A 428,086-nucleotide genomic window follows, 5' to 3' on the forward strand; every position below is an offset into this window, starting at 1 on the left:
TCCTCGGGCATGCAGTACGTACAGCGCAGATTGCACCGGTCGGTCAGCGAGACCCTCAGGTCGGTGGCCACCCGGCCGTAGGTGTCGATGAGCACATGATTCCTAGTCGGCTCGCGCCTTCAGAAGGATTCCTGAAGCAGCACCGGAAACGCGGTGGATCGGGCCGGTGACCCGGGTGAGAGGCAGGCCGGTGCTCTGGTTGGCTTGGGCGATGATCTCGGCGGTGATGGAGATGGCCGTCTCCTCGGGCGTGCGGGCGCCGAGATCGAGGCCGATCGGGGAGCGCATCCGGGCCAACTGGTGTTCAGTGACGCCGGCTTCGCGCAGGCGGCGCAGGCGTTCGTCGTGAGTGCGGCGGGAGCCCATAGCGCCGACGTAGCCGACGGGCAGGTCGAGGGCGAGCCGGAGCAGGGGGATGTCGAACTTGGCGTCATGGGTCAGGACGCATACGGCGGTCCGGCCGTCCACAGCCGTCTGTGCCAGGTAGCGGTGGGGCCAGTCGACCACGACTTCGTCGGCGTGCGGGAAGCGGGCCTCGGTGGCGAAGACGGGGCGGGCGTCGCACACGGTGACCCGGTAGCCGAGGAACCGGCCGGCCTGGGCGAGGGCGGCAGCGAAGTCGATGGCGCCGAAGATCAGCATGCGGGGACGGGTGGCGGCCGCATGGACCAGGACGGAGAGCTTCTCGGGGCAGGTGTCGGCGTCGCCACCGAGGGAGAGGATCGCGGTGCGCCCCACCCGTAGCTGGGCGGTGGCCCGGTCCGCCACTGCCCGGCCGGTCGGCCCCTCGCCCAGCGCGCTGTCGGCGATCCAGCTGTCGCCGAGCACGCTCAACGTGGCGCCGGCGAGGGGGCCGTCGACGACCTGGGCAACGGCGGCGGGCCGGCCCTGAACCGCCTCGGCGAGCGCCGCTCCGAGATGGGGCTGGGCTGCGGGGTCGATGCGCTGGACGAGGACGTCGAGTTCGCCGCCGCACGTCAGTCCTACGGCGAAGGCGTCGTCGTCGGAGTAGCCGAACCAGGCCCGCTGGGGCGGCCCTTGCCCGTGCAGGACCTCCCGGCACAGCTCGTACACCGCGCCCTCGACGCACCCTCCGGAGATGCTGCCGACGGCGTTGCCGTCCTCGTCCACCGCCACCGACGTACCGACGGGCAGGGGTGCGCTGCCGGTGACGTCGACGACGGTGGCCAGGGAGAAGGGGCGTTCCTCGCGGCACCAGCGGTGCAGAGTGTCCGCGATGTTCAGCATGGGGGTCTCCAAAGCAGACGATCGCTGTCGCAGAGGGGAGCGGGCAGCCCGGCAGCCGTACGGAGGGGGCTGCCTGAGCCGGCTGTCGAGGCGGCGGCGTCAGAGCAACGCCTCTGCGGTGATGGGCAGTTGGCGGACCCGGCGGCCCGTGGCGTTGAACACCGCGTTGCCGATCGCGGCAGCCACGCCCACCTGGACGACCTCGCCGAGCCCCTTGACGCCCAGCAGGTTGCCGGCGTTGTCCTCGCCGTCGAGGTAAATCGCCTTGATGTCGGGGACGTCGGCGTTGACGGGGACCAAGTAGTCGGCGAGGCCGGGGTTCGCGATCCGCCCGTCGCGGTGGTCGGTGACCGTGTGCTCCAGCAGCGCCGTACCGATACCGCCCACGATGCCGCCGAACGCCTGGCTCTCGGCGAGCTTGGGGCTGATGATCCGGCCCGCGTCGTAGACGCCGAGCATCCGCCGCACCCGCACCAGTCCCAGGTTGGCGTCCACCGCGACCTCGGCGAAGGTGGCGTTGTAGGCGAAATAGGCAGACCGCTCGCTGCCCGGCCCGTTGTAGGAGCCCTTCGCTTCCAGATGGGAGCGGTCGTTGCGGGCCAGCAGGCTCTTGTACGTCTCCCCCCGCGCCGGACTGCCCTGCACGTGCAGTCGGCCGTTGCGTACGACCACGTCGTCCGCGTTCACGCCGTACAGCGGCGACTCGCGGTCCTCGACCGCCAGCTTGATCGCCTGCTGCCGCACCTGGTCGCAGGCGTCGACGACGGCCGAGCCGACGCTGGCCATGGTCGCCGAGCCGCCGTGCGGCGAGGTCGGCGGATAGAGGGAGTCACCGAGTCGGAAGGTCACCGTGCGCATGGTCAGCCCGAGCGCGTCCGCGGCCACTTGGGTCTGGGAGGTGTAGGTGCCGGGCCCCATGTCGCTGGTGGCCGCCTCGACCACGGCGGTGCCGTCTGCGTCCAGACGGGCCCGGGCCTGCGCGGGAAACCGGCCCGGGTCGTACACCCCGGCGGCCATGCCCAGGCCGATCAGCCAGTCCCCGTCCCGCGTCGAGCGCGGCTTCGGATTACGCCGGTCCCAGCCGAACTCGCGGGCACCGACCGTGTAGCACTCACTGAGCCGCCGGGTGGAGAAGGGCTCGTTCGTCGACTCGTCCTCGCTCGGCTCGTTGCGCCGGCGCAACTCGATCGGGTCGATACCGAGTTCGTGCGCCAGCTCGTCCATCGCGGACTCGATCACGAACGACGCCGAGGCGAACCCGGGGCCACGCATCCAGATCGGCGTGTTCACGTCCAGCGGCACCGTCCGGTACGCCTGGCGCACGTTCGGCATGCTGTAGAGCATCTGCCCGGCCGGCATGACCGCCTCGTTGAACGTCTCGTACGACGAGGTCTCGGCGTCGATGTCGTGGATCGCCGCGTTCAGCCGGCCGCGCCGGTCGCTCCCCAGGCGCAGCCGGTACTCGTACGACGGCCGGAAGCCGGTGCCGAAATACATCTGCTTGCGGCTGAGCACCAGCTTCACCGGACGACGCGTCACCCGTGCGGCCAGCGCGGCGACGATCGTGTGCGGCCAGCAGCGCAGTCCGCTGCCGAAGCCGCCGCCGACGAACGGGTTGATGACGCGCACCGCGTCCGCCGGCAGGCCGAAGACCGCGGCGATCTCGTCGTGCGTGCCCATCACCCACTGGGTCTTGTCCCACACGGTGAGCCGGTTGCCGTCCCAGCGGGCGACGGTGGCGTGCGGCTCCATCGGGTTGTGGTGGTTCCGGGCCAGTTCGTAGGTCAGGTCCAGCCGTATGGCCGAGGAGCGCAGACCTGCTTCCGCGTCTCCGCGCGCGTAACGCGTCGGCTCGCCCGGCTCGGCCTTGGTGAGGTCGGTCGAGGGCTTCTCGGCGTCGTAGCGGACCTTGACCAGGCTCGCGCCGTGCTGCGCGGCCTCCAGGGTGGTCGCCACCACGACGGCGACCGGCTGGCCGTGGAAGAGAACCTTGTCGTCCTGGAAGACGCGCAGGCGACGACCGGGAGGGTTGTTGGAACCGGCGTTGTCGCGGTACGGGAGCTTCGGCGCGTTGCCGTAGTGGATCACCCGCACCACACCGGCGTGCTTCTCGGCTGCACGCGAGTCGATGGAGGTGATACGGCCGCGGCCGATGCTCGCGTCGACGATGACGGCATGCACGACTTCGTCGATGTCATGTTCGGCGGCGTACTCCGCCTTGCCGGTGACCTTGAGCACGCCGTCCACCCGGGACAGCGGTGCACCTACGGCTGCCTGTGGCTGGGGGCTCATTCCATCTCTCCTACGATGCGCAGCTGACGTTCGACGGTCCGCTTGAGGAGCTCGACCTTGAACCGGTTGTACTGAAGGGGGCGGGCGCCGTCGGCGGCGCGGGCGGCGGCCTCGGCCCACAGGCGGCCCGAGGGGCGCTCACCGATGAGGGCCTGCTCGACTGCGGACAGCTTCCACGGCACGGTGGCCACGCCGCCGGCGGCGACCTTCGCCTCCCGGATCACTCCGCCGCGGATGTGCAGGGCGACGGCCGCCGACGTGAGGGCGAATTCATAGGACTGCCGGTCCCGCACCTTCAGGTAGCCCGACTTGAGGGGACGGGGAAGGGCGGGGATCTCGACTGCGGTGATCAACTCGCCCTGCCTGATGGCCTGTTCGCGGTTCGGGGTGCTGCCCGGTCGCAGCAGGAAGTCGGCGAAGCGCAGTTGACGCTCCCCTTCCGGCCCCTGCAGGAGCACTCGTGCCTCCAGAGCCGCGAACGCCACGGCCACGTCGGAGGGATGGGTGGCCACGCAGTCGTTCGATGTGCCGAGGATCGCGTGCGTGCGGTTGTAGCCGTGCAGGGCGGCGCAACCCGAGCCCGGTTCGCGCTTGTTGCAGTCGGTGGTGACGTCGCGGAAGTACGTGCAGCGGGTGCGCTGCATGACGTTGCCGCCGATGGTCGCCATGTTCCGCAACTGCGCGGACGCGCTCAGCTCCAGCGCCTCCGAGACGATGGGGAACAGGGCGCGTACCTTCGCATGCGCTGCGGCTTCGGACATGGTCACCAAGGCGCCGATGCGCAACCCGCCCCGCTCGGTGGCGGTGACCTCGCGGAGCGGCAGACGTGAGATGTCGACGAGTGTCTCGGGGTGTTCGACGGTCTCGCGCATCAGGTCGACGAGTGTGGTGCCGCCGGCGATGTAACGCCCGCCTCGGCGACCGGCGTTGATGGCCTCACGGGTGTCGGAGGCGCGGGTGTAGGAGAAGGGATGCATGGTGGCCCGGCCTCATTTCCGGCCCGCGGTCTGCTCGACCGCGCGCACGATTTTCACATAGCAGCCGCAGCGGCAGATGTTGCCGCTCATCCACTCCCGGATCTCCTCCGGCGAGTCGGTGTGGCCCTCCTGGATGCAGCCCACCCCGGACAGAATCTGGCCGGGAGTGCAGTAGCCGCACTGGAACGCGTCCTCGTCGATGAACGCCTGCTGCAGCGGGTGCAGTTCGTCGCCCTTGGCCAGGCCCTCGATGGTGGTGACCTCGGCGCCCTCCAGCCGCACGGCCAGCGTCAGGCAGGAGTTGACCCGCTGCCCGTCGACCAGGACCGTGCACGCACCGCAGGCCCCGGCGTTGCAACCCTTCTTGGAGCCGGTCAGGCCGAGGTGCTCGCGCAGCAGGTCCAGCAGGGAGGTCCGGTTGTCGACCGTGACGGTCCGGCGGGTGCCGTTGACGGTCAGGGAGACTTCGCTGGAGGGTGCGACACCGGCAGCGGTCGCTTCACCGGAGCCGACGAAGAACGCTCCTCCAGCCACCACTGCACCGCCGACCGCGGCGCCGGTGGCGACGAAGGTGCGCCGGCTGGGCCCCGAGGTTGACTCACTGGCTCCGGTGGGGGGAGGAACAGCAGATTCAGGGAGTTCAGAGGACATACGTTCGCCTTTGCATCACGGACGGATCAGTCGTGTACACCAGCGGGAGAAAAGGCACGGGTTCGACGCCACCGCGGGAAACGGGTGACCACTCGCCTCAACAGGGCGGCTGATCACGCGGGAAGTCTTGCACCACACGAACCACCCATGACAGGGAGAGTTTTGTCCCCCCTTGCCTTTGCTTGGGTTCCCCTTGGTTATCTCGCCCGCGAGTAAGCGTTGGCGGTGCCGGGCATCGTCCGGGCGGCAGCGCGCGATCATACGCAGTTGGGCGATGTCCTCGGACGCCCTTCCGTCCGCGACGCCGTTCCGCTCTTTCACTGATTCCACCACAGCCCGTGCTCACCACGAACGACAAGACCCCCGCAAGTTACGACGCCGGCCTCCACCTACGAGCCGCGATGGTCTGGATCAACGGCCTCCTGCCTCTGCCGAAGACAAAGTGACCTCGCATAAGGCCCTATGGCGTTTCTTTCGTGAAGCGGGCGGCTTCATGGGCCGGGTCCGCTGTCCGACGGTGGCGGGCCTTCTCCGGCTCGCTGCCGCAGTCACGGTCCGGACGCTACCGAAGGGTGGATTCAAGCAGCAGTTCGCTCAGGTCCGCCGGCATGGTGATCATGCAGTCGTGCCCGGTCGGCAGTTCCCGTATCCGTGCTGGGGAGCCGTTGGGCTGTGTCGCGGGAACGGGTCGCCGCACGATGCCTTCCGGCTCTGCGCCGACGCAGTGGATGTGCGTGCGCGGAATGGAGTCCACGGCAGGGTTGTCCAGTCGGACCGGTTGCCGCAGGCAGCGCACTGGCTGGTCTGAGAGCGTCGCACGCAGCCAAGCGACGTCCGCCGGGTCGGTGACTCCGAACAGGCCGAGGGGCGGGGGCATCTCGGGCAGCGGCGGGATGCGCCAGCCGTTGTCGGACTTGGCGGCCAGGTCGATCAGGTTCTGGGTCATGGGCTGCACGTCGACGGCGGTCTCGCCGTGCTCCGGGACCATCGCGTCGAGGTACACCAGGTGCGCGATTCGTTCCGGTACCTCGTTGGCCGCGGACGAGACGACCAGCCCCGCGTAGCTGTGACCCACGAGCACCACCTCGGTCAGGTTCTCCTCGTGGATCAGCTTGACGACATCCGCGACGTGCGTGTCGAGCCCCACCTCGGGACCGAGCAGGTGCGCCTTGTCGCCGTAGCCGGTCAGTGAAGGCGCGAACACGCGGTGTCCGACCGATTCCAGCAGCGGGACCACCCGCTCCCAGCAGCGGCCGCTGTGCCAGGCTCCATGTACCAGCAGAAAAGTTGACATGAGGTGAATTTTTTCCTCTTCGGGGGGTGAAGGCGCGGGCGCATTACGGTTCCTGTTTGTGCCTCGGTACTCTTCAGGAACCGAAATCATCGTGCTGCACCTGACGCACCCCGATCAATAAGGCACATTTCGGTGCCCCGGTTCTCTGGAGGTAACCATGAGCGGCACAGTGGGCGGCGAGTCGCGGCCGGAGGACCCGTGCCAGGCCCGTGAAGTGCTCGGCATCGTCGGCGACAAGTGGTCGCTGCTGATCGTGCGTAACCTCAGCCAGGGGCCGCGCCGCTTCACCGAACTCAAGCGGACCGTCGACGGGATCAGCCAGCGAATGCTCACCGTCACCCTGCGCGGCCTGGAACGCGACGGGATCCTCACACGAACCGTCCGCAACGTCATGCCGCCGCACGTCAGTTACGAACTGACTCCGATGGGCAGGACCCTCCGCGAAGCGACCGCACCCCTGTTGGAGTGGAGCATCACGCACCTGACGCACATCGACGCCGCCCGCGCCGCGTACGACGCCCGCCCCGACACCTCGCCCGCCTGACCCCCGCCCGGCTTTACTCACCCATCGGCAGGTACGGCTCGATGAGCTGCCCTGGCCACGGTGGTCGTCCCGTTGTCGCACCGATACAACTCGCCTCCCGCGCCCATGCAAGCGCTCGCTCATCGTTCTGCGGGTCGGTGCTGGAGCCGCAGCAGCGGGACGAGGTTCAGGAGCAACAGCGTCATCGTGAACTGGAAGCTGGTGTAGGAGCCCATCAGCGCGATCATGCTCAGGTTGCCGACCACGGAGACGTCGAGGCCGTCGAGGAACGGCACCAGGCACAGCACGGCGAGGACGCCCCACAGGCGGGCGGTCCAGCGCGGCTCCGGGGCAGCGAGCGGCATCGTCCTGGCGGATGAACAGGCAGGCCGCACGCCTCGGCGCTGAGGAACCGGTCAAGAGGGGGGCGGACCGGCGGCACAAGTGCGTGGCGCGGTCTGCCTCGTGACGAGCGTGCCAGGAGAGCCGTACACGAAGAAGGGAGCCTCTTCCCAGGCGTGGGCCACATAGAAGAAGAGGCTCCCCCCTTGTAGGGAATACCGGGGACGGTCAGGCAGAGCTGTTGGTCGAACGGCTGGGGCTCGCCGCCAGGGACGCCAGCAGGCGCAGGCTGTCGTGGGTCGGGGTGCCGGATTCGGCGGTCCAGACGATGATCTGCAGGTCGGGGTCGGCGGCCCAGGTGACGGCGTTCCAGTCGAGGTGCAGGTCGCCGACCACGGGATGGCGCAGGTGCTTGGTCCCGGTGTCCCGGACGGCGACGTGGTGGGCGCCCCACCACTCGCGGAACTGGTCGTCCCGCACGGAGAGTTCGTCCACCAGGGCGGCGAGCTGCTCGTCCCCGGGGTTGTTCGTGTTGTGCATGCGCATCTGGGCGATGGCCAGCCGGGTGACGCCCTCCCAGTCCGCGTACAGCTCGCGCATCGTGGGGTCGGTGATGAGCAGCCTGATGTAATAGCGCCGCTCCTCCGGGATCTTCCCGAAGTCGGTGATCAGGGCGGCGCCCATGGCGTTCCAGGCGACGATCTCGGTGCGCGGCCCGATCACGAAGGCGGGGGTGTGCGCCATGTCGTCGATCATGCGCTGCAACTGCGGCTGGGCCTTGGGGCGCGGCCGCCGGCGGCGGGGCGGACGGAATTCCTCCTTGGCCGCGAGCTCGTACAGGTAGGCACGCTGATCGTCGTCCAGGTGCAGGACGCGAGCCAGGGACTCCAGCACGGACGGCGAGGGCTGGATGCGGCCCTGTTCGAGGCGGGCGTAGTAATCGGTGCTGATGGCCGCCAGTACGGCGATCTCCTCACGGCGCAGGCCCGCGACGCGCCGCTGGCCACCGTCGGGCAGGCCGACGGCGGCCGGGTCGAGCTCGGCGCGACGCGCCTTGAGGAATTCCCCCAGATCATGGCGGTGAGGATCGCGGTTCATGCCATCACCTTGGCACCGGAGAGCGGCGTTGTCAGGGGGAGAGATTTGTCCCTGGAAGCGCTCACCGTCACGATGACGCGCGGCCGGCCGGTGCCCGCCGCTGGTTCAGCGGACGCGGGTCCACTTCCCGTGGAGCTGCACGAACGCGCCTCCGATGACGGAGCTGGCCATGCAGGTTCCCTCGGTGTAGTCCTCGATGTGAGTGACATGGTCACCGGCGTCGGGCTCGGTCCAGCGCACGACGTACAGGCCGTCGCGCAGCCGGGTGGTGGTGTACTCCATCGTCTGCTTCCGGCCCTTGATGGCACCGCCCGTCACCTCGAAGCTGACCTGGGTCGCCGAGTCGAAGGTGATCTCCACCGTGAAGTGGCCGAGCGGCGTGTCCGGGCCGAGATCCGCCAGCCAGGTCTGCCCCACGCTGGGAAGGGTCGCGTTGCTGTCCATCAGTCCTACCTCTTTCTGCTGTCTGTGACTTCCGTGCCGGCGCTGGGTGTCAGCTCAGCGCCTTGACGACTTCCCGGGCGAGCGGGACGGCCGAGGCGGGGTTCTGGCCGGTGATGAGGGTGCGGTCCCTCTCTATGTAGGGAGCGAAGTTCTCCTCGCCCTTCTGGTAGTCCGCACCCACGTCGGAGATGAGACGGTCCTGAAGCAGCCACTTCGCGCGGTCGGCGAGGCCGTTCTGGATCTCCTCGGAATTGGACAGCCCGGTCAGGCGGTAGCCGGCGAAGGGGGACTTGCCGTCCGCGTCCACGGTGGACAGCAGCGCGGCCGGGCCATGGCACACCAGTGACACGATCTTGCCGGAGGCGAGCCAGTCGCCCAGCAGCTTGCCGGTCGCGGGGTCGTCGGACAGGTCCTCCATCGGACCCCAGCCGCCGGGGACGAAGACGGCGTCGTAGTCGTCGATGCGGACGTCATCGATGCGGATCGGCTTCGCGAGTTCGACCGCGTCTCGCAGGGCGGCCTTCATCCGTTCGGCGCCCTCGGGGCCGCCGTTGAAGTCCGGCGCCAGGCTGAGCGCGTCGGCGGTCGGCGGTACGCCACCGGGGGTGGCCGCGGCGATCTCGTATCCGGCCTCCTTGAACACGCCGTACGGGCCGATGGCCTCCTCGGCCCAGAAGCCCGCCGGCTGCTCGAACCCGTCGGCCAGGGTCCAGCGGTCGGCGGCGGTGATGAGGAAGAGGATCTTTGACATGGGATTCTCCCTGGAAATGAGCGTGGTCAGCCGTTCGCGGCCTGCTGGACTACGTGGCTGTCAGCGGCCTGGAACAGGTGGGTGAGCTTGCCGCCACCGACCGTCCACAGGTGGATGAAGCGCGCGTCCGACTCCTGGCCGGACTTGGAAACGGCGTGGTAGTGGCCGCGTACGAAGACGTGGTCACCGGAGCCGTACAACGCCTCGGCCACCGCTCCGAATGAGGTGAATTGGGGAGCGAGCCGGCCGAAGAAGTCGGCACCAGCGCTCGCCCAGGTCTTGTAGACGCCGCCGTAGGGGAAGCCGGGGGTGATGTCCCAGACGATGTCGGGGTCGATGACCTCGGCGACCACGTCCGGGGCCATGCCGGAGTCGTAGAGCCGACGGACGAGAGCGACGTTCGGGGAGTCGGACATGAGGGTGCTCCTTGGAGGTGTACGGAGGTCTGTCTCAGGCAGCGAGAGCGCTACGGCCTGCCAGGAAGAAGGCGGTCTGTTGCGCGACGCGGGCGCCAAGGCCCTCGGCGGTGGCGATGTCCGACTGGTGGACTGCCTCCGGGCCGGCATCGACCGGGGTCTGCGCGCCCGCACCGACGAAGTAGCCCAGACGGTTGATGTCGTCCTCGCTTCCCTCGGTGGAAGCCCAGCCCGGCTGCACGCCGAGACTGATCCAGTGCATGCCGTGCTGGGCGGCCATGGTGAAGAAGTAGCCCAGGGTCGAGGACTTGTCGCCATTCTTGGCACCGGAGTTGGTGAAGCCGGCAGCGATCTTGTCGGCCCAGGTCTGGGTGTACCAGCGCTTGCTGCTCGCCTCGGCGAAAGCGTGGAACGCGGCGGAGGCGGTGCCCATGTAGGTGGGGGCACCGAAGATGATCGCGTCTGCGGCGTCCAGCTGCGCCCACTGCTCGTCGGTGATCGTGTCCACGGGTACGGAGAGCACCTCGGCACCGGCTTCCGCGGCACCGCGCGCCACGGCCTCGGCTATGACAGCGGTGTGGCCATAGCCGGAGTGGAAAGCGACGGCGACCGTGGGGCGGGAGGTGGAGGACATAGGGGTATTGCTCCTCGAAAAGGATTGCATGAATCGTGCTCTGGAAGCATGGCACGGAATTCAACAGCGAAGGTAGGAAGGATTTTTCCCTGGTCAGGATTCGTCCCTGGTCAGGATTCGTTCCTGGTTCAGGATTCGACCCTGACCGGGAGGAAAGCACAGGGGGCATGCCGGAAATCACGGAAGCCCATTCGCGCTGGGTTCTCCAGCCATTCATGTGCGCCGGCACGAAAGGAGACCGCAGCGTCAGTTGACGGTGCCGGACACCGGGTCGTCCTGCTGGGCCGCCGCCCAGGAGGAGAGGAAGCGCAGCCCCTCGTAGGTGCGCGAGTCGGGTTCGGCACTCCAGACGATCAGCTGCTGGTCGGGGTCGGCCACGCAGGTGAGGGCGTCCCAGGCGAGGGTGAGTTCACACGCGACCGGGTGGTTGAACACCTTCATGCCTCCAGGCCGGGGCACCACATGGCGGCCTCCCCACCACCGACGGAACTGCTCGTCCTGCACCGACAGCTCACCGACGAGGGCGGTCAGTCTCCGATCGCCGGGCCAGGCCGCGGCCTGCTGCCGCAACACGGCCACGGCGTTGCGAGCGGAGTCCTCCCAGTCGGCGTACAGCGATCTCACGGCCGGGGCGGTGAAGAGCAGCCGGACGTAGTTGCGCTGCCGCTTGGGGACCTTAGCGAAATCGGTGCCGAACAAGGCCGTGGCCATCGGGTTCCACGCCAGGATGCCCAGATACCGGCCCAGGATCATGCCGGGGGCCACGCTGAGTTCGTTCAGCACGGTATGCAACCGGGGGTGCGCCTTCTGCGGAGCCCGCCGCCGCGTCCCACCGGCCTCCCTTCCGGCCAGCTCGAACAGGTGGTCCCGCTGGTCGTCACTCAGGTGCAGAACCCGAACAAGCTCGGACAGCACGGACGCGGAGGGGGTCATGCGACCCTGCTCCAGGCGGGTGTAGTAGTCGGTGCTGATGGCGGCCAGCACGGCCACCTCGTCCCGGCGCAGGCCGGCCACGCGCCGCCGCCGGTCGGTTTCCGGCAGACCGACCGTACGAGGGCTGAGCTCCGCCCGGCGGGCCTTCAGGAATTGGCCCAGCTCCTTACGGTGCGCGCTGCTGTTCATAGTGGCCAGTGTGCGCCGTCCGCCACTCGGCTGGGTAGGAAGGTTTTATCCCTGGTTAGGTCTCCCCCGGGGTGGAATTCTCCTGTGTACGGGCCCTGCGGGCGGTGACAGAGCGATAGATCGGCAATTGTTTTCACAGTCCGTCGACGCTTCTACCTCCCATTGGCCATCGTCGAGGAATCCGGCACGTCCAGGTGAACACCGCTGCCCGAACAGCGGCGCCACAGCACCGCACGAAGAGAATTCACGATGGAACTCCTGAAGCAGCTGCCGACCGGCAAGGGCCACCCACCAAAGCGAAGAGCCCACCCGCGCCCGAGCCACCCCCACACGAGAAACGCATCAGGAGAAGAGACATGCGAGCAACTGTGATCCACGCCCCCGGTGACATCAGGGTGGAGGACGTCCCCGAGCCCGAGATCGTCAAGCCGACGGACGCGATCATCCGTACGGTCGCCACCTGTGTGTGCGGCTCGGACCTGTGGCCGTATCGCGGTCTGGAGCCCGTCGGAGACCCGCACCCGATGGGGCACGAGTACGTCGGCATCGTCGAGGAGACCGGCAGCGAGGTCACCCACATCCGGCCCGGCCAGTTCGTGGTCGGCTCCTTCGCCACCTCCGACAACACCTGCGCCAACTGCCGGAAGGGCTGGCAGTCCTCCTGTCTGAATCGCGAGTTCATGAGTACGTGTCAGGCCGACTACGTGCGCATCCCCAACGCCCACGGCACCCTGGTGGCCACCGAGGGCGACCCGGGCGAGGAGTTCGTGCCCAGCCTGCTGGCCGTGTCCGACGTGATGGGCACCGGCTGGTACGCGGCACTGGCCGCCGAGGTGAAGCCGGGCTCGACGGCCGTGGTGGTCGGTGACGGAGCCGTCGGCCTGTGCGGTGTCATCGCCGCGAAGGAGCTCGGCGCGGAGCGGATCATCGCCATGTCCCGGCACGAGCCCCGGCAGAAGCTCGCCCTGGAGTTCGGCGCCACGGACATCGTGACCGAGCGCGGCGAGGACGGCGTCGCCCGGGTCAAAGACCTCACGAACGGCATCGGCGCCGACTCCGTGCTGGAGTGCGTCGGCACCGCCGAGTCCATGCGGCAGGCCCTGCACTCCGCACGACCGGGCGGCAACGTCGGCTTCGTCGGCGTCCCCCACGAAGTGGCCGTCGACGGCCAGGAGCTGTTCTTCTCCCAGGTCGGCCTGCGCGGCGGCCCGGCTCCCGTACGCCGCTACCTGCCCGACCTGATCGACCGCGTGCTGTCCGGCCGCATCAACCCGGGCAAGGTCTTCGACCTCACCCTGCCCCTGGAGAAGGTCGCCGAAGGCTACAAGGCGATGGACGAACGCCGCGCCATCAAGGCCCTGCTCACGGTCTGACCCAGTCGCCTCGTGGGCGTGAGCTGCGCCGACCGCGCTCATGCCCACGAGGGCACGCCCCGCCGCACGGTCGTAGTCCCGTCGCGCAGCGAGGGAACGCCGCACACCGGTGCCGCTCTGGGTCGTCCGCGACGGTGACGACCTCTACGTCCGCTCCTTGTCCGCCCGTTCGGCGGCAGCGCCGGCGCCTGGCACCGCGCTGAACAGCGGCTCTTTCACCCCTCCAGGAGAAGCACCTTGCTCGGTCTCGAACTCGTCGTGGTCCTGGGCGTGGCCGTGCTGGTGGGCAACGCCGTGGGACAGCGCCTCGGCATCGCCCCGCCGGTCGTCCTGCTCGTGGCGGGTGTTCTCCTGGGGTTCGCCCCGGCAGTGCGTGAGGCGCAACTGCCCCCGGACGTGGTGCTGTTGCTCTTCCTGCCGGTGCTGCTGTACTGGGAAAGCCTGACCACCTCCCTGCGGGAGATCCGCATCAACCTGCGCGGCATCCTGCAGCTGAGCACCGTCCTTGTCATCCTCACGGCCTGGGCCGTCGCGGCGACGGGGCACGCCCTCGGGCTGCCGTGGGGACCGGCGTGGGTGCTCGGCGCGGCCATGGCGCCCACGGACGCAACGGCGGTCGGCGTCCTCGCCCGCGCCCTGCCACGCCGCCAGGTCACCATCCTGCGCGCGGAGAGCCTGGTCAACGACGGCACGGCCCTGGTCGTCTACGGTCTCGCCGTCGGCATCACGGTCGGCGAGGAACACCTGAGCATCCCCCACGTCGGTGGGCTGTTCCTGCTCGCCTACGGCGGAGGCGCCGCGGTCGGGGTGGCGGTCGCGTGGGTCAACATGAACCTGCGGCGCCGCCTGGCCGATCCCCTGCTGGGCAACCTGGTCATGATCCTGGCGCCCTTCACCGCGTATCTGCTCGCCGAACTGGTCGAGGCCTCCGGCGTCCTCGCGGTGGTCGTCAGCGGCCTGATCATGTCCCAGGTCGCCCCGCGCATCATCCAGGCAGAACACCGCACGCAGGCACTGGCGTTCTGGCCACTGGCCACCTTCCTCATCAACGGTGCACTGTTCGTCCTGGTCGGGGTGGAACTGCAGTACGCCGTCCGCGACCTGGGCCGAGCCGATCTCCGGGATGCGCTGATCGCGGTCGGTGTCATCTGCGTGGTGCTCGTCGCCGTGCGCTTCGCGTTCCTGTACGCCTCCACCTACCTGGTCCGCGCGCTCGACCGCCGCCCCCGGCAACGCATGCTCCGCGTCGGTCACCGGACCCGTGTGGTCAGTGGGCTGGCCGGCTTCCGCGGCGCGGTCTCGCTCGCGATGGTGCTCTCGGTGCCGCAGACACTCGACTCGGGCGAGCCGTTCCCCGACCGCAGCTTCATCGTCTTCGTCACCTCCGGCGTCATCCTCGTGACGCTGGTCGTACAAGGACTCCTGCTGCCCGTGGCGGTGCGCTGGGCGAAGCTGCCACCCGACACCTCGGTCGACGAAGAACACGACCTTGCCGAGACCTCCGCCATCGAAGAGGCGATCAAGGTGATGCCCCAGCTCGCCGCCGATCTGCGGAGCGATCCGAGGATCGTCGAGTGGCTGCGGCAGGAGTACGAGGCGCACCTGGCGTCCGTCCGGGCCAGGAGCGCGGGGGCGACTGACGACCCGGCGGTTCTCCAACACCAGGACTACCTCGCGTTGCGCCTGGCCCTCATATCCCACAAGCGCGCCACAGTCGTCCGGCTCCGCGACGAGCGCCGGATCGACGACACCGTCCTGCGCCGCCTGCAGGCCGCCCTCGACAGCGAGGAGATGCGCCTGTCCGGAGGCGCGACGGTCGAATGACTCATCTCCGAGGAAGGACTTTCCATGAAGGCCATAGGCCTTACTGCATTCGGCGGGCCCGAGGTACTGGTCGTCCCCGCCGAGTCGGTGGTCCGCGTTCCGGCAGGCGCGACCGGCATCGAGGCCGCCACTCTGCCGATGAACGGACTCACGGCCCGTATGGCGCTGGACCTGCTGGAGCTTCCTGCGGGTGCCACCGTGGCGGTCACCGGAGCGGCCGGTGCGGTGGGCGGCTACGCCGTCCAGCTGGCCAAGGCGGACGGCTTCCGGGTGATCGCCGACGCGGGCCCGAAGGACGAGCAGTTGGTCTACGACGTCGGTGCCGATGTCGTACTGCCCCGCGGAGTTCCCGGAGATGGTACGAAAGAAGGTGGGCGACGGCGTCGACGGACTCGTCGACACCGCGGGCGTCGCCGAGCTCGCCGTCCGCGCGGTACGTGACGGCGGGCGGGTGACGACCTCCGTCGGCGGCGCCCGGGTGCCCGGTGAACGCGGCATCGTCACCCGGCACACGTTCGTGCCGCAGTACCCACGGGAGCACGCCGAGCTCGACCGCCTCCGCCGGCTGGCAGAGCAGGGCCGGCTCACCCCGCGGACTCGAAACGGGCTGTCGCGGCGCGGCTCGAGACATCAGAGCGTGCCGGCCACGACCCGACCCGGGAAATCCTCGCCCATGTGAACCGGCCCGGCCGCAGTCCCACACCGCTCACCGTGCTGTCCCCAGTCCAGGAGCCTGAAGTCGGTTGCCTGGAGCCACCGTTGCGCTCCAGGCGACCCGCCACGGGTCCAGCCGCGGTTGTGCACGCACCGCGGCGCCGCCGGAACGGTACGGGTGTCTCCCTGGGGTTGCTGGGGGACGCCTGCGATCACGGGGACGGCTCATCGCGGCTGCTGCCCTCTGACGAGTGCAGTGGGCAGTGACGCGTCAAGGATCAGATCACGCGGGAGCGCCAGTTCGAAGCGCTGCTCCAGAACGGCGAGAGAGGCACGGTGCGCCGTGTCCCTCTCCCTCTGCTCCGGGATTCCGGCCGCATCGGTGTCAGCGCGGATGAGGTCGGCGCCGGGGCCGGTGATCTCCTGCGACCAGGTGTACATGTACATGTCGAAGCCGCACACATAGTGGTCGTCGTGGAAGTAGGCGAACGCGGGTGGCGGGACCTTCGGGTTCTGCTTCTCGTAGTAAAGCTCGAAGACGTGGGCCCCGTCTCGGGATGTCCCGTCGTGGTACGCGGGCCCGAGGACGGACGGCCAGTGGCCGTAGGCAAGGGCGAAGCCCAGGCCGGCGTGGTCGCCGTAGCGGACGGCGATGTTTTCGGCGTCGCCGCGCTCCGCGTCGAGCCGGTCGACGAGCGCTTCAGCCTGCGGCCCGGTGGTGGCCTGGACCGGTACGGGGCCGCCGGGAGCGGCGAGGCGGGCGGCGAGCTGTTCGCCGGTCAGGCCTCGGGCCAGCTTGATGTAGTAGCCGAGCCAGGAGATGTCGTCGTCCGCTATCCAAGTGATCCCGCCGGAACTCACTGCGTGTCTCCGTTCTCCGGTGTGGCGCGGCCCGGGGTCGGCCCTGTGACCGGCCCCGAGCCGCACGTGCGGTGTGCGTCAGTATCGTGCTACCGGATGTCGCACTTGATCGTCGGCTTCGAGGCGTCGCACTTGTCGAAGCCCGGCGTCCTGACGAAATACGCGTCCTGATCGATCAGCCGGAGTTCTTTGGCGAACGCGGGGAAGCGGCTCATCGAGGTGGAGTTGACCCACCCGGACATCGCGGACCGGCCGCATACTTCGGACCACGCCGGCGCGGCCGTGCGCTCGTCATCGTGAACACCTCTTGGCCCCACTACGTACTGAGGGCATCCATAGGTGACAGCCAGAGGACGACCCGCGTCGACGCGCCCGCCGACCACCGCGCACGCGACGGCCGGTCGGTGCGGAGGGCAGCAATGGGAAGTCCGGCTCTGACGTGGACGCTGGCGGCCGTCTCCGTACTCGTGACTGTCGTGAGCGCAGCCCGGTTCGCCGCGGCGGACAGCGGAGAGGCCCGGTTCGCGGCCGGAGGCGACATCGTCATGGCCGGTGGCATGGCCGCGATGTTCCTTCCCGCGACGGCAGCCAGCTTCGGAGACCACGGCCTGTGGTGGGTCACGGCCTTCACCGCCGTCGGCCTCGGCGGTGTGGCACTGTCCGTGCGCCACGCCCGGCTGCACGGCTGGCAACACGGTCGCCGCTGGGCACACCACGTCATCGGCAGTGCCGCGATGGTGATCATGACGCTGGCCATGCCGGGCACCGACTCCGCTCCGGCTCTGGCTCTGGGCGGGCACTCGATGGCCGGCATGAACCACGGACATGGCCACGGGGCCGCCGGGACGTCCGACGCCTCTGGGATGACCTCGCACGACGTGACGACCGGCGCCGCCCACAGCGCTGCGGCGGGAGGCTCCGCTTCTGTGTGGCGTGCCGTTCTGTTCGCTCTGGCCGTGTACTTCCTGCTCTCGATCGTCGCGTCCGTCTGGGCACGACTGCGCGGCACCGATCGGCAGTCGGGTGCGGGCCGCGGCGCAGGAAGGGGCCGCTGGGCACGACGGCTTCTCGCCCTGCCCGACGCGATCGTGGTGTTCGTCGCGTCCCTCGCCCTTTCCGTATGGGACAAGGCCCGGCCAGGAGGGAACAGGCGCCGGGCACACGCGGCAGCGGGCAGCCGCCGTCGCCCGCCGGGTACGTCACCGGGCGCAGCGCTGACGGCCCACATCGGCATGGGCGGCACGATGTTCGCCATGCTCGTCATGATGGCCGGCTGACTCCTCCGTGGCCCCGGCTTCTGGGGAGATACCGCTCAGTGGGCGCCGCTCGATTCGACGGCGAGGCGCATCGTGAACGCGTTGCCGCCGTCCTTCGACTCGTACACCCCGGTCTGGGTGGCTGCCAGGATGTGCTCGGCGTCGACGGCGGTGAGAGCCTGGGGCCGGCCGCCCGGCACGGTGGCGGCCTTCTTCCAGGTGCTGCCGCCGTCACCGCTGCGGTGAACGCCGCCAGAGGTGTCGATACCGTACAAGGCGTCCTTCGCCGCCCAGGAGAGGAAGGCCATCACGGGCTTCTCACCCTGTGCGAAGGTGCTGCCGCCATCGGCGCTCCGGGCTACGCCGTCGGCGGTGGTGGCGCACCCGAGGTCGGGTGGCCGCTGGCGTAGAAGGTCTTCGCGCCGGACACGGTGAAGCCCATGGGCAGTGCCGCTCCGCCGACCTGATCAGCTGCAGCGTCATGAATTTTCTCGTTACTCCACAGCGCGGCCGATGAGTTTGTGGTGCCCGGCCGGTCCAAACTCGTGACACCCAGGAAAGGACGCCGCCATGTCGGAGCTTCTCGTCGACTTCATCACCTCCCTCGACGGACATGCATCGGGAGAGGGCTGGCCCGGGTTCTGGGGCCTCGAGGGCCCGGAGTACCTCGCATGGCTCGGCAAGCAGCCCGAGGCCACCTACCTGATGGGAGCGAACACCTACCGCCTGATGTCGGGCTTCGCCGCAGGCGAGGTCCCGGATGGCCAAGAAGAGTTCAGGCCCGAGGAAGAGGCGTCCGTCGACGAGCTCACGCAAGCGTCCAAGGTGGTGTTCTCCTCCTCACTTGAGGAGCCACTGATGTGGGCCAATTCCACGCTCGTCCGCGACGACGCCGTCGAGGCGGTCCGCGCCATGAAGTCGAGTGGCACGGGGCTCCTCAGCACGATCGGCAGCCTCAGCCTGTGCCGGTCCCTGCTACGAGCCGGACTCGTCGACCGCTTCCGGGTCGTGATGTTCCCGGTGATCACCGGGGCCACGGGCCAAGAACGCATCTACGACGGCTATCCGGACGTTGCCCTCGAGATGATCGAGCACCGCACCTTCGACGGCCGCATCCAGCTGGTCGAGTACAAGCCCCGCGTGCTCGAGCACCCGCCGCTCGGCGTCCCTGCGTGACGTCGCCTCGTCCGCCGGTCTGGACGGCCGCCACCGCCGAGGACCGTCCAGGGCTGGTTGCTCTTGTCGCGATCAGCCCCGGACGGTGCACATGCGGGTCACCGGCCAGTGGTTGTGAGGGCGTGGCTCAGCGTCGTATGAAGAGCTGGAGGGTGTCGTACTGCGCCGGGGTGACGACGCTGACGAGGACCTGACCGACCGTCTCATCACAAGCGACGTCGGCATGTTCCTCGGCCACTACAGCCCACAGAGCACGTAGCGGCACACCCCGTCGAGATCACCGAAGCGCCGCTACGACAGGCCCAGCACGCGCATCGCCAGACCCGCCGTCGGCTTGGGACCGAACGAGGTGGACTTCCTGACTGATCACGGGCAACAGGATCGTCCGGGCTCAGGCGGACGCGGCCCTCCTGGCAGCGGGAGCACTCCGGCCACTTCGGCCGCCTTGCGTGCGGCTTTCTCCGGTTCCAGGGCCGGCAGCAGTCGGTGGATCGCGGAGAGCCGAAGCGGAGACGTGACGGTATCGACCAGGAGGGCGAGGCTGCTGGTCCCCGGGCCTGCCGCATCTGCGCTCAGCTGGAGGCAGGCGGCGTGGCGCTGGTGGCCGTCGGCGATGAGTGCCTGCCCTACGGACAGACCACTGGCCAGAAGCGCGAGGTCCGCAGGGTCATCGCAAGCCCACCATACGTGGGTGATCTGTCCGGTCCGGGCAACGGCGACCGGCGTACGGCGGGTGGCGTGGTCCATGAGCTGTGTGGTCGTCGACTCCCTGCCGCGGTGGGCCAGCAGCAGTGGCTCCAATTGGGCGCGCAGCCCTGACATATGGGCGGGCGCGCTGCCTGACCACATGAGCCGACACCTCTTCGTGCGGCAGCAGTTGTCCCGCCCGGCGTGGCAGCGACAGGTCGCCGACAAGGCCGCGTTGGAGGATCCGGGCGCCACGCCGTTGCTGGTAGACGTACAGGGCGGGCCGCTCGTCCCGGCGGAGTACGCCGCGTCGCAGCCAGCGCCCCAGTTCGCGGGCGGCGCCCTGTGGCGCGTCCGCGTACAGCAGCCGGGCCACGTGGTGGGGGTAGCGTCGGAGCGCGCGGATCCGGGCTGGGTGAAGGTCGTCGTAGGGCGGGGCGAGGAGCTCGGACGGGTCGCCGACACGGTCCGCGTCGTAGCGCACTGCCCGGAAGGGGCGGAGCTGCAACGGGATCGGCTCGGGGAAGGGCACCGCGGGAGCGGGCATGAAGGACTCCTGGAAGAGGGCAGGGCCCAGTAGAGGCGGGGCACCGTGCGGTGCCCCGCCCCTGGGCCGGAGGGCCGGTGGGTCAGACGGTCGCGGCGAGCGGCTCGGAGGCCGGATGCGCCGCCAGTCGGCCCGTGCGGTGCAGGCCGTACAAGGCGGCCGCGCAGGCCAGGCCGAGCGCGCACAACGTGATCCAGGGCAGCGCGGGCATCCCGGCCGCGCGAGCGGCGTCGAGCGCGGCGCCCGTGCCGAGGTTCCCCACGGTGATGCCGATGCCGCAGATCGTGTTGTACAGCCCGTAGTGGGTGGCGACGAGGCGGTCACCGGAGAGGCGGACGATGGTGTCCATCTCGAACGGGTAGGCGATCATCGTGCCGATGGCCAGCAGAAGCGCCGCCAGTGTCGGCGGGACCGCCGCGAGCAGCCACAATCCGATCCCGGACTCCGGTACCGGCACGGCGGTGGCGGCGAGCATGGGTACGAAGGCCAGCCCCATCGCTGCCAGTCCGCGCACGAGTGCCTGCCCTGGCTCGTACCGCGCCTTGCACCACGCCGTCACCCGCGTCTGACCGAGGATCGTGGTCAGCCCGGAGACGGCGAAGAGCATCGCCACCGCCGTCGTGCCGAACTCCCCGTCGCCACCGAGCCGGCGCACCTCCAACGGCAGTGCCAGGTAGACCTGGAAGGACAGGACGTACGAGCCGATCATGGCGATGGAGAAGAGCAGGAACGGCCGGTTGGCGAGGATGCCGCGCCACTGGGCGAGCACACCCTGACCTGCGTGAGCGTCCTGCTGCTTGGCGTCCAGTGACCTCCTGGCGGGCAGCGCGCGGATCTGTACGACGCTCAGCAGGGCGAAGATCCCGGCGGAGACCAGGCAGGTGATGCGGAAGTCCACGCCGGTCAGCACCATGCCGGCCAGCGGGCCGAGCAAGATGCCCGCCTGGTAGAACACGTTGAACAGGGCGAACGCCTCCACCCTGCGCTCCCCCGCGTCGGCCGCGAGGTACGCCCGTACGGCCGGGTTGAACAGCGCCCCGGCCAGACCGGTGGCCGCGGACGCTGCCAGCAGGGCAGGCAGGGAATCGACCAGTCCGAGCGTCGCGAAGCCGAGGGTGCGCAGCAGGCATCCGGCGACGATCAGAGGCTTGTAGCCGAGCCGGTCGGCGAGTGTGCCCCCGACCAGGAACATGCCCTGCTGGCTGAAGTTGCGTACGCCGAGGACGAGTCCGACGATCCAGCCGGCCAGGCCGAGCGTTCCGGAGAGGTGGGCGGCCAGATAGGGCATCAGCATGTAGAAGCCGAGGTTGATGGTGAACTGGTTGACCATCAGCAGCTGGACGCTGCCCTCGTATGACCGGACCTGGGTGTACAGCCCTTTCATCGGTCCTCCTCCGGAGCGTCCGCCTCGACGTCCGAGGCGCCCTGAGCGCCTTGCAGAGTGAGGGGATCGACGACGGTGGTGCACCGGGTCCAGCGGGTGACCTCCTTCTCGTCCAGGCAGCCGAGCAGCTCCGGTTCGGGTGCCGGTGGCGACTCCAGCAGGCCGTGGGCGGCGCAGTAGTCGTCGTCGTAGACGGTCCCCAGGTATCGCTGTGGACCGTCGGGGAAGATCGCGACGATGCGTGCGTCCGCCGGCATCGTGCGGGCCAGCCAGCCGGCCACCAGCGCAACCGCGCCGACGCTCCAGCCGCCGGTGGCGTAGTGGGAGGCGGCCAGTTGACGGCACGTCCACACGGCCTCGTGCGGCGCCACCCAGTGCACCTCGGAGAAGTTCTCGTAGGCGACGTTGCGGGGGTAGATGCTGGAGCCGAGGCCGCGCATCAGGCGGGGTCGGGCGGGCTGGCCGAAGATCGTGGAGCCGATGGTGTCCACGCCGACGACGGTCAGCTCCGGGTAGAGCTGACGCAGGACGCGGGAGACGCCGGCCGAGTGTCCGCCGGTGCCGACGCTGCACACCAGCACGTCGATGTGGCCCATCCCGGAGGCGAGTTCGAGCGCCAGTGGGGTGTAGGCGGCGACATTGTCGGGGTTGCTGTACTGGTCCGGGCACCAAGAGCCGGGGTGCTGCTCCAGCAGCCGCTGCACGCGGTCGCGGCGGGCCTGCTGCCAGCCGCCCGTGGGGTGCGGCTCGGAAACGACGTTGACCTGGGCGCCGTAGGCGGTCAGCAGCCGGGTCATGGACAGCTCCAGCCCCGGATCGGTGACCAGGGTGACCGGATGGCCGTACACCATCCCGGCCAGAGCCAGCCCCAGTCCCAGGGTCCCGCTGGTGGACTCGATGATCCGCCCGCCGGGCCTCAGGTCGCCACGGGCACGGGCCCGCTCCACCATGTGCAGCCCGGGACGGTCCTTGATGCCGCCGGGGTTGAAGCCTTCGAGCTTCCCCCAGAAGCCTCGCCCGGCCGGGGCCAGCGGCTCCGACACCCGCAGTAGCGGGGTGTTGCCCACCAGCCCGGACAGGGCGGACCGGCCGGAGGGGGTCGTCGCGGCCTTGGTCGATGACTGCATGTCTTTGTGTTCACTCTCGCTCGATGAAAACCGGTGCGGTTCATCTCGCGCGTCCTGGTCATGGGCGGACGATGCGTCCGCGCGCACAGGCCATGGGCACGCGGCAGCCGTGAAGTCTGTCGGCTGCGAGCAAGTGGTCTAGATCCGCCACCGCGACGTACGAGCAAGCGCCAGTCGGCCGGTGCGTGCGCTGCGACGTCTACGGTGTTCACACCGCAGGAGGGGCCTCCCGGCCACCACGGACACGGCAAGGAGTGCGACGGCCATCGCACAGAGGGCGAGTTCCTCGGTCGGCTGGGCCGCGGTGCGCACGATCACGTCCGCCGCACACTCCTCGCCCCCATGGGGAGCGTGGGGGCCATGCGGCTCCTTGTCGGCTGCCGTCGCCGAGAAGGCGGCGGGCATGGACACCGGCTCGTGCGTCTCCTCGGGCACACCGTGCAGGACGGCGCAGAGCACGAGCCCCATCATGAGGGCGCCGCGGATCACCGAGACGAATCGGCGGGACAACGATGAGCCGCATGGCACCCATAGGGGGCGCGCGGGCATACGGGAGCGGGTCGACACAGGTCCTCCGTGCTGCTGCCACGTCTCCGGCAAGCACGGAGTGAGGCGCAGACATGGGTGGGTGCAGGACGGCTTCGACGAACGTGACACCCCATCATGAGCAGGGGAAAGGACGCTCGTCGCGCGGTACCAGCCGAACCGGTGACATCCGGCGGGCCGGGGGGAGGAACCGCGTACCTCTAGACCTGCTGCACCACGGAGGCTGCTCTGAGAGCCACGGGAGATTCAACGTCCATGGGGTCACCGGCGGCCGGCCCTCGAAGGGTTGAGGCGTCGCGGGAACTGGTCGATTCGCGAACCGACGCAGCAAAGCCGGGCGATACCAGGGCAGAAGCCTGCTGAGGCTGTCCGGATACGCAGTGCTCGCCAGGATGTGACGGCCCATGGCTCCCATGATGATCGTCGGCATCCTCGGCGGACAGCACCTTCGGCTCGACGCCTGCATGGCGAACGCCGCCGTCCGACGGTGCGGTGAAGGCCGTTGCGCTGGTGGAGAGGTGCCCCTTGACACTTTCCACGTGCACGCCGTGCGTCACGAGGACGCCGAACAGGAGCACGGCCATGGCCAGCACGCGCAACAGCGGACCCGCACCAGAGCGGGTCCTGACGATGCGCCAGGGCGACCAAGCCGTAACCATGCCGTGATCCTAGCGGCTCGCTGGAAGCGATCGACCACCCGTGTCGAAACACTGGGCCAACTCGTCAGATGAATGGCTTGTTTGCTGCGGCTAGCGCTCGGGCGACCTGATCCGGCCGCCGCATTCGGGAGCGGCCCGTACCGGAAGCGGTGAGGGCCGCGCGCCTCAGTGTGCGTGCCCCGGCTCTTCCTCGGCCGACTCCGCCTGTGAGCTGCTCGGGCCCGGCCACCACGCCGCCCACGCCGCCGGCGGTGCCGGAAGTCGCAGCGAGAGCGGCGGCGAAGACGGTGATCCGCAGTCCAGCGTTCATGACCGACTCCTCATCTTCAAGCCGCTACCAGACGCGGCCGACGCACTTCAAAATACCCCCCAGGGGTACCAGATCCAGCTGTGGAGAGTCCCATGTCGAACTGCTGCACCCCTGACGGAAGCTGCCACACCAGCGCGGAGATCAAGAGGATTCGCTGCTGAACATTCATCTGCTGCCGCTGCTGGGCAGCCGGCGGATGAACTCCTTCGATCACAAGGTGGTCGAGGGCTTCCTGCAGACCATGGAACGTAACGGCATCGGCCTGGCCGCTCAGGCGAACGCCTTCGACAAGCTGAAGGCGATCCTGCTGGACGCGAACCGGCTGGGGCTGTTCGACGACAACCCGGTGGCCGGGGTGAAGCCGCCGCAGTACGACCCCAAGCGGGTGGTGATCCCGTCAGCGGAGCAGTTGCGGCAGATACGCACCGCCGGCGACGACAGTTTCCTGCTGGTCGCCGACCTGATGAGCGGCTGCGGCATGCGCAACGGCGAGGCGTTCGCGGTCAACCTGAACAACATCGTCGCCGACGACGTCTACCGCATCACCGAGCAGGTCAACCGGACCACCTGCCAGTACGAGCGGCTCAAGCACCGCAAGGTGGGCGAGTACCGGGACGTGCCCCTGCCCGCGCGGGTGAGGCAGAGCATCGAGTGGTACGCCGCCAAGCACGGCACCGTCGACGGCTACCTGCTGCGCCACCCGAGCGACCCGTCCCGCACGTTCCCGCACTACCACATCGCCAACCAGTGGCAACGGATCAAGATCCGACGCACCGCCACCCCAACATCACCCCCCACCCCGGCTGCGGCGCACGTCCGCGCGCTGCAGTCGGCACCCGACGCCGCGTCCGCCGAGCACCCCTCGACCGGGCGGACGCGGCACACATCGGAGACCGCCTTGCGCCACATCACCACCCACGACGCGCCGGCCACCGGCCTGCGCGGCATCGGAGACACCAGCTGGCACACCCGTGGAGCGTGCCACGGTATGGACGTCGAGGACGCCGACGCCGTGTTCTTCCCCCTTCCCCGGGACCACGAGGCCATCGCCGAGGCGAAGGAGCTGTGCGGCTGGTGCCCGGTTCGCCGCGACTGCCTCGACTTCGCCCTGGAGAACGTCCTCAAGGAGGGCGTCTGGGGCGGCCTGACGGAAGCCGAGAGGCGTCCCTTGCACGACGGACTGCCTCAGCGTCTCGACTACCGCCGCGTAACGGCCTTCTTCCAGGGACGCGACATGCATTTGACCGAGGCCGAGCGGCAGGTCGTCATCGAACACGCCTACGTCCGCGGCTGGCGGCCGGACCGGCTCGCCGCCACCCTGCAGATCAGCCACAAGCATGCCCGAGACCTGCTCCGGCAGGCCGCCAACAAGGTCTTCGACCGCGACCGCAGCTACGGCGTGCCCCGGCCCAAGAAGAAGCGGAAGAAGACCACCCCGGCAGCAAGCAGCCCCGCGCCCGCCGCATCCGGCACACAGCAGCTAGCAGCCCGCCCGGCAGCATCGACTCCGGCGCACGCCCCTCTCGGAAAGGCCGCATGACCCACCCCGTCCTGGCCCTCAGCGCCGCTCCGGACCTCCCTCTCCTCCTCGCCGCTAGCGTGCCCGCCACCCTCCTGCTGGTGCTGGCCGCCTGGACGATCCGGCGCCGGGGTACGCGCCCCCAGAAACATCTCGGCGGTCCGGCGGTCAAGGTCGCTGCCCTTGCGGCCATGGGCTGCACCGCCTACAGCGCCGACACCTCGTGGCGCTTCGCTGCCGACTTCCTCGACATGGCTGGCACCGCCGAGAGCGCGCCGGTATGTTCGCCGCCGCCGAGCTGGCGCTCTTCGCGACCGCCCTGATGGCACGCCAGAACCTCGCCACACAGGGCGCTCCCGGTCTGCCGGGCACCCTGGTCTGGGTGATCACCGGAGTGCAGGTGATCCCGGCCTACGCCGAGAGCGGTCCTATCGGCGGCACGGTCAGGGCCTTCGTCGGGCCGGTCATGGCGGCGATGCTGTGGCACCTCGCGATGGGGATCGAGTTGCGCCTGCGCACCCCCGGCGCCGCCTCCCACGGACTGATCGCCGTCCTGGGCCGGGAGGCACCCGAGCGTCTCCTGTCCCGCCTCGGCATCGCCGCGCGCGACCGCGACGCCGCGCAGATCACCCGGGACCGGGCGACCACCCGCGCGGTCACCCTCGCCGCCCGCCGACACGCACTCGCGCTCGCCACGGTCCCGCTGCCCTCGCCCTGGTCCCCGGTGCAGAACACCGCAACGGCAGCCACAGTCCTCTCGCAGTCGTCCTCGAAGGCTCCGGTCCCCGGTCCCCACGGTCCCGACGAGTTGGACGGGGACCGGGGACCAAGCGCCCCGCGGGGACCGGTCCCCGAGATCGCGGACTCGAAGACGTCGGCAGACGCGGGGACCGAAGGCGAGAACGCGGGGACCGGGGTGCGGACCGAGGCCCCAGAAGGAGGCACGGTCCCGGGGACCGGTCCCGCCAGTCCGGAAGCGTCGGAGGGGAACGCCCGGGGCGTGGGGACCGACCGCGCTACGCGAGAAGTTCCTGCTCAAGGCCCTGATCCGCGACAGGGACCGAACGCCGCCGAGTCGGGGATCGAGCCCACCGGGGACCGGGGACCGACCAACACCGACACGGGGACCGAGCCCACCGGGGACCGGGGACACACGGTCCCCCTCCGGCGGAAGACGACCACGAAGACCAGGACGAAGAGCAAGGGGAAGCGCGGCCGGTCCCGCACCCCGGAGACACAGCGCCCGCCACGCGAGCTGGAGCAGTCGGTGGAACAGCTCGTCCAGCAGGTCCGCCCCCATGTCCCCGCCCTGCTCGAACGGGACGGCAACGAGTCCGTCACCCGGGTCCAGCTGCGGGAGATCCTCCGCCGCGAGGGCCTCAAGGGCGGCCGGAACGACCGGCTGAGCCTCGTCCTCCAGGAACTGCGGAGCGACGACACCACGAAGACACGGAGCACCGCCCGATGAAGACCTGCCACCAGTTCGACATCGTCCGTGCGGAGTACGAGCGGGAGATCGGCTTCATGCTCGCCCACTCCAAGCGGCACGAGGGCAGGCCGTCGGCGAAATCCAGCGCGAAGCAGGCTGCCTCGACGAAGCAGCGGATGGCCCGGGCGCTCAACAGCCACATCGGGCGCTGCCCCGAGTGCGGCTGAACCGGCAAAGCCCCAGCTCAGCACCCCTATCCGGAACGGGTGACCCGGCTCCGTGCCGGGCCACCGCCCCGCTCCAGGAGACACGCAGTGATTTCGCGTCGCCCTCGCTCTTCCGAGCCCACCGCCGCCGAGGCCAGCGCCTGGGCGGACGTCCTGGTCCGCCGGCGGCTCCTGCACACCGCCGTCCTCGCGCCGACCGGCCAGTGGCTCGTCCAGAACCGGCCCGACGGACCCGTCCGCGTCCTCCTGGGACCGGCCGACGTCATCGCGCTGGCCGCGACTATCCAGCACCACACCCGAACCATGAGGCCCGAAACCCGATGACGAACCCGGACATGACGGAGTGTGACACCCTGCGCATCCCGCCCCGGCCGGGCTCAGGATCGGCCGGGGCGGGTGTCAGAGGGTGGGCGACTTCCTGCGGAGGAGGGCCGTGCGGAGGGCGGAGTGCAGGCGGGGCGTGTTCGTCCATTCGTGGCCGCGCGACGGGGAGACCTGCCAGTACAGACCGGGGCGCGTGACGCGGTGGAGCGGGGGGATCGCCACGTGCCAGCCCCGGCCCAGGACACGCACCCGCGGGAGCTCCCAGTCGGCGGCCGAACCAGGAGGGATCAGCCAGTACAGGCGTTCGCCGAAGCCGTCCGCGATCACGGCTCCCGTCTCGTCGCCGAGGTGCCGGAGTGCATCGGCCCCGAGCTCGAGCGGTACCCGTACGGCGTCCCACCAGCCGCCCGCGGCCACGATCCGCACCTCGACACTGCCCGGTTGCATCCACCACGAGGTCCTGCCGACTGTCATCACCCTCACCGGCTCTCCGATCCGACACCCCGACCGTAGGGCGGCGGCGAAGCGCCAACTTGCCTCGGCACGCAGAGAAGTTGTCCCCTTGCGCAGCGCATGGCGATATCTCTCCCCCGGACACGCTACGTCCAAGTAGCTTTACGGGTCGTATCGATGTGCGAGCGCCTGGAGGCTTCCATGGGATACCCCCGCCCCTTAGTGATCGACCCGACCGGCCGCGACATCCACGGCGAGGCCGCCCGGATACGCGAGCTCGGACCGGTGACCCCCGTCGAACTGCCCGAGGGCGTCCAGGCATGGGCCGTCAGCAGTCCCGACCTCCTCAAGCGCCTGCTCACCGACCCACGCGTCTCCAAGGACCCACGCCGGCACTGGCCCCGGTGGATCAAAGGTGAGATCTCCCCGGAATGGCCGCTGTTCACCTGGGTCGCGGTGCAGAACATGTTCACCGCCTACGGAGGCGAGCACAAACGGCTGCGCGCCCTGGTCTCCAAGGCGTTCACCGCACGCCGCACCACGGCGCTCCGACCCCGTGTCGAGGAGATCACCGCGACCCTGCTGGACGGGGTCGAGGCGGCCGGACGGCACGGGCACATCGTCGATCTGCGCGAGGAGTTCTGCTACCCGCTGCCGATCCAGGTGATCAGCGAACTCCTCGGCCTGCCCCAGGAACAGGGCGCGGAGCTACGGGCCGTCGTGGACGGCGTCTTCCACACCTCCGCCACCCCGGAGGAAGTCACCGACAACTACGCACGGTTCTACGCGGCACTGGGCGAACTCGTCGCCCTCAAGCGGCGATCGCCGGGCGACGACCTGACCTCGGCACTCATCGCGGCCCGCGACGACGACGGCGGCAACCGGCTGAGCGAGCAGGAACTGCTCGACACCCTGGTGCTCATGATCAGCGCCGGCCACGAGACCACCGTCAACCTGATCGACAACGCCGTCCACCTCCTGCTGACCCATCCGGACCAGCTCACCCACGTCCGCTCCGGCCGCGTCTCCTGGGAGGACGTGGTCGAGGAGGCGCTGCGCGTGGAGGCGCCCGTCGCCAGCCTGCCGCTGCGGTACGCCGTCGACGACCTCGTGATGAGCGAGTTCGGCGGCCCGGACGGGGTGGTGATCGGCAAGGGCGAGGCCATCCTCGCCGCGTACGCGGCCGCCGGACGTCACCCCGGGAAGTACGGCGAGGACGCCGACCTCTTCGACGTCACCCGCATCGACAAGGAGCACCTCGCCTTCGGCCACGGCGTGCACTTCTGCCTGGGCGCACCGCTGGGGCGGCTCGAGGCCCACATCGCGCTGCGGGCGCTCTTCGACCGCTTCCCCGGACTCCGACTGGCCGTGTCCCAGGACGAGTTGGAACCGGTCGACTCCTTCATCTCCAACGGCCACCGTGCCCTTCCGGTACGCCTGTGCTGATCACTCGCCACGCCACCACGCCAGCAGACGGGCGGCCCATCCGCGCGGCACACCACTGGTCTCGGGCACCACGGACGGCTGGGGCGTCGGCGCGTCGCCCTCCACGGGCGGCGGGTCGCCGACGCCGGACGGGGTGGCGGTCGCCGGTGGAAACGTCACCGGCAGCGCGACCAGCCCGCGGTGGAAAGGACCCGGTCGCCAAGCCAACGCCTTGACCGGTACGGCGAGTTCGACATCGGGAAGACGATCGAGCAGCTTCTCCACCGCCACCGCCGCGATCAGCCGGGCCGGACTCTGCGCCGGACAGTTGTGCGGGCCCGCGCTCCACGCCAGGTGGGCGCGGTTGCCCGCCCGCTGATCCGTTCTCAGGGAGGGATCGGTGTTCGCCGCGGCGAGACTGACCACGAGCGGATGCCCCGCCCGCAGCACCACCCCGTCGTGGACGACGTCGTGAACCGGATAGTGCACGGCGTAGTTGGCCATGGGCGGGTCGGTCCACAACACCTCGTCGAGAGCGTCCTCCACCGGCAGACTGCCGCCCGCGAGGCTGCCCGCGAACCGGTCGTCGGACAGCAGCAGCCGCAGGCTGTTGGCGATCAGGTTCTGCTGGGGCTCGGTACCCGCGCCCATGAGCAGGACAAGGGTGTGCACCATCTCCTCATCCGTGAGGCCGGCGGGATGGTCCATGAGCCAGGACGTCACATCCGGCCCGGGCCGCCGGCGCTTCAGCGTGACGAGGTCCAGCAGCGTCGTCGCGAGCAGTTCGTTCGCCTTCTCGGCGTCCACTCCGTCGAAGATCCCGGACATCCCCTGTACCAGCCGCTCACCGTAGTCGGCCGGGCAGCCGAACAGACGGTTGAACACCAGCAGGGGAAGCACCTGGGCGTACTCGCCGAGCAGATCGGCCCGCCCGGCCGGGGCGATGCGGTCGATGAGCGTGTCCGCGCTCGCCTCGACGTGGCCGCGCAGGGTGGCGGGGTCCACCCGGGCCAGGGCGTCCGTGATCGCGCCGCGCAGCCTGCGGTGTTCCGCGCCGTCGGTCCAGAGCGCGTTCGGCCGGTACATCATCATCGGCACGACCGGACTGTCCATGGGGACGGTACCGTCCGCGAGGTCCTTCCACCGGCGGGGGTCCTTGGAGAAGGTCTCGGTGCTGCGCAGCACGTGCAGGGCGGCGTCGTATCCGACGACGAGCGAGGCCCGCACGCCGGGCGCCAGCTCGACCGGCGCGATGGGGCCGATGTCGCGCAGCCGCCGGTAGACGGCTGCAGGGTCGGCGGCGAACTCAGGGCCGTAGAGCGACTCATGCGCGGGACAGCCCGGCGGCGGTACCGGCGGTACTGGTGGTACAGGTGGTACGGAGGTCACGCGTGCTCCAGGTGGCCGTCGGGGGTCCCCTCGCTCTGGCGAAGCCGGGAGGGCGGAAGGGTCAGGAGGTACTCGACGAGACGGATGAGTGCCCGCGTGGACGACACCCGGTCGCGGGCGTCGCAGCGGACGAGCGGGGTTTCGGGCAGCAGGTCGAGGGCCTCGCGCACCTCGTCCAGCTCATACGCGGGGGCGTCGTGGAACTGGTTCAGGGCGACCGCGTACGGCAGCCCGTGCTCCTCCAGCACGCCCATCACCTCGAACGACTGGCTGAGGCGGCGTGTGTCGGCGAGGACGAGCGCGCCGAGCGCGCCTTGGGTCATGTCCTGCCACAGCCGGGTGAAGCGCTGCTGGCCCGGGGTGCCGAAGAGGTAGAGCACCAGGCGGTCGTTGAGGGTGAGCCGGCCGAAGTCGAGGGCGACCGTGGTGGTCGTCTTGTCTCGCATGCCCGCCAGGTCGTCGACGAGGGCGCCGGCCTCGGTCATGACCTCCTCGGTGCGCAGGGGCCGGATCTCGGAGAGCGTGCCGACGAACGTGGTCTTGCCGACCGCGAAGTGGCCCACGATCAGCAGTTTGACCGCGGTCTGCACGCTGGGCCGCAGGTAGACGTCGTCAGAGGCGAGCGCGGAGTCCATCGAGCACCTCCTGGAGGATTCGGGCGTCGGTCGGCCGGGCGGCGGGGATCGGCGCGCGGGTGACGATGTGGCCGCTGTCCATGAGATCGGCGATCAGCACTTTGGCCACGCCGACCGGCAGCGACAGATGGCCGGCCACCTCGGCGACGGACAGGGCCCCGGGCCGGCACAGCTCCATGAGCCTGCGCTTTTCCGGGTTGAGTCCGGTCAGCGGCAGATCGTCGGTCGCGATCAACAGCGTGACCAGGTCCAGGGTGTTACGGGTCGGGTGGGCGCGGCCGTCCGTGACGACGTACGACCGCACCAGCCGGTCTGTGGGACGGCGCCGGGGTGTCATGCCGGGCTGCCGGTGTCCTGCCGGGCGGGGCTGGTCAGCTCCTTGCCGAGCCGGTCGACGAGTTTGTGCATGCGGTAGGTGACCGCCTCCATGTCGACGTCCTCGCTGGTGGAGACCGCGAGGTAGGCGCCCTCTCCGGCGGCGACCAGGAAGACGTAGCCGTGCGCGAACTCGATCATGGTCTGCCGCCACGGGGTGTGCGGGGTGCCGCAGAACTCGGCCGTGCTGCGGCTGATCGACTGGACGCCGGACAGGCCCGCGGCCAACCGTTCGGCGTCGTCCCGGTCGATCTCTTTGGAGAAGGCGCGGAGCATGCCGTCGGCGGAGAGCAGGATCGCGTGACGCGCCTGCGGAACCTTCAGCACCTCGTCCAGCATCCAGCCCAACGTGTTGTTGGTGGGCCCGGTCATTCGTGGCTGTTCCCTTCATCGTCGTGGAGCGTGTGCCGGGCGGCCCGGCCGGAGCGGGTGCCGCGTGCGAAGGCGCCCATGCGCCGGGCGTTCTCCTCGGCCGAGCGGCCGCCGACGTCGTCGGCCGGTACGGGGTGTGGGGCCGGTTGCCGTGGGGAGCGGCGACGGCGCTTGGGCAGGCCGCCCGGCGTCGTCGCCTCCACGGGTTCGGGTTCGGGTGCGGGGTCGGGGGCGGGTGCGGCATCGGGGCGGGGATCGGGAGCGGGGGCGGCCGGATCGGCGGTGGGGGCCGTGCCGGGCGAATGCGTCTGCGCCCGGGGGTGCGCGGGGGCGGCGGCGGACGTGGGCACGCGCGGTTCGGCGGACGGCACGGGCGCGTGAGACGCGGCGTCCAGGTGCGTGAGCAGGGCGGTCGGCAGGAACATCACCGCGCGTACACCGCCGTACGGCGAGAGCGTGTCCACGGAGACGCTGAATCCGTAGCGCTCGGTGAGAGCCCCGATGACGGCGAAGCCGAAGCGGGGCGGGTCGCCGAGCCGGGTGATGTCCACCGCGTGTGTGCCGGCGAGCAGTTCGGCGGCGTGCGCGGCCGCCTGGCCGTCCATGCCGACCCCGGCGTCGTCGATCACCACACAGGCGCCGTTGTGCACCGGCTGGACGGTGACCTCGACGGTCGTGCCCGGCTGCGAGTGACGTGCCGCGTTGTCGAGCAGTTCGGCGACCGCGAGCACCACCGGTTCGACCGCCCGGCTCCGCACGGCGATGTCGACCTCGCCGTTGATGCGGATGCGCCGGTAGTCGCGGATGCGGGAGGTGGCGCCGCGTACCACCTCGACGAGCGCGGAGGTGGCGCGCTGGCGGCCGGGCCACGAGCCGCACAGCACGGCGATGGCCTGGGCACGGCGGCCGAACTGGGCGTTGGCGTGGTCGATTTCGAGCAGGTCGCTCAGCACGCCGGGGTTGTCGTGCCGGTCCTGCATCTCGGCGATGGACACCTGCTGTTCGTTGGCCAAGGCCTGAATGGAGCGCATCGACGCCTTCAAGGCGGCCTTCGCCGACTGGTCGGCGCGCAGCCGGGCGTGCTCGACGGCGCCGGCGAATCGCTCCACGACGGCGTCGAGGCACTTCGCGAACTCCGTGTCGGTGAGCCGGATGTCGAGCAGACCGACGGCCGGGACCTGCTGGTGGGTCGCGGTCTCCAGGGCCGGCAGCCGGGCGGAGACGAGGTGCCGCAATTCCGCGTCCCGTGCCCGAAGGCCGTCCCCCAGTTCGGCGTTCCGTCTGCGCTGCCGTGCGCTGATGCCGCGTTCCCGCACCAGCAGCACGGTCACGGCGAACAGGCCCACGGCCAGGCACCAGACCACCGCCTCCGGTATCTGTTCCGTCATCAAGTCCTCACAGCAAGTGGCGGTCGACGAGCGCACGACGGTAGCGGCGCGTCCGCATCGGCACTTGTCCGTGCGCGCAAGGAAGTTGCCGTGGGACGCAGGCACGTTCGTGGGGCGTGCGGAGCGCGACCGGTTCGGTTTTGGACCAGGCCGACAATGCTGGGACGAGTTCCGGAAACCGATTGCTGGTCCCTAACCTGACGAGTTGTAACAGTCTTTGAACACGGGGAGTTCCGGGCTGCTCTCGAGCCGTCGAGAGACGTCGCAGCAAAGGGGAAGCGTTGCCCACGGGAAGTTACGTCGTGGAGACGACGAGGACCGCCGAGGTCGAGGTACGCGAGCAGACCGATCTGTGGAGTGAGCGCGTCGGGGCGTACCAGACCAGGCTGGACTACAGATACGCGCGCGCCGAAGTCTTCCGCGGCGAGATGATCCGGCAGCGCAGCGACAGCTACCAGGTGGTCACCTGGCACAGCGACCAGATCGAGTACGTCCGCACACCGGGTCTGATCCGCCAGATGCCCGACCCCGACTACCGGCTCCTCTTCCCGCTGGCCGGCGAGCTGTTACTGCGACAGGACGACCAGGAGGTGCGGTTGACGCCGGGCACGGGCAGCCTGCTCACACTCGGTGCGCCGTTCGAGCTCCTGCACGGTGCGTCCCTGCGCGGTGTCATCATGTCAATCCCGGCTCAGGAGATCGACGGCCCGCTGAACCGGAAGGCGTCGCTGGCCACCGGGCTCGATCTGAGCAAGGGGCTGGGTCGCGTGGTGCACTCCATGGTGCGCGGCCTGAACGCCGAACGCGGCCACCTCACCACCTCACAGTTCGACGCCGTCTGCGATCGCGTGGTCGAGCTGCTGTGTATGCTCGCCTGCGGCGACGACCGCCCCGACGTCCCGGGCCATCTGACCGCGGTGGAGGCGGTGGTCCGCCGCCACGTGCGCGATCACGCGGCCGACCCCGACCTGTCCGGCGCCTCCATGGCCCGCGCCCTCGGCTGGTCCCTCCGGCAGATCCAGCTCGCGCTCCAGCACGTGGGCACCACCCCCCGCGACCTGATCCGCGAGGAGCGCCTGCGTCTGGTCCGCGAGCGTCTCCTGCGCGCCGACTGCGAGCACATGACGATCACGGACCTGGCGTACGCCTCGGGCTTCTCCTCGGCGAGCGCCATGAGTACGGCCTTCCGACGACGCTTCGGGGTGAGCCCCCGGGAGATGCGTTCCAAGGCCCGCTGATCCCGCCCGCACGGGTCGGCCGACGGGCTCTCCCGTACAGCGGGGCAACCGGCAGTCCCGGAAACGCGTGCCGCCGGCCACCGGTCGGCGCGGGTGACGGGACGCGGCTCGGCCGGCTCAGCCGAGCACGTGCGCGCTGCTGACCGGTTCGCGCCGCTGCTGTCCATTGATGCGGTGCCGCTCGATGGACGAGCGCCGGTAGACCTCCTGCCGCACCCGCTGGATCTCGCCGATGGGCCGGTGCTCCTCGCGTGAGCGCCACGGTGTGATCGACGTGGCGTCGGCGGCCGTCACGTTGTCGTCCCCGCCGATGTCCTGACGCGGGAGGTCCACACGGGCGACGGTCACCCAGGGGGACAACTCTTCGGGCCACTTCACGGAGGTGTTGTCCACCGGCATACGTGCCAGATCGGTGTTGAGCTGCACTTGGAGGTCGAAGGAGTGGTTCCGTTCCGCGGCCTCGGCGACCAGGGTGCGGCGAAACGCCTCGTTGTCCGCGCGCACGTCCACGATCTGGTGCGTGAGAGCGGCCAGGGACTCGGCCGTCGGCACGGTGCGGATCTTGGCGATGTGATCGCCGTACCGGAAGGCACCCATGCTGTTGTAGGTGTACGACAGCAGGTTTCTGCGCGGGACGGTGGTGAACGAGAGCATGGCGAACAGTTCGTCCCACAGCCAGCCGTCCGGGTCGGTGAGCGTGCCCCGGCGGGTCAGGAACTCCGCCATCCAGGTCTTGCGGCGGGCGGGGTTCACCAGGGCCTCGGGCAGCTCCGCGAACAGATCCTCGATGACCATGTAGTCGTAGGCCGTGTTCGCGAAGAAGACGTCGTTGTTGATCAGGTTGAGGTCGAAGGTACCGGTGTCGGGTTCGTCGGCCAGCAATGAGGGTCCGGGGACCCCGAACAGCTTGATGCCCATCCCGCACGCCGCGCCCAGCTGATGGTCGGGACGCTGGTGGCCCAGACCGTTGGAGTAGCGGACGACGGCGTCGTACTCGGTGGGCCGGGCGAAGATGCCCTGCCCGTGGAAGCCATGGTTGTCACCGACCGTGACGGTGGCCTTCAGCAGGCCGTGGGTCTTTCCGTGAGCGGTGCGGACGGCGCGGCCGACGGCCTCACGCTCGACCGAGGCTCCGGTGCGCTGCGCCACCTGTGCGACCACCGCGTCCAACTCTTCCTGGTAGGTCGGACGTTCGACGGGACGGTAATGCTCGTAGCGGACGGGATCCATGGTGCTGCCTCCATGTGTGGGTGCTCCTGACCTCAGACGCTAGCCAGCAATTAAATTGCGCACAACATAACTACGTGTGATGTATCCCATGCCCCCGCACCCAGGGGACCACATCAACGCCGAAACGTGACCTACGGCGGACTTACAGGCATTCCAACCAGTCGGTATGGTGCGCCGCCTGAAGCACTCTTTCCCGTTTACCGCACGGATCCGAGCCGCAGTGGAAGGCCAGGCGATGACATACGCCGACGAGAACCGGTACCCACCCTCAGCACAGTCCTACGGGATCCCCCCTCGACACGAGACGTACGGACAGAATCCGTGGCCGGAGTCGTACGGGCACGACGCCGCGCGATACGACTCGTACGGTCGGCAAGTCCCCTGGGACGCCCCCTACGCGCACGAGAGTCATCGAGACGACGCCGACCTCACCGCCCTCCGCTCGGCCTACCGCCTGCTCCGCCGGATCTCCACGCTCACCGCGCTCGGCTCCTTCGTGGTGTATGTCGTGCTGTCCTGCTACGCGCCCGGTCTGATGGGATCCAAGGTCACCGGAGAGCTGAGCCTGGGCATGGCCCTGGGCATCCTCCAACTCGTCGTCACCTTCGCGGCGGTCTTCTGGTACGGGCGCAGCGCACAACGCTCCGTGGATCCGTTGGCCCGCGCCGTCCGGGAGCGGGCGGTCCCGACCGGCCGGAACGCGGAGATGGCGAGATGAACGACTTCAGCTCCGGGACGCAGGCCATCATCCTGGTTCTGTTCACGACGCTGGTCACCGTCACGCTGCTGATGTGCGTCATGGCGGGACCGGACCGCGACGACCTGGCGAACTTCTACACCGGCTACCTGTCGCTCACCCCGCTCAAGAACGGCCTGGCGATCGCGGGCGACTACATCTCCGCCGCCACGGTGCTGAGCACCACCGGCATCATCGCGCTCGCCGGATACGACGGCTACGTCCTTGCGGTCAGCACCGCCCTGTCCCTGGTGCTGCTGATGTTCCTGCTGGCCGAGCCCCTGCGCAACGCCGGCAGGTTCACCATGGGCGACGTCCTGGCCCGCAACACGTCCGGACGGGCCGTGCGGATCGCCGCCTGCGTGGTGACACTCTCGGCGACCCTGCCCTTCCTGGTCGTCCAGCTCTCCGGAGCCGGATCGCTGCTCACCTTCATCCTGGACATTCCGTACGCTGCGGGTGCCAGGACGGCGTGCATCGTCATCGTCGGCACTCTGATGATCATCTACGCGGCGATCGGCGGTATGCGGGGCACCGCGCTCATTCAGATGATCAAGATCGTGCTCCTGCTCGGCACCAGCATCGTCGTCGCCGCTCTCGTCCTCAACCGCTTCGACTGGAGCCCCGGCGACATCCTCAAGGCAGCCCAGCACGGCAGCGGCGCGGGCCCCGCCTACCTTCAGCAGGGCCTGCAGCTCGGCACGTCCACCGGTGGCCGGCTGGACTTCGTCAGTCTCCAGATCACCATCATCCTCGGCGTGGCCTGCCTGCCGCACATCACCATGCGCCTGTACTCCGCGCAGGACGTACCGGCCGTGCGTCGCTCCATGTCATGGGCGGTCGGCACGGTCACCACGTTCTGCCTGCTCGTGATCATCATGGGTACGGGCGCGGCGGCCCTGGTGGGATCGCAGCACATCACCGCGGCGGACCCGCACGGCAGGACGTCGGTGCTCATGCTGTCCCAGGTGCTCGGCGGGGCCCCCGGCTCCGCGGGCGCGGCGATCCTGTACTCGGCCGTGGCGGGGATGGTGTTCATCACCCTGCTGTCGTCGGTCGCGGGGATGACCCTGGCCGCGGCTTCGTCACTCGCCCACGACCTGTTCGCCCACGCGGTGCGGCGGGGACAGGCCGAGCCCCGTACCGAGATGACGGTGGCGGCGTGGACGAGCGTGGCCGTGGGGATCGTCGCCATCGGGCTCGCCACCATGGTGCAGAACTGGGACGTCGGCGTGCTGACCACTCTGGCCATCTGCATCGGGGCATCAGCGGTGGCACCCGCGCTCACCTACTCCCTGTTCTGGCGCGGGTTCACGCGCACCGGCCTGCTCGCCGCCCTCTACGGCGGCGGGACCTGCGCGTTGCTGCTCATGGTCTTCTCCAAGGCCGTTTCGGGCACGCCGTCCGCCGTCTTCCCGCATGCCGACTTCGCCCTGTTCCCCATGCAGTCCGCCGGGCTGGTCTCCATCCCGTTCGGCTACCTCGCGGGCTGGCTGGGCAGCCGTCTGGACCACCGTCGCCGTGCCGCCGACAGCCGTGAGCAGCGGCGCCGGTACGAGGAGAGCGAGGCACGGCTTCTCGCCGCAGCCGAATGACCACCGTGGCGCGGGCGGGCCGAGACGGTCAGACGGGCGTGCCGGTCAGCGGTTGTTCGGTCCACACGGTCTTGCCCTCGCGGGTGTAGCGGGTACCCCAGCGTTCGGTCATCTGAGCCACCAGGAACAGGCCGCGCCCGCCCTCGTCGGTCGTACGGGCGTGGCGCAGGTGTGGTGAGGTGTGGCTGGTGTCGCTGACCTCGCACACCAGACACCGCTCACGGATCAGCCGCAGGGTCGCAGGGCCGCCGGCGTAGCGATAGACGTTGGTGACCAGTTCGCTGGCGATCAACTCCGTGGTGAACGCCAAGTGTTCCAGACCCCACTCGGTCAGCTTGGCCGAGGTCAACGCCCTGGCCCGGCCGGCGCTGGCAGGCTCTGGCGGCAGCTGCCAGGAGGCGACGTCGGCCCGTGGCAGCATGCGGGTGCGGGCGATCAGCAGTACGACGTCGTCGCTGGGGCGCGAGGGCACGAGCGCGTCGATCACCGCTTGGCAGGTGCGTTCCAGCGCGCCCGCAGGGCGGGCGAGCGCCGCGCACAGCTTCGTCAGGCCGGCGTCGGCATCGATGTGGCGCTCGCCGATGATCCCGTTGGTGTACAGAGACAGCAGGCTTCCCTCGGCCAGTTCGATGTCCCGGGTCTCGAACGGCAGACCGCCCAGGCCCAGCGGTGGGCCGGCCGGCAGGTCGAGCAGCGCCACCTGTCCATCCGGAGCGGTCACCACCGGCGGCGGATGACCGGCACGGGCCACCGAGCAGCGTCCGGAGACCGGGTCGTAGACGGCGTACAGGCACGTGGCGCCGACGACCTGCTCACCCACGGGCCGCTCGCCGACTGCTTCGTGTTCGGCCGCCAGCAGGTCGACCAGGTCGTCGAGGCGGGAGAGGACCTCGTCCGGTTCCAGGTCAAGGCTGGCGAGCGTATGGACGGCGGTGCGTAGCCGGCCCATGGTGGCGGCAGCATGAATGCCGCGTCCCACCACGTCGCCCACGACGAGGGCGACCCGGGCCCCGGACAGGGGAATGACGTCGAACCAGTCGCCGCCCAGGCCCGGGCCCGCGCTGGCCGGCAGGTACCGCAGGGCCACCTCGACGGCCGACTGGTCCGGAACCGTCCGGGGCAGAAGGCTGCTCTGCAAGGTGAACGCGGTCTGCTGCTGCTGGGTGAAGCGCCGGGCGTTGTCGATGGCGACGGCGGCGCGCGAGGCGAGTTCCTGAGCGAGGGTGAGATCGTCCGCCTCGAAGGCATCGGGGCGGCGCGAGCGCCACAGGGTCATCACACCGAGCACCAGGCCGCGCGCGGCAAGAGGTACCACGATCAGGGAGTGGGCGCCCAGGTCCGGAGCCTGGGCCCCCTGACGGCCCGCCGCCGAAACCCAGTCGGGCGGCAGAACCGGCTCCAGCACGGGCCGTCCCTCGGCCAGACATCCGGCCTGTGGTGTGTCGGGCCCGAACTCCACGGGGTGGCCCTCGGGGTGGGGCGGGCCGGGTTGCTGGGCACCAACGCCGCAGGTCCCCAGCCGGACCACGGGCCCTGCCACGGCGCGCGTCGGTTCCTCACCGCGCGTCACAGCCTGAAGCAGGTCCACCGACACATGGTCGGCGAGGTGGGGCACCATCACTTCGGCCAGTTCCCGGGCGGTCTCGGCCACGTCGAGCGTGGTTCCGATACGGCTGCCCATCTGGTCGAGGAGCGCGAGCCGACGCTGGGCCCGATGGCGTTCGGTGATGTCCTCGATCATCTCGGCCACACCCAGGACACGGCCGGAGGGATCTTCCATCCGGAAGGACGAGACCAACGCGACCCGCTCTCGTGCCGGATCCTGCTCCAAGCGGACGAACTGCTCGGAGTAGACCAGGGGTCTTCCGGTCTGCATCACCTGGCGCACACGGTCCACAGCCTTGCGCGCGTCGTCGGCAAGGAGGAACCGGCCGGTGGACAGCCCCCGGAAGTCCGCTGCCGGGACGCCGCTGAACCGTTCGATGGCCCGGTTGACCCGGAGGATCCTCTGGTCGGGGCCGTGGATGACCAAGCCGATCGGGCACTGGCGGTACAACCCGTCGAGGACCGCCCGGTCCCTCTGCCATTCGAGGACGTCACCCGCGGGTGCCCCCGCGACAAACCACTCACGTCCCCGGTCACCGCGTGACAGCTCATGGGCCCTGAGCCCCAGCTCCACGAGCTGCCCGTCGCGGTGGCGCAGTGTGAGCACGCCGAACCAACCACCGGCTCTCCTGCACTTCGCCGCGGCCTCAGTGACAGCCGGCAGATCAGGAGGATCGACCAGCACCTCCAACGCCGGACGACCGATCACGGCTGTGTCCGAATGGCCGAGCAGCTCCTGAGCCCGCCGGTTCCACCCGACCACTACTCCCCGGTCGTCGAGCACCACCAAGGCAGCGAGGTGCGGGGCGAACGGATCGTCGTGGCTTTCGCTGAGTTCCGTCATCGGCTTCTCCACCGCTGGACACCACCGCGTACTCGGTCGCCGATGTCTCCTGCTGACCCGGTAAGCCTATTGAAACCCGGCAGAGGCCGCGGCCCTGTCCGGCGCGCGACACGGCGGGCAGGAGGGTTACGACGGACTGAGCGGGGCCGGTCCCCAGGGGTCTGGGGCACCGACCCCTGGGGACCGGCCCCGCAGGCTCACTTCGCCGGCGGGCCGAACTCCTTGCGGGTGTCCACCGGCTTGCCGAACAGCTGCCAGCGCTCGCCCTTGAACCGCATCAGCTGCATCGTCTCGATCGGGAAGGCGTCATCGGGCCCGGTGGAGAGGGTGACACCGGGGAGCAGCATGTCCACCTTGACGTCCTTGAGGTTGCGCACCGCGTCCCGCAGCCCCTCCCTGGTCGGGCACTTCATCGCGTCCAGGGCCTTGTGCAGGCTGGAGGCGGCGGCCCAGCCGTAGGCGTTGAACTGGTTGGCCGGGTCGGAGCCGGGCACGTGCTTGCGCAGCGCTTCCCGGTACGTCTTCATCTCCGCGTCGTCCGCCCACTGCGGGTCGGCGGGGTCCTTGAAGTAGGTCGCCGAGACCACGCCCTGGACGTTCTTGAACCCGACGGGCTTCAGCACGGTGGCGGACGAGGACACGTTGTTCACGATGTGCAGTGGGTTCCACTTGGCGTTCTTGGCGTCGGCGGCGAGGGCCTGGCTGCCGAACTTCGGGGTGGTGATGTTGAGCAGCACATCCGCCTTGGACCGGGCGAGACTCGTCATCTGCGCCGAGACCGAGGGGTCGGTGACCTCGTAGCTCTCCTCGGCGACCACCTTGATGCCGCTGCCGGCGACGGCCGCCTCGAACCCGCCGAGCAGATCCTTGCCGAAGTCGTCGTTCTGGTAGAGGACGGCGACCTTGGCCTTCGGCTTCTCCTCCTTGAGGTACTTGGCGTACACGCGTGCCTCGGAGATGTAGTTGGGCTGCCAGCCGGTGGTCCACGGGTGGTTGTCGTCCGTGCCCCAGACGGAGGCGCCGGTGGCGACGAAAGGCTGCGGCACCTTCCGCTTGTCCAGGTAGTCCCACACGGCGGCCGTGGAGGGCGTGCCCAGGGTCTGGAAGACGGCGAAGACCTTCTCCTGCTCGACCAGTCTGCGGGCCTCCTCGACCGCCTTGGGAGGCTGGTAGCCGTCGTCGCGGACGATGAACTCGACCGTGCGGCCGTCGATGCCGCCCTTGTCGTTGACGTGCTTGAAGTAGGCGCTCACGCCCTTGCTGATCGTGCCGTACGCGGAGGCCGGCCCCGACAGCGGGTAGATGCCGCCCAGCTTGATGGTCTTGTCGGTGATGCCGGTGGTCTGCTGGCCCTGGCACGCGCCGTCGGCGGCCGCGTCCTTGTCGTCCTGCCCACGCTGGCTGTTGCAGGCGGTGGTGAGGAGCAGGGCGGCGGAAGCGGCCGCGACCGCCCGCAGAGTGGTCTTCTTGCGCATGTGATTCATTCCTTTTCCGGGCGGGGCGGTGCGCCCACGGGTTCGGCATCGACAGCGGCGGGATCCGCCGGGGTGGGGGGCGCTGAGGGTTCGGAGCCGGACGGCCGGTCGTCGTCGGCGGCGGGGGTGGTGGTGCGGATGAGTCGACGGGCGGCGGTGCCCCGGACACGGCCCGCCAGACCGGCCAGTCCCGTCGGCGCCACGAACATCACCGCGATGATCAGCAGGCCGAACACCACACCGGGTGCCGCCTCGCTGATGTCCTGGGCGACGCTCGGCACATACATCACGAAGGCCGCTCCCAGCAGCGGTCCGTACAGCGAGGCGAGCCCTCCGACCACCAGGCCGGCCAGCAGGGTGATGGACAGGACGAAGCTGAACGAGTCCGGTGAGACGAAGCCGATCACCCAGGTGTAGACGCACCCGGCGACACCCGCGAACAGCGCGCTCCATGCGAAGGCGAGGGTCTTGTGCAACGAAAGCCGTACGCCCATGACCTCCGCGGCGCTCTCGTTGTCCCGCACGGCGAGCAGTGCCCGGCCGACCCGGGACCGCAACAGGTTGCGGGCGAGCAGCAGGGACACCGCGGTGACCGCGAGGACGACGAAGTACGTCCACTGGTCCTCGGCCATCCCGCTCCACGCTGGCGGTTGCAGCTTGTCCACGGTCAGGCCCATGGAGCCGCCCGTCACCGGTTCGAGCCGTTTGAGCAGCGGCGGCAGGAACACCGCGAACGCGAGGGTGACGAGGGCCAGGTACAGTCCGCGCAGTCGCAGGGCGGGCACGCCGAAACCGAGGCCCAGCAGGAAGCATCCGGCGGCCGCGACCGGCAGCGTGGCCAGGTGACCGGTGTCGTACCGGTCGAGCATGACCGCCGCCGTGTAGGCCCCTGCCGCGAAGAACGCGCCGTGCCCGAGCGAGATCTGCCCGCCGAATCCGACCAGCAGGTTCAGTCCGGCCAGCGCCACCGCGTACAGCAGCACCATGGTCAGCTGGAAGACCTGGAAGGGAGCGAAGTAGAACGGTGCGCTGACGGCGACGGCCGCCACGAGCAGCGTGGTGAGCGCGGCCCGCAGACGCCGGGCGCGGTCGGTGCCGAGTGTTGCGACGATCGTGCTCATGCGCGTTCCACCGCCGCCCGTCCGAACAGGCCCTGGGGCCGCACCAACAGCACCGCCAGGATGATCACCAGGGGTACGCCCACCTTCAGATCGGCGCCGACGACGTCCACGTACGCCCCTGCCAGCGTCTCGGCGACGCCCACGCACAGGCCGCCGACGACCGCGCCGACCGGGCTGTCGAAGCCTCCGAGGGTGGCCGCGGCAAACGCGTAGATCAGCACCCCGCCCATCATGTTGGGCTCGAGGAAAAGCAGCGGGGCGACGAGCACGCCCGACACGGCGCCGACTGTCGCGGCCAGCCCCCAGCCGAGCATCAGCACCCGGCCCACCCTGATGCCCGACAGCCGGGCGGAGGCGGGGTTGCAAGCGACCGCCCGCATCACCAGACCGCTGGAGGTGTGCTGGAACAGCAGGTACAGCAGCCCCATCACGACGGCCACCACCGCGATGATCCCGAGTGTCGACCAGTCCACGCGTACCCCGGCCAGGTCGATCCCGCCGTCGGGGAACGGCTGCGGGAAGTCCTTCACGGTGAACGACCAGATGAGACCGGCCATCGCGTTGACGAAGATGAACAGGCCCACGGTGACGATGACCGTCGTCAGCTCGGGCGCATTCTGCACGGGACGGATGACGATCCGCTCGACCAGCATGCCGCCGGCGAACGACACCGCCAGGGTGACCGGCAGCGCGAGCCAGAAGGACATCCCGGACGCCACGAGCTGCCACGCCACGTACGTGGAGATCATGGCGAGCTCGCCCTGGGCGAAGTTCACGATGCCGGTGAACCGGTGGATCAGCACCAGGGCCAGCGCCAGGCTGGCATAGACAGCGCCGGAGCCGACCCCTTCCACCACTTGCTGGAACAGTTCGGTCACGGCGCTCCCCCGTCCTTCGCGGAGCGGACGGAGACACCGAGGTAGACCTCGGCGACCTGCCCGTCCTCGCGGATCTCCCGGGACGGCCCGGACAGCAACAGGCGGCCGGCCTCCAGTACGTGCGCCCGGTGCGCGACATCCAGCGCGAGCTGGGCGTTCTGTTCGACGACGACCACGGTGGTGCGTTCCTCCTCGTTGACGGCACGGACGATCTCGAACAACTCGCGCGTGACCAGCGGCGCGAGCCCCAGCGACGGCTCGTCCAGGAGCAGCAGGGCGGGCCGCAGCATCAGCGCCCTGCCGATGGCGAGCATCTGCTGTTCGCCGCCGCTGAGGCTGCCGGCGGCCTGGCGGGACCGCTGGCGCAGCTTGGGGAAGTAGTCGTAGATCCGTTCCAGGTCGGCCGCCACGGCGACGCGTTCGGCGCTGCCCCGCCGCCACCGCCCGGTGCGCACGTGGGCGCCGATGCGCAGGTTCTCCTCGACGGTCAGGTCGTTGAAGGTGCCCCGGCCCTCGGGCACGTGCGCCACGCCGAGACGGGCGGTCTGCTCGGGCGAGCGGCCCAGCAGCTCCGTGCCGTTCAACGTCACCGAGCCGCGTCCGCGGACCATGCCGCACAGGGCCCGCAGTGTCGTTGTCTTGCCCGCGCCGTTGGGCCCGAGGATCGCGCACACCTCGCCGCGTGCGACGGAGAAGTCGAGCCCCTGGAGCACGCGGGCCTGACCGTATCCGGCATGCAGCCCGGCGACCTTCAGGAAGTCCGGCTCCGCGTTCACCTGTCCGGCTTCGGTGCTGTCGGTGGTGGGTTCCGTCATGCCGCCACCCCCAGGTACGCCTCGATGACCGCCGGGTCGCGCTGGATCTCCTCCGGTGAGCCCTCGGCGATCTTGCGCCCGAAGTCGAGGCAGACCACCTTGTCGCACAGGCCCATCACGAACCCCATGTGGTGTTCGACCACCAGGAGCGTCAGGTCGAAGTCCTCGCGCACCGAGCGGACCAGATCCGCGAACTGGTCCACCTCGCCGTGGCTGAGCCCGTTGACGGGTTCGTCGAGCAACAGCAGCCGGGGCCGTACCGCGAGCGCCCGGGCGAGTTCGACGCGTTTGAGCGTGCCGAACGGCAGCCCAGAGGCCGGGTGGTCGGCGACCTCCGCCAGGCCGAGACGCCGTAGCAAGTCGTCCGCCCGGTCACGTAGTTCCCTCTCCTCCCGCCGGACGCGGGGCAGCCGGAGCGCCGCGGCGAGGTGTCCGGTGCGTCCCTGGCCGTGGGCGCCGACCATGACGTTCTCCCGGACCGTGAGCAGCGGGAACAGACCCAGGTTCTGGAAGGTGCGGGCGATGCCGCGCCCGGCCACGGAGTGCGGCGGGAGGGCGAGCAGGTCCTCGTCCTCGAACCGCACCGTCCCCGCATCGGGGGCGCAGCGCCTGGTGAGGCAGTTGAACAAGGTGGTCTTGCCGGCTCCGTTCGGTCCGATGAGCCCCACGGCGGTGCCCGGCTCGACGGTGAACGCGACACCGTCCAGTGCCGTGATCCCGCCGAAGCGCACGCTGATACCGTCGACCGCGAGCATGAGTGACGCCCCTTCCGAGGTGCTGGGGGGTGGGCGAACGTCACAGTAGGTGGGGGCCTTCCGAGCGCACATTGGGTACGAGCACCCAAGTTCGTGGCCACCGACTTGTGCGCCGCGCCCAGCTCCCCCGGTAGGTCGCCCGCCGGGCCTGTTGACGGGACACGAGGAGGGCAGCGACGATCGGCGCCATGTCTCGCGGACCCGCACTGGGCGCCCCCGCACTCTCCGACCCGCTCAGCCGGGAGCGGCACCGGATCCTGCACGCCGTCCAGGACCGGCTCGAGGAGGTGGCGAAGACCGCTGTCGCGGTCATGCGCACGGAGATCCCGTCGTACGCGCTGCAGGACGAGCGGTTCTTCGACGACGTACGGGACCAGGTCCTCACGCACTACCGGATGCAGCTGGCGGCACTGGCCGGCGGCCGGGACATCGCCCCCGAAGACCTGGTCTTCAGCCGCGCGGCGGCCATGCGCAGAGCACGCGCGGGGTTCGCCCTCGAGGACTGGATCAGTGCCTTCCGGGTCGGCCGGCAGGTGTTGTGGGACGTGCTGCTGGACTGCGCGGGCACGTCCGCCGAGGCACAGCAGGCCGCGCTGTCCCTCGTCACACCGCTGATGCGGTACGTCGACTTCGCCAGCACGCATGCCGCGCAGGCCTATGTGGAGTACCAGCAACACGTGGTCGCCGACGCGGACCGGGAGCGCCGGGACCTCCTGGACCAGCTCCTGGCCGGCGCGGCACCGGCGCGCGGTCCGCTGCTCGCCGCGGCGCAGGCGTACGGCATAGGGCCGCACTCGCCGATGATGGCGGTCGTGGCGGTGTGCGTCGACGACACCCGCACCGGCGACCTCACCTCGGCCGAGCACGGCTACGCGACCAGCGCGTCCATCGGTATCGCCGGGCCCTGGGCCGGCCGGACCCTGGTCGTCGTGCGCCACGGCGAGGTGGTGGCCGTGCCGGTGGTCCGCACCGGCATGGACGCGGAGGACATCTGCAGCCACTTCGAGGCGGTGCAGCGGCGGCTCGCGCGCGAGGGAACCATGCTCTCCATGGGCATCAGCACGGTCGCCGAGGGCGCCGGCGAACTGCCACGCGCCTACGAGGAGGCACGCGCCGCCCTCGACCTCGTACCGAGCGGGGGCGGGGTGGCGGCACTGCCGCGCCTGTCCCCCTTCGACTACCTGGCGCTGCGCGCCGACGACCTCGCCCGCCAGCTGGTCGATCCCCGCGTGCGTGCGCTGCTGGAGGACGACCGCAGACGTGGCGACACGCTGGCGGCCACCGTACGGGCCTTCGCGGAGGCCGACCTCAACCTGCGGCTGGCCGCCGACCGGCTGCGGATACACCACAACACGGCGCACTACCGGTTGCGCCGGATCGAGGAACGCACTGGGCGCAATCCGCGCCGGATCGCCGACCTCCTGGAACTGCTGGTCGCCCTCGCCATCCGCGACGGGGCCGGGGAAGGTGGGGATCACCAGTGAGCGGCATCGTGGAGTTCGCGGGGACCGAGGAGGCACCCACCGGGCAGAACCGAACGGTCCGGAGTGCGCTTCTGGACGCCGCACTGGAGGTGTTCATCGAGCGCGGTTACGCCGACGCCGGTCTCGCCGAGATCGCGGCGCGCTCCGGCATGCCGGTGGGCAGCCTCTTCCAGCACTACGGCGGAAAGCGAGGGCTCTACCTCGCTCTGTGGGAGGAGTTCCGGGAGGCACAGGAGCGCCGGACCGCGGCCACGCTGACCGCCGAGCGAGGCCGTGGCGTGGACGACCCCATCGCCCTTTTCGTGGCGGGAGCCAGGGCGTACCTGGAGGGCGCCTGGGACAACCGGCGGTTCGGCAGACTCCTCGTGGAGGATGACGGCCCCACGGGCTTCGACGCGCTGCGCCGCCAGTGGGACCGCGCGTGGGTACGGCGCAACGCCCGGCTGCTGGAGGTGGACGAGAAGCGACGCGCCGGCCGGGTGCGGGTGAGAGTGCTCACCACCGTGATCGGCGGGGCGGCACGCGAGCTGGGCGACTGCGGCGACGAGACGGAGGCCCAGGAGATCGTCGACGAGGTGTGCGGCATCCTGATCCATCTGTCGGCACCGCCCGGCTGAAACGCGTGGCGCCCGCGTGCCGCAGTGCGAGCCCCGTCGCTGCGCCGGGCACCGCGCCCGCCACGGTGACCACCGCACCCCGCGCGACGAACGGTCGCATGACCGCCCGTGCGGGATACGGCCGCCCTGCCCGTATCGCCGGAAGTGGCCCGGCCGGCGGGGCCGTGGCCGCCACCAGTGCTCTCGCGAACAGCGCACGCCCTGCGGTGACGTCTAAGCCGACGTGGTCAACGCGGGTCGGGGACAGCTGAAGCGGGGGGTGACAGGGAGATTTCCCGGTCACCGCCCTTCGTCGGACGTGGCCGGTCGAAGCGCATGAGTCCCTCCTGCGCGACGGCGGCCACCAGACGCCCGCCCGTATCGAACAGCCTCCCGCGGGTGAGCGCCCGGCCGTGCTCGGCCGAAGGGGAGACCTGGTCGTACAGCAGCCACTCGTCCGCACGGAAGGGACGCAGGAACCACAGCGAATGGTCCAACGACGCACCCTGTACGGCGGTTGGGGGATGCGGCAGCCGCGCGGAGCCCAGCAGTGCCATGTCGCTGAGGTAGGTCAGTGCGCAGGCGTGGACGGCACCGTCGTCCGGCAGCGGGCGGCCGTACCGGATCCACACCCGCTGGCAGGCCGGCGCCCCCGGGGCGTGGCCCCTCTCGTCCCCCGGCACCCAGCGCATCTCCCAGTGGCTCCACTCCGCGGGCCGTGGCATGCCCCAGCCGTTGATGCGGTCGGACTCCGGGATGTCGTCCGGCGCCGGCACGGCCGGCATGTCCACCTGGTGGGAGAACCCTTCGTCCCCGCGATGGAACGACGCCGTCACCGTGAAGATCGCCTCCCCCGCCTGGACCGCGGTCACCCGGCGGGTGCAGAAGCTGCCGCCGTCTCGGAGCCGCTCGACCAGATGGACGGTCGGCTCGTGCGGACGGCCGGGCCGCAGGAAGTACCCGTGCAGCGAGTGGGCCGAGTACGACCGGTCGAGGGTGCGCGCCGCGGCCATCAGCGACTGGGCGGCGATCTGCCCACCGAACGTCCGCGCCCACTCGCTGGGGATCGGGTCCGACCGGAACCGGTCCGGCCCGGTCTCGTCGAGGGCCAGGACCTCTGGCAGGCCGACCATGCTTCGGCTCCTCTCACTCGTCACGCGGACGTCTTCCCGCGCAGTTCGCGGCGCAGGATCTTGCCGCTGGTGGTCTTGGGCAGCTCGTCCCGGGTGCTGACGGTCCCGGGGGGGGGCCTTGCAGGCGGCCAGGTGCTCACGGCAGTGGGCGACCAGCTCTTCGGGCCCGACGGATCCTCAGGGCCTCAGGCTGACAAAGGCCGCCACCGTCGAGGTAGCTGATGGATCACTTCACCTGCGACCGGTCAGCGCGTCCCGGAGATCCCGCCGTCCACGGGAATCACCGTGCCGGTCAGGTAGGCGCCCGCGCGGGAGGCGAGGAAGATCGCGGGACTCGCGATGTCCTCGGGAGTGCCGACGCGGCCGAGGGGCACCCGCTCGACCACGGCGTCCCGCAACTCGGGGTCGTCCAGGGCGTGCGCCATCATCTTGGTCGGGAACGGGCCCGGCGCAAGGGCGTTGACAGTGATGTGATCACTGGCCAGCGCGGCGGCCGTCTTGCGGGTCAGCATGTGCACCGCCGCCTTGCTCGCGACGTAGGAGAAGTTGTCGGACGCGGAGACCACGAGCCCGTCGATCGACCCGATGTTGATCACTCGCGCGGGGTCCTCCGCGGTGGCGGCCGCCCGCAATTGCGGCAGCAGGCGTTGCGTCAGCGAGAAGACGGCCTTGACGTTGACGTTCAGCACCTTGTCGAAGCCCGAGTCGGGGAACTCGCCGAGCGGCGCACCCCAGGCGGCTCCCGCATTGTTGACCAGGACATTCAGCCGCGGCGCGACCTCGGCGACCCGCTGGGCCAGGCTGTCCAGGCCCTCGGTGGTGGACAGGTCCGCCGGGTGCGCCAGACAGGTTCCGGCGCCGGCGGACGTCAGTGCGTTCAACTCCGCTGCCGCCTTCTCGCACGCCTCGGCCTTGCGGGAACTGATGATCACAGTAGCCCCGGCCGCCACGAAACCGTGCGCGATCATCAGCCCGATTCCGCGTGAACCGCCGGTCACCACCACGGTCTTTCCGCTGACGTCGAACAGCGCGGCGGGGTTCACGACACCACCCCGATCAGCTCTGCCGCACCCATGCACGCCTTACCGATCGGCGTACGCGCGAGGACTGCTCGGCTCATCACCGCTCCTTTCCTGTGTATGTGAGTGTCAAAGTCCCGTGTGCGGGCGATCGGTTCAGACACCTGCGGTGTCCGCGACTTCGTGGGCCTTCGCCACCAGTGCGTCGATGCGCTCCGCGGTCGGGGTCCCGGACGCGGCCTTGTTCCGCGGTTCGTCCATCGCGCGGCGCATGACGCCCTCCGCGATGATCGCGACCTTCCACAATCCCAACGCGTGCCAGTAGCCCAGCGCCGTCAGGTCGCGTCCCGACGCCGCCGAGTAGGCCGCGACAAGTTCCTCACGGGTCGGGAAGCCGTCGAGAGCGGTCGCGGCGAAGTCGCCCGAGGTGTTCTCGCCCTTCGCCGGCCAGTAGGCCAGCAGGCTGCCCAGGTCCGCGAGCGGGTCCCCCAGCGTCGACAGTTCCCAGTCGAGCACCGCGGTCACCTCCCCGGTGTCGTAGGAGGTGATGACGTTGCGCAGATGGAAGTCGCCGTGCACGAGGGTCGGTTCGCGCTGCTCGGGGACGGCCGCGACGAGGCGCCGGGTGAGGTCCTCCAGGGCTGGCAGCTCGCGGGTCCTGGACCTCTCCCACTGGGCCGACCAGCGCTTGAGCTGACGCTGCGCGTACGGCTTGTGGCCGGCGAGACCGGTCAGCCCGGTCACCTGGAGATCCACCGCGTGGATCTTCGCCAGAGTCCGCGGCAACGACATCCCGATCGCGCGGCGACGCTCGGGCGTCAACGACCGCGCGATCGACATCGTGTCGACGACCTGGCCGTCCACGAACTCCATGAGCAGCAGCGGGACGTCGGTCACGGCGGGCTCGTCGGTCAGCCCGAGCACCCGCGGAGTCGGGACGACGGTGCTCTCCAGGGCGGTCAGGATCCGCGCCTCGCGGGCCACGTCGTGCGCCGACGCCAGCAGGTGACCCAGCGGTGGGCGCCTCAGCACCCATCTGTGGCCGTCCTGATCTTTTACGAGATACGTCAGGTTCGACTGGCCCAGCCCGATCCGCTCGAAGGCCAGGGGTCCGGCGAAGTCGACGCCGAGGGAAGCGAACCAGCGGCCCACCGCCCCGGCGTCGATTCCGACGATGTCCGCGCTAGACACCGATTCCGGCTCCTTGCCTGAACGGGAGCGCATCACCGAGCAGTTGGCCGCCGTCGATCACCATCGTCTCGCCGGTGATCCAACTCGCGGCGTCCGAGACGAGGAAGGCGACCGCGGACGCGATGTCGGCAGGCTCCCCGATGCGGCCCAGCGCCACCGAGGCGGACACCTCCTCCTCGTGCTCCTTCCACAGAGCCTCGGCCAGCTTTGTGCGCACCACCCCCGGTGCCACGGCGTTGACGCGGACCTTCGGCGAGAGCTCCAGGGCCAGTTGCCTGGTGAGATGGATCAGCGCGGCCTTCGAGGCGTTGTACAGCCCGATGTTCGCCTCGGAGGCCATGCCGCCCACCGACGCGGTGTTGACGACCGCCCCGCCGTGCTCCCCCATCCAGGCTCGCGTGGCCAGACCCGTCCACAGGACGGGCGCCCACAGGTTCACGTCGAAGGTCTTCGCGAACCGGCCGTGGTCCTGGTCGATGACCGGCCCGAAGGCCGGGTTGGTCCCCGCGTTGTTGACGAGGATGTCCAGACTGCCGAAGCGCTCGAGCGTCAGATCCACACAGCGCCGGGCCGCCTCTTCGTCGACCGCATGCGCTCCCACGCCGACCGCTGTGCCCTTGACCTGGGCCGCGGCGGCCTCCGCCGCCTCTTGGGTCCGGGAGGTGAGGACGACGTTTGCGCCGGCCTCGGCGATGGACTGGGCTATCGCCAGCCCGATACCGCGCGAGGCCCCGGTGACGACGGCTGTACGACCGCTGAGGTCGAGTCCTGCCATCTTCAGTTCACCGCCGCCGCGTCGCGGTACTTCCGCAGTTCCTGCTTGGCGATGGCCCGCTTGTGAACCTCGTCGGGACCGTCCGCCAGCCGCAGCGTCCGCAGATGCGCGTACATCATCGCCAAGGGGAAGTCGTCGGTCACTCCCGCTCCCCCGTGCACCTGGATCGCGCGATCGACGATCTTCAACGCGATGTCGGGGGCGGCCACCTTGATGGCCGCGATCTCGGTGCGCGCTTCCTTGTTCCCGACCGTGTCCATCAGATACGCGGCCTTGAGCGTGAGCAGGCGGATCATCTCGATGTCGATCCGCGCTTCCGCGATCCAGTCCTGGATGTTCGACCGTTCGGCGACCGGGCTGCCGAAGGTCACCCGTGACTGTGCGCGCCGGCACATCAGTTCCAGTGCCCGCTCGGCCGCGCCGATGGCCCGCATGCAGTGGTGTATGCGGCCGGGCCCGAGCCGGGCCTGGCTGATGGCGAAACCCTCGCCCTCGCCCTTGAGGAGGTCCGTGGCCGGCACCCGGACGTTCTCGAAGATGATCTCCGCATGGCCCTCGCGGTCCGCGTACCCGAACACCGGGAGGTTGCGGACCACGGTGACACCGGGGGCGTCCACGGGTACGACCATCATCGACTGCTGGCGATGCGGGGCCGCCGTGGGGTCGGTCTTGCCCATCACGATGAGCACCTTGCAGTTCTTGTGCATCGCGTTCGAGGCGAACCACTTGCGGCCGTTGAGCACGTACTCGTCGCCGTCGCGCTCCATCCGCAGCTCGATGTTGGTGGCATCGGAGCTGGCGACACGCGGCTCGGTCATCGCGAAGGCCGAGGCCATCGTCCCGTCGAGCAGCGGCTTGAGGTACTTCTCCTTGTGCTCGTCGGTGCCGAAGAGGGTGAGCACCTCCATGTTGCCGGTGTCGGGCGCGTTGCAGTTGCACGCCTCGGAGGCGATGTGACTGCGGCCCATGATCTCCGCCAGCGGCGCGTACTCGAGGTTCGTCAGGCCGGGGCCCCACTCCGGGTGCGGGTGGAACAGGTTCCACAGTCCGCGCCTGCGCGCCTCCGCCTTGAGCTCTTCGAGGATCGGCGGGTGGAAGTGCGGGTCGCCCGACGCGCGCATCTGCTCGTCGTAGATCGCCTCGGCGGGGTAGATGTGCTCATCCATGAACTCGAGCAGATCCGCCCGGTACTTCTTGGCACGGTCCGACGTCTCAAACAGGGACATCCGAACTCCTTACGGGTAGTGAGGGAAAGTTTGGCGAGCGCTTGTCCAGGTGACTGGCCAAGCCTTCGACGACATCGGACCCGCGGAAGGCCTGGAGCATCAGGTCCTCCGCCCGGGTCACGGAATCGGTGTAGGTGCCGTCCGCGTCGTTGCTCAGCTGGCTCTTGATGGTGGCCATGGATGCCGGGGAGCAGCGCTCCGCCAGTTCGGCGGCGTACGCGACAGCGGCATCGACCACGCTGCCGGTGGTGACCAGGTGGTCGAGGAGTCCGATACGGAAGGCCTCCTCGGCATCCACCATGCGACTCGACAGCAGCAGGTCCGCTGCTCGGCTGTGCCCCACGAGCCGGGGCAACAGCCAGGAGATCCCGTACTCGGCGATCAGCCCACGGTGCGCGAATGCCGTGGTGAACCGGGCCGAGGGCGAGCCGAAGCGGAGGTCGCAGTAGAGCGCCTCCACCATGCCGAGGCCGGCGGCCACTCCGTTGACCGCTCCGATCAGCGGCTTGCGCAGGGTCCGCGGAAGGTCCCGGGGACGGCGCCGGGCCCGGCCCGCCTCGGAGACCTCGCCGACCGCCTTTAGCCGTTGCAGGTCGGCTCCGGCGCAGAATCCGCGTCCCGCGCCGGTGACCACGACGGCGCATACGTCCGGATCGTCCTCGGCGGCGTCGAGCAGCGCGAAATAGCGGTCCTCGAGTTCGTCGGTCCAGGCGTTCAGTTTGGCGGGCCGGTTGAACGTGACCAGCAGCACCTGCCCTCGGCGTTCGGCGAGGACGAGCTCGCCCGGCGCGCCGGTCATGCCTGCGCCAGCAGGGAGCTCTGGTAGCGGCGCATCCCGCGTACCCAGCGGTCGTAGTCCGAGCCCTTCTGCCGGTACATCTCGAGAACGTCTTCGTGCGGCAGGACGAGGAAGCGCTCGTCCTCGATGGCGGCCAGGACGGCGTCGGCGACTTCGGCAGGCTCCAGGACGTCACCAGCGGAGGTGACGGCCCGCGTCGCGGCTCTTCCCAGCGCGTCCCCGGAGTCCTCCCCGGCGGTCAGCATCCTGGTGTTCACGCCCATCGGGCACAGACAGCTGACCCGAACCCCGCGGTCGCCGTAGGTGACACTCAGCCACTCGGCGAAGGCGACGGCCGCGTACTTGGTGACGGCGTACGTGGCGGAGCCGATCTGGGTGAGCAGTCCGGCCGCCGAGGCCGTGCTGACGAAGTAGCCCTCACCGCGTTCGAGCCACCGGGGTACCAGCAGCCTTGCCGCACGGATGTGGGCTCGCAGGTTGACGTCGATGGAGCGATCCCAGTCCTGCTCGCTCACGTCGAGGCCGAGCGCGCCGCCGACGCCCGCGTTCGCGAAGTAGAAGTCGACCGGGCCGAAGGCGCTCTCCGCCAGGTCGATCAACTGCTGTATCTGCTCGCTGTCCGACACGTCCGCGCCGACGCTGACGGTGGTGCCCGGATGGTCGGCGTCGACTGTCTCCGACACCGCCCGCGCGGCCTCCGCGTCGAGGTCCGCGACTACGACCCGGGCGCCCTCGCGAGCGAGCCGTGCGACCAACGCGCTGCCGATGCCGCCGCCCCCACCGGTGACGATGGCGACTCTTTCTGCAAGGTTCACGGCGACCCTCTCCGTCGACGGGGCGTGTGATGCGTCCGATCTGTATAATTGAATCCGACGTCAAGTTCAATAGCTGGCCGCGCGGAACCGATGAAGAAAGCCGCCCAACCCCGGGGGTGAGCGGCTGCGAGGCGGGCGGATCAGCGGTGGCCGGGGAACCGCAGGGCGTTCGCCCACAGGCGGGTGACCGTGGACACGAGTTCCTCGAAGTCCACCGGCGCGTCTTCTTCTTGCTCTTCACTGCGCACGAAGGCGTTGTAAGCCATGACACTGACCATGCCGGACAGCGCACGGGACGCCATCATCGGATCGACCTCACGGTCTGCGACACCCCGCGCCTGCAGGTCGGCGATACCGCGGGCGTTGCGGCGGATGAACGCGTCCCCGCGCCGCCTTCGGAACTCACGGAACTCCGGCTCCACTTGGGCGACCTGCTCGAGCAGTGCCATCAGCTTCGCGTTCCGCTTGTACGCCGCGAGATAGGCGCGGTTGCTCGCCTCGAGTACCGCATGGGGATCGTCGGTGCCCTGCACCCGGCCCATGCCGGGGTGCATCATGTCCTCCTGCGCCTCCAGGAGGACGGCGGCGAGCACCTCTTCCTTGTTGGCGAAGTAGGTGTAGAAGGATCCCGCCGCGCACCGGGCCTCTTTGGTGATGTCGGTCAGGCGGGCGTCGAGGTAACCGTCCCGTTCGAACACCTTGCGCGCGGCCTTCACCAGAGCGGCCCGGGTCCGCGCTCCGCGCTGTGTGGTGGGCGGCTCGCGAAGCTGCGAGAAGGGCGCCACGGGCGGTGCCTGCTCGCTGTCGGTCTCCTCGGGCGCAGTGGTGTCCATCCCCGGGACTTTACTTGAATCCGACGCCATAGTCATAAATCCCCAAGGGCAGACTGAGCAGGCTGATGTCCTGGTTTCCCGGTGCTCAGAGGCGGCGGGCGGCAACGTCACCGAGGGCGGTGTCGCGGGTCAGAGCGCCACGGTCGATGGACCGCTTGAGGATCTTCCCCGTCGGCCCCTTGGGCAGCGCATCGACGAACCGGACGATGCGCGGGATCTTGTAGGCGGACAGCCGCTCTCGTGCCCAGTTCGACACCTCGGCGGCACCGAGGTCCGCACCGGGCCGGGCGGCGACGAGCGCGGCGACCTCCTCGCCGTAGTGGTCGTCGGGAACTCCGATCACGGCTGCCTCGACGATGTCGGGGTGCTCGTAGAGAACTTCCTCGACCTCGCCGGGGTAGACGTTGTAGCCGCCGCGGATGATCAGGTCCTTCACACGGTCGACGATGCGCAGGTCGCCGTCGGTGTCGGTCTCACCGAGGTCGCCGGTGCGGAACCAGCCGTCGGACGAGATGGCCGCGGCGGTGTCCGCGGGGCGGTTCCAGTAACCGCGCATCACCGTGGGCCCCTTGATGTGGACCTCGCCGACGCTACCCGGCGGGCACTCGTCGCCGTTGTCGTCACATACCCGAACCTGCATCCGCGGTACCGCTCTGCCGGTGTACCCGGTCTTGGCGCCGCGGTCGAGGTCGTTGAAGGTGCCGAACGCGGTGGTCTCGGTGAGCCCGTACCCTTCGAGGATCGTGCAGCCGAAGCGGGCCTCGAAGGCCCGGGCGATTTCCCCGGGAAGCGACGCACCGCCGGAGACGGCGACACGGAGCCCGGCGAAGTCCGCCGGATTCGCATCACCCGCCGCGTGCAGCATCGCGTTCCACATGGTCGGTACGCCGGCCATGATGGTGAGCCGGTCGCGGCGCAGCATCTCCAGCATCGACGCCGGGTCGAATCGGGCCAGCAACGACATCGAGCCGCCCACGGTCAAGGTCGCCATCATGACCGACGCCTGGCCGAACACGTGGAACAGCGGGAGTCCGGTGCCGGTGCGGTCGGCGCTCGACGCTCGGCTGCACTCGGCGCCGATCTCCCCGGCGGACAGCAGGTTCCCGACGGTGAGTTGGGCCCCCTTCGGCCGCCCAGTGGTGCCCGACGTGTACAGGATGGCCGCCGTCTCGTCGCGGTCACGGTCGACGACGTCGGCAGGGGCAGCGGTGACCGGCGTGCCCGGGGACAACGCCCAGGAGGGCACCGAGAGCGCCGCGGCCGCCTCCGCGACAGCGGGGCCCAGGGCGTGCCATGCGATCGCCAATGAGCATCCGGCGTCGCCGAGTACGTACTCGGCCTCGGCCCGGGTGGACATCGTGTTGACCGGCACCACGACACAGCCCGCCGCCTGGATCCCCAGGTAGGCCACCACGAACTCGGGCACCGACGGCGCCGCGAGCAACACCCGGTCCCCCGGGGACAGGCCGGCGGCCGCCAGGGCGCCCGCGTACCGCATGGTCGCGTCCCTGAGCTGAAGGTAGGTCCACTGATCCGTGGCACCGCGCAGTGCGATGTTGTCGGGGGTGACGGCCGCGTGGCGGCACACAGGATCGAAAACGCTGGCCATGGGGCGGTGCCTTCCGGGAGGTGAGCAGGTGATGGTGCGGGGCGCGCCCTCGCCGACGAGGTGACTTTGCCCGGCTTCGACGTCAAGTCCCCGGGCGGTGCGGCCGGATGACCGACCTCAGCGCGTCCGGTCGGTCGGTCGATGGGTATCGGTCAGGCAGTGATCCCGAAGCGTTCGGCGAGTTGGCGGCGGGTGTCGGCGGCGCTGGTGTGCAGTACGCCTCCGATTCCGATCCGTGCCGCTCCGTCGAGGTTCTGCCGCAGATCGTCGATCATGACCGCCTCCTCGGGGTCGATGCCGAGGCGTTCACACGCGATCGCGTAGATCCGCCGGGAAGGCTTGCGGATGCCGACCTCGGACGAAATGACGACCGCATCGGCGACGGCCGTGAGGTCGACGCCGTCGTAGGTCCCGGTGCCGAAAGCATTGGACACCAGCGCAACAGGATGACCGGCGGCTCGCACCTCACCGAGCAGCGCGAGCATGTCCCGGTCGATCGACATTCCCGCTTGCATCCGGGCCGTGAGCCCCTCGGCCGACACCTCCGCGCCATGGACACGGAGGCGTTCGGCGAATCCCCGCTCGAAGGCTGCGGCGTCGATACGGCCGCACTCGTGGTCGGCCAGCAGGGTGCGCGAGGGCTGGTCCCGGCTCAGGAGGTCCAGCGGAAGGCGCGGGTCGCCGCCGAGCGAGGCGCCGAATTCGGTGAAGGCCCGCAACACACTGGAGGTGATGACACCGCCGAAGTCCACCAGGACCGCGTTTCGGGTCCTTTCCACCACGTTCGACCACGTGTCCATGCTCAGGCGACCTCGAACAGTCCGGCTGCGCCCATTCCGCCGCCGATGCACATGGAGATCACCACATACCGAACGCCGCGGCGCTTGCCCTCGATGAGGGCATGCCCCACCAGTCGGGCGCCGGTCATGCCGTACGGGTGGCCGACCGAGATCGCGCCGCCGTCGACGTTGAACCGCTCCGGGTCGATGTGCAGTTCGTCGCGGCAGTACAGCGCCTGGGAGGCGAAGGCCTCGTTGAGTTCCCACAGGCCGATGTCGTCGATGGTGAGGTTGTGCTGCTTCAGCAGCTTCGGGATGGCGAAGACCGGGCCGATGCCCATCTCGTCCGGCGCACACCCGGCAACGGTCATACCCCGGTAGACGCCCAGCGGTTCCAGGCCGCGGCGCTCGGCCTCCTTCGCCTCCATCAGCACCGAGGCCGACGCCCCGTCCGACAGCTGCGAGGAGTTGCCCGCCGTCACGCTGGAGTGCGCGCTCACCTGCCCGTCGGGCAGCACCGGCGCCAGGCCGGCCAGGCCGTCGAGGGTGGTCGACGCGCGGTTGCCCTCGTCCCGGGTCAAGGTGACCTCTTCGTCCCGTACTTCCCCGGATTGCTTGTCGAGGACCTTCTTGACGCTGCTGAGCGCGACGATCTCCTGGTCGAACCGGCCGGCGTCCTGCGCCGCCGCGGTGCGCTGCTGTGACAGCAGCGCGAACTCGTCCTGGCGCTCCCGGCTCACGCCGTAGCGCTCGGCGACGATCTCCGCCGTCTGCAGCATCGGCAGGTAGATGCCCGGCTTGTGCTCGACCAGCCAGGGATCCGTCATGCGGTGGGTGTTCATGTGGTCGTTCTGGACCAGGGAGATCGACTCGACACCGCCGCCGACGGCGACCTGCATGCCGTCCGTGACGATCTGCTTGGCGGCCGTCGCCATGGCCATCAGGCCCGACGAGCACTGCCGGTCGATCGACATCCCCGACACGGTGTCCGGAAGTCCGGCCCGCAGAGCGGCCTGACGCGCCACGTTGAACCCGGAGGACCCTTGCTGCACGGCGCAGCCGAAGATGACGTCCTCGACCTCGCCTCCCTCGAGACCGGCGCGCCGCACCGCGTGTGAAAGGGCGTGGGCGGCGAGTTTCTGGGCCTGGGTGTCGTTGAACGCGCCGCGGTAGGCCTTTCCGATCGGCGTCCGTGCCGTCGAAACGATGACTGCTTCCCTCATGTCGCCTCGCTGTTTCCTGTCGCCCCGGTTCGTCCGGGGACTCCGGGGTCGAAACTCCGAGCTCCGTGAGCCGGGCTCGATTGCCGATGGACGGTGCCGTACGCCAACTGCCGTGCGGATATGGCTCATGACCATCTCCTCGGGTGATCCGAGGACATGTCATGGCCGCAGGGGTGACAGGTATCGGCCTTCCGACCGGTTATATTTGAATTCGACGTCAGGTTCAACCTTCGCGCGCCCTTGACAGCCCCTCCCCGTACCGCAAGGGTACCGACCAGTCGGTACGAAGGGGTGGATCGTGACTCAGCTGAGCATCTCCACGCATGCGGGCGTGTTCGACGCGATCGCGGCCGGTCCCGCCGAGGGCCGCCCGGTGCTCTTGCTGCACGGATTCCCGCAGACGGGGGTGGTGTGGCGGCGGCAGATCGAGGCGTTGGCCGCGCACGGCTACCGGGTGGTGGCACCCGACCAGCGGGGGTACTCCCCCGGGGCCCGCCCCCAGCGGCCCGAGGACTATCGGATCAGCCATCTCGTCGACGACGTCGTGGCGATCACGGAGGAACTGGGCTGGGCGACGTTCGACCTGGTCGGCCACGACTGGGGCGGCGCGGTGGCCTGGTGGACGGCTGATGCCCACCACGGCCGCGTGCGCACCCTCACGGTCGTCTCGACCCCGCACCCCGGCGCCCTGGCCACCACCCTGCGCACGGATGAGGACCAGCGCAGTCGCTCGCACTACATGATCGACTGGCGCGAAACGCCCACGACCGAAGAGCGCATGCTGGCCGACGACGCCCAAGAGCTTCGCGATTTCTACGCCGGAAAGGTCCCGCAGGACAGTGCGGACGCCTATGTGCGTCACCTGTCCCAGCCTGGCGCTCTCACCGCTGCGCTGAACTGGTACCGCGCCGGCCGCCCCGACGGCGCGATCGGCGTCATCGACGTTCCCACGCTGTACGTCTGGAGCACGGACGACAGCGCGTTCGGCCCGGCAGCCGCGCAGGAGACCGAGCGATGGGTCAAGGGGCCGTACCGATTCGAGACCCTCCAAGGCGTCAGCCACTGGATCCCCGAGGAAGCGCCCGAGCCGCTGAGCCACTTGCTGCTCGACCATCTCCGAGCGCACGGCGAGTACTCGAACCGCAGCGAAAACGCTGTCGTCGACCCTCAGGAAAGGTGACCCCCATGGAGACTGCGCATGCGGCCTGGCGCCGCCTCGAGCCCGTACACGCCATGATCTACTTCGCCCCTGAGGCAAGGCGACGGTACGCGGAGCTCGGCCTGAGCGGACGCGCCGGCTACTTCGCCTTCCGCAGCGCCGCCTTCGGCCGAGCCTCCGCCGAGCTGGTCATCTCCACCTTCTACAACTTCAACCCCGATGTCGTACGGCAGGCGGTCGACGGGGTCTGGGAGACGGCGACGCCGCAGCAGGTGCTGGACGCGCGGTACGCCGCGGCGGGCGAGGCTCTGCGGCGGGCGAAAGTGCACGAACTGCCCTACCTGAGCGAGGTCCTGACACTGACCCGCCGGGCGGCCGAGGCGGCCCGCGAACACGCACAGGGCCGCCCACTGTTCGCCGCGCATGCCGCACTGCCTTGGCCGCAGGAGCCGGTGCTGCAGCTGTGGCATGCCCAGACACTGCTCCGGGAGTTCCGCGGAGACGGGCACGTGGCCTGCCTGCTGAGCGAGGGCGTCGGCGGCTTGGAAGCCCTGATCCTGCACGCCGCCACCGGTGACGTACCCGTCGACTTCCTCAAAGCCAGCCGCGCATGGCCCGAGGAGGAGTGGACCGCCGCCGAGGAGCGCCTGCGCGAGCGAGGTCTCCTGGACGGCGACTCCCTCAGCCCGGAAGGCGCGACCCTGCGCCGACACATCGAGGACCGCACCGACCACCTGGCCCTTCCCGCCTACGCCGCACTGGGTGAAGCCGACTGTGAGCGGCTCGCCGACCTCGCGACCCCCTTCGGCCGCGCCGTCGTCGAAGCCGGCCTTCTCAAGGTCGGCTGACCGTCACCTCTCCCCTCCGCCTCGTGCATCATCGGCTGGAACTGCCGGTCATGCCCTGAGAGAGGCGGCGTGCCACGGCCGCGGAGGGGGGATGTCGTGTGCTCGGTGCCGCGGCCGGACGGCAAAACCGCCGAACAGCTCCTCAGCCTGCGGGCGCTCCATGTCGCTCCAGGCGCGGTGCTTCGCTCGGCTCAAGCATTCCCACAGGTCAGCGCACTCTTCCACGCGGTTTCAGCGGCACCGGCGGCAGCTCCGGAGCAGGCAGCGGGGCGCCGTCGTACCCTTTCACCTCGCCGAACCGGGTCCCCTCCATCCAGTCCTGCCGCGCCTGCTCGATCTCCCCCTGCGTCCGTCCGATCCAGTTCCAGAACATGATCAGTTCCTCCTCGAACGGCTCGCCGCCCAGGAGCATCAGGTTCGCGTCCGACTCCGCCCGCAAGGGCAGTTCACCGCGGCCGCAGCCGAGGTACAGCATGGAGCCGGGGAGGACGGGGACGCCGTCGACGTGGGCCTCGCCGGACATGGAGAGCACGGCGTACTCGAAGTCCGGCTCCAGCGGCAGGCGTACGTCCGCGCCCCGGGTCAGGGCCAGGTCGGCGCCGACGATCGGGGTGTAGGCCGTGCCGGGTGAGGTGGCGCCGTCGAGGTCGCCGAGGATCAGCGTGGCCGTGAGGCCGGGTGCGGCGACGACCGGCAGGTCGGCGTGGTGCTCGAAACGCGGCTCGGTGTGGCGGTGGCTGTCGGGGAGCGCTACCCAGAGCTGCGCGCCGTGCAGGAAGCGGGCGTGCGAGCGCGGGCTCTCCTCCGAGTGGCTGATGGCCCGGCCGGAGGTCATCAGGCCGAGTTCGCGCGGGCGGATGGTCTGGAGGCTGCCCGTGGAGTCGCGGTGCAGCACCTCCCCCTCGTGCAGCCAGCTCACGGTCTGCAGACCCATGTGGGGGTGCGGCGGCACCTGCATACCGGGCTCGTCGGCGATGTCGTCGGGACCGTAGTGGTCGACGAAGCACCAGGCTCCGATCATCCGGCGGCCGAGGTTGGGCAGCAGCCGGCGGACCTCGCTGGACTCCCCCAGCTTCACCCGGCGGGGGCTGAGGAGTTCACGCACCGGCTCCGCCACCACGAAGCCACGGCCACCGCACAGGGAGGGGGCCGCCTCGCGCTCAAGATTGCTCATGGCGCACAACCTAGTGCGGCACGAGGGCCTGCGTCAGCGTCACGTTCGGGCCGCGCCGCGGGCGCCTGAAAAATAGTAGCCATGTACATAGTAGCTATGTACTGTATTCGTCATGAGCAACGGTACCGAAGGCGCGACGCCCGGCTTCCTGGTGTGGCGGCTGGCGATGAAATGGCGGGTCGCGGTCGACCGCGCTCTGGCCCCGCTGGGCCTCACGCACGCGCAGTACTCGCTGGTCGCCTCGCTGCACGGCATGCAGCACTCCGGCGAACGGCCCAGCCAGCGCCGCCTCGCCGATCGCACCGGCCTGGAGCCGCTCTACGTGTCGAAGCTGGCCCGCGCCCTGGAGAGCGCCGGGCTCGTGGAGCGCACCCGGGACCCGCGCGACCCGCGCGCGGTGCAGCTCGCCCTCACCGAGCAGGGCCGCGAGGTCACCCGGCGGGCGATCACGGTCGTCCACGGACTCCTCCAGCAGCTCCTGGGCCCGCTCGGCGGACTCGACAGCCCGCGCACACGGGAGTTCACACGCGAGCTGACGGCCCTGCTCGACGCACCTCTTGAACCCTTCAGCGAGAACGAGACGGAGCAGTCATGACCACGACCACCACCACACCCCCCGTCAGCCCCCGCGACATCGCCCTGGCCCATTACGCCGGCCGCGCCCTCCTGCAGCGGGTGCTGGACCGGCACGGCATGACCTTCGAGCAGTCCGTCACCCTCCGCCTCGCCGCGATCGCCGACAGCCCGGTCGGGCGCGGGCAGCTCGTCGACGGTGTCACCGAGGCGCTGCGGATCGACGCCGGGGAGGTGCACGTCGTGCTCGACGAGCTGATCGCCGCGCGGCTGCTGGCCCCGGACGGGGAGGCGGAGGTGCGGATCACGGACGCCGGGCGCGAGCTGTACGCCACGACCTCCGGCGAGACGGCACCCCTCACCGCGCGGATCTACGACGGCATCCCGGCGGAGGACCTGGCCGTCACGGGCCGCGTGCTGACTCTGCTCACCGAGCGGTACGGCGCGGAACTGGCCACCCCGACCCGCTGGGGACTCTGCCCCTGACACCTGCCGGAATACCGGACGGGCGGGTTCGGTTGTCGGCCTCGAAGGAGGCCCCGAGTGAACACCACGCAGGACACCACGTACTACGCCCACGGAACCCCGGCCGAGCGCTGGGAGCGCGCGCAGCTGTTCTTCGACGCCAAGGACTACGCCGCCGCCGCGCGCGTCCTGGTCGGGCTGGTCGAGGAGGTGCCCGAGCAGACCGGGCCCCGGCTGCTGCTGGCGCGCTCCTACTACCACTCCGCCCAACTGCACCGCGCCGAGGGCGAGTTGCGGACGATCGTCGAGCGGGACCCCGTGGAGCACTACGCCCGGCTGATGCTCGGCCGCACCCTCCAGCGGCAGAACCGGCACGAGGAGGCGGAGACGCACCTGCGGATCGCCTCGGCGCTCGCGGGTGACTTCGAGGGGCGCTGACCCGCGCTGTACGCGAAGGTGCCCGGCTCCCTGAGGAGCCGGGCATCCGTGTGCCGGGGGTCGGCTACCGCTCCCCGGCGGGCGTCCCGTACGACCGCCGCCCCCGCCGGTAGGCGATCTCCCCCAGCAGGATGTCGACGGCGAGGAACACCGCCAGGGGGATGCCGAACAGGGGCAGGAAGTACCCGAGTACGGCGGTCCCGGCCAGCAGCGGTACCAGGATCTGCGGCGGTACCAGCTGCCAGGCGCCCCGCGGGACGGGCCGGCCGAAGGCGCTGCCGCGGCCGCGCTGCCACCACATGCGGTAGCCCCAGACGATCAGCATGATCAGGGACAGTGCCAGCAGCATCAGGGCGATCTGGTTGGCCAGGCCGAAGAGGACGCCGGTGTGCAGGTCGATGCCCCAGCGGGTGAGCTTCGCGAGCACCGGGTGGTCCTCGAAGCGCAGCACGTCGGCGACCTCGCCGCTGGCCGGGTCGATCGCGACGGCGTCCTGCTTCGTGGGCCAGCTGCGCTGGACCTGCTTGACGACGTACGCCGAGTTCGCGTCGGCCGGCGGCACGATCTCCACCGGGTCGCCCAGCCCTTCGGCCCGCGCCGCCGCCAGGACCTTGTCCAGGCCCACGCCGTGCGCGGCGTCGCCCGCCTGCCCGGCGGCGGAGTCGTGGCCGCCGTGCTCGCCGCCAGCCGCGGCCGACACCGACGGGGTGGCCTGGCCCAGTGAGGTCCGCAGCTCGTCGATGTGGGCTCCGGCGTACGCCGACCAGGTCAGACCGGTCGCCGAGAGGAAGAAGAACCCGGCCGCCGCCCACACGCCGACACTGCCGTGCAGTCCGAGCGTGCGGCGCCGCCCCTTCGTCCCCCGCACCTTGCGCAGGGCACGGCGGCGGGAGAACCACAGCACCAGTCCGCCCGCCGAGATGATCCCCAGCCAGCTGGCCGCCAGCTCGCTGTACAGCCGTCCCGTCTCCCCCAGGTGCAGGTCCCGGTGGAACTCGTCGATCCAGGTGCGCAGCGGCAGCGCGCCGGTCGAGCCGTACTGTTCGAGGGAGCCGCGCACCTTCGCGGTGTACGGGTCGACGAACACGGCGAGCGTGTGGCCCTCCCCGACGCCCGGGACGCCGGACAGCATCACCCGGGTCGTCGCGTCGGCCTCCGGTGAGGGGCGCACGGCCGAGATCGTGCCCTCGGGGTGGGCCTTGCGGGCGGCGGCCACCTGCTCACTGATCGGCAGCTTCTCGCCGCCCACGGGGACGGTCATCTCGTGGTCGTACACGAGCTTCTCGGCCTGGAAGGAACCGGCGTACAGCAGGCCGGTGACGGCGGCGACGAGGAGGAACGGCGCCACCAGCACCCCTGCGTAGAAGTGCAGGCGCAGGATGAGCGGGCGCAGGGGTGCCCAGTTGCCCTTCGACGGTGCCGGGGCGGCTGGTCGGGGGGCCTCGTCCGTGGTGGTCGAGGGAGCGGTGGTCATCGGCGGGCTTCTCCGGGTGGTGTCTTCTGGGCCGTTGCGGTGTCGGCGGTGGCCGTTGCGGTGCAGTAGTCGGGGCGGCGGGGCGTTCAGTTCCCGGAGAACCCATGTGACGTGCGTCACGCGAGGGCGGGGGGTGCCGTGTCATCCTGACGCGATGGGAACTCCGGACGATCGCGCACCCCTGGCCGAACGGGTCGGGCAACTCCTCGACGCGGGGCTGCCGTTGACCATCATCGCGGCCGGTGACCCTGTCCTGCGGCGCGGCACCGAGCCGTTCGACGGTCAGCTGGAGCCCGCCCTGCTGGCCCGGTTCGTCGAGGCCCTGCGGATCACCATGCGGGCGGCGCCCGGAGTCGGCCTGGCTGCGCCGCAGGTGGGCGTGGAGCTGCGGATCGCCGTGATCGAGGATCCGGCGCCGGTGCCGGAGGAGGTACGTCTCGTGCGCGGGCGGGTACCGCAGCCGTTCCGCGTGCTGGTCAACCCCTCCTACGAGCCCGTGGGCGACGCGCGGGCCGCGTTCTTCGAGGGGTGCCTGAGCGTGCCGGGCTGGCAGGCGGTCGTGGCCCGGCACTCCGAGGTGCGGCTGACCGGGCAGGACGAGCACGGGCGGGCCCTGGACGAGGTGTTCACGGGCTGGCCGGCCCGCATCGTGCAGCACGAGACGGACCACCTCGACGGCGTCCTGTACCTGGACCGCGCCGAGTCGCGATCGCTGTCGTCCAACCAGGCGATGGCGGAGCGCTGGGCCCAGCCTGCGCCGGAGGAGGCGGCGCGTGCGCTGGGCTTCGAGTTGCCGTAGCGAGCAGATCCGTCCGGCCGGAATTCGGAGGCGTCCGTCGCGGTGCCTCCGCTACCGTGGCCGCATGTCTACGCCCCGAATTTCCTAGCCGAGGACCCACTCCCACGCCACCCGTGTGTCCTTTTGCTGGTTCGGATTGCTTGTTCGGAGCGTTTTCTCATGATCACCGTTCGTGATGTCGACGTGCGCGTGGGCGCGCGTCTGCTGCTGTCGCACGTCTCCTTCCACGTCTCCCCCGGCGACCGCATCGGCCTGGTCGGCCGCAACGGCGCCGGGAAAACGACCCTGTTGCACACCCTGGCGGGTGAACTGCGGCCCGCCGCCGGGTCGGTCGTCCGTGCGGCCGGGGTCGGGCATCTCCCCCAGGACTCGCGCGCCGCCGACCAGTCGGTCACCGTCACCGACCGGATCCTGTCCGCGCGCGGTCTGGATCTGGCCGTGCGGGTGCTGCGGAGCGCCGAGGCCGCGATGGCCGACGGCACGGACCGGTCGATGAACTCCTACGTGCGGGCCGAGGCCGAGTTCCAGGCCCGCGGCGGTTACGCGGCCGAGGCGGAGGCCGCCCGGGTCGCCGCCGGGCTCGGTCTCCCGGCGGAGCTCATGGAGCGGCGGCTCAGCGCGCTCTCGGGCGGTCAGCGCCGACGTGTGGAACTGGCACGCATCCTGTTCGCCGGGCACGGCACCCTGCTGCTGGACGAGCCGACGAACCACCTCGACGCGGCCTCGGTCGCCTGGCTGCGCACCTTCCTGACGAGCCATCAGGGCGGGCTGGTGATGATCAGCCACGACACGTCCCTGCTGGCCGGCACCGTGAACCGGGTCTTCCACCTGGATCCGGGGCGGGCCGCGCTCGACATCCACAACACCGGCTGGGACACCTACCTGGCGCAGCGGGAGGCCGACGAGCGGCGACGGGCGCGGGAGCGGGCGAACGCCGAGCGCAAGGCCGCGGCGCTGCACTCCCAGGCCGACAAGATGCGGGCCCGGGTGGCGACCGCGGTGGCCGCGCGGAACATGGCCCGCCGCGCCGACCGTCTGCTCGCCGGTCTGGAACCCGCACGGCGCGCCGAGAAGACGGCCAGGATCCGGCTCCCCGAGCCGGCGCCCTGCGGCCGGATCCCGCTCGGCACCGTGAGCCTGACCAGGTCGTACGGCGGCCGGCAGGTCCTGCGGGGGGTCGACCTGGCCATCGACCGGGACAGCCGGGTGGTGGTGCTCGGTCCCAACGGCGCCGGGAAGACCACTCTGCTGCGTCTCCTCGCCGGGCAGGACACGCCCGACGGCGGCCGGGTGGTCCACGGGCACGGTCTGCGCCTGGGCTACTTCGCGCAGGAACACGACACACTGGACCCGGAGTCGACGGTCCGCGAGCACCTGGCCGGAGCCGCCCCGCACCTCACCGACGGTGAGGTCCGCCAGGTCCTGGGCGCGTTCCTGTTCACCGGCGACGACACCGGCAAGCGCGTCGGCGTCCTGTCCGGCGGTGAGAAGACCCGGCTCGCGCTGGCGGGCCTGGTCCACTCGGGCGCGAACGTCCTGCTCCTCGACGAGCCCACGAACAACCTGGACCCGGCCTCCCGGGCCGAGGTCCTGGCCGCGGTGGGCACCTACCCGGGCGCGATCGTCATGGTCACGCACGACGTGGGCGCCGTCGACGCGCTGCGTCCGGACCGGGTGCTGCTCCTGCCGGAGGCGGAGGAGGACCTGTGGGACGACGACTACCGTGAACTGGTGGTGCCTGCGCACGCGTAGCGGAACCGCCGCCCCCGCCTCGCCCCCGCCCGGACGGACCGCGGGTCACGCGTCCCGGTACGCCTCCAGCAGCCGCAGCCACACCTCGCTGATCGTCGGGTACGACGGGACGGCGTGCCACAGGCGGCCGACCGGGACCTGGCCGGCGACGGCGATGGTCGCGGAGTGGATGAGTTCGCCGACGCCGGGGCCGACGAAGGTGACGCCCCGCAGGATCTCGTCCTCGACGTCGACGACCATGCGGGCGCGGCCCTGGTAGCCGTCGGCGTAGAGGCCTGCCCCGGAGACGGTGGACAGGTCCACGTCGACGGCCCTCACCCGGTGCCCCGCCTCTTCCGCCTCGGCCAGGGACAGGCCCACGGCCGCCGCCTCCGGGTCGGTGAAGACGACCTGCGGGACGGCCGTGTGGTCGGCGGTCGCGGCGTGGGCGCCCCAGGGCTCCGCCAGGAGGGTCTCGCCGGTAGCCCGCGCGGCGATGGCGGCGCCCGCGATGCGGGCCTGGTACTTGCCCTGGTGGGTGAGGAGGGCGCGGTGGTTCACGTCGCCGACCGCGTACAGCCAGTCGTGGCCGCTCACGCGGAGGCTGTCGTCGACCGGGAGCCAGGAGCCGGGGTCCAGACCGATCGACTCCAGGCCGATGTCGTCGGTGCGCGGGGCGCGGCCGGTGGCGAAGAGGATCTCGTCGGCCTCGATGCGCTCGCCCGTGCCGGTGACGGCGACGACCGTCCCGTTCTCCCGGGTCACCGACTCCACCGAGGTCCCCGTACGGACGTCCGCTCCGGCCTCCTTGAGCGCCTCGGCGATCAGTTCCCCGGCGAAGGGCTCCATCCTGGGGAGCAGGCCCTTGCCGCGGACCAGCAGGGTGACCTGCGAGCCGAGGGCCTGCCAGACCGTGGCCATCTCGGTGGCGACCACGCCGCCGCCGATCACGATCAGCCGGCCGGGCACGGTGTGGGAGCTGGTGGCCTCCCGGCTGGTCCACGGCTTGACGGCGTCGAGCCCGGGGAGGCCGGGCAGGGCGGCGCGGCTGCCGGTGCAGACGGCGACGGCGTGCCGGGCGGTCAGGAGGCGTTCGCCGCCGTCGGGGCCGGTGACCGTCACCGTGCGCGGCCCGGTGAGGCGGCCGTGGCCGCGGTGGAGGTCGGCGCCGATGGAGTCGAGCCAGCCGACCTGGCCGTCGTCCTTCCAGTCGGAGGTGTAGTAGTCCCGGTGGGCGAGGACCGCGGCCGCGTCGAGGGGGCCCTGCACGGACTGGCGCAGGCCCGGCACGCGGCGGGCGTCCGCGCGGGCTATGACCGGCCGCAGCAGGGCCTTGCTGGGCATGCACGCCCAGTAGGAGCACTCGCCGCCGACCAGTTCGCTCTCCACGACCGCGGTGGTCAGTCCGGCGGCGCGGGTGCGGTCGGCGACGTTCTCCCCCACGGGCCCGGCACCGAGCACCACGACGTCGTACGCGTTGGTTTCCGTTTCCGTCATGGGGTCAGTCTGGTGGGTGGTGTGCGCCCTGGCCACATGGGTAGGGGCGCGGAATACGTGTCCGGTCGGCCGTGTTGTGCCGACGGCTTGACCCCACACCAGGAAGAGGGATGTACGCCATGAGCAGCACCGTGGAGCTCACCAAGGAGAACTTCGACCAGACGGTTACGGACAACGAGTTCGTCCTGATCGACTTCTGGGCCGACTGGTGCGGGCCGTGCAAGCAGTTCGCCCCGGTGTACGAGAAGGCGGCCGGGGAGAACCCGGACCTGGTGTTCGGCAAGGTGGACACCGAGGCGCAGCCCGAGCTGGCCGCGGCCTTCGGTATCCAGTCCATCCCCACGCTGATGATCGTCCGTGACCAGGTCGCCGTGTTCGCACAGCCGGGGGCCCTGCCCGAGGCCGCCCTGACGGACGTCATCGGGCAGGCCCGCAACCTCGACATGGACGAGGTCCGCAAGGCGATCGCCGAGCAGCAGGCCCAGGAGGGCCAGCAGGCGGGCTAGAAGGGGTACGGAGCCACGTCTCCGCGTACCGTCGTCCAGCGCAGTTCGGTGAAGGCCTCCAGGTTGGCCTCACCGCCGAAGCGGGCGCCGGTGCCGGAGGCGGCTACTCCGCCGAAGGGCGCCACGGCCTCGTCGTTCACGGTCTGGTCGTTGATGTGCACGATGCCGGTCGGGATGCGCTCGGCGAGGTCCAGGCCGCGGGCCGGGTCCCTGGTGACGATGCCCAGGGAGAGGCCGTACGGGCTCTGCGCGGCCAGGGCCGCCGCCTCGTCGGCGGTGGTGAAGGAGCGGACGGGCGCGACGGGGCCGAAGACCTCCTCCGTGTACGCGGGGGTGCGGTCGTCGACGTGGGCGAGGACCGTCGGCCGGTAGAAGAGCCTGTCGTGGGTACCGCCGGCGGCGACCTTGGCGCCCGCGGTCCTGCTGGCCTCGACCAGGCCGCTGATCTTGCTGAGCTGGCCCGAGTCGATGATCGGGCCCAGGTGCACCTGGTCCCGGTAGGGATCGCCGACGGCGAGTGAGTCCGCCTTGGCGGCCAGCCGCTCGACGTACTCGTCGTAGAGGGACGCGTGCACCAGATGGCGTCCGGTGGTCATGCAGATCTGGCCCTGGTGGAAGAACGAGCCCCAGGCGGCCGTGGAGATCACCGCGTCGAGGTCGGCGTCCTCCAGCACGATCATGGCCGAGTTGCCGCCCAGTTCCAGATGGGCCCGCTTGAGGTGGCGCCCGGCCGCCTCGCCCACGGCCCGTCCGGCGGCGGTGGAGCCGGTGAAGGAGATGACCGGCACGCGCGGGTCGGCGACCAGGGCCTGTCCGGCTTCCGGGCCACCGGGCAGCACGTGCAGCAGTTCCTCCGGCAGGCCGGCGGCGGCGAAGACCGCGGCGAGGGACAGCCCTCCGCAGACGGCCGTGCGCGGGTCCGGCTTCAGCAGGACCGCGTTGCCCAGCGCCAGGGCCGGCGCTACGGAGCGGATGGACAGGATCAGCGGGGCGTTGAAGGGCGAGATCACGCCCACCACACCGGCCGGGACGCGGCGCGTGTACGACAGGCGGGGCGCCTCGCTGGGCAGGACCTGGCCGGCCGGGCGGGAGGCGAGCGCGGCAGCCTCGTAGCATTCCTGAGCGGCCACGTGCAGTTCGAAGTCGGCCTTGCCGGGGACGGAACCCGATTCGCGGACGAGCCATTCCCGCAGTTCGTCGGCGTGCGCGGTGAACAGGTCGCCCGCCTTGCGGAGCACGGCGGCACGGGCGAAGTGCGGGGTGCGTGCCCACTCCCGCTGTGCGGTGGCGGCCCGTCCGGCGGCGGCCGCGACGTCCTCCGGGGTGGCGAGGGCGAGGGTGCCGAGTGCCTGGCCGGTGGCGGGCTCGGTGACGGTGTATCCGGGCCCGCTGAGGGGGCGGGGCTGCCAGCTCCTGGTGTCGAGCAACGGCATGACGGCTCTCCGATCGATCGGTCACCGGCGGAGGGGAGGGCGGAACTCCCCTGCGTGCGCGGCCGGTTCGGCGGTCACATGGCGGGACGGGGCGAGCGGGTGCGGCGGTGTGCCGCGGCCCGCACAGGAATGCGCCCCCGTTTTGTTGAGCATGCAACATCCTAGCCGTGCCGCGGCACCGGAGCCGGGTCCCGGCCGCTGTCGGCCGGGCACCTGCCGAGGCGTCAGCTCGATTCGCGGTGCAGCACCGTCGCCCCCAGCACCTTGTGCGTCTCGGGTTCGGTGGCGGGCCTGCGTACCGCGCGGTCGACCAGTTCGGCGAGTTCACGGCCACAGGGCAGCTCCAGACGGACCGTGCTGAGCCGGGGCCGCAGCAGCCGCCCGAGCATCAGGTCGTCGGCGCCGACCACGGCCGTCTCCTCGGGGATGCGGATACCCTCGTCCAGCAGGGCCCGCATCAGCAGCATCGCGTACTCGTCGTTGTAGGTGAACACGGCGTCCAGGCCCAGGGTCCGCCAGCGGGCGGCGAGGCGCGCCGCGGCCTGTTCGTCGTAGGCGAGGGGCAGTTCGGCCACCGTGGCGTCCGTGCCCCGCACGGACTGGCGCACGCCGTCGAGGCGGGGCGCGGAGAACGCCTCCAGCCCGGGCTCCTGCGGGACGACGACGCCGATGCGGCGCCTGCCGCGGTCGTAGAGGTGGGCGCCCGCGCTGTGGCCGACGACGTCGTGATCCATGAGCAGGGCGTGCGCGCCCTCGATGGTCTCGGGGCCGAGGGTGACCACGGCTCGCGCCCCCGAGCGCTTGAGCACCGTCACCCCGCGCGGGCCGAGCCCGGAGCCGGGCACGAGCACGGCCACGGGACGCAACTCGGCCCAGGCGCGGGCGGCTTCGTCGCCGAGCGGGCCGCCGGTGCCGTGCTGCACGACCGTGTAGTCCAGGGCGGCGAGCGCGTTCTGGAGATTGGTGAGGAACCGGCTGTAGAGCGGGCCGACGGGGAAGGTCGGCGCGGGTATCAGGACCATGCGGCTGTGCCCGGCGCGCAGGCTGCGGGCGGCCGCGTGCGGTACGTAACCGAGCTCCTTCGCCGCCTCGTGCACACGGCGGCGGGTGGGTTCGCTGATCCGTACGGCGCTGGTGTTGTTGAGGACGTAGGAGACGGTCGCGCGCGAGACGCCGGCCAGGCGGGCCACATCGGCGCTCGTGGGGACGGAGCGCGACGGTGCGGGGGACGGGGGCGCGGGCGTTTTCGGTATCTGCACCATGACGTACGGCATCTTGGCAGAAGCCCCAATGCGCGCTTCCGGCGGGGGAGTTGTGAGGAAGCCGTGAGCGGTCACGGGGATCCGCGGGCGGACCTCAGCGGGTCGGGGCGGTACCCGTCACCCGGTCGACCAGGTCGGTCCACGCGTCCTCCAGGCGGGCCATGGGCAGGCCGCACTGCTTGGTCAGGTGGTGGATCAGGGCCGGGTCGAGCTGGCCCATCAGCGCGTGGGCGAGCAGCTCGCAGTCGGCGTCCGGGGCCGCCTGCCGCAGCAGCATGACGACGTGGTGGCGCAGCACGCTGCGGGCCGGGTTGGTGAAGCGGCGGGACGCGCACGGCTCGGCGGCCAGCTGGAGCTCCAGGTCCTCGGCCGACCGGCGCAGCATCGCGCGGCCGAACGCCCGCAGCCGCTCCACGGGCGGCGCTCCGGGCCCGAGCGGCGGCGGGCCGCCGAGGAAGGAGGCCTGGAACTTCTTCTCCGAGTGGTCGAGCAGCGCCGTCAGGAGGCCGGTACGGTCGCCGAACCTGCGGAAGACCGTGCCCTTGCCGACGCGGGCCTCCGCGGCCACGGCCTCCATCGTGACGGCCTCCGCGCCGCGCTCCGCCACCAGCCGCCCGGCGGCCTCCAGCAGCCGGGCGCGGTTGCGCGCGGCGTCGGCCCGCAGGCACGGCTCGTCGCCCTTCAGGGCGGTCCCCAGCTGCACCAGCTCGGGGTGGCCGACGGGCTCCTGGGGCGTCGGAAGGGGGTGCGGGACGGCGGACATGAAGCCAGCGTAAAGCATCGGGAACAAAACTGGACCGTGGTCCGGTTAGGATGCTACAACGTTAAACGGACCCCGGTCCGGATCCTCAGCAGTGTGTCAGAGCAGCGCCTCAGATGTGGGAGTTCAGCATGTCCGTTCGTATCCTCGCCCTCGTCGGCAGCCTCCGCGCCGGTTCGCACAACCGCCAGCTCGCCGAGGCGGCCGTCAAGCTCGCCCCCGAAGGTGCCGAGGTGAACCTGTACGAGGGCCTCGCCGAGATTCCCTTCTACAACGAGGACATCGACGTGGAGGGCAGCGTCCCGGCCGCCGCCACGCGGCTGCGCGACGCCGCGAACGCCGCGGACGGCCTGATCCTCTTCACCCCCGAGTACAACGGCACCATCCCGGCCGTCCTGAAGAACGCCATCGACTGGCTGTCCCGCCCGTACGGCGCCGGTGCCCTCAGCGGCAAGCCGGTCGCCGTGGTCGGCACCGCGTTCGGCCAGTACGGCGGCGTCTGGGCACAGGACGAGACCCGCAAGTCCGTGGGCGTGGCCGGCGGCAAGGTCCTGGAGGACGTCAAGCTGTCCATCCCCGGCTCGGTGACCCGCTTCGCCGAGACCCACCCGGCGGACGACGCCGAGGTCGCCCAGCAGCTGGCCGACGTCGTCGCCCGGCTGCACGGTGACATCGCCGAGCCCACCGCTGCCTGACCGTCCTCACCCCATGCCCACGAGAGGGGCCGCGGCCGGCAACGGCCGCGGCCCCTTGGGCATGCCGTCGGCGGGGTCTGCGGCAGTCGCCCGGCCCGTTCAGGCGACGGCCGTGGCTGCCAGGGCCCGTAGTTCCTCCAGCGCCGCCGACACCGCGGGCCGGGCGGGTCCGCCGCCCCGGGTGCAGGTCAGAAGCTTGCGGTGGGGGTTGCCCGAGCAGCGCACCCGGGTGATCGGCAGGTGCGGGGGCAGATGGGCCAGGCGCGGGATGAGGGCGACACCGAGCCGGTGGGCCACGAGGTGGGCGCTGACGTTCCAGTCGAGGGCGTGGTGGCGGACCTCGGGGGTGAACCCGGCCGCGCCGCAGGCGGACAGGACGTGCGGACGGCAGGGGCTGTCCTCCACGGGCGCGATCCACGCCTCCCGCGCCGCCTCGGCTAGATCGACCCGCGCCCGCCCCGCGAGCCGGTGCCCTTCGGGTACGACGAGGTCGAACGGGTCGTCGAGCAACGGCTGCTGGTCGAACCGCGTGTCGCTGAGCGGCGGGTTGTGCGGGGTCGCCTCGACGACGGCCAGATCGGTCGCGCCCTCGAAGAGCAGGTCGAAACTCTCCGGGACACCCGCCTCGGTGATCCGGACGGACAGTCGCCGATGACGCTCCCCCAGCCGGGCCGCCATCGGCGCCAGCAGCACCGAGACGGCCACCGGGAAGCCGGTCACGCGCAGCACCCCGGAGGGCGCCCCGTGGTCGGCCCGCAGATCCAGTTCCGCCTGGTCCCAGCGGGCCTGGATGGCGTCGGCGTGCGCGAGCAGGCTCTCGGCGGCCGGGGTGAGCCGCACCCCGCGCCCCTGCGGCTCCAGCAGGTCCACGCCCAGGTCCCGGGCGAGCTGCCGGACCTGCTGGGAGGCGGCGGACGGGGTGAAGTGCAGGGCCCGGGCCGCCGCGGTGACCGTGCCGTAGTGGGCGACCGCCCTCAGGACGTGCAGCCGGCGCAGGTCAATCATGAAGGCCAGCCTTCACAGTGACGTCCACAAAGTCAACCTGGACGTGTACGGACTCCTGGACGCACGCTGGCTGTGTCGCGACGGTCAACCAGCCACGACGTACGAGGAGTCAGTCATGCCCAGCACCGACGCCACCGCCTGCCCGCACTGCGGCCGGCCGGACCGGGGCGAGCCGTTCCGGGTGCTGTCCCGGCACGTCACAGCGACCGGCCACACGGAATGGACACGCTGCGGATGCGGGTCGCTGCAGGTCCGGGTCGCCGACGGCCGCGGCACGCGTGTCGTCTCGCGCGGCGGGCCCGCGGCCCGGTCCGGTGCCACGAGCCGCTGAGCGCGGGCTCCGGCACCACCGAAGCCGCCCGGCACCGGTCACGGCCGGTCAGGGGCAGTCGTACGCGAAGCCGGTACCGGCCGTGCGCGCGGTCCCGGAGAGGATGTGCAGTTCGGCGCGTGCGGTGCGGTGCCCGGTGCCCTCGAAGGTCCAGCGCAGGTGGAGGCGGGCCTGCCGCTGGCCACGGGCCAGCACTTCCTCCAGCACGCCCGAGGCGGTGCCGTCGCTGCGGACCCAGCGGTACGACAGCGTGCCCGGGCGGCCGTTCGTGGTGACGAGGCCGACCACGTCCGCGGTGCCGCCACAGCCCAGAGCCGTCGGCCGGGCCGTGACCGTCACCGTGTTCACCTTCAGGGGCGGGCCGAGGCGCTGCCAGGCGAGGAACGCGAGGACGCAGACCACGACCAGCGCGGGCAGGGCGTGCCTGCGCAGCCGTCGGCCGCGGGGCGCGGGAGGCGGCGGTACGGCGAGGAGCGTCGGGTGGGTGTGTTGCCGGGCGGCGGCCGTGACGCCCGGGCCGAAGCGCAGCACGCTTCCCTCGACCCGGTCGGGGGCCGCCAGCCCCGCCGGCCCCTTCTCCGTGTCCGGCTGCTCGGCGAGGGTCTCGTCCGCTTCGGGCCGCTGGATCCAGTGGCTGGCCAGCACGGTGGCGCTGTATTCCGCGTCGGCCGCGCCGGACGGGCCGGGCCGGTCACTCGGGGCGGAGCCGTCGGCGGGCCCTTCGGTACGGCCTTCGGTGGGGCCGAGTACCCGAGTCCGCTCGTCGGCCGGCGCGGCTGTGCGGTCGTCGTGTGCGGTCATCGGAGGTCGCACCGCCTGGTCAGGAGTTCCTGCGAGGCGCCGCCGTCGGCGGCGGCGGGGGTCGTGGTGGCCCGCACCGTCCAGTAGCAGCCGAGGGTCTGGAAGGTGTGGTCGACGGTGAGCGTGTACTGGGTGGCGCCGCTGCGCTCGAAGGTCTGGGGCGCGCCGTCCGGGGCGCCCGGCTGCCCCGCCGTGTTCCCCGTGAACCAGGAGACGGTGATGGAGACCGGGCCGGTGCCGTCCGTGGTGACGCCGAGGGTCGCCGTGGCGGTCGTGGGGCCCGTCTGACGGAAGGCCGACACGCTGACGTCCTTGACGGCGGGACCGGTGGGCGGGGCCACGGTGGTGACCGTAGGCGTCGCCGCCGTGGTCGTCGCGCCGGGCGCCGCCGTCTCCTCGCCGCCGGGCGGGGTGGCGGAGGCCGAAGGTGCACCGGTTCCGGTCGCCGCGGGGTCCGGGGCCGACAGGGTGGGGGACGGCGACGGGCCGTCCGACGCGCTGGGGGTGGCGGACGGGGACGGGGACGGGGAGGACGTGACCGGGGAGGCGGAGGCCGCCGGGCCCGCACCGGACCCGGCGCCGGTGGTGGCCAGGGCCTGCGCCGCCCGCTCCGCCGCGGCCTCCGGGTCGTACGGCAGTCCGTACGTCAGGAGGGCTCCGAGGAGTACGGCGGCGGCGGACACGAGCAGTCCGCCGCGGCCGGGCAGCCACGGGTGCGCCGGGCCGGGGGCCGGCGTCCGGCTCAGCACCGTACGGGCGGTGTCCGTGGTGCTCCGGGGGGCGTTGCGGGCCGAGGGCAGCAGCAGCGGCAGCAGGGCCACCAGCGCCGCGAGCCTTCCCCGGCCGCGTTCCTCCCAGTCGGGGCCGTAGGCGGTGCCGGCGACCGCCTCCAGTTCGGTGACGAACGCCTCGGCCTCTACGGGCCGCTCCGCCGGGTCCTTGGCCAGACCGCGCCGCACCAGCTCCCTCACCGCCTCCGGGGCCTCTTCGGCGGGGACGGGCGCGTCGAGGTGCCGCAGCGCGAGCTCGGCGAGGTTGTCGCCCGCGTACGGCTTGTGGCCGGTCAGGCATTCGAAGAAGGTGGCCGTGGCCGCGTACACGTCGGCGGCCGGGGAGGCGGGTGCGCCGGTCCACTGCTCGGGGGCCATGTAGGACGGGGTGCCCGCCACGCCCGCGCTGGTGCCCGCGTCCACCGCGATGCCGAAGTCGACCAGCTTGGAGGATCCGTCCGGCGCGACCAGGACGTTCTCCGGCTTGTAGTCGCGGTGGACGACGCCGACTCGGTGCGCGTCGGCCAGACCGAGCAGTGATCCCTTGAGGACGACGAGCGCGGCCTCGGGAGCGAGCGGGCCCTCCCGCCTGAGCAGCGTTCGCAGCGGGACGCCGTCGACCAGCTCCATCACGATGGCGGCGCCGTCGGGACTCTCGACGTACTCGTACAGCCCGGCGACGTGGGGGCTCCCCAGCCCGCCGAGCAGCCGCGCCTCAGCCCGGAAGTCGTGCACGAAGCCCGGCCGGGTGCGCAGCGACTCGCTGAGGTACTTCACGGCCACCGGCACGCCGGTCTCCTCGTGCACGGCGAGGACCACCCGCCCGCTCGCCCCCGACCCGAGCTCCAGCGACTCGGTGTATCCGGGCACCGCCCATGCGTTCATTTCCCGTCCCCCCGAAGCGACCACTCCCCAGCGGCCGGTCACGCACCCGGAGACACATCTTTCGGCCACTCCGGTTGCGTGGCCAGAAGCAGGCGCGAGGCGTGCCCGGACTGTGACAGAGCCCGGCCCTTCATGAAGGGCCGGGCACACCGAGCAGAAGCAGCGTCACATCGTCGTCAGAGGCGTCCGCGTCCGCGATCAGTGTCCTGATCAGGTGGTCCGCCGCCTGGTCGAGGATGCCGGGGTCGTCGACGGGGGCGCCCTTCAACGCGTCGTCGACGGTGTGGGTGAGGACGTCGACCTGGGCCTCGATGTCGGTGCCGGGCCTTTCGACCAGCCCGTCGGTGTAGAGCACGAGCGCACTGCCCGGCGGCAGCGGCATGGTCACTTCCTCGAACGGCACCGCGTGACCCGCGTCGTTGACGCCCAGCGGCACGCCGACCGGTGCCCCCAGCCGGCAGGCGGGCCCGTCGGGCGGCAGGGCGATGACGGGCAGGTGCCCCGCCGAGCACAGGGTGACCTCGTGTCTGCCCTGATCCAGGACCAGGTAGACGCAGGTGACCAGTTGGTCCGCCAGGTCGCCGACGAACGTGTCGAGGGCACTCATCAGCCCGCTGGGTGTGGCACCCGTGCGGGCCAGGGCGTGGGAAGCGGCGCGCAACTGCCCCATGACGGCCGCGGCCTCCAGGCCCCGGCCCATCACATCGCCGATGAGGACGCCGGTACGGTGCCCGTCGAGCGGGATGACGTCGAACCAGTCGCCGCCGACTCCGGGGTCCTGGACGGACGCCAGGTACCGGTAGGCACATGGCAGGTACGCCAGGCGGGGCGGCTCCCCCATGAGGCTGTGCTGCAGGGTGTAGGCGATCCGCCGCTGCTGCTCGTAGCGCTCGGCTCGTTCGTCCTCCAGCCGTCTGCGCTCGGTGATGTCCCGGACGGTCAGGACCACGAGGGTCTCCTGCTCGGCCTGCAGGCTGCTGACGCTCACCTCGACGGGGAACTCGGAGCCGTCGCCGCGCAGCCCGTACAGGTCCCGGTCCAGGACGATCGGCTTCGGATCACGCAGGCGGAGGTAGGCACCGAGGAGCGCCTGGTGGCGCCGGCGCCGGGCGGTCGGCACCAGGCCGACGACGTCGGTGCCGACGAGATCGCCCGGCGCGCGTCCGAAGAGGCGTTTCACCTGCGGGTTGGCCATGACCACCGTGCCATCGCCGTCCGTGATCAGGGTGGCGTCGGGAGCGGACTCCAGCAGTGCCAGGAACCGCCGGTGCGACCGCTGGACCTCGCGTTCGGCCGCTACGCGGTCGGTGATGTCGATGTACACGCCGCACAGGGCGTAGGGCGCGCCGGAGGCGTCGTTGAGCAGGAACCGGGTGGACAGGAACTCCCGTCGGCCTCCCGGCAGGGCGAACGTCTTCTGCCGCTGTACGGGCCTGCCCTCCGCCAGCACGGCGAGGTCGGAGGCCTGCCCCTGACGCGCGAGGTCGGGGGGCAGGACGTCCTGGTCCCGGCCGCCCAGGATCTGCTCCCGGGAGAGATGCAGGGTCTGCTCGAACCTCGTGTTGACCGCCAGGAAGCGGCCCTCCAGGTCCTTGATGAACACCAGCGCGGGCGTGTGCTCCATGAAGGCCTGCAGCAGTTCGTTCTGGCGCACCTGCCACTCGAGGCGGACCTGAGCCACCTCGACACGGCGGCCCACGGCCAGGGACGTGAAGATCACTGCCGTGAACACGGCCACGTGACCGAAGACGAGCAGCCCGGTCCCCAGGCGCTCCCCGAACAGCCCGGCGTCCTCGGCGGCCAGCACGGCCCAGCCCAGCAGCGGCGGCACGATCACGACGGTGACGAACAGCCATCGTCCCAACGCGCCGGTCGTCCCCGCGTTCAGCAGCAGCGCCGCGGGACCCTCGCCCGGACGGGCCAGGAAGAGCGCCGTGCCCACCAGCACCAGAGCCACCGCGGTGTGCAGGGCCATGCCCGTGTAGGGGCCGAACTTCTCCAGTTCGGGCACCCCGTAGGCGGCCCCGTACAGCCTCAGCATGCCGAGAGCGCCGACGGCCAGGCCCAGGATCTGACTCACCCAGGCGGGGATCCGGGGCACACCGGCGCACAGGGAACCCGCCCCCGCGGCCATCAGCGCCGCAGCCGTGTTCGGCGCCATCCGCCCCGGGGCCCCCGTTCCCCGGTGGACGGTGTCGTCCGTGAAGAGCAACTCGTCTATCCCCAGGCCTGCCCCGATCGCATCCTCCGCGAGGGTGAGCGCGCCGAGCACGGCGACCAGGACCGCCGCCGCACAGGACACGGCGAGCGCAACGGGGCGGATTCGGCCGCGGGAGATCGCGTACAAGGAAAGGCCGAGCGTGACGAGGGCCACGGCGGTGTTGCCCTTCATGGCCACCGAGTCGCCGGGCAGCACTTCCTTCAGCACATCGGCCCCGGAGACCCAGCCGACCAGGCTCACCAGGCCCAGCAGGCCGGCTGCCAGGGCCGCGGCCCCGGACACCTGGCGGGCAGTGGCGAGAATGCGCGGGCGGAACGGCAGCCCGTCGGCCTGCTCCGGGCTGCGCACGCCGGGCAGCCCCGGCATCTGCTGGTCCCTCGTCACCGCATACTCATCCCTGCCGGATGAACACCGACCCGCATCAATCGGCCTGAGTAAGAGGAAAGGGTATAGCTGCCGGGCGCCGCGGGCCCTGCGAGGCGACGCCGCCTGCGGGCGGCGGCAGGCGGCGGTTCCCGCCGTGCGAGGGCGCCGGGCCGCTACGCTGACCGCCGAGCCGGCGGCAGGCGTGCACCCTCCGGCGCCGTGCTCACCTCGGTGCGCCCGCCCGGCCCCGCGGCGCCACCCGCCGGACGGCGGGCAGGTTCCGCCGCACGGCGGCGCCCGCTGCCGGGGCCACCGGACCGACCATGGCTGCCCGAGCCGCCGCGACCTCGCCGTGAGGAGACGCCATGACGCACGTACCGCCCCCGTTCGACCCCGAACTCGCCGCCGCCCTGGAACTGATCAAGGACATGATCAGCCCGGGCCTGACCCCCGACGAGATCGCCGAGGTGCGCCAGGGACCGGGCATCCAGATGCTGGCCGATCTGGACCTGACCATGGGCGGGGCGTTCGAGGTCGAGGACCGGCAGGTGCCGGGGCCGGAGGGCGAGCCGGACATCTCGCTGCTGATCTGCCGACCGGCCGCGACGGAGTCCGCCGGGCCGCGGCCGGTGATCTACCACGTGCACGGCGGCGGCATGGTCATCGGCAACAACCGGGTCGGGGTGGACGTCCCGCTGGAGTGGGCGAAGGCGCTGGACGCGGTGGTGGTGTCCGTGGAGTACCGGCTGGCGCCGGAGCACCCGCATCCCGCGCCGGTCGAGGACGTCTACGCCGGGCTGCTGTGGACGGCGGACCACGCCGCCGAGATCGGCGCCGACCCCGAGCGGATCGTCATCGCCGGTGCCAGTGCCGGCGGTGGGCTGTCGGCGGCCCTGGCCCTGCTCACCCGGGACCGCAAGGGGCCGCAGCCGATCGGGCAGGTGCTGATGTGCCCGATGCTCGACGACCGCAACGACACGCCCTCCACGTACCAGATGGCGGGCCTCGGGGTGTGGGACCGCACCGCCAACGAGACCGGCTGGACCGCGCTGCTGGGCTCGCGCCGCGGCGGCCCCGACGTACCGGCGTACGCGGCTCCGGCCCGCGCGGAGGACCTGACGGGGCTGCCTCCGGCCTTCCTCGACGTCGGCTCGGCGGAGACCTTCCGGGACGAGGTCGTCGCCTACGCGTCGCGGATCTGGCAGGCCGGTGGGGTGGCCGAACTGCATGTGTGGCCGGGCGGCTTCCACGGTTTCGACGGGTTCGCGCCCCAGGCCGCGGTGTCGCAGGCGGCCCGCGGGGCGCAGCTGGCCTGGCTGCGGAGGCTGCTGGGGGCGTGAGGGCCGGGAGCGGCGGGCCCGGCTGCGGCCGTCGAACTTCGACGGCCGCAAGAGCGGCCGCATCCCGCACTATGGGCCTATGAAAGAGCTGGCCGGGCGGCTGACCGCCCTCGACCCGGATGCCGGTGCGGCGGTCCGGGTCATCGCCTACTTCGACCGCCTGGCCGAGTCCAGGGCCGGGGTGGAGGCACTCGTGCGCGGTGCCGCGGTCCTGGCCGGCTGCCCGGCCCGGCTGGTGGACCCGGAGCGGCGCGTGCACGTCCGGGTGGAGGCCGACGGCACGCGGCGGGACACCGAAGCCCCGCCGGACCCGGCCTGGCCCTCGGCGGCGTTGAGCCCGGGCGGTGCGGGGATGCTGTGGCTGGAACGGGGAGGGCCGGGAGGCCTCCCGGCGACGGCGCAGGACACGCGGTCGGACCCGGCCGAGCCCGTCGCCCCCAGTGTGGTCGAGGCCGTGATCCTCGAACGGGCCGCCGGTGCCGTCCGGCTGGTTCTCGACCGCACCCGCGGGCGGGCACCGGCGGACGATCCGGCCCTGGTCGAGACCCTCCTCGACGCCACGGCCCCCGAACAGGCCCGCCTGCACGCCGCCCGCCGCCTCGGCCTGGACCCCGCTGCCCCGGCCCGGGCTCTCGCACCGCTGAACGGCCGGCCACGGGTGATACCCGCCGACGCGGAGACCGCTCCACTCGCGGGCCGAACGGCGGTGGAAGCCCCCGTCCGGCCGCAGACCGGCCCGACGAGCCAGGCAGCCGCCCCACGCCCCGCCGCCGTGCACGGCACGGCGAGCAGCGAAACGGCCGCCGCCACCGCCGCGCAGCCCCGGCCGGTCCGTGCGGGCGGCACGGCGCCCGCACGGACCGCGGAACCGGCCGGCCCTGCCGCCCAGGCAGCGCCCGGACTCCGTACCGGCGCCGGGACACACCCCGTGACCGAGCAGGCCGCTCCCCGCCCCCGGACCGGGCCGACCGCCGGCCCGGCCTCCGCCGCCACCGGTCTCCGGCCCGCTCCCCCGGGCCCCGGGCTCCCCGCCGGACGGCTCGGGGTCGGACCCGCCGTCCCCGTGCTGGAGTTGCCCCGCTCCTGGGCCGAGGCCCGGACCGCGCTGCGGTTCACCGCCGAGGGCACGCCGCAGGACCCCGGGCCCCAGGTCGTGCACGCCGAGGAGCTGGGCGGGATCGCCCTCCTCGCCGGTCTCGTCGCGCCGGGCTCCGAGCCGCCACCCGACGTCCGTGCCCTGGAGGCCGCCGCGGCGAACGCCCCCTGGCTGCCGGCCACCCTGGACGCCGTCGCGTCCACGGGGAGCCTGCGGGCGGCCGCCGCCGGCATCAACGTCCACCACTCCACGCTCCAGGACCGGCTGACCCACGCCGAGCACCTGCTCGGCTGGCCGCTGCGCACCCCGCAGGGCCGGCTCCGGCTGCAACTGGCCCTGGCGATGCGCCGGCTGGCCCGGCCGTGAACGTGGTACAGCCGACGTGATCCGGATCGCGCCGCCGGCCCGCCCGGCAGCCCGTTCCCTGCGGCAGACTGTCCGGGCGCCCTCCGTACACGATCCGGGAGCTTGAGGCATGAGCGTGCAGCGGTATCCCCTGGCCGGGGTCACGGTGGTCAGTCTGGAGCAGGCCGTGGCGGCGCCCTACGCCACCCGGCAGCTCGCCGACCTCGGGGCCCGGGTGATCAAGGTGGAGCGGCCGGGCGGCGGCGACTTCGCCCGCCGGTACGACACGACCGTGCACGGCCACTCCAGCTACTTCGTCTGGCTCAACCGCTCCAAGGAATCCCTCACCCTCGACCTGAAGGACCCCCGCGGCCACGAGATCCTGCACGACCTCCTCGACGGGGCCGACGTCTTCGTGCAGAACCTCGCCCCGGGCGCCGCCGCCCGCCTCGGGCTGGACGCCGCCACCGTCACCAGCCGCCGTCCGGGCCTCATCCCCTGCACGATCTCCGGCTACGGCACGACCGGCCCCTGGTCCGACCGCAAGGCCTACGACCTGCTCGTGCAGTGCCAGACCGGGCTGGTGTCGCTGACCGGCACCCCCGACGGGACCGCCCGGACCGGGATCTCCGTCGCCGACATCGCCGCCGGCATGTACGCCTACAGCGGTGTCCTCACCGCCCTGTACACCCGCGCCACCACCGGCGAGGCGCACGCCGTGGAGGTGTCGCTGTTCGAGGCGCTCGCGGAGTGGATGGGCCAGCCCGCCTACTACACCCGGCACGGCGGAACCCAGCCCCCGCGCATCGGCACCCAGCACGCCACCATCGCGCCGTACGGGACGTACACCGCGGCCGACGGCCAGGAGGTGCTGTTCTCCATCCAGAACGAGCGGGAATGGGCGGCCCTGTGCGCCGAGTTCCTCGGCCGCCCCGAGCTGGCCGATGATCCGCGGTTCGCCACCGGCTCCGACCGTGTCGCCCACCGCGAGGAGCTGAACGCCGTCGTCGCCGAGCGGTTCGCCCGGTCCGGCTCGGACGAGATCCTGAAGGACCTGGAGCGCATCGGCATCGCCTGCGCCGGGGTCAACGACGTCGCCGCCTTCCTCGACCACCCCGTGCTGGCGGCCCGTGGCCGCTGGAGCGAGGTCGAGGTTCCGGGCGCAACCGTGGAGGCCCTGCTCCCGCCCGCCGACCTCGCGGGGCTGCCCGCACGCATGGACCCCGTGCCGGACGTGGGTGAGCACACCGAGGCGATCCTCGCCGAACTGGGCCGCACCGCCGAGGAGGTGGCGGCCCTGCGCGCGGACGGCGTCGTCTGACGGCAGGCGCTTCCGGCCTAGCTGGACTCGCCGGCCGGCTGGCCCGCCTCCTCGGCCGCCTGCCTGCGCGACGCGCGCAGGCTCGTGAACGTCGTCACCGCCAGGACCAGCACGATGAAGCTCAGTGAGAACGGGATGCCGATCTCGGGGACGTGCACGCCCGACTCGTGCAGCGCGTGCAGCACCAGCTTCACGCCGATGAAGCCGAGGATGATCGACAGGCCGTAGGAGAGGTGGACGAGCTTCTTCAGCAGGCCGCCGATGAGGAAGTACAGCTGGCGCAGGCCCATGAGGGCGAAGGCGTTCGCGGTGAACACGATGTACGGGTCCTGCGTCAGGCCGTAGATGGCCGGGATGGAGTCGAGGGCGAACAGCACGTCGGTGGAGCCGATCGCGAGCATCACGACGAGCATCGGGGTCATGACGCGCTTGCCGTTCTCGGTGATGAACAGCTTCGTGCCGTGGTAGCGGTCGGCCACGCCGAAGCGCTGCTCCGCCATCTTCAGCAGCTTGTTCTCCTGGTACTCCTCCTCGTGGTCCTGTGTGCGGGCGTCCTGCACCAGCTTCCAGGCGGTCCAGATCAGGAACGCGCCGAAGAGGTAGAAGACCCAGGAGAAGGTGGAGATGATCGCCGCGCCGGCCGCGATGAACACGGCCCGCAGCACCAGGGCCATCAGGACGCCGATCATCAGCACCCGCTGCTGGTACTGCGTGGGGACCGCGAACTTCCCCATGATCAGGACGAAGACGAAGAGGTTGTCGACACTCAGCGACTTCTCGGTGATGTAGCCGGCGAAGAACTCGCCCGTGGGCCCGCTCCCACCGAAGTACCACAGCCCCACGCCGAACAGCACGGCCAGGACGACCCACACCACCGTCCACGTCCCGGCTTCCCTGATCGACACGTCGTGCGGCTTGCGGCCCACGAAGAAGTCGACGGCGACCAGCACGCACAGGGCTGCCACGGTCAGCAGCCACACGGACAGCGAGACGTTCACTTGTTACTCCTGATGCGGGTGTGGGGAACGGACATCCTCGTTCGGCGTGGCTGATTCCCGCCACACCCGCCAGGTGAACAGTTGGTCAAAGCTGCACGTGCAGCGCCTCCAGGACGTCCTGGTCCGTCAGTTGCCCGAAGTCCTCGTACCAGAGGCCCACGGCCATGAACGCGGCCGGCCGGTGCAGGCAGATCACCTCGTCCGCCTCGGCGCTCATCAGGTCGGCCCCCTCCGGGGAGCAGACGGGCGCGGCAAGGAGCACCCGCGCGGGAGCCTGCCGCCGTACGAAGCGCAGCGCGGCGCGGGCCGTGGAGCCGGTCGCCAGGCCGTCGTCGACGACGATCACGGTCCGTCCGCGCAGGTCCGGGGCGGGTCGGCCCTGCCGGTACAGCCGCTCGCGGCGCCGCAGTTCGGCGCGCTCGCGCTCGATGACGCCGGCGAGGGCGGCCTCCCCGATGCCGAGGTAGCGCAGGGCGTCCTCGTCGAGGAGCGGCACCTCGTCCCCGGCCATCGCACCGACGCCGAGTTCCTCCTGGTGGGGAGCCCCGATCTTGCGTACGACGAGCACGTCGAGCGGGGCGCCCAACGCCGCGGCGACCTCGCGCGCCACGGCGACGCCGCCGCGGGGCAGGGCGAGGACGAGGGGATCGGGCAGGGCCCCCTCGCGCTGCCGGGCCCGCAAAGTTTCGGCCAGTTCCTCACCGGCCTGCCGGCGATCACGGAACCGCATGACGCTCACCTCCGCTTCCCGCACCGGAGAGGGCCCTCGGCCGGTCCGGCTCCCGCGTACCCCCGCGTCCGCCGGACGAAGCACGCCGGCCGGTCACCGGCCTCCGGCGGGCTGTACCTGCTCGTCGCACCACTGCCGGGCGGCCTCGGTGACCTCGTCGAGTGCGCCCGGTTCCTCGAACAGGTGGGTGGCGCCGGGCACCACGTGCAGGGTGGGCGGTGCGGGCAGCCGCCGTGCCGCCTCCTCGTTGAGCCGCAGCACGTGCGTGTCCCGGCCGCCCACGATCAGCAGCACCGGGGCCCGTACGGCGTCCAGGGCGTCACCCGCCAGGTCGGGCCGTCCGCCGCGCGAGACGACTGCCCGTACCCGGTCGGGCCGTTGTGCGGCGGCGACCAGGGCCGCGCCCGCGCCGGTGCTGGCGCCGAACAGGACGACGGGCAGGCCCGAGGTGCCGGGCTCCCGCGCCAGCCAGTCGAGGGCGGCCACCAGCCGGCGGCCCAGCAGGGGGATGTCGAAGCGGAGTTCGGCGGTGCGGGCGTCGAGCCGTTCCTCCTCCTCGGTGAGCAGGTCGATCAGCAGGGTGCCGAGCCCGGCGGTGCGCAGGCCGGCGGCGACCTCGCGGTTGCGGGGGCTGTGCCGGGAGCTGCCGCTGCCGTGCGCGAACAGCACGACGGCACGGGCGTCCGGCGGCAGGGTCAGATCGCCGGTGAGGGCCGCGCCGCCGACGGGCAGGGTGACCGTCCGGGAAGTCATCGTCAGCCTCCTCTCCCCCGACTCCCGTGGTACCCACACCAAGGCAGACGTCCCATGGCGCGATCTGTGGGATGCGTGTCGTTGACGCCGTACGGCGGGCCGGTGGAACGTGAGGGGCATGACCGATCGCCGTGTCGTCTTCGTCGTCTTCGACGGTTTCCAGCCGCTCGACCTCACCGGGCCGCACGAGGTGTTCACCAGTGCGGGCGGGTACGCCTGTGACGTCGTGGCGCCCCGGGCGGGGCCGGTCCGCTCGGTGAGCGGGCTGCTCGTGCACGCCGGGCACGGCGTCGCGGACCTCGATCCGGCCGGGACGGACACCCTCGTGGTGGTCGGCGGCCGGGGCGTCGACCGGGCCCGCGAGGACGCGGAGCTGGTCGCGTGGGTCGCCGCCGCGGCGGCCGGTGCGCGGCGGGTGGCCTCGGTGTGCAGCGGGGTGTTCCTGCTGGCCGCGGCGGGGGCGCTGGACGGGCGGCGGGTCACCACGCACTGGGCCCGCGAGGAGCAGCTGGCCCGGGAACATCCCGAGGTGCGGGTGGACTGCGACCCGATCTTCGTCCGGGACGGTCGGGTGTGGACGTCGGCGGGCGTGACGGCCGGGATGGATCTGGCGCTCGCCCTGGTGGAGGACGACCTGGGCCGGGACGTCGCGCACGAGGTGGCCCGCCGGCTGGTGCTGTTCCTGCGCCGTCCGGGCGGCCAGTCGCAGTTCAGCGTGGCGCTGTGGTCGCGGCAGCCGGCGACGGACCCGGTGCGGGCCGCGGTCACCGCGATCCACGCCGATCCCGGCGCCCGGCACGACATCGCCGGCCTCGCGGCGCACGCGGGGCTGAGCCCGCGTCATCTGCAGCGCCGCTTCACCGCCGAAATGGGCGCGCCGCCGGCGGCGTACGTCGAACGGGTGCGCGTCGAGGCGGCGCAGCGCGCGCTCACGGAGGGGGACGAGCCGGTCGAGGCCATCGCCCGCCGCTGCGGCTTCGTCACGGCCGAGACGCTGCGCCGCGCGTTCCACCGCCGGCTCGGCGTCGCGCCGTCGGACTACCGCGCCCGCTTCCGTTCCACCGCGGGACCGCATGGCCCCTTGTCGGCTGTCACAGAGGAAGGACGCACCGCATGACGACCTACGGCCTGCTGGTCTTCGAGGACGCCGAGGAGCTCGACTTCGTGGGGCCCTGGGAGGTCTTCACCGTCTCGGCCCGGCTCCGGGAAGCCGGCGACAAGGCGGTGCTGGTCTCCGAGCACCCCGGTCCGGTGCGCTGCAACAAGGGCCTGCGCGTCCTGCCCGACCACACCTTCGACGACCATCCGCCGCTGGACGTGCTGCATGTGCCGGGCGGGCGGGGCGCGCGTGAGGTCCAGCCGCACAACCCTGTGGTCACCGGCTGGATCGGGAAGACGGCGGAGCGGGCCGCGTGGGTGCACGGCGTGTGCACCGGCACGTTTCTGCTGCATGCCGCCGGACCCGCCCGGGGGCGCCGGGTGGCCACGCACTGGAGCCACGAGGACGCTCTGGAGGCACGGGGGGACGTGACGGTGGTCCGGGACGTCCGCTACGTCGTGGACGGGAACCTGGTCACCAGCCAGGGCGTCTCGGCCGGGATCGACAGTGCGTTGTGGCTGGTGGGGCGGTTGCACGGCCGGGAGCACGCGCGGGCCGTACGGCGCTGCATCCAGTACGACCCGGCGCCGCCGTACCTCGCGGACGAGCCCGTCTGAGCCACGCGCACGGCAGGGAGCTGCATGGGAGGGCGAGCCTCGGGCAGGCGATGTCCATGGGTGGTGACACGGGCGACGGCGGGCAAGGGCGGCAGCCGGGCGAGTGCGGGCACCGGGCGGTGCCGCATCCGGGCGACATCCGGATCGAGGCGTGGGCGGCGTGCAGAGAGCACTGTCTGGCGGAGGCGGTCCTGGCGATGGTGGAGTGTTTCGCCGACGTCTCCGGGGTGCGGCCCACCGCCGTGGACCGGGTGCGGCTGCCCGAGGCCAGCGACGACGACCTGCTCGCCTCGCTCCTGGACGAGGTCATCTTCCGGCTGGAGGCGTACGGGCAGGTGCCCGTGGACGTGGAGGCGGACGAGGCGGACGGCGGCCTGGACGTACGGCTGGCCGTCACCGGCATCGCGGACGTGGAGATCACCGGGGCTGTCCCGGTGGCGGTGGCGTGGAACCGGCTGCGGATGGGGCCCGACCCGTACGGGTGGTCGTGTGCGGTGACGGTGGACGCCTGACCTACCGTGGAGGGATGGGCGGCGGCGTCGTGACGCTGTTCCTGTGCGGTGACGTGATGCTCGGGCGCGGCGTCGACCAGATCCTCGCGCACCCCGGCGATCCGGCACTGCGCGAGGCGTACGCCGAGGACGCCCGGGCCTACGTCCGGCTGGCGGAGTCGGCGCACGGACCGGTGCCCGCCCCCGTGGCCCCGTCGTGGCCGTGGGGCGAGGCGCTGCGGGTGCTGGACGAGGCCGCGCCGGACGCCCGGATCGTGAACCTGGAGACGTCGGTGACGGGTGGGGGCACGTTCGCGCCCGGCAAGGAGATCCACTACCGGATGCACCCGGAGAACCTGCCGGCGCTGGCCGTGGCCCGGCCCGACGTGACGGTCCTCGCCAACAACCACGTCCTGGATTTCGGCCGTCCGGGCCTGCTGGAGACCTTGGACGTACTGGCCCGGGCGGGGCTGCGGACGGCGGGCGCCGGACGGAACGCCGACGAGGCGTACGCCCCCGCGGTGATCCCGCTCCCGGGCGGCCGGCGGCTGCGGGTGTTCGCCCTCGGGGCGCGCTCCAGCGGCATCCCGTCCGGCTGGGCGGCGACCGCGGACCGGCCGGGCGTGGCGTACCTGCCCGGCCTCACTGGAGCCACCGCCGCGGCCGTGGTCCGGCACCTGGGGCGGGCCGGCGGCCTCACCGTCGTGTCCGTGCACTGGGGCTCGAACTGGGGGTACCGCGTCCCGCGCGAGCAGGTCCGTTTCGCACACGCGCTGGTGGACGGTGGTGCCGACGTCGTCCACGGTCACTCCTCGCACCATCCCCGCCCGCTGGAGGTGTACCGGGGCCGGCTGATCCTCTACGGCTGCGGCGACTTCGTCGACGACTACGAGGGCATCTCCGGATACGAGGAGTACCGCGACGACCTGCGGCTCGCCTTCCTGGTGTCGGTCGAGCCGGACAGCGGGCGGCTGGCCGGGCTGCGCATGGTGCCGTTCCAGGTGCGGCGGATGCGTCTGGAGCCGGTGTCCGGGGAGGACCGTGCATGGCTGCGCGCCACGCTGGACCGGATCAGCGGTGGTGTGGGAGTGCAGCAGGCGGCCGACGGTTCGCTGGTGCTCGGCGCGATGGCCGCGTGAGGTGGGAGGTCGGTCGCAGGACGGTCGGGGGTCAGCCCGCCCACGCCACCAGCCGTTCGCGGCTTTCCGGCTCCCGCAGCCGGGCGAGCGACTCCTTCTCCAGCTGACGCACCCGCTCGCGGGTCAGACCGACGCGCCGGGCGACCTCGTTGAGCGTGCGGATGTGCCCGTCGTGCAGCCCGTACCGCAGACTGAGGATCATGGCCTCGCGGGGCGCGAGCGTACCCACGGCCTCGCGGAGTTCCTCGGCGAGCGCCCGGAACTCGGCCACCTCCGGGGCCTGGAGCACCTCGGTGTCGGCGATGAGGTCCCCGACGACGGTCTCGCCCTTCTCGTCCACCGGTGTGTCCAGGCTGACGGCGTCCCGTCCGACGTGGCGCAGCCAGCCGATCCTGTCCTCGGCGAGGCCGCTCTCGCGGGCCACCTCCGCGACGCTCGGCTCACGCCCCAGGTCGAGGCGCAGCCGCCGCTCGACCTTGGCGATCTTCTGCAGCTGCTCCACGACGTGCATCGGGAGCCGGACGGATCGGGCGTGTGCCGCGAGGCCCCGCTCGATCGCCTGGCGGATCCACCAGGTCGCGTAGGTGGAGAACTTGAAGCCCTTGGTGTGGTCGAACTTCTCCACGGCACGGATCAGCCCCAGGTTGCCCTCCTGGATGACGTCCAGCAGGGGCAGTCCGCGGTGGGCGTGCCGTTTCGCCATCGACACCACGAGCCGGAGGTTGGCCCGGACCATGTGGTCCTTGGCCGCCTGCCCGTCCTGGACGGTCTCCTCCAGTTCCCGGCGCCCCTGCGCCGTGAGGGCGTGTTCCCCGGCGTCGGACTGGTCCAGTCGCTCCAGCGCCCGCAGGCCGGTCTCCATCCGCCGGGCCAGCCGTACCTCGTCCTCCGCGGTGAGCAGCGGCGTCGCCGAGATCTGTGCGAGGTACTGGCCGAGGAGGTCCGGTTCCTCGTCGGGCTCGGGGATGCGGCTGCGCAGCCGGGCGGTGCGGGCCGGGGCGCGCCGGTCCTCGCGGACGCCCGCCGCGGAGTCTTCTGCCTGGGGAGACATCGTCGGGTTCCTCCCTCCCCCGCCTCGTCTGGGCTCGCTCTGGCGGGTACCCGGGGGATGCGGCCCGAACCGTGTGCCCCGGTGCCCACGGGGGTACCCCGGGGCACATGACCGGCATCGAACTCAGCAGCAACGCGTTCAACGACCACTCCTTCATCGCGCGCCGGCACGCGTACGAGGGACCGAACGTCTCTCCGCCGCTGACCTGGAGCGGCGTGCCGGACGACGCGGCCGAACTGGTCCTGCTGTGCGAGGATCCCGACGCCCCGTCGGGCACCTTCGCGCACTGGGTCGTGGTCGGCATCGACCCGCACAGTGACGGTGTCGAGGCCGGGCACAGCCCACCGGGCGGCACGGAACTCGTCAACGGCTACGGGCAGCACGGCTGGGGCGGCCCGCACCCGCCGCCGGGCGACGACGCCCACCACTACTTCTTCCGGCTGTACGCCCTGTCCGAACCGTGCGTCCTGCCCGACGCGCCGCGCGCGGACCAGGTGCACGCGGAAGTCGAGAAGCACCGCCTCGCGGACGGGACGCTGGTGGGGCTGTACCAGCGCTGAACCTCCACTCCCCTCCCCCGCGCTACAACGGTTGGTTGTGGCGCGGAGGCCGGGCGGTTGTTTGCCGGGGCTGCCCGCTTCTCGCTTGGATGACTCCCGGACAACACCGGGTTGTCCACGGGAGCGGGGAGTGCGCCGGGTATGGCGGGCAGACGGTCGCTTGGGCGGCGGTTCGGGTGGCTGTGGAGCGCGTACGCGGTCAGCACGGCCGGCACATGGCTGGCGTTCGACGCGTTCGCCCTGATCGCGGTCCTGGCCCTGGACGCCGGGCCCGCCCAGGTGTCGCTGCTGGCCGCGGTGGGCCCGGCGGTCGGCGCGGCCGTGTCGGTGCCCCTCGGGCCGTGGGTGGAGGTCCGCCGCAAACGGCCGGTGATGATCGCGACGGACCTGGTCCGCTGCGCGGTGCTGCTGAGCATCCCCGTGGCGTTCGCGCTCGGCCGCCTGAGCTTCGGCCAGTTGCTGCTGGTGTCGGTGGCCGTCGCGGCGGCCGACATCACCTTCAACGCGGCGGCCGGGGCGTTCCTGAAGGACCTCCTGCCGCGGCGGGACCTGCTCGTGGCGAACGGACGGTTCGAGGCGACGACCTGGACCGCCAGCATGGTCGGCCCGCCGCTGGGCGGGGCCGCGATCGGCCTGTTCGGCCCGGTGACGACGGTGGTGGCCGACGCGGTGAGCTATCTGCTGTCGGCCGTCGGCATCCGGGCGATCGGCGACGCCGAGCAGCGCCCGGCCCGACCGGAACCCGCGGTGACCCGGGCCCGCGACCTGCTGGAGGGCTGGCGTCACATCCTGGCCGATCCGGCACTGCGCCCGCTGTTCTTCAACACGCTCCTGGTCAACTCCCTGATCATGGCGGCCTCTCCGCCGCTGCTGATCCTGATGGTCGACGACCTGCACTTCGCTCCCTGGCAGTACGCCCTCGCCTTCGCGGTGCCCTGCACCGGCGGCCTGCTGGGCTCCCGCCTGGCCCCGCGCCTCGTCGCCCGCCACGGCCGGCACCGGGTCCTGGTCACGGCGGGGACGCTGCGGGCCTGCTGGCCGGTCGGCCTGGCCTTCACCGGCCCCGGCACGCCCGGCCTGGCCCTGGTCATGCTGGTCGAGTTCGGCCTGATCACCTGCTGCGCGGTCTACAACCCGGTCCTCGCCACCCAACGCCTCGACCGCACCCCCGCGGGCCGGGTCACCCGCACCCTGTCCGCCTGGTCGGCCACCGGCAAGGCCACCACCGCGACGATGACCGCCCTGTGGGGTGTACTCGCCGCGCGGACCGGTCCCCGCACGGCCATCGCGCTGGCCGGTGCCCTGCTCCTCGTCACGCCGCTGTTGCTCCCCCGCCGGGACGACGCCACGGAGGCCGGCGACGAACCGGCCCCCGTGGCGGTGCGGCCGGACGGCGGCTGACCGCACCGGGGCCGGGTCAGACCGCCCCGGGCACGTCCTCCGTGACCCCGTTCAACTCGGAGGCCGGGTCGGTGCCGTAGGGGCGGGTGAGGATCTCCAGGCCGTGGCCCGCCGGGTCGAGGAAGTAGACGCCCCGGCCGCCGTCGTTGCGGTTGATGCGGCGGGGGTGGTTGCCGTGCGGGTCGGCCTGGATGGGGACGCGGGACGCGACGAGACGGTCCAGGGCCTCGTCGAACTCTTCCTCGGAGACGAGGAACGCGTAGTGCTGCATGGGGATGTCGGCATCGATGGTGAGGAAGTCCAGCGTGACGCCGTTGGCGGTCGTCACGGGCAGGAACACCCCGGTCGGGGCCCCGACCTCCAGCCCCAGGATCTCCGCGAGGAAGTGCGCGGACTTCTCCCGGTCACGGGACAGGACGATGGTGTGATTGAACTCGACTGACACGGTTGAATGCCTCCACGGGCATCTCCGCGGCGCCTCCATGCCTCACCCGGACGGTGACCGGCACGCGATGCCGCGCGCTGGATCGTAGACAGGCACCGCGGCGGCCGTCGAGCGGTTTTCGGCCGTGTTCGAGGCCGGCCGGACGGACCGCCCGCCCCTGGTGTCCCGGCCGCTCCTGACAGCTGTCAGGACCGTGTGGACCGTGGGCTTCCTACAGTTCTGATGACCATCCTCACTCTTCGTCCTTCGGGGGACAGACACGTGAAGCGACTGATCAGCCGTACCGCCATGGGCCTCGCCGTGACCGCGCTCGCCGTCGGCGGCCTGGCGACCACCGCGCAGGCGGCCCCGGCCGCCGCGGCCAACAACGGCGACCCGACCCTCACCGACGTCTACATCTGGGCCACCGACGTCAACCTGCGCCAGCAGCCGACCACCGCGTCGCCGCGGCTCACGGTCCGTTCGCAGTGGTGGGGGGACGCCCTCTGCCAGACCCAGGGCCAGAACGTGCACGACCCGGCCGTCGGCACCAACAACTGGTGGACCGCCGTCATGGAGTTCTCGGGCAGCGACATCGCCTGGGTGAACAACCTGTACATCCGGGGCGGCCAGAAGATCGCGGGCGTCCCGGACTGCTGACGCACCGTCACCTGAACGCGCCTGCGGCGGACCACCGCGAGATCGGTGGTCCGCCGCAGGCGTGTGGCCTGGTATGTGACTCAGTACCAGGCGGTGTTCACCAGGTCGTGGCCGTCGCACGAGAGCAGGGCGCGCGAGACCCGGCCGTTGAGGTTGTTGCCGATCTGCGTGTAGGCGTAGTTGATGCCGGAGTCCACGGTCTCGGAGACCCAGCCGTCGTTGCGGCCCGTGCCGTTGTTGGAGCGCTGCAGAACGGCCGCGCAGCCGGGCCGGGAGTTCTCGATCCGGGCGAACGAGCCGCACTTGTCGGAGTAGAAGTACTTCAGGGCCATGCCCTCGGCGTACTGGGTGGGACCGATCTGCCGGAACGTGCCCGTGCAGAACGACGTGGTGGGGTACTGCCCCTCCATGCCGTAGAGGCCGTAGTTGCCGCCCGAGAACGCCTGGGCCTGGGCGGAGGTCGGAAGGAGCGCCATCACCGCGGCGGCGCCCCCCGCGGCCAGCAGTGTCGTGAGTGATCGGCGGCTCATGAGCCCTCTTTCGTCGCGTGTGTCGTGGGGTGGTCGGGTCGTGCACGGCGACCGGCCCCCGGACCGGCCGTCGCTCGCTGGTCGTGACCGTACGGGGCGTCACCCCACCCCGACACCTGACACCTATCAGGGTCGAAGCCGCAGGTCGCCCGCTCTGCGGCAGCCCTGACATCCGTCAGGAGCGCCGGCCCCGCCGGGGCTCCTATCGTGGCGCCGCGGGCCGAGGTCCCGTCGGACAACCGGGCGATCCCCAGGAAGGGCAACCATGCGCATGCTCCTGCGCGGCGCCGCCGCGCTCGCGGCCGTCGTGACGGTCGCGTCACTCACGAGCGGTGCCGCGGCACAGCCCCGGGCGGAGAGGGCGGCCGGGACCATCCAGAGCTCCGCAGCCGCCCAGATCCCGCCCGGTGTCACAGCCGGCGTCGCCGTCTTCGACCGCCAGAGCGGCACGTTCACCGAACAGGTCAACGACAGCGCGCAGTTCCGGTCCGCGTCGGTCGTCAAGCTCCTGCTGGTACTGGACTTCCTGTGGGACCGCGGGCCCGGCTACGTCATCCCCGCGGCCGACCGCGCCCGGCTGGAGCCGATGCTGCGCGGCAGCGACGACGACGCCGCGAACCACTACTGGTCGACGTACGGCGGCTCGGCGATCATCAAGCGGATGCTCGGCCGGCCCGAGGTCGGTCTGCGCGACACGGCGGCACCGCCCGCCGAGTACGCGGGCTTCTGGGGCTACACGGCCATATCGGCCCGGGACACGGTGGCGATCTACCGGTACATCCTGGAGAAGGCGCCCGCGCCCGTTCGCACCTTCATCATGGACAACCTGCGCCGCTCCACCCGTTGCTCCACCACCGACCACTTCGACCAGCACTTCGGCATCGCGGGGTCGTTCGACCGGCCCTGGGCGGTGAAGCAGGGCTGGTCCGGGAAGTACGCGAAGGGCACGTGTGGCTCCCAGGCGACGCCCGCGGCAACGCCCGCCGAGCCGGGTTCTGCTCCCCGTGCCGCCGCCGTGGACCTCTCCCGGCCCGCACTGCACACCACCGGCACGGTCGGCGCCGACGACCGCACGATCGTGGCCGTGCTGACCCTGCACGCGACCGGCACCTCGTACGGCAAGGCGTACACCGACATCGGCCGGCTGACCCGCTCGCTGAACGTGCCGGGCGGGGTTCGGCCCGCCGGGACCTGGTTCGGCACCTGGGGTGAGCTCGTCAGCGTCCGCAGGGGACCGTCCACGAGCGACGAGCGGATCACGCGGCTGCCCGCCGGGGTCGAGGTGCTGGTGAGCTGCCAGACCCGGGGCGAGGTGGTCAGTGTGCCGCCCTACACCAACGACTGGTGGGCCTATCTGCCCCAGTACGGGGGCTTCATCTCCAACATCTACATCAGCTCGCCGGACAACCGGCTGCCGAACGTACCGGAGTGTGCCTAGCCACGGCCGCGACGGGAACGGGGGACGAGCGGTGGGCGGGGCTGCGGCTTTGCCCACCGCTCGCGTGCGTGCGGCTCAGCCCACCGCTCACGTGGTTACGGCTCAGCCCTCGTACTCGGCGAGGTAGCGCAGCACCTTGTCCACGTGCGGCCGCACCCGCTCCGGTACGCCGCGCTCCTCGATGACCGTACGGTCACTGGTGCGGTAGCCGGCCGCGACGAGCGCGGGAAGGTCCTTCTTCGGCAACCCGGCCTGCTTGAAGCGCTGGTCGAGCCAGCACACGTACAGGCTCATGGTGGAGATCGCGTCAGGTGGCGACATGTGGTCCTTGTCGCCGTCGCCGTCCCCGTCGACCGCCCAGGCCCGGAACACCGAGGGCGTCCACATGGCGATGCCGTACTCCTCGCTCTCCGGGCGGGAGGCCTTGGCGTCGAAGTTGCTCTCCGCCTTGATCAGCGCGGCGAGCAGGGCGGGCGTGATCTCCTCGTCGGTGCAGCGGTGGGCCGCGCGGGCGATGACGGGACGCAGCGCCTCGGGTACGTCGGAGTCCTCGGGAATCTCACCGGGGGGCGCGCCGGTGGCCGTGGGGGTGCCGCGGTCGCGTTCGTCGTCCTGGGTGAGGCCTCCTTCGCCTCCGCCGAGCAGGGCCGCTCCGGCGACCGCGGCGGCGGTCAGGACGACGAGCCCGGCGGCGAGGGCGGGCATCCGTCTTCGGCGGCGGTGCGGACCGGCGGTGGCGGCCTCGATCCGGGCGGCGAGGCCGGCGGCCGTGTGCGGGAGCCGGGCGGCGTGGTCCGGGGCCAGGCAGTCGGCGATCAGCCGGCGCATGTCCTCGTCGAGGCCGGCGTCGAGCCGCAGGGGCGCGGTGCCGCGTGCGTAGGTCTGGGCGGCGAGCGAGCGGGCCCGGGCCGTCGCACCGGGGAAGGGGTGCAGACCGCCGGTGAGGACCTGGTGGGCGAGGACGCCGAAGGCCCAGATGTCGGCGGTGGGCCGGACGACGGCGCCCTGGGTGCCGGTGCGCTGGGACCACCACTCGGGCGGCAGGTGGTCGAGGGTGCCGAGCGGCGGCAAGTGGGCGTGGGTGCCGTCGAGTTCGGCGGCCAGGCCGAAGTCGGCCAGCCACACCCGGCCGCCCGGGCCCAGCAGCACGTTGGCGGGTTTGAGGTCGCCGTGCACCCACCCGGCGTCGTGCATGTGGGCGAGTCCGGCGGCGACCCCGCGCAGGACACGGTCGGCGTCGGCGATCGGGCCACCCGCCTCGGCGGCGTCCAGTACGTCCTTCAGGCTGGCCTCGGCCCGGTCCATGACCAGCGCGATGGCGCCGTCCAGGGCGGGCAGTTCCGGTGCCTCGACGGTGCACACGGCGTGGGTGCGGACGAGGTGGGGGTGGTCGGCCTCCGCGCTGAACCGGACCTCGCGCGCGACGAGTTCACCGAGTGCCGCGCGCTGTCCGGGTCCCAGGGCACCGGTCGGGAGCACCTTGACCGCGACGGGCGTGCCGTCGGCGACCGTCCGGGCCTCGTACACGGTTCCCCAGCCGCCGGAGCCGATGACCGCGCCCACTTCCCAGCCCTCGATGCGGAAGCCCTCCGGGAGCCCGGGCGGGCGGGGCGCTTCCAGCTCGTCGTCCCGTTCCTCGGGCGTCGTCATGCGCGGGTCTCCTGCGGGTCGGTGAGGCGGGCCGCGCCGCGGGGCGGCAGCAGGCTGAGGTGCTCCTCGCCGACCAGGCCGAAGCGCAGGGCGACGGAGGCGAGCCGGGTGCGCTTGGCGCCGGTGCGGCCGCCGTCGCCCGCGGTGGTGGCCTCCTCGCCGAGGTCCAGGCGCAATTTGGCGAAGGCCAGGTAGTCGATGTGGTAGTTGACCGCGGAGCGCGTCAGGTCCCGGCAGGACTCCAGCGGCCGCAGCCGTTCCACGATCTGGCCGACGCCGGGCAGTGCCGAGTCGGAGGGGTCGCGCAGGCGGGGTTCGCACAGGGCCACCAGGACGAGGAAGTACTTCGACGTCGGGTCCAGGGCGAAGGGGTGAACGGTCTGTTCGCCGCCGCCGGGCACGGACTGCTCGCCGAGATAGGCGTGCTGGGGTGCGAACACCTTGAACGTGGCGGTGCCGGACAGGGCGGGCAGCACGACGCGGGAGAACTCGAAGGGCACGGGCGCCCCGAGCCGCCCGGGTGCGACGGTGAGGTACTCGCCGGCCCCCTCCAGGTTCTCCACCACGTACGACACGCTGCGGCTGAAGTTGGACAGCCGCCAGTAGTCACCCGCTGCCTCCAGTTGCCCGGCCCGGCGGGAGATTCCGGGGTCGGTGAGCACGATGCGCACACCTGCCCCGCCGCGTCCGAAGTCCGCGATGTCCCCCGGCCCCAGGTGGATCAGTTCGGGACTGCCCGTCTCCTGCGCACCCCACTGGGTGGTGCCGGGCAACTGCACGATGATCGTTTCCACGCGGACTCCCCCGCTGATGTCGCCCCCGATTTGGTCGCGAGGATTGTACGGTCGGCTTCCGCTTGCCGCGGAGCCGACGGGGCCGCATCAGGGGCGATTTCCGGGAGTTGCGCGACGAGCTCGGAGACGGTCGTAAGGCCTCGCGGTTCCGGTCGTACGGGGGCGGCTGCGCGCGGCCACCGGTTCCCGGTGGCCGCGTGCCGTCAGCCGAGGCAGATGACGAGCAGGCAGAGTTCCTTGGGCTTGGTGTCGGAGGGAGACGTCTCGGGCGGAGTGGTCGCCGCGGGCGGGGGTGTCGAGGGGGACGCCAGCTGTTGCGCGTCCGAGCCGGAACCGGCGGCCGGCGCCGTCGTCGGCTCGGTGGCGTTCGACGCGGTGGAAGCGGCGTCGCCGGTGGCGGTGCCGGTGTCGGTCTTGCGCCGGGGCGGGGTCGTCAGCGGGAGTTCGCGGGGTGTGGCGGCCGTGTCCGTCCGCGTGTCGACCGGCGTGGTGCGGGGGTCGGCGGCCCGGGACTGCTGGTGGCGCGACGCCCGGTCGGTGTGCGGAGTGGCGGGGGTGGCCCCGGAGCGCGGGGTGCCGGCCTGCCTGGACGTCGGTTCGGCATACGTCGGCGCCTCCCCCACGGAACCGCCCATGGTCGTGTCCTGCGGCGTCGTGGCCGCCTGAACGCCCGGCTTCGCGTTCCCGTTCATCGCGGCGACGGTCAGGCCGCCTCCGACGAGCGCGACCGCCGTCGCGACCACGGCCCGGCGCTGGTTCTTCTTCCAACGGGCCATCTGGCGACGCCGGGCCGCCCGCCCCTGCGGCCGGGCCTCGAAGCCCTCGGCCGCGTCGGTGTCGGTGTCCGTCTCCGTCTCCGTCTCCGTCTCCGTGGAGTCGTACTCGTCGGACGAGCCGGAGCCGGGGCCCTCCTGCGAACGCGCGGGGGTCTCGTCCCACATGGTGCCGTCGTGCCAGGTGCCGGCCGCGGCCGGGTACTCCCGAGCGGCCGGGCCGCCGCCCGGGGCCGTGGCGGGCGCGGCGGCCGGGCCGGGCCGGCCGTCGGCGGCACGGGGGGCGATGTCCGGGGCGTAGGCGCCGCACCCCGGGCAGACCAGGGCGCCGTTGAGGTGCCGACGGCACGACGAGCAGTAGTCCATGTGTGGTTTTCCCGATCTGGCTGTTCCGGCGGCTCGCCGGCCGCGCCCTGGTCACGTTCGCACGTGGGATCGAGCCGTAACGCTAACGAGACTTTGAAAGGGCGGTGTGCAGTCCGTGTGACACCCCTGCACAGATCCTCTGGATCTCGCGTGTGCCACAAGTGACTCGCGAGTGAAAGGGACGAAGCCTGGGAACGCTGGGGCCCGCGCTCACAGTACGCGGCCTTCGCGCACAGCTATCCCCAACTCCCCCAATTTTCCTGCGAAATGGCGCACAACCCTTTGTATGCCCGGCGGGTCACACCATGCAGGAGCAACCACCTCGAAGAGTTGCAAGGGGGAAATATGCGATTCACCCGTTCCGTCCTGGCCGCGTCCGCCGTGGCGGCACTGACCGTGGGGACCATGACCGCCCTGGCGTCGCCGGCCTCGGCCGCGCCCAACACCACTCCGCAGAAGGTCTGTGGCAGCGGGTACAAGACGGTCAACTCGGCGAAGGTCGGCTCGTTGGGGACCGTCTACCTGACCTACAACGCCTCCAACGGCCAGAACTGCGTCACGACCATCCGCAACAACCCGGGCAAGGCCGTGAACATGTCCGCCTGGATCTCCGTCCCGGACACCGAGGAAAGCCACTACGACGAGGGCCTGTTCACGTCGTACGCCGGACCGACGTACGTCTACGGCAAGGGCCACTGCGTCGACTGGGGCGGCGGCATCGCCAACACGTATGTGCAGGTGTTCGGCTCCAACTGCGGTTCCCTGAAGGAACACCGGGTCACGTTCACCCGCTGACCCCCTCCAGCCGGGCCGTCACGTTCCCCCGCCGCGCGCTCGCGGGGGCCGTGGTGGCCCGGCCTCCTTCACGGCGCCCGCCTGCCGCGTGCGGCGGCATCAAGCCAAGTCACGTCGGCCGCCTTCCGGGATCGTCGCCTCGCCTCTACCCTCGTGCGCCGGTATTACCGACGGTAAGGGGTAGGGATGAGCGGCACCACGCGCAGAAGATTCCTGGGCACTGCCGCAGCGACCGGCGGGCTCACCCTCGGAGCGACTCGACCGGCTTCGGCCGGGAAGGGCGCGGCGGCGCAGACCGTGGCCGTACTGGGCGGGGGTGTCGCCGGGCTCACGGCCGCGCACGAGCTCGCCGAGCGCGGCTTCCGGGTCACGGTCTACGAACGCAAGGCGCTGGGCGGCAAGGCCCGCAGCATGGACGTGCCGGGCAGCGGCACCGGCGGCCGCCGCCCCCTGCCGGGGGAGCACGGCTTCCGCTTCATCCCCGGCATCTACCACAACCTGCCCGACACGATGCGGCGCATCCCGTTCCCCGGCAACCCGGGCGGCGTCCACGACAACCTCGTCGCCCCCAAGGAGATGCTGTTCGCCCGGTCGGGCGGGCGCGAGGACATCCGGATCCCGTTGCCCTTGGCCGGCAGCACCCCGGCCGAACTCACCCCCGACGAGATCCGCCGCGCGCTCACCGCGGTCCTGGACACTGCCTTCAACCTCCCCCTCCACGAGGCCCTCTACTTCGCCAACCGCTTTCTGGTCTTCCTCACCAGCTGCGACGAGCGCCGTGACGAGGTATGGGAGCGGACACCGTGGTGGGAGTTCGTACGGGCCGGACGGATGTCCGACGACTACCGGCGGATCCTCGCCGTCGGCATCACCCGCAACATCGTGGCCACCAAGGCGGAGGAGGCCAGCACCCGTACGGTCGCCACCCTGATGGAGGCCTTCGTCTTCAACCTCCTCGGCCGGGGCGCGGACGGACCACTGGACCGGATCCTCAACGCACCCACCAACGAAGCCTGGATCGACCCCTGGGTGACGTACCTGAGGTCACTCGGGGTCGAGTTCCGCGTCGGCTGGACCGTACGGGACCTGACCCTGGGCGCGGGAATGATCACCGGTGCTGTCGTGGAGGAACCGGGAGGCGCGCGCCGGACCGTCACCGCCGACCACTACATCTCGGCGATGCCGGTCGAGCACGCCCGCCGCACCTGGAACTCCGCCGTACGCGCCGCCGACCCCCAATTGGCCGAGTGCGACCGGCTGGAGACGGACTGGATGACCGGCATCCAGTTCTATCTGACCGAACGGACGCCGATCCTGCACGGCCACCTCAACCTCATCGACTCCCCGTGGTCGCTGACCGCGATCGCACAGGCCCAGCACTGGCCGGGCCACGACTTCCCCGCCGACTTCGGCGACGGAACGGTCGCGGACTGTCTGTCCGTGGACGTCTCCGAGTGGGACCGCCCGGGCATCCTGTACGGCAGGACGGCCAAGCAGTGCACCCGTTCCGAAGTCGCCCGCGAGGTGTGGGCGCAGCTGAAGGCGGCACTCAACGACAGCGGCCGTACGGTCCTCAAGGACTCCGTGCTGCACTCCTGGTTCCTCGACCCGGCGGTGGACGGACTCGGCACTCCGCACCCTGTCAACGAGGAGCAGTTGCTCATCCATCCGGTGGGGACCTTCCACCACCGCCCGCAGTCGGCCACCAGGATCCCCAACCTGTTCCTGGCCGGCGACTACGTGGCCGTGCCCATCGATCTCGCCACCATGGAGGGCGCCAACTCCTCGGCCCGGCAGGCCGTCAACGCCCTGCTGGAACAGACCGGCTCGACCGCCGAGCGGTGCACCGTCACCCCCTTGTACCGAGCCCCCGAGCTGGAGGCGCTCAAGCGGCACGACCGCACCCGGTACCGTCTCCGCCTGCCGAATGTCTTCGACGTCGGCTGAACCCGCTGGAATCAGGCACCTGGCACACGCAGATCAGGCCCAGGCCGTCACCGGCACGAACGAACTGTCCTGCCGGAACAGGTCCGTTCCGTCGGAGCGCTCCACGCGGAGCTGGTAGGCGTAGTGGCGCAGATAGCGACCCGGGTAGTTGTACGACTCGAAGCGGACGGAACCCGATGCCGTGCCGGCCCGGAGGATGAACGTGGCGTCCCTGGCGAAGGTGCTCGTGCCGTCGTTCGGGTCGAAGCGGGCGCGGAAGTCCCAGTGGCGCAGGTAGTTGCCGGCGGCGTCGCGGAAGGAGCAGCCGCTGCCGTCGGCGAGGCCGGCGACGACCGTGAAGGTGGCGGCCTGCTTCTCGGCGGTGGTGCTGGAGGCACTGACCACCGGCAAGTTGAGCAGTGAGGACTGCTGCTGCCAGTAGCGGGTGGAGTAGTTGGCCGAGCGGAAGGAACGCGTGACGTTCCGAGCCAGGGACGGGCCGCCCGTGACCGTCTCCTTGACGACCGTGAAGTGCCGTGCCGTGCCGGAGATCGCGGGCAGCGCGGCCGGGGCCGACCAGGTGGCGAAGGTGTCGTAGCTGTCGCTGTAGTAGTAGTTCCCGTCGCCGTAGCCGTCGAAGAAGATGCGCCAGCCGCCGTTGTCGAGCCGGACCAGGGCGGGGCCTTCGCGGTAGCTGCCCCAGCCCGCCCAGTCGCCGGTCCGGCGGATCGTGTACGGGCCGGTGAGGTTCGAGGCGGTGGCGTACTCGATGTACTTCGTCGTCTCGTTCTTCGGGAAGGCGTGGTACGTCGAGCCGGTCTTCACGATGAACGTGTCGATGTGGTTGGCGCCGATACCGGAGAGGGCGACGGGTGAACTCCACGCCGTCAGGGCCGAGTTCGTGGCCCGCAGCAGGTACGGCGTGAAGATCCACTCGTCGTTCACGGTGGAGCAGGACACGATGATGCTCACGCTGCCGTCGCTGTCGACGAACCACTCGGGTGCCCAGGCGCGGGAGAGGCCCGCGACCGGGACGGTGTAGTCGTACAGGAACGTCCAGTTGACGCGGTCGGAGCTGCGGGCGAATCCGATGGTCGTGCTGGGGTCCTGCCAGGTGTGGGTGGTGTAGGTGACGTAGTAGAAGCCGTCGGTGTGCCGGATGACACTGGCGTCGCGGATCCGGTTCGCGGGCGGGGTGTACGCGGAGGAGCGCAGCAGCCGGAAGTCGGTGGCGTCGTCCGACTGGTAGACGTCGACCGTGCCGTCGTTGCTGTTGAGGAACGGCACGATGGTGTAGCGGGTGGCCGAGCCGTTCGGGGGTGCGGCGGCCAGGGCGGTGCCGAGCAGTCCGGGTGTCTCGCCGAGCAGGACCGCCGAGGCGGGCAGGGCGGCCAGGGCGCGCAGCAGCGTGCGGCGGGACGGGGCGGCGGGGTGTGCGGTCACGGACGGATCTCCCTGGGGCACCTGAATTCGATATACCGAACAAGGTTCGGAAAATCGATCGACAGTAGGGGCTCAGAAGGTAAGGGCGACAGGGAGGGCCGTCAATGGTTTGAACAGGGGCCGATGCGCCCAGTGAGGAAGCCGTGGCCGGTGGGTGGACATACACTCCTGTCGTCGGCATTCCGCCACCGGCCGCCGGACGTTACCGTTCGGTAGACTGCCGATTCCGGAGGTGTCCGTATGGCGCTCGACCGTTCCGAAGGCCTGGCGGAGACCGCCCGCGCGCTGGCCGCCGGGGAGGTGACGTCGCGGGCGCTGGTCGAGCGGACCCTGGCGCGGATCGAGGCGTCGCAGGGGAGCCTCAACGCCTTCCGGATCGTCCGGACCGAGGCGGCGCTCGCGGAGGCAGAGGCCGCGGACCGGGAGCTGACGTCCCCGGGCGCGCGCAAGCCGCTGCTCGGCGTCCCCGTCGCCGTGAAGGACGACATGGACGTGGCCGGTGAGCCGACCGCGTTCGGCTGCTGCGGGGAGTTCCCGCCGGTCGCCGAGGACGGCGAGGCGGTGCGGCGGCTGCGCGAGGCCGGAGCCGTGATCATCGGCAAGACCAACACGTGCGAGTTCGGGCAGTGGCCCTTCACCGAGGGTCCGGCCTTCGGCGCAACCCGTAACCCCTGGAGCACCGAGCACACGCCCGGCGGTTCCTCGGGCGGCTCGGCCGCCGCGGTCGCCGCCGGTCTGGTGCCCGCCGCCCTGGGCTCGGACGGTGCCGGCTCGGTGCGGATCCCGGCCGCCTGGACCCATCTGGTCGGGATCAAGCCGCAGCGTGGCAGGGTCTCGACCTGGCCGCGCGGGGAGTCCTTCCAGGGCATCACCGTCAACGGCACCCTGGCCCGCACGGTCGCCGACGCGGCCCTGCTGCTGGACGCGGCGAGCGGCAACCACCCGCAGGACCCGCACCGGCCCCCGGCCCTCGACGTGTCCCGGGCCGTCGGCCGCGACCCCGGGCGGCTGCGCATCGCGCTCTCCCTCAAGCCGCCCTTCACGGCGGTGCCCGCCCGGCTCCTTCCCGAGGTGCGCACGCGGGTGGTCGAACTGGCCGAACGGCTCGCCGCGCTGGGGCACTTCGTCGAGGAGGCGGACCCGCCGTACGGGCAGATCGGGCTGACCTTCGTGCCGCGCGCCACGGCCGGGATCGCCGAGCGGGTGGGCGAGGCGCCCTTCCCGGCGCTGCTGGACCGGCGCACCCGGGACGCGGCCCGGCTGGGCCGGCTGCTCGGCGGTGCCCCGCTGCGGGCGGCCCGGCGTGCGGAGAGCGCGCTGCACCGGCGTATCGGCTCCTTCTTCACCTCCTACGACGTCGTTCTCGCGCCGACGACCGCCGCTCCCCCGCCCCGGATCGGCGCCCTGCTCGAACTCAGCGGGTTCGCCACCGACCGGGCGATGATCGCCGCCTGCCCGTACGCCTGGCCGTGGAACGTGCTGGGCTGGCCCGGCGTCAACGTGCCCGCCGGGTTCACGCCGGACGGACTGCCGGTCGGCGCGCAGTTGCTGGGCCCGGCGAACAGCGAGCCCCTGCTCGTGCAGGTGGCCGCGCAGCTGGAGGCGGAGCTGCGCTGGGCCGAGAAGTGGCCGTCGCCGCCGGTCACGGCACGTTCCGCCGCCGCCTGAGCGACCGTAGGCTGTCCTCATGGCGGACGCGTCGATGGTCGGGCTCATGGGGCGGGTCACCGGAACGGTCGGGCCCGGGCTGGTCGGCGAGGTCATCGTCCGGGTGCGTGGCGGCGCCGAGCACTTCCTCGCCCACCCCGCCTCCGCGACGGACCGCATCGAGACGGGCACGGTCGTGATGATCGTCGAGTACCTGCCGCCGCGGACCGTCTACGTCACGGCGGCGTACGGCAGTTGAGCCCGCCGCGACGCAGGTGAGGGCCGCACTCGTCAAGCTTCGGCCAAGGATGCGCAGGTGTCTGTACCGAGGCTCCGCCGAGGAGCACACTCCCCTTCGTTCGGTGCCGAGAGGGCACCATGCAAAGGGGGCGAATGCCGATGGTCGTCGGCGTCGTTGCGGGGGTGGCGGTTGCCGCCGTCCTCGTGCTGATCGGTCTGTTCAAGCTCATGTGGCGGGTCGCCGAACCGAATGAGGCACTGATCATCTCGGGGTCCAAGCACCGCACGGAGGGCCTTGAGGAGGGCATGGGATTCCGCATCGTCACCGGGCGCGGCACGCTCGTGATGCCCGGGGTCCAGGCGGTGCGCAAGCTCTCGCTCGATCTCAACGAGACCGAGCTCCACGTGGACTGCGTGACCCACCAGGGCATCCCACTGAAGGTGCGGGGCGTGGTCATCTTCAAGGTGGGCGACGACTTCGTGTCGATCGCCAACGCGGCCCGCCGGTTCCTCGACCAGCAGAAGCTGATGTCGGAGCGGGTGCACAACGTCTTCGCCGGTCATCTGCGGTCCATCGTGGGCGGGTTGACGGTCGAGGACATGATCCGGGACCGGGAGAAGCTCACCGGGCAGACGCGGGCCGCGTGCGGAACCGAGATGGAGAAGCTGGGCCTGATCGTGGACTCGCTGCAGATCCACGAGATCGAGGACCCGACCGGGTACATCCAGAACCTCGCCATGCCGCACGCGGCGGCCGTGCAGCGCGACGCGCGCATCGCGCAGGCCGAGGCCAACCGGCTGGCCACCGAGGCCGAGCAGCAGTCGTTCGCCCGGATGGCGGAGGCCACCCGGGACAGCGAGATCCTCCAGGCCGGCTACCAGGCGGAGCGCGACAAGGCGGCCGCCAAGGCCCGGCAGGCGGGACCGCTCGCCGAGGCCGGCGCCCGGCAGGAGGTCGTCGTCCAGGAGACGCGGGTGGCCGAGCTGGAGGCACACCGGCGCGAGCAGCAACTCCAGGCGGACGTCCGCAAACCCGCCGACGCGGCGGCCTACGAGACGCGCACCCTGGCCGAGGCCGACCGCGACGCGCGGATCTCGTCGGCCCAGGCGCAGGCCCAGGAGACGGAACTCGCGGCGGCGGCCGAGGCGACCCGGGTCAAAGCGGCCGCGGGCGCCGAGGCCGAGGCGACCAAGGCGCGGGGCGAGGCGGCCGCGCAGGCCACCCGGGCCACCGGTGAGGCCGAGGCGGCAGCGGCGCGGGCCAGGGGTCTGGCCGAGGCCGAGGCGGCCAAGGCGAAGGGCCTCGCGGACGCGGAGGCCATCAAGGCCCGTGCAGCCGCCCTGGCCGAGAACCAGGAGGCCGTCGTCGCGCAGCAACTCGCCGAGAACTGGCCGGAGATCGTGAAGGCCGGCGCGTCGGCCTTCGGCAACGTCGACAACATGGTGCTGCTCAACGGCGCCGACGGTATGGCCGACCTGTTCGCCAAGGCGCTGACCATGGGCGGGACGGGGCTGGGCCTCGCCCGTCAGCTGCTCGCGTCGATGGACCGGAACGGGCAGACCCCGCAGGACGCCTCCGCCCTCAACGGTCAGGTCCAGAAGGTGCCGGTGGACGACAGGTGACCCGGGCGGCGTGCTCACGGGGGCGGCCTCTAAGGTGCCCCCGTGAGCACGTTTGCCGACGAGAACGTCCCCGGCCGTCACGGCCCCTCCGCCACCGTGCAGGCCGACCCGCGCGAGGTGGGCCGGGTCCGCACGGAGTACTCCCCCGCCCACGACGGCGACCCGGACCCCGGGGAGATCGTCTGGACGTGGGTCCCCTACGAGGAGAACGACGGCCGCGGCAAGGACCGCCCGGTGCTGGTGGTGGCCCGCGAGCCGGGCGGCACCTTCCTCGCCGTTCAGCTGTCCAGCAAGCGGCACGACGGTGACCGCGAGTGGGTGCCGATCGGCGCCGGGCCGTGGGACCGGACGGGCCGGGACTCGTGGGTCGACGTGGACCGGGTGCTGCGCCTGCACGAGCAGGGCATGCGCCGGGAGGCCTGCGCCCTGGACCGCATGCGGTTCAACCTGGTCAGACGCCGCCTGCAGGAGCGCTACGGCTGGAGCTGAAGGTCTTCTCGAAGGCGCCGAGCACCGCACGGTCCCGTGTCCGGTCCAGGATCCCGAACGTCACGTGCTCGAAGGCCCCGGCGAACCGGCCACCCGGCCCCAGCAACGCCCGGAAGGCCTGCGCCACCTGCGCGGGGTCGTTGCGGAAGACCCCGCAGCCCCAGGCGCCCAGGACGAGCCGGCGGTAGCCGTGGGCCGCGGCCGTCTCCAGGACCCGCTCGGCCCGGACCGCGAGGGCCCGCGGCAGTTCGGGAGCCCGTTCGGGCGCCGTGCGCAGCACCACGCCCGCGTTGGGCGCGGGCGAGGTCAGGAAGCCGGCCGTGTACGGCTCGGCCAGCAGGGCGCCCCGGTCGTCGCGGAAGACGGGCACGGCCGGTGAGTGGATGACACGGTCCGTGTAGAACGGGTCGCGGTGGGCCCGGTGGTGGTCGTAGAAGCCGCGGGCCTCCAGGAGGCACGTGTACAGCGCGGAGGCCCGGCACAGGGCCTCTTCCTGGGCCTGGGCGCCGTTCAGATAGCCGCCGCCCGGATTCCTGGCCGAGGCGAAGTTCAGCACGGCCACCGGCCCGCCGAGCCTGCGGGCGGCCGCCAGGCTGCTCTCGTTCGTGACCTCCACCAGCGTCTTCCGCGCCCCGGTCACCCGATCGGCGGACACCGGCACCGGATCCGGCCCGTACAGCCGCGTGCCCTCGCGCGCCGCACGCAGCTCCGCCGCGATCGAGACGCCGCGCCCGTCCGGCGCGCGGTAATGCCCGGCGGCGACGATCTGCTCGGTCTGCTGCGCGATACCGCGCAGGCGCGCACTCACGGCGCCACCCCCGTAGTCGCCGTGAGCGCGTGCCCCGCAGCCCTTCTTGTCGTGCTCACGCAGGCATGGTGGGTGATGCCGGATCTTCGGGGCAACAGAGTTTTCGCCGCCGGAGAACGCCCGGGAAAGTCCTTGGAAACTCGGGGCCGGCCCGTATGACCGACCGGGAACGCCCCGGTTCGCCCCCTTGTGCCGAGCGACAGGAGCGTCTTGGGTGGGACGAGTGATCCCGGCCCGGGCCGCCGAAGAGCCCGGACCGGTGGCATGGTGGAATCTCAGGAGGATCCCGACATGTCCGATTCGGTAAGTGGCTGTACCCGGCCACGCACGTCATTGTCCGAAGCCGAGGTCGAGGCTCTGGTCCGCGGCATCTGCTTCAAGACCGGCCCTCCACGCCGCCTCGGTGTCGAGGTGGAATGGCTCGTCCACGAGTTGCGCGCACCGCAGCTCCCCGTCACACCCGAACGACTCGAAGCGGCCTACGCCGCACTGCGCACCGTGCCCTTGAGGTCGGCGCTCACCGTGGAACCCGGCGGCCAGCTGGAGCTGAGCTCGCCCCCCGCCGCCTCGCTGATGGAGTGCGTCAGCACCGTCTCCGCCGACCTCGACGCCGTCCGCGCGGTTCTGCGCGACGACGGCCTCGCCCTCGTCGGCCTCGGCCACGATCCCTGGCACGAACCCCGCAGGTTCCTGCGCGAACCGCGTTACGACGCCATGGAGGCGTGCCTGGACCGCACGGGCCCCGCCGGCCGCTCCATGATGTGCTCCTCCGCCTCCGTGCAGGTGTGCCTGGACGCCGGTCACGAGGAGCCCGGGCCGCTCGGCCTGGTGCGGCGCTGGTGGCTGGCCCACCATCTCGGCGCGGTCCTGGTGGCCGCGTTCGCCAACTCGCCCCTCGCCGGGCACCGTCCGACCGGCTGGCTGTCCACCCGGCAGCTGATGTGGACCCGGATCGGCGCCGGACGGGCGGGCGGTCCCCGGCTGGACACCGACCCGCGCGGCGCCTGGGCCCGGCACGTGCTGGACTCCCCCGTGATGTGCGTACGGCGGGACGGCGGGCCCTGGGACGTCCCCGAGGGGCTCACCTTCCGGGACTGGATCCGCACGGGCGCGCCCCGGCCGCCCACCCGGGAGGATCTCGACTACCACGTCACGACGCTGTTCCCGCCGGTCAGGCCGCGCGGCCATCTCGAACTGCGCATGATCGACGCGCAGCCCGGGGACGACGGCTGGATCGTGCCGCTCGCCGTGACGGCGGCGCTGTTCGACGACCAGGAGGCCACCGAGACCGCCTACCGGGCCGTGAAGCCGCTGGCCGAACGGACGCTGGGGCTGCCCGCGCCGCACAACCCGCTGTGGCTCGACGCGGCCCGCGGCGGACTGGCCGACGCGGAACTGCGCGAGGTGGCCGTCACGTGCTTCACGACCGCCCTGGACGCCCTGCCCCGGCTCGGCGCCACCCCCGAGGTCATCGAGGCCGTCACGGCCCATCTGGACCGCTACGTCGTCCTGGGCCGCTGCCCGGCCGACGACCAGCTCGACCGACAGCGCGGCACGGACGGTCGCGCCCACGGGAAGGACTTCCGCCCATGACCGACACCGACCCCGCCGTCGACGCCGGGGCCGTCGACCCCGAGGTGCTCCGTGAGCGGGCGGTCGCCTCACTCGTCGTCGCCCGCGACCGCACCACGCTGCTGACGAGCTGCGTGGAGGATCCCGACCTGACCGCACAGCACTCGCCGCTGATGTCGCCGCTGGTGTGGGACCTCGCGCACATCGGCAACCAGGAGGAGCAGTGGCTGCTGCGGGCAGTCGCCGGGCACGAGGCGATACGTCCGGAGATAGACGGCCTCTACGACGCCTTCGAGCACCCGCGCGCCGAGCGGCCGAAGCTGCCCCTGCTGTCGCCGGCCGAGGCCCGGACGTACGCGGCCGATGTGCGCGCCCGGGCCCTGGACGTGCTGGAGCGGCACGCGTTGCACGGGACGCGGCTGACGGAGGCCGGGTTCGCCTTCGGGATGATCGCACAGCACGAACAGCAGCACGACGAGACCATGCTGATCACCCATCAGCTGCGCAAGGGGCCCCAGGCACTGACCGCCCCGGACCCGGAACCGGTGCCGCTGTTCACCGGCCCGGCCGAAGTCCTCGTCCCCGGCGGGCCGTTCACCATGGGCACCTCCGGCGAGCCGTGGGCCCTGGACAACGAACGTCCCGCGCACCGGCGGGAGGTGGCGCCCTTCTTCATCGACACCACCCCGGTGACGAACGGCGCCTACCGCGCGTTCATCGAGGACGGCGGCTACGACGACCCGCGCTGGTGGGCGCCCGAGGGCTGGGCGCACATCCGCAGGCACGGCATCGACGCCCCGCTGTTCTGGCGGCGCGACGGACAGCAGTTCCTCAGGCGCCGGTTCGGCGTGACCGAGGTCGTCCCGCCGGACGAGCCGGTGCTGCACGTGTGCTGGTACGAGGCCGACGCCTACGCCCGCTGGGCCGGACGCCGGCTGCCCACCGAGGCGGAGTGGGAGAAGGCGGCCCGGCACGACCCGGCCGGTGACCGCTCGATGCGCTACCCGTGGGGCGACGCCGACCCGGGGCCCGAGCACGCCAACCTCGGCCAGCGGCACCTGCGTCCGGCACCGGCTGGGAGTTACCCGGCGGGCGAGTCACCGCTCGGCGTACGGCAGTTGATCGGTGACGTGTGGGAGTGGACGGCGAGCGACTTCCTGCCGTACCCGGGGTTCAAGGCGTTCCCGTACAAGGAGTACTCGGAGGTCTTCTTCGGGCCCGACCACAAGGTGCTGCGCGGCGGTTCGTTCGCGGTGGACGCGGTGGCCTGCCGGGGCACCTTCCGCAACTGGGACTACCCGATCCGGCGGCAGATCTTCGCCGGCTTCCGCACGGCCCGTTCGGAGGACGTCTGATGTGCCGGCACGTGGCGTACGTGGGGCCCGGGGAACCGCTGGGCCGGCTCCTCGTGGAGCCCCCGCACGGGCTGTACCGGCAGTCGTGGGCGCCCCGGCACCAGAAGTACGGGACGGTCAACGCCGACGGTTTCGGCGTCGGCTGGTACGCGGAGGGCGACCCGGTGCCGGCCCGCTACCGCCGGGCCGGCCCCATCTGGGCGGACCTGTCGCTCGCCGACCTCGCCCGGGTCGTACGGTCCACCGCGCTGCTCGCCGCGGTGCGGGACGCGACCCTGTCGGGCGCGGACGCGGAGGCCGCCGCGGCCCCGTTCGCCGCGGGGACCTGGCTGTTCAGCCACAACGGGGCGGTCAGGGGCTGGCCCGGCTCGCTCGCCGCGCTGTCCCGGACGCTGCCGCACGAGGACCTGCTGTCCCTGGAGGCCCGCAACGACTCGGCGCTCGTCTGGGCGCTGGTGCTGGCGCGGCTGCGCAGCGGCGACGAGGAGGGCCAGGCGATGGCCGACACGGTCCTGGAGGTCGCCGCCGCGGCCCCCGGTTCCCGGCTGAACCTCCTCCTCACCAACGGCGACACCATCACCGCGACCGCCTGGGGCGACGCCCTGTGGTACCTCACCCGGCCCGGCGGCGGCACCGTCGTGGCCTCCGAGCCCTACGACGACGATCCGCACTGGCAGGAGGTCCCCGACCGGACCCTGCTCACGGCGAGCCGCACCGAGGTGCTGCTCACGCCGCTGAAGGAGCCGGCCGACGCCTCCGTGCCCTCCCCATCGCCGAAGGAGCCCCGTACGTGAGCCCGTTCCACCTCACCCGCACCCTGCCCGAGGACGCCACGGACGCCGCGCTGCGCGCCGACGTCCACCGGGGTCTGACCGGCCGCCCCAAGACCCTGCCGCCGAAGTGGTTCTACGACGCGCACGGCAGCGACCTGTTCGAGAAGATCACGGAACTGCCCGAGTACTACCCGACGCGCGCGGAGCGGGAGATCCTCCTCGCGCGCGCGGGCGACATCGCCGCGGCGACCCGGGCCCGGACCCTGGTCGAGCTCGGCTCCGGCTCCTCGGAGAAGACCCGGCACCTGATGGACGCCCTCACCGATCTGCACACCTACGTCCCGGTCGACGTCAGCGGGAGTGCCCTCGCCCAGGCCGGTGAGGCGCTCGCCGCCGAGCGGCCCGGGCTGGACGTGCACGCGCTGATCGCCGACTTCACCGCGGAACTGACCCTGCCGGACACGCCGGGGCCCCGGCTGGTGGCGTTCCTCGGCGGCACGATCGGCAACCTGCTGCCCGACGAACGCGCCGCGTTCCTGGCCTCCGTGCGGGCCCTGCTCACCCCGGGCGACGCCCTGCTGCTGGGGACGGACCTGGTCAAGGACGAGGAGGTGCTGGTCCGGGCGTACGACGACGGGGCCGGGGTGACGGCCGCGTTCAACAAGAACGTCCTGACCGTGATCAACCGCGAGCTGGGCGCCGACTTCGACCCTGACGCGTTCGACCATGTGGCGCTGTGGGACGCCGGGCACGAGTGGATCGAGATGCGGCTGCGCTCCCGTACGGCGCAGACGGTGAAGGTGCCGGCGCTCGACCTCGCCGTCGACTTCACTGCGGGTGAGGAGATGCGGACCGAGGTGTCGGCGAAGTTCCGGCAGGAGGGCGTGCGCGCGGAACTGTCCGCGGCGGGGCTGGAGCTGGCCCACTGGTGGACGGACAGTGCGGGCCGGTTCGCGCTGTCGCTGAGCGTGGCGCGCTGACACCGGGGAACCCGGGGGCGGCGGCGATGGCGGGAGACGACGTCTCGCGCTTCGCCGCCGCTTGGGGCACGGTGGAATGACGCGTGGCACTCCCGTCACAGGAACGTCATGGGAAGAGGAGCAGCGGTATGTCGAACCACACCTACCGGGTCACGGAGATCGTCGGCACCTCACCGGACGGCGTCGACCAGGCCATCCGCAACGGCATCGGCCGGGCTTCGCAGACGCTGCGCAACCTGGACTGGTTCGAGGTGACGCAGGTGCGCGGCCAGCTGGAGGACGGGCAGATCGCGCACTGGCAGGTGGGCCTCAAGGTGGGCTTCCGCCTCGACGAGTCGGAGTAGTGCTCAGGTCCGCCCTTCGCGCTCCTGCGCCGCCTTCATCTCGGCGGACCGGGTCACCCAGTCGGCCCGTACGACGGTGAATCCCGCGCGCCGGGCGTCGGCGCAGACCAGTTCGTCGTCGTCCACGAGGACGCGGATCTCGCGCGTGCGGGCGAGCCGCCGCAGGATCTCCAGCTTGGTGAACCGGGCGGGCCGGCGATCGCCGTCCCGCCGCATGTGCACGCGCCCTTCGGGCAAGCCCTGGGCGGCGAGCCAGTCCAGCGTGTCGCGACGGCAGCGCTCGGGCCGCCCGGTGAGGTAGACGATCTCGCACTCCCGCGCGCTCTCCCGGACCAGCGCGATGCCCTCCGGGACCGGCGGGTCCTGGGGCGCGGCAGAGAAGAACCCGTCCCAGTCCTTCGGCCTGCGTTCCAGGAACTTCTGCCGGTGCGTGGTGTCGGCGAGGGTGTTGTCCAGGTCGAACACGGCCAGCGGGGCCTTGCTGCGGTCGTCACTCACACCGCCCACCCTAAGCGCGATTGAGACAGCCCGCGTGAACAAGCCATGTACGCCGGTCGATTCACCCGCACAGTTGATGGCTCAAGGACAGCACTGACATACTCCGCTCTCAGCCTCGCCACCACCCGCGGCCGAGGCTGGTCGGGGATCTCCACACAGAACCCCGAGGCCGTCCGCGTGAATCCGAACCGTGGGTTTTCCGGATTCACGAACCCCCCACGAAGCCCGCACCCCACCGCGCGTCCGGCGTCCCTTCCCCCTGCCCGAAAACCGGACGCGTCCACTGACCCGACGGGGTCGAGTGCGGGGCACGATGCAGCGAAGAAGGTGCGCCTGTGCCCGAATATTCACCGAGGCGGGAAGACACTCCCACATTTCCGCTTCCGCACATCGGACAAACTCCGCCGTCTCGTATATCCGACCATCCCGAATTCCACTCTCTGCGTCGCGCTCAGCGCCGTTTCGGCATCCGCGCGACGGTCCTGTCCGTCGGTGGATTCCTGCTGTATGTACTGCTGTCGAGTTTCGTTCCCGCGGTGATGAACCAGCCGCTGTTCGGCCGCCTCACCGTCGGACTCACCCTCGGACTCGGACAGTTCGTCATCATGGGCCTGACCGCGTGGTGCCATGTCCGGCACATGCGCACCCGGGTCGATCCGCTCGCCCGCGGCCTGAGGTCCCGGCTGCACGAGACGGAGAGCCGCCGCGCCCGTACGACGGCACCCCCGCAGGGGGCCGGGCAGCCGCTCCGGCACGGAACGAGGGGGTTCCGCACGTGGTGACCGCCGCCGCCATCGACGACAGCAGCCTGCAGCTGACGTTCGTCCTGTTCCTGACCGTGGTCGTGATCACCCTGTTCATGGCGCTGCTGACGGCTCCTCAGCGGGACGAGATCGGCGAGTTCTACCTCGGCAACCGGGCCATGTCGCCGCTGCGCAACGGCCTGGCCATGTGCGGCGACTACCTGTCCGCCGCCACCCTGCTGGGCAGCACCGGGCTGGTCGCCCTGACCGGGTACGACGGGCTGATGTACCTCGGCGGCACCACGGTCGCCTGGATGATGGTGCTGCTGCTGATCGCCGAACCCCTGCACCGCACGGGCAGGTTCACGCTCGGCGACACGGTGGCGCTGCGCCTGCCGCGGCAGCAGCGGCCGGTGCGGGTCGCGCTGGCGGTCTGCATCCTGGCCATCGCGACGCTCTACCTGGTGGCCCAACTCGTGGGCAGTGTGGCCCTGCTGACCCAGTTCACCGGCGTGCCGAGCGGGACCACCCGCACGCTGTGCGTGGTCGTGATCGGCGTCTTCGTGATCCTGTACGCCTCCCTCGGCGGCATGCCGGGCGCGACGGTCATCCAGATCATCAAGGCCGTGATGCTGGTGGTGGGCGTGCTGTTCACGGCGGGCTGGGTGCTGCACCACTTCGACTGGAACCCCAACGCGCTGCTGGAGAGGGCGTCCGAACGCAGCGGTTCGGGCCTGAGCTTCCTCGAACCGGGGCTGCGCTACGGCGGCACCGTCAGCAACAAGCTGGACTTCCTCAGCCTCGAACTGGCCATCGTGCTCGGCCTCGCCGCCCTGCCGCACGTGCTGATGCGGCTGCTCACCCCGCGCAACAGCGGCGTGCTGCGCTCCTCCGTGCTGTGGGCCGTCGGCCTGGTCGGCGCCGTCTGCTTCGGGGCCGGCATCATGGGGCTCGGCGCCACCGCGCTGCTCGGCCGGGACACCATCGAGAGCACGGACCGCACCGGCAACGCCTCCGTGCTGCTGCTCGCCCACGAGCTGGGCGGCAGTGTCCTGACCGCGCTGCTGACCTGCCTGGCGTACCTGACGCTGCTGGCCGTGGCGGTCGGCCTCACCCTGGCCGCGGCCTCCTCTCTGGCGCACGACCTGTACAGCGAGGTGATCCGCAAGGGCCGGGCGACCGAGACGGAGGAGCTGACCGTCGCCCGGCTGTCCGGGGCGGTCATCGGGGTGCTCGGCATCCTGCTGGCCCTGATCGCCTGGGGCGCGAACACCGCGACGCTCGCCTTCCTGGCCTTCGCCATCGCGGCGTCCGCGATCCTCCCGACGATCATCTACACCCTCTTCTGGCGGCGCTTCAGCGCGAAGGGCGCCCTGCTCAGCCTCTACGGCGGCCTGCTGTGCTCCGTCCTGCTGGCCACCTTCTCCCCGGTCGTCTCCTCGGCCCCGGGCTCGTTCTACCCCGGGGCCGACTTCGCCTGGTTCCCGCTCCAGAACCCCGGCATCGTCTCCATCCCGGCGGGCTTCCTCCTGGGCTGGCTCGGCACGGTGCTGGACAAGGGACCGGCCGAAGAGGCCTCCGCCCACGAGGAGTTCGAGGTGCGGATGCTCGTGGGCGCGGACGACTGACACGCTCCTCGGGGGCGATTGCGGCAGGGCACCGGGGACGCGCATTGTTAATGGGATCCATTTTCATGTAGCGTCCTCGGTGCCCGCCCCACCGAGGAGGAGTCCATGGCTGTCCCGAAGCGGAAGATGTCCCGCAGCAACACCCGTCACCGCCGCGCCCAGTGGAAGGCGGCCACGCCGACCCTGGTCCCCGTCACCGTCGACGGCGTGCGTCACCTCGTCCCGCAGAACCTGGTCAAGGCCTACGAGCGCGGGCTGCTACGCCCCGACGGCTGAGTGCGCCGCCTCGGCGAGGAAGTGCGCGCGGACCCGGCGCAGCCAGGCTTCCACCGGCGCCTCGTCGGGCTCGTCCGGCAGCGCCGTGGGCCCCGCGTCGAAGGCCTCCTCGTAATGCCTGAGCAGGGGCAGGGCCTCCGACGGGTCGGCGGCGACGCGCTCGCCGAAGGCGTGGTACTCCTCCGGGTTCTCGACGCGGATCGTCAGCCGTCCCGTGGTGTACAGCTCCAGGCCCTGCCCGCACAGCCGCTTCAGATGGCGCGCGTGTTTCGCGGTGCGCTTGCGGGTGTCGGCGGAGAACGAACCATCGCCGCGCGTCTCCAGCCGCCGGAACTGCTGGGTGGCGTAGCCGAGATAGGCGTCCCTGACCCGCTTGGCGCTCAGGAACGCCGTACGGATGCCGATGAGCTCGTCGCCGAGCGGGGTGCGCACCTCGTACAGGTCGTCGGGGAGCCACACCAGCTCCATCGCGGTCGGGTTGCCGCCGAGGGCCAGCCGGCACCACTTGGCGGCTTCGTGCAGGGTGCGGTCCGGCGCCGTGCTGACGTGCGACTCCTTCGGCCGGCGCAGACCGTGCAGTTCCTCGGTGGGCGCGGCGAACAGGCCGAGGCGGTCGATGTCCGAGCCCGGGCGGGCGAGACCGTAGGCGGTCGATCCGACGATGCCGGAGAGCAGGATGTTGGGGACGGTCACGGTCGGCCGCCTTTCGCTTCTGGGTACCGGGACATTGTCCTGACGTGCGGGGACGCGGTCACGCGGTTTTCCGCCGGCGGTCCCGCCGCGGCGGCGGCGGAATACCGGCGGCCCCGTCCGGCGTAGAACCCGGTATGGATCCCGTGCGCCTGTCCGTCCTCGACCGCTCCCGCACCCGCGAGGGGCACACCCACCCCGAGGCGCTGCGCGACACCGTGCGGCTGGCGCGGGAGCTGGAGCGGCTCGGCTACCACCGGGTCTGGGTCTCCGAGCACCACGGCGTGCCCGGGGTGGCCGGTTCCGCGCCGACCGTGCTGGCCGCCGCCGTGGCGGGCGCCACCCGGACGATCCGGGTCGGTACCGGCGGGGTGATGCTGCCCAACCACCGGCCGCTGGTCGTGGCCGAGCAGTTCGGGGTGCTGGAGTCACTGTTCCCCGGGCGGATCGACATGGGTCTCGGCCGGTCCGTCGGCTTCACGGACGGGGTGCGCCGGGCCTTGGGCCGCGACAAGGGCGACGCCGAGGACTTCGAGGCCCAGCTCGCGGAGCTGCTCGGCTGGTTCCGGGGCACCTCCCCCACCGGGGTGCACGCCCGCCCCGCCGAGGGCCTGACCGTGCCGCCGTTCGTCCTGGCCATGGGCGAGGGCGCCGGCATCGCCGCCCGCGCGGGGCTGCCCATGGTCATCGGCGACCTCAGGAACCGGGAGAAGATGCGGCGCGGCATCGACCACTACCGCGACCATTTCCGCCCCTCCGTCTGGGCACCGGAGCCCTACGTCGTCATCTCGGGCACGATCGCCGTGGCCGGCACCCCCGAAGAGGCCCGGCGGCTGCTGATCCCCGAGGCCTGGTCGATGGCCCACTCCCGCACCCACGGCACCTTCCCGCCGCTGCCGCCCGCCGGGCGCGTGGAAGCCCTCACGATGACCGGCAAGGAGCGGGATTTCTACGAGTCGGGCCTGACCGGTCACATCGCCGGGACCGAGGAGCAGGTGGCGCACGAACTGGAGACGGTGGTGAAGGAGACGGGCGCCCAGGAGGTGCTGGTCACGACCAGCACGTACGACCGTGAGGCCCTGCTGGACTCCTACCGGCGGCTGGCCTCGATCACCTCCGGTTAGATCCGGTTAGAGTCGTCTCCCATGCACGACCGCGACCCCCATGACCCGTTCGTCCGTGTCCGCGGAGCCCGTGAGCACAACCTCCGGGGCGTCGACGTCGACATCCCCCGGGACGTGCTGGCCGTGTTCACCGGCGTGTCCGGCTCGGGCAAGTCGTCGCTGGCGTTCGGCACGATCTACGCGGAGGCGCAGCGGCGCTACTTCGAGTCGGTCGCGCCGTACGCGCGCCGGCTGATCCACCAGGTCGGCGCGCCGAAGGTCGGGGAGATCACCGGTCTGCCGCCCGCCGTGTCGCTCCAGCAGCGCCGCGCCGCCCCCACCTCGCGCTCCTCCGTCGGCACGGTCACCAACCTCTCCAACTCCCTGCGGATGCTGTTCTCCCGGGCCGGTACCTACCCGCCCGGCGCCGAGCGGCTCGACTCCGACGCCTTCTCGCCCAACACGGCGGCGGGGGCCTGCCCGGAGTGCCACGGGCTCGGGCGGGTGCACCGTACGAGCGAGGAGCTGCTGGTCCCCGACCCCTCGCTGTCGATCCGCGACGGGGCGATCGCCGCGTGGCCGGGCGCCTGGCAGGGCAAGAACCTCCGGGACATTCTCGACGCGCTCGGCCACGACGTGGACCGGCCCTGGCGGGAACTGCCCGCCGGCGAGCGGGAGTGGATCCTGTTCACGGACGAGCAGCCGGTGGTCACGGTGCACCCCGTGCGGGACGCCGACCGGATCCAGCGGCCGTACCAGGGCACCTACATGAGCGCCCACCGGTACGTGATGAAGACGTTCTCGGACTCCAAGAGCCCGGCCCTGCGGGCCAAGGCCGAGCGGTTCCTCACCGGTGCGCCCTGCCCGGCGTGCGGCGGCAGCCGGCTGCGCCCCGAGGCCCTGGCGGTCACGTTCGGCGGCCGGACCATCGCCGAGCTGGCGGCACTGCCGCTGATGGAGCTGGCCGCACGGCTCGACGGCACGTCGGAGGCCGCCCGGGTCCTCACCGACGACCTGCGGTCCCGGATCGCGCCGGTCGTCGAGCTGGGCCTCGGCTACCTCAGTCTCGACCGGTCCACGCCCACCCTCTCCCCCGGCGAGCTGCAGCGCCTGCGCCTCGCCACGCAGCTGCGCTCCGGGCTGTTCGGGGTCGTCTACGTCCTCGACGAGCCGTCGGCCGGACTGCACCCGGCGGACACCGAGGCGCTGCTCACGGTGCTGGAGCGGCTGAAGACGTCCGGGAACTCGGTGTTCGTGGTGGAGCACCACCTCGACGTCATGCGCGGGGCCGACTGGCTGGTGGACGTGGGTCCGGCAGCGGGCGAGCACGGCGGGCGGGTGCTGCACAGCGGCCCGGTGGCCGAGCTGGCGGGTGTCGAGGAGTCGGCGACGGCCCGCTACCTGTTCGGCCACTCCCCCGCCCCGGTGAGGGACGTGCGCGAGGCGACCGGGTGGCTGAAGACCGGCCCGGTCACGCGGCACAACCTGCGCGGCGTGACAGCGGAGTTCCCTCTCGGCGTGTTCACCGCGGTGACCGGCGTGTCCGGCTCCGGCAAGTCCACGCTCATCGGCGAGATCACGCAGGACTCGCCCGGCGTGGGCCGGCTGGTCTCGGTCGACCAGAAGCCGATCGGGCGCACCCCGCGCTCGAACCTCGCCACCTACACGGGCCTCTTCGACGTCGTACGCAAGGTGTTCGCGGCCACCGACGGGGCCCGCGCACGCGGCTTCGGCGTCGGGCGGTTCTCCTTCAACGTGGCGGGCGGGCGCTGCGAGACCTGCCAGGGCGAGGGGTTCGTCAGCGTGGAGCTGCTGTTCCTGCCCAGCACGTACGCGGCGTGCCCGGACTGCGGCGGGGCCCGCTACAACCCCGGGACGCTGGAAGTGGCGTACCGGGGGCGGAACATCGCGCAGGTGCTGGATCTGACGGTGGAGAGCGCGGCGGAGTTCTTCGCGGACACCCCGGCCGTGGCCCGCAGTCTGGCCTCCCTGCTCGACGTCGGCCTGGGCTACCTGCGCCTGGGCCAGCCCGCGACCGAGCTCTCCGGCGGCGAGGCCCAGCGCATCAAGCTGGCGAGCGAACTGCAGCGCGGCCGGCGCGGCCCCACGCTCTACCTCCTCGACGAACCCACGACCGGCCTCCACCCGGCCGACGTGGACGTCCTGATGCGCCAGTTGCACGGCCTCGTCGACGCCGGGCACACCGTGGTCGTCGTCGAGCACGACATGTCCGTCGTCGCGCGCGCGGACTGGGTGATCGACCTCGGCCCCGGCGGAGGTGACGCGGGCGGCCGCATCGTGGCGGCGGGACCGCCCGGGGAGGTGGCCCGGTCGCCGGAGAGCCGGACGGCCCCTTACCTGGCGCGCACGCTCTCCGGGAGCCGCCGAGACACGTCCGGTGCGGGCGGGCGCGGGGTGTCGTAGACAGGGCGCCGGTACGCGCTCGCAGCCGCCGCGGCGGGCGTCCGGCCCCGGCGGACACAGCGGCCGGCAAGCGCACGCGACCGCCGCTGCAAGCGCCCGAACCCAGCGGACACGGCGCGCACACCCGCACGCCGCCGCTGTCGGCGTCCCGCCCCCGGCGACCGATGCCGCCGACCGCGCGGGCACTCCGTTCGGCGACCGGGCCCGCGCCTCGGGTCCTGTGGCCGCGTCGTCCGCGACATGCCGAGCCGCCGGACCCGGCCCACAGATGAAGGGCCGGACCCGGCCCACAGCCGAGGGCGGGACGTGCCGCGTCCAATGCCGGGGCACCGCCCGGTCGGGACGCGTCTACGCCACCAGCACCGTGTGCGTCCAGGCCGGCGCCGTCGTCTCCGGTGGCTGTGCCGCGCGGGCGAGGGCGCGGCGGTCGGGGCTGCCGCCCGGCGGGAGGGGCCCCCGTACCTCGACCTCCGCGGTCAGACCGCGGGCCGTCGCCACCCGCCACAGGGAGGCGAGCAGCGTGTCCTCGCCGACGTACGCGGGGGCCGTGGTGGCCGCTCCGCCGCTGAGCCGGTAGCCGATCCGCACCGGCTGGACCGGCACCCCGGCGTCCAGGGCTGCCTGGAAGACGGCCCTCCGGAAGGTGCCCTGCGCGCGGCCGCACCAGGTGCTGCCCTCGGGGAAGGCCGCGACCGCGGCGCCCTCGCGCAGGGCCCCGGCGATCCGGGCGACCGTGTCGGGCAGGGCCCGCAGCCGGTCCCGGTCGATGAACAGGGTCCCGCCGCGGGCGGCCAGCGCACCGGCGACGGGCCAGCGCCGCACCTCGGTCTTGGCCAGCATCCGGGCGGGCCGTACGGCGGCGAGCAGCGGGATGTCCAGCCAGGAGATGTGGTTGGCCACCAGCAGCAGTCCGCCGGTGGGGGCGGCGGCGCCGGTGATGCGGACCCGGACGCCGGCGGCCCGCACGATCCACCGGCACCACCGCCGGACCAGTGACGCCGGTATCCGCCCGCCGAAGGGCGTCAGCGCGATCCCCGCGATGAGGAGCAGGAGGACCGCGGTGAGCCGCAGCACGGCCCGCGGCACGGTCCGTGCCCGCACGGCGGCCGGCGCCTCGACGCAGGTCTGCGGCGTGCACGGCGCGGTGGGCAGCCAGGCGCTCATCAGGCCGGTACGAGGGAGAGGAAGTGGCGCAGGTAGCGGGCGTTGACGCGGCTCATCGGCAGCAGCACGTACAGGTCGGCGACGCCGAAGTCCGGGTCGTGGGCCGGTTCGCCGCACACCCAGGCGCCCAGCCGGAGGTAGCCGCGCAGCAGGGCGGGCAGTTTCACGCGGGCGGCGGGCGCGGGACCCGGCGTCCACGGCAGCAGCGGCCGCACCCGGAACTCCTCCGGGGAGAGGTGCTTGTCGCGCACCCGGTCCCAGGTGGCGGACGCGAGGGTGCCGCCGTCGGCGAGCGGGACGGAGCAGCAGCCGGCGAGCCATTCGTGGCCGCGGTCGACCATGTAGCGGGCGATGCCGGCCCAGATGAGGCTGATGACCGCCCCGTCGCGGTGGTCGGGGTGCACGCAGGAGCGGCCGACCTCGACGAGCTGCGGCCGGATCCCGTCGAGGGGGGTGAGGTCGAACTCGCCCTCGGAGTACAGCCGCCCGGCGACCGCGGCGCGTTCGGGCGGCAGCAGCCGGTAGGTGCCGACGACCTGGCCGGTCGTCTCCTCCCGGACGAGCAGGTGGTCGCAGTACGCGTCGAACGCGTCGGCGTCGAGGCCCGGCTGCGGGCCGGCCAGCAGGGCGCCCATCTCCCCGGCGAAGACGTCGTGCCGCAGCCGCTGGGCGGCCCGCACGTCCTCCTCGTTCCGGGCGAGGGCGACGGTGTAGCGGGTGGGGGCCGTGGGCTGCGCGGGGCGGTCGACGGTCAGTACGCCGGTCATGGCTCTCTCCTGGTCACGGGCCGGTTCGGCGAGGCGGGGCGGGGCGCTGAGCGGTGTCGTGCGGTCCTGCGCCTCTGTTCTTCCGATGCCGACTGACCTGCGCGTGTCATGTGCAGAGAGAACGGGTGTGAGCTTGTTGAACGGCTCGCGCCCGCAGGCGCGGCCCGAACGGCCTAGCTGCGGACGCGCCCACCGGCGATGGCGGCGAGAGTGGGCTGCATGACCGAACCCGGAGCCGGCGAGCGACGCAGGGGCTCGGCCCCGTCCACCAAGCGCCGGCGCACCGTGGGCGGGGCCGGGGAGGCGGCCCGGCGCGCCGCGGAGGCACTGACGGAGCTGATCAGCCACCGCCTCGAAGGGGTGTCCGCGGTGTGCCCGGGCGAGGACGACGGCTGGGTCGTCGACGTCGACGTGCTCGAACTGGCCCGCATCCCCGACACCACCAGCCTGCTCGCGACGTATCAGGTGGAACTGGACTCGTCGGGCGAACTGGTGCAGTACCGCCGGATCGCGCGCTTCCGGCGCGGCGCCCAGGACCAGTGACCGGACCGCCGCAACCGCTGACCGGAAGGACCGCCGCATGACCGTCTACAGCGACGAGATCGTCTGTTCGCCTCGCGCCGGAACGCTCTACGACGTGCTGGAGCTGATTCTCGACCGCGGCATGGTGATCGACGTCTTCGTGCGCGTCTCGCTGGTCGGGATCGAGATCATCAAGATCGACGCGCGCATCGTGGTCGCCAGCGTCGACACGTACCTGCGCTTCGCGGAGGCGTGCAACCGCCTGGATCTCGAGAACGACCCCCGCTCCAAGACCGTGCCCGAGCTGTTCGGCGGGCCGGTCTCCAAGGCCGTCGGCAAGGCGGGCGCCAAGCGTGCCGCCGGTTCCCTGACCGGCAAGGTGCGCGACTTCCTCACCCCGGACGACGACACCGAGGACGACGTGGACGACGACGAGGCCGAGGCCCGTACCGAGCGCGCCCCGCGGCCGGCCCGCAAGCGCCGCAGTGACGACGACCGCACGCGGCCCCGGCGCCGCAAGGCCGAGGAGGAATGACCGTGACGGCCACCGCCGCCCTCACCACCGCCGGCACGCTCGGCACCCTGTACGTGTACGGCATCGCCCCCGCGGGCGTCCGGTCCCCGCGGGCGCCCGGGGTGGACGGCGCGGCGGTGCGGCTGCTGACCGAGGACGGGCTCTGCGCGGCCGTCTCGGACGCCCCGGAGTCCGTCCGGGCGCGGCGACGCGACCTGATGGCCCATCAGGCGGTGCTCGGCGAACTCGCCGCGCAGGGCCCCGTCCTGCCCATGCGGTTCGCCGTCCTGACTCCCGGCGCGGAGTCGCTGCGCGGGCAACTGCGCACCGACCGAGCCCGCTTGGCGGCACAGCTCGACGTGGTACGGGGCTGCGTCGAGATGAACGTGAAGGGTGCCGTGGTGCACGGGTACTTCGCCGACCTCGTACGCCGGGACGACGCCCTGCGCACCCTCGCCCGCCAGACCCGGCACCGCCCCGGCTACGAGGCGAACGTACGGCTGGGCGAGGCGCTCGCCAAGGGTGTCGCGCGCGAGGCCCGGGGTGCGGCACGGGAGGTGCTCGCCCGCCTGGCTCCGCTCGCCGTGCGCACGGCGCCGGGTCCGGTCGACGACGAGCAGGTGCTGAGCACGTCGTTCCTGGTGCGTTCCGCCGACGAACAGCGCTTCCGGCAGGCCGTGGCCGCGCAGGCGCGCGATGTCGGGGACCGGCTGGCGCTCAGCGTGACCGGTCCGCTGCCGTGCTACAGCTTCGTCGACGCGCCGTCCGCCACCGCGGGCCGGTGACACGGTGGGACTCGTGACCGGGCTCCTGCTGCTGCCGCTCGCCCCGGTGCGCGGCACGCTCTGGGTCGCCGACCACCTGCTCCAGGAGGCCGAACGCCAGGCCGGCGATCCGCGTGCGGTGCAGGCGCGCCTGGCGGCACTCAACCGGGCCCTGGAGGAGGGCACCATCGACGAAGCGGCCTTCGAGGAAGAGGAGGAGCGGTTGCTCGCCCGCCTCGACAGTCCGGTCCGGTACACAGGACATCGCGGGGGCGCTTCGTGACCGACCTCGGCACCTGGCCCGCGGGCACCGCAGTACAGCCGGCCGGGCCGCCCTCCGGAAGCCTCGCGGACCTGCTCGAACGCGTCCTGGACAAGGGCATCGTCATCGCGGGCGACATCAAGATCGACCTGCTCGACATCGAACTGCTCACCATCCGTCTGCGCCTGTTCATCGCCTCGGTCGAGACCGCCAAGAAGGCGGGCATCGACTGGTGGGAGACGGACCCGGCGCTGTCCTCACGCGCCGCGCGTGACGCGCTCACCGAGGAGAACGCGCGTCTGCGCGCGCGTCTGCAGGCCCTTGAGGACGCCGACGCCGACACCTCCGAGGTGGACCGATGAGCACGCTGCCGGCCGACCGGGCCTCCGTGACCGGGCCGGACATGCCGCACCCCACCGTCACCTGCGTGTTCGCCGTGACGGACACGCCTCCGCCGCACGAGGCGGTGTCGGTGACGCCGGGCCATGACGGCGGCGGTCCACTGCGCGTCCTGGCCGCGGGCCCACTGCACCTGATCGTGCAGGACGTTCCCGCGGCGGCCTTCGGCGAGGAGGCGCTCGCGGAGCGGCTGAACCGGCCGGACGAGTTGGAGCGCTGCGCCCGCGCCCACCACCGGGGCGTGGAGACGGCCGCGAGCGCGGGCCCCGTCGTCCCGCTGCCGATGGCGACGCTCTACCTGGACGACCACAACGCGGTGCGGGCCGTCACCGACCGGGCCGCGTCCCTGCGCACCCTGCTGGACCGGCTGCGCAACCGCACCGAGTGGGCGGTGAAGGTACACGGCCCCGGAACCGGGCACGCGTCCGGCGCCGCCGGGGACGGGCCCGCCGACGGGCGGTCGTACCTGCGCCGGGTGAGCGAGCGGCGGCGCACCGAGCGCGAGGAGCGCGAGCGGGCCCTGGCACGGGCCCACGCCGTCGACCGGGAACTGCGGCGCTACGCCGTCGCGGCGACGCGGCACCGGCCGCAGAGCGAGCAGTTGACCGGCAGGAGCGTCCCGCAGCTGCTCAATGCGGCCTATCTGGTCGACGACGCACGGCGCGCCGAGTTCGTCCGGGCCGTCGGCGAACTGGCCCGCGACGCCCAGCAGTCGGCCCTGGAGGTCACCATGTCGGGGCCCTGGATCCCGTACTCCTTCGCCCGCTCGGACGAGGCGGAGCGCGACGCGCACGAGGAGGCCGGCGCATGACGGTACCGGTGCCCGGCGGTGCCGACCGCACGGCGGTGCCCTGGGACGGCCCGGAGCCGTACGCGCCCATCGGGGTGCCGCTCGTGGACCTGCTCGACCGGGTGCTGGCGACGGGCGTCGTGGTCAGTGGTGACCTGGTGCTGGCCATCGCCGACGTGCCGTTGGTGCGGATCTCCCTGCACGCCCTGCTGGCGTCGGTCAGCGACCGGGTCCCCTCGCCCTGGTCGGACAGCGGGCCGCTGTGACCGCGCCGCGCACCCACGCGCTGGACCTCGATCCCGAGCGCGTCACGAACGATCTGGCGGCCCTGGTGCTGACCGTGGTGGAGCTCCTGCGGCAGCTCATGGAGCGCCAGGCGGTCCGCCGTTTCGACGAGGGCACGCTCAGCGCCGAGCAGGAGGACCGGCTCGGCACCGCGCTGATGCTGCTGGACGAGCGCATGGACGAGCTCTGCGCGCAGCACGGCCTGCAACGCAGCGACCTCAATCTGGACCTCGGCCCGCTGGGTCCCCTCCTGGCCGATCCCGGCCCGTGACGAACAGACGCGAGACGGGGCCGGAGAGCACCACTCCCGGCCCCGCCCGTCCGCACCTACCGGCGAACGTTCACTGCACCCCCTGGGGGCGCGGGGAACTGCGCGACCAGCCACAACCCACCCGCAGCCGCCGCGCAACCGTCCCCGCAACGGCGCTACCGCTTCGCCTTCCGCGCGGCCCGCAGCCACTCCTTGTTCATGCTCGTGATGGACATCAACGGGATGCCCTTCGGGCAGGCGGTGGCGCACTCGCCCGCGAGCGTGCACCCGCCGAACCCCTCCTCGTCCATCTGCTCCACCATGTCCAGCACCCGCGTCTCGCGCTCGGGCGCCCCCTGGGGCAGCACGTTGAGATGGTTGATCTTCGCCGAGGTGAACAGCATCGCCGCCCCGTTCGGGCAGGCCGCCACGCACGCCCCGCACCCGATGCACTCCGCGTGCTCGAAGGCGAAGTCGGCATCCGGCTTCGGCACCGGCGTGGCGTGCGCCTCGGGAGCCGCTCCCGTCGGCGCGGTGATGTAACCGCCGGCCTGGATGATCCGGTCGAAGGCCGACCGGTCCACGACGAGGTCCTTGATCACCGGGAACGCCGACGCCCGCCACGGCTCGACGTCGATGGTGTCGCCGTCCTTGAACGACCGCATGTGCAGTTGGCAGGTCGTCGTCCGCTCGGGACCGTGCGCGTCGCCGTTGATGACGAGCGAGCACGCGCCGCAGATGCCCTCGCGGCAGTCGTGGTCGAAGGCGACCGGGTCCTCGCCCTTGACGATGAGTTCCTCATTGAGCGTGTCGAGCATCTCCAGGAAGGACATGTCGGGAGAGATCCCGTCCACCTCGTACGTGGACATCGTGCCGTCGGCGTCGGCGTTCCGCTGCCGCCAGACGCGCAGGGTGAGCTTCATGCGTAGCTCCGCTGGGTGGGGTGGACGTACTCGAAGACCAGGTCTTCCTTGTGCAGCACCGGAGGCTCGCCCGTGCCGGTGAACTCCCAGGCGGCGGCGTACGCGAACCGCTCGTCGTCGCGGGCGGCCTCGCCGTCGGGCGTCTGGGACTCCTCGCGGAAGTGGCCGCCGCAGGACTCCTCACGGTGCAGCGCGTCGAGGCACATCAGCTCGGCGAGCTCCAGGTAGTCGACGACGCGGTTGGCCTTCTCCAGCGACTGGTTGAACTCCTCACCGGTGCCGGGCACCTTGATGCGCCGCCAGAACTCCTCGCGGATCTGCGGGATGCGTTCCAGCGCCTTGCGCAGCCCGGCGTCGGTGCGGGCCATGCCGCAGAACTCCCACATGAGTTCGCCGACCTCACGGTGGAAGGAGTCGGGGGTGCGGTCGCCGTCGACGGACAGCAGCAGGTTGAGGCGGTCCTGCGTCCCGGCCAGCACTTCCTGGACGTCGGGGTGTTCGTCGGTCACCGCGTCGTGGTGGGGGTTGCGGGCCAGGTAGTCGTTGATGGTCGAGGGGAGGACGAAGTAGCCGTCCGCGAGTCCCTGCATCAGCGCCGAGGCGCCGAGGCGGTTGGCGCCGTGGTCGGAGAAGTTGGCCTCGCCGACCGCGAACAGCCCGGGGATGGTGGTCTGGAGGTCGTAGTCGACCCAGAGACCGCCCATCGTGTAGTGCACGGCGGGGTAGATCCGCATCGGCACCTCGTACGGATCCTCGTCGGTGATCCGCTGGTACATGTCGAAGAGGTTGCCGTACTTGGCCTCGACGGCCCCCCGGCCCATGCGCTCGATGGCGTCGGCGAAGTCGAGGTAGACGCCCTGGCCGCCGGGGCCCACTCCCCTGCCCTCGTCGCACACGTTCTTCGCGGCGCGCGAGGCGATGTCCCGGGGGACGAGATTGCCGAAGGACGGGTAGATGCGCTCCAGGTAGTAGTCGCGCTCGTCCTCGGGGATCTCGTTGGGGGGCCGCTGGTCGCCCTTCGCCTTCGGCACCCAGATCCGGCCGTCGTTGCGCAGCGACTCGCTCATCAGGGTCAGCTTGGACTGGTGGTCGCCGGTGCGCGGGATGCAGGTGGGGTGGATCTGGGTGAAGCAGGGGTTGGCGAACAGGGCGCCGCGCCGGTGGGCCCGCCAGATGGCGGTGGCGTTGGAGTTCATGGCGTTCGTCGACAGGTAGAAGACGTTGCCGTAGCCGCCGGAGGCGAGGACGACGGCGTCCGCGAAGTACGTGTCGATGTGCCCGGTGACGAGGTCCCGCGCCACGATGCCGCGCGCCCGCCCGTCGACGACGATCAGGTCGAGCATCTCGGTGCGCGGGTGCATCTCGACGTTCCCCGCCGCGATCTGCCGGCTGAGGGCCTGGTAGGCGCCGAGGAGGAGCTGCTGGCCCGTCTGGCCGCGGGCGTAGAAGGTGCGCGACACCTGCACGCCGCCGAACGACCGGGTGTCGAGCAGGCCGCCGTACTCGCGGGCGAACGGCACGCCCTGCGCCACGCACTGGTCGATGATCTCGACGGAGATCTGCGCGAGCCGGTGCACGTTGGACTCGCGAGCCCGGAAGTCGCCGCCCTTGACGGTGTCGTAGAACAGGCGGTGGACGGAGTCGCCGTCGTTGCGGTAGTTCTTCGCGGCGTTGATGCCGCCCTGCGCGGCGATGGAGTGGGCGCGGCGGGGCGAGTCCTGGTAGCAGAACTGGACGACGTGGTAGCCCTGTTCGGCGAGGGTGGCCCCGGCGGAGCCGCCGGCGAGGCCGGTGCCGACGACGATCACGGTGTGCTTGCGCCGGTTGGCGGGGTTGACCAGCTTGGCCTCGAAGCGGCGCTTGTCCCAGCGCTCGTTGACCGGCCCGGTGGGGGCCTTGGTGTCGGCGACCGGTTCACCGGTCGTGTAGTCGGCGTAGGAAGTCATGTTCAGCTCACCACTCCGGTCATGACGCCCACGGGTACGGCGATGAAGCCGGCCGTGAGCAGCAGCGCGAGGACGTCGGCGACGGTCTTCAGGACGCGGTCGCGGGTGCGGCTGCCCACGCCCAGGGTCTGGGCCGCGCTCCAGAAGCCGTGCCGGACGTGCAGGCCGAGGGCGAGCATCGCGACGATGTAGATGACGTTGCCGTACCAGGTGGAGAAGGTGTCCACGACGTTCTGGTACGGGTGGCCGGGCTGGAAGCCGGGGTGCACGGTGCCGGTCGTCAGGTCGAGGATGTGCCAGACGATGAACAGCCCGAGGATGATGCCGCCCCACCGCATGGTGCGCGTGGCGTAGGAGGCCCGTGCCTTCTTGTGCACGTACTTGCTCGGCCGTGCCCTGATGTCGCGGCGGCTGAGCTGGTACGCCGAGGTGGCGTGTGCGACGACGGCGACGACCAGCACGACGCGGACGAGCCAGAGCGTCCACTCGTAGTGCATGAACGGCTCGCCGACCGTGCGCAGCCAGTGCGCGTAGTGGTTGAACTCGCCCGCCCCGAAGAAGATCTTCAGGTTTCCGATCATGTGGACGACCAGGTACAGCAGCATGATCAGACCACTGACCGCCATCACGGTCTTCTTGCCGACGGTGGAGTCCCACACGGTGCGTGCGAAGGACGGCCGTCGGTCCGTCCGCGTTGCCAGAGCCATGCCGAGCACGCTACGGACGTGCGGCCGATCGGTCCAAGACATGGTCCGGCTTGAATCCATAGGCCGGGGCTATCGTAGGAGCATGCAGTTCCAGCAGCTCCAGTACTTCGTGGCCGTCGCCGAGACCCGGCACTTCACCCGGGCCGCCGATCTGGTCCATGTCGCGCAGCCGTCGCTGTCGCAGCAGATCAAGGCACTGGAGCGGGAGTTGGGAGCGGACCTGTTCCTGCGGGCCCGGGGCAACATCACGCTCACGGACGCCGGGGAGGCGCTCCTCCCGCTGGCCCGGCGGATCCTGGCCGACGCGGACACGGCGCGGCACGAGGTGCAGGAGCTGGCGCAGCTGCGGCGGGGCCGGGTGCGGCTGGGGGCGACGCCGAGTGTGTGCACTGGCCTGCTGCCGGATGTGCTGCGGGCCTTTCACGACCGCTATCCGGGGATCCGCCTGCTGATCGAGGAGGGCGGGTCGCACGACCTCGTGCGGGAGCTGGCGCGGGGCGCGCTGGATCTGGCGCTGGTCGTGCTGCCGCTGCCGACGCCGGCCCCGGCACTCACCACGGTAGAGCTGCTGCGGGAGGATCTTGTGGTGGTCTCCTCACCCGACGCGCCGAGACCCGGCGGAGGTCGGCGTACCGTGCGCGTCGCCGATCTGGAGGGTGAGCGGCTGGTGATGTTCCGGCACGGGTACGACCTGCGTGAGCTGACCGTGGCGGCCTGCCGCGCCGAGGGCTTCGAACCCGACTTCGCCGTGGAGGGCGGGGAGATGGACGCGGTGCTGGGTTTTGTGCGGGCCGGGCTGGGGGTGGCCGTCGTGCCTCGGATGGTCGCGGCGAGGTCCGGGCGCGGGCTGCGGGTCACCCCGCTGGCCCGGCCCGGACTGCATCGCACGATCGCGCTGGCGCATCGCAGTGATGTGGCTCCGCCGCGGGCCGCTCGGGAGCTTCAGCGGATGCTCCTTGAGCGGTGAGGCGGCCGGTCCCTTGAGCGCCGTGGGTGCCGAGCGCCGTGCGGGGGTGCGGGCCCGTCGTGGTTGTTCGCGCAGTTCCCCGCGCCCCTGAAGGCTTTCCCCCTACCCGGTTGCGTCCACCAGGGCCAGTTCGTGCAACCTCTCCGGGGGGCCCGGGCGGGCGTAGTACCAGCCCTGGGCCGTGTCGCAGCCGAGTATGCGGAGCTGATCGGCCTGCGCACCCGTTTCCACGCCTTCCACCGTCACCGCCAGGTCCAGGCTGTGGGCCAGGGAGACGATCCCCTCGACGATCTTGAGGTCGACGGGATCGGCCGGGAACTGCTGCATGCTCTGGGTGAAGGACCGGTCCAGCTTCAGGATGCTGACCGGCAGCCTGCGCAGGTTCGCGAGGTTGGAGTAGCCCGTACCGAAGTCGTCCAGGGCGATGTCGACGCCCATCTCGGCCAGCCGCCGCAGCGGCTTCAGCAGATCGTCGTCCGCGCCGATCAGCGCCGACTCGGTGACCTCCAGGCACAGCGCGTCCGGCTCGACGCCCGCGCGCTCCAGGATGTCGACCGTGTCCTGGACCAGCCCGGGGTGCGTCAGCTGGCACGGCGACAGATTGACGTTGATCCGCAGCGGCCCCACCGCCTCGGCGCCGCCCTGCAGTTCCCGCCACTCGCGGGCCTGGCGCACCGACTGCTCCAGCACCCACCGGCCCAGCGGCACGATCAGGCCCGTGTGCTCCGCGAGCGGGATGAAGCGGTCCGGCCCGAGCACGCCATGCTGCGGATGCAGCCAGCGCACCAGGGCCTCGGCGCCCCGGACGCTGCCGTCGCCGAGGTGGACCAGCGGCTGGTACTCGATGAAGAACTCGCCGCGCTCCAGGGCGGTGGGCAGCGCCGTGGTCAGTCCGTGCCGTGTGATGGCCCGGGCGTCCGCCTCCGGGTCGGCGAGTTCGAAGCGGTTGCCGCCCGCCGACTTGGCCCGGTACATGGTGATGTCCGCACTGCGCAGCACCTCCGCCGGACTGCGTTCCCCGGCCGGGCCCTCGACGATGCCGATGCTGCCGCGCACGGTCAGCTCCCGGCCGTCGACGCTGATCGGCGCGAGCAGGGCGTTCATGATGCGCCCGGCGAGCTCGTCGACGTCACCCGCCGTGTCGGGCCCGGTGGTCAGCGCCACGAACTCGTCGCCGCCGAGCCGGGCGACCATCTCGCCGGGTGCCGTGGCGCAGGACTGCAGCCGGTCGGCGACCTCCACCAGCAGCCGGTCGCCGGCCGCGTGGCCCAGGCTGTCGTTGATGGTCTTGAAACCGTCGAGGTCCAGGTAGCACAGCCCGAACCGCTGACCTTCCCCGGCGCCCAGTGCCTTCTCCAGGCGCTCGAAGAAGAACGTACGGTTCGGCAGGCCGGTCAGCGCGTCGTGCGTGGCCTCGTAGCGCAGCCGCAGGTTGAGCAGCCGCCGCTCGGTGGTGTCCTCCATGAGGGCCAGCTGGTACTGCGGCTCACCGTCGGCGTCCCGCAGCAGGGAGACCGTCAGGTTGGTCCACAGCACGGTTCCGTCGGGGCGGTAGAACGCCTTCTCCAGGTGGTAGTGCTCCCGGTCGCCGCGCACGAGTTCGTCGTAGAGCCGCCAGGTCTGCGGAGCGTCGTCGGGGTGGGTCCACTCCCGGACGTTGCGGCTGCGCAGCGTCTGGTCGGAGACCCCGAACATGCGCAGCAGCGCGCCGTTGACCTGCAGTATGTTGCCGTCGAGGTCGGCCATGCCGATGCCTATGGCCGCGCCCTCGAAGACGGCGCGGAACCGTGCCTCGCTCGCGTGCAGGGCCTGTGCCACCACGCCCTGGGCTTTGAGAGCGGCCTGTGCGATGGCCTCCTGCTCGGCCAGGGTCCGCTCGCGCAGCGCCCGGGCGAAACCGGCGGCCATCGCGTGCTGGAGCCGCGCGCACCGGGCCCGCAGGTCCTCCTGGTCTCCGTCGCCGCCGCAGTACAGGACCAGGTAGGCGTCGACGCAGTCCAGGGTGCGGCTGAGCGCCTCCGGGTCGGTGCAGTGCGCGTCCACGAGGGCGGCGCCGACCGCCCTGCCCGCGTCGGAGTCGAAGGCCCGGGCCAGCAGTGCCTCGCTCAGCCGCCGGGCCAGGGGCAACAGGTGTGCCTCGAACTCGGTGCGGGTCGACGACGTCGAGGTCACCGGGAAGACGGCCCGGCTCCAGATCGTCGCGAATCTGCGCAGTCTGTCCTCCGGCCCGTCCGGTTCCGCGGTCACGCCGTACGCCCCACGCCCGCGAACCCGGAGAACGCGTACGGATCCTCGTCCTCCGTTGCGGTGTCGGGCCGCCAGCGCGGCATCGCCACCAGTCCGGGTTCCACCATGTCGTACCCCTCGAAGAACCGCGCGATCTCCTCGCGCGAGCGCATGATCAGCGGGTTGCGGATGCCCTCGTACACGTCCACCGCGCCTCCGGCCCGCTCCGGCGGCAGCGGGATCCCCTCGTAGGAGGCGTGGGTGAGCACGAGCAGGCTGCCGGGCGCGAGCGCCTCGCGCAGTTCGGCCACGGCCCCGTACGGGTCGTCCTCGTCTTCCACGAAGTGCAGTATGGCAACGAGGAGCAGCGCCACTGGCTGATTCAGGTCGATCAGCCGCTCCACCTCGGGGCTGCGCAGGATCTCCTGGGGCTTGCGCAGGTCCGCGGCGACGACGCCCGCGTCGTCGTTGGCCTCCAGGACCGCCTGGCTGTGCGCCACGGCCACCGGGTCGTGGTCGACGTACACCACACGCGCGCCGGGGCGGGCGGCCTGCGCCACCTCGTGCACATTGCCGAAGGTGGGGATGCCGGAGCCGATGTCCAGGAACTGGGTGACGCCCTGGGAGGCCGCGTAGCGCACGGCACGGCGCATGAACGCGCGGTTCGCCTGCATGATCTTGGGGAGTCCCGGCATGAACTCCATGGCCCTGCGGGCCGCTTCGCGGTCGACCTCGAAGTTGTGCGATCCGCCCAGGTAGTAGTCGTACATCCGGGAGACGCTGGGCACCGATATGTCGATGCTCCGTGGGGCCCAGGCGGGACGCTCCATCTATCTCTCCAAGGCGTAGGCGATCCGGTGTTCGAGCAGAGGCTACTGATCGCCCGCCAATGGAGCGACCCGAAACGGAAATTGACCATCCGTTCCCGGTCACTGCCTGCGGCACGTGCCGAATTGATACCCCTCCACATGACCTTCGAACACACGACGAACAGCGTTCGAGGCATTCCGGAGAGTTCCGGTGCGGAAGGTTAAAGGTGTCAGTAATTCGTTGAGTTCAGGTGAAGCACGGCAAAACGGTCCGCCCCTCCGTGGGGCACGGAGGGGCGGACCGGGTCTGCGCTTCGGGTGGACGAGCTGATCAACCCTGGGGAGGTCTCTCTACTTCTCCGACGCGCCGACCAGCTTTCCGTCGGGGCGCACGGCGAACCAAGTTCCGCCGACCCCCTGGCCGTTGGTGTCACCCGGGGCCTTGTCGCCGGCGAAGGTGTAGATGGGCGAGCAGTTGATCGTCTGCTGCTTGCCCTTGCCGTCGGTCCGGTCGAAGATCATGTACCCCTTCTTCTGGATGCCCTTGGTGTCGGCGAAGTCGACGGGCTCCACGAGCGGCCACTTCTCCAGGCACTCACCGGTGCAGTTGGAGACCGGCTTGGGCCAGGCCTCGTCCTTCTTGAACCGGTAGACGGTCATGCCGTTCTTGTCGACGACGATCTCGCCGAGCTTGGGGTCGTTGCGCGTGGACAGCCCGGCCTGGACCGCTTCGCCGCCGCCCTCCGCACCGGCCTCCGCACCGCCCTGCGCCTTCTTGCCGTCGGGGGCGAGCGCGTACCACTTCCCGCCCACGCCCTGGCCCTTGACGTCTCCGGCGTTGACGTCCTTGGCGTAGCGGTAGGCGGGCCAGCCGCCGACCGTGAGCTGCTTGGTGCCGTCGGCCCGGGTGACCGAGCCGAGCAGCGCCTTGTCGATGCCCTCGCCGGCCTCGGCATCGTCGGCCGGAACCGGCGGCCAGGTCTTGGCGCAGTCACCGTCGCAGTTCGACTTGGGCGGCTGCTCGGTGTCCTGGTCGAACCGGTACAGGGTGAGGCCGAGGCTGTCGGTGACCACCTTGCCGACCTTCTCGGCGGTGGAGACGGACAGCTTGCCGGCGGGGTTGGACGGGCTGGAGGCGCTCGGTGCCGCCGGCTGGCCGGTCGCGGCACCGCCCGCGGCGCCCGCGGTACCCGAGCCGATGCTTCCGTAGTCCCCGGGCGCGGCCGTGGCGCCCACGTTCTGGCTGGCCGCCGGTGGGCTGTCCTGACCGCACGCCGTCGTCAGCGCCAGGACCGCCGCGGCGCTCGCCACGAGTGAGGCGCTCCGCCAGGAGGTCTTCATCGTCAACTCCCCATAATCGCAAGGGTGTTGCAGCGCCCTGCTGCGCCGCCGCACGGTCATGAGTACGCACGGGAGCAGGGATTGTGTTCAACCGTCGGCCAAATTTCTTTCCGGAACCCCCGACGGGCACCGCACGCAGTGGCACGCACGTACGCATCGAGCTCCCTATGAGCGACCGCTGATCAAACCGGTGGCACCCGGAGATCCCTCTTTCGGGGCAATCCCCTTGCACCCCGGCACGTCCCGGCGGCACAGGGCTCATGATCTTCGTCGTGCATGGACCCCTCTCGACTCAACCCGCCCTCGCGGCACGGGCCTTGGCGGCGGCGACGCTGACCTGGGCGCTCGTCGGCGCACCGGCCGGGGTCGCGGTGGCCGACGCCTGCGCGTACGCCTCGACGGGGCCGGAGGGCACCGAGGCGGTGGCGTACGCCGGAAGCAAGAAGACCTGGCCGACCAAGCCGCCGTGCCCGCCCCCCACACCGAGCCCCTCGCCCACGCCGACCCCGCCTCCAGAACCGACGCCCCCGCCGAAACCGCCCCCGACGCCGGAGCCACCGCCGCCTCCGAAGCCGCCACCCCCGAAGCCGGCCCCCACGGCCGAACCCGCGCCGCCGCCCGCGCCACGACCGGTGCCGGCCCCGCCCCGGCCGGTACCGGAGCCCGCGCTGCCGGCACCCGCTCCCCCGGCGCCCGCTCCGCCGGCACCGGCCCCGCCGGCCACACCGGCGCCTCGTCCGTACGCGACGCCCGTGCACTACCCGCGCTACCGCGCCGCGCCGCCCCGGCCGCGGCCGGCCGGCGGCGCGCTGTCGCCGCTCACCTTCGTCCTGCTCGTCACGGTGCCCGCGGTGGTGGCCGTCGCCGCGCTGCGCGCGCGCTGATCCCTGAAGCCCTGGAGGTACCCCTTGCCGGAATGGCTTGTTCTCACCCTCGCGATGCTGGCCGCCTGTGCCGTGGTGGTCGTCATCACCTTCGTACGCCACCGCGCGGCGCCCGAGGACGAGGACCCCAGTGAGACCCCGGACGTCATCGAGTACATGACGATGTGGATCGGCGTGGTCTACGCCATCGTCCTGGGCCTGGCGATCGCCGGTGTCTGGGAGGGGCGCAGCGCCGCGCAGGACCACGTGCAGGCCGAGGCGACCGCGCTGCACGAGATCTCGGAGCGGGTACGGGTCTATCCGGCGGAGGAACGCGACCGCATCCGGGACGACATCCGGACGTATGTGAGCCATGTCGTGACCACCGAGTGGGACACGATGGCCGACCAGGGCGAGGTGACCGAGCGCGGCGCCCGGCTCTTCGAGCGGATCCGCCAGGACGTCACCGACTACGAGCCGGTCACGGACTTCGAGGCCCAGGCCTACCAGCCGCTGCTGGACCAGGTGACCGCGGCGAACCAGGCCCGGATCGGCCGGGCGGAGTCGACCGGGGAGACCATGCCGGGTGTGGTGTGGTTCGGGCTGATCGCCGGGGCCGTCGTCACCATCGGCATGATCTTCGCGCTGCAGATCCGCAGAACGACACGCGAGCTGGTCCTGGCGGGGCTGTTCTCGGCGCTGATCGCCTTCCTGCTGTTCCTGATCTGGGACTTCGACTCCCCCTACAGCAGGGGCGTGACCGCCTCGGCCGACCCGTTCCTGAATCTCTTCCCGGGCGTCGGGGACTGACGGCGGCTCGCAGCACGGATCAGGGCCGGGGGACGCGCGACACACCGTCGCCGTCCCCCGGCCGCGTGGTCGGTGTTCCCCCGGGCGGCCCACACCCATGCCCCATTCGCACTACTGCGATCGCGCCACCCCGCATGCTTTCTTAGCGTTTCGGGCATCGAGGTGCATTTGTGACGTGAGCGGAACAGGTCCGCGGCTGCTCCTCGGGGACCCGGAGGATTCACCATGCGCGCGATATGCCTCGCTTCGGCCGTAGTGCTGGGCGCCGGCGCCCTCACCTCTTGCGTGCCCGCCGCCGACGCGGCGATCCATACCCACTTCGGTTTCAGCGTCGAGCCCTCCACCGTCAGGGCGGGGGGTGACGTCACCCTGCGGGTGGTACGCAACAAGGCGTGCCAGGGTGAGGCGGCGGTCAACTCACCGGTCTTCGACCTGGTCACCATCCCGCCGGACGAGTCCTGGGCGACGGCCACCGTCGACTGGGACGCCAAGCCCGGTGCCGTGTACGACGTGGAATTCGAGTGCGACAAGTCGAGCGGCACCGCGCGTCTGACGATCGCGGGCGGCCATCCGACGCACCATCCCACCCATCACCCGACGCACCACCCCCACAAGGGTGTGCACGCCGGGGAGGGCGGCACCATCGCCGGCTTCGACCTCAAGGAGATCGGCCTCGGCGCCGCGCTCATCGCCGGGTCGCTCGGCGTCGCCTACCACTTCTCGCGCCGCCGCACCGACGAGGACGCCGGCTGACGCCTCGCGCACCGCAGGTCTTCGCCCCGGCCCTTCCTTCGACGAGGAAGAGCCGGGGCGAAGGCCGTTCACGTGCGAGGTGACGACGCTCGGAAGAAGCGTGCCGCGAGGCGTCAGATGTTGCGCTCGGCCCGGCGGCGCATCCAGAACACACCGCCGCCGACCACGGCCGCGGCCACGAGACCACCGCCGATGGCCATGTCGGTCGGCGTCGCACCGGTGGTGCTGCTGCCGCCGATACCGCCGCGGACACCGCCGATGACGGTGAAGGCCTGGGGCTTGGTCATCCGCCTGCCGTTGCAGTCGACCGTGATGTCGTACGAACCCGGGCGGGCGTCGCTGTGGATGGTGGCGGTGCCCCGCGCGGTCCCGCTGCCGACGCCTCCCCGGGCGCCCTCGTTGCCCTTGCCGCCACCGCTGACCGGCGAGAGCTGCGTCGGCGAGAACGCGTTGGACGTCGCCGTGCCGCCGTTGCGGCAGTCGTCGACGGTGATGGTCAGCTGGCCGCCGCGGGCGATCACGCTGGGCAGGGCGGTGATGTTGCTGGGCGTGTCCCACGCGACGGCCGCGGGGGCGGAGAGGCCGAGGGCGGCGACCGCTGCGCCGGCGACCGCCAGGGCACGAGTGTTACGCATGTGAACCTCCGCGGAAGACGCCCCGGGACCCGTCCCCGGTCGATCGGCGAGAAAGCGCCTCCCAGAAAGACAGTCAGTTGCCGTGCCGCTAGCCGCACTTCGGGAATGGTCCGTCCTGGTGAGCGAAGGCGGCGCGGGAAAACCGCGCAATCGGACATCATCGCAGGTCACGGGCCGTCAGAAATTTCCTCGCGGCGGCAACTCGGATGGCGCACCTCATGTCCGCGGGCCACCCCACCCCTTCCGGCCCGGGCCACCCGTTCGCCCCCGCCCCGTCGCCGGTTTCGTGCGGGCCGCTTAGCGTTCTGATATGCGCGATGGGCACGGCCGCGTAGAGAGGGGATGGCGAATGTCTGCGTCCGAGCTGGCCGAGGCGGAAGAGGAGGCGCGGCGGAAGAAGCGCGCCCCGTGGGGCGTCATAGCGCTGGTTCTGCTGACCGGCCTCGCGCTCATCCGGAATGGATCGGGGGAGTTCGACGAGGGCCCGCCGCAGCCGGCGACGGCGGCCGCGGCGGACACCCGGGTACCGGGCGGCACCTTCGCCGGAGCCGTGCCGCCCTTGCCCTACGCCCTCCCGGACCGGGTCCGGATCCCGGCGATCCAGGTCGACGCGCCGATCATCCCCGTCGGCCTGGACACGGACGGCTGGGTCGGCGCACCGCCCCCGGAGGACCCCAACCTGGCCGGCTGGTTCACCGGTGCCGTCACCCCCGGCGAGAAGGGCACCGCGGTGGTGGTCGGTCACGTCGACAACCAGCAGGGCCCTGCCGTGTTCTACGGACTCGGGGCCCTGAGGCAGGGAAACCGCGTCGAGGTCGCCCGGCAGGACGGAAAGACCGCCGAGTTCGAGGTCTACGGCGTCGAGGTGTTCGAGAAGGACAACTTCCCCGGCGATCGTGTCTACGCGTCCAAGGGCGCGGCGGAACTGCGGGTCATCACCTGCGGCGGTGGTTTCTCCCAGCAGGAGGGCTACGCGGGGAACGTCGTCGCCTTCGCCCGCCTGGTCGAGGTGCGCTGAGCGCTCCCGGCCGGGCGGGCGAAAGCCCCGGTGTTCCTACGCGTAGTGCCGCCGGGGCACCGTGACGTGGTAGCCGGAGTCCAGCAGTTCGGGAAGGTAGCGCCGCAGGGCCCGCACACTCTGCGAGCGGTCGCCCCCGGCGTCGTGCGCGAGCACCACGACGCCGGGGGCGGCGCCGCGTTCGACCCGTCTCGCGATGGACCGGGCCCCGGGGGTCCTCCAGTCGAGGGTGTCGACCGTCCAGGCCAGCGGTTCCATGCCGAGTTCGGCGCCGATCTGGAAGGCGGCGCGGTTCCAGGCTCCGTAGGGCGCGCGGAACCACTCGGGGCGCTCCCCGTAGGCGTCCTCGATGACGTCGGAGGTGCGTTCCATCTCGGAGCGGATCTGCTTGCGGGTGAGGCGGGTGAGCAACGGGTGGGACCAGGTGTGGTTCCCCACGACGTGGCCCTCGTCGGCCATCCGGGCCAGCATCCTCCTGCCGCCGGCGACCATCTCGCCGCACACGAAGAACATCGCGCGCACGTCGTACTCGGCCAGGGTGTCCAGGATGTCCGGGGTGTAGCGGGGATCGGGGCCGTCGTCGAAGGTCAGCACCATGGTGCGGCCCCGGCCGGACACGCGCAGCAGCGGTTCGCGGCGCACCAGGGTCCGCCGGGGCGCGGCGCGCGGCGGGCCGTAGCCGGTCAGGGGCTGCAGCCGGTACGCGGAGGACTTGACGAGGCGGCGGGTCTGGGAGCCCGCGGCCGGGGCGGACGTGACGGGTCCGTCCCCGGTGACAGCAGTGACCACTCCGGCCGTAGCGACCGCCCCCATGGCGCCGGCCCCCGCGATCAACGCCCGGCGCCGGGTGAGCAGCCGGGTGAGCAACTGATCCTTCTTCATGACTCATCAGTCGCCCGGTGGAAGGCCGACGCACGCGAGCAACACCGGAGTGGCAGCACACTTTCACCCGTTCGGCCCACGCAGGTGGGTCAGCGGCGGCGCACCAGGGGGAAGGGCAGGGTCTCGCGGATCGTCAGTCCGGTGAGGAACATGACCAGCCGGTCCACGCCGATGCCGAGGCCGCCGGTGGGCGGCATGGCGTATTCGAGGGCGTCGAGGAAGTCCTCGTCGAGTTCCATCGCCTCGGGGTCGCCCCCGGCGGCGAGCAGGGACTGGGCGGTGAGGCGGCGGCGCTGTTCGACGGGGTCGGTGAGTTCGGAGTAGGCGGTGCCGAGTTCGGTGCCGAAGGCGACGAGGTCCCAGCGTTCGGCGAGGCGCGGGTCGGTGCGGTGCTGCCGGGTGAGCGGGGAGACGTCGGTGGGGAAGTCCTTGTAGAACGTGGGCAGCTGGGTCCTCTCCTCGACGAGCCGCTCGTACATCTCCAGGACGACGTCGCCATGGCCGTCGTCGGCGGTGTACGGCACGCCGGCGCGGTCGCAGAGGCGGAGCAGCCCGGGCAGTTCCGTGCCGGGGTGGATCTCCTCGCCGAGTGCCTCGCTGATGGCGCCGTAGACGGTCTTGACGGGCCATTGCCCGGAGATGTCGTACTCCTTGCCGTCCTTGTGGGCGACGGGGGTGCCGAACGCGGCGGTCGCGGCGCCCTGGACGAGTTCGCGGACGAGGTCGAGCATCACGTCGTAGTCGGCGAAGGCCTGGTAGGCCTCCAGCATCGTGAACTCGGGGTTGTGCTTGTAGGAGACACCCTCGTTGCGGAAGGTGCGGCCCAGTTCGAAGACCTTCTCCAAGCCGCCGACGCACAGCCGCTTCAGATACAGCTCGGGGGCGATGCGCAGGTAGAGGTCGAGGTCGTAGGCGTTGATGTGGGTGGTGAAGGGGCGGGCGTTGGCGCCGCCGTGGATCTGCTGGAGCATCGGCGTCTCGACCTCCAGATAGCCGCGTTCCAGCAGGCCCTGGCGCAGGGCCTGGACGGCGGTGGAGCGGGCGCGGATCACCTCGCGGGCGTCGGGGCTCGAGACCAGGTCGAGGTAGCGGCGGCGGACCTTGGCCTCCGGGTCGGCGAGCCCCTTGCGCTTGTCGGGCAGGGGGCGCAGGCACTTGCCGGTGAGCTGCCAGGAGGTGACGAAGACGGTCGGCTCGCCCTGGTCGCTGACGCCCGCCCGGCCGGTGGCGGTGATGTGGTCGCCGATGTCGGTGTCGGCGGTGAAACGGTCCAGGGCGGGGCCGGAGCCGTCGCGGGTCAGGGCGAGTTGGTGGTCGCCGGACCAGTCGCGCAGGACGGCGAAGACGATGCCGCCGAAGTCACGGACCAGCATGATCCGGCCGGCGACGGTGACCTGCTCGTCCTGCCGGACCTCGGCGAGAGTGTGGGTGCGGGCCGGGATGTCCACCGGGTAGGGGTCGGTGCCGCCGGCGCGCAGCCGGTCGAGTTTGCGGTGCCGGACGCGGACCTGGTCGGACAGGCCGGAGAGGGGGTCGGCGGGCTCGGTCCCGTCCCCTCCGGCGAGGCCGAGCGCCGCCAACGACGGCAGCCCCGCCGTGGTGGCGGGGCGCTGCCCGCCCTTCGGGTGCCCCTTTCCCTTGCCCCACAACTTGCGCATGGACGGTACGGAGACGAATCCCTCGGCGATGCCGGAGGCGAGACCGACCCGGGCGAGGGAGGCGGCCTCCGCGTAGCAGAGGAAGCGGGGGTACCACTCGGGGTGGTACTTGGCGTTGGAGCGGTACAGGGCCTCCAGCTGCCACCACTTGGAGAAGAACAGCAGCAGGCGGCGCCAGAGGCGGATCACCGGTCCGGCGCCGATGCGGGCGCCCTCTTCGAACACGGAGCGGAACACGGCGAAGTTCAGCGAGACCTTGCGCACGCCGAGTTTCGGGGCGGCGGCGCACAGTTCGGCGACCATGAACTCCATGACGCCGTTGGGGGCGGCGCGGTCACGGCGCATCAGGTCCAGGGAGACGCCGTCCTTGCCCCAGGGCACGAAGGACTGGATGGCGAGGAGCCGGCCGTCCTGGTCGAGGGCCTCGGCCAGGAGGCAGTCGCCGTCGGCGGGGTCGCCGAGGCGGTCCAGGGCCATGGAGAAGCCGCGTTCGGTCTCGGTGTCGCGCCAGGCGTCGGCCCGTTCGACGAGCCGGCGCATCTCCTCCTCGTCGAGGGTGGAGTGACGGCGGACCCGGCAGGTGACGCCGGTGCGGCGGACCCGGTTGACGGCCTGGCGGGTGACGCGCATGTCGCGGCCGTCGAGGTCGAAGTCGAGGACGTGCAGGATCGCCTCGTCGCCGAGCTGGAGCGCGCCGAGCCCGGCGCGCACGAACGCCCGGGCGCCCTCTTCGGAGGCCCCCATCACGGCCGGGACCCAGGCGTAACGGCGGGCCACGTCCTGCCAGGCGGCGATCGCGTGCGGCCAGGCCTCCCGGTCTCCCACCGGGTCGCCGCTGGCCAGGCACACGCCGGCCTCGACGCGGTAGGTTACGGCGGCTTTGCCGCTGGGCGAGAAGACGGCGGCCTTGTCGCGGCGGGTGGCGAAGTAGCCCAGGGAGTCCTGGTCGCCGTAGCGGCCGAGGAGGGCACGGATGCGGGCCTCCTCGTCGTCGTGCAGGGCGGCTTCCAGGCGCTGGGAGCGGAACAGGGTGGCGGCGGCGTTCAGCAGGGCGAGCGCGCCGAACAGGCCGAGGAGGAAATACAGGGCGTGCGGCGGGCGGCCGTCGAAGGAGCCCGCGGGCACCAGGCCGCCGCAGACCCGGTTCGCGGCCCAGGCCAGGCGCTCGCCGCTCGGCAGACTGCCCGGGAACGCCTCGACCAGGGCCCAGCCGACCAGGATCGCCACGACCAGGCCGGCCACCAGGACGGCCAGGGCCCGGCGTACGGCGGCCCGGCGGGAGGCGGCGTAGAACTCTTTGCGGGCGTAGATCAGCAGGATCAGGGCGAGGCCGCACACCACGAAGGACGGGACGGACTCGGCGAACTCGCCGGCGGCCATGCCGAGGATGTCGGTCAGGACCAGCAGGCCCAGGTAGACGACGACCAGCCACCAGGCGATCTTCTTGCGGGCGCCGGTCGCGGCGGCGAGCAGGAACAGGAAGACCGCGTAGGCGAGGTTGGCGCTGACCGGGACGAGCAGCAGGTCCAGGAAGCGGACGAGGGGGCGCAACCCGGTGCGCAGCGGGGGGATCAGCGCCAGCAGGGCGCAGAGCAGTCCGAGGGACCCGAAGAAGACGGCGAAGCCCTCGGGCACCCGGCTGAGGAAGCCGTGTGCCCGGTGGGGAGGCCGTATCCGGTCCGATGTGTCCTCGGCCGTCCCGGTGTCCGCGATGACGCTCATGCTGTCGACTCTAGGAACACCCGCGCCTCCCCGCCCGTCGAGCGCTCCCGCCCCGTGCGGCACAGGGACCCCGGCGCTTCGCCCGGCGGCCCTGTCCCGCCCGGCAGCCGGACGTGGGGGTTCCGATAGCCTCGCGGCGTGACCGAACAGCACTCCCATCAGTTCGAGCGGGGCACGGACGGGCCCAAGGTGATCGTGGTCGGGGTGGACGGCTCCGACTCCTCCCTGCGGGCCGCGGCCTACGCCGCCGGCCTGGCCCGCCGGCAGCGCGCGCTGCTCGCCGTGGTGTACGTGCAGCCGGTGCTGGCGGCGGGCGCGGCGCTGGGGGCGCCGGTGGCCGGGACGACGGAGGAGATCGCCGATGACCTGGTGGCGCAGATCCGGGACGCGGCCGAGCGGCTCAAGGGGATATTCGAGGTCCGCTGGGAGTTCCACACGTTCCGCGGCGATCCGTACAACGGCCTGGTGACCGCGGCCGGCGAACTCAAGGCGGACGCGGTGGTCGTGGGCGCCTCGGAGCAGGCGGGCCACCGCATCGTCGGCTCGGTGGCGGTACGGCTGGTGAAGGCGGGGCGGTGGCCGGTGACGGTGGTGCCGTAGCGGGCCGGTGCCCGGGCCGTGCCGGGGTGCTCCGCGCGGCCGGGCCGTATGAGGCGCCGTCAGTCGTCGCGGCGCTGTTGCTCCCGGAACAGGGCTACTCCCCCATCACCAGTCCGTCTCCGGCCGCGCCGCGGCTGAGCACGACGTCCCGGATGCGGTCGCGGACGGCCCGGACGTCGGCGCCCTGGGCGATCGCCCGGTTGAGGTTCACGACCCGGCCCGCGTCGACGTCGAACAGCTGCGGGACGAACTGCGCCTTCGTCACCTTCCAGCGCTCGCCCGGCCGTGCGGGCGGGGCGAAGGTGAAGCGGCCGAGGGTGGACTGGTTGCCGCGCGGGTCCTTGGCGCCCTCGTAGTTGGTCATCTCGCCGGAGATCTGGTCCCCCATGCCGTAGATCACCCAGGTGCCGTTGACCCTCTCGTAGGCCTGCGGGACGTGTGCGTGGGTGCCGAGGATCAGGTCGATGTCGGGGCGGTCGCCGGTGCGTGCGGCGGTGAGGGTCCGGGCCAGGGTCAGCTGCCGGTCGTCGGGGGCGTCCTCCCACTCGGTGCCCCAGTGCAGGGAGACCACGACGACGTCGGCGCCCGCCCGGCGCGCGGTCCGGGCGTCTTCGATGATGCGGGACTCGTCGATGAGGTTGACGGCCCACGGCTGCCCCTCCGGGAGGGGGAAGCCGTTGGTGTCGTAGGTGTAGGCGAGGTGCGCGACGGTGGCCGTGCCCGCCCGCAGGACCGTCGCCGTGCGTGCCTCCTCCTCGGTGCGGGCCGATCCGGCGTGCCGGACGCCCGCGCGGTCGAGGGCGTCGAGGGTGCGGCGGATGCCGTCGGCGCCGTCGTCCAGGGTGTGGTTGGAGGCGGTGGAGCAGCCGTCGTAGCCGGTGGCGGCGAGAGCCCGGGCCACCTCGGGCGGGGACTTGAAGGTCGGGTAGCCGGTGTAGACGCCGTCCGCGCCGTAGACGGTCTCCATGTGGCACAGGGACAGGTCGGCGCGGGAGACGACGGAGCGGATCCCGGCGAGCATCGGACGGAAGTCGTAGCCGGTGCCGCCGGCGTCGAAGCGGGCCCGGTCGATGATCGAGCTGTGCGGGAGGACGTCACCGGAGGCGACCAGTGTGAAGCCGCGGGGCCCGGCGGCGGCCGGTGCCGGGCGTCCGCGGTCGGGCTTGTCGTGGCCGCGGGCCTGGCAGGCGGCGCCTGCGGCGAGGACGACGGTCAGGGCCAGGGCGATCTGTCGACTGCGCGCGAGCATGCATTCACCCCACTGTGGGCGTTGTGGTCGTATTTGCGCACAATCAGGAAAGAAGGCTCTCGGCGCCCCACGCGGCTCCGACACGCTCAACAGCCCGTCCGGCACCCACATGGCCGGGGCCCCGACCGTTCGTCGAACCGTTCGTCGACGCGATCGACCGTCCGCCGCACAGCCCGGTACGTGCCCTGTGCCGGGGCCACGCCCTGCGGTGGCATACGGCCATGACGGCCGGATCCACTCTCACGAACGGAACGACCGCCGAGCACGAGCTCGCCGCACTGCAGCGGGAGCACGGCCGGCCCCTCTTCGCGCTGCTGCTGCGGCTCTGCGACGGCGACCGGCAGCGGGCGGAGGACCTGGTCCAGGAGACGCTGGTGCGTGCCTGGCAGCACCCCGAGGCCCTGCGCGCCGACGACTTCGACTCCGTACGGCCCTGGCTGATGACCGTCGCGCGGCGGCTCGCGATCGACGCCCGGCGGGCCCGCCAGGCCCGCCCGCCCGAGGTCGGGGACGCGGTGCTGGAGAACGCGCGGGTCATCTCCGACCACGCCGAGCGGGCCGCGGCGATGCTCGACGTCCGCCAGGCTGTGAAGACTCTCACTCCGCAGCACCGTGAAGTCCTGGTGCTCGTGTACTTCCAGGGGGCGAGTGTGGCGGAAGCAGCGGCGACCCTCGGGATCCCGCCCGGTACCGTGAAGTCCCGCGCGTACTACGCGCTGCGCGCCCTGCGCAGGGTGCTCCCGGGTTACGCCGCCGACCTGCGGTGAAACCAATGGGTGGGTCAAGCCTCCGTAAAGCGCCTTGCCGATGACCCCGGTTGAGTAATCGGCTGTTCTCATCCGTGTTCCGGAGGGGGCCGTCAGCGTCCCCGGGGGCCCGGTGTCGGGCAACGCGCACGTACCGGAGGAAGGCAGGAAGGGATGCTGGACAGAGAGCAGGGGAGCACGGACGGCGCCGACGGCGAACTGACCGTCCCCATGGCGTGGTTGTATGCCGAGTACATCGCCGACGAGCTGCTGCGGACGGGCGATCTGATGCCGCCGACGTCCTTCGAGTTCCGCGCCGGGCGGGACGCCCTGGCACTGACCATCTTCCTGTCCGACACCGACGGGGAGCTGTCCGGCATCCGGGTCGTCACCCAGCTGGAGACGTGGCTGTCGCTCACCGCGTACGACCAGCCGTGGCAGGAGTGGGTGCGCGAGCGGCTGGCCGAGCTCGCCGCGGGCGCCGCGCGGTCGGGCGGCCCCGCTCCGGACCTGGCCCTCGCGGAGGAGGCCTGGCGCTGGCTGCAGGAGACGGAGCTGCTCGCGCCCGATCTGAACGCGGTTCCGGGAGGGGCTCCCGTGGTCGGGGAGGACGACGGGCCCAAGGTCTGGACGCCCGCCTGGCAGCTCGGACTGCCCCTGGGGCACCTCGCCATCCATCTTTTTTAGATTTCTGCGCCCCCGGACCAATCCGGGAGCCGGAGGGCTCCGAATCCATTGGTTGCGATTGTGTCACCGGCTTGAGTGAATCCGCTGCCTGGTCCGTACCGGTGGGAGCAAGGAGTAACCCCACCCGCACCCAACGGCACGAGGATTCGGCATGAGGTCCCTGGAAAGGCATCACGACGTCGCGGCCTACGCGCTCGGCGTGCTGGACGAGGCGGAGGCATTCCGCTTCGAGGACCACCTCATGGAGTGCCCTCGGTGCGCTGCAGAGGTGACGGAATTCGGCCCCACCACACGGCAGTTGATGCTGTACCGGCGCTCCACGCCCCGGTTCGTGCACCCGATGGCGCAGCCCGGGCCGCGCATGCTGGACGCGCTGCTCGCCGAGGTGGCGACCCGGCGCCGGGCCGGACGCAGACGCCTGCTGTTCGCCCTGGCCGCCTCGGTGGTCTTCGCGGCGTCCGTACCGGGCATCGCGATGATGGCCCAGGGCAGCAGCGGCGAGGAGCCCCGGACGGTCGCGGCGACCGACACGCGGACGGGGGTGTGGGCGCAGGTCACGACGGCGGACGAGGCCTCGGGCAGCCAGGTCGAGCTGAAGGTGAAGGACGCCGCGGGGCCGCGCGCCTGCCACCTGGTCATCGTCGGACGCGACGGCACCGAGGAGACCGCGACCAGCTGGCACGGGCCCGGTCACGACGCCGACCCCGACACGATGATGGCCAGCTCCTCCATGCATCCGGGGCAGATCGCCCGCTACGAGATCCGCTCGGCCTCCGGCGAGGTCCTGTGGAAGCTCCAGCCGAGCTGACCCTCGGTCCGCCCCTGTCACCGGGCGGCAGCGGTAGCGGCAGGCACACGAGATCGTGCCGAAGCCCGGCGGCCGGGTGCTGATGACACCGACGGGGTGACTCCTCGACTCGCCCACCTGCCGGCTGAGGGACGACGCGACCATGGTGACGTCCGAGTGGACACCGCTTCCACGCTGACGCGGCCCCCGCCTCACTTGAGCAGGCGGGACATCCTCCGGTCCGCCAGCGGCTTGCCGCCCGTCTGGCAGGTCGGGCAGTACTGGAGCGAGGAGTCGGCGAAGGACACCTCGCGGACGGTGTCGCCGCACACCGGGCAGGGCTCGCCGGTGCGGCCGTGGACGCGCAGTCCGCTCTTCTTCTCGGCCTTCAGCCGCCCGGCCGCCACACCCCGGGAGCGTTCGACCGCCTCGGTGAGCGTGTCGCGCAGGGCCGCGTACAGCCGTCCGGTCTCCTCCTCGCTCAGGGACGCCGCCAGCTTGAAGGGCGACATCCTCGCCGCGTGCAGGATCTCGTCGCTGTAGGCGTTGCCCACGCCCGCGATCAGGCTCTGATCACGCAACGCGCCCTTGAGCTGCCGCCGTTCCCCAGTCAGGAGCTCCGCGAAGCGCCGCTCGTCGAAGTCGTCGGCGAGCGGGTCCGGACCGAGCCGGGCCACGCCCGGAACCTCCTGCGGGTCGTTCACGACGTACACCGCGAGCCGCTTCTGGGTGCCGGCCTCGGTCAGGTCGAACCCGGCGCCGGTCTCCAGGGCCACGCGCAGCGCGAGGGGGCCCTTGCCGGGGCGGGGCGGGCCGTCGGGCAGGCGGTCCCTCCAGTGCAGCCAGCCCGCGCGGGCCAGGTGCGTCACGAGGTGCGGGCCGTCCGCGGTCGCGAGGTCGAGGAACTTGCCGTACCGGCGTACGGCGGCGACCTCGTGCCCCTCCAGCGCGGACAGGGGCGGGTCGTAGGTCTTCAGGACGCTGATCGCCACGGGCAGCACCCGTACGATCTCGTGGCCGACGAGGTGCTCGGTCAGGAAGTCCTTGAGCGCCTCGACCTCGGGGAGTTCCGGCATGGGTCCAGAGTGCCACCGACGGCTTCTAGTCGCGGCCGGGCACCACGAACTCGCACCACACGGCCTTGCCGCCGCCCCGGGCCTCCACGCCCCACACATCGGTGAGCAGCTCGACCAGGAGCAGGCCCCGCCCGGAGACGCCCGAGTCGCCCGCCTCACGGCGGCGTGGCAGGGCGCTGGAGGAGTCCTCGACCTCGACGCGAAGCCTGCGCTCGGAGCCGGTGAAGGCCCGCAGGGTGACGACCGCGGAGCCCTCGGTGTGCATCAGGGCGTTGGTGATCAGCTCGTCGGCGACCAGTTCGATCTCGTCGGCGCGCTCGCCCGCTCCCCAGCCGGCGACCGCGGTGCGGATCATGTGCCGGGCCTCGGAGAGGGCACCGGGGTCACCGGGGGCCACATGCCGCTGGAGCCGGCGGCCGGACCGCGTGCCGTCCGGGCCGCGGCGGCGCAGCAGGAGCAGCGCCACGTCGTCGTCGCCGCCGCGCTCGGCTGCCACGTCGATGAGCCGGTCGGCGAGTGCCCGTACGTCCTCGGGGCCGGTGTCGACGAGCGCGGTGAGGGTGCGCATGCCGTCGTCGAGGTCGGCGCCGGGCTGCTCCACGAGGCCGTCGGTGCACAGCAGCAGGGTGTCGCCGGGGTCGAGCTCTATGGTGCCCACCGGGTAGTCGAGACGGCCGAACTCCGCGGACAGGCCGAGCGGCAGCCCGCCGGGGACGGTGACGCGGCGGCAGGAGCCGTCGGTGTGCCGGACCAGCGGGTCGATGTGCCCGGCCCGGACCATCTGGAGCACGCCGGTGGTCAGGTCGGCCTCGGCGTAGAGGCAGGTCGCGGAGCGGTCGGTGTCGAGTTCGTGCAGGAAGACGGATGCCCTGGCCATGACGGTGGCCGGGGGATGCCCCTCGGCGGCGTAGGCGCGCAGCACGATGCGCAACTGGCCCATGACGGCGGCCGCGTGCGTGTCGTGCCCCTGGACGTCTCCGATGACGGCGCCGACCCGGCCGCCGGGCAGCGGGATCAGGTCGTACCAGTCGCCGCCGATGTCCCGGCCGACGGAACCGCCGATGGTGGCGGCCCGGTAGCGCACGGCGACGTCGGCGCCGGGCACGCTCGGGATGGTCCGGGGCAGCATGGCCTGCTGGAGGCCCTGCGCGAGGTCCATCTCCTGCTCGTAGAACATGGCCCGCTGCAGGCTCTGCGCGATGCTGCTGCCGAGGGCGACGAGGATGTTGCGTTCGTCGGACGTGAAGCCGTACCGGTCGCTGTAGAGCAGCCCCACCACGCCGATCGGCCGGGCCTGGACGATGAGCGGCAGATAGGCGGCCGAGGTGATCTCGAGGTCTGTGATGTGGGGCCACAGGATCGGGTAGCGCTCGGCGAACTCCTGCGGGGACTCGATGAAGCACGGGCCGAGGGTCCGGACGGCCTCGCTCATCGGGTAGGGCTCGTCGATCCGTGTGACGCGGGTGCCGGGCACGAAGCTGTCCGCGGGGCCTTCGGCGACCAGACGGATGCGGCCGGCCTCGACCAGGCCCATGACGAGGCTGGCGGCGCCCAGGTGGGTGAGGCCGTGGGTGTCCTTGAGGACGTCGATGACGTCCTGGACGGTGCGGGCGTGGGCGAGGGCGGCCGTGGTGAGTTCGACGACGCTGGTCTGCCGGCGCCGGGCCTCGTCCTGGGCGGCCTGGTCGCGGCGGGCGGCGCTCTCGCCGAGTTCCTGGGTGGCGTCCCGGATGATGCCGATGATGCGGCGGGGGCGCCCGGTGTCGTCGCGCCGGATGTAGCCCTGGGTGTGGGTCCAGCGCAGGGTGCCGTCGCGGCGGCGGATGCGGAAGTAGGCGCCGTAGTTCTCGCTGCCGTCCTTGAGGGCCTGGGAGACCGCGGTGTCCAGGCGCCGGGACTCGTCGGGCGGCACGCGCTTGGCGAGGGTTTCGGGGTGGTCGTCGTACTCGTCGGGGCGCACGTCGAAGACTTCGTGGGCCTGGGCGTCCATCTGCATCAGGCCGGTGTCCAGGTCCCAGTCGAAGCTGCCCATCCGGTTGAGCACGAGGATCGGGTCCGGGTGGGCGGGCCAGTCGTCCGGGAGGGACAGGGCACTCGCTCCCCGATCAGCCATGGGCCCACCTTGCCAGGATTCGTCCGATTCTTCGACCGGATGGATGTGCCGAGTCTACGAGCCGTTCCGCCGTACCGGCCCTCAGTCGGTGAAGACGTCTGTGGGGCTGCCGGGGATGCGTTGGGCGGCCCGGTCATCGGGGATCAGTCCGGCCCCGTCGGCCGGATCGGGGTTGTCCGGGACGGTGTCGGGTCCGACCTCGTCCGGGTCGCCGGGGTCCTCCGGGCCGGACGGCAGGCCGGGAGGCGGCGCGGTCTCCTCGGCCGGGGGTGCGGACGTGCCGATGTCCGTGTCCGTGCCGGTGTCCGCGGGCGTGTCCGGGGCCGCATGGGTGTCGGGGAGGCTCGTGTCTGCCGGGGCGTCCCAGGGGGATGCGCCGTCCGTGCCCGGTTCCGGGGTCAGGGACGGTTGCGGGGTCCGGGACGGTTGCGGCGGGCGTGTCGCCCCATTCGGCGGGGGCAGGGCCCGGTCGTGGCGTACGTCGTGGCCGGTGCGGCGTTCGATCCAGGTCCGGGAGGTGCCGTCGATGATCGTGAAGCCGGTGACGGCCCTCGGGGCGGGGGTCACGACGATCACCTCGTCGGGGCGGTAGCCGGGCCAGGGCGTGCCCGTGGTGACGGGCGTGCCGCGCGTCGCCGCCGGCGGGCGGAGCGGGTTGCCGCAGGCGCAGCGCAGGCGCGGCAGGCCGTGGTCGTCGACCAGGACGGCGGTACCGGCTTGGAGGACGGACTGGTGGCGGGTGATCCGCCCGGCCCGGAAGCCGTGGCCGGTGACACGGGTGTCGGCGCGCAGGACGACCGGCGTCAGTGCGCGCACGTGGTCGGGGACGGACGCCGGGGAGATGCCTGCGGCCTCCGCGAAGGCGCGGCCCCGGGCCGGGTCGCGGGTCAGATGGCCGATCTGCCGGCCGATGTCACAACTGCCGGTCCGCTCGGTGCCGGCGTACAGGCCGGGCGTGCCGCCGGAGAGGGAGCGCGGCCCGGCCGAGGCGGTGAAGGCCCGCTCGGTGCCGTCCGGCGTTCGCGGGGCGGGGGACGGGGTAGCCGCCGTGAGGGCCGTGGAGTCCGTGAAGGGGTCGGGTCCGGGATCCGCTGCCGCCAGGAGGAGGAGTTCACCACCGGCGCCCGCGTCGTCGCCGAGGCCGGTGGGGCCGGCGTGACCGGTGGAGCCGCCGCAGCCCGAGAGGAGGAGCGCGGCCGGGAGTACGCAGGCCAGGACGGAGGCCCCGGTGGGTGTCCGCACCTCGTCCTCCCGCTCACCTCGGCCGGTTTCCGGCAGTTCGTCACTATTGTTTGCTTCGCTCACTCGGGTCACGCAACCGGAGGGGCGGCACACGGAGCGTGACAACGGGCTCATGTGCCGCGCAGGGAGGAGGAGCGCAACGTCGTGGAGTGGTTCACCGCATCCGACTACTGGCTGACCCGGCTGGTCTTCCAGCGGGCGCTGGCCGCCGTGTATCTGGTGGCGTTCCTGACGGCGGCCCTCCAGTTCCGCGCGCTGATCGGGCGGCGCGGCATGCTGCCCGTGCCGCGCTTCGTGGAGCGGGTGCCGTTCAGGCGGGCGCCGAGCCTGTTCCAGTGGCACTACTCGGACCGCTTCTTCGCGCTCTGCGCCTGGGCGGGCTGCGCGGTGGCGGCGGCGCTGCTGGCCGGGGTGGACTCGCTGCTTCCGCTGTGGGGCGGCATGCTGCTGTGGCTCGTGCCGTGGGTGCTGTACCTGTCGATCGTCAACGTCGGACAGACCTGGTACTCGTTCGGCTGGGAGTCACTGCTGCTGGAGGTCGGCTTCCTCGCCGTGTTCCTCGGCAACGACGAGGTGGCGCCGCCGGTCGTGGTGCTGTTCCTGCTGCGGTGGATCCTGTTCCGCGTGGAGTTCGGCGCGGGGCTGATCAAGATGCGCGGCGACGCGTGCTGGCGCAAGCTCACCTGCCTGGACCACCATCACGAGACCCAGCCCATGCCGGGTCCGCTCAGCTGGTTCTTCCACCATCTGCCCAGGCCCCTGCACCGCGTCGAGGTGGCCGCGAACCATGTCACCCAGCTCGTGGTGCCGTTCGCGCTGTTCACCCCGCAGCCCGTCGCGACGGCCGCCGCGTCGCTGATGATCGTCACCCAGCTGTGGCTGGTGCTCTCGGGCAACTTCTCCTGGCTGAACTGGATCACGATCGTGCTGGCGCTGTCGGCGGTGCGCTTCCCGGCCGATCCGCCGGAGGTCCCCGACGCGCCGCTGTGGTTCGTGGTGGTGGTGCTCGCGGTGGCCACGCTGCTGCTGGGCCTCAGCTACCAGCCGGTGCGCAACATGCTGTCCCGCCGCCAGGTGATGAACCGCTCCTTCGACCCGCTCCACCTGGTCAACACCTACGGGGCGTTCGGCAGCGTGAGCCGGGTGCGGTACGAGGTGGTGGTGGAGGGCACCGCGGACGACGTGCCGCGTGCGGACTCGGGCTGGCTGGCGTACGAGTTCAAGGGCAAGCCCGGCGATCCCCGGCGCTGGCCCCGCCAGTTCGCGCCCTACCATCTGCGGCTCGACTGGCTGATGTGGTTCGCGGCCCTCTCCCCCGCCTACGCCGAGCCCTGGTTCGGGACGCTGGTGGAACGGCTGCTGGAGAACGACCGGGACACCCTGAGGCTGCTGCGCCGCTCGCCGTTCCCGCCGGACGAACCGCCGCGGTACGTGCGCGCCCGCCTGTTCCGTTACCGCTACACGACGTGGCGCGAGCTGCGGGAGACGGGCGCGTGCTGGGAGCGGACGTACGTACGGGACTTCCTGCCGCCGACGCGGCTGGCGGGGCCGGTTCAGAGGCCGTAGACGCGGGTGGCGGTGGCCTGGAGGATCTGCGGGTGGTCGTGCGGGTCGGTCAGCCGGCGGGTGAGGTCCAGGGTGCCGCCGTACGTCACCCCCAGGGTGGACACCGGCCAGTCCGAGCCGTACATCAGCCGGCCGGGCCCGAAGGCCTCCAGGGCGACGTCGGCGTAGGGGCGCAGGTCCTCGACGGTCCAGGAGGCGAGGTCGGCCTCGGTCACCAGGCCGGACAGTTTGGCGACCGTGTTGGGCAGGGCGGCGAGGGCGCGCAGCCCGGACGCCCAGGGTTCGAGGGTGCCGGAGGCGATGGGCGGTTTGCCCAGGTGGTCGAGGACGAAGGTGAGGCCGGGCAGGTCCGCGGCGGCCCGGACGCAGGCCGGGAGCTGGTGGGGCAGGACGACCAGGTCGTAGACCAGTCCGGCGTCGGCGACGGCGGCCAGTCCGCGCCGGACGTCAGGGCGCAGCAGCCACTCGGGGTCGGACTCGCCCTGGACCTGGTGGCGGATGCCCTTGAGGTAGTGCCCGCCGGGGAGGTCGCGCAGCCTGGCGAGTTCGTCGGCGGCGTCGGGGCGGGTGAGGTCGGTCCAGCCGACGACGCCCGCGATCAGGTCGTGCCCGGCGGCCAGGGCCAGGAATTCGGAGGTCTCCCCGGGGACGGTGACGGTCTGGACGAGGATGGTGCAGCCCACTCCGGCGGCTGCCGCCTCGGGTTCGAGATCCTTCACCGTGAAGTCGCGGCGCAGCGGCGCGAGTTCGGGGCCGGTGATCCAGTCCTGGTCCCGTACGGACAGGTCCCACACGTGGTGGTGGGCGTCGACCACGGTCATGACGGCAGCTCCCAGACGACGGGCAGGCCGGCGTCCGCGCCTTCGCCCGAGTAGTCGTGCACGACGTCCAGCAGTTCGGCCATGCGGGCCTGCCAGGCGACGTTCACCGGGAGTTTCTCCAGTTCGGCGAGGAGGCGGGCGTAGTCCTCGCACTCCAGGACGTGGAAGAGGTCCGTGCCGCTGCGCCAGATCGTCCAGGAGGTGGCGCCCGCGGCGCGGATGGCGTCGGTGAGTTCCTCCGGGACCTCACGGTGGGCGGCCTCGTACTCCGCGACGCGGTCGGCGCGGACCTTGGTGTGCAGGGCGACTCTCATGACGTCTCCTCGGCGGGGACCGGGGCGTCGGCGGGCAGCAGGCCCTTGGCGCGCAGGTCCTGCCAGAACCCGGTGGGTACCCGGGCGGCGAACTGGTGGGCGCAGTCGCGCACTTCGTGAGCGGAACGGGCGCCGACGAGGACGCTGGCGACGGCCGGGTGGGCGGCGCAGAAGGCCAGGGCGGCGGCGCGCAGCGTGGTGCCGTGGCGGTGGGCGACGGACTTCAGCCGCAGGGCCCGCTCGACCAGCTCGGAAGGCGCGGCGGTGTAGTTGTAGGTGGCCCCGGGTCCGGGGTTCGCCAGCAGGCCGGAGTTGAAGGCGCCGCCGATGACGACGGAGATGCCGCGTTCGTGGGCCGCGGGCAGCAGGCCGGTGAGGGCGCTCTGGTCGAGCAGCGTGTAGCGGCCGGCGCACAGGACCACGTCGACGTCGGTGTCGCGGACGAAGCGGGTGAGCATCTCCGCCTGGTTCATGCCGGCGCCGATCGCGCCGACCACGCCCTCGGAACGCAGTTTCTCCAGGGCCGGATAGCCCTCCCGAAAGGCCTCTTCGGCGTGCTCGTCGGGGTCGTGGAGGTAGACGACGTCGACCCGGTCGAGGCCGAGCCGGGCCAGGCTGGCCTCCAGGGTGCGGCGTACGCCGTCGGCGCTGAAGTCCCACACGCGGCGGTGGGTCGCGGGCACGGCGAAGCCGCCCGCCAGGTCGTCGCCGGTGCCGTCCGAGGGCTCCAGGCGGCGGCCCACCTTGGTGGAGATCGTGTACCGGTCGCGGGGGCGCTCGCGCAGGGCGGCGCCCAGGCGGCGTTCGGACAGGCCGAGGCCGTAGTGCGGTGCGGTGTCGAAGTAGCGGATGCCCCGCTGCCAGGCGGCGTCCACGGCCTCGTGCGCCTGCTCCTCGCCGACCTCGGTGTACAGGTTGCCGATGGCGGCGGCGCCGAAGGACAGGGCGCTGACCTTCACGCCGCTGCCGCCGAGCCGGTTCACCGGGCCACCGGGCGCAGCCGCAGGCCCTGCATGCCGCCGTCGACGGCGAGCGCGGTGCCGGTGGTGGCGCCGGACAGAGGGCTCGCCAGGTAGGCGATGGCGCCCGCGACCTCGGCCGGGGAGACCAGCCGGCCGGTGGGCTGGCGGGCCTCCAGGGCGGCCCGTTCGGCGGCCGGGTCGGGCGCGGCGTCGAGGAGGCGGCCGACCCACGGGGTGTCGACGGTGCCCGGGTTGACGCAGTTGACGCGGATGCCCTCGCGGACGTGGTCGGCGGCCATGGCGAGGGTGAGGGAGTACACGGCGCCCTTGGTCGCGCTGTACAGGGCGCGCTGCGGGAGGCCCGCGGTGGCGGCGATGGAGCAGGTGTTGACGATCGCCGCGTGCCTGGAGGCGCGCAGGTGGGGCAGGCAGGCGCGGGCGGTGCGGACCATGCCGAGCACGTTGACGTCGTAGACGCGGTGCCACTCGTCGTCGGGGTTGTCCTCGACGGTGCCCTGGGCGCCGATGCCCGCGTTGTTCACCAGCACGTCGAGGGCGCCGCCGAGGCCGGCGACCGCGGCCGTGACGGCCTGGCGCACGGACGCGTCGTCGGTGACGTCCGCGCGGTGGGCGAGCAGCGGCTTGTCGACGGACGACGGGTCCAGGTCGAGGACGGCGACCTGGGCGCCGCGCTCGGCGAGGAGCTCGGCGGTGGCCCGGCCGATGCCGGAGGCGCCGCCCGTCACCAGGGCTGTCAGACCCTCGAAGTCGCTCATTCGGCCTGCTCCCTCTTCGTGTCGTCGAGGTCGGCGGCCCAGAACGCGCCGCCCGGGTAGGTGTACCGCGCCAGCGACTCGGGGCGCATGGCCGCCGAGAAGCCGGGCGCGGTGGGTGCCGTGTAGTGACCTTCGCGGATCACCACCGGGTCGAGGAAGTGGTCGTGCAGATGGTCGACGTATTCGATGACGCGGTCCTGGGTGGTGCCGGTGAGGGCCACGTAGTCGAACATCGACAGGTGCTGGACGAGTTCGCACAGGCCGACGCCGCCCGCGTGCGGGCAGACCGGCACGCCGGACTTGGCCGCGAGCAGCAGGATCGCGAGGTTCTCGGGGACGCCGCCGACCCGGGCCGCGTCGATCTGGACGACGTCGAGCGCGCCGGCCTGGAGGAGCTGTTTGAAGACGATCCGGTTCTGCACGTGTTCGCCCGTGGCGACCTTCACGGGGGCGACGGCCCGGCGGATCGCCGCGTGGCCGAGGACGTCGTCGGGGCTGGTGGGCTCCTCGATCCAGTACGGGTCGAACTCGGCGAGGGCCTTGGTCCAGCGGATGGCCTCGTCCACGTCCCAGCGCTGGTTGGCGTCGACGGCCATCCGGACGTCCGGCCCGATGACCGACCGCGCCACGCGGCAGCGGCGGATGTCGTCGTCGAGATCGGCGCCGACCTTGAGTTTGATCTGCCGGAAGCCGTCGGCGACGGCTTGGGCCGCGAGCCGGGTGAGTTTTTCGTCGTCGTAGCCGAGCCAGCCGGGCGAGGTGGTGTAGGCGGGGTATCCGCGCTCCAGCAGGCGGGCCGTGCGCTCCTTCGCGCCCTGCCGGCCCCGGCGCAGGAGGGTCAGGGCCTCCTCGGGGGTGAGCGCGTCGGTGAGGTAGCGGAAGTCGACCTGGCGCACGATCCATTCGGGTTCGGCCTCGGCGAGCAGCCGCCACAGCGGCAGTCCGGCTCGCTTGGCGGCCAGGTCCCACACGGCGTTGACGACGGCGCCGATCGCCATGTGCATCACGCCCTTCTCGGGTCCGAGCCAGCGCAGCTGGCTGTCGCCGATCAGGTCGCGGTTCAGGGTGGAGGGGTCGGCGCACAGCTCGTCCAGGCCGCGGCCGACCAGGTGTCCGCGCAGCGCCTCGATCGCGGCGACCTGGACCTCGTTGCCCCGCCCGATGGTGAAGGCGAATCCGTGCCCCTCGTGCCCGTCGGGCGCGTCCGTGCGCAGGACGACGTAGGCCGCCGAGTAGTCGGGGTCCGGGTTCATCGCGTCGGAGCCGTCGAGTTCCCGTGAGGTGGGGAAGCGGATGTCGTGGGTGTCGACCGCGGTGATGCGGGCGGGCGTCGGGGACACGGAGGGCCTTTCGGTCGGGTGCAGGGGGCGGGCCGGTCAGTCCTGAGCTCGGCCGGTGGTGACCCGGGCGATCATGAGGGCGACCAGGATGATCCCGCCGTAGATGGCCTGGATCCAGAACGACGGGACCTGCGCGAGGGTGAGCAGGTTCTGTACGACACCCAGAAGGAGTACGCCGGTGAGGGCGCCGAACATGGTGCCCTTGCCGCCGTCGAGGGCGATGCCGCCGATCACCGCGGCCGCGAACACCGTGAAGATCATGTTCTGGCCCTGGTTGGCGCTGATCGCGCCGACGTAGCCGGTCTGCATGATGCCGCCGACCGCGGCGAGGACGCCCGCGACGACGAACACGCCGAGCATGACGCGCTCCACGCGGATGCCCGCCGCCCGGGCCGCGTCCGCGTTGCCGCCGATGGCGTACAGGGCGCGCCCGACCCGGTGGTACTTCAGGACCAGCCCGGCGACCGCGAAGGCGATCGCGGCGAGCCACACCGACAGCGGGACGGTGAGGAAGGTGGTGGTGGCCAGCGAGTAGAAGCTGTCGGGCATGCCGAACAGCGTCTTGCCCTTGGTCGCGCCGACCAGCAGGCCGCGCAGCACGATCAGCATCGCCAGCGTCACGATGAACGCGTTGAGCTTGAACTTCACCACCAGGACGCCGTTGAAGGCGCCGACGGCCGCGCCCGCGACCAGGACGGCGACCAGGGCCAGGGCGGCGGGGAGTTCGGTGCCCCAGCCGGACTGGGCGGCGGGCAGCACGAGCAGCGCCCCTACGGCGGGCGCGATGCCGACGACCGATTCCAGGGACAGGTCGAACTTGCCGGTGATCAGGACGAGCGACTCGGCGAGCACGACCATCGCGAGGGCGGCGGAGGCGCCGAGGATCGAGATCAGGTTTCGCTCGGTGAGGAACGAGTCGTTGACGATCGTGCCGAGCACCATGAGCAGCAACAGGGCCGGTAGGAGGGCCAGTTCGCGGGCCCGGCGCAGCAGCACGGTCCGCGCCGACCCGGCGCCGGTCACGAGCACCGGCTTCACCGGCGGGGCCTTGGTGTCAGCCATGGTCCACTCCTTCGATGGAGGCGATGAGCTCGTGGTCGCGCCACCCCGCCGGGTGTTCCGCGACGACACGGCCGTGGAAGAGCACGAGGACCCGGTCGCAGCGCCTCAGGTCGTCGAGTTCGTCGGAGACGACGAGGACGGCGGTGCCGTCCTCGCGGGCGCTGTCGACACGGGCGAGCAGGGACTCCTTGGACTTCACGTCGACTCCCGCGGTGGGGTTGACGAGGACCAGGAGCCGGGGGTCGGAGGCGAGGGCCCGGGCCATGACGACCTTCTGCGCGTTGCCGCCGGACAGGTCCGAGACGGGCTGCTCGGGGCCTTCGGCGTGGATGTCGAGCCGTTCGATCAGCCCGGTGGCGACACCGCGTTTGCGGTCGGGGCCGACGAACCCGAAGCGGCCGAGCCGGTCCAGGACGCTGAGGGTGGCGTTGTCGCCGATGGACATGCCGAAGACCAGGCCCTGTTCGTGCCGGTCGCGGGGCACGAAGCCGACCCCCGCCGCGAGGGCTCCGCGGACATCGCCGAACGGGAGCGGCGCCCCGTCCAGCCGGGCCGTACCGCCGGTGGGTGTGTGCAGTCCGGTGAACGTCTCGGCCAGCTCGATCTTGCCGCTGGCGCTGGACCCGGCGAGCCCGACGACCTCCCCGCGGCGGACGGTGAGGTCGACGTTCTCGTACGCCGCCGAACGCAGGCCGCGGACGTCGAGGAGTACGGGCCCCGCGGCCTCGGCGGCCCGCTGCCGCTCGGCCGCCTCGGCGATCGTCTCCCCCGCCATGGCCTCCACCAGCGCCTGGCGCGGGAGGTCGGCGACCGGCGCGGTGGTGATCCAGCGGGCGTCGCGCAGGACCGTGACGGTCTGGCAGACCTCGTAGACCTCCTGGAGGTGGTGGGAGATGAACAGGAAGGTGACGCCCGAGTCCTGGAGGGCCCGCATGCGGGTGAAGAGGCGTTCGATCTCCCGGTTGTCGAGCTGGGCGGTGGGTTCGTCCAGGACGATGAAGCGGGCGCCGAAGCTCAGCGCCCGGGCGATCTCCACCATCTGCCGGTCCTCGACCTTGAGGTCGGCGGTGCGGGCCCCGGGGTCGACGCGCACGTCCCAGGTGTCGAGGAGGGCGGCTGCCTCGGACTTCAGGCGGCGCCAGCTGATGAAGCCCCGGTGCAGCGGCTGCCGGTTGATGAACAGGTTCTCGGCGACGGTCAGTTCGGGGACGACCGTCGGGTGCTGGTAGACGCAGGCGACCTTGCGGCGCCAGGCGTCCCGGTCGGTGAGCGGGGGCGCGGGCTCGCCGTCGAAGCGGACGGTTCCCTCGTCGGGTGCCTGGAGGCCGGTGAGGATGCGGACCAGGGTCGACTTGCCGGCGCCGTTGCGGCCGACGAGGGCGTGGGACTCGCCCGGCAGGACGGTGAGCCGCCCGTCGGCGAGTGCGGTGGTGGGGCCGTAGCGCTTGACCACGCCCCGTGCCTCGGCAAGTGGGGTGCTCATTCGACCGTGTTGCCCCAGAGCCCGGGGTCGTCGACGTTGTCCTTGGTGACCAGCGGGGCGGGCAGCTGGTCCTCCAGGATGCCACTGGGCAGCTTGACGATCGTCGAGTCGTGGTCGGTCGGGCCCGGCTTGAACGTCTTCCCCTGCATGGCCGCCTTGATGTAGTACATGCCGTACTTGGCGTAGGCGTCGGCGGGCTGGGAGACGGTCGCGTCGATCTCGCCCTTGCGGATCGCGTCGAACTCCTGCGGGATGCCGTCGTTGGAGACGATGGCGATGTGCCCCGGCTGCCCGGCCTTCTTCAGCATTCCCTTGGACTTGAGGGTCTGGAGCGTCGGGGCGAGGTAGACGCCGCCCGCCTGCAGGTAGATGCCCTTGATGTCGGGGTTGGCGTTGAGGAGGGTGTCGAGTTTGGAGGCCGCGGTGTCGGACTCCCACTTGGCCGGGATCTCCAGCACCTTCAGCTTGGGGAAGTTCTTCTTCACGCAGGCACGGAACGCCTCGGAGCGGTCGCGGCCGTTGACCGAGGCGAGGTCGCCCATGATCTGCACGACCTTGCCGGAGGTGATGTGCTCGCCGAGGTACCGGCAGGCCTTCTCGCCGTAGGCGACGTTGTTCGCCCGGACCACCATGGCGACCTTGCCCTTGTCGGGCGCCACGTCCACGGCGACGACCGGCACGCCCTTGCGTTCGGCCTGGTCCAGGCCGGCCTCGATGGCGGCGCTGTCCAGGGGGGCGACGACCAGGCCCTTGACGCCCTGGTTGAGCTGGTTGTTGATGTCGGTGATCTGTTGCGAGGGGTCGCTGTTGGAGTTGACGGTCTTCAGCGCCTCCACGCCCTCGGACTTCGCCATCTTCGGTACGTAGTCGTTGTACGACTGCCAGAACGGCGAGGTCAGCAGGGGCAGCACCACCCCGACCTTGCCGGTGCCGTCACCGCCTCCCGCCCCGGAGGCGCCGGTGTCCTTGGTGCTGCCGCAGGCGGCGAGCACCAGGGACGCTCCGGTGGCCAGGGCCACCGCGCCGAGCATCCGGGACGTGTTCCGCTTCCGCACTGTGCTTCCGGGCATCTCAGGGGGCTCCCATCGACCGGGTGTTCCAGCAGATGCCCGCATACTTATCAGACCACTCCACCGCCAGAACACCCTCATGCGGCGGTTTTCCGCGCTCTCGACCCATAGTGGTCCGACCACTCTGATGGTTAGACTGCGCCGGAGCGCTGTGATCGGAGGAGTGGCGTGGACGACGGGTCAGCCCCGCAGAAGGGCACAGTGACGCAGCGCGCCATCGAGCGGATCAAGGCGATGATCGGCGAGGGCCGGCTGGAGCCGGGGCAGCGGCTGCCCACCGAGCGCGATCTGGCCGCCCAGCTCGGCATCTCCCGCAGCTCGATGCGGGAGGCGATTCGCGCGCTCACGGTGCTGGGCGTGCTGGAGGCCCGGCACGGCTCGGGCATCTACGTCACCCGGCTGGAGGCCGGTGACCTGCTGGAGACCTTCGGTGTCGTGGCGGACCTGTCGCGCGGCCCGCAACTGGTGGAGCTGCTGGAGATCCGGCGGGTCCTGGAATCGACGGCGACGGCACTGGCCGCCGCGCGGATCACCGCGGACCAGCTGGCCGAGGTGGAGAAGCACCTGACGGCGATGAACGCCACGGACGATCCGGAGGAGATCCTCGCCCACGACCTCGCCTTCCACCGGGAGATCGCGGCGGCCGCGGGCAACGAGACCATGGCCGCCATCCTGGAGGGCCTGTCGTCCCGGACGTTCCGCGCCCGCGTCTGGCGCGGGTACCAGGAGGAGGGCGCCTTCGCCCGCACCCGCCGCGAGCACGCGGCCATCCACCGCGCCCTGGTGGCCCGCGACCCGGAGGCGGCCCGCGCGGCGGCGGCCGCGCACGTCGGCGAGGTGGAGGAATGGCTGCGAGCACAGCTCGGGCCCTAGGCGAAGCCCAGGGCCCGGCGCTCCTTGCTTACTTGAACTGGCCGGGCTGGTAGTCGCCCGCCGGCTGCTCCAGCATGACGTTCAGCCGGTTCGCTGTGTTCATGAACGCGATGAGGGTGACCAGCGCCATGAGCTGTTCCTCGTCGTAGTGCTTGGCGGCCCGCTCCCACACCTCGTCCGGGACGCCGCCGGCCCCGTCCGCGATCCGGGTGCCCTGCTCGGCCAGTTCCAGCGCGGCGCGCTCGGCGTCGGTGAAGACCGTGGCCTCCCGCCACGCCGCGACCAGATGGAGACGTACGGCGCTCTCGCCGGCGGCGGTGGCCTCCTTGGTGTGCATGTCGATGCAGACCGCGCATCCGTTGATCTGGCTGGTACGGAGCGAGACCAGTTCCCGGGTGGCGGCCGGCAGCGGTGACTCCACGACCAGCCGCCCCAGGGAGTAGAACTGCTTGATGAGCTTGCTCGCGCTCGGGATGGCGAAGACGTCCAGTCGTGCGCTCATGGTGAGCTCCTCTGCCGTTGTCGGTGCGGACACCCCTATGAGGCAGCGGCTCGTCGCGATGTGACACGGCCGAATGTGACCTGCGTCTCCCTCTGCCTCCAGGTGAATTGACCTGACCCGTTGGTGACGCGGCTGATCGGTGGGTGGCCGCCGAGTGCGGTGCCGCCTGATCTGCGAGCGGGCGTTCCAGCAGGTCCGTCACCTCGACACCGGCGACCTCGAACCCGGCCTACCCTCCCGCACGCGCCGGGGTCACACTGAACCGTATGCGGCTTCGGGGCACCGCCTGCGCGGCCGCCGGACTGCTGCTGGCCGTCGCGACGGGCTGCACCGGCGGTGCGGAGGACGGCGCGCCCGCGCCATCCCCGGCGCCGGCCCGGACCACCGGCGAGAGCCCCCGCGCCACGCCCACCCCCACCCCGGCCGACCCCGTCTCCCTCCCGGCGTTGATGCAGCGCGAGCACACCGGCTCCGGGCTGCGTCTGGGCGACGTGCTCGACCGGAACTCCGCCTACACCCGCTACGCCGTCACCTACGAGGCGAACGGGCTGACCATCTCCGGGATCATGAACATCCCCGAGGGCAAGGGCCCCTTCCCGGCGCTGGTGCTGGCGCACGGATACATCGACCCGGACGTCTACGTCAGCGGCCAGGGCATGCCGCGCGAGCAGGACCGCCTGGCCCGCAGTGGCCATGTCGTCCTGCACACCGACTACCGCAACCACGCCCGCTCCGACAAGGACCCGGACAACGACGTCGACCTGCGGCTCGGCTACACCGAGGACGTCATCGGTGCCGCCCTGGCCCTGCGGATCTCGGGGCGCCCCGAGATCGACGGCGACCGGATCGGCCTGTTCGGCCGGTCGATGGGCGGCGGGGTCGTGTACAACACCCTGGTCGTGGCGCCCGGCCTGTTCGACGCGGCGGTCGCCTACGCGCCGGTGAGCGCCCGGCCGCAGGAGAACATCGACCACTTCCAGCGGCCCGACGGCGATCCCCTCGTCGCCGAGATCGAGGAGAAGCACGGCACGCCCGAGGAGGACCCGGCGTTCTGGCGCGGCGTCTCGCCGCTGACCTACGCCGACCGCGTCAGCGAACCCCTGCTGATCCAGCACGGCACCGCGGACGGCACCTGCCCCCTGGCCTGGTCGCGGGAGGCCGCCGCAGCGTTCGGGGAGGCCGGCAAGGACGTCGAACTCCGCACGGTCCCCGGCGAGGGCCACACGTTCGGGCCGCGGTGGGCGGCCGAGATGGACGTCACCGAGGCCTTCTTCGCGCGCCATCTGCGCTGAGCAGGCCCCATCAGGCCCGGGTCCACCGCATTGATCCGGCACCGGCACGGCCGGCGGCCTCGACGCGCGCTCCCGGCCGGTGCAGAGTTCTCCCTACGTACTCGTCAGTAAGTCCGCGCATCCCCCTCCGACTCCCCTCCGATTCCCTCCGAGGAGCCGCTGTGAACACCTGGGCCGGCCGCACCGCCGCCGAGATATCCGCCGCCGTCCGCGAGAAGCGGGTCACTCCCCGCGAGGTGGTCGCCGAGCACCTCGCCCGCATCGAGCGGCTGGACGGCCGCGTGGGTGCCTTCCGCACGGTGCGCGCCGAGGCGGCCCTGGCCGAGGCCGACGAGGTCGCGGCCCGCGGCGACTTCGCCGAACTGCCCCTGGCCGGAGTGCCTGTGGCCGTCAAGGACAACCTCGCGGTGCGCGGCGAGTCCACCCGCATCGGCTCGGCGGCGACACCGGACACCCCGGCCGCGCAGGACCATGTGACGGTGGCCCGGCTGCGGGCGGCGGGCGCGGTGGTCGTGGGGCTGACGCACGTGCCCGAACTGTGCGTCTTCGGCACGACCGACGGCGTGCTGGGCATCGCCCGCAACCCCTGGGACCCGGCGCGTTCCGCGGGCGGATCGTCGGGGGGCAGCGCGGCCGCCGTCGCCGCCGGGATGGTGCCGATCGCCCTCGGCAACGACGGCATGGGCTCCCTGCGCATACCCGCCGCCAACTGCGGCCTGGTCACCATCAAGCCGGGCCGGGGAGTCGTCCCGGCGGGCGAGGGCAGCACCTGGTTCGGCATGGCGGAGCACGGCCCGCTCGCCACGACCGTCGAGGACGCCCGTCTGATGCTCTCGGTCCTCGCCGGCACGGCGCCGGCGACCCGTTCCGAGCCCGGCACCCCGAGGATCGCCGTGTCGCTGCGCAGCCCGCTGGCCGGCGTCACGGTCAGCCGCCCGTACGCGGCGGCCGCCCGGGACGCGGCCGGGCTGCTGATGCGGGCCGGGTACCAGGTCCGGCGCGCCGACCCGCCCTACCCGGTGTCCCTCGCCGCGACCTCGCTGATCCACTGGACGGCGGGCGCGGCCGCGGACGCCCAGCCGCTCGACCCCCGCCTGCTGACCCGGCGCACCCGCGTCCACGCCCGAGTCGGCCGTCCGTTCATCGACGCCGTGCGCTCCGGGGCGAGCAGGGAGAAGCTCCGGCGGCGGCTGGAGCCGTTCTTCACCGAGTACGACGTGCTGCTCACCCCGGCACTGGCACGCCGCTCCCCCAAGGCCGGGCCCTGGCACGAGCGGGGCTGGCTGAGCAACCTGCTGGCCAACACGAACTACTCGCCCCTGACGCCCCCGTGGAACCTGACCGGCTGGCCCGCCATGGCGGTCCCCTGCGGAACCCTGCCCTCCGGTGCCCCCTGCGCCGTGCAGCTGGTGGGGCGGCCGGGCTCGGAGTCCCAACTCCTCGATCTGGCAGGCCGGCTGGAGGAACGTAATCCGTGGCAGCGCACGGCGCCGATGGACTAAGATCGGCCGGGTGACTGCCGGGTCGGCCGTAGGCCATGCACGAGTGAGGCGCCCGGCCTCGGCGTGAGCGCGGCGGGGGTGACCCCGCCCGGGCTCGTCCGAGAGCCGGAAAGGGCACGCGCCCCGCCTCTCGTCTCCGTGTCCTCATCCCCTCGCGCCTCAGCGGCGCTTCACCACGGACCTCACACGACCCGGAGACGAACCCACTCATGTCCCCCGTTCAGCCTGCCCTGCCCACCACCGTCGCCCGCCTCGACCACACCGCCGTCTACGCCTCGGACCGCCAGTTGTCGGCCGAGTTCCTGGCGGCCGTCCTCGGCCTGGAGGTCGGGGCCCCCTTCGGCCCCTTCCTGCCCGTGGACCTGGGCAACGGGGTGACCCTGGACTACTACGAGAAGCGCGACGAGCCCGTCCAGCCGCAGCACTACGCGTTCCTCGTGCCCGATGCGCAGTTCGACGCCATGATCGCCCGGCTGGAGGCGCTCGGCGTCACCTACTACGCCGATCCGAACCACACCGCGCCGGGCCGGGTCAACGACCTCTTCGGGGGGCGCGGCGCCTACTTCGACGACCCGGACGGCCACAACATGGAGATCATGACCCGCCCGTACGCCCGGCCCTGACGGCCGCCCCGGGGCAGCAGCCGCCCCTGGAGTTCGCTACAGCGCCCGGTACATGATGTGCAGCCCCACCGGGCCGTGCCGGGGGTGGTCGAAGGCGGCCGGGACCGTGCCGAGGATCGTGAAGCCGAGGGACGTCCACAGCTTCACCGCCGGGTTGGTCTCGACGACGGCGTTGAACACCATGCCCCGGTAACCGGCGGCCCGGGCTTCGGTCAGCAGGTGTCCCGCCAGGGCCCGTCCGTAGCCCCGGCCGCCGCGGCCCGGGTCGACCATGAAGCCGGCGTTGGCGATGCGGGCGGCGGGGCCACCGTAGTTGGGGGTGAGGTAGGCGGAGGCGACGACGGCACCGCTGTCGTCCTCGACGACGTAGACGCGTTTCGCCGGGCTCATCCACAGGACCCGGGCCTCCTCCTCGGAGGTGCCCGGGTCCCATGCGTAGGTCTCGCCCGCGGCGACGATGCGGTGCCAGAAGGGCCAGATGCGAGGCCAGTCGTCAGCCGTTGCTTCCCTGATCAGCATGGGTGCGAGTCTGGCACGCCCATGCTCTCGGCGATCGCGGTGGGGGCTGCCCGCTCAGTCGACGCTGGGCAGGATGTGGGGCTCCGCGAGGTCTTCCTCGTAGCCCGCGAGGCGGATCGGGGCCGAACGGGCCCACACGTCGAGGCTGCCGAGCTCGTCGACCCGTCGGCCGGCGCGCTCGCCGCGTTCCTTGGGGCGCTGATCGCGATTCGTCTTCTCCGGTGTCACCGCGCACTCCTTATGTGTCGGTCACCCTCGGGACGTACGCGCCGGTCCTGCTGCGCCTGACGCCCGCTCGGGCCTCTATGTCAAATGCAGTTCGGACGCGGTGGCGCCGGTCGACTCACGGGAGAGCAGGCCGTGGTGAACCGGCTGGTCCCATGACGGACCGTGGGTGTGGGTAGGACCCCGTGCTGCTGTCCGTCCGCATCAGACTAACCAAATGAGCGGGGCCCCGCTCTATGGGGCTGAAAACAGCCGGTAACGATCGCGCGTCAGACGGCGTTCAACTCCCGTTTACGTACCGATTTGTACGCAGGCGAGCGTTTTGCAGATCACCCGAACGGCGTATGTCGGCGACGGCGCAGACCGGACGGCCCTTGACAGCCCGTCACGGGACGGGGGCGACTACCACTTCCCGGGCGCGTAGTCCTTCATGAAGACGCCGTACAGGTCCTCTCCCGCCTCACCCCGCACGATGGGGTCGTAGACCCGGGCCGCTCCGTCGACGAGGTCCAGCGGCGCGTGAAAGCCGGCCTCGGCGAGCCGCAGCTTGTCGTAGTGCGGCCGCTCGTCCGTGATCCAGCCCGTGTCGACCGAGGTCATCAGGATGCCGTCGGTCTGGAACATCTCCTGGGCGCTGGTGCGCGTGACCATGTTCATCGCGGCCTTCGCGGCATTGGTGTTCGGATGCCCGGCGCCCTTGTAGCCGCGCCCGAAGACCCCTTCCATCGCGGACACGTTCACGACGTAGGCGCGCCCGCTCTCCGCCTTCTTCGCGGCCTCGGCCATGGCCGGCCGCAGCTTGCTGATCAGGATGAACGGCGCCGTGTAGTTGCACAGCTGGGTCTCCAGCAGCTCGACGGGCGAGATCTGCTCGATCGTCTGCACCCAGGTGTTGGAGTCGACCACGTCGGGCACCAGCCCGCCCGCGTCGATCGCCGTGCCGTCCAGGTGCCGTTCGACGCTGGCGTTGCCCGCCACCAGGGCGAGGTCGGCGACCTGCTGGGCATCGAGCCCGCTCGTGCCGAGGGGCAGCGCGGCGATGCCGTCGACCGCACCGGAGTTGAAGGCACCGATGACGTGGTGGGCGGGGAGCTCTCCGGCGGGCAGCGGGGCGCTCTCGCCCTCGACCAGCGCGGCGTAGGCGGAGGGCAGGCGGCGCACGGTCTGCGTCGCGTTGTTGACGAGGATGTCGAGCGGGCCCGCCTCGGCGACCTGGTCGGCGAGGGCCACGGCCTGGGCCGGGTCGCGCAGGTCGATGCCGACGACCTCCAGGCGGTGCATCCAGTCCCCGGAGTCGTCCATCGCCTTGAAGCGGCGGATGGCGTCCTTCGGGAAGCGCGTGGTGATCGTGGTGTGCGCACCGTCGCGCAGCAGCCGCAGCGCGATGTACATGCCGATCTTGGCCCGGCCGCCGGTGAGCAGCGCGCGCTTGCCGGTGAGGTCGGCGCGGACGTCGCGCTTCTCGCGGTTCACGCGGGCGCAGTCCGGACAGAGCTGGTGGTAGAAGTAGTCGACTTCCACGTACCGGGTCTTGCAGGTGTAGCAGGAGCGCGGGCGCTGGAGTATCCCCGCGATCCTGCCCTGCTCGGTGTTCGACGACGGCAGCAGGCCCTCGGTCTCGTCGTCGATGCGCTGGGCGGAGCCGGTCGCCGTGGCCTCCGTGACCGCCTTGTCGTGAGCGGTCTTGGCCGCCCGGCGCTCCTGGCGGCGGCGCTGCTTGACCGTGCGGTAGACGCCCGCGGTGGCCCGGCGCACCGCGATGGCGTCCGGATGGTCGACCTCCAGCTTGTCGAGTTCCTCGAGCACGCTGAGGCAGACGGCCAGGCGTTCCGGGTCGATGCCGGGTCCGTACGAGAGCCCGCTCGCCTCGTCCATGGCCTGCGGGCCGTCCTCTGTCACCGTCATCGCCGCTGTCGTTCCCTGCTCTGCCGTCGCGGTGCGCCGGTCGCGCCCGCTTTCGAAGGGCGAATTCTACGGAGCGCCGGGCCGCACCGCCAAAGTCGCCTTGATCACGACCGGCAGGCCTTGATCAGCGTCGCCACCTCCTTGGAGACGGCCGTGGCGAACAGGTCGAGGTCCGGGACCGCCTCACCGTCGGCGACGAGGCCGTAGTGCACGCTCCCCCGGTACGTCGAGACCGCGACGGCCAGGGAGTGGCCGGGGGCCAGCGGGGCGAAGGGGAAGACGGCGGTGAGGGGGTGGCCGCCGAGCTTCAGGCCCAGGCTGGGCAGGGGCACGCTGGTCACCAGGAGGTCGAACCAGATCCGGGCCGCCTGGCCGACCAGGGGGCCGCCGAGCCGGTGGGCCAGGGCGGGTACGTGGTCGGCGAGCAGGGCGACGGCGCCCGCGCCCCGGTTGGGGCCGGCGTCTTTGTTGCGGTCCATGGCGTCCCGGACCGAGGCGAGGCGGGCCAGCGGGTCCGGGTCGTCCACCGGAAGCCGTATCAGGTACCCGGAGAGCCGGTTGCCCTGCGGGTAGGCGGTCCGGGGGCGGCGCTTGGAGACGGGGATCAGGGCGCGGGGCGCGACCCCCTCGCTGCCGTCGCCGCGCTCGTCGAGCCAGCGGCGCAGGGCGCCCGCGACGACGGCGATGAGGACGTCGTTGACGGTGCCGCCGACGGTCTTGCGGATGCGGTGCACGTCGTCGAGGTCGAGCACCACTCCGGCGGTGCGGCGGGTGCCGCTCGGCTCGCAGGTGAGTGCGGGGGTGGACCGTACGTCGAGGGAGGAGCGGGCGACGGAGGCGCCGATGTCCAGGGCCCGGCTCATGTCGGACAGGGCGCCGCGCATCAGCCCGGGCAGATCGCGCACGTCCGGCAGGACGCCGCGCGGGGGCTCGGCCGGGCGGGGCCGGGGGGCGGGCATGTCCATCGGGTCCATGACACCCGCGGCGAGGGTCAGCGCCCGCAGTCCGTCGGCCAGGGCGTGGTGGAACTTGAACAGCACGGCGAAGCAGACGCCGTCCTCCCCCGGCAGCACATGGGCTTCCCAGGGCGGGCGGTCACGCTCCAGGGGGCGCTCCATGAGCCGGCCCGCGACCGCCTGGAAGTCGGCGGTCGGGGCGTGCAGCCGCACGTGGTTCAGGGGGTCGAAGTCCGGGTCCTCCTCGCGGGCCGCGCCGCCGAAGGCGAGCGGCCGGCGCAGGGCGGAGGGCAGCGGCTGCCACACGTCGCGGATGCGCATCCGCAGTCCGGGGACGCCGGCGGCCCGGGCCGCGAGCAGGTCCGCCGCGTGGGCGCCCGCGGCGGGCGAGTGGGCCGAGAAGATCCCGAGCGCGCCGAGGTGCATCGGGTGTCCGGCGGACTCGATGTTCCAGAACGCCAGGTCGAGAGGAGCGAGCAGGTCAGCAGTCAAGGGCTTGCCTCGCGTCGACGACGGGTGGGTCAGCAGTCAACCGCCCCCAGCCGATTACGGTCAAGTACGATCAGGCTACGCACAGTTAACATCCGATTAAGTCCCGCCCCGGTGAAAGGGGCGGGACTTATGGTGCATGTGCGGTCAGTCCAGCACAGGTCGCGCCGCCGGGCACCCGGTGGGAGTCACCCGGGAGGCGTCACGGATCAGCGCATCGTGCGCGGCCTTCAGCCGGGCCGTGTCGGGTTTCAGCACCGCGCGGTCGTAGGTGAGGAAGCCGTTCAGCTCACCCTCGACGTCCGAGATCTGGGTGTACACGGCACCGTTGCTCCCCTTGCAGACCAGCGCCCGAACCTCGTCCAGCTTCTCCAGGTAGTCCTCGGTGTAGGTCGCCGGGTCGACGTCGACGTACGACTGCTGCACCGACCAGGCGTGGCCGGGCACCGCCAGGCCCAGGCCGCCGTACTCGCCGCTGACCAGGGCGCGCTCGCCGTCCGGCCGGGGAGGCAGCGCGGGACTGGGGTAGCCGTGCTCGTCCATGAGGTCGCCGGTGCCGCCGTCGGCGCCGAGGTTCAGCCCGGACTGGCCGTTGACGAGGCGGGTGGGGTCCCAGGTCTTGGCCTGCTCGGCGACCCGGCCCACGTCGTACTGGCCCCAGCCCTCGTTGAAGGTCACCCACATGACGACCGACGGACTGCTGATGTGCTCGTCGATCATCTGCTTCATCTCGCGCTCGTAGCGGGCGCGGGAGTCGGCACCGGGGTTCACTCCGGCCGTCATCGCGGGCATGTCCTGCCACACCAGCAGCCCGAGCTTGTCGGCCCAGTGGAACCAGCGGTCCGGCTCGACCTTGATGTGCTTGCGGACCGAGTTGAAGCCGAGCCGCTTGTGCACCTTCAGGTCGTACGCGAGGGCCTCGTCGGTGGGTGCGGTGTGCAGGCCGTCGGGCCAGTAGCCCTGGTCGAGGGTGGCCATCATGAAGACGGGCTTGCCGTTGAGGACCGTGCGGGGCACCCCGTCGATCTTCTCGACGGCGATGGAGCGCATCCCGAAGTAGCTGCCGACCCGGTCGGCGCCCACCTTCACCTTGAGCGTGTAGAGGAAGGGGTCGTCGGGCGACCAGAGGTGCGGGTCGTGGACGGTCAGGGTGAGCGGCCGGCCGGTGCGCCCGCTCGCCGTGGCCACCTTGCGCCGGCCGTCGTACGCCGTCGCCGTGACCGGTACGCCGTCCCGGACGCCCCGGGCCTCGACGGTCAGCTTCTCGCCGGCCACGTCGGGAACGAGCTTCAGGGAGTCCACGTGGTCACGGGCCACCGGCTCCATCCACACCGTCTGCCAGATGCCGGAGGACGGGGTGTACCAGATGCCGCTCGGGTCCAGGCGCTGCTTGCCCAGCGGCGGGTTCTCGCCGGAGGCAGCGTCGGTCGGGTCGTACACGCCGACGATCAGCTCCTGGGTGCGGCCGGGCTTGAGCGCGTCGGTGATGTCGGCGCCGAACTTGTCGTAGCCGCCCTCGTGTGTCGCGACCTCGGTGCCGTTGACGTACACCGCGGAGCGCCAGTCGACGGCGCCGAAGTTGAGCTTGAGCCGCTTGCCGGAGCCGATGTGCCAGTCGGCGGGGACGGTGAAGGTGCGGCGGTACCACATGCGGTCCTCGTGCCGTTCGATGCCGGAGAGCCGGGACTCCACCGGGTACGGGACGAGGATGCGCTCCTTCAGCGTCTTCCCGACGGGCGGCTGCTCGCCGGGCTCGGCGGCGGCGAACTGCCAGTGGCCGTTGAGGTTCTTCCAGGCGTCCCGGGTCAGCTGCGGGCGCGGGTACTCGGGGTGTGCGTTGCCGGGGCCCACCTCGTCGGCCCAGCGGGTGCGCAGCTGGTGCGTCGAGCGGTTGGGGCCGCTGGTCCAGAACGCCTTGACAACGTTGCCGTCGGCGTCGGTGAGACCGCCTCGCCCGTCGTAGCGGATGTCGGCCGTGCCGCGGGCCGTGCCCGTCTTGTTGCCGACGACCGGCTCGTCCAGGGCGACCAGGAGGGCGGTGGGGTCGGACGGGTCGAGCCGGGCCGGGCCCAGGGGCCACGCCGCGCCGCCGATCACCGCGTCGAGGTGGTCGCTGAAGTCCGCCGGGGGTGCGGTCAGGGGCTGGGCGAAGTCGAGCTTCAGGGTGCGGCCGTCGGCCTGGACCGTGGCGGCGAGGGCTCCGTCGTAGTCGAAGCCGTCGGGGAGGAGGAACGCCGACTGCGGTACGGGCTCCTTGGCGGCGCCGGGCCGGGTCCAGCGCAGGTGGAGGTTGGAGCCGCCGTAGTGCTCGAAGTACTCGACCTCGATGTCGTAGGCCCGGCCCGCGGTGAGGTCGACGGGCCGGGCGGTCTGCTCGCGGTCCCAGTCGTCGACCCAGTGGTCGATGGTGAGCTGTCCGTCGATCCAGAGGCGGAAGCCGTTGTCGGCGGTGATCGAGAAGGTGTGCGGCCCGGTCCGGTCCGGGACGATCTTTCCGGTCCAGCGGACGCTGACGTCGTCGGACCGTCCGGTGGTGAATCTCAGGCGCGGCTCCAGGTTGTCGAAGTCGAGGTCCTGGTCGAAGGTCGTCGCCTTGAGGGTGTGGAAGTCGAAGGAACCCGGGGCGGAGTGGGTGTAGTACTCGCCCTTGAGGCCGTGGATCTCGGCCGGGTCGTCCGCGAGGGCGGGGACCGCGCTCAGGCCCGTGAGGGCGAGGAGCGCGGCGAGCAGTAACGCGAGGCGGTTTCTGAGGCGTCGGGGACGCACGGAACCTCCATGCCAACGTTGTCATGTATAAGACGAAGGCATGACAGCACGGATCGGGGACTTCGTCCATAGGCAGGACAAAGTCCCCGGGCCGCTCCCGCTCAGGTGACCAACTGCCCCTTCCCCAGGGCGATCACGCCGCCCTTGGAGACCGTGTACAGCTCCGCGTCCCGCTCGGGGTTGACGCCGATGGTCGCGCCCGGCGGAACCTGGACGTTCTTGTCGAGGACGGCGCCGCGCACCACCGCCCCCCGGCCGATGTGCACGTTGTCGTGCAGCACCGAACCCTGCACCACGGCTCCCGGGTCGACCACCACACCCGGCGACAGCACCGACCGTGTGACCTGCCCGCGCACCAGGCAGCCCGCGCTGATGATGGACTCACTGGCGATGCCGCCCGCGTTGAATCGGGCCGGCGACAGCTGGTACGAGTGCGTGTAGATGGGCCAGCTGCGGTTGTACAGGTTGAAGGCGGGGCGCTCGGCGATCAGGTCCATGTGGGCCTCGTAGTAGGCGTCCAGCGTCCCGACGTCCCGCCAGTAGCCCTGGTCGCGGGTGGTCTCGCCGGGCACGTGGTTGGCGCTGAAGTCGTAGAGCGCGGCCTCGCCCCGGTCGGTGAGCTGGGGCAGGATCGAGCCGCCCATGTCGTGCACCGAGGACTCGTCCTCCGCGTCCCGCTTGAGCGCCTCGATGAGGGCCTTGGTGGTGAAGATGTAGTTGCCCATGGAGGCGAAGACGCAGTCCGGGTCGTCCGCCAGCCCGGGCGGGTCCGCCGGCTTCTCCAGGAAGCGCTCCACCGTCTGCCCGTCCGAGCCGGGGGTGATCACCCCGAAGGACGAGGACTCGGTGCGCGGCACCCGGATCCCGGCCACCGTCACGCCCGCGCCGCTCTCGATGTGCTGGGCGAGCATCTGGCGAGGGTCCATGCGGTAGACGTGGTCGGCGCCGAAGACGGCGACGTACTCGGGCTGCTCGTCGTAGACGAGGTTCAGCGACTGCAGGATCGCGTCGGCGCTGCCCAGGTACCAGCGCGGGCCGAGGCGCTGCTGGGCGGGCACGGGCGTCACGTAGTTGCCCAGCAGGTTGGACATCCGCCACGTGGTCGTGATGTGCCGGTCCAGCGAGTGCGACTTGTACTGCGTCAGGACGCAAATGCGCAGGACGCCGGCGTTGACCAGGTTGGACAGGACGAAGTCGACCAGACGGTAGGTGCCGCCGAAGGTCACCGCCGGTTTGGCTCGGTCCGCGGTGAGGGGCATCAGCCGCTTGCCCTCGCCGCCCGCCAGCACGATCCCCAGGACCGAAGGACCACCACCACGCATGGCCGCTCCCCTCACGCCGATTTCCCGATGCCTGCCCCTGAGCAGTACCCACTAAGCCTGTTTGACGATCTCCTCGTAGAGCCGGACCGTGCGCCGGGCCACCGCGTCCCAGCCGAACTCGCCGACCGCGCGCTCGCGACCGGCCTCGCCCATCCGCCGGGCGGCCGCCGGGTCGGCCAGGACGGTGTCCATGGCCCGGGCGAGCCCCGCCTCGAAGCCGTCGCCGGGCGGGACGAGCAGCCCCGTCGTGCCGTCGTCCACGACCTCGGGGATGCCGCCGACCGCCGAGGCCACCACGGGGGTGCCGCAGGCCATCGCCTCCAGGTTCACGATGCCGAGCGGCTCGTACACCGACGGGCAGACGAACAGGGCGGCGTGCGTGAGGAGCTGGATCACCTCCGGGCGCGGCAGCATCTTCGGGATCCAGAACACCCCGTCGCGGACCCCGCTCAGCTCGCCGAACAGCTCGCGGAACTCCTGGTCGATCTCCGGCGTGTCCGGTGCGCCCGCGCACAGCACGACCTGCGCGGCCGGGTCGATGTCCCGCACCGCGCGCAGCAGGTGGGGCACGCCCTTCTGCCGCGTGATCCGGCCGACGAACAGCACGTACGGGCGGGAGCGGTCCAGGCCGATCCGGTCCAGGGCGTCCGTGCCGTGGTCGGACCGGTACAGGCTTGTGTCGATGCCGTTGTGCACGACGTGGACCTTGTCCGGATCCAGCGCGGGGTAGCAGCCGAGGATGTCCTCGCGCATGGCCCCCGAGACGGCGATCACGGCGTCGGCGGCCTCGATCGCGGTGCGCTCGGCCCAGCTGGACAGCTCGTAGCCGCCGCCGAGCTGCTCGGCCTTCCAGGGGCGCAGGGGCTCCAGGGAGTGCGCGGTCATCACGTGCGGGATGCCGTACAGGAGCTTGGCGAGGTGGCCGCCGAGGTTGGCGTACCAGGTGTGGGAGTGGACCAGTTCGCGGCCTTCGAGGGCGGCGGCCATGGCGAGGTCGACGGAGAACGTGCGCAGCGCGTCGTTGGCGCCGTCGAGCGCGGACCAGGGCCGGTGGCGCAGCACGCCGTCGGCGCGGCCCTCGCCCCAGCAGTGCACGTCCAGGTCGACGAGCGGTCTGAGCTCGCGGGCGAGGAACTCCACATGGACGCCCGCACCGCCGTACACATCCGGCGGGTACTCCCGGGTCAGCAGTCCGACGCGCACCCGCAACTCCCTGCTCTCAGCGGCCGTTCCCTTTCATGGTCACCCAGAAGGGGCGCGTGGGGAAGAGCGGGGCGGCCTCGGGAAGCAGCAGTCGCCGCAGACGCCCCCTCCGGGCACCCGGTAGTACAGGCAGCAGCTGCGGCGCCGGAACGCGGTACCGGTGAGGGTCCCGGCGCCGGCGAGCACGGGGTGTGCGAGGAGTTCGGCGGCCAGGGACCGGGCCCGGGCGGCGACGTCCCTGCGGCCGTGCCGCCCGGCCCAGCGGTCCAGTTCCCGGGCGGCACCGGCCAGCGCGGAGGCGGCGTTGCCCCGCAGCAGGCCCGGGGCGAGGCCGTGGTGGGCGCGCAGGGCCGCCGCCAGCGGGACGAGGTGGCCGTGCAGGACGACGTCCGCGAGGGAAGGGGCATCCCCGGACAGCGGCGTCACCTCCCGGAGCCACAGGTCGTCGGGGGCGCTGCCGTCGGCGTCCCAGTGCAGCAGCCGGGCGTCGAGGTCGGGGACCCGGCCGTACAGCGCGGCGCAGCCGAGGGCGATCGACCAGAGACGGGCCGCGAGCCCCTGGTGGGCCACGGACGCCGCGACGCGCAACTCCGGGGCGCGCAGGGCGGTCGCAACCTTTCTGACGCGAAAAATCAGGGGATTTACCGACACATCCGGTGACGTGGCGGCGTAGGCCTGTGCGAGAGTGGGAAGGGACCCCGCCGGTGCCCGTTCCGTGCGCAGCACGAAGAAGCCGGCGAGCGGGCGGAGCGCGGCGAGGTCGGGGTCGAGGTCCACGAACAGCAGTAGTACCAAGGCCCCTAGGGGACGTGACCCGGTGGCCCCCCCATCGGACTCACCCACCCTGGGGATGACGGGTTTCTCCGCGTACTCCACCGGCAGTAGGACCCAATGAGTGCTCAGGGACGACGACGGGAAGACCTGGACACGGCAGGGTGTTGGTCATGAAAGCCCACCTTTCGCCGCGCCGGGCCGAGCGCCCCCGCCTCACGCAGAGGAGCAGCCGATGAGCGCCCTCGCGTTGTCCGTCCTGCTGTCCCTCGTCTCCGCGTTCGCCTACGCGGGCGGGGCGATCGTGCAGGAGCGGGTGGCGGAGTCGTCGCCGGGCGAGCAGTACGCGCCGCTGCGGCGGCCGGGCTGGTGGGCGGCGGTCGGGCTGAACGGCCTCGGCGGCGTGCTGCACGTGGTGGCGCTGGCCTACGGGCCGCTGAGCCTGGTCCAGCCGCTCGGCGCGCTGACCATCGTGGTGGCCCTGCCGATGGCGGCGCTGTTCGTCGGCCGCAAGGCCGGTGCCACGGCCTGGCGGGGCGCGATCATGGCGACGGTGGGGCTCGCCGGTCTGCTCTCCCTGGTCGCCGCGTCCGACGCGCGGTCGCTGGACACGGCACAGCGGGTGGCCGTCGCCGTCGTCACCGCGGGTGTGGTCGTGGCGCTGATGGTCGCCGCCCGGGCCGCGCACCGGCACCCGGCGGTGCGCAGCATGCTGCTGGCGACCGCCTCCGGCATCGCGTTCGGCATGTCCTCGGTGTTCACCAAGACCGTCGCGGTCGACTGGACCGGCGGTGTGTCGGCGGCGGACGTGCCGTCCCTCGCCGTGATCGGCGTCCTGGCCACGGCCGGCATGCTGCTGTCGCAGGCCGCCTACCGGGGCGCCGGCCTCGCGGCGCCGCTGGCCACGCTGACGGTCGTGAACCCGGTGGTGGCGGCCGCGGTCGGCATCACGATGTTCGGAGAAACCTTCCGCTACGGCACGGCGGGCACGGTGCTCGCGCTGGGCTGTGGCGTGGTGGCGGCGGGCGGCCTGATCCTCCTGACGACGGAGCGGCTCACGCACGAGCAGCCGGACGCGGTTCCCGCCAGGCCTGCGGAGGCGCCGGGCGGAGCGGGTGCGCGGTCCCTGCCGGCCGAAGGCCCGCGCCGGGTGCCGGAGCGGGCGGGCCGGGTCGGCCTCTCCGAGCCGGTGGGCGGCCCGGAGAGCACACGCGACGTCCCCGGGCAGGTCCCTGCCGGGGCGCAGGCCGGGCTACGCGTGGAGGACGTCCTCGTGCGGAAGCCTGTGACGACGGCGGTGCTCGTGCCGGGGACGGGCGCTCCGACCGCGGTGATCGTGCCGAGGCCGGACGAAACGGCGGGCGTGCGTGTGCCGGAGCCGGTGGCGGCGGCGCCCGTGTCCGGAGCGGACGCACCGGCCGCGGTGATCGTGCCGAGGCCGCAGGCGACAGCCACGGTCTCCGTGCCGGACACACCGGCCGCCGTGCTCGCGCCAAGGCCGGAGGCAGCGGTGGATGTGCTCGCGTCGGAGCCGGTGGCAACAGCCGTACCGGACACAACGGCCGCCGTGCTCGTGCCGGGGCCCGGAGCAGCGGCGACCGGCGGGGCGGATGCCTCGTACGAGGGCGGGGAGCCGTCGGTGGCGGCGGCCTCCGACGACGATCGCCCGCTCTCCTACGTGCCCTTCTACGGCATCCCGTACGTCCCGTTGCCCGTGATCGACCGGCACCGCATGCGTGTCAGATCCTGACGCCGCCGGCCCGGAGGTACGCCACCGGGTCGACGTCCGAGCCGAACCCGGGCCCCGTCCGCACCTCGAAGTGCAGATGCGGGCCCGAGCTGTTGCCGGTGGAGCCGGAGCGGCCGATGCGCTGGCCGGCGCTGACCGACTGCCCGTCCCGCACGGAGATCGCGGACAGATGGGCGTACTGGCTGTAGCGGCCGTCTGCGTGCCGGACCACGACCTGGTAGCCGTACGATCCGCCCCATCCCGCGCTGACGACGCTGCCCGACGCGACCGACTTGACCGTCGTGCCGGTGGGCACGGGGAAGTCGATGCCGGTGTGGTAGCCCTTCGACCAGGAGGAACCCGCCTTGCGGTAGGGCGTCCCGAGGGAGGCGTTGACGGGGGCGACGAAGCCCTGCCGGGTGGCCGTCGACCGGTCCGCGCGCTCCCTGCTCTCGTCCTTGGACCGCTCCTTGGGCTGCGCCTTCGGCCGTTCCTTGGCGCGGTCCTGGGCCGGCTTCTTCGTCGAGGGCCTGGCCGACGGTGCCGGCCTGTGCTCGGGCCGCGTCTTCGTCGCGCCCTCGCCGCGCAGCGCGAGGCGCTGGCCGGGCACGATCAGATCGGGGTCGGACCCTATGGCCGCTCGGTTGGCGGCGTACAGGCCCCGCCAGCCGCCCCGGACGTCCTGGTCGTCCGCGATGCGGGAGAGGGTGTCACCGCGGACGACGGTGTACATCTCGGCCTTGCCCGCCCGGGACTGCGGCGTGGACTGCGGCCGTACGTCCTCGATGGAGGTCTTCTTCTTCGTGTCCTTCTGCTTCGTGCGCTCGGTGGCCGGCCGGATGTCGGGCTCGCCACCGCCCCGGGTCAGTCCGGCCCGCTTGGAGCAGACCGGCCAGGCGCCCGGCCCCTGCCCGTCGAGGACCTTCTCCGCGACGGCGATCTGCTGGTCCTTGCTCGCCAGGTCCGCGCGGGCCGCGTAGGCCCGGCCGCCGTAGGCCTCCCAGGTCGACTGGGTGAACTGCAGCCCGCCGTAGAAGCCGTTGCCGGTGTTGATGCTCCAGTTGCTGGTGGACTCGCAGGCGGCGACCTTGTTCCAGGTGTCCACGTCCGCCGCCTGGGCGGCGCCGGTGCCCATGAACGGCAGTGCCATGCCCGCGCCGCCCGCCGTGACGGTGAGCGAGGCGCGGTTGATCCTGTTCGGCTGATACCGGCGGTGCCGGCCGCGTACGGCCATCGAAAGCCCCCCTAGACATGCGTCAGGAGGGGCAAAAGTAAGCGCTGCGAACCGGCCAGAACAAGACGGCTATCGGCCGCCCGGGAGTCCAAATGGCCGGTATGAGGCCCCTGTTGCGCGACGCACGCCACGGTGGTGCACCGTGTACGGCACACCGTGCGCCGGTGCGACGCGCGCGGGGCGCACACGTCGGCTGAGTGCGACGGGGCTCTCGTCCGTATCAGCCTGCGCGACGCCGTGCGACCCGGGCGTGCGGACGAAGTAGCGGCACGTCAGGATGGTCGACGGGGGATGCCCGCGGGCACCTCCCACCGGCAGCACCGATACCGAGGTCTTTAGGAGCGAACCGAATGAGCAGTACAGCGCAGATCGGCGTCACGGGTCTCGCGGTCATGGGCCGCAACCTCGCCCGCAACTTCGCCCGCAACGGCTACACGGTCGCGGTGCACAACCGGACGCCCGCGCGCATGCACGCCCTGGTGGAGGAGTTCGGCGGCGAGGGGGAGTTCGTCGCGTGCGAGAGCGCCAAGGACTTCGTGGCGGCGCTGGAGCGGCCGCGGCGTCTGGTCGTGATGGTGAAGGCCGGTGAGCCGACGGACGCCGTGATCCAGGAGTTCGCGCCGCTGCTGGAGCCCGGCGACATGATCATCGACGGCGGCAACGCGCACTTCGCCGACACCCGGCGCCGTGAGCGGGACCTGCGCGAGCAGGGCATCCACTTCGTCGGCATGGGCGTCTCCGGCGGTGAGGAGGGCGCGCTGAACGGCCCGAGCATCATGCCGGGCGGCCCGAAGGAGTCCTACGACTCGCTGGGCCCGATGCTGGAGAAGATCTCGGCGAAGGCGGCGGACGGCTCGCCGTGCGTCTCCCACGTCGGTCCGGACGGCGCCGGGCACTTCGTGAAGATGGTGCACAACGGCATCGAGTACGCGGACATGCAGCTCATCGGCGAGGCGTACCAACTGCTGCGGGACGTGGCCGGCTACTCCCCCGCCGAGATCGCGGAGATCTTCCGGACCTGGAACCAGGGCCGTCTCGACTCGTACCTGATCGAGATCACGGCCGAGGTGCTGTCGCACGTGGACGCGGAGACGGGCAAGCCGTTCGTGGACGTGGTGGTGGACCAGGCCGAGCAGAAGGGCACCGGCCGCTGGACCGTGCAGATCGCGCTGGACCTGGGCGTGCCGGTGTCCGGTATCGCCGAGGCGGTGTTCGCGCGGTCGCTGTCGGGCCACGCGGCCCTGCGGGAGGCCTCGCGCGGGCTGGCCGGCCCGAAGGCGAAGCCGCTGAGCGAGGCGGAGGCGCGGGCGTTCGCGGACCGGGTGGAGCAGGCGCTGTACGCGTCGAAGATCGTGTCGTACACGCAGGGCTTCCACGAGATCGACGCGGCCCGTGGTGAGTACGGCTGGGACATCGACCTCGGTGCGGTGTCCGCGCTGTGGCGGGGCGGCTGCATCATCCGCGCGGCGTTCCTGGACCGGATCCGCGCCGCGTACGATGCCCGGCCGGACCTGCCGAGCCTGCTGTCGGACACGACGTTCGCGCAGGAGATCGCGGACGCCCAGGACGACTGGCGTGAGGTGCTGGTCGCGGCCACCCGTCAGGGTGTGCCGACGCCCGGTTTCGCGGCGGCCCTCGCCTACTACGACGCGCTGCGCGCGGAGCGGCTGCCGGCGGCGCTGACGCAGGGGCAGCGCGACTACTTCGGTGCGCACACCTACCGCAGGGTGGACCGTGACGGCTCGTTCCACACGCTGTGGGGCGGGGACCGGTCGGAGACCTCCGCGTAGGCGCTGCCGCTGACGGACGTGTACGGGGCGGTGGACTGGCAGGATGTGCCGTCCACCGCCCCGTTCGTGTGCCGGGGTCAGGACAGTGGAGGTCCGGGCTCGGGGTTCGGCACGGGTTCCGGCCCCGGGGGAATCGGGGACGGGTCGGGGCCCGGCACGGGGGCGGGGCCCGGGGGCGGGGTGGGCGCCGGCGGAGGCGGGGTCGGCTCCGGGCCCGGCGGGGGCTGGGGGTTCGGCACCGGGTCGGGGTGCGGCTCCGGGCGCTGGGGATCCGGGCCCGGTGTCGGCGCCGGCGGCACGGGGTCGGGAATCGGGTTCGTCATCAGGTCCTCCAGCCAGTAGGACGGCTCCGGCTCTGGACTACCCCCGCCTACCCGGCACCCGCCTCCGCAGTCACTCCCCAGCGGGACGCGACGGGACCAGCTGGGGGTAGCGGACCCAGCGGGACGCGACGGGACCAGGTGGGGGTAGCGGAGGCGGGTGTGACGGAAACGGCCCTCAGAAACGCCCGGGGTGGGCCCTCAGCCAGTCCTTGGCCGCCGCCAGCAGATCCTGGCCGGCCGGCGAGGCGTCGTCCGGGTGGCGTTCGGCCCACTTGGTGACGTACGGGCAGAGCGAGGCCACCGCGCTGTGCTCGCGGCCGGCGAGGGCGTAGAGCTCGCGCGCGAGCGAACCGGCGATGCCTTTGCCCTCGTGGGCCGGCTCCACGATCGTGTGGACGGGCACCAGGGCGCGCTCGGGGCTGTCGAGCACGAAGTACTCGATGCGGCCGACGACGTCACCGCCGGACACGGCCTCCAGCCGGCCCGCCGCCCGGTCGTCGCGGATCTCCGGGTCGCTCATGGACACGCTCCTGTCCCCCCTGCGTCGGTCAGGCCCGAACGGCCTGCGGGCTGCGCTGCTGGTCCGAGCCGGGCACCGGCTCGGACGGGTCGGCGCCGAGGCCCACGATCCGGTTGTCGTGGTCCACGTGCACGACCCGGGGGGTGAGTGCCCGCGCCTCGGCGTCCGTCACCTGGGCGTAGCTGATGATGATCACGAGGTCGCCGGGGTGGACGAGATGGGCGGCGGCCCCGTTGATCCCGATCACACCGGATCCGCGGTCACCCTCGATGACGTACGTCTCCAGCCGGGCCCCGTTGGTGATGTCCACGATGTGCACGAGCTCGCCGGGCAGCAGATCGGCGGCGTCGAGCAGGTCGGCGTCGATGGTCACGGATCCCACGTAGTGCAGGTCGGCCTGGGTGACGGTGGCTCGGTGGATCTTGGACTTGAACATGGTACGGAACATGGAATGGCTCCCGAATTGTCTGCTCCCTGCCTGCTTTGTGCAGGTCAAGGGCGGTCTTCGGAGAGTACAACGATTCACATCTCCGGTCAGCTGTCCCCGGGTGTCTCAGGACTCACACCGACCCGTTGCTGACTTCTGTGACGCGTCATCAGGCGGACTGGCGGCCGAGGGGGACGTCTCGCCGCTGAGAACCTTCACGAAGGCGTGCGGTCGCTCCCGAGGGCCGAGCATGCGCCGATGGAGCTCTCGTTCAGGAAAATATGCGGCTCAGGACCGCCCTCGCAGACAATCTTGCGGTCATCCATTGACCGGGGCCAAGGCGCCCGGATAGAAAGATCACGACCAGGATCGCGATCGTGAGTCCGGTCCTTACAGCTCAGCCCGGGGGATTTCGCTTTGCCGCACACAGATGCACTTCGTCCTGCCCGCGTCCTCGTGGTCGAACCCGCCTCCTCCGGAGGCGCCACCCTGATCGGCGTCGCGGCCGAGATGGGACTGCGGGTCGTCGTCGCCACCGCCGACTCCGGTGACCGCCGGCTCTCCGACGCTGTGCGCGCGGCGGCCGACTCGGTGCTGACGGTCGAGACCAACGACCAGGCCGCCCTCGAAGAGGCCGTGCTCGAACTGCACCGGGCCGAGCCGTTCGAGGCGGTGCTGCCGGGCTCCGACATCTATGTGACGGCGACCGCGCGCGTCGCCGCGGCACTGGACCTGCCCGGCCTGCCCGTGGCGACCGTCGACCGGGTCCGGGACAAGAGCGTCATGCGAGCCGCCGTGGCGGAGGCCGGGCTGCGCACCCCGCGCTTCGCCCAGGCGACCACCGACGCCGAACTGCGCGCCGCGGCCGAACGGGTCGGCTTCCCCTGCGTGCTGAAGCCGGTCGCCTGCTCCGGCAGCATCCACGTCAGCCGCGCCGACGACCTCGACCAGCTCACCGCCGCGTTCCAGCGGCTCGTGACCGACCCGGAGCCCGACATGGGCAAGCTGCACGAGCACCGGGTGCTCGTCGAAGAGTACGTCCAGGGACCCGAGTTCAGCGCCGACGGCTATGTCCTGGAGAGCGGCGAGGTCACCGTCGTCGCCCTCAGCCGCACGCTGCTCGGCCCCGAGCCCGACTTCGTGGAGCTGGGCCACCTCACCCCGGCGCTCGTCGACGACGCCACCCTGAAGAACGTCGAGGCCTACGTCGGCGACGTCGTCCGCGCCGTCGAAATCACCAGCGGCCCCTTCCACTGCGAACTGCGCCTGAGCGCCGACGGTCCGGTGCTCATCGAGATCGGCGCCCGGCTTCCGGGCGACCGGATCGTGGAGCTGCTGCGGCTCGTGACCGGCGTCAGCCTGCCCAGGGTGGCCGTCGCCACCGCGCTCGGCGTCGGCCTGGAGGCGGCCGGCGTCTTCACGCGGCCGCAGGCCGAGAGCGCCGGCATCCGCTTCTTCTCCGCCGCGGGCCGCTCCTCGTACCGGGAGCTCACCGGGTGGCCGGAGCTTCAGGCACTGCCGGAAGTCACCGAGACCGCCGTGTACTTCGCGCCGGGCGAGACCATCCCGGGTGTCGAGGACTGCCGCTCGCGCCTCGGCCACGCCCTGTTCACCGCCGACTCGCCGCAGGGCGCCCTGGACCGCTGGCAGGCGCTCGGCGACCTCGTCGTCCCGGCCTGACCCGGCGGTTCCCACCATGAACGCACACATACTCGACTACGCGGCCGTCGGCATCGGCCCCGCGAACATGAGCCTCGCCGCGCTCGCGCATCCCGTCGAAGGGCTGCGCGGCGCCCACCTGGAACGCCGTGAGAGTTTCTCCTGGCACCCCGGACTGTTGCTGCCCGAGGCCACCCTCCAGGTCTCACTGCTCAAGGACCTGGTGACGCTGGTCGATCCGACCAGTCCCTTCTCGTTCCTGTCGTTCCTGGCGAGTGAGGGCCGGCTCTACCGGTTCCTGGCCGCGGACTTCCCGGCCGTCCTGCGCGCCGAGTTCAACCAGTACCTCCAGTGGGTCGCCGGGCGTCTGCCGAGCCTGACGTTCGGGGCGGACGTACACAGCGTGGACTTCCACGACGGGGCCTTCCACCTCCGCACCGGCGAACGCGAAGTGACGGCACGTCATCTCGTGCTCGGCACCGGGCTCACCCCGTCCGTCCCCGAGCCGTTCCGTCCCTTACTCGGCCCCACCGTCTTCCACTCCGGGGAGTTCCTGCTGCGGGCCCCTGAGGTGACCGGACGGCGGATCGTCGTGGTGGGCGGCGGCCAGAGCGGCGCGGAGATCGTGCGCCATCTGGCGGCCGGCGCGGCCCCCGAGAGCATCACCTGGGTCAGCCGGCGCTCGTCGTTCCTGCCGATGGACGACTCGCCGTTCGCCAACGACCTCTACACACCCGACTACGTACGCCGCTTCCATGCGCTGCCCTCCGACCACAAGGCCCGGCTCCTGGAGCGGCAGAAGTACACCAGCGACGGCATCGACCTCCAAGTCCTCCAGGACATCTACCGGTTGAGCTACCGCGACGAGTTCATCGGGAACAACCCGGGCAGGCTGCGCTTCCTGGCGGACTGCGCGGTCACCGCGATCGAGGGTGACCCAGACGAATGGAAGCTCGTCGTCGAGTCCTCGGGCCCGGGCCCCGCACCCGCTGTGCTCGCGGCCGACATCGTGATCCTGAGCACCGGATACGCCTACGCACTGCCGGACTTCATGGCTCCGCTGGACGCGCGGCTGCGGCGGGACAGCGGGATGCTCGTCGTCGGCGACGACTTCTCGGTCGCATGGGACGGGCCTGCGGAGAACCGGATCTACCTCCAGAACGGTGCCCGGCACTCCTGGGGCGTCGCCGATCCCAATCTCAGCCTGCTCGCCTGGCGCAGCGCGGTCATCCTCAACAGCATGCTGGGTGAAACGAGGTATTCGGTATGACCGCTCGTCAGGTCCCGCAGTTCCAGGCCGAGGCGGTCGGCGTCCTGGTCCCCTTCGGTCCGACCGAGGTGGAACCGGACGGAGTGACCGTCGCCGAGGCGGACTTCGCCCGTTCGGTCTTCCCCCGCGTGCCGTTCAAGGCGGCTCGCTTCACCGTGCCGCCGGGCGGGACCAGCTCGCCCGACCAGCACGCGGTCCAGGAGATCTGGGTGGTCCACGCCGGATCCGGCACCCTGGAGGTGGACGGAGAACGGTCGCTCGTCGGGCCCGGTTCCCTGGTGGGCTTCGCCTCGCAGGCCGTCCACGAGATCTTCGCCGACCAGGGCGAGGAACTGGTCATCTACTCCTTCTGGTGGTCGGCGACCGATGAGTGAACGCACCACCGGGACCGGTGAGGCGCCCCACTACGACCTCGCCGTCGTCGGCGCCGGCGCGGTCGGCGCCCTCGCCGCGTACTACGCCGTGCGCCGGGACCCGGGCCGCCGCGTCGCCGTGATCACGCACGCCGGACGGGGGACGGGCGCGACCCGCCTCTCGGCCGGGTTCGACACGCCCACGGGGCACAACCCGGCCCAGCGCGCCCTGGCCGCCCGCAGCACCGCGCTCTTCGGCGAGCTCGCCGCCGGACTCGGCGACGCCGGACGCGCGCCGGTCGACGTCCGCTGGCTGGTGACGCGCGAGAACGCGGCCGCCCTCGACGCGACCATGGCCGACGGCGACCGCACCCGCCCGGTCACCGGGGAGCAGCGGGCCCTGCTCGACCGGACGTTCCCCGGGCTCGCCCACGACGACGACCAAGTCCTGTTGTCCACTGCTCCCATGACGGTCGGTCAACCTCAATGGCTTGCCGACCGGCTCCTCGACGAGGTCCTCGGCCACCCGGACAACACCCTCCTCGAGGGCTTCCGGGTCACCGAAGTACGCCGTACGGGCGGGCGCGTCGAACTGGTCGCCGCCGACGGCACCCGGATCACCGCCGCCAAGGCAATCCTCGCGCCGGGCCCCTGGGTCCTCGACGGCCCGGTGGCGGCGGCGGCCCGCGAGCGCGGGGCCCGGGTCAAGAAGGTGGTGGCTTTCCACATCATGACGCCGCCCCCGCCGGGCGCCCCGGCACTCGTCCTGGAGGACGCCGACGCCTTCCTGCTGCCCCACCACCCCGGCGGCCACTGGATCTTCAGCATCACCTCGCCCGACTGGGACCGCGGCCCCGACGAGCCGCTCGCCATCGACGCCCGCGACCGGGAACTCGCCCGGGCCCTGCTCGCCCGGCACGTACCGGGATTCTTGCCGCACCTGCTCGGCGGCCGGGTCTTCAGCGACTGCTTCACCCCCGGCCATCTGCCGGTCGTGGACACGGTCGGCGGCGACGGCGTGGTCATGGCCATCGGCGGATCCGGCTCCGGTTATCGACTCGCCCCGGCCATGGCCGAGGACGCACTGAACCTGCTCGACGGGAGACCGTGAACATGAGCCTGCTGACCGGGGACACGCACACCCCCCGGCACTACCTCCTGGTGCCGCCCGAGGCCACTCCCAACGGCCCCCTGCACCTCGGCCACATCGGCGGCCCCTTCCTGTGGTCGGACATGATCGCGCGGCATCTGCGGGTCCGGGGCGACCTGCCGTTGGTGATCACCGGCAGCGATGTGTACGAGTCGTACGTGGCGCTCAAGGCGCACGCCGAGGACTCCACGCCCGGCGAGGTCGCCGCCAGCTACGGACAGCGCATCCAGGACGACTTGGCGGCCCTGCGCATCGGCGTCGACGCGTTCATCGTCCCCGATCAGCAGCCCTGGCGAGAGCAGTTCGAGCAGGAGGTCGCCGCCTCGATCGAGCGGCTGACGGCCCGGGGCGCGGTGCTGACGCGCTCCGAGCGCGTGCCCCACTGCCCGGCGTCGGACCGCTGGGTGGTGGGCGGCTGGCTCCGGGGCCGCTGCCCCGAGTGCGGTGCGGGCATCGCCAGTTACTTCTGCGAGGAGTGCAGTGCGCACTTCCTGCCCGAGTCGGTCGTCGAGCCGCGCCCCCTGCTCGACGAGGGGCCGCTGACCTGGCGTGAGATCTCCAGCCTCTTCCTGCGGCTGCCGGACCGCGACCTCCTGGACGCCACGCTCGTGGACCTGGGCGTCGCCGACCGCTACCGGGCGACCGTGGCGCGCTTCCTGGAGCGCGACGGACAGACCGTACGGCTGAGCGCCCCGCAGACGTGGGGACTTCCGCTGCCCGGACCCGAGCCGGACGTGCCGCGCGCCCTCTTCCCGTACGCCGGGATCTTCATGTTCGCCCGCCTCGCCGGCGCCGTCCACGGCCGGCTCTCCGGCACCGGCGTGAACGCCTTCGATCCGGACTCCGGGGTCACCACCATCACCACCCTGGGGGTCGACAACGTGATCCCCACCCTGGTCTCGATCGTCGGCACCAGCTTGCTGCACGGCGACATGAAGCCGTACGACCGGTGCCTGATCAACAACTTCTACCGGCTGGCCGGGCGGAAGTTCTCCACCAGCGCCCGGCACGCCATCTGGGCGGCGGACGTCGCCGCGTCGCCCGCCATCGGCGTGGACACCGTCCGGTACCACCTCGCCGGGGCCGATCTGGAGTCCGGGGCGGCGAGCTTCGAGACGGCGGACTTCCTTCGGACCGCGAACGCCACGCTCGCCGACGGCCTCGGCAAGCGGATCGACGCGGCGTGGAGCCGGCTGCCCGAGGGGCCGCCGCAGGCGCCCGTCCCGGCTGTCGCCGACCTCCTGGAATCCCTGCTCGCCGAGCAGTCCGCGGCGCTCGACGCCGCCCGTGTCTCGACCCGGCGGGCGGTCGCGGCGCTCGACCGCTGGTGCGCCGACGACGCGGTCGCCCACGCGGCCGAGGACGGCGCCTACTGGTGGCTCAAGGGCCTGTCCCTGCTGGCGTTCCCGGTGATGCCGGACCTCGCCGAGCTCGTCTGGCAGCGCCTCGGCGGCACAGGAGAGCCTCGCGCGGCGGCCTTCCTCGCCAGGACCCAGGCCCACCGGGACCGGCCCGCGCCCGGCTTCGGCCGGGTGAGCGCCGCCGATCTGGACGCCTGCCTGCCCGACACCCTGCGACCGGGAGCGGACGCGTGACCGACCGGACCACCCCTCTGTACGTCGTCCTCAACCGCTCCGGCGACGAGTTCGGCGAATACCACCGTTTCCTCGACGGCCACCCCTGCCGGACGGTGTACCTCACCACGCCCGGCGGGCTGCCCGCGCTCGACCAGGACGGGGCGACCGAGGTCCATGTGCGCGACAGCCTCGCCCACGACGACCTGCTGCCCCTCCTGCGGGAGATCGCGGACCGGCACGGCACGCCCGAGGCCGTCTTCGGCCAGTCCGAGTACGACATCCTGACGGCCGCCCGGCTCTCGGCCGCACTCGGCGTCCCCGGCGGCTACGGTCTCGACCTCGTCGAGCGGTTCAAGGACAAGCCCGCCATGAAGAGCGCGGTGGGCGCGGCCGGACTGCGGGTTCCCCGGTTCCTGCGCCTCGACGACGCACCCTCGGCGGAGGCGGTCGTCGACGCCCTCGGCGGTCTGCCCCTGGTCCTCAAGCCGCGCGCCGCGGCGGGCTCCCAGGGAGTCAGGGTCGTTCACAGCGCCGACGAACTGCGCGAGGCGCTGGGGGGCGTCGACCCCGAGGGATACGAGTGCGAGGAGTACGTCGAGGGGGACATCTTCCACGTCGACGGCGTCCGCCGCTCCGGCCGCCTCCACTTCGTCACCGCTTCCCAGTACGTCCACACCTGCCTGGACTACGCACACGGCCGCCCGCTCGGCTCGGTCCTGCTCGACCCGGGCCCCGAGCGCGACCAGCTCACCGCGTTCGCCGACCGCTGTCTGGGGGCGCTCGGGCTGCGCGACGGCGCGTTCCACCTGGAGGCGATCCGGCGTCCGGGGGGCGAGCTGGTGTTCCTGGAGGTCGGGCTGCGGCCGGGCGGCGCGCAGGTGCCGTTCCTGCACGTCGACCTCTACGGCATCGACCTGTTCGCCGAGGCGTTCCGGGCGGCCTTGGGCCTGCCCCCGCTGTGGCAGCCGTCCGAACCGGTCGGGCACCGGGCCGGCGGCTGGCTCATCTACCCCGCTCCGCGCGAGCTGCCCGGACGTGTCGTCGCGCGCACCTCGCCCGGGTCGGCCGTCCCCGAGGTCTACCACGAGGAACTGCCCGCGATCGGCCAGATCATGACGGGGCCCGGCAGTTATGACGAGGGCTGCGGGATCTTCCGGTTCCGGGGGCGGAGCGCCGCCGGGGTGCGCGCCGCCGTGCACACCGCGATGGAGGTGTACGGGCTGCGGACCGAGCGGGCCGAGGGAGCTGAGCCGCATGGCTGAGGCACGCCGGTACGGCGCCGTGCTGCGCGCGTGGTTCCGGGAGACCCTTCCGGCCGCCGGTAACGCGCGCAGACTCGGCGTCCTCACGCTCATCCAGTCCCTGGGGCTCGGGGTGTTCCTCACCTCCAGCGCCGTGTTCTTCACCCGGACCATCGGCATCCCCGCCCAGCGTGTGGGCCTCGCCCTGTCGGTCGCCGGGCTCTGCGGTCTGGTCTGCACCGTGCCCATCGGCCGACTCGCGGACCGGCTCGGCGCGGGCCGGGTACTCACCGTCAACTTCCTGCTCGCGGCCGTCGGCTTCACCGCGTACTGCCTGGTGGACGGCTTCGCCGCGTTCCTCGCGGTCGCCTGTGCCATCGCGGTCCTGGAGACCTCGGCGGGCGCGCTCCAAGCGTCGCTCACCGACGCACTGGTGGGCGAGGCGGAGCGGATCAGGGTGAGCGCGCAGATGCGCAGCCTGTTCAACCTGGGCTTCCTCGGCGGCGCCGCGCTGGCCGGAGCCGCCATCGCGGCCGGGACCTCGACGGCCCTGTACGCCACAGTCCTCGCCAACGCCGCCCTGCAGTTGGTCTCCGTCGCCGTGCTGCTCGGGATGCGGCTGCCCGCGGGCGCCGGGCCCCGGGCCACCGCCGCCGAGGCGCCGGGCGGGGTGCTGCGCAGCGCCGCGCTGCGGGACGTGCGCTATGTGGCGGTCGCGCTGGTGTGTGGCGCTCTGGAGCTGTACCACCCGCTGCTGACGGTCGGTCTGCCGCTGTGGATCGTCACGAGCACCGACGCGCCCGCGCTGCTGGTGTCGGGGCTGCTGATCCTGGACACCGTCCTGGTGCTGCTGTTCCAGGTCGCGGTCAGCAGGGGCGCGCGTACCCCGGCGGGAGCGGCACGCGTGCTGCGCTGGGCGGGGTGGGCGCTGGGGGCGTCCTGCCTGGTCTTCGCGGTGAGCGGGGGGCACGGCGCGCTCCTGGACAGTGCGGCCCTGCTGGGCGGCGCGCTGGTGCTCGTCCTCGGCGAGCTGTACCAGGCGTCGGCGAGCTGGGGCCTGTCCTTCGGGCTCGCCCCGGCGGGCCGGCAGGGGGAGTACCAGGCGGTGTTCTCCCTGGGGCGCGGGCTCCAGCAGTTCGCCGGGCCGTGGCTGATGACCTCCCTGGTCGTCGGTGCGGCGGCGACCGGCTGGCTGGTCCTCGCGGCGCTCTTCATCCTGCTCGGGCTCGCCGCGCCGCCGCTGGTGCGCGGCCTGGAGAAGGCCCGCGCGCGGACGGAGCCGGCGCCGGCCTGAGCGGACCGGCCGGCGTCCGTCCGGACCACATGTGTCACACCCGTCCGACCGATACAAGTTAAGCGAGCACCATGACCGTACAGCGACGACACGACCCGGACGAGCGCGGCTTCGCCAGCGACAACTACGCGGGTGCGCACCCCGAGATTCTTGCGGCGATCGCCGTGGCCAACGGCGGCCATCAGGTCAGCTACGGCGCCGACGTCTACACCGAACGCCTCCAGGAAGTGGTGCGCGGCCACTTCGGCCAATCCGCGCACACGTACCCGGTCTTCAACGGCACCGGCGCGAACGTGGTCGCGCTCCAGACCATGCTCGACCGCTGGGACGCCGTGGTCTGCGCCGAGTCGGCCCACATCAACGTCGACGAGGGCGGGGCGCCCGAGAAGGTCGCCGGGATCAAGCTCCTGACGGTGCCCGCGTGGGACGGCAAGCTCACCCCTGAGCTGATCGACCGTCAGGCATGGGGCTTCGAGGACGAGCACCGGGCCCGGCCCAGGGTCGTCTCGATCGCCCAGTCCACCGAACTCGGCACCTGCTACACGCCGGACGAGATCCGTGCGATCTGCGACCACGCGCACGGCCTCGGCATGCTCGTCTACCTGGACGGCGCCCGGCTCGCCAACGCCGCCGCCACCCTCGGCGTGTCCCTGCGCGAGATGACCACCGACGCCGGCGTGGACGTCCTCTCTCTCGGCGGCACCAAGAACGGGCTGCTCTTCGGCGAGGCGGTGATCGTGCTCAACGAGGACGCGGTGCGCGGCATGGCCCACCTGCGCAAGACGAGCATGCAGCTGGGCTCCAAGATGCGTTTCATGTCGGTGCAGTTCGAGGCGCTGCTCGGCGGTGACCTCTGGCTGCGCTCGGCGGCCCGCTCCAACGCGATGACCCAACGGCTGTACGAGGCGGTGCGCGACCTGCCGGGCCTGGAGATCCCCCGCCCGGTGCAGGCCAACCAGATCTTCGCCGTCCTGCCGCCGGCCGTCACGGAGCGTCTCCAGAAGCGTTTCCGCTTCTACACCTGGGACGAGCAGACCGGCGAGGTCCGCTGGATGACCTCCTTCGACACCACCGAGGGCGACGTGGACGCGTTCGCGGCGGCGATCGCGGAGGAGCTGGCGGCGGAGCGAGGCCAAGGGCCGGCGGGCGCGCTGACCGTGGCCGAGCGCGAGGAACTGGTGCAACTGCGCCGTAGGGTCCGCGAAATGGAAGAGATGATCGAAGCGCTGGGACAAGAGCCTGCCAAGGCTGCCTTCTCCGCGAACCGCAAGACGAAGTAGCAGGCGGCGGAAGCCCGGGAGGTCAGGCGAGCGCCCTGACCCCCGGGCAGGAGAAGGACGAAGAGGTCATCGCCGGACGTGGCGGGCCGCCCCGAGCGTACGCAACGCGCTCCGGACATGTTCGTGAGCATCACCAAGGGAGTCGAGATTAGGTTAGGCTAATCTAAATCGAGCTCTCCCCCGGCCCGGGCCTGCCCGGCCCCGCCGCGAAACGGAGTGACCGCGTGACCGTGACAGCCGCACGAGCAGGGGATCCGTCCGTCCGGGCACTTCCGTGGCCCGAGGAACTGCGCGGCAGCGTGGTCGTCGTGAAGTTCGGCGGCAACGCCATGGTGGACGAGCGTCTGCAACTGACCTTCGCCCAGGACGTCGTGGAGCTCTGGCACGCGGGCCTGCGCCCGGTCGTCGTGCACGGCGGCGGACCGCAGATCAGCGCGATGCTGGACCGGCTCGGCCTGGAGACCCGCTTCGAGGCGGGGCTGCGGGTGACCACGCCCGAGACCATGGACGTGGTGCGCATGGTGCTGACGGGCCGCGTCCAGCGGGAGCTGGTCGGCCACATCAACGCCCACGGCCCGTTCGCGGTGGGTCTGACCGGGGAGGACGCGCACACGATGACGGCCGTGCGGCGCCCGGCCCGGGTCGACGGCCGGGCGGTGGACATCGGTCTCGTCGGGGACGTCGTGGACGTCAATCCGGCCATGGTGCGCGCACTGCTGGAGCAGGACCACATCCCCGTCGTATCCCCCGTGGCCCGCGGCGCGGACGGACAGGTCTACAACGTGAACGCCGATCTCGCGGCGGCGGCCCTCGCCGTCGCTCTCGACGCGGAGCGGCTGGTGATGCTCACCGACGTCGAGGGGCTGTACGCGGACTGGCCGCACAGCACCGAGGTCATCGGGCGCCTGACGGCACGTGCGCTGGACGGACTGCTGCCCGGTCTGACGAGCGGGATGCTGCCCAAGATGGAGGGCTGTCTGCGAGCCGTCCGCGGTGGTGTGCGCAAGGCGCACGTGGTGGACGGACGCGTGCCGCACGCGGTGCTGCGCAGTGTCCTCGCCGCGACCGGCCCGGGAACCACCGTGGTGCCCGACGGGGTCACCAAGTCCTGATCAGGACACGCGCGTTGCGCCGCGGGTCCAGGGATTCCGCCCAGGTCCGCGGCGCACGGTGCGCGGTCGTGGGTGTGAAGCCGTGGCGCAGGAACAGTCCGGCGCCCCCGGTGGTCGCCGTGAACAGGGCGCCGAGCGACCGGGCGCGCGCCGCGACGAGCACCGCGCGTAACAGACCGGCTCCCGCTCCGCTCCCCTGCCGGTGTGCCGCCACGCAGAAGTTGTAGACGACGCCCGCGAGTTCGCCGTCCTCCCCCGCGTCCGCCGGGTACGCACGCAGGCCCACGCAGCCGTCGAGTGTGCCGTCGGGGGCCTCCAGGATCAGAAAGTCGGCCGCGTGGGCGGCGTAGAGGGAGACGGGACGCTCGCGCAGCGCGCCCGAGCGCACGAAGGGCCGGGACAGGGCGGAGAGGGCGGCGGCCTCGTCCGGGCGGGCGGTGCGCAGGGCGGACGACGGTGTGTCAAGGGCGCATGGCAGCGCGGCAGGGCGCGGCGTGGCCGTGGTCAAGGGGTTCCTTCCTCGGTTCCGGACCGGGGATCAGTCGCGCGGGCGGCTCGGGCGGCCGTCCACGTACGTCTCCACCACCTCGATGGCGCCGATGCGCGAGGTGTCGACGCGCCGGGGGTCGTCGCCGAGGACCACCAGGTCGGCGCGTTTGCCGGGGGTGAGGCTGCCCAGGCGGTCGTCCCAGTGGCAGGCGCGGGCGCCGGCGACGGTGTGGGCGTGCAGGGCCTCGTCGACGGTGACGGCCTCGTCCGGGCCGATGAGCTGCCCGGAGGTGGAGGCACGCTCGACCATGAACTGGACGGCGCGCAGGGGCGATCCGTCGGCGACCGGCCGGTCGGAGCTGCCCACCAGGGGAATCCCGTGGTCCAGGAAGGCCCGGCCCCGGTACATCCAGGGTGCCCGTTCCGCGCCCATGATCGAGGCGTAGTCGTCGCCGAAGTAGCGCAGGAAGTTGGGCTGCACGACCGCGCTGAGGCCGAGCCGGGCGAAGCGCGGGAGCTGGTCGGGCCGGATGAGCCCTGCGTGTTCGATGCGGTGGCGTGCCCCGGGACGGGGCCGGATCCGCTGGGCGCGCTCGATCGCGTCCAGGGCGAGGTCGGCCGCGCGGTCGCCGATCGCGTGCACGGCGAGCTGCCAGCCGGCCAGATGGCCGTCCACGATGAGGCCGGTGAGCGCATCCGGGTCGTCCTGCAACTGCCCGGCGTGGTCGAGCCCTTGGTACGGGCTGGTCAGCGCGGCCGTACGGGCCATCATGCCGCCGTCGGTGTAGACCTTCAGCGCGCCGACGGAGAGCCGGTCGTCGCCGAACCCGGTGCGCAGGCCGAGGTCGAGGGCCCTCGGGATGCCGTCGCTCTCGTGCGCGGCGACCGGGCTCAGCCGGTCCGCGGACACCATGAGCTGGACGCGCAGCGGCAGCAGGCCCTTGTCCCGGGCGAGTTGGTAGGCGCCGAGTTCGACGGGGCTGTGGCCGAACAGGGTGCCGCCGATGCCCGCTTCGGCGCAGGCGGTGACACCCTCGGTCAGGCAGGTGCGGGCCGCGCGGCCGATCGCCTCGGCCAGGTCCTCCTGGGCGTGCGGCAGACGCAGGGCGCGGGCGGCACCCATGGCCTGCTCGGCGAGGAAGCCGTTCTCGTGCGGGATGCCGGCCGGGAGCAGGTCCAGGACGGCGGTGTTGACCACGCAGCCGTGCCCGGAGTCGTGCAGCAGGAAGAGCTTGCGTCCGTCGCTGACCCGGTCCAGGTCGGCGGCGGTCAGATGACGGCCCAGGGCCCGCTGGTCGTAACCGGCGATGCTCACCCAGTCGCCGGGTGCGCGGGTGCGGGAGACTGCCTCGGCGACGACCGCGAGCACGTCGTCGACGCGGGTGCGGCCCGAGATGCTCGGGGTGTTCTGCTTGAACCCGGTCCAGGCGAGGTGGACATGGGCGTCGATGAACCCCGGCAGCACCGTGGCGCCCTGCAGGTCGACGACCTCCCGGGCGGGCAGGGAGGTCACGGCCTCGTCGAGGCCCACGATCCGGCCCTGCCAGATGCCCAGGTCATGAGCGACCGGATGGTCCGGATCCATGGTGAGGAAACGGGCGTTGGTCAGCCTGGTGCACAACATCGGCGGTATCAGGCGTCCTGGGACGCGGCGAGGGACCGGGGGCGCAGGTCCGTCCAGTGGGTCTCGACGTACTCCAGGCATGCCTCGCGGGTGTTCTCGGCGAAGGCGATCGTCCATCCCCCGGGCACGTCGGCGAACGACGGCCAGAGGGAGTGCTGGCCCTCGTCGTTCACCAGGACCAGGAAACGGCCGTCGTTGTCGTCGAAGGGGTTGGTGCTCATGCGCTGCGCCTCCTCGGAAGGCCAAGATTAGGTTAGGCTCGCCTAATTGACGGAGCTTAGCCTTTGGTCCTTCCCTCTCACAAGGAGACGTTCATGCACGTGGCCGCCGCCGACCGGGAGGGCGCGTTCGCCGGATTCGGGCTGCCCGGGACGCCGGGCACCGGTGAGTTCTGGGCCGGGGCCGGTGCGCCCGTGGTGATACCCCACGGTGACGGCGGCTGGACGACGCTGTTCCTGTGGCGCGGGTCGTCGCCGGTGACCATCGAGTTCGAGAGCTGGTCGGAACCGGTCGCCCTGCGCCGCTGGAAGGACACGGACTGCTGGTACGCCGAGGTGCGCATGCCCGCGCGGCTGCGCGTGACGTACCGGTTCGTGGCGGGCGACGAGTCCCATGCCGATCCGCTCAACCCGGCCGGGGCGGGCGCCGATCGCTCCATCGTCGCCACGCCGGACGCCCCGGAGCAGCCGCACTGGCCCGTCGTCGGGGCCGATGCGGTGCTGCCCGTGCCCCGTACGCGGATTCGCTGGGCGAGTGAGCGGCTGGGCGGCCGGCGTACCGTGCGGGTTCATCCGGCGGGGGGCGGCGGGCCGGTGGTGCTGCTGCTCGACGGGGACGACTGGCTGTACCTGCATCCGGCGGTGACCGCGTTCGACGCGGCCGTGGCGGCCGGTGAGCTGCCGCCGGTCACGCTGGTCTTTCTGCCTGCCAAGGACCGCCTGGCCGAGTTCACGTGCCGGCCGGAGCTGTGGGAGGCGGTACGGGACGAACTGCTGCCGATGGTGGCGGAGTCGGACGTCACCGCCGACCTGGAGCGGCTGGTGGTCGCCGGGCAGAGCCTCGGAGGGCTGAGTGCGGTGTACGCGGCGCTGGAGTTTCCCGGGTTGGTGTCGCGGGTCGCCTGTCAGTCGGGTTCGTTCTGGTGGACGCCGGATGCCATGCGGCTGGCTGATCCGCTGGGGGGCCCGGTCGGGGGTGCGATCGCCGAGCGGCTGCGGGCGGGTGTTGATCTGTCGGGGCTGCGGGTCGCGTTCGACGTGGGGGAACACGAAACACGCATGCTTCCTCACTGCGGTCTGGTGGAGAGCCTGACCGAGCAGGCGGGTGCGACCGTGCGGGTTTCCCGGTCGGCATCGGGTCACGATCGGGCAGGCTGGCGCCATGCCCTGCTCAGGGACGTCGCATGGGCACTGACGTAGTCGCCTGCGGGCCGGCGGGGGCTGATCGCGCCCACGCGGCGGAGCCGCACAACGACTCAGCCCCGCGCCCCTGAAGGCATGTCCCCCGGCCCCCTTGAAGCCTCAGCGTGCCACTGCCGAGCAGTAGGCCTGGTCTCTTGCCAGCAGGTTGCGGTGGGTGTCCTCGGCCGTGATCGTGCCGTCGTCCAGGACCAGGACCCGGTCCGCGGCGTCGAGGAACGCCGGGCTGCTGGTGATGACGATCGTCGTGCGGCCCCGGCGCAGTTCCGCCACGTTGCGGGCGATGAGCTGTTCGGTGACCGCGTCCACCGCCGTCGTCGGATCGTGCAGGACCAGGACGTCGGTGTCGGCCGCCAGCGCGCGGGCCAGGGACAGGCGTTGGCGCTGGCCTCCGGAGAGGTTGGCGCCCCGGTCCCGGACGCCGTAGTCGAGGCCCTCGCGGTGCAGGGCCACGACATCGGTCAGCATGGAGGCCCCGACGGCGTCGGGGACCGTCCGGCTGGTGCCCGACGGGTCGATGTTCGTGCGGAGGGTGCCCGCGAAGATCTCCCCGTCGTACGGGTTGACCAGCATGTGCTCGCGGACGGCCTCCACCGACAGGTCCGCCAGCGCCCGGCCACCGATGCGCACCGTGCCCTCGTACGCGGCGGGCGGGACGCGCACGGCCAGGACGGCGGCGAGGTCGGCCGCGGCGCGGGGCTGGTAGGGGGCGATGGCGACGAACTCCCCCGCCTTCACCTGGAACTTCAGATCGGTCAGGGTGCCGTGGCGGACGCAGTCGATCTCCAGGTCGCCGCCCGGGGACGGGCGTTCGGAGCCCGGGGTCATCACGGGCGGGGCCGAGAGCACCAGCGCCATCCGCGCGGCCGAGGCACGCGCGATCATCACGTACTTGGGCATCTCCGAGAACAGTTTGAGCGGCTCCATGATGAACTGCGCCAGACCCACGGCCATGACCAGTTCCCCGATGGTGATCCGGCCCTCGAACGCCAGCCAGCCCGCCGTCAGGGTCACGGCGCCGGCGAGGACGGCGTTGAGGGCCAGCGCGGTGCCCGCGTAGGCGCCGTTCACCTTGGCCACGGTGATCGACTGGTGCTTCGCCTCCGTGCTGACCTTCCGGTAGGAACGGAACGCCGCGTGGTTGCCGCCGAAGCCGTGCAGCGGGCGCAGGCCGGTGATCAGGTCGGCGACCTTCGCACCCGCCCGCGCCACCCGGGCCTGCTGCTCCTGGGTGCTGCTGCCGATCCGCCTCGACATCACGCTGAGGATCGACAGGATGGCGACGGTGCCCACGATCACCAGCAGGCCGAGCCGGATGTCGGCCAGTCCCAGCGCGACCGCCGCGACCAGCACCGCGACGAGCGAGCTGATCAGCAGCGGCACCACCTCGATGATGTCGGCGGTCTGGTCCGCGTCCTCGGTGGCGATGGTCAGCACCTCGCCGGACTTGAGGTCGACGTCCCGGGCCACGGGCTGCAGGCCGCAGGCCGCGACCTTCACCCGCCAGCGATGCGCCTCGGTCGTGTTGGCCTTCTGCAGGATCCGCATGCCGAACCGCCACGACAGCGACACCGTCGTGATGATCACGGCCAGCGCGCCGATCGACAGGGCGAGCGCCTGGAGGCTGCGGCCGTCCCGCATCGTGTGCTCGACGATCAGGCCGAGCGCGATGGGGAAGGCCGTCTCACCGGCCTGGTAGAGGCCCATGAGGAGGGTGCCCCAGGCCATGGCGCCGATGTTGCGGCGCAGGGCGGTCCGGAGGATGGCGGTCCCGGGGCGGGGCCGCTGCGTGTCAGTTGTCATCGAGGTGGCGGGCAATCGCTTCCGGGGTTCGCAGGGTGAACAGATCGCGGATGGTGATCACGGGACCGTACTCGCGGCGGAGCAGCCCGACGAGCCGCACCGCCAGCATGGAGTGTCCTCCCAAAGACACGAAGTCGCTCACCGCGCTCACCTCGTCGTCGTCAAGATCCAGTGCCTCGGCGAAGTACTCGCACACCACGGTCTCGGTCTCGGTCTCGGGCCCCCGCTCCCCCGCCGTGGTCAGCGCGCCCAGCGGCTTGGCCTCGGGCAGCGCCTTGGTGTCAGCCTTCCCGTTCACCGTCAGCGGGATGCCGTCGACCTGGGCGTAGTGCGTCGGTCGCAGGAAGTCCGGCAGCGCGGCGCCCACTTCGGCGGCGACCGCGGCCAGGTCGGCCCCGTCCAGCACGAGATAGGCGGCCAGCCGGTAGGCGCCGTCGACCTGGGGGTCGGGCTGGGCGACCGCGGCGGCGAACCGTACCGCCGGGTGCGCGGCGAACGCGGCCTCGACCTCGCCGAGTTCGACCCGGTGGCCACGGATCTTGACCTGCTGGTCGGTGCGGCCCAGGTACATCAGGTTGCCGTCCGGCCGGCGGACCACCAGGTCCCCGGTGCGGTACATGCGCTCGCCGGGCTCGCCGAACGGGCAGGCGACGAAGCGGTGCGCGCTCTGGGCGGGCTGCCCGAGGTAGCCGCGCGCGATGCCGATGCCCGACACGTACAGCTCACCGGGAACGCCGTCCGGCAGGGGCCGCAGCCACGGGTCCAGGACGTACACGTCCGTGTTGTCGATGGCCACGCCCACCACCGGGTCCTCGCACTCGAACGTGCCGACGCCGAGGGTGTTGATGGTGTACTCGGTGGGTCCGTACAGGTTGTAGCCGACCGTGCCCTCGGTGTCGGCGAGCCGCTGCCACAGCGTCGGGGTGACGGCCTCACCGCCGAGCAGCACCAGCGCCGGCCGCCGGTCCGGGTCGTCGAGCAGACCCTCGGCCACCAGTTGCTGCGCGTAGGTCGGCGTCACGTTGATGACGTCGATGCCGTACTCCAGGCAGTACTCGACGAGCCGGGGAGCGTCCCGGCGCAACTCCTCGTCGCAGATGTGCACTTCGTGGCCGTCGGCGAGCCACAGCAGCTCCTCCCACGACATGTCGAACGCGAACGACACGGTGTGCGCGATCCGGAAGACCCGGTGGCCGTGCTCGGCCAGCACCGGTTCGAAGATGCGGCGCTGATGGTTGATCAGCATGTTGGTGAGCCCGGCGTACTCGGTCACCACGCCCTTGGGCCTGCCGGTGGAACCGGAGGTGTAGATCGTGTACGCGGGATGCCGCAGCCGGTCGGGGTCGTCCGGCGCGAACGTCGGATACGGCTCGGCCTCGGGAAGCGGCCGGTCGAGTTCGATCAGCTCGCCGGTCAGCCGGGGCGCCACGCCGCTCACAGTGAGGGTCACGTCCGGCCCGGCGTCCTCGACGATGGCGGCGATCCGCTCGTCCGGGTGGTCCAGTTCCAGCGGCACGTAGGCGGCCCCGACCCGCAGGACGGCGAACAGGGCCACGATCCAGTCGAGGGAGCGCGGGATCGCGAGCCCGACGGTCGTCTCGGGGCCGATGCCGCGCGCGGCGAGCACACCCGCCACGGCCCGGCTGCGGTCCCGGAGTTCGGCGAACGTCATGGTCGAGCCCTGGGCGACGAGCGCCACCCGCTGCGGGTCGCGGTCGGCGGCCTGGTCGAACCGGTCGACGACGGTGTCCGTGCCCACGTCGGTGCGGTCGCCGGGCTCGGGCACCGGACCCAGGCCCCGCAGCGCGCCGACCGGCCCGGTCGCCCGGGCCACGTCCTCCAGCACGCTCAGGTAGTCGTCGAGGAGGCGGCGGGCCTTCCCCGTGTCACCGTCGCGGTACTCCAGCTTCACCGTGAGCCGCTCGCCGGGGGTGACGACCCAGGTGAAGGGGTAGTGCGTGGAGTCGTCGGCCTTGACCGAGGTGATGCCGTGCCGGGCGTTCATCTCGGCGAACGCGTCCATGTCGAGGAAGTTCTGGAGCACGAACAGGTTGTCGAACAGGGTGTCGTGCCCGCTGGCCCGCTGGATCTCGCCGAGCCCGAGGTGCTCGTGCTCCATCGCCTCGACCCGGGCCGCCTGGACGGCCGACAGGTAGGCGCGGACCGTGTCGTCCGGGCGGGCCCTGGTCCACATGGGCACGGTGTTGAGCAGTACGCCGACGATGCCGGACAGTCCCTCGCCGTCGCGGCCCGAGACGGTCACGCCGAACACGGCGTCGCTCCGGCCGGTGTGGGCGCCGAGCAGCAGGCCGAACGCGCCGGTCAGCACCGAGTTCAGGGTGACGCCGTGCACCCGGGCCGCTTCCCGGACGAGCGTGGACTGCTCGGCGGACAGCGTGTGCACGAGGGCCTTGGGCAGGTCGTCCGAGAAGGACGGTGACGGTCCGGCGAGCAGGGTCGGTCCGGGAAGGCCCGCCAGGTGGCCGGCCCAGAAGCGCTCCGACACCGCCGGGTCCTTGGCGGCGAGCGCCCGGGCGTGCTCCTCGAAGCTCGGGGCGGCCGGTGCCGGGTCGAGGGGCTCGCCCGCGAGGACGGCGCGGTAGGCGTCGAAGAGGTCCCGCAGCACGATCTCCCGGGACCAGCCGTCCCACAGGAGCAGGTGGTAGCTGAGCAGGAGGCCGTCACGGTCGCCGGGCAGGTTCACCACGGTCAGCCGGATCAGCGGGGGCTCACCCGGGTCGAAGCCGGTGTCGCGGTCCCGGGCGCGCAGGGCGTCGACCTCCGCGTCCGTCGCCAGGGCGATCGTACGGACGTCGACCTCGCGGCCGGCCTTGAGGAGCTGCACCGGGTTGCCGTCGTCGTCGGTGCCGAAGCCGGCGCCGACGACCGGGTGCCGGGCGATCACGTGGGCCATGGCCGCGGCCAGTGCGCCGGTGTCCAGGCGCCGGTCGAAGGTGAACCAGTTCTGCGCGACGTAGTGTCCGGCCGGACCCGCCAGCTGGGCCTGGAAGTACAGGCCGCGCTGGAGCGGGGTGACCGGTGCGGTGCGCTCGGCCGTCGTCGCCGCGTCCGCGAGGTGCCGGAGCGCGTCGTGCCAGTGCTCGGTGATCTCGTCGGGGACGCCCTCGGCGAGGACGAACTCGGCGAGCAGGCTGCCGGTGGCCTCGTCGGTCCATGCGTTGACCTCGACGGCGTAGGGACTGCCCTGGTCGCCGCCGGTGAGGTGCAGCGCCTGTGACTCGCTGCCCCGGCCGAGGTAGTTGAACAGCACCTGGGGGCGGGCGGTCAGCAGCGGGGCCGTCTGCGGGTTGAGGTACCTGAGCCGGCCGTAGGAGACGTGCCCGTCCTCGTCCGGCTGACGCTCGACGACCTCGCGCGCGGCCGCGACGGGGTCGGTGTGCGGGGTGAGCCGTACCGGCGCGATGGAGGTGAACCAGCCGACCGTACGGGTGTAGTCGTGCTCTTCGCGGACCGGGACCCGGCCGTGGCGCTCCAGGTCGATCGCGAGGTCGGTGGGCGACGGCTGGATCCGGGTCAGCGCGGTGCGCAGGGCGCCGCACAGCAGCTCGGTGAGGCCGACGCCGAGCGCGGCGGGGGCGGTGCGGGTGACGCTGTCGCTCACGTCCGGGGCGAGTACCACCGTCGTCTTGCGCAACGCCCCCGTGACCGGCAGCAGTTCGGGAGCCTGGAGGGTGGTGACCCAGCGGCCGAGGTCGTCGAGGTTCTGGGTCGCCCGGAGCGTCAGCGCATCGGCGTACTCGGCGTACGGGGTGGTCGGCGGGGCGAGGGGCTCGCCGCGCAGGGCTGTGGCGAGGTCGTCGAGCAGGATCAGCCAGGAGACCGCGTCGACGGCGAGGTGGTGGACGGTGACGACGAGGGTGTGACTGGCCTCCAGCCACGCGAACGCGATCAGCTCGCCCGACTCGGGGTCGAGTTGCCCGGCGGCCTCGTCCGCGACGGCCGTCGCGTCGGTGGTGTCCGGGCGTACGACGGTGATGGCGCGGGCGGGTTCGGTGCGGAGGGTCCACACGCCGTGCTCTGTGCGGAGCCTCAGCCGCAGGGCCGGGTGGGCGGCGACCACGGCGTTCGCGGCACGTACGGCGTCGGCGTATCCCGTGCTGTCGGGGGCCTGCAGTGTTCTGGCCTGGGCGAAGCGGGTGAGGCGTCCGCCGAGTTCGCGTTGGCGGAGGATGATCGGGGTGGGAGTGAGGGGGCCGTCCTCGCGGTGGGTGGGGGTCTGAGGGGTCTGGGGTGTGTTGGTGCCCAGGTGTTCGGCCAGTGCGCGGGGGGTCTTGAGCAGGAAGACGTCCCTGGGTGCGATGGGCAGGCCGAGGGTGCGGGCCCTGTTCACGACCGTGATGGCGATGATGCTGTCGCCTCCGGCGCGGAAGAAGTCGGTGTCGGCGGTCACGTCTGAGCCGGGCAGCGTCTGAGTGAAGATCTCGACGAGCGTGGCCAGCGCTGAGTGTTCTTCCGCGGGTGCGTCGTGGCTTGCCGCGCAGTTCCCCGCGCCCCTGAGGGCACGCTCCACCAGCGCCTTTCGATCCAGCTTGCCGTTCACCGTCAGCGGTAGGGCCTCGGTCGTCAGGACCCTGCCCGGGATCATGTGAACGGGCAGCTTCTGCGCCAACCGGCCCTCGAAATCACCCGGCGCGCTGCCCACCACGTGTGCGACCAGGTGGTCGCCGGTGTCCGCCACCGTCACCGCCACGTCGGTCACGCCGTCGAGTTCCCGGATCGCGGACTCCACCTCGCCCAGCTCGATGCGGAATCCCTTGAGTTGCACCTGGTCGTCGGCGCGGCCGGTGAAGACCAGCTCGCCGTCGAGGGTGCGGACGGCGAGGTCGCCCGTGTGGTACATGCGGGATCCGTCGGCCGTGAACGGGTTCGCCACGAAGCGGCCCGCCGTGAGGCCGGGCCTGCCCAGGTAGCCGAGGGACACCTGGTCGCCGGCGACGTAGATGGCGCCCTTCCGGCCCGGCGGCACCGGGCGGAGCCGGTCGTCGAGCAGGTAGGTGACCAGGCCGGGGATCGGGCCGCCGATGGGGCTGACGTCGTCGCCCCGGGCGAAGTCGTCGTCCGTCAGCACCCGGTGCGTGACGTGCACGGTGGTCTCGGTGATGCCGTACATGTTGACCAGCTCGGGGGCGGACGTGCCGTGCCGCTCGACCCACCCGCGCAGCCGCCCGAGGTCCAGTGCCTCGCCGCCGAAGATGATCCGGCGCAGTGCGGGCAGCGGTTCGCCGGCGAGCCGGTCGGCCTCGATGAACTGGTAGAAGGCCGAGGGGGTCTGGTTGAGCACGGTCACGCCCCGCTCCCGGACCAGCCGGTGGAAGTCCACCGGGGAGCGCGTCAGCCCGTAGTCGGGCACCAGCAGCTCACCGCCGTGCACCAGCGCGCCCCACAGCTCCCAGACGGCGAAGTCGAAGGAGAAGGAGTGGAACTGGACCCAGACGTCGTCCGGGCCGAAGTCCATGTCGGGCCGGGTGTTGGCGAGCAGGCTCACCACGCTGGAGTGCGGGACGACGACGCCCTTGGGACGGCCGGTCGATCCGGACGTGTAGATCACATAGGCGGGGGTGTGCCAGCCGGGCTCGGGGGCGGGCTCCGCGGGGGCGGCCGGGGGTTCTTCGCCCTGCAGCAGCACGCGGGCGGGCACACCGGCCCGGGTCAGGAGTTCCGTGCAGCGGTCGCGCTGGTCACGGTCGACGAGGACGACCTGCGGGGCGGCGTCGGCGAGGATGTACTCCAGCCGTTCGTCCGGGTACGCGAGGTCCAGCGGGACGTACGCGCCGCCCGCGCTGACGATCGCGACCAGGGCGACGACCTGCTCCAGGGAGCGCGGGACGGCCACGGCGACCCGCTTGCCCGGGCCGACCCCGGCCGCGCGCAGGGCGGCGGCCAGCTCGTCCTTGCCGGCGGACAGTTCGCCGTAGGTCAGGGAGCGGGTGACGCCGTCGAGGCCGCACTGGGTGACGGCGGTGGCCGCCGGGTCGCGGCGGGCCGCGGTGTCGAACAGGGCGCCCAGGGTGGCCGGGGTGACCGGCGCGGGACGCCGCTCGCTCTCGGGCGTCAGGTCGTCGACCGGGGTGTCCGGGTGGGTGAGCAGGCCGGCCAGGGTCCGGGTGAACGTGCGCAGGATGGCCCTGGCGGTGGTCTCGCCCAGCAGTTCGCCGTCGTAGATGAGGTTGAAGCGCGGGCGGCCGTCCGGCGCGCGCTCGACCACCAGTGTCAGCGGATAGTGGGGTGCGCCCTCGTTGACGAGGTCCGTGATGGTCAGGGTGTCGCCGGGGCGCCGGAGCGAGGCCACGTCGGTGGCCACGTCGAACACCACGAGCGTGTCGAAGAGGGAGCCGGCGCCGGCCTGGCGGCCGATGCGCGCCAGGGAGACGTGCTGGTGCGGCAGGACCGCGCTCTGGTGGTCCCGCACCGAGGTGAGCAGGTCCGCCGCCGTGGTGCCGGAGGCCCAGCGGGCGCGTACCGGGACGGTGTTGATGAACAGGCCCACCATGTCCCCGATGCCGGGCACGTCGGCGTCGCGGCCGGAGACCGTGGAGCCGAACACCACGTCCCGGCCCTGCAGAAGACCGCCCAGGGTGACGGCCCAGGCACTGTGCACGGCGACGCTCAGCGGCACACCGGCCTCGCGGACGGCGGCGTCGATGTCGCCCTCGGGCTCCACGGCGGTGTCGGCGAACCGGTCGGAGGGGGTGTGCCCCTCGGCGACCAGCGAGGGGCCGGGCAGTCCGGCGAGTTCCTCGCGCCAGACGCGGTCGCTCTCGTCGGCGTCGCGTCCGGCGAGCCAGTGGACGTAGTCGGCGAAGCCTCCGGCCGGGTAGACGGTGCACGGGGCGTGGTATTCGGCGAGCAGCGCCCGGAGCATGGGCGGCACGGACCAGCCGTCGGCGATGATGTGGTGCACCGTCTGCACCAGGACGTTCCGTCCGGAGCCGGCGCGGACGAGGGTGTACCGCATGAGGGGGCCGGTGGCCAGATCGAAGCCGGTGCGGCGGTCCCGTTCGGCGAGGTCGCGTATCTCCTCGTCGGTGATGCCGGGGCGGTCCAGGGTGGTGAAGGGGGCCTCGGCGCCGTTCTCCAGGACGGAGACCACGCGGCCGTCGGCCAGGGCCGTGAAGCGCGCGGCCAGGTTCGGGAAGAGGGTGAGCAGCCGGGTGGCCGCCGCCGCGAGCCGGTCGGCGTCCACCTCGCCGTCCAGCGTGAGCAGTTGCTGTTCGACGTAGGCGCCCGCGGAGTCGTCGTCGAAGACCGAGTGGAAGTAGAGGCCTTCCTGGAGCGGGGTCAGCGGCAGGACGTCCCGCAGCGACGGGCCGTCCAGGGCGTCGACGTCGGCCTGGGTGAGGGGTACCAGGGGGAAGTCGCTGGGCGAGTGGCCGCCCTGGTCGAGTGCGGCGAGTCCGGCCAGGGCCGTGCGGAAGTAGTCGCCGAGCGCCGTGATGTCGGCGTCGGTGAACAGGCCGTCGGGCCAGGAGATGGTGGTGACCAGCTCGTACGCGCCGGAGGCGTCGGGTTCGGCGATCGAGTTGAATTCCAGGGCGCGCGGCAGGCGCATCCGGGGGTCGCGCTTCTCGCCCAGCTGGCCGGTGGTGCCGGCGAGTTGCCAGTCGCCGGGGGCGCCGGCGGCGAAGCGGCCGAGGTAGTTGAAGAGCACCTGGGGTGCGGGGGCGTCGAACTCGCTGTGGGCGAGGTAGCGCAGGGCGCCGTAGGAGACGCCGTTGTCCGGTACCCGGGCGAGGTCCTCCTTGACCGCCTTGAGCGCGGCGGCCAGGTACGCGGGGGCGGTGAGGTCGGGCGCCGTGCCGGGGTCCACGGTCACCGGGAACAGGGTGGTGAACCAGCCGACGGTCCGCGACAGTTCCGGCTCGAAGCCGGCCGAGGCCATCACGAACTGCCCCTCGCGGCCGTGGCCTTCGAGTTCGATGTGGGCGAAGGTCTGGTCCTGGCCGAGGTCGCGCCGCCGGCGGGCCAGGGCGACGGCGAGCGCGGTGAGCAGCACGTCGTTGACGCCGGCGTGGAACTTCGCGGGGATCTCGTTCAGCAGCGCGGCCGTGACCTCGGGGCCGACCGAGACGGTCCGCAGGCGTTCGTTCGCGACGGTGTCGGTCTCGGACAGGGCACGCCTGCCGATCAGCTGGTCCTCGCCCGGCAGGGGGCGCCGGTAGCAGGAGCTGTCCGCGTCGAACGCGGCGCGTTCCAGCAGCTGGGTCCAGCGCCGGAAGGACGTACCGACCGGGGGCAGCTCGATAGGCGTGTCCGAGGTGAACTGCCGCCAGGCGGTGGCCAGGTCCTCCATCAGGACGCGCCAGGAGATGCCGTCGACGACCACGTGGTGGGCGACGAGGACGAGTTGGCGTGCCGAAGGGCGCCAGACGGCCCGGAGCATCACGCCGTTCGCGGGGTCCAGTCCGGCGGTGGCGAGGGCGACGCACTCGTCGAGCGGCAGGTCGCTCTGCTGCGGGCCGGGCACGGCCCGGGCCGCCTCGGGGATGTCGAAGCTCCAGCGCTCGCCGCGCACCAGCCGGGCGCGGAGCATGTCGTGCCGGGCGACGAGGGCGGTGAGGATCGCGTCGAGGGCGTCGGCGGTCAGGTCCGCCGGGGTGTTCAGGACGACCGACTGGACGAAGCCGTCGACGGCGTCCGTGGTCTCACCGAGCCACTGCACGATGGGCGAGCCCACCACGGTGCCGGTGGCGACGTCGGCGTGGTCGACGGCGGAGACGTCCTCGCGGCTCGCGACCGCGGCCAGCGCGCCCACGGTGCTGTGGGTGAAGATCTGCCGTGCCGTGACGTGCAGGCCCTGTTCGCGCAGTGCGCTCAGCAGGGAGATCGCCAGGATGCTGTCGCCGCCGAGCTGGAAGAAGTCCTGGTCGACGCCGACCTCTTCGAGGCGCAGCACCTCCGCGACCGCGGTGCACACCGCCCGCTCGTCGTCGGTGGCGGGGCGGGCGAGGGAGCCCGTCTCGATCACGGGCTCGGGCAGGGCGTTGCGGTCGAGCTTGCCGTTGGCGGTGAGCGGGAACTCCTCCAGCACGACGACGTGGGCGGGCACCATGTATTCGACCATGTGCGCCGCGGCCCACGCCTTGACCTCGTCCGCCCGGAGGTCCTCGCTGCCGGCGGCCGGGATGACGTAGCCGACCAGGTAGGTGCCGCCCGCCGCGTTCTTCTTCGCGACGACGCAGGTGTGCCGTACGCGCGGGTGTTCGGCGAGACCGACTTCGACGTCCTCTATCTCCAGCCGCATGCCGCGGATCTTGATCTGGTTGTCGGCGCGGCCGAGGAAGTCCAGCGATCCGTCGGGGGCGAAGCGGGCGAGGTCGCCGGTGCGGTAGAGACGGGAGCCGTCGTTCGCGAAGGGGTTGGCGACGAAGCGGGAGGCGGTCAGGCCGGGCGCGCCGACGTAGCCGCGCCCCAGGAGGAAGCCGCCGACGTAGAGTTCGCCGCCGACGCCGACCGGGACGGGGCGCAGTTCGTCGTCCAGGACGTAGAGCTGGGTGTTGGGGTTGGCCTTGCCGATGGACGTCGACAGGCGTTCCGCGGCGCCCCGGTAGATGACGTGGGAGACGCCGATGGTGGTCTCGGCGGGGCCGTAGCCGTGGTACATGGGGATGTTGCCGAGCTTGGTGCGGAACCGCTCGTACAGCTCGGGGGTGAGTACTTCGCCTCCGCACCACACGTGCCGGAGGCTGTCCAGGCGTCCGGAGTCGCCGGCCATCTCCAGCAGCACGTCGAGCATGGACGAGACCAGGTACGTGAAGGTGACGCGCTGTTCGGCGATGACGCTCAGCAGGTGGTGCGGGTCGCGCTCGCCGCCGGGGCGCAGGACGACGAGCCGGCCGCCGGAGACCAGCGGCAGGAAGATCTCGTTGATGGAGATGTCGAAGGACAGCGGCGCCTTGAACAGTGAGGCGTCGTCGTGGCCGAAGCCGAGGATCTCGTTCACCTGCCACAGCAGGCGCTCGCTGATCGCCTCGTGCCGGATCATCGCGCCCTTGGGGCGTCCGGTGGAGCCGGAGGTGAAGATCACGTAGGCCAGTGCGTCGCCGGGGACGGCGACGCCGGGCCCCTGGGCCGGGTACGAGCCGTACTGCCAGTCGCCGAGGTCGACGGCCACGGCGTCCGGTTCGGCCGGGTCGTGCTCGCCGGAGGCGTTGAGCTGGAGGACGACCCGGGCGTCCTCGATGACGACGGCCCGGCGCGCGGCGGGCCACTGCGGGTCGAGCGGGACGAAGGCGCACCCGGCCTGGAGCACGGCGAGCAGCCCGACGACCATGTCGGCGGAGCGGGCCAGGGAGATGCCCACGAACTGCTCGGCGCCGAGTCCGCGGGCGAGCAGGTGGTGGGCCAACTGGCCCGCCCGTTCGGCCGCTTCACGGTAGGTCAGGGTGCGGTGTTCGTCGACGACGGCCACGGCGTCCGGCCGGGCGAGCGTCTGCTCGTGGAACATCTCCACGATGGTGGGGCGGACCCGGTCGGCCCGGTTGTCGTTCCACTCGGCCAGGGTCCGGAGTCTGGCCGCGACGCTGGAGGGGCCGATGGTGCCGAGCGGCCGGTCCGGGAAGTCGGCCAGGTCGTCCAGCGCGAGCTGCGCGTCCTCGGGTGTGACGCCGTCGGGGACGGTGATGCCCCGGCCGTCGGGGGCGACCTCCCAACCCTCGGGCGCACGGCCGCCGTTGTCGACCCAGCCGAGGACGTCGGCGAAGAGCGTGCCCGGGGTGAGGTCGATGCCCTCGGGGCTGCGGCCGGTCGCCCAGTACGACAGGCCGATGGCACAGGCCTCGGTGATGGTCCCGTCCGGGTAGTCGCCGATCCGCCGGCGCACATCGGCCAGGCGCGTGGGGGAAAGCAGTGCGAGACGAGCGCGCGGTTCCAACATCGAAGACTCAGCGTCCCTTCCAGAATGTGGAGTTAGGCTAACCTAAATTAGGGTTGCCTAACTACCCTCTCGCCAGGCCCGCCACAGTCGTGCGTACCGGCCGCCCAGAGCCACGAGTTCCTCGTGGGTCCCCTGCTCCACGACGCGTCCCGCGTCGAGCACGGCGATCCGGTCAGCGGCCATCGCCTGGGTCAGCCGGTGCGCCACGAACAGCGTGGTCCGGCCCTCGCACGCGGCCAGCACGGCCCGCTCCAGCTCGGCGGCGCCCTCGCTGCCGGCCTCCGCGGTCGACTCGTCGAGCACCACCACCGGCGCCCGGCCCAGCACCAGCCGCGCCAGGGCGATCTGGGCGACCTTGGTGACGTCCAGGCGCTCACCGCCCTCGCCGACCGGGGTGTTCAGCCCGTCGGGCAGTGCGGCCACCCAGCCCTCGGCTCCGACGGTGCGCAGCGCGTCCATCAGCTCCGCGTCCGACGCCCCCGGCGCGGAGAGCCGCAGGTCGTCGGCGAGCGGGCCGGAGAACACGTGCGTCTCCTGCGTCAGGATGCTCACCAGGGCCCGCGCCCCGGCCTCGTCCAGGCCGGAGAGATCCGTCGTCCCGATGCGCACCGACCCTGCCTCCGGGGTGCCGATACCGGCGATCAGCGCGGCCAGGGTGGTCTTGCCCGCGCCGGTGGCGCCCACGAGGGCGAGTGACCCGCCGGCCGGGATGGTCAGGTCCACGTCCCGCAGCACCGGTTCCTCGGAGCCGGGGTAACGGAACGTCAGCCCCTCGACCGTCACCGGGTACGCCCCGGCCCGGGCCGGGGTGACGGACTCGTCGCCGACCAGCCGCTCCTCGGCGGACTCCCCGAGCACCCCGACCAGTCGGGTCAGGCTCGCGCCCGACTTCTGCGCCTCGTCGAAGGTGAACATGATGGCGCCCAGCGGGGTGAACAGCCGGTGGAACAGCAGCGGGGCCGCCGACACCTCGCCCAGGCTGGCCGCGTCGGCCTCCAGCAGGGCGTACCCCACGACGAGGATCAGGACCAGGCCGATGAACTCGGCGCGGTTCTCCCGGCCGACGAACCGGCCGAAGAACCGGAACACCTCGATACCGAGCTCACGCACCCGCCACGACTCGGAGGTGACCTTCTCGCGGAAGGCACCCTCCAGGCGGTAGGCGCGGACCGTGTCGATGCCGTTGAGGCCGCTGATGAACGCCTGGGCCCGGTCGGCCTGGGCCACGCGCTGCTTGCGGTACAGCGGGGCGGACCGGGGCAGGTACCAGCGCAGCGCCAGCGCGTACGCGGGCAGCGCGCCGGCGCCGGCCAGGCCGAGCCGCCAGTCGAGGCCGAACATGCCGAGGGTCGCGATGACGACCAGCACGCCCGCCGAGAACACCGTGGGGACGGCCGTGCGGATACCCTTGGAGATGACGGCCACGTCGTCGCCGACCCGGGAGAGCACGTCTCCCCGGCCGACCTGCTCGATCCGCGCGCTCGGCATGCCGAGCACCGCCCGGACGGCGCCTTCGCGCAGCCGCGCGAGCAGATCCGCGCCCAGCCGTCCGATCAGATAGGTGGAGACCGCGGTGGCCGCCGCGCCGAGCAGCGCGGCGGCACCGATCAGCACCCCGATCGTGACCAGGACCGAACGGTCCTCGCCTCCGACGACCCCGTCGACCACCCGGCCGAGCAGGAGCACCGGGAGTACCTGGAGCGCCGCCCCCGCGACCGTGGTGAGCACGGTCGCGGCCGAGAGCCCGGGCATGGCGCGGCAGTGTCCCGCGACCCATCGGGCGGCCTCGCGTCCGGTCGTCGTGCGCAGGGTCGCCGGGGCGACGCGCGTATCGGTGGTGCTCACTTCCCTACTCGACCGACTTGACGAGCTCGTCGATCGCGTACGGCATGGACAGCAGGGTGCCCTGGGAGATGGCCGCGCCGACCGCCGGTCCCTCGCTGTCGAGCAGGTAGGACACGTTGCCCTTCTTCACGGCGTCGAGGTTGGCGAACAGCTTGAACTTCTTCAGGGCCTCGGTGTCGGCCTTGTCGTTGATGACGAAGATGTGGTCGACGTCGACGAGGTCGATGCGCTCGGGCGAGAGCTTGGTGTAGAAGCTGCCTCCGGCGACCTTGTCGATCCCGGTCTGGTACTTGAAGCCGATGCCCGAGACGAGCCGGCCGCGCACGTCGGTGGAAGTGAAGGGCGCCACCGAGTTCTCGTACCAGGACAGCGCGACAGCGGTCTGCTTGCCGAGCTCCGGGTGCTCCTTCTTGGCCGTGTCCAGCTTGCCCTCGATGTCGTCGACCATCTTCTGGCCCTCGTCGGCCTTGCCGAGGGCCTTGGCGATGTGCAGGGCGTTGTCCTGCCAGGGGGCGCTGAAGGGCTCCTTCTCGCCCTTGGTGCGGGCCACCGTGGGAGCGATCTTGGAGAGCTTGTCGTAGCCGGCCTGGTCGATCTCGGAATAGACCGCGACGATCAGGTCGGGCCGCAGGGCCGCGATCTTCTCGTAGTTGGGGCCGGAGTCACCGTTCTTCATGATGACCTCGGGCTTGGTGTCACCCCACTTGTCCTTCACCCAGGGCCACTGGGTGTTGATGTCGGGGGACTTGCCCGGCGGGTTGGGGTACTGGTCGACCATGCCGACGGGCTTGATGCCGAAGGCCAGGATGGTCTGGTCGTCGGTGTAGCCGACGGAGACGACCCGCTGGGGTGCCTTCTCGACCTTCGTGGATCCGAACGCGTGCTCCACGGTGACCGGGAACGCGCCGTCCGCGGCGGCCTGGGTGCCCTCGTTCTTGTTGTCCGCCGTGTCCGCCGAGTCGGAACCGCATCCCGCGAGGAGACCGACGCCGAGGGTGGCCGCGGACACAGCCGCCGCCAGCCGCCGCCATTGCTTCCCGGACGTCGTTCGATGGAGGAGCATCCAAAACCCCTTGCTTTCGCGCTAGTTCGCTGCACCCTCGCCTAAAGGGCAGGCAAACCTTATCGTGATGGAGTGAGGTTAGCCTAGCCTTACCCCGTACCTCTTTATCGGGATGTGTCCGGACGCACGTGCGTCCGCCCGATCGGCACGATCAAGGGCCGGTCCCCCACCGGGTCGTCGATCACCTGGGCGCGCAACCCGAAGGCCTCGTAAAGGAGTTCGGCGGTGACGACGTCGTGCGGGTGGCCCTGCGCCAGGATCGAGCCGTCCCGCATCACGACGAGGTGGTCGCTGTAGCGCACGGCCAGGTTGAGGTCGTGGAGCACCATGACGACGGTGCAGCCCGACTCGTGCAGATCGTCGACCAGGTCGAGGACGTCGACCGCGTGCGCCAGGTCCAGATAGGTCGTCGGCTCGTCGAGGAGCAGCAGGTCGGTGCCCTGAGCCAGCGTCATGGAAATCCACACGCGCTGCCGTTGCCCGCCGGAGAGCGAGTCGACCGGGCGGTCGGCCAGGTCGGCCACGCCGGTCATGGCGAGCGCGCGCTCCACGACCTCGGCGTCGTCCGAGGACCACTGCCGCAGCCAGCTCTGGTGCGGGTGCCGGCCCCGGGCGACCAGGTCGGCCACCGTCAGCCCCTCCGGAGCGACCGGCGCCTGCGGGAGCAGGCCGAGTTTCTTCGCCACGTCCCGGGTCCGGAGCCTGCCGATGTCCTCGCCGTCCAGGACGACCGTCCCCCTGGCCGGCTTGAGCAGCCGTGACAGGGTCCGCAACAGGGTCGATTTCCCGCAGCCGTTGGGGCCGATGATCGTGGTGACCACCCCCGGCGGTATCGCCACGTCGAGGCCGTCGATGACGGTCCGGCCGCCGTAGCCGACCGTGACGCCTCGGGCTGCCAGCCGCGAGGCGTCGCCGACCGCGGCCTCGGTGACGGACTGTGCGACCACGGGTCCCCCCTTGCTTAGGTTCACCTGACTCTTGTACATCTACCGGAGGTTGGCCCGCACCAGCAGGTAGACGAGGAAGGGCCCGCCGATCGCGGCGGTGACCACGCCGACCGGGAGCGAGACCGGCAGGACCGCCCGCGCGACCAGGTCCGAGCCGATCAGCAGCAGCGCGCCCACCAGGCCCGAGGCGAGCATCGGCGGTGTGGGGCAGCGCGCCAGCCGCATCGCCACCTGCGGGGCGACCAGCGCGACGAACGGGACCGGGCCCGCCGCGCTCACCGCCATACCGGCCAGCAGCACCGCGCACAGCAGCAGGACCGCCCGCACGGCCGCGTACCGCACCCCGAGACCGGCGGCGACCTCGTCGCCGAAGTGCATCGGCTTGAACTGGAACGCGACGGCGGCCACGACGGCCAGCAGGGCGAGCGTGCCCCACAGGGCCACCTGGACCTCGCCCCACGAGCGGTCGTCGAGCGAGCCGACCAGCCAGGCCTGTGCCTGGGCCACGTCCCTGATGTCGGCCGTGACGAGCAGCCAGGTGGTGACGGCCTCCATCACCGCGCTCACCGAGATGCCGATGAGGATGAGCCGGAAACCGTCGATCCCGCGCCGCCAGGCCAGGAAGTACACCAGAAGTCCCGTGCCGAGGCCGCCGGCGAGTGCCGCCGCCGAGAGGCCCACGGTGTCGGCCACGGCCGCGGCGGCCCCGCCCGACACCGTCACCAGGAACACCGCGACCGCACCGGCGCCCGTGGTGATGCCGAGAACGTCCGGGCTGGCCAGGGGATTCCGGGCGATGGACTGGGTGATCGCCCCGGACACCCCGAGCGCGACGCCCACCACGAGTCCGGCCAGGGCACGCGGCATCCGCAGGTCCATGATGACGAACTCGTCGACCTGCTCGCCCCGTCCGAGGAGCGTGCGGATCACCTGTGGCAGGCCGATGGGAAAGTCCCCGACGCCGATGGACACGCAGAAGACCAGGAAGGCCGCAGCCGCCAGCAGCAGCGAGACGCCCACCAGCCAGGGCCGCCAGAAGAACGACACCCGGCCCAGCCGCACGCCCGGCGGCAGCGACGGCTTCACATCGGTCACGTTCATGCGCTCCTGAACTTTCCGCGCCAGACCAGCACCGCGAAGAAGGGGGCGCCGAGGAGCGCCACGACGACGCCCGCGTCCAACTCGCCCGGCCGGACCACCAGTCGGCCGATGATGTCGCAGACCAGCAGGACGACGGCGCCGAGCAGTCCGGCGCAGGGCACCAGCCAGCGGTAGTCCGGGCCGGTCAGGTGGCGGGCCACGTGGGCCACCATGAGACCGAGGAAGGCGATGGGGCCGCACGCGGCCGTCGCCGCCCCCGCAAGCAGCGTGATGGCGGTGATGCCGACGGTCCGGCTCAGCGCGATGTTCACGCCGAGCCCCCGTGCCACGTCGTCACCGAGGTTGAGCAGGTTGAGCGAGGGCAGCGTGGTCAGGGCCAGCACCAGCCCCACGGCGACGAACGCGGTCACCGGCCAGATGACGTCAAAGCCCACGCCGGCCACCGAGCCCGCGTTCCAGAACCGCAGCGCGTTCAGCGAGGCCTGGTTCGACAGCGCGACCGCCGTGGTCATCGCCATCAGGAAGACCGTGATCCCCTGCCCGGCCAGGGCCAGCGTCAGCGGGTTGCCGGCCCCCCGGCCGACGCTCGCGAGACCGAACACCACGACACCGGCGACCGCCGCCCCGAGAAAGGCGAACCAGACGTACTGGAACGGGTCGGAGAACCCGAAGACGGCGATCACCGACACCACGGCGAACGAGGCGCCGGTGTTCACGCCGAGCAGGCCGGTGTCGGCGATCGGGTTGCGGGTGTACCCCTGGATCAGCGCCCCGCCGATCCCCAGGGCGATGCCCGCCACGATCGCGAGCACCGTGCGGGGCACCCGTACGGTCTCCACGATGAGCCGGATCTCCGTGAGCCGCTGGTCGGACGTCGGGGCCCCGAAGAGCCCGTGCCAGACCTCAGCGGGGCTCAGCGCCCGGGCGCCGACGGCGAGCGACAGCGCCGCGGCGACCACGAGGACCGCCAGAAGAGTGCCCAGACCCGTGACCCGTCGCCGACGGGTCCTCGCCATGCCCCCGGGCGCGGGGCGCTCCATCACAGCAGTCGTGCCCATGTGGACGTACGTTATCCCTTGCGCCGGCGGTGAGTTGATCGAGCGCGGTGATTACTGACGGGCCGTGCGGCCCGTGCCGTCGGCGAGCGTGCGGGCCTCGCCGTCGGCGGGAGCGGAGCCGCGTCCGAGGAGCGAGTCCAGGATCTCGCCCACCCTGATGGCGGTGTTGGACAGCAGGGACGAGGTGATGCCGTGCGTGTGCTCCGTGCCGCCCTGGAGGTAGATGCCGCAGCGCAGGGCGGGGTCGGTCGCGATGCGCCAGTCGCGCTCGACGCGGACGCGGCCCTCGTCGTCGCGGACGCAGCGGTCGGCGACCTCGCCGAGCAGACCGGTGGGGTCGGCGGGGCTGTAGCCGGTGGCGAAGACCACGACGTCGGCGTCGAGGTCGGTCTCCTCGCCGGTGACGAGGGACTTCACGGTGGCCAGGGCGCTGGTGGGGGTCTCCTTGACGGCGGTGAGCCGGGAGACGTTGAGGAAGCGCAGGCGTTCGGTGCCGAGGACCTTCTCCTGGTACGACTGCCGGTAGAGGTCGTCGATGAGGTCGATGTCGACCACGGAGTAGTTGGTGTTGCCGTGGTAGTCCATCAGGCGGCGCTTGACGTCCTCGGGCGCCGCGAAGTACTCGTCGACGGCCTGGGGGTCGAAGATGCGGTTGGCGAAGCTGCTGTCGTCGGCGGGGCTGTAGCCGTAGCGGGAGAAGACGGCGCAGACCTCGGCCTCGGGGAAGCGACGGTGCAGGTAGGCGACGTTCTCGGCGGCGCTCTGGCCGGCGCCCACGACGACGAAGCGGGACGGCGAGGTGCCCTCCAACTCGTCGACACGTTCGAGGAGTTCGGAGTTGTGCCAGACGCGTTCGCCCCGCTCGACGCCCTCGGGCATGAGCGGGCGCAGGCCGGTGCCGATGACGAGGTTGCGGGCCCGGTGGACCTCCAGGCCGCCGCCCGAGCGGACGGTCACCTCCAGGTGCTCCACGACACCGTCCCGGGTCACGGGCGCCACCCCGACGACCTCGCGGCCGTAGGAGACCATGTCGTCGACCTGGGAGGCCGCCCACTCGAAGTAGTCGTGGAACTCCACGCGCAGCGGGAACAGGTTCTTGTGGTTGATGAAGTCGATCAGCCGGCCCTTGCTCTGCAGGTAGCAGAGGAAGCTGTACTCGCTGGCCGGGTTCCGCAGCGTCACCAGGTCCTTGAGGAAGGAGACCTGCATGGTGGCGTCGTCGATGAGCATGCCGCGGTGCCAGCCGAACCGGGGCTGCTGCTCGAAGAAGTGAGCGGTGATCGCCTCCTGCCTGCCGACGCGGGTGTTGTGCTCGCGGAGCGCGATCGCCATGGCCACATTGGACGGCCCGAAGCCGATACCGATCAGGTCATGGACCGGTGATGCGTCATCAGGAAGAACCTGCGACATGTCACTCCCATCGTGCGGGGCAGCCGCGTGTGAGGTGTGGAGGGATCGAAAGGTGGGCATGCAGACGAAGCGGCACCCCACGGAACTTAGGTGAGCCTAAGCTAAACCCGCGAGGGTGTCGACAGGGCAAAACGGACAGCCGGATCGACAGGGCCTCTCAACTGCGGCGGAACACAAGCCCGTTGCGCACTAAGGTAAGCCTTGCTTTACTTGCGTCGGCCAACACCTTGCTCTGAGGAGGAACCCCATGCGGGTCGTCATGTTCGGTTACCAGACCTGGGGGCATCGCACCCTGCAAGCCCTCCTGGAGTCCGAGCACGACGTGGTGCTGGTCGTGACCCACCCCAAGAGTGAGCACGCCTACGAGAAGATCTGGAGCGACTCCGTCGCGGACCTCGCCGAGGAGCACGGCGTCCCGGTGCTGATCCGCAACCGCCCGGACGACGACGAGCTGTTCGAGCGCCTCAAGGAGGCCGACCCGGACATCATCGTGGCCAACAACTGGCGTACGTGGATCCCCCCGCGCATCTTCAAGCTGCCGCGCCGGGGCACGCTGAACGTGCACGACTCGCTGCTGCCGAAGTACGCCGGGTTCTCCCCGCTGATCTGGGCGCTCATCAACGGCGAGCCCGAAGTGGGCGTCACCGCGCACATGATGAACGACGAGCTCGACGCCGGCGACATCGTCCGGCAGGAGGCCGTGCCGGTCGGCCCGAAGGACACCGCGACCGACCTCTTCCACAAGACCGTCGACCTCATCGCCCCCGTCACCATCGGCGCGCTGGACCTGATCGCCTCCGGGCAGACCGAGTTCACCAAGCAGGACCGCTCCCAGGCGTCCTTCTTCCACAAGCGGGCCGACGAGGACAGCCGCATCGACTGGACCTGGCCCGCGGAGGACCTCGAACGGCTGGTGCGCGCCCAGTCCGAGCCGTACCCCAGCGCCTACACCTTCCATCGGGGCAAGCGGCTCGACGTCCTGGCCTCATTCGTGTCCGAGGGCCGCTACGGCGGCACGCCCGGCCGCATCTTCTACCGCGAGGGCGAGGGCGTGGTGATCGTCGCCGGCGCCGACGCCCGGACGGGCCGCAACCACGGCCTGGCCATCACGCGCGTACGCACCGAGGACGGCCGGGAGCTGCCCGCCACCGAGTACTTCACCTCCATGGGCGGCTACCTCACCAACCGCCCCTGACGTGCCGGCCCCGGTACGGTCCCGGGGCCGGCCGGCATCGTCGCCGCGCGGCACGGCTCCGCGCGGCGACGGTCGCGTGCGACTGCCCCGAAGCCGCCAAGTGACCTATTTCCGGAGGGCGTTCACAGGACGGGCACAGCCGGGCTAACGTTCACGCATGACCCCGCCCAGCGTGCTGAACCTCAGCGCGTACCTGATGTACGCGACGGGAAAGGCCGCCCGCCGCACCCTGTCCGAGAAGCTCACCGCCCGGGGGCTGCGGCTGTGGCACCTGACCGTCCTGACCCTGGTCGCCGACCTCGGTCCGCAGCCCAAGGGCGTGCTGGCCGCCCGGCTGGACATGAACGCCAGTGACCTCGCGAAGATCGTGAAGGACCTGGCCGACGCGGGTCAGGTCACGTGCGTCCGCAGCCTCGCCGACCGCCGCCGCGTCGACGTCCGCATCACCCCGGAGGGCAGGCTCGCCCTCGACCACCTCAGCGCCGACATCGCGTCCGCGGACGACGACCTCCTGACGCCGCTGAGCGAGGCCGAACGGGAGCAACTCGCCTCCCTGCTGCGGCGCGTGCACGCCCACCACGAGGAAGCGACTCCCGCGAACAGCCCGCGGGTGGCGGCTCAGGCGCGCCAGCCGTAGCGCCGTTCGGGCCGGCCGGCGGCGCCGTAGCGCAAGGACACCTCCGCGCTGCCCGTGCCGTGGAAGTACTCCAGATAGCGGCGGGCGCTGACCCTGGACACTCCGGTGAGGGCGGCGCACTCGCTCGCGGACAGCGTGCCGTCCGCCGCGCGCAGGGCCCGCTCGACGAGCCCGGCGGTCTCCACGCTCATGCCCTTGGGCAGGGTGGACGCCGGGGCGGGGGCGAAGGCCCCGGCCAGGACCCGGTCGACGTCCGCCTGGCCCCGGACCACCGTCGTGAGCAGCCGGCCCCGCTGGGCGGCGTAGCGCTCCAGGCGCAGGCGCAGATCCTCGAAGTCGAAGGGCTTGAGGAGGTAGTCGACCACGCCGCGCCGGACCGCGCCGCGTACGGTGTCGGCCTCCGTCGCCGCACTGATGACCATGACGTCGCAGTCGTGGCCGGCCGTGCGCAGCCGGGGGATGACATCGAGTCCGAAGAGGTCGGGCAGGTACAGGTCGAGCAGGATGAGATCGGGGCGCAGTTCGTCGGCCGCCTCGATGGCCTGCTCCCCCGTGTGGGCCGTGCCGACGACGCGGAACGGCTCGACGCGTTCGACGAACGCGCGGTGGACCCTGGCCACCATGAAGTCGTCGTCGACCACGAGGACGTCGATCGCGCCCGTCTTGTCGCTCGCCGCGGTCATCGGGCCGCTCCTTCCGCCACCGTGCCGGTGAGGTGGCTGACGGTCATGCGTGCGGTGAACACGGCCCCTTCGGGGGTGTTGGCCACCGAGATCTCTCCCCCGTGCCGTTCGCAGACCAGCTTGGTCAGGGCCAGTCCGATGCCGCGTTCGCCCTCCCGCGCGGCCTTGGTGGTGAAGCCGTGGGAGAAGACCTCGCGGGCGAGTTCGGGAGCCACGCCCGGCCCGGAGTCGCGGACCGCGATCTCCACGCTGGAGGCGTCCTGCCGCAGTGCCACCTCCACCCAGGCGTCGTCCCGCGCTGCCGCGGCGGCGTCCACGGCGTTGTCCACCAGGTTGCCCACCACGGTCGCCACATCGGCGGCGTCCTCCGGGGCCAGCCGCTCCAGCGCGGTGTCGTCAGAGATCCGCAGGCTGACCTTCCGTTCCGCCGCCAGGGACGCCTTCGCCATCAGCAGCGCGGCCACCGCGGTGTCCCGGACACGGCGGCTGAGGGTGAGGTCGAGGGACTGGCGGTGCCGGCTCAACGCGCGGATGTAGCTGACCACTTCGTCCTGCTCGCCGATCTGGATCAGCCCGGAGATGGTGTGCAGCTGGTTGGCGAACTCGTGCGCCTGCGCGCGCAGCAGCTCCGAGGAACTGCGGAAGGAGCCGATCTCCCGCTCCAGCCGGGCCAGTTCGGTGCGGTCCCGCAGGGTGGTGACCGAGCCGAGGGACCGGCCGTCCTTGGTGACGGTCATCCGGTTCATCACCAGGACCCGGCCGTGGCGGACGACGACTTCGTCCCGCTCGCCGGCTGCGGTGCCGGACAGCACCTCGCGCAGCCTCCCCTCGATGCCGAGGCCCTCCAGGCTCTGGCCCACACAGTCCTCCGGCAGGTCGAGCAGGCGGCGGCCCATGTCGTTGACGAGGGTGAGCCGGTGCTGCGGGTCCAGGGCGATCACGCCCTCGGCGATCCCGTACAGCATCGCCTCCCGGTGCTCGGCGAGCCCGGCGATCTCGCCCGGCTCCAGCCCGAGGGTCTGCCGTTTCACCCGCCGCGCCAGCAGCCAGGAGCCGGCCACGCCGAGTCCGCTGGCGATGCCCAGATAGGCGAGCAGGTAGGAGGAGGCACCGCTGAGCCGCTGCCACACCGTGGGATCGGCCTCGCCGATCATCACGGTGCCGAGGATCCGGCCCAGGTTCTCCTCGGTCGCTCCGAGGACGGGCACCTGGGCGGCCAGCTCCCGGTTGCCGTCCAGGGTCAGCTGCCCGGACCAGCCGCGCCCCTGCCCGGTGCCCGGTCCGAGCCGCATGCGCTCACCGACGACCGTGGGATTCGTGGAGCTGACGATCCGCCCGGCCCCGTCGGCCACCGACACGGACGTCACCCCCGACTGCGCCTGCGTGGCGAGCACCAGCGGGGCGAGCGCCTCCCCCGGCGCGGGTCGCACCAGCTGGCTGCGCACCAGGGGGTTGGCGGCCAGCTGCTCGGCGAGCGCGCTCACCCGGCGTCCCTCGACACGGTTGAAGGTGGCCTGGGACTGGGCGAGGGAGACCGCGGCGACGGCCAGCAGCACCACCACGACGATGGCGAGCTGGAGCACCAGCATCTCGCCCGCGAGCGAGTGGCGACGGAAGGTGGCGACCACGACGAACTCAATCTCCGATGCCGCCGCGAGCGGGGCGGCTCATGTCCCGAGCCGCACCATCATGACGCCCACCAGCCGAAATCGAAAGGGAGCCGGCGCTACCCGGGGGGCTTGGGCCCGATCCCCCGCAGCTCCCTGATCGTGCCGCCGAGCTTCGCGCGGAGGGATTCCAGCAGCGCCGGCTTGGCGCTGACCACCCAGCGCGTGCCGACGAGGTACTTCCCCCCGTAGACGCGCGCACTCTCCAGCCAGGTCTCCTTGAGCTTCTCCTCGGGGAAGGTGGTGATGAGGTAGTCGGCCTTCTTGGTGCGGCACAGCCCCTGGCGCAGTTCGTCGGCGTCGATGCGGATCTTCGCCTTGCAGCCGGTCAGCCCGGCGATCACCTCCACCTTGGCCGGTGCGACGACTCCGGCGGCGGGAGCGGCCGTCACACGGGGCGCCGCCTTGCCGCCGGCGTCCTTGTCACCGTCTCCGCCGCAGGCGGTGAGAAGGGGGAGCACGACCAGGACACCGGCCGCCGCGAGGGCGCGCGGCCGGTGGACGCGGGACGGGCTGCGGCGGGTGGATCGTACGGGCGGTTGCTGCTGGGACACGTCGCCTCTCCGGGTGCGGGCTGTCGGCGGGAGTACTGGAGAGGAGTACGCACAGGTCCGGGCGGGTGTTCAGGCCGCTACGCGGCCTCTTCGACGGCGGCGCCCCGCGTCCCATCGGCCGGTGCGGCGAACTGGGTGCGGTACAGCTCCGCGTACCGCCGCCCCGCCGCGAGGAGCTCCTCGTGCGTGCCGCGTTCCACGATCCGGCCGGCCTCGACGACCAGGATCTGGTCGGCGGCGCGGACGGTGGAGAGACGGTGGGCGATGACGACGGCCGTGCGGCCTTCGAGGGCTTCGGTGAGAGCTTCCTGGACGGCGGCCTCGGAGGTGTTGTCGAGGTGGGCGGTGGCCTCGTCGAGGATCACGACGCGCTGGCGGGCCAGCAGCAGCCGGGCGATGGTCATGCGCTGGCGTTCGCCGCCGGAGAGCCGGTATCCGCGCTCGCCGACGACGGTGCCGAGGCCGTCGGGCAGGGAGCGTACGAGGTCGTCGAGGCGGGCCCGGCGCAGGGCGTCCCACAGCTCGTCCTCCGTGGCCTCCGGGCGGGCGAGCAGGAGGTTGGCGCGGACGGTGTCGTGGAAGAGGTGGCCGTCCTGGGTGACCATGCCGAGGGTCTGCCGCAGCGACCGCGCCGTGAGGTCGCGGACGTCGACGCCGCCGATGCGCACGGCCCCCGCGTCGGTGTCGTACAGGCGCGGCATCAGCTGCGCGATGGTCGACTTGCCCGCACCGGAGGAGCCGACGAGCGCCACGGTCTGACCGGGTTCGGCGCGGAAGGACAGTCCGTGCAGGACCTCGTCACCGCCTCGCCCGTCCAGGGACGCGACCTCCTCCAGGGAGGCCAGGGAGACCTTGTCGGCGGCCGGGTAGCCGAAGCGGACCTGGTCGAACTCGACCGCCACGGGCCCGTCGGGCACCGGGCGCGCGTCCGGCTTCTCCTCGATGAGCGGCCTGAGGTCGAGCACCTCGAAGACCCGCTCGAAGCTGACCAGCGCGCTCATCACCTCGACGCGCGCTCCCGCGAGCGCCGTCAGCGGCGCGTAGAGCCGGGTCAGGAGCAGCGCGAGCGACACGACAGCGCCGGGTTCCAGGGCGCCGCGCAGGGCGAACCAGCCGCCGAGGCCGTAGACCAGGGCCAGGGCGAGGGCCGAGACGAGCGTGAGGGCGGTGATGAAGGCCGCCTGGGCGGTCGCGGTGCGGATCCCGATGTCCGCGACCCGGCGGGCCCGCTCGGCGAACTCCTCCGACTCCTCCTCGGGACGTCCGAAGAGCTTGACCAGCGTGGCTCCGGGGGCGGAGAAGCGTTCGGTCATGCGGGTGCCCATCGCCGCGTTCAGGGTCGCCGCCTCGCGCTGCATCCGGGCCATCCGGCTGCCCATGCGGCGGGCCGGGATCACGAACACCGGCAGCAGCACCAGCGCCAGCAGGGTGATCTGCCAGGACAGCGTGAGCATCACCGCGAGTGTGAGCAGCAGGGTGACGAGGTTGCTGACCACCCCGGAGAGGGTGTTGCTGAACGCGCGCTGGGCTCCGATGACGTCGTTGTTGAGCCGGGAGACCAGGGCGCCCGTACGAGTGCGTGTGAAGAACGCCACCGGCATGCGCTGCACATGGTCGAAGACGGCGGTCCGCAGATCGAGGATGAGATGCTCCCCGAGCGTCGCCGACAGCCTGCGGCCGAGGACGCCCAGCGCCGCCTCCGCCACCGCGATCAGCGCGATGAGCAGGGCGAGACGTACGACGGTGCCCTCGTCGCCGTGCGACACGATCGTGTCCACGACCGACCCGGCCAGGACGGGGGTCGCCACGGCCAGCAGGGCGGTGCCCACACCGAGCAGGACGAAGAGGGCGATGCGGCGCCGGTGCGGGCGGGCGAACGCGCCGATGCGGCGCAGGGTCGCCAGGGCGAAGGGGCGGCGCTCCCGTTCGGCGTTCATGACGCTGTGCAGCTGTGTCCACGCTGTGGTCTCCATGCTCATGGCAGCGACCGTAGAACCTCAAGCAATCTTGAGGTCAAGGAGCTCGCGCTCAAGCCCCGACATCCCGCACAATCAGCCCGATCCCCCTCTTCCCCGTCCCTCCGCGCAAAGGCCCCGATGACGCTCCCCACGCAGCCGCTTCCCGCGCGCAATCCCCAGTCCCCGCTCCCGCAACCCGCAGTTGGCCCGTCCTGGACAGGCTCTTCGGATGTGACAGCGGTACAACTCCCCGAACTCCGCCCGGGACGACTCCCCCGTCGCGTCCCGGTGCGCCGCCTGCGGCAGATCCTGTGTCTGCTCCCGCTCCTGCTCGTCACCGTGGTCGCCGTGCAGCACCGGTCGGTGCTGGCCGCGGGTCTCGCGCATCTGCGCACCGCCGAGTGGCCCTGGCTGCTGGCCGCGGCCGGTGCGACCTGCCTGACCTGGGTCGCCGCCTCCTGCACCCGGCAGGGCGCGGTGGTCGAGCGGCTGCCCAGACGGCGGCTGCTGGCCACGCAGTTCGCCGCCGGAGCGGCCAACCACCTGCTGCCGACCGGTCTTGGCGCGAGCGCGGTCAACCTGCGGTTCATGACGGTGTGCGGGCTGCCGCTCGCCCGTTCCTCGGCCGCTCTCGGCCTGTACCTGCTGGCCGAGAGCATCGGCCGGGTGGCGCTGCTGGGTGCCCTGCTCATCGCGTTCCCCGACGCGCTGCGGCTGGGCACGCTGGTGCCGGAGACGGCGTTCGGCCCGCTGCTGGCCGGCGCCCTGGTGGTGCTCGTGATCGCCGTGGCCGTACTGGCCCTCGTACGGCGGCTGCGCTCGGCCCTGGTGTCCTTCCTGCGGACGGCTCTCGGCGAGGCGCGTTCGGTGCACACCCGCCCGGCGCGGGCCCTGGCGCTGTGGGGCGGCTCCTTCGCCTTCCCGGCGCTGCAGGCGTCCGTCCTGGTGCTGACGGGGCGGGCGCTGGGGCTGGACATCCCGCCCGCGCACATGGCGGTGGCCTATCTGGCGGCGACGGTCGCGGTCGCACTGGTGCCCACGCCGGGCGGGATCGGCTCGGTGGAGGCGGCCCTGGTCGTGGCGCTGGTGGCGGCGGGCGGCCCGGCCGCGGTCGCCACCGCCGTGGTCCTGGCCTTCCGGGTCATCACCGTCTGGCTGCCGCTGGTGCCGGGCGCGCTGACGCTGGCGGCGCTGGTGCGGCTGAAGGTGATCTGACCAAGGCGGCCTCGGCCGTGACAGTGCGTCATGTGCAGTAACTCACCCTCCCCGCACTCCCGCCTCCGGTACGGAACGCCGTGCGGGATACGGCAGGATGAACGATCGTGCCGACCGCGGGTCAGGGCGGTCGGGCACCTTCGAGCATCCCGGAAAACGAGCAGGTGACGACGTGACGAGACTTCACATCCGGCCGTTGGCGACGGCGTTCGCCGTGGTTCCCCGCCCCGGAGGTGACCGGTGAACCGGGCCCTCACCGTGGACGACCTGCTGTTCGCCGGCATCGCCCTCGCCTCGGGCCTGCTGGCAGCGTTCGCGCTGCGCATCCTGCTGCGGTGGCTGGGCCGGCACGCCGACCGCACCCGCTGGACGGGCGACGACGTCATCGTGCACGCGCTGCGGGCCGTGGTGCCCTGGGTCGCGGTCGTGGGCGGCGCGGCGGGCGCGGCGGCCGTGCTCCCGCTGACCCGCACCGTGCAGCACACCACCAACCAGGTGCTCACCGTCCTGCTCATCTTCGTGGCGACGGTGTCGGCGGCCCGGGTCGTGACCGGGCTGGTGCGCACGGTCACGCAGTCCCGCTCCGGGGTCGCCGGATCGGCCACGATCTTCGTCAACATCACCCGGATCCTGGTCCTGGCGATCGGTTTCCTGGTGGTGCTCCAGACGCTGGGCATCTCCATAGCCCCGCTGCTCACGGCCCTGGGCGTCGGCGGTCTGGCGGTCGCGCTGGCGCTTCAGGACACCCTCGCCAACCTCTTCGCGGGCATCCACATCCTCGCGTCCAAGACCGTTCAGCCCGGTGACTACATCAAGCTCAGCAGCGGCGAGGAAGGCTACGTCGAGGACATCAACTGGCGGCAGACGACGATCCGCAACCTGTCCAACAACCTCATCGTGCTGCCCAACGGCCAGCTCGCGCAGGCGAACATGACCAACTTCATGCGCCCCGAGGAGCAGCTGACCATCCTGGTCCAGGTCGGGGTGGCCTACGACAGCGATCTGGAGCACGTGGAGCGGGTGACCAACGAGGTCATCGCCGAGACGATGACCGAGGTCGAGGGCGCGGTGCCGGATCACGAGCCGATCATCCGGTTCCACACCTTCGGCGACTCCCGGATCGGCTTCACCGTCATCCTGGGCGTCGGCGAGTTCAGCGACCAGTACCGCATCAAGCACGAGTTCATCAAGCGCCTGCACAAGCGCTACCGCGTGGAGGGCATCCGCATTCCCGCCCCGGCCCGGACGGTGGCGCTGCAGCAGGGTTCGGTCGGCATCCCGCAGCAGCGCACCGGCGAGATCGAGCCGAGCGGGCTGAGCGCCGCCCGGCTCGACTAGGTCGTCACAGCGTCGCGGAGTTCTCGTGGTGGTGGCTGTCCCTCCGGTCGCGCGGTGCCGAGAGGGACGCCTTCGCCGGCGTCACGGTCCAGTCCGGGTGGCCCGGCATCCGGGGCGTCTTCGTGCCGTACAGCCAGTCCCGCAGGAAGCCGGTCAGGTCCTGGCCCGAGACCTCCGAGGCGACGGCGATGTAGTCCTCCGTGGAGGCCGAGGAGTCACGGTAGCGCTCCAGGAAGGTGCGTTCCAGGGCCGTGAAGGCCGCCTCGCCGACCTGCTGGCGCAGCGCGTACAGCACGAGCACGCCGCCCAGGTAGCGCTGGCTGTCGAACAGGGTGGCCGCGGTGGGTGCGGCGACCGGCCCGGAGGTCTGGCGCCACTGGTCGCCGAGGGCGTAGGTGTCCTTCATCCGGGCTTCCATGGTGGTCATGCCCTTGGAGTCGGGCCAGCCGCGCTCGTAGCGGTACAGCAGGCCGTAGAAGTCGGCGTGGCCCTCGTTCAGCCACAGGTCGGCCCAGGTGGCGGGGCTGACGCTGTTGCCGAAGTAGGAGTGGACCAGCTCGTGCATCATGTGCGAGCCGATCTTGCTCTCCTCCTGGAGGAGGTAGTTCGGCTTGTAGATGGTGAGGGTCTGGGTCTCCAGGCCCGTGAAGTCGAAGGCGTCCGGGGCGTCGTTGTTGCAGGGCAGCAGGCCGTACGTCTCGAAGGGGTACGCGCCGAGCCGCTGCTCGACCCACGACACCAGCGCCGGGGTGAGCGCCAGGGCGGGCTCCAGGGCGGCGGCCCTGGCGACGGGGACGACGTCCCGCAGCGGCAGACCGTGCGGGCCCTGCCGGTCCTTGATCACATAGTCGCCGACGGTGATCTGCACCACCTCGGTGGCGATCGGCGAACGGGAGCGGTACGTGTACGCGGTCCGGTCGCCTGCCAGTTGCTCGGTACGCACCAGGCTGCCGCTGGCGACGCCCCGCAGCCCGGCGGGCACGGTGAGGCGGAACGTGAAGTCGGCCTTGTCGGAGGGGTGGTCGTTGCAGGGGAAGACGGTGTGTGCCAGGTCCGGCTGGCAGCACACCGCGAATCCGTCCGGGGTGGCCACCCAGCCGCCGGCGGGCGGCGGGGTCCGGCGCGGGTCGGCGCCGTAGGCCACGCACACGGTGACCCGGGCCTTCGCCGCGAGCTGACGGGCGGGGGTGATCCGCAGCTTCTCGGCCACCTGCTCGAAGGCGGCCGTGCGGCCGCCGACCCGGACGGAGCGTATGTCCAGGCCGCGCGCGTCCAGGGAGAAGCGGCTCAGGGCCTGGGTGGTGCGGATGGTCAGGGTCGCGGTGGCCTCGACGAGCTTGGTCGTGGCGTCGTAGGCGAAGTCGAGGTGGTAGGCCGAGACGCGGTATCCGTCATTGCCGAGGGCGGGGTAGACGGGGTCACCCAGGGTCTCGGCGCCCGGGGTGGCGCCGGTGCCGGGGGCCGCCTGGGCCGGAATCCCCGTGGTGAGTGCCGCCGCCGTGCCGATCAGCGCGGCCGCGGGGGCCGTCACTCTGGTGCGATATCTCATGGTCAGCTTCCGCTCGGACGGCCGGGTGGTCAGGTCCGGCCGTGGCTTGGAGTGAGTGATCTCTCTCCCAGACACGGGAACGGGGCGATCGGTTGCACGAAACTGGTCGCGGACCCCTGTCGAGACGAGGTCGCTCACGAGATATCTTGATGTCGAGCAATGTTGCAGACGTGGAGCGGAGCACCCGGTGACTGACTCGACCATCATCTATACGCACACTGACGAGGCCCCCGCACTGGCGACGTATTCCTTCCTGCCGGTGGTCCGGGCGTACGCCTCGCAGGCCGGTGTCGCCGTGGAGACCCGCGACATCTCGCTGGCCGGGCGCATCATCGCCGTGTTCCCGGAGTACCTGAGCGAGGACCAGCGCATCCCGGACGCCCTCGCGGAGCTCGGCGAGCTGGCCAAGACGCCCGCCGCCAACATCATCAAGCTGCCGAACATCTCGGCGTCCATCCCGCAGCTCAAGGCCGCCGTGGCCGAGCTGCAGGGCCAGGGCTACGCCCTGCCCGACTACCCGGACGACCCGAAGACCGACGAGGAGCGCGAGATCCGCGCCCGCTACGACAAGGTCAAGGGCTCCGCCGTGAACCCGGTCCTGCGTGAGGGCAACTCCGACCGGCGCGCCCCCGCCTCGGTCAAGAACTACGCCAAGTCCCACCCGCACCGCATGGGTGCCTGGACCCCCGAGTCCAAGACCAACGTGGCGACCATGGGCCAGAACGACTTCCGCTCCACCGAGAAGTCCGTGGTGATCGCCGAGGACGGCGCGCTGCGCATCGAGCTCGTCGGCGACGACGGCACCACCACGGTGCTGCGCGAGTCCGTACCCGTGCTCGCCGGCGAGGTCGTCGACGCCTCCGTGATGCGCGTCGCCGCGCTGCGCGAGTTCCTGACCGCGCAGGTCGCCAAGGCCAAGGCCGAGGGCGTGCTGTTCTCGGTGCACCTGAAGGCGACGATGATGAAGGTCTCCGACCCGATCGTCTTCGGCCACGTGGTGCGCGCCTTCTTCCCGAAGACGTTCGCGCAGTACGGCGACAAGCTCGCCGCGGCCGGCCTCACCCCGAACGACGGTCTGGGCGGCATCTGGAAGGGCCTCGACGCCCTGCCGGAGGGCGCCGAGATCAAGGCCTCCTTCGACGCCGAGCTCGCCGAGGGCCCGGAGCTGGCGATGGTGGACTCCGACAAGGGCATCACGAACCTGCACGTCCCCTCGGACGTCATCGTCGACGCCTCCATGCCGGCCATGATCCGCACCTCGGGCCACATGTGGGGCCCGGACGGCCAGGAGCACGACACCCTGGCGGTCCTGCCGGACTCCTCGTACGCGGGCGTCTACCAGGCCGTGATCGACGACTGCCGGGCCAACGGCGCCTACGACCCGTCCACCATGGGCTCGGTGCCGAACGTCGGCCTCATGGCGCAGAAGGCCGAGGAGTACGGCAGCCACGACAAGACCTTCGAGGTCCCCACCACGGGCACCGTCCGCCTCGTCGACGGCAACGGCACCGCGCTCATCGAGCAGACCGTCTCGGCCGGCGACATCTTCCGTGCCTGCCAGACCAAGGACGCGCCGATCAGGGACTGGGTGAAGCTGGCCGTCACCCGCGCCCGCGCCACCGGTGACCCGGCGGTGTTCTGGCTGGACGAGACGCGCGCGCACGACGCCAACCTGATCGCCAAGGTCAACACCTACCTCGCCGAGCACGACACCGAGGGCCTGGACATCCGGATCCTCAACCCGGTCGAGGCGACGAAGCTGTCGGTGGAGCGCATCCGCCGCGGTGAGAACACGATCTCGGTCACCGGCAACGTCCTGCGTGACTACCTGACCGACCTCTTCCCGATCCTGGAGCTGGGCACCAGCGCCAAGATGCTGTCGGTCGTCCCGCTGATGGCGGGCGGCGGCCTGTTCGAGACGGGCGCGGGCGGCTCCGCGCCGAAGCACGTGCAGCAGCTGGTCAAGGAGAACTACCTGCGCTGGGACTCCCTGGGTGAGTTCTTCGCCCTGGTGCCGTCCTTCGAGCAGCTCGCGAAGGTGGCGGGCAACGCCCGCGCCCAGGTCCTGGCCGACACCCTCGACCGCGCCACGGCGACCTTCCTCAACGAGGACAAGTCCCCGACCCGGCGCGTCGGCGGCATCGACAACCGCGGCAGCCACTTCTACCTGTCCCTGTACTGGGCGCAGGAGCTGGCCGGGCAGAGCGACGACGCGGACCTGGCGAAGGCCTTCGCCCCGCTCGCCGAGACGCTCGCCGCGAACGAGCAGAAGATCGTCGACGAGCTGAGCGCCGTGCAGGGCAAGCCGGTCGACATCGGCGGCTACTACCAGCCCGACCCGGCGAAGGCCGCGGAGGTCATGCGCCCGTCCAGCACGTGGAACGAGGCCCTGGCGTCCCTGAGCTGACGCTCCGGGCCCCTTCGGCCCGCTGACTCCGCCCCGGCCGGCACAGCGCCCGGCCGGGGCGGAGCCGTGTGCGCCCCTCCCCCGGCCCTCACCACTCCCGCGTGGCGATCAGCTCCTCCACGTCCGCGTCCGGGAAGCCGTACGCCCGCGCGACGAAGTCGAAGTCCCCGGCTATCTCCTCCCGGGCCACGGTCTCGATCTCACTGCCCGCCGCCTCGAACGCGGCCTCCAGATCGTTGAAGTCCTCCGTGGCCGCCCGGGTCAGCGCGTACAACGCGGCGAGGCCGGCGGGGCGCTCCCGCTCGATGCGCTCGCACAGGGCGAGCAGGATCGCGCGGCCGCGGTCCACGACGTGGTCCGGGTAGTAGGCGTCCTCGTACAGCCCCCGGAGGAACGGATGGGTGCTCACCCGCTCGTTGCTGATCGGCATGCGTCCTCAGCCTCGTGGTCTCGGCGATGTGGCACCTTGATCCTGCCGGACACCACTGACAACGCCCTGGGAGCCGCCCCGTGAGCGAACCGCCGTCCTTCGAGCTGCTGCCCGGAGCCGCCGGCTCCCCGGTGATCCTCCATGTGCCGCACTCCGCACGCGAGATACCGGCCGCCGTGCGGGCGGGGATCGTGCTCGGCGACGAGGAGCTGGCGCGGGAGCTGGACCACATCACGGACGCGCACACGGCGCAGATCGCCGAGGTGGCGGCCGGGCCGGCCGGCAGCACACCGTGGCGGTTCGTCAATCGGCTGTCGCGGCTGGTGGTCGATCCGGAGCGGTTTCCGGACGAGCGGGAGAAGATGCTGGCCGTCGGCATGGGGGCGGTCTACACGCGGACCACGCACGGCGGGGTGCTGCGGCCGGACGGCGTCGATGTCACGCCCCTCGTCGAGCGGTACTTCGAGCCGTACGCGCGGGCGATGACGCGGGCCGTGGCGGACCGGCTGGACGTCACCGGGCGGGCCGTGATCATCGACGTGCACTCCTACCCGAGCCGGAGGCTGCCGTACGAACTGCACGGGGAGGGGCCGCGCCCGCCGGTCTGCCTCGGTACCGACTCCTTCCACACGCCTCCCGCGCTGCTCGAAGCGGCCCGGGAGGCGTTCGGGGAGACGGAGCTCGACACCCCGTTCGGCGGGACCTACGTCCCGTTGGAGTTCTACGGCAAGCGGCCCGAGGTGAGCGCGCTCATGGTGGAGATCCGCCGGGACACCTATATGACCGAGCCGGGCGGTCCCGCCGGGCCCGGCCTGGAGCGACTGGCCGCCGCACTGGCCGGGCTGGTCGACGCCGTGTCCGGCTGAACGGGCTCGAAGCGGGTGTCTAGGCCCGCAGCCACTCCGTCACCACCACGTCCCCGCCGGTGTTCAGCCGCAGGGCGAACGGCCCGGCCGGCGGCACGTCGCCGGTGAAGCGGCCCAGGTCGTCGGCCGTGAGCGGGGAGCCGGGCCGCGGCCCGCCGAGGATCTCGATGCGGGCGGGCTGCGGCGGCAGCACCTGTCCCATCAGCCCCTGCGCGGTCACCTCGATGTCGACGGTCACCTCCCCCGCCCGGAAGGTCAGCATCCGGGGCACATCGGTGGCGCCCCGGACCGGCAGGGCGTCGACCAGCGAGTCGAAGGTCAGCTCGGCCACGCGCGCGTCGAGGTCGTGCAGCGCGAAGGCGTCGACCGCGATCTGCTGGAGCTCCGCCGGCACCGGGTCGAGGACGGCGGCGGCCTGCCGCAGCTCCTCCTCCAGCATCCCCGCGTCGAACTCCTCGTCGCCGAAGTCCCCTTCGCCGGACAGATCGTCCTCGTACAGGTCGTGGTCGTACAGTCCGTCGTCGTACCTGTCGCCGTTCATGTCGCTCACATCGCCCCCCGTGCCTCTAGCCGGGCCCGCAGACGCCGCAGACAGCGCTGGCGCAGCGGCCCGATGCTGCCCACCGCGATCCCGAGCGCGGCGGACACGTCCTGGTAGCTGGGCGGCGGCGTGGCCATCAGCACGCGCAGCAACTGCCTGCACCGCTCGCCGAGTTCCTCGAACTCCTGCCACAGCCGCCGGACGCGTTCGCTCTGCGCGGCGGCCTCCTCCGAGTCGAGCAGCGACTGTTCGGGCGTGCCGTCCTCGCTGACCCGGTCCAGCAGCCGCGGATCGTCCGTCAGGGTCAGCCGCTGCGCACTGCGGATGACCTTCAGGCACTCGTGGCGCGCGGTGCTGGCCAGCCACGCGCCCGCCTTGCCGGGCTCGCGGATCCGCCCGAGGTGCTGGGCGAAGCGGAACCAGGCCGTCTGGTAGACCTCGTGGGCGTCGGCGTCGGAGAGCCGGTGGGCCCGGACGACGGACCAGACCAGCGGGCTCAGCCCTTCCACGAGCGCCTTCCAGGCCGCCGCGTCACCATCGGCGGCTGCCTGGACGAGCGCGCCGGCATCAGTACGGTCCACGGCAGCCCCACCCCTCGAATACGGCACGTCATCGTACGCCGCGGAGGGGGCGGCTCCGGTCCTCACAGCCCGGGGCCGAGGCGCACGACCGGCACCGGGCGCCAGGTGGGCGGACGCAGCGCCGGGACCTGCGCGCCGCGTACCTCCGCGACCTCCGCGTCGGCGGCGAGGAGTTGCCGCCGGGCCGCGCGCGGGTCGGTCTCCTTGTGCGCCGTCATGTGGGCGGCGACCAGGCCGGCGGTCACGGGGGTGGCGAAGGAGGTTCCGCTCCACTGCGCGTACCCCTCGAACATCACCTGGTCCGGCTTGGCGGCGTTGCCCTCGTCGCTCAGCACGCCGCTGTGGCGGGGGTGCTGGCAGGTGCAGCCGTAGGAGAAGCCGTAGCGGCAGGCGTCGTACGTGGAGTGCTGGTACACGTACGGGACGGGCGAGTCGAAGCCGGTGAGGGCGCTGATGAGGCGCTCTCCGGGGGCGTAGACCTTCACCCAGGGGCCGTGGTTGGTGAAGCAGGCGCCGTACTCGCCGTCGCTGCGCAGGGCACCGACCGACAGCACGGAGTCCTCCCAGCCGGGCAGATCGGCGTAGGCGGCGGGCCAGAAGGGCGCGGCGCTGCCGTTGTTGCCGGCGGCGGCGACCAGCAGGGTGTGCTGTTCGCGCAGTTCCCGCATGAAGGTCTCGACGCCGAGCAGGCCGTCGGCGCGGCCGTTGGAGGTCCCGGCGGAGAGGCTGAGCACGTCGGGCCAGCCGCCGGCGTCGACGGCCTCGAAGAGCTTCTCGCCGAACTCGGACTCCAGGATGGCGCCCGCGTCGTTGAGGCTGCCGCGCACGGTGATGTCGGTGTTGGGCGCCACGGCGGCGACGAGTCCGGCGATGAACGTGCCGTGTCCGACGTACTGCTGGAGGATGCCCTGGTCGTCGCACTCCTGAAGCTGGGCGTCGCCGCCGGTGTGGGCGAGCAGGCCACAGGAGCGGTAGTCGTGCATGAGGCCGGTGTCGATGACGAGGACGCCGACGGCGGTGTCCGGGTCGTGGGGCGTGCCGGCGGCGGCCGGGTTGGGCGGCTCGCTGAGCGGGGCGGGGACGGGTTCGTCGCCGGGGCAGGCGTTGACCGCGATGTGCACGACGTGGTTGCGGGCGACCATCCGGTGCCCGGCCCGGGACTCCCGCTCCCGGACGGAGCGCAGGGCGTGCGCGACGGCGCGGTCGGCGTCCCGGCCGCCCTCCCCGGGGTCGCCGACGCGGATGCGGGTGATGCCGCTGCGGTTGGTCTGCGGGCCCGCGCGGCGGATCTGCTCCTGGTCGAGGTCGGGTGCCGCCGTGAAGTGCGCCCGTACCGTGTCCTCGACGATCCGGGCCTCCTCACCGTCGCGGACGAGGACCACGCCCTTCTCGTACATGAACTCCGCCGAGTCGTCGGGGCCCATCGCCAGCGGGACGTCCGGCATCGAGCGCTGGATCTGGTCGAACTGCTCGTGGAATCGCTGAGGTGCCATGGCGGGTCCTCCCGTTGGTGCGACGGCGTGGTGCGACGGGCGTCGGTCGGTGCCGCTGAGCGGTCGTCATCCAGAGCCGCCGGGCCGTCCCTTGATACAGGGCGGCACCTGTGGGCTGCGCTCCGGGGCCACTACCATCCGAGGCGTGACAGCGGGAAGCGACTCGGTTACGGAACTGCTGCCGATGGTGTTCGCCGACCCGGGCGAGGCTCTCGCGAGGGCCCGGGCGCTGCTCGACGCCGATCCGTCCCCCCTGGACGCCTCCGTCGCCCACCAGGTCATCGGCATCTGGCAGCGGGACTTCGGCGATCTGCGGCTCGCGCTGCACCATCTGCGGCGGGCCCGTCGGTGCGCGGCGCGCGCGGACTCGGCCGACCGGGAGGCGGACGTGCTGGCCACGCTGGGCGTGGCGCTGGTGCACGCGGGCCGCACCCGGGAGGGCCTGGCGGCGTTCGAGCGGGGTGCGGCGCGCGGCGGCGGGCACACCAGGGCCCGGGTGCTGTACCGGCGGGCTTACGTGTGGTGGGTGCTCGGTCACCATCGCGAGGCGCTGGAGGACGTGCGCCGGGCGGTGCCGGTGCTGCGGCAGGCGGAGGACGTGATCTGGACGGCACGGGCGCTGACCCTGCGGGCCACCGTGCATCTGGCGCTGGGGTCGGTGGAGCGGGCGGAGGCGGACTTCACCGCGGCCGAGGCGCTGTGGGACACCACCGGCCAGGAGCACGACAAGGCCGACGCGGTGGAGAGCCGGGGCCTGGCCGCGTTCCGGTCGGGGGACGTACCGGTGGCGCTGCGGCTGCTGGACGAGGCGGAGGAGCGGTACGCCCGGCTCGGCACGCCGACGTTCATGCTGAACATCCGGCGCTGCGAGGTGCTGATGGCGGCCGGGCTCGCGCCGGAGGCGCTGGCCGAGGCGGACGCGGCCATCGGGAAGCTGGACGGGATCGGCGGGCAGTCCACCCGCAAGGCGGAGCTGCTGCTGGCCGCCGCGCGGGCCGCGCGACTGGCCGGCGACGCGCACACGGCGATCGCCCGCGCGGCCCTCGCGGTACGGCTGTTCGCCGGGCAGCGGCGCACCTGGTGGGAGACGCATGCCCGGCTGGTGCTGATCGAGGCGCGGCACGCGGCCGGGCGCGGCTCGGGGCGGCTGGTCGCCGACGCCGCCGCGGTGGCCGGGAAGCTGGCCTCCTTCGGCGCCCCGGCCGCGCCGGAGGCGTCGCTGCTCGCGGGCCGGATCGCGCTGGACCTTGGCTGGACGGCGGACGCGGAGCGGCACTTGGCCGTGGCCGCGCGCAGCCGGCGCAGCGGGCCGCCGCTGGCCCGGCTGACGGGCTGGGCGGCGCAGGCGCTGCGGGCGCAGGCCGCCGGGTCGGCCCGGGGGGTGCTGGAGGCCTGCCGGCGCGGTCTGGACGTGCTGGACGATCACCGGATGACGCTGGGTGCTTCGGAGCTGCGGGCCCGGGCCACCGAACAGGGCGCGGAACTGGCGGCGTTGGCGCAGCGGGCCAGTCTGGTCTCCGGCGGGCCGCGGCGGCTGCTGGTGTGGAGCGAGCGCTGGCGGGCGACCGTGCTGTCCACCCCGCCGACGAGGCCGCCCGCCGACCCGGAGCTGCTCAGCGGGATGACGGCCTTCCGGGAGATCGCCTCGCGTGCGGAGGCCGCCCGGATGGAGGGCCGGCCGGTTGTGGCGCTGGAGCGCGAACAGCGGCGCCTGGAGCGGGAGATCCGCTCCCGGACCCTGCACATGCGGGGCGATGCGCTCGGGGACGGGGACCGGTTCGACGTCGGCCGGCTGCTGGAGCGGCTGGGTGACGAGGTCCTGCTGGTGGAACTCGCCGTGCTCGGCGGCCGGGTGCAGGTGCTGCTGTGCGGGCGGGGGCGGGTGCGCCGGTTCGAGGCCGGGCTGCTCGCCGAGGCGGAGACCGAGGCCGAGCACGTCCAGGCCGGGCTGCGGCGGCTGGCCCACCCCGGGGCGGAGGCCCGGCTTCCGGTGGTGGAGGCGGCGGGGCGGCGACTGGAGGAGCTGCTCCTCGGACCGGCCGCGGCGCACCTGGGCGGCGGGCCGGTGGTGATCGTGCCGCCGGGACGGCTGCACCGGGTGCCATGGGCGCTGCTGCCGTCGCTGCGGGAGCGGGTGCTGAGCGTGTCACCGTCGGCGGGCAGCTGGCTGCGGGCCCGGGAGACCACTCCGCCGCCGGACGGCCGCCCTGTGCTGGTGCGCGGCCCGGGCCTGGCGACCGGCGGCGCCGAGGTGCCCGAACTGGCCGGCCGGTACGGCCGTGCGACGGTCCTGGAGGAGGGCGAGGCGCGGGTGCCACGGGTGCTGGAGGAGCTGGACGGGGCCGCGCTGGCGCACATCGCCGCGCACGGCACGTTCCGCGCGGACAGCCCGCTGTTCTCCTCCCTGCGGATGGCCGACGGGCCGATCGTCGTGCACGACTTCGAGCGGCTGGACAGCAGCCCCTACCGGATCATCCTGTCCTGCTGCGACACCGCCCGCCTCGCCTCGGTCGGCGCCGACGAACTGCTCGGCCTGGTCACGGCGTTGCTGCCGCTCGGCACAGCCGGGGTGGTGGCGTGCAGCGCACCCGTCAACGACGCCGCGGTGGTGCCGCTGATGCTGGCGCTGCACAAGGGCCTCGACGCCGGCCTGTCCCTGGCGGAGGCGCTGCGCGATGCCCGGGCCGCCCAGCCGGGCGACGCCCTGCACCAGGCCACGGGGTGGGCGTTCTCGGCGTTCGGGGCGGCCTGACCCGTCCCCTGTTCGGGTCAGGCCGCCGGTCCTGGGTGCCCGGCTCAGGCCGGCTGGGCTTCCGGGGCGTGGGCCTCCCACGGCAGGGCGCCGCGGTCGCTCGCGCCGAGCCGGGCGTAGGCGCTGTACAGGTGGTTGCCGACGGTGCGGACCGACAGGGTGAGGCGTTCGGCGATCTGCCGGTTGGTCAGGCCGGCCGCGGCGAGCGTGACGATCTGCCGCTGCCGGGCGGTGAGTTCGCCGAGGACCAGCCCGGACAGTGCGGGGGTGCGGGCGCCCTGGCAGCGCCGGGCCAGGGCGACGGCCCGGGTGCGGGAGTGCCGGGCGGCGCGTGGATCGCGGTGGGCGCCTGCGGCCTGGGCGTGCGCTTCGGCGGCGAACAGCAGGAAGCCGCGCCGCTCCAGTTCCCCGGCCACCTCGTCCAGGTCCGGGCCGTCGGCGCGGGTGAGCGCGTCGGCGTGCCGGGCGAAGACGCCGTCGAGCCGGTCGATGACCTTCTCGGGGGCGCCGAGGCGGACGGCGTCGTAGGGGTCGGTGAGCGTTTCCGGGTCGAGGGCGCCGGGGCTGTCCGCCGTCGCCGAGGCGCGGTGGAGTTCCGCCCGGCAGGAGGCGTGGCCGGGGTCGCTGAGCAGGCCTTCCCGGGCCCAGGCCGCGGCGTCCCTCACCTCCCCGCGCAGGCGCGCGTAGCGGGCGCGCACCGCGGCGTACCCGCCCGGCAGCGGGCCGCCCTCGGCGACCAGCCACTCCCCCACCGGTGTGGCCGTCGCCCGTACGTCGGCCCGGTCGATCCGGTGGGCCAGGGCCGCGGACTCGGCGTCGAGGGCGGCGGCGTACTCCTCCGGTGCGCGAGCCAGCCGGCGGGCCCGCAGCCGGCCCGCCGCGGCCCGGAGCACCGGCCCGGACAGGGGGTGGGCCAGGCGGACGGCACCGTGGTCGTCGACCTCTATCAGGCCGTCCGACTCCAGCACTTCGAGAGCCCCGAGGTTCAGGTCGTCCAGGTTCGTGGGCAGGGGCTCGGCGAAGGCGAGGCGGTCGAGGGTCTCGCGTTCGAGGGGGCAGGCCCGGTCGAGGACGGTGGTGCGTTCACGTACGGCCGTGGTCAGCGGGACCGGGCCCCGCCACGCCCGTTCGCCGGTGTCCTGGACCGGGGTCAGCCGCCCGCGCACCGCGCCCAGCAGGTCGCGCAGCAGCCGCAGGTCGCCCTGGCTCAGGCGGCGCAGCCGGTTGACGGTCAGCGCGTCGAGAGGACCGGCGCCGGACGTGATCAGCCTGCCGGTCTCCTCCTCCGGCAGTGGCTCCAGCGCGAGGCGCGGCAGGAGTTCACCGGTCCACAGCCGGGCGACCGCGCCGGGCACGGGTGCCCCGTCGGTGGCGACGACCAGCAGCCGGGTGCGGCCGTGCACGGCGAGCTGGTGGACCAGGGCGGCGGAGGCGTCGTCGAGAAGGTGCGCGTCGTCCACCAGCAGCGTGCGGACACCGGACAGCATCCGGACCGCGCGGTGCAGCGTGACCGACTCGGGCAGCAGATGGGCGAACGCCGCGAACGGGACGGTCCGGCTCTCGGGCGTGCCGGCCGCCCGGGCGCAGTCGGTGCCGCGGATCGCCTCGGTGACGAGACGGGTCTTCCCGCAGCCCGCCGGGCCCGTCACCACGATGCCGCGCCGCATGCCGGTCAACGACCGGCGGATCAGCTCCAGTTCGTCCTCCCGCCCGGTGAACGGCCAGGGCAGCTCCAGCGTCGTCGCGTCCCTCTCGTAAGTCATCACACAGACATGAGCGCGGCTACTCACGTTTGATACAGGGCGACTTGAGTAGCCCCCGACTCAGGCGCCCGGGGCGGGGAGCGGGGCAGGCTGTGGCCCATGACCGCACGCTACTGCTCGCTGGCACAGGCGCCGGCGCCCGCCTTCGCACCGGGGCTGGCGGCCGAGCGGCTGAGCGCGCTCGCGAGCGGGCGGCGGATGTGGGTCAGCGGCACCGTTCTGCACTACTGGTTCTTCGGCGGCGATTCCGACGCCTCCGTCATCCCCGTGCCGGGGAGGGGGATGACGCGACGGGTGCCGTGGGCCGGCGCCGAAGAGCAGCAGGACGTGGTGCGCGGGTGTTTCCGGGAGTGGCAGGACCTCGGCATCGGGATCACCTTCACCGAGGTCGGCGACCGCTCGGAGGCCGAACTGCGCATCGGGTTCCAGGCCGGCGACGGCTCCTGGTCCAGGGTGGGCCGGGAGGCGCTGTCGGCGGGTCGGCAGGAACGCACCATGAACTTCGGCTGGGACCTGACCGCGCCCGGGGAGCGCGGGACGGCCCTGCACCAGATCGGCCACGCGCTCGGCCTGCTGCACGAGCACCAGAACCCGTGCGCGGGCATCCACTGGGACGACGAGGCCGTGTACGCCGAACTGGCGGGGCCGCCCCACCACTGGAGCCGGGAGCGGACGCACTACAACATCCTGCGCAAGCTCGGCCCGGACGAGGTCGACGGCTCCGTCTGGGACCCGCAGTCGATCATGGAGTTCCCGTTCCCGCCGGGACTGATCCTGGAGCCGGAGGAGTACCGCGGGGGCCTGAACCCGCCCGGCACGCTGTCCGCCGCCGACAAGGAGGCCGTGCTGCGCTGGTATCCGCCGGCGCATCCGCAGGGTTCGCCCGCGCTGGTGCCGTTCCGTTCGGCGCCGCTCGGCGTCGGCCCCGCCGAGCAGGCGGACTTCGTGATCGACCCGCCGGAGACCCGTACGTACACGCTGGCCGTCTTCGGCGACTGCGACGCCGTCATGGTGCTCTTCGAGGAGCGGGACGGGGAGCCCCGCTACCTCGCCGGCCGGGACGACGGGGGAACTCCGCACAGCGCCACGATCGGCGCCCGGCTCGTCAAGGGCCGCCGCTACGTCGTCCGCGTACGCCTGTACTCCGCCTGGGGTTGCGGCGGGTCGGCGGTGATGTGCTGGTGACGGCACGGATCCGCCGCGCGGGAACCTGAGCCACAGTCCGGCACCGGGGGAGCGGTCGAGGACGTCGCCCATGGGGGTGGGTGACGTCCTCGACCACGCCATGTGCCGGGGACCACCGGCTCTCGCGGGCCGCGTGCGGCTCGCAGGCGCATGCGCCTGCGAGCCGCTCGTTCACGCCGACGTCCGGCCGGGGCGGGGGCGCACGCCCGACGGACGTGATGCCGTCCGGGGGCGGCCGGGGGCGGAGACGGGCGCACCGGCCGGGACGCCGTGGATCCGCTCAACGGGTGACGAGCGTTCAGTGGCCGTCGGCCCCGGGCATGCAAGGAACGGCCGGCAATGGTGTTCCGCCGTCCTGATACCGACATCTACGCTTGATTGCTCTCGTGGTTTTACGTCCGTATCACCAAGCGCATGAGGTGCCACAGGCCCGACTACGCTCGCGGCGTACCACCCGGGGGATGGGGGGAGCAGGTGGAGAGGTCTCGACATGACCATGCCCGCCGGTCGAAGCTGCCGGCGGTTCCGGCCGTTCTGCTCGGAGCGCTGGCCACGCTGCTCGCGGGGACCCTGACCGGCCTGGCCGCGGACCCGGCGCCTCTCGTCGGCACCACGGGGTACGTCGTCGCCACCGGGCTGCTGCTCGCCGTGGGGCTGTACGGCAGCACGCACGGCATCGACCTCGCCGATCTGCGCCGTGACCTGCGGGGTGTGGTGGCCGCCGTCACGCTGGGGGTCGTCCTCAAGGCCGGGCTGATCTCGGGCGTCATGGTCCTGGCCTTCGACCGCCCGGAGTACCTGATCCTCGGCATCGTCGTCGCGCAGATCGACCCGCTGTCGGTGACCGCCCTCAGCAAGGACGGGCTCATGTCGCAGCGCGCCCGGTCCCTGCTCACGGCGTGGGCGTCCTTCGACGACCCGATGACGGTCCTGCTGACGCTGTACGTCGCCGGCTACGCCTACACGGCGGCCGGTCACGAGGGCACGCCCTCGGTGGTGGGCGGCGGTGCCCAGGGTTACGTACTCGGACTGGCGCTGAACGCGCTGCTGCTGGCCGGTGCCCTGCTGGCGTGGTGGGCGGGCGGCAGGCTGTGGCCGGCGCGCCGGTCCGGGAGGGAGCCCGTGCGCCCCCGGCGCCCGGCGACACCTCTGGCCGTCGTCCTGGTCGTGGTCATGCTGCTGCTCGCCGCCGTGAACATGCTCATGCTGGCCGTGGCGGTGGCCGGGCTGTTCCTCCGTACGCAGGCGTTCGCCCGCCCTCTCGCGCGGGCGGTCACCAGTGCCTTCCTGCTCGCCACCGCCGTGCTGGGCCTGTTCGTCGCCCAGGGGGTGTCGCTCGGGCCGGGGCTGCTGCTCGGTGTCTCGGCGTTCACGGCGCAGGCGGTGGTGGCCGTGCTGCTCATGCCGCTCTTCGTCCGCGGCCTGTCCGGACGTGATCGCGTCCTGCTGGGAATCGGCCAGCAGAACGGCCTCACGGCGGTGCTGCTCGCTCTCACCCTGGAACGCGACTTCCCCAAGACGGTCGGCATCGTCGCCCCGGCCGTGGTGACGGTCAATCTGCTGCACTACGGGGCGCAGACCGCGTTCGGGTGCTGGTCGCGCCACCGCGCCGGGAAGAACCGCCGGCCCGCTGCCCCGGAGCAGTCCCTCCCCCGGCATCAGGCGGCCGGCGAGGGCAGACGGGGCGAAGTGCCGCCCACGGCCGACGGGCTGCGGTCCTCCGCGTGACCGAAGGGTGTGCGGCGTCTCGTCACCACGGCGACCCGCCGATCTCCCCGGCCCTCGCCGACAGCACCTGTTCGAGCCGTGCGGTGAGGGGCGCTCCTACGCGCCGTGGCGTCCCGGTCCCCGTCCCCTGCTCGGTCTCTTCCACCGGGCGTACGCACACCTGGGCGGGGCGGACCTCTGCCTGCGAACGCAAACGGGTGGGTGGCACCTGCCACCCACCCGTTTGCGTCGGCGCGCCCGCGAGGCTTCTCAGGACTGCGGACGGCTGCCGTGGTTCGCGCCGTTCTTGCGGCGGGCCTTCTTCTTGCGACGTCGCTTCGAGGACATCGAACCTCCTCTTTCCGGCTTTCGGTCACTGTCCACTGGACTGTCGCGTCCGGTGGCTACAGAGCCACTTTCCGGCCGACGCGACGGCAAACACACAGGATGCGGATGCACACGGGTGGCCTCCATCACGGTGGTGGCCCGGCTCGGCCGCGTGGTGCCTCGTCAGTCCGCCCGCACCGGATGCGTGAGGTTCGCTCCGGTCGCCGGGTCGAACACGTGGGCCTTGGCCATGTCGACCCGCAGCTCCAGCGGTTCTCCCTCGCGGGCACGCGTGGCGGCGTCCAGGCGGGCCACGAGGTGACTGGTGTCGGCGCCGGTGTCGCGCAGGCCCGAGTCCTTGGCCAGCTCCTCCAGTTCGGTGGTTGTCGCGGGCCCGCCCTCCGCGGCGAAGTAGACATACGCATCGGAGCCCAGGGACTCCAGTACCTCCACGGTGACGGTGAAGACCGGGCCCGTCCGGTCCCGGTCATGTGACAGGGCCACGTCCTCGAATGCCTCCGGTCGCAACCCGACGATGACCTCACGGGGCGCGTTCTGGCGTTCCAGCGCCTGCCTCGTACGGTCGTCGAGGGTCAGGTCGCCCAGGGGCGAGCGCAGGGCACCACCCTCCAGAGTGGCGTTCAGGAAGTTCATCGCCGGGGAGCCGATGAAGCCGGCGACGAAGATGTTGCGCGGCAGGTCGTACAGCTCGGCGGGTGTGCCGATCTGCTGGACCAGGCCCTGTCTCATGACCACGACGCGGTCGCCCAGCGTCATCGCCTCGGTCTGGTCGTGGGTGACGTACACGGTGGTCGTGCCGAGGCTCCGCTGCAGCCGGGAGATCTGAGTGCGCATCTGGACCCGGAGTTTGGCGTCCAGGTTGGACAGTGGCTCGTCCATCAGGAACGCCTTGGGATCACGGACGATCGCCCGCCCCATGGCCACCCGCTGGCGCTGACCGCCTGAGAGGTTGGCGGGCTTGCGGTCCAAGTGCTCGGTGAGGTCGAGGATCCGGGCGGCGTGCGTCACCTTGGCGTCGATGGTGTCCTTGTCCACCTTCGCCAGGCGCAGCGGGAAGCCCATGTTCTCCCGGACGCTCATGTGCGGATACAGGGCGTAGCTCTGGAACACCATGGCCACGTCTCGTTCCTTGGGAGCCAGGTCGTTGACGACTCGGTCTCCGATGCGCAGGGTGCCTTCCGTGATGTCCTCGAGCCCGGCGATCATGTTCAGGGTGGTGGACTTGCCGCATCCCGACGGACCGACCAGGATCACGAACTCGCCGTCGGCGATCTCGAGGTCCACGTCCTTCACGGCGAGGGACCCGTCGGGAAAGCGCTTCGTGACTCCCTCAAGGATGATCTCGGCCATGGATGGTGCCTCCTTGCCTTCCCCGTTCAGCCCTTGACTGCCCCGGAGGTCAGTCCGGCGACGATCCGCCGCTGGAAGAGCAGGACGAAAACGATGATCGGGATGGTGATGACGACAGCGGCGGCGGCGATCGACCCTGTGGGCTGCTGGAACTGGGAACTCCCGGTGAAGAACGCGATCGCGGCGGGCACGGTGCGCGCGGACTCGGTGGACGTCAACGAGATCGCGAACAGGAAGTCGTTCCAGCAGAAGATGAACACGAGAATGGCCGTGGTGAACACGCCCGGCGCGGCCAGAGGCGCGATGACCAGCCGAAAGGCCTGCGCGGGCGTCGCCCCGTCGACCTTGGCGGCCTTCTCCAGATCCCAGGGGATCTCCCGGAAGAACGCCGACAGGGTGTAGATCGCCAGAGGCAGGGAGAAGGTCATGTACGGGATGATCAGCCCGATCCAGGTGTCGAAGATCCCGATGATCCGCTCGATGTTGAACAGCGGTGACACCAGGGAGATCGGCGGGAACATGGCGATCAGCAGGGACATGCCGATGAGTACCCGCTTGCCGGGGAACCGCAGCCGGGCCACCGCGTAGGCGGCCATGGTGCCCAGGGCCACCGCGATCACCGTGGCGATCAGGGCGATGCCGATCGAGTTGATCAGCGCACGGGTGAACTCGGCGGTCTCGAAGATGCCCCGGTAGTTCTCCCAGGTCCAGTCCCTGGGGATGTAGTCACCGTCCGTCAGGGTGCCGGGGTCCTTGAACGACAGCGCGGCGATCCACCACACCGGGAACAGGGCGTACAGCACCACCACCACGTTCAGGACGCCCCATCGGGCGGCATGTGTCTTTCCCACGGCGGCCATCAGCGCTTCACCTCCGCGCCGGGTGCGGCGGCGCCGAACAGTTTGACGAAGGTGAAGGCGATGATCCCGACGCAGATGAAGATCAGGACCGAGATCGCCGACCCGATGCCCAGGTTCAGCGCGGTGAACAGGTTGTCGTACCCGAGGATCGACAGCGAGCCGGTCCCCTGGGCGCCCGCGGTCAGGACGTAGATGTTGTCGAAGATCCGGAACGCGTCCAGTGTGCGGAAGAGCAGGGCCACCAGGATGGCCGGCTTCATCAGCGGCAGCATGATCTTGGTGAAGCGCTGCCATGCGGTGGCACCGTCCACCATGGCCGCCTTCAGGGTCTCCTCGGGGACCAGTGCGAGGCCCGCGAGCAGCAGCAGGGCCATGAACGGCGTCGTCTTCCACACCTCGGCGAGGATGATCAGCCAGAGGGCGGGCCACTGCTCGGTCAGCGGAGCCTCTCCGCTGGGCAGCAACTCGGCGAGGTATCCGAGGTCCGGTGTCCAGGCGTACTGCCAGGAGAAGGCGGCGACCACGGTGACGATCCCATAGGGAACGAGGACCGAGGTGCGGATGACGCCGCGCCAGAAGATCGTGCGATGCATCACCAGGGCGAGCCCCATTCCGAGGACCAGTTCGATCGCCACGGACACCGCTGTGATGAACAGCGTCACCCAGAACGCGTCCCACCAGAACGGGGAGGACAGCACGGCTCCGTAGTTGCTCAGGCCCACGAACTCCGCCCGTCCGGGAAAGCGCAGGTCGTACCGCTGGAGGGACAGGTAGACGGCGTACCCGATGGGGTAGGCGGTCACGGCGATCATGACGACGACGGCGGGCGCGCAGAGCAGCCAGCCGAGCCGCCGCTCCTGCCGGGCGCCCGCCGACAGTGCCGCCTGCTCCGGCCCCTTCCGCTCCGTCTCCGCTTCGGGGGGCGGTGGGGCTCCGGCGGGTTGCGCCCGCGTGCTCATCTCGGGCCGCCCGGGGACGAGGCCCGCGCGCTGCTGCGCCGGGCGACGACGTGGTGCGAAAGGTGGTGGTTCACGGGATCACACCCTCGGATCGCAGGGCATCGTCGATCTGCTCCCTGATGGTGTTGACGGAGCTCTCCGGTTTGATCCCGGACGGCGGAGACAGCGTGTGGGAGACCGCGATCGACACGTTCTGGTAGACCGGAGTGATCGGGCGCACACTCGCCGACTCCAGCGCGGCCAGCACCTCCGCGGAGAAGGGGTACGCCTTCATGAACGCGGGCTCGTCGTACAGGGCGCGCAGGGTGGGCGGCAGGCCGCCCTCGAGCGCGGCGGTGAGCTGGTTCTCCCTGTTGCGCAGGCACAGTGCCGCCTCGAAGGCCAGGTCCGGGTGGCGCGAGTAGGCGCTCACCGCCAGGTCGATGCCGCCGATGGTGGGCCGTGCCGGGCGGTTCGCGTCGACCCGGGGGTACGGCGCCCAGCGGAAGTTCTTGAACAGCTCGGGGTTGTTCGCCTTCATCGACGGATAGACGAAGGGGTAGTTGAGCTCGAACGCCGCCACCCCCGACTCCATGGCCAGGCGGTTCTGGTCCTCCATCTGGTTGGGCAAGGAGGGGTCCGCGGCCGGGGACGTCGCCAGCTCACGCATGATCCCCGCAGCCCGCACAGCGGGAGGACCGAGGGACGGCTCGGTCGCGCTCGCGTTGAGGATGGAGCCGCCCGCACTGTTGATCAGGGTGTTGAACCAGACGGTCAGACCCTCGTACTGGGCGCCCTGGATCTCGACGAAGTGCGGTTTGCCCTGCCGGGCGAGGGCGCCGGCCATGTCCAGCATCTCGGCCCAGGTCCTGGGCGGTGTGGGCACCAGGTCCTTGCGGTACCACAGGAGCTGGGTGTTGGTGTTGTACGGGACGGCGTACAGCTTGCCCTTCCAGGTCGAGGTCTGCAGCGGTACGCGCAGAGTGCCCTCGACGGCCTGCCGCTTCGCCGCTCCTGTCCATTCCCGGATCCAGCGCGCCTCGGCGAACTCCGCCGCCCAGGTGACGTCCAGGCCCAGGATGTCGAGCGAGTCGTCCTCGGCGGCGAGCCTGCGGACCATCTGCTGACGCTGACCGTCGGCGGCACGCGGGAGCTTGTTGTAGCTGATCCGGTAGCGGCCGCCCGACGCCTGGCTGCACCGGTCGGCGGCCTTCTGGAGCGCACCGGAGTCGTCGGGGAAGTTGTACCAGTTGAGGGTGGGCCTGCCGGAGCCTTCGTCGCTGCCACAGGCGGCGAGCGCCGACGCAAGCAACGGCAGTACGGCGAACGCCCGCAGCCATCGCGTCCCTCTGGGGTGTCCCCTCGCGTGCACGCGCTCCACACCTCGCTTCCGGACGGTGGCACGGGCTCGGGCCTCGCAGTGCTTACCTCCCGGCGAACACTAAAGATCATCCAACGCGACATCAAGGACATCTGACACCAAATGACTCATCAGTCAGATCCGAGGCAGACATGGCGTCGGCAAAGATCCGCGTCCCGAGGTGCCCAAGGTGTCAGGGCTCAGAGGGAAAGGCCCGTTGGTCTTGGGGTGCCGCCGAGGCACCGTCACCTGCTTGGAGCCCACGTCCACGCCCCGGAAGAATCGGACAGTTCAATTCCGGTTAGCGCTGCTCCCGGTGCTTTGACAGGGGCGGTTGCGTCACCGTTCCATGCCAAAGCCCCAGTGCGACGACCTCGGGAGGGTCTGCGTGCACGCCGTGTCGGGCGGTGTCATCAGGCCACACCATCCAGCGTTTTCGCCTCGCTCTGATGATCAAGGGGCCGTTTCAGATCTCCTCTGAAACGGCCCCTGACCTGCGACTTCGTAAAGTCGGGACGACAGGATTTGAACCTGCGACCCCTTGACCCCCAGTCAAGTGCGCTACCAAGCTGCGCCACGTCCCGATGCGTCTCGCGCGGGTGAACCGCGTGATCACGCAGGTCAACCCTACCGCATGCGGACTCGGCCGCCGGCCCGTGCCGACGGCCGATCCGGGCGCCGGGTCCAGCCGGCGAGACCCACCGTCGAGACGGCGACGGCGAGGACGGCCCACCAGGGGAGGTCAGCCTTGGTCGCGTGCCCCGCGCAGGCGGCCACGGCCAGGACTGCCGTCACGACACCTCCGGCCAGTCCGGACCGCCGGGCGGGCCCTTGCCGCGTCTCGTCCACGTCCTGCTCCCCCTTCGCCCGCACTTGCGCACCCGGGTATCTCAACTCCCGGGCATATGCCGCAAACAATACGCGAGTTGGCGGGAACTCCCGACCAGGGCATAGGGGTTGAGACGGACGAAGACGGGGAGCCTGCGAGCCGCTTCCGGCCGCCGGCCGCACCCCCGCGGTCCAGGGAGCAGGGGCGACGGAGTGTCCGCCCGGCCCGGTCGGCACCCCACACTCTGTCGAGGCCGCTCCCCCGCTCACCGGGGCTAGGGTCGCCGCATGACGCACAGCTTCGTACTGCACATCCCCGACGCCGAGCTCGAACCCGACCCCCTCGCGCCCGAGCAGATCGTCTCCGGGACGCCCGAGGTGACCGGGAAAGTGGTCTGGGAGTCGGAGGACGGCCGTCAGGTCCGGGGCGTCTGGCAGATCACGCCCGGCGTGGTCACCGACACCGAGGCCGACGAGCTGTTCGTCGTGATCAGCGGTTCGGCGACGATCGAGGTCGAGGGCGGGCCGACGCTCACGGTCGGGCCGGGCGACCTGGCCGTCCTGCGCGAGGGCGACCGTACGACGTGGACGGTGCACGAGACGCTGCGCAAGGCGTACGCGATCAACCTCTGAGCGAGGTGAGCGATCAGGGCGCCGGGGCCGTCGACCCTCTGATCTCCAGGGTGGGCGTGGCCAGTTGGACCCGGCCCGCTCCGTCGAGGCCCTCGAAGCGCTCCAGGAGGCAGCGGGCCGCGCGGCGGCCGACCTCGTGGCTCGTGTTGTCCACCGTCGTGAGCCACACGTGCCGCAGCCGGGCGATGCTCGTGTTGTCGTAGCCGACGACGGACAGGTCGCGCGGGACGCGCAGTCCCAGCTCCTCGGCCGCCGAGAGCACGCCGATGGCGGCCATGTCGTTGACGGCGAAGACGGCCGTGGGCCGCTCGTGACGGCTGAGCAGCCGGACGGTCGTGCGGTAGCCGCCCTCCTCGGTCATGTCGCTCGGCTCGACCACCGCCCGCTCCGCCAGGCCGTGCCGGCGTATGGCCGCCTCGAAGCTGTCGCGCCGCAGCTCGCCCACCGCGCCGTAGCCCGCGATGTGCGCGATACGGCGGTGCCCGAGGCCGATCAGGTGCTCGGCGACGAGCCGGGCGCCCTGCTCGTCGTCGCCCGCCACCACGTCCACGCCCGGCGGGGCCGGTTCGCGGGAGCCGGCCAGCACGACCGGGATACGCCCCGCCACCGCTCCGAGGGCCGCCGGGTCGGGCAGCGTGCCGACCACGACCAGGCCGTCGACGCGCAGGTCCAGCAGCGGGTCGGCCGGGTCCTGGCCGGTGCGGCGGTTGAGACGGGCGTCGGCCAGCAGCATGTGCAGGCCGTTGGCGTGCAGCAGGGAGTTCAGGCCGTCGAGGAGGTCGACGAACCAGGGGTTGCGCAGGTCGTTCAGGAGGACGCCGACCGTGCGGGTGCGCCGCTCGCTGAGGCTGCGGGCGGCGGCGTTGGGCCGGTAGCCGAGCTCCTGGGCGGCCCGGAGCACTGCGTCCCGCTTCTCGGGGCGTACCTGGTCGGAGCCGCGCAGCACGAGGGAGACCAGCGACTTGGAGACACCGGCCCTTTCGGCCACGTCCCGGATCGTCGGCGGTCTCATGGCATGGACCGTTCCATGCGGCGCCACGGCTTGTCAAAGGGTTGACAGCGTCGGCGAACCCCACTCAGGGTGGCCTGGACAAGTTCTGGAACGGTCCAAAGAGGGGCTCTCATGGTGGACACGCTCGGCGTCGCCGTCATCGGATTCGGCTGGATGGGGCGGGTGCACACCCAGGCGTACGCGCGTGTGCGGCACCACTATCCGCAGCTGCCCCTCGTCCCGGAGCTGGTGACGGTCGCCGAGGAGGTGCCGGGCCGTGCGGAAGAGGCCGCCGCGCAGTTCGGGTTCGCCTCGACGACCCGCGACTGGCGCGAGGTGGCCACCGACCCGCGGGTCAAGGCGGTCAGCATCACCGCGCCGAACTTCCTGCACCGCGAGATCGGCGTCGCCATGGCCGAGGCCGGCAAGCACATCTGGATCGAGAAGCCGGTGGGTCTGTCCGCCGAGGACGCCGGGGCGGTGGCGGACGCGGTGGCCAAGGCGGGGGTGCAGGGCACCGTGGGCTTCAACTACCGCAACGCGCCCGCCGTCGAGGCGGCCCGCGAGCTGATCACCTCCGGGGAGGTCGGCGCGGTCACCCATGTCCGTATCCGGCTGTTCAGCGACTATGCGGCCCACCCCGAGGGCGCGCTCACCTGGCGGTACGAGCGGGAGCGGGGCGGCAGCGGGGTGCTGGGCGACCTGGCCTCGCACGGCGTGGACCTGGCCCGGTTCCTGCTCGGCGACATCACGTCCCTCGCGGCCGACACGGCCGTCTTCCTCCCGGAGCGGGCCCGCCCGGCCGGCGCCACGGCGGGCCACAGCCGCGCCGCCGGAGGTGAACTCGGCCCGGTCGAGAACGAGGATTACGTCAGCTGCCTGCTGCGCTTCGCCTCCGGGGCGCGCGGTGTCCTGGAGGCCTGCCGGGTCTCGGTCGGCGAGCAGAACAACTACGGCTTCGAGGTGCACGGCACGAAGGGGGCCGTGTTCTGGGACTTCCGCCGCATGAACGAGCTGGGCGTCAGCCGCGGCACGACGTACCAGGACCAGTCCGTGACCACGGTCTACGTCGGGCCGGGCCACGGGGAGTTCGCCGCGTTCCAGCCGGGCGCGGCGAACGCGATGGGGTACGACGACCTGAAGGTCATCGAGGCGTACCGCTTCCTGACGTCGGTCGCCGAGGGCTCCGCGCAGGGGGCGACGATCATCGATGCCGTGCACAGCGCGGCCGCGCTGGACGCGATGGCGCGGTCGGCGCGCAGCGGTACGTGGGCGGAGGTGGCCGGGCGGGCGTGAAGCGGTCCCGTCAGCCCGGGGTCTGGTGCCGCCGGCCCAGGTAGACCTTCGCCGGGACGAGTACGAGCCACAGCCACATGATGGCGGGGCCGGTCACGAAGACCAGCGGGACGGTGACGAGGAAGACCACCACGATCGTGGCACTGTCGAGGAGGTACAGCGGGGCCGTCGCCTCGGTGGGCGTGCCGTGGCGCAGCCAGGGGCGCCTGGCCAGGACGGCGGCCACCGCCAGGTGGCAGGCGCCGAGCGCGGCGACGGCCCCGGCGTAGACGGCGACCGACACGGACTGGTCGCCGTACTCGGCGAGCAGCCGGGTCGGGAAGGGCACGAGGGCCGCGACGCCGAACCCGACGACGGACAGGCTGATCACCTGTCCGTCGACCTCCCGTACCCCGCGGAAGATCCTGCGGTGGTCGCGCCAGTAGCTGCCGAGCACCGCGACGCTGAGCGCGTAGGCCCCGAGGTCGGGGAGCACCCGGCGCAGGGCCTCGCGATACTGGTCGGGCTCCAGGTCCCTCGGCACGTAGAGATCCAGGACGAGCAGGGTGATGGCGATGGCGAACACGCCGTCGGCGAGCGCCAGCAACCGGTCCGGCCCGCCGTCCGGGCGTGATGTCCACATGGGTCCGACGGTAGGCGCGGCGCGGGCGCCGCTTCCGGACCCACGCCCGGCCGGGCCGTCCGGATCACACGGCCGCCTGCGGTGGCATGTTGTACGGCGTCACCACCTGGATCGCCGACGGCAGGCTCGGTCCCGCCGGCGGCAGGGCGTCGTGGGCGCGCATGACGGTGTGGCAGGCCTCGCGGACGTCCTGGCGGAGGTCGTGGTGGAGCACGGCGGACAGGCGGTGCTCGCGCAGCAGCCGGGTGTTGTCGTGGTCGAGGTCGTGCGCGACGAACACCGCGCAGTCGCGGCCGAGGTCGTCGAAGGCGCGCAGCGTGGCGATGTTGCCGCCGCCGATCGAGTACACCGCGCGGATGTCCGGGTCGCGTTCCAGCGCGGCCCGGACGAGGTCGTACTGGGTGGCGTCCAGGCCCTGGCCCTCGGCGATCTCGACCAGCGTGCGCTCGGGGTGCCGGGCGCGCATCGCGCTGCGGAAGCCCATCTCGCGCTCTTCCTCGTTGCGGAAGAAGCCGCTGCTGAGGCTGGTGAGGATGTTGCCCGGGCGCTCCCCCAGCCACTGGCCCATCAGGTAGGCGGCCGTCGCTCCGGCCGCCCGGTCGTCTATGCCGACGTAGGCGCGGCGGGCGCTGGCCGGCAGGTCGGTCACCAGCGTCACGACCGGGACGCCGGCGGCTTCGAGGCGGCCGACCGCGGCGGTGACCTCGGGGACGTCCGGGGCCTTGAGGATCACGCCCTGCGATCCGCGCCGGGCGATGCGGTCCAGGGTCCGCACCAGTTCCCCGGCCGGGCCGGTCTCGCGGAAGTGGAAGCGGGAGCGCAGCACCGCCGGACGCAGGGACGGCAGTTCTGCCTCCAGGGCGGCGCGAACGGCCGTCGTGAACCGCTCGGGCGCCTGCATCACGATGTCGACCATGAACGTCCGGCCGACGAGCCGGACCTGGGTGCGCTGCCGGTCGAGGTCGGCGATGGCCTGGCGGACCTCCCGGGCGGTGCTCTCGCGCACGCCTCCCCTGCCGTTCAGCACCCGGTCGACGGTCGCCTCGCTCAGGCCCGCCTGACGTGCGATCTCCCGGATCGGGAACGGGTGACCCATGAGCCGGCTCCTTGAGGGGTTTTTGATGGCTCGCTGCTGGTTGTTCGAGGTGTTTGTACTGACAAGAATGACAGGGCTGCGTCGCTCCGTGACCCCGAAGGGACGACGATGTCCTTCACTTCCGTCCACCACCATGCCTGGCTGTCCGAGCAGGACTGCGATCTCGGCGCGTTCCGCGCGCTGGTCGAGCAGGCGACCGACCCCGCCGACTATCCGCACGCCTCCGCCGTGGAGCGCAACGTGCCCGTCTACGACTGCGGCCTGCTCGAAGGCGACCGGGTGGTCCAGGCCGAGCTGGTGCGGGCGCTCGCCGACGGGCCCGGCATCGTGGTGTTCCGCGGCGCCTTCCCCGACCCCGGGGTCGTGGACCGGGCCACCGAGGTGTTCGAGGCGCTGATCGCCGAGCAGCGTGCCTCGGGCACGTCCGCCGGTGACCACTTCGCCAAGCCGGGCGCCAACGACCGGGTGTGGAACGCGCTGGAGAAGACGGCCCTCTACGACCCGGAGGCGTTCGCCGACTACTACGCGAACGAGATCCTGGCCCTGGTGGCCACCGCCTGGCTGGGCCCCGGCTACCAGGTCACCTCCCAGCTCAACGTGGTCAACCCGGGCGGCGCCGCGCAGAGCGCGCACCGCGACTACCACCTGGGCTTCCTGACGAACGAGGTCGCCGCCGCCTACCCGGCGCACGTGCACCGCCTCTCCCCCGTGCTGACGCTGCAGGGCGCGGTCGCGCACTGCGACATGCCGGTGGAGTCCGGGCCGACGATGTACCTGCCGCACTCGCAGAAGTACGAGCCGGGCTATCTCGCCTGGCGGCTGCCGGAGTTCCGGGCGTACTTCGAGGCGCACCGGGTGCAGCTGCCGCTGGCGAAGGGTGACGCGGTGTTCTTCAACCCGGCCCTGTTCCACGCGGCCGGCACCAACCGCTCCGCGGACATCCGGCGCATGGCCAACCTGCTCCAGGTGTCGTCCGCGTTCGGCCGGGCGATGGAGACGGTGGACCGGGAGGCGGTGGCGGGCGCGGTGTACCCGGCTCTCCTCAAGCGCAAGGCCGAGGGCGCCGACCAGGCATGGCTGGAGCACGTGATCGCGGCGAGCGCCGAGGGCTACCCCTTCCCGACCAACCTGGACAGCGACCCGCCGGTCGACGGGCCGGCCCCGCCCTCGCAGGCGGATCTGATGCGGCGGGCGCTGCGCGAGGAGTGGACGCCGGAGGCGCTCCGGGCGGAGCTGCGGACCGGTACCGAGCGGCGAGAGAGCTGAGGAAAACCGATGGGACTACTCGACGACAAGGTCGTCCTGGTCAACGGCGGAAGCCAGGGGGTCGGCGCGGCCATCGCGCGGGCCGCGGTGCGCGAGGGGGCGGTCGTGGCCGTCACCGGGCGGCGCCCCGAACCCGGCGAGGCCCTCGTGGAGGAGCTGACCGCCGCGGGCGGCAAGGCCCTGTACGTCCGGGCCGACCTGTCCGACGCCGAGCAGGCCAAGGCCTCCGTGGCGCGGGTCGTGCAGACGTACGGCCGGGTCGACTGCCTTGTGAACTCGGCCGGGCTGACCTCCCGCGGGACGCTGCTCGACACCACGCCCGAGCTGTTCGACCAGCACATCGGGATCAACCTCAAGGGCCCCTTCTTCGCGATGCAGGCGGTGGTGGCGGACATGGTGGGGCGTCAGGAGCCCGGCACGGTCGTCAACATCATCACCTCGTCGGCCCACGGCGGACAGCCGTTCCTGGCGCCGTACGTCGCCGCCAAGGCTGGTCTGATCGGCCTGACCCGCAACGCCGCGCACGCCCACCGCTGGGACCGGGTCCGGATCAACGGCCTCAACATCGGCTGGACGGCGACGGAGGGCGAGGACGCGACGCAGAAGACCTTCCACGGCGCCGGGGACGACTGGCGCGAGGAGGCCGCCGCGAAGCTGCCCATGGGCAAGCTCGGCCAGCCGGACGAGATCGCCGACTTCGTGGTCTTCCTGCTGTCGGACCGCTCCGGGGTGGTCACCGGGTCGGTCATCGACTGGGACCAGAACGTCCTCGGCGGCCTGGACTGACAACTCTCCGCACGAAACCCTCCCCCCTTCTCTAGGAGCAACACCCCATGCGCATCGGAATCCTCGGCCTCGGCCGCATCGGCGCCTTCCACGCCGAGACCCTCTCCGGACTCGACGCCGTCGACTCCCTCGTCCTGACCGACCCGTTCGCGGATGCCGCCAAGGCCGCCGCCGAGCGGTTCGGGGCCGATGTCGTGGACTCGCCGGAGGCACTGCTGGCCGCCGGTGTGGACGGCATCGTCGTCGCGGCCGCGACGGACGCCCACCCCGCGCTGATCCTGGCCGGTGTCGAGGCCGGCGTCCCCGTCTTCTGCGAGAAGCCCGTCGCCAGGACCATGGCCGAGGGTGTCGAGGTGCTCAAGGCCGTCCGCGGCCGGGACGTGCCGATCCAGATCGGCTACAACCGCCGCTTCGACACCGGGTTCGTGGGCGCCCGCGCCGCCGTGCAGAGCGGTGAGCTCGGCAAGCTGCACACGGTCCGCTCGACCACGCTGGACCCGGCGCCCCCGCCGGCCGCGTACATCGCCGCTTCCGGCGGCATCTTCCGCGACTGCTCGGTGCACGACTTCGACATCATCCGCTGGGTGACCGGCCGTGAGGTGACCGAGGTGTACGCGGTGGGCGGCAACCGGGGCGCCGAGTACATCAAGGAGGCCGGTGACGCCGACACCACCGGCGCGATCCTCACCCTCGACGACGGCACCATCGCGGTCGTGTCCAACTCCCGCCACAACGCCCGCGGTTACGATGTCCGCATGGAGATCCACGGCTTCCAGGACTCCATCGCGGTAGGCCTGGAGGACAAGCTGCCGCTGCGCTCCGTCGAGCCCGGGGTGACCTTCCCGGCGGGCACCCCGCACGACTTCTTCATGGACCGCTTCACCGCCGCCTACCGCGCCGAACTGACCGCGTTCACCGAGGTCGTGGCCGGCACCCGCCCCTCCCCCTGCACCATCGAGGACGCGCTGGAGGCGGGCTGGATCGCCGACGCGTGCACCCTGTCGCTGCGCGAGCACCGTCCCGTGACGATCGAGGAGGTACGGCAGGCATGAGCGAGAAGGGCCGGGAACCCCTGCGCATAGGTGTGCTGGGAGCCGCGCGGATCACCGAACGCTCCCTCGTCGACCCGGCCCGGACGACCGGCCACCGCCTCGTCGCGGTGGCCGCCCGCGACCGTGCCCGCGCCGAGGCGTTCGCCGCCGGGCACGGCGTGGAGCGGGTGGCGGGCTCGTACGCGGAGCTGATCGCCGATCCCGAGGTCGACGCCGTCTACAACCCGCTCGCCAACGGCCTGCACGGTCCGTGGAACCTGGCCGCCCTCGCGGCCGGCAAGCACGTGCTGTCGGAGAAGCCGTCGGCGAGCAACGCCGAGGAGGCGGCGGAGGTACGGCGAGCCGCCGAGAAGGCCGGGACTGTCTTCATGGAGGCCTTCCACTACCTCTTCCACCCGGTCACGCGGCGCCTCCACGAGCTGCTGGCCTCCGGTGAACTCGGCGAACTGCGGCACGTCGAGGCCATGGTCGCCATCCCTGCGCCGCCGGACACCGACCCGCGCTGGTCGCTGCCGCTGGCCGGCGGGGCGCTGATGGACCTCGGCTGCTACAGCCTGCACGCGCTGCGGATGCTCGCCCCCTGGGCGGGCGGCGCCCCGCGCACGGCCGCGGCCCGCGCCGGGGAGCGGGCGGGCGCGCCCGGCGTCGACGAGTGGCTGGACGCCGACCTGGAGTACCCCGGTGGCGCGACGGGCTCGGCCCGCTGTCACATGGCGTACGACGGCCTGGACATGAGCATCCGGCTCGTCGGCTCCCGGGGTGAGGCGACGGCTCCGAACTTCGTCCTGCCCCAGTGGGACGACCGCGTCGTGATCCGCACACCCGAGGGCGAGCGCACGGAGCACCTCGGCACGCGCTCGTCGTACACGTACCAGCTGGAGGCGTTCGCGGCCCGGGTCCGGGAGGGCACGCCGCTGCCGTTGGACGCGGACGACGCGGTGACGACGATGGAGCTCATCGACGCCTGCTACCGGAAGGCCGGGTTCGAGCCCCGGCCGCGGACCAGTGTCTGACCCGCACGCGGAAGGGGCCCGGGGGTGACCCCGGGCCCCTTTTCACGCGTACAACGCGGGCCTCTCCACGAGTTCGACCCCGACCCGGCCCCCGTCCTCCAGCGCCCGGACCCCCGCCTCGCACACCGCCGCCGCGGCATAACCGTCCCAGACGCTCGGACCGGTCACCTCGCTGCGGCGGGTGGCGTCGACCCAGGCCTGGATCTCCTGGTCGTAGGCCGTCTCGAAGCGTTCGGTCCAGTCCTGGGCGATGGTGCCGCCCCAGCGGCCGGCCATGTTGGTGACCAGGGCGTGTCCGTCGCCGATGCGGGCGGTGCCGCGTTCGCAGACGACCTCGGCCTGGACCTGGTAACCGAAGCCGCAGTTGACGAAGATCTCGACGTCGCTGAGGGCGCCGCCGTCGGTCTCGAAGACGACGAACTGGGGGTCCTGCAGGGCGTCCGGGGCGCTGGCCGAGGGGGTGGGGCGCAGCACCGTGACGGCTGTGATCTCGTGGCCCAGCAGCCAGCGGGTCGCGTCGGCCTCGTGGGCGACGGAGTCGCTGATGAGCATGGAGCTGGTGAAGAAGGGCGGGCTGGCGACGTTACGGTGCCGGTTGTGCACCATGAGCGGGCGGCCCAGCTGGCCCGTGGCCAGCAGGGCCTTCAGCTTCGCGTACTCGGGGTCGTAGCGGCGCATGAAGCCGACCTGGACGCGGCGGTGGCCGAGGCGCAGTTCGGCTTCGAGGACGCGCAGGGCGGAGGCCGCGTCGGGGGTGAGCGGCTTCTCGCACAGGACGGGCAGATCGCGCTCGAAGGCGGCGAGGAGGGTGGCTTCGTGGGCCGGGCCGGGTGAGGCGATCAGGACGGCGTCGACGTCGGCCGCCGCCATCGCGGCCGCCGGGTCGGTGTGGGCGGTGCAGCCGTCGACACGGGCGGCGACGGCCTTCGCGCGCTCCGCGTCGACGTCCACGACGGCCGTCACCCGCGCTCCGCTGGTGACTTCGTGGATGCGGCGCACGTGGTCGGCGCCCATCCTTCCGGTACCGATGACCGCGACTCCGAGTGGGGCGCGCTCCGTCATGGCCGTCCTTTCGGGTCGTCAGGCGCCGCAGGACCTCAGGAACTTGCGGGTGCGCACCGCGATCGGCAGCGGCTTGTCCGGCTCGCAGGGGTACATGTCCTGCTCGACGATGGCGAAGAGGTCCACGCCCAGCTTCTGCGCGGCCGTCAGGACCGGGCCCAGCTCCGGGACACCGGCGGGCGGTTCGCACATCACGCCGCGCGCCACCGCGGGGCCGAAGGGCACCTCGTTCTTGACCACGTCGGCGAGGATCTCCGGGTCGACCTGCTTGAGGTGCAGGTAGCCGATGCGCTCGCCGTACGTCTCGATCAGCTTGACGCTGTCGCCGCCGCAGTAGGCGTAATGCCCGGTGTCCAGGCAGAGGTTGACCGCGTCGGAGTCGGTCGAGTCGAGGAACCGCTCGACGTGCTCCTCGGTGTCGATGTGGGTGTCGGCGTGCGGGTGGACGACGATGTCCAGGCCGTACTTGTCCTTCACCTCACGGCCGAGGCGCTCCATGCCCGTGGTGAGGTTGCGCCACTGCTCGGTGGTGAGCTCCGGCGCTTCCAGGATCTCGGCGGTCTTGTCGTCGCGCCAGAAGGACGGGATGACGACCAAGTGCTTCGCGTCCATGGCCTGGGTGAGGGCGGCGACGTTGCTGACCTGCTCCCAGGTGGAGTCCCACTCGGAGGGGCCGCGGTGCAGTCCGCAGAAGATGGTGCCGGCGGAGACCTTCAGGTTCCGCCTGGTCACCTCGTCGGTGAGCCGGGCCGGGTCGGTCGGCAGGTAGCCGTAGGGGCCGAGTTCGATCCAGGAGTAGCCGGCCTCGGCGACCTCGTCGAGGAAGCGTTCCCAGGGCACCTGCTGGGGGTCGTCGGGGAACCAGACGCCCCAGGAGTCGGGGGCGGAGCCGACCCGGATGCGGTCGAGCGCGAGGGCCATGTCAGGACTTTCCTTCCGAGGACGTGGCTACGGGAGCGGTGAGGTCCCCCTCTTCGGGGAGCTCTTCGACGTCGACGCCGCGGACCTGCGCCAGCTCGTGCTTGAGGGAGGCGAGTTCGGCGCCGCCGGCCATGTGGTTGGTCAGCTCTTCGAGGCTGACGTCGCTGCGGGAGGCGGACAGTTCCATGGTGCCCAGGCGCAGGACGCTGAAGTGGTCGCCGACCATGTAGGCGTGGTGGGGGTTGTGGGTGATGAAGATGACGCCCAGGCCCTTCTCGCGGGCGGCGGCGATGTACTTCAGCACCACGCCGGACTGCTTGACGCCGAGGGCGGCGGTCGGCTCGTCCAGGATGAGGACGCGGGCGCCGAAGTAGACGGCGCGGGCGATGGCCACGCACTGTCGCTGGCCGCCGGAGAGCGTGCCGATGGGCTGCTCCAGGTCGTCCAGGACGATGCCCATGTTGCGCAGCTCTTCGTCCGCGGTCTTCTTCATCTGCTCGATGTCGAGACGGCGCAGCGGCCAGGGGCCCTTGGTCATCTCGGAGCCGAGGAAGAAGTTGCGCCAGACCGGCATCAGCGGGACGACGGCGAGGTCCTGGTAGACGGTGGCGATGCCCTTGGCGAGGGCCTCGCGCGGGGTGGAGAAGCGCACCGGTTCGCCGTCGACGAGGAACTCGCCCTCGGTGTGCTGGTGCAGACCCGAGATGATCTTGATGAGGGTGGACTTGCCGGCGCCGTTGTCGCCCAGGACGCAGGTCACCTTGCCCGGGTGGACTTCCAGGCTCACGCCGTGCAGGGCGCGGATGTTGCCGTAGGACTTGCCGGCGCCGCGCAGTTCGACGAGGGGACGCTCGCCGGCGGGCGGGGTGTCCTTCAGGACGGCACCGTGGGTGCCCGTTTCTTTGCTGGTCATCGCGGTCACCTCCGGGTCGCCGTGCGCTGGACCCACAGATTGATGAGGACGGCGCCCAGGAGCATCACGCCGAGGAAGGCCTTGAACCAGTCGGGGTTCCAGCCGGCGTAGACGATGCCCTGCTGCACCATGCCGAACATGAAGGCACCGAAGACCGGGCCGATCGCGGAACCGTAGCCACCGGTGAGCAGACAGCCGCCGATGACGGCCGCGGCGATGTAGATGAGCTCCTGGCCCACGCCCTCGCCGGACTGCACGGTGTTGAAGGAGAACAGCTGGTGCATGCCGACGAACCAGGCACCGAAGCCGACCAGCATGAACAGTGAGATCTTCGTGAAGGTCACCGGCACACCCACGGCCCGCGCGGAGTCCTTGTTGCCACCGACGGCGAAGATCCAGTTGCCGTACTTGGTGCGCAGCAGCACCCAGGTGGCCAGGGCGGCGAAGACCAGCCACCACACCACGGTGATCTTGACGTTGACCCCGCCGACCTCGAAGGTCGAGGCGAAGAGCTTCTGCGCCTGGGTGAAGCCGTCCATGTCGCTGATGTCGTCGGTGGCGACGTTGCCGGTGACCAGCTTGGTGATCGCGAGGTTCACGCCCTGCAGGATCAGGAAGGTGCCCAGGGTGACCAGGAAGCTCGGCAGGCCGGTCTTGACCAGCAGCCAGCCGTTGAAGGCGCCGATCGCGAGCGACACCAGCAGGGCGACGATCACGCCGACCCAGACGTTCATGGTCAGCTGGTAGCTGAGCATCGAGGCGGTCAGCGCCGAGGTGATCACGGCGACACCGGCCGACAGGTCGAACTCGCCGCCGATCATCAGCAGGGCCACGGGCAGCGCCATGATCCCGATGGTCGACGACTGGTACAGGATGTTCGCCATCGAGCTGCCGTCGCGTACCGGCGGCGCGGCGAACAGGAAGAACACGAGCACGGCGACGGCGCCGAGGAACACACCGACCTCGGGCCGGGCCAGCAGCCGCAGCGCCAGCGGGCGCCGCTGCGTCCGGCCGTCGGACTGCTTCTGGCCGGGGGCCGGCGGTGTTCCCACCGCCGGCGTGGCCTGCTGGGTCATGCTCATCACCGGGTGCCCTTCGCGGCGAACTCCCCGATCTTGTCGACGTTGGACTTGTCGACGAAGGCCGGGCCGGTCAGCACGGGCTGCTCGCCGCCGCCGCTGTAGTTGCCGTTGTTCTTGTAGAGCCACAGACCGTCGACGGCCAGGTAGCCCTGGAGGTAGGGCTGCTGGTCGACGGCGAACTGGATGTCGCCGGCCTTGATGGACTTGATGAGGTCCTTGTTGAGGTCGAAGGTGGCGATCTTCGCCTTGCTGCCGGCGTCAGCGGCCGACTGCACGGCCGTCAGCGCGAAGGGGGCGCCGAGGGTGACGACGTAGTCGATGGACGGGTCCTGCTTGAGCTTGGCGGTGATCGTCGACTTCACGGACGGCATGTCGGTGCCGTTGACGTTCTGCGGGTCGACCTTGCCCTCGAAGGTCTTCGCCACGCCGTCGCAGCGCTGGGTGAGGCCGACGTTGCCCTGCTCCTGCATGACGCAGAGGACCTTCTTGGCGCCGACCTCGTTGAGCTTCTTGCCGAAGGCCTCGCCCGCGACGGACTCGTCCTGGCCGAAGAACTCCAGCAGGTTGAGCTTCTTCCAGTCGCTCAGGCCGGAGTTGAGGCCGACGACGGGTATGCCGGACTTCTCGGCCTTGCCTATGACGCCCTTGAGCGCGTCCGGCTTGGCGAGGGTGACGGCGATGCCGTCGACCTTCTGGTCGATCGCGTTCTGGACCAGGTTGGCCTGGTTGCCCGCGTTCGGGTCGGCGGAGTAGACGAGCTTGATGTTGTCCTTGGCGGCCGCGGCCTCGGCGCCCTTGCGGACGGTGTCCCAGAAGGTGTCGCCCGGCGCCTGGTGGGTGACCAGCGCGACGGTCATGCGCGGGGTGGTCGCCTTGCCCGCCGAGGCGTCCGCCGCGCCTTCCTCGGACTTCTTGCCTCCGGAACTGCTGGAGCAGCCGGCGAGGGTCAGGGCCGCTGCCGCGGCCACGGCGATGACGGGCGCGAACCTGCGGGAGCGGGGGTGAGAAGAGCGGTCCATCTTTCCTGGCACCTCACTGTGCTACTGCGGGGGAAAGGAAGGGATCACGAAGGGATCCGTGGTCCCGGAGCCTTATGGAGTCCGGATCATGATGCCGCAAACCGACTGTTGCGATGGCACGGGATACAAGTCGCTGCCACGCCCGCTGTCAATACTTTGTTAAGACATCATTTCACAAGCAGGTCCGAATGTAAGTACAAACTATTGACAGTGCCGCCCTCCGAGACCTACACCTTGGAGGCGGCAGGTCCCGTGGATCCACGCCCCCACCGTGGCAGGGCGCCCCAGGACCCGCATCCCCAGCTTCCCGAGGAGGTCGCGCATGGCCGAGCCAGCCCAGTATTTCGATGTGATCACGATGGGCCGCATCGGGGTCGACCTCTACCCCCTGCAGACCGGCGTCCCGCTGGAGCGAGTGGAGACGTTCGGGAAATTCCTGGGAGGTTCCGCGGCCAATGTGGCGGTCGCCGCCGCCCGCCTCGGACGCCGTACGGCGGTGATCACGCGCACCGGCGACGACCCCTTCGGCACCTATCTGCACGAGGAGCTCACGGGCTTCGGCGTCGACGACCGCTGGGTCACCCCGGTCGGCGCGTACCCGACGCCGGTCACGTTCTGCGAGATCTTCCCGCCGGACGACTTCCCGCTCTACTTCTACCGCCGCCCCAAGGCCCCGGACCTGGAGATCCACACCGACGAGCTGGACTTCTTCGCCATCCGGGGGGCCCGCATCTTCTGGATCACCGGCACCGGCCTGAGCGAGGAGCCCAGCCGCTCCGCCACGCTCGCCGCCCTCAAGGCCCGCGACAAGTCGGGCATCACCGTCTTCGACCTCGACTGGCGGCCCATGTTCTGGCGCGACCCCGAGGAAGCCCGCCCGTACTACCGCGAGGCGCTGCGGCACGCCACGGTCGCCGTCGGCAACCTCGACGAGTGCGAGGTCGCCACCGGCGTGCGCGAGCCGCAGGCCTGCGCGGACGCGCTGCTGGAGGCGGGCGTGGAGCTGGCCGTCGTCAAGCAGGGCCCCAAGGGCGTCCTGGCCGTGCACCGCGACGGCACCCGGGCCGAGGTGCCGCCGGTGCCCGTCGAGGTGGTCAACGGCCTCGGCGCGGGCGACGCCTTCGGCGGCTCGCTCTGCCACGGTCTGCTCGCCGGCTGGGACCTGGAGAAGACCATGCGCCACGCCAACGCCGCCGGCGCCCTCGTCGCCTCGCGCCTCGCCTGCTCCTCCGCGATGCCCACCGGGTCCGAGGTCGAGGACCTCCTCGCCCGGGTGCCGTCGCCGAGCACGAGCCACTGAAACGGAGCCCTCGTTGAACATCGGCATCCCCGACCTCACCACGGTCCGAGCCCGCCGTCCCGAGGCCGTCGCCGAGGCGGCGGCCCGCCGGGTGCGCCGTCCGCTCATCGGCGACAGCGGCCGGCTGATGATCGTGGCCGCCGACCACCCGGCGCGCGGCGCCCTCGGGGTCGGCGACCGGCGCCTGGCCATGGCCAACCGCGCCGACCTGCTGGAGCGGCTGTGCACCGCGCTGTCGCGGCCCGGCGTCGACGGGGTCCTCGCCACCGCCGACATCCTTGAGGACCTCCTGCTCCTCGGCGTCCTCGACGACAAGGTTGTCATGGGCTCCATGAACCGCGGCGGCCTGGCCGGAGCGTCCTACGAGATGGACGACCGCTTCACCGGCCACCGCGCCGAGGACATCGCCCGGCTCCGCTTCGACGCGGGCAAGCTCCTGGTGCGCATCGACTACGACGACCCGGGCTCGCTGACCACCCTGGAGTCCACGGCCCGGGCGATCGACGCCATGGCGGCTCAGCGCCTGCCCCTGTTCGTCGAGCCGTTCATCTCCCGGCGGGTCGACGGCAGGGTGCGCAACGACCTGTCCGCCGAGGCCGTCACCCGGTCCGTCGCGATCGCCTCGGGCCTGGGCGGCACCTCCGCCTACACCTGGCTGAAGCTGCCCGTCACCGACGACCCGGACGACATGGCCGAGGTGCTGGAGACCTCCACCCTGCCCGTCGTCCTGCTCGGCGGCGAGGTCGGCGACGACCAGGAGGGCGCCTACGAACGCTGGCGCAAGGCCCTGCGACTGCCCACCGTCCAGGGCATGGTGGTCGGACGGTCGCTGCTCTACCCGGCCGGGGGCAGCGTGGAAGAAGCGGTCGACACGGCCGTCGGTCTGCTGTGATCCGGAGGATGCAATGACGTACCACCTTCCCGCCGGCAAGGCCCTCGGCGGCCCCTACGCCGTCGACGTCACGCCCGAGAAGGCCGGCTGGGGCCACTCCAGTCTGCGGATCCTGGAGCTGCCGCCGGGCGGCGCGCACTCCTTCGACACCGGTGACAGCGAGTGGATCGTCGTCCCGCTCAGCGGCGGCTGCACGGTCGCCGCCGGGGACGACTTCGGCCGGGAGACCTTCGAACTCCAGGGCCGCGCCGACGTGTTCAGCGGTGTCAGCGACTTCGCGTACGTGCCGCGCGACGCCCGCGCGACGGTGACCTCCACCGGCGGCGGCCGGTTCGCGCTGACCGGCGCGCGCTGCACCCGCCGGCTGCCCGCCCGCTACGGCCCGGCCTCCGAGGTCCCGGTGGAGCTGCGGGGCACCGGCAACTGCTCCCGGCAGGTCAACAACTTCGGCGCGGCCGGGGTCTTCGAGTGCGACAAGCTCATCGCGGTCGAGGTGATCACCCCGGGCGGCAACTGGTCGTCGTTCCCGCCGCACAAGCACGACGAGCACCGGCCGGGCGAAGAGTCCGTGCTGGAGGAGATCTACTACTTCGAGTTCGCCGGGCACGACGGCGTCCCCGGCCTCGGCTACCAGCGCGTCTCCCCGTCCGGCCCGGGCCGGGACACCGACGTGCTCGCGGAGGTGCGCGACGGCGACGTCGTCCTCATCCCGGACGGCTGGCACGGGCCGTCGATGGCCACGCCCGGCCACCACATGTACTACCTCAACGTCATGGCGGGCCCGGAGGCCGAGCGCGCCTGGCTGATCTGCGACCACCCCGACCACGCCTGGGTCCGCGGCACCTGGCCGGACCAGCCGGTCGACCCCCGCCTCCCCCTCTACACCGCCCCGGAGACCTCCGTATGAGCGCCGCCACCCGCCGACTGACGACCGCCCAGGCCCTGGTGCGGTTCCTGTCCGCCCAGTACACCGAGCGGGACGGCGTGCGCCGCCGGCTGATCGCCGGGACCTGGGGCATCTTCGGTCATGGCAACGTCGCCGGGGTCGGCCAGGCGCTGGTCGAGTACGCCGATGTGATGCCGTTCCACCAGGGCCGCAACGAGCAGTCCATGGTGCACGCGGCCGTCGGCTACGCCCGGCAGCTGAACCGCCTGTCCGCGCAGGCGGTGACGACCTCGATCGGCCCGGGCGCCACCAACCTGGTCACCGGCGCGGCCCTGGCGACGATCAACCGGCTGCCGGTGCTGCTGCTGCCCGGCGACTACTTCGCCTCGCACGCTCCCGACCCGCTGCTCCAGCAGCTGGAGCATCCGGTCGAGGCCGACGTGTCGGTCAACGACACACTGCGCCCGGTGTCGCGGTACTTCGACCGGATCACCCGCCCCGAGGCGCTGATCCCCTCGGCGCTCCAGGCGATGCGGGTGCTGGCCGACCCGGCCGAGACCGGCGCCGTCACCCTCGCCCTGCCGCAGGACGTGCAGGCGGAGGCGTACGGCTGGCCGGAGGAGTTCTTCGCCGAGCGCGTCTGGTACGTACGGCGTCCCGCGCCGGACCCGGTGGAGCTCGCTGCCGCCGTCGAGGCGATCCGGGCGGCGCAGCGGCCGCTGATCGTGGCGGGCGGCGGCGTCCACCACAGCGAGGCCGAGGACGCCCTGAAGGCGTTCGTGGAGGCCACCGGCATCCCCGTCGCCTCCACCCAGGCCGGCAAGGGCTCGCTGCGCCACGACCACCCCGCCGACCTCGGCGGCATCGGCCACACCGGTACGGCGGTCAGCGACGAACTCGCCCGCACCGCCGACCTGGTGATCGGCGTCGGCACCCGCTACACCGACTTCACCACCGCCTCCGGCACGCTCTTCCAGAACCCGGACGTGCGGTTCCTCAACCTCAACATCACCGGCTTCGACGCGCACAAGCTGGCCGCGCGGACGCTGGTGTGCGACGCGCGCTCCGGCCTGGAGAGGCTGCTGGAGGCCCTCCCCGGCCACCGCGTGTCCGAGGCGTACGAGGCCGGGTACCGCGCCGGCAAGGAGCGCTGGGAGGAGGTCGTCGAGGCCGCCTACCGGGCCGCAGACGAGAACGCCGTCCCGACCCAGACGCAGGTGCTCGGCGCGCTGGACGCGGCCGTCGGCGACGACGACGTGGTGATCAACGCGGCCGGCTCGCTCCCCGGCGACCTGCACAAGCTGTGGCGCTCGCGCAGCCCGCGCCAGTACCACCTGGAGTACGGCTACTCCTGCATGGGCTACGAGATCCCGGCCGGCATCGGCGTCCAGCAGGCCGCTCCGGGCACCCCGGTGTGGGCGCTGGTCGGCGACGGCACCTACCTGATGATGCCGACGGAGATCGTCACGGCCGTCCAGGAGGGCCTGCCGCTCAACATCGTCCTCCTCCAGAACCACGGTTACGCCTCCATCGGCGGTCTGTCGGAGGAGACCGGCGGCGAGCGGTTCGGCACCGCCTACCGCTTCCGGGCCGCCGACGGCACCTTCACCGGCGCCCCGCTGCCCGTCGACCTGGCCGCCAACGCCGCCAGTCTCGGCATGGACGTGCTGCGCGCCAAGACCGTGCGTGAGCTGCGCGAGGCGCTCGCCGCGGCCCGCGCCTCGGACCGGCCGACGTGCGTGTACGTCGAGACAGACCCGGCGCCCACCGCTCCCCCGGCCGAGGCCTGGTGGGACGTGCCGGTGGCCGAGACCGCCTCCCGCGAGGCCGCCGTCGAGGCCCGTGAGCGCTACGACCGCCAGGTGGCGGACCGCCGCCGCCACCTCTGAAGTCCCCCTGAACTCAAGCTCCACGAAAGGCCCTTGCGCACCATGAAGACCATCACCCACTGGATCGACGGCAAGCCCGTCGAGGGCACCTCCGGCCGGTTCGGCCCCGTCTACAACCCGGCGACCGGCGCCCAGGAGAAGCAGGTAGCGTTCGCGTCCGTCGACGAGGTCGACACCGCGGTCGCCTCCGCCCGGGCCGCGTTCGAGAGCTGGGGCGAGTCCTCCCTGGCCAGGCGCACGGCGATCCTGTTCAAGTACCGCGAGCTGCTCGACGCCCACCGCGACGAGATCGCCGGGCTGATCACCGCCGAGCACGGCAAGGTGCACTCCGACGCGCTCGGCGAGGTCGCGCGCGGCATGGAGATCGTGGAGCTGGCGTGCGGAATCTCCGTCCAGCTCAAGGGCGAACTGTCCACCCAGGTCTCCAGCCGGGTCGATGTCGCCTCGATCCGCCAGCCGCTGGGCGTGGTCGCGGGCATCACACCGTTCAACTTTCCGGCGATGGTGCCGATGTGGATGTTCCCGCTGGCGATCGCCTGCGGCAACACGTTCGTGCTGAAGCCGTCCGAGAAGGACCCGTCGGCCTCCCTCAGGCTCGCCGAACTGGCCACCGAGGCCGGTCTGCCGGAGGGCGTCCTGAACATCGTGCAGGGCGACAAGACGGCCGTGGACCGCATCCTGGAGCACCCCGACATCGAGGCGGTGTCCTTCGTCGGCTCGACGCCGATCGCCAAGTACATCCAACTGAAGGCCGTCGAGCACGGCAAGCGGGTACAGGCCCTGGGCGGCGCCAAGAACCACATGCTGGTCCTGCCCGACGCCGACCTGGACCTCGCCGCCGACCAGGCGATCAACGCCGCGTACGGCTCGGCGGGCGAGCGATGCATGGCCGTGTCGGTGGTCGTGGCCGTCGGTGACATCGGCGACGAGCTGGTCGGCAAGATCGCCGAGCGCGCGAAGAAGCTGAGGATCGGCCCCGGCGACGACCCGGCGTCCGAGATGGGCCCGCTGATCACCCGCGAGCACCGCGACAAGGTGGCGTCGTACGTGGCGTCGGCCGCGGAGCAGGGCGCTGAGGTCGTCGTCGACGGCACGGGCTTCTCGGTGGAGGGCCATGAGGACGGCTTCTTCCTCGGTGTCTCCCTGCTGGACCGGGTGCCGCTGACGGCGGACGCGTACCAGGACGAGATCTTCGGCCCGGTGCTGGCGGTCGTCCGTGCGGAGACCTACGACGAGGCCATCCGGCTGATCAACTCCTCCCGCTGGGGCAACGGCACCGCGATCTTCACCCGGGACGGCGGCGCGGCCCGCCGCTTCCAGCTGGAGGTCAAGGCGGGCATGGTCGGCGTCAACGTGCCGATCCCGGTCCCCGTCGGCTACCACTCCTTCGGCGGCTGGAAGGACTCTCTCTTCGGCGACCTGCACATCTACGGCAACGACGGCATCGCCTTCTACACCCAGGGCAAGGTCATCACCACCCGCTGGCCGGACCCGTCCGACGGCGGTATCAACCTCGGTTTCCCGAGCAACTCCTGACACCCGGAAGGGGGGTCGTTCATGGCGAAGACCGGTGACCGGGCCCGCACCACGGCGGTCTCCGCGCTCGCGTCGCTGGACTTCGCCCTGGACCGGGGCAGTCCCGTGCCGCTCTACCACCAGCTCGCGCAGCAGCTGGAGGCGGCGATCGGGCACGGGGTCCTCGCCCCGGGAAACCTCCTGGGCAACGAGGTCGACCTGTCCGTGCGCCTCGGCCTGTCCCGCCCCACCGTCCGCCAGGCCATCCAGTCCCTCGTCGACAAGGGGCTGCTGGTCCGGCGGCGCGGGGTGGGCACGCAGGTGGTGCACAGCCAGGTCAGACGCCCGCTGGAACTGAGCAGCCTCTACGACGACCTGGAGACGGCGGGGCAGGGGCCGACCACCGAGGTCGTGCGCAACGAGGTCGTCCCGGCTCCCTGCGACGTGGCCGCCGCCCTGGGGGTGCCGGAGGGCGGCGAGGTGACCGTCCTGGACCGGCTGCGCCGTACGCATGGCCGGCCGGTGGCACTGCTCCGCAACTACCTGCCGGTGCCCCTGCTGGACCTCGACAGCGCCCGGCTGGAGGCGACCGGCCTGTACCGCGTGATGCGCTCGGCGGGCATCACGCTGCACAGCGCCCGCCAGACGGTCGGCGCCCGCGCGGCCACCGCCGGGGAGGCGTCCCGCCTGGACGAGGAGGAGGGGGCGGCGCTGCTCACCATGCAGCGCACGGCGTACGACGACACGGGGCGTGCGGTCGAGTACGGAACGCACATCTACCGGGCCTCGCTCTACACGTTCGATTTCCAGTTGCTGGTGAGGCCTTGACCGGACCCCGAGCCCAGGTGCAGAGTCGTACATATACACCGTAAACATACGGTGCCCAAACGCACCCGACGCCGGAGTCTGGCATGGCCCGCAGGAACCAGTCGCCGACCGCTCGAGGAGCCGGCTCCTCCTGGGCACCCTCGACCGTCCTCGTCACGGGCGGGGCCGGTTTCATCGGCAGCCATACCTGCGTGGAACTGCTCGACCACGGCTACGAAGTGATCGTGGTCGACAACTACTCCAACAGCACTCCGCAGGTCTTCGCCCGGGTAGAACGGATCGCCGGCCGCTTCGTCGGCGCCGTCTACGAGCTGGACATCCGTGATCAGCACGCCCTCTCGGCCGTCTTCGACCGACACTCCGTGGACGCCGTCGTGCACTTTGCCGCGCACAAGGCGGGGGGCGCGTCGACACGGATGCCCATCCCTTACTACGACACCAACGTCGGCGGCACCACCGCCCTGCTGCGGACCATGCACGAGCACGGGGTGCGCCGGCTGGTCTACCCGTCCTCCTGCTGGGTCTACGGCGACGCAGGCCGCGGCCCGCTCGCCGAGACCACGCCCGCCCGGCCCGGCACGCCGTACGCGGCCTCGAAGTGGATCTGTGAACAGATCCTCGCGGACATCTGCCGCCGGGATCCCGACTACACGGTGCTGTGCCTGCGCTATCCCGTCCCTGCCGGGGCCCATCCCAGCGGTCTGCTCGGCGAGGACCCGCGCCACACGCCCGAGAACCTGCTGCCGTACCTCGCGCAGGTGGCCGTCGGCCGGCGCGACAGGCTCCCCGTGTTCGGCGACGACTACCCGACCCGCGACGGCACCGGCATCCGGGACTATCTGCACGTCATGGACGCCGTCGAGGCGCACCGCGTCGCGCTGGACCGTCTGGGCGGCGCACCGGGCATGCACGTGTACAACGTGGGAGCGGGCTCGGGAAGTTCGGTCCTCGACGTGATCGACGCGTTCTCCAGGGCATGCGGCAGACCCCTTCCGTACGACGTCGCGCCCCGCCGCCCCGGGGACGTCGCCGAGCTGGTCGCCGACACCACGGCCGTCACGCGCGCATGGGGCTGGCACCCCACCAGGGACCTCTCCGACGTGTGCCGGGACGCCTGGCGCTTCCAGCGGCTCAACCCGGACGGCTACGTGGGGTCCGCGCGGCGCACGGAGACGAAGGACTAGGCCGTCATGCGGCCCCGGGCTTTCCGCGTGCCCGGTACGGTGAGCCGTACCGGGCACCCTGCCCGCCGGCTGATGGCCGTTCACCTCACGCTGGTCGGGATACTCACCGTTGTCTACATGAGTGTTCCGTCCCTGCGTACACCGCTGTGGGCCCTCATCGCACTGGCGGCGGTGGCAGCCGTCCTCGTCGGAGTGCGTGTCCACCGGCCCGCGCACCGCTGGCCGTGGCTGGTGCTGGCCGCCGGGCTGCTGGCCTGCGCCGCTGGGGACACCTACTACAACGCCCAAGAGGCGTACTTCTCCGCGTCGAACCCGTTCCCGTCCCTGGCGGACGCCTGCTACCTCCTCGCGTATCCCCTGTTCGCCGTGGGGCTGTCGGGTCTGGTGCACTACCGCTGGGCGGGCCGTGACCTGCCCAACCTGCTGGACGCCCTGGTCATCACGGCCGGGCTCGCCCTGCCGGTGTGGGTCTACCTGGTGCAGCCGCTGGCCCGGCTGGAAGGGCCGAGCTGGCCGCAGCGCGCGATCAGTATCGCCTACCCGCTCGGGGACGTCCTGGTGCTGGCCCTGCTGGTCCGGCTCCTCACCCGCGGCCCGGAGCCGGGCCGCAACCGCGCTGTCCAGCTGCTCGTCCTGGGGGCCCTCACCCTGCTCGGATTCGACATCGCCCACGGCATCCTCCAGCTCAACGGCACCTGGCAGGCGGGCACGCTGCTGGACTCCGGCTGGATCGTGTTCTACACGGCCTGGGGGCTGGCCGCGCTGCACCCCTCCATCGTGAGGACGACCACGTCGGGCTCCCAGCCGCAGTCCCTGCTGCCGCCCCGGCGCAGGCTGCTGCTGCTCGGAATCGCGACACTGATCCCGCCCGCGATCCTCGTCCACGAGGAGAGCCTGGGCCTGGGCCACGACGCCAGGGTGCTCGCCGCCTTCTCCGGTGTGCTGTTCTTGCTGGTGATCTTCCGGCTCACCCTGATGGTCGTCGCGCACCGCAGGGCCATGACGCGGGAACTGGCCCTGCGCACCGCCGCCGCGTCACTGGTCGGAACGTTCTGGCCGGAGGAGGTCGCGCGGGCCTGCGACGCGGCGGTCGCCGCCCTCTTCGGGCCTCAGGGCCGCCATGTGACCCTGCTCCTCTCGGCCGGGGAGACCCAGGACCTGTACGCCCGCCTGACACACTCGCCCTGCCCCCGTGGCACCGACTGCGGCGAGGCCGCGCGGGACGGGCCGGACGGGCTCGCCCGCAGCCGCACCCTCATGGTCCCGGTCCCCGCGCTGGGACCGGGCCTCGCCGCCCGGCTCAACGGCCCGCCGACCGCCCTGCTCTGTCCCATGGTCCAGCCCGAGCGACCGGACGGCGGCGAGTTCCCTGGAGCGCTGCTGGCGGCCGGCTCCGAGCGGCAGCTCACCGAGATACGCGGATCGCTGGAACTGCTCGCTTCGCACGCCGGGCTGGCGACGGAACGCATCGCACTCCGCCAGGAGGTCATCCGCAAGGAGAGCGAGGCCTACTTCCGCACCCTGGTGCACAACACCTCGGACGTCATCCTCATCGTCAACGACGACACCACCATCCGTTACGCCAGTCCGTCCGCGCGGACCATGTTCGGCGGTGCCGCCCTCACCGGGACACGGCTGCCGGACCTGGTCGCCCCCCGGGAGCGGGACCGAGCGCTCCGCACCCTCACGGACCCGCGCGGTAACGGGCGCCAGGAGGCGTACGACCAGTGGCGGATGATCCGGGACACGGACCGCATCGAGGTGGAAGTACGCTGCCGCGACCTGCGGCGGGACCCGACCGTCGGCGGGCTGGTCGTCACCTTGCGGGACGTCACCGAGCAGCGGCTGCTGGAGCACGAACTCACTCAGCGGGCCTTCCACGACTCACTGACCGGACTGCCCAACCGCACCCTGCTGCTGGAGCGGACCGAACGCGCGCTGCGCCGCGGCCACCGGGAGGCGACGACCACGTGTCTGCTCTTCATCGACCTGGATGACTTCAAGATCGTCAACGACACGCTCGGCCACGCGGTGGGCGACCGGCTGCTGTGTGCCGTGGCGGAGCGCCTGTCGGCGACGCTGCCATGTAGCGACACCGCCGCCCGGCTCGGCGGCGACGAGTTCGCCGTGCTCATGGAGGACGCCCACGAGCCCCTCGACGCCGAGCAGCTGGCCGCACACGTGGTACGCACGCTCAGCCGGCCGTTCCACCTCGCGGAGGAGTCGGTGAGCGTCTCGGCCAGCGTGGGCGTGGCCACGGCCAGGGACAGCACGGACGCCGGGGAACTGCTGGCACTCGCCGATCTGGCCCTGTACGCGGCCAAGTCGTCCGGCAAGCGCACCTGGCGCCGGTTCCAGCCCCAGCAACGGATCCGCGTCATGGAGCGGCACGAACTCCAGGCGCGGCTCGACAAGGCCGTCAGCGAGGAGGCGTTCGGCCTGCGCTACCAGCCGGTGGTGGACATCGCCGGGGGCGAGGTCGTGGGCTTCGAGGCACTGGCCCGCTGGCCTGAGCTCGGACCCGATCCGGTTCCGCCCGGGCAGTTCATCCCGCTCGCCGAGGAGACCGGGCACATCTCGACGCTGGGTGCCTGGGTGCTGCGCCGTGCCACGGCCGACATCGCCCGGCTCCAGCACCGCACGCGGCGGCTCGACCCGCCGTATCTCAGTGTCAACGTGTCCGCCCGGCAGTGGCGGGACACGGGCTTCCTGGACGAGGTGTACACCGCCCTGGACAGTACCGGCCTCGCCGCGGACACGCTCCAGCTGGAACTCACCGAGTCGGTGCTCATGCGGCGGACCAAGCAGATCGACGCGCAGATCCAGGCGCTGAAGGACCGCGGTGTGAGCATCGCGGTCGACGACTTCGGCACCGGGTTCTCCTCACTGCGCTACCTCCGGGACTTCCCCATCGACGTACTCAAGATCGACAAGTCGTTCATCGACGGCATCCCGGAGGACCCCCAGCAGGTCGCCCTGGTCGAGGGCATCGTCCGTCTCGCCGACACGCTCGGCCTCCAGGTGATCGCCGAGGGCATCGAGGAGCAGCCGCAGCGGGAACTGCTGGCGGACATCGGCTGCCGGTACGGCCAGGGGTTCCTGTTCGCCCGGCCGCTGACGGTCGAACAGGGCGAGGCCCTACTGCGGCAACGGAACGCCGAGCGGGCGCCGACACCGGACTGACCGACCGCGGGACTGACCGACCGCGGGACTGACCGACCGCGACGTGCGAGATCGCGCCTGATCACCGCCGGCCCGCCGTCACCGCGCCACGGCGTCCGCGGGACGACCGGGACGCCGGCGGTGACAGGCCCAACGCCGTGTCCACCAGGGCGATGTGGCTGAACGCCTTGGGGGCGTTGCCCAGTTGGCGGCCCGAGTCCGGGTCCCACTGTTCGGCCAGCAGACCGACGTCGTTGCGGATGGCGAGGACCCGTTCGAAGGCCTCGAGGGCCTCCTGTCGATGCCCCGTCGCGGCGAGGGCGTCGGCGTACCAGAGAGAGCATGAGACGAACGTGCCCTCGGCCCCGTCGATGCCGTCCTCTCCGGCCGACCCTGCGCCGCCCTGCGCGTACCGGCGTACGAACCCTCCGCGCTGGAGGCTGCCCATGGCCCGCACGGTGCCGCGGACCCGCTCGTCACGGCCCGGCAGGAAGCCGACCCTGGGGATGAGCAGGGACGAAGCGTCAAGGCCCGGCGCGCCGTAGGACTGCACGAAGGACGCCTGGGCGGGGTCCCAGCCCTCCCGGCAGACCTGCCGGTGCACCTCATCCCGCATGGCCTGCCACCCCCCGGAGGAGGCGTTGCGTCCGAGCAGTTCACCCATGCGCACGGCGCGGTCGGCGGCCACCCACGTCATCACCTTGGAGTGCGTGAACTGCCGCCGCGGGCCTCCCACCTGCCACAGCCCCTGGTCCGGTTCGCGCCAGTGCCGGAGCAGGAACCCCATGAGCGACTCGACCAGGTCCCACACATGGGCCGGCATAGGGATCCCGGCACGCAGCGACAGCCACAGCGTGTCCATGACCTCGCCGTACACGTCCAGCTGGAAGCCGCCCACCGCCGAGGTCCCGAACCGCACGGGCCGGGAGCCCTCGTAACCGGGCAGCCAGGGCGCCTCGGTCTCCGGCAGCAGCCGCTCCCCCTTGACCCCGTAGACGCTCTGGAGATCGGCGGGGTCGCCCGCGAGGGCTCGCACCAGCCAGCTCAGCCATGCCGTGGCCTCGTCCCGGTATCCGCTGCGCAGCAGGCAGGACAGGGCTCGGGTGGAGTCGCGCAGCCAGCAGAACCGGTAGTCCCAGTTGCCCTCGCCCCCGATGCATCCGGGCAGCGAGGTGGTGGGCGCCGCGACGATGCCGCCCGTGGGTGCGTAGGTGAGCGCCTTGAGGGTGATGAGGGAACGCACCACGGCTTCCCGCCACGGCCCCTGGTAGCGGCATTGCGCTGCCCAGCGCCGCCAGAAGTCGACGGTCTCCTTGACGGCGGTCTCTGACGGTACGGAAAGAGGTGTGGGCGGCGCGGGCCGGCGTGACGGGGTCCATGCCAGGGTCAGGGCCAGACGGCGCCCCGCCGTGACGGTGAAGTCCCAGACCGTGGCGTCCGGGTCCCCCTCGTCCCGCACCCGGCCGTCGGCGCCGAGCCAGACGGCGTCCGGCCCGGCGACCGCGACGGTGCAGTGGCCGGTCTCCCGGACCCACGGGACGACGCGGCCCTGGTGGAACCGGAGCCGCAGTTCGCTGCGCATGTCGACCCTGCCGGACAGGCCCTCGACGAGGCGGACGATGCACGGCACTCCGGCACGCGGGGGCATGAGGTCCGTGACGCGCACCGTGCCCGTGGAGGTCTCCCACGTGGAGTCCAGAACGAGCGTGTCGGTTCGGTAGGACCGACGGGCACAGTGACCGCCGGAGACCGGGGCGACCCGCCAGCGTCCGTTGTCCTCGGTGCCCAACAGGGCGGCCAGACAGGCGGGCGAGTCGAAGCGGGGAAGACACAACCAGTCGACCGACCCGTCCCGGCCGACCATGGCGGCCGTCTCCAGATCGCTGATGAGGGCGTAATCCTCGATGGGTGCGTTCATGATCGGGACTACGCCGTCGCACACTTTGCCGTAAGTCCAGGATACAGCCGTGACGTGCTCCGGGCGACCTGCATCAGTTCCCCCTTGACCTCATGCACATAGCGAGTAAAGCTGTACGTATACGTCGTAAACAAATGCTCTTCCTCACCGGCCTGACAGTGACTCAGGGGCCAGCAAGGAGATCACATGCGACTCACAGTTTTCGGCACGGGCTATCTCGGGGCTGTGCATGCGGCATGCATGGCGCACATCGGACACGAGGTCCTCGGGGTGGACATCGATGAAGAGAAGATCGCCTGTCTGGCCGAATGCAGACCGCCGTTCTATGAGCCCGGTTTCCAGGAAGTCCTCGTTCGCACGCTGGACTCGGGTCGGCTCCGTTTCACCACGTCACCCGCCGAGGCGGGACAGTTCGGTGACGTGCACTTCATCTGCGTGGGTACCCCGCAGCGCGCCGACTCGTTCGGCGCCGATCTTCGCAGTGTCGACGCCGTGGTGGACGCACTGGCCCCGCACCTGCGTCACGGGGGACTGATCGTGGGGAAGTCCACCGTTCCGGTGGGCACAGCGTCCCGGCTCACCCAGCGGATCCGCACTCTGGCGCCCGCCGTCGACGCCGACGTCGCATGGAATCCCGAGTTCTTGCGCGAGGGGTTCGCGGTGCAGGACACCCTCCGTCCAGACCGGCTCGTGGTCGGTACCCAAAGCCGTCGTGCCGATCTGACCATGCGTGAGCTGTATGGCCCCATGCTGCGGGCAGGTGTCCCGTTCATCAGCACGGACCCTGCCACGGCAGAGTTGGTGAAAATGGCGGCGAACTCCTTCCTCGCGGCAAAGATTTCGTTCATCAACGCGATGTCTGAAGTATGTGACGCCGCAGGTGCCGACGTCATGACGCTGGCAGAAGCTCTGGGCTGCGACCCCCGGATCGGACGGCGCTTCCTCAATCCGGGACTGGGTTTCGGCGGCGGTTGTCTTCCGAAGGACATCCGGGCCCTCACCGCCCGCGCCGAGGAACTTGGAGTGGATCAGGCAGTTTCCTTCCTGCACCAAGTGGACGCGATCAACACCCGGCAGCGGCAACGCACCGTGGATCTCGCAAGGCACCTCGTCGGCGGCACGTTCTCCGGTCGCCACATCGCGGTGCTGGGGGCAGCCTTCAAGCCGAACAGCGACGATGTCAGGGATTCGCCGGCTCTGGATGTGGCGGCTCGGATTCAGCGGTGCGGGGCCCAGGTGTGCGTGCACGACCCCGTCGCCATCGACAATGCCAGGAGCGCACATCCCTCATTGGAGTTCGCGGCAGACGTGTCCAAGGCCTGTCAGAGCGCGGACCTCGTACTGCATCTGACGGAATGGCCGCAGTACGCGCAGATCGATCCGGCCCGACTCGCCTCGATCGTGTGCAGCCCCAAGGTCCTCGACGCCCGCAACACGCTTGATCTGGCGCTGTGGCGGTCGGCGGGATGGACCACGCGGGCGCTCGGTCGCCCGTAGGCCGCACCGCACGTTGCGGCGGCGCCCCAGACCTTCCGGTCGCGAGCGTGTCCTTGCGGCCGAACCCTCCCCTGGTGGATCGCTCTCACACACACCGGAGCCCGCTTCGAAGGCGGGCTTCTCGAACGTTCCCAGGCCCTCGCGGCATGATCGAGGCGGGCCGGTCGGATCCGACGTGGCGTGGTCCCCACCGTGGTGGTGCGAGACACGGGGTCCGGCTTGCCCGCCAGGACCGGGGCGGGCCCGGACAGCCCATCATGTGGCTGCACGGCCCGGCCGGTCACCACGGGTGGATGGGACGTACCGGCACGGCACTTGAGAGGGTGTCTGCGGTGCCGACGTCATCGTCGTTGTCGAGCTCGTGGTCATCGAGGCCGGCCCCGGCGCCCAAAGCCGAACGGCCCCCTGGACATCGGCGATGGCGCGACCCGTGGCCGACACCATTCCCCTCGCGCGAAGCCGCAGCCGCCTTCCTCGGCGGCTGCGCGCGGCATTCCTCGCAAGCGTCAATAGGCGCCAGTGCCACGGACCACCACGGATGCGGTCCGGAGCAGAATCTTGAGGTCGAGACCCAGTGACCAGTTCTCCACGTAGCTCAGGTCGAGATGAAGGCTTTCCTGCCACGACAGATCGGAGCGCCCACTGATCTGCCACAGCCCTGTCAGGCCCGGCTTGACCAGCAGTCGGCGTTTCATCTCTTCGGTGTAGGCGCTGGCTTGCGCCGACAGAGGCCGTGGTCCGACCAACGACATCTTGCCCGCCGCTACATGGAAAAGCTGTGGGAGCTCGTCCAGCGAGTACCGGCGCAGGAAGGAGCCGGATCTGGTCACCCGAGGATCGTCGGCTATCTTGAACAGGAGTCCCTCATGATTCTGATTGAGATGGGCCAGCTCCGCCTTGCGCTTCTCAGCGCCCTGATGCATCGAGCGGAACTTGAGCACGGTGAACGCACGTCCGCCGTAGCCGAGCCTTCGCTGCCGGAAGAGGATGGGCCCCGGGCTGTCCAGTCGCACCACCAGCGCGATGAACAGCATGAGCGGGGAGAGGATCAGGAGCGCCAATACGGCCAGCAGCCGGTCGGCGACCGTCTTGGGAATGCGCGTCAGGCTGGACAGGTCGGGCGCGCGCAGCCGCAGCAACGGCATTCCGGCGGCCATCTGCACGCCGATGCGCGCGGCCGCGACATCGCCGAGGACCGGTGCGAGCATCAGCTCAACGCCCTCTCCCTGCAACTGCCAGGACAACTCCCTCAGTCTCCCGGCGTCCAATTCCGGGCACGGCAGGACCACGACGGCGTCGGGGCCGCTCTGGTGCACCGCGTGACCAGTGTCTCCGGCGCCGCCGAGAACCGGCACACCGCGCGCGGTGACCTCGCCCGCGTGTGCCGGATCCGTGAGACAGGCACCCACGAGCAGGAGACCGCAGCCGTTCGCCCTCCGGATCTTCGAGATCAGCTCCGCGGAGGACCTGGCGGGTCCTACGACCAGAATCCGCTGCACATAGCGGTGGCGACGGCGCCGGGCTCGGCGGAAGGCGATGGTCAGCGCGGCGGCGACCACCACCGCGCAGAGGCCCTCGCGCAGCACCTCGTCGAACGAGGTGAACCACCAGATCGCCACCGCTCCGCCGACCGCCAGGCCAGCGGCCCGCAGAACCCTGCCGCGCTCCTCGGCACCTGTGCGCCGGCAGCCGCGCTCATAGGCCTGTTGCACTCCCAGGCACATGATCCACACCGCCGGAACCGCGAGCGGCACGATCCACCGCCCGTAGAGCAGGACGGTGATGAGGGACGCGGCCGCGGCAGCAGTCGCGTCGGCCGCAAGCAGTCCGGGGAGTGCCGTGCCGCCCCTCCGCGAACCCTGCGCTTCACCCCCGGCAAACCTGACTGAGGGAAGGTGGCGCTTTCGCGTGGGGCGGCGCCGTTCGTGGATCGTCGTCATCGGCATCGGGGTCATACCTCCCGTGCACGCGTACGTTTACGTCATATACGTACACTTTATCCCGAAGGGTTCAATCTGTACATATATGCCGTAAACTTACACTCGCAGCGACTGGAAGGCCTTGCATCATGCCGACACCCACGCCCGCCGGATCACGTATGCGATCCGGGCTCACCACCCGCCCGGCACCCACGCCTCAGCACAGCGGTCGTCCCGACGGCCAGGGCACCCGCAGGTTCGCCATCCTCCACATCGCTCAGTCCAGTGGGGGCGGTGTAGCTCGCGTGGTGGCGGATCTGGCCGCCCGGCAGGTGGCCAGGGGCGACAGGGTGGTGGTGGCCTGCCTGCCGGACACCCGGCTGGCCGCAGCGGCCGCGCAGGCCGGGGCGGAGGTCCGTGTCTGGAATGCTCGACGGTCTCCCGGCCCCGCGCTCCTGAAGGAAGCAGCCGACCTACGACGCATCGTTGATTCGGTCCGCCCGGATGTGGTGCATCTGCACAGCTCCAAGGCAGGACTTGCCGGCCGGCTTGCGCTGCGTGGGGCACTGCCGACCGTCTTCCAACCTCACGCCTGGTCCTTCGAAGCGGTCACAGGCCTCCTGGCGGTGGCCTCCGTCCGCTGGGAGAGGGCAGGTGCTCGGTGGGCGCACCGGTTGGTGTGCGTCAGCGACGGTGAGCGCCGGCAAGGCGAGGCCGCGGGGGTCCACGCGTCGTACATGATCGTGCGAAACGGCGTCGACATCGGCCATTTCGACTCCACGGCAGCGCCCTCCCGCGAGACGGCCCGGGCTCGGCTCGGCATAGACGCCTCGACACCGTTGGTGGTGTGCGTTGCGCGCCTGTGCCGCCAGAAGGGCCAGGACGTGCTTCTGGCGGCTTGGCCGAGCGTCACCGACCGGATACCCGGGGCTCGGCTCGTCTTGGTCGGAGACGGGCCGGACCGTGCGGCGCTGGCCGCTCGGGCCCCTTCGTCGGTCAGCTTCGCGGGTGATGTGGCCGACCCCCGTGACTGGTACATGGCTGCCGATCTGGTGACCCTGTCCTCGCGCTGGGAGGCGGGCATGGCGCTGGCGCCTCTGGAGGCGATGGCGTGTTCCCGGCCCGTTGTCGTCACCGATGTGCCCGGGGCACGCGAGTTTCTACCACCGCACCATGCAGCGGACTGCCTGGTGCCGCGGGACGATCCGACAGCACTGGGCGGCAAGATGACACACCTGTTGGCCAACCGCGCGTCCGGCTGCGCACTGGGGACGCAGGCACATGAGTACACCCTCGGCCATCACAGTGTGGACCAGGTGGCCGAGCGCATGTACGCCGTGTACGGCGAGGCTGTCAAAGTTTGGGCCGATGGCGCCCGGCCGGGCGGATAGCGAAGGCCGGGGCGCGCCCGACGCGGGGGGGGTCCGCGGGAGGTTGCTCGGCCCGGTCCGCGCCGTCCGACGCTCCCTCACCCACGGCACAGGGGAAGAACGTCAGGCGCCCTGGAAGCGAACCGCGCGCAGGACGGCCCACCGAAGTCCTCGCTTGGGCGCACGGACAGGAAGACGCTCACGGTAGTAGCGAGGGGACGAGAAGTTGTCCGTCCCGAAGCTGTCTTTGAACCTGCGGAGCGTTGTCCCTTGGAGGGAAGTCCCCATGTCGTACTGCCGACAGCCCGCAGTGCACGCGTCCTCGATCGCCAGCCGGTGCAGCAGGTGGCTGGCCCGGGTGGGATGAGCCAGTTCCCGGTTCATGGCGCCGCGCCAGTACAGGTCGTGGCTGCCGTGCCGCAGTACGACGATCGCCGCGGCGGGCTCCCCAGCACGCCAGGCCATCCATATCGTGCATGCTTCCCCGAGTTGAGAGGCGATCGTTTCCAGCCGACGCGGGGGGAAGATGCGCATCCTGCGCCACCGGGCCAGCGCCAGCGGCTCGTGATCCTGCCTGGCCCAGCGCGGGATCGACTGCTCGAACAGCTGGTAGAAGGCCGGTGCCAGACGGCCGGTGCGGTCCACCTCGACGTCGAGGCCCGAGCGCTCGGCGCGCCGGACCCCGCGCCGCACGCTCTGATGGAAGCGGCGCTCCCACACCGTGCTGAATCCACCCTCGAGGTTCAACACTTGTGCCGTGTTCGGCTGCACCCGGAAGCCCGCGGGCGCGGACCGCGCCCACAGGGCGTCGTCCCCCGGCCGGAACCACACACCGACCCTGTTGGCCGGTCGCCGCGCGAGGTCGTCGAACATCGCCCGGGCTTCCGTCTCACCGACCCCTCCGGGAAACACCGGTCCCCCGATGCCCCACTCACCACCCGGCCAGGATTCCTCCTCGTCCAGCCACCGAGGGCGCTGCCGTCTGCCCACCAGAGGGAGCACCAGCCTCCTGCCGTCCTCGAACTCGTACAAGCGGCTGGCGTCACGGTACGAACCCGTCGCGCAGAGACAGTCGAGCCATGCCGGAGTCTGTGTTACCTGGGCCGCCGCGTCCTGGCCGGCCAGCTCCCACCAAGTCTCACGTGGTGCCGGGGTGGTGACCCGCAAAGGACCAGCAGGTGTATCGATCAGGAGTACAACAGATGCGCTCACGGCCTTCTCCTGGCTTGCCGGGACCCACCATGGCGACGCCCGCAGGGCGGAGACCACCTGCGTCCACGCTCCATCCTAGGTCGCGCGGACAGGGCGGGCATCTCGGTGAACCGCGGCCGGCCCCTGCCGCGAAATGCACAGATGTCCCCAAATGGTATCGTTTTGGTTGGCTTCCGTGGAGCCCTGAGGACCGAGGAGGGGCCGCCGGAGTCGATGTGGGCGCTCGACAGGAACCTCTACACGGCACTCCGGGTCCGTCACTCGCAGACTGTTCCGCGGTGATCTCCCGGTACGACTGAGGTGATCGCGATGGACGTCACGGTCCTCCGGCCCGACGAACTGACCACTGCCGACGTCAGCGCGTGGCACGCCATGCAGCGTGGCGACATGGCACTGGCCAATCCCTTTCTCTCTCCCGAGTTCACCCAGGCGGTGGGGCACCAGCGCACGAACGCCAGGGTGGCCCGGCTCACCGTCTCCGCCCCGGGGGGTCCACGCACCGTCGGGTTCTTCCCGTTCGAACGGCATGGCCTCGGCTCCGGCAAGCCCATCGGCTCCGGCTTCTGCGATTGGCAGGGCCTGATTCACGAGCCGGGCTTCGGCTGGGATCCCATGGAGCTGCTCCGAGCCTGCGACCTCGCGATCTGGGAGTACGACCACCTGGCGGAGGGACAGACCCCCTTCGAGAGCGCGGGCACGCATCGCGCCCGAGCCGCCTCACCCATCATCGAGTTGAACGGCGACCTGAGCGGGTACCTCGAACATCGACGGCACTCGTTCCTCAAGGAAGTACGTCAGAAGGAGCGAAAACTGACCCGTGAACTCGGCCCGGTCCGGTTGGTCTTCCAATCCCCCGAACCCAGGCTCCTGGACACTCTGATCCGCTGGAAGTCCGCCCAGTTGCGCGCGAAGGGGATTCGCCGGAACCTGCTCTCCCAGGAGTGGTTCCAGGCGATTCTCCGGGAACTCTTCGACCAGTCCTCCGAGTTCTGCTCGGGCGCCCTCTCCGTGCTCTACGCGGGCGAGGAAGTCGTCGCCATGCGCTACGAGTTGCGATCGCCCAAGGTGCTCGCCGGCTGGTTCCCCGCCTACGACACGCGGTTCGCCCGGTGCTCGCCGGGAATGGTGATGTTTCTCAAGGTCGCCGAGGCCGCCGACGATAACGGTATCGCCCGTATCGACCTGGGCAAGGGCGCCGAGCCCTACAAGCAGGACCTCAAGACGGCCGAACTGACCGTCACCGAGGGATACGTCGCCCGCAACACTGCCAAGGCGGCAGTGTTGCGGACGCGGATGGCGTCCGGCCGTACCGCCCGCGCGGCGATCCGCGCCAACCCGACGGTCCACCGTGCCGCCGTCAAAGCGGCCGGCGCTGTCGACCGGCTTCGCTGACAGTCTCCTGAGAGTCTTCGGTCAGCTCCGTGGGGCACGGCCGATCAGAGAATGCAGGGCAGGACGCAGCTTCGGAACATGCCCGGATATCCGGCGCATGACCGGGTAGGCCGGCAGCACCTTGAGATGGAACGTCGCGCCGGTGTCGGTAGGGCTGACGGCGACGCGCGGCGTCGCGTACCGCCCCTCGGCGTGGTACGTGCTGAAGGCGATCTCGAAGCCGGCTTCCGCCACCGCGCGGCGTGCCCTCGCGTCATGGTCCCCGTAGGGGTACGCGAATGCGCGCGGCCGCCGGCCGGTGAGATCGGTCAGCGCCCGGGCGGCTTGCGTCGTGTTGCGGGCGAGTGCTTCAGGGGATGCCTTCAACAGCGTGCTGTGCTCCCACCCGTGGCACTCGACATCCAGCCCGGCGCCGGCCAGTTCGCGGACGCCCTCCGCGTCGAGGAGTGGCTCGTCGGGCATCTCGGGCATCCACCGGGACCGGCCGCCGAGGAGGCCGCCGAGCACGAAGACCGTAGCGGGCATCTTCAGTTCCCGCAGGACAGGGAGCCCCTCGTCCAACATCGCCTGGTAACCGTCGTCGAACGTCACCAGCAGGCTTCGGGGTGGCAGGGCACCGTGGAGATAGGTGTCCAGCGTCAGAGGTGTCCAGCCACGCGCGAGGAGAGAGGCAAGCTGCTCGTAGAGCCGGTCCTGTGGGACGAACAGACAGAAAGGGTCCTCCTGGGCGCCACGCTCGCCGACCGCGTGGTACATCAACACCAGCGGCCTGCTTCTGAGAGCGTTCACTGGGGTCTCCCTGCTCTGCGGCTGATCTGACGGGCGGCGAAGCTGACCCAACCGGCCACCAGCAAGGCCGCCGCCACCGCGATGACGCGCAGGAGTGAGCGAGAAGGCTGGAGCTGGGCCGAGACAGGATCGGCCCGTGCCGTGATCTCTCCCGCGATCAGCTGGTCGTCGGCAGCGGCCCTGTTGACCGCGGCCGCGATCGTGTTGGCGGCTGTGGCGGCCGCGCGGGCGTTCGCCAGGGACACGGCGATGTCCAGATTGGCCGTGTTCGCCTCCACCGAGATGGACAGCGCGTCACGAAGCTCCGCGCGTGTCACCGATGCTGCGGCAGCGGCGGAGGCCACGCTGGTCGTCGAAGCCGCCACCACCGCGTACTTGTTGGCGACCAGTTCGATGACATCCGCACTGACATTTGGCTGCGACCGCGGCGCGAAAGAGATCGTGCTGGTGGTCGAATAGCGTGTGGGCAGTTGTTCGATGACCACCAGTCCGCCCGCGAGTACCAGCAACCCTGCCAGCAACGCCGCCAGTGCACCGCGCCGACGCGCGGAGGCGGAGCGGGCGGTTCCCGCGTCGCCCGAGGTCGGCGGTCCGGCGGATTCTCCGTGCCGGGGCGGTGACGTCTGGGGCGATGCCGCGGTCGAGGCGGCCGCGCCACCGTCCTTGCTGGGGCCCACCGCGGTATCCGGTGTGGTCCTCGCGCCGTCACCGACGGACTGCTGTGGTTGCCACTGGCTCATTGTTCGTCGCCTCGTGTTTCTTGTGGGTGGGTATGCGTACGTGAACGGGCGCATGCCGCCAGAAGCCCGATGAACAGCCAGGCCATCGTGGCGATCACCGGGTTGCGCAGCGGGTAGTCGACCGCCCCATGGCCGATCACGGCGGCCAGCGCAGCACCCGCCCCGGCCGAGACACCGCGAGGCGTCAAGCCGGTCGTGGCCTTGCTCTGCGAGTCGCCGCTGCTCGCCCGAAGCGCCGGCGCACGGCTGTTGAGCAGGGCTTCCCGTGCCCCGACACCCGTCGCCACGAGGAGCGCGGTCACTCCCAGGACTCCTTGCTCCGCGCCCACGGCGAGCGCCAGGTTGTGCGCATGCTCCTCGTTCTGTGCAGCTTCGACATGCGCCAAGCCCTGCTTCGCCGCCACCTGAAAGGTGCCGGGGCCGGTGCCCAGAACGGGGTTCTCGGACATCTGGACGACGGCCTCCGCTCTCGCGGCGGGCCGCTCGTCATAGGGATTGCCCTGGCCTCCGAAGATCGACAGCAGCCGTTGGGCTGCGACGGGGGTGTTCTGCGACGGGGGAGCGATCACCAGCAGCGCCAGGCCGACCGTGGCTACCGTCGCCAAGCTGATCAGCAGCGTTCGGGCCTCGCGCAGCAGCAGGGCGAGGACGACCAGCCCGAGGGCGCAACCGATCCAGGCACCGCGGGACAGGCTTGCCACCAGCGCCGCCGCGGCCATCAGTGCCGCCACCGCGAACAGCGCGGTCATCCAGGTCTGGCGCTGACGATGGGCCACGACGGTCATGGCCACGCAGAAACAAACCGTCATCGCGGCGGCCAGGCCCAGCTCGTTCGGTTGGCCGAAAACGCCCGCGGGACGGTTGACAATCAGTGAGGCGTCCCTGCTCTCCACCTGCAGCTCGGGGATCGAGGTGAGGGCAGTGGCGCACAGGATCGCCCCTCCGACGCATACGGCGGACGCGAGCAGCAGCAGATCCGAGCGGTCGACCGTGACCACGACGATCGCTGCTGCCAGGAGCAGCCCGACCAGGTATCCCACGTCATGCCGCAGCGAGCGGGCCGGATCAACACCGGAGAGGGTGGACACAACCGCGGCCGCGACCAGCAGCGCCATGGCCGCGATCACCGGCGACCAGCCGATTCGCCGCCCGTACCCCTTCATTCTGGCGATCAGGACGACCGCCGCGACGGCCAGAATCTGGCCCCGGACAAGAGGCAGGGACAGGGGCAACCCGACGTTTCCCACCACCAGGAGAAGGGGGACGGTGGCCACGGCCAGCACCGGGCGGCGGACGGAGACGAGGGCTGTCGCCACCAGTACGGGCACCAGGAGGACGAGCCCGAGTGTGGGTGACACGTTCCATCCGGCGATCCACACGCCTACGGTGGCGAGCATGAGCGCGGCGGCATGCGTCAGGCCGGGCCCGCGCTCCACGGTGCCCTCCCTGATCATGAGGGCCCGCCTGTGCCCGGGGCGGCACCCCGTGCCCGTACGGACCTCATCCGGCCCACCAGACCGTGTGCCGCACCGGCGGCCTTGGACAGATCGCGTACGACAGCGACCAGGGGGACGGCCGGCAAGGCAGCCCAGCGCCGCTCGCGCACGGCCCTGGTCAGCGGCAGCGAGAGGTAGCCGATGAACGCGGCGGCGGTGACCCGCCGCGCGGTCGAGCCTCGCAGGCCCGCGGCCAGGGCGGCGGTGTACGCAACGGCCCTCGCGGTGTCGCGGCCCAGCAGGAGGGGATGCGCCGACCATCCACTGCCCTCGCCGTAATGGAAGTACATCGCCGCCGTCTGACGGAGTGTCGGCCGCTGCTCCCAGCCCACCTCGGCGGAGGTGACCAGTGCCGCACGATGTCCGGCCGCCACCACGGCCCGGCCGAAGAGCACGTCCTCGGCGGTTCTGAGGTGTTCCGGGAATCCACCGGCGTCCTCCCATGCCGCACGGGTGAAGGCCACAGAGCGGCCGGTGGGCAGGGTGGCGTCGAATTCCCGGCCGAGGTACCGGCAGTACAGACGGGTCCACGGCCCGGGGTGCCGGGCTTCTTCGGGGTCCGGGTAGCCGACCAGGGCCAGTGCCTGGGCAACCGGTCCCCGACCGCGCACGCGGTAGACACCGGTCAGCAGGCTCGCGCTCTCGGCTTCTCCCGCCGCCGCACGCAGCCGGGCCAGCCAGTCCGAGGCGGGATAACAGCCCGCATCGGTGCAGGCGATCAGCGAGTTGCGGGCCGCCCGGATTCCTGCGTTACGACCTGCCGAGATACCGGTGCCCGGGGCGCGCAGCAGGCGCACGCGTGGGTCGCGTGAGGCCCAGGTCTCGACTCGCCGCGCGGTGTCATCGGTCGAGCCACCGTCGACGACGATGATTTCGTCCCCGTCCACGGTCAGTTGGGGCACCAGGAGTTGCAGGAGCTGATCGATCACCCCTGCCTCGTTCTTCACGGTCGTGACCACGCTGACCGCAGCGGTGCCGTCCAGTCCTGTGCCGGTCAGTCTGGCGGTCTCGGCCAGGGTCCGCACCAGCAGCGCGGCGCTCTGCTCCGGACCCGGATGGGCGACGGCGCTTCGGCGGCCGGCGGACCCCATCGCGGCGCGGATGCCCGGATCCTCCAGCCGCCGCAACGCCTCCGCGACCTGATCCGCCCTCGCGGGTTCGACGGTGATCCCGGCCGGGTCGGCCCCCGGCGGTGCCACCCGCTCCGAGACGGGACCGGGCGCAGTGGCGATCACCGGAACGCCGGCGAGCATCGCCTCCAACGCCACGGCACCGAAGCTCTCCTGCGATGGCCCGCTCCCGGCCCACTTCGTCAGTACGGCGACCGCGTCGGCAGCCGGGATGAACTGCCATGCCTCCTGGAGCCAGCCGGTGAAGTCCACCCGGTCGGCGACGTCGAGGGTGGCCGCCAGCCTGGCAAGTCGCTCGCGCTCTTCCGGCTCGGCAGGATCCTCGGGGCCCACCACGGCCAGTCGCCATCGCGATGTGCCGGGCTGCGCGAGTGCCGTGATGGCGTCATCCACGCCCTTGTATCCGACAAGGCGCGCCACGGTGAGCAGCAGCAGTTCGTCCTGGCCTAGCCGTACCCCTCTGCGATGCAGCTCTTGGCGAGCGGTCTCGCGGGGCAGTGCGGCACGACCGGGCGCGGGGAAGGGCACCAGCACGGCGGCGGGGTGCCGGGAGGCGGGGACCAGTTCGGCTCCGGTCGCCACGCAGCCGTCGGAGAGAAGGGCCAGCAGTGTCATCAGTGGGCCGTCGTGGGTGTGGTCGTGCTTGGCCCAGACGCATCGCACCCCTGCGAGCCAAGCCGCAGGGGCGGCCACGGTCGCGGCCTTGACCCCGTTCGCCAGGACCACGTCGGGCCGGTCGGCGCGCAGCCGGCGCATCAGCCAGGCCGCCGCACCGGCGATCGACGTCCCGGATCTGCCCGTAGGACGCACGGTGCAGGGCACACCCCGCCGGGCGAACTCGTCGCGCAGCGGTCCGTCTGCCAGCAGCACGGCGTCCACCGCGAGCCGGTCCGTGGCGTCCAGCAGGGAGAGCAACCAGAGTTCGGCACCGCCGACGACTCCGTGGGGCGCCACCACACTGACACGCAGGGGACGAGTCATGTGCTTTTCCTCCGCTTGACCATGTCGCGAAGAACCCGGACCTGCTCCGGATCGATGCGACGTGCGATGACCGCCCAGCAGGGCACGTAGACCACTGCGGCGGTGAGCAGAGCCGGTGCGAGCGGCCAGGGGGCCAGCAGGGGTCCGACGGCGGCGCCGGACGCCACGACGGCGGGCAGGACGGTTCGGCTAAGACGGGGTCGTCCCACTCTGGTGTGCCCGAGGAGTATCAGCACGACGGCCTCGACCGCGTACGAGAACGACGTCACGAACGCAGCCGCGGTCGCACCGTAGCGAGGGATGAGCAGCAGATTCAGCGATACGTTGACCGTCAGGGCGATCACCGCCCCGGTGAGCACGCGCAGGGTTGGGCCGGCCGCGGTCAAGGCGTCGGTCGCCAGGTAGACAAGACCGAACAGCAGCGGTGCCGGCGCCAGCCAGCGCAGCATGTCCGTGCCGGCGTCGGCGAACTGCCCACCATAGAGCAGCAGCAGCACATCGTGTCCCCGGCACAGCAGCACCGTCATGTACGGGATGAACACGGCTGCCAGCACACCGATGCCGCGCTCGGTGTTACGGCGAACGCGGTGTGGCCTGGGATCGGCGGCCATCAACGGGAAGACGGCCCGAGTGACCACCCAGCAGACGAACACAGCCGTCTCGAGCAGACGGTACGCCGCGGCGTAGATGCCGACCGCCCGGTTTCCCACCAGCCAGCCCACGAACAGTGTGTCCAGCCTGAACAGGGCCATCGCTACGACGGCCTGGAGGCCGATCATCCAGGTCCCGCGATTGAGTCGGACGAGTGACGCGACCGATACGGCCCCCCAGTCGGCGCGTACCCCCTGACGTCGGACCAACAGCATGGCCGCGACCGGGCCGACGGCCGTTCCGGCGGCATAGGCGACGGCCAGCCCCAGGAGTCCGGTGTCCAACAGCAAGGCGGTCAAGACCCAGGCCGCGGTCAACAGGCGCTGCAGCAGGTGAACTACCGCGATGGTGTTCTGGCGTTGCATGGCCGCCGCGGCGGATCGGTACCCCTCCGTGTAGGTGTCGAGCACGACGGCGGCGACGACGAGCAACCCCGCCACGGCCGTGCGGGTGTCAGACGGTCGGGACAGTCCCAGCGCCCCACAGATGATCGCGAAGACCAGCACGACCAGGATGGTTCGCATGACCATGAGCTGAGCGAGCAGTGCCTGCAACTGCTTGGGCTCGGCGCTGGCCCGCTGCACCACGATCGTGTCATAGCCCCACAGGGGGACGAGGGTGGCCAGCGCGCCCACTGCGAGCGCGTAGGCGAAGACACCGAAGTCGGCCACACCGAGCAGGCGGGCCGCTCCGATGAAAATGATCACCATGGACAGCTTGCCGATGACCTCGGTGACGCCGAGCACCACAATGGTGCGGGCGGTGCGTACCTTCCTGTCACTCGTGGGTGTGTCTCGCATGGAACGGTGGTCCGGCTGTGCCGTGTCACCCGGCTCGTCATGACGTCCCGATGGCCCGTGGTCGGTCCCGCCGCGAGGAGCGTCACGGCTGGTGACATCGGCGGGTTGCCGACTCTCTCCGGACACCTCGGCGGATGTTCCGGCCGGGTGGGTCTCAGCGGGCTCGACAGGGGCCGACGGTTCTCGCCGCCCGCGACGTGCTTTGAAACGGGAGCACACCGGGCGTCGCAGGGTCTGTGTGGTCACTGCGCGGGCGGCGGGAGCTTCCCCGCCACACGATTCCCGGAGCGTGTGCGCCGAGTACCCAGGCGGGAAGTGGGAGAGAGAGCGGTGACGAACTGTGAGGGACCGCTCTCTGCCTCCGCTGTTCGACGCACCGCCGAAGGGACCGATAGCGCGCGGGCGAGCTCCGGACGTGTGGCCGTGCCTCGCACGGGGGGTGCGCGGCGGGTTCCCGATCCGGTGCAGACGTGGCGACCAACGATCTGGTGGTACGGGTCTGCGCCTTGGAAGGGAGCCACGGCGAGAACTCATGCCCAGGCAGCTCAATGGAAGACACCTTTGCCATACTCCGACAGGGATGATCCTCATCAATCGTCACTCACACCCCTCGGGGGTGCATCTTGTGCGGCGCCCTGCCGGCTTTCGTGTCCGTCCGGCCCCGACGATGCGCGCTCCGGGGCTCTGATCGCTTACGTTTACGTCGTATAGGGATGGCACGCTTTCCACGGACAGGGTCTGTGACGAGGAGGCACCCGAATGGCGAACGGCTCAGGGACTGGCCCGGCTCGACGCGCCAGCGACCGCGGGCGTTACGGCAGGCTCAACCGGGAGCGCGTGCTGAGCGCCGCCCTGGCACTGGTCGACCGCGAGGGCCTCTCCGCCCTGAGCATGCGTCGCCTCGGTGCCGAGCTCAACGTGGAGGCCATGGCGCTCTACCGCTACGCGGCGAGCAAGGACGCCCTTCTCGACGGGCTCGTCGAGGCGCTGTACCTGGAGCTGGAGGAGCAGTTGGCCGCCGACGCCGGCGAGGACGCCGACTGGCGGGCCGGACTGCATCGGTTCGCCCGCGCGACCTACGACGTGTGCCTCGCGCACCCCCAGGCGGTGCCGCTGCTCGCCACGCGTCTGCTGGCGGTTCCACTGGCCCGGCGGCCCGCCGCGGTGCTGCGGGATCACGAGCGGGTGCTCGCGCTGCTGCGGAAGGCCGGATTCGACGAGGCCACCGCCTCCGCCGTGTTCCGCGCCTTCACGGCCTGGCTGCACGGCTATGTGTCCGTGGAGCTGCGCCCCATGGTGGACAACCCGGACGAGACCGACCCGGCCTTCCGCCTCGGACTGCACAGGCTGTCCGCCAAGGAGCTGCCGACGCTGCGGGAGACGGCGGCCGCGCTCGCCGAGCGGGGCGGGCCCGAGGGCCTCGCGGCCGGCCTCGACGCCCTGCTCGACAGGTTCACGAACGGCTCCGCTTCCGCAGCATCCGGCTGAACGGCGTGTCCGGGCGTTCCAGACGCTCGCCGTCCAGCGTGATGTCGACGACCTCGTTGAAGAAGGCGACGCGACCCTGGATCGCCGCCACCGCGGGCAGCGGCTCCGGATAGGTCCACACGAGGTTGGGCGGCACGTCGGCCCCGCCGCGCCAGGACCAGTACGAGGCGGTGCCCTTGTACGGGCATCCGGTGTGGTGGTCGGTGGTGTCGAACAGATCGAGGCGGACGTCCTCGCGGGGGAGGTAGTACCGGGTGGGCAGGGAGGTCTCGAAGAGCAGGACGGGGTCGTGGCTGTCCGCGACGACCTGCCCGTCGATCTCGACCCGCACGTGCCGGCTGCTGGACAGCGCGTCGACGCGCTTGTGCGGGTCGCGGGGGTGGATGAAGATCTCCTCGTCCTCCTCGTACCAGTGGTCTAGGCCCGTGTCGGTGCGCAGGAACCACTCGAAGGCGATGTGGCCGGCCAGGTCGTCGGCGGGGAACGTCCAGGCCGCGTTCCGGCGCACCTCGCCGTCGGCGTCGAGATCGTAGAAGATCCGGGAGCCGGTGTGGGCGCCCGTGGGCGGGCTCTCGGCCGGGCAGAGGAGGTCGGTGCGGACGTCCTCGCGGGGGAAGACGTACTGCGGCACGGGCAGGTGGGGTTCCCAGACGAGGACCGGGTGCCGGCTGTCGACGACGGTGACGTCGCCCTTGCGGCCGCGCACCCAGCGCTCGCTGGGCTCCCACATGAGGCCTTCCGGGGTGGTTCTGATCGAGCGGGCGCCGGGGTGGGCCGGGTGGGTGGTCATGGCCGGTGCTCCTTCGGGAGGTCCGGTTGCCGTTCCCCTCCACGGTCCCACGGTGTCAGTGCGCCGCGTCGAGCCTTGCGCGCTGGTCCGGGGTCAGCTCCAGGTCCACCGCCATCAGGTTCTCCTCCAGCTGTGCGACCGAGGAGACCCCGGCCAGCGGCAGGACGGGCAGTTCGCCGCCGATCTGCCAGGCGAGCACGACCTGGTTGACGGTCGCGCCGGTCTCCCGCGCCACCTCGCTCAGGGCCGCCAGCCGGGCCGGGGTGCCGGGGTGGTCGAAGTCGGCGGGCAGCCGCTCCGGGCGGGTGTAGGCGCCCCTCAGCAGCGGCGAGTACGCGACCAGGGTCAGGCCCGGCTCGGCCCTCAGGTAGCCGAGCAGGTCGGGGCCGGCGTGGCCGAGGCTGCCGTCCGGGAACAAGGCGTCGGGGACGTCGGTGCGGGGGCGCAGGTGGGTGTGGGCGTACTGGAGGACCTCGTAGCCGGGCAGTCCGGCTGCGGCGGCGACGGCCCGGGCCCGCTCCACGCGCCAGACGGCGTGGTTGCTCACGCCGAGCAGTCCGGCGGTGCCGTCGGCGACCAGGGCGGCGAAGGCCTCGACGGTCTCCTGGAGCGGGACGGTGTGGTCCTCTATGTGCGCGTACAGCAGGTCCAGCTTCTCCAGGCCGAGCCGTTCGCGGCTGCGCTCGGCAGACTCGCGGATCACCTTCGCGGACAGGCCCTCGGGGTTGTCGGTATAGCTGGTGCCGGGCGCAAGGGGGCGGGCGCCCAGCTTGGTCGCGACGACGATCTCGTCGCCGATGCCGCGGCTGCGCCGCCAGCGGCCGAGGAGTTCCTCGCTCTGGCCGCCCTGGCCGCCGTCGGCCCAGAACGCGTAGTTGTCGGACGTGTCGATGAAGTTCCCGCCGGCTTCGACGTAGCGGTCGAGCAGGGCGAAGGACGTCGCCTCGTCCGTCACCGAGCCGAACAGCATCGCGCCGAGCGCGAGGACACTCACCTCGCGGCGGGTCGTGGGGTTCGTGCCGATCGTGCGGTACTTCACGGGCGTCGCTCCCTCCGGCGGCCCCGGAGGTCGGGGCACGCTGGGGAGTCTTCAGCTTGGAGTGCTCTTGAGGTCAAGGGCGTGAGCACAACCCGTACGCACAACGGAAAGGCCCCGCAGGCATCGGCCTGCGGGACCTCTCGCACCGTCGGGACGACAGGATTTGAACCTGCGACCCCTTGACCCCCAGTCAAGTGCGCTACCAAGCTGCGCCACGTCCCGGTGCGCGCCACCCGCGGTGAGCCGCGTGATCGCGCGAGCAGCACTTTACCCCACACCCCTGGCCGCGCCGAAAGCGGGCCGCGCGGGACAATCGGCGTATGGGCAGCACAGGAGAGACCTACCCGGACCGGCCGGGCGACGCACGGGACCGCGACAGTGAGGGGCGGGCGCGCAATGCCCGCCCCAGGGACGGTCTCGGGCGGCCCCTGCCGTACGGCGCGGACGGTGTGCCCCGGCAGCCCGAGGGCGTCGTCCGCACCCCCAAGGAGACCGTCACGGAAGCGCAGCGGCTGCTGGACGAGGGCAAGCCGTTCCATGCGCACGAGGTGTTCGAGGACGCGTGGAAGTCGGGGCCCGACCGGGAGCGCGAGCTGTGGCGCGGGCTCGCCCAGCTCGCCGTGGGGCTCACCCACGCCGCCCGGGGGAACCTGACCGGCGGGGCCCGGCTCTTGCGGCGCGGGGCGGGAGCGGCCGAGGCCTGGGTGTCCGGGGCCGGGCAGGCCCTGCCGCACGGAATCGACGTCGGGAGCGTGGCCGCGTGGGCGCGGGAACTGGCCGCGGACGTGGAACGAACCGGCCGGCCGGTGGACGCGGGGGCCCGGGCGCCCCGGCTGCGGGGTCCGGAGGCCGGGCGCTGAGCTGCGGCGACGGACGCTCGCCCGGCCCACTGACGGGGGCGACGAGCCGACCCTCGGTGTACCCGTCCGGATCTCCGTGCGGCAGACTCGGGCCGTGCGAAAGATTCATGTCATCGGTATCGGTGCGGGCGACCCCGACCAGCTCACCCTCCAGGCGGTCAGGGCGCTGCGGAGCACGGACGTGTTCTTCATCCTGGAGAAGGGCGAGGTGAAGGCGGATCTCACCGGGCTGCGCCGGGACATGCTCGACGCGCACGTGCCCGAGGGGACGTACCGCGTCGTCGAGGCGCGCGACCCCGAGCGGGACCGCAGCGCCGGCGGTACGGCTTACTCCCCCGCCGTCGGGGACTGGCGCAGCGCCCGGGCCGACATCTACGAGCGGCTCATCGCCGAGGAGCTCGGCGAGGAGCAGACCGGCGCGTTCCTGGTGTGGGGCGACCCGTCGCTGTACGACAGCACGCTGGGGATCCTGGAGGAGGTGCTGGAGCGGGGCGCCGTGACGTTCGAGTACGACGTCGTGCCCGGCATCAGCAGTGTCTCGGCGCTCGTCGCCCGGCACCGCACGGGCCTCAACCGCGTGGCCCGGCCGGTGCAGATCACCACCGGACGGCGGCTGGCGGAGGGCTTCCCGGAGGGCGTGGACGACGTGGTGGTCATGCTCGACGCCCACCAGACCTTCCGGCGGTACGCGCAGGAGGACGTCGACATCTACTGGGGCGCCTACATCGGCACTCCGGACGAGATCCTCGTCTCCGGCCCGATCGCCCAGGCGGCCCCCCGCATCGAGCGGCTGCGGGCCGAGGCCCGTGAGCGCAAGGGCTGGATCATGGACACGTATCTGCTGCGCAGAAACCCCCGCGACTGACGGGACGGGCGGGCACGTCACCGGGCACCCGCGGACAGCGACCTGAGTGTGGCGGTCGACGCGATCGCGAGGCGGCCGCTGGTGGACCTGGGCCATGGGCTGTCGCGCGGCCGGGAGAAGTCCCTCACCACCGGCTCGGTGTGAGCGTCCTACCCGATCCCCAGCCGTTCCAGCACGCCCTGGACATCGGGAACGGCCGTCACTCCGTCCGGCAGCGGCGGCCTCCGTACGACCACGACCGGCAGCCCGAGGTCCCGGGCCGCGGTCAGTTTGGCCGCCGTCGCCGCTCCGCCGCTGTCCTTGGTCACGAGGACGTCGACGCGGTGCTCGCGCAGCAGGGCCGTCTCGCCGGGGACGGTGAACGGGCCGCGGGCGAGCAGTACACGGGTGTTGGGCGGCATCGGCGGCCCGGGGGGATCCACCGACCGCACGACGAAGTGGAGTCGCGTCAGGTGGGCGAAGGAGGCCAGGCCGAGGCGCCCGGTGGTGAGGAGCACCCGGCGGCCGAGCTGCGGAAGCAGGCCGGCTGCCGCGTCCAGTGAGGGGACCGGGTGCCAGTGGTCGCCGGGGCCGGGCCGCCACCCGGGGCGGCGGAGCACCACCGCGGGGACGCCGGTCTCGGCCGCGGCGCGGGCGGCGTTGGCCGTGATCGACTCGGCGAACGGGTGCGTGGCGTCGACGAGCGCGTCCACACCCTGTTCCCGCAGCCACCCGGCCAGCCCCCGGGCCCCGCCGAAGCCCCCGACGCGCACCTCCCCGTCGAGCGCCCCCGGCTTGGCCGTACGTCCCGCGAGGGACGTCGTGACGCGGACACCGGGGCGCCCGGCCAGGGCGGCGGCCAGGGCACGGGCCTCGGCCGTGCCGCCGAGGACCAGAACGTGAGGGGACACGGGGTCGAGCGTACGAGGTCGGGTTCCGCCCGGGGCGGGGCGGGTGGCGACCGGCGATCACCGCTCCCGGTCGTTATCGTCCTGCCATGGAGTCCGTGCGTGCCGTGCTCATCGACATCGACGGGGTGCTCACCGTCTCGTGGCGGCCGTTGCCGGGGGCCGTCGAGGCGTTGCGGGAGGTCCGGGAGGCCGGCTTCGCCGTGCTGCTGGTCACCAACACCACCTCCCGCACCCGGGCGTCGATCGCCGGGACGCTGGCGGAGGCGGGGTTCCCGGTGTCCGCCGGGGACATCCTGACCGCGCCCGCCGCCACCGCCGCGTACCTCGCCGAGCACTGTCCCGGTGCCCGGTGCGCGCTGCTCAACAGCGGCGACATCGTGGAGGACCTCGACGGAGTCACGGTCGTCGAGGAGGGTGACACCGGGACCGTGCCGGATGTCGTCCTGGTCGGCGGGGCCGGTCCCGAGTTCGGGTACACGGCGCTCGACCGGGCCTTCGGGCATCTGCAGCGCGGGGCCCGGCTGGTGGCGATGCACCGCAACCTGTACTGGCGTACGGACGAGGGGCTGCGGCTGGATTCCGGGGCGTTCCTGGCCGGGCTGGAGCGGGCCGCCCGGGTGGAGGCCGAGATCACCGGCAAGCCGTCACGCGCGTTCTTCGCGTCGGCACTCGCCCGGCTGGGCGTCGGAGCGCAAGAGGCGGTGATGGTCGGGGACGACGTCGAGTCCGACGTGCTGGCGGCACAGCGGGCCGGGGTCACCGGGGTGCTCGTGCGGACCGGGAAGTTCCAGCCGGAGACCCTGCGGGACGCCGACGGCACGCCCGACCACGTGATCGACTCCTTCGCGGACCTTCCGGCGCTGCTGCGGGAGTCAGCGCAGCAGTAGTTGCAGACCGCCCACGACGGTCGCCGCGATGACGAGCTGTTCGAACAGCCGCTGGTTGATCCGGTGCACGGCCCACTTGCCCAGCAGCGCGCCGGGCACCACGAACGCCACGAGCGCCAGGTCCAGGAGCAGGGAGCGGCCGTCGATCAGTCCGAGTCCCGCGCTGAAGGGCAGCTTGGAGACGTTGACGATCAGGAAGAAGAAGGCCGAGGTGCCGAGGAAGCCGAGCTTGCGGAAGCCCGCGGAGAGCAGGTACATCGACATCACGGGGCCGCCCGCGTTGGCGACCATGGTGGTGAAGCCGCCGAGGACACCGTAGGAGCGGGCCTTGATCCGGCCCGAGCGCGTGGTGACCGACTCCGGGTCCTCCTCCTTCTCGGCCGTGCGCCGGCGCCACACCGTCACGGCCGCCATCAGCAGCAGGATCGCGCCGATCGAGGTCCGTACGACCGCGTCGTCCGCCCAGACCAGGAACACCGTGCCGACGACGACACCCGCGGCGACCGCCGGGAACAGCCGCCACAGCGTGGGCCAGTGGGCGTGGCGCCGGTAGGTGGCGACGGCCAGGAGGTCTCCGGCGATCAGGACGGGCAGCAGCACGCCGGTGGAGGCGCGGGCGGGCAGCACCGCCGCGAAGACGGCGAGGCTGACCGTGTTGGCCCCGCTCACGGCGGTCTTCGAGAAGCCGACGAGCAGGGCCGCGAAGGCGAGGGCGGCGAACTCCCAGCCGGTGATGTGCCAGAGCGTCATGGTGTTCATGCGAACACTGATGCTATGTGCAACGAACCGGTGCCCGTAAGCGCTGTCTCGCCTGGTGGGCCGGGCCGGGGCCGCTAGGACCGTTCGACGAGGACCGCGCTGCCCTGTCCCACGCCGACGCACATCGTGGCGAGGCCCCGTCCCGCCCCAGTGCGCCGCATCCGGTGGAGCAGCGTCGTGAGGATGCGGGCGCCGGAGCAGCCCAGGGGGTGGCCCAGCGCGATGGCGCCGCCGCTGGGGTTGACGAGGTCGGGGTCGATGCCGAGCTGGTCGACACAGGCCAGGGCCTGGGCGGCGAAGGCCTCGTTGAACTCGGCCTCCTCCAGGTCGCCGACGCTCCACCCGGCGCGGGTGAGCACCTTGCGGGTGGCGGGGACGGGGCCGATGCCCATGATGTCGGGGTGGACACCGGCGGAGGCGCCGGCGACGTAGCGGCCCAGCGACTCCAGGCCCAGGTCGTTCAGGGCCTCCTCGCTGACGAGGAGGAGGCCGGCGGCGCCGTCGTTCATCGGTGAGGCGTTGCCCGCGGTGACCGTGCCGCCGTCCCGGAAGACGGGCTTCAGCCGGGCCAGCTTCTCGTACGAGGTGTCCTCGCGCACGCACTCGTCGGTGTCGACGACCACGCCGTCGGGGCGCTCCACCGGGAGGAGCTCGTCGTCGAAGTGGCCGTTCTTGCGGGCCAGGGCGGCGCGCTGGTGGCTGCGCAGGGCGAAGTCGTCCTGGCGTTCGCGCGGGATGCCGTACCGCGCGGCGACTTCCTCGGCGGTCTCGCCCATGGCCAGCAGGCCGTGCAGGTCGCGCATCGCCGGGTTGACCAGGCGCCAGCCGAGGCGGGTGTCGGCGGTCTCCATGCGGTGCGGCAGGGCGTCGTCGGGACGGGGCAGGACGAAGGGGGCGCGGCTCATCGACTCGGAGCCGCCCGCGATCACGACGTCCGCCTCGCCGGCGGCGATGGTGCGGGCTGCCGTGGTCACGGCCTCCAGGCCCGAGGCGCAGAGGCGGTTGACGGTGGCGCCGGGCACGGATTCGGGGAGCCCGGCGAGCAGCGCGGCCATACGGGCGACGTTGCGGTTGTCCTCGCCTGCCTGGTTGGCTGCGCCCCAGTAGACGTCGTCGATCCGGGCGGGGTCCAGCGCGGGCACGCCGGTGACCAGGGCCCGGACGACGGCGGCGGCGAGATCGTCGGGCCGGATCGCCGAGAGGGATCCGCGCAGCTTGCCGATGGGGGTGCGGCGGGCGGCCGCGAAGTGGACGGGACGCACGAGAGGCTCCTCACGCCGCGCATCAACGCGCATTAATTAGCACTGCTAGTTTCGGACTATAGCCCCTTGACCCGCCGCCTGTGAAGATTCTGCGCCTTCCGAGGTTCCCGACAGGCCATTTCGCAGGCAGGACGATCCCCGCACCACGCGTTTGCACCAGTGTGCCCAGGGCACCCGCGCGTTCATGGAGTGGTTGCGGAGCGCCGCCTGCGTGGACGAGGACCCCGAGCTGTTCTTTCCCGTGGGCACCGCCGGCCCCGCCCTGCGGGACGTGAGCGCCGCCAAGCGGGTCTGCGCACGCTGCCCGGTGACCGACCAGTGCCTGAGTTTCGCGCTGAGCAGCGGTCAGGCCGCGGGCGTGTGGGGCGGCACCGGCGAGGAGGAGCGCGACGCACTGCTCCGGACGACCAGGAACGACGCGAGAAGGAGAAGTGCCCTATGACGGCTGTGAGGAGCACACTGCCCGACGACGCCCGCAAGGTCTCCTGTGAAGCCCTCCAGGACACCCTGGTGGATCTGCTCGGGCTCTCGCTGGTCGGTAAGCAGGCGCACTGGAACGTCGTCGGCCCCCGGTTCCGGTCCATCCACCTCCAGCTCGACGAGGTGGTCACGACGGCACGGGACTTCGCCGACACCGTCGCGGAGCGGTCCGCGGCGCTGGGCGTTCCGCCGGACGGCCGGCCCGAGACCGTCGCCAAGGCCTTCACGCTGCCCGCCCCGAAGGAGGGCTGGGTGCGCGACTCGGACGCCGTGCAGGTGATGGTGGAGGCGCTGCAGGACGCGGTCGGCCGGCTGCGCCGGCGCATCGACGCGACCGAGAAGGCGGACCCGGTGACCCAGGACCTGCTGATCGGCATCACCGCGGAGCTGGAGAAGCAGCGCTGGATGTTCGACGCCGAGAACTTCCCCCGCTGACCTGCTGACCCGCGGCAACGGCACGGAGTATCCGACGTACGCACGGAAGGGGCAGGCGATGACCGACGCCCTCGAACTCGACGCGCTGTGGGAGGACTTCCACCGCGTGGTGAACATGACCTCGCAGGAACTCGCGGCCTGGCTGCGGGTCCGCGACGCCGACGAGGCCACCGAGCCGCTGCCGGACCAGGCGGGCTCGGCCACCGGGCAGCACGTTCTGGCGATCCTCCAGAAGCGGCGCACCGACCTGACCGAGGACGACCTGCGCGTGATGCGGAAGGTCGTGGACACGGTCACCAGCCAGGTGGACCTGGAGAACGCGCCCGAGCCGGAGGTGACGGCCGAGGACACCCGGCGCCGGCGCCGGCTGATGACGGTCGGCCACGACACGCTGAAGGGGTAGGCACGTGGGCCGCCCGGAGCGCGTCGTACGGGAACTCGTCGGCGCGCACGGCCGGACGTACGCCGAGGAGGCGGGCATCGGGCTGAAGGACGCCCCGCAGCCGCTGTACCGGCTGCTGGTGCTGTCCCACCTGCTCAGTGCCCGTATCCGCGGCTCGATCGCGCTGGCCACCGCCCGTGCCCTGCACGAGGCGGGGCTGCGCGATCCGCGGCGTATGGCGCGGGCCTCCTGGCAGGAACGGGTCGACGCCCTGGGCCGGGGCGGCTACCGGCGCTACGACGAGCGCACGGCCACCCAGCTCGGCGACGCCGCCGAGCTGCTGAACGAGCGGTGGGGCGGCGATCTGCGGCGGCTGCGCCGGGAGGCGGACGGCAAGGCCGCCGAACTGCGCCGCCTCCTCCAGGAGTTCCCCGGCCTCGGGCCTGCAGGTGCCGACATCTTCCTGCGCGAGGTGCAGGGCCTGTGGCCGGAGGCGGCTCCCTACGTGGACGCCAAGGCCCTCCAGGGAGCCGAGCGGCTGGACCTGCCCAAGGACCCGGAGCGCCTCACCGAACTGGCCGGTGACACCGACCCGGCCGTCCTCGCCGCCGCGCTGGTGCGGGCGGCGGTGGACAAGGAGGTCGCACAGGACACGCTGCGGCGTGCCGGGTGACCGGCAGCTCCGCCGTCACCTACGTCCCGAGGCCGTTCATCCGAGCAACCAGCCCCCGTCCACCGTCAGTTCGACGGCGTTGACCGACCGGTTGCGCAGCAGGAAGTCCACCGCGTCCACCACGTCCGCCATGGCGGCGAGCCGTCCGGTGGGGGTCTCGGTGCGCAGCGTGGCGAGCACCTTCTCCGGTTTGGCCTGCCAGTAGGGGCTGTCGCCCACGATGCCGGGATGCACGGTGTTGACCCGGACCGGCGCGAGTTCGACGGCCAGGGAGTTCATCAGGCCCCGCACCCCCGCGTTGACCGTCGCCACCGTCGTCGCGCCCGGGTAGGGGCGTTCCTTGGCCTGGCCGCCGAACAGCACGATGGCGCTGTCGTCGTGCAGCCGGCTGCGCAGCGTGTGCACCACCTCCGTGTAGCCGACCAGCTTCAGGGTGACCAGGCGCAGGGCGGCGTCGATGTCGTAGTCGGTCACCTTGTTGTCGTCCCGGGTGACGCCCGCGATCACCAGATGGTCGACGCGCCCCATTCCGGCCAGGGCCGCCGCGATCTCCAGCGGCCGGGCCAGGTCCAGGGCGAGTCCGCGGGCGCCGACCTCCTTGGCGACCGCTTCGGCCCGCTGGGTCTCGCGGCTGGTGAGGACGACGTCGTCTCCGTTCCCCGCCCGCGACCGGGCGAACTCCAGCCCGATCCCGGACGTGCCGCCGACGACGAGCACACTGCTCATGATTTCTCCTCCAGTGCCGCGCGCAGATAGTCCCAGTCCCGCGTGAACCGGTACGAGTGCCGTGACGGCGGTTGCGGCGCCTGTGTCTCCAGCCAGCGCAGCGGCCCCTGCCCCGCGTTGCCGAAACCGTGCACACACCCGGCGCCCGCCCAGGCCAGATCGCCGGGCTCCAGCCGGTACCGCTCGCCGTCCAGGGTGGCCTCGGCGACGCCCTCGAGGATCAGATAGGTCTCCTCGAAGGGATGGTCGTGGGTTCCGATGACCCCGTCGGACGCGTACTGCACCATGAACATGGTCGAGGCGACCGCGCCCAGATCGCCGTCGATCATCATCTTCACCGTGATCCCGCTGTAGACCAGCAGCGCGGTCCGCATGCTCGCCGTCGCGGCCAGCAGGTCCTGGGACTGCTTGCCGGGATCCATCTGGCCGGGCTCGAAGTGGCCGAAGAGGCGGGTGCGCGGGTCGCGGACATCGACCCGGGCCGGCTCGCGCGCGGGCAGGTCCGGGACGGCCTGGGTGTCGTGTCCGTAGCGGGCGCGCGGCACCGGGGCCAGCATGTCGGCCCAGCGGCCCCCGGTGTCCCCGGCCCCGCGCCAGGCGTGCGGAACGCCGGTCGGCAGCAGGCCGTAGTCGCCCGCCTCCAGCAGGTACGAGCCATCGGGCAGGTCGAGGATCACGGCTCCGTCGAGGAGGTGGAAGGTCTCCTCGTACGAGTGCACGTGGGCGGGCACCCGGCCGTCCGGGAGCAGTTCGCACACGCCGAAGCCGGTGTGGACGCTGCCGTCCTCCTCGCCGACCAGCGTCCGGCGCCGGTGACCGTGGCCGTCATAGGGCGGCTCGGGCAGGCCGGCGGCGTGACGCACCAGGTGATTCGTCATGCCGGTGCCTTCGCCCCCTTGGCCTCCTTCGCCGCCAGGAGCCGGTCGCGGGACTCGCCGACGAGCCGCAGGGCGCGGGCGGTGTCACCGAGGAGCCGGCCGTCGCGCTTGTGGATCACGCCGTCGACGAGGACGGTGTCCACGTTGGAGACGTCGGCGCACAGCGTCACCGCGGCCGCCGCGTCGTGCACGGGGGCGACGTTCGGGGCGGTGGCGTCGATCGCGACGATGTCGGCGCGCTTGCCGGGGGTCAGGGAGCCGGTGCGGTCCTCGAGGCCGGCGACGTGGGCGCCGTTCACGGTGGCGATCTCCAGCATCTGACGTGCCGTCAGCATGGTGCTGGGCACGGGCATGTTGGCCTGCCAGCAGTCGGCGTTGACGCGTGCGCGTTCGGCGCCGAAGGCCGCGCGGATCTGGGTGAACATGTCGCCGGGCACGGTGGTGACGACGTCGATGCTGAGCGAGGGCCGCAGCCCGTGCTCGATGGCCTGCATCACGGGCGGCCAGCCGTGCCCCATCTGGAGCTCCACCTGCGGCGCGACCGACACCGTGCCGCCGCTGTCGGCGACCATCCGCCACTCCTCCTCGCTGAGGTAGCAGCAGTGGACGTAGGTGGTGTCCGGGCCGAGCAGCCCCAGGCCGTGCAGCTGCCTGACCATGCCGAAGCGGCCGGCGAGGCGCCCCATGGCCACGTGCACGGTGATGGGCAGGCCTAGTTCGCGCGCCATGGCCCACTCGGCGGTGACGACCTCGTCGACGCAGAAGCCGGGGCCGCGGGTGGCGAGGCCCATGGTGAGCAGGCCGTCGTCGGACGCGAAGTGCGTCGACCGGATCCGCCGTACGTCGTCCGCCGGGATCGTGATCCTGCTCTCGAACCAGTAGTCGGCGAGGGAGGTGTTGGCGCTGCCGTACGCGTACCGCGCCCGGATGCCGGAGTCCTTCAGGCCCTGGACCGCGGCGTCCGGGTGCTCGGGGGTGTTGTTGATGTGCGACCAGTCGACGAGCGTGGTGATGCCGGCGTTGAGGCACTCCAGGGCGCCCGCGAGGTTGCCGGCGTACACGTCCTCGGGGGTGTACAGCGGTGCAAAGGTGTCGAGGATGTCGACGAAGTAGTCGTCGAGGGTGGCGTCGGGGGCGACGCCCCGGATGGGGGCCTCCCAGGTGTGGCGGTGGGTGTCGACGAAGCCGGGGATCACGATGTGGCCGGTCATGTCGAGGACCTCGGCGTCGGCGCTGATCTCGGGCTCGACGGCCGCGATCCTGCCGTCCTCGACGAGGACGTCCCCCTGGGGAAGGTCCCCGATGTCCGGGTCCATCGAGATCACGTGACCGGAGCGAAGCAGTGTCCTGGTGGTCATCGCGCTTCCTCCCATGGGGTGTTCGGTGGCGGGTGTGCGGCTCAGTACGCGGCGAGCCTGCGGACCTCCGTGACGACCTTGTCGACGGTGGGGACGACCTGCTCCTCCAGCGCGTCGGCGAACGGCAGCGGGACGCACTCCCCCGCCACCCGCCGCACCGGCGCGTCCAGCAGGGCGAATCCCTCGTCGGCGACGACCGAGACGACGGTGGCGCCCCAGCCGCCCTGGTACGGGTTCTCCTCGACGGTGACGAGCCGCGAGGTCTTGCCCACCGAGGCGAGGACGGTCGCGGCGTCCAGCGGGATCAAGCAGCGCAGGTCGACCACCTCGGCCTCGATGCCCTCCCCGGACAGGACGTCGGCGGCCTTCAGCGCCAGGGGAACCGTCGAGGCGAGCGCGACGAGCGTGACATCGGCGCCCTCGCGGACGACCACGGCCCGGCCGAGCTCGACGACGTGATCCGGCGGAGGCGGCGGCCCCTTGGTCGCGAGCAGTGCCTTGTGCTCGAAGAAGACCACCGGGTCGTCGCTGCGGATCGCCGCCGCCAGCATGCCGATGACGTCGGCCGGTGTCGCCGGCGCCGCGATCTTCAGCCCGGGGACGGTCAGGGCCCAGTTCTCGGTGGCCTGGGAGTGCTGGGCGCCGAAACCGAGCCCGCCGCCGTTGGCGGTGCGCACGACGAGGGGCACGGTCACCTGGCCGCCGGTCATGTAGCGGACCTTGGGGATCTCGTTGGCGAGGTAGTCCCAGCAGCAGGCCAGGAAGTCGGAGAACATGATCTCCGCGACGGGCCGCATCCCGGTCATGGCGGCGCCCATCGCCGCGCCCACGATGGCCTGTTCGGAGATGGGCGTGTCCCACACCCGCCCGGGTCCGAACTCCTCCAGCAGGCCCGTGGTGGTCTTGAACACCCCGCCGGCCGCGGCGATGTCCTCCCCGAGGCACACCACCGAGGCGTCCCGCCGCATCTCGCGGGCGATGCCCTCGGCGACCGCGTCCCGGTAGGTGATCACGTCCGCCATGCGGCACCCCCGTCCGCCCACACGTCGGTCAGCGCCTCACGCGGATCCGGCGGCGGCGCGGCCTTCGCCGCCTCCACGGCACGCTCCACGACGTCCCGGGCCCGTTCGTCGGCCCCGGCGAGCGTCTCCTCGTCCACGCCCAGCTCGGCCAGGCGCCCCCGCGCGAGGTCCAGCGGGTCGTGCTTCAGCCACCGTTCGACCTCCTCGGCCGGGCGGTAGGACGCCGGGTCGGCGCGGCTGTGGCCGTAGTGCCGGTAGGTCTCGGCCTCCAGCACGGCGGGCCCGTCTCCGGCCCGGGCCCGCCGCGCGAGCCGCTCCACCGCCTCCTCGACCGCCACCACGTCGTTGCCGTCGACCGTCTCGCCCGGGACGCCGTGGGCGGGGGCCCGGTCGGCGGCGGGGCGGGGCACGGCCGTGACGTCGGCGATCGGCGTGTACTCCATGTACAGGTTGTTCTCGCACACGAACAGCACCGGCAGTTTCCACACGGCGGCCAGGTTGAGCGACTCGTGGAAGGCGCCGATGTTGGTCGCGCCGTCGCCGAAGAAGGCGACCGCGAGCTGCTCGGTGCCGCGCAGCCGGGCCGACCAGGCCGCGCCCACCGCCATCGGGAGGTGGGCGCCGACGATGGCGTAGGAGCCGAGCATGCCGGTGACCGCCTTGGTCAGGTGCATGGAGCCGCCCTTGGCCCGGCACAGACCGGTGGCGCGGCTCATCAGCTCGGCGAGGCACTCCTCGGGGGTGGCGCCCCGGGCGAGGGCATGGTGGTGGCCCCTATAGGTGGCGAACACGTAGTCGTCCGGGCGCAGGGCGGCGCTCGCCCCCACGGCGATCGCCTCCTGCCCGGCGGCCAGGTGCGTGGTGCCCTTCACCAGCCCCCGCAGGAACAGATCGTGGGCGGCCTTCTCCGTCCGGCGGATGACGTTCATCCGCTCGTACCGGTCGAGGAGCGCGGTGGCGTCCATCAGCGGTCCCGGCCGGTCGTCCGCGGACGGTCCGTGGTGTGCGCGTGTGATCGCTCCCCCGTGTCCGCCCGCGCGCGGTCCCCGGTGTTGAGGTGGGACTGCGCCTCGCGCCGGGTGTTCAGCTCGCCGCCCACCGTCCAGTACTTGCGCCCGGCCACCAGCAGTTCCTCGGCGGGGAACTTGGTGATGACCTCGCAGCCGCCGGCGGTGACGACCAGTTCCTCCTCGATCCGGGCGGCGGACCAGCCGTCGGCGGCCGGCCAGTACGTCTCCAGGGCGAACACCATGCCCTCTTCCAGCACTTCGGGGTGGTCGAGGGAGACCAGACGGCTGAAGACCGGCTTCTCCCAGATCGACAGGCCGACGCCGTGGCCGTACTGGAGGGCGAAGGCGGCGGTCTCGTCGGCGAAACCGAACTCCTCGGCACGCGGCCACACTTGAACGATGTCGGCGGTGGTCGCACCGGGCCGGACGAGCGCGATCGCTTCGTCCATGTACTCCCGGCAGCGCACGTACGCGTCCCGCTGCGCCCGCGAGGCGCTGCCCACGGCGAACGTGCGGTAATAGCAGGTGCGGTAGCCGAGGTGGCTGTGCAGGATGTCGAAGAACGCCGGGTCGCCCGGGCGGATCAGCCGGTCGCTGTAGACGTGCGGATGCGGTGAACAGCGCTCGCCCGAGATGGCGTTGACGCCCTCGACGTACTCGCTGCCGAGGTCGTAGAGCACCTTGCTGACCACGCCGACGCACTCGTTCTCGCGCACGCCCGGACGCAGGTACCCGTACAGCTCCTCGTACGCCGCGTCGACCATGGCGCAGGCCTGGGTGAGCAGGGCGATCTCGTCGCCGGTCTTGATGCGGCGGGCCTCCAGGAAGACCTGCTGCCCGTCGACGACGTCGATGCCCTCGGCGCGCAGCGCGGCGAGGACCGGCATCTCGGCGACGTCGACACCGAGGGGTTCGCCGGCGAGCCCGTGGTCGCGCAGTTCGGCGGCGATCTTGGCGGCCACGTCCTCGGCGATCCCGGCGCCCGGGTGGAAGGCGCCGCGCAGGGTGGAGATGCCGGCCCGGGCACCGGTGGGCGGGCCGCCCTTGCCGTCGCTGTAGTCGAGCCACGGGTTGTACAGCTGGTGGTGGCGGGCGGCGGAGCCGAAGTCCCAGACGACCGGTTCGCCGTCGCGCACCAGCAGGGCGAAGCGGATCAGCTTGTCGATTGCCCAGGTGCCGATGTGCGTGGCCGTCATGTAGCGGATGTTGGCGAAGTCGAAGCTGAGCACCGCGCCCAGCTCGGAGCGGTTCAGGGACTCATGCAGCCGGGCCAGCCGCTGCCCGCGCAGCCGGTCCAGGTCGATGCGCTCTTCCCAGTCGACGGCGTTGGGGCCGTATGTGCGGATCGCCATGGCGACCACCCCCACTCCGGAGTGAACGCCCGTGCGCGATGGGTGTCAAGCGTCACTGAACATCGCCGGACACGAACCAGACGCCCACCGCCGGTACCTCTCCATCGTTGCGGTAGCGGTGGGGTGTCGTCGACTCGAAGCAGACGGAGTCGCCCGGCCGCAGCGTGTACTCCTCGAATCCGAGGGTGAGGACCAGCTCGCCGGAGGTCAGGTAGCCGTACTCGGTGCCGGGGTGCCGCATCAGCGCGCCGGAGCCGGAGGAGGAGCCGCCGGGCCGGTACGTCACCAGCAGGAAGTCGGTCTCCGCGCCCGGCACCCGCCCGAGCCGCTCCCACACGACCCCCGAGTCGAGCTCCAGCGTCTCGCGCGCGCCCGCGCCGACCAGCGGCCCGATCCGCCGCCCCGGATCGGCGGCGAGGGCGGCGAGGGCATGTGGCACGGTGCCCGGTGACGCCCCGGGCGCGGACGCCACGGCGCTCTCCCGGATGTCGAAGAGGGACTCGACGGAGATGCCGAGGGCCGTCGTGATCGCGTACAGCGTGCTGACCGACGGCTGGCTCTTGCCGGTCTCGATCTGCGACACGAGACTCGGCGACACACCGACCTCCCGGGCCAGCGCGCGCAGGCTCGTACCGCGCTCCTGACGCGCCTGCCGGATGCGGGCGCCGACGGGCGGCACGACGGCGGGGGACACGGGCGGCTCCTCTGCTCGGGCGATGTGCGCAGCCTGTGCAGCCTCATTGAACAGCGTGTGGAGGTCCTGACGCCAGGAGTCGAGCCGTCCCTGCTTCCCCGCGGGGAACACCGCCCGCACCTGCCACCCCGCTCCCCCGCCCGTACGCGGCCCCGCGCGCAGGTCGCCGCCCAGTGCCGTCACCCGTTCCGTGAGGCCCGGGCCTGGCAGAACGGGCACGCCCGGCCCGGAACGTGGCCGTCGGCGCTCACCCGGTCGGTCCGGCGCCGGTGGTGGGCGCTCGGCGCCGGTGGTGCGCTGGGGGCACGCGTCACGTTCTCAGGAGGCACTCCCGATGACCCGTCGTCCGTCCCGGCTCGTCCGCGTTCTCTCCCCCGCCCTGGCGGCAGGCACGCTGCTGTGCACCTCCGCCTGCTCGGACGACGGCGGCACGGACGGTTCGCGCGTCCAGGGCGTCACCGCGTCACAGGTCGCGGGGAAGCGGCAGACCCCCTCCCCCACCGCCACGCTCTCCAAGGACGGCGCCCGGACCGCGCTGATCACCGAGGCGGACATCGAGGACGACTGGACGCAGGTGAAGGACACGGAGGCGGAGAACTGGCACGACAGCCTGCTCATCGGCACCGTCGACGTCTCCGACTTCCTCACCGCCAAGGCCCAGGCCTCCGACTGCCAGCGCCTCCTGGACTCGCTGTTCGACGACGATCTGCTGGGCAGGCCGTCCGGCGCGTCCGAGCTGCGCGGCTTCCAGCAGGGCGACTCCCGCCTGCTGTACCAGGTGGCCGCCTACGACCGGACCGCCCTGCAGGACTCCCTGGACTGGCTGGGCACCCTGCCGGAGAAGTGCGACCAGTTCACCGTGACCGACGGCGGGGAGAAGCGCACCGTCCAGGTCATCGAGATCTCCCTGCCCAAGGTCGGCGACGCCCGTCGGGGGCTGCGCGTGACGGTGCAGGGCTCCGCGGGCGGCGACGACGCGACGCTGACCCTGGACGTCGCCGCCGTGCGCGTCGGGGACGACGCGATCACCGTCACGGCGGGCGGGCTCGACGGGGACGAGAACGACTCCACGCAGCAGGCCGTGCAGCAGGGCACCCAGCGGCTCAAGGACGTCCTGGCCGGGAAGTCACCCGCCCCGAGCCCCGACTGAGCCGTCCGGCACGGCAACCGACTCCCTGCGAGCCGACCGGCGCCGACCGCCGTGCCCGCTCCGCCGATTCCCGGGACAGCGTGATCATCGGAGCGGCACAATGGCGGCGATGACCGTTTCCGGTCGGGCGTGCGAGGAGAGGACGAGTCGTGAGTGATGGCCACACCCCTTCGGGAGGGTCGGCGAGGCTGAACACCGGTGTGGCGCACAACGCGCGCGTGTGGAACTACTGGATCGGCGGCAAGGACAACTACGAGGTCGACCAGCAGGTCGGCGAGCACGTCGCCGGCATGTTCCCGATCATCCGGGACATCGCCCGGGCGGACCGGGACTTCCTGGGCCGGGCCGTGTCGTTCCTCGCCGGTGAGCGCGGCGTGCGGCAGTTCCTCGACATCGGCACGGGACTGCCGACGGCGGACAACACCCACGAGATCGCCCAGCGGCTCGCACCCGACTCCCGCATCGTCTACGTCGACAACGACCCCATCGTGCTGGTGCACGCCCGCACCCTGCTCACCGGCACCCAGGACGGCGTGACCGCCTATATCGACGCCGATGTGCACGACCCGGACGCCATCATCGAACGAGCGGGGGACACCCTCGACTTCACGCGGCCCGTCGCCGTGATGATGCTGGGCATCCTCAACTTCGTCCTCGACGTCGAGAAGGCCCGGGACATCGTGCGCCGGGTGATGGCCGCGGTGCCGTCCGGCAGCTTCCTGGTCCTCACCCACCCCACCTTCGACGACGAGCTCGGCGGCGCGGGCCAGATCCCGGCCATGAAGTTCTGGAACGAGAACGCCACTCCCCCGATCACCGCCCGCAGCGGCGCGGACATCGCCGCGTTCTTCGAGGGTCTTGAGGTGCTCGAACCGGGCATGGTGTCGTGCGGGCAGTGGCGTGCCGAGCCCAGATCGGCCCTGCTGGTACCGCAGTACGGCGCGGTGGCCGTGAAGCCCTGACGACGCCGCCTTCGCCGGAGAAGAACCGGAGGACGCATGACCACCCTGGCCGATCCCGTGCCCGGCGGCCGTCCCGGCGATGTCGAGCGGGCCACCGCGCTGAGCGGCGAGCTCGCCGGCCGGGGCGTGCACGGCGTGGTGCTGGCCTACATCGACACCGCGGGCATCGGCCGGGTGAAGACCGTCCCGACGGCCCGGCTCGCCGCCGCGGCGGCCTGGGGCGTCGGCATGTCGCCGGTGTTCGACACGTTCCTGGCGAACGACTCCATCGTCACCACCGACGTCCTCGGCTCCCCCGACGGCGATCTGCGCCTCTACCCGGACCTGGACCAGCTCGTCGTCCTGGCCGGGCAGCCCGGCTGGGCCTGGGCGCCGGTGGACCGTGTCACGCAGGACGGGGAGCGGCATCCCGGCTGCGCCCGCACGTTCCTGCGCCGGACGGTCGCCGAGGCGGCCGGGCGGCACGGCCTCACCTTCAGGGCCGCCATCGAGGTCGAGTGGACCGTGGCCCGGGGCGACGCCCCCGGCGACACGTTCGTGCCCGCGACGACCGGCCCGGCGTACGGTGCGGCCCGGCAGGTCGAGCTCGGTGACTACACCGCCGACGTGCTGGCCGCGTGCGCGGCCCAGGGCATCGACGTCGAGCAGGTCCATCCCGAGTACGCGGCCGGGCAGTTCGAGATCTCGGTGGGTGCGGTCGATCCGGTGGCGGCGGCCGACCGCAGCGTGCTCGTCCGGCAGACCGTCCGGGCGGTGGCCCAGCGGCACGGGCTGCGGGTCTCCTTCGCCCCGGCCGTCGTGGGCCAGGGCGTCGGAAACGGCGGGCACGTCCACCTGTCCGCCTGGCGTGACGGGGCCAGTCTGCACGCCGGGGGCGAGGGCCGGTACGGCATGACGGCCGAGGCGGAGTCGCTCACGGCCGGCATCCTCGCCCACCTGCCCGCTCTCACGGCCGTCACCGCCCCGAGTCCCGCCAGCTACCTGCGGCTCAGGCCCTCCCAGTGGGCCGGGGTGTTCACGGCCTGGGGCCGCGAGACCCGGGAGACCGCGCTGCGTGTCGTCACCGGCACCGCGGGCCTGCGCGACCAGGCGGCCAACCTGGAGATCAAGCCCGTCGACCTGGCCGCCAACCCTTACCTCGCGATCGGCTCCCTGATCGCCGCCGGGCTGGACGGCCTGACGGCGTCCGCCGCCCTGCCGGACGAGATCACCGGCGATCCGGCCGGCCTGGGCGAGGCGGAGGCGGCCGCCCGTGGTGTGCGGCGCCTGCCCGACTCGCTGGAGCGGGCCGTCGAGGAGTTCCGCGCGGACGGCGTGCTGCGGGCGGCCCTCGGCCCGGTCCTGGCCGACGCGGTGATCGCCGTACGGCGGGGCGAGGCGGCGTCCGTCGCCGGGCTGGACGACGACCGGGTGGCGGCGGCGTACCGCTGGAAGTACTGACGTGAGCGCGGTCCGGGAGGCGCTCGACTCCGTGCGGCTGGTCGACCACCACTGCCACGGCACCGTGACGGCCGACCTCGGCCGGGAGGCGTTCGAGTCCCTCATCACGGAGGGCGAGGCGTGGCCGGGCATCTCGCCCTTCGACAGCCCCGTGGGCGTGGCCGTGCGCCGCCACTGCGCTCCCCTGCTCGGCCTGCCCCGGCACGCGCCCGCCGGGGAGTACCTCGCCCGCCGCTCGGACCTCGGATGGCGCGAGGTGCAGCGCCGCTTCCTGCGCGCCGCGGGCACGGACGTCTTCTGCGTCGACACCGGCTACGCCCCCGAGCGCATCACCACGCCGGGGGACATCGCCGAGGCGGCGCGCGGGACCGCGTACGAGGTCGTACGGCTGGAGGGCGTCGCGGAGTCGGTGCGGGCCGCCGGAGCCGAACCGGACGCGTACGCGGACGCCTTCCGCGCGGCCGCGCTGGACGCCGTGCGGCGGCCCGGCGTGGTGGCCGTGAAGTCGGTGGCGGCCTACCGCACCGGCTTCGGTCTGGACCCGGCCCGCCCCTCGGACGCGGAGGTCGCCGGGGCGGCCCGGCACTGGCTCGTCAGGGGCGGACGTCTCGACGACCCGGTCCTCGTACGGCACCTGCTGTGGACCGCCGTCGACCTCGGGCTGCCGCTCCAGCTGCACACCGGTTTCGGCGACAACGACATCCGGCTGCACCGCGCCGACCCCGCCCTGCTCACGGACTGGCTGCGCCTCACCGCCGGGACGATCCCCGTCCTGCTCCTGCACTGCTGGCCCTACCAGCGGCAGGCCGCCTACCTGGCGGCGGTCTTCGAGCACGTGTACCTCGACGTCGGCCTCACCCTCCATTACGTCGGCCCCGCCCGGGCCGGTGCGGTCCTCGCGGAAGCCCTGGAGATCACACCGTTCCGCAAACTCCTGTACAGCTCCGACGCCTACGGTGTGCCGGAGTTCCACCACCTCGGGGCGCTCGCCTTCCGGCAGGGCCTCGCCGGGCTGCTGCAGGAGCGGGTGGACGCCGACGAACTGGCCCTGCCCGACGCGCTGCGGATCGCGCGGTGGACCGGGCGGGACAACGCCCTGCGGGTCTACCGGCTGCGGTCCGACGGGCCGGAGGACGATTGAACAGGCGTGGGGCCGGTCACAGTTCTCCACGAGCGGCTACCCAGGAAGTCCGAACGGCTGAAAGTATGATCAAGCAATGTCTGACATGACCGAAACCACGCCCGGCTGGCTGTCCTCCGACGAACTGGAGATGACACGCGCCCGCATGCCGATCCTGTACGTCGAGGCCGTCCCGGTCCGCGTCGACGACAGCGGCGAAGTCACCAGCGTCGGCCTGCTGCTGCGCATCGGACCCGACGGTACGGTCAGCCGGACGCTGGTCTCCGGCCGCGTGCTGCACCACGAACGCGTCCGCGACGCCCTCCTGCGTCATCTGGAGAAGGACCTCGGCCCGGTCGCGCTGCCCCGGGTCCCGGCGTCGCTCCAGCCGTTCACCGTCGCGGAGTACTTCCCGACGCAGGGCATCACGCCGTACCACGACCCGCGCCAGCACGCGGTGTCCCTCGCCTACATCGTGCCGGTGACGGGTGACTGCCGACCCCGGCAGGACGCCCTCGACCTGGTGTGGTTCAGCCCGCAGGAGGCCGTCTCGCAGGCGGTGCAGAGCGAGATGCCGGGCGGGCACGGGGTGCTGCTGAAGCAGGCGCTGGCGCATGCGGGCTGTGTGATCTGAGGCCTACGCTCAATCACGTGACCGACCTCCGGCCGGGAGGCGTACGCGATGGCTGCAGAGCAGGAACCGTCCCCGGGGCAGGCACACCTGCCCGAGTTGCACGTGCGCCTGCGCAGCGAGCTGAGCCGGATCGACGGGCTCGCAGGAGCCGCGCCCTGCGCCCTCGCCGTGTCGATCTTCGCGGCCGGACAGGGCGCAGGCCCGTGCGCTGGTCAGGACCTGTTCAGAAATGATCAAGAGGCCGTATCCGTGGAATCCGATACGGCCTCAGGCTCACTGCCAAACAGTCGGGACGACAGGATTTGAACCTGCGACCCCTTGACCCCCAGTCAAGTGCGCTACCAAGCTGCGCCACGTCCCGTTGCCCGTCTGACCTGGGGATTCCCCCGGCCGAACGCGCAGGGAAACAATACCGCACTCGCGCCGGTGATCGCGCATCCGTTTCCGGGACGACGTTGCTTGACCTCAAGGTTGGTTGAGGTTGCACGCTCGTCGTCATGACCGACGCGACGCTGACACACACGTACACCTACGCCGATCTGCCGGGCCTGATGAGCCTGATGACCGGCGACGAGAAGCACGGCCCGGCCGCGACGTCCACGCTGGACGTGCTGTGGGTGCTCTACGACCGGGTGCTGCGGGTGAGCCCGGAGGGCCGGGACGACCCGGGGCGGGACCGGTTCCTGCTGTCGAAGGGGCACGGGCCGATGGCGTACTACGCCGTCCTGGCCGCCAAGGGATTCCTGCCGGTGGAGTGGCTGCCCGGCTTCGGCTCGTACGACTCCCCGCTGGGCCACCACCCCGACCGGACGCTCGTGCCGGGGGCCGAGATCGGCAGCGGATCCCTGGGGCACGGGCTGCCGATCGCCGTCGGCACGGCGCTGGGACTGCGCGCGCAGGGGCTAGACGAGCCGCGGGTGTGGACGCTGGTCGGTGACGCCGAGCTGGACGAGGGCAGCAACCACGAGGCGATCGCCTTCGCCGGGCCCGCCGGGCTCGACCGGCTGCACACCGTCGTCGTCGACAACGCCTCCGCCACTTACGCGCGGCCCGGCGGGATCGCCGCCCGTTTCGAGGCGGCGGGCTGGTCCGCGCTGACCGTCGACGGCCGTGACCACGACGCCCTGTACGCCGCCTTCACCGCGCCGCACCCGGGCCGCCCGCACGTGGTCGTGGCCCGGGTCGAGCCGAAGTCCGCCTGATCCCCGCACCGAAAGGAACTTCCTCCCCATGGACACCATGCGTGACCGTTTCGCCCCCGTCGTCTCCCGGCTCCTCGACGAGGATTCCCGGGTCGCCGTGGTCCTCGCCGCGATCGGCACGGACGGCTTCGCGGGGGCCGCCCGCCGCCATCCCGGCCGGGTCGTCGACGTCGGCATCCGCGAGCAGCTCCTGGTCGGGGCGGCCGCGGGACTGGCGCTGACCGGGCTGCGGCCCGTGGTGCACACCTTCGCCAGCTTCCTCGTCGAGCGGCCCTTCGAGCAGGTCAAGCTGGACCTCGGGCACCAGGACGCGGGCGCGGTGCTGGTGAGCGCCGCCGCCTCCTTCGACTGGCCGGCCGGGGGCTACACCCACATGGCGCCGGGCGATGTGGCCCTGCTCGACACCCTGGACGGCTGGACCGTGCATGTGCCGGGGCACCCGGACGAGGCCGAGACGCTGCTGCGGCACGCGGTCGCCGCGAGTGACGACAAGGTGTACGTCAGGCTGTCCGTGCAGTCCAACGGCCGGGCCCTGCCGGTCGACGGGGAGCGTTTCCTCACCGTCCGTGAGGGGCGCTCCGGTGTCGTGGTCGCCGTCGGGCCGATGCTCGACGCCGTCCTCGCTGCCACCGAGGGGCTGGACGTCACCGTCCTGTACGCGACGACCGTCCGTCCCTTCGACGGGGCCGCCCTGCGCCGCGCCACCGAGGCGGCCGGGACGGACGTCGTCCTGGTCGAGCCCTACCGGGCGGGCACCTCGACGGCCGCCGCGAACGACGCGCTGGCGGATGTGCCGCACCGGGTCCTCGGGCTGGGCGTGGGCCGTCGCGAACTGCGGCGGTACGGGCAGGTGGAGGAGCACGTCGCCGCCCACGGTCTCGACGCCCGGTCGCTGCGGGAGCGCATCGGGAGCTTCGTCGGGGCGGCGGTCCCGGCGTGAGACCGGGAGGAGGTCACTCCGCCGGCAGGCCGAGCCGGGGGTGAGCCTCCAGGAGCCGGGTCGGGGCCGCCTGACGCCAGGAGTCGGCGAGGATGTCCCGCAGCTCGGCTTCGTCCTCGATGGCGCGGAGCCGGGCCCGCACCCAGGCGAACTGGGACTCGTGGTCGGCGATCCAGAACTTCCCCGGCTCGGCGAGCACCAGTTCGTTGCGCTCCTCCTTGGGGCAGCGCACGGCGATGGAGGTCTCGTCCTCCGGCAGCGTGGCGAACATCTTGCCCGCGACCCGGAACGTGGGCATGCTCCAGGCGATCTTCTCCGTCGTGTCCGGCAGGGACAGGGCAATCCGTCGTACGTCTTCGGCATCCGGCATGGCAGGCACGGTATCGGCTCCCACTGACCATCACCTGGTGAGAGCGGTTGCCGGTACGTGCTTGTAGTAGATCGTCGTCGGGCGCAGCACGCCGCCCGGGTCCGCGGCGTAGTCGGGGATCGCGCCGACCGGGGTCCAGCCGGCGGACCGGTACAGATGCTCGGCGGGGCTGCCGGTCTCGGTGTCCAGGTGCAGGAGGGTGACGCCGGCCGCCGCGGCGGCCTCCTCCGCCGTGGTCAGGAGCCCGCGGCCGAGGCCGCGCCCACGGGCGTCCGGGTGCACCATCAGTTTCACGAGTTCGGCGCGGTGACGGCTGTTGGCCTTGCCGGGGAATGCCAGGCTCACGGTGCCGAGCACCCCGTCCCCGTCGAGCGCCGCCCAGACGTCGAGCCTGCCCGCCCCGACGTCCGCGGCCCGCTCCTCCCACCAGGCCAGGGCGTCCGCGCGGCTGAGCGGGGCGAGGAAGCCGATCGAGGCTCCGCCGTTCACCGTGCCGGACAGCAGATCTCCCAACCCCGACGCATGGTGCAGCAGTTGACCGGCATCCAGTCGGATCACGGCCGCACCACCGCCAGCAGGTACCGGACGCCCTCGGGAGCGGCGCACCGGAACCGGGTCGGGCCCCACACCCGCATCCGCAGGCAGTCCCCGGTGGCGAGGTGGTGTTCGGTGTTCTGCTCGGTCACGTCGAGAGCCCCCTCCAGGATCCAGATGTGCTGCTCCAGCCCGGCCACGGGCGGGCGGTCGTAGGCGATGTCGGTGCCGGGTGAGAGGCGGGCCTCGACCAGTTCGCCGCGCAGGGCGGGGTGCGGGGGTGAGACGGACCGCCGGACGAAGCCGGACGTCCGGTCCTGCCAGACGGGCTGGCCTGCGGAGCGGACCACGGCCTCCGGTTCCGCCTCGACCTCGCTGAGCAGCTGGGACATGGTCCGCCCGTAGACGGCGCACAGGCGGTTCAGGAGCGAGGCCGTCGGGCTGGTCTCCGCCCGCTCGGCCCGGGACAGGGTGGACCGGCTCACGCCGCTGCGCTCCGCCAACTCGCCGAGGGACCAGCCGTGTTCGGTCCGCAGCTCGGCCAGGCGTGCGCCCAGCCGCGCGTCGACGGGGTCCGTCTCGTCGCTTCTCATATCCGGGACGCTATCCCGGATATGAGACGTAGGTGTTACGGGCCGCTCACACCCGGGCCGCGGCGCCGAGCGCGTCCAGCACCGGGCGGATGAGGGGGTGCTCCTCGGCTCCCCTGCGGACGGCGGCGAAGACGCGTCGGGTGGGGGCCGTTCCGTCGACGGGGCGGACGACCACCCCGGTGAGGTCCATGCCGCGCAGCGCCGAGCGCGGCACCAGAGCGACGCCCGCGTCGGCCGAGGCGAGGGCGACCACCGCGCGGAAGTCGTCCGAGGAGTGCTCCATACGGGGCTGGAAACCGGCGTTCTCGCAGGCCAGGATCACCACGTCATGGCAGGGGTTGCCGGGGTACGGGCCGATCCACGGGTCCTTGGCCAGTTCGGCGAGCGGCACCTCGGCCGCGTCGGCCAGGCGGTGGGTGACCGGGACGACGGCGTCGAAGGGCTCGGCGTACAGCGGGACGTGGGCCAGTCGCGGGTCGTCGGCGGGCGGGGCCCCGCGGTACTCCACGGCGACGGCGACATCGACCTGCCGGTCCAGCACCATGGGCAGGCTGGCGTCGCCCTCGGCGTCCTGGACGCGGAGGCGGATCCCGGGCGCCGACCGGGCGAGAGAGGCCACGGCGGGCGCGACGACCAGGGCGATGCCGGTGGCGAAGGAGGCGACCGTGACGGTGCCCGCCGCTCCCGAGCTGTACGCGGCGAGTTCGGCCTCGGCCCGCTCCAGCTGGGCGAGGACGGCGTTGGTGTGGTTGAGCAGGATCTCGCCGGCGGGGGTGAGCCGTACGCCCTTGGCGCCGCGCTCGACGAGCCGGTGGCCGGTCTCCTGCTCCAGTGCGGCGAGCTGCTGGGAGACGGCCGACGGGGTGAGGTAGAGCGCGGCGGCAGCCGCCGTCACCGTACGATGGTCGGCCACCGCCCGGAGGATGTGGAGCCGCCGCGCTTCGATCATGCGATCGATTGTCTCAAATGCACCGGGTGCTGCGGGTCAGCCCTCCAGCTCGGCCCGTGCCGCCACGAAGGCGTCGACCGCGCGGTTGACGTCGTCCGTGGAGTGCGCGGCCGACAGCTGGACGCGGATCCGGGCCTGGCCCTGGGGCACCACCGGGTAGGAGAAGCCGATGACGTAGACGCCGCGCTCCAGCAGCAGCTCCGCCATGCGCCCGGCGACCGCCGCGTCACCGATCATCACCGGGGCGATGGCGTGGTCGCCGGGAAGGACGTCGAAGCCCTCCTCGGTCATGCGGCGGCGGAACAGGGCCGTGTTCTCGGCCAGCCGGACGCGCAGGTCGTCCGCGGCCTCCAGCAGGTCGAGGACCTTCAGGGAGGCCGCCGCGATCACGGGGGCGAGGGTGTTGGAGAAGAGGTACGGCCGGGAGCGCTGGCGCAGCAGGGCGACGATCTCGGCGCGGGCGGCGACGTAGCCGCCGGAGGCGCCGCCGAGTGCCTTGCCGAGGGTGCCGGTGATGATGTCGACGCGGTCCATGACGCCGTGCAGCTCGGGCGTGCCGCGGCCGACGGGGCCGACGAAGCCGACCGCGTGGGAGTCGTCGACCATGACCATCGCGTCGTAGCGGTCGGCGAGGTCGCAGATCTCGCGCAGCGGGGCGACGTAGCCGTCCATGGAGAAGACGCCGTCGGTGACGATCAGGCGGCGGCGGGCGTCGGAGGCCTCCTTGAGCCGGGCCTCCAGTTCGGCCAGGTCGCGGTTGGCGTAGCGCAGGCGGCGGGCCTTGGACAGGCGGATGCCGTCGATGATGGAGGCGTGGTTGAGCGCGTCGGAGATGACCGCGTCCTCCGGGCCGAGCAGGGTCTCGAAGACGCCGCCGTTGGCGTCGAAGCAGGAGGAGTAGAGGATCGTGTCCTCCTGGCCGAGGAAGGCGGACAGGCGCGCCTCCAGCTCCTTGTGCACCTCCTGGGTGCCGCAGATGAAGCGGACGGAGGCCATGCCGTAGCCCCAGCGGTCCAGGGCCTCGTGGGCGGCGGCGACGACCTCGGGGTGGTCGGCGAGGCCGAGGTAGTTGTTGGCGCAGAAGTTGAGGACCTCGCCGGGGCGGCCGCCCGCGGTGACGCTGACGGTGGCGGACTGCGGGGTGCCGATCACGCGCTCGGGCTTGTGCAGGCCGGCGGCGCGGATCTCGTCGAGAGTGGCGCGCAGGTCGTCGCGCACGGAGTCGAACATCAGGAAGCTCCTAAGGTGCTTGCGGTGAAAGGGAGTTACGCGGTCCAGTCGAGGATGACCTTGCCGCCGCGGCCGCTGGCCGCGTCCTCGAACGCCGCCTCGAAGTCGCGGTGGCCGTAGCGGCCGGTGATGACGGGCGCGAGGTCCAGGCCCGCCTCCAGCAGGACCGACATGGCGTACCAGGTCTCGAACATCTCGCGGCCGTAGATGCCCTTGATGGTGATCATCGAGGTGACGATGCGGGACCAGTCGACGGGGAACTCCTCGGCGGGCAGGCCGAGCATCGCGATCCGGCCACCGTGCGTCATGTTGGCGATCATGTCGCGCATGGCCTCGGGACGGCCGGACATCTCCAGGCCGATGTCGAAGCCCTCGCGCAGTCCCAGCGTGCGCTGCCCGTCGGCGATGGTGGAGCCGGAGACGTCGAGCGCCAGGCTGACGCCGATCTTGCGGGCCAGTTCCAGCCGCTCCTCGCTGACGTCGGTGATCACGACGTTGCGGGCGCCGGCGTGCTTGGCCACGGCGGCGGCCATCAGGCCGATGGGGCCCGCGCCGGTGATCAGGACGTCCTCGCCGACGAGCGGGAAGGACAGCGCGGTGTGCACGGCGTTGCCGAACGGGTCGAAGATGGCCGCCACGTCGAGGTCGACGGGCACCCGGTGCACCCAGACGTTGGCGGCGGGCAGGGCGACGTACTCGGCGAACGCCCCGTCCCGGCCCACGCCCAGACCGACGGTGGCCCGGCACAGGTGCCGGCGCCCGGCCAGGCAGTTGCGGCACTTGCCGCACACCAGGTGGCCCTCGCCGCTGACCCGGTCGCCGATGCCGATGTCGGTGACGTCGCGCCCGGTCTCGACGACCTCGCCGACGAACTCGTGCCCGACCACGAGCGGGGTGCTGATGGCCTGCTGGGCCCAGCCGTCCCAGGCGCGGATGTGCAGGTCGGTGCCGCAGATTCCGGTGCGCAGCACCTTGATGAGTACGTCGCCGGGCCCGACGGTGGGCTCGGGGACGTCCGCGAGCCACAGCCCGGGTTCCGCCTTCTGCTTGACCAGCGCCTTCACCGCTACGGCTCCTGGGGGTGAGTCCCGGCTCCGGGCATGCCGAAGGAACCCCTGGGCCGGGAGAGGAGTGGGATCGCACTGCAATCTGCCGTACGGCGGCCGACCGGTCCATCGAGGATTTCTTAAGCGCCGCCTCAGCTTTCCTTCACGCCCTCAGAGGTCCCGCGGGAACCCCGGGCTTCAGTAGGGCGGCAGGCCGTCCCGGCTCTCCAGCTCCACGACGAGCAGCGCGGCGTGCTCCTTGATCGCGGTCAGGCCGGGCTTCCCCCACGGGCGCGGCTCGACATCCGCGACACTGACCGTGCCCAGCACCAGGCCGGTGCCGTCGATGAGCGGTGCCCCCAGGTAGGAGCGGATACCGAACTCGTCGACCACCGGGTTGCCCGCGAACCGCGGATAGTCGCCGACGTCCTCCAGGACGAGGGCCTTGCGGCGTGCCACCACATGAGGGCAGAAGCCGTGGTCGCGGGGCAGGGCGCGGCTGAGGCGCGGGCTCGTGCCGTCGCTGCGCACCACCGGCGCCACGGCCGGCACGTGCAGGCCCGCGTAGAACTGCCCGTGCTCGTCGGGGAGGTTGACCATGGCGTACGGCGCCCCGGTGAGCCCGGCGAGGCGGTGCGCGAAGGCGTCGAGTGCGGGTTCGGGGCGCTCCCCCAGGCCCAGTCGGCGCAGACGGCGGGTGCGGGCGGGAGCCTCCTTGTCCTCGGGTGTGAGCAGCAGACGACCGGCCGGGCGCGGCGGGTCGTAGGTCATGGGCGAGCTCCTGGGCTGTGGGATTGCGGCATATATGAACTCCGGGTCGGGTGTGAGGGGGTCACCTGTGGGCGCCGTACTCCGTCGCGGGGGCCGGGGTATGGGCGATGAGATGGCGTACCAGGGTGAGCAGGGTCTGGACCCCGGAGCTGGAGATCCGCGCGTCGCAGCACACGACGGGGACGTCCGGGGACAGGTCCAGGGCACCGCGCACCTCCTCGGGGTCGTAGCGGTGGGCACCGTCGAACTCGTTGACGGCGACGATGAAGCCGAGGCCGCGCTGTTCGAAGAAGTCGACGGCGGCGAAGCACTCCTGCAACCGGCGGGTGTCAGCGAGGATGACCGCGCCGAGCGCGCCCTCGCACAACTCGTCCCACATGAACCAGAAGCGCTCCTGTCCGGGTGTGCCGAACAGGTACAGCACGTGTTGCGGGTCGAGGGTGATGCGGCCGAAGTCCATGGCCACGGTCGTCTCGACCTTGTTCTCGATGCCGTCGAGGTTGTCGGTCGCCGCACTGACGGTGGTGAGCAGTTCCTCCGTGCTGAGCGGCGCGATCTCGCTGACCGCGCCGACGAAGGTCGTCTTGCCCACGCCGAACCCGCCCGCCACCAGGATTTTCAACGCGGTGGGGAACGGGTCGGCGCCGTGGCCCGGTCCGTCGGTGTAGTCAGAGCTGTCGTCGTAGTCCATCGAGCACTGCCTCCAGAAGGGCCCGGTCCGTCGGGTTGTGGTGGAACGCGGGGGGCTTGGTGGTCAGCGCCCCGCAGTCGACGAGGTCCGCCAGCAGCACCTTGGTGACGGCCACCGGCAGTGTGAGATGGGCGGCGACCTCGGCGACGGCGACGGGCACCCGGCACCGTTCGAGCGCCTGCGCGTGTTCGGGGCCGAGATAGCCGAGGGGGGTCACCCCGGTGGCCATCACCTGTGACACGAGGTCGAGCGCGACGGTCGGACGGGTGCGGCCGTTGCTGACCGTGAACGGCCGCACCAGCCGCCCGGCCGCGTCGTCGAGCCAGGGCCCGTCACCGGCCGCCGTCACGCTCAAGGCCTCATCGCCGGGGATTCGACGGACTGCCGGGGAGCGGTCACCAGGTAGGGGCGGACGCTCTTGACCAGCATGGCCATCTCGTAGCCCAGCACGGCCGCGTCGGCCTCGCGGCCGGCTAGCACGGCCAGGCAGGTGCCGGAGCCGGCGGTGGTGACGAACAGCAGGGTCGAGGCGAGCTCGACGACGACCTGCCGCACGTCGCCGCCGTCGCCGAAGCGGACGCCGGCGCTGCGGCCGAGGGAGTACAGGCCGGAGGCCAGCGCGGCCATGTGATCGGCGCTGTCGGGGTCGAGGCCGTGCACGGACTTCACGAGCCCGTCGCAGGACAGCAGCACCGCGGCGCTCGTGTGCGGTACGCGCTGCACGAGGCCGCTCATCAGCCAGTCGAGATCGGAAACATGGGCGGTCGGCGCATCGCTCGCCATGGTGGATCGACTCCTTGGGGTACGAAGGTCTGCGGGAGCGCTGGGGGTGGGGGTGGGAAGGGGGGTGGTCATCCGGCGGGTGCGCTCCCGTCCTGCCGGGTGGTGGTCGTGCGGCGGTCGGAACGGGACCCGGGCGCCGGCCTGGTCGAGGGGGACAGCTCCGAGGGGAGCGCCTCGAGGTGAACCTGCCGGACGGCGATCGGGTCCCGGTGTGCGGGCCCTGTGGAGGCCGGGTCCGCGGGGGCGGAGTCCATGTGGGCCGAGCCCATGTGTTCCGCATCCATGTGGGCGGGGTCCGTGGGGGTGGGGTCCGTGTCGCCCCACTCCGTGTTCCCGGCCTCCAGGTTCTGCTGGGCCTCCGCGAGGCTGATGCCGCGCTGGAAGGCCGCCATCAGTCCGGGGTCGTGGCCCACGAGGTGCTCGGGGTCCTGACGTGGCGTCGGGCCGTCACGCAGCTGGGGTGCGATGTGCTCCTGGGCGCGGCGGCGGGGCAGTTGGGGCTTGCCCATGGTGCCGCGCACGGTGCCTGGGGTGGGAGGCTCGGTGACGTTCTCGGCGAGGACGCGCCGGTCGTCGGGGCTGATACCGGGCCGTGCCTCGGCGGGGGTGGGGCGCTCCCGGCGGGCCCCGCGCACGGGCAGAGGCGCGGGCCGGCCGCCTTGCGCGCTCCCGCCCGGGCCGGGTCCGGATTCCCGCTCGTGCCCTCGGGACGCCGCGGAAGGGGGGAGCGGGGCCGACGCCCCTGCTCCGGACGCGGACGGCGGCACGGACGCGACCCCGAAGTCAGCGCCTCCGACCGGGGGTTGCCCCCTGGACGCGTCGCCGGCAAGAGCCCCGGCCTGCCCGTTCCGCTGCCCGTGCAGCGCCACCTGCCCGGTCTGCCCGTCCGGCCTCCCCGGCTCGGCCGGACGATCCGTACCGGCCGAGCCGGTCGCTCCGGCCGCCGGCTGCCCCGCTCCCCCGGGCGTCCCCGCACCCGCCTCCGCTCCCAGCAGCGCCTGCGGCACGACGAGCACCGCCTGCACTCCGCCGTAGATGTTGGTCTGGAGGCGGACGGTGATGCCGTGCCGCCGGGCGAGCTGGGAGACGACGAACAAACCGATGCGGCCGTCCGCGAGGAGCCGGGCGACGTTCACCTGGTCGGGGTCGGCGAGCAGCGCGTTCATCCGCGTCTGCTCCTCCAGGGGCATGCCGAGTCCGCGGTCCTCGACCTCGACGGCGAGCCCGGAGGTGACGAGGCTGGCGCGCAGCAGGACCTGGGTGTGCGGGGCGGAGAACACCGTGGCGTTCTCGACGAGTTCGGCCAGGAGGTGGATGACGTCGGCGACGGCGTGGCCGCGCAGCTGCCCGTCGGTCGGCGGCACCAGTTTGACCCGCGAGTACTGCTCGACCTCGGCGATGGCCGAGCGCAGCACCTCGGTCATGGAGACCGGGTTGCTCCACTGACGGCGGGAGACGGCCCCGCCGAGCACGGCGAGGTTCTCGGCGTGACGGCGGATGCGGGTGGCGAGGTGGTCGACGTGGAAGAGCCCCTTGAGCAGGTCGGGGTCCTCCATCTCGTTCTCCAGCTCGTCGAGGATGGAGATCTCGCGGTGCACCAGCGACTGCAGGCGCCGGGCGAGGTTGACGAACACCTCCAGCTTCTGTTCGCTGCCGGCCTGGCTGGAGAGCTGGGAGGCCTGCACCACGGCGGTGACGGCGCCGTCGTGCGCGCGGGACAGGTCGGCGGTGAGGAGGTCGAAGTCGTCGGCGTCCTCGGCGGCGGGGCCGGGCCGACTCTGCGGTGCGAGCGGGGGCGGCCCGTCGCCGCGGCGCAGGGTCTCGACGAGGGTGCGCAGGTCGTCCTCGCGCCGGGCGGTGCTGCGGCGCAGAGCACCGATGCGGTCGTGCACGGATCGGGCGGCCCGGTTGGCGGCGACCGCGGCGACGGCGATGCCGACGAGGGCCACGAAGACCGCGCCGCCGAGCACGGCCCACAGGGTGAGGCCCGGTCGGACTCCGGTGGCCCGGACGGTGAAGAGGACGGCGGCGCAGCCGCTGAGGGCGACGGCGACCGGGGGCAGCACCGCGAGACGCAGCAGCTGGGGCCGTATGTGGGTCTCGGGCAGCGCGGGTACGGTGCGGGCGGCAGGCCGTCCGTGCCGCCCGCCCTCACGGCGGTCTGCGCGTGCGGCCGGAGCGCGGAGGTGAGACATCGGTGTCCTCGTACTGGTCCGTCGGGCCGGGGTGCCAGGGGGGCTCGCGGGGGTGCGTCCGGGTTCGCGTGGCCGCTTGCGCGCGCCCCGTGCCGTACGCCCGGACTCCCCTCGTTTCCGCCCGGCCCCGGTGTCACCGGGGCCCGCGTGCCGGCCCGGGCCGTGGACCCCGGCACCACGAGCGCCGGCCCCGGCAACGCCCGTGCCACCGGCGACCTCACCGGCCCGGGCACCCGTGTCCGTGGCCTTGGCATCCGTGCCACCGCCCGCGCCCGGGACGGCGTCGGTGGCTCGTGGGCAGCGGGGATCCCCGTCGCGTCGACTCCCTCGTCCGCCCTGCGCCTGCACGTGCCGGCCCCCGCTCCCTTGATCCGCCCTGCTTCCCGACGGCCACTGACAGTAGTCGCCACCGCATCATGTGCGGTGGGCAGTTGACAAACTCATACGGTGAGCGTCCCGCTCTGGTATGAGGCCTCGCACGACAGACCGATAACACCTCAGTACATCCGGCCATGAACGGAGCGAGTTCGATCCGACCTGGTCAGAAGTGGTCACACAGAGACGGCGGGGGCCGGGGAGCCTTTCGCTCCCCGGCCCCCGCCGTTGGCCTGAGGTACGCCCCGGGTCAGCCCGCCGGGAGCGTCTCGGGGTCCTCGGTGCCCTTGCCGGCCCGACGGACGTCGTCACTCACCGTGTCGGCCTGGGCCACGGCTGCCGCGTCCGACGCGGTCTTGATACCGGCTCCGGTGAGGGCCTGCGCGGCCGCGCTGCCGCCCGCCGATGCGAGCGCCACCCCACGCCACCACGGCTCGGACGGGACGTTCTCCGCCGAGGGCTCGAAGGGCTCGCCGGGCCGGGGCAGGGCGACGGCGGCGCCCACCGCGCGGGCGGCCGCGAGTGTCCCCTCGCCGGGGTCCGCCCACGGGTGCGTCGCCAGGTTGAAGGTGGCCCAGTGGATCGGCAGCATCGGACCGTGCTCCGGTCCGCCCTGGAGGTCGAGGTGGGCGCGCATGCCCTCCTCGGGCGTCATGTGGATGTCGGGCCAGAAGTCGGAGTACGCGCCGATCTGGATCATCGTTGTGTCGAACGGCCCGTGCTCGGCGCCGATCTCCTTGAAGCCGTCGAAGTAGCCGGTGTCGCCGCTGTGGTAGATCCGGTGCTCCTCACCGGCGACGACCCAGGAGGCCCACAGGGTGTGCTGGGTGTTGCGCAGCCCTCGGCCGCAGAAGTGCCGGGCCGGGGTGGCGGTGAGGCCGAGCCCGCCGATCTTCGTGGTCTCGTGCCAGTCCAGCTCGCGCAGCCGGCCGGCGGACACACCCCAGTGCTCCAGGTGCGCGCCGACGCCGAGGGGCACGGCGAACAGCGTGTCGGTGCCCGCGAGCGCCTTGATGGTGGGCATGTCCAGATGGTCGTAGTGGTCGTGCGAGATGACCACGACGTCGACCGGGCCGAGCGCCGCCAGCTGCACGGGCACGGGGTGCAGCCGCTTCGGCCCGGCGAAGGAGAAGGGGGAGCAGCGCTCCCCCCACACCGGGTCGAACAGCACGCGTCGGCCGTCGATCTCCGCGAGGACGCTGGAATGCCCCATCCAGGTCAGCCGGAGTCCGGTGGCCGGGGGCCTCGCTATGTCGGCGAGGGTGGTGGAGTGCACCGGAACGGTGCCCTTGGGGGTGCGGCGGGGCCGGGTGTCCTTGTCGAAGAAGACCTTCGCGAAGTCCAGGGCCGAGCCCGAGGGCCGGGTCCGCGCGGGGCCGCCGGGGTTCTGGAAGACCCCGTCCTTGAAATGGGGCGATCTGCGGATGCGCGCCATGCGCTCACCACTCGGGTCCGCGCCGAACGCCCCGGGCCGCAGCGCACGGAGCCCGGAGCTGAGGGTACGGAAACCGGCCACGGTACCTCCAGGTGGAGTCGGTCAGGCTATCCATTATGGTCGGCCCCTCCGGTAACACCGGGCCCCAGGGGCCTCACGGGAGTGAATACTGACCGGTGATTCAGTATCCCGGCGCGAAGGAGCCTGTATGGCCACCCCCCTGCTGTCCCTGACCTGGACCGATCACCTCACGGGACGGCAGGGCTTCCTGGTCGTCGACCGGCTGGTGCGCGGGGTCGCCAGCGGCGGTCTGCGGATGCGCGCGGGCTGCACCCTGGAGGAGGTCACCGGCCTGGCCCGCGGCATGACCGTCAAGGAGGCCCTGCACTACGACCCCGCGAGCCGCTACGTCCCGCTCGGCGGCGCCAAGGGCGGCATCGACTGCGACCCTCGGGATCCCGGGGCGTACCCGCTGCTGGTGCGGTACCTGCGCGCGATGCGGCCGTACATAGAGAGCTGCTGGACGACGGGTGAGGACCTGGGCCTCACCCAGGACCTGGTGGACCGGGCCGCCGCCGAGGCGGGTCTTGTCTCCTCGATCCAGGCCGTCTACCCGCTGCTGGACGACGAGGCCGGGGCCCGGCGGCGCCTGCGGGACGCGTTCGCGGTGGAGGTCGACGGCGTCGGCCTGGACGAGCTGGTCGGCGGCTGCGGGGTGGCCGAGGCGGCCCTGGCCGCCCTGGACCGGGCCGGTGTGCCGTACGCGGGGACACGGGTCGCCCTTCAGGGTCTCGGCACCATGGGCGGGGCCACCGCTCGCTTCCTCGCCCGCGCGGGGCTCACGGTCGTGGCCGTCGCCGACCTCAAGGGCACGATCGCCAACCGGGCGGGCCTCGACGTCGAGTCACTGCTCGCCGCCCGGGACGCCCACGGCACGGTGGACCGCTCCGCGTTGCGTCCCGGCGACCGCGAACTGCCCGGCGACGCCTGGCTGTCGGCCGACGCGGAGGTGCTGGTGCCGGCGGCCGTGTCGTACGCGATCGACGCCGGGAACCAGGAGCGCATCACCGCCCGCTGGGTGGTGGAGGCGGCCAACATGCCCGTACGGCCGGAGGCGGAGCTGCTGCTGGCCGCGCGCGGGGTGAGCGTGCTGCCGGACGTCGTGGTCAACTCGGGGACGAACGCCTGGTGGTGGTGGACGCTGTTCGGGGACATCGGCGCCGACGCGGAGGAGGCGTTCGCGTACACCCGCCGCTCGATGCGGGCCCTGGTCGAGCGGATGCTGGCCCGCGCGCAGACCGACGGGACGACCCCGCGGGCCGCCGCCCACGCCCTCGCGGCGGACCGGCTGCCGGTGATCGCGGAGCGGTTCGGCTGGTTCCGGTGAGCCGCCCGCCGTCGTGCGAGGCTGCCGTCGCGGGCCGTGCCGGAGAGGCCGGAACACCCCGTCGAGGGGCCGTACGCCCGTGGGTAGGGTGACGGCGTGACGAGAGTCCGGTTGAGTGTGGCCCAGCGGCGTGGGGACCTGCTGCGGGCGGCCATCGAGCAGATCGAGGCGAGGGGTGTGGCGGCGGTCAGGATCGCCGACGTGGCCTCGGCGCTCGGCGTGAGCAACGCCCTGGTCCTCTACCACTTCTCTTCGAAGGAGCAACTGGTCGCCGCCGCGTTCCGGCACGCGGCGGAGGGCGACCTGGCGCATCTGCGCAAGCTGCTCGGCCGCCGCTCACCGGCGCTGCGCCGGCTGCGGTCGGCCGTACGGTGGTACGCCCCGACCGGGCAGGCCAAGGGCTGGCGGCTGTGGATCGAGGGCTGGGCGGCGGCGCTGCGCGATCCCGCGCTGCGGGAGGTCGCCCAGGACCTCGACCGGCAGTGGAAGGCCGCCCTCGCCGAGGTCATCGCGGAGGGTGTGGCCGCCGGCGAGTTCCGCTGCCCGGACCCGGCCGGCACGGCCCTCCGCCTCACCGCCCTCCTCGACGGCCTCGCCGTCCAGCTGACCTCCTACGCCGGCGCGGTGCCGCGAGCGCGGGCCCAGGAGTGGGTGGAGGAGGCGCTGACCCGCGAGTTGGGCCTGGCCCGTGAAGAGCGGCTGACGCATTAGAAGCCATGGCTGCGACGCCTGCGGGCCGCGCCGGATTCCGGCCGGCGTGGCCCGCAGGCGCAGGAGCCGTCGTCACGCCACCGACGCGATCCGCATCCTGATGTCGTCCGGCGACAGCGCCCCCTTGGCCGTCACGTGGTCGCCCGACGACTCCCCGCGCAGCCGGCGCCCGATCCACGGCACCAGGAACTCGCGCGCCCAGGCGACGTTGTCCCGCCGCACGTCGAAAGCGCCGCGCGGGGGCAGCGCGGGCCACGCCTGCTCGGGGTCGGCCGGGACGTCGAGGCCGAGCACCTGGCCGGCTCGGAGCGCCACGCGGGTGTGCCCCTCGGGCGACAGGTGCAGCCGGTCGGCGTCCCAGGCCCGGCGGTCCTGCACACTGCGCAGGGACCACAGGTCGAGCACCGGGCAGCCGTACCGGTCGGCGATGGCCCGGACGTGTCCGTTGTACGTGGCGATCTTGCCGCGCAGGTGCTTGAGCACGGGCACGCCCCGGGTGTCGAAGCCGGTCGTCACCATGACCGTGCCGGACACGGCGGTGAGCTGGGCCAGGGCCCGCTCGAAGCGCTCGGCCACCTCGTCGGGGTCGGTGCCGGGCCGGATGATGTCGTTGCCCCCGGCACAGAAGGAGACGAGGTCCGGGGCCAAGTCGACGGCCCGGGGAACCTGGTCCGCCACGATCTGGTCGAGGAGCTTTCCGCGTACGGCGAGATTGGCGTACCGGAAGTCGCCCTCGGGCCTGCGGTCGGCGAGCAGGACGGCGAACCGGTCGGCCCAGCCGACGAACGACCCGTCGGGCCCGGGATCGCCGACGCCCTCGGTGAAGCTGTCCCCCACCGCCACGTACGACCCGATCACTACTCTGCTGTCACTCTTCGAATCGTCTGCCACAGCAGCTCATGATTCACCTTCGAATGTGACCTACGCGACCGTAGGAAAGGGTTGACGGGCGGTGAGATAAGCCACTCCCAAAGTGTTCGCAAACTCCGGAATACGCTGCTTGTCAGGGATGTTTCGGGGTGAGCCGCCAGACCTGGAATCCACTGATCCGGAAATGGCTCCACACGGTCCGGAAGGCGAAGTGGCCGCCCGTGTAGGGCTGCGGGTCGGTGTGGTCGAAGACGAGCCGCCCGTTGTTCCACCATCGGACGATCGAGCCGTCGGAGACGATCCGGACCCGGTTGGGCTCGTTCGGGACCAGCAGCGGCTCGGTGTAGTCGAACACGAGGGGGCGGACGCCGGGCTCGCCGACGTAACGGCGCAGCCGGGTCGTGGTGTTGTAGTTGGCCCCGTAGCCCGCATAGTACGTCGTGAGGTGGTCGTACTCGTCCAGGGCGCCGCCGCGCGCGGTCGCGAAGAGGTCGTCCGGGGAGCGTACGTCGGTCGCGTTCCAGAAGTTGTTGAGGTCCGAAACCCGGTCGTTGGGGCCGCCCCCGGAGACGGGGGTCGCGGTGTACTCCAGGACGTACGGCCCTTCGAGCCGCTGCCTGAACCACACGGTCGCGCCGCTCGGTACGTCGATCTCCAGGACGCCGCGGGAGGCGGTGACGGTGCCGCCGTCCTGGAGTTCGGTGACCCACTGCCCGAGGCCGTGGCAGAAGTCGTCGCGGGCGACGAGGCGGCGGTGGCGGGGCGCGGCGTGCGCGGCGGCCGTGGGGGCGAGGGCCGCCAGGGCGGCTCCGGCGGCCAGTGCTCCGAACGCTCTGCGGGTGGTCGGCACGGGACACAGCTCCTCGGGATCCGCCGGGAAGGCTCTGGAAAGCGCTTGCACTCCGGACGGGATCACTCTGTCCCAACTGCCGCCGCCTGTCGATCCCTTGAGGCGGTCAGGGGCGTGCGCACACACCGAAGGCCGGACCCGGGGATCGGGGTCCGGCCTTCGGCCGCGTGTCAGGCAGGTGGTCGTGCGTCCGGTCAGCCGACGGAGACGCCGTGCGAGCGCAGGAAGGCGACCGGGTCCACGTCCGAGCCGTAGTCCGGCGTGGTGCGGATCTCGAAGTGCAGGTGCGGTCCGGTCACGTTGCCGGTCGCGCCCGACAGGCCGACCTGCTGCCCGGCGGTCACGGTCTGGCCGGCCGAGACGGAGAGCTGGGACAGGTGGGCGTACTGGGCGTAGTGGCCGTCGGCGAGCTTGATGACGACCTGGTTGCCGTAGGCGCCGCCCCAGCCGGCGGAGACGACCGTGCCGGCGCCGACGGCCTTGAGGGAGGTGCCGGTCGGGACGACGAAGTCGACACCGGTGTGGTAGCCGCTGGACCACATGCTGCCGGACATGCGGTACGGGGTGCCGACGGTGGCACCGTCCACCGGGAGGGCGTACCCACTGGCGTTGCTCTCGGCGGCGGGCTTGGCGGCGGCCGGCTTCGCGGCGGTCCCGGCCTTCGGGGCCGACTCGGCGGCGGACGACTTCGCGGCCGAGGGCTTCGGGGCGGAGGCCTTCGGCGCGGACGGGGCCGAGGACTTCGGCGCGCTCGCGGCCTTCTTGCCGATCGACAGCTTCAGGCCCGGGTGGATCAGCGACGGGTCGGAGCCGACGGCGTCACGGTTGTCCGCGTAGAGCTTCTTCCAGCCGCCGCTGACATTCTGGACGTCGGCGATCTTCGCGAGGTAGTCGCCGGCCTTCACGGTGTACGTGCGGGGGCCATTGGCCTTTGCGGCGGCCTTCTTCTCCGCGGCCGGAGCGGACTGGACGGCCTTTTCCGGAGCCGACTCCGGGGTGGCGGCGTGGGCGCCGGCGGCCCCCATGAGCGGCAGCGCGAGAGCGGCTCCGCCGGTTCCGGCGACGGCGATGGAGCGGGTGAAACGCTGGGTCTTGGGACGGCGGTGCTTACCCTTCGCGGGCATGGCGAATTCCTCTCCGTCGCCTGCGAGGTGAGCTGTCGGGTGCGGGCTGGAGATGCCCGGCCGCGCCGGGGCGCGGCTTAACCCCAAGCCGTTCCGGGAACCGGAACAGGCGTCTTACCTGTGGGTCCCCCGCTCCTGCCGTACGTCGGGTCAGTGTGTGCGGGATCCGGTCGGCGGCAGGATTAGGCGTCCGTCCGGATTGGTGTGGAACGTAAGCGACCAGGACGCAAACGGACAAGCTTGCGGTTGCCCGTGACGGTGTTTTCCTTGACGCGCCGCCACATGTGCGGTCACCGAGCGTGGATTACCGATCTCCCGCTTTCCTCAACCGCCCTGAATAACGCCGGAATTACGTGAACATGGCGACAACACATCGTCACGAATATGACGATGGTCACGCACCCCGACCTCATCTCCTTTACGATCGGGGCACGTTATGCCTAAGCGGCTTAAGCGCCTTATTCGGACAGAACGGCTACTTCCGCTTAAGGCGGACGACCTTGGCGTCCAGATCTCCCCGCAGAGCGACCCGCAGTCCGTGGTGAAGCAACACGGCCCCGCGGTGAATTTCGCCCGTTTCAAGGCATTCGTACGATGCTGTCGGGTCGAGGCCGCGCAACCGGAGGGCCGGTACCGGCTCGCCGTAACGCTGCGCCTGGAGCCAGGCGAGGACGACGGTCTCGTCGCCGAGGACGTACTGCACCGCACTCAGTCCGCCCTCCGGGGGACGCAGCCGGTACTGGTCGCCGCGCTGCACCACGGGCCGGATCTCCTTGTAGAGCGCCACCCACTCCCGCGCCTCGGCGAGCTCCTCCCGTGTCCACCGCGTGAGGTCGCCGCCGACCCCCAGCACCCCGGCCATGGCGCTGACGAACCGGAACCGCAGGGAGCTGGCCCGCTGGTTGAGCATGGCGTTCGGACTGTCGGTGACCCACGCGGCCATGACCCGGGCCGGATGGATCTGGCTGAAGCCGTGCTGGATGGCGAGCCGGTCGAGCGGGTCGGTGTTGTCGGACGTCCACACCTGGTCCGTGCGGCTCAGCACGCCGAGGTCGATCCGCCCGCCGCCGCCCGAGCAGGACTCGAAGGCGACGCCCGGGTGGGCGGCCCGCAGCCGGTCCAGCAGGGCGTACAGGCCGTGCACGTGGTCGACCCACAGCCGCTGCGGGTAGGGGTCCTCCGGCCATCCGGCGTCGGTGAAGCAGCGGTTGAAGTCCCACTTGACGTAGTCGACCGGCGCGCCGGCGAGGAGCCCGTCGAGCTGCTCCCACAGGTACTCCCGGACGTCCTCGCGGGCGAGGTTGAGTACGAGCTGATTGCGGAACTCCGTCCGCTTTCGTCCCGGTTGGTACTGCACCCAGTCGGGGTGCGCGCGGTACAGGTCGCTGTCCGGGTTGACCATCTCGGGCTCGACCCAGATCCCGAACTGCATGCCGAGGCCGTGCACGTGGTCGGCGAGCGGCTTCAGCCCGCCCGGGAAGCGGTCGGGGTTCGGGGTCCAGTCACCGAGCCCGGCCCGGTCGCTGGTGCGCGCCCCGAACCAGCCGTCGTCGACCACGAACAGCTCGACGCCCATGGCGGCGGCCCGCTCGGCGAGCGCACGCTGCTGCTCCTCGGAGATGTCGAACTCGGTGGCCTCCCAGGAGTTGAACAGCACCGGCCGGTCCCGGCCCGCGTCCGGGATCACATGGGCCCGCTGGTAGGCGTGCCAGGCGCGGCTCGCCCCGCCGAATCCGCCGTCGCTCCAGAGCCCGGCGAAGACCGGGGTCGTGTACGACTCCCCCGTGCCCAGCGTCAGCAGGCCCGAGTCGTCGTGGCCGGCGCCGCCGGTGATCTGCACGCGTGCGTCCGGGAGCTGGGCCACGGCGATGCGCCAGGACCCGGACCAGCCCAGGGCGCAGCCGTAGACCTCGCCGCGCTCCTCGGTGGCGTCGGTGTCCAGGGCGACCCACGGCAGGTGCTGGTGGGAGGTGTGGCCGCGGCGGCTGCCGATGACCTTCTCGCCGTGGGTGAGGCCGGAGCGCGTCAGCCGGGACTCCGCGCCCCAGCGGCCGTGCAGCTGGGACAGCCGCCAGGCGTCGCGGTCGGGCAGGGTCCAGGTCGCGGAGTCGGCGCGCAGCAGCTCGACGGCCGGCCCCCGGTTGTCCAGGGTCACCCAGCGCTCGACGACGTCCGTCGAGGAGGGCATCCGGTAGTGCAGCGTGACGGCCAGGCCGCCGTCGCGGAACCGGAGGCGCAGTTCGCCGTCCGCGGCGTCGTGCCCCTCGAAGACCCACTCGGTGCCGCGCCGCCCGGCCGTACGCACGGACAGGGCCGGGCGGACGAAACGGGGACCGCCCTCGACCGGGTACTCCTCGCGCCCGTCGAGCGGGGACTCGAAAGGCCAGTAGTCCGGCAGCGGCCGGAGGGCGAGAGCCTCGGCGTCGGCGAGGCCGATCCGGGGGCCCCAGTGCAGGTGCAGCAGCTCATCCCGGCCGGTGACATGGACGGCGTAGCTGCTGGCCGGCCCGGAGAGCACCCACGTACGACCGTCTTCGGAGATCTCCAGCATCATGCCCTCACAGTTTCGAACAAGCCCGACCAGGTGCGACCAGGCGGCAACATCATCAAGGGCTGCGGGGGCTCCGGGCAACGCCTGTGGACAACTCATTGCCTCAGGCAGGCATGTCGTATCGTCGAGTGACGCCCGTCGACGAGCCGCGCCGGCGGCGCCGAAGGGGAGGAGCCCTCGTGACACAGCAGGTCCCGTCGACCGAGCCCGAGCTGGCCGGAGTGCGCAACTTCCGTGACGTGGGCGGGCTTCCGACGGTGGACGGACGGCGGGTGCGCCCGGGCGTGCTGTTCCGCAGCGGCCACCTCGCCCACGCGACCGGGGAGGACGCCGCCTTCCTGACCACGCTGGGCCTGCACACGATCTTCGACTTCCGCAATGCGGCCGACCAGAAGCTCGAAGGGCCGGACGTCGCGCTGCCGGGCGTGCGCAATGTGAACCTGCCGCTGAGCGACCCCGCCGACGGCGCCGAGTTCTGGAAGATGGTCCGCGACGGCGACCTGGACCAGCTGCGGGCGATCCTCTCCGACGGCAAGGGCGCGAACCGGATGATCGCCTCGTACCGCATGATCATCAAGGACCGTACGGGTGAGCACTCCCAGGTGCTGCACGCGCTCGCCGAGGACAGCGTCCCCGCACTGATGCACTGCGCGGCGGGCAAGGACCGCGCGGGTCTGTCCGTCGCGGTGACCCTCCTCGCGGTGGGCGTCGAGCGCGAGGCGATCGTCGACGACTACCTGAAGTCGAACGCCAAGCACCGCCGCTACAAGGTGCACCGCAGCAGTTCCGCCGCCTCGGCCTACTCCCCCGAGGTCATGGAACTGCTCAGCCCCCTCTTCGACGCGCGCGCCGAGTACCTGACGGCGGCCTTCGACACCATCGAGGAGACCTGGGGCGGCGTCGACACCTACCTGGAGAAGGGGCTGAAGCTGGCCCCGGAGACCCGGGAGCGGCTGCGCGAGCGGCTCCTCGACTGAGCAGCCCGGGCGGGCGCTACTTCGCCCCGACCTCGAACAGCAGGTAGATGAACGCGGCGAAGATGTGGCCGGCGATGAGGTAGACGAACAGCCTCACCCACAGGGCGCGGGGGAACTTCTCCTCCATGTCCTTCACGACAGGTCTCCAGGGGTGGGGCCCAGGCACAGGGCGGCCGTGGGGCTCTGCAGCAGGGTGTGGACGAAGAGCAGCTCGACGCCGTCGTGGTCCTCGGCGGCGATCCGGTGCGGGGTGAGCGAGTCGAAGTGGGCGCTGTCGCCGGCCGCCAGCCGGTGCGTGGTGTCCCCGAGCCGCAGCCGCAGCCGGCCGCGCAGCACGTGGAGCCACTCCTCGCCGGGGTGGACGCGCACGATGTCGCCCTGGGAGCCGTGGGGGACGTGGACGCGCAGGGCCTGCATCCCGCGGCCGGGGGCACCGGCCTGCCAGTAGGTCCAGCCGCCCGCCGCGGTGGGTTCCATGTCCGCCGCGCGGATGACGGAGTCCCGTTCGGCGACGGTCTCGCCGAGCAGTTCGGAAACCGTCGTACCGTAGACGCGGGCGAGCGCGAGCAGCATCGGCAGCGAGGGCTGGCGCTGGCCGGTCTCCAGCCGTGAGAGGTGGGCGGGCGACAGCCCGGCCGCGCGGGCCGCGGCCTCCAGCGTCAGGGAGGCCTGGCGCCGCAGCGCCCGCAGCTGGGGCGCGACGGCGGGCAGCGCACCGGTCGCCGGTTCGGCCGGCGAGGCGGCCCCGGAGGGCCGCTCGGTCTCGGAGGAGCTCATGCCTCCATTCAGCCGGAGCCTTGCCTCGGCGGCAAATTTCTTGCCTCCCAGGCAAAAGCTCCCGGGTCAGCGGTTGGCCACCGCCTGCTTGACGAGCGTCTTGCCGAAGTCCCACACCAGCCCGCCGTTGTGCGCGTCGTCCATCACGGCCGTGAAGGCGTCGACGAACCGGTCCACCTCCCGCTCGCCGATGATCAGCGGCGGAATCAGCTTGATCACCTCCATGTGGTCGCCGGAGACCTGCGTGAGGATCCGGTGCCGCTGGAGCAGCGGCACGACGACCATCTGCGCGAAGAGTCCCTTGCGAGCGGCCTGGAGCATCGCCCAGCGGCTGCGCAGCTTCAGCGACCGGGGCCGGCCGAACTCGATGCCGATCATCAGGCCCCGGCCGCGGACCTCGGCGAGCATCTCGTACCGGTCCGTGAGCGCGGCCAGCCGGGATCTGAGCCGCTCCCCGGTGGCCCGGACGTTCGCGACGACCTGCTCGTTCTCCATCACCGACAGCACCGCCAGGCCCGCCGCCATGGCCTGGGCGTTGCCCCCGAAGCTCGCCGAGTGGACCAGCACCCGGTCCATGGACGAGTAGACCTTCTTGAAGATCCAGTCCTTGCCGATCGTGGCGCCCACCGGCACATAGCCGCCGGAGAGCGCCTTGGCGACGCACACCAGGTCCGGCTCCACGCCGTCCTCGTGCTGGTAGGCGTAGAAGTCGCCGGTCCGGCCGAGTCCGGTCTGCACCTCGTCGGCGATGAGCAGGGCCTTGTGCCGGTGCAGCAGCTCCTGCGCGGCCCGCAGCCAGCCGGGCGGGCCCGTGAGGACGCCCTTGCCCTGGATCGGCTCGACGATCAGGGCGGCGACGTCACCCTTCCTCAGCTCCCTCTCCAGCGCATCGAGGTCGCCCGGCGGTACGGCCGTGTCGGGCAGCAGCGGGGCGAAGCCGTCACGGAAGCCGGACTCGCCGTTCACCGAGAGGGAGCCGGTGGTCAGGCCGTGGAAGGCGTGGGCGCAGTAGAGGACCCTGGGCCTGCCGGTGACGAACCGGGCGAACTTCAGGGCGCCCTCGACGGCCTCGGTGCCGCTGTTGCCGAAGAACACCCGGTCCAGGTGGGGGCTGTGCGCGAGCAGCTTCTCGGCCAGCAGACCGGGCAGCGGCTGGCAGTCGAACCGGGTGAGGTCGGCCAGACCGGCGTCCACCACGTCGTGCAGCGCCTTGCGCACCACGGGATGGTGGCGGCCCAGCCCCATCACCCCGAACCCGGCGAGCATGTCCAGGTAGTCGTTGCCGTCCGCGTCGTAGAAGTAGGCGCCTTCGGCGCGCTCGTAGACCTTGTCGAAGCCGATGGTGTGCAGCATGCGCGGGAGCTGGTGGTTGAGGTGGCGGGTGTGCAGCTCGTAGCGCTCGGCTCCGCGCTCGGCCAGCAGCTTGCCGAGGTCGAACTCCCCGGCCTGCGACGACTCCGACGCGGACTCGGCGGTTGTCATTCCTGTGGCTCCTTGGACAGCTCTTCCTTGACGGCCAGGCTCGCGCTGATCCGTCCGGCGACCTCGACGGGTGTCAGGCCGATGTCGGCGAGCACCTCGTCGCGCTTGGCGTGCGCGAGGAACTGCTCGGGGATGCCGAACCGCCGTACCGGCACGTCGACGTCGGCGTCGCCCAGGGCCAGCGCCACGGCCGAACCGACCCCGGCCGCACGGCTGTTGTCCTCGACGACCGCCACCAGGCGGTGCTCGGCGGCGAGGCCCGGCAGTGCCGGGTCGACGGGCTTGACCCAGCGCGGGTCGACGACGGTGCAGCCGATGCCGCGCGCTTCGAGCAGCTCGGCGGCCTGGAGGCAGACCGGTGCCATCACGCCGACGGCCACCAGGAGAACCCGGGGCGCGGAGGAACGGTGCAGCACGTCCAGCCCGCCCACCCGGTCCACCGCCGGGATCGACGGGCCGACGGACTCCTTCGGGAACCGCAGCAGCGTCGGCGCGTCGTCGACGACGACCGCCTCCCGCAGCTGGGCGCGCAGCTGGTCGGCGTCCCGTGGCGCGGCGATCCTGAGCCCGGGCACGACCTGGAGGACGGACATGTCCCACATGCCGTTGTGGGAGGCCCCGTCGACACCGGTGACCCCGGCCCGGTCCAGCACGAAGGTGACCCCGCAGCGGTGCAGGGCCACGTCCATGAGCAGCTGGTCGAAGGCGCGGTTGAGGAAGGTGGCGTAGACGGCGACGACCGGGTGCAGCCCGCCCGTCGCCAGGCCCGCCGCGGACACGGCCGCGTGCTGCTCGGCGATGCCGACGTCCCACACGCGGTCCGGGAACCGCTCGGCGAAGGCGCCGAGACCGACCGGATGCAGCATGGCGGCGGTGATCGCCACCACGTCCCGGCGCTCCTCCCCGATCCGGACGATCTCCTCGCCGAACACCGAGGTCCAGGAGGGGCCACCCGACGGGGACAGCGGCGCGCAGGTCAGCGGGTCCATGACGCCGACGGTGTGGAAGTGGTCCTCCTCGTGGGCGAGGGCGGGCTCGTAGCCGCGGCCCTTCTCCGTGAGGCAGTGCACCAGCACCGGCCCGTGGAAGCGCTTCGCGCGCCGCAGCGCGGATTCCACGGCCCCGGTGTCGTGCCCGTCGATCGGCCCCACGTACTTCAGCCCCAGGTCCTCGAACAGGCCCTGCGGCGCGAACGCGTCCTTGAAGCCCTTCTTCGCGCCGTGCAGGGCCTCGTAGAGGGTGTTGCCGACCAGGGGCGTGCCCTGGAGCACGTCCTTGCCCCAGGCCAGGACCCGCTCGTAGCCGTCGGTGGTGCGCAGCGTGGCGAGGTGGTTGGCGAGGCCGCCGATGGTGGGGGCGTAGGAGCGTTCGTTGTCGTTGACGACGATGATCAGCGGCCGGTCCTTGGCGGCGGCGATGTTGTTCAAGGCCTCCCAGGCCATGCCGCCGGTGAGCGCCCCGTCGCCGATGACCGCGACGACGTGGCCCTTCTCACCCTGCACCTGGCGGGCCTTGGCGAGCCCGTCGGCCCAGCCGAGGGCCGTGGAGGCGTGGCTGTTCTCGATGACGTCGTGCTCGGACTCCTCGCGCGAGGGGTAGCCGGACAGGCCGCCCTTGCCGCGCAGCTTGGAGAAGTCCTGGCGCCCGGTCAGCAGCTTGTGGACGTAGGACTGGTGGCCGGTGTCCCACAGGATGCGGTCGGCCGGCGACTCGAAGACCCGGTGCAGGGCGATGGTCAGTTCCACCACGCCCAGGTTGGGTCCCAGATGGCCGCCGGTCCTGGCGACCGCGTGGACCAGGAACTCGCGGATCTCTTCGGACAGTTCCCCCAGTTCCGCCCCGGTCAGCGCCTTCAGGTCGCGTGGTCCCCGGATGCTCTCCAGAATCGTCACGTCGGGCCCCCTTCGGATTCCGTGCTGCTCAGCTCACGGTGACGGCCGGCTCCCCCGGCCCGACGCCGTCCTGCTCCATCTGCTCGGCGATCTTCATCGCCTCTTCGATCAGCGTCTCGACGATCTTGGATTCGGGGACGGTCTTGATGACCTGGCCCTTGACGAAGATCTGCCCCTTGCCGTTGCCGGAGGCCACTCCGAGATCGGCCTCCCGCGCCTCGCCGGGCCCGTTGACCACACACCCCATGACGGCGACCCGCAGCGGCACCTCCATGCCGTCGAGCCCGGCCGTGACCTCCTCGGCCAGCTTGTAGACGTCGACCTGGGCGCGCCCGCACGAGGGGCACGACACGATCTCCAGCCGGCGCTCCTTGAGCCCGAGGGACTGGAGGATCTGGATGCCGACCTTGACCTCCTCGGCCGGGGGCGCGGACAGCGACACCCGGATCGTGTCGCCGATGCCCCGGGACAGCAGCGCCCCGAACGCCACCGCCGACTTGATCGTGCCCTGGAAGGCCGGCCCCGCCTCCGTCACGCCGAGGTGCAGCGGGTAGTCGCACTGTTCGGCCAGCTGGCGGTACGCCTCGATCATGACGACCGGGTCGTTGTGCTTGACGGAGATCTTGATGTCCCGGAAGCCGTGCTCCTCGAAGAGGGACGCCTCCCACAGGGCCGACTCGACGAGGGCCTCGGGGGTCGCCTTGCCGTACTTCTGGAGCAGGCGCCGGTCGAGGGAGCCGGCGTTCACCCCGATCCGGATCGGCGTGCCGTGGTCCTGCGCCGCCTGGGCGATCTCCTTGACCCGGTCGTCGAACTGCTTGATGTTGCCAGGGTTGACGCGGACCGCCGCGCAGCCGGCCTCGATGGCCGCGAACACGTACTTCGGCTGGAAGTGGATGTCCGCGATCACCGGGATCTGCGACTTGCGGGCGATGGTCGCCAGCGCGTCCGCGTCGTCCTGCGTGGGACAGGCGACCCGGACGATCTGGCAGCCGGACGCGGTGAGCTCCGCGATCTGCTGCAGGGTGGCGCCGACGTCGGAGGTCCGGGTCGTCGTCATGGACTGCACCGAGACCGGGGCCCCGCCCCCGACCGCCACCGGACCGACCTGGATCCGGCGCGACGCGCGCCGCTCGGCGATCGGCCGGAGCGGCACCTCGGGGACGCCCAGCTCAATGGCGGTCATGGCCTCACTCCCGATTTCCGGAGACCGTCTCGCGCATGGCGCGCAGGGACTCCTTCAGCGATCCCATGGTGGCGAGGACGGCGGTGGGCTCGTACCCGCAGTGCGCCATGCAGTTGGCGCAGCGCGGGTCCTTGCCGCGGCCGTACTTGTCCCAGTCGGTGTCCTCGACCAGCTCCCGGTACGTCGGCACGTACCCGTCGCTCATCAGGTAGCAGGGGCGCTGCCAGCCGAAGAGCGAGTAGTTCGGGATCGCCCACGCGGTGCACGGGAAGTCGACCTTGCCCTCCAGGAAGTCCAGGAAGAGCGGGGAGTGGTTGAGCCGCCAGCGCCGCCGGTTGCCGCCCGAGAAGGCCTTCTTGAACAGCTCCCGGGTCTGCTCCACTCCCAGGAAGTGCTCCTGGTCGGGGGCCTTCTCGTAGGCGTAGGCGGGCGAGATCATCATCTCGTCGACCTTCAGGTCGTCGTTGAGGAAGTTCAGCACCTCGATGATGGTCTGCGGGGTGTCGGTGTTGAAGAAGGTCGAATTGGTGGTGACCCGGAAGCCGCGCCGCTTGGCCTCCTTGATCGCCTCGACGGCCTCGTCGAAGACGCCCTCCTTGGCCACCGACTCGTCGTGCCGCTCGCGCAGCCCGTCGATGTGCACCGCGAACGCGAAGTAGGGCGACGGCGTGAACTTGTCCATCTTCTTGCGCAGCAGCATGGCGTTGGTGCAGAGGAAGACGTACTTCCGCTTGGCCACCAGCTGACGCACGATCTCGTCGATCTGCGGGTGCATCAGCGGCTCGCCGCCGGCGATGGACACCATTGGGGCACCGGACTCCATGACCGCCCCCACGGCCTGGGCGACGGGCATCCGCTGTTTCAGCACCCCGGCCGGATGCTGGATCTTGCCGCACCCCTCGCATTTGAGATTGCAGGCGAACAGCGGCTCCAGCTCCACGATCAGCGGAAACTTGTCCCGCCGGCGCAGCTTCTGTTCAGCCAAGTATGTAGCGACCTTGATGGACTGTCGGAGCGGCATGGCCATCTGGCTCACCTCCTGGGGAGCAGCAAGGAACGGTGCCATTCGAAGAAAGCGGGAAGGACGGAACGAAGGACACGGAAAGCTGATATTCCACCGCGCACCGTGCCGATCCGGACGAGTTCATGTTCAGGAGCGTCCACGACCACCCGGACGGCCGCAACCGGGCGCTCGCCCGCACGCACGGCGCTCAGGAGCGTGACGGCGGACTCCATGTCGACCGCGATCGCACCGGTGGCGCGCAGAGCGGACCGTTCGGGGCCGCGCACGACGTGGTCGGAGCCGGTGAGCGGTCCTGTGTGCACGGTCCGCCCGGGCAGCGCGCGAGCCAGTTCCTCCACCAGCAGTTCGGTGCCGACGCAGGGCGTCGTGCCGCGCGGGTCGCGGGTCTCCTCGGCGACGACCAGGTCACCGGGGTGCATGCCCGGTGCGAGGCCGGCGCAGAAGCCGGTGGCCAGGACGGCGGCGTCGCGCAGGGCCGGGTCGGCCAGCATGCGGGTGACGGCCCGCTCGGCGGCGGCCGGCCCCATGCCCGTCCGCAGCACCGTGACCGGTCCGCCGGCCCCGCCCCGGCCGCCGGCGCGCAGGGCGAACTGCTCGATGCCGAGCGCGCAGGCGATCAGCAGCGGGACCGGGGCGGGCTGCGCGCTCATCAGCTCCCCTTGAGCCGGTCGGCGAAGGGCTCCCCGTGGACGTACCGGCCGAGCGCCGTGAGCGGGAACACCTGCCGGTAGAGGTGGTAGTTGATCGAGAAGTCCCACGGGAAGCCCGTCCCCGTGAAGTACGGCTCGTCCCAGGAGCCGTCCTCCCGCTGGGTGGCGGCGAGCCACTCGACACCGCGTTCGACGGCCTTGGAGTCGCGCTCCCCCGCCGCGAGCAGGGCCATCAGTGCCCAGGCCGTCTGCGATGCGGTCGAGGCGCCCCGGCCGCTCCACCGCCTGACGTCCCGGTAGGAGCGCAGGTCCTCGCCCCAGCCGCCGTCGTCGTTCTGGACCGACTCCAGCCAGGCGACGGCCCGCCGGATCGCCGGGTGCGCGGCGGGAAGGCCGGCCGCGGTCAGGGCGGGGACGACGGAGCCGGTGCCGTAGACGTAGTTGACGCCCCAGCGCCCGAACCACGAGCCGTCCGGTTCCTGCTCGGCCAGCAGCCACTCGATGCCCCGCCGGGTGCGGGGGTCGTGGGCGAGGCCCTCGATGGCGAGCATCTCCACGACGTGCGCGGTGACGTCCGCGGAGGGCGGGTCGATGACCTCGCCGAAGTCGCAGAACGGCAGCCGGTTGGGGAAGGGACTGGTGTTGTCGACGTCGAAGGCGGCCCATGCGCCGTTCTTCGACTGCATGCCGAGCGTCCAGCGCATGCCGCGGACGATGGCCCTGTCGAGCCGCTCCGGGTCGTGGTGGGCGATCCGGCGCAGCGCGAGGATCACCTCCGCGGTGTCGTCGATGTCGGGGTAGTTGTCGTTGTGGAACTCGAACGCCCAGCCCCCGGGCGGCAGTCCGGGCCGCTTCACGGACCAGTCACCGGGCCGGACGATCTCCTCGCCCAGCATCCAGTCGGCCGCCTTCACCAACTGCGGGTGGTCGGGGGGCAGTCCGGCGTCGACGAGGGCGATGACGGCCAGGCAGGTGTCCCACACGGGCGACTGACAGGCCTCGATCATCCGGGACCCGTCCTCGCGCCATACGGCGAACCGGTCCAGGGACGCCAGCCCCTCGCGCATCACGGGGTGTTCGAGGTCGTAGCCGAGCAGGTGCAGGGCGATGACGGAGTACACGGCCGGGGGCTGGATGCCGCCCCAGCAGCCGTCGTTCTCCTGCCGTTCGATGATCCAGCGGGCGGCGCTGTTCATGGCGGCCCTGCGCAGTCTGCGCGGGGCGACCTTCCGCAGGGCGTGCAGGCCCTTGTCCATCCGCTGGAAGGCGCCGTCCCAACTGAACGGCGAGGCGAGGGGCTTCGGCGGGTTGGGCCGGTCCGGGTCGGTGTGCAGCTCGTCGAGCGGGAAGGGCGCGGGGCGTACCGGCCGCTTCGCGGAGACGATCGTCAGCGGGACGATGGTCTGCCGCGCCCAGCAGCCGAAGTCGTAGATGTTGAGCGGCACCCACTTGGGGAGGAAGACGAACTCCGGCGGGAGTTCGGGCAGGTCCTCCCACTTCCACCAGCCGAACAGGGCCAGCCAGATCCGGGTGAAGACCCGGGCGGCGGCGATGCCGCCCTGTGCGCGGATCCAGGCGGAGGCCTTCGCCATGTGCGGGGCGTCGGGCGCGTCACCGGCCAGGCGGAGGGCGACGTACGCCTCGATGGTGGCGGACAGTTCGCCCGGTCCGCCGTAGAAGGTGGCCCATGTGCCGTCCTCGCCCTGCTCGCCGCGGATGAAGAGGGCGGCGGCCTGCGTGGTCTTCTCGTCGCGGATGCCGAGGAACTGACGGAGCAGCAGGTCCTCGGCGTCCATCGTGACGTTGGTCTCGAGGTCGCCCTTCCACCAGCCCTGGGCGTCCTGGCGGGAGAGCAGGAAGTCGGTGGCGCGCCGGGCGGCGCGTGCGGCGGCTTCCGGTACCCCGGCCGTCCCGGGGGTGTGCGTGTCGGTGTCGCTGGCCGCGGCGGCGCGGGGTGGCAGGGCCCCGGTGCTTCCGTCGGTCGTCGCTGTCATGGCTTCCCCTTCGTGCAGTCCTGCATGGCGTGCATCTGCTGTGGGTCCGCCGTCGGCCGGTGCACCGTGATGACTCACGGCACCGGCCGGCGACTACGCGAGGGCTATTCGGCCGATAGTGATCATCTCTTTCGTACGACGACGAAGTCCGCGAGGGCCGTGAACTGTGCCCGCACCCGGTCGGGCATGTCGACGGCATCGAGGGCTTCGATGGCGATGGTGTGCTGACGGCGTGCCTCGTCGGCGGTCCACTCGCGGCCGCCGGCCTCCTCGATGAGGGCGGCCCGGGCCGCGAACTCCTCCTCGGAGAAGTTCTCGAAGTCGTGCGCCTTGGCGTCGGCGGCGAGGATCTCACCGAGCCGCTGCGAGGCTGAGCCGCCCGCCGCGAGGGCGGCCACGACCGGCAGGGACTTCTTGCGCTGGCGCAGGTCGCTCCAGGTCTGCTTGCCGGTGGAGACCGGGTCGCCCCAGATGCCGAGGAGGTCGTCGACGGCCTGGAAGGCGAGGCCCAGGTGATAGCCGTACTTCTCCAGGGTGTCGGCGGTGTGGTCGTCGGCGCCGCCGAGGACCGCGCCGATGGAGCTGGCGCAGGCGAGCAGGGCGCCGGTCTTGTTGCCCTCCATCTCCAGGCATTCCTCGACGCTGACGCGGTCGCGGTGCTCGTAGGAGATGTCCTGGGCCTGGCCGTCGATCAGGGCGCGGCTGGCCGTGGTCAGACGGCGGGTGGCGCGGCCCGCCTCGACGGTGCCGAGTTCGAGGAGCACCTCGTTGGCGAGGGCGAACAGGGCGTCGCCGACCAGGATGGCCTGGGCGGGGCCGTGCACCTTCCAGACCGTGTCGCGGTGGCGGCGCTGCTCGTCGCCGTCCATGAGGTCGTCGTGGAGGAGGGAGAAGTTGTGGACCAGTTCCACGGCGACGGCACCGGGGATGCCGGTCTCGGGGGCGGCGGACATGACCTCGGCGGACAGCACCGCGAGGGCGGGACGCACGGCCTTGCCGCCGTCGCCCTCGGCGGGCCTGCCCTGGGCGTCGATCCAGCCGAAGTGGTAGGCGGCAACAGTGTCCATGGGAGGTGCCAGGCGGTCGACGGCCGCCCGCAGTACCGGAGTGGCCAGGGTCCGGCCGCGCTCCAGCAGCGCGGTCACGTCCACCGCCTCGGCAGTCTTCGAGGCCGGGGGCACAGTGGGCACAGTCTCTCCTCTTGTTGCGGTACCGGGGGTGCGGGGGCCGCCCGCCGCACCGGCCTGAGCCGGCATCATGCCGCCTCCTCGAACTCGAAGAGGGCTTGCGGGCGGGGCCGGCCCAGGGCGCCCAGCACGGCGTCCGCCGCGCTCACACCACTGCGGACCGCACTCTCCATGGTCGCGGGCCACCCGGTGGCGGTCCACGCTCCGGCCAGGTAGAGGCCGGATGCCTTGGTGCGGGCGCCGGGCCTGAGGCGCCCGACGCCGGGGGTGGGAGCGAACGTCGCGGTGCGCTCCCGGGTGACGAAGAAGTCCCTCACTTCGGCGCCGCGGGCCGGCGGCAGCAGCCGCTCCAGCTCGGGCAGGTAGCGCTCGCGCAGCACCGCGACGGGCGTGTCGATCTCGTCCTGCGCCGCCGACTGCGACACCGCGAGGTACTGCCCCTCGCGCAGCCCGGACGCGTCGGTGCGGTCGAAGACCCACTGCACGGGGCTGCCGAGGGCGGTGAAGAACGGCCGGCCGAGGACCTTCCGGTCGTACACCACATGGACGTTGAGGATGGGCGCGGTACCGATCTCCAGGAGCCGTTCGGGCGCGTCGAGGGCGCCCGCGGGCAGCAGGTCGTGTGCCTCGCGCTGCGGTACGGCGAGGACCACGGCGTCGGCCCGGAGCGTCTCGCCGGGCACCTCGACGGTCCACTGCCCGTTGCCGTCCGGGGATACGGAGGTGACGCGGGTGCGGACCTCGGTGCGCACGCCCGCGGAGTCGAGCGCCTTGCGGGCCAGCCGGTCGTGCAGCTCGCCGAGCGGGACGCGCGCCCAGCCGATGTCGGCCGCGCCGGGGTCGGACAGCAGACCGGTCTTGAACACCATTGCGGCGAGCGCCAGGGAGGCGTCGCCCGCGACCGCGTTGAGGGTGGCCACCCCGACGAGGTCCCACAGGGCCTCGACGGCGCGCGCCGACTGGCCGTGCGCGGCCAGCCAGTTGCCGAAGTCCTGCGTGTCCAGCGCGGGGTCGGTGAGGTCGAGCTTCCTGAGCGCGAGCGCGGCCCGGCCCACCCTGGCCCGGTCGGCGAGCGACAGGTGCGGATAGGAGGCGAGGCTGCGCCCCAGGTGCAGCGGCACGGGCAGGGCGTCCCGCCGCAGCCTGCCCAGCCGGCGTCCCTCGGGCCGGGCGAGGTCCAGGACGGGTACGTCGAGCCGGTCCTGGAGCGGGGCGAGTGCCGCGCCCTCGATGCGGTCGAGGAACCAGCGGTAGGCGGTGCAGCAGCGCAGGTACACGTGCTGGCCGTTGTCGACGGTGAGATCACCGCGCTGGAACGAGAAGGCCAGGCCGCCCAGTCTCGGCCTGCTCTCCAGCAGGGTGACGCGCACCCCGGCGTCGGCGAGCGCGAGCGCGGTGGTGACACCGGCGAGCCCGCCGCCCACCACGACGGCGTGCCGTCCCTGTGCGACCGGTCCCCCGGACCGTGTGCCATGGGTCATCGCGCGCCCTCCCCCGCGGCCCGGGCGTGCTGCTCGAACGGTGCACGACCGGCCGTCTCCGTCAGGGACGCGGCCCCGGGCCGGAGGGTTGCCCGCCGGTTGTCTCCGACGGCTCGGCCGAGAGGCGCGTCGCACCCGCGCCCGGTCTCCCGGGCCACACCGCCTACGGCGGCCTCTGTGCCGTTCACACACGCCTCCTGACGGTCCGCCGGGTCACATGCCGGGCGTCGAGACCGGACAGGCCGCGCACGGCGACGTACGCCTTCTCGCGTCCGGGCAGGGAGACCCGGCCGCGCAGCACGGCCTGCGGGTCGCGTTCGATGCGGTCGAGGAGGCGGCGGTAGATGCCCGCCATGGCGGCGACGCAAGCCCCGCTGCGCCGGTCGAGCATGGGGAGCAGCCGGTAGCCCTCGGCGAACAGAGCGCGGGCCCGTCGCACTTCGAAGTGCACGAGGCCCGCGAAGTCGGAGCCCTCCGGCGGCCGCGGCCCGCTGAAGCCGGCCGAGCAGCCGAACTTGGCGAGGTCGTCGGCGGGCAGATACGTACGCCCGTCCTCGGCGTCCTCGCGGACGTCTCTGAGGATGTTGGTGAGCTGGAGCGCGAGCCCGAGCGTGTCGGCATACTCCGGCGCGCGGTCCACGCCGCGCGCCCCGGGTTCCGTACCGAAGACCCCGAGCGAGAGACGCCCGATCGCGCCCGCCACGCACCGGCAGTAGACCTTCAGGTCGTCCCAGGTCTCGTAGGTCTCACCGCGGACGTCCATCAGGACGCCGTCGATGAGCTCGTCCAGGCCGCCGAGCGGGATCGGGAAGGCCCCGGCGGCATGCGCGAGGGCGACGGCCACCGGGTCGGTGTCGTCCTCGGCGACCTCGTCCTCGCGGATCCGGGTGAGCAGCGCCCTGGTCTCCTCCAGCCTGGCCACCTTGACGTCGTCGGCGAGCGCGCCGTCGCCGATGTCGTCGACCCGCCGCGAGAACGCGTACAGCGCCGACATGGCCCGGCGCTGGGGCGTCGGCAGCAGCCGGATGCCATAGGCGAAGTTTCGGGCCTGGCGCCCGGTGACGGCCTCGCAGTAGCTGTAGGCGGCGAGTACCGGTGGGGACGCGTGTGGTTCCGGCTCCACGGTCCGGATCACCCCTCTCCTCGCAGAGTCACGCCCACCTCACGCAGCAACCGGACCTTGCCGGGCTTGGGCGGGCCGGGAAGTACGTCGTATCCGGCGGCGGCGATCGCGTGGACGGCCGCCCTTCCCCCCGCCACGAACCCCGCGAGCAGCAGCTTCAGCCTGCCGTGGACGCTACCCACCAGGGGGGCGCCTTCATTCAGGAGATCCCGGGCCCTTTGCGCTTCGTACGCAATCAGCGCACGGACCGACGCTCCGGCGGATTTCGTGGCGAGGTCCGCCTCCTGGACGTGGAAGCGTTTCATGTCGGCCGCGGGCAGGTAGACCCGGTCGCGGGCGAGGTCCTCGGCGACGTCCTGGAGGTGCTCGACGATCTGCAGAGCCGTGCAGATCATGTCGGAGCGGCGGATCCGCTCGGGCGTCGAGGTGCCGGTGACGGCCAGGACGAGACGGCCGACGGGATTGGCGGACAGCTCGCAGTAGGCGAGCAGGTCGTCGTAGGTCTCGTACCGGCCGACCAGCTGGTCCTGGCGGTTGGCGGCGATCAGGCCGAGGAACGGCTCGGGGGTCAGCGAGCAGCGGCGCACGGTCGGCTGGAGGCGGCGCAGCAGGGGATGGCGCGGGGCCGAGCCGAAGACCCGGCGCAGGTCGGCCTCGAAGGCGTCCAGCAGGACCAGCCGGTCCTCGGCCTCCCGCGGGGACACACCGAGCAGGCGGGCGTCGGCGCCGCCGGGGGCCAGGTCGCCGTCGCCGATGTCGTCGACCAGACGGGCGAAGCCGTAGACGGCCATGAGATCGGTGCGCCAGGTCCGGGGCAGGAAGAAGGGGGCCACCGGGAAGTTCTCGGCGGCGGCCTTGTCGAGCGTGCCGCGCTCCGGATCGAGGGGGCGCGCCGTGCCGGTTCCCGTCACCGCCGGCTGCCCGGCGCTGGGACGGCACGTGCTGCGTGGAGCTGGGGAGTTTCCGAAGCCATCGCCGTCACATCTCCCGTTCTACACTGCCGACCCAATACGCACTATTTCGGACACGCCGCCCAGCCGTCCGCACGGTGGCCCGACGGGCGGTGTCGCGCATTATTGCCCTGATTGCCGCGTTTCGGGACCGGTACAGCTTACGTTGTACAACGCGACACGGTTCGTCAGGGTGTACCGCACATCACGACAACACACCGATTGGCCCCAAGATTCCTGAGATGGGCCGGAGTTGACGTTTCCTTTGCAGACGCGGGGCCCCGCCGGAGCAGTTCCGCCGGGGCCCTGTCCGCATCGGGCTACTTGCCCGTGAACTTCTCGTACTCCTTGAGCACCTCGTCGGTGGGGCCGTCCATGCGCAGCTCGCCGCGCTCCAGCCACAGGACGCGGTTGCAGGTGTCGCGGATGGACTTGTTGTTGTGGCTGACCAGAAACACCGTGCCCGCTTCCTTGCGCAGCTCCCGGATGCGGTCCTCGGAGCGCTTCTGGAACTTCCGGTCGCCGGTCGCCAGGGCCTCGTCGATCATCAGGACGTCATGGTCCTTGGCCGCGGCGATGGAGAAGCGGAGCCGGGCCGCCATGCCCGAGGAGTAGGTGCGCATGGGCAGGGTGATGAAGTCGCCCTTCTCGTTGATGCCGGAGAAGTCGACGATGTCCTGGTAACGCTCCTTGATCTCCTCGCGGGACATGCCCATGGCGAGCCCGCCCAATATGACGTTGCGTTCGCCGGTGAGGTCGTTCATCAGGGCCGCGTTGACGCCGAGCAGCGAGGGCTGGCCGTCGGTGTAGACCTTGCCCTGCTCGGCGGGCAGGAGACCGGCGATGGCCCGCAGCAGGGTCGACTTGCCGGAGCCGTTGGAGCCGATCAGGCCGATGGCCTCGCCGCGGTACGCCACGAAGGAGACGCCGCGCACGGCGTGCACCTTGCGCACGCCCCGCTCCTCGCCCCGCTTGATGATGCGGCTGAGGGCGGCCGTGGCGCTGCCCTTGCCGGTCTTGGCGCCGTTGACGCGGTAGACGATGTGCAGATCGTCCGCGACGACGGTGGGGACGCGTGCGTCCTGCTGCTGCTCAGCCACGGCCGTACCTCTCCTCCGCCTTCCAGAAGTACACGAAACCGCCCAGCGCGAAGAGCACCGCCCAGGCGCCCGCGGCCGCCCACACGTGGTCGGGGAGGAACTTCGAGCTGTAGTCGTCGATGAGGGCGAAGCGCATCAGGTCCATGTAGATCGCGGCCGGGTTCCACTGCAGGACGTTCGCGATCCAGGCCGGCTTGTCCGCCAGGAAGATCGGGATGGAGAACATCACGCCGGAGGCGTACATCCACGTCCGCATCACGAACGGCATCAGCTGCGCGAGGTCCGGGGTCTTGGCGCCCGCCCTGGCCATGATCAGCGCGAGGCCGGTGTTGAAGCAGAACTGCAGGACCAGCACCGGCACGATCAGCAGCCAGGACAGGTCCGGGTAGTGGCCGAAGCCGATCGTGATGGCGAACAGCACGATCATCGAGAACAGCAGCTGCTGGAGCTGCTGCAGCGCGAAGGAGACCGGCAGCGAGGCCCGCGGGAAGTGCAGGGCGCGGACCAGGCCGAGATTGCCGGAGATCGCGCGCACGCCCGCCATGACCGAGCTCTGCGTGAAGGTGAACACGAACACGCCCGTGACCAGGAACGGGATGTACACCTCACGGGACATGCCCCGGTCGGCCTCCAGCAGCAGGCCGAAGATGAAGAAGTACACGGCCGCGTTCAGCAGCGGCGTGGCCACCTGCCACAGCTGGCCGAGCTTGGCCTGGCTGTACTGGGCGGTCAGCTTCGCGCGGGAGAAGGCGAGGATGAAGTGCCGCCGGTCCCACAGCTGACGGACGTACTCGATGAGGGACGGCCGGGCGCCGCTGACGGTCAGCCCGTGCTTGGCGGCGAGTTCTTTCGCCGTGAGGCCCTCGTCGGGCGCCGCGGGCGCGCTCACCGCGACCGTGGCGTCGTGCGTTGTCTCACTCACTAGTGGAAACTTTCGTCTTCGAGATGCTCGGCCTGTGCCGGGGTCTGGCATGAGCCGGGGCCAGGGTACGGCCCGGGGGCTCCCGGATATCGCCGGATACGAGCTTGTCAGATGACGGGGGGCCGGCCCAGCCGGGTCAGCCGCCACACCGTACGCCACTTCATGGGCCGGCGGGGCCCGCACGAGGTGGTCCAGCCTTCGCGGAATCCGCCGAACCAGGCCCGCAGCGCGCTGCGGGAGGGACGGCGCAGCAGGGTGAGCAGCAGCCACACGCCGAGGTAGACCGGGACGAGCGGCACGGGGAGGTTGCGGCGGGCCAGCCAGACGCGGTTGCGGGCGACCATGCGGTGGTAGACCGCGTGCCGCGAGGGAGCGGTCGTCGGGTGGTACAGCACCATGTCGGACCGGTAGTCGATCATCCAGCCCGCGTCGAGGGCCCGCCATGCCAGGTCGGTTTCCTCGTGGGCGTAGAAGAACGCGTCCGGGAGTCCCCCGACGTCGGCGAAGACGCGGGTGCGGACGGCGTTGGCGCCGCCGAGGAACGTGGTCACGCGCGAGGAGCGCATCGGGTCGGAGGCGCGCAGCCGGGGGACGTGGCGGCGCTGGGTGACGCCGGTCTCGGGGTCGGCTATGCGGAAACTCACGATGCCGAGCTTCGGGTCGGCCTCGAACGCCTCGCGGCACAGCTCGGCGGTGTCGTGGCTCGCGAGCAGTCCGTCGTCGTCCAGGAAGAGCAGGATGTCGACGTCCCGGCCGGCCGGGCCGAAGGCCTCGATGCCGACGTTGCGGCCGCCGGGGATGCCGAGGTTCTCGGGGAGCTCGATGGTGCGGACGCCCTCGGGGACGTCCGGGACGGGCGAGCCGTTGCCGACGACGACCACCTCGACCCGGTCGCCGTCCTGCTTGGCGACGGAGTCCAGCAGGGCGCGCAGTTCCTCGGGCCGGTTGCCCATGGTGATGATGACGGCGCCGACCTTCATGCCGCTCACTTCAGCCTGCTGGAGGCGAGGATGGACACCAGATGCAGCAGCGTCTGCACCAGCGCGATGCCGGCCAGCACCGCGACGCCGAGGCGGGAGAAGAACAGGTCGCCGCGGGCCTGGTCGGCGATCGCCAGCACGAGGATCAGCAGGGACGCCTCGATGCCGAGGATGAGGCGGTGGAACTTCAGGGCGCCGGCGGCCCTGCGGGCCAGCGCCATGCCGGAGGAGCGCATCTCGGAGGCGGCCTCCTTCACGGGAGGCTTGCCGGCCTGGTGCCGGGCGACGCCGACGAGGTCGGTCTCCGCCTTGATCAGGATGGCGCCGAGGGCGGCCAGGGTGCCGAGGAAGGCCCACAGCCAGTCGATGCGGCCGGTGCCCCACAGGTCGGCGGCGCGCAGGCCGAAGCCGGTGAGCACCGCGGCGTCGGTGAGGTAGGCGCCGACGCGGTCCAGGTAGACGCCGTTGAGCGAGTACTGCTTCTTCCAGCGGGCGATCTCGCCGTCGACGCAGTCCAGCAGCAGGTACATCTGGACGCACACCACGCCGAGGACGGCGCCCGTGATCCCCGGCACGAGCAGGGCCGGGGCCGCGAGCACACCGAAGACGGTCATCAGGTAGGTGAGCTGGTTGGGCGTGACCCTGGTGTTGACCAGGTAACGGTCGACCCGCAGGGACACCTCACGCATGTAGAGGCGTCCCATCCAGTGCTCACCGCTGCGCCGGTCCTTCACCCCCGCGGGGTGAACGACGGGGCGGAGTTCAGCTACCGATGGCCTTGACATAGTCGGCGTATGTGTCCTTGATCTGTTCGGTGTTCAGGTCGAGGTGTTCGAGGATGGTGTAGCGGCCGGGGCGGGTCTCCGGGGCGAACTCGACGGCCTTGACGAACTCGTCCGTCGTGAAGCCGATCTCGTCCGGCAGCACGGGCAGGCCGTGCCGGCGGAGCACCTCGGCCATGTAGGCCGACTCGTCGTGCGCGCCGCGCAGCCACATCGCGAAGGCCGCGCCGAGACCGCACTGCTCGCCGTGGGCAGCGGCGCGTTTGGGGAACAGCAGGTCGAAGGCGTGGTTGATCTCGTGGCACGACCCCGAAGCCGGCCGCGAGTCGCCCGAGATCGACATCGCGATGCCGGTGAGGACGAGCGCTTCGGCGAGGACCTGGAGGAAGTCGTTGTCGCCGACCCCGCCCGGGTGCCGGAGCACCGCCTCGCCCGCCTGGCGGGCCATGGCGGCGGCGAGTCCGTCGATCTTCTCGTCCTTGACGCGGTTGGCCAGTTCCCAGTCGGCGATCGCGTTGATGTTGGAGATCGCGTCACCGATGCCCGCGCGCACGTAGCGCACCGGGGCCTCGCGGATGACGTCCAGGTCGATGACGACCGCGATGGGGTTCGGCACGCCGTAGGAGCCGCGGCCCGCGTCGTTGTCGAGGGTGGCGACCGGCGAGCACAGGCCGTCGTGCGCGAGGTTCGTGGGCACGGCGACCAGGGGCAGGCCGACGCGTGCCGCGGCGAACTTGGCGCAGTCGATGATCTTGCCGCCGCCGAGGCCGACGACCGCGTCGAAGTGGCCGGCCTTTATGTCGCTCGCCAGCCGGACCGCGTCGTCGAGGGTTCCGCCGCCGACCTCGTACCAGGTGGCGCCGGGCATGCTCGGCGAGATGCGCTCGCGCAGCTTGGCGCCGGAGCCGCCGCTGACGGCGACGGCGAGGCGGCCGGAGTGCGAGATGCGCTCGTCGGCGAGGACGCACGCCAGGTCGTCGAGGGCACCCGGGCGGATGTCGACGACGAGCGGGGAGGGGATGAGCCGGGTCAGTACTGGCACGCGATCTCCCGTCCGCGGGCGAGATCGTCGTGGTTGTCGATCTCCACCCACTTGACGTCGCCGATCGGCGCCACGTCGATGCGGAAGCCGCGGTTGACCAGCTCCTGGTAACCGTGCTCGTAGAACTGCTGCGGGTCGGTCTCCCACACGGCCTTGAGCGCGTCGGCCAGCTCGGGGGCGGCGTCGCCCTCGATCAGCGTCACGCCGATGTACTCGCCGGTGGCCTCGGCGGGATCCATCAGCTTGGTGATCTTCGTCATGCCCTTCTCGGGGTCGACGACGACCTTCATCTCCTCGTCGGCCAGGTCCTTGACCGTGTCCAGCGCGAGGATGATCTTCTTGCCGTCGCCGCGGGCGGCGAGCAGCGTCTTCTCGACGGAGACCGGGTGGACGGTGTCGCCGTTGGCGAGGATCACCCCGTCCTTGAGGGCGTCACGCCCGCACCACAGGGAGTAGGCGTTGTTCCACTCCTCGGCCTTGTCGTTGTCGATGAGGGTGAGCTTGAGGCCGTACTTGGCCTCCAGCGCCTCCTTGCGCGCGTACACGGCTTCCTTGCGGTAGCCGACGATGACCGCGACCTCGGTGAGACCGATCTCGGCGAAGTTGCCGAGGGTCAGGTCGAGCACCGTGGGTTCGCCTTCTATGCCCGCGGGGCCCACCGGCACCAGTGCCTTGGGGAGGCTGTCGGTGTAGGGGCGCAGACGCCGTCCGGCGCCGGCCGCGAGCACGAGGCCGATCATGCGGTTTCTCCTTCATCGTGTACGGCGGGTGCGCCACCCTTGTGGGCGGCGACCCAGAAGCGGATGCTCTCGACGAGCACCACCAGGGCCACGGCCACGGCCAGTGCCGTGAGCGCGACCGTGAACTGCGAGGCGGTGAGCAGTGCGGCGAGGACGGTGACGAGCAGTGTCCGTCCTTCGTGCCCTCCGATGGAGCGCACCAGCCAGGCGGGAGGCGCTCCGGCGTCGCCGCGGATGCGGTAGACCGTGTCGTAGTGATGGTAGGCGACCGCGGCGACCAGCCCGAAAGCCGCAGGAAGGGCTCCGTTCACGTCCGCTTTCGCTGCCAGGACCAGGACGGTGCCGTACTCGGCGGCGCGCAGGAACGGGGGGACCAGCCAGTCGAGGGCGCCCTTGAGGGGGCGGGCGACGGCGAGACCCGAGGTCAGGGCGTAGGCCACGGCGGCGACGATCGGCCATGGGCCGCCGAAGTCCGTCAGCGCCGCGGTGAGGACGACGGCGAGACCGCCGAGCAGGGCGACGACGGGGGCGGTGAAGCCCGGCACCTTGCGGGCGGGCTTCTTGAGCGCCTCCGCGAAGCCCTGGGCGAGCGGGCCGCTGTCGGCGAGGTCGGCCAGGGCGCCGGCCGCCCGGTCGGTCCGCTTGGCCTTCCGCGTCAGGGAGCGCAGCACCCGGCCCGCTGTGGTGTACGTCGCCGCGAAGGCGCAGCCGATGAGCAGCGCGTAGAAGGTGATGCGGGGGGTGGTGACCGCCGTGAGCACGGCGATCATCGCCCAGCGCTCGCCGATGGGCAGGACGATCATCCGCCGGACCCAGACCGTCCAGCCGACGCTGTCGAGCTTGTCGGAGAGGGCGGCGGTGGGGCTGGTGTTGGCGGTGGCGTCGTGGTTGGCCTCGTTGAAGGAGAAGTCCACGACGTGCCGGCAGGTCTGCAGGACCATCGCGCCGAGGGCCAGTGCCCAGACGTCGTCGCCGCCGCGGGCGGCTCCGAGCGCGAGGCCGGCGTAGTAGGCGTACTCCTTGGCCCGGTCGAAGGTGGCGTCCAGCCAGGCGCCGAGCGTGGAGTACTGCAGGGAGTAGCGGGCGAGCTGTCCGTCGGTGCAGTCCAGCACGAAGGACGCGATCAGCAGGACGCCGGCCGCGACGAACCCGCCGCGGGTGCCGGTGGCCGCGCAGGCCGCCGCTATGAGGGCGGTGAGCAGGGAGGCGGTCGTGACCTGGTTCGGGGTCAGGCCGCGGCGGGCGCACCAGCGGGCGATGTAGCGGGAGTACGGGCTGATGCAGTAGGTGGTGAAGAAGCCGTCGCGGGCTTTCACGGCGGACTTCAGCCGTACGGCTTCGTCGTCGACGTCGGTCACGGCCTGCCGGGCCTCGTTGCGGGCCTGCGGGTCGGCGGGGACGGCGGCGACGAGAGTGCCCAGCTCGGGGCGGTGCACGGCGGTGCCGTCGGCGTCGAGAGCGGTGAGGATGCGGTCGGCGAGACTGCTGCCGACCAGAGTGGTGCCGCCGCCGGCGGAGTTCTCGCGGGCCATCGCCCGGGTCAGCGCCTGGCGGCCGGCGGGCTGGGCGGTGACGGCGCCGGGGATCGCGGCGAGCGGGAAGCGGGGGTCGGTGAGGGCGAGGCGCAGCGCGTGCACGTGCCCCACGAAGCGGGCGTCGACCAGGGCGACCCGTTCGTCGCCCGGTACCGCGGCGAGGAGGGTCTCGGCCTCGGCGGCGTCGGCCGCGATCCGGAGGTCGAACCCGAGGGACCGCAGGTCGGCCTCGATCGACGATCCGGGGACCGGCTGGCCGGTGAGGATGGCGGTCGACAACCGAATTCACTCCCTGGATACCGACGCGTCCGCGCCAGTGACGTACATGGTGGGGGCGCCCTCTCCGGTGGCTCCCGGGCGGCATGTCGGCAGAGGCTATCGGATGCCGGGACGGCCACGTTCACCGCCCGTTCGGCGGCTGGATCGACGTGGTTCGCACAAGCCTTTGCCGCGATCATCATCGTGGATCCGGGGCCCGCCCCACAAACCGCGCTCCCTAAGCGGACATCGGGGACATTGCGGGGGCGGTCGCCGTGGCCGCATAGGGTGGGCGACCATGACGTGGCTGATCACCGGCGGTGCCGGCTATATCGGAGCACATGTGGCCAGGGCCATGGCCGAGGCCGGGGAGCGCGTTCTCGCGCTGGACGACCTGTCGGCCGGGGTGCCCGCGCGGCTCCCGGCGGAGGTCCCGCTCGTGCGGGGTTCCTCGCTGGACGGGGAGCTGCTGAAGCGGGTCCTCGGCGAGCACGGTGTGACGGGTGTGGTGCATCTCGCGGCGCGCAAGCAGGTCGCCGAGTCCGTCGCGCAGCCGACGCGGTACTACCGGGAGAACGTCGGCGGCCTGGTGACCCTGCTGGACGCGGTGGCCGAGGCGGGGATCGAGCGGTTCGTGTTCTCGTCGTCGGCGGCGGTGTACGGCGACCCGGGTGTGGACCTCATCACGGAGGACACGCCCTGCGCGCCGGTGAACCCCTACGGCGAGACCAAGCTCGCCGGGGAATGGCTGGTGCAGGCGGCGGGGCGGGCGCACGGGATCTCCACCGTATGTCTGCGCTATTTCAACGTGGCGGGGGCCGCCGCGCCGGAGCTGGCGGACACGGGCGTCTTCAACATCGTCCCGATGGTCTTCGACCGGCTGACCCGGGACGAGGCGCCGAGGATCTTCGGCGACGACTACCCGACCCCGGACGGCACCTGCGTCCGTGACTACATCCACGTCGCCGACCTGGCCGAGGCGCACCTGGCGGCGGCCAGGCGGCTGGCCGAGGGCGGCGTCACGGGTGACCTGACGGTCAACATCGGCCGTGGAGAGGGCGTCTCGGTCCGCGAACTCGTCACGGTCATCGGCGAGGTCACCGGCGACCGCCGGCCGCCGCTCGTGGAAGGGCGACGCCCCGGCGACGCCCCCCGGGCGGTGGCCTCGGCCGCCCGGGCGGCCGAGGAGCTCGGCTGGACGGCCCGGCGCGGGGTGCGCGAGATGACCGAGTCGGCCTGGCGTGGCTGGCTGCTGCACCACGGCTCCTGACCCCTTGAGGGCGCCCTGACCTGCATATCGTTTCCGCAGGTCAGGGCAGATGACAACGGTGTTCAGTGCCGCGTTGCACATACCCCCTCCCCGTAGTTCACTGGGGCCCCCGAGCACGATCAGGCGGACACAGGGAGGCTGACTTCTCATGGGGGCTGGGCACGATCACGGGCACGCGCACGGCGCGGCGGCCGGCGGTACGGCGACCTCGGCGTACCGCGGCAGGCTGCGCATCGCGCTGGCGATCACGCTCGGCATCGTGGTCGTGCAGGTCGTCGGCGGGGCCCTCGCCGACTCGCTCGCGCTCGTCGCGGATTCCGCGCACATGGCGACGGACGCCCTGGGTCTCGGCATGGCGCTGCTCGCGATCCACTTCGCGAACCGCCCGCCCAGCGAGCAGGCCACCTTCGGCTACGCCCGCGCCGAGATCCTCGCCGCCCTGGCCAACTGCCTGCTGCTGCTCGGGGCCGGCGGGTACGTCGTGTACGAGTCGGTCCAGCGCTTCATCACACCCGCGGAGACCGAGGGCCGGCTGGCCCTGCTGTTCGGTGCGATCGGTCTGGCCGCGAACCTGGTGTCGCTGGCGCTGCTGATGCGCGGCCAGAAGGAGAGCCTGAACGTGCGCGGCGCGTTCCTGGAGGTCGCGGCCGACGCCCTCGGTTCGGTGACGGTGATCGTCTCGTCCGTGGTGATCATGCTCACGGGCTGGCAGGCGGCCGACCCGATCGCCTCGCTCGTCATCGCGCTGATGATCGCGCCCCGGACGTGGAAGCTGCTGCGCGAGACGCTCTCCGTGCTGCTGGAGGCCGCTCCCAAGGGGGTCGACATGGCGGAGGTGCGTTCGCACATACTCGCCACGGACGGTGTGGAGGACGTCCACGACCTGCACGCCTGGACGATCACCTCGGGCATGCCGGTGCTGTCGGCGCACGTGGTCGTCAGCCCGGAGGCCCTGAACGCGATAGGCCACGAGAAGATGCTCCACGAGCTCCAGGGCTGCCTCGGCGACCACTTCGACGTGGAGCACTGCACCTTCCAGCTGGAACCGAGCGGGCACGCCGAGCACGAGGCGCGGCTCTGTCACTGACGCGGTCGCCCACGACGCGTGTGGGGCAGGATGGGGCAGGTGGGGCGCACTCCGCCGCGAGTGCGCCGGGGAACGCAACCCTCCGCCGCGCGCCCGCGTCCTGAGCCCCACAGCTCCGGCATGGACGATTTTCCGCCTGTCCGGCCGGGCACGATCATCTACCGGGTCCCTTTCCCGGCGTCGGACCGGTGCAAGGCTGCGGTCCGCGCCGCCGCGCGGGACATGCGGGTGTGCCGCGAAGTGCCGGGAGTGCCGGATTCGTACGGCAGACTTGGGGCGCGAAGACCGATGTGAAGGATGGGTATGCCGATCACACCTGCCACCGCGACGCACAACCCGTCGAACGGCACCGCAGACGCGATTTTGCTGGAACTGGTCGACGAGGACGGCGTGACGATCGGCACCGCGGAGAAGCTCGCCGCCCACCAGCCGCCCGGCCGGCTGCACCGCGCGTTCTCGGTGTTCCTCTTCGACGAGTACGGCCGGCTGCTGCTCCAGCAGCGCGCGCTGGGCAAGTACCACTCCCCCGGTGTGTGGTCGAACACGTGCTGCGGCCACCCCTACCCCGGTGAGGCGCCCTTCGCGGCGGCGGCGCGGCGTACGTTCGAGGAACTCGGCGCCTCCCCGTCCCTGCTGGCCGAGGCGGGCACGGTCCGCTACAACCACCCGGACCCGGAATCCGGCCTGGTGGAGCAGGAGTACAACCACCTCTTCGTCGGCATGGTGCAGGCCGTGGTGCGGCCTGACCCGGAGGAGGTGGCGTCGACGGTGTTCGTGACCCCGCCGGAGCTGGCGGAGCGGCACGCCAAGGACACCTTCTCGTCCTGGTTCATGACCGTCCTAGACGCGGCCCGGCCGGCGATCAGGGAGCTGACGGGCCCGTCCGCCGGCTGGTGACCCGGGCCCTGACCGAACGGGGGATCAGGCGAAGCGCACGGGTTTGAGCGGCAGGGCGGCCCAGATCACCTTGCCGCCGGTCGCGGTGTACTCGACCTCGCACACACCGCCCGCCTCCCGGGTGATCTCGCGCACCAGGAGCAGTCCGCGCCCGCCGGTCCGGCCGTGGTCGGTCTCCAGGGCAGTGGGCCGGTACGGGTGGTTGTCCTCCACGGACACCCGGAGCCACTCGGCGCCGACGGCCAGCTCGACGGCGATCGTCGGTGAGAGCACCGCCGCGTGCTTCACGGCGTTCGTCACCAGCTCCGAGACGATCAGCAGCAGTCCCTGGGCCAGGTCGTCCGGGACCGGTACGCCCTGACGCAGCAGCAGGTCCCGTACGGCGTGCCGCGCCTGCGGGACGGAGGCGTCGACCGCAGGTGCGGTGAACCGCCAGACCCCTTCGTACGGCAGCGGATCCGCGGGCCCGGGGCCGAGGGGCGCCGCGCCGCCCTCTGGGCGCGGACCGAACCCACGCCCGTCGTCGTCCATCGTCCGGTCGCCACCCTCGCGCTCGATTGTCGCCACCCCCCGAGTGTTGGTAACGATGCGCCTCGTACCCCGGGACTGAACAGAAGTCAGCAACTATCGAGCGCTTCTGACCGTTGGCGTATGACACGGTCAGTTGTGGGACTGGTCCTGTCCCTGTTGTGCCGTCTCGGCGAACTATTCGGGTTGTACGGGTTTGGCATCCGGATAGCATCCGGCGCATGGAGCCGCAGCTGGAGCACCGCGTGACCGACTCGGTCGCGACGGTCGTCATACGCCATCCCGAGAAGCGCAACGCCATGACGACCGCGATGTGGCGTTCCCTTCCCGTCCTGCTGGAGGGGCTCGCGGGGGACCCGGCCGTACGGGCGCTGGTGCTGACCGGTGAGGGCGGCACGTTCTGCGCCGGGGCCGACATCTCGACGCTGCGCGGCTCGCCCGAGGAGGCGCAGGGGCTGGCCGTGCGGGCCGAGGAGGCGCTGGCCGCGTTCCCGAAGCCGACCCTGGCCGCGATCCGGGGTCACTGCGTGGGCGGCGGGTCGCAGCTGGCGGCGGCCTGTGATCTGCGATTCGCCGAGGAGGGGGCGCTGTTCGGGGTGACGCCCGCGAAGCTCGGCATCGTCTACCCGGCCTCCTCGACCCGGCGGCTGGTGTCGCTGGTGGGGCCGGCCACCGCCAAGTACCTGCTGTTCTCCGGTGAGCTGATCGAAGCGGAGCGGGCGCTGCGCACGGGGCTGGTGGACGAGGTGCTGCCCGAGGGCGAACTCGGCAAGCGGGTCGCCGAGTTCACCCGCGTCCTGGTGTCGCGTTCGCTGCTGACGCAGGCGGCGGCCAAGGAGTTCGCGGACGGGCGTACGGACCGGGACGCGCACTGGGCCGGGCAGGCGCGCGCGAGCGGCGACACCGCCGAGGGTGTCGCCGCGTTCCTGGAGCGCAGGCAGCCGCGGTTCGGCTGGAGCGTGCCTACGTCAGGGTGAGGTCGAGGTCCGAACGGAGCAGCTCGACGAGGTGCGCGGGGGCCTTCGCGGGTGACCCGGCGTCGTAGGGCGGCTGGGGGTCGTACTCGGTGGCGAGCTGGACGAGCCGGGCGTGGTCGTCACCGGCGATCCGGCCGAGGAGCGTCAGGCCCATGTCGATGCCCGAGGAGACTCCGGCGGCGGTCACGTACTTGCCGTCGGTGACGACCCTCTCGCCCGTCGGCTCGGCGCCGTGGCGCTTCAGCTCCTCCAGGGCCAGCCAGTGGGACGTCGCCCGGCGGCCCTCGAGGAGTCCCGCGGCGGCGAGCAGCAGCGAGCCGGTGCACACGGACGTCGTCCAGGTGCTGGTCGCGTCGGCCGTGCGCAGCCAGGTCAGCAGGGGCCCGTCGGCGGCCAGCGGGAGGGGGCCCGGGCCGCCGGGGACCACGATGATGTCGGGGTGCGGTACGTCGGCCAGGGCCCGGTCGGCGGTGAGCGCGAGGTTCCCGGAGTCGTTGCGCACGGGGCCGGCCTGCTCGGCGACGAAGACGGTCTCCGCGCCCGGAACCCGGCCGAGGGTCTCGTAGGGGCCGACGGCGTCGAGGGCGGTGAAGCGGTCGTAGAGGACGATGGCGATCTGCATGGGGTCCCTTCGTTCGGCTGCTGTCGATGCGGTTCAGGTTGTGGTGGCCGGGCGGAAGCGGCGGCGGTACTCGGCCGGGGGCGTTCCCAGGGTCCTGACGAAGGCCCGGCGCATGGCCTCGGGCGTGCCGTAGCCGCTGCTGCGGGCGATCTCCTCCACGCCACCGGCGGTGTCCTCCAGCAGGCGCCTGGCGTGTTCGAGGCGGACGCGGTCCACGTAGCGGCCCGGTGTCATGCCGGTCTCGGCGCGGAAGGCGCGGGCGAAGTGGCGGGGCGAGAGGCGGGCGCGGGCGGCGAGGGTCTCGACGCAGAGGTCCGCGTCCGGGTGGTCGGTGATCCAGCGCTGGACGTCCCGCAGGGGCTCGCGCTGTGCGGTCTGGGCCGCGAGCTGGGCGCTGAACTGGGCCTGGTTGCCGGGTCTGCGCAGGAACACCACCAGGTGGCGGGCGATGGTGAGGGCGGCGTCCCGGCCGAGGTCCTCCTCGACCAGGGCGAGGGCGAGGTCGATGCCGGCGGTGACACCGGCCGAGGTGGCGATGTGCCCGTCGCGCACGAAGACGGGGTCGGGGTCGATCTCGACGGCCGGGTGCTCGCGGGCGAGCCGGTCGCAGTACGCCCAGTGGGTCGTGGCGCGACGGCCGTCCAGGAGGCCCGCCGCGGCCAGCACGGCCGCGCCGGTGCACACGGAGACCAGGCGGCCGGCGCGCGGGCCCCGCTCGCGCACCCAGGCCACGAGGCGCGGGTCGGGCCGCAGGCTGCCCGTGCCGCCGGGGACGATGAGGATGTCCGGGTCCGGCGCGGTGGTCAGGGACCCGTCGGGTACGAGGGTCAGGCCGCTGGTGGTCCGCACGGGCGCGCCGTCCAGGGACGCCGTGCGGATCTCGTACGCGCCCGGCGCGAGCAGCTCCGCGCCCGCGAAGACCTCCACGGGCCCGGTGACGTCGAGACTCTGCAGGCCGTCGAAGAGGACGGCGAGAACCGTGCGCTGGACCACCATGCCGTCGATTCTTCGCGGGAGCGGAGTATGGCGGCAAGGACGAGTACCCCACCTTTCCTGCCAGGAGGCGCCGGGCCATAGAGGACATACCAAGCGGTTGGTAACCTGCCGGGCATGACGACTGCCGCCCTGGAGCCGCGCGCCGGCCGACGCTGCCACAACATGCTCAACTCCCTGCACGCGACCCACTACTTCTCGCCCGACCTGGGGCGGGAGCTGGGCGCCATCGGGGTCACCGACCCGCGTGCCGTGAACTTCGCCGTGCGGGCCGCCGCCCTCGGACCGGTCGGGGCCGGGGCCGTCACGGCGGCCTTCTACAACTACAAGTACGAGCTCGTGGCCCGGCACGTGCCGGCGGTGTGGGAGACCGCCGCACCCGGGCAGGTCCTGGCGGCACGCGCGCGTGCGGTCGACGCGACGCTGCGCCGCCTGCTCGGCGAGGAGGCCCTGGCATCGGCGGAGATGGCCGAGGCCGCGCGGCTCGCGCTGCGCGCCGCCGAGGCCTGCTCGCGCGGGGCGCGGCCGCTGTACGCCGCCCACGCCGATCTGCCCGTTCCCGAGGAGCCGCACCTCGCCTACTGGCACGCGGCGACCCTGCTGCGCGAGCACCGGGGCGACGGGCACCTGGCCGCCCTGATGTCCGCGGGACTGGACGGGCTGGAGGCGATGGTGACCCACACGGCGACGGGCAAGGGCATGGCCCCGAAGTGGGTGTGCGCCACCCGTGGCTGGAGGCGGGAGGAGTGGGAAGCGGCGGTGGAACGGCTGCGCGGGCGGGGGCTGCTGGCGGCGTCCGGCGACCTCACCGACCAGGGCGACGCGCTGCGGCGGGACATCGAGGAGGAGACGGACCGCCTGGACCGCGCCCCGTACGAGCACCTCGGACCGGAGGGCGTGGCCCGGCTGACCGAGCTGGGCGGGGTGTTCGCGCAGGCGGCGCTCGTGGCCGGGGCGTTCCCCGCGGACCTGATCGGAAAGGGTGACGCATAGTGACGCGTTCATGAGGTACCCGCACTCCACCGGCCGGCGCGGCCGGGATTGAGAAAGGGGAATTCCGTGTTCCGTGCTATCGCAGACGTGCTGCGCCAGATCGGCGGCGCCATCGCCACCGTCGTGACGCTGCCCTTCCGGGCGCTTGCCCGGCTCTTCGGCGGGGCCTCGTCCTCCACCCGCAGGGCCTGACCGGGACCCGGACCTGCGGGGTGTCGCCCTGATCCCCGAGTGTCGGCGCCACCTGCCACAATTGCCGCGCAACCTCAGTGGAGAAGGCGGTACGGGATCGTGACGACACCCGGGTCCAACGGGTCCATCAACGCAGTGTCCATCGAAGGCAGGATCGCCGAGGAACTCGGCGTACGGGAGCGGCAGGTCAGGGCCGCCGTGGAACTGCTCGACGGCGGTTCTACGGTGCCCTTCATCGCCCGCTACCGCAAGGAAGCGACCGAGATGCTCGACGACGCGCAGCTGCGCACCGTCGAGGAGCGGCTGCGTTACCTCCGGGAGCTGGAGGAGCGTCGGACGGCGATCCTGGAGTCGGTGCGCGAGCAGGGCAAGCTCACCGAGGAGCTGGAGGCGAGCATCCGGGGCGCCGAGACGAAGGCGCGCCTGGAGGACATCTACCTGCCGTTCAAGCCCAAGCGGCGCACCAAGGCGCAGATCGCCCGTGAGGCGGGGCTCGAGCCGCTGGCGGAGGGTCTGCTCGGCGACCCGGGCGTCGAGCCCCTCGCCGCGGCCGCCGCGTTCGTCGACGCCGACAAGGGCGTGGCCGATCCGCAGGCCGCCCTCGACGGCGCCCGGTCGATCCTCACCGAGCGGTTCTCGGAGGACGCCGACCTGATCGGTGAACTGCGCGAGCGCATGTGGGTGCGCGGGCGGCTGGCCGCCAAGGTGCGGGAGGGCAAGGAGGAGGCGGGCGCGAAGTTCGCCGACTACTTCGACTTCGCCGAGCCCTTCACCGAGCTGCCCTCGCACCGCGTCCTCGCGATGCTGCGCGGGGAGAAGGAGGAGGTCCTCGACCTCGTCCTGGAGCCCGAGGAGCAGACGGACGGCCCCTCCTCGTACGAGGGGATCGTCGCCCACAAGTTCGGGATCGCCGACCGGGGCCGCCCCGGCGACAAGTGGCTGAAGGACACGGTCCGCTGGGCGTGGCGCACCCGCATCCTCGTCCACCTCGGCATCGACCTGCGGCTGCGGCTGCGCACGGCCGCCGAGGACGAGGCGGTGCGGGTCTTCGCGGCGAACCTGCGCGACCTGCTGCTCGCCGCCCCGGCGGGCACGCGCGCGACGCTCGGCCTGGACCCCGGTTTCCGCACGGGTGTGAAGGTCGCCGTCGTCGACGCGACCGGCAAGGTCGTCGCCACGGACGTCATCCACCCCCACGTCCCGGCCAACCGCTGGGACGAGGCCATCGCCAAGCTGGCCCGGCTCGCGAAGGAGCACGCGGTCGAGCTGGTCGCCATCGGCAACGGCACCGCGTCCCGTGAGACGGACAAGCTCGCCGGGGAGCTGATCACCAAGCACCCGGAGCTGAAGCTCACGAAGGTGATGGTGTCCGAGGCCGGCGCGTCCGTGTACTCGGCGTCCGCCTTCGCCTCGCAGGAGCTGCCCGACATGGACGTGTCGCTGCGCGGCGCCGTGTCGATCGCCCGCCGGCTCCAGGACCCGCTGGCCGAGCTGGTGAAGATCGACCCCAAGTCGATCGGCGTCGGCCAGTACCAGCACGACCTGTCCGAGGTGAAGCTGTCGCGTTCGCTGGACGCGGTGGTCGAGGACTGTGTGAACGGCGTGGGCGTGGACGTCAACACGGCGTCGGCCCCGCTGCTCGCCCGGGTCTCCGGCATCACCTCCGGGCTCGCCGAGAACATCGTGGCGCACCGGGACCAGAACGGGCCGTTCAAGGCCCGCGGTGAGCTGAAGAAGGTGGCGCGGCTCGGCCCGAAGGCGTACGAGCAGTGCGCGGGCTTCCTGCGGATCCGCGGCGGTGACGACCCGCTGGACGCGTCGAGCGTGCACCCCGAGGCGTACCCGGTGGTGAGGCGCATGGTGAAGACCACCGGGCAGGAGGTCGCCTCGCTCGTGGGCAACACCGGGGTGCTGCGCTCGCTGAGGCCGCAGGACTTCGTGGACGACACGTTCGGCCTGCCGACGGTCACCGACATCCTGAAGGAGCTCGAGAAGCCGGGCCGCGACCCGCGCCCGGCCTTCAGGACGGCCGCCTTCAAGGAGGGCGTGGAGAAGATCTCCGACCTGTCGTCCGGGATGATCCTGGAGGGCGTCGTGACGAACGTCGCCGCGTTCGGGGCGTTCGTCGACGTCGGTGTCCACCAGGACGGACTGGTGCACGTCTCCGCGATGTCGAAGACGTTCGTGAAGGACCCGAGGGACGTGGTGAAGCCCGGGGACATCGTGAAGGTGAAGGTGCTCGACGTCGACATCCCGCGCAAGCGGATCTCGCTGACGCTGCGACTGGAGGACGAGGCGGCCCAGCAGGGGCAGCAGGGCGGCTCCGGTGAGCGCCGGCAGCGGGGTGGGCGTCCGCCGCAGCAGCGGCAGGGTGGGCGTGGTGGTGGCCGTGGCGGTGGTGGCGGTTCGCGTCAGGCGCCGCCGCCGGCCAACAGTGCGATGGCTGACGCCTTGCGCCGGGCCGGTCTGGCCGATCCGAAGGACGGGCGTCGCTGACGGTTCGCCATGGGTTCTCGGGTTGTGGGGAGCTGCGGGTCCGTCGTGGCTGGTCGCGCAGTTCCCCGCGCCCCTGGAAAGGGGAGCTTCGCTCCCTTTCGACCTAGGGTGAGGGCATGTCCGCCATCACCTGGGAAGTGTTCGCGAGCAAGGGGTTCGAGACTGTTTGGACCGAGCTCGGAAACGGCGTGCTGCGGGCGCGCGGGCGGGCCGTAGGGACCGAACCCGAGCCGTACTGGGTCACGTACGAACTCGACACGGCCGACGGGTTCGTGACCCGTGGGCTGCGGGTGACCGCCGAGACCGCGGGCGAGCTGCGCACGCTCGACCTGCGGCACGACGGTCACGGTGGGTGGACCGCGGACGGCGAGCCGCTCCCCGCGGTCGGCGGAGCGCTCGACTGCGACCTCGGGCTGTGCCCGCTCACCAACACCATGCCGGTGCTGCGGCACGGGCTCCACCGGGTGCCCGGCGAGCGGGAGTTCCTGATGGCCTGGGTCTCGGTGCCGGACCTGGCGGTGCGGCCGTCGCGGCAGACGTACACGCATCTCGGGCCCGGGCGGGTCCGTTTCGCCTCCGGCGACTTCCGGAGCGACCTGGAGTTCGACGAGGAGGGTTACGTCGTGGACTACCCCTCCCTCGCCACCCGCCTGACGACCCCTTAGCGTTCGGTCACCTTGCCGTCCGCCACCTCCAGGCGGCGGGTGACGTGCACGGCGTCCAGCATGCGGCGGTCGTGGGTGACCAGCAGGAGGGTGCCCTCGTAGGCGTCGAGGGCGGACTCCAGCTGCTCGATGGCCGGCAGGTCGAGGTGGTTGGTCGGCTCGTCGAGGACCAGGAGGTTGACGCCCCGGCCCTGGAGCAGCGCCAGGGCGGCGCGGGTGCGCTCGCCCGGGGAGAGGCTCGCCGCGGGGCGCAGGACGTGGTCCGTCTTGAGGCCGAACTTGGCCAGGAGGGTGCGGATCTCGACCGGTTCGGTGTCCGGGACGGCCGCGCGGAAGGCGTCGAGCAGTGACTCCTCGCCGTGGAACAGCTTGCGGGCCTGGTCGACCTCGCCGAGCAGGACGCCCGAGCCGAGCGCGGCGTGCCCGGCGTCCAGCGGGACCCGGCCGAGGAGGGCGGCCAGCAGCGTGGACTTTCCTGCGCCGTTCGCGCCCGTCACCGCCACCCGGTCCGCCCAGTCGATCTGCAGGGAGACGGGGCCGAGGACGAAGCCGCCGCGGCGCACCTCGGCGTCCCGCAGGGTCGCGACGACGGCGCCCGAGCGCGGGGCCGACGCGATCTCCATGCGCAGTTCCCACTCCTTGCGTGGCTCTTCGACGACCTCCAGGCGCTCGATCATGCGCTGGGTCTGGCGGGCCTTCGCGGCCTGCTTCTCGCTGGCCTCGCTGCGGAACTTGCGGCCGATCTTGTCGTTGTCGTTGCCCGCCTTGCGGCGCGCGTTCTTGACCCCCTTGTCCATCCAGGAGCGCTGCATCTGCGCGCGGTCCTGGAGGGCGGATTTCTTGTCGGCGTACTCCTCGAACTCGTCGCGGGCGTGCCGGCGGGCGACCTCCCGCTCCTCCAGGTAGGCCTCGTAGCCACCCCCGAAGAGGTTGATCTGCCGCTGGACGAGGTCGAGTTCGAGGACCTTGGTGACGGTGCGGGTGAGGAACTCGCGGTCGTGGCTGACGACCACCGTCCCGGCGCGCAGGCCGCTCACGAAGCGTTCGAGGCGCTCCAGGCCGTCCAGGTCGAGGTCGTTGGTCGGCTCGTCGAGGAGGAAGACGTCGTAGCGGGACAGCAGCAGGGAGGCGAGGCCGGCGCGGGCCGCCTGGCCGCCGGACAAGGACGTCATCGGCTGGTCCAGGCCGACCGCGAGGCCGAGGGAGTCGGCGACCTCCTCCGCGCGTTCGTCGAGGTCGGCGCCGCCGAGGCCGAGCCAGCGCTCCAGACTGGTGGCGTAGGCGTCGTCGGCGCCGGGCGCCCCGTCGACGAGGGCCTGGGTCGCCTCGTCCATGGTGCGCTGCGCCTCGGCGACGCCGGTGCGGCGGGCCAGGAACGCCCGTACGGTCTCGCCGGGCCGGCGGTCCGGCTCCTGCGGGAGGTGGCCGACGGTGGCGGCCGGCGGGGACAGGCGCAGTTCGCCCTGTTCGGGTGCGGTGAGCCCGGCGAGCATCCTGAGCAGGGTGGACTTGCCCGCGCCGTTGGCTCCGACCAGGCCGATCACGTCGCCGGGCGCGACGACCAGGTCGAGTCCGGTGAACAGGGAGCGGTCGCCGTGGCCGGCGGCGAGGTTCTTGGCGACGAGGGTGGCAGTCATCAGAGCGCCGATCCTAACGGCCGGGCCGCTCAGTGGTTCACGGCCGCCACCAGGACGCTTCCGGAGGTGCGGGCCACGACGAACGACCGCCCCCGGACCGATCTCGGGTCGAGGGCGACGCGGTGGCGGCCCGCTTCGAGGACGCCGTCGAAGACCTCGTGGGTGTGGGTGCGGGAGAGCCGGTCGAGGCGGTAGACGGTGAGGGTGACGCGGCAGGCGGAGGTGACCTCCACGTCCGCGCCGCCGTCGGCGGCGGTGAGGCCGGTGAGGCGGCGCCGGCCGGCCGGGCTGCGGTCCAGGGCGTGTTCGATCTGGGCGACGAGGAGCGGGACGATCGGGGCGAGGCCGTCGACGTGGGCGACCGGCACCCCGGCGCGTTCGAAGGCGCGGCGGACGGCGGCACGTTCCTGCTCTCCGGCCGCGTGGCCGAAGGCGACGGCGCCGTAGCCGCGGAGTTCCTCCGGGGGTACGCCGTCGGCGTCATGGGCGATGTCGGCGCCGACACCGATGGTGCGCAATGCGGCGGCGAGCTTGGCGAGGACGGCCACGCGAGAGCCGATCAGCAGCACGCGGCGGCAGGGGTCGGGCGCGGAGCCGTTCAGCAGGGCGCCCAGCGCCGTCCGGTACTCGGCGCCGCGGAACCGGAACGGGCCGATGCCGTGGTAGCCGTTGAGCTCCAGATCGGCGTGTTCATCGGTCTGCCAGGCGAAGTCCCGCCAGATGAAGTCCTCACCGTCACTCTGGATGACGGCGGTGACGGCTCCGCAGGCCAGGTCCTCGCACTCGGGACAGCCGTAGACGACGTAACGGCCGCCGGGCAGCGGGGCCTCGCTCTCCAGGAGCAGGCTGCGGACCTGTGCGGTGAAGATCGCGGGAGGGACGTCGGAGGCGAGCGGGGAAACCGCGTCGAGGTCGGAGAGCTGGAACAGCAGCGGGCGTCCGTCGACGATGAAGTCCACGAAGTCCCGGTGGACCTGGTAACCACCGTCGTTGAGGACTCCCCCGGCCCGCATCGCGGGAGCCAGGCCGAAGGTCGCGTACTCGGCACACATGCTGTGAGTATCCCCACACTGCGCGTGATGTGAGCACGGCATGACACATTCCGCTACGGTCCCGGCATGGCGAGCGACGCGAGTGGCGAGATCGTGGTGGTCGGGGGCGGGGTGGTCGGGCTGACGACGGCCCTGGCTCTCGTCGCGCGCGGGTGGCGGGTGCGGGTGTGGACGCGGGACCCCGTCGAGGCGACCACCTCAGCCGTTGCGGGTGCGCTGTGGTGGCCGTACCGGATCGAGCCGGTCGCGACGGCTCGGATGTGGGCGCTGCGGTCGCTGGAGGTGTACGAGGAGCTGGCCGCGCGGGACGAACCGGCCGGCGTACGCATGGTCGAAGGGGTACAGGGCGAGACCCGCCTCGACGAGGCCGACGCGTGGCTGGCGGGCCGGGTGCCGGGGCTGCGGGCGGCCACGGCCGGCGAATACGCGGGCACGGGCCTCTGGGTGCGGCTGCCGCTCATCGACATGCCGGTCCATCTGCGGTGGCTTCGGGAGCGGTTCGTCGCGGCGGGGGGTGTGGTCGAGACGCACGCGGTGTCCGGGTTCGCGGAGGTGGACGCGCCGGTCGTGGTCAACTGCACGGGGCTCGCCGCGCGGGAGCTGGTGCCGGACCTCTCCGTGCGGCCGGTGCGGGGGCAGCTGGTCGTCGTGGAGAACCCGGGGATCGACACCTGGCTGGTCTCCACCGACGCGGCCGGGGAGCACGCGTACCTGTTCCCGCAGCCGGGCGGGCTCGTGCTCGGCGGTACGTCCGAGGAGGACGCCTGGTCGCTGGAGCCCGACCCCGCGACGGCCGAGGCGATCGTCCGCCGCTGCGCGGCGCTCAGGCCGGAGATCGCCGGGGCCCGTGTGCTGGAGCACCGGGTCGGTCTGCGGCCCACCCGTCCGGCGGTCCGGCTGGAGCGCGACGCCCTGCCGGACGGGCGGCTCCTGGTGCACAACTACGGCCACGGCGGTGGGGGCGTCACCGTGGCCTGGGGGTGCGCGGAGGAGGCGGCCCGGCTGGTGGCCGGCTGAGCGCGACCCCATGGGAACGGCAAGGGCGGTCCGGGTCGTGGGACCCGGACCGCCCGCTGCCTTTCGGGATCAGTGCTTGCCGATCGGGTCGCCCTCCACGTCCGGGCCGCGGCCCGGGCCGACGCGGAACTCGAACTCGCCGTCGTACTTCTTGTGTCCCTCCATGACGGCCATCTCGACGGCCTCGGAGCCCATCTGCTCACGCACGATCACCGGGTCGCGGCGAAGGTCGCGCATCAGGGCGACGCACATGAAGATCATCACGATGACGAAGGGGGCAGCCGCGAGGATCGTGAGGTTCTGCAGACCGGTCAGGGCGTCGCCCTGACCGCTGCCGACGAGCAGCATGATCGCGGCCACCGCACCGGTGACCACGCCCCAGAACACCACCACGAAGCGGCCGGGTTCGAGGGCGCCCTTCTGCGACAGGGTGCCCATGACGATCGAGGCCGCGTCGGCGCCCGAGACGAAGAAGATGCCGACGAGGATCATCACGAGCAGGCTCGTGACGGTGGCGATGGGGAACTGCTGGAGCACGCCGAAGAGCTGGCCCTCCGGGGTCGCCTCCTTGCCGAGCTGCCCCTCCTCCTGCATCTTCATCGCCGAGCCGCCGAAGATCGCGAACCAGATCAGGCTGACCGTGCTGGGCACGAGGATGACCCCGCCGACGAACTGGCGGATCGTGCGGCCGCGGCTGATGCGGGCGATGAACATGCCGACGAACGGCGTCCAGGAGATCCACCACGCCCAGTAGAAGACCGTCCAGCTGCCCAGCCAGTCGGCGACGCCCTCGCCGCCGCTCGCCTCGGTCCGGCCGGCCAGCTGGGGCAGGTCGCCGAGGTAGGCGAAGACCGAGGTGGGCAGCAGGTCGAGGACGATGATGGTCGGGCCCGCCACGAACACGAACAGGGCGAGCACCAGCGCCAGCACCATGTTGGTGTTGGACAGCCACTGGATGCCCTTCTCGACGCCGGAGATCGCGGACGCGACGAAGGCCAGGGTCAGCACCGCGATGATCGTGACGAGCAGCCCGGTGCTCACCTTGTCCATCCACTTCAGCTCCTGCACACCGGAGCCGATCTGGAGCGCGCCGAGCCCCAGGGAGGCGGCGGAGCCGAAGACGGTCGCGATGATCGCGAGGACGTCGATGGCCCGGCCGATGCCGCCGTTGGCGTTCTTCTTGCCGATCAGCGGGGTGAAGACGGCGCTGATGGTCTGCCGGCGCCGCCTGCGGAAGGTGCTGTAGGCGATGGCGAGGCCCACCACCGCGTAGATCGCCCAGGGGTGGAGCGTCCAGTGGAACAGGGTGGTGGCCATGGCCGTCTCCATGCGATCGCCGGAGTCGGCCGGGTTGGATCCCGGCGGGGGCGTGCCGTAGTGCGACAGCGGCTCGCTCACGCCGTAGAACATCAGGCCGATGCCCATGCCCGCGCTGAACATCATCGCGACCCAGGACACCGTGCGGAACTCGGGTTCCTCGCCCTCCGCGCCGAGGTGGATACGGCCGTAGCGGCTGATCGCGAGCCAGAGGGCGAAGACCACGAAGCCCGAGGCGGCGAGCATGAACGCCCAGCCGCCGTTGTGCATCAGGCCGCTGAGCATGCTGGTGGAGACGTCTTCGAGCGAGTCGGTCGCCGCGGCGCCCCAGACCACGAAGGCGAGGGTGAGCACCGCCGTGACGCCGAAGACGATGCGGTCGGTCTGCGGCCGGTCCTGACCGGGCAGGCCCGCTTCCGACCCCGGCAGCGCGACTCCGTCTGGGGAGTCCTTGTCGCTTGGTCGTTCTTGCGTCACAGGCGGCACCTCTCATCTGGGAAAGCAGGGGAGGACGCAGGTCCTCCGTAACGCTGCTACCACGTGTGGCGGAATTTCACCCCTCTCAGCATGCGGTTTCGGATGAACCTCCGGTCAGGTGGTACTCGGCCCGGTCGTCGAGCAGTAGCGGCACGAGCGCCCGCAGGGGCTGGCGCAGGGGGACGAGCACGCCGTCGCGGTCCTTGCGCACGCGCACGCCGTGCAGGGCGAGTTCGTCGCCCACCTCGGCGTACTGGGCGGCGGTGAGCCGATAGCCGCAGGGCGGGTTCTGGATGATGTGCCCCGGTTCGGGCGGGTCGTTGTCGGCGCCGCCGACGTAGACCGGGCCCGTGTCGGCGTACCCGGCGAGCCGGGCGCCGGTCGTCGCCGTCTCGATCCGGCCGCGGCGCTGGTCGGTGTAGCCGAACAGCCCCTTCAGGGCATCGAGCTGTGAGGTGACCCTGCGCCGGTTGTTCAGGGCCTCGTCCGCCTTCTCCGCGTCGGTGAGCGGGTCCACGCGGCTCTCGATGAGCAGCCCGACGGAGTGCTTCACACCGGACATGTTGCGCAGAATGCGCTCCTGTCCGTCGCCGGCGACCTGTTTGACCGGCTCACCGGTCTCCGGGTCGGTCCAGATGCCGTAGGTGCCGGTCGAGTGGCCGGCCCGCCGGGCGGCGGGCCGGACGTACGCCTCGGACAGGGTCCTGGCCTCGTCGTGGACGGCCTCGTGGGTGTTGAGGTTGCGCGGCCACAGGTCGAAGAGGTCCTTGTCGTAGTACGGCGGGGTGGCGCCGTACTCGTGCAGGTCGTAGACGACGTCGGGGCGGTGGTCGCGGATGAGGGCGGCCAGGGCGCGGCCCTCGGCGGTCTTCAGGGCGAGGTGGTCGCGGTTGATGTCGACGCCGTCGCCGTTGCCCCGGGTGTTCGCGGCCCGGCCGTCCGGGTTGGCGGTGGGCACGACCAGGACCGTGGTGCGGTCCAGGAAGCGCCGGGTGCGGCTGTCGCGGGCGTACGCGAGGTCGCGGACGGTGGTCAGGCAGGCCTCGCGGCCGGAGGGTTCGTCGCCGTGCTGGCTGCAGACGAGCAGCACCTTGCCGGCGCTCGGGCGGGTGCCGATGCGCACCAGCTGGAGCGGGCGGCCCTGCTTCGTCGTGCCGAAGCTGGTCATGGAGACGCGGCCGCTGGAGCGGTCGACCGCCTTGAGGAAGTCCTGCTCCTCGGGCTGCGTGGTCCAGCGGGCGCCGTTCGACTGTTCGAAGCCGGTGCGCGGCGGGGAGTCCGGGGCCGCCTGGGCCGGTGCGGCGACCAGGGAGGCCGTGAGGGCGGCCGCGGTCAGGACGAGGGCGCCGGCGCGGGTCACCGGGCCTCCCCCGGGACGCGGTGCGTGGTGCGCGGCTCGCGGACGCCGTCCAAGAGCGTGGCGCCGGGGGTGGCGAGCGAGGTCCCCGCTGTGGCGCGGGCGAAGGCGGTGGCTCCGCCGGCGAACGGGACGCGCGCCGAAGTACGGGAGAGGTCGAGCGTGAGCTTCGGCCGGTCGGCGGGAGGGTCGATGAGGTCCTTGTCCGTGCCCGCGACGATCAGCGCCAGGCGGTGGCCCTTCGGCACGACGTGGTCGGTCGCCGCCAGGTCGACGGTGATCGTGTACCGCTTGCCCGGGGTGAGCGGGGCGCCCTTGTGGTCGGAGGCGTGGTTGCCGAGATCGGCCCAGCCGCGGCTGACGACCGTGTAGTCGACGTCGGCGGTCTTCGCCTTCGTCTCCTTGAAGCAGGAGCTGTCACCGGTGGTGCTCGCGCCCCAGCAGGTGCGGCCGGTGAGGGTGGTGATGCCTTCGCCGGCGTCCGCGTAGTCGCGGATGGTGGCGGGGCCGATGTCCACGAGGACGGCGGAGAGGTGGGCCGTCGGGGTGGAGGGCGTCGCGGTGACGGTGACCTCGGAGGAGCCGGACAGGCGCAGGTCACGGGTGAGCGGTCCGGTGACGAAACCGGCCTTCTCCGGTGTGGGCCGGTCGATCCGGGCGGCCCAGTCGGTCTCGCTCAGCTTCGGGTCGTCGGTGAAGCTCTCGGTGCCGTGACCGCGGTGCAGGCCGAGGGTGCCTACGCCGGCCTGGGCGCCACGGTCGGGGCGCAGGGTGGCGGCCCGGGTGCCGCTCGGCGGCCAGACCCGGGAGGTGTCCCACCGGTCGGGCGCGCGTTCGATGTCGGCCATGGGCTCGCGGTCGATGCCGTTGTCGATGCCCATGAGCTCGTGGTCGAACCAGCGGTGCAGCGTCGTGACCCAGGTGCCGCGCCGGAAGTCGAAGGGGTCGACGTGCCCGGTCTGGGACAGCCAGATCTTGCGCTCGACGCCGTTCTTCGCGAGGGCGTCCCACCACGGGCCGACGTGCCTCATGCGGACGTTGAGGTCCTGCATGCCGTGGACGAGGAAGACGCTGGCCTTGACCTTGCGCGCGGCCTTCACGTAGTCGCGCTCGGTCCACAGCGGGGTCCAGTCGCCGGTGCGCGGGGCGCCGTCGGTGAGCTTCTGCTGGACGGCTGCGCACTTGGCTCGGGCGTCGGGGCTGTTGACGTAGTCCGACAGCCACGCGGGGCCGGAGTCGTAGAGGGGGGCTCCCTGCTGGAAGTAGTAGTCGTACCAGGAGGAGATGGCGCTGATGGGGACGATGGTCTTCAGGCCCTTGACGCCGGTGGCGGCCACGCCGTTGGCGATGGTGCCGTCCCAGCTCTTGCCGATCATGCCGGTGCGGCCGTTGGTCCAGCCGGCCTGGGCGCGGGTGGCGCCGGTGCGGCTCGTGTAGGCCTTGGCGCGGCCGTTCAGCCAGTCGACGACGGCCTTGGCGGACTGGACGTCGGAACGGCCTCCGACGTCGACACAGCCGTCGGAGCGATTGGTTCCGACCAGGTCGACGCCGACGAAGGCGTAGCCGCGCGGGACGAAGTAGTTGTCGTAGTACAGCGGCATCTGTGCGACGCGGCCCTGCGCGTCGTAGGTCTTCTTCTGGCTCTCGTTGCCGCGCCCGCAGCAGGAGTAGTACGGGCTGGCGTCCATGATGACGGGGATCTTGCGGCCCTGCCGGGCGGTCTCGCGGGGGCGGACGATGTCGACGGCGACCCGGTCGGTCTTTCCGTCGCGGTCTCCGTCGAGCCCGGTGTCCACCCAGACGGCCTCGCGGATGGCGTTCTCGTAGGAGTAGACGGGTTCGCTCCCGCGCGGGGCGGCCGGTGCGGCCTGTACGGCCGCGGGGGTGATCAGGGTGGCCAAGAGGGCGGCCGTGGCCGCCGTCGCGAGCGGTCTCCAGGTCGTGAAGCGCGTGCGTTTCGGCATGCGCCGGACGGTACATCGGTGAACTGCGGTGCAGAAGAGGGCAACTGACGGACCGGCGTGTCCCGGGCGGGCGCGTGGGACGGGTGTCTCATGTCGGCCGAATGGCGATCGTGTGACAGCAGGGGCCATGGACATGATCAGGGACACAGGGAGTCAATAGGCTCCGGACAGACCCCTGACAGACCCCTGACAGACCCCGGACAGACCCCGGACAGACCCCTGACGGACCTCGCGACCCTACGACTTGGAGCCTTGCGTGCACCGCAGAATCATCGCGCCGGGAGCCCTGGCGGCGACCGTTCTCCTGCTGGCGATCCCGGCATCGGCCGCGCCCCACTCCCCCGGCGCGCCGGGCATCGGCGACCCCTACTACCCGGACCACGGCAACGGCGGTTACGACGTCTCCCACTACGACCTCCGGCTGAAGTACCAGCCGGCCACGGACGAACTGGAGGGCACGGCGACCCTCGTGGCCCGCGCCACGCAGGACCTGTCGAGCTTCAACCTGGATTTCCTGCTGGACGTGAGCGAGGTGCGGGTCAACGGAACGAAGGCCTCGTTCCGGACCTCGGGCGAGCAGGAGCTGGAGATCACGCCGAAGACCCCGCCGGCCGAGGGCGCGCCCCTCACGGTCGTCGTGCGCTACCGCGGGGTGCCGTCGTCGAAGCGGGCCCACGGCTTCACCAGCTGGCACCGCACCCCGGACGGGGGTGTCGCGGCGAACGAGCCCGAGGCGGCGGCGTGGTGGTTCCCGGGCAACGACCATCCGCTCGACAAGGCGACCTACGACGTGTCCGTGCTGGTCCCGGACGGCACGCAGGCCATCTCCAACGGCACGCTGCAGTCGAGGGGTTCACGGCTCGGCTGGACCCGCTGGAACTGGCGGTCCGACAAGCCGCAGGCCACGTACCTCGCCACGCTCGCGGTCGGGAAGTTCGACATCACGACCGGCACGACCGAGGGCGGCATCCCGGTCCTCAACGCCTACAGCAAGGATCTCGGCGCCCATGCCGGGGCGGCGCGGGCGAGCATCGAACGGACCGGGGAGATCGCGGACTGGCTCGCGGGGTACTTCGGGCCGTACCCCTACAACGCGCTCGGCGGGTACGTGCCGAACACCAGCACCGGGTACGCCCTGGAGACCCAGACCCGGCCGTTCTACAGCCCGCGGCAGTTCGCGAACGGGTCCAACGTGTCCGTCGTCGTCCATGAGCTGGCCCACCAGTGGTACGGCGACGACGTGTCCCTCAAGCGCTGGAAGGACATCTGGATCAACGAGGGGTTCGCGCGGTACGCGCAGTGGCTGTGGTCCGAACACGAGGGCGAGGGCACCGCGCAGGAACTCGCCGACTACGTGTACGCCTCCCATCCGGCCGACGACCCGTTCTGGACGGTGAAGCCCGGGGATCCGGGCCCTGACAACCAGTTCGACATCGCGGTCTACGACCGTGGCGCGCTGGCCGTCCAGGCACTGCGCAACAAGATCGGCAACGAGGCGTTCTTCGAGATCCTCAAGGGCTGGCCGGCGAAGTACGCCCACGGCAACGCCTCGGTGGCGGACTTCCAGCGGTACGCGGAGGAGGTGTCGGGCGAGCCGCTGGCCGCGCTGTTCGACACGTGGCTGTTCCAGCCGTCGAAGCCGGGGCTGCCGGCGGCCCGTTCCGCGGCGGTGGCGAAGGCGGCGAAGGGCGTTTCCCAGCCCAGGTCGTGGAAGCGGATCGCCGCGACGAACGGGGTGCACGGGCACTGACGCGCGGTACGCCGCCCGGCGCGACCGGCCCCGGCTTTCGCCTTACGGTGGGCTCATGAGCGCCGGTCGTACGGGCCCGGCGGCTGAACAGGGCTGCTGAACGAGGAGGGGGCGTGCGCAACACGGCGATCGTCGAGGCACCGTCCGTGCTCGGGCTGCGCCCCACCGGTGTCGAGGAGCTGCCCGCGGCGCTCCTCGGGGCCGGGCTGGCCGAGGGGCTCGGGGCGGTGCGCGCGGGCCGGGTCGAGCCGCCGCCGTACGAGCCGGAGCGGGATCCGGGGACGGGGCTCCTCAACCCGGGCGGCATCGCCGCGTACTCCGGCGCGCTGGCCGACGCGGTGGGCGGCGTCCTCGACGGGGGCCGGTTCCCCGTCGTGCTCGGCGGTGACTGCAGCGTGCTGCTCGGCACCCTGCTGGCGCTGCGCCGCCGCGGCCGGCACGGTCTGCTCTTCCTGGACGGGCACAGTGACTTCTACCAGCCGTCGGCGGAGCCGGCCGGTGAGGTGGCCTCCATGGAACTCGCCCTGGCCACCGGGCGCGGCCCGCGCGTGCTGGCCGACCTGGAGGGCCGGGGCCCGCTCGTGCGGGACGAGGACGTCGTCGCCCTGGGGTTCCGGGACGCGGAGGAGTCCGCGTCGTACGGGATGCAGCCGCTGCCGCGCGCGCTGCACGCGATGGAGCTGGACACCGTGCGCGCCCTGGGGGCGGCCGAGGCGGCCCGGCGCGCCGTCCGGCTGCTGACCGGTGACGGCACGGGCGCCGGGTACTGGGTCCACCTCGACGTCGACGTCCTGGACGACGCGGTCATGCCCGCCGTCGACTACCGGCAGCCGGACGGCCTGACCTGGCAGGAGCTGGAGACGGTCCTGCGCACGGCCCTGTCCGGCGGCGGGGCGGTGGGCCTCACCGTGGCGATCTTCAACCCCCGCCTGGACCCCGCCGGCACCATCGCGCGGCACCTGGCCGCCTGCCTGGTACGGGCCTTCGACAGCCAGGGGTGAGCCGGCCGGTTCATGCCGGGGTCTCACTCCCCGTGCAGGACGAAGCCCCTGCCCCGGCTCCGGACAGGGGCCCGTCTGCTACTTCGTCAGCTGCGACAGCTCCTGGTCCGCTGTCCGGGAGACCCGGCGGCGGACGCCGAACCAGCCCGCGACCAGCATGGCCGCGATGAGCGGGATGAGCAGGAGGGTCTTGCGGCCGACCTCGGGGTCGTTCCACATCATGCCGAGGCAGGCCAGCAGGAAGGCGATCGTGGTGATCTCCGTGACCGGGCTGCCGGGGAGGCGGAAGGAGGGGCGGGTGACCTCGCCGGCCTTGGCGCGGCGGACGAAGACCAGGTGGCAGACCATGATGATCACCCAGGTGCTGATGATGCCGAGGGAGGCGACGTTCAGCACGATCTCGAAGGCCTGGGCCGGCACGAGGAAGTTCAGGCCGACGCCGAGCACGCACACCGCGCAGGTCAGCAGGATGCCGCCGTAGGGGACCTGGCTGCGGTTCATGCGCGCGGTGAACTTCGGGGCGGAGCCCGCCATCGCCATGGAGCGCAGGATGCGGCCCGTGGAGTACAGCCCGGAGTTGAGGGAGGACATGGCGGCCGTGAGGACCACCAGGTTCATCACGTCGCCCGCGGCCGGGACGCCGATCTTCGACAGCACCGTGACGAAGGGGCTCTGGTCGGCCGAGTAGACCGAACCCGGCAGCAGCAGGGCCAGCAGGACGACCGAGCCGACGTAGAACAGGCCCACCCGCCACATGATCGAGTTCACCGCGCGCGGGACGACCTTCTCCGGCTCGGCGGTCTCGCCCGCGGCGACACCGACCAGCTCCAGCGCGGCGTACGCGAAGATCACGCCCTGCATGACGAGGACGACCGGCATCATGCCGTGCGGGAAGACGCCGCCGTTGTCCGTGATGACGCTCAGGCCCGGGGTCTGGCCGCCCACCTCGTGCTGCGTGGCGAGCAGGAAGATGCCGACGAACATGAAGCCGACGAGCGTGGCGACCTTGATGATCGCGAACCAGAACTCCATCTCGCCGAAGATCTTCACCGAGATCAGGTTGACCGCCAGGACGACCGCGAGGGCGACCAGCGCGAGCACCCACTGCGGGATGTCGGTGAACAGGCTCCAGTAGTGCGTGTAGAGCGCGATCGCGGTGATGTCGGCGATGCCGGTGGTCGACCAGTTGAGGAAGTACATCCAGCCGGCGACGTACGCGCCCTTCTCACCGAGGAACTCGCGCGCGTACGACACGAAGGAACCCGAGGACGGGCGGTAGAGCACGAGCTCACCGAGGGCCCGGACCACGAAGAAGGCGAAGATGCCGCAGACCAGGTAGGCGATCGCCAGCGCCGGCCCGGCGTTGTGCAGGCGGCCGCCCGCGCCCAGGAAGAGCCCGGTGCCGATCGCGCCCCCGATGGCGATCATGTTGACGTGGCGGGCCTTGAGGTCCTTGCTGTAGCCGGCGTCGCCCGCGTCCGCGGGCACCTGCGCCGCGTCACTGGGGGATGCGGCTGCTGCCGTGTTCACGGCGTCCTTGCTCACGGTGGATCCACTCTCTGGTGCGCCCGAGCGGGTCGCGCTCGGCTTTGGACGTACATAAGGTCTGCGCCCTCGGTAAAGGCACAGACCAAGGGGCCACCTTCCCCCACGCTGCGCGACTCACGCGGTGGCATACGTCACAGAGCGCTACTTCTCACACGATGGTCACCTGGGGCGCGGGAGGTTTCACAGCACTGGTGAGACAGCGATACTGCTGCACATGACGACCGACACCGAGGAGCCGACCCTCACGATCGACGAGCTGGCGGCCCGCGCCGGTGTCACGGTGCGCACGGTCCGCTTCTACGGCACGAAGGGGCTGCTGCCCCCGCCGGAGCTCGGTCCGCGGCGCGTGGGCCACTACGGGCGCGAGCACCTGGCCCGGCTGGCCCTGATCGAGGAGTTGCAGCAGCAGGGCATGACGCTGGCCGGCATCGAGCGCTACCTGCGGCAGCTGCCGCCGGACCTGAGCGCGCACGACCTCGCCATCCACCGGGCCGTGGTGGCCTCCTGGGCGCCGGAGAGCGTCGAGACGGTCACCCGGGCGGAGCTGGAGCGGCGGGCCGGAGGGCCGCTGGGCGACGAGGACGTGGAGCGGCTCGTCGCGATGGGCGTGGTCCGGCCCGCCGACGGCGGGTACGAGGCCGACCTCGGTCTGCTCCGGCTGGGCGCCGGGCTGCTGGACGTGCCGCTCTCCCAGGAGGCGATCCTCGCGGCGCGCAAGGTCCTCGTCGAGCACGCGCGCGCCGCGGCCCGGGAGCTGTCCCAGCTCTTCCGCGGTGAGGTGGCGGAGCGCGACGCGCGGGACGTGCGGTCCCTGTCGGCGCACATGCACCCGCTGGTGGTGCAGGCGCTCCTCACCGCGTTTCAGCGGTCGCTGAAGGAAGAGCTGGACGAGTGGCTCACCGGGCCGTCGGAGTCCGCCGGGTCAGGCTGAGTCGCTGAACCGCTCCCCCTTCTCCGCCTTCTCCACCAGCAGAGCGGGCGGGGCGAAGCGCTCCCCGTACTGCTCGGCCAGTTCCCGCGCGCGGGCCACGAAGCCGGGCAGGCCGCCCTCGTAGCCGTTGATGTACTGCAGCACGCCGCCGGTCCAGCCCGGGAAGCCGATGCCGAAGATGGAGCCGATGTTGGCGTCGGCGACGGAGGTCAGCACGCCCTCCTCCAGCAGCCGGACGGTGTCCAGCGCCTCGGAGAACAGCATGCGTTCCTGCATGTCCCGGAACGGGATCCGGTGGCCGGGCTTGGTGTAGTGCTCGCGCAGTCCGGGCCACAGGCCGGTCCGCTTGCCGTCGTCGCCGTAGTCGTAGAAGCCGGCGCCGCCGCTGCGGCCGGTGCGGCCGAACTCGTCGACCATGCGGTCGATGACGGCCTCGGCGGGGTGGGCCGTCCAGGTGCCGCCCGCCTCCTCGACCGCCCGCTTAGACTCGGCCCGGATCTTGCGGGGCAGGGTCAGCGTCAGTTCGTCCATCAGGGACAGCACCTTGGCCGGGTAGCCGGCCTGGGCGGCGGCCTGCTCGACCGAGGCGGGCTCGATGCCCTCGCCGACCATGGCGACGCCCTCGTTGATGAAGTGGCCGATGACGCGGGAGGTGAAGAATCCGCGCGAGTCGTTGACGACGATCGGCGTCTTGTTGATCTGCCGCACCAGGTCGAAGGCGCGGGCCAGGGCCTCCTCGCCCGTGTGCTCGCCCTTGATGATCTCGACCAGCGGCATCTTGTCGACCGGCGAGAAGAAGTGCAGGCCGATGAAGTCGCCCTGGCGCTCCACGCCTTCGGCGAGGGCGGTGATGGGCAGCGTGGAGGTGTTGGAGCACAGCAGCGCGTCGGGCTCCACGACGTGCTGGATCTCCTGGAACACCTTGTGCTTGAGGGACGTGTCCTCGAAGACGGCCTCGATGACGGCGTCGCAGCCGGCCAGGTCCTGGACCTCGGCGGTGGGGGTGATGCGGGCGAGCAGCGCGTCGGCCTTCTCCTGGGTCGTACGGCCCTTGGCGACGGCCTTGGCGCACAGCTTCTCGGAGTAGCCCTTGCCTTTGAGGGCCGCCTCCAGGGACACGTCCTTGAGGACGACGTCGATGCCGGCGCGGGCGCAGGAGTAGGCGATGCCCGCGCCCATCATGCCGGCGCCGAGCACGGCGACCTTGCGGACCTGGCGCCGTTCGACGCCCTTGGGTCGGTTCGCGCCGGAGTTGACCGCCTGGAGGTCGAAGAAGAACGCCTGGATCATGTTCTTCGACGTCTGCCCGGCCGCCAGGTCCACGAAGTAGCGGGCCTCGATGACCTGCGCGGTCTCGAAGTCGACCTGGGAGCCCTCGACGGCGGCGGCGAGGATGTTGCGCGGGGCCGGGTAGGGGGCGCCGTTCGTCTGCTTGCGCAGGCTGGCCGGGAAGGCGGGCAGGTTCGCGGCGAACTTGGGGCTGGCCGGTGTGCCGCCCGGGATGCGGTAGCCCGGCTTGTCCCAGGGCTGCTGGGCCTCGGGGTTGGCGTCGATGAAGGCGCGGGCCTTGGCCAGCATGTCCTCCTGGCTGTCGGCCACCTCGTCGACGAGGCCGTTCTCCAGGGCGCGGCGCGGGCTGTACTGGGTGCCCTGGAGGAGGACCTTCAGCAGGGCGTCGGCGATGCCGAGCATGCGGACCGTGCGGACGACGCCGCCGCCTCCGGGGAGCAGGCCGAGGGTGACCTCGGGGCAGCCGATCTTGGAGCCGGGCGCGTCGAGGGCGACGCGGTGGTGGCAGGCCAGGGCGATCTCGTAACCGCCGCCGAGCGCGGCGCCGTTGAGCGCGGCGACGACCGGCTTGCCGAGGGTCTCGATGCGGCGCAGGTTCCGCTTGATCGCCATGCCGCCGTCGAACAGCTCCTGGGCCGTCTCGGGCGTGACGCGGATGAGGTCGCGCAGGTCACCGCCGGCGAAGAAGGTCTTCTTCGCGGAGGTGATGATGACACCCCGGATGGAGTCCTTCTCGGCCTCCAGGCGGTCGGCGACGGCGGCGAGCGAGTCGCGGAACGCCTGGTTCATGGTGTTCGCGGACTGGTTCGGGTCGTCGATGACGAGGGTGACGAGGCCGGTGCGGTCCTGTTCCCAGCGGATGGTGGTGGATTCAGTGCTCATGTGGAGGTGCTCCGTGTGATCCGTCGGGAGGGGGTCAGATGCGCTCGACGATGGTGGCGACGCCCATGCCGCCGCCGACGCACAGCGTGGCGAGGCCGTAGCGCTTGTCCTGGCGCTCCAGTTCGTCGACGAGGGTGCCGAGGATCATCGCGCCGGTGGCGCCGAGGGGGTGGCCGAGCGCGATCGCGCCGCCGTTGACGTTGACCTTGTCCAGGGACAGGCCCATGTCCCTCACGAAGCGCAGCACGACCGCCGCGAACGCCTCGTTGATCTCGACGAGGTCGATGTCGTCGATGGTCAGCCCGGCCTTGGCGAGGGCCTTGCGGGTGGCGGGGGCGGGGCCGGTGAGCATGATGGTCGGCTCGGAGCCGGAGACGGCGGCGGAGACGATCCGGGCGCGGGGGGTGAGGCCGTAGCGCTCGCCGACCTCCCTGGAGCCGATCGCCACGAGCGAAGCGCCGTCCACGATGCCGGAGGAGTTACCCGCGTGGTGGACGTGGTCGATCTTCTCCACCCAGTGGTACTGCTGGAGCGCCACCGCGTCGAAGCCGCCCAGTTCACCGATGTCCGCGAAGGACGGCTTGAGCTTGGCCAGGGAATCGGCTGTGGTGCCGGGGCGGGGGAACTCGTCGTGGTCGAGGACGACGAGGCCGCTGCGGTCCTTCACCGGGACGACGGACCTCTCGAAGCGGCCGTCCTTCATGGCGGTGGCGGCCCGCTCCTGGGAGAGGGCCGCGTACTCGTCGACATCGCGCCGGGAGAAGCCCTCGATGGTGGCGATGAGGTCGGCGCCGATGCCCTGCGGCACAAAGTTGACCTGGAGGTTGGTCATCGGGTCGTTGAACCAGGCACCGCCGTCGGAGGCCATCGGCACCCGGGACATGGACTCGACGCCGCCCGCGAGGACGAGGTCCTCCCAGCCGGAACGCACCTTGGCGGCGGCCAGGTTGACGGCCTCAAGGCCCGAGGCACAGAAGCGGTTCTCCTGCACACCGGCGACCGTGTCGGGCAGGCCCGCGGCGATGGCGGCGATCCGGGCGATGTCGGAGCCCTGGTCGCCGACCGGGCCGACGACGCCGAGCACGATGTCGTCGACGGCGGCCGGGTCCAGGTCCGGGAAGCGAGCGCGGATCTCGTGGATGAGTCCGACGACCAGGTCGATGGGCTTGGTGCCGTGCAGGGCGCCGTTCGCCTTGCCGCGGCCGCGCGGGGTGCGGATCGCGTCGTACACATACGCTTCGGTGCTCACGAGGAGGCCTTTCACTGAGGGTTGCGGGACGACGGGAGCAGCCCGGGGACGTCCCAGTCCCGGGCGACGTCCGCCGTGTCGGCGCCCGGCCGGGCCGGCCCGGTGCGGACGGAGGTCGGGGTCGCGGAGAAGCGGGGGGCCGGGGCGGGCTGGGTGATGCCGCCGTGGTCGGTGAAGGTGCCGCGGGCGGCCAGGTGCGGGTGGTGCGGTGCCTCGCGCAGCGACAGCACGGGCGCCACGCACGCGTCCGTGCCGTCGAAGACAGCCGTCCACTCGTCCCTCGTACGGCTCTTGAAGCGGGCGGCGACTTCCTCGCGCAGTTCACCCCACCGGGCGACGTCCTTGCGCGCGGCAGCCCGGTCCCCGATGCCGAGGAGGGCGAGGAACTCCGCGTAGAACTGCGGCTCCAGGGCGCCGACGGCCATGTACCGGCCGTCGGCCGTCTCGTACGTGCCGTAGTACGGACAGCCGCCGTCCAGGAGGTTGGCGCCCCGGCGGTCCTGCCAGCCGTCGGCGGCGAGCATGCCGTGGATCATCGTGGAGAGGTGGGCGGTGCCGTCGACGATGGCGGCGTCCACGACCTGGCCGGTGCCGGTCGCGCGGGCGTGGTGGAGGGCGGCGAGGACACCGACGACGAGGTAGAGGGAGCCGCCCGCGTAGTCGCCGAGCAGGTTGGCCGGGACCGCCGGCGGTTCGTCCGGGCGGCCGATCATGCCGAGGGTGCCGGTGGGGGCGATGTACGCGATGTCGTGCCCGGCGCGCTGGGCGAGCGGGCCGTCCTGGCCCCAGCCGGTCATCCTGCCGTAGACGAGACGCGGGTTGCGGGCGTGGCAGGCATCCGGTCCGACCCCGAGGCGCTCGGCGACGCCGGGACGGTAGCCCTCGACGAGGATGTCGGCGCGGGCGGCGAGGTCGAGCACCTGCTCCGGGCCGCCGGTGGCCTTCAGGTCGACGACCACCGAGCGCTTGCTGCGGTTGGTGATGTCGTAGGCCGGGTCGATCGCGAGGCCGGGGCCGCCCGGGCGGTCCACGCGCACGACGTCGGCCCCGAGGTCGGCCAGGAGCATGGCGGCGAACGGGCCGGGTCCGATGCCGGCCAGCTCGACGACGCGCACGCCGGAGAGCGGGCCGTGTCCTGGCGTCCTTGCCGTGGTCATCCAGCCCCCAGTGCTGTGACACATCTGATGTAACACCAGTGATGCTAAGAACGTGTTCCACTCGGCACAAGCCCTGAACGAGCAAGCGCTTAGCAATCTGCCGGACGAGGTCAGTGCCCGTCCAGCACGACTATCAGCCGCTTCGGGGCGATCACCCGGTAGCTCTCCTCCACCCAGTCGCAGAGCACCTCGGCCGTGGGGGCGCCCTGCTGCTCCAGGGGGACGTACACCCAGCCCGCCTTGCCCAGGCCGTATCCGGCGGGCTCGGCGCCGGGGCAGGCCAGCGCGTGCGCGTGCGCCGTCTCGTCCTTGAGCTTCACCGTCACCCCCAGGGGGTAACTGCCGTCCTGGACCCCGAGGAAGACGAACACCTTCTTGTTGACCTTCGCGACCGACTCGCCCCAGGGGAACTCCTCGACGGCATCCGGCAGTTCCAGTGCGAACGCGCGCACTTTCTCCCACTTCTTCAGGGCATTCCTGGGCACGGCCATCGTCGTCCTCCGGGCTCGTCGTCGGGCTCCGCACTCCTCACGCTAGCCTCGGCCACCGACAGCGGCACGGGCTGCACGACCGAGGGGTGTCATGAGCAGGCAAAGCAGGACGGACCGTCCGTACGACATCGTGCTCTTCGGAGCGACCAGTTTCGCCGGGGCGCTCACCGCGGAGTACCTGGCCGCCCACGCGCCCGAGGGACTGCGCTGGGCGATCGCGGGCCGCGACGCCGGGAAGCTGGAGCGCTTGCGGGAGCGGCTGCCCGCCGACGCCGAAGTGGGGGTGCTGAAGGCGGACGTCTCCGATCCGGCCTCGCTGCGCGACCTCGCGGAGCACGCGCGCGTGGTGGCCACGACCGTCGGCCCGTACGTGACCTACGGCGAGGAGCTCGTCGCCGCCTGCGCGGACGCCGGGACCGACTACCTGGACCTGTGCGGCGAGCCGGAGTTCGTGGACCTGATGTACGTGCGGCACGACGCACGCGCGCGGGAGACCGGGGCGCGGCTGGTGCACGCCGCCGGGTTCGACTCGATCCCGCACGACCTCGGCGTGTACTTCACCGTGCAGCAGCTGCCGGAGGACGTGCCGCTGAGCGTCGAGGGCTTCGTGACCGCCGACGCGGCCTTCTCGGGCGGGACCTTCGCCTCCGCGCTGGGCCAGTTCGCACGGCAGCGGCAGATGGCGGCCGCCGCGCGCGACCGGCGGCGGCACGAGCCGCGGCTGGTGGGCCGGCGGACGTCGGCCCCGCTGGGCGGCCCGCGGTTCGCCAAGGAGGTCGGCGCGTGGGCGCTGCCGATGCCGACCATCGACCCGCAGATCGTGCGGCGCTCGGCGTCGGCCCTCGACCGGTACGGGCCCGACTTCCGCTACCGGCAGTACGCGGCCGTCCGGCACCTGCCGGTCGCCGTGGGCGGGGTCGCGGCCGTCGGCGCGCTGGTCGCGGCGGCCCAGGTGCCGCCCGCGCGGCGCTGGTTGTCGGACCGTCTGAAGCCCGGGGACGGGCCGAGCCCCGAGAAGCGGGCCAAGAGCTGGTTCTCCGTGCGCTTCGTGGGCGAAGGCGGCGGCAAGCGGGTGCACACGGAGGTCTCGGGCGGCGATCCCGGCTACGACGAGACGGCCAAGATGTTGGCCGAGTCCGCGCTGTGCCTGGCCTTCGACGACCTGCCGCGGACCGCGGGCCAGGTCACCACGGCGGTGGCGATGGGCAACGCGCTGATCGACCGGCTGCGCGCGGCGGGCATCCGCTTCCGCGTCGCGTCGGCCCGCTGAAGGTCCTACAGCGGCCACTCGGCGATGGTGTAGATCATCCCGGCGATCCAGCCGAGCCCGGCCAGCACGGCGAGGATCAGCCCTATGGTGACGGCCCGCTCGACGGTCTGGGTCGGGCCGGCAACTGGCTTGGGGGCACGGTGCGTCGTCATGCGCCCAGCCTGCCGACGGGGGCGGGGGCGGGGCATCCGTGCAGGTACTCAGAGCCGGTACTCAGATCGCGCCGCCCCGCCCCGCCCTGCCCTGCCCCGGCCGGCTCCCCGACTTGAGGCTTTGAGCACTCCGGCCTCGGCGGAAGCTCCAGAAGTGCCAACGAGGACTTCAATGAAACCATTGAAGGCATGAAGTTCCTTCTCGAAGTCACCATGGACGACGCGGCGTTGGCGAAGGATCCGGCCGGCGAGCTGGGCCGGATCCTGAGGTACTGGGGCGGCAATCTCCGGCACTACGCGCTCAGCCCCGGGGACGGGGCGGCTGTTTACGACTCGGAGTACCGGGAGGTGGGCCACTGGCACGTGGACGGTCAGACGGAGTAGGTCTCCCGCAGCGCCTTCCGGCACAACGCGTCCGCCCTGCGCGTGGTCTCCGGGAGACGGTAGTCGGGGGTCAGCGCCAGGGTGTGGGCGCAGGCGTTCGGCAGGGTCACGCGGTGGCCGACGGAGACGAAGACCGGCTTGACCCCGTCCCGGGTGCGCAGGGCACGGCCGACCTCCTCGGAGCCGGCGAGGAGCGCGGAGGTGCTGCCGCGCGGGGTGTCCGGGTCGTCGTAGGTGAAGGTGAACGGGTTCTTGGCGACGCCGATCGTGGGCAGGCCGGTCAGGACGCCGAGGTGGCTGGCGAGGCCGAAGCGGCGGGGGTGGGCGAGGCCGTAGCCGTCGCAGACGACCAGGCCGGGCGGGCAGGGCAGGGCGTCGAGGGCGGCGAGGACCGTGGGGATCTCGCGGAAGGCGAGCAGCCCGGGCACGTAGGGGAAGGAGACCCGGCCCACGGCCGTGGCCTCGGCGACGACTTCGAGACTCGACGCGTCCAGCACGACCGCCGCCGCCGCGACGACGTCCCGCTCGTCGTCGTACGCGACGTCGACCCCCGTCACGTGGCCCGTCCGGGGCGGCGGTCCCGGTTCGCCGAGGATCACGCGTGCGCGCAGTTCGTCCTGGACGGCGCGGGCCTGTTCCTCGGTGGCGGGCCAGTCTTCGGGGATGCGTACGGTCGTCATGGTGGCCTGAGCCTACGGGCTCCCCGGCGGCCGGGCGGATGCCCGGGGGTAGGCTCCCGGGCATGTTCGTGCTGGAGCTGACGTACACCGCCCCGCTGGAAGCCGTCGACGCCGTGCTGAAGGAGCACGTGGACTGGCTCGACGAGCAGTACCGGCAGGGGGTGTTCCTCGCGTCCGGGCGCAAGAACCCCCGCGACGGCGGGGTGATCATCGCCGTCGCGGGGGATCGCGCGCGGATCGAGGCGATCACCGCGGAGGACCCGTTCGTCACCGCGGGCGTGTGCGCGTACCGCGTCACCGAGTTCACGGCGACGAAGACGGCGCCCGCGCTGGAGGCCTACCGGGAGAGCCTCTGAGGCATCCGCCTCACTTGCCCAGTGCGCGCTGCAGCTGGCTCTTGTTCATGCTGGAACGGCCCTCGACACCCTTGCGCTTGGCCTCCTGGTACAGCTGGTCGTAGGTGGGGCCCTGGGAGCCCTGCCCCGACCGCTGGCCGCCGCGCTTGCCGGAGGACATGTCCTTCGTGGAGGTGCGGCTGGCCGTCTTCGACTCGCCGGAGCGGGCGCGTTCCTTGTTCACCGTCCGCGCGGCGATCTCCTTGGCGCGGCCGGTGCTCTCGCCCCGGTCCTTCGCGCTTTCCTTGATGTGCTCGTACTGGCGCTCCCGCTTGGAGCTCGAACCGCGTGGCATTCTCGCTCACTTCCTTTCACGATCAGTGAACGAGTACCCACCCTGCCAACGATCAGGGCACCCCGCATGCTCAGTGCTCCAGGCGGGCAACCCGGCCCTTCTCGCCGGCGGCCCAGCAGCCGTGGTCCGGGGTGCAGTCGACGGTGTCGTAGGAACCGGTGTCGACGGTCCGCCAGGTGCGGCCGGCGTCCGTGGTGAGGTCGGTGCCGGTGGGGCCGACGGCGAGGGCGGCGGTGCGGCTGTGCGGGAGCCAGGCGACGCCGGAGCGGTAGGCGGGCGGGGGTGCGGCGGCCGGGCGCCAGGTGCGGCCGCCGTCGGAGGTGCGGGCGGCGGCGCGCGGCGAAGGCTGGTCGGGCCGGTAGTCGCCGCCGACGGCGAGGCCCCGGGTGCGGTCGCGGAAGGCGAGCGCGAAGACGCCACGGGCCGGGTCGCCCGCCGGGACGGGCGTGTCGGCGGCCGTCCAGGTGAGTCCCCGGTCGGCGGAGTGCAGCACACGCGCGCGTGCGGCCCCGCCGGTGGCGAGCCAGACGTCCCTCGGCCCGGACGTGACCAGGCACTGGCCGCTCGCCGCGAATCCGGCCTCGCCCTCCTGCGCGGCCGGCATGCCCCGTTCCGGCAGCACCTTCCAGGTACGGCCGCCGTCGCCGGTCGACAGGATGCGGAACCTGCCGTCCACCGGGTCGCTCATCGCGAGGCCGTGGCGGTGGTCGAAGAAGGCGAGGCAGTCGTAGAAGGCCTTGGGGTCGGTGTTGCGGAAGGACTCCGTCCAGGTCACCCCTCCGTCGTCGGTGCGGTAGACCCGGGACGCCTCGCCCTCGCCGATGGCCAGGACCACGGCCCGGCGCGCGTCGAACGCCTCGACGTCCCGGAACTGCAACTCCCCCGCTCCGGGCGGTGAGACGTTCCGCCAGGTCGCCCCGGCGTCGGTGGTGCGCAGGACGGTGCCGCCCGTCCCGGCGACCCAGGCGGTGGTCCGGCTGACGGCGGCGAGGCCCCGGAAGCGTGTCTCCGGGGCGCCGGTGTCCTTGAGTTCCCAGTGCGGCACCCGGCGCTCCGGTTCGTGCGCCTGTGCCGGTACGGCGGTCAGGGCTGCCAGTGCCGCCGCGCAGGCCGCCAGCGCGGTCGCCCTGCCGCTTGTTCGTCCCGTCCGTCGCGTGCTCCCCATGCGCCTCATGGCGGGGGAAGCTAGCCCACCGCCCCGGTGCCGTCCAGATGGCCTCGCGGCTGCTTCGGGTGGATCGACGGGTGCCACAAGTGCCCTTGGGGGCACACGAGGAGAGTCACGTCACTCTGGTGCATGAAAAGCGGTGACAGAGGTCACTCGCATTTCGTGTGCACGGATTGGCTGATTCCGTCGTCTCTTCCCATGCCCGGCCTCATCCGCCCGGGAGTGTCCGTCCAGCCGTCACAAGGGAGCAAGGCGTTGTCCATCGTCATCGAGCAGCCCGTGGAGGCCCGCCTCGTCGCCGCCGCGCCGCGTATGCCGAGCATTCCCGCGACGCTGCACTACGACCGGCGTGATCCCTTCGCCGTCCGCATGACCTTCCCCGCCCCGGCCACGCTGGAGGGCGTCGAGGTCTGCTGGACCTTCTCCCGCGAGCTGCTCGCCGCGGGCCAGAAGAGCGCCGAGGGGCACGGTGACGTGCGCGTGCGGCCCTACGGCTACGACCGCACCGTGCTGGAGTTCCACGCCCCCGAGGGCACGGCCGTGGTCCACGTCCGCTCCAGCGAGATCCGCCGGTTCCTGGAGGCCACCAGCGAACTCGTGCCCGTCGGTCTGGAGCACCTCCAGCTGGACCTGGACCACGGTCTCGCCGAGCTGATGCGGGACGCGTGCTGAGCTGACGAGCCTGTTCGAGGAGGGCGTTGACCTCACCGTATGCGAGCGCGCCGGTCAGCGGCCCGTAGGTCCCCCGGCCCAGCAGCTCCCGGGCGGCCCGGCGGACCAGGGCGTGGGCGGCCTGGGCGATATCCGAGCCGACGCTGACGCGGGCGACGCCCAGGGCGGCCAGGTCGGCGACCGGGGGTGCGCCGGGGCCGGCCATGACGTTCAGCGGTGCGTCGACGCCGTTCACGAGTTCCTTCACGGTCCCCGGGTCGACGGCCCCGGGGACGAAGATCCCGTCGGCACCGCCGGCGCGGAAGGCGGCGGCCCGCTCCAGGGTGGGCCTCCGCCCCGGCCTGGCGGGTGTCAGGGCGAAGTCGCCGTACCCCCGCCCCGGCGGGTGTCAGGGCGAGGTCGCCACCGCTGCCCCGGCCGTCACCGCCGTGGTCAGCTCGCGCACGATCCCGCGCAGCCCGGGCGTCGCCGCTCCGGCCCGCTCGGCCAGTTCCTCGACGCGCCGGCCGGGAGTGCTCTCGCCGAACAGGCCCGCCGCGACGGCGAGGACGGCGAGCGCGGCGTCCCGCTCGGAGATCTCCGCGACCGGCAGCGGCCCGCGCAGGACCTGCCGGGTCTCCTCACGCAGCACCTCCACGGCGGCCGTGCGCTCCAGCGCGTACTCTACGGACGGGAACACGCCGAGGACCCGTCTCTTCTCGGCCCGCAGATACCCCTCTGCCACCAGCTGCTCCCGTACGGCGTCGAGGGTCACCCGCGCCCGCAGCGTCACCCAGGTCCGCCAGGGGTGCGGGCACGACTCGCGGACGAGTTCGAGCAGCCCGTCGAGGACCGCGTCACCCGTGCTCGTGTCCAGGTCGGCCGGTGTGACGATGCCGTCGTCGTCGGTGAGCAGGCCGCGACGGGCCAGCTCGACGAGGGCGCCGGCCCGGACCGGCCCGGGCCGGTGGGCGGCGCTTCCGGCAGCCGGCCGCGCGGCGTCCCAGGCCAGCAGACAGAGCCGGGCCGGCAGCGTGAGCGGGCCGTTGGGCACGGGGCCTCCTCGGGGCGCGAGATCGGGTTTCACGTTAATTCGTTGACAGGCTCAGAGGCCCCTCGTACGGTGTAAAGCGTCCCTGTTGCCGCCGATTGGAGAAGGACGTTGCTCGTCTGAGGTCCTGAGACACCGCGTCACACCCGACTGGTGTGCGCTGCGTGCGACCTCGGCGTTCGAGCCGTCCTCCGGTGCAGGGCATTTTTCATGCCCGTGGTGTGCCATGGAGCCTCCCCCCTGGTCGCAGGTGTCTCGACACGCGTTTGCCCCCGACCGCTTCGAGCAACCGCGAGTGAGGCCGCATGTCTACCTCCATCACCGTCACATCCCTTTCGTTCACCTGGCCCGACGGCAGCCCCGTCTTCGAGGGCCTGGACGTCGCGTTCGGCCCCGGCCGGACCGGCCTGGTCGGCATCAACGGGTCAGGTAAATCAACCCTGTTGAAGCTGATCGCCGGTGAACTCGCACCGGCCGACGGCACCGTCCGCGTGGCCGGCGAGGTCGGATACCTCCCGCAGAACGTCACGCTCGACACCACCCTGCGCGTCGACGAGGCCCTCGGCATCGCCGGGCAGCGCGCCGCCCTGCACGCCATCGAGGCCGGCGACGTCTCCGAGACGCACTTCGAGACCGTCGGCGACGACTGGGACGTGGAGGAACGCGCCCTCGCCACCCTCGGCGAACTCGGGCTGGGACACGTCGGGCTGGACCGCACCGTCGGCGAGGTGTCGGGCGGCGAGTCGGTGCTGCTGCGCCTGGCCGCGCTGCTGCTGCGCCGCCCCGACGTGCTGCTGCTGGACGAGCCGACCAACAACCTCGACCTGTACGCCCGCAGGCGGCTGTACGCGGCCGTCCAGTCCTGGCCGGGCGTGATGGTCGTCGTCAGTCACGACCGTGAACTGCTGGACCTCGTCGACCAGATCGCCGATCTGCGCTCCGGAGAGATCACCTGGTACGGCGGCAACTACTCCGTCTACGAGGAGGCCCTGGAGATCGAGCAGGAGGCGGCCGAGCGCATGGTGCGCGTCGCCGAGGCCGACTTCCGCAAGCAGAAGCGCGAACTGACCGACGCCCAGGTCAAGCTGGCCCGCCGCAAGCGGTACGGGCAGAAGATGTGGGACCAGAAGCGCGAGCCGAAGATCGTCATGGGGGCACGCAAGCGCGCGGCGCAGGAGTCCGCGGGCAAGCACCGCATCATGCACGAGGAGAAGCTCGCCGAGGCCAAGGAGCGGCTGGACGACGCGGTGGAGGCGGTCCGGGACGACGACGAGATCCGCGTCGACCTGCCGTACACGGCCGTGCCGCCGGGGCGTACCGTCCTCACGCTGCAGGATCTCGGGCTCCGCTACGGCCCCCGGGTGAAGGGCGGCCTGGAGCTGCGCGGTCCCGAGCGGGTCGCGCTGGTCGGGCGCAACGGCGCGGGCAAGACCACGCTGCTGCGCACGATCGCCGGGGAACTCGCCCCGGAATCCGGGGAGGTGCGGGCGCACGTCCCGCTGCGGTTCCTGCCGCAGCGGCTCGACGTCCTCGACGGCGAGCGGACCGTCGCCGAGAACGTGGCGCGGTTCGCGCCGGGCGCCACCAACAACCGGGTCCGGGCGCGGCTGGCGCGCTTCCTGTTCCGGGGCGCCCGCGCCGACCAGAAGGCGGCGACGCTGTCCGGCGGCGAGCGCTTCCGGGCGGCACTGGCCGCGCTGATGCTGGCGGAGCCCGCGCCGCAGCTGCTCATGCTGGACGAGCCGACCAACAACCTCGACATGGCGAGCGTCCGGCAGCTCACCACGGCCCTGGAGTCGTACGAGGGGGCGCTGGTCGTGGCCAGTCACGACCTGCCGTTCCTGGAGTCGGTCGGCATCACGCGCTGGCTGTTGCTGGAGGAAGGAGAACTGCGGGAAATCACGCCAGAGGCTGTCTGGTTTCCCGCCTAGCGTCGGTGGCATGACCGACTTCGCACACGATGCCATCACCCTGACCGGAGCACGCGAGAACAACCTCAAGGACGTCACCCTGCGCATCCCGAAAGGCCGGCTGACCGTGTTCACCGGCGTTTCGGGGTCGGGGAAGTCGTCCGTCGTCTTCGACACGATCGCGGTGGAGTCGCAGCGCCAGCTGAACGAGACGTACCCCTGGTTCGTCCGCAACCGGCTGCCCAAGTTCGAGCGGCCGCACGCGGACGGCCTGGAGGACCTCACCCCGGCGATCGTCGTCGACCAGCGGCAGGTCGGCGGCCACTCCCGGTCGACCGTCGGCACCATGACCGACGTCTATTCGGTGATCCGGGTGCTGTTCTCCCGGTACGGCACCCCGAGCGCCGGACCGGCGACGGCGTACTCGTTCAACGACCCGTCGGGCATGTGCCCCGGGTGCGACGGTCTCGGCCGGGCGGTCAGGCCCGACTGGGACCGCATCCTGGACCCGGACCGCTCCCTCGCCGAGGGGGCGGTCCGCTTCCCGCCCTTCGCCGCCGGGACCTGGCAGGGGCAGGCGTACACCAACAGCGCCGACCTCGACCCGCACAAGCCGGTGGGGCGGTTCACGGCCGCCGAGCGGGAGTTCCTGATGCGCGGGCGGCCCGGCAGCAAGGTCACCGTCAACGGCACGGGCGGCACCTGGACCACGGAGTACGAGGGGCTGGCGGTCCGCTTCGAGCGGCTGTACCTGAAGCGGGACCTGTCGGCCATGAGCCAGAAGACCCGGGAGCTGGTGAACGCGTTCCTCGTGGAGGGCACCTGCCCGGACTGCCGCGGAGCACGTCTGAACGCGGCGGCCCTGGCAACGAGGATCAACGGCCGGTCGATCGCCGACTGCACCCGTATGCAGGTCACCGACCTGATCACCGTGCTGAAGGAGATCGACGACGCGGTGGCCGGGCCGATCGCCTCGGCGGCCGTGGCCGCGCTGGAGCGCATCGAGGCGATCGGCCTCGGCTACCTCAGCCTCGACCGGGAGACGGCCACGCTCAGCGGCGGGGAGGGGCAGCGGCTGAAGACGGTGCGGCACCTCGGCTCCAGCCTGACCGGCATGACGTACATCTTCGACGAGCCGAGCGTCGGCCTGCACCCGCGTGACGTGGGCCGCCTCGGCGACCTACTGCTGCGGCTGCGCGACAAGGGCAACACGGTGCTGGTCGTCGAGCACGACCCGGACGTGATCGCGCTGGCCGACCACGTCGTCGACATGGGCCCGGGCGCCGGCGCCGGGGGCGGCACGGTGGTGTTCGAGGGGACTCCGGCGGAACTGGCCGTGTCCGGCACGCTCACCGGGCGCTGCCTGCGCACCCGTACGGCGGTCAAGGACGAGGTGCGGGAGCCCACGGGCGAGCTGTGGGTCAAGGGTGCGGACCGGCACAACCTGCGGGACGTGACCGTACGGTTCCCGGCCGGTGTGCTCACGGCGGTGACCGGCGTCGCGGGCTCGGGAAAGAGCACCCTGGCCGGGGAGTTCACCGCGGCGCACGAGGAGGCCGTGGTCGTCGACCAGTCGTCGATCGGCATCTCGGGCCGCTCCACCCCGGCGACCTACCTGGGGCTCATGGACACGGTCCGGAAGATCTTCGCCCGCGAGACGGGGGCCGGGGCGGGCCTGTTCAGCTTCAACTCCGGCGGGGCCTGCGGCACCTGCGAGGGCCGGGGCGTCATCCACACCGACCTCGCCTTCATGGACCCGGTGACGACGACCTGCCACGACTGCGAGGGGCGGCGCTTCAAGGAGGAGGTGCTGCGGCTGACGGTGCGGGGGCATTCCATCGCGGACGTCCTGGAGATGACGGCCGAGGAGGCACTCGGCTTCTTCGACGACACGGGCGTACGGCGCCGGCTGCGTGCCCTGCGGGACGTCGGACTGACGTACCTCACCCTCGGCCAGCCCCTCTCCACGCTCTCCGGCGGCGAGCGGCAGCGCATCAAGCTGGCCACGCGACTGCACCGGACGGGCGCGGTCTACGTGCTCGACGAGCCGACGACCGGCCTGCACATGGCGGATGTGGAGGGCCTCGTCGCCCTGCTGGACCGGCTGGTCGACGCGGGCAACACGGTCGTCGTCGTCGAGCACAACCTCGACGTGGTCGCCCGGGCCGACTGGGTGATCGACCTCGGCCCGGACGGCGGCCGGGACGGCGGCGAGATCGTCTTCGAGGGGACGCCCCGGCAGATTCTGGAGGCGCAGGGCTCATTCACCGGGGAGCATCTGCGGCGGGCGGTGCGGCAGCGCCCGTGAGCCGGGGGCGCCGCAGGAGGCCGGACCGGTTGGCCGAGTGCGACGGGGCGGGAGCGGGGTACCCGGCGGGCGCTTGATCAGCACCACCGCTTCTCCGCCCCGCCCCGGGGCTGTCCTCTCCCCCGTTCGCCCTGCATGATGGTCGGCCGACGCCCGATGGGTTCCGGTCGATCCCGGAGGACCCGCCGGTGCGGTCCAGACACGTCCATCCGATACGGAGTCCCGCTCGTGCCCAGCAAGAAGGCCCTCGTCCGCCGCCCCAGCCCGCGTCTCGCCGAGGGGCTGGTGACGCACATCGAGCGGGAGAAGGTCGACACCGACCTCGCCGTCGAGCAGTGGGAGGCGTACGTGGAGGCCCTGCGCACGCACGGCTGGGAGACCATCGAGGTGGACCCGGCCGACGACTGCCCGGACTCCGTCTTCGTCGAGGACACGGTCGTGATGTACCGGAACGTCGCGCTGATCGCCCGCCCGGGCGCCGACTCCCGGCGTGCGGAGACCGCCGGGGTCGAGGAGGCCGTGGCCGGTCTGGGCTGCTCGGTGAACTGGATCTGGGACCCGGGCACGCTGGAGGGCGGCGACGTCCTGAAGATCGGCGACACCGTCTACGTGGGCCGGGGCGGCCGCACCAACGCCGCCGGCGTCCAGCAGCTGCGCGCGGCGTTCGAGCCGCTCGGCGCGCGGGTCGTCGCCGCGCCGGTGAGCAAGGTGCTGCACCTGAAGTCGGCGGTCACGGCGCTGCCGGACGGCACGGTCATCGGGCACATCCCCAAGATGGACACGCCCTCGCTGTTCGCGCGTTTCCTGCCGGTCCCCGAGGAGGCGGGATCACACGTCGTCCTGCTCGGCGGCGACAAGCTGCTGATGGCGGCGAGCGCGCCGAAGACCGCCGAGCTGTTCGCCGACCTCGGGTACGAACCGGTCGTCGTGGACATCAGCGAGTTCGAGAAGCTCGAAGGATGTGTGACGTGCCTCTCGGTGCGGCTGCGGGAGCTGTACACCTGACCGGAGCCGCGGGTTCCCCCTCCGGCCCCTCGACCTGCGCGGTCCGGGAAGTTGACGCGCGTACGAGCGACCCCGCTGATCAGCGGCCTTTACGACACCCTTAACCTACGGCCTCGTAACCTACGGCAACGTAGCCTACGATGCCGTAGGTTCACCGCACACCGCTCATACGTTTGTCCCCCTGGAGAGTCCATGACGATCACCACTCCCCACCTCGGCAGCCCGGCCGGCGCCTGGACCGACGCTCAGCTGCTGTACGCCCTGGAGGAAGTGGTCGAGAAGGAGCTCAACCGGCATCTGAAGGTCGCCAAGGACTGGATGCCGCACGAGTACGTGCCGTGGAGCGACGGGCGCAACTTCCCCGGTCTCTTCGAGGACGGCGAGGCCTGGGGCAAGGAGCAGTCCAAGGTCACCGAGATCGGCCGCATCGCGCTCGTCGTCAACCTTCTGACCGAGGACAACCTGCCCAGCTACCACCACGAGATCGCCTCCCTCTTCGGCCGTGACGGCGCCTGGGGCACCTGGGTGCACCGCTGGACGGCGGAGGAGGGCCGGCACGGCATCGTGATGCGCGACTACCTGCTCACCTCGCGCGCGGTGGACCCGGACAAGCTGGAAGAGTTCCGGATGTCCCACATGAGCGAGGGCTTCGAGTCGGACAACCGGCACTCGATGCTGCACTCGGTCGCCTACGTGGCCTTCCAGGAGCTCGCGACCCGCGTCTCGCACCGCAACACCGGCCACCAGTCCGGGGACCCGGTCTGCGACCGCATGCTGGCGCGCATCGCCACCGACGAGAACCTGCACATGGTCTTCTACCGGAACCTGCTGAAGGCGGCCTTCGAGCTGGCGCCCGACCTGACGATGATGGCGGTGCGCGACGTCATCGTGAACTTCCGGATGCCCGGCCACGGCATGCCCGGCTTCGAGCGCGCCGCCGCGCAGATGGCGATCGGCGAGATCTACAACATGCGCATCCACCACGACGACGTGCTCCAGCCCGTGCTGCGCTTCCTGAAGATCATGGAGATCGACGGCCTGGGCCCGGAGGGCCGCAAGGCGCAGGAGGAGCTCGGTCTGTTCATGGGCGGTCTGGACTCCGAGGCGTCGAAGTTCGACGAGAAGCTGGCCGCCCGCAAGGCCCGCATGGCGGCCCGGGCCGGCGCCTGACACCGCCCCGCACACCGCCACGAGGCCCCGGCCGCCACGAGCGGCCGGGGCCTCGTGCGTGCCGCCAGCGGACCCAAGTGGGACCGGGAGGCCCCGCCCCGGTGGCGGCTACCGCGACACCCGCCGCAGTTCCAGCCGCTCCTTCTCGGAGAGGCCGCCCCAGACACCGAAGCGCTCGTCGTTGTCCAGCGCGTACGCGAGGCAGGCCGCACGGATCGGGCACATACCGCAGATCCGCTTCGCCTCCCGCACCGAACTGCCCGGTTCGGGGAAGAAGAAGTCCGCCCCCGTCTGCGCGCACAACGCCTCTTGCTGCCATTCGAGTTCGGGCGAGGTGATCGTGTCGATGTGCATGACCGGAAGCGTCGCTGGCGGCGAAAAACGTTCGATCAACGCGGGATCAACACCGCGTTCCCGGGCCCCCGGCCCTCCGATGGTGGCCCGCCGGACCGGCCGGCGCACGGCGGCGCGCGGAAACACCGCACAGCCCGCCCCGCCCTCCCCGGCGGTGTTCCGGCGGCGGATGTCATCCGGCGGTGAAAGACTCGGCAGTGCGGACGACGGGCCCCTGTGCGAGGAGGGCGACGATGCTCACCACCCGTTATGTCACCGGCGCTCCGAACTGGATCGACCTCGGCACCCCCGACATCGACGGCGCCGCCGCCTTCTACGGCGGGCTGTTCGACTGGCGGTTCCAGCCGGGCGGCCCGGAGGTCGGAGGGTACGGCCTGTTCCAGCTCGGCGGCAGGACGGCCGCCGGGGGCATGCAGACCACCGCCGAGCAGGGCCCGCCGTCCTGGACGGTGTACTTCCAGGCGCCGGACGCGGACGCCACGGCGCGGGCGGCCGAGCAGGCGCGCGGCTCGGTGGCGGTGCAGCCGATGGACGTCCAGGACCTGGGCCGGATGGCGATCCTCACCGACCAGGCGGGAGTGCCCTTCGGCCTGTGGCAGCCGGGCCGCAACAAGGGCCTGGAGGTGGTCCAGGACCCCGGCTCGCTGTGCTGGGTCGAGCTGTACACGGCGGACGTCCCGGCCGCGGCCGCCTTCTACCACTCCGTACTCGGTCTGGAGACCTTCGGCGCCGACTTCGCCGGCGGCACGTACACCACGTTCAGCCCGGCCGGACAGGGCGAGGACGCCATGTTCGGCGGAGTCGTCCCGCTGGCCGACGACCCGTCCGAGGAGGAGGCGTACTGGCTGCCGTACTTCGAGGTCGCCGACACGGACGCCATCGTCGCGAGGACCCGGGAACTGGGCGGCACGGTCCGCCTCGCGGCCACGGACCTCCCGTCCGTCGGCCGCCTCGCGAAACTCGCCGACCCGTACGGCGCCCGCTTCGCCGTGATCCGCAGCGCCCCGCCGCAGACCTGAGACCGGCTACGCCGATCCGCGCCGCACCAGCGTCGTCGGCAGCACCACGCTGGACGGCGGCGCCCCGACGCCCTCTTGGGGGGCGGTTCGGTCGAGGCCGCGCAGCAGCAGGCGGGCCATCAGGCGGCCCATCTCCTCGATGTCCTGACGGACCGTCGTCAGCGGCGGGTCGGTCTGTTCGGCGACGGGCCGCATGTCGTCGAACCCGATCACGGCCACGTCGCCGGGAACCCGGCGGCCGGACTCGCGCAGGACACGCAGTGCCCCGGAGGCCATGAGGTCGTTTGCGGCGAACACCGCGTCCACGTCCGGGCAGCGGTCGAGGAGCTCGCGCATCGCCCGCTCGCCCCCGGCCGGGGTGAAGTCGGCCTCGGCGATCAGCCGCGGGTCGGCGTCCACCATGACGTCCCGGTAGCCGTCGAGGCGGTCCGCGGCGGAGGTCTGGTCGAGGGCGCCGGTGATGTGCGCGATCCGGTTGCGGCCGAGGCCGGCCAGGTGCCGGACGGCGTCGCGGGCACCGCCGCGGTTGTCGCTGTCGACGTAGACCACCTCGCGCCGGTCGCCGCTCCAGCCGGGCCGCCCGCCGAAGACGGTCGGGATGCCGGCCCGCTGGATCAGCTCCGGCAGCGGGTCGTCGAGGTGCAGGGAGAAGACGAGGGCGCCGTCGACATGTCCGCCGGCGAGGTACCTGCCGACCCGGGCGTGGTCGTCCCGGCCCTCCGTGAGGAGCAGGACGAGCTGGTTGTCGTGGGCGGTGAGCTCCTTGCTGATGCCGCGCAGCTGGAGCGCGAAGAACGGGTCGGCGAAGACCCGGGTCTCCGGTTCGGCGACGACGACCGCGACCGCGTCGTGCCGCCGGGTCACCAGGGAGCGGGCGGCCTGGTTGGGTACGTATCCGAGCTCGTCCACGGCCTTGCGGACCCGCTCCACCAGGATGTCCCGCACCCCGTCGCCGCCGTTGACCACGCGGGACACGGTGGCCCGCGAGACACCGGCCCGGGCGGCCACGGCCTCCAGGGTGGGACGCGGCGCTGTGTCGGTCACTTCGGGGCTCCTCACCTGCGGCTGCGGATCAGGATAGCCCTGGGGCAGCGGCGCGGTGAGAGCGCTCTCGCGTAGCGCGGTGAGCGGTCGCCCGTCAGTGCTCGTGGCCGCCGCCCGGCGGTTGCTCCCCGTGCTCGTGCGGCTCGTACCCCGGAATGGTCCCGTCCGGCTTCTTCACCAGGAACAGCCCCACCATCCCCATGTCGGAGTGGCTCTGCACGTGGCAGTGGTACATCCAGGCACCGGCGCCCACCCCCTCCCCCGCGATCACCTGGAAGCCGAACGAGTCGGCCGGGCCGGTGATCTTGTTGTCGATGACCTGGCTGGGGTCGTCGGGGCCGGTCAGCATGCCGGTGCGGTTGTCCGCCCAGCGGTGCCCGTGCATGTGGAACGTGTGGTAGAACTCGCCGTGCGTGATCACGATGAACTCGACGCGATCCCCCACCGTGGCCTCGAAGTCCGGCCCGGAGTGCGGCGGTTTGTTGTTGATGCGCATGTCGTTGAAGACGACGGTGTGCGTCCGGTCCGGCAGGACGTCTCCCTTGCGGCGGACGATGACCGGTCCGAACAGCCCCTTCTGCAGCCCCACCGTGCCGTGTTCGGTGCCGACGACGTGGTCGTGGTAGTGCCAGTAGCCCGCGCTGCCCGCCCGCCAGGTGCCGTCCTTGCGCCGGCCGGGGGCGTGGGTGCGCCAGGTGTAGGTCCGGGTGCCGCCCGGCTCCACATGACTGCGGTTCATTTTCGTGCCGTCGCTGGTGATTTCGTAGTCCAGGCCGTGGACGTGCAGACTCACCGCCACGTCCATCGTGTTCTCGAACTCGACGTGCAGTGTGTCGCCCTCGTTGAGCTCGATCAGCGGGCCCGGGACGGACGCCTTGCCCTTCTCCAGGCCGTAGCCCATCTGCCCGTCGGGGAGCTTCTCGGCGTAGAGCTTGATGCGCTTCACCTCGCCCCCGGCGGGCGCCGTCTTCGCCGGTCCGGCGGCGCTCACGGCCTCCGGCGCCACGGACAACGATGTCGCGACGGCCGCGCCGCCCAGCAGGACCCGCCGGTTGAAGCCACGTCTGTCCATGCGGAACTCCCCACCCTGGTAAGGCATTTACGGAGGCGTACCTGTGATGAACCTGTGAGACGGTACCGGCCGCGCTGCCGTTTATCCACACTCAAGACAAAGTTGGTGCCATCCCGGTCATAGGTATTGGCGTGACACGCAAAGGCGTTTAGCTTCCTTGGCGGTGTTGCTGTGACCGAGGAGGTGCCCATGCACTTACGAGGGTTGAGCAAGTCAAGACGCGTCTGGGCGGCGTCCGTCGCCGCCGGGGTCGTGACCGCCGGGCTGCTGTCGGGCCCCGCCGCGAACGCGCGCCCTTATCCCGAACCCCCGCTGACAACGATGTCGATCAAGTCGCCACCAGGCGGCGCGAACGTACGGGTGCTGATCTTCCACGGTTCCGCGGCCGGGGAGGAGTCGCCGGTGGTGAACGCCGGGATCGAGGCCATCGAGGACATCGGCCTGTCGGGCCCGGCGAACCGCCGCTTCAAGGTCCAGGCCACCGGTGACGCCTCGGTGTTCACCGACGAGACGAGGCTCGGCCGGTTCAACGCGATCGTGTTCCTGACCGGCGGGGGCGACGTCCTCGACGCGGAGCAGGAGGCCGGCCTGGAGGCCTACATGGAGGCCGGCGGCGGATTCGTCGGCATCCATGACGCGGCGCGCGCGGAGCCGTACTCGGACTGGTACACCGGACTGGTGGGTGCCCGCCCGGCCGCTTCGAGCCCGACCGCCGTGCAGCGGGCGACCGTCGAGGTCGGCGACCGCACCCACCCCGCCACCAAGGACCTGCCGGTGCAGTGGAAGCGCCCGGACCGGTGGCTGAACTGGGTGAAGAACCCGTCGGGCGACGTGCACACGGTGGCCCGGGTCCGCGAGTCGACGTACCAGCCGGGCTCGGGCTCCAACGGCTGGGACCACCCGGTCAGCTGGTGCCGGGACTACGACGGCGGGCGGTCCTTCTACACGGGCATGGGCGGGACGGTCTCGTCGTACGACGAGACCGACTTCCGTGACCATCTGCGCGGCGCGCTGCTGTGGACGACCCGTCTGGAGCAGGCCGACTGCAAGGCCGCCATCAACGCCAACTACGCGGCGGAGCGGCTGACCAAGCCCAACCAGCCGGGGCAGAACGACCAGATCGGCGAGCCGCACGGGATGGTCACCGCGCCCGACGGCCGGGTCTTCTACATCGGCCGGGGCGGCGCGGACTCCTCGCAGCCCGTGATCACCGACTGGAACAACCCCGGCATCGGCAAGGGCAAGGGCGAGATCCACGTCTACGACCCGAAGACCAGGCAGGTCACCCTGGCCGGGGCGCTCACCGTCTTCGGCAACAAGGGCGGCGGCGACGAGCTGGTCAAGGTCGAGGAGGGACTGCTCGGCATCGAGCTGGACCCGGGGTTCGCGCAGAACGGCTGGGTGTATCTGCACTACACGCCGCACGAGCGGATCAACCGCGAGACGCGGATGGCGGAGCGGTGGGTCTCCCGGTTCACGCTCGACCGGGCCACGAACAAGCTGGACCTGTCCAGCGAGAAGGTGCTGCTGAAGTGGCCGGTGCAGATCCACAGCTGCTGCCACGCGGGCGGCGGGATGGCCTGGGACTCCAAGGGCAATCTGTACATCGCCACCGGTGACAACAACTCCAGCGGCTTCAGCGCCGGTTACTCGGGCAACAACCCGGAGCCGAACTACAAGGGCGTCTCCTTCGCCGACGCCCGCCGCACCGCCGGCAACACCAACAACCTCAACGGCAAGATCCTGCGCATCCACCCGGAGCCGGACGGGACGTACACCCTCCCCGAGGGCAACCTGTTCACCGGGAAGGAGACCGCCGAGGGCGGCGGCAAGACGCGCGGCGAGATCTACGTGATGGGCGTCCGCAACCCGGCGCGCATCTCCGTCGACAAGTCGACCGACGTGCTCTACGCGGGTTGGGTCGGGCCGGACGCGAGCGCGCCCTCGACGACCTGGGGGCCGGCCAAGTACGACACCTTCGCCGCCATCACCGAGGCGGGCAACCGCGGCTGGCCGTACTGCATGGGCAACAAGCAGCCCTACCGGGACCGCAATCTGCCGGACCCGTCCAAGCCGCTCGGCTGGTACGACTGCGACCGCCCGAAGAACGAGTCGCCGAACAACGACGGCCTGGTGAACCTGCCGCCGGTGACAGGCAACAACATCTGGTACGCGCCGTCGGGCGGTGCGCCGGACTACCCGAGGGACGCCAGTGGTGTCCCGTCGTACAAGCCGGCGGAGGCCACGCACCGGCTGCCCTGGCTCAAGGGCGGCGGGCAGGCCGCGATGAACGGGCCGGTCTACCGGTACGGCACGGTCGCGGCGGACAGTGCCGTCAAGTGGCCGGCGTACTGGGACGGCAAGTGGTTCGTCGGTGACTTCTACGACGCCGACCAGCCGCGCCACGCGGTGCTGATGGACCCGAAGACGCAAGGGGACGGCGGTCTGCCGGTGCACGCGGAGTCGCTGAAGAAGATCGTGCCGGTCGGCAACGACGGCATCAGGAACCTCATGGACTGGAAGTTCGGTCCGGACGGCGCCCTGTACGTCCTCGACTACGGGCGCGGCTTCTTCACCTCGGACTCCAAGTCGGCCCTGTGGCGCGTCACCTACAAGGGCGGCGGGCCCACCCCGGCCGCCGGTCAGCTGGCGAGGGGGACCGAATGATCCTGGGACGCAGAGTCTGGGCCGCCCTGCTGGCCGCCCTGCTGATGCTGCTCGGCGTGCAGGCGCTGCCCGCCGCCGGGCAGCCCGGCACAGAGGCCGCCGACCAGGTGCTCACCTGGACGGCCGGCAACGACATCGACAAGTACCTCTCGGCGCCGAAGACAGCGGTCGCCGGCACGGCCACGATCGTGTTCGAGAACAGCGCGGCCACCGGCAACACCACGGGCATGCCGCACACGCTGACGTTCGTGACCAGCGATCCCGAGTTCAACAGCGACGTGCAGCTCAACATCCTGGCCAACCCCAACGACGCCCAGGGCGGCAAGCACACCGCCCAGGTCACGCTCACGCCCGGCCGGTACTTCTACCACTGCACGATCCCCGGCCACGGGCAGATGCAGGGCATCCTCACGGTGACCGAGGGCACCGGTGAGGACACCACCGCGCCCGAGGCGTCGGCGCACGTGAGCGGCACGCAGAACACGCAGGGCCAGTACGTCGGCTCCGCGAGCGTGGCGCTGCACGCCACCGACGAGGGCGGCTCCGGCGTCGACCGGATCGAGTACGCGCTCGGCGACGCGGGTGCCTGGCAGCCGTACACCGCACCGGTCGTCGTCGACCAGGTCGGCAGCCACACGGTCCGCTACCGGGCGTTCGACAAGGCGGGGAACGTGTCCGCCGAGAAGAGCGCCGCGTTCACGGTCGTGGCGCCCCAGTCGGAGGACACCACCGCGCCGGAGACGTCGGCGACGGTGACCGGGGAGCGCAACGCCGACGGGGCGTACATCGACATGGCGACGGTCACCGTCTCCGCCTCCGACACGGGGTCCGGGGTCAACACCGTCGAGTACGCGGTCGGTTCGGGCGCGTGGCAGCCGTACACGGCGCCCGTGATGGTGCACCAGGTGGGCGAGCACACCGTCCGCTACCGCGCCACCGACAAGGCGGGCAACGTGGCGGCGGAGAAGAGCGTGCGGTTCACGGTGGCCGCTGCGCCGCCGCAGGACACCACCCCGCCGGTGACGGGTGTGACCGTGGAAGGCACGAAGAACTCCGCCGGGGCGTACGTCAACAGCGCCCGGGTGACCGTCACCGCGACCGACGCGCACGGTTCGGGCGTCGAGAGGATCGAGTACTCGCTGGACGGCGGGCCCTACCTCGCCTATTCGGCCCCGGTGGTGGTCGACCGGGCGGGTGCGCACACCGTGGCCTACCGGGCGACGGACAAGGCCGGGAACACCGCGGCGGCCCGCACGGTGACCTTCACGGTCGTCTCCGGGCAGGTCCCGGCGCCGGACTGCCCGGAGTACGACGAGCGGCTGACGGTGATCGTCGGCACGGTCGACTCCGGGGTGCGCAACCGGGTGACCGACAACCGGTGCCGGATCGGCGAGCTGATCGAGGACGAGAAGGAGTGGACGTCCCAGGCGCTGTTCCTCAAGCACGTGACGTCCGTTCTCGACGCGCTGCTGAAGGAAGGGGTCATCGACCAGCGGGAGTCCAGGGCGATCCGGAAGGCGGCCCGCGAGTCGGGCATCGGCAAGCCGGGGCAGACCGAGGGCTACCGTGCGCTGTTCGACGGCACGGCGGAGTCGCTCGCCAAGTGGCAGCAGGTGGGCGGCGGTTCGTTCGGGCTGAACCCGGACGGGACGATCACCTCCAGCACCACGACGCCCGGCATGGGCATGCTGTGGTTCCCGCAGCGCAAGTACGGCGACTTCTCGCTGAAGCTCCAGTGGCGTGACGACGCTCCCGGCGCCGGCAACGCCAACTCGGGTGTCTTCGTGCGCTTCCCGTGGGTCCACGACCACCCCGAGGAGTCCCGCCCGGAGTGGGTCGCCATCAAGTACGGGCACGAGGTGCAGGTGCTCGACCGGCCCGACGGCGACATGTACAAGACGGGGTCGGTCTACGGCTTCGACCGGGTCGGTCTGGCCGGCGCGGGCGTGACGCAGAAGGGCACCTGGAACGACTACGAGATCCGCGTGGAGGGCCAGCACTACTCGGTGTTCCGCAACGGTGTGCTGATCAACGAGTTCGACAACACCGGCGGCCAGGAGTTCAGCCCGCCCCGCTCGGACGACCCGGGCACGGACGGGCGGCGGTTCGCCTCCGGCCACATCGGGCTCCAGGTGCACGGCACGACGGATGTGGTCTCGTACCGGGACATCCGGATCAAGGAGCTGTAGGAGGCTCCTTCTCCTTGCGGGCCCTGCTCGGCTGTACCCGTCTGGGCTCCCCCGGCATCTTCGGATACTCGGGCGGGTACGGCAGGTCGCCCAGACCGTGGTCGTGCTCGTCGCGGCGGGCCAGGTCGAGCAGGGCTTCCAGGGAGTAGCGCTTGTCGTCCATGTCCGCGTGCACGTCGCCGAGTTCGGCGAAGCGCGAGGGCATGGTCGCGAGGTCGAAGTCCTGGGGGTGCGCGATGCCGACCTCGTCCCAGCGCAGGGGCGCGGAGACGGGGGCGTGCGGGCGGGGGCGTACGGAGTAGGCGGAGGCGATCGTGCGGTCGCGTGCCGTCTGGTTGTAGTCGATGAAGATGCGTCTGCCGCGCTCCTCCTTCCACCACTTGATGGTCACCTGCTCGGGCATCCGCCGTTCCATCTCCCGGCCGACGGCGATGGCGGCGCGCCGGACCTGGGTGAAGGTCCAGCGCGGTTCGATGGGCACGAAGACGTGCAGGCCCCGGCCGCCCGAGGTCTTGGGGAAGCCGCACAGGCCGCCGAACTCGTCGAGTACTGCCCGGAGTTCGTGGGCGGCGCGGGCGGCGTCGTCGTAGTCGGTGCCGGGCTGCGGGTCGAGGTCGATGCGGAGTTCGTCCGGGTGGTCGACGTCGTCGCGGCGGACCGGCCAGGGGTGGAAGGTGAGGGTGCCGAACTGGGCGGCCCACACCACCGCTCCGGCCTCGGTGGGGCACATCTCGTCGGCGCTGCGGCCGCTGGGGAAGGTGATGTGCGCGGTCGGGATCCATCCGGGCATGTTCTTCGGCGCCCGCTTCTGGAAGAAGTTCTCGCCGTTCACGCCCTCGGGGTAGCGCTCCAGGGTGGTCGGCCGGTCGCGCAGGGCGCGCAGGATGCCGGGGCCGACAGCGATGTAGTAGCGCGCCAGGTCCAGCTTGGTGAAACCGCGCTCGGGAAAGAACATCTTGTCCGGGCTGGACAGCCGTACGGTCCGGCCGTCCACGTCCAGCTCCACCGCGTCACCCATGCCGCCACGGTAGGCGTCGCCCGCATACCTCGCACATCGGGCACGCGGTGGGATACCGGCGCAGAATCGATCCATGGATCTGCCGGTGATGCCCCCTGTCCTGCCGATGCTCGCCAAGTCCGTGGCGGCGATCCCCGCAGGGATGCAGTACGAGGCGAAGTGGGACGGGTTCCGGGCGATCGTGTTCCGCGACGGGGACGAGGTCGAGCTGGGCAGCCGTACCGGAAAGCCTCTGACCAGGTACTTTCCCGAGCTGGTGACGGCTGTGCGGGAGCGGTTGCCCGAGCGGTGCGTGGTGGACGGGGAGATCGTGATCGCGCGGGAGGGGCATCTGGACTTCGACGCGCTGACGGAGCGGATCCACCCGGCGGACTCGCGGGTGCGGACGCTGGCCGAGCGGACCCCGGCTTCGCTCGTCGTGTTCGACCTGCTGGCGCTGGGCGACGAGTCGCTGATGGACGTCCCGCTGGCCGAGCGCCGGGAACGGCTGGCCGGGGCGCTGTCCGGGGTGCGGGCGCCGGTGCACCTGGCGCCGGCGACCACCGACATCGAGGTGGCGCGGCGGTGGTTCGAGGAGTACGAGGGCGCCGGTCTCGACGGTGTCATCGCCAAGCCGCCGGCCGTGCGCTACCGGCCGGACGAGCGTGCCATGTTCAAGATCAAGCACGAGCGGACGGCGGACGTCGTGGTCGCCGGGTACCGCCTGCACAAGAGCGGCCCGGTCGTGGGTTCGCTGCTGCTCGGCCTGTACGACGACCGGGGCACCCTCCAGCACGTGGGCGTGTCCGCGGCTTTCACGATGAAGCGCCGTGCCGAGCTGGTGGAGGAGCTGGAGCCGCTGCGGCTGGACGACGTGGCGGGGCATCCGTGGGCGGCCTGGTCCGAGGAGGCCGCGCACGAGACGGCCCGGCTGCCGGGGGCGCCGAGCCGCTGGTCGGGCCGCAAGGACCTCTCGTGGGTGCCGCTGCGGCCGGACCGGGTGGCCGAGGTGGCGTACGACCACATGGAGAACGGGCAGCGCTTCCGCCACACGGCCCGTTTCCGCCGCTGGCGCCCGGACCGGGCCCCCGAGAGCTGCACGTACGCGCAACTGGAGGAGCCGGTCCGCTACGACCTGGCGGAGATTCTCGGCGGCTAGCCGGGACCGGTCAGGGCTGCATCAGGACCTTGACCGCGCCGTCCTGCTTGCGCTGGAACATCTCGTACGCGTGCGGGGCCTGCGACAGCGAGACCCGGTGGGTGGCGAAGTCGTCCACGCCGAGGGGGTCCTCGTCGGTCAGGTACGGCATGATCTCGTCGCTCCAGCGGCGGACGTTGGCCTGGCCCATCCGCATCTGGATCTGCTTGTCGAACAGGGTGAGCAGCGGCAGCGGGTCCGCCATGCCGCCGTAGACACCGGACAGCGAGATGGTGCCGCCGCGGCGCACCAGGTCGATGGCGGTGTAGAGCGCGGCGAGGCGGTCGACGCTGAAGCGCTCGGCGATCGGGGCGCCGATCTTGCGGGGCAGGATCGCCGCGGCGTTCTGCACCATGCGTGCGGCGGCGCTGCCGTGGGCCTCGGTGCCGACGGCGTCGATCACGGCGTCGGGGCCACGGCCGTCGGTCTGGTCGCGGATCGCCTCGACGAGTTCCTTCTCGTCGTCGAAGGCCCGCAGGTCGAAGGTCTCCACGCCCCGTGCCTTCGCCCGGCGCAGCCGCTCCGGGACCAGGTCGACGCCGAACACCCGCCCTGCGCCCTGTACCTGGGCGACGCGGCAGGCCATGTCGCCGATGGGGCCGAGGCCGAGCACGGCGACGCTGCCGCCCTGCGGGACGCCGGCGTAGGCGACCGCCTGCCAGGCGGTGGGCAGGACGTCGGAGAGGTAGACGAAACGGTCGTCGGGCGGGCCCTCGGGGACCTTGATCGGGCCGAACTGTGCTTGCGGGACGCGCAGGTACTCGGCCTGGGCGCCCGGCACCGCGCCGTACAGGCGGGTGTAGCCGAACAGGGCGGCGCCCATGCCCTCGCCCTGCACCTGGGTGGTCTCGCACTGCGTGGGCAGGCCGGTCAGGCACATCCAGCAGTTGCCGCAGGCGATCTGGAACGGCACCACGACCCGGTCACCCACCTGCAGGTCCGGGACGCCGGCGCCGACCTCCTCGACGATGCCCATGGGTTCATGGCCGAGGATGTCGCCCGGGGTCATGAACGGTGTGAGCACTTCGTACAGGTGGAGGTCGGACCCGCACAGGCCGGTGGAGGTGATGCGGATGACCGCGTCCGTCGGCTCCTGGATCGTCGGATCGGGCACGTTCTCCACCCGCACGTCCCGCTTGCCCTGCCAGGTCACTGCCCTCATGGCCTCGCGCTCCCTCCGTCAGCGTGCGCGTCGGTCGTACGGCGGGGCCCGGGTACCCGGACGCTCCGCGCTGAACCTTGAGCCGATCGACGGACGGCACCGAGGCCCCTTCCCCGGCAGCGACGATCAACTATGGCCATCGATGTTCAGATAAGCGCACAATCAAGGCAGATCGATGACATAAGGCGCGGTGGCGACGGTGGGCATGGGACGAGGGGTGCGCGAACGGCGCGCCGCGAGGACGGTGGCGCTGCTTGTCGCCACGGTGACGGCCGCCTTGGCGGCGGGCTGCACGAGCGGGGCCGGACCGCGCGACGACGGACGGGGCTCACCCCAGGAGTCGAAGCAGGGGACCTCCCCCTCGGCGACCGGCCCCTCCGTCCTCGCCGTCAAGATCGACAACGCCGCCGCGGCCCGTCCGCACACGGGCGTCGACGCCGCGGACGTGGTCTACGCCGAGCAGGTCGAGGGCGGGCTGAGCCGGCTGATGGCGGTGTACGCGACCCGGCTGCCGGAGACGGCCGGGCCGGTGCGCAGCGCCCGCGAGCCGGACCTGGAGCTGCTGCGCCAGTTCGACCGCCCCACGCTCGCCTTCTCCGGCGCGCAGAGGAAGCTCCTGCCGCTGATCGACAAGGCACCGCTGCGGGCGGAGACGCCCGGCAACGCGGCCGACGCCTTCTTCCGCGGCACCGGCAAGCCCGCCCCGCACAACCTCTACCTGCGGCCCGGGCGGATCGTGCCCGAAGCCCCCGGGCAGGCCGCCCTGACCACCGGTTTCCGCTACGGCCCGGCGCCCGAGGGCGGCACGGCGACGGAGACCCGGGCGGTGCGCTACCCGGCGGCCCGTTTCACCTTCACCTGGTCGGACTCCCGCGACCGGTGGCTGGTCGGCATGGACGGCACGCCCGCGACGACGGCCGACGGGGAGCGGATGGCGGCCGCGACGGTGGTCGTGCAGTACGTGAAGGTGCGCGCGTCCGCCTTCCGGGACTTCCTCGGCAACAACACGCCGTACACCGAGACGGTCGGCTCGGGCAAGGCGACGGTGCTGCGGGACGGGCGGGCCTGGGACGTGAACTGGAAGCGGGAGGAGGCTTCGGACGGCACCTCGTTCACCACGGGCGACGGCGCTCCGGTGAACTTCGCGAAGGGCCAGGTGTGGGTGGTGTTCGCCGGGGCACCCTGACCGGACCGCCCGGGCCGGCGCCCCTCAGCGGGGTGTCACCTGGGGCTCGTCGGGATTGCGGAGCCCCTCGGCCGCGTCCGCGACCCGCCGGATGAGGTCGAAGAACACCGTCCGCTCGTCGGCGGTCAGCGGGGCGAGGAACACCTGGTTCATCCGGGCGGTGCGCACGGTCAGCCTGCGGTGCGTGCGCTCCCCCTCGTCCGTGAGGTGCAGCAGGGAGCGCCGGCCGTCCTGGGGGTCGCGGACCTTGTCGAGCAGTCCGCGCCTGCTGAGCCGGCTGATCACCTCGGCGATGGTGGACCGGTCGAGCCCCACCCGCTCCCCCACCGTGCGCTGGTCGAGGCCGGGCTCGGCGACGAGGGTGTTGAGGACCGCGAACTGGGGCGAGGTGATCTCCTCGGAGACCATCGCGTTCCACAGCAGATAGTGGGCCTGCTGGAGCCGCCGGGCCAGGTGCCCGGGGTGGGTGGTGAGGTCCGCGGCCGCCATGTGCACCCCTCGGTCGTTTCGTCGGTGCACTGAACAATACTCACCGCACGGGGCACTGTCTGCCGCGCACGCAAAAGACCGTAGGTGCATCTGCCGAGGTCTTGACGCCTCTCGGTCCCGATGGCAGCGTGAGGAACAGCTCGCGGAAATACTCAGTGCCCTGATTAATCTGGTCGGGTCGCTCGGAAGAGATGGGGCTCCTCGGATGGACAAGGTGGTCGCCACGGCCCTGGAGGCGGTGGCCGACGTGCCGGACGGCGCGTCGCTCGCGGTGGGCGGTTTCGGGCTGAGCGGTGTGCCGAACGTGCTGATCGGGGCGTTGTACGAGCGCGGCGTGGCCGGCCTGTCGGTGGTCTCCAACAACTGCGGGGCGATGGAGTCGGGCCTCGCGGTGCTGCTGGCCGCCGGAAGGATCGCCCGGGTCACGGGCTCCTACATCGGCGCCAACAAGGAGTTCGCCCGGCAGTACCTGGCCGGGGAGCTGGAGGTCGAGCTGATCCCGCAGGGCACGCTGGCCGAGCGGCTGCGGGCCGGGGGCGCCGGGATCCCCGCCTTCTACACCCCGGCCGGCGTGGGCACCCAGGTCGCCGACGGCGGGCTGCCCTGGCGCTACGACGGTGAAGGCGGGGTCGCGCTCGCCTCGCCGCCGAAGGAGGTCAGGGACTTCGACGGCACCGAGTACGTGCTGGAGCGGGGCATCCGCACCGACTTCGCCCTGGTCCGGGCCGCGAAGGGCGACCGGCACGGCAACCTCGTCTTCAGCAAGTCCTCCCGGAACTTCAACCCGCTGGCCGCGATGGCCGGGCGGGTCACGGTCGCCGAGGTGGAGGAGCTGGTGGAGCCCGGCGAGATCGACCCGGACACGGTGCACCTGCCGGGCATCTTCGTGCAGCGGGTGCTCGCGCTCACCCCGGAGCAGGCGGCGGACAAGAAGATCGAGCAGCGGACGGTGAGGTCCTGATGGCCTGGACGCGCGAGGAGATGGCCGCACGGGCGGCGCGGGAGCTGCGGGACGGCCAGTACGTCAATCTCGGCATCGGCCTGCCGACACTGATCCCGAACCACCTCCCCGAGGGCGTCGAGGTCGTCCTGGAGTCGGAGAACGGCATCCTGGGCACCGGCCCCTACCCCACCGAGGACGCCGTCGACCCGGACCTGATCAACGCCGGCAAGGAGACGGTGACGGTCCTGCCGGGCGCCTCCTTCTTCGACTCGGCGCTGTCGTTCTCGATGATCCGGGGCGGGCACATCGACGTCGCCGTGCTCGGTGCCATGCAGGTGTCCGAGCGGGGCGACCTGGCCAACTGGGCCGTCCCCGGGAAGCTGATCACCGGCATCGGCGGGGCGATGGACCTGGTGCACGGCGCCCGCACGGTCATCGTGGTGATGACGCACACCGCCAAGGACGGCTCCCCCAAGATCCTCACCGAGTGCGCCCTGCCGCTGACCGGCAAGGGGTGCGTGAACCGGATCATCACCGACCTCGGCGTCCTCGACGTCACCGACGGCGGCCTCGTCCTGGTCGAGACCGCGCCGGGCGTGACCGCCGAGGAGATCGTCACCAGGACCGACGCCGAACTGACCGTGCCGGAGGGCCTGAAGTGAAGGACGTCTACATCGTCGACGCGGTCCGCACGCCGATCGGCCGCTACAACGGCGGCCTCGCGAGCGTGCGTCCGGACGACCTGGCCGCGCACGCCGTCCGCGAACTCCTCGGCCGCACGCCGGAGCTGGACCCGGCCCGGGTCGAGGACGTGTACTTCGGCAACGCCAACGGGGCCGGCGAGGAGAACCGCAACGTCGGCCGGATGGCCGCGCTGCTCGCCGGTCTGCCCACGTCCGTGCCGGGCGTGACGGTCAACCGGCTGTGCGCGTCCGGCCTGGAGGCCGTGATCCAGGCGGCCCGGGCCATCGCGCTCGGCGACGCGTCCATCGCGCTGGCCGGCGGCGTCGAGTCCATGACCCGGGCGCCGTACGTCCTGCCGAAGAGCGACAAGCCCTTCCCGGCCGGGCACACCGAGCTGTACTCGACGACGCTCGGCTGGCGGATGGTCAACCCGCGCATGGAACCGCAGTGGACGATCCCGCTGGGCGAGTCGGCAGAACTCATCGCGGACAAGCACAAGATCGGCCGGGAGCAGCAGGACGAGTTCGCCCTGCGCAGCCACGAGAAGGCGGCGCGGGCGCAGGCCGAGGGCCTGTTCGACGCCGAGCTGGCGCCCGTGCCGATTCCGCAGCGCAAGGGCGAGCCGGTGGTCCTCGCCGCCGACGAGTGCGTGCGGCCGGATGCCTCCCTGGCGGCGATGGCGAAGCTGAAGCCGTCCTTCCGCCAGGAGGGCGGCACGGTGACCGCGGGCAACGCGTCGCCGCTGAACGACGGTGCGGCGGCGCTGCTGCTCGTCGACGACGAGGGGTTGAGGGCGACGGGCCGCGAGCCGCTGGCCCGCGTCAGCGCGACGGGTGTCTCCGCGACCGACCCGCACTACTTCGGGCTCGCCCCCGTCGAGGCGGTCAACCGGGCGTTGGCCAAGGCGGGCAGGGGGTTCGACGACCTGTCCGTGCTGGAGCTGAACGAGGCGTTCGCAGCTCAGGTGCTGGGGTGTGTGGCCGAGTGGCCCGAGTTCGATCCCGCGATCCTGAACCCACAGGGCGGAGCGATCGCCCTGGGACATCCGCTGGGTGCGTCCGGGGCCCGGCTGGCCGGCACGGTCGCTCATCAACTTGCCCGGCGTGGCGGTGGCGTGGGTGTGGCCACGCTGTGCATCGGGGTGGGGCAAGGGCTCGCCCTCGTCCTGGAACGTTAGGCATTCGGCTGCGGGCCGTCCGTGGCCGGTCGCGCCCGCGCGGCGGAGCCGCATATCGATCCAGCCCCGCGCCCCTTCTGGGGCGAGACTCACAAGAACCTCAGGGACCCCCATGACTCTCACGCAGCACGACATCGACCAGGAGATCGCGGCCGAGCACGCCGCGTACGAGAAGCGGCTCGCCGACGGCGGCCCCGTCGAGCACCAGCCGCGGCGCGACTACGCGCCCTACCGGTCCTCGGTGCTCCGGCACCCCAAGCAGCCGCCGGTCACGATCGACGTCGGCAAGGACCCCGAGCTGGTGGAGCTGTTCTCCCCCGCCTTCGGGGAGCGGGACATCACCGAGATCGACAACGACCTCACCCGGCAGCACGCCGGGGAGCCCATCGGTGAGCGCATCACCGTCTCCGGGCGGCTCCTGGACCGCGACGGCCGCCCGGTGCGCGGCCAGCTCGTGGAGGTCTGGCAGGCCAACTCGGCGGGCCGCTACGCCCACCAGCGCGAGCAGCACGACGCCCCGCTGGACCCCAACTTCACCGGCGTGGGACGCACCCTCACCGACGACGACGGCCGGTACCACTTCACCACCGTCCAGCCGGGCCCGTACCCGTGGCGCCAGCACCGCAACGCCTGGCGGCCGGCGCACATCCACTTCTCCCTGTTCGGCACGGCGTTCACCCAGCGCCTCGTGACGCAGATGTACTTCCCGAGCGACCCGCTGTTCCCCTACGACCCGATCATCCAGTCCGTGACGGACGACGCGGCCCGGCAGCGGCTGGTCGCGACGTACGACCACGGCCTGTCGGTGCCGGAGTTCTCGATGGGCTACCACTGGGACATCGTGCTGGACGGCCCGCAGGCCACCTGGATCGAAGAAGGGCGCTGACCAGCCATGACGAGGATCGACACCAGCCGGCCGGAGAGCGTGCTGCCCACCCCCTCGCACACCGTCGGCCCGTTCTACGGCCACGCCCTGCCGTTCCGCGGCGGCGAGGACATCGCACCCCTCGGGCACCCGGACACCGTCACCGTGCACGGCTGCGTCACCGACGGCGCGGGCACACCCCTGCCGGACGCCCTGATCGAACTGTGGGGCCCGGACCCCGACGGCAACCTGCCGACGGCCGACGGCTCGATGCGGCGCGACCCGGCCTCGGGCGGCTTCCTCGGGCGCAACGGCGTGGAGTTCACGGGCTGGGGACGGATCCAGACCGACGCGAACGGCCACTGGTACGCGCGGACGCTGCGGCCCGGCGCCCGCGGGCGGAACGCCCCGTACCTCAGCGTGTGCGTCTTCGCGCGCGGGCTGCTCGTGCACCTGTACACCCGGATCTACCTGCCCGGCGACGCGGCGGCGCTCGCCGCCGATCCGCTGCTGTCCGGGCTGGAGGACGCTCGCCGCGACACGCTGATCGCCTCGGAGGAGGGGGACGGCACGTACCGTTTCGACATCCGCCTTCAGGGCGAAGGCGAGACGGTCTTCCTGGAGTTCCAGTGACATCTCCCTCTGGTGACACCGGCCTGCTCGCCCCGGGGTGGGCGGGTTCGGCGGCCGCGGCGGCCACCGGCGACCAGGCATATCTGCGGGCGCTGCTGGACGCCGAGGCCGCGCTGACCCGCGCGCAGGCCGCTGTGGGGCTGGCCCCGGCCGAGGCCGCGACGGCGGTGACCGAGGCGGCCGGCGGCACCTTCGACGCGGTCTCCCTCGCCGGACGGGCCCGCGCGGGCGGCAACCCCGTCATCCCGCTGGTCGCTGATCTGACGAAGGCCGTGGGCGACGCGTACGGCCCCTACGTCCACCGGGGCGCGACCAGCCAGGACATCCTGGACACGGCGACGATGCTGGTCGCCTCACGGACCCTCGGCCTGGTCGTCGCCGATCTCGGCCGTACCGAACAGGCCCTCGCCCGGCTGGCCGCCGAGCACCGTGACACCGCGATGCCGGGGCGGACCCTCACCCAGCACGCCGTACCGACCACGTTCGGGCTGAAGGCGGCCGGGTGGCGGTCGCTGGTGCTGGACGCGCGGGACCGGGTGCGGGCGGTCCGGGAGTCACTGCCCGCCCAACTCGGCGGTGCGGCGGGGACACTGGCGGCCTTCGGGGCGTACGGCGCGGGCGACCCGGCCGGGTTGCCGGAGGCGTACGCCCGGGAACTCGGGCTGCGGGCACCCGATCTGCCCTGGCACACCCTGCGGACGCCGGTCGGCGACCTCGCCGGATGCCTGGCCTTCGCCGCCGGCGCGCTCGGCAAGCTCGCGGTGGACGTCCTGACCCTGTCGCGCACCGAGATCGCCGAGGTCGTGGAGGGCAGCGGCGGGGGTTCGTCCGCCATGCCGCACAAGTCCAACCCCGTGCGCTCCACCCTGATCGCCTCCGCCGCGCGGCGGGCACCGCAGCTCGCGGCCACGCTGTACGGGGCCATGGCCGCCGAGGACGAGCGTCCGGCCGGGGCCTGGCACGCCGAGTGGGAGCCGCTGCGGGACCTGCTGCGGCTGGTCGGCGGTGCCGCCCGGGACGCCGCGGAACTCGCGGAGGGACTGCGGGTCAGGCCCGGTGCCATGCGCGAACACCTGGATCTCACCCACGGGTTGATCGTCTCCGAGCGGCTGTCCGCCGAACTGGCCCCGGTGCTGGGCCGCGCCCGCGCCAAGGAACTCCTCACTCGGCTGGCCTCGGAGGGGCGGCCGCTCGCCGAGGCGCCGGAGCTGGCGGACGCCGACCTCGACCCGACCCACTACACGGGCTCCGCCGGGGCCCTCACCGACCGTGCCCTGGAGCGACGTTGACCCTCCTGAACCACCGTGCCGAGGGATCCTCCTCCGCTTCCCCGCTACTGCTCGGCCCCTCGCTCGGCACGTCGTACGCCCTGTGGGACGAGGTGGCGCCCGAGCTGTCGGTCACCCATCGGGTGGTCCGCTGGGACCTGCCGGGGCACGGCGGTTCGCCGGCCGGCCTCATCGGGGCGGGTGCGACGGTCGCCGACCTCGCCGGGCTGGTGCTGGCGCTCGCCGATTCGCTCGGCATCGAGCGGTTCGCGTACGCGGGCGTGTCCCTGGGCGGGGCCGTGGGGCTGCATCTCGCGGTGCACCATCCGCAGCGGCTGTCGTCCCTGGCCGTGATCTGCTCGTCGGCGCACTTCAACGGCTCAACGCCGTGGGAGGAGCGGGCCGCGCTGGTGCGGAGCGAGGGGCTCGCTCGGCTTGCGGACAACGCCGACGCGCGCTGGTTCGCCGGCGGCTTCAGCGTGCCGCGCCTGGTCCAGGACCACCGGGACGCCGATCCCGACGCGTACGCCGCCTGCTGTGACGCGCTCGCCGCGTTCGACCTGCGGGACCGGCTCACGGAGATCGCCGTGCCGGCCCTGCTGATCGCCGGTCGCGAGGATCCCGCGACGCCGCCCGCGCATCTGCGGGAGATCGCCGACGCCGTGCCGGGCGCGACGCTCGTGGAGCTGCCGGGCGCCTCGCACCTGGCGCCCGCGCAGTGCCCGGAGGCGGTGCTGACCGCCCTGCGCGCACACTTCGGCCAGGAGGCCCGCCGGGGGATGGCGGTACGGCGCGAGGTGCTCGGCGACGCCCACGTCGACCGGGCGCAGGACCGGCAGACACCGTTCACGGCCCGCTTTCAGGACTTCATCTCGCGCTACGCCTGGGGCGAGATCTGGACCGACCCGACCCTCTCGCGCCGCGAGCGCAGCATGATCACCCTGACCGCGCTGGTCGCGCACGGCCACTACGACGAGCTGGCCATGCACGTCCGCGCGGCCCGCCGCAACGGGCTGACCCCGGAGGAGATCGGCGCGGTGCTGCTCCAGACGGCCGTGTACTGCGGGGTGCCGGCGGCGAATTCGGCGTTCGCTACGGCCCAGCGGGTGCTGGCGGAGGAGGACACCCCTTGAGCAGTGTGCATCGTGAAGTTGCAGGTCACGGGTCTGGCGTGAATGGCGAGTTGGGTACTCGCGGAGGAACCGGACGCCGAAGCGCCCAAGGGTCTGTCAAAAGAACAGGCTCACTGCCTGGCCCACCGTCATGCCAACCCCGAGCAGCAGGACCGGCACTCCGAAGAGGACGACTCCCGCCGTCCTCCAGACCAGGGTCCTCACCGCCAGTGTGCAGACGGCCTTGTTCGGGTCTTCCGGGTCGTAGACGACCTCGATGCGCTGCGGGTCTCCGCCGATCCCCGGCGCCGCGTAGTCGGCCCGGACCTCATGCACGCCTCCCTCCAGGTCGGTGTACCGGAAGTGCTTACGCTGACCATTTCCATGGGCGAATTGAGCCACGACCGCGACTCCCTGCTTCCGCAGCACCCACCGCTGGCGCGCCGCCACGGCCGCGGGCCCGACGAGAAGGAGGCCAAGGGCGAGGGGCATGACCCCCGCCGCCCACAACAACGCCTGAAACGGTCTGCCCGCCAGGGCCAGTCCGGCGATACCGCCGAGGTAGACCGCCAGGACGGCGAACGTCTCCGCACCCGTGCGCCGTTTCCTGCGCCGGACGGCTTCCGATGTCCCCGTCGGCAGAACGTCGACGAGAGGCGTCCCGCCCTGTGGTGGTGCCGTCTCCGACCGCTCGCGGTTGATCACCTCGACGAGGCGCGCCGCCGCTGAGGCGTCCCTGCCCTCCACCACGAATACCGGCCCCGGCGCACCGTCACTGCCCCACAGCGCCACCTCGACCGACCGGCCGCCGCGACCCGTCACCCGGGCACCCTCGACGGCCGCGATCGGTATCCGCCGACGCGTCCCCTTCTGTTGCAGCCAGACGGCCCTGGCCTCGAGCCAGATGCTCTCGCCATACCCTCGGAGCGTGATCGACGGCAGTGGGGAAGGCGACGGCTCGGACCGACGGGGCATGACTACCTCTTTCCTGAGGCCAGTGGGCGGTCGGGCGCTGCACAGATTCTCACAACCGCCCCGCGTAGGCACTGCGTTGCTCCATCCCGCTCGCGCCACCAACCGCGAGTTGATCACACGTCTGAACAGGAACTCCATGCCCGAGCGACACGAATCAGATACGAGCTCTAAACAGCCCTTGCAATGACCGTGGTCACCACTTTGCGGACGACTCCGATCTCTGGCGGGGTGCCTTTGCGATCGGCGAACAGCATGTGCGTGGCCCCGATCAGTGTGGGGGCGAGCGTGTCGACATCGGTTTCCGCTGGGATGCGGCCCAGTTCGCGCTCGGCGGTGAGGTAGGTGGCGATCACGGTTGCAGCGTCCGTCAGAACGGGAACGCCGGTCGGCCTGGCCAGGCGCAGTCGGGCGCGCAGTTCGTCCCGGGACGTGACAAGGCTGACGATCGCGACAGCGACCGAGCCGAACAGGTCGGTCAGCGCGCTGGTGAGGTTATCGGCGACGGTGCTGGTCCCGGCCAGGCCGCAGAGGGCAGCAGCCCGGTTGTCGATCCGGGCGATGCGGTCCAGGACGAGTTCGGCGAGGAAGGCGTCGAAGTCGGCGAAGTGCCGGTGCAAGACGCCCTTGGCGCAGCCTGCCTCCGTAGTGACCGCTCGGCTGGTCAGCGCGCTTGGGCCGTCCCGGAGCAGGACGCACTCGGCGGCGTCGAAGAGTCGCTCTCGCACGTCGCGGATGGCTACCCCTGTCGGCACAGTGCCTCGCCTCCTTCTGTCCGCAAGGACTCACGCGATTGACGAGTGGGCATGTGCCCACCCATAGTGGGCGCATGCCCACTTTACCGTTCCCAGAGAGGGAGTCACATCAACATCGCCAGGCAGCGGAGTCGTTCGGCTCGGATGCCGAACTCTACGATCGCGCCCGGCCCCGCTATCCCGACGCCATGGTGGAGGCGATCATCGCCGCAAGCCCCGGCCCTGACCTCTTGGACGTCGGCATGGGCACCGGCCTATCGGCCCGGCCGTTCCAAGCGGCTGGCTGCAAGGTGCTGGGTGTCGACGTCGACCCACGCATGGCCGCCTTTGCACGCCACAGCGGACTCGACGCCGAAGTGGCCACCTTCGAAGCCTGGGACCCGGCCGGCCGCACCTTCGACGCCGTGACAGCCGGGCAGACCTGGCACTGGATCGACCCGGTCGCGGGAGCGGCCAAGGCGGCCGAGGTGCTGCGGCCGGGCGGCCGACTGGCCGTGTTCTGGAACGTCTTCCGGCCGTCCCCCGAGATGGCGAAAACCTTCTCAGAGGTCCACCGCCGAGTCATGCCCGACTCGCAACGCAATCCATGGGCCAAGCCCGCCATCGAGGGGTACTCAGTGCTGTTCACCAAGGCAGCCGACGGGATACGACAGACCAGCGCCTTTGGCGACCCACAACGATGGCAGTTCAACTGGGAGCGGCCCTACCTCCGGGACGAGTGGCTTGACCAGCTGCGCACGGGTGGTGACGCCAGCCAGATTCCGCCTACCACGCTCGAAGAACTACTGGAGGGCGTCGGGGCCGCCATCGACGCGCTGGGCGGCACCTTCACGATGCACTACACCGCTGTAGTGGTCACGGCCGCGCGAGCCCACACCCACCAACCAGGCGCGGCAGTCCGACCATTGCGGGCGGGACAGCGGTCGGCCTACTAAGTGATCGAAATCAACGGACCACTGCGAATGTGACGGGAGGGATCCAACTCAGGGTGCGCATACAGAGTTGGATTCCCTCCTGAGTGCGTCGGCTGTGCGGTCCGTGAATCGGTTGATCAGCAACGCGTGGAAGGGCCTGAGCAGGACGTGAGCGACGCTGCCAGGACCCACCGCCGAGCTGGCGGCCCAACGTGGCCGGCGGCCGGAGCACCTGGCTCCGCCGGGGCGGGGCGAGGGAGAATGCCCAGCTGGGCGCTGACACAGTCATGGAGGCCGACCGTATGGCCCCTCATCAGTTACTCGGTTTGGCGATTGACGTTGCCGAGGAAGCCTTGGCGGCGGGCGAGTTGCCGATCGGTGCGGTTGTGGTCATGGGTGACGAGGTCGTTGGTCGCGCATATACGCAGGAGCGGGCGCTGAACCGGCGTCTGGTGCATGCCGAGTAGCTGGCGATGACGGAGGCCGATCAGGGGTTGGGCTGGGGGCGACGTCCGGAGCCGATGATTCTCGCCGTGACTCTCGAACCTTGCCTGATGTGCCTGGGAGCCGCCATGACGATGGGGATGTCGGAGATCTGGTACGGGCTCGAATCCCCGAGCGACGGGGCGGGTGGTGTCGGCAGTGTGTGGCGGCCGCAGCAACCCGAGGAGGAGTTCTCCCAAGTACCGACAGTCGTCGGCGGTGTCCTTCGGCAGCGGTGTCAGGAATTGTTCGAGCGTTATGCCGAGGGTGCGACGAATGCAGGGTTGCGGCGGTGGGCCTCGGCTCTCGGGGGGCCTGCCCGTGCGCGACTGAACACTATGGGCTCTCGGGCAGGGTGTTTCGGTCCCGCAGATTCCGGCGCACAAACGCCTGGCCCTGCAGAGCCGGCCTCGATAGCGTCTGGCGAATGCGGATCTTGCACTTGTCGGACACCCACCTCGATCGCCGTGACGCGCCGAACAAGCACGGCGTCAACGCGACCCAGTCCCTGCGCCGGATGCTCGCCGATCTACGGCATCTGCGCGCGGTCGACACCATCGTGGTCAGCGGTGACATCGCCGACGACGGCTCCCCGGAGGCATACGTCGCGGCCCGCGCCATCGTGCGTGAGTTCGCGGCGGAGCGGAACGTCCCGGTGATCTACAGCACCGGCAACCACGATGAGCGCCAGGCGTTCGCCAAGGTGCTGGGCAGCGGTCATCTCGATCCGGACGGCAGCGACCGGGCCGACACCCTGATCGCCTCCCATGAGGCAGAGCGGGCCGCCGTGAGCCTGGTCGACGGCCACCGCTTTATCACGCTCGACTCACTCGTGCCCGGCAAGGGGTACGGGCACCTCAGCCGGACCCAGCTCGACTGGCTCCGCGACGTACTGGGCACACCAGCACCCCACGGCACCGTCCTGGTCTTCCACCACCCACCGATCACCCTGGACGTGGAAGTCCAGCAGGCCCTGGGACTGCAGAACCCGTCGGAACTGGTCGACACGATCCGTGGCAGCGACGTCCGCCTCATCCTGTGCGGCCACTTCCACCTGCAGATCTTCGGTTTTCTGGAAACAGTGCCAGTGTGGGTAACCCCAGGCGTCGTCAGCCGCGTCGACCTCACCGCCGCCCCCCGCACCGAACGGGCCGTGCGCGGAGCCTCCGCCACCCTGGTTCAACTCGGCGCGCACGGCCCGCTGTTCCACACCCTCCACGCCCGCGACCCGCAGGCCGGCGAGACCGTCTACGAACTCGACGAACAGCAGCTCCGCTCCGTCATCGACGAACTCGGCGCCGGAACCTGACCAGCGCTCGCGCGCTTACCCGAAGTCGTTGAACTCCTCACCAGGCCGCGCCTTCCGGCGGCAGCGGCCGGCCGAAGACGACCATGGGGTGGCCGGGGCCGTCGTAGTCCTCGGCGATCTGCGTGTCGAAGCCGAGGCTGCGGTGGAAGGCGATCGAGCCGGTGTTCCCGACGGACGTGATCGCCTTCAGCCGTTGCGCGCCCTGGCGACGCGCGGCCTGTGCGAACGCCGCATAGAGACGCCGGCCGAGCCCAGTGCCCCGGGCATCCTCCCGCGTGGCGATCAAATGCACGTACCCCGTGCCGGTGGGCGTGACGAAACCGATGATGTACCCGCGGATCCCGTCCCCGGCACGGGCCACCAGGCACGTTGAACCGAACTCGTGCACCAAGGAAAACAGGTGCAGAGACCGGAGGTCGCGCTCTCCCCAGTAGCGCGGGTGATCCCCTAGGACCTGATGGATGTCGCCTATCTCGGCTGATGTGATCTCTACGTCCATAAAGACGATCATGTCAGGCCACAGACCCAGCAACCGAGAGCAGCAACTGTGATGCCCAGAGTGCCAACCTGGCGTGCTAAGTGGCGTCTCATTTGATGAATCTGCGATAGCAGAGGAGACTGCAGGCGACGATGCTGGTGAAGGCCAGGAAGTGTTCGACTTTGCGCTCGTAGCGGCGGTGGAGTCGGCGGCCGCCGGCGAGCCAGGCCATCGTGCGTTCGATGGTCCAGCGGTGCCGGCCCAGACGCGTGGACGACTCGATGCCCGGGCGATCCGGTCGGTGATCCCATGCTGACCCATCGCCGCAGGTGGTCGTAGTGGTAGCCCTGGTCCGCGTGCAGGTTGGCGGGAGACGCCGCCGATGGGCTCTGCGGCGGGAACGGATCGGCGGGATGCCGCGGAAACAAAGAACCTCCCTCTGAAGCAACGCGGCTGGGTCACATCGGTTGACCGTGCTCAACCATCGGTCTCAGGGTTGCCTGTCAAAACGCCAGTGTTGTGGGTGCGCAGACAATGGCCGACGGGTCAGGTCGGGCTGGCTCGCCGACGGGTCCAGACGTAGCCAGCGATGATCCCGCCGATCACGATCACCTCGAAGACCACGTCCACTAGGTGATCCCCCAGGGAGACCAGCAGCAGTCCGAACAGTCCAGCGGCAAGGACCGCGCCGAAGGATGCCGCCAACTGGTGCCGCGCCGTCCAGCCGTGGCGCATCCAGCGTGCCACGATCGCCGCGGCGGCGATGGCGACCAGCACGGCTGCGAGCACCCACCACACGAACGATATGCCGCCGCCGATGAACGCCAGCAGGTGGAAGACGAACCAGACCAGTCCGAAGCCCAGCCCGGTCCACCCGGCGCGCATCGGCCCGGGCAGCCGCTGCGGTACCCGCGGTGTTTCTCGGGCCCGGCAGCGCGACGCGGCCAATGTCAGCATTCCCACGATCGCGAGCACCACGCCGATCTCGACGACGGAAAGGCGGAAATCCGACCGCAGCAGGGAAATCAGCGCGAAGAGCGCCGTACCGAGGGCGAACACCCCACCGAAGGCCGACAGCTTCCGTCGGGACAACCACGGGGACCCGCTTTCCCGGGGGAACAGGATATGCACCACGCCGATGGGAATAAGCACACTCCAGACAACGTGGTACCCGCACACGAGCACGGCCCAGAACCAGTTCACCCCGGCGGCGCGGCCGTACATCGTCTCGCCGTCCATCCCCTGCGGATTGAAGATCGTCTGCAGGGCGAGGCCCTCCTCGATCAGCGCGTAGGCGACACCGAGCAGGACTATCCCCCACCCGTTGAGCCGCAGGCGTTGCGCGATCTCGCGTACCAGGACGACACCGGCACCGTAGAAGCACAGGATCGAGACCACCCGCAAGGGCTCCACGAAATAGCTCAAGCGCAACGCCGCGCCCACCACCTCGCCCAGCAAGGGAGCCATGAGAAACAGCGTCACCACCGGGGCCACCCGGTGCCGCCGGCCATCCGGACTGAGCTCGGCGCGACCCCTGGCGATTGGTGGATCGGGCGGCGTCTTCATTCCCACGCTTCTGGGTCCTCTGTTTCACCTGTTGGCCGCCATCGCGATGGAGTTCCGCGATGTCGTTTCCGCCGATAACCGTCCCGCGGCGCACACCAGCATGATGGTCAGCGGGGAGTCAGCGACCACGGTGGCATTGGCCATGGAGGGAAGTCGGACGTTGACGGAAGTTCATATCTGCAAGTCTGTCGCTGCCCAGGGCGCCGCGTATCCGCCGATGGTCTACTCCACGGCGACCAAAGTCTCAGTGCCGGGGGCGAGGACTCGTCCCACGTCATGACGGTGGCCGGGTGGCGGTTCTGCGACTCCGGCACCGGCACGCCGTGATCATCGGCCGCCGACCAGCACGAGTACCCAACTCGCCATTCACACCAGACCCGTGACCTGCAACTTCACGATGCACACTGCTCCTTGAGGGCGGGCGGGTGCGCCGCGTCGGCCTCGGCCGTCAGGTCTCCTTCGCCGCCGGTCCGTGTCCGGACTACGCGGGGCCGACACCGGCCTTGAGCGCGGCACGCGCCCGGTCCGCCAGCCCGTCTGCCCCGCAGGAGATCGCCAGGTCCAGGCCGCGGTGCAGATCGGCCGCCGAGCGGGCGGCGATGCCGAACTCGATGCGGGCCGCCGCGTGTTCGTACTGGCAGGGCGACGCCTCCAGGTACGTGACCGCCTGGCCGTAGAGCCGGACCGCTCGCTGGCCGGTCTCCAGGTCGGCGGCGCAGCGCAGGGCCTCCCCTATCGCCGTGTCCGTGCCGAAGCGCTCCGCCTGGCGGCGGACGTCGACGGCGAGCCGGGCGGCGCGGGCCGGGTCCTCGGTGCGCAGGGCGCGGGCGAGGTCGGCGGCCCAGGGGACGAGCACCGGGTTGTGGTGGCCGCGGGCCGCCGCCGCCTTCTCCGCGGCCTCCAGTTCGTTGATGCCGTCCTTGGTGCGGCCGACGGCCAGCAGCAGCCGGCCGCGCACCGAACGGGGATCGGGCAGGACGATGGTGGACGGGTAGGGCGGGGCGAAGCCGTGCTGTTCGGCGACCTCCCAGGCCTGTTCGACATGACCGCGGGCGAGCAGCGTGTCGACGAGGCTGCAGGTCGCGGACCAGTACAGGGGCAGGCCGCGGCCGACACGCTCGGCGAGGCGCAGCGCCTCGCGCAGGGAGGCCTCCGCCTCCTTCAGACGGCCCCGCCTGCGGTGGCCGATCCCCACGTAGGCATGGGCCAGGGCGAGGTGGCCGCCGCTCCAGCCGGCCGTCTCGTAGGCGCGCAGCGCTTCGTTGTAGAGGGTCTCGGCGCGGTCGAGGCGGTCGGTGAAGCCGTACGCGTTGGCCAGCATCAGCAGCAGTTCGATGCCCCACTCGGTGTCGGTCCAGCCGAGTCCGGGGGCGAGGCGGCCGTTGACGAGGGCGCGGTCGCACAGCTCGGTGACCTCCTCGGCGTTCTCACCCTGCATCAGGGCGTCGAAGCCGCGCAGGATGAGCAGCGCGCGTTCGGAGTTGTCCCGGCCGGTGCAGGGGCGGGCGAGGTCGGCGAGCCGCTGGGAGCGGCCGGGTGAGGCGGCCTCGCCGGCGTGCAGCCCCTCCCACATGAACTGCGCGGCCTGCAGCCGCATCCGGTCGGGGCCGGGCTGGAGCCTGGCCGCCTCCGCCTCGACCGTGCGGACGGCTTCCTCCAGCTGGTCGTTGTGGAGGAGCGCCTGGGAGAGCCGGAAGACGGCGTCGACCCGCTGGCGGCCCTGGAGGCCGGGCATGCCGAGCGCGGTCCGCAGATGGCCGATGGTGCGGGCGGGCGCGGTGAGGAAGGTGGCCTCGGCCAGTTCGTACAGCACCTGCGGGTGCGACTCGGGCCGGGGCGGTTCCTTCAGGGCGCGCTCCAGGCAGCGGCGGGCCGCGTCGGGGGCGCCGACGGCGAGGTGTTCGCGGGCGGCCTCACGCAGTTGTCCGACGAGTTCCTCGTCGTCGTCCGGGTGGACCTCCAGGAGGTGGCGGGCGGCGGCCGCGGCGCCGTGTCCCTCGTCGGTGACGATCCGGGCGGCTATGCCGTGCATGGCGGTGCGCAGGGCGTCGGGGATGGAGTTGTAGACGGCGGACGCGATCAGCGGGTGGACGAACTCCAGGTCGCCGTCGGCGCTGCGGCCGGTGGCGGGGTCGGGCGCGGTGAGGATGCGGGCGGTGCGCAGCAGTTCGGCGCAGCGGCGGGCGTCGTCCGGGCGCAGGGTGGCGAGTTTGGCGACCAGGTCGGTGGAGATGCCGGTGCCGAGGATGGCGGCGGCCCAGGCGAACCGGGTGGAGTCGATGCCGAGTTCCTCCAGGCGGGCGACGAGGCCGCCGCCGCGGGCCGAGCGGTTCAGCTCGCGCAGTTCCCCGGCCCGGGCCTCGACCGGTTCGAGTTCGCTGTCCTGGACCCGGGCGAGGAGTTCGACGGTCTCGTAGGGGTTGCCGGCGGTGACGGCCCAGACCTCGCGGCAGAACGCGGCGTCGGCGTGTTCTCCCAGGGAGGCGCGGGTGAGCCCGGCCGTGGCGTCCGGGGTGAGGGCACTCAGCGTCGTCATGGGGCCGTCCGCGGCGGCGGCGACGGTGTCGAGGTGACGGGCGCTCGCGCCGGAGACCTCCTCGGGGCGGCGGGTGACGACGATCAGGACGGACACCTCGTCGATGCGCTCGGCGAGTCCCGCGAGCCAGTGCAGGGTCTCCTGGTCCGCCCAGTGGGCGTCGTCGATCAGCAGCACCAGCGGCCAGTCCCGGCGGGCGAGCCGGCGCACGGCCGCGACCAGGCCGTCGCACACGCCCTGCGGGTCGGCCTGCCGGTCGCCGGGTTCCGCGATGCCGAGGGCGGGGCCGGCGATGTCGTACCAGTCGCCGAGGTACTCGCGGGCCTCATCCGGCAGCATCGACACCAGGGCCGGCTGCAGCAGTTGCCGTACCACGTTGAAGGGGACCGACCTGAGGGTCTCGCCGCCGCGGGCCGACCAGACCGTGCAGCCGCGGGCCTCGGCGATGCGGCGGGTTTCGGCCAGCAGAGCTGTCTTGCCGAGTCCGGCCTCGGCGCGGAAGACCAGCAGTCCGCCGGGCGAGGAACGGTCCGTGCACAGGGTCTCGACCGCCCGCGTGACGGCGGCGACCTCCTCCTCGCGCTCCCACAGGGAAGCCGAGGCGGCGGCCGTGGGCCGTACCTCCGTCATCCCGCTACCTCCCCAAGTCGCCCGAACGACGTACAGACGTCGAGCGTAGCCGTCCGATTGCCCGAATGGAGGGTGGTCGGGGCACCTCTTGCCGTGACGGGTGACGCCGGGGGCGGCCGGGCGACGCGTCCGGCCCTGCACCAGCCGCATTTCAGTCAACCGCGCGCAAAGTCAAGGGAGATGACGTTCATTCAGCGGCTGCGGGGCCCGGCGGATGCAGCTGCCTCGCCGCTCGCCGCCGTGCGGTGTCGCGGCCCCGGCGCGACTGCCCCTGGAACAGCCGGTTCCGACTCCTCTCATGCCTCTTTCACCGACGCCTCATACGGTGGGGGCATGACGCAGGAGACTCCTCCCGGGTGGTACGCCGATCCCGGACAGACAAGTGACGGGCCCGCCACCGAGCGCTGGTGGGACGGCAAGGCCTGGACGGACCGCGTCCGCCCGGTACAGCCGCCCGCGACCTGGGGTCCCCCGACCGGGCCGGCGGACCGGCCGGCTGCCGCCGCCGGGGCGCCGGCCGGGGCCGGGACACCGGGAGCGGGGACGCCCGCCGGAGCCGGGACACCGGGAGCGGGGACTTCGGCCGGAGCCGAGACGCCGGGAGCGGGACAGGCGGCCGGGCCCGAGGCGCCGGGAGCCGGGGCGCCGGCCGGGGCCGGAACACCGGGAGCCGGGACTCCGGCCGGAGCC

At 71.8% G+C, this 428,086-nt stretch carries 390 protein-coding genes, 3 tRNA genes, 3 pseudogenes and 1 riboswitch; of the genes and pseudogenes, 167 read left to right on the forward strand and 229 right to left on the reverse strand.

Annotated features, from left to right (window positions below):
* Positions 1–102: 102 nt before the first annotated feature.
* From HNR57_RS00005 to HNR57_RS00025, 5 genes are all read right to left on the reverse strand, one after another.
* The gene (locus HNR57_RS00005) at positions 103–1,248 is read right to left on the reverse strand and encodes an XdhC family protein (RefSeq protein ID WP_184553881.1); all 1,146 of its coding nucleotides are present in this window, start codon (positions 1,246–1,248) and stop codon (positions 103–105) included.
* A 99-nt stretch (positions 1,249–1,347) separates the two neighbouring features.
* The gene (locus HNR57_RS00010) at positions 1,348–3,540 is read right to left on the reverse strand and encodes a xanthine dehydrogenase family protein molybdopterin-binding subunit (RefSeq protein ID WP_184553885.1); all 2,193 of its coding nucleotides are present in this window, start codon (positions 3,538–3,540) and stop codon (positions 1,348–1,350) included.
* Positions 3,537–4,517, reverse strand: coding sequence for an FAD binding domain-containing protein (locus tag HNR57_RS00015; RefSeq protein WP_184553887.1), 981 nt, complete (start codon positions 4,515–4,517; stop codon positions 3,537–3,539). The genes HNR57_RS00010 and HNR57_RS00015 overlap by 4 nt, the downstream gene beginning before the upstream one ends.
* Positions 4,518–4,529: 12 nt before the next feature.
* The gene (locus HNR57_RS00020; protein ID WP_184553889.1) at positions 4,530–5,168 is read right to left on the reverse strand and encodes a (2Fe-2S)-binding protein; all 639 of its coding nucleotides are present in this window, start codon (positions 5,166–5,168) and stop codon (positions 4,530–4,532) included.
* Between the two features lie 562 nt (positions 5,169–5,730).
* Complete coding sequence (locus HNR57_RS00025) at positions 5,731–6,462, reverse strand: alpha/beta hydrolase (RefSeq protein WP_184556412.1); 732 nt, start codon at positions 6,460–6,462, stop codon at positions 5,731–5,733.
* A 157-nt stretch (positions 6,463–6,619) separates the two neighbouring features.
* Between HNR57_RS00025 and HNR57_RS00030 the strand changes: the two genes are divergently transcribed.
* Positions 6,620–7,006 carry a winged helix-turn-helix transcriptional regulator gene (locus HNR57_RS00030; protein WP_184553891.1) on the forward strand — a complete coding sequence of 129 codons (387 nt, stop codon included), beginning with the start codon at positions 6,620–6,622 and terminating at the stop codon, positions 7,004–7,006.
* A 119-nt stretch (positions 7,007–7,125) separates the two neighbouring features.
* On the opposite strand, the gene HNR57_RS00035 is transcribed toward HNR57_RS00030, so the two are convergent.
* From HNR57_RS00035 to HNR57_RS00065, 7 genes are all read right to left on the reverse strand, one after another.
* Entirely contained in the window at positions 7,126–7,350 is a 225-nt protein-coding gene (locus HNR57_RS00035; protein ID WP_184556652.1) for a hypothetical protein, read from the reverse strand.
* 205 nt (positions 7,351–7,555) lie between these two features.
* Entirely contained in the window at positions 7,556–8,425 is an 870-nt protein-coding gene (locus HNR57_RS00040) for a helix-turn-helix transcriptional regulator (protein WP_184553893.1), read from the reverse strand.
* Between the two features lie 105 nt (positions 8,426–8,530).
* Positions 8,531–8,869, reverse strand: a complete 339-nt coding sequence (locus HNR57_RS00045; RefSeq protein WP_184553895.1) for a MoaF-related domain-containing protein — start codon at positions 8,867–8,869, stop codon at positions 8,531–8,533.
* A gap of 49 nt (positions 8,870–8,918) precedes the next feature.
* The gene (locus tag HNR57_RS00050) at positions 8,919–9,620 is read right to left on the reverse strand and encodes a type 1 glutamine amidotransferase domain-containing protein (protein ID WP_184553897.1); all 702 of its coding nucleotides are present in this window, start codon (positions 9,618–9,620) and stop codon (positions 8,919–8,921) included.
* 26 nt (positions 9,621–9,646) lie between these two features.
* On the reverse strand, positions 9,647–10,036 hold the full coding sequence (locus HNR57_RS00055; RefSeq protein WP_184553900.1) for a nuclear transport factor 2 family protein: 390 nt from the start codon (positions 10,034–10,036) through the stop codon (positions 9,647–9,649).
* 34 nt (positions 10,037–10,070) lie between these two features.
* Entirely contained in the window at positions 10,071–10,670 is a 600-nt protein-coding gene (locus HNR57_RS00060; RefSeq protein WP_184553903.1) for a flavodoxin family protein, read from the reverse strand.
* Positions 10,671–10,916: 246 nt separating this feature from the next.
* A complete protein-coding gene (locus HNR57_RS00065; RefSeq protein ID WP_184553906.1) occupies positions 10,917–11,792 on the reverse strand; it encodes a helix-turn-helix domain-containing protein in 876 nt (291 codons plus the stop codon).
* A gap of 356 nt (positions 11,793–12,148) precedes the next feature.
* On the opposite strand from HNR57_RS00065, the gene HNR57_RS00070 reads away from it, so the two are divergent.
* The 3 genes from HNR57_RS00070 to HNR57_RS39280 all read left to right on the forward strand — a co-directional run bounded on the left by HNR57_RS00070 (position 12,149) and on the right by HNR57_RS39280 (position 15,430).
* On the forward strand, positions 12,149–13,165 hold the full coding sequence (locus HNR57_RS00070; protein ID WP_184553909.1) for a zinc-dependent alcohol dehydrogenase family protein: 1,017 nt from the start codon (positions 12,149–12,151) through the stop codon (positions 13,163–13,165).
* Between the two features lie 237 nt (positions 13,166–13,402).
* Positions 13,403–14,989: a Na+/H+ antiporter gene (locus tag HNR57_RS00075; protein WP_184553914.1), complete on the forward strand. Its 1,587-nt coding sequence runs from the start codon at positions 13,403–13,405 to the stop codon at positions 14,987–14,989.
* 24 nt (positions 14,990–15,013) lie between these two features.
* Positions 15,014–15,430: an MDR/zinc-dependent alcohol dehydrogenase-like family protein gene (locus HNR57_RS39280; protein WP_184553917.1), complete on the forward strand. Its 417-nt coding sequence runs from the start codon at positions 15,014–15,016 to the stop codon at positions 15,428–15,430.
* A gap of 438 nt (positions 15,431–15,868) precedes the next feature.
* Here the strand turns inward: HNR57_RS39280 and HNR57_RS00085 are convergent, their stop codons facing one another.
* Both HNR57_RS00085 and HNR57_RS40205 read right to left on the reverse strand, forming a co-directional pair.
* Positions 15,869–16,504: a hypothetical protein gene (locus HNR57_RS00085; RefSeq protein ID WP_184553920.1), complete on the reverse strand. Its 636-nt coding sequence runs from the start codon at positions 16,502–16,504 to the stop codon at positions 15,869–15,871.
* Between the two features lie 89 nt (positions 16,505–16,593).
* A complete protein-coding gene (locus HNR57_RS40205; protein WP_281403858.1) occupies positions 16,594–16,719 on the reverse strand; it encodes a hypothetical protein in 126 nt (41 codons plus the stop codon).
* Between the two features lie 204 nt (positions 16,720–16,923).
* On the opposite strand from HNR57_RS40205, the gene HNR57_RS00090 reads away from it, so the two are divergent.
* Positions 16,924–17,781: a DUF5134 domain-containing protein gene (locus HNR57_RS00090; RefSeq protein ID WP_184553923.1), complete on the forward strand. Its 858-nt coding sequence runs from the start codon at positions 16,924–16,926 to the stop codon at positions 17,779–17,781.
* Between the two features lie 35 nt (positions 17,782–17,816).
* Here the strand turns inward: HNR57_RS00090 and HNR57_RS00095 are convergent, their stop codons facing one another.
* Positions 17,817–18,068, reverse strand: a complete 252-nt coding sequence (locus HNR57_RS00095; protein ID WP_246554098.1) for a beta propeller repeat protein — start codon at positions 18,066–18,068, stop codon at positions 17,817–17,819.
* 262 nt (positions 18,069–18,330) lie between these two features.
* On the opposite strand from HNR57_RS00095, the gene HNR57_RS00100 reads away from it, so the two are divergent.
* Positions 18,331–18,936: a dihydrofolate reductase family protein gene (locus tag HNR57_RS00100; protein ID WP_184553927.1), complete on the forward strand. Its 606-nt coding sequence runs from the start codon at positions 18,331–18,333 to the stop codon at positions 18,934–18,936.
* Between the two features lie 366 nt (positions 18,937–19,302).
* On the opposite strand, the gene HNR57_RS39285 is transcribed toward HNR57_RS00100, so the two are convergent.
* The 6 genes from HNR57_RS39285 to HNR57_RS00125 all read right to left on the reverse strand — a co-directional run bounded on the left by HNR57_RS39285 (position 19,303) and on the right by HNR57_RS00125 (position 23,886).
* Positions 19,303–19,722 carry a DUF1015 family protein gene (locus HNR57_RS39285; RefSeq protein ID WP_246554190.1) on the reverse strand — a complete coding sequence of 140 codons (420 nt, stop codon included), beginning with the start codon at positions 19,720–19,722 and terminating at the stop codon, positions 19,303–19,305.
* Positions 19,604–20,170, reverse strand: a complete 567-nt coding sequence (locus tag HNR57_RS39290; protein WP_246554101.1) for a DUF1015 family protein — start codon at positions 20,168–20,170, stop codon at positions 19,604–19,606. The genes HNR57_RS39285 and HNR57_RS39290 overlap by 119 nt, the downstream gene beginning before the upstream one ends.
* Before the next feature lie 82 nt (positions 20,171–20,252).
* Positions 20,253–21,554, reverse strand: coding sequence for an MFS transporter (locus HNR57_RS00110; protein ID WP_184553929.1), 1,302 nt, complete (start codon positions 21,552–21,554; stop codon positions 20,253–20,255).
* Complete coding sequence (locus HNR57_RS00115) at positions 21,551–22,681, reverse strand: PLP-dependent cysteine synthase family protein (protein WP_184553932.1); 1,131 nt, start codon at positions 22,679–22,681, stop codon at positions 21,551–21,553. Before HNR57_RS00115 ends, HNR57_RS00110 begins: the two co-directional genes overlap by 4 nt.
* A 138-nt stretch (positions 22,682–22,819) precedes the next feature.
* Positions 22,820–23,191, reverse strand: a complete 372-nt coding sequence (locus tag HNR57_RS00120; protein ID WP_246554104.1) for a hypothetical protein — start codon at positions 23,189–23,191, stop codon at positions 22,820–22,822.
* Between the two features lie 236 nt (positions 23,192–23,427).
* Positions 23,428–23,886, reverse strand: coding sequence for a hypothetical protein (locus HNR57_RS00125; protein WP_184553935.1), 459 nt, complete (start codon positions 23,884–23,886; stop codon positions 23,428–23,430).
* A gap of 1,208 nt (positions 23,887–25,094) precedes the next feature.
* On the opposite strand from HNR57_RS00125, the gene HNR57_RS40520 reads away from it, so the two are divergent.
* The 4 genes and pseudogenes from HNR57_RS40520 to HNR57_RS00150 all read left to right on the forward strand — a co-directional run bounded on the left by HNR57_RS40520 (position 25,095) and on the right by HNR57_RS00150 (position 27,695).
* Complete coding sequence (locus HNR57_RS40520; RefSeq protein ID WP_184556418.1) at positions 25,095–25,736, forward strand: WhiB family transcriptional regulator; 642 nt, start codon at positions 25,095–25,097, stop codon at positions 25,734–25,736.
* Positions 25,733–27,183, forward strand: a pseudogene (locus HNR57_RS00140) (hypothetical protein). The gene HNR57_RS40520 and the pseudogene HNR57_RS00140 overlap by 4 nt, the downstream one beginning before the upstream one ends.
* Positions 27,180–27,371 (forward strand): hypothetical protein, encoded by a 192-nt coding sequence (locus HNR57_RS00145; protein WP_184553938.1) that lies wholly within the window; start codon positions 27,180–27,182, stop codon positions 27,369–27,371. The pseudogene HNR57_RS00140 and the gene HNR57_RS00145 overlap by 4 nt, the downstream one beginning before the upstream one ends.
* Positions 27,372–27,458: 87 nt before the next feature.
* Positions 27,459–27,695, forward strand: a complete 237-nt coding sequence (locus HNR57_RS00150; RefSeq protein WP_184553940.1) for a hypothetical protein — start codon at positions 27,459–27,461, stop codon at positions 27,693–27,695.
* Between the two features lie 75 nt (positions 27,696–27,770).
* On the opposite strand, the gene HNR57_RS00155 is transcribed toward HNR57_RS00150, so the two are convergent.
* Positions 27,771–28,142 (reverse strand): hypothetical protein, encoded by a 372-nt coding sequence (locus HNR57_RS00155; protein ID WP_246554109.1) that lies wholly within the window; start codon positions 28,140–28,142, stop codon positions 27,771–27,773.
* A 207-nt stretch (positions 28,143–28,349) separates the two neighbouring features.
* On the opposite strand from HNR57_RS00155, the gene HNR57_RS00160 reads away from it, so the two are divergent.
* Positions 28,350–29,594, forward strand: a complete 1,245-nt coding sequence (locus HNR57_RS00160) for a cytochrome P450 family protein (RefSeq protein ID WP_184553947.1) — start codon at positions 28,350–28,352, stop codon at positions 29,592–29,594.
* On the opposite strand, the gene HNR57_RS00165 is transcribed toward HNR57_RS00160, so the two are convergent.
* The 5 genes from HNR57_RS00165 to HNR57_RS00185 are packed head-to-tail and all read right to left on the reverse strand — an operon-like array spanning position 29,595 to position 33,732.
* Positions 29,595–30,962: a cytochrome P450 gene (locus HNR57_RS00165; protein WP_184553949.1), complete on the reverse strand. Its 1,368-nt coding sequence runs from the start codon at positions 30,960–30,962 to the stop codon at positions 29,595–29,597.
* Complete coding sequence (locus HNR57_RS00170; protein ID WP_184553952.1) at positions 30,959–31,597, reverse strand: GTP-binding protein; 639 nt, start codon at positions 31,595–31,597, stop codon at positions 30,959–30,961. Before HNR57_RS00170 ends, HNR57_RS00165 begins: the two co-directional genes overlap by 4 nt.
* Positions 31,575–31,934, reverse strand: a complete 360-nt coding sequence (locus HNR57_RS00175; protein ID WP_184553954.1) for a DUF742 domain-containing protein — start codon at positions 31,932–31,934, stop codon at positions 31,575–31,577. Before HNR57_RS00175 ends, HNR57_RS00170 begins: the two co-directional genes overlap by 23 nt.
* Positions 31,931–32,344, reverse strand: a complete 414-nt coding sequence (locus HNR57_RS00180) for a roadblock/LC7 domain-containing protein (protein WP_184553957.1) — start codon at positions 32,342–32,344, stop codon at positions 31,931–31,933. The genes HNR57_RS00175 and HNR57_RS00180 overlap by 4 nt, the downstream gene beginning before the upstream one ends.
* Entirely contained in the window at positions 32,341–33,732 is a 1,392-nt protein-coding gene (locus tag HNR57_RS00185; RefSeq protein WP_184553960.1) for an ATP-binding protein, read from the reverse strand. The genes HNR57_RS00180 and HNR57_RS00185 overlap by 4 nt, the downstream gene beginning before the upstream one ends.
* 281 nt (positions 33,733–34,013) lie before the next feature.
* On the opposite strand from HNR57_RS00185, the gene HNR57_RS00190 reads away from it, so the two are divergent.
* Positions 34,014–34,970 carry an AraC-like ligand-binding domain-containing protein gene (locus tag HNR57_RS00190; protein ID WP_221341947.1) on the forward strand — a complete coding sequence of 319 codons (957 nt, stop codon included), beginning with the start codon at positions 34,014–34,016 and terminating at the stop codon, positions 34,968–34,970.
* A 117-nt stretch (positions 34,971–35,087) separates the two neighbouring features.
* Here HNR57_RS00190 and HNR57_RS00195 read toward each other — a convergent pair whose 3' ends face one another.
* Positions 35,088–36,200, reverse strand: a complete 1,113-nt coding sequence (locus HNR57_RS00195) for a catalase family protein (RefSeq protein WP_184553963.1) — start codon at positions 36,198–36,200, stop codon at positions 35,088–35,090.
* Between the two features lie 235 nt (positions 36,201–36,435).
* Between HNR57_RS00195 and HNR57_RS00200 the strand changes: the two genes are divergently transcribed.
* Both HNR57_RS00200 and HNR57_RS00205 read left to right on the forward strand, forming a co-directional pair.
* On the forward strand, positions 36,436–36,918 hold the full coding sequence (locus HNR57_RS00200; RefSeq protein WP_184553966.1) for a DUF485 domain-containing protein: 483 nt from the start codon (positions 36,436–36,438) through the stop codon (positions 36,916–36,918).
* Positions 36,915–38,531 (forward strand): sodium/solute symporter, encoded by a 1,617-nt coding sequence (locus tag HNR57_RS00205; protein WP_184553969.1) that lies wholly within the window; start codon positions 36,915–36,917, stop codon positions 38,529–38,531. The genes HNR57_RS00200 and HNR57_RS00205 overlap by 4 nt, the downstream gene beginning before the upstream one ends.
* A 28-nt stretch (positions 38,532–38,559) precedes the next feature.
* Here the strand turns inward: HNR57_RS00205 and HNR57_RS00210 are convergent, their stop codons facing one another.
* The 6 genes from HNR57_RS00210 to HNR57_RS00235 form a co-directional block, all read right to left on the reverse strand.
* Positions 38,560–40,980, reverse strand: coding sequence for a SpoIIE family protein phosphatase (locus HNR57_RS00210; protein ID WP_184553972.1), 2,421 nt, complete (start codon positions 40,978–40,980; stop codon positions 38,560–38,562).
* Positions 40,981–41,177: 197 nt separating this feature from the next.
* Positions 41,178–42,455, reverse strand: a complete 1,278-nt coding sequence (locus tag HNR57_RS00215) for an ABC transporter substrate-binding protein (protein ID WP_221341948.1) — start codon at positions 42,453–42,455, stop codon at positions 41,178–41,180.
* 5 nt (positions 42,456–42,460) lie between these two features.
* Positions 42,461–43,576 carry a branched-chain amino acid ABC transporter permease gene (locus HNR57_RS00220; RefSeq protein WP_184553980.1) on the reverse strand — a complete coding sequence of 372 codons (1,116 nt, stop codon included), beginning with the start codon at positions 43,574–43,576 and terminating at the stop codon, positions 42,461–42,463.
* A complete protein-coding gene (locus HNR57_RS00225) occupies positions 43,573–44,454 on the reverse strand; it encodes a branched-chain amino acid ABC transporter permease (RefSeq protein WP_184553985.1) in 882 nt (293 codons plus the stop codon). The genes HNR57_RS00220 and HNR57_RS00225 overlap by 4 nt, the downstream gene beginning before the upstream one ends.
* Positions 44,451–45,269: an ABC transporter ATP-binding protein gene (locus HNR57_RS00230; RefSeq protein WP_051853423.1), complete on the reverse strand. Its 819-nt coding sequence runs from the start codon at positions 45,267–45,269 to the stop codon at positions 44,451–44,453. Before HNR57_RS00230 ends, HNR57_RS00225 begins: the two co-directional genes overlap by 4 nt.
* Entirely contained in the window at positions 45,266–46,024 is a 759-nt protein-coding gene (locus tag HNR57_RS00235; RefSeq protein ID WP_184553988.1) for an ABC transporter ATP-binding protein, read from the reverse strand. The genes HNR57_RS00230 and HNR57_RS00235 overlap by 4 nt, the downstream gene beginning before the upstream one ends.
* Before the next feature lie 188 nt (positions 46,025–46,212).
* On the opposite strand from HNR57_RS00235, the gene HNR57_RS00240 reads away from it, so the two are divergent.
* Positions 46,213–47,508 (forward strand): PucR family transcriptional regulator, encoded by a 1,296-nt coding sequence (locus tag HNR57_RS00240; RefSeq protein WP_184553991.1) that lies wholly within the window; start codon positions 46,213–46,215, stop codon positions 47,506–47,508.
* Entirely contained in the window at positions 47,505–48,125 is a 621-nt protein-coding gene (locus tag HNR57_RS00245) for a TetR/AcrR family transcriptional regulator (RefSeq protein ID WP_221341950.1), read from the forward strand. Before HNR57_RS00240 ends, HNR57_RS00245 begins: the two co-directional genes overlap by 4 nt.
* 227 nt (positions 48,126–48,352) lie before the next feature.
* Here the strand turns inward: HNR57_RS00245 and HNR57_RS00250 are convergent, their stop codons facing one another.
* The 11 genes from HNR57_RS00250 to HNR57_RS00300 all read right to left on the reverse strand — a co-directional run bounded on the left by HNR57_RS00250 (position 48,353) and on the right by HNR57_RS00300 (position 59,506).
* Positions 48,353–49,237, reverse strand: coding sequence for an acyl-CoA thioesterase (locus HNR57_RS00250; protein WP_184553994.1), 885 nt, complete (start codon positions 49,235–49,237; stop codon positions 48,353–48,355).
* Between the two features lie 245 nt (positions 49,238–49,482).
* A complete protein-coding gene (locus tag HNR57_RS00255) occupies positions 49,483–50,280 on the reverse strand; it encodes an SDR family oxidoreductase (protein WP_031103889.1) in 798 nt (265 codons plus the stop codon).
* A gap of 132 nt (positions 50,281–50,412) precedes the next feature.
* A complete protein-coding gene (locus HNR57_RS00260; protein WP_031103888.1) occupies positions 50,413–51,447 on the reverse strand; it encodes a phosphotransferase family protein in 1,035 nt (344 codons plus the stop codon).
* Positions 51,440–52,222, reverse strand: a complete 783-nt coding sequence (locus HNR57_RS00265; RefSeq protein WP_031103886.1) for an SDR family oxidoreductase — start codon at positions 52,220–52,222, stop codon at positions 51,440–51,442. The genes HNR57_RS00260 and HNR57_RS00265 overlap by 8 nt, the downstream gene beginning before the upstream one ends.
* Before the next feature lie 2 nt (positions 52,223–52,224).
* Positions 52,225–53,448, reverse strand: coding sequence for an acyl-CoA dehydrogenase family protein (locus HNR57_RS00270; RefSeq protein WP_184553997.1), 1,224 nt, complete (start codon positions 53,446–53,448; stop codon positions 52,225–52,227).
* Entirely contained in the window at positions 53,435–54,247 is an 813-nt protein-coding gene (locus HNR57_RS00275) for an enoyl-CoA hydratase-related protein (protein WP_184554000.1), read from the reverse strand. The genes HNR57_RS00270 and HNR57_RS00275 overlap by 14 nt, the downstream gene beginning before the upstream one ends.
* On the reverse strand, positions 54,244–55,062 hold the full coding sequence (locus HNR57_RS00280; RefSeq protein WP_184554003.1) for an SDR family oxidoreductase: 819 nt from the start codon (positions 55,060–55,062) through the stop codon (positions 54,244–54,246). The genes HNR57_RS00275 and HNR57_RS00280 overlap by 4 nt, the downstream gene beginning before the upstream one ends.
* A 140-nt stretch (positions 55,063–55,202) precedes the next feature.
* Positions 55,203–55,895, reverse strand: coding sequence for a TetR/AcrR family transcriptional regulator (locus HNR57_RS00285; protein WP_031103879.1), 693 nt, complete (start codon positions 55,893–55,895; stop codon positions 55,203–55,205).
* 85 nt (positions 55,896–55,980) lie between these two features.
* Positions 55,981–57,504: an AMP-binding protein gene (locus tag HNR57_RS00290; RefSeq protein ID WP_184554006.1), complete on the reverse strand. Its 1,524-nt coding sequence runs from the start codon at positions 57,502–57,504 to the stop codon at positions 55,981–55,983.
* Positions 57,505–57,656: 152 nt separating this feature from the next.
* Positions 57,657–58,304, reverse strand: a complete 648-nt coding sequence (locus tag HNR57_RS00295) for an HAD family hydrolase (protein WP_184554009.1) — start codon at positions 58,302–58,304, stop codon at positions 57,657–57,659.
* Between the two features lie 2 nt (positions 58,305–58,306).
* Positions 58,307–59,506, reverse strand: coding sequence for an acetyl-CoA C-acyltransferase (locus tag HNR57_RS00300; protein WP_184554012.1), 1,200 nt, complete (start codon positions 59,504–59,506; stop codon positions 58,307–58,309).
* A gap of 295 nt (positions 59,507–59,801) precedes the next feature.
* On the opposite strand from HNR57_RS00300, the gene HNR57_RS00305 reads away from it, so the two are divergent.
* A complete protein-coding gene (locus tag HNR57_RS00305) occupies positions 59,802–60,686 on the forward strand; it encodes an alpha/beta fold hydrolase (RefSeq protein ID WP_184556427.1) in 885 nt (294 codons plus the stop codon).
* Positions 60,687–60,691: 5 nt separating this feature from the next.
* Positions 60,692–61,513: an SCO6745 family protein gene (locus tag HNR57_RS00310; RefSeq protein ID WP_184554015.1), complete on the forward strand. Its 822-nt coding sequence runs from the start codon at positions 60,692–60,694 to the stop codon at positions 61,511–61,513.
* 208 nt (positions 61,514–61,721) lie between these two features.
* Here HNR57_RS00310 and HNR57_RS00315 read toward each other — a convergent pair whose 3' ends face one another.
* Positions 61,722–62,687 carry a pirin family protein gene (locus HNR57_RS00315; protein WP_184554018.1) on the reverse strand — a complete coding sequence of 322 codons (966 nt, stop codon included), beginning with the start codon at positions 62,685–62,687 and terminating at the stop codon, positions 61,722–61,724.
* Between the two features lie 112 nt (positions 62,688–62,799).
* Between HNR57_RS00315 and HNR57_RS00320 the strand changes: the two genes are divergently transcribed.
* Genes HNR57_RS00320 through HNR57_RS00330 form a run of 3 tightly spaced genes read left to right on the forward strand, consistent with a single transcriptional unit; the run spans position 62,800 to position 64,163 of the window.
* A complete protein-coding gene (locus HNR57_RS00320) occupies positions 62,800–63,282 on the forward strand; it encodes a MarR family winged helix-turn-helix transcriptional regulator (protein ID WP_184554021.1) in 483 nt (160 codons plus the stop codon).
* Complete coding sequence (locus HNR57_RS00325) at positions 63,279–63,746, forward strand: winged helix DNA-binding protein (RefSeq protein WP_184554024.1); 468 nt, start codon at positions 63,279–63,281, stop codon at positions 63,744–63,746. The genes HNR57_RS00320 and HNR57_RS00325 overlap by 4 nt, the downstream gene beginning before the upstream one ends.
* Before the next feature lie 57 nt (positions 63,747–63,803).
* Complete coding sequence (locus tag HNR57_RS00330) at positions 63,804–64,163, forward strand: tetratricopeptide repeat protein (protein WP_184554027.1); 360 nt, start codon at positions 63,804–63,806, stop codon at positions 64,161–64,163.
* Positions 64,164–64,227: 64 nt separating this feature from the next.
* On the opposite strand, the gene HNR57_RS00335 is transcribed toward HNR57_RS00330, so the two are convergent.
* Entirely contained in the window at positions 64,228–65,637 is a 1,410-nt protein-coding gene (locus HNR57_RS00335) for a PepSY-associated TM helix domain-containing protein (RefSeq protein ID WP_184554031.1), read from the reverse strand.
* 154 nt (positions 65,638–65,791) lie between these two features.
* Between HNR57_RS00335 and HNR57_RS00340 the strand changes: the two genes are divergently transcribed.
* Together HNR57_RS00340 and HNR57_RS00345 are read left to right on the forward strand one after the other, a co-directional pair.
* Positions 65,792–66,436, forward strand: a complete 645-nt coding sequence (locus tag HNR57_RS00340; protein WP_184554035.1) for a peptide deformylase — start codon at positions 65,792–65,794, stop codon at positions 66,434–66,436.
* Between the two features lie 159 nt (positions 66,437–66,595).
* The gene (locus tag HNR57_RS00345) at positions 66,596–68,188 is read left to right on the forward strand and encodes an ABC-F family ATP-binding cassette domain-containing protein (protein ID WP_184554038.1); all 1,593 of its coding nucleotides are present in this window, start codon (positions 66,596–66,598) and stop codon (positions 68,186–68,188) included.
* Positions 68,189–68,233: 45 nt separating this feature from the next.
* Here the strand turns inward: HNR57_RS00345 and HNR57_RS00350 are convergent, their stop codons facing one another.
* On the reverse strand, positions 68,234–69,664 hold the full coding sequence (locus tag HNR57_RS00350; RefSeq protein ID WP_184554042.1) for a dihydrolipoyl dehydrogenase family protein: 1,431 nt from the start codon (positions 69,662–69,664) through the stop codon (positions 68,234–68,236).
* A gap of 119 nt (positions 69,665–69,783) precedes the next feature.
* Between HNR57_RS00350 and trxA the strand changes: the two genes are divergently transcribed.
* Positions 69,784–70,170: a thioredoxin gene (trxA, locus tag HNR57_RS00355; protein WP_033308037.1), complete on the forward strand. Its 387-nt coding sequence runs from the start codon at positions 69,784–69,786 to the stop codon at positions 70,168–70,170.
* On the opposite strand, the gene HNR57_RS00360 is transcribed toward trxA, so the two are convergent.
* The 3 genes from HNR57_RS00360 to HNR57_RS00370 all read right to left on the reverse strand — a co-directional run bounded on the left by HNR57_RS00360 (position 70,167) and on the right by HNR57_RS00370 (position 73,628).
* Positions 70,167–71,603 carry a benzaldehyde dehydrogenase gene (locus HNR57_RS00360; RefSeq protein WP_184554044.1) on the reverse strand — a complete coding sequence of 479 codons (1,437 nt, stop codon included), beginning with the start codon at positions 71,601–71,603 and terminating at the stop codon, positions 70,167–70,169. The genes trxA and HNR57_RS00360 overlap by 4 nt on opposite strands.
* 224 nt (positions 71,604–71,827) lie before the next feature.
* Positions 71,828–72,865, reverse strand: coding sequence for a LacI family DNA-binding transcriptional regulator (locus HNR57_RS00365; RefSeq protein WP_184554047.1), 1,038 nt, complete (start codon positions 72,863–72,865; stop codon positions 71,828–71,830).
* A 94-nt stretch (positions 72,866–72,959) separates the two neighbouring features.
* Positions 72,960–73,628, reverse strand: coding sequence for a TetR/AcrR family transcriptional regulator (locus HNR57_RS00370; RefSeq protein ID WP_184554050.1), 669 nt, complete (start codon positions 73,626–73,628; stop codon positions 72,960–72,962).
* 128 nt (positions 73,629–73,756) lie between these two features.
* Between HNR57_RS00370 and HNR57_RS00375 the strand changes: the two genes are divergently transcribed.
* Complete coding sequence (locus HNR57_RS00375) at positions 73,757–74,320, forward strand: NADPH-dependent FMN reductase (protein WP_184554053.1); 564 nt, start codon at positions 73,757–73,759, stop codon at positions 74,318–74,320.
* Positions 74,321–74,419: 99 nt separating this feature from the next.
* Here HNR57_RS00375 and HNR57_RS00380 read toward each other — a convergent pair whose 3' ends face one another.
* Complete coding sequence (locus HNR57_RS00380) at positions 74,420–75,325, reverse strand: LysR family transcriptional regulator (RefSeq protein WP_184554056.1); 906 nt, start codon at positions 75,323–75,325, stop codon at positions 74,420–74,422.
* A 115-nt stretch (positions 75,326–75,440) separates the two neighbouring features.
* Between HNR57_RS00380 and HNR57_RS00385 the strand changes: the two genes are divergently transcribed.
* On the forward strand, positions 75,441–75,656 hold the full coding sequence (locus tag HNR57_RS00385; protein ID WP_184554059.1) for a hypothetical protein: 216 nt from the start codon (positions 75,441–75,443) through the stop codon (positions 75,654–75,656).
* Positions 75,657–75,704: 48 nt separating this feature from the next.
* Here the strand turns inward: HNR57_RS00385 and HNR57_RS00390 are convergent, their stop codons facing one another.
* From HNR57_RS00390 to HNR57_RS39305, 3 genes are all read right to left on the reverse strand, one after another.
* A complete protein-coding gene (locus tag HNR57_RS00390; protein ID WP_246554112.1) occupies positions 75,705–76,457 on the reverse strand; it encodes a hypothetical protein in 753 nt (250 codons plus the stop codon).
* On the reverse strand, positions 76,454–78,112 hold the full coding sequence (locus tag HNR57_RS00395; protein ID WP_184554062.1) for a serine/threonine-protein kinase: 1,659 nt from the start codon (positions 78,110–78,112) through the stop codon (positions 76,454–76,456). The genes HNR57_RS00390 and HNR57_RS00395 overlap by 4 nt, the downstream gene beginning before the upstream one ends.
* Before the next feature lie 130 nt (positions 78,113–78,242).
* Positions 78,243–80,717: a SpoIIE family protein phosphatase gene (locus HNR57_RS39305; RefSeq protein WP_184554065.1), complete on the reverse strand. Its 2,475-nt coding sequence runs from the start codon at positions 80,715–80,717 to the stop codon at positions 78,243–78,245.
* A 347-nt stretch (positions 80,718–81,064) separates the two neighbouring features.
* Here HNR57_RS39305 and HNR57_RS00405 point away from each other — a divergent pair, with 347 nt between their 5' ends.
* The 3 genes from HNR57_RS00405 (at position 81,065) to HNR57_RS00415 (ending at position 84,801) form a co-directional block, all read left to right on the forward strand.
* Complete coding sequence (locus tag HNR57_RS00405) at positions 81,065–82,039, forward strand: alpha/beta hydrolase (RefSeq protein ID WP_184554068.1); 975 nt, start codon at positions 81,065–81,067, stop codon at positions 82,037–82,039.
* Between the two features lie 79 nt (positions 82,040–82,118).
* Positions 82,119–83,501 carry a helix-turn-helix domain-containing protein gene (locus HNR57_RS00410; protein WP_184554071.1) on the forward strand — a complete coding sequence of 461 codons (1,383 nt, stop codon included), beginning with the start codon at positions 82,119–82,121 and terminating at the stop codon, positions 83,499–83,501.
* Positions 83,502–83,610: 109 nt separating this feature from the next.
* Complete coding sequence (locus HNR57_RS00415) at positions 83,611–84,801, forward strand: CaiB/BaiF CoA transferase family protein (RefSeq protein WP_184554074.1); 1,191 nt, start codon at positions 83,611–83,613, stop codon at positions 84,799–84,801.
* A 17-nt stretch (positions 84,802–84,818) separates the two neighbouring features.
* On the opposite strand, the gene HNR57_RS00420 is transcribed toward HNR57_RS00415, so the two are convergent.
* From HNR57_RS00420 to HNR57_RS00430, 3 genes are all read right to left on the reverse strand, one after another.
* A complete protein-coding gene (locus tag HNR57_RS00420) occupies positions 84,819–85,799 on the reverse strand; it encodes a TerC family protein (RefSeq protein WP_184554075.1) in 981 nt (326 codons plus the stop codon).
* Positions 85,800–85,884: 85 nt separating this feature from the next.
* Positions 85,885–86,529 (reverse strand): phosphoribosyltransferase, encoded by a 645-nt coding sequence (locus tag HNR57_RS00425; protein WP_184554077.1) that lies wholly within the window; start codon positions 86,527–86,529, stop codon positions 85,885–85,887.
* A gap of 93 nt (positions 86,530–86,622) precedes the next feature.
* Positions 86,623–87,282, reverse strand: a complete 660-nt coding sequence (locus tag HNR57_RS00430) for a dienelactone hydrolase family protein (RefSeq protein ID WP_184554079.1) — start codon at positions 87,280–87,282, stop codon at positions 86,623–86,625.
* 118 nt (positions 87,283–87,400) lie between these two features.
* Here HNR57_RS00430 and HNR57_RS00435 point away from each other — a divergent pair, with 118 nt between their 5' ends.
* The 4 genes from HNR57_RS00435 to HNR57_RS00450 are packed head-to-tail and all read left to right on the forward strand — an operon-like array spanning position 87,401 to position 90,628.
* Positions 87,401–88,399 carry a GlxA family transcriptional regulator gene (locus HNR57_RS00435; protein WP_184554081.1) on the forward strand — a complete coding sequence of 333 codons (999 nt, stop codon included), beginning with the start codon at positions 87,401–87,403 and terminating at the stop codon, positions 88,397–88,399.
* Positions 88,396–88,998, forward strand: a complete 603-nt coding sequence (locus HNR57_RS00440) for a DJ-1/PfpI family protein (protein WP_184554083.1) — start codon at positions 88,396–88,398, stop codon at positions 88,996–88,998. Before HNR57_RS00435 ends, HNR57_RS00440 begins: the two co-directional genes overlap by 4 nt.
* Positions 88,999–89,054: 56 nt before the next feature.
* On the forward strand, positions 89,055–89,510 hold the full coding sequence (locus tag HNR57_RS00445; RefSeq protein ID WP_184554085.1) for an archease: 456 nt from the start codon (positions 89,055–89,057) through the stop codon (positions 89,508–89,510).
* A gap of 14 nt (positions 89,511–89,524) precedes the next feature.
* Complete coding sequence (locus tag HNR57_RS00450; protein WP_184554088.1) at positions 89,525–90,628, forward strand: CapA family protein; 1,104 nt, start codon at positions 89,525–89,527, stop codon at positions 90,626–90,628.
* Positions 90,629–90,659: 31 nt separating this feature from the next.
* On the opposite strand, the gene HNR57_RS00455 is transcribed toward HNR57_RS00450, so the two are convergent.
* Positions 90,660–91,679: a sigma-70 family RNA polymerase sigma factor gene (locus tag HNR57_RS00455; RefSeq protein WP_184554091.1), complete on the reverse strand. Its 1,020-nt coding sequence runs from the start codon at positions 91,677–91,679 to the stop codon at positions 90,660–90,662.
* A 107-nt stretch (positions 91,680–91,786) separates the two neighbouring features.
* Between HNR57_RS00455 and HNR57_RS00460 the strand changes: the two genes are divergently transcribed.
* Both HNR57_RS00460 and HNR57_RS00465 read left to right on the forward strand, forming a co-directional pair.
* Positions 91,787–92,239 (forward strand): YbhB/YbcL family Raf kinase inhibitor-like protein, encoded by a 453-nt coding sequence (locus tag HNR57_RS00460; protein WP_184554093.1) that lies wholly within the window; start codon positions 91,787–91,789, stop codon positions 92,237–92,239.
* A 141-nt stretch (positions 92,240–92,380) separates the two neighbouring features.
* Positions 92,381–93,640 (forward strand): MFS transporter, encoded by a 1,260-nt coding sequence (locus HNR57_RS00465; RefSeq protein ID WP_184554096.1) that lies wholly within the window; start codon positions 92,381–92,383, stop codon positions 93,638–93,640.
* Between the two features lie 16 nt (positions 93,641–93,656).
* On the opposite strand, the gene HNR57_RS00470 is transcribed toward HNR57_RS00465, so the two are convergent.
* Positions 93,657–94,085, reverse strand: a complete 429-nt coding sequence (locus HNR57_RS00470) for a VOC family protein (RefSeq protein ID WP_184554099.1) — start codon at positions 94,083–94,085, stop codon at positions 93,657–93,659.
* 261 nt (positions 94,086–94,346) lie between these two features.
* Between HNR57_RS00470 and HNR57_RS00475 the strand changes: the two genes are divergently transcribed.
* Positions 94,347–94,724, forward strand: coding sequence for a peptidase M23 (locus HNR57_RS00475; protein ID WP_313672930.1), 378 nt, complete (start codon positions 94,347–94,349; stop codon positions 94,722–94,724).
* An 80-nt stretch (positions 94,725–94,804) separates the two neighbouring features.
* Here HNR57_RS00475 and HNR57_RS00480 read toward each other — a convergent pair whose 3' ends face one another.
* Positions 94,805–95,254, reverse strand: a complete 450-nt coding sequence (locus HNR57_RS00480; RefSeq protein ID WP_184554102.1) for a hypothetical protein — start codon at positions 95,252–95,254, stop codon at positions 94,805–94,807.
* Positions 95,255–95,519: 265 nt separating this feature from the next.
* On the opposite strand from HNR57_RS00480, the gene HNR57_RS00485 reads away from it, so the two are divergent.
* Positions 95,520–96,692 (forward strand): SH3 domain-containing protein, encoded by a 1,173-nt coding sequence (locus tag HNR57_RS00485; protein WP_184554105.1) that lies wholly within the window; start codon positions 95,520–95,522, stop codon positions 96,690–96,692.
* 102 nt (positions 96,693–96,794) lie between these two features.
* Here HNR57_RS00485 and HNR57_RS00490 read toward each other — a convergent pair whose 3' ends face one another.
* From HNR57_RS00490 to HNR57_RS00500, 3 genes are all read right to left on the reverse strand, one after another.
* Positions 96,795–98,342, reverse strand: coding sequence for a serine/threonine-protein kinase (locus tag HNR57_RS00490; protein WP_184554108.1), 1,548 nt, complete (start codon positions 98,340–98,342; stop codon positions 96,795–96,797).
* Positions 98,339–99,136, reverse strand: coding sequence for a serine/threonine protein kinase (locus HNR57_RS00495; protein WP_184554111.1), 798 nt, complete (start codon positions 99,134–99,136; stop codon positions 98,339–98,341). The genes HNR57_RS00490 and HNR57_RS00495 overlap by 4 nt, the downstream gene beginning before the upstream one ends.
* 203 nt (positions 99,137–99,339) lie before the next feature.
* A complete protein-coding gene (locus HNR57_RS00500; protein ID WP_184554114.1) occupies positions 99,340–100,275 on the reverse strand; it encodes an SCO2400 family protein in 936 nt (311 codons plus the stop codon).
* 345 nt (positions 100,276–100,620) lie between these two features.
* On the opposite strand from HNR57_RS00500, the gene HNR57_RS00505 reads away from it, so the two are divergent.
* Together HNR57_RS00505 and HNR57_RS00510 are read left to right on the forward strand one after the other, a co-directional pair.
* Complete coding sequence (locus tag HNR57_RS00505) at positions 100,621–101,070, forward strand: spore-associated protein (RefSeq protein WP_184554117.1); 450 nt, start codon at positions 100,621–100,623, stop codon at positions 101,068–101,070.
* A 186-nt stretch (positions 101,071–101,256) separates the two neighbouring features.
* Positions 101,257–103,017, forward strand: a complete 1,761-nt coding sequence (locus tag HNR57_RS00510) for a hydroxysqualene dehydroxylase (RefSeq protein WP_184554120.1) — start codon at positions 101,257–101,259, stop codon at positions 103,015–103,017.
* A 33-nt stretch (positions 103,018–103,050) separates the two neighbouring features.
* Here the strand turns inward: HNR57_RS00510 and HNR57_RS00515 are convergent, their stop codons facing one another.
* Positions 103,051–104,439 carry a glycoside hydrolase family 43 protein gene (locus HNR57_RS00515; protein ID WP_184554123.1) on the reverse strand — a complete coding sequence of 463 codons (1,389 nt, stop codon included), beginning with the start codon at positions 104,437–104,439 and terminating at the stop codon, positions 103,051–103,053.
* 240 nt (positions 104,440–104,679) lie between these two features.
* Here HNR57_RS00515 and HNR57_RS00520 point away from each other — a divergent pair, with 240 nt between their 5' ends.
* The 4 genes from HNR57_RS00520 to HNR57_RS00535 all read left to right on the forward strand — a co-directional run bounded on the left by HNR57_RS00520 (position 104,680) and on the right by HNR57_RS00535 (position 108,438).
* Positions 104,680–106,107 (forward strand): amidase, encoded by a 1,428-nt coding sequence (locus HNR57_RS00520; RefSeq protein ID WP_184554126.1) that lies wholly within the window; start codon positions 104,680–104,682, stop codon positions 106,105–106,107.
* Between the two features lie 19 nt (positions 106,108–106,126).
* Entirely contained in the window at positions 106,127–106,345 is a 219-nt protein-coding gene (locus tag HNR57_RS00525) for an NfeD C-terminal domain-containing protein (protein ID WP_246554116.1), read from the forward strand.
* 134 nt (positions 106,346–106,479) lie between these two features.
* A complete protein-coding gene (locus HNR57_RS00530; protein ID WP_184554128.1) occupies positions 106,480–107,949 on the forward strand; it encodes an SPFH domain-containing protein in 1,470 nt (489 codons plus the stop codon).
* 42 nt (positions 107,950–107,991) lie between these two features.
* Entirely contained in the window at positions 107,992–108,438 is a 447-nt protein-coding gene (locus HNR57_RS00535) for a type II toxin-antitoxin system PemK/MazF family toxin (protein ID WP_184554131.1), read from the forward strand.
* Here the strand turns inward: HNR57_RS00535 and HNR57_RS00540 are convergent.
* Positions 108,401–109,246: a TIGR02452 family protein gene (locus HNR57_RS00540; protein WP_184554134.1), complete on the reverse strand. Its 846-nt coding sequence runs from the start codon at positions 109,244–109,246 to the stop codon at positions 108,401–108,403. The two genes, HNR57_RS00535 and HNR57_RS00540, sit on opposite strands and share 38 nt — an antisense overlap.
* Before the next feature lie 291 nt (positions 109,247–109,537).
* On the opposite strand from HNR57_RS00540, the gene egtA reads away from it, so the two are divergent.
* The 5 genes from egtA (at position 109,538) to HNR57_RS00565 (ending at position 114,270) form a co-directional block, all read left to right on the forward strand.
* Positions 109,538–110,839 (forward strand): ergothioneine biosynthesis glutamate--cysteine ligase EgtA, encoded by a 1,302-nt coding sequence (gene egtA / locus HNR57_RS00545; RefSeq protein ID WP_184554137.1) that lies wholly within the window; start codon positions 109,538–109,540, stop codon positions 110,837–110,839.
* Positions 110,836–112,173: an ergothioneine biosynthesis protein EgtB gene (egtB, locus tag HNR57_RS00550; protein WP_184554140.1), complete on the forward strand. Its 1,338-nt coding sequence runs from the start codon at positions 110,836–110,838 to the stop codon at positions 112,171–112,173. Before egtA ends, egtB begins: the two co-directional genes overlap by 4 nt.
* Positions 112,173–112,967 (forward strand): ergothioneine biosynthesis protein EgtC, encoded by a 795-nt coding sequence (gene egtC, locus HNR57_RS00555; RefSeq protein WP_184554143.1) that lies wholly within the window; start codon positions 112,173–112,175, stop codon positions 112,965–112,967. The genes egtB and egtC overlap by 1 nt, the downstream gene beginning before the upstream one ends.
* Positions 112,964–113,926, forward strand: a complete 963-nt coding sequence (egtD, locus tag HNR57_RS00560) for an L-histidine N(alpha)-methyltransferase (protein WP_184554146.1) — start codon at positions 112,964–112,966, stop codon at positions 113,924–113,926. Before egtC ends, egtD begins: the two co-directional genes overlap by 4 nt.
* Before the next feature lie 128 nt (positions 113,927–114,054).
* Positions 114,055–114,270 carry a dodecin gene (locus tag HNR57_RS00565; RefSeq protein WP_184554149.1) on the forward strand — a complete coding sequence of 72 codons (216 nt, stop codon included), beginning with the start codon at positions 114,055–114,057 and terminating at the stop codon, positions 114,268–114,270.
* A 3-nt stretch (positions 114,271–114,273) separates the two neighbouring features.
* Here HNR57_RS00565 and HNR57_RS00570 read toward each other — a convergent pair whose 3' ends face one another.
* Positions 114,274–114,768, reverse strand: coding sequence for a phosphatase domain-containing protein (locus HNR57_RS00570; protein ID WP_313672931.1), 495 nt, complete (start codon positions 114,766–114,768; stop codon positions 114,274–114,276).
* A 335-nt stretch (positions 114,769–115,103) separates the two neighbouring features.
* On the opposite strand from HNR57_RS00570, the gene HNR57_RS00575 reads away from it, so the two are divergent.
* From HNR57_RS00575 to rpmF, 3 genes are all read left to right on the forward strand, one after another.
* Positions 115,104–115,550, forward strand: coding sequence for a DUF485 domain-containing protein (locus tag HNR57_RS00575; protein WP_184554157.1), 447 nt, complete (start codon positions 115,104–115,106; stop codon positions 115,548–115,550).
* Positions 115,544–117,139 (forward strand): solute symporter family protein, encoded by a 1,596-nt coding sequence (locus tag HNR57_RS00580; protein ID WP_184554160.1) that lies wholly within the window; start codon positions 115,544–115,546, stop codon positions 117,137–117,139. The genes HNR57_RS00575 and HNR57_RS00580 overlap by 7 nt, the downstream gene beginning before the upstream one ends.
* 105 nt (positions 117,140–117,244) lie before the next feature.
* Positions 117,245–117,415: a 50S ribosomal protein L32 gene (gene rpmF / locus HNR57_RS00585; RefSeq protein WP_053673734.1), complete on the forward strand. Its 171-nt coding sequence runs from the start codon at positions 117,245–117,247 to the stop codon at positions 117,413–117,415.
* On the opposite strand, the gene HNR57_RS00590 is transcribed toward rpmF, so the two are convergent.
* Positions 117,398–118,108 carry a nucleotidyltransferase domain-containing protein gene (locus tag HNR57_RS00590; RefSeq protein WP_184554162.1) on the reverse strand — a complete coding sequence of 237 codons (711 nt, stop codon included), beginning with the start codon at positions 118,106–118,108 and terminating at the stop codon, positions 117,398–117,400. The two genes, rpmF and HNR57_RS00590, sit on opposite strands and share 18 nt — an antisense overlap.
* A 134-nt stretch (positions 118,109–118,242) precedes the next feature.
* On the opposite strand from HNR57_RS00590, the gene HNR57_RS00595 reads away from it, so the two are divergent.
* Together HNR57_RS00595 and HNR57_RS00600 are read left to right on the forward strand one after the other, a co-directional pair.
* A complete protein-coding gene (locus tag HNR57_RS00595; protein ID WP_184554165.1) occupies positions 118,243–119,229 on the forward strand; it encodes an LLM class flavin-dependent oxidoreductase in 987 nt (328 codons plus the stop codon).
* Between the two features lie 21 nt (positions 119,230–119,250).
* Positions 119,251–121,632 (forward strand): ATP-binding cassette domain-containing protein, encoded by a 2,382-nt coding sequence (locus tag HNR57_RS00600; protein ID WP_184554168.1) that lies wholly within the window; start codon positions 119,251–119,253, stop codon positions 121,630–121,632.
* 348 nt (positions 121,633–121,980) lie between these two features.
* Here HNR57_RS00600 and HNR57_RS00605 read toward each other — a convergent pair whose 3' ends face one another.
* Together HNR57_RS00605 and HNR57_RS00610 are read right to left on the reverse strand one after the other, a co-directional pair.
* Positions 121,981–122,796 carry a lysophospholipid acyltransferase family protein gene (locus HNR57_RS00605; RefSeq protein ID WP_184554171.1) on the reverse strand — a complete coding sequence of 272 codons (816 nt, stop codon included), beginning with the start codon at positions 122,794–122,796 and terminating at the stop codon, positions 121,981–121,983.
* Positions 122,796–123,563, reverse strand: a complete 768-nt coding sequence (locus tag HNR57_RS00610; RefSeq protein WP_184554174.1) for a GNAT family N-acetyltransferase — start codon at positions 123,561–123,563, stop codon at positions 122,796–122,798. The genes HNR57_RS00605 and HNR57_RS00610 overlap by 1 nt, the downstream gene beginning before the upstream one ends.
* A gap of 219 nt (positions 123,564–123,782) precedes the next feature.
* Here HNR57_RS00610 and gvpO point away from each other — a divergent pair, with 219 nt between their 5' ends.
* From gvpO to HNR57_RS00650, 8 genes are read left to right on the forward strand one after another with little or no spacing between them, the layout of a single operon-like run.
* Complete coding sequence (gene gvpO / locus HNR57_RS00615) at positions 123,783–124,106, forward strand: gas vesicle protein GvpO (protein WP_184554177.1); 324 nt, start codon at positions 123,783–123,785, stop codon at positions 124,104–124,106.
* A 37-nt stretch (positions 124,107–124,143) separates the two neighbouring features.
* Entirely contained in the window at positions 124,144–124,620 is a 477-nt protein-coding gene (locus tag HNR57_RS00620) for a gas vesicle structural protein GvpA (protein WP_184554180.1), read from the forward strand.
* The gene (locus HNR57_RS00625) at positions 124,617–125,384 is read left to right on the forward strand and encodes a GvpL/GvpF family gas vesicle protein (RefSeq protein ID WP_184554183.1); all 768 of its coding nucleotides are present in this window, start codon (positions 124,617–124,619) and stop codon (positions 125,382–125,384) included. The genes HNR57_RS00620 and HNR57_RS00625 overlap by 4 nt, the downstream gene beginning before the upstream one ends.
* Positions 125,385–125,388: 4 nt before the next feature.
* Positions 125,389–125,646 carry a gas vesicle protein GvpG gene (locus tag HNR57_RS00630; protein ID WP_184554186.1) on the forward strand — a complete coding sequence of 86 codons (258 nt, stop codon included), beginning with the start codon at positions 125,389–125,391 and terminating at the stop codon, positions 125,644–125,646.
* Entirely contained in the window at positions 125,643–125,987 is a 345-nt protein-coding gene (locus HNR57_RS00635) for a gas vesicle protein (protein WP_184554189.1), read from the forward strand. The genes HNR57_RS00630 and HNR57_RS00635 overlap by 4 nt, the downstream gene beginning before the upstream one ends.
* Entirely contained in the window at positions 125,984–126,835 is an 852-nt protein-coding gene (locus HNR57_RS00640; RefSeq protein WP_184554192.1) for a GvpL/GvpF family gas vesicle protein, read from the forward strand. Before HNR57_RS00635 ends, HNR57_RS00640 begins: the two co-directional genes overlap by 4 nt.
* Positions 126,832–127,080, forward strand: coding sequence for a gas vesicle protein (locus HNR57_RS00645; RefSeq protein WP_184554195.1), 249 nt, complete (start codon positions 126,832–126,834; stop codon positions 127,078–127,080). The genes HNR57_RS00640 and HNR57_RS00645 overlap by 4 nt, the downstream gene beginning before the upstream one ends.
* The gene (locus tag HNR57_RS00650) at positions 127,077–127,370 is read left to right on the forward strand and encodes a gas vesicle protein K (protein WP_184554197.1); all 294 of its coding nucleotides are present in this window, start codon (positions 127,077–127,079) and stop codon (positions 127,368–127,370) included. Before HNR57_RS00645 ends, HNR57_RS00650 begins: the two co-directional genes overlap by 4 nt.
* Positions 127,371–127,525: 155 nt before the next feature.
* On the opposite strand, the gene HNR57_RS00655 is transcribed toward HNR57_RS00650, so the two are convergent.
* The 3 genes from HNR57_RS00655 to HNR57_RS00665 are packed head-to-tail and all read right to left on the reverse strand — an operon-like array spanning position 127,526 to position 130,925.
* Entirely contained in the window at positions 127,526–128,272 is a 747-nt protein-coding gene (locus tag HNR57_RS00655) for a succinate dehydrogenase/fumarate reductase iron-sulfur subunit (RefSeq protein WP_184554199.1), read from the reverse strand.
* Positions 128,269–130,218, reverse strand: a complete 1,950-nt coding sequence (locus HNR57_RS00660; protein WP_184554202.1) for a fumarate reductase/succinate dehydrogenase flavoprotein subunit — start codon at positions 130,216–130,218, stop codon at positions 128,269–128,271. The genes HNR57_RS00655 and HNR57_RS00660 overlap by 4 nt, the downstream gene beginning before the upstream one ends.
* Before the next feature lie 2 nt (positions 130,219–130,220).
* Positions 130,221–130,925, reverse strand: a complete 705-nt coding sequence (locus HNR57_RS00665; RefSeq protein WP_184554205.1) for a succinate dehydrogenase — start codon at positions 130,923–130,925, stop codon at positions 130,221–130,223.
* A gap of 82 nt (positions 130,926–131,007) precedes the next feature.
* Here HNR57_RS00665 and HNR57_RS00670 point away from each other — a divergent pair, with 82 nt between their 5' ends.
* Entirely contained in the window at positions 131,008–131,892 is an 885-nt protein-coding gene (locus tag HNR57_RS00670) for a LysR family transcriptional regulator (RefSeq protein ID WP_184554207.1), read from the forward strand.
* Positions 131,893–131,994: 102 nt separating this feature from the next.
* Here HNR57_RS00670 and HNR57_RS00675 read toward each other — a convergent pair whose 3' ends face one another.
* From HNR57_RS00675 to HNR57_RS39310, 4 genes are all read right to left on the reverse strand, one after another.
* On the reverse strand, positions 131,995–134,139 hold the full coding sequence (locus HNR57_RS00675; protein WP_184554210.1) for a putative bifunctional diguanylate cyclase/phosphodiesterase: 2,145 nt from the start codon (positions 134,137–134,139) through the stop codon (positions 131,995–131,997).
* Positions 134,136–134,948 (reverse strand): SAM-dependent methyltransferase, encoded by an 813-nt coding sequence (locus HNR57_RS00680; RefSeq protein ID WP_184554213.1) that lies wholly within the window; start codon positions 134,946–134,948, stop codon positions 134,136–134,138. The genes HNR57_RS00675 and HNR57_RS00680 overlap by 4 nt, the downstream gene beginning before the upstream one ends.
* A gap of 330 nt (positions 134,949–135,278) precedes the next feature.
* Positions 135,279–136,268, reverse strand: coding sequence for an SCO0930 family lipoprotein (locus tag HNR57_RS00685; RefSeq protein ID WP_184554216.1), 990 nt, complete (start codon positions 136,266–136,268; stop codon positions 135,279–135,281).
* 292 nt (positions 136,269–136,560) lie between these two features.
* Positions 136,561–136,767, reverse strand: coding sequence for a hypothetical protein (locus HNR57_RS39310; RefSeq protein WP_184554218.1), 207 nt, complete (start codon positions 136,765–136,767; stop codon positions 136,561–136,563).
* 253 nt (positions 136,768–137,020) lie between these two features.
* Between HNR57_RS39310 and HNR57_RS40210 the strand changes: the two genes are divergently transcribed.
* The 3 genes from HNR57_RS40210 to HNR57_RS00700 all read left to right on the forward strand — a co-directional run bounded on the left by HNR57_RS40210 (position 137,021) and on the right by HNR57_RS00700 (position 138,694).
* Complete coding sequence (locus HNR57_RS40210) at positions 137,021–137,152, forward strand: hypothetical protein (RefSeq protein WP_281403859.1); 132 nt, start codon at positions 137,021–137,023, stop codon at positions 137,150–137,152.
* A gap of 54 nt (positions 137,153–137,206) precedes the next feature.
* Positions 137,207–137,941 carry a bestrophin-like domain gene (locus tag HNR57_RS00695; protein ID WP_184556439.1) on the forward strand — a complete coding sequence of 245 codons (735 nt, stop codon included), beginning with the start codon at positions 137,207–137,209 and terminating at the stop codon, positions 137,939–137,941.
* Positions 137,942–138,166: 225 nt separating this feature from the next.
* Positions 138,167–138,694 carry a hypothetical protein gene (locus HNR57_RS00700; RefSeq protein ID WP_184554221.1) on the forward strand — a complete coding sequence of 176 codons (528 nt, stop codon included), beginning with the start codon at positions 138,167–138,169 and terminating at the stop codon, positions 138,692–138,694.
* Between the two features lie 113 nt (positions 138,695–138,807).
* Here the strand turns inward: HNR57_RS00700 and HNR57_RS00705 are convergent, their stop codons facing one another.
* Positions 138,808–139,329, reverse strand: a complete 522-nt coding sequence (locus HNR57_RS00705; protein ID WP_184554224.1) for a hypothetical protein — start codon at positions 139,327–139,329, stop codon at positions 138,808–138,810.
* A gap of 349 nt (positions 139,330–139,678) precedes the next feature.
* Between HNR57_RS00705 and HNR57_RS00710 the strand changes: the two genes are divergently transcribed.
* Entirely contained in the window at positions 139,679–140,347 is a 669-nt protein-coding gene (locus HNR57_RS00710) for a class F sortase (protein WP_184554226.1), read from the forward strand.
* A 36-nt stretch (positions 140,348–140,383) separates the two neighbouring features.
* On the opposite strand, the gene HNR57_RS00715 is transcribed toward HNR57_RS00710, so the two are convergent.
* Positions 140,384–141,229 (reverse strand): polysaccharide deacetylase family protein, encoded by an 846-nt coding sequence (locus tag HNR57_RS00715; protein ID WP_184554229.1) that lies wholly within the window; start codon positions 141,227–141,229, stop codon positions 140,384–140,386.
* Positions 141,230–141,318: 89 nt separating this feature from the next.
* Positions 141,319–144,609 carry a bifunctional lysylphosphatidylglycerol synthetase/lysine--tRNA ligase LysX gene (gene lysX, locus HNR57_RS00720; RefSeq protein WP_184554232.1) on the reverse strand — a complete coding sequence of 1,097 codons (3,291 nt, stop codon included), beginning with the start codon at positions 144,607–144,609 and terminating at the stop codon, positions 141,319–141,321.
* Between the two features lie 138 nt (positions 144,610–144,747).
* Between lysX and HNR57_RS00725 the strand changes: the two genes are divergently transcribed.
* Entirely contained in the window at positions 144,748–145,209 is a 462-nt protein-coding gene (locus tag HNR57_RS00725; protein WP_184554235.1) for a universal stress protein, read from the forward strand.
* Positions 145,210–145,303: 94 nt separating this feature from the next.
* On the opposite strand, the gene HNR57_RS00730 is transcribed toward HNR57_RS00725, so the two are convergent.
* Positions 145,304–146,458 carry a CapA family protein gene (locus HNR57_RS00730; protein WP_184554238.1) on the reverse strand — a complete coding sequence of 385 codons (1,155 nt, stop codon included), beginning with the start codon at positions 146,456–146,458 and terminating at the stop codon, positions 145,304–145,306.
* 221 nt (positions 146,459–146,679) lie between these two features.
* On the opposite strand from HNR57_RS00730, the gene HNR57_RS00735 reads away from it, so the two are divergent.
* The 3 genes from HNR57_RS00735 to HNR57_RS00745 all read left to right on the forward strand — a co-directional run bounded on the left by HNR57_RS00735 (position 146,680) and on the right by HNR57_RS00745 (position 148,699).
* The gene (locus HNR57_RS00735) at positions 146,680–147,225 is read left to right on the forward strand and encodes a sigma-70 family RNA polymerase sigma factor (RefSeq protein WP_033307886.1); all 546 of its coding nucleotides are present in this window, start codon (positions 146,680–146,682) and stop codon (positions 147,223–147,225) included.
* A gap of 153 nt (positions 147,226–147,378) precedes the next feature.
* Positions 147,379–147,891 carry a hypothetical protein gene (locus HNR57_RS00740; protein WP_184554241.1) on the forward strand — a complete coding sequence of 171 codons (513 nt, stop codon included), beginning with the start codon at positions 147,379–147,381 and terminating at the stop codon, positions 147,889–147,891.
* Between the two features lie 151 nt (positions 147,892–148,042).
* Positions 148,043–148,699 (forward strand): zf-HC2 domain-containing protein, encoded by a 657-nt coding sequence (locus HNR57_RS00745; protein WP_184554244.1) that lies wholly within the window; start codon positions 148,043–148,045, stop codon positions 148,697–148,699.
* A 191-nt stretch (positions 148,700–148,890) separates the two neighbouring features.
* Here the strand turns inward: HNR57_RS00745 and HNR57_RS00750 are convergent, their stop codons facing one another.
* The 3 genes from HNR57_RS00750 to HNR57_RS00760 all read right to left on the reverse strand — a co-directional run bounded on the left by HNR57_RS00750 (position 148,891) and on the right by HNR57_RS00760 (position 153,172).
* Positions 148,891–149,754, reverse strand: coding sequence for an Fpg/Nei family DNA glycosylase (locus tag HNR57_RS00750; protein ID WP_184554247.1), 864 nt, complete (start codon positions 149,752–149,754; stop codon positions 148,891–148,893).
* A 25-nt stretch (positions 149,755–149,779) separates the two neighbouring features.
* The gene (locus HNR57_RS00755; protein WP_184554251.1) at positions 149,780–151,867 is read right to left on the reverse strand and encodes a SpoIIE family protein phosphatase; all 2,088 of its coding nucleotides are present in this window, start codon (positions 151,865–151,867) and stop codon (positions 149,780–149,782) included.
* 81 nt (positions 151,868–151,948) lie between these two features.
* Positions 151,949–153,172, reverse strand: coding sequence for a DUF6777 domain-containing protein (locus HNR57_RS00760; RefSeq protein WP_313672932.1), 1,224 nt, complete (start codon positions 153,170–153,172; stop codon positions 151,949–151,951).
* Positions 153,173–153,253: 81 nt separating this feature from the next.
* Between HNR57_RS00760 and HNR57_RS00765 the strand changes: the two genes are divergently transcribed.
* Entirely contained in the window at positions 153,254–154,675 is a 1,422-nt protein-coding gene (locus tag HNR57_RS00765; protein ID WP_184554254.1) for a lipase maturation factor family protein, read from the forward strand.
* On the opposite strand, the gene HNR57_RS00770 is transcribed toward HNR57_RS00765, so the two are convergent.
* Genes HNR57_RS00770 through HNR57_RS00805 form a run of 8 tightly spaced genes read right to left on the reverse strand, consistent with a single transcriptional unit; the run spans position 154,663 to position 162,503 of the window.
* Positions 154,663–155,496: an amidohydrolase family protein gene (locus HNR57_RS00770; RefSeq protein ID WP_184554257.1), complete on the reverse strand. Its 834-nt coding sequence runs from the start codon at positions 155,494–155,496 to the stop codon at positions 154,663–154,665. The genes HNR57_RS00765 and HNR57_RS00770 overlap by 13 nt on opposite strands.
* Positions 155,493–155,810, reverse strand: a complete 318-nt coding sequence (locus HNR57_RS00775; RefSeq protein ID WP_184554260.1) for an L-rhamnose mutarotase — start codon at positions 155,808–155,810, stop codon at positions 155,493–155,495. The genes HNR57_RS00770 and HNR57_RS00775 overlap by 4 nt, the downstream gene beginning before the upstream one ends.
* Entirely contained in the window at positions 155,807–156,793 is a 987-nt protein-coding gene (locus HNR57_RS00780; RefSeq protein WP_184554263.1) for an aldo/keto reductase, read from the reverse strand. The genes HNR57_RS00775 and HNR57_RS00780 overlap by 4 nt, the downstream gene beginning before the upstream one ends.
* Positions 156,790–157,548 (reverse strand): SDR family NAD(P)-dependent oxidoreductase, encoded by a 759-nt coding sequence (locus HNR57_RS00785; protein ID WP_184554266.1) that lies wholly within the window; start codon positions 157,546–157,548, stop codon positions 156,790–156,792. Before HNR57_RS00785 ends, HNR57_RS00780 begins: the two co-directional genes overlap by 4 nt.
* Positions 157,545–158,888: an L-fuconate dehydratase gene (locus tag HNR57_RS00790; protein WP_184554268.1), complete on the reverse strand. Its 1,344-nt coding sequence runs from the start codon at positions 158,886–158,888 to the stop codon at positions 157,545–157,547. Before HNR57_RS00790 ends, HNR57_RS00785 begins: the two co-directional genes overlap by 4 nt.
* Positions 158,889–158,924: 36 nt before the next feature.
* Positions 158,925–159,950 (reverse strand): ABC transporter permease, encoded by a 1,026-nt coding sequence (locus HNR57_RS00795; protein ID WP_184554271.1) that lies wholly within the window; start codon positions 159,948–159,950, stop codon positions 158,925–158,927.
* Entirely contained in the window at positions 159,943–161,433 is a 1,491-nt protein-coding gene (locus tag HNR57_RS00800; protein WP_184554274.1) for a sugar ABC transporter ATP-binding protein, read from the reverse strand. Before HNR57_RS00800 ends, HNR57_RS00795 begins: the two co-directional genes overlap by 8 nt.
* Positions 161,430–162,503, reverse strand: coding sequence for a sugar ABC transporter substrate-binding protein (locus HNR57_RS00805; protein WP_184554276.1), 1,074 nt, complete (start codon positions 162,501–162,503; stop codon positions 161,430–161,432). Before HNR57_RS00805 ends, HNR57_RS00800 begins: the two co-directional genes overlap by 4 nt.
* Positions 162,504–162,671: 168 nt before the next feature.
* Here HNR57_RS00805 and HNR57_RS00810 point away from each other — a divergent pair, with 168 nt between their 5' ends.
* Positions 162,672–163,376 carry a FadR/GntR family transcriptional regulator gene (locus tag HNR57_RS00810; protein WP_184554280.1) on the forward strand — a complete coding sequence of 235 codons (705 nt, stop codon included), beginning with the start codon at positions 162,672–162,674 and terminating at the stop codon, positions 163,374–163,376.
* A gap of 28 nt (positions 163,377–163,404) precedes the next feature.
* Here the strand turns inward: HNR57_RS00810 and HNR57_RS00815 are convergent, their stop codons facing one another.
* Positions 163,405–163,878 (reverse strand): carboxymuconolactone decarboxylase family protein, encoded by a 474-nt coding sequence (locus HNR57_RS00815; protein ID WP_184554282.1) that lies wholly within the window; start codon positions 163,876–163,878, stop codon positions 163,405–163,407.
* 266 nt (positions 163,879–164,144) lie between these two features.
* On the opposite strand from HNR57_RS00815, the gene HNR57_RS00820 reads away from it, so the two are divergent.
* The 3 genes from HNR57_RS00820 (at position 164,145) to HNR57_RS00830 (ending at position 167,295) form a co-directional block, all read left to right on the forward strand.
* A complete protein-coding gene (locus HNR57_RS00820) occupies positions 164,145–165,170 on the forward strand; it encodes an alpha/beta hydrolase family protein (RefSeq protein WP_184554284.1) in 1,026 nt (341 codons plus the stop codon).
* Positions 165,171–165,331: 161 nt separating this feature from the next.
* The gene (locus HNR57_RS00825; RefSeq protein WP_184554287.1) at positions 165,332–166,672 is read left to right on the forward strand and encodes an amidase; all 1,341 of its coding nucleotides are present in this window, start codon (positions 165,332–165,334) and stop codon (positions 166,670–166,672) included.
* Positions 166,673–166,881: 209 nt separating this feature from the next.
* Positions 166,882–167,295, forward strand: coding sequence for a VOC family protein (locus tag HNR57_RS00830; RefSeq protein WP_184554289.1), 414 nt, complete (start codon positions 166,882–166,884; stop codon positions 167,293–167,295).
* 36 nt (positions 167,296–167,331) lie between these two features.
* Here HNR57_RS00830 and HNR57_RS00835 read toward each other — a convergent pair whose 3' ends face one another.
* From HNR57_RS00835 to HNR57_RS00870, 8 genes are all read right to left on the reverse strand, one after another.
* Positions 167,332–167,814 carry a GNAT family N-acetyltransferase gene (locus HNR57_RS00835; protein ID WP_184554292.1) on the reverse strand — a complete coding sequence of 161 codons (483 nt, stop codon included), beginning with the start codon at positions 167,812–167,814 and terminating at the stop codon, positions 167,332–167,334.
* Positions 167,815–167,868: 54 nt separating this feature from the next.
* Positions 167,869–168,042: a hypothetical protein gene (locus HNR57_RS00840; protein ID WP_102913158.1), complete on the reverse strand. Its 174-nt coding sequence runs from the start codon at positions 168,040–168,042 to the stop codon at positions 167,869–167,871.
* Between the two features lie 399 nt (positions 168,043–168,441).
* Positions 168,442–169,944 (reverse strand): SDR family NAD(P)-dependent oxidoreductase, encoded by a 1,503-nt coding sequence (locus HNR57_RS00845; RefSeq protein WP_184554294.1) that lies wholly within the window; start codon positions 169,942–169,944, stop codon positions 168,442–168,444.
* Between the two features lie 104 nt (positions 169,945–170,048).
* Complete coding sequence (locus HNR57_RS00850; protein ID WP_184554297.1) at positions 170,049–171,392, reverse strand: wax ester/triacylglycerol synthase family O-acyltransferase; 1,344 nt, start codon at positions 171,390–171,392, stop codon at positions 170,049–170,051.
* Between the two features lie 144 nt (positions 171,393–171,536).
* Complete coding sequence (locus tag HNR57_RS00855; protein WP_184554299.1) at positions 171,537–174,155, reverse strand: PA14 domain-containing protein; 2,619 nt, start codon at positions 174,153–174,155, stop codon at positions 171,537–171,539.
* 101 nt (positions 174,156–174,256) lie between these two features.
* Complete coding sequence (glgC, locus tag HNR57_RS00860; protein ID WP_184554300.1) at positions 174,257–175,477, reverse strand: glucose-1-phosphate adenylyltransferase; 1,221 nt, start codon at positions 175,475–175,477, stop codon at positions 174,257–174,259.
* Between the two features lie 51 nt (positions 175,478–175,528).
* Entirely contained in the window at positions 175,529–176,680 is a 1,152-nt protein-coding gene (gene glgA, locus HNR57_RS00865) for a glycogen synthase (RefSeq protein WP_184554302.1), read from the reverse strand.
* Between the two features lie 39 nt (positions 176,681–176,719).
* Entirely contained in the window at positions 176,720–177,475 is a 756-nt protein-coding gene (locus tag HNR57_RS00870) for a (2Fe-2S)-binding protein (RefSeq protein WP_184554305.1), read from the reverse strand.
* 211 nt (positions 177,476–177,686) lie between these two features.
* Between HNR57_RS00870 and HNR57_RS00875 the strand changes: the two genes are divergently transcribed.
* Complete coding sequence (locus HNR57_RS00875; protein WP_184554307.1) at positions 177,687–179,201, forward strand: DMT family transporter; 1,515 nt, start codon at positions 177,687–177,689, stop codon at positions 179,199–179,201.
* Here the strand turns inward: HNR57_RS00875 and HNR57_RS00880 are convergent.
* Positions 179,191–180,414 carry a transglycosylase family protein gene (locus HNR57_RS00880; protein WP_184554310.1) on the reverse strand — a complete coding sequence of 408 codons (1,224 nt, stop codon included), beginning with the start codon at positions 180,412–180,414 and terminating at the stop codon, positions 179,191–179,193. The genes HNR57_RS00875 and HNR57_RS00880 overlap by 11 nt on opposite strands.
* 350 nt (positions 180,415–180,764) lie before the next feature.
* On the opposite strand from HNR57_RS00880, the gene gnd reads away from it, so the two are divergent.
* A complete protein-coding gene (gene gnd / locus HNR57_RS00885; RefSeq protein WP_184554312.1) occupies positions 180,765–182,204 on the forward strand; it encodes an NADP-dependent phosphogluconate dehydrogenase in 1,440 nt (479 codons plus the stop codon).
* A 498-nt stretch (positions 182,205–182,702) separates the two neighbouring features.
* Here gnd and HNR57_RS00890 read toward each other — a convergent pair whose 3' ends face one another.
* The gene (locus tag HNR57_RS00890) at positions 182,703–183,047 is read right to left on the reverse strand and encodes a GNAT family N-acetyltransferase (RefSeq protein WP_184554314.1); all 345 of its coding nucleotides are present in this window, start codon (positions 183,045–183,047) and stop codon (positions 182,703–182,705) included.
* Positions 183,048–183,075: 28 nt separating this feature from the next.
* Positions 183,076–183,495 (reverse strand): aspartate 1-decarboxylase, encoded by a 420-nt coding sequence (panD, locus tag HNR57_RS00895; RefSeq protein ID WP_184554317.1) that lies wholly within the window; start codon positions 183,493–183,495, stop codon positions 183,076–183,078.
* A gap of 435 nt (positions 183,496–183,930) precedes the next feature.
* Here panD and HNR57_RS00900 point away from each other — a divergent pair, with 435 nt between their 5' ends.
* The 9 genes from HNR57_RS00900 (at position 183,931) to argB (ending at position 194,410) form a co-directional block, all read left to right on the forward strand.
* The gene (locus HNR57_RS00900) at positions 183,931–185,154 is read left to right on the forward strand and encodes an ATP-grasp domain-containing protein (protein WP_184554320.1); all 1,224 of its coding nucleotides are present in this window, start codon (positions 183,931–183,933) and stop codon (positions 185,152–185,154) included.
* A 16-nt stretch (positions 185,155–185,170) separates the two neighbouring features.
* Positions 185,171–186,403 (forward strand): lysine N(6)-hydroxylase/L-ornithine N(5)-oxygenase family protein, encoded by a 1,233-nt coding sequence (locus tag HNR57_RS00905; protein ID WP_184554325.1) that lies wholly within the window; start codon positions 185,171–185,173, stop codon positions 186,401–186,403.
* Complete coding sequence (locus HNR57_RS00910; RefSeq protein WP_184554328.1) at positions 186,400–186,777, forward strand: cupin domain-containing protein; 378 nt, start codon at positions 186,400–186,402, stop codon at positions 186,775–186,777. The genes HNR57_RS00905 and HNR57_RS00910 overlap by 4 nt, the downstream gene beginning before the upstream one ends.
* The gene (locus tag HNR57_RS00915; protein ID WP_184554331.1) at positions 186,770–187,867 is read left to right on the forward strand and encodes an NAD(P)/FAD-dependent oxidoreductase; all 1,098 of its coding nucleotides are present in this window, start codon (positions 186,770–186,772) and stop codon (positions 187,865–187,867) included. The genes HNR57_RS00910 and HNR57_RS00915 overlap by 8 nt, the downstream gene beginning before the upstream one ends.
* A 2-nt stretch (positions 187,868–187,869) precedes the next feature.
* Complete coding sequence (locus tag HNR57_RS00920) at positions 187,870–189,501, forward strand: class I tRNA ligase family protein (protein WP_184554334.1); 1,632 nt, start codon at positions 187,870–187,872, stop codon at positions 189,499–189,501.
* Positions 189,498–190,745, forward strand: a complete 1,248-nt coding sequence (locus HNR57_RS00925) for an ATP-grasp domain-containing protein (RefSeq protein WP_184554337.1) — start codon at positions 189,498–189,500, stop codon at positions 190,743–190,745. Before HNR57_RS00920 ends, HNR57_RS00925 begins: the two co-directional genes overlap by 4 nt.
* Positions 190,738–192,018 (forward strand): MFS transporter, encoded by a 1,281-nt coding sequence (locus HNR57_RS00930; RefSeq protein ID WP_184554340.1) that lies wholly within the window; start codon positions 190,738–190,740, stop codon positions 192,016–192,018. Before HNR57_RS00925 ends, HNR57_RS00930 begins: the two co-directional genes overlap by 8 nt.
* Positions 192,019–192,089: 71 nt before the next feature.
* Positions 192,090–193,298, forward strand: a complete 1,209-nt coding sequence (locus HNR57_RS00935; RefSeq protein WP_184554343.1) for a threonine aldolase family protein — start codon at positions 192,090–192,092, stop codon at positions 193,296–193,298.
* Positions 193,299–193,528: 230 nt separating this feature from the next.
* Positions 193,529–194,410 carry an acetylglutamate kinase gene (argB, locus tag HNR57_RS00940; RefSeq protein WP_184556445.1) on the forward strand — a complete coding sequence of 294 codons (882 nt, stop codon included), beginning with the start codon at positions 193,529–193,531 and terminating at the stop codon, positions 194,408–194,410.
* Here the strand turns inward: argB and HNR57_RS00945 are convergent.
* From HNR57_RS00945 to HNR57_RS00955, 3 genes are read right to left on the reverse strand one after another with little or no spacing between them, the layout of a single operon-like run.
* Entirely contained in the window at positions 194,397–194,918 is a 522-nt protein-coding gene (locus tag HNR57_RS00945) for a GNAT family N-acetyltransferase (protein WP_376772129.1), read from the reverse strand. The two genes, argB and HNR57_RS00945, sit on opposite strands and share 14 nt — an antisense overlap.
* Positions 194,919–194,948: 30 nt before the next feature.
* Complete coding sequence (locus tag HNR57_RS00950) at positions 194,949–196,523, reverse strand: amidohydrolase (protein WP_184554346.1); 1,575 nt, start codon at positions 196,521–196,523, stop codon at positions 194,949–194,951.
* Positions 196,524–196,531: 8 nt separating this feature from the next.
* On the reverse strand, positions 196,532–196,744 hold the full coding sequence (locus HNR57_RS00955; protein WP_184554348.1) for an MbtH family protein: 213 nt from the start codon (positions 196,742–196,744) through the stop codon (positions 196,532–196,534).
* A 93-nt stretch (positions 196,745–196,837) separates the two neighbouring features.
* Here HNR57_RS00955 and HNR57_RS00960 point away from each other — a divergent pair, with 93 nt between their 5' ends.
* Positions 196,838–197,941 (forward strand): alpha/beta hydrolase-fold protein, encoded by a 1,104-nt coding sequence (locus tag HNR57_RS00960; RefSeq protein WP_184554353.1) that lies wholly within the window; start codon positions 196,838–196,840, stop codon positions 197,939–197,941.
* Between the two features lie 102 nt (positions 197,942–198,043).
* Here HNR57_RS00960 and HNR57_RS00965 read toward each other — a convergent pair whose 3' ends face one another.
* From HNR57_RS00965 to HNR57_RS01000, 8 genes are all read right to left on the reverse strand, one after another.
* Positions 198,044–199,744 (reverse strand): ABC transporter ATP-binding protein, encoded by a 1,701-nt coding sequence (locus tag HNR57_RS00965; RefSeq protein ID WP_184554356.1) that lies wholly within the window; start codon positions 199,742–199,744, stop codon positions 198,044–198,046.
* A complete protein-coding gene (locus HNR57_RS00970; protein WP_184554358.1) occupies positions 199,734–210,638 on the reverse strand; it encodes a non-ribosomal peptide synthetase in 10,905 nt (3,634 codons plus the stop codon). Before HNR57_RS00970 ends, HNR57_RS00965 begins: the two co-directional genes overlap by 11 nt.
* Positions 210,639–210,695: 57 nt before the next feature.
* The gene (locus HNR57_RS00975; protein WP_184554361.1) at positions 210,696–212,483 is read right to left on the reverse strand and encodes an ABC transporter ATP-binding protein; all 1,788 of its coding nucleotides are present in this window, start codon (positions 212,481–212,483) and stop codon (positions 210,696–210,698) included.
* 4 nt (positions 212,484–212,487) lie between these two features.
* Positions 212,488–213,546, reverse strand: coding sequence for an iron-siderophore ABC transporter substrate-binding protein (locus HNR57_RS00980; RefSeq protein WP_184554363.1), 1,059 nt, complete (start codon positions 213,544–213,546; stop codon positions 212,488–212,490).
* A 104-nt stretch (positions 213,547–213,650) separates the two neighbouring features.
* On the reverse strand, positions 213,651–214,493 hold the full coding sequence (locus tag HNR57_RS00985) for an ABC transporter ATP-binding protein (RefSeq protein ID WP_184554366.1): 843 nt from the start codon (positions 214,491–214,493) through the stop codon (positions 213,651–213,653).
* 39 nt (positions 214,494–214,532) lie between these two features.
* The gene (locus HNR57_RS00990; protein ID WP_184554369.1) at positions 214,533–215,594 is read right to left on the reverse strand and encodes a FecCD family ABC transporter permease; all 1,062 of its coding nucleotides are present in this window, start codon (positions 215,592–215,594) and stop codon (positions 214,533–214,535) included.
* Positions 215,591–216,652 carry a FecCD family ABC transporter permease gene (locus HNR57_RS00995; RefSeq protein WP_184554372.1) on the reverse strand — a complete coding sequence of 354 codons (1,062 nt, stop codon included), beginning with the start codon at positions 216,650–216,652 and terminating at the stop codon, positions 215,591–215,593. The genes HNR57_RS00990 and HNR57_RS00995 overlap by 4 nt, the downstream gene beginning before the upstream one ends.
* A 51-nt stretch (positions 216,653–216,703) precedes the next feature.
* The gene (locus tag HNR57_RS01000) at positions 216,704–218,062 is read right to left on the reverse strand and encodes a lysine N(6)-hydroxylase/L-ornithine N(5)-oxygenase family protein (RefSeq protein ID WP_184554375.1); all 1,359 of its coding nucleotides are present in this window, start codon (positions 218,060–218,062) and stop codon (positions 216,704–216,706) included.
* A gap of 247 nt (positions 218,063–218,309) precedes the next feature.
* Between HNR57_RS01000 and HNR57_RS01005 the strand changes: the two genes are divergently transcribed.
* The gene (locus HNR57_RS01005; protein ID WP_184554378.1) at positions 218,310–219,257 is read left to right on the forward strand and encodes a methionyl-tRNA formyltransferase; all 948 of its coding nucleotides are present in this window, start codon (positions 218,310–218,312) and stop codon (positions 219,255–219,257) included.
* Between the two features lie 157 nt (positions 219,258–219,414).
* Positions 219,415–219,894, forward strand: coding sequence for a MarR family winged helix-turn-helix transcriptional regulator (locus HNR57_RS01010; protein ID WP_184554381.1), 480 nt, complete (start codon positions 219,415–219,417; stop codon positions 219,892–219,894).
* Here HNR57_RS01010 and HNR57_RS01015 read toward each other — a convergent pair.
* The 4 genes from HNR57_RS01015 to HNR57_RS01030 all read right to left on the reverse strand — a co-directional run bounded on the left by HNR57_RS01015 (position 219,876) and on the right by HNR57_RS01030 (position 224,771).
* Positions 219,876–220,577 carry a response regulator gene (locus HNR57_RS01015; RefSeq protein WP_184554384.1) on the reverse strand — a complete coding sequence of 234 codons (702 nt, stop codon included), beginning with the start codon at positions 220,575–220,577 and terminating at the stop codon, positions 219,876–219,878. The genes HNR57_RS01010 and HNR57_RS01015 overlap by 19 nt on opposite strands.
* On the reverse strand, positions 220,574–222,205 hold the full coding sequence (locus HNR57_RS01020) for a sensor histidine kinase (protein ID WP_184554387.1): 1,632 nt from the start codon (positions 222,203–222,205) through the stop codon (positions 220,574–220,576). Before HNR57_RS01020 ends, HNR57_RS01015 begins: the two co-directional genes overlap by 4 nt.
* Positions 222,206–222,303: 98 nt before the next feature.
* A complete protein-coding gene (locus HNR57_RS01025) occupies positions 222,304–222,798 on the reverse strand; it encodes a hypothetical protein (RefSeq protein WP_184554390.1) in 495 nt (164 codons plus the stop codon).
* A 77-nt stretch (positions 222,799–222,875) separates the two neighbouring features.
* Complete coding sequence (locus HNR57_RS01030) at positions 222,876–224,771, reverse strand: ABC transporter ATP-binding protein (protein WP_184556451.1); 1,896 nt, start codon at positions 224,769–224,771, stop codon at positions 222,876–222,878.
* A gap of 216 nt (positions 224,772–224,987) precedes the next feature.
* Between HNR57_RS01030 and HNR57_RS01035 the strand changes: the two genes are divergently transcribed.
* Together HNR57_RS01035 and HNR57_RS01040 are read left to right on the forward strand one after the other, a co-directional pair.
* Positions 224,988–225,971 (forward strand): lysylphosphatidylglycerol synthase transmembrane domain-containing protein, encoded by a 984-nt coding sequence (locus HNR57_RS01035; RefSeq protein WP_376772132.1) that lies wholly within the window; start codon positions 224,988–224,990, stop codon positions 225,969–225,971.
* Between the two features lie 240 nt (positions 225,972–226,211).
* Positions 226,212–227,309, forward strand: coding sequence for a mechanosensitive ion channel family protein (locus HNR57_RS01040; protein ID WP_184554393.1), 1,098 nt, complete (start codon positions 226,212–226,214; stop codon positions 227,307–227,309).
* Positions 227,310–227,313: 4 nt separating this feature from the next.
* Here the strand turns inward: HNR57_RS01040 and HNR57_RS01045 are convergent, their stop codons facing one another.
* Positions 227,314–228,858 carry a M1 family metallopeptidase gene (locus HNR57_RS01045; RefSeq protein ID WP_184554395.1) on the reverse strand — a complete coding sequence of 515 codons (1,545 nt, stop codon included), beginning with the start codon at positions 228,856–228,858 and terminating at the stop codon, positions 227,314–227,316.
* A 187-nt stretch (positions 228,859–229,045) separates the two neighbouring features.
* On the opposite strand from HNR57_RS01045, the gene HNR57_RS01050 reads away from it, so the two are divergent.
* Positions 229,046–231,265, forward strand: coding sequence for an NADP-dependent isocitrate dehydrogenase (locus tag HNR57_RS01050; RefSeq protein WP_184554496.1), 2,220 nt, complete (start codon positions 229,046–229,048; stop codon positions 231,263–231,265).
* An 88-nt stretch (positions 231,266–231,353) separates the two neighbouring features.
* On the opposite strand, the gene HNR57_RS01055 is transcribed toward HNR57_RS01050, so the two are convergent.
* Positions 231,354–231,695 carry a DUF5713 family protein gene (locus HNR57_RS01055; RefSeq protein WP_184554499.1) on the reverse strand — a complete coding sequence of 114 codons (342 nt, stop codon included), beginning with the start codon at positions 231,693–231,695 and terminating at the stop codon, positions 231,354–231,356.
* An 80-nt stretch (positions 231,696–231,775) separates the two neighbouring features.
* Between HNR57_RS01055 and HNR57_RS01060 the strand changes: the two genes are divergently transcribed.
* Positions 231,776–232,561 (forward strand): N-formylglutamate amidohydrolase, encoded by a 786-nt coding sequence (locus HNR57_RS01060; protein ID WP_184554501.1) that lies wholly within the window; start codon positions 231,776–231,778, stop codon positions 232,559–232,561.
* 19 nt (positions 232,562–232,580) lie between these two features.
* Here HNR57_RS01060 and HNR57_RS01065 read toward each other — a convergent pair whose 3' ends face one another.
* The 3 genes from HNR57_RS01065 to HNR57_RS01075 all read right to left on the reverse strand — a co-directional run bounded on the left by HNR57_RS01065 (position 232,581) and on the right by HNR57_RS01075 (position 235,176).
* Positions 232,581–233,102 carry a hypothetical protein gene (locus HNR57_RS01065; protein ID WP_184554506.1) on the reverse strand — a complete coding sequence of 174 codons (522 nt, stop codon included), beginning with the start codon at positions 233,100–233,102 and terminating at the stop codon, positions 232,581–232,583.
* 5 nt (positions 233,103–233,107) lie between these two features.
* Positions 233,108–233,683, reverse strand: coding sequence for an RNA polymerase sigma factor (locus tag HNR57_RS01070; RefSeq protein ID WP_184554508.1), 576 nt, complete (start codon positions 233,681–233,683; stop codon positions 233,108–233,110).
* Positions 233,684–233,745: 62 nt separating this feature from the next.
* Positions 233,746–235,176: a S8/S53 family peptidase gene (locus tag HNR57_RS01075; protein ID WP_184554513.1), complete on the reverse strand. Its 1,431-nt coding sequence runs from the start codon at positions 235,174–235,176 to the stop codon at positions 233,746–233,748.
* Between the two features lie 184 nt (positions 235,177–235,360).
* On the opposite strand from HNR57_RS01075, the gene HNR57_RS01080 reads away from it, so the two are divergent.
* Positions 235,361–237,928 (forward strand): CHAT domain-containing protein, encoded by a 2,568-nt coding sequence (locus HNR57_RS01080; RefSeq protein WP_184556456.1) that lies wholly within the window; start codon positions 235,361–235,363, stop codon positions 237,926–237,928.
* 44 nt (positions 237,929–237,972) lie between these two features.
* Here HNR57_RS01080 and HNR57_RS01085 read toward each other — a convergent pair whose 3' ends face one another.
* A complete protein-coding gene (locus HNR57_RS01085) occupies positions 237,973–239,691 on the reverse strand; it encodes a LuxR family transcriptional regulator AbsR2 (RefSeq protein ID WP_184554517.1) in 1,719 nt (572 codons plus the stop codon).
* A 99-nt stretch (positions 239,692–239,790) separates the two neighbouring features.
* Between HNR57_RS01085 and absR1 the strand changes: the two genes are divergently transcribed.
* Both absR1 and HNR57_RS01095 read left to right on the forward strand, forming a co-directional pair.
* Positions 239,791–240,876: a beta-glucuronidase AbsR1 gene (gene absR1 / locus HNR57_RS01090; protein ID WP_184554519.1), complete on the forward strand. Its 1,086-nt coding sequence runs from the start codon at positions 239,791–239,793 to the stop codon at positions 240,874–240,876.
* Between the two features lie 474 nt (positions 240,877–241,350).
* A complete protein-coding gene (locus HNR57_RS01095) occupies positions 241,351–242,604 on the forward strand; it encodes a cation:proton antiporter (protein WP_184554522.1) in 1,254 nt (417 codons plus the stop codon).
* Positions 242,605–242,853: 249 nt separating this feature from the next.
* Here the strand turns inward: HNR57_RS01095 and HNR57_RS40800 are convergent, their stop codons facing one another.
* The 7 genes from HNR57_RS40800 to HNR57_RS01130 form a co-directional block, all read right to left on the reverse strand.
* Entirely contained in the window at positions 242,854–242,931 is a 78-nt protein-coding gene (locus HNR57_RS40800) for a 50S ribosomal protein bL37 (RefSeq protein ID WP_370443954.1), read from the reverse strand.
* A 162-nt stretch (positions 242,932–243,093) separates the two neighbouring features.
* Complete coding sequence (locus HNR57_RS01105; protein ID WP_184554525.1) at positions 243,094–244,281, reverse strand: ABC transporter ATP-binding protein; 1,188 nt, start codon at positions 244,279–244,281, stop codon at positions 243,094–243,096.
* Positions 244,282–244,307: 26 nt separating this feature from the next.
* Entirely contained in the window at positions 244,308–245,141 is an 834-nt protein-coding gene (locus HNR57_RS01110) for a carbohydrate ABC transporter permease (protein WP_142156932.1), read from the reverse strand.
* Positions 245,141–246,100, reverse strand: coding sequence for a carbohydrate ABC transporter permease (locus tag HNR57_RS01115; RefSeq protein WP_246554119.1), 960 nt, complete (start codon positions 246,098–246,100; stop codon positions 245,141–245,143). The genes HNR57_RS01110 and HNR57_RS01115 overlap by 1 nt, the downstream gene beginning before the upstream one ends.
* A 70-nt stretch (positions 246,101–246,170) precedes the next feature.
* The gene (locus HNR57_RS01120; protein ID WP_376772133.1) at positions 246,171–247,451 is read right to left on the reverse strand and encodes an ABC transporter substrate-binding protein; all 1,281 of its coding nucleotides are present in this window, start codon (positions 247,449–247,451) and stop codon (positions 246,171–246,173) included.
* Between the two features lie 498 nt (positions 247,452–247,949).
* Positions 247,950–248,023: transfer RNA gene (locus HNR57_RS01125), tRNA-Pro, on the reverse strand.
* Positions 248,024–248,066: 43 nt separating this feature from the next.
* A complete protein-coding gene (locus tag HNR57_RS01130; RefSeq protein WP_184554529.1) occupies positions 248,067–248,288 on the reverse strand; it encodes a hypothetical protein in 222 nt (73 codons plus the stop codon).
* Positions 248,289–248,555: 267 nt separating this feature from the next.
* On the opposite strand from HNR57_RS01130, the gene HNR57_RS01135 reads away from it, so the two are divergent.
* Positions 248,556–248,900 (forward strand): cupin domain-containing protein, encoded by a 345-nt coding sequence (locus tag HNR57_RS01135; RefSeq protein ID WP_184554532.1) that lies wholly within the window; start codon positions 248,556–248,558, stop codon positions 248,898–248,900.
* 13 nt (positions 248,901–248,913) lie between these two features.
* Here HNR57_RS01135 and HNR57_RS01140 read toward each other — a convergent pair whose 3' ends face one another.
* The gene (locus HNR57_RS01140; RefSeq protein WP_184554535.1) at positions 248,914–249,912 is read right to left on the reverse strand and encodes a LacI family DNA-binding transcriptional regulator; all 999 of its coding nucleotides are present in this window, start codon (positions 249,910–249,912) and stop codon (positions 248,914–248,916) included.
* A gap of 111 nt (positions 249,913–250,023) precedes the next feature.
* Between HNR57_RS01140 and HNR57_RS01145 the strand changes: the two genes are divergently transcribed.
* On the forward strand, positions 250,024–251,187 hold the full coding sequence (locus tag HNR57_RS01145) for a Gfo/Idh/MocA family protein (protein WP_184554538.1): 1,164 nt from the start codon (positions 250,024–250,026) through the stop codon (positions 251,185–251,187).
* A gap of 10 nt (positions 251,188–251,197) precedes the next feature.
* Here HNR57_RS01145 and HNR57_RS01150 read toward each other — a convergent pair whose 3' ends face one another.
* Entirely contained in the window at positions 251,198–251,809 is a 612-nt protein-coding gene (locus tag HNR57_RS01150) for a TMEM175 family protein (RefSeq protein ID WP_184554541.1), read from the reverse strand.
* A 64-nt stretch (positions 251,810–251,873) separates the two neighbouring features.
* Complete coding sequence (locus HNR57_RS01155) at positions 251,874–252,905, reverse strand: LacI family DNA-binding transcriptional regulator (protein ID WP_184554543.1); 1,032 nt, start codon at positions 252,903–252,905, stop codon at positions 251,874–251,876.
* A 108-nt stretch (positions 252,906–253,013) separates the two neighbouring features.
* Here HNR57_RS01155 and HNR57_RS01160 point away from each other — a divergent pair, with 108 nt between their 5' ends.
* The 4 genes from HNR57_RS01160 to HNR57_RS01175 are packed head-to-tail and all read left to right on the forward strand — an operon-like array spanning position 253,014 to position 257,022.
* Entirely contained in the window at positions 253,014–254,171 is a 1,158-nt protein-coding gene (locus HNR57_RS01160) for a phytanoyl-CoA dioxygenase family protein (RefSeq protein WP_184554546.1), read from the forward strand.
* A 9-nt stretch (positions 254,172–254,180) separates the two neighbouring features.
* Complete coding sequence (locus HNR57_RS01165) at positions 254,181–254,957, forward strand: SDR family oxidoreductase (RefSeq protein ID WP_184554548.1); 777 nt, start codon at positions 254,181–254,183, stop codon at positions 254,955–254,957.
* 47 nt (positions 254,958–255,004) lie between these two features.
* The gene (locus tag HNR57_RS01170) at positions 255,005–256,009 is read left to right on the forward strand and encodes a Gfo/Idh/MocA family protein (RefSeq protein ID WP_184554551.1); all 1,005 of its coding nucleotides are present in this window, start codon (positions 255,005–255,007) and stop codon (positions 256,007–256,009) included.
* Positions 256,006–257,022 (forward strand): Gfo/Idh/MocA family protein, encoded by a 1,017-nt coding sequence (locus HNR57_RS01175; protein WP_184554555.1) that lies wholly within the window; start codon positions 256,006–256,008, stop codon positions 257,020–257,022. Before HNR57_RS01170 ends, HNR57_RS01175 begins: the two co-directional genes overlap by 4 nt.
* 42 nt (positions 257,023–257,064) lie before the next feature.
* On the opposite strand, the gene HNR57_RS01180 is transcribed toward HNR57_RS01175, so the two are convergent.
* Genes HNR57_RS01180 through HNR57_RS01200 form a run of 5 tightly spaced genes read right to left on the reverse strand, consistent with a single transcriptional unit; the run spans position 257,065 to position 262,019 of the window.
* Positions 257,065–258,084: a Gfo/Idh/MocA family protein gene (locus HNR57_RS01180; RefSeq protein ID WP_184554558.1), complete on the reverse strand. Its 1,020-nt coding sequence runs from the start codon at positions 258,082–258,084 to the stop codon at positions 257,065–257,067.
* Positions 258,085–258,102: 18 nt separating this feature from the next.
* Entirely contained in the window at positions 258,103–259,005 is a 903-nt protein-coding gene (locus HNR57_RS01185; protein WP_184554562.1) for a sugar phosphate isomerase/epimerase family protein, read from the reverse strand.
* Position 259,006: 1 nt separating this feature from the next.
* On the reverse strand, positions 259,007–259,918 hold the full coding sequence (locus HNR57_RS01190) for an ATP-binding cassette domain-containing protein (RefSeq protein WP_184554565.1): 912 nt from the start codon (positions 259,916–259,918) through the stop codon (positions 259,007–259,009).
* 5 nt (positions 259,919–259,923) lie between these two features.
* Positions 259,924–261,000 carry an ABC transporter permease gene (locus HNR57_RS01195; RefSeq protein ID WP_184554568.1) on the reverse strand — a complete coding sequence of 359 codons (1,077 nt, stop codon included), beginning with the start codon at positions 260,998–261,000 and terminating at the stop codon, positions 259,924–259,926.
* Positions 261,000–262,019 carry a sugar ABC transporter substrate-binding protein gene (locus tag HNR57_RS01200; RefSeq protein WP_184554571.1) on the reverse strand — a complete coding sequence of 340 codons (1,020 nt, stop codon included), beginning with the start codon at positions 262,017–262,019 and terminating at the stop codon, positions 261,000–261,002. Before HNR57_RS01200 ends, HNR57_RS01195 begins: the two co-directional genes overlap by 1 nt.
* A gap of 322 nt (positions 262,020–262,341) precedes the next feature.
* Between HNR57_RS01200 and iolC the strand changes: the two genes are divergently transcribed.
* The 8 genes from iolC to HNR57_RS01240 all read left to right on the forward strand — a co-directional run bounded on the left by iolC (position 262,342) and on the right by HNR57_RS01240 (position 273,696).
* Positions 262,342–263,319: a 5-dehydro-2-deoxygluconokinase gene (gene iolC / locus HNR57_RS01205; RefSeq protein ID WP_184554574.1), complete on the forward strand. Its 978-nt coding sequence runs from the start codon at positions 262,342–262,344 to the stop codon at positions 263,317–263,319.
* Positions 263,320–263,332: 13 nt separating this feature from the next.
* On the forward strand, positions 263,333–264,211 hold the full coding sequence (locus HNR57_RS01210; protein ID WP_184554577.1) for a Cgl0159 family (beta/alpha)8-fold protein: 879 nt from the start codon (positions 263,333–263,335) through the stop codon (positions 264,209–264,211).
* 13 nt (positions 264,212–264,224) lie between these two features.
* The gene (gene iolB / locus HNR57_RS01215) at positions 264,225–265,118 is read left to right on the forward strand and encodes a 5-deoxy-glucuronate isomerase (RefSeq protein WP_184554580.1); all 894 of its coding nucleotides are present in this window, start codon (positions 264,225–264,227) and stop codon (positions 265,116–265,118) included.
* Complete coding sequence (iolD, locus tag HNR57_RS01220; RefSeq protein WP_184554583.1) at positions 265,115–266,986, forward strand: 3D-(3,5/4)-trihydroxycyclohexane-1,2-dione acylhydrolase (decyclizing); 1,872 nt, start codon at positions 265,115–265,117, stop codon at positions 266,984–266,986. The genes iolB and iolD overlap by 4 nt, the downstream gene beginning before the upstream one ends.
* A gap of 42 nt (positions 266,987–267,028) precedes the next feature.
* On the forward strand, positions 267,029–268,522 hold the full coding sequence (locus tag HNR57_RS01225) for a CoA-acylating methylmalonate-semialdehyde dehydrogenase (protein WP_184554586.1): 1,494 nt from the start codon (positions 267,029–267,031) through the stop codon (positions 268,520–268,522).
* Between the two features lie 21 nt (positions 268,523–268,543).
* Positions 268,544–269,329 carry a GntR family transcriptional regulator gene (locus HNR57_RS01230; RefSeq protein ID WP_184554589.1) on the forward strand — a complete coding sequence of 262 codons (786 nt, stop codon included), beginning with the start codon at positions 268,544–268,546 and terminating at the stop codon, positions 269,327–269,329.
* An 83-nt stretch (positions 269,330–269,412) separates the two neighbouring features.
* Positions 269,413–270,513 (forward strand): UDP-glucose 4-epimerase GalE, encoded by a 1,101-nt coding sequence (galE, locus tag HNR57_RS01235; RefSeq protein ID WP_184554590.1) that lies wholly within the window; start codon positions 269,413–269,415, stop codon positions 270,511–270,513.
* A 117-nt stretch (positions 270,514–270,630) separates the two neighbouring features.
* Complete coding sequence (locus HNR57_RS01240; protein WP_376772134.1) at positions 270,631–273,696, forward strand: putative bifunctional diguanylate cyclase/phosphodiesterase; 3,066 nt, start codon at positions 270,631–270,633, stop codon at positions 273,694–273,696.
* 61 nt (positions 273,697–273,757) lie between these two features.
* On the opposite strand, the gene HNR57_RS01245 is transcribed toward HNR57_RS01240, so the two are convergent.
* Positions 273,758–275,593 carry a glycoside hydrolase family 15 protein gene (locus tag HNR57_RS01245; RefSeq protein WP_184554593.1) on the reverse strand — a complete coding sequence of 612 codons (1,836 nt, stop codon included), beginning with the start codon at positions 275,591–275,593 and terminating at the stop codon, positions 273,758–273,760.
* Between the two features lie 186 nt (positions 275,594–275,779).
* Between HNR57_RS01245 and HNR57_RS01250 the strand changes: the two genes are divergently transcribed.
* Entirely contained in the window at positions 275,780–277,090 is a 1,311-nt protein-coding gene (locus tag HNR57_RS01250) for a UDP-glucose dehydrogenase family protein (RefSeq protein ID WP_184554596.1), read from the forward strand.
* Positions 277,091–277,596: 506 nt separating this feature from the next.
* On the opposite strand, the gene HNR57_RS01255 is transcribed toward HNR57_RS01250, so the two are convergent.
* Positions 277,597–279,036 carry a sugar transferase gene (locus tag HNR57_RS01255; protein WP_246554122.1) on the reverse strand — a complete coding sequence of 480 codons (1,440 nt, stop codon included), beginning with the start codon at positions 279,034–279,036 and terminating at the stop codon, positions 277,597–277,599.
* 278 nt (positions 279,037–279,314) lie between these two features.
* Here HNR57_RS01255 and HNR57_RS01260 point away from each other — a divergent pair, with 278 nt between their 5' ends.
* The gene (locus HNR57_RS01260; RefSeq protein WP_376772135.1) at positions 279,315–280,400 is read left to right on the forward strand and encodes a glycosyltransferase family 4 protein; all 1,086 of its coding nucleotides are present in this window, start codon (positions 279,315–279,317) and stop codon (positions 280,398–280,400) included.
* Positions 280,401–280,502: 102 nt separating this feature from the next.
* Here HNR57_RS01260 and HNR57_RS01265 read toward each other — a convergent pair whose 3' ends face one another.
* Positions 280,503–281,252, reverse strand: a complete 750-nt coding sequence (locus HNR57_RS01265) for a GNAT family N-acetyltransferase (protein WP_184554602.1) — start codon at positions 281,250–281,252, stop codon at positions 280,503–280,505.
* Positions 281,253–281,900: 648 nt separating this feature from the next.
* Between HNR57_RS01265 and HNR57_RS01270 the strand changes: the two genes are divergently transcribed.
* A complete protein-coding gene (locus tag HNR57_RS01270; RefSeq protein ID WP_184554605.1) occupies positions 281,901–282,983 on the forward strand; it encodes a GNAT family N-acetyltransferase in 1,083 nt (360 codons plus the stop codon).
* Between the two features lie 21 nt (positions 282,984–283,004).
* Here HNR57_RS01270 and HNR57_RS01275 read toward each other — a convergent pair whose 3' ends face one another.
* The 5 genes from HNR57_RS01275 to HNR57_RS01295 all read right to left on the reverse strand — a co-directional run bounded on the left by HNR57_RS01275 (position 283,005) and on the right by HNR57_RS01295 (position 289,570).
* Complete coding sequence (locus HNR57_RS01275; protein ID WP_184554608.1) at positions 283,005–283,772, reverse strand: polysaccharide deacetylase family protein; 768 nt, start codon at positions 283,770–283,772, stop codon at positions 283,005–283,007.
* Positions 283,769–284,293, reverse strand: a complete 525-nt coding sequence (locus tag HNR57_RS01280) for a hypothetical protein (protein ID WP_184554611.1) — start codon at positions 284,291–284,293, stop codon at positions 283,769–283,771. Before HNR57_RS01280 ends, HNR57_RS01275 begins: the two co-directional genes overlap by 4 nt.
* Before the next feature lie 215 nt (positions 284,294–284,508).
* On the reverse strand, positions 284,509–285,948 hold the full coding sequence (locus HNR57_RS40525; protein WP_184554614.1) for an O-antigen ligase family protein: 1,440 nt from the start codon (positions 285,946–285,948) through the stop codon (positions 284,509–284,511).
* Positions 285,949–285,962: 14 nt separating this feature from the next.
* The gene (locus HNR57_RS01290; RefSeq protein WP_184554617.1) at positions 285,963–288,119 is read right to left on the reverse strand and encodes a glycosyltransferase; all 2,157 of its coding nucleotides are present in this window, start codon (positions 288,117–288,119) and stop codon (positions 285,963–285,965) included.
* Positions 288,116–289,570, reverse strand: coding sequence for a flippase (locus HNR57_RS01295; RefSeq protein ID WP_184554620.1), 1,455 nt, complete (start codon positions 289,568–289,570; stop codon positions 288,116–288,118). The genes HNR57_RS01290 and HNR57_RS01295 overlap by 4 nt, the downstream gene beginning before the upstream one ends.
* Before the next feature lie 759 nt (positions 289,571–290,329).
* On the opposite strand from HNR57_RS01295, the gene HNR57_RS01300 reads away from it, so the two are divergent.
* Complete coding sequence (locus tag HNR57_RS01300; RefSeq protein WP_184554623.1) at positions 290,330–291,058, forward strand: TetR/AcrR family transcriptional regulator; 729 nt, start codon at positions 290,330–290,332, stop codon at positions 291,056–291,058.
* Here HNR57_RS01300 and HNR57_RS01305 read toward each other — a convergent pair.
* From HNR57_RS01305 to HNR57_RS01315, 3 genes are all read right to left on the reverse strand, one after another.
* Positions 291,024–291,848 carry a DUF427 domain-containing protein gene (locus HNR57_RS01305; protein WP_184554626.1) on the reverse strand — a complete coding sequence of 275 codons (825 nt, stop codon included), beginning with the start codon at positions 291,846–291,848 and terminating at the stop codon, positions 291,024–291,026. The two genes, HNR57_RS01300 and HNR57_RS01305, sit on opposite strands and share 35 nt — an antisense overlap.
* A gap of 55 nt (positions 291,849–291,903) precedes the next feature.
* Positions 291,904–292,887, reverse strand: coding sequence for an aldo/keto reductase (locus HNR57_RS01310; protein ID WP_184554629.1), 984 nt, complete (start codon positions 292,885–292,887; stop codon positions 291,904–291,906).
* A 148-nt stretch (positions 292,888–293,035) separates the two neighbouring features.
* Positions 293,036–293,109, reverse strand: a tRNA-Pro gene (locus tag HNR57_RS01315).
* Positions 293,110–293,207: 98 nt separating this feature from the next.
* Here HNR57_RS01315 and HNR57_RS01320 point away from each other — a divergent pair.
* On the forward strand, positions 293,208–293,747 hold the full coding sequence (locus HNR57_RS01320; RefSeq protein WP_184554632.1) for a DUF309 domain-containing protein: 540 nt from the start codon (positions 293,208–293,210) through the stop codon (positions 293,745–293,747).
* Positions 293,748–293,841: 94 nt separating this feature from the next.
* A complete protein-coding gene (gene cobF / locus HNR57_RS01325) occupies positions 293,842–294,612 on the forward strand; it encodes a precorrin-6A synthase (deacetylating) (RefSeq protein WP_184554634.1) in 771 nt (256 codons plus the stop codon).
* 149 nt (positions 294,613–294,761) lie between these two features.
* Here the strand turns inward: cobF and HNR57_RS01330 are convergent, their stop codons facing one another.
* Positions 294,762–295,502, reverse strand: coding sequence for a cobalt-precorrin-6A reductase (locus tag HNR57_RS01330; protein WP_184554637.1), 741 nt, complete (start codon positions 295,500–295,502; stop codon positions 294,762–294,764).
* A gap of 86 nt (positions 295,503–295,588) precedes the next feature.
* Between HNR57_RS01330 and HNR57_RS01335 the strand changes: the two genes are divergently transcribed.
* The gene (locus HNR57_RS01335) at positions 295,589–296,389 is read left to right on the forward strand and encodes an HAD-IIA family hydrolase (RefSeq protein WP_184554640.1); all 801 of its coding nucleotides are present in this window, start codon (positions 295,589–295,591) and stop codon (positions 296,387–296,389) included.
* Here the strand turns inward: HNR57_RS01335 and HNR57_RS01340 are convergent.
* On the reverse strand, positions 296,375–297,148 hold the full coding sequence (locus HNR57_RS01340) for a sulfite exporter TauE/SafE family protein (RefSeq protein ID WP_184554643.1): 774 nt from the start codon (positions 297,146–297,148) through the stop codon (positions 296,375–296,377). The genes HNR57_RS01335 and HNR57_RS01340 overlap by 15 nt on opposite strands.
* A 74-nt stretch (positions 297,149–297,222) precedes the next feature.
* Positions 297,223–298,410: a thiolase family protein gene (locus HNR57_RS01345; RefSeq protein ID WP_184554646.1), complete on the reverse strand. Its 1,188-nt coding sequence runs from the start codon at positions 298,408–298,410 to the stop codon at positions 297,223–297,225.
* 184 nt (positions 298,411–298,594) lie between these two features.
* Here HNR57_RS01345 and HNR57_RS01350 point away from each other — a divergent pair, with 184 nt between their 5' ends.
* From HNR57_RS01350 to HNR57_RS01365, 4 genes are read left to right on the forward strand one after another with little or no spacing between them, the layout of a single operon-like run.
* Positions 298,595–298,852: a WhiB family transcriptional regulator gene (locus HNR57_RS01350; RefSeq protein WP_184554649.1), complete on the forward strand. Its 258-nt coding sequence runs from the start codon at positions 298,595–298,597 to the stop codon at positions 298,850–298,852.
* On the forward strand, positions 298,849–299,325 hold the full coding sequence (locus HNR57_RS01355) for a Dps family protein (RefSeq protein WP_184554652.1): 477 nt from the start codon (positions 298,849–298,851) through the stop codon (positions 299,323–299,325). The genes HNR57_RS01350 and HNR57_RS01355 overlap by 4 nt, the downstream gene beginning before the upstream one ends.
* Before the next feature lie 58 nt (positions 299,326–299,383).
* On the forward strand, positions 299,384–299,728 hold the full coding sequence (locus HNR57_RS01360) for a DUF3140 domain-containing protein (protein WP_184554655.1): 345 nt from the start codon (positions 299,384–299,386) through the stop codon (positions 299,726–299,728).
* 4 nt (positions 299,729–299,732) lie between these two features.
* On the forward strand, positions 299,733–300,380 hold the full coding sequence (locus HNR57_RS01365; RefSeq protein ID WP_184554658.1) for an HhH-GDP family DNA glycosylase: 648 nt from the start codon (positions 299,733–299,735) through the stop codon (positions 300,378–300,380).
* 36 nt (positions 300,381–300,416) lie between these two features.
* On the opposite strand, the gene HNR57_RS01370 is transcribed toward HNR57_RS01365, so the two are convergent.
* From HNR57_RS01370 to relB, 7 genes are read right to left on the reverse strand one after another with little or no spacing between them, the layout of a single operon-like run.
* Complete coding sequence (locus HNR57_RS01370) at positions 300,417–301,106, reverse strand: SDR family oxidoreductase (protein WP_184554661.1); 690 nt, start codon at positions 301,104–301,106, stop codon at positions 300,417–300,419.
* The gene (locus HNR57_RS01375) at positions 301,103–301,984 is read right to left on the reverse strand and encodes a cupin domain-containing protein (RefSeq protein WP_184554664.1); all 882 of its coding nucleotides are present in this window, start codon (positions 301,982–301,984) and stop codon (positions 301,103–301,105) included. Before HNR57_RS01375 ends, HNR57_RS01370 begins: the two co-directional genes overlap by 4 nt.
* Positions 301,981–303,342, reverse strand: coding sequence for an amidohydrolase family protein (locus tag HNR57_RS01380; RefSeq protein ID WP_184554666.1), 1,362 nt, complete (start codon positions 303,340–303,342; stop codon positions 301,981–301,983). Before HNR57_RS01380 ends, HNR57_RS01375 begins: the two co-directional genes overlap by 4 nt.
* 41 nt (positions 303,343–303,383) lie before the next feature.
* Complete coding sequence (locus HNR57_RS01385) at positions 303,384–304,364, reverse strand: alpha-ketoacid dehydrogenase subunit beta (protein ID WP_184554669.1); 981 nt, start codon at positions 304,362–304,364, stop codon at positions 303,384–303,386.
* Complete coding sequence (locus HNR57_RS01390) at positions 304,352–305,329, reverse strand: thiamine pyrophosphate-dependent dehydrogenase E1 component subunit alpha (protein WP_184554672.1); 978 nt, start codon at positions 305,327–305,329, stop codon at positions 304,352–304,354. Before HNR57_RS01390 ends, HNR57_RS01385 begins: the two co-directional genes overlap by 13 nt.
* Positions 305,329–306,726, reverse strand: a complete 1,398-nt coding sequence (locus HNR57_RS01395; RefSeq protein WP_246554127.1) for a M24 family metallopeptidase — start codon at positions 306,724–306,726, stop codon at positions 305,329–305,331. The genes HNR57_RS01390 and HNR57_RS01395 overlap by 1 nt, the downstream gene beginning before the upstream one ends.
* 52 nt (positions 306,727–306,778) lie before the next feature.
* Complete coding sequence (gene relB, locus HNR57_RS01400; RefSeq protein WP_313672933.1) at positions 306,779–307,639, reverse strand: type II toxin-antitoxin system RelB family anti-toxin; 861 nt, start codon at positions 307,637–307,639, stop codon at positions 306,779–306,781.
* A 115-nt stretch (positions 307,640–307,754) separates the two neighbouring features.
* On the opposite strand from relB, the gene HNR57_RS01405 reads away from it, so the two are divergent.
* The 5 genes from HNR57_RS01405 to HNR57_RS01425 all read left to right on the forward strand — a co-directional run bounded on the left by HNR57_RS01405 (position 307,755) and on the right by HNR57_RS01425 (position 312,726).
* Positions 307,755–308,570, forward strand: coding sequence for a hypothetical protein (locus HNR57_RS01405; protein WP_184554675.1), 816 nt, complete (start codon positions 307,755–307,757; stop codon positions 308,568–308,570).
* 149 nt (positions 308,571–308,719) lie between these two features.
* The gene (locus HNR57_RS01410) at positions 308,720–309,532 is read left to right on the forward strand and encodes an SAM-dependent methyltransferase (protein WP_184554678.1); all 813 of its coding nucleotides are present in this window, start codon (positions 308,720–308,722) and stop codon (positions 309,530–309,532) included.
* Between the two features lie 36 nt (positions 309,533–309,568).
* A complete protein-coding gene (locus tag HNR57_RS01415) occupies positions 309,569–310,972 on the forward strand; it encodes a type I glutamate--ammonia ligase (protein ID WP_184554681.1) in 1,404 nt (467 codons plus the stop codon).
* 1 nt (position 310,973) lies between these two features.
* A complete protein-coding gene (locus HNR57_RS01420) occupies positions 310,974–312,113 on the forward strand; it encodes an amidohydrolase family protein (protein WP_184554684.1) in 1,140 nt (379 codons plus the stop codon).
* A gap of 85 nt (positions 312,114–312,198) precedes the next feature.
* Positions 312,199–312,726 (forward strand): NUDIX hydrolase family protein, encoded by a 528-nt coding sequence (locus HNR57_RS01425; protein WP_184556477.1) that lies wholly within the window; start codon positions 312,199–312,201, stop codon positions 312,724–312,726.
* Positions 312,727–313,013: 287 nt separating this feature from the next.
* Here HNR57_RS01425 and HNR57_RS01430 read toward each other — a convergent pair.
* Positions 313,014–313,087, reverse strand: a tRNA-Pro gene (locus tag HNR57_RS01430).
* Positions 313,088–313,223: 136 nt separating this feature from the next.
* On the opposite strand from HNR57_RS01430, the gene HNR57_RS01435 reads away from it, so the two are divergent.
* A complete protein-coding gene (locus HNR57_RS01435) occupies positions 313,224–313,928 on the forward strand; it encodes a thiamine pyrophosphate-binding protein (protein WP_184554687.1) in 705 nt (234 codons plus the stop codon).
* Between the two features lie 28 nt (positions 313,929–313,956).
* Complete coding sequence (locus tag HNR57_RS01440) at positions 313,957–314,868, forward strand: transketolase family protein (protein WP_184554690.1); 912 nt, start codon at positions 313,957–313,959, stop codon at positions 314,866–314,868.
* Positions 314,869–314,881: 13 nt separating this feature from the next.
* On the opposite strand, the gene HNR57_RS01445 is transcribed toward HNR57_RS01440, so the two are convergent.
* The 12 genes from HNR57_RS01445 to HNR57_RS01500 form a co-directional block, all read right to left on the reverse strand.
* Entirely contained in the window at positions 314,882–315,238 is a 357-nt protein-coding gene (locus HNR57_RS01445; RefSeq protein WP_184554694.1) for an MmcQ/YjbR family DNA-binding protein, read from the reverse strand.
* A 30-nt stretch (positions 315,239–315,268) separates the two neighbouring features.
* Positions 315,269–315,796, reverse strand: a complete 528-nt coding sequence (locus tag HNR57_RS01450; protein ID WP_184554697.1) for a GNAT family N-acetyltransferase — start codon at positions 315,794–315,796, stop codon at positions 315,269–315,271.
* Positions 315,793–316,365, reverse strand: coding sequence for a helix-turn-helix domain-containing protein (locus HNR57_RS01455; RefSeq protein ID WP_184554700.1), 573 nt, complete (start codon positions 316,363–316,365; stop codon positions 315,793–315,795). The genes HNR57_RS01450 and HNR57_RS01455 overlap by 4 nt, the downstream gene beginning before the upstream one ends.
* Positions 316,366–316,411: 46 nt before the next feature.
* The gene (locus HNR57_RS01460) at positions 316,412–317,314 is read right to left on the reverse strand and encodes a LysR family transcriptional regulator (RefSeq protein WP_184554703.1); all 903 of its coding nucleotides are present in this window, start codon (positions 317,312–317,314) and stop codon (positions 316,412–316,414) included.
* Between the two features lie 36 nt (positions 317,315–317,350).
* Positions 317,351–318,544 carry a glycine C-acetyltransferase gene (locus HNR57_RS01465; protein WP_184554706.1) on the reverse strand — a complete coding sequence of 398 codons (1,194 nt, stop codon included), beginning with the start codon at positions 318,542–318,544 and terminating at the stop codon, positions 317,351–317,353.
* A 35-nt stretch (positions 318,545–318,579) separates the two neighbouring features.
* Positions 318,580–319,608 (reverse strand): L-threonine 3-dehydrogenase, encoded by a 1,029-nt coding sequence (gene tdh, locus HNR57_RS01470; protein WP_184554710.1) that lies wholly within the window; start codon positions 319,606–319,608, stop codon positions 318,580–318,582.
* A 180-nt stretch (positions 319,609–319,788) separates the two neighbouring features.
* On the reverse strand, positions 319,789–320,361 hold the full coding sequence (locus HNR57_RS01475; RefSeq protein ID WP_184554713.1) for a GAF domain-containing protein: 573 nt from the start codon (positions 320,359–320,361) through the stop codon (positions 319,789–319,791).
* 61 nt (positions 320,362–320,422) lie between these two features.
* Positions 320,423–321,052: a GTP-binding protein gene (locus tag HNR57_RS01480; RefSeq protein ID WP_184554715.1), complete on the reverse strand. Its 630-nt coding sequence runs from the start codon at positions 321,050–321,052 to the stop codon at positions 320,423–320,425.
* Positions 321,030–321,401, reverse strand: coding sequence for a DUF742 domain-containing protein (locus HNR57_RS01485; RefSeq protein WP_184556480.1), 372 nt, complete (start codon positions 321,399–321,401; stop codon positions 321,030–321,032). Before HNR57_RS01485 ends, HNR57_RS01480 begins: the two co-directional genes overlap by 23 nt.
* Positions 321,402–321,403: 2 nt before the next feature.
* Entirely contained in the window at positions 321,404–321,835 is a 432-nt protein-coding gene (locus tag HNR57_RS01490; RefSeq protein WP_031135180.1) for a roadblock/LC7 domain-containing protein, read from the reverse strand.
* Between the two features lie 68 nt (positions 321,836–321,903).
* A complete protein-coding gene (locus HNR57_RS01495; protein ID WP_184554718.1) occupies positions 321,904–324,030 on the reverse strand; it encodes a sensor histidine kinase in 2,127 nt (708 codons plus the stop codon).
* Between the two features lie 625 nt (positions 324,031–324,655).
* Positions 324,656–325,921, reverse strand: a complete 1,266-nt coding sequence (locus HNR57_RS01500; RefSeq protein ID WP_184554721.1) for an MBL fold metallo-hydrolase — start codon at positions 325,919–325,921, stop codon at positions 324,656–324,658.
* Positions 325,922–326,048: 127 nt separating this feature from the next.
* Here HNR57_RS01500 and HNR57_RS01505 point away from each other — a divergent pair, with 127 nt between their 5' ends.
* The gene (locus HNR57_RS01505) at positions 326,049–327,227 is read left to right on the forward strand and encodes a Glu/Leu/Phe/Val dehydrogenase dimerization domain-containing protein (RefSeq protein ID WP_184554724.1); all 1,179 of its coding nucleotides are present in this window, start codon (positions 326,049–326,051) and stop codon (positions 327,225–327,227) included.
* A 96-nt stretch (positions 327,228–327,323) separates the two neighbouring features.
* Entirely contained in the window at positions 327,324–327,938 is a 615-nt protein-coding gene (locus tag HNR57_RS01510) for a TetR/AcrR family transcriptional regulator (protein ID WP_184554727.1), read from the forward strand.
* Between the two features lie 72 nt (positions 327,939–328,010).
* Here the strand turns inward: HNR57_RS01510 and HNR57_RS01515 are convergent, their stop codons facing one another.
* The 4 genes from HNR57_RS01515 to HNR57_RS01530 form a co-directional block, all read right to left on the reverse strand.
* Positions 328,011–328,796 carry an SGNH/GDSL hydrolase family protein gene (locus HNR57_RS01515; protein ID WP_184554730.1) on the reverse strand — a complete coding sequence of 262 codons (786 nt, stop codon included), beginning with the start codon at positions 328,794–328,796 and terminating at the stop codon, positions 328,011–328,013.
* Between the two features lie 145 nt (positions 328,797–328,941).
* On the reverse strand, positions 328,942–329,658 hold the full coding sequence (locus HNR57_RS01520) for a DUF6250 domain-containing protein (protein WP_184554733.1): 717 nt from the start codon (positions 329,656–329,658) through the stop codon (positions 328,942–328,944).
* Between the two features lie 194 nt (positions 329,659–329,852).
* Positions 329,853–330,782, reverse strand: a complete 930-nt coding sequence (locus tag HNR57_RS01525; RefSeq protein WP_184554736.1) for a M23 family metallopeptidase — start codon at positions 330,780–330,782, stop codon at positions 329,853–329,855.
* A gap of 4 nt (positions 330,783–330,786) precedes the next feature.
* Positions 330,787–330,948: riboswitch (cyclic di-AMP (ydaO/yuaA leader) on the reverse strand.
* A 309-nt stretch (positions 330,949–331,257) separates the two neighbouring features.
* Positions 331,258–333,333, reverse strand: coding sequence for an alpha-galactosidase (locus HNR57_RS01530; RefSeq protein ID WP_184556483.1), 2,076 nt, complete (start codon positions 333,331–333,333; stop codon positions 331,258–331,260).
* A gap of 179 nt (positions 333,334–333,512) precedes the next feature.
* Between HNR57_RS01530 and HNR57_RS01535 the strand changes: the two genes are divergently transcribed.
* Entirely contained in the window at positions 333,513–334,310 is a 798-nt protein-coding gene (locus HNR57_RS01535; RefSeq protein ID WP_184554739.1) for a tyrosine-protein phosphatase, read from the forward strand.
* Positions 334,311–334,326: 16 nt separating this feature from the next.
* Here the strand turns inward: HNR57_RS01535 and HNR57_RS01540 are convergent, their stop codons facing one another.
* From HNR57_RS01540 to HNR57_RS01630, 20 genes are all read right to left on the reverse strand, one after another.
* Positions 334,327–334,446 (reverse strand): DUF6126 family protein, encoded by a 120-nt coding sequence (locus HNR57_RS01540; RefSeq protein ID WP_184554742.1) that lies wholly within the window; start codon positions 334,444–334,446, stop codon positions 334,327–334,329.
* Positions 334,443–335,087 carry a helix-turn-helix domain-containing protein gene (locus HNR57_RS01545; RefSeq protein ID WP_184554745.1) on the reverse strand — a complete coding sequence of 215 codons (645 nt, stop codon included), beginning with the start codon at positions 335,085–335,087 and terminating at the stop codon, positions 334,443–334,445. The genes HNR57_RS01540 and HNR57_RS01545 overlap by 4 nt, the downstream gene beginning before the upstream one ends.
* A 66-nt stretch (positions 335,088–335,153) precedes the next feature.
* Positions 335,154–336,569: an aspartate aminotransferase family protein gene (locus HNR57_RS01550; protein WP_184554748.1), complete on the reverse strand. Its 1,416-nt coding sequence runs from the start codon at positions 336,567–336,569 to the stop codon at positions 335,154–335,156.
* Entirely contained in the window at positions 336,566–338,461 is a 1,896-nt protein-coding gene (gene dxs, locus HNR57_RS01555) for a 1-deoxy-D-xylulose-5-phosphate synthase (protein WP_184554751.1), read from the reverse strand. Before dxs ends, HNR57_RS01550 begins: the two co-directional genes overlap by 4 nt.
* Before the next feature lie 28 nt (positions 338,462–338,489).
* Positions 338,490–339,647: a flavodoxin-dependent (E)-4-hydroxy-3-methylbut-2-enyl-diphosphate synthase gene (gene ispG, locus HNR57_RS01560; protein WP_184554756.1), complete on the reverse strand. Its 1,158-nt coding sequence runs from the start codon at positions 339,645–339,647 to the stop codon at positions 338,490–338,492.
* Positions 339,648–339,651: 4 nt separating this feature from the next.
* The gene (gene hpnH, locus HNR57_RS01565) at positions 339,652–340,674 is read right to left on the reverse strand and encodes an adenosyl-hopene transferase HpnH (protein WP_184554759.1); all 1,023 of its coding nucleotides are present in this window, start codon (positions 340,672–340,674) and stop codon (positions 339,652–339,654) included.
* A gap of 5 nt (positions 340,675–340,679) precedes the next feature.
* On the reverse strand, positions 340,680–341,321 hold the full coding sequence (locus HNR57_RS01570) for a phosphorylase family protein (protein ID WP_184554762.1): 642 nt from the start codon (positions 341,319–341,321) through the stop codon (positions 340,680–340,682).
* A complete protein-coding gene (gene shc, locus HNR57_RS01575) occupies positions 341,321–343,315 on the reverse strand; it encodes a squalene--hopene cyclase (RefSeq protein WP_184554764.1) in 1,995 nt (664 codons plus the stop codon). The genes HNR57_RS01570 and shc overlap by 1 nt, the downstream gene beginning before the upstream one ends.
* 122 nt (positions 343,316–343,437) lie before the next feature.
* On the reverse strand, positions 343,438–344,571 hold the full coding sequence (locus tag HNR57_RS01580; protein ID WP_184556486.1) for a polyprenyl synthetase family protein: 1,134 nt from the start codon (positions 344,569–344,571) through the stop codon (positions 343,438–343,440).
* Entirely contained in the window at positions 344,571–345,983 is a 1,413-nt protein-coding gene (hpnE, locus tag HNR57_RS01585; protein WP_184554768.1) for a hydroxysqualene dehydroxylase HpnE, read from the reverse strand. Before hpnE ends, HNR57_RS01580 begins: the two co-directional genes overlap by 1 nt.
* Positions 345,980–346,171 (reverse strand): DUF6380 family protein, encoded by a 192-nt coding sequence (locus tag HNR57_RS40805; protein ID WP_376772136.1) that lies wholly within the window; start codon positions 346,169–346,171, stop codon positions 345,980–345,982. Before HNR57_RS40805 ends, hpnE begins: the two co-directional genes overlap by 4 nt.
* Complete coding sequence (gene hpnD / locus HNR57_RS39320; RefSeq protein WP_184554770.1) at positions 346,168–347,118, reverse strand: presqualene diphosphate synthase HpnD; 951 nt, start codon at positions 347,116–347,118, stop codon at positions 346,168–346,170. The genes HNR57_RS40805 and hpnD overlap by 4 nt, the downstream gene beginning before the upstream one ends.
* Positions 347,115–348,017: a squalene synthase HpnC gene (gene hpnC, locus HNR57_RS01595; RefSeq protein ID WP_184554773.1), complete on the reverse strand. Its 903-nt coding sequence runs from the start codon at positions 348,015–348,017 to the stop codon at positions 347,115–347,117. The genes hpnD and hpnC overlap by 4 nt, the downstream gene beginning before the upstream one ends.
* Before the next feature lie 359 nt (positions 348,018–348,376).
* Complete coding sequence (locus tag HNR57_RS01600) at positions 348,377–349,156, reverse strand: ABC transporter ATP-binding protein (protein WP_184554776.1); 780 nt, start codon at positions 349,154–349,156, stop codon at positions 348,377–348,379.
* The gene (locus HNR57_RS01605) at positions 349,149–350,078 is read right to left on the reverse strand and encodes an ABC transporter permease (protein ID WP_184554779.1); all 930 of its coding nucleotides are present in this window, start codon (positions 350,076–350,078) and stop codon (positions 349,149–349,151) included. Before HNR57_RS01605 ends, HNR57_RS01600 begins: the two co-directional genes overlap by 8 nt.
* A gap of 107 nt (positions 350,079–350,185) precedes the next feature.
* Positions 350,186–351,058, reverse strand: coding sequence for a glycosyltransferase family 2 protein (locus tag HNR57_RS01610; RefSeq protein ID WP_184556489.1), 873 nt, complete (start codon positions 351,056–351,058; stop codon positions 350,186–350,188).
* A gap of 5 nt (positions 351,059–351,063) precedes the next feature.
* Positions 351,064–351,843: a CDP-alcohol phosphatidyltransferase family protein gene (locus HNR57_RS01615; protein ID WP_184554781.1), complete on the reverse strand. Its 780-nt coding sequence runs from the start codon at positions 351,841–351,843 to the stop codon at positions 351,064–351,066.
* Positions 351,821–352,882, reverse strand: a complete 1,062-nt coding sequence (locus HNR57_RS01620; protein ID WP_184554786.1) for an iron-containing alcohol dehydrogenase family protein — start codon at positions 352,880–352,882, stop codon at positions 351,821–351,823. Before HNR57_RS01620 ends, HNR57_RS01615 begins: the two co-directional genes overlap by 23 nt.
* Positions 352,870–353,622, reverse strand: a complete 753-nt coding sequence (locus HNR57_RS01625) for a phosphocholine cytidylyltransferase family protein (RefSeq protein WP_062930342.1) — start codon at positions 353,620–353,622, stop codon at positions 352,870–352,872. Before HNR57_RS01625 ends, HNR57_RS01620 begins: the two co-directional genes overlap by 13 nt.
* A complete protein-coding gene (locus HNR57_RS01630) occupies positions 353,619–355,436 on the reverse strand; it encodes a DUF5941 domain-containing protein (RefSeq protein WP_184554789.1) in 1,818 nt (605 codons plus the stop codon). The genes HNR57_RS01625 and HNR57_RS01630 overlap by 4 nt, the downstream gene beginning before the upstream one ends.
* A gap of 277 nt (positions 355,437–355,713) precedes the next feature.
* Between HNR57_RS01630 and galE (HNR57_RS01635) the strand changes: the two genes are divergently transcribed.
* From galE (HNR57_RS01635) to idi, 3 genes are all read left to right on the forward strand, one after another.
* Positions 355,714–356,685, forward strand: coding sequence for a UDP-glucose 4-epimerase GalE (gene galE, locus HNR57_RS01635; protein ID WP_184554791.1), 972 nt, complete (start codon positions 355,714–355,716; stop codon positions 356,683–356,685).
* A 148-nt stretch (positions 356,686–356,833) separates the two neighbouring features.
* Positions 356,834–357,772 (forward strand): cation diffusion facilitator family transporter, encoded by a 939-nt coding sequence (locus HNR57_RS01640; RefSeq protein ID WP_184554794.1) that lies wholly within the window; start codon positions 356,834–356,836, stop codon positions 357,770–357,772.
* A 303-nt stretch (positions 357,773–358,075) separates the two neighbouring features.
* Positions 358,076–358,669 (forward strand): isopentenyl-diphosphate Delta-isomerase, encoded by a 594-nt coding sequence (gene idi, locus HNR57_RS01645; RefSeq protein ID WP_184554797.1) that lies wholly within the window; start codon positions 358,076–358,078, stop codon positions 358,667–358,669.
* A gap of 24 nt (positions 358,670–358,693) precedes the next feature.
* Here the strand turns inward: idi and HNR57_RS01650 are convergent, their stop codons facing one another.
* Positions 358,694–359,200, reverse strand: coding sequence for an ATP-binding protein (locus HNR57_RS01650; RefSeq protein ID WP_184556492.1), 507 nt, complete (start codon positions 359,198–359,200; stop codon positions 358,694–358,696).
* Positions 359,201–359,418: 218 nt separating this feature from the next.
* On the opposite strand from HNR57_RS01650, the gene HNR57_RS01655 reads away from it, so the two are divergent.
* The gene (locus HNR57_RS01655; protein WP_184554800.1) at positions 359,419–360,174 is read left to right on the forward strand and encodes an enoyl-CoA hydratase/isomerase family protein; all 756 of its coding nucleotides are present in this window, start codon (positions 359,419–359,421) and stop codon (positions 360,172–360,174) included.
* Here HNR57_RS01655 and HNR57_RS01660 read toward each other — a convergent pair.
* Both HNR57_RS01660 and HNR57_RS01665 read right to left on the reverse strand, forming a co-directional pair.
* Positions 360,161–360,796, reverse strand: coding sequence for a DJ-1/PfpI family protein (locus HNR57_RS01660; protein ID WP_184554803.1), 636 nt, complete (start codon positions 360,794–360,796; stop codon positions 360,161–360,163). The two genes, HNR57_RS01655 and HNR57_RS01660, sit on opposite strands and share 14 nt — an antisense overlap.
* A gap of 33 nt (positions 360,797–360,829) precedes the next feature.
* Positions 360,830–361,789, reverse strand: coding sequence for a GlxA family transcriptional regulator (locus HNR57_RS01665; RefSeq protein ID WP_184556495.1), 960 nt, complete (start codon positions 361,787–361,789; stop codon positions 360,830–360,832).
* Positions 361,790–361,906: 117 nt separating this feature from the next.
* On the opposite strand from HNR57_RS01665, the gene HNR57_RS01670 reads away from it, so the two are divergent.
* The 4 genes from HNR57_RS01670 to HNR57_RS01680 all read left to right on the forward strand — a co-directional run bounded on the left by HNR57_RS01670 (position 361,907) and on the right by HNR57_RS01680 (position 366,135).
* The gene (locus tag HNR57_RS01670; RefSeq protein ID WP_184554806.1) at positions 361,907–362,782 is read left to right on the forward strand and encodes an SCO6745 family protein; all 876 of its coding nucleotides are present in this window, start codon (positions 361,907–361,909) and stop codon (positions 362,780–362,782) included.
* A 66-nt stretch (positions 362,783–362,848) separates the two neighbouring features.
* On the forward strand, positions 362,849–362,974 hold the full coding sequence (locus tag HNR57_RS40215; protein ID WP_267889763.1) for an LPFR motif small protein: 126 nt from the start codon (positions 362,849–362,851) through the stop codon (positions 362,972–362,974).
* A 99-nt stretch (positions 362,975–363,073) separates the two neighbouring features.
* On the forward strand, positions 363,074–365,470 hold the full coding sequence (locus HNR57_RS01675; RefSeq protein WP_184554809.1) for a Tex family protein: 2,397 nt from the start codon (positions 363,074–363,076) through the stop codon (positions 365,468–365,470).
* 116 nt (positions 365,471–365,586) lie between these two features.
* The gene (locus HNR57_RS01680) at positions 365,587–366,135 is read left to right on the forward strand and encodes a putative glycolipid-binding domain-containing protein (RefSeq protein ID WP_184554812.1); all 549 of its coding nucleotides are present in this window, start codon (positions 365,587–365,589) and stop codon (positions 366,133–366,135) included.
* Here HNR57_RS01680 and HNR57_RS01685 read toward each other — a convergent pair.
* On the reverse strand, positions 366,132–367,772 hold the full coding sequence (locus tag HNR57_RS01685; protein ID WP_184554815.1) for an ABC-F family ATP-binding cassette domain-containing protein: 1,641 nt from the start codon (positions 367,770–367,772) through the stop codon (positions 366,132–366,134). The two genes, HNR57_RS01680 and HNR57_RS01685, sit on opposite strands and share 4 nt — an antisense overlap.
* Before the next feature lie 29 nt (positions 367,773–367,801).
* Positions 367,802–368,824 carry an oxidoreductase gene (locus tag HNR57_RS01690; protein WP_184554818.1) on the reverse strand — a complete coding sequence of 341 codons (1,023 nt, stop codon included), beginning with the start codon at positions 368,822–368,824 and terminating at the stop codon, positions 367,802–367,804.
* A 66-nt stretch (positions 368,825–368,890) separates the two neighbouring features.
* Between HNR57_RS01690 and HNR57_RS01695 the strand changes: the two genes are divergently transcribed.
* Positions 368,891–369,841 (forward strand): NAD(P)/FAD-dependent oxidoreductase, encoded by a 951-nt coding sequence (locus HNR57_RS01695; RefSeq protein ID WP_184554821.1) that lies wholly within the window; start codon positions 368,891–368,893, stop codon positions 369,839–369,841.
* A 69-nt stretch (positions 369,842–369,910) separates the two neighbouring features.
* On the opposite strand, the gene HNR57_RS01700 is transcribed toward HNR57_RS01695, so the two are convergent.
* From HNR57_RS01700 to HNR57_RS01710, 3 genes are all read right to left on the reverse strand, one after another.
* Positions 369,911–371,635: a BCCT family transporter gene (locus HNR57_RS01700; RefSeq protein ID WP_184554824.1), complete on the reverse strand. Its 1,725-nt coding sequence runs from the start codon at positions 371,633–371,635 to the stop codon at positions 369,911–369,913.
* Between the two features lie 85 nt (positions 371,636–371,720).
* Positions 371,721–372,995 carry a M14 family metallopeptidase gene (locus tag HNR57_RS01705; protein WP_184554827.1) on the reverse strand — a complete coding sequence of 425 codons (1,275 nt, stop codon included), beginning with the start codon at positions 372,993–372,995 and terminating at the stop codon, positions 371,721–371,723.
* Positions 372,992–374,956, reverse strand: coding sequence for a Xaa-Pro dipeptidyl-peptidase (locus tag HNR57_RS01710; protein ID WP_184554830.1), 1,965 nt, complete (start codon positions 374,954–374,956; stop codon positions 372,992–372,994). Before HNR57_RS01710 ends, HNR57_RS01705 begins: the two co-directional genes overlap by 4 nt.
* 256 nt (positions 374,957–375,212) lie before the next feature.
* Between HNR57_RS01710 and HNR57_RS01715 the strand changes: the two genes are divergently transcribed.
* Together HNR57_RS01715 and HNR57_RS01720 are read left to right on the forward strand one after the other, a co-directional pair.
* Positions 375,213–376,706, forward strand: coding sequence for a M1 family metallopeptidase (locus HNR57_RS01715; RefSeq protein ID WP_184554833.1), 1,494 nt, complete (start codon positions 375,213–375,215; stop codon positions 376,704–376,706).
* 113 nt (positions 376,707–376,819) lie between these two features.
* Entirely contained in the window at positions 376,820–377,707 is an 888-nt protein-coding gene (locus tag HNR57_RS01720; protein WP_184554836.1) for an arginase family protein, read from the forward strand.
* Between the two features lie 78 nt (positions 377,708–377,785).
* Here the strand turns inward: HNR57_RS01720 and HNR57_RS01725 are convergent, their stop codons facing one another.
* Positions 377,786–379,252 carry an amino acid permease gene (locus tag HNR57_RS01725; RefSeq protein WP_184554839.1) on the reverse strand — a complete coding sequence of 489 codons (1,467 nt, stop codon included), beginning with the start codon at positions 379,250–379,252 and terminating at the stop codon, positions 377,786–377,788.
* Between the two features lie 217 nt (positions 379,253–379,469).
* Between HNR57_RS01725 and HNR57_RS01730 the strand changes: the two genes are divergently transcribed.
* Positions 379,470–380,186: a MerR family transcriptional regulator gene (locus HNR57_RS01730; RefSeq protein WP_184554842.1), complete on the forward strand. Its 717-nt coding sequence runs from the start codon at positions 379,470–379,472 to the stop codon at positions 380,184–380,186.
* On the opposite strand, the gene HNR57_RS01735 is transcribed toward HNR57_RS01730, so the two are convergent.
* The 4 genes from HNR57_RS01735 to HNR57_RS01750 all read right to left on the reverse strand — a co-directional run bounded on the left by HNR57_RS01735 (position 380,178) and on the right by HNR57_RS01750 (position 385,255).
* Positions 380,178–382,358, reverse strand: coding sequence for a 3-hydroxyacyl-CoA dehydrogenase NAD-binding domain-containing protein (locus tag HNR57_RS01735; RefSeq protein ID WP_184554846.1), 2,181 nt, complete (start codon positions 382,356–382,358; stop codon positions 380,178–380,180). The genes HNR57_RS01730 and HNR57_RS01735 overlap by 9 nt on opposite strands.
* Before the next feature lie 34 nt (positions 382,359–382,392).
* Complete coding sequence (locus tag HNR57_RS01740) at positions 382,393–383,607, reverse strand: acetyl-CoA C-acetyltransferase (protein ID WP_184554849.1); 1,215 nt, start codon at positions 383,605–383,607, stop codon at positions 382,393–382,395.
* An 11-nt stretch (positions 383,608–383,618) separates the two neighbouring features.
* The gene (locus HNR57_RS01745; RefSeq protein ID WP_184554852.1) at positions 383,619–384,764 is read right to left on the reverse strand and encodes a CaiB/BaiF CoA transferase family protein; all 1,146 of its coding nucleotides are present in this window, start codon (positions 384,762–384,764) and stop codon (positions 383,619–383,621) included.
* Positions 384,765–384,874: 110 nt separating this feature from the next.
* Positions 384,875–385,255, reverse strand: coding sequence for an MmcQ/YjbR family DNA-binding protein (locus HNR57_RS01750; RefSeq protein WP_184554854.1), 381 nt, complete (start codon positions 385,253–385,255; stop codon positions 384,875–384,877).
* A 91-nt stretch (positions 385,256–385,346) separates the two neighbouring features.
* On the opposite strand from HNR57_RS01750, the gene HNR57_RS01755 reads away from it, so the two are divergent.
* Positions 385,347–386,525, forward strand: coding sequence for a saccharopine dehydrogenase family protein (locus HNR57_RS01755; RefSeq protein WP_184554857.1), 1,179 nt, complete (start codon positions 385,347–385,349; stop codon positions 386,523–386,525).
* Positions 386,526–386,530: 5 nt separating this feature from the next.
* On the opposite strand, the gene mmpA is transcribed toward HNR57_RS01755, so the two are convergent.
* Complete coding sequence (mmpA, locus tag HNR57_RS01760) at positions 386,531–386,677, reverse strand: morphogenic membrane protein MmpA (RefSeq protein ID WP_010042861.1); 147 nt, start codon at positions 386,675–386,677, stop codon at positions 386,531–386,533.
* A 189-nt stretch (positions 386,678–386,866) separates the two neighbouring features.
* Here mmpA and HNR57_RS01765 point away from each other — a divergent pair, with 189 nt between their 5' ends.
* Positions 386,867–387,061 carry a hypothetical protein gene (locus HNR57_RS01765; RefSeq protein ID WP_184554860.1) on the forward strand — a complete coding sequence of 65 codons (195 nt, stop codon included), beginning with the start codon at positions 386,867–386,869 and terminating at the stop codon, positions 387,059–387,061.
* On the opposite strand, the gene HNR57_RS01770 is transcribed toward HNR57_RS01765, so the two are convergent.
* Entirely contained in the window at positions 387,049–387,741 is a 693-nt protein-coding gene (locus HNR57_RS01770; protein WP_184554863.1) for an endonuclease V, read from the reverse strand. The genes HNR57_RS01765 and HNR57_RS01770 overlap by 13 nt on opposite strands.
* A 62-nt stretch (positions 387,742–387,803) precedes the next feature.
* On the opposite strand from HNR57_RS01770, the gene HNR57_RS01775 reads away from it, so the two are divergent.
* Entirely contained in the window at positions 387,804–388,097 is a 294-nt protein-coding gene (locus HNR57_RS01775) for a YciI family protein (protein ID WP_184554866.1), read from the forward strand.
* 10 nt (positions 388,098–388,107) lie between these two features.
* Here the strand turns inward: HNR57_RS01775 and HNR57_RS01780 are convergent, their stop codons facing one another.
* Positions 388,108–388,431: a hypothetical protein gene (locus tag HNR57_RS01780; protein WP_062930312.1), complete on the reverse strand. Its 324-nt coding sequence runs from the start codon at positions 388,429–388,431 to the stop codon at positions 388,108–388,110.
* A 70-nt stretch (positions 388,432–388,501) separates the two neighbouring features.
* Positions 388,502–389,596: a WD40/YVTN/BNR-like repeat-containing protein gene (locus tag HNR57_RS01785; protein WP_184554869.1), complete on the reverse strand. Its 1,095-nt coding sequence runs from the start codon at positions 389,594–389,596 to the stop codon at positions 388,502–388,504.
* Positions 389,597–389,854: 258 nt separating this feature from the next.
* Between HNR57_RS01785 and ssgD the strand changes: the two genes are divergently transcribed.
* Positions 389,855–390,271 carry a spore wall synthesis regulator SsgD gene (gene ssgD, locus HNR57_RS01790; RefSeq protein ID WP_053674905.1) on the forward strand — a complete coding sequence of 139 codons (417 nt, stop codon included), beginning with the start codon at positions 389,855–389,857 and terminating at the stop codon, positions 390,269–390,271.
* A 4-nt stretch (positions 390,272–390,275) separates the two neighbouring features.
* On the opposite strand, the pseudogene HNR57_RS01795 reads toward ssgD, so the two are convergent.
* Both HNR57_RS01795 and HNR57_RS01800 read right to left on the reverse strand, forming a co-directional pair.
* Positions 390,276–390,596 (reverse strand): annotated as a pseudogene (locus HNR57_RS01795) (isocitrate lyase/phosphoenolpyruvate mutase family protein); the annotation flags it as partial.
* Between the two features lie 63 nt (positions 390,597–390,659).
* Entirely contained in the window at positions 390,660–391,304 is a 645-nt protein-coding gene (locus HNR57_RS01800; RefSeq protein ID WP_184554872.1) for a GOLPH3/VPS74 family protein, read from the reverse strand.
* A 302-nt stretch (positions 391,305–391,606) separates the two neighbouring features.
* Here HNR57_RS01800 and HNR57_RS01805 point away from each other — a divergent pair, with 302 nt between their 5' ends.
* The 4 genes from HNR57_RS01805 (at position 391,607) to HNR57_RS01820 (ending at position 397,694) form a co-directional block, all read left to right on the forward strand.
* Entirely contained in the window at positions 391,607–393,232 is a 1,626-nt protein-coding gene (locus tag HNR57_RS01805; protein WP_184554875.1) for an ABC-F family ATP-binding cassette domain-containing protein, read from the forward strand.
* A 10-nt stretch (positions 393,233–393,242) separates the two neighbouring features.
* Complete coding sequence (locus tag HNR57_RS01810; protein ID WP_184554878.1) at positions 393,243–395,519, forward strand: ATP-binding cassette domain-containing protein; 2,277 nt, start codon at positions 393,243–393,245, stop codon at positions 395,517–395,519.
* 228 nt (positions 395,520–395,747) lie between these two features.
* Positions 395,748–396,524, forward strand: coding sequence for a dimethylargininase (ddaH, locus tag HNR57_RS01815; RefSeq protein ID WP_184554881.1), 777 nt, complete (start codon positions 395,748–395,750; stop codon positions 396,522–396,524).
* A gap of 192 nt (positions 396,525–396,716) precedes the next feature.
* Positions 396,717–397,694: an acyl-ACP desaturase gene (locus HNR57_RS01820; protein ID WP_184554884.1), complete on the forward strand. Its 978-nt coding sequence runs from the start codon at positions 396,717–396,719 to the stop codon at positions 397,692–397,694.
* Positions 397,695–397,802: 108 nt separating this feature from the next.
* Here HNR57_RS01820 and HNR57_RS01825 read toward each other — a convergent pair whose 3' ends face one another.
* A complete protein-coding gene (locus HNR57_RS01825) occupies positions 397,803–398,048 on the reverse strand; it encodes a WhiB family transcriptional regulator (RefSeq protein WP_180989751.1) in 246 nt (81 codons plus the stop codon).
* A 233-nt stretch (positions 398,049–398,281) separates the two neighbouring features.
* On the opposite strand from HNR57_RS01825, the gene HNR57_RS01830 reads away from it, so the two are divergent.
* Entirely contained in the window at positions 398,282–399,067 is a 786-nt protein-coding gene (locus tag HNR57_RS01830; RefSeq protein ID WP_184554887.1) for a VOC family protein, read from the forward strand.
* A gap of 6 nt (positions 399,068–399,073) precedes the next feature.
* On the opposite strand, the gene HNR57_RS01835 is transcribed toward HNR57_RS01830, so the two are convergent.
* Positions 399,074–400,111 carry a LacI family DNA-binding transcriptional regulator gene (locus tag HNR57_RS01835; RefSeq protein WP_184554890.1) on the reverse strand — a complete coding sequence of 346 codons (1,038 nt, stop codon included), beginning with the start codon at positions 400,109–400,111 and terminating at the stop codon, positions 399,074–399,076.
* 94 nt (positions 400,112–400,205) lie between these two features.
* Positions 400,206–401,183: a multicopper oxidase domain-containing protein gene (locus tag HNR57_RS01840; protein WP_184554894.1), complete on the reverse strand. Its 978-nt coding sequence runs from the start codon at positions 401,181–401,183 to the stop codon at positions 400,206–400,208.
* Between the two features lie 189 nt (positions 401,184–401,372).
* Here HNR57_RS01840 and HNR57_RS01845 point away from each other — a divergent pair, with 189 nt between their 5' ends.
* Positions 401,373–403,850, forward strand: coding sequence for a ThuA domain-containing protein (locus HNR57_RS01845; protein ID WP_184554897.1), 2,478 nt, complete (start codon positions 401,373–401,375; stop codon positions 403,848–403,850).
* Positions 403,847–406,039, forward strand: coding sequence for an OmpL47-type beta-barrel domain-containing protein (locus HNR57_RS01850; RefSeq protein WP_184554900.1), 2,193 nt, complete (start codon positions 403,847–403,849; stop codon positions 406,037–406,039). The genes HNR57_RS01845 and HNR57_RS01850 overlap by 4 nt, the downstream gene beginning before the upstream one ends.
* On the opposite strand, the gene ligD is transcribed toward HNR57_RS01850, so the two are convergent.
* Positions 406,026–407,057, reverse strand: coding sequence for a non-homologous end-joining DNA ligase (ligD, locus tag HNR57_RS01855; protein ID WP_184554903.1), 1,032 nt, complete (start codon positions 407,055–407,057; stop codon positions 406,026–406,028). The genes HNR57_RS01850 and ligD overlap by 14 nt on opposite strands.
* A 73-nt stretch (positions 407,058–407,130) precedes the next feature.
* Between ligD and HNR57_RS01860 the strand changes: the two genes are divergently transcribed.
* Complete coding sequence (locus tag HNR57_RS01860; protein ID WP_184554906.1) at positions 407,131–408,195, forward strand: ATP-dependent DNA ligase; 1,065 nt, start codon at positions 407,131–407,133, stop codon at positions 408,193–408,195.
* Positions 408,196–408,205: 10 nt separating this feature from the next.
* On the opposite strand, the gene HNR57_RS01865 is transcribed toward HNR57_RS01860, so the two are convergent.
* Positions 408,206–409,396: a zinc-dependent alcohol dehydrogenase gene (locus tag HNR57_RS01865; RefSeq protein WP_184554909.1), complete on the reverse strand. Its 1,191-nt coding sequence runs from the start codon at positions 409,394–409,396 to the stop codon at positions 408,206–408,208.
* Positions 409,397–409,601: 205 nt separating this feature from the next.
* Here HNR57_RS01865 and HNR57_RS01870 point away from each other — a divergent pair, with 205 nt between their 5' ends.
* Positions 409,602–410,582 carry a DUF3048 domain-containing protein gene (locus HNR57_RS01870; protein ID WP_184554912.1) on the forward strand — a complete coding sequence of 327 codons (981 nt, stop codon included), beginning with the start codon at positions 409,602–409,604 and terminating at the stop codon, positions 410,580–410,582.
* A 24-nt stretch (positions 410,583–410,606) separates the two neighbouring features.
* Here HNR57_RS01870 and HNR57_RS01875 read toward each other — a convergent pair whose 3' ends face one another.
* The gene (locus HNR57_RS01875) at positions 410,607–411,071 is read right to left on the reverse strand and encodes a MarR family winged helix-turn-helix transcriptional regulator (RefSeq protein WP_184554915.1); all 465 of its coding nucleotides are present in this window, start codon (positions 411,069–411,071) and stop codon (positions 410,607–410,609) included.
* Positions 411,072–411,276: 205 nt separating this feature from the next.
* Here HNR57_RS01875 and HNR57_RS01880 point away from each other — a divergent pair, with 205 nt between their 5' ends.
* From HNR57_RS01880 to pcaDC, 7 genes are all read left to right on the forward strand, one after another.
* Positions 411,277–412,032, forward strand: a complete 756-nt coding sequence (locus HNR57_RS01880; RefSeq protein WP_184554918.1) for a CoA transferase subunit A — start codon at positions 411,277–411,279, stop codon at positions 412,030–412,032.
* Complete coding sequence (locus HNR57_RS01885; RefSeq protein WP_184554921.1) at positions 412,032–412,676, forward strand: CoA transferase subunit B; 645 nt, start codon at positions 412,032–412,034, stop codon at positions 412,674–412,676. The genes HNR57_RS01880 and HNR57_RS01885 overlap by 1 nt, the downstream gene beginning before the upstream one ends.
* Positions 412,673–413,875, forward strand: a complete 1,203-nt coding sequence (locus tag HNR57_RS01890; RefSeq protein WP_184554924.1) for a thiolase family protein — start codon at positions 412,673–412,675, stop codon at positions 413,873–413,875. Before HNR57_RS01885 ends, HNR57_RS01890 begins: the two co-directional genes overlap by 4 nt.
* Before the next feature lie 112 nt (positions 413,876–413,987).
* Positions 413,988–414,761: a protocatechuate 3,4-dioxygenase subunit beta gene (pcaH, locus tag HNR57_RS01895; protein WP_184554927.1), complete on the forward strand. Its 774-nt coding sequence runs from the start codon at positions 413,988–413,990 to the stop codon at positions 414,759–414,761.
* A 6-nt stretch (positions 414,762–414,767) separates the two neighbouring features.
* A complete protein-coding gene (pcaG, locus tag HNR57_RS01900) occupies positions 414,768–415,373 on the forward strand; it encodes a protocatechuate 3,4-dioxygenase subunit alpha (protein WP_184554930.1) in 606 nt (201 codons plus the stop codon).
* Positions 415,370–416,662 carry a 3-carboxy-cis,cis-muconate cycloisomerase gene (gene pcaB / locus HNR57_RS01905; protein ID WP_184554933.1) on the forward strand — a complete coding sequence of 431 codons (1,293 nt, stop codon included), beginning with the start codon at positions 415,370–415,372 and terminating at the stop codon, positions 416,660–416,662. The genes pcaG and pcaB overlap by 4 nt, the downstream gene beginning before the upstream one ends.
* Positions 416,659–417,774: a bifunctional 3-oxoadipate enol-lactonase/4-carboxymuconolactone decarboxylase PcaDC gene (gene pcaDC, locus HNR57_RS01910; protein ID WP_184554936.1), complete on the forward strand. Its 1,116-nt coding sequence runs from the start codon at positions 416,659–416,661 to the stop codon at positions 417,772–417,774. The genes pcaB and pcaDC overlap by 4 nt, the downstream gene beginning before the upstream one ends.
* Before the next feature lie 96 nt (positions 417,775–417,870).
* On the opposite strand, the gene HNR57_RS01915 is transcribed toward pcaDC, so the two are convergent.
* Positions 417,871–418,728 carry a hypothetical protein gene (locus HNR57_RS01915; RefSeq protein ID WP_184554939.1) on the reverse strand — a complete coding sequence of 286 codons (858 nt, stop codon included), beginning with the start codon at positions 418,726–418,728 and terminating at the stop codon, positions 417,871–417,873.
* Between the two features lie 167 nt (positions 418,729–418,895).
* Positions 418,896–419,480 (reverse strand): TetR/AcrR family transcriptional regulator, encoded by a 585-nt coding sequence (locus HNR57_RS01920; protein ID WP_184554941.1) that lies wholly within the window; start codon positions 419,478–419,480, stop codon positions 418,896–418,898.
* A 74-nt stretch (positions 419,481–419,554) separates the two neighbouring features.
* Here HNR57_RS01920 and HNR57_RS01925 point away from each other — a divergent pair, with 74 nt between their 5' ends.
* The 3 genes from HNR57_RS01925 to HNR57_RS01935 all read left to right on the forward strand — a co-directional run bounded on the left by HNR57_RS01925 (position 419,555) and on the right by HNR57_RS01935 (position 422,186).
* A complete protein-coding gene (locus tag HNR57_RS01925) occupies positions 419,555–420,415 on the forward strand; it encodes a class I SAM-dependent methyltransferase (RefSeq protein WP_184554944.1) in 861 nt (286 codons plus the stop codon).
* Between the two features lie 281 nt (positions 420,416–420,696).
* A complete protein-coding gene (locus HNR57_RS39135; RefSeq protein ID WP_221341961.1) occupies positions 420,697–420,861 on the forward strand; it encodes a tRNA-specific adenosine deaminase in 165 nt (54 codons plus the stop codon).
* Positions 420,862–421,304: 443 nt separating this feature from the next.
* On the forward strand, positions 421,305–422,186 hold the full coding sequence (locus tag HNR57_RS01935) for a metallophosphoesterase family protein (protein ID WP_184554948.1): 882 nt from the start codon (positions 421,305–421,307) through the stop codon (positions 422,184–422,186).
* 37 nt (positions 422,187–422,223) lie between these two features.
* Here HNR57_RS01935 and HNR57_RS01940 read toward each other — a convergent pair whose 3' ends face one another.
* From HNR57_RS01940 to HNR57_RS01955, 4 genes and pseudogenes are all read right to left on the reverse strand, one after another.
* Positions 422,224–422,697 (reverse strand): GNAT family N-acetyltransferase, encoded by a 474-nt coding sequence (locus HNR57_RS01940; RefSeq protein WP_184554951.1) that lies wholly within the window; start codon positions 422,695–422,697, stop codon positions 422,224–422,226.
* Between the two features lie 76 nt (positions 422,698–422,773).
* Positions 422,774–423,145, reverse strand: a pseudogene (locus HNR57_RS40810) (IS5/IS1182 family transposase); the annotation flags it as partial.
* Positions 423,146–423,210: 65 nt separating this feature from the next.
* On the reverse strand, positions 423,211–424,230 hold the full coding sequence (locus HNR57_RS01950) for an AF_0692 family protein (RefSeq protein ID WP_513819876.1): 1,020 nt from the start codon (positions 424,228–424,230) through the stop codon (positions 423,211–423,213).
* Positions 424,231–424,711: 481 nt separating this feature from the next.
* A complete protein-coding gene (locus HNR57_RS01955; protein ID WP_184554958.1) occupies positions 424,712–427,396 on the reverse strand; it encodes an ATP-binding protein in 2,685 nt (894 codons plus the stop codon).
* 333 nt (positions 427,397–427,729) lie between these two features.
* Here HNR57_RS01955 and HNR57_RS39330 point away from each other — a divergent pair.
* Positions 427,730–428,086 (forward strand): DUF2510 domain-containing protein (locus HNR57_RS39330; protein ID WP_246554132.1); only part of this gene is annotated, 357 nt, incomplete at its 3' end.

It is taken from the genome of Streptomyces paradoxus, from assembly GCF_014202475.1.
Lineage (GTDB): Bacteria > Actinomycetota > Actinomycetes > Streptomycetales > Streptomycetaceae > Streptomyces > Streptomyces paradoxus.

What these genes read in the sequence shown, in the direction of transcription:
- HNR57_RS00005 (WP_184553881.1), bottom strand. Translation starts at nt 1,248, where the DNA reads ATGCTGAACATCGCGGACACTCTGCACCGCTGGTGCCGCGAGGAACGC.
- HNR57_RS00010 (WP_184553885.1), bottom strand. Translation starts at nt 3,540, where the DNA reads ATGAGCCCCCAGCCACAGGCAGCCGTAGGTGCACCGCTGTCCCGGGTG.
- HNR57_RS00015 (WP_184553887.1), bottom strand. Translation starts at nt 4,517, where the DNA reads ATGCATCCCTTCTCCTACACCCGCGCCTCCGACACCCGTGAGGCCATC.
- HNR57_RS00020 (WP_184553889.1), bottom strand. Translation starts at nt 5,168, where the DNA reads ATGTCCTCTGAACTCCCTGAATCTGCTGTTCCTCCCCCCACCGGAGCC.
- HNR57_RS00025 (WP_184556412.1), bottom strand. Translation starts at nt 6,462, where the DNA reads ATGTCAACTTTTCTGCTGGTACATGGAGCCTGGCACAGCGGCCGCTGC.
- HNR57_RS00030 (WP_184553891.1), top strand. Translation starts at nt 6,620, where the DNA reads ATGAGCGGCACAGTGGGCGGCGAGTCGCGGCCGGAGGACCCGTGCCAG.
- HNR57_RS00035 (WP_184556652.1), bottom strand. Translation starts at nt 7,350, where the DNA reads ATGCCGCTCGCTGCCCCGGAGCCGCGCTGGACCGCCCGCCTGTGGGGC.
- HNR57_RS00040 (WP_184553893.1), bottom strand. Translation starts at nt 8,425, where the DNA reads ATGAACCGCGATCCTCACCGCCATGATCTGGGGGAATTCCTCAAGGCG.
- HNR57_RS00045 (WP_184553895.1), bottom strand. Translation starts at nt 8,869, where the DNA reads ATGGACAGCAACGCGACCCTTCCCAGCGTGGGGCAGACCTGGCTGGCG.
- HNR57_RS00050 (WP_184553897.1), bottom strand. Translation starts at nt 9,620, where the DNA reads ATGTCAAAGATCCTCTTCCTCATCACCGCCGCCGACCGCTGGACCCTG.
- HNR57_RS00055 (WP_184553900.1), bottom strand. Translation starts at nt 10,036, where the DNA reads ATGTCCGACTCCCCGAACGTCGCTCTCGTCCGTCGGCTCTACGACTCC.
- HNR57_RS00060 (WP_184553903.1), bottom strand. Translation starts at nt 10,670, where the DNA reads ATGTCCTCCACCTCCCGCCCCACGGTCGCCGTCGCTTTCCACTCCGGC.
- HNR57_RS00065 (WP_184553906.1), bottom strand. Translation starts at nt 11,792, where the DNA reads ATGAACAGCAGCGCGCACCGTAAGGAGCTGGGCCAATTCCTGAAGGCC.
- HNR57_RS00070 (WP_184553909.1), top strand. Translation starts at nt 12,149, where the DNA reads ATGCGAGCAACTGTGATCCACGCCCCCGGTGACATCAGGGTGGAGGAC.
- HNR57_RS39280 (WP_184553917.1), top strand. Translation starts at nt 15,014, where the DNA reads ATGAAGGCCATAGGCCTTACTGCATTCGGCGGGCCCGAGGTACTGGTC.
- HNR57_RS40205 (WP_281403858.1), bottom strand. Translation starts at nt 16,719, where the DNA reads ATGAGCCGCTTCCCCGCGTTCGCCAAAGAACTCCGGCTGATCGATCAG.
- HNR57_RS00090 (WP_184553923.1), top strand. Translation starts at nt 16,924, where the DNA reads ATGGGAAGTCCGGCTCTGACGTGGACGCTGGCGGCCGTCTCCGTACTC.
- HNR57_RS00095 (WP_246554098.1), bottom strand. Translation starts at nt 18,068, where the DNA reads ATGGCCTTCCTCTCCTGGGCGGCGAAGGACGCCTTGTACGGTATCGAC.
- HNR57_RS00100 (WP_184553927.1), top strand. Translation starts at nt 18,331, where the DNA reads ATGTCGGAGCTTCTCGTCGACTTCATCACCTCCCTCGACGGACATGCA.
- HNR57_RS39290 (WP_246554101.1), bottom strand. Translation starts at nt 20,170, where the DNA reads ATGCCCGCTCCCGCGGTGCCCTTCCCCGAGCCGATCCCGTTGCAGCTC.
- HNR57_RS00110 (WP_184553929.1), bottom strand. Translation starts at nt 21,554, where the DNA reads ATGAAAGGGCTGTACACCCAGGTCCGGTCATACGAGGGCAGCGTCCAG.
- HNR57_RS00115 (WP_184553932.1), bottom strand. Translation starts at nt 22,681, where the DNA reads ATGCAGTCATCGACCAAGGCCGCGACGACCCCCTCCGGCCGGTCCGCC.
- HNR57_RS00125 (WP_184553935.1), bottom strand. Translation starts at nt 23,886, where the DNA reads ATGGTTACGGCTTGGTCGCCCTGGCGCATCGTCAGGACCCGCTCTGGT.
- HNR57_RS00145 (WP_184553938.1), top strand. Translation starts at nt 27,180, where the DNA reads ATGAAGACCTGCCACCAGTTCGACATCGTCCGTGCGGAGTACGAGCGG.
- HNR57_RS00155 (WP_246554109.1), bottom strand. Translation starts at nt 28,142, where the DNA reads ATGCAACCGGGCAGTGTCGAGGTGCGGATCGTGGCCGCGGGCGGCTGG.
- HNR57_RS00160 (WP_184553947.1), top strand. Translation starts at nt 28,350, where the DNA reads ATGGGATACCCCCGCCCCTTAGTGATCGACCCGACCGGCCGCGACATC.
- HNR57_RS00170 (WP_184553952.1), bottom strand. Translation starts at nt 31,597, where the DNA reads ATGGACTCCGCGCTCGCCTCTGACGACGTCTACCTGCGGCCCAGCGTG.
- HNR57_RS00175 (WP_184553954.1), bottom strand. Translation starts at nt 31,934, where the DNA reads ATGACACCCCGGCGCCGTCCCACAGACCGGCTGGTGCGGTCGTACGTC.
- HNR57_RS00180 (WP_184553957.1), bottom strand. Translation starts at nt 32,344, where the DNA reads ATGACCGGGCCCACCAACAACACGTTGGGCTGGATGCTGGACGAGGTG.
- HNR57_RS00185 (WP_184553960.1), bottom strand. Translation starts at nt 33,732, where the DNA reads ATGACGGAACAGATACCGGAGGCGGTGGTCTGGTGCCTGGCCGTGGGC.
- HNR57_RS00195 (WP_184553963.1), bottom strand. Translation starts at nt 36,200, where the DNA reads ATGGATCCCGTCCGCTACGAGCATTACCGTCCCGTCGAACGTCCGACC.
- HNR57_RS00200 (WP_184553966.1), top strand. Translation starts at nt 36,436, where the DNA reads ATGACATACGCCGACGAGAACCGGTACCCACCCTCAGCACAGTCCTAC.
- HNR57_RS00205 (WP_184553969.1), top strand. Translation starts at nt 36,915, where the DNA reads ATGAACGACTTCAGCTCCGGGACGCAGGCCATCATCCTGGTTCTGTTC.
- HNR57_RS00210 (WP_184553972.1), bottom strand. Translation starts at nt 40,980, where the DNA reads ATGACGGAACTCAGCGAAAGCCACGACGATCCGTTCGCCCCGCACCTC.
- HNR57_RS00215 (WP_221341948.1), bottom strand. Translation starts at nt 42,455, where the DNA reads ATGCGCAAGAAGACCACTCTGCGGGCGGTCGCGGCCGCTTCCGCCGCC.
- HNR57_RS00220 (WP_184553980.1), bottom strand. Translation starts at nt 43,576, where the DNA reads ATGAGCACGATCGTCGCAACACTCGGCACCGACCGCGCCCGGCGTCTG.
- HNR57_RS00230 (WP_051853423.1), bottom strand. Translation starts at nt 45,269, where the DNA reads ATGACGGAACCCACCACCGACAGCACCGAAGCCGGACAGGTGAACGCG.
- HNR57_RS00235 (WP_184553988.1), bottom strand. Translation starts at nt 46,024, where the DNA reads ATGCTCGCGGTCGACGGTATCAGCGTGCGCTTCGGCGGGATCACGGCA.
- HNR57_RS00240 (WP_184553991.1), top strand. Translation starts at nt 46,213, where the DNA reads ATGTCTCGCGGACCCGCACTGGGCGCCCCCGCACTCTCCGACCCGCTC.
- HNR57_RS00250 (WP_184553994.1), bottom strand. Translation starts at nt 49,237, where the DNA reads ATGGTCGGCCTGCCAGAGGTCCTGGCCCTCGACGAGACCGGGCCGGAC.
- HNR57_RS00265 (WP_031103886.1), bottom strand. Translation starts at nt 52,222, where the DNA reads ATGGCAGGACTCGACCTCAGCGGTCGTACAGCCGTCGTCACCGGGGCC.
- HNR57_RS00270 (WP_184553997.1), bottom strand. Translation starts at nt 53,448, where the DNA reads ATGTCCCTGTTTGAGACGTCGGACCGTGCCAAGAAGTACCGGGCGGAT.
- HNR57_RS00275 (WP_184554000.1), bottom strand. Translation starts at nt 54,247, where the DNA reads ATGACCGGCGCGCCGGGCGAGCTCGTCCTCGCCGAACGCCGAGGGCAG.
- HNR57_RS00285 (WP_031103879.1), bottom strand. Translation starts at nt 55,895, where the DNA reads ATGGACACCACTGCGCCCGAGGAGACCGACAGCGAGCAGGCACCGCCC.
- HNR57_RS00290 (WP_184554006.1), bottom strand. Translation starts at nt 57,504, where the DNA reads ATGGCCAGCGTTTTCGATCCTGTGTGCCGCCACGCGGCCGTCACCCCC.
- HNR57_RS00295 (WP_184554009.1), bottom strand. Translation starts at nt 58,304, where the DNA reads ATGGACACGTGGTCGAACGTGGTGGAAAGGACCCGAAACGCGGTCCTG.
- HNR57_RS00300 (WP_184554012.1), bottom strand. Translation starts at nt 59,506, where the DNA reads ATGAGGGAAGCAGTCATCGTTTCGACGGCACGGACGCCGATCGGAAAG.
- HNR57_RS00310 (WP_184554015.1), top strand. Translation starts at nt 60,692, where the DNA reads ATGGAGACTGCGCATGCGGCCTGGCGCCGCCTCGAGCCCGTACACGCC.
- HNR57_RS00315 (WP_184554018.1), bottom strand. Translation starts at nt 62,687, where the DNA reads ATGAGCAATCTTGAGCGCGAGGCGGCCCCCTCCCTGTGCGGTGGCCGT.
- HNR57_RS00320 (WP_184554021.1), top strand. Translation starts at nt 62,800, where the DNA reads ATGAGCAACGGTACCGAAGGCGCGACGCCCGGCTTCCTGGTGTGGCGG.
- HNR57_RS00325 (WP_184554024.1), top strand. Translation starts at nt 63,279, where the DNA reads ATGACCACGACCACCACCACACCCCCCGTCAGCCCCCGCGACATCGCC.
- HNR57_RS00335 (WP_184554031.1), bottom strand. Translation starts at nt 65,637, where the DNA reads ATGACCACCGCTCCCTCGACCACCACGGACGAGGCCCCCCGACCAGCC.
- HNR57_RS00340 (WP_184554035.1), top strand. Translation starts at nt 65,792, where the DNA reads ATGGGAACTCCGGACGATCGCGCACCCCTGGCCGAACGGGTCGGGCAA.
- HNR57_RS00345 (WP_184554038.1), top strand. Translation starts at nt 66,596, where the DNA reads ATGATCACCGTTCGTGATGTCGACGTGCGCGTGGGCGCGCGTCTGCTG.
- HNR57_RS00350 (WP_184554042.1), bottom strand. Translation starts at nt 69,664, where the DNA reads ATGACGGAAACGGAAACCAACGCGTACGACGTCGTGGTGCTCGGTGCC.
- trxA (WP_033308037.1), top strand. Translation starts at nt 69,784, where the DNA reads ATGAGCAGCACCGTGGAGCTCACCAAGGAGAACTTCGACCAGACGGTT.
- HNR57_RS00360 (WP_184554044.1), bottom strand. Translation starts at nt 71,603, where the DNA reads ATGCCGTTGCTCGACACCAGGAGCTGGCAGCCCCGCCCCCTCAGCGGG.
- HNR57_RS00365 (WP_184554047.1), bottom strand. Translation starts at nt 72,865, where the DNA reads ATGGTGCAGATACCGAAAACGCCCGCGCCCCCGTCCCCCGCACCGTCG.
- HNR57_RS00370 (WP_184554050.1), bottom strand. Translation starts at nt 73,628, where the DNA reads ATGTCCGCCGTCCCGCACCCCCTTCCGACGCCCCAGGAGCCCGTCGGC.
- HNR57_RS00375 (WP_184554053.1), top strand. Translation starts at nt 73,757, where the DNA reads ATGTCCGTTCGTATCCTCGCCCTCGTCGGCAGCCTCCGCGCCGGTTCG.
- HNR57_RS00380 (WP_184554056.1), bottom strand. Translation starts at nt 75,325, where the DNA reads ATGATTGACCTGCGCCGGCTGCACGTCCTGAGGGCGGTCGCCCACTAC.
- HNR57_RS00385 (WP_184554059.1), top strand. Translation starts at nt 75,441, where the DNA reads ATGCCCAGCACCGACGCCACCGCCTGCCCGCACTGCGGCCGGCCGGAC.
- HNR57_RS00390 (WP_246554112.1), bottom strand. Translation starts at nt 76,457, where the DNA reads ATGACCGCACACGACGACCGCACAGCCGCGCCGGCCGACGAGCGGACT.
- HNR57_RS00395 (WP_184554062.1), bottom strand. Translation starts at nt 78,112, where the DNA reads ATGAACGCATGGGCGGTGCCCGGATACACCGAGTCGCTGGAGCTCGGG.
- HNR57_RS00405 (WP_184554068.1), top strand. Translation starts at nt 81,065, where the DNA reads ATGACGCACGTACCGCCCCCGTTCGACCCCGAACTCGCCGCCGCCCTG.
- HNR57_RS00410 (WP_184554071.1), top strand. Translation starts at nt 82,119, where the DNA reads ATGAAAGAGCTGGCCGGGCGGCTGACCGCCCTCGACCCGGATGCCGGT.
- HNR57_RS00415 (WP_184554074.1), top strand. Translation starts at nt 83,611, where the DNA reads ATGAGCGTGCAGCGGTATCCCCTGGCCGGGGTCACGGTGGTCAGTCTG.
- HNR57_RS00425 (WP_184554077.1), bottom strand. Translation starts at nt 86,529, where the DNA reads ATGCGGTTCCGTGATCGCCGGCAGGCCGGTGAGGAACTGGCCGAAACT.
- HNR57_RS00430 (WP_184554079.1), bottom strand. Translation starts at nt 87,282, where the DNA reads ATGACTTCCCGGACGGTCACCCTGCCCGTCGGCGGCGCGGCCCTCACC.
- HNR57_RS00435 (WP_184554081.1), top strand. Translation starts at nt 87,401, where the DNA reads ATGACCGATCGCCGTGTCGTCTTCGTCGTCTTCGACGGTTTCCAGCCG.
- HNR57_RS00440 (WP_184554083.1), top strand. Translation starts at nt 88,396, where the DNA reads ATGACGACCTACGGCCTGCTGGTCTTCGAGGACGCCGAGGAGCTCGAC.
- HNR57_RS00445 (WP_184554085.1), top strand. Translation starts at nt 89,055, where the DNA reads ATGGGTGGTGACACGGGCGACGGCGGGCAAGGGCGGCAGCCGGGCGAG.
- HNR57_RS00450 (WP_184554088.1), top strand. Translation starts at nt 89,525, where the DNA reads ATGGGCGGCGGCGTCGTGACGCTGTTCCTGTGCGGTGACGTGATGCTC.
- HNR57_RS00455 (WP_184554091.1), bottom strand. Translation starts at nt 91,679, where the DNA reads ATGTCTCCCCAGGCAGAAGACTCCGCGGCGGGCGTCCGCGAGGACCGG.
- HNR57_RS00460 (WP_184554093.1), top strand. Translation starts at nt 91,787, where the DNA reads ATGACCGGCATCGAACTCAGCAGCAACGCGTTCAACGACCACTCCTTC.
- HNR57_RS00465 (WP_184554096.1), top strand. Translation starts at nt 92,381, where the DNA reads ATGGCGGGCAGACGGTCGCTTGGGCGGCGGTTCGGGTGGCTGTGGAGC.
- HNR57_RS00480 (WP_184554102.1), bottom strand. Translation starts at nt 95,254, where the DNA reads ATGAGCCGCCGATCACTCACGACACTGCTGGCCGCGGGGGGCGCCGCC.
- HNR57_RS00485 (WP_184554105.1), top strand. Translation starts at nt 95,520, where the DNA reads ATGCGCATGCTCCTGCGCGGCGCCGCCGCGCTCGCGGCCGTCGTGACG.
- HNR57_RS00490 (WP_184554108.1), bottom strand. Translation starts at nt 98,342, where the DNA reads ATGACGACGCCCGAGGAACGGGACGACGAGCTGGAAGCGCCCCGCCCG.
- HNR57_RS00500 (WP_184554114.1), bottom strand. Translation starts at nt 100,275, where the DNA reads ATGGACTACTGCTCGTCGTGCCGTCGGCACCTCAACGGCGCCCTGGTC.
- HNR57_RS00505 (WP_184554117.1), top strand. Translation starts at nt 100,621, where the DNA reads ATGCGATTCACCCGTTCCGTCCTGGCCGCGTCCGCCGTGGCGGCACTG.
- HNR57_RS00510 (WP_184554120.1), top strand. Translation starts at nt 101,257, where the DNA reads ATGAGCGGCACCACGCGCAGAAGATTCCTGGGCACTGCCGCAGCGACC.
- HNR57_RS00520 (WP_184554126.1), top strand. Translation starts at nt 104,680, where the DNA reads ATGGCGCTCGACCGTTCCGAAGGCCTGGCGGAGACCGCCCGCGCGCTG.
- HNR57_RS00525 (WP_246554116.1), top strand. Translation starts at nt 106,127, where the DNA reads ATGGCGGACGCGTCGATGGTCGGGCTCATGGGGCGGGTCACCGGAACG.
- HNR57_RS00530 (WP_184554128.1), top strand. Translation starts at nt 106,480, where the DNA reads ATGCCGATGGTCGTCGGCGTCGTTGCGGGGGTGGCGGTTGCCGCCGTC.
- egtA (WP_184554137.1), top strand. Translation starts at nt 109,538, where the DNA reads ATGTCCGATTCGGTAAGTGGCTGTACCCGGCCACGCACGTCATTGTCC.
- egtB (WP_184554140.1), top strand. Translation starts at nt 110,836, where the DNA reads ATGACCGACACCGACCCCGCCGTCGACGCCGGGGCCGTCGACCCCGAG.
- egtC (WP_184554143.1), top strand. Translation starts at nt 112,173, where the DNA reads ATGTGCCGGCACGTGGCGTACGTGGGGCCCGGGGAACCGCTGGGCCGG.
- HNR57_RS00565 (WP_184554149.1), top strand. Translation starts at nt 114,055, where the DNA reads ATGTCGAACCACACCTACCGGGTCACGGAGATCGTCGGCACCTCACCG.
- rpmF (WP_053673734.1), top strand. Translation starts at nt 117,245, where the DNA reads ATGGCTGTCCCGAAGCGGAAGATGTCCCGCAGCAACACCCGTCACCGC.
- HNR57_RS00595 (WP_184554165.1), top strand. Translation starts at nt 118,243, where the DNA reads ATGGATCCCGTGCGCCTGTCCGTCCTCGACCGCTCCCGCACCCGCGAG.
- HNR57_RS00600 (WP_184554168.1), top strand. Translation starts at nt 119,251, where the DNA reads ATGCACGACCGCGACCCCCATGACCCGTTCGTCCGTGTCCGCGGAGCC.
- HNR57_RS00605 (WP_184554171.1), bottom strand. Translation starts at nt 122,796, where the DNA reads ATGAGCGCCTGGCTGCCCACCGCGCCGTGCACGCCGCAGACCTGCGTC.
- HNR57_RS00610 (WP_184554174.1), bottom strand. Translation starts at nt 123,563, where the DNA reads ATGACCGGCGTACTGACCGTCGACCGCCCCGCGCAGCCCACGGCCCCC.
- gvpO (WP_184554177.1), top strand. Translation starts at nt 123,783, where the DNA reads ATGACCGAACCCGGAGCCGGCGAGCGACGCAGGGGCTCGGCCCCGTCC.
- HNR57_RS00620 (WP_184554180.1), top strand. Translation starts at nt 124,144, where the DNA reads ATGACCGTCTACAGCGACGAGATCGTCTGTTCGCCTCGCGCCGGAACG.
- HNR57_RS00625 (WP_184554183.1), top strand. Translation starts at nt 124,617, where the DNA reads ATGACCGTGACGGCCACCGCCGCCCTCACCACCGCCGGCACGCTCGGC.
- HNR57_RS00640 (WP_184554192.1), top strand. Translation starts at nt 125,984, where the DNA reads ATGAGCACGCTGCCGGCCGACCGGGCCTCCGTGACCGGGCCGGACATG.
- HNR57_RS00645 (WP_184554195.1), top strand. Translation starts at nt 126,832, where the DNA reads ATGACGGTACCGGTGCCCGGCGGTGCCGACCGCACGGCGGTGCCCTGG.
- HNR57_RS00655 (WP_184554199.1), bottom strand. Translation starts at nt 128,272, where the DNA reads ATGAAGCTCACCCTGCGCGTCTGGCGGCAGCGGAACGCCGACGCCGAC.
- HNR57_RS00660 (WP_184554202.1), bottom strand. Translation starts at nt 130,218, where the DNA reads ATGACTTCCTACGCCGACTACACGACCGGTGAACCGGTCGCCGACACC.
- HNR57_RS00665 (WP_184554205.1), bottom strand. Translation starts at nt 130,925, where the DNA reads ATGGCTCTGGCAACGCGGACGGACCGACGGCCGTCCTTCGCACGCACC.
- HNR57_RS00670 (WP_184554207.1), top strand. Translation starts at nt 131,008, where the DNA reads ATGCAGTTCCAGCAGCTCCAGTACTTCGTGGCCGTCGCCGAGACCCGG.
- HNR57_RS00680 (WP_184554213.1), bottom strand. Translation starts at nt 134,948, where the DNA reads ATGGAGCGTCCCGCCTGGGCCCCACGGAGCATCGACATATCGGTGCCC.
- HNR57_RS00685 (WP_184554216.1), bottom strand. Translation starts at nt 136,268, where the DNA reads ATGAAGACCTCCTGGCGGAGCGCCTCACTCGTGGCGAGCGCCGCGGCG.
- HNR57_RS00695 (WP_184556439.1), top strand. Translation starts at nt 137,207, where the DNA reads ATGCTGGCCGCCTGTGCCGTGGTGGTCGTCATCACCTTCGTACGCCAC.
- HNR57_RS00700 (WP_184554221.1), top strand. Translation starts at nt 138,167, where the DNA reads ATGCGCGCGATATGCCTCGCTTCGGCCGTAGTGCTGGGCGCCGGCGCC.
- HNR57_RS00705 (WP_184554224.1), bottom strand. Translation starts at nt 139,329, where the DNA reads ATGCGTAACACTCGTGCCCTGGCGGTCGCCGGCGCAGCGGTCGCCGCC.
- HNR57_RS00710 (WP_184554226.1), top strand. Translation starts at nt 139,679, where the DNA reads ATGTCTGCGTCCGAGCTGGCCGAGGCGGAAGAGGAGGCGCGGCGGAAG.
- HNR57_RS00715 (WP_184554229.1), bottom strand. Translation starts at nt 141,229, where the DNA reads ATGAAGAAGGATCAGTTGCTCACCCGGCTGCTCACCCGGCGCCGGGCG.
- lysX (WP_184554232.1), bottom strand. Translation starts at nt 144,609, where the DNA reads ATGAGCGTCATCGCGGACACCGGGACGGCCGAGGACACATCGGACCGG.
- HNR57_RS00730 (WP_184554238.1), bottom strand. Translation starts at nt 146,458, where the DNA reads ATGCTCGCGCGCAGTCGACAGATCGCCCTGGCCCTGACCGTCGTCCTC.
- HNR57_RS00735 (WP_033307886.1), top strand. Translation starts at nt 146,680, where the DNA reads ATGACGGCCGGATCCACTCTCACGAACGGAACGACCGCCGAGCACGAG.
- HNR57_RS00740 (WP_184554241.1), top strand. Translation starts at nt 147,379, where the DNA reads ATGCTGGACAGAGAGCAGGGGAGCACGGACGGCGCCGACGGCGAACTG.
- HNR57_RS00745 (WP_184554244.1), top strand. Translation starts at nt 148,043, where the DNA reads ATGAGGTCCCTGGAAAGGCATCACGACGTCGCGGCCTACGCGCTCGGC.
- HNR57_RS00750 (WP_184554247.1), bottom strand. Translation starts at nt 149,754, where the DNA reads ATGCCGGAACTCCCCGAGGTCGAGGCGCTCAAGGACTTCCTGACCGAG.
- HNR57_RS00755 (WP_184554251.1), bottom strand. Translation starts at nt 151,867, where the DNA reads ATGGCTGATCGGGGAGCGAGTGCCCTGTCCCTCCCGGACGACTGGCCC.
- HNR57_RS00770 (WP_184554257.1), bottom strand. Translation starts at nt 155,496, where the DNA reads ATGACCGTGGTCGACGCCCACCACCACGTGTGGGACCTGTCCGTACGG.
- HNR57_RS00775 (WP_184554260.1), bottom strand. Translation starts at nt 155,810, where the DNA reads ATGAGAGTCGCCCTGCACACCAAGGTCCGCGCCGACCGCGTCGCGGAG.
- HNR57_RS00785 (WP_184554266.1), bottom strand. Translation starts at nt 157,548, where the DNA reads ATGAGCGACTTCGAGGGTCTGACAGCCCTGGTGACGGGCGGCGCCTCC.
- HNR57_RS00795 (WP_184554271.1), bottom strand. Translation starts at nt 159,950, where the DNA reads ATGGCTGACACCAAGGCCCCGCCGGTGAAGCCGGTGCTCGTGACCGGC.
- HNR57_RS00800 (WP_184554274.1), bottom strand. Translation starts at nt 161,433, where the DNA reads ATGAGCACCCCACTTGCCGAGGCACGGGGCGTGGTCAAGCGCTACGGC.
- HNR57_RS00805 (WP_184554276.1), bottom strand. Translation starts at nt 162,503, where the DNA reads ATGCCCGGAAGCACAGTGCGGAAGCGGAACACGTCCCGGATGCTCGGC.
- HNR57_RS00815 (WP_184554282.1), bottom strand. Translation starts at nt 163,878, where the DNA reads ATGAGCGCACGACTGGACGTCTTCGCCATCCCGAGCGCGAGCAAGCTC.
- HNR57_RS00820 (WP_184554284.1), top strand. Translation starts at nt 164,145, where the DNA reads ATGCGGCTTCGGGGCACCGCCTGCGCGGCCGCCGGACTGCTGCTGGCC.
- HNR57_RS00830 (WP_184554289.1), top strand. Translation starts at nt 166,882, where the DNA reads ATGTCCCCCGTTCAGCCTGCCCTGCCCACCACCGTCGCCCGCCTCGAC.
- HNR57_RS00835 (WP_184554292.1), bottom strand. Translation starts at nt 167,814, where the DNA reads ATGCTGATCAGGGAAGCAACGGCTGACGACTGGCCTCGCATCTGGCCC.
- HNR57_RS00845 (WP_184554294.1), bottom strand. Translation starts at nt 169,944, where the DNA reads ATGACGGTGACAGAGGACGGCCCGCAGGCCATGGACGAGGCGAGCGGG.
- glgC (WP_184554300.1), bottom strand. Translation starts at nt 175,477, where the DNA reads ATGCGTGGTGGTGGTCCTTCGGTCCTGGGGATCGTGCTGGCGGGCGGC.
- HNR57_RS00875 (WP_184554307.1), top strand. Translation starts at nt 177,687, where the DNA reads ATGAGCGCCCTCGCGTTGTCCGTCCTGCTGTCCCTCGTCTCCGCGTTC.
- HNR57_RS00880 (WP_184554310.1), bottom strand. Translation starts at nt 180,414, where the DNA reads ATGGCCGTACGCGGCCGGCACCGCCGGTATCAGCCGAACAGGATCAAC.
- gnd (WP_184554312.1), top strand. Translation starts at nt 180,765, where the DNA reads ATGAGCAGTACAGCGCAGATCGGCGTCACGGGTCTCGCGGTCATGGGC.
- HNR57_RS00890 (WP_184554314.1), bottom strand. Translation starts at nt 183,047, where the DNA reads ATGAGCGACCCGGAGATCCGCGACGACCGGGCGGCGGGCCGGCTGGAG.
- panD (WP_184554317.1), bottom strand. Translation starts at nt 183,495, where the DNA reads ATGTTCCGTACCATGTTCAAGTCCAAGATCCACCGAGCCACCGTCACC.
- HNR57_RS00905 (WP_184554325.1), top strand. Translation starts at nt 185,171, where the DNA reads ATGAACGCACACATACTCGACTACGCGGCCGTCGGCATCGGCCCCGCG.
- HNR57_RS00910 (WP_184554328.1), top strand. Translation starts at nt 186,400, where the DNA reads ATGACCGCTCGTCAGGTCCCGCAGTTCCAGGCCGAGGCGGTCGGCGTC.
- HNR57_RS00915 (WP_184554331.1), top strand. Translation starts at nt 186,770, where the DNA reads ATGAGTGAACGCACCACCGGGACCGGTGAGGCGCCCCACTACGACCTC.
- HNR57_RS00920 (WP_184554334.1), top strand. Translation starts at nt 187,870, where the DNA reads ATGAGCCTGCTGACCGGGGACACGCACACCCCCCGGCACTACCTCCTG.
- HNR57_RS00930 (WP_184554340.1), top strand. Translation starts at nt 190,738, where the DNA reads ATGGCTGAGGCACGCCGGTACGGCGCCGTGCTGCGCGCGTGGTTCCGG.
- HNR57_RS00935 (WP_184554343.1), top strand. Translation starts at nt 192,090, where the DNA reads ATGACCGTACAGCGACGACACGACCCGGACGAGCGCGGCTTCGCCAGC.
- HNR57_RS00950 (WP_184554346.1), bottom strand. Translation starts at nt 196,523, where the DNA reads ATGTTGTGCACCAGGCTGACCAACGCCCGTTTCCTCACCATGGATCCG.
- HNR57_RS00955 (WP_184554348.1), bottom strand. Translation starts at nt 196,744, where the DNA reads ATGAGCACCAACCCCTTCGACGACAACGACGGCCGTTTCCTGGTCCTG.
- HNR57_RS00960 (WP_184554353.1), top strand. Translation starts at nt 196,838, where the DNA reads ATGCACGTGGCCGCCGCCGACCGGGAGGGCGCGTTCGCCGGATTCGGG.
- HNR57_RS00965 (WP_184554356.1), bottom strand. Translation starts at nt 199,744, where the DNA reads ATGACAACTGACACGCAGCGGCCCCGCCCCGGGACCGCCATCCTCCGG.
- HNR57_RS00970 (WP_184554358.1), bottom strand. Translation starts at nt 210,638, where the DNA reads ATGTTGGAACCGCGCGCTCGTCTCGCACTGCTTTCCCCCACGCGCCTG.
- HNR57_RS00980 (WP_184554363.1), bottom strand. Translation starts at nt 213,546, where the DNA reads ATGCTCCTCCATCGAACGACGTCCGGGAAGCAATGGCGGCGGCTGGCG.
- HNR57_RS00990 (WP_184554369.1), bottom strand. Translation starts at nt 215,594, where the DNA reads ATGAACGTGACCGATGTGAAGCCGTCGCTGCCGCCGGGCGTGCGGCTG.
- HNR57_RS00995 (WP_184554372.1), bottom strand. Translation starts at nt 216,652, where the DNA reads ATGGGCACGACTGCTGTGATGGAGCGCCCCGCGCCCGGGGGCATGGCG.
- HNR57_RS01000 (WP_184554375.1), bottom strand. Translation starts at nt 218,062, where the DNA reads ATGTCGCAGGTTCTTCCTGATGACGCATCACCGGTCCATGACCTGATC.
- HNR57_RS01005 (WP_184554378.1), top strand. Translation starts at nt 218,310, where the DNA reads ATGCGGGTCGTCATGTTCGGTTACCAGACCTGGGGGCATCGCACCCTG.
- HNR57_RS01010 (WP_184554381.1), top strand. Translation starts at nt 219,415, where the DNA reads ATGACCCCGCCCAGCGTGCTGAACCTCAGCGCGTACCTGATGTACGCG.
- HNR57_RS01015 (WP_184554384.1), bottom strand. Translation starts at nt 220,577, where the DNA reads ATGACCGCGGCGAGCGACAAGACGGGCGCGATCGACGTCCTCGTGGTC.
- HNR57_RS01030 (WP_184556451.1), bottom strand. Translation starts at nt 224,771, where the DNA reads ATGGAGACCACAGCGTGGACACAGCTGCACAGCGTCATGAACGCCGAA.
- HNR57_RS01045 (WP_184554395.1), bottom strand. Translation starts at nt 228,858, where the DNA reads ATGAGATATCGCACCAGAGTGACGGCCCCCGCGGCCGCGCTGATCGGC.
- HNR57_RS01055 (WP_184554499.1), bottom strand. Translation starts at nt 231,695, where the DNA reads ATGCCGATCAGCAACGAGCGGGTGAGCACCCATCCGTTCCTCCGGGGG.
- HNR57_RS01065 (WP_184554506.1), bottom strand. Translation starts at nt 233,102, where the DNA reads ATGAACGGCGACAGGTACGACGACGGACTGTACGACCACGACCTGTAC.
- HNR57_RS01075 (WP_184554513.1), bottom strand. Translation starts at nt 235,176, where the DNA reads ATGGCACCTCAGCGATTCCACGAGCAGTTCGACCAGATCCAGCGCTCG.
- HNR57_RS01080 (WP_184556456.1), top strand. Translation starts at nt 235,361, where the DNA reads ATGGTGTTCGCCGACCCGGGCGAGGCTCTCGCGAGGGCCCGGGCGCTG.
- HNR57_RS01085 (WP_184554517.1), bottom strand. Translation starts at nt 239,691, where the DNA reads ATGACTTACGAGAGGGACGCGACGACGCTGGAGCTGCCCTGGCCGTTC.
- absR1 (WP_184554519.1), top strand. Translation starts at nt 239,791, where the DNA reads ATGACCGCACGCTACTGCTCGCTGGCACAGGCGCCGGCGCCCGCCTTC.
- HNR57_RS40800 (WP_370443954.1), bottom strand. Translation starts at nt 242,931, where the DNA reads ATGTCCTCGAAGCGACGTCGCAAGAAGAAGGCCCGCCGCAAGAACGGC.
- HNR57_RS01105 (WP_184554525.1), bottom strand. Translation starts at nt 244,281, where the DNA reads ATGGCCGAGATCATCCTTGAGGGAGTCACGAAGCGCTTTCCCGACGGG.
- HNR57_RS01110 (WP_142156932.1), bottom strand. Translation starts at nt 245,141, where the DNA reads ATGGCCGCCGTGGGAAAGACACATGCCGCCCGATGGGGCGTCCTGAAC.
- HNR57_RS01115 (WP_246554119.1), bottom strand. Translation starts at nt 246,100, where the DNA reads ATGAGCACGCGGGCGCAACCCGCCGGAGCCCCACCGCCCCCCGAAGCG.
- HNR57_RS01135 (WP_184554532.1), top strand. Translation starts at nt 248,556, where the DNA reads ATGACGCACAGCTTCGTACTGCACATCCCCGACGCCGAGCTCGAACCC.
- HNR57_RS01140 (WP_184554535.1), bottom strand. Translation starts at nt 249,912, where the DNA reads ATGAGACCGCCGACGATCCGGGACGTGGCCGAAAGGGCCGGTGTCTCC.
- HNR57_RS01145 (WP_184554538.1), top strand. Translation starts at nt 250,024, where the DNA reads ATGGTGGACACGCTCGGCGTCGCCGTCATCGGATTCGGCTGGATGGGG.
- HNR57_RS01150 (WP_184554541.1), bottom strand. Translation starts at nt 251,809, where the DNA reads ATGTGGACATCACGCCCGGACGGCGGGCCGGACCGGTTGCTGGCGCTC.
- HNR57_RS01155 (WP_184554543.1), bottom strand. Translation starts at nt 252,905, where the DNA reads ATGGGTCACCCGTTCCCGATCCGGGAGATCGCACGTCAGGCGGGCCTG.
- HNR57_RS01160 (WP_184554546.1), top strand. Translation starts at nt 253,014, where the DNA reads ATGTCCTTCACTTCCGTCCACCACCATGCCTGGCTGTCCGAGCAGGAC.
- HNR57_RS01165 (WP_184554548.1), top strand. Translation starts at nt 254,181, where the DNA reads ATGGGACTACTCGACGACAAGGTCGTCCTGGTCAACGGCGGAAGCCAG.
- HNR57_RS01170 (WP_184554551.1), top strand. Translation starts at nt 255,005, where the DNA reads ATGCGCATCGGAATCCTCGGCCTCGGCCGCATCGGCGCCTTCCACGCC.
- HNR57_RS01175 (WP_184554555.1), top strand. Translation starts at nt 256,006, where the DNA reads ATGAGCGAGAAGGGCCGGGAACCCCTGCGCATAGGTGTGCTGGGAGCC.
- HNR57_RS01180 (WP_184554558.1), bottom strand. Translation starts at nt 258,084, where the DNA reads ATGACGGAGCGCGCCCCACTCGGAGTCGCGGTCATCGGTACCGGAAGG.
- HNR57_RS01185 (WP_184554562.1), bottom strand. Translation starts at nt 259,005, where the DNA reads ATGGCCCTCGCGCTCGACCGCATCCGGGTCGGCTCCGCCCCCGACTCC.
- HNR57_RS01190 (WP_184554565.1), bottom strand. Translation starts at nt 259,918, where the DNA reads ATGACCAGCAAAGAAACGGGCACCCACGGTGCCGTCCTGAAGGACACC.
- HNR57_RS01195 (WP_184554568.1), bottom strand. Translation starts at nt 261,000, where the DNA reads ATGAGCATGACCCAGCAGGCCACGCCGGCGGTGGGAACACCGCCGGCC.
- HNR57_RS01200 (WP_184554571.1), bottom strand. Translation starts at nt 262,019, where the DNA reads ATGGACCGCTCTTCTCACCCCCGCTCCCGCAGGTTCGCGCCCGTCATC.
- iolC (WP_184554574.1), top strand. Translation starts at nt 262,342, where the DNA reads ATGGCCGAGCCAGCCCAGTATTTCGATGTGATCACGATGGGCCGCATC.
- iolB (WP_184554580.1), top strand. Translation starts at nt 264,225, where the DNA reads ATGACGTACCACCTTCCCGCCGGCAAGGCCCTCGGCGGCCCCTACGCC.
- iolD (WP_184554583.1), top strand. Translation starts at nt 265,115, where the DNA reads ATGAGCGCCGCCACCCGCCGACTGACGACCGCCCAGGCCCTGGTGCGG.
- HNR57_RS01225 (WP_184554586.1), top strand. Translation starts at nt 267,029, where the DNA reads ATGAAGACCATCACCCACTGGATCGACGGCAAGCCCGTCGAGGGCACC.
- HNR57_RS01230 (WP_184554589.1), top strand. Translation starts at nt 268,544, where the DNA reads ATGGCGAAGACCGGTGACCGGGCCCGCACCACGGCGGTCTCCGCGCTC.
- galE (WP_184554590.1), top strand. Translation starts at nt 269,413, where the DNA reads ATGGCCCGCAGGAACCAGTCGCCGACCGCTCGAGGAGCCGGCTCCTCC.
- HNR57_RS01240 (WP_376772134.1), top strand. Translation starts at nt 270,631, where the DNA reads ATGAGTGTTCCGTCCCTGCGTACACCGCTGTGGGCCCTCATCGCACTG.
- HNR57_RS01245 (WP_184554593.1), bottom strand. Translation starts at nt 275,593, where the DNA reads ATGAACGCACCCATCGAGGATTACGCCCTCATCAGCGATCTGGAGACG.
- HNR57_RS01250 (WP_184554596.1), top strand. Translation starts at nt 275,780, where the DNA reads ATGCGACTCACAGTTTTCGGCACGGGCTATCTCGGGGCTGTGCATGCG.
- HNR57_RS01255 (WP_246554122.1), bottom strand. Translation starts at nt 279,036, where the DNA reads ATGCCGATGACGACGATCCACGAACGGCGCCGCCCCACGCGAAAGCGC.
- HNR57_RS01265 (WP_184554602.1), bottom strand. Translation starts at nt 281,252, where the DNA reads ATGTTCGACGACCTCGCGCGGCGACCGGCCAACAGGGTCGGTGTGTGG.
- HNR57_RS01270 (WP_184554605.1), top strand. Translation starts at nt 281,901, where the DNA reads ATGGACGTCACGGTCCTCCGGCCCGACGAACTGACCACTGCCGACGTC.
- HNR57_RS01290 (WP_184554617.1), bottom strand. Translation starts at nt 288,119, where the DNA reads ATGACTCGTCCCCTGCGTGTCAGTGTGGTGGCGCCCCACGGAGTCGTC.
- HNR57_RS01295 (WP_184554620.1), bottom strand. Translation starts at nt 289,570, where the DNA reads ATGCGAGACACACCCACGAGTGACAGGAAGGTACGCACCGCCCGCACC.
- HNR57_RS01300 (WP_184554623.1), top strand. Translation starts at nt 290,330, where the DNA reads ATGGCGAACGGCTCAGGGACTGGCCCGGCTCGACGCGCCAGCGACCGC.
- HNR57_RS01305 (WP_184554626.1), bottom strand. Translation starts at nt 291,848, where the DNA reads ATGACCACCCACCCGGCCCACCCCGGCGCCCGCTCGATCAGAACCACC.
- HNR57_RS01320 (WP_184554632.1), top strand. Translation starts at nt 293,208, where the DNA reads ATGGGCAGCACAGGAGAGACCTACCCGGACCGGCCGGGCGACGCACGG.
- HNR57_RS01335 (WP_184554640.1), top strand. Translation starts at nt 295,589, where the DNA reads ATGGAGTCCGTGCGTGCCGTGCTCATCGACATCGACGGGGTGCTCACC.
- HNR57_RS01340 (WP_184554643.1), bottom strand. Translation starts at nt 297,148, where the DNA reads ATGAACACCATGACGCTCTGGCACATCACCGGCTGGGAGTTCGCCGCC.
- HNR57_RS01350 (WP_184554649.1), top strand. Translation starts at nt 298,595, where the DNA reads ATGGAGTGGTTGCGGAGCGCCGCCTGCGTGGACGAGGACCCCGAGCTG.
- HNR57_RS01355 (WP_184554652.1), top strand. Translation starts at nt 298,849, where the DNA reads ATGACGGCTGTGAGGAGCACACTGCCCGACGACGCCCGCAAGGTCTCC.
- HNR57_RS01360 (WP_184554655.1), top strand. Translation starts at nt 299,384, where the DNA reads ATGACCGACGCCCTCGAACTCGACGCGCTGTGGGAGGACTTCCACCGC.
- HNR57_RS01370 (WP_184554661.1), bottom strand. Translation starts at nt 301,106, where the DNA reads ATGAGCAGTGTGCTCGTCGTCGGCGGCACGTCCGGGATCGGGCTGGAG.
- HNR57_RS01375 (WP_184554664.1), bottom strand. Translation starts at nt 301,984, where the DNA reads ATGACGAATCACCTGGTGCGTCACGCCGCCGGCCTGCCCGAGCCGCCC.
- HNR57_RS01380 (WP_184554666.1), bottom strand. Translation starts at nt 303,342, where the DNA reads ATGACCACCAGGACACTGCTTCGCTCCGGTCACGTGATCTCGATGGAC.
- HNR57_RS01385 (WP_184554669.1), bottom strand. Translation starts at nt 304,364, where the DNA reads ATGGCGGACGTGATCACCTACCGGGACGCGGTCGCCGAGGGCATCGCC.
- HNR57_RS01390 (WP_184554672.1), bottom strand. Translation starts at nt 305,329, where the DNA reads ATGGACGCCACCGCGCTCCTCGACCGGTACGAGCGGATGAACGTCATC.
- HNR57_RS01395 (WP_246554127.1), bottom strand. Translation starts at nt 306,726, where the DNA reads ATGGCGATCCGCACATACGGCCCCAACGCCGTCGACTGGGAAGAGCGC.
- HNR57_RS01405 (WP_184554675.1), top strand. Translation starts at nt 307,755, where the DNA reads ATGACCCGTCGTCCGTCCCGGCTCGTCCGCGTTCTCTCCCCCGCCCTG.
- HNR57_RS01415 (WP_184554681.1), top strand. Translation starts at nt 309,569, where the DNA reads ATGACCACCCTGGCCGATCCCGTGCCCGGCGGCCGTCCCGGCGATGTC.
- HNR57_RS01425 (WP_184556477.1), top strand. Translation starts at nt 312,199, where the DNA reads ATGACCGAAACCACGCCCGGCTGGCTGTCCTCCGACGAACTGGAGATG.
- HNR57_RS01435 (WP_184554687.1), top strand. Translation starts at nt 313,224, where the DNA reads ATGACCGACGCGACGCTGACACACACGTACACCTACGCCGATCTGCCG.
- HNR57_RS01440 (WP_184554690.1), top strand. Translation starts at nt 313,957, where the DNA reads ATGGACACCATGCGTGACCGTTTCGCCCCCGTCGTCTCCCGGCTCCTC.
- HNR57_RS01445 (WP_184554694.1), bottom strand. Translation starts at nt 315,238, where the DNA reads ATGCCGGATGCCGAAGACGTACGACGGATTGCCCTGTCCCTGCCGGAC.
- HNR57_RS01455 (WP_184554700.1), bottom strand. Translation starts at nt 316,365, where the DNA reads ATGAGAAGCGACGAGACGGACCCCGTCGACGCGCGGCTGGGCGCACGC.
- HNR57_RS01460 (WP_184554703.1), bottom strand. Translation starts at nt 317,314, where the DNA reads ATGATCGAAGCGCGGCGGCTCCACATCCTCCGGGCGGTGGCCGACCAT.
- HNR57_RS01465 (WP_184554706.1), bottom strand. Translation starts at nt 318,544, where the DNA reads ATGTTCGACTCCGTGCGCGACGACCTGCGCGCCACTCTCGACGAGATC.
- HNR57_RS01475 (WP_184554713.1), bottom strand. Translation starts at nt 320,361, where the DNA reads ATGACCTACGACCCGCCGCGCCCGGCCGGTCGTCTGCTGCTCACACCC.
- HNR57_RS01480 (WP_184554715.1), bottom strand. Translation starts at nt 321,052, where the DNA reads ATGGACTACGACGACAGCTCTGACTACACCGACGGACCGGGCCACGGC.
- HNR57_RS01490 (WP_031135180.1), bottom strand. Translation starts at nt 321,835, where the DNA reads ATGGCGAGCGATGCGCCGACCGCCCATGTTTCCGATCTCGACTGGCTG.
- HNR57_RS01495 (WP_184554718.1), bottom strand. Translation starts at nt 324,030, where the DNA reads ATGTCTCACCTCCGCGCTCCGGCCGCACGCGCAGACCGCCGTGAGGGC.
- HNR57_RS01505 (WP_184554724.1), top strand. Translation starts at nt 326,049, where the DNA reads ATGGCCACCCCCCTGCTGTCCCTGACCTGGACCGATCACCTCACGGGA.
- HNR57_RS01525 (WP_184554736.1), bottom strand. Translation starts at nt 330,782, where the DNA reads ATGCCCGCGAAGGGTAAGCACCGCCGTCCCAAGACCCAGCGTTTCACC.
- HNR57_RS01530 (WP_184556483.1), bottom strand. Translation starts at nt 333,333, where the DNA reads ATGCTGGAGATCTCCGAAGACGGTCGTACGTGGGTGCTCTCCGGGCCG.
- HNR57_RS01545 (WP_184554745.1), bottom strand. Translation starts at nt 335,087, where the DNA reads ATGAGCTCCTCCGAGACCGAGCGGCCCTCCGGGGCCGCCTCGCCGGCC.
- HNR57_RS01550 (WP_184554748.1), bottom strand. Translation starts at nt 336,569, where the DNA reads ATGACAACCGCCGAGTCCGCGTCGGAGTCGTCGCAGGCCGGGGAGTTC.
- ispG (WP_184554756.1), bottom strand. Translation starts at nt 339,647, where the DNA reads ATGACCGCCATTGAGCTGGGCGTCCCCGAGGTGCCGCTCCGGCCGATC.
- hpnH (WP_184554759.1), bottom strand. Translation starts at nt 340,674, where the DNA reads ATGGCCATGCCGCTCCGACAGTCCATCAAGGTCGCTACATACTTGGCT.
- HNR57_RS01570 (WP_184554762.1), bottom strand. Translation starts at nt 341,321, where the DNA reads ATGAGCGCGCAGCCCGCCCCGGTCCCGCTGCTGATCGCCTGCGCGCTC.
- shc (WP_184554764.1), bottom strand. Translation starts at nt 343,315, where the DNA reads ATGACAGCGACGACCGACGGAAGCACCGGGGCCCTGCCACCCCGCGCC.
- HNR57_RS01580 (WP_184556486.1), bottom strand. Translation starts at nt 344,571, where the DNA reads ATGCCGGCTCAGGCCGGTGCGGCGGGCGGCCCCCGCACCCCCGGTACC.
- hpnE (WP_184554768.1), bottom strand. Translation starts at nt 345,983, where the DNA reads ATGACCCATGGCACACGGTCCGGGGGACCGGTCGCACAGGGACGGCAC.
- HNR57_RS01610 (WP_184556489.1), bottom strand. Translation starts at nt 351,058, where the DNA reads ATGAAGGTCGGCGCCGTCATCATCACCATGGGCAACCGGCCCGAGGAA.
- HNR57_RS01615 (WP_184554781.1), bottom strand. Translation starts at nt 351,843, where the DNA reads ATGTCAAGGCCATCGGTAGCTGAACTCCGCCCCGTCGTTCACCCCGCG.
- HNR57_RS01625 (WP_062930342.1), bottom strand. Translation starts at nt 353,622, where the DNA reads ATGATCGGCCTCGTGCTCGCGGCCGGCGCCGGACGGCGTCTGCGCCCC.
- galE (WP_184554791.1), top strand. Translation starts at nt 355,714, where the DNA reads ATGACGTGGCTGATCACCGGCGGTGCCGGCTATATCGGAGCACATGTG.
- HNR57_RS01640 (WP_184554794.1), top strand. Translation starts at nt 356,834, where the DNA reads ATGGGGGCTGGGCACGATCACGGGCACGCGCACGGCGCGGCGGCCGGC.
- idi (WP_184554797.1), top strand. Translation starts at nt 358,076, where the DNA reads ATGCCGATCACACCTGCCACCGCGACGCACAACCCGTCGAACGGCACC.
- HNR57_RS01650 (WP_184556492.1), bottom strand. Translation starts at nt 359,200, where the DNA reads ATGGACGACGACGGGCGTGGGTTCGGTCCGCGCCCAGAGGGCGGCGCG.
- HNR57_RS01655 (WP_184554800.1), top strand. Translation starts at nt 359,419, where the DNA reads ATGGAGCCGCAGCTGGAGCACCGCGTGACCGACTCGGTCGCGACGGTC.
- HNR57_RS01660 (WP_184554803.1), bottom strand. Translation starts at nt 360,796, where the DNA reads ATGCAGATCGCCATCGTCCTCTACGACCGCTTCACCGCCCTCGACGCC.
- HNR57_RS01670 (WP_184554806.1), top strand. Translation starts at nt 361,907, where the DNA reads ATGACGACTGCCGCCCTGGAGCCGCGCGCCGGCCGACGCTGCCACAAC.
- HNR57_RS01680 (WP_184554812.1), top strand. Translation starts at nt 365,587, where the DNA reads ATGTCCGCCATCACCTGGGAAGTGTTCGCGAGCAAGGGGTTCGAGACT.
- HNR57_RS01685 (WP_184554815.1), bottom strand. Translation starts at nt 367,772, where the DNA reads ATGACTGCCACCCTCGTCGCCAAGAACCTCGCCGCCGGCCACGGCGAC.
- HNR57_RS01690 (WP_184554818.1), bottom strand. Translation starts at nt 368,824, where the DNA reads ATGTGTGCCGAGTACGCGACCTTCGGCCTGGCTCCCGCGATGCGGGCC.
- HNR57_RS01695 (WP_184554821.1), top strand. Translation starts at nt 368,891, where the DNA reads ATGGCGAGCGACGCGAGTGGCGAGATCGTGGTGGTCGGGGGCGGGGTG.
- HNR57_RS01710 (WP_184554830.1), bottom strand. Translation starts at nt 374,956, where the DNA reads ATGCCGAAACGCACGCGCTTCACGACCTGGAGACCGCTCGCGACGGCG.
- HNR57_RS01730 (WP_184554842.1), top strand. Translation starts at nt 379,470, where the DNA reads ATGACGACCGACACCGAGGAGCCGACCCTCACGATCGACGAGCTGGCG.
- HNR57_RS01735 (WP_184554846.1), bottom strand. Translation starts at nt 382,358, where the DNA reads ATGAGCACTGAATCCACCACCATCCGCTGGGAACAGGACCGCACCGGC.
- HNR57_RS01745 (WP_184554852.1), bottom strand. Translation starts at nt 384,764, where the DNA reads ATGACCACGGCAAGGACGCCAGGACACGGCCCGCTCTCCGGCGTGCGC.
- HNR57_RS01750 (WP_184554854.1), bottom strand. Translation starts at nt 385,255, where the DNA reads ATGGCCGTGCCCAGGAATGCCCTGAAGAAGTGGGAGAAAGTGCGCGCG.
- HNR57_RS01755 (WP_184554857.1), top strand. Translation starts at nt 385,347, where the DNA reads ATGAGCAGGCAAAGCAGGACGGACCGTCCGTACGACATCGTGCTCTTC.
- mmpA (WP_010042861.1), bottom strand. Translation starts at nt 386,677, where the DNA reads ATGACGACGCACCGTGCCCCCAAGCCAGTTGCCGGCCCGACCCAGACC.
- HNR57_RS01765 (WP_184554860.1), top strand. Translation starts at nt 386,867, where the DNA reads ATGAAGTTCCTTCTCGAAGTCACCATGGACGACGCGGCGTTGGCGAAG.
- HNR57_RS01770 (WP_184554863.1), bottom strand. Translation starts at nt 387,741, where the DNA reads ATGACGACCGTACGCATCCCCGAAGACTGGCCCGCCACCGAGGAACAG.
- HNR57_RS01775 (WP_184554866.1), top strand. Translation starts at nt 387,804, where the DNA reads ATGTTCGTGCTGGAGCTGACGTACACCGCCCCGCTGGAAGCCGTCGAC.
- HNR57_RS01780 (WP_062930312.1), bottom strand. Translation starts at nt 388,431, where the DNA reads ATGCCACGCGGTTCGAGCTCCAAGCGGGAGCGCCAGTACGAGCACATC.
- HNR57_RS01785 (WP_184554869.1), bottom strand. Translation starts at nt 389,596, where the DNA reads ATGGGGAGCACGCGACGGACGGGACGAACAAGCGGCAGGGCGACCGCG.
- HNR57_RS01805 (WP_184554875.1), top strand. Translation starts at nt 391,607, where the DNA reads ATGTCTACCTCCATCACCGTCACATCCCTTTCGTTCACCTGGCCCGAC.
- HNR57_RS01810 (WP_184554878.1), top strand. Translation starts at nt 393,243, where the DNA reads ATGACCGACTTCGCACACGATGCCATCACCCTGACCGGAGCACGCGAG.
- HNR57_RS01820 (WP_184554884.1), top strand. Translation starts at nt 396,717, where the DNA reads ATGACGATCACCACTCCCCACCTCGGCAGCCCGGCCGGCGCCTGGACC.
- HNR57_RS01825 (WP_180989751.1), bottom strand. Translation starts at nt 398,048, where the DNA reads ATGCACATCGACACGATCACCTCGCCCGAACTCGAATGGCAGCAAGAG.
- HNR57_RS01830 (WP_184554887.1), top strand. Translation starts at nt 398,282, where the DNA reads ATGCTCACCACCCGTTATGTCACCGGCGCTCCGAACTGGATCGACCTC.
- HNR57_RS01840 (WP_184554894.1), bottom strand. Translation starts at nt 401,183, where the DNA reads ATGGACAGACGTGGCTTCAACCGGCGGGTCCTGCTGGGCGGCGCGGCC.
- HNR57_RS01845 (WP_184554897.1), top strand. Translation starts at nt 401,373, where the DNA reads ATGCACTTACGAGGGTTGAGCAAGTCAAGACGCGTCTGGGCGGCGTCC.
- HNR57_RS01850 (WP_184554900.1), top strand. Translation starts at nt 403,847, where the DNA reads ATGATCCTGGGACGCAGAGTCTGGGCCGCCCTGCTGGCCGCCCTGCTG.
- ligD (WP_184554903.1), bottom strand. Translation starts at nt 407,057, where the DNA reads ATGGGTGACGCGGTGGAGCTGGACGTGGACGGCCGGACCGTACGGCTG.
- HNR57_RS01860 (WP_184554906.1), top strand. Translation starts at nt 407,131, where the DNA reads ATGGATCTGCCGGTGATGCCCCCTGTCCTGCCGATGCTCGCCAAGTCC.
- HNR57_RS01865 (WP_184554909.1), bottom strand. Translation starts at nt 409,396, where the DNA reads ATGAGGGCAGTGACCTGGCAGGGCAAGCGGGACGTGCGGGTGGAGAAC.
- HNR57_RS01870 (WP_184554912.1), top strand. Translation starts at nt 409,602, where the DNA reads ATGGGACGAGGGGTGCGCGAACGGCGCGCCGCGAGGACGGTGGCGCTG.
- HNR57_RS01875 (WP_184554915.1), bottom strand. Translation starts at nt 411,071, where the DNA reads ATGGCGGCCGCGGACCTCACCACCCACCCCGGGCACCTGGCCCGGCGG.
- HNR57_RS01880 (WP_184554918.1), top strand. Translation starts at nt 411,277, where the DNA reads ATGGACAAGGTGGTCGCCACGGCCCTGGAGGCGGTGGCCGACGTGCCG.
- HNR57_RS01885 (WP_184554921.1), top strand. Translation starts at nt 412,032, where the DNA reads ATGGCCTGGACGCGCGAGGAGATGGCCGCACGGGCGGCGCGGGAGCTG.
- pcaH (WP_184554927.1), top strand. Translation starts at nt 413,988, where the DNA reads ATGACTCTCACGCAGCACGACATCGACCAGGAGATCGCGGCCGAGCAC.
- pcaG (WP_184554930.1), top strand. Translation starts at nt 414,768, where the DNA reads ATGACGAGGATCGACACCAGCCGGCCGGAGAGCGTGCTGCCCACCCCC.
- HNR57_RS01915 (WP_184554939.1), bottom strand. Translation starts at nt 418,728, where the DNA reads ATGCCCCGTCGGTCCGAGCCGTCGCCTTCCCCACTGCCGTCGATCACG.
- HNR57_RS01925 (WP_184554944.1), top strand. Translation starts at nt 419,555, where the DNA reads ATGCCCACTTTACCGTTCCCAGAGAGGGAGTCACATCAACATCGCCAG.
- HNR57_RS39135 (WP_221341961.1), top strand. Translation starts at nt 420,697, where the DNA reads ATGGCCCCTCATCAGTTACTCGGTTTGGCGATTGACGTTGCCGAGGAA.
- HNR57_RS01935 (WP_184554948.1), top strand. Translation starts at nt 421,305, where the DNA reads ATGCGGATCTTGCACTTGTCGGACACCCACCTCGATCGCCGTGACGCG.
- HNR57_RS01940 (WP_184554951.1), bottom strand. Translation starts at nt 422,697, where the DNA reads ATGATCGTCTTTATGGACGTAGAGATCACATCAGCCGAGATAGGCGAC.
- HNR57_RS01950 (WP_513819876.1), bottom strand. Translation starts at nt 424,230, where the DNA reads ATGAAGACGCCGCCCGATCCACCAATCGCCAGGGGTCGCGCCGAGCTC.
- HNR57_RS01955 (WP_184554958.1), bottom strand. Translation starts at nt 427,396, where the DNA reads ATGACGGAGGTACGGCCCACGGCCGCCGCCTCGGCTTCCCTGTGGGAG.